The organism is Puia sp. (assembly GCF_035546395.1).
In the GTDB taxonomy this organism is placed as follows: domain Bacteria; phylum Bacteroidota; class Bacteroidia; order Chitinophagales; family Chitinophagaceae; genus Puia.
This window is the reverse complement of record NZ_DASZXR010000014.1, coordinates 287,443-748,815: the sequence shown is the minus strand read 5'-3', so window position 1 is coordinate 748,815 and position 461,373 is coordinate 287,443. Positions and strand designations below refer to the sequence as shown.

General features: G+C 55.7%; 394 protein-coding genes, 4 tRNA genes and 1 other RNA gene (2 of these 399 cut by a window edge). 216 read left to right on the top strand and 183 right to left on the bottom strand.

What is annotated here, in order from left to right:
• The 6 genes in view from VHE34_RS15850 to truB are tightly spaced (at most 47 nt apart) and all read left to right on the top strand, a layout consistent with a single transcriptional unit that may run on beyond the window.
• Nucleotides 1-165, top strand: the final stretch of a protein-coding gene (locus VHE34_RS15850; protein ID WP_325589660.1) for a stage II sporulation protein M. The gene continues 786 nt to the left of window position 1, outside the view; only the last 165 of its 951 coding nucleotides appear in the window; its start codon lies off the left edge, out of view; it ends in the stop codon at nucleotides 163-165.
• Nucleotides 162-986 (top strand): DUF4129 domain-containing protein, encoded by an 825-nt coding sequence (locus VHE34_RS15845; protein ID WP_325589658.1) that lies wholly within the window; start codon nucleotides 162-164, stop codon nucleotides 984-986. Before VHE34_RS15850 ends, VHE34_RS15845 begins: the two co-directional genes overlap by 4 nt.
• Nucleotides 983-2,206, top strand: a complete 1,224-nt coding sequence (locus tag VHE34_RS15840; protein WP_325589656.1) for a hypothetical protein — start codon at nucleotides 983-985, stop codon at nucleotides 2,204-2,206. Before VHE34_RS15845 ends, VHE34_RS15840 begins: the two co-directional genes overlap by 4 nt.
• 18 nt (nucleotides 2,207-2,224) lie before the next feature.
• Nucleotides 2,225-3,220 carry a MoxR family ATPase gene (locus VHE34_RS15835; protein ID WP_325589654.1) on the top strand — a complete coding sequence of 332 codons (996 nt, stop codon included), beginning with the start codon at nucleotides 2,225-2,227 and terminating at the stop codon, nucleotides 3,218-3,220.
• 2 nt (nucleotides 3,221-3,222) lie between these two features.
• Nucleotides 3,223-4,563, top strand: coding sequence for a DUF58 domain-containing protein (locus VHE34_RS15830; protein WP_325589652.1), 1,341 nt, complete (start codon nucleotides 3,223-3,225; stop codon nucleotides 4,561-4,563).
• Nucleotides 4,564-4,610: 47 nt separating this feature from the next.
• On the top strand, nucleotides 4,611-5,330 hold the full coding sequence (truB, locus tag VHE34_RS15825) for a tRNA pseudouridine(55) synthase TruB (protein WP_325589650.1): 720 nt from the start codon (nucleotides 4,611-4,613) through the stop codon (nucleotides 5,328-5,330).
• On the opposite strand, the gene VHE34_RS15820 is transcribed toward truB, so the two are convergent.
• Nucleotides 5,327-7,756, bottom strand: a complete 2,430-nt coding sequence (locus VHE34_RS15820; protein ID WP_325589648.1) for a BamA/TamA family outer membrane protein — start codon at nucleotides 7,754-7,756, stop codon at nucleotides 5,327-5,329. The genes truB and VHE34_RS15820 overlap by 4 nt on opposite strands.
• 17 nt (nucleotides 7,757-7,773) lie before the next feature.
• Between VHE34_RS15820 and VHE34_RS15815 the strand changes: the two genes are divergently transcribed.
• Nucleotides 7,774-8,508: an RNA methyltransferase gene (locus VHE34_RS15815; protein ID WP_325589646.1), complete on the top strand. Its 735-nt coding sequence runs from the start codon at nucleotides 7,774-7,776 to the stop codon at nucleotides 8,506-8,508.
• A gap of 1 nt (nucleotide 8,509) precedes the next feature.
• On the opposite strand, the gene VHE34_RS15810 is transcribed toward VHE34_RS15815, so the two are convergent.
• Nucleotides 8,510-9,739 (bottom strand): ABC transporter permease, encoded by a 1,230-nt coding sequence (locus tag VHE34_RS15810; protein WP_325589644.1) that lies wholly within the window; start codon nucleotides 9,737-9,739, stop codon nucleotides 8,510-8,512.
• A gap of 34 nt (nucleotides 9,740-9,773) precedes the next feature.
• Here VHE34_RS15810 and VHE34_RS15805 point away from each other — a divergent pair, with 34 nt between their 5' ends.
• The 3 genes from VHE34_RS15805 to fsa all read left to right on the top strand — a co-directional run bounded on the left by VHE34_RS15805 (nucleotide 9,774) and on the right by fsa (nucleotide 11,975).
• Complete coding sequence (locus tag VHE34_RS15805) at nucleotides 9,774-11,048, top strand: DUF5103 domain-containing protein (protein WP_325589642.1); 1,275 nt, start codon at nucleotides 9,774-9,776, stop codon at nucleotides 11,046-11,048.
• A 44-nt stretch (nucleotides 11,049-11,092) separates the two neighbouring features.
• Nucleotides 11,093-11,191, top strand: an RNA gene (ffs, locus tag VHE34_RS15800) — signal recognition particle sRNA small type.
• A 130-nt stretch (nucleotides 11,192-11,321) separates the two neighbouring features.
• Nucleotides 11,322-11,975 carry a fructose-6-phosphate aldolase gene (gene fsa, locus VHE34_RS15795; RefSeq protein WP_325589640.1) on the top strand — a complete coding sequence of 218 codons (654 nt, stop codon included), beginning with the start codon at nucleotides 11,322-11,324 and terminating at the stop codon, nucleotides 11,973-11,975.
• 42 nt (nucleotides 11,976-12,017) lie between these two features.
• Here fsa and cobA (VHE34_RS15790) read toward each other — a convergent pair whose 3' ends face one another.
• The gene (cobA, locus tag VHE34_RS15790; RefSeq protein WP_325589638.1) at nucleotides 12,018-12,815 is read right to left on the bottom strand and encodes a uroporphyrinogen-III C-methyltransferase; all 798 of its coding nucleotides are present in this window, start codon (nucleotides 12,813-12,815) and stop codon (nucleotides 12,018-12,020) included.
• A 136-nt stretch (nucleotides 12,816-12,951) separates the two neighbouring features.
• Here cobA (VHE34_RS15790) and nirB point away from each other — a divergent pair, with 136 nt between their 5' ends.
• The 4 genes from nirB to VHE34_RS15770 are packed head-to-tail and all read left to right on the top strand — an operon-like array spanning nucleotide 12,952 to nucleotide 18,046.
• On the top strand, nucleotides 12,952-15,450 hold the full coding sequence (gene nirB / locus VHE34_RS15785) for a nitrite reductase large subunit NirB (RefSeq protein WP_325589636.1): 2,499 nt from the start codon (nucleotides 12,952-12,954) through the stop codon (nucleotides 15,448-15,450).
• Between the two features lie 11 nt (nucleotides 15,451-15,461).
• The gene (nirD, locus tag VHE34_RS15780) at nucleotides 15,462-15,818 is read left to right on the top strand and encodes a nitrite reductase small subunit NirD (protein WP_325589634.1); all 357 of its coding nucleotides are present in this window, start codon (nucleotides 15,462-15,464) and stop codon (nucleotides 15,816-15,818) included.
• An 8-nt stretch (nucleotides 15,819-15,826) separates the two neighbouring features.
• Complete coding sequence (gene moaCB / locus VHE34_RS15775) at nucleotides 15,827-16,777, top strand: bifunctional molybdenum cofactor biosynthesis protein MoaC/MoaB (protein WP_325589632.1); 951 nt, start codon at nucleotides 15,827-15,829, stop codon at nucleotides 16,775-16,777.
• Nucleotides 16,778-16,804: 27 nt separating this feature from the next.
• A complete protein-coding gene (locus VHE34_RS15770) occupies nucleotides 16,805-18,046 on the top strand; it encodes a molybdopterin molybdotransferase MoeA (protein WP_325589630.1) in 1,242 nt (413 codons plus the stop codon).
• On the opposite strand, the gene VHE34_RS15765 is transcribed toward VHE34_RS15770, so the two are convergent.
• A complete protein-coding gene (locus VHE34_RS15765) occupies nucleotides 18,031-18,717 on the bottom strand; it encodes a Crp/Fnr family transcriptional regulator (protein WP_325589628.1) in 687 nt (228 codons plus the stop codon). The genes VHE34_RS15770 and VHE34_RS15765 overlap by 16 nt on opposite strands.
• Before the next feature lie 305 nt (nucleotides 18,718-19,022).
• Between VHE34_RS15765 and VHE34_RS15760 the strand changes: the two genes are divergently transcribed.
• The 8 genes from VHE34_RS15760 to mobA are packed head-to-tail and all read left to right on the top strand — an operon-like array spanning nucleotide 19,023 to nucleotide 28,981.
• Nucleotides 19,023-20,546: an alginate export family protein gene (locus VHE34_RS15760; protein ID WP_325589626.1), complete on the top strand. Its 1,524-nt coding sequence runs from the start codon at nucleotides 19,023-19,025 to the stop codon at nucleotides 20,544-20,546.
• A gap of 11 nt (nucleotides 20,547-20,557) precedes the next feature.
• Nucleotides 20,558-21,847, top strand: coding sequence for an MFS transporter (locus VHE34_RS15755; RefSeq protein WP_325589624.1), 1,290 nt, complete (start codon nucleotides 20,558-20,560; stop codon nucleotides 21,845-21,847).
• Between the two features lie 2 nt (nucleotides 21,848-21,849).
• Nucleotides 21,850-25,353: a molybdopterin-dependent oxidoreductase gene (locus VHE34_RS15750; protein WP_325589622.1), complete on the top strand. Its 3,504-nt coding sequence runs from the start codon at nucleotides 21,850-21,852 to the stop codon at nucleotides 25,351-25,353.
• The gene (locus tag VHE34_RS15745; RefSeq protein WP_325589620.1) at nucleotides 25,343-26,791 is read left to right on the top strand and encodes a rubredoxin; all 1,449 of its coding nucleotides are present in this window, start codon (nucleotides 25,343-25,345) and stop codon (nucleotides 26,789-26,791) included. The genes VHE34_RS15750 and VHE34_RS15745 overlap by 11 nt, the downstream gene beginning before the upstream one ends.
• Before the next feature lie 4 nt (nucleotides 26,792-26,795).
• On the top strand, nucleotides 26,796-27,752 hold the full coding sequence (locus tag VHE34_RS15740) for a GTP 3',8-cyclase MoaA (RefSeq protein ID WP_325589618.1): 957 nt from the start codon (nucleotides 26,796-26,798) through the stop codon (nucleotides 27,750-27,752).
• Nucleotides 27,753-27,755: 3 nt separating this feature from the next.
• The gene (locus VHE34_RS15735; RefSeq protein WP_325589616.1) at nucleotides 27,756-27,989 is read left to right on the top strand and encodes a MoaD/ThiS family protein; all 234 of its coding nucleotides are present in this window, start codon (nucleotides 27,756-27,758) and stop codon (nucleotides 27,987-27,989) included.
• The gene (locus tag VHE34_RS15730; RefSeq protein WP_325589614.1) at nucleotides 27,949-28,455 is read left to right on the top strand and encodes a molybdenum cofactor biosynthesis protein MoaE; all 507 of its coding nucleotides are present in this window, start codon (nucleotides 27,949-27,951) and stop codon (nucleotides 28,453-28,455) included. Before VHE34_RS15735 ends, VHE34_RS15730 begins: the two co-directional genes overlap by 41 nt.
• Nucleotides 28,448-28,981, top strand: coding sequence for a molybdenum cofactor guanylyltransferase (gene mobA, locus VHE34_RS15725; protein WP_325589611.1), 534 nt, complete (start codon nucleotides 28,448-28,450; stop codon nucleotides 28,979-28,981). Before VHE34_RS15730 ends, mobA begins: the two co-directional genes overlap by 8 nt.
• A 92-nt stretch (nucleotides 28,982-29,073) precedes the next feature.
• Here the strand turns inward: mobA and VHE34_RS15720 are convergent, their stop codons facing one another.
• Nucleotides 29,074-30,306: an isocitrate dehydrogenase (NADP(+)) gene (locus VHE34_RS15720; RefSeq protein WP_325589609.1), complete on the bottom strand. Its 1,233-nt coding sequence runs from the start codon at nucleotides 30,304-30,306 to the stop codon at nucleotides 29,074-29,076.
• A gap of 57 nt (nucleotides 30,307-30,363) precedes the next feature.
• Between VHE34_RS15720 and VHE34_RS15715 the strand changes: the two genes are divergently transcribed.
• Together VHE34_RS15715 and VHE34_RS15710 are read left to right on the top strand one after the other, a co-directional pair.
• Entirely contained in the window at nucleotides 30,364-30,966 is a 603-nt protein-coding gene (locus VHE34_RS15715) for a Crp/Fnr family transcriptional regulator (RefSeq protein ID WP_325589607.1), read from the top strand.
• Nucleotides 30,963-31,574 (top strand): Crp/Fnr family transcriptional regulator, encoded by a 612-nt coding sequence (locus tag VHE34_RS15710; RefSeq protein ID WP_325589605.1) that lies wholly within the window; start codon nucleotides 30,963-30,965, stop codon nucleotides 31,572-31,574. The genes VHE34_RS15715 and VHE34_RS15710 overlap by 4 nt, the downstream gene beginning before the upstream one ends.
• A gap of 38 nt (nucleotides 31,575-31,612) precedes the next feature.
• Here VHE34_RS15710 and VHE34_RS15705 read toward each other — a convergent pair whose 3' ends face one another.
• Together VHE34_RS15705 and VHE34_RS15700 are read right to left on the bottom strand one after the other, a co-directional pair.
• Nucleotides 31,613-33,496 carry an Nramp family divalent metal transporter gene (locus VHE34_RS15705; protein ID WP_325589603.1) on the bottom strand — a complete coding sequence of 628 codons (1,884 nt, stop codon included), beginning with the start codon at nucleotides 33,494-33,496 and terminating at the stop codon, nucleotides 31,613-31,615.
• Entirely contained in the window at nucleotides 33,468-34,148 is a 681-nt protein-coding gene (locus VHE34_RS15700; protein WP_325589601.1) for a metal-dependent transcriptional regulator, read from the bottom strand. Before VHE34_RS15700 ends, VHE34_RS15705 begins: the two co-directional genes overlap by 29 nt.
• Nucleotides 34,149-34,314: 166 nt before the next feature.
• On the opposite strand from VHE34_RS15700, the gene VHE34_RS15695 reads away from it, so the two are divergent.
• From VHE34_RS15695 to VHE34_RS15680, 4 genes are all read left to right on the top strand, one after another.
• Nucleotides 34,315-35,295 (top strand): hypothetical protein, encoded by a 981-nt coding sequence (locus VHE34_RS15695; RefSeq protein ID WP_325589599.1) that lies wholly within the window; start codon nucleotides 34,315-34,317, stop codon nucleotides 35,293-35,295.
• A 100-nt stretch (nucleotides 35,296-35,395) separates the two neighbouring features.
• Entirely contained in the window at nucleotides 35,396-37,051 is a 1,656-nt protein-coding gene (gene glgP, locus VHE34_RS15690) for an alpha-glucan family phosphorylase (RefSeq protein WP_325589597.1), read from the top strand.
• Between the two features lie 48 nt (nucleotides 37,052-37,099).
• Nucleotides 37,100-38,902, top strand: coding sequence for a mucoidy inhibitor MuiA family protein (locus VHE34_RS15685; RefSeq protein WP_325589595.1), 1,803 nt, complete (start codon nucleotides 37,100-37,102; stop codon nucleotides 38,900-38,902).
• A 141-nt stretch (nucleotides 38,903-39,043) separates the two neighbouring features.
• On the top strand, nucleotides 39,044-40,954 hold the full coding sequence (locus tag VHE34_RS15680; RefSeq protein WP_325589592.1) for an SPFH domain-containing protein: 1,911 nt from the start codon (nucleotides 39,044-39,046) through the stop codon (nucleotides 40,952-40,954).
• On the opposite strand, the gene VHE34_RS15675 is transcribed toward VHE34_RS15680, so the two are convergent.
• The gene (locus VHE34_RS15675; RefSeq protein ID WP_325589590.1) at nucleotides 40,951-41,391 is read right to left on the bottom strand and encodes a hypothetical protein; all 441 of its coding nucleotides are present in this window, start codon (nucleotides 41,389-41,391) and stop codon (nucleotides 40,951-40,953) included. The genes VHE34_RS15680 and VHE34_RS15675 overlap by 4 nt on opposite strands.
• A gap of 118 nt (nucleotides 41,392-41,509) precedes the next feature.
• Nucleotides 41,510-42,316: an FKBP-type peptidyl-prolyl cis-trans isomerase gene (locus VHE34_RS15670; protein WP_325589588.1), complete on the bottom strand. Its 807-nt coding sequence runs from the start codon at nucleotides 42,314-42,316 to the stop codon at nucleotides 41,510-41,512.
• Nucleotides 42,317-42,453: 137 nt separating this feature from the next.
• Here VHE34_RS15670 and VHE34_RS15665 point away from each other — a divergent pair, with 137 nt between their 5' ends.
• The 3 genes from VHE34_RS15665 to VHE34_RS15655 all read left to right on the top strand — a co-directional run bounded on the left by VHE34_RS15665 (nucleotide 42,454) and on the right by VHE34_RS15655 (nucleotide 45,447).
• Nucleotides 42,454-43,170 carry a DUF4197 domain-containing protein gene (locus VHE34_RS15665; protein ID WP_325589586.1) on the top strand — a complete coding sequence of 239 codons (717 nt, stop codon included), beginning with the start codon at nucleotides 42,454-42,456 and terminating at the stop codon, nucleotides 43,168-43,170.
• 57 nt (nucleotides 43,171-43,227) lie between these two features.
• Nucleotides 43,228-44,442, top strand: a complete 1,215-nt coding sequence (locus tag VHE34_RS15660) for an MFS transporter (protein ID WP_325589584.1) — start codon at nucleotides 43,228-43,230, stop codon at nucleotides 44,440-44,442.
• Nucleotides 44,443-44,505: 63 nt separating this feature from the next.
• Nucleotides 44,506-45,447 carry a class I SAM-dependent methyltransferase gene (locus tag VHE34_RS15655; RefSeq protein WP_325589582.1) on the top strand — a complete coding sequence of 314 codons (942 nt, stop codon included), beginning with the start codon at nucleotides 44,506-44,508 and terminating at the stop codon, nucleotides 45,445-45,447.
• Here VHE34_RS15655 and VHE34_RS15650 read toward each other — a convergent pair.
• From VHE34_RS15650 to VHE34_RS15615, 8 genes are all read right to left on the bottom strand, one after another.
• A complete protein-coding gene (locus VHE34_RS15650) occupies nucleotides 45,437-46,951 on the bottom strand; it encodes a M28 family peptidase (protein WP_325589580.1) in 1,515 nt (504 codons plus the stop codon). The two genes, VHE34_RS15655 and VHE34_RS15650, sit on opposite strands and share 11 nt — an antisense overlap.
• A gap of 58 nt (nucleotides 46,952-47,009) precedes the next feature.
• Nucleotides 47,010-48,902 carry an ABC-F family ATP-binding cassette domain-containing protein gene (locus VHE34_RS15645; protein WP_325589573.1) on the bottom strand — a complete coding sequence of 631 codons (1,893 nt, stop codon included), beginning with the start codon at nucleotides 48,900-48,902 and terminating at the stop codon, nucleotides 47,010-47,012.
• A gap of 46 nt (nucleotides 48,903-48,948) precedes the next feature.
• Nucleotides 48,949-49,479, bottom strand: coding sequence for a YceI family protein (locus VHE34_RS15640; RefSeq protein ID WP_325589571.1), 531 nt, complete (start codon nucleotides 49,477-49,479; stop codon nucleotides 48,949-48,951).
• Between the two features lie 128 nt (nucleotides 49,480-49,607).
• Entirely contained in the window at nucleotides 49,608-50,198 is a 591-nt protein-coding gene (locus VHE34_RS15635; RefSeq protein WP_325589569.1) for a hypothetical protein, read from the bottom strand.
• Nucleotides 50,199-50,270: 72 nt separating this feature from the next.
• Nucleotides 50,271-51,323 carry a lipid A-modifier LpxR family protein gene (locus VHE34_RS15630; RefSeq protein ID WP_325589567.1) on the bottom strand — a complete coding sequence of 351 codons (1,053 nt, stop codon included), beginning with the start codon at nucleotides 51,321-51,323 and terminating at the stop codon, nucleotides 50,271-50,273.
• 140 nt (nucleotides 51,324-51,463) lie between these two features.
• The gene (locus tag VHE34_RS15625) at nucleotides 51,464-52,540 is read right to left on the bottom strand and encodes a lipid A-modifier LpxR family protein (protein ID WP_325589565.1); all 1,077 of its coding nucleotides are present in this window, start codon (nucleotides 52,538-52,540) and stop codon (nucleotides 51,464-51,466) included.
• 40 nt (nucleotides 52,541-52,580) lie between these two features.
• Complete coding sequence (locus VHE34_RS15620) at nucleotides 52,581-55,283, bottom strand: glycoside hydrolase family 78 protein (protein ID WP_325589563.1); 2,703 nt, start codon at nucleotides 55,281-55,283, stop codon at nucleotides 52,581-52,583.
• A 57-nt stretch (nucleotides 55,284-55,340) separates the two neighbouring features.
• Nucleotides 55,341-56,096 carry a DeoR/GlpR family DNA-binding transcription regulator gene (locus VHE34_RS15615; RefSeq protein WP_325589561.1) on the bottom strand — a complete coding sequence of 252 codons (756 nt, stop codon included), beginning with the start codon at nucleotides 56,094-56,096 and terminating at the stop codon, nucleotides 55,341-55,343.
• 273 nt (nucleotides 56,097-56,369) lie between these two features.
• Between VHE34_RS15615 and VHE34_RS15610 the strand changes: the two genes are divergently transcribed.
• The 5 genes from VHE34_RS15610 to VHE34_RS15590 are packed head-to-tail and all read left to right on the top strand — an operon-like array spanning nucleotide 56,370 to nucleotide 63,736.
• Complete coding sequence (locus VHE34_RS15610) at nucleotides 56,370-59,516, top strand: SusC/RagA family TonB-linked outer membrane protein (RefSeq protein ID WP_325589558.1); 3,147 nt, start codon at nucleotides 56,370-56,372, stop codon at nucleotides 59,514-59,516.
• Nucleotides 59,517-59,534: 18 nt separating this feature from the next.
• Complete coding sequence (locus VHE34_RS15605; RefSeq protein ID WP_325589556.1) at nucleotides 59,535-61,079, top strand: SusD/RagB family nutrient-binding outer membrane lipoprotein; 1,545 nt, start codon at nucleotides 59,535-59,537, stop codon at nucleotides 61,077-61,079.
• Between the two features lie 5 nt (nucleotides 61,080-61,084).
• A complete protein-coding gene (locus VHE34_RS15600; RefSeq protein ID WP_325589554.1) occupies nucleotides 61,085-61,555 on the top strand; it encodes a RidA family protein in 471 nt (156 codons plus the stop codon).
• Between the two features lie 44 nt (nucleotides 61,556-61,599).
• Nucleotides 61,600-62,622 (top strand): sugar kinase, encoded by a 1,023-nt coding sequence (locus VHE34_RS15595; RefSeq protein WP_325589552.1) that lies wholly within the window; start codon nucleotides 61,600-61,602, stop codon nucleotides 62,620-62,622.
• A gap of 16 nt (nucleotides 62,623-62,638) precedes the next feature.
• A complete protein-coding gene (locus VHE34_RS15590; protein WP_325589550.1) occupies nucleotides 62,639-63,736 on the top strand; it encodes a dipeptidase in 1,098 nt (365 codons plus the stop codon).
• An 8-nt stretch (nucleotides 63,737-63,744) separates the two neighbouring features.
• On the opposite strand, the gene VHE34_RS15585 is transcribed toward VHE34_RS15590, so the two are convergent.
• Nucleotides 63,745-64,881 carry a lactonase family protein gene (locus VHE34_RS15585; RefSeq protein WP_325589548.1) on the bottom strand — a complete coding sequence of 379 codons (1,137 nt, stop codon included), beginning with the start codon at nucleotides 64,879-64,881 and terminating at the stop codon, nucleotides 63,745-63,747.
• Nucleotides 64,882-64,922: 41 nt separating this feature from the next.
• On the opposite strand from VHE34_RS15585, the gene VHE34_RS15580 reads away from it, so the two are divergent.
• The 3 genes from VHE34_RS15580 to VHE34_RS15570 all read left to right on the top strand — a co-directional run bounded on the left by VHE34_RS15580 (nucleotide 64,923) and on the right by VHE34_RS15570 (nucleotide 66,767).
• Entirely contained in the window at nucleotides 64,923-65,435 is a 513-nt protein-coding gene (locus VHE34_RS15580; protein ID WP_325589546.1) for a DUF4399 domain-containing protein, read from the top strand.
• A 103-nt stretch (nucleotides 65,436-65,538) separates the two neighbouring features.
• Nucleotides 65,539-66,258, top strand: a complete 720-nt coding sequence (locus VHE34_RS15575; RefSeq protein ID WP_325589544.1) for a DUF4397 domain-containing protein — start codon at nucleotides 65,539-65,541, stop codon at nucleotides 66,256-66,258.
• Between the two features lie 74 nt (nucleotides 66,259-66,332).
• Complete coding sequence (locus tag VHE34_RS15570) at nucleotides 66,333-66,767, top strand: hypothetical protein (protein WP_325589542.1); 435 nt, start codon at nucleotides 66,333-66,335, stop codon at nucleotides 66,765-66,767.
• Between the two features lie 6 nt (nucleotides 66,768-66,773).
• On the opposite strand, the gene gcvP is transcribed toward VHE34_RS15570, so the two are convergent.
• Both gcvP and VHE34_RS15560 read right to left on the bottom strand, forming a co-directional pair.
• On the bottom strand, nucleotides 66,774-69,704 hold the full coding sequence (gene gcvP, locus VHE34_RS15565; RefSeq protein ID WP_325589540.1) for an aminomethyl-transferring glycine dehydrogenase: 2,931 nt from the start codon (nucleotides 69,702-69,704) through the stop codon (nucleotides 66,774-66,776).
• A 379-nt stretch (nucleotides 69,705-70,083) separates the two neighbouring features.
• Entirely contained in the window at nucleotides 70,084-71,019 is a 936-nt protein-coding gene (locus VHE34_RS15560) for a sterol desaturase family protein (protein WP_325589538.1), read from the bottom strand.
• Nucleotides 71,020-71,175: 156 nt separating this feature from the next.
• On the opposite strand from VHE34_RS15560, the gene VHE34_RS15555 reads away from it, so the two are divergent.
• Nucleotides 71,176-71,664: a YkgJ family cysteine cluster protein gene (locus VHE34_RS15555; protein ID WP_325589536.1), complete on the top strand. Its 489-nt coding sequence runs from the start codon at nucleotides 71,176-71,178 to the stop codon at nucleotides 71,662-71,664.
• Nucleotides 71,665-71,719: 55 nt separating this feature from the next.
• Here VHE34_RS15555 and VHE34_RS15550 read toward each other — a convergent pair whose 3' ends face one another.
• From VHE34_RS15550 to folK, 3 genes are read right to left on the bottom strand one after another with little or no spacing between them, the layout of a single operon-like run.
• Nucleotides 71,720-72,958 (bottom strand): MFS transporter, encoded by a 1,239-nt coding sequence (locus VHE34_RS15550; protein ID WP_325589534.1) that lies wholly within the window; start codon nucleotides 72,956-72,958, stop codon nucleotides 71,720-71,722.
• Nucleotides 72,959-72,971: 13 nt separating this feature from the next.
• On the bottom strand, nucleotides 72,972-73,604 hold the full coding sequence (locus tag VHE34_RS15545; RefSeq protein ID WP_325589532.1) for a deoxynucleoside kinase: 633 nt from the start codon (nucleotides 73,602-73,604) through the stop codon (nucleotides 72,972-72,974).
• Nucleotides 73,601-74,086, bottom strand: a complete 486-nt coding sequence (gene folK / locus VHE34_RS15540; protein WP_325589530.1) for a 2-amino-4-hydroxy-6-hydroxymethyldihydropteridine diphosphokinase — start codon at nucleotides 74,084-74,086, stop codon at nucleotides 73,601-73,603. The genes VHE34_RS15545 and folK overlap by 4 nt, the downstream gene beginning before the upstream one ends.
• Nucleotides 74,087-74,168: 82 nt before the next feature.
• Here folK and sppA point away from each other — a divergent pair, with 82 nt between their 5' ends.
• The 4 genes from sppA to VHE34_RS15520 are packed head-to-tail and all read left to right on the top strand — an operon-like array spanning nucleotide 74,169 to nucleotide 78,111.
• Nucleotides 74,169-75,923, top strand: coding sequence for a signal peptide peptidase SppA (sppA, locus tag VHE34_RS15535; protein ID WP_325589528.1), 1,755 nt, complete (start codon nucleotides 74,169-74,171; stop codon nucleotides 75,921-75,923).
• Between the two features lie 2 nt (nucleotides 75,924-75,925).
• Complete coding sequence (locus tag VHE34_RS15530; RefSeq protein WP_325589526.1) at nucleotides 75,926-77,032, top strand: ABC transporter permease; 1,107 nt, start codon at nucleotides 75,926-75,928, stop codon at nucleotides 77,030-77,032.
• A 5-nt stretch (nucleotides 77,033-77,037) separates the two neighbouring features.
• Nucleotides 77,038-77,553 (top strand): SRPBCC family protein, encoded by a 516-nt coding sequence (locus VHE34_RS15525; protein WP_325589524.1) that lies wholly within the window; start codon nucleotides 77,038-77,040, stop codon nucleotides 77,551-77,553.
• A gap of 51 nt (nucleotides 77,554-77,604) precedes the next feature.
• Complete coding sequence (locus VHE34_RS15520) at nucleotides 77,605-78,111, top strand: DUF2911 domain-containing protein (protein ID WP_325589522.1); 507 nt, start codon at nucleotides 77,605-77,607, stop codon at nucleotides 78,109-78,111.
• Here VHE34_RS15520 and bioA read toward each other — a convergent pair.
• Nucleotides 78,101-79,390 carry an adenosylmethionine--8-amino-7-oxononanoate transaminase gene (gene bioA, locus VHE34_RS15515; protein ID WP_325589519.1) on the bottom strand — a complete coding sequence of 430 codons (1,290 nt, stop codon included), beginning with the start codon at nucleotides 79,388-79,390 and terminating at the stop codon, nucleotides 78,101-78,103. The genes VHE34_RS15520 and bioA overlap by 11 nt on opposite strands.
• Before the next feature lie 20 nt (nucleotides 79,391-79,410).
• Here bioA and VHE34_RS15510 point away from each other — a divergent pair, with 20 nt between their 5' ends.
• Nucleotides 79,411-80,022 (top strand): RNA polymerase sigma factor, encoded by a 612-nt coding sequence (locus VHE34_RS15510; RefSeq protein ID WP_325589517.1) that lies wholly within the window; start codon nucleotides 79,411-79,413, stop codon nucleotides 80,020-80,022.
• Nucleotides 80,009-81,382 carry an outer membrane beta-barrel protein gene (locus tag VHE34_RS15505; RefSeq protein WP_325589515.1) on the top strand — a complete coding sequence of 458 codons (1,374 nt, stop codon included), beginning with the start codon at nucleotides 80,009-80,011 and terminating at the stop codon, nucleotides 81,380-81,382. Before VHE34_RS15510 ends, VHE34_RS15505 begins: the two co-directional genes overlap by 14 nt.
• Here the strand turns inward: VHE34_RS15505 and queG are convergent.
• Nucleotides 81,363-82,307 carry a tRNA epoxyqueuosine(34) reductase QueG gene (gene queG, locus VHE34_RS15500; RefSeq protein WP_325589513.1) on the bottom strand — a complete coding sequence of 315 codons (945 nt, stop codon included), beginning with the start codon at nucleotides 82,305-82,307 and terminating at the stop codon, nucleotides 81,363-81,365. The two genes, VHE34_RS15505 and queG, sit on opposite strands and share 20 nt — an antisense overlap.
• Before the next feature lie 86 nt (nucleotides 82,308-82,393).
• Here queG and VHE34_RS15495 point away from each other — a divergent pair, with 86 nt between their 5' ends.
• Genes VHE34_RS15495 through VHE34_RS15485 form a run of 3 tightly spaced genes read left to right on the top strand, consistent with a single transcriptional unit; the run spans nucleotide 82,394 to nucleotide 88,375 of the window.
• The gene (locus VHE34_RS15495) at nucleotides 82,394-84,427 is read left to right on the top strand and encodes a DUF3857 domain-containing protein (RefSeq protein WP_325589511.1); all 2,034 of its coding nucleotides are present in this window, start codon (nucleotides 82,394-82,396) and stop codon (nucleotides 84,425-84,427) included.
• A 25-nt stretch (nucleotides 84,428-84,452) separates the two neighbouring features.
• Nucleotides 84,453-86,480 (top strand): DUF3857 domain-containing protein, encoded by a 2,028-nt coding sequence (locus VHE34_RS15490; protein WP_325589509.1) that lies wholly within the window; start codon nucleotides 84,453-84,455, stop codon nucleotides 86,478-86,480.
• A complete protein-coding gene (locus tag VHE34_RS15485) occupies nucleotides 86,477-88,375 on the top strand; it encodes a DUF3857 domain-containing protein (protein ID WP_325589507.1) in 1,899 nt (632 codons plus the stop codon). The genes VHE34_RS15490 and VHE34_RS15485 overlap by 4 nt, the downstream gene beginning before the upstream one ends.
• A 39-nt stretch (nucleotides 88,376-88,414) precedes the next feature.
• Here VHE34_RS15485 and VHE34_RS15480 read toward each other — a convergent pair whose 3' ends face one another.
• Nucleotides 88,415-89,428, bottom strand: coding sequence for a serine hydrolase (locus VHE34_RS15480; protein WP_325589505.1), 1,014 nt, complete (start codon nucleotides 89,426-89,428; stop codon nucleotides 88,415-88,417).
• A 122-nt stretch (nucleotides 89,429-89,550) separates the two neighbouring features.
• Between VHE34_RS15480 and clpB the strand changes: the two genes are divergently transcribed.
• The 4 genes from clpB (at nucleotide 89,551) to VHE34_RS15460 (ending at nucleotide 94,234) form a co-directional block, all read left to right on the top strand.
• Nucleotides 89,551-92,172, top strand: coding sequence for an ATP-dependent chaperone ClpB (clpB, locus tag VHE34_RS15475; RefSeq protein WP_325589503.1), 2,622 nt, complete (start codon nucleotides 89,551-89,553; stop codon nucleotides 92,170-92,172).
• Nucleotides 92,173-92,216: 44 nt separating this feature from the next.
• Entirely contained in the window at nucleotides 92,217-92,768 is a 552-nt protein-coding gene (locus VHE34_RS15470; RefSeq protein WP_325589501.1) for a DsbA family protein, read from the top strand.
• Nucleotides 92,769-92,866: 98 nt separating this feature from the next.
• Nucleotides 92,867-93,703: an alpha/beta hydrolase gene (locus VHE34_RS15465; RefSeq protein ID WP_325589499.1), complete on the top strand. Its 837-nt coding sequence runs from the start codon at nucleotides 92,867-92,869 to the stop codon at nucleotides 93,701-93,703.
• Nucleotides 93,704-94,234, top strand: a complete 531-nt coding sequence (locus VHE34_RS15460) for a YdeI/OmpD-associated family protein (protein ID WP_325589497.1) — start codon at nucleotides 93,704-93,706, stop codon at nucleotides 94,232-94,234.
• Between the two features lie 66 nt (nucleotides 94,235-94,300).
• Here the strand turns inward: VHE34_RS15460 and VHE34_RS15455 are convergent, their stop codons facing one another.
• Nucleotides 94,301-95,254, bottom strand: coding sequence for an NAD-dependent epimerase/dehydratase family protein (locus VHE34_RS15455; RefSeq protein ID WP_325589495.1), 954 nt, complete (start codon nucleotides 95,252-95,254; stop codon nucleotides 94,301-94,303).
• Between the two features lie 243 nt (nucleotides 95,255-95,497).
• On the opposite strand from VHE34_RS15455, the gene VHE34_RS15450 reads away from it, so the two are divergent.
• The 3 genes from VHE34_RS15450 to VHE34_RS15440 are packed head-to-tail and all read left to right on the top strand — an operon-like array spanning nucleotide 95,498 to nucleotide 101,175.
• The gene (locus VHE34_RS15450) at nucleotides 95,498-96,811 is read left to right on the top strand and encodes a TolC family protein (protein ID WP_325589493.1); all 1,314 of its coding nucleotides are present in this window, start codon (nucleotides 95,498-95,500) and stop codon (nucleotides 96,809-96,811) included.
• Between the two features lie 28 nt (nucleotides 96,812-96,839).
• Complete coding sequence (locus VHE34_RS15445) at nucleotides 96,840-97,973, top strand: efflux RND transporter periplasmic adaptor subunit (protein WP_325589491.1); 1,134 nt, start codon at nucleotides 96,840-96,842, stop codon at nucleotides 97,971-97,973.
• A gap of 34 nt (nucleotides 97,974-98,007) precedes the next feature.
• Nucleotides 98,008-101,175, top strand: coding sequence for an efflux RND transporter permease subunit (locus VHE34_RS15440; protein WP_325589489.1), 3,168 nt, complete (start codon nucleotides 98,008-98,010; stop codon nucleotides 101,173-101,175).
• A gap of 50 nt (nucleotides 101,176-101,225) precedes the next feature.
• On the opposite strand, the gene VHE34_RS15435 is transcribed toward VHE34_RS15440, so the two are convergent.
• Nucleotides 101,226-103,649, bottom strand: a complete 2,424-nt coding sequence (locus VHE34_RS15435; RefSeq protein WP_325589487.1) for an ABC transporter permease — start codon at nucleotides 103,647-103,649, stop codon at nucleotides 101,226-101,228.
• Between the two features lie 417 nt (nucleotides 103,650-104,066).
• Between VHE34_RS15435 and VHE34_RS15430 the strand changes: the two genes are divergently transcribed.
• Nucleotides 104,067-104,684, top strand: a complete 618-nt coding sequence (locus tag VHE34_RS15430) for a WbqC family protein (protein ID WP_325589485.1) — start codon at nucleotides 104,067-104,069, stop codon at nucleotides 104,682-104,684.
• Here VHE34_RS15430 and VHE34_RS15425 read toward each other — a convergent pair.
• The 4 genes from VHE34_RS15425 to VHE34_RS15410 form a co-directional block, all read right to left on the bottom strand.
• On the bottom strand, nucleotides 104,665-106,353 hold the full coding sequence (locus tag VHE34_RS15425) for a M56 family metallopeptidase (protein WP_325589483.1): 1,689 nt from the start codon (nucleotides 106,351-106,353) through the stop codon (nucleotides 104,665-104,667). The genes VHE34_RS15430 and VHE34_RS15425 overlap by 20 nt on opposite strands.
• Before the next feature lie 2 nt (nucleotides 106,354-106,355).
• Nucleotides 106,356-106,736, bottom strand: coding sequence for a BlaI/MecI/CopY family transcriptional regulator (locus tag VHE34_RS15420; RefSeq protein WP_325589481.1), 381 nt, complete (start codon nucleotides 106,734-106,736; stop codon nucleotides 106,356-106,358).
• A 53-nt stretch (nucleotides 106,737-106,789) separates the two neighbouring features.
• On the bottom strand, nucleotides 106,790-107,530 hold the full coding sequence (locus VHE34_RS15415) for a hypothetical protein (RefSeq protein WP_325589479.1): 741 nt from the start codon (nucleotides 107,528-107,530) through the stop codon (nucleotides 106,790-106,792).
• 139 nt (nucleotides 107,531-107,669) lie between these two features.
• On the bottom strand, nucleotides 107,670-109,880 hold the full coding sequence (locus tag VHE34_RS15410; RefSeq protein WP_325589477.1) for a sodium-translocating pyrophosphatase: 2,211 nt from the start codon (nucleotides 109,878-109,880) through the stop codon (nucleotides 107,670-107,672).
• 188 nt (nucleotides 109,881-110,068) lie between these two features.
• Between VHE34_RS15410 and VHE34_RS15405 the strand changes: the two genes are divergently transcribed.
• Together VHE34_RS15405 and VHE34_RS15400 are read left to right on the top strand one after the other, a co-directional pair.
• Complete coding sequence (locus tag VHE34_RS15405; protein WP_325589475.1) at nucleotides 110,069-112,126, top strand: gliding motility-associated C-terminal domain-containing protein; 2,058 nt, start codon at nucleotides 110,069-110,071, stop codon at nucleotides 112,124-112,126.
• A 447-nt stretch (nucleotides 112,127-112,573) separates the two neighbouring features.
• The gene (locus VHE34_RS15400; protein ID WP_325589473.1) at nucleotides 112,574-112,828 is read left to right on the top strand and encodes a hypothetical protein; all 255 of its coding nucleotides are present in this window, start codon (nucleotides 112,574-112,576) and stop codon (nucleotides 112,826-112,828) included.
• A 57-nt stretch (nucleotides 112,829-112,885) separates the two neighbouring features.
• Here VHE34_RS15400 and VHE34_RS15395 read toward each other — a convergent pair whose 3' ends face one another.
• The 4 genes from VHE34_RS15395 to VHE34_RS15380 are packed head-to-tail and all read right to left on the bottom strand — an operon-like array spanning nucleotide 112,886 to nucleotide 118,125.
• On the bottom strand, nucleotides 112,886-113,563 hold the full coding sequence (locus tag VHE34_RS15395; RefSeq protein WP_325589472.1) for a gluconate 2-dehydrogenase subunit 3 family protein: 678 nt from the start codon (nucleotides 113,561-113,563) through the stop codon (nucleotides 112,886-112,888).
• Between the two features lie 4 nt (nucleotides 113,564-113,567).
• Nucleotides 113,568-115,325 (bottom strand): GMC family oxidoreductase, encoded by a 1,758-nt coding sequence (locus VHE34_RS15390; protein ID WP_325589471.1) that lies wholly within the window; start codon nucleotides 115,323-115,325, stop codon nucleotides 113,568-113,570.
• A 56-nt stretch (nucleotides 115,326-115,381) separates the two neighbouring features.
• The gene (locus VHE34_RS15385; protein WP_325589469.1) at nucleotides 115,382-117,052 is read right to left on the bottom strand and encodes a M28 family metallopeptidase; all 1,671 of its coding nucleotides are present in this window, start codon (nucleotides 117,050-117,052) and stop codon (nucleotides 115,382-115,384) included.
• Between the two features lie 50 nt (nucleotides 117,053-117,102).
• Nucleotides 117,103-118,125, bottom strand: a complete 1,023-nt coding sequence (locus VHE34_RS15380; RefSeq protein ID WP_325589467.1) for a S41 family peptidase — start codon at nucleotides 118,123-118,125, stop codon at nucleotides 117,103-117,105.
• Nucleotides 118,126-118,222: 97 nt separating this feature from the next.
• Here VHE34_RS15380 and VHE34_RS15375 point away from each other — a divergent pair, with 97 nt between their 5' ends.
• Nucleotides 118,223-119,128, top strand: a complete 906-nt coding sequence (locus VHE34_RS15375; RefSeq protein WP_325589465.1) for a TIM barrel protein — start codon at nucleotides 118,223-118,225, stop codon at nucleotides 119,126-119,128.
• Here the strand turns inward: VHE34_RS15375 and VHE34_RS15370 are convergent.
• Both VHE34_RS15370 and VHE34_RS15365 read right to left on the bottom strand, forming a co-directional pair.
• Nucleotides 119,122-121,344, bottom strand: coding sequence for a glycoside hydrolase family 3 N-terminal domain-containing protein (locus tag VHE34_RS15370; protein ID WP_325589463.1), 2,223 nt, complete (start codon nucleotides 121,342-121,344; stop codon nucleotides 119,122-119,124). The genes VHE34_RS15375 and VHE34_RS15370 overlap by 7 nt on opposite strands.
• Before the next feature lie 93 nt (nucleotides 121,345-121,437).
• Entirely contained in the window at nucleotides 121,438-121,911 is a 474-nt protein-coding gene (locus VHE34_RS15365) for a hypothetical protein (protein ID WP_325589461.1), read from the bottom strand.
• An 82-nt stretch (nucleotides 121,912-121,993) separates the two neighbouring features.
• On the opposite strand from VHE34_RS15365, the gene VHE34_RS15360 reads away from it, so the two are divergent.
• From VHE34_RS15360 to VHE34_RS15350, 3 genes are read left to right on the top strand one after another with little or no spacing between them, the layout of a single operon-like run.
• Entirely contained in the window at nucleotides 121,994-123,046 is a 1,053-nt protein-coding gene (locus VHE34_RS15360) for a sensor histidine kinase (RefSeq protein WP_325589459.1), read from the top strand.
• A complete protein-coding gene (locus tag VHE34_RS15355; RefSeq protein ID WP_325589457.1) occupies nucleotides 123,015-123,740 on the top strand; it encodes a LytTR family DNA-binding domain-containing protein in 726 nt (241 codons plus the stop codon). The genes VHE34_RS15360 and VHE34_RS15355 overlap by 32 nt, the downstream gene beginning before the upstream one ends.
• Nucleotides 123,741-123,792: 52 nt before the next feature.
• Nucleotides 123,793-124,977 (top strand): acetyl-CoA C-acyltransferase, encoded by a 1,185-nt coding sequence (locus VHE34_RS15350; RefSeq protein WP_325589455.1) that lies wholly within the window; start codon nucleotides 123,793-123,795, stop codon nucleotides 124,975-124,977.
• 25 nt (nucleotides 124,978-125,002) lie between these two features.
• Here the strand turns inward: VHE34_RS15350 and VHE34_RS15345 are convergent, their stop codons facing one another.
• Nucleotides 125,003-125,374, bottom strand: coding sequence for a helix-turn-helix transcriptional regulator (locus tag VHE34_RS15345; RefSeq protein ID WP_325589453.1), 372 nt, complete (start codon nucleotides 125,372-125,374; stop codon nucleotides 125,003-125,005).
• 131 nt (nucleotides 125,375-125,505) lie between these two features.
• Between VHE34_RS15345 and VHE34_RS15340 the strand changes: the two genes are divergently transcribed.
• Nucleotides 125,506-126,357, top strand: coding sequence for a HEPN domain-containing protein (locus tag VHE34_RS15340; RefSeq protein ID WP_325589451.1), 852 nt, complete (start codon nucleotides 125,506-125,508; stop codon nucleotides 126,355-126,357).
• Nucleotides 126,358-126,363: 6 nt separating this feature from the next.
• On the opposite strand, the gene VHE34_RS15335 is transcribed toward VHE34_RS15340, so the two are convergent.
• From VHE34_RS15335 to VHE34_RS15315, 5 genes are all read right to left on the bottom strand, one after another.
• Complete coding sequence (locus VHE34_RS15335; RefSeq protein ID WP_325589449.1) at nucleotides 126,364-126,774, bottom strand: Rrf2 family transcriptional regulator; 411 nt, start codon at nucleotides 126,772-126,774, stop codon at nucleotides 126,364-126,366.
• A gap of 22 nt (nucleotides 126,775-126,796) precedes the next feature.
• Entirely contained in the window at nucleotides 126,797-127,513 is a 717-nt protein-coding gene (gene dapB, locus VHE34_RS15330; protein WP_325589447.1) for a 4-hydroxy-tetrahydrodipicolinate reductase, read from the bottom strand.
• Nucleotides 127,514-127,667: 154 nt separating this feature from the next.
• A complete protein-coding gene (locus VHE34_RS15325; RefSeq protein WP_325589445.1) occupies nucleotides 127,668-128,411 on the bottom strand; it encodes a DUF5683 domain-containing protein in 744 nt (247 codons plus the stop codon).
• Nucleotides 128,412-128,422: 11 nt separating this feature from the next.
• A complete protein-coding gene (locus VHE34_RS15320) occupies nucleotides 128,423-129,343 on the bottom strand; it encodes a ParB/RepB/Spo0J family partition protein (RefSeq protein WP_325589443.1) in 921 nt (306 codons plus the stop codon).
• A gap of 39 nt (nucleotides 129,344-129,382) precedes the next feature.
• Nucleotides 129,383-130,183: an AAA family ATPase gene (locus VHE34_RS15315; protein ID WP_325589441.1), complete on the bottom strand. Its 801-nt coding sequence runs from the start codon at nucleotides 130,181-130,183 to the stop codon at nucleotides 129,383-129,385.
• A 97-nt stretch (nucleotides 130,184-130,280) separates the two neighbouring features.
• Here VHE34_RS15315 and VHE34_RS15310 point away from each other — a divergent pair, with 97 nt between their 5' ends.
• The 5 genes from VHE34_RS15310 to VHE34_RS15290 all read left to right on the top strand — a co-directional run bounded on the left by VHE34_RS15310 (nucleotide 130,281) and on the right by VHE34_RS15290 (nucleotide 136,291).
• Nucleotides 130,281-131,513 (top strand): metallophosphoesterase, encoded by a 1,233-nt coding sequence (locus VHE34_RS15310; protein ID WP_325589439.1) that lies wholly within the window; start codon nucleotides 130,281-130,283, stop codon nucleotides 131,511-131,513.
• Between the two features lie 97 nt (nucleotides 131,514-131,610).
• On the top strand, nucleotides 131,611-132,252 hold the full coding sequence (locus VHE34_RS15305; protein WP_325589437.1) for a porin family protein: 642 nt from the start codon (nucleotides 131,611-131,613) through the stop codon (nucleotides 132,250-132,252).
• A gap of 72 nt (nucleotides 132,253-132,324) precedes the next feature.
• Complete coding sequence (locus tag VHE34_RS15300; RefSeq protein ID WP_325589434.1) at nucleotides 132,325-132,912, top strand: porin family protein; 588 nt, start codon at nucleotides 132,325-132,327, stop codon at nucleotides 132,910-132,912.
• A 251-nt stretch (nucleotides 132,913-133,163) separates the two neighbouring features.
• Nucleotides 133,164-135,566 (top strand): endopeptidase La, encoded by a 2,403-nt coding sequence (gene lon, locus VHE34_RS15295; RefSeq protein ID WP_325589432.1) that lies wholly within the window; start codon nucleotides 133,164-133,166, stop codon nucleotides 135,564-135,566.
• 290 nt (nucleotides 135,567-135,856) lie between these two features.
• Complete coding sequence (locus tag VHE34_RS15290) at nucleotides 135,857-136,291, top strand: response regulator transcription factor (protein ID WP_325589430.1); 435 nt, start codon at nucleotides 135,857-135,859, stop codon at nucleotides 136,289-136,291.
• Here VHE34_RS15290 and bioB read toward each other — a convergent pair.
• Genes bioB through VHE34_RS15270 form a run of 4 tightly spaced genes read right to left on the bottom strand, consistent with a single transcriptional unit; the run spans nucleotide 136,251 to nucleotide 139,705 of the window.
• Nucleotides 136,251-137,261 (bottom strand): biotin synthase BioB, encoded by a 1,011-nt coding sequence (gene bioB, locus VHE34_RS15285; RefSeq protein ID WP_325589428.1) that lies wholly within the window; start codon nucleotides 137,259-137,261, stop codon nucleotides 136,251-136,253. The genes VHE34_RS15290 and bioB overlap by 41 nt on opposite strands.
• Before the next feature lie 14 nt (nucleotides 137,262-137,275).
• Nucleotides 137,276-138,379: a M42 family metallopeptidase gene (locus VHE34_RS15280; RefSeq protein WP_325589426.1), complete on the bottom strand. Its 1,104-nt coding sequence runs from the start codon at nucleotides 138,377-138,379 to the stop codon at nucleotides 137,276-137,278.
• Between the two features lie 24 nt (nucleotides 138,380-138,403).
• Nucleotides 138,404-139,243, bottom strand: coding sequence for a UbiA family prenyltransferase (locus VHE34_RS15275; protein ID WP_325589424.1), 840 nt, complete (start codon nucleotides 139,241-139,243; stop codon nucleotides 138,404-138,406).
• A gap of 9 nt (nucleotides 139,244-139,252) precedes the next feature.
• Nucleotides 139,253-139,705, bottom strand: a complete 453-nt coding sequence (locus tag VHE34_RS15270; RefSeq protein WP_325589422.1) for a hypothetical protein — start codon at nucleotides 139,703-139,705, stop codon at nucleotides 139,253-139,255.
• Nucleotides 139,706-139,754: 49 nt separating this feature from the next.
• On the opposite strand from VHE34_RS15270, the gene VHE34_RS15265 reads away from it, so the two are divergent.
• On the top strand, nucleotides 139,755-140,726 hold the full coding sequence (locus VHE34_RS15265) for an acyl transferase (protein ID WP_325589420.1): 972 nt from the start codon (nucleotides 139,755-139,757) through the stop codon (nucleotides 140,724-140,726).
• 8 nt (nucleotides 140,727-140,734) lie between these two features.
• Here the strand turns inward: VHE34_RS15265 and VHE34_RS15260 are convergent, their stop codons facing one another.
• From VHE34_RS15260 to VHE34_RS15220, 9 genes are all read right to left on the bottom strand, one after another.
• Nucleotides 140,735-142,249, bottom strand: a complete 1,515-nt coding sequence (locus tag VHE34_RS15260) for a TSUP family transporter (RefSeq protein ID WP_325589418.1) — start codon at nucleotides 142,247-142,249, stop codon at nucleotides 140,735-140,737.
• A 3-nt stretch (nucleotides 142,250-142,252) separates the two neighbouring features.
• Nucleotides 142,253-145,063: a TonB-dependent receptor gene (locus VHE34_RS15255; protein WP_325589416.1), complete on the bottom strand. Its 2,811-nt coding sequence runs from the start codon at nucleotides 145,061-145,063 to the stop codon at nucleotides 142,253-142,255.
• Nucleotides 145,064-145,137: 74 nt separating this feature from the next.
• Complete coding sequence (locus VHE34_RS15250; RefSeq protein WP_325589414.1) at nucleotides 145,138-146,823, bottom strand: NADPH-dependent assimilatory sulfite reductase hemoprotein subunit; 1,686 nt, start codon at nucleotides 146,821-146,823, stop codon at nucleotides 145,138-145,140.
• On the bottom strand, nucleotides 146,813-148,531 hold the full coding sequence (locus tag VHE34_RS15245; protein WP_325589412.1) for a diflavin oxidoreductase: 1,719 nt from the start codon (nucleotides 148,529-148,531) through the stop codon (nucleotides 146,813-146,815). Before VHE34_RS15245 ends, VHE34_RS15250 begins: the two co-directional genes overlap by 11 nt.
• A complete protein-coding gene (gene cobA / locus VHE34_RS15240) occupies nucleotides 148,525-149,340 on the bottom strand; it encodes a uroporphyrinogen-III C-methyltransferase (protein WP_325589410.1) in 816 nt (271 codons plus the stop codon). The genes VHE34_RS15245 and cobA (VHE34_RS15240) overlap by 7 nt, the downstream gene beginning before the upstream one ends.
• A gap of 18 nt (nucleotides 149,341-149,358) precedes the next feature.
• Complete coding sequence (locus VHE34_RS15235) at nucleotides 149,359-150,600, bottom strand: sulfate adenylyltransferase subunit 1 (RefSeq protein ID WP_325589408.1); 1,242 nt, start codon at nucleotides 150,598-150,600, stop codon at nucleotides 149,359-149,361.
• A 30-nt stretch (nucleotides 150,601-150,630) separates the two neighbouring features.
• Nucleotides 150,631-151,548 (bottom strand): sulfate adenylyltransferase subunit CysD, encoded by a 918-nt coding sequence (cysD, locus tag VHE34_RS15230; protein ID WP_325589406.1) that lies wholly within the window; start codon nucleotides 151,546-151,548, stop codon nucleotides 150,631-150,633.
• Nucleotides 151,549-151,557: 9 nt separating this feature from the next.
• Nucleotides 151,558-152,289 (bottom strand): phosphoadenylyl-sulfate reductase, encoded by a 732-nt coding sequence (locus VHE34_RS15225; protein WP_325589403.1) that lies wholly within the window; start codon nucleotides 152,287-152,289, stop codon nucleotides 151,558-151,560.
• A gap of 220 nt (nucleotides 152,290-152,509) precedes the next feature.
• Entirely contained in the window at nucleotides 152,510-157,843 is a 5,334-nt protein-coding gene (locus VHE34_RS15220; RefSeq protein ID WP_325589401.1) for a S8 family serine peptidase, read from the bottom strand.
• A 171-nt stretch (nucleotides 157,844-158,014) separates the two neighbouring features.
• Between VHE34_RS15220 and VHE34_RS15215 the strand changes: the two genes are divergently transcribed.
• Both VHE34_RS15215 and VHE34_RS15210 read left to right on the top strand, forming a co-directional pair.
• A complete protein-coding gene (locus VHE34_RS15215; protein WP_325589399.1) occupies nucleotides 158,015-159,154 on the top strand; it encodes a DUF5009 domain-containing protein in 1,140 nt (379 codons plus the stop codon).
• A gap of 62 nt (nucleotides 159,155-159,216) precedes the next feature.
• Nucleotides 159,217-160,026, top strand: a complete 810-nt coding sequence (locus VHE34_RS15210; RefSeq protein ID WP_325589397.1) for a Cof-type HAD-IIB family hydrolase — start codon at nucleotides 159,217-159,219, stop codon at nucleotides 160,024-160,026.
• Here the strand turns inward: VHE34_RS15210 and VHE34_RS15205 are convergent.
• From VHE34_RS15205 to VHE34_RS15195, 3 genes are read right to left on the bottom strand one after another with little or no spacing between them, the layout of a single operon-like run.
• The gene (locus VHE34_RS15205) at nucleotides 160,023-160,652 is read right to left on the bottom strand and encodes a response regulator transcription factor (protein ID WP_325589395.1); all 630 of its coding nucleotides are present in this window, start codon (nucleotides 160,650-160,652) and stop codon (nucleotides 160,023-160,025) included. The genes VHE34_RS15210 and VHE34_RS15205 overlap by 4 nt on opposite strands.
• A gap of 53 nt (nucleotides 160,653-160,705) precedes the next feature.
• Nucleotides 160,706-161,332, bottom strand: a complete 627-nt coding sequence (locus tag VHE34_RS15200; RefSeq protein WP_325589393.1) for a hypothetical protein — start codon at nucleotides 161,330-161,332, stop codon at nucleotides 160,706-160,708.
• A complete protein-coding gene (locus tag VHE34_RS15195; protein ID WP_325589391.1) occupies nucleotides 161,323-161,838 on the bottom strand; it encodes a hypothetical protein in 516 nt (171 codons plus the stop codon). The genes VHE34_RS15200 and VHE34_RS15195 overlap by 10 nt, the downstream gene beginning before the upstream one ends.
• A gap of 279 nt (nucleotides 161,839-162,117) precedes the next feature.
• Here VHE34_RS15195 and VHE34_RS15190 point away from each other — a divergent pair, with 279 nt between their 5' ends.
• On the top strand, nucleotides 162,118-163,116 hold the full coding sequence (locus VHE34_RS15190; protein WP_325589389.1) for an AraC family transcriptional regulator: 999 nt from the start codon (nucleotides 162,118-162,120) through the stop codon (nucleotides 163,114-163,116).
• Between the two features lie 50 nt (nucleotides 163,117-163,166).
• Nucleotides 163,167-164,114, top strand: coding sequence for an AraC family transcriptional regulator (locus VHE34_RS15185; RefSeq protein ID WP_325589387.1), 948 nt, complete (start codon nucleotides 163,167-163,169; stop codon nucleotides 164,112-164,114).
• Between the two features lie 25 nt (nucleotides 164,115-164,139).
• Here the strand turns inward: VHE34_RS15185 and VHE34_RS15180 are convergent, their stop codons facing one another.
• Nucleotides 164,140-164,328, bottom strand: a complete 189-nt coding sequence (locus tag VHE34_RS15180; RefSeq protein WP_325589386.1) for a hypothetical protein — start codon at nucleotides 164,326-164,328, stop codon at nucleotides 164,140-164,142.
• Between the two features lie 189 nt (nucleotides 164,329-164,517).
• On the bottom strand, nucleotides 164,518-164,805 hold the full coding sequence (locus tag VHE34_RS15175) for a two-component regulator propeller domain-containing protein (protein ID WP_325589384.1): 288 nt from the start codon (nucleotides 164,803-164,805) through the stop codon (nucleotides 164,518-164,520).
• A 382-nt stretch (nucleotides 164,806-165,187) separates the two neighbouring features.
• On the opposite strand from VHE34_RS15175, the gene VHE34_RS15170 reads away from it, so the two are divergent.
• The 4 genes from VHE34_RS15170 to VHE34_RS15155 are packed head-to-tail and all read left to right on the top strand — an operon-like array spanning nucleotide 165,188 to nucleotide 167,097.
• Nucleotides 165,188-165,466 (top strand): hypothetical protein, encoded by a 279-nt coding sequence (locus VHE34_RS15170; RefSeq protein WP_325589382.1) that lies wholly within the window; start codon nucleotides 165,188-165,190, stop codon nucleotides 165,464-165,466.
• Nucleotides 165,467-165,499: 33 nt separating this feature from the next.
• On the top strand, nucleotides 165,500-165,883 hold the full coding sequence (locus tag VHE34_RS15165) for a hypothetical protein (RefSeq protein WP_325589380.1): 384 nt from the start codon (nucleotides 165,500-165,502) through the stop codon (nucleotides 165,881-165,883).
• A gap of 57 nt (nucleotides 165,884-165,940) precedes the next feature.
• A complete protein-coding gene (locus VHE34_RS15160) occupies nucleotides 165,941-166,930 on the top strand; it encodes a murein L,D-transpeptidase catalytic domain family protein (RefSeq protein ID WP_325589378.1) in 990 nt (329 codons plus the stop codon).
• A 14-nt stretch (nucleotides 166,931-166,944) separates the two neighbouring features.
• Nucleotides 166,945-167,097: a hypothetical protein gene (locus VHE34_RS15155; protein ID WP_325589376.1), complete on the top strand. Its 153-nt coding sequence runs from the start codon at nucleotides 166,945-166,947 to the stop codon at nucleotides 167,095-167,097.
• On the opposite strand, the gene VHE34_RS15150 is transcribed toward VHE34_RS15155, so the two are convergent.
• Both VHE34_RS15150 and VHE34_RS15145 read right to left on the bottom strand, forming a co-directional pair.
• The gene (locus tag VHE34_RS15150; protein ID WP_325589374.1) at nucleotides 167,092-170,220 is read right to left on the bottom strand and encodes a sensor histidine kinase; all 3,129 of its coding nucleotides are present in this window, start codon (nucleotides 170,218-170,220) and stop codon (nucleotides 167,092-167,094) included. The two genes, VHE34_RS15155 and VHE34_RS15150, sit on opposite strands and share 6 nt — an antisense overlap.
• The gene (locus VHE34_RS15145) at nucleotides 170,207-170,818 is read right to left on the bottom strand and encodes a response regulator transcription factor (RefSeq protein ID WP_325589372.1); all 612 of its coding nucleotides are present in this window, start codon (nucleotides 170,816-170,818) and stop codon (nucleotides 170,207-170,209) included. Before VHE34_RS15145 ends, VHE34_RS15150 begins: the two co-directional genes overlap by 14 nt.
• A 197-nt stretch (nucleotides 170,819-171,015) precedes the next feature.
• On the opposite strand from VHE34_RS15145, the gene VHE34_RS15140 reads away from it, so the two are divergent.
• Together VHE34_RS15140 and VHE34_RS15135 are read left to right on the top strand one after the other, a co-directional pair.
• Nucleotides 171,016-171,354 carry a hypothetical protein gene (locus VHE34_RS15140; protein WP_325589370.1) on the top strand — a complete coding sequence of 113 codons (339 nt, stop codon included), beginning with the start codon at nucleotides 171,016-171,018 and terminating at the stop codon, nucleotides 171,352-171,354.
• A gap of 30 nt (nucleotides 171,355-171,384) precedes the next feature.
• A complete protein-coding gene (locus VHE34_RS15135; protein ID WP_325589368.1) occupies nucleotides 171,385-172,647 on the top strand; it encodes a GNAT family N-acetyltransferase in 1,263 nt (420 codons plus the stop codon).
• 23 nt (nucleotides 172,648-172,670) lie between these two features.
• Here the strand turns inward: VHE34_RS15135 and VHE34_RS15130 are convergent, their stop codons facing one another.
• Nucleotides 172,671-173,489 carry a ThuA domain-containing protein gene (locus VHE34_RS15130; protein WP_325589366.1) on the bottom strand — a complete coding sequence of 273 codons (819 nt, stop codon included), beginning with the start codon at nucleotides 173,487-173,489 and terminating at the stop codon, nucleotides 172,671-172,673.
• 72 nt (nucleotides 173,490-173,561) lie between these two features.
• Between VHE34_RS15130 and VHE34_RS15125 the strand changes: the two genes are divergently transcribed.
• The 10 genes from VHE34_RS15125 to VHE34_RS15080 all read left to right on the top strand — a co-directional run bounded on the left by VHE34_RS15125 (nucleotide 173,562) and on the right by VHE34_RS15080 (nucleotide 190,818).
• Nucleotides 173,562-176,684, top strand: coding sequence for a WD40/YVTN/BNR-like repeat-containing protein (locus VHE34_RS15125; protein WP_325589364.1), 3,123 nt, complete (start codon nucleotides 173,562-173,564; stop codon nucleotides 176,682-176,684).
• Nucleotides 176,681-179,812, top strand: coding sequence for a VPS10 domain-containing protein (locus VHE34_RS15120; protein ID WP_325589362.1), 3,132 nt, complete (start codon nucleotides 176,681-176,683; stop codon nucleotides 179,810-179,812). The genes VHE34_RS15125 and VHE34_RS15120 overlap by 4 nt, the downstream gene beginning before the upstream one ends.
• Nucleotides 179,802-180,392 (top strand): ferric reductase-like transmembrane domain-containing protein, encoded by a 591-nt coding sequence (locus VHE34_RS15115; RefSeq protein WP_325589360.1) that lies wholly within the window; start codon nucleotides 179,802-179,804, stop codon nucleotides 180,390-180,392. The genes VHE34_RS15120 and VHE34_RS15115 overlap by 11 nt, the downstream gene beginning before the upstream one ends.
• A gap of 172 nt (nucleotides 180,393-180,564) precedes the next feature.
• The gene (locus tag VHE34_RS15110) at nucleotides 180,565-183,726 is read left to right on the top strand and encodes a WD40/YVTN/BNR-like repeat-containing protein (protein WP_325589358.1); all 3,162 of its coding nucleotides are present in this window, start codon (nucleotides 180,565-180,567) and stop codon (nucleotides 183,724-183,726) included.
• Complete coding sequence (locus tag VHE34_RS15105; RefSeq protein WP_325589356.1) at nucleotides 183,723-184,223, top strand: hypothetical protein; 501 nt, start codon at nucleotides 183,723-183,725, stop codon at nucleotides 184,221-184,223. The genes VHE34_RS15110 and VHE34_RS15105 overlap by 4 nt, the downstream gene beginning before the upstream one ends.
• A gap of 42 nt (nucleotides 184,224-184,265) precedes the next feature.
• Nucleotides 184,266-186,401, top strand: coding sequence for a TonB-dependent receptor (locus tag VHE34_RS15100; RefSeq protein WP_325589353.1), 2,136 nt, complete (start codon nucleotides 184,266-184,268; stop codon nucleotides 186,399-186,401).
• A 2-nt stretch (nucleotides 186,402-186,403) separates the two neighbouring features.
• A complete protein-coding gene (locus VHE34_RS15095; RefSeq protein ID WP_325589351.1) occupies nucleotides 186,404-187,270 on the top strand; it encodes a heme/hemin ABC transporter substrate-binding protein in 867 nt (288 codons plus the stop codon).
• Nucleotides 187,260-188,306, top strand: a complete 1,047-nt coding sequence (locus VHE34_RS15090) for an iron ABC transporter permease (protein ID WP_325589349.1) — start codon at nucleotides 187,260-187,262, stop codon at nucleotides 188,304-188,306. Before VHE34_RS15095 ends, VHE34_RS15090 begins: the two co-directional genes overlap by 11 nt.
• On the top strand, nucleotides 188,299-189,087 hold the full coding sequence (locus tag VHE34_RS15085) for a heme ABC transporter ATP-binding protein (protein ID WP_325589347.1): 789 nt from the start codon (nucleotides 188,299-188,301) through the stop codon (nucleotides 189,085-189,087). The genes VHE34_RS15090 and VHE34_RS15085 overlap by 8 nt, the downstream gene beginning before the upstream one ends.
• A 63-nt stretch (nucleotides 189,088-189,150) precedes the next feature.
• Nucleotides 189,151-190,818 (top strand): hypothetical protein, encoded by a 1,668-nt coding sequence (locus VHE34_RS15080; protein WP_325589345.1) that lies wholly within the window; start codon nucleotides 189,151-189,153, stop codon nucleotides 190,816-190,818.
• On the opposite strand, the gene VHE34_RS15075 is transcribed toward VHE34_RS15080, so the two are convergent.
• Nucleotides 190,760-192,649, bottom strand: coding sequence for an AAA domain-containing protein (locus VHE34_RS15075; protein ID WP_325589343.1), 1,890 nt, complete (start codon nucleotides 192,647-192,649; stop codon nucleotides 190,760-190,762). The two genes, VHE34_RS15080 and VHE34_RS15075, sit on opposite strands and share 59 nt — an antisense overlap.
• Before the next feature lie 49 nt (nucleotides 192,650-192,698).
• Here VHE34_RS15075 and VHE34_RS15070 point away from each other — a divergent pair, with 49 nt between their 5' ends.
• The gene (locus VHE34_RS15070) at nucleotides 192,699-193,031 is read left to right on the top strand and encodes a metalloregulator ArsR/SmtB family transcription factor (protein ID WP_325589341.1); all 333 of its coding nucleotides are present in this window, start codon (nucleotides 192,699-192,701) and stop codon (nucleotides 193,029-193,031) included.
• A gap of 55 nt (nucleotides 193,032-193,086) precedes the next feature.
• Here the strand turns inward: VHE34_RS15070 and VHE34_RS15065 are convergent, their stop codons facing one another.
• From VHE34_RS15065 to VHE34_RS15025, 9 genes are all read right to left on the bottom strand, one after another.
• A complete protein-coding gene (locus VHE34_RS15065; protein ID WP_325589339.1) occupies nucleotides 193,087-193,755 on the bottom strand; it encodes a hypothetical protein in 669 nt (222 codons plus the stop codon).
• An 18-nt stretch (nucleotides 193,756-193,773) separates the two neighbouring features.
• Nucleotides 193,774-194,541 carry a DUF4097 family beta strand repeat-containing protein gene (locus VHE34_RS15060; RefSeq protein ID WP_325589336.1) on the bottom strand — a complete coding sequence of 256 codons (768 nt, stop codon included), beginning with the start codon at nucleotides 194,539-194,541 and terminating at the stop codon, nucleotides 193,774-193,776.
• 35 nt (nucleotides 194,542-194,576) lie between these two features.
• A complete protein-coding gene (locus tag VHE34_RS15055; RefSeq protein WP_325589332.1) occupies nucleotides 194,577-195,413 on the bottom strand; it encodes a zf-HC2 domain-containing protein in 837 nt (278 codons plus the stop codon).
• A gap of 5 nt (nucleotides 195,414-195,418) precedes the next feature.
• A complete protein-coding gene (locus VHE34_RS15050) occupies nucleotides 195,419-195,931 on the bottom strand; it encodes an RNA polymerase sigma factor (RefSeq protein ID WP_325589330.1) in 513 nt (170 codons plus the stop codon).
• Nucleotides 195,932-196,033: 102 nt separating this feature from the next.
• The gene (locus tag VHE34_RS15045) at nucleotides 196,034-197,419 is read right to left on the bottom strand and encodes a serine hydrolase (protein WP_325589328.1); all 1,386 of its coding nucleotides are present in this window, start codon (nucleotides 197,417-197,419) and stop codon (nucleotides 196,034-196,036) included.
• A 49-nt stretch (nucleotides 197,420-197,468) separates the two neighbouring features.
• Entirely contained in the window at nucleotides 197,469-199,844 is a 2,376-nt protein-coding gene (locus VHE34_RS15040; protein WP_325589326.1) for a hypothetical protein, read from the bottom strand.
• Nucleotides 199,845-199,862: 18 nt separating this feature from the next.
• Nucleotides 199,863-201,035 carry a DUF4249 domain-containing protein gene (locus tag VHE34_RS15035; RefSeq protein WP_325589324.1) on the bottom strand — a complete coding sequence of 391 codons (1,173 nt, stop codon included), beginning with the start codon at nucleotides 201,033-201,035 and terminating at the stop codon, nucleotides 199,863-199,865.
• A 118-nt stretch (nucleotides 201,036-201,153) separates the two neighbouring features.
• A complete protein-coding gene (locus tag VHE34_RS15030; protein ID WP_325589322.1) occupies nucleotides 201,154-203,934 on the bottom strand; it encodes a TonB-dependent receptor in 2,781 nt (926 codons plus the stop codon).
• Complete coding sequence (locus tag VHE34_RS15025; protein WP_325589320.1) at nucleotides 203,915-204,661, bottom strand: hypothetical protein; 747 nt, start codon at nucleotides 204,659-204,661, stop codon at nucleotides 203,915-203,917. Before VHE34_RS15025 ends, VHE34_RS15030 begins: the two co-directional genes overlap by 20 nt.
• An 84-nt stretch (nucleotides 204,662-204,745) precedes the next feature.
• Between VHE34_RS15025 and VHE34_RS15020 the strand changes: the two genes are divergently transcribed.
• The 3 genes from VHE34_RS15020 to VHE34_RS15010 all read left to right on the top strand — a co-directional run bounded on the left by VHE34_RS15020 (nucleotide 204,746) and on the right by VHE34_RS15010 (nucleotide 208,177).
• Nucleotides 204,746-205,852, top strand: a complete 1,107-nt coding sequence (locus tag VHE34_RS15020) for a helix-turn-helix transcriptional regulator (RefSeq protein ID WP_325589318.1) — start codon at nucleotides 204,746-204,748, stop codon at nucleotides 205,850-205,852.
• Nucleotides 205,853-205,897: 45 nt separating this feature from the next.
• Complete coding sequence (locus tag VHE34_RS15015) at nucleotides 205,898-207,868, top strand: M1 family metallopeptidase (protein ID WP_325589316.1); 1,971 nt, start codon at nucleotides 205,898-205,900, stop codon at nucleotides 207,866-207,868.
• A 69-nt stretch (nucleotides 207,869-207,937) separates the two neighbouring features.
• Nucleotides 207,938-208,177 (top strand): hypothetical protein, encoded by a 240-nt coding sequence (locus VHE34_RS15010; protein WP_325589314.1) that lies wholly within the window; start codon nucleotides 207,938-207,940, stop codon nucleotides 208,175-208,177.
• A gap of 259 nt (nucleotides 208,178-208,436) precedes the next feature.
• On the opposite strand, the gene VHE34_RS15005 is transcribed toward VHE34_RS15010, so the two are convergent.
• Nucleotides 208,437-209,234: a polysaccharide deacetylase family protein gene (locus tag VHE34_RS15005; protein WP_325589312.1), complete on the bottom strand. Its 798-nt coding sequence runs from the start codon at nucleotides 209,232-209,234 to the stop codon at nucleotides 208,437-208,439.
• Nucleotides 209,231-210,427: a winged helix-turn-helix domain-containing protein gene (locus VHE34_RS15000; protein WP_325589310.1), complete on the bottom strand. Its 1,197-nt coding sequence runs from the start codon at nucleotides 210,425-210,427 to the stop codon at nucleotides 209,231-209,233. Before VHE34_RS15000 ends, VHE34_RS15005 begins: the two co-directional genes overlap by 4 nt.
• A 123-nt stretch (nucleotides 210,428-210,550) precedes the next feature.
• Between VHE34_RS15000 and VHE34_RS14995 the strand changes: the two genes are divergently transcribed.
• Nucleotides 210,551-211,276: a hypothetical protein gene (locus VHE34_RS14995; RefSeq protein WP_325589308.1), complete on the top strand. Its 726-nt coding sequence runs from the start codon at nucleotides 210,551-210,553 to the stop codon at nucleotides 211,274-211,276.
• Here VHE34_RS14995 and VHE34_RS14990 read toward each other — a convergent pair.
• The 5 genes from VHE34_RS14990 to VHE34_RS14970 all read right to left on the bottom strand — a co-directional run bounded on the left by VHE34_RS14990 (nucleotide 211,273) and on the right by VHE34_RS14970 (nucleotide 215,858).
• The gene (locus VHE34_RS14990; RefSeq protein WP_325589306.1) at nucleotides 211,273-212,502 is read right to left on the bottom strand and encodes a TPR end-of-group domain-containing protein; all 1,230 of its coding nucleotides are present in this window, start codon (nucleotides 212,500-212,502) and stop codon (nucleotides 211,273-211,275) included. The genes VHE34_RS14995 and VHE34_RS14990 overlap by 4 nt on opposite strands.
• A gap of 132 nt (nucleotides 212,503-212,634) precedes the next feature.
• Nucleotides 212,635-213,477 (bottom strand): oxidoreductase, encoded by an 843-nt coding sequence (locus tag VHE34_RS14985; protein WP_325589304.1) that lies wholly within the window; start codon nucleotides 213,475-213,477, stop codon nucleotides 212,635-212,637.
• An 11-nt stretch (nucleotides 213,478-213,488) separates the two neighbouring features.
• Nucleotides 213,489-213,920, bottom strand: a complete 432-nt coding sequence (locus tag VHE34_RS14980; protein ID WP_325589302.1) for an organic hydroperoxide resistance protein — start codon at nucleotides 213,918-213,920, stop codon at nucleotides 213,489-213,491.
• A 117-nt stretch (nucleotides 213,921-214,037) separates the two neighbouring features.
• The gene (locus VHE34_RS14975; RefSeq protein WP_325589300.1) at nucleotides 214,038-214,343 is read right to left on the bottom strand and encodes a TetR family transcriptional regulator C-terminal domain-containing protein; all 306 of its coding nucleotides are present in this window, start codon (nucleotides 214,341-214,343) and stop codon (nucleotides 214,038-214,040) included.
• A gap of 135 nt (nucleotides 214,344-214,478) precedes the next feature.
• Nucleotides 214,479-215,858 (bottom strand): T9SS type A sorting domain-containing protein, encoded by a 1,380-nt coding sequence (locus VHE34_RS14970; RefSeq protein WP_325589298.1) that lies wholly within the window; start codon nucleotides 215,856-215,858, stop codon nucleotides 214,479-214,481.
• 212 nt (nucleotides 215,859-216,070) lie between these two features.
• On the opposite strand from VHE34_RS14970, the gene VHE34_RS14965 reads away from it, so the two are divergent.
• Nucleotides 216,071-216,541, top strand: coding sequence for a LytTR family DNA-binding domain-containing protein (locus VHE34_RS14965; RefSeq protein WP_325589296.1), 471 nt, complete (start codon nucleotides 216,071-216,073; stop codon nucleotides 216,539-216,541).
• 1 nt (nucleotide 216,542) lies between these two features.
• On the opposite strand, the gene VHE34_RS14960 is transcribed toward VHE34_RS14965, so the two are convergent.
• Nucleotides 216,543-217,715: an MFS transporter gene (locus VHE34_RS14960; RefSeq protein WP_325589294.1), complete on the bottom strand. Its 1,173-nt coding sequence runs from the start codon at nucleotides 217,713-217,715 to the stop codon at nucleotides 216,543-216,545.
• A 114-nt stretch (nucleotides 217,716-217,829) separates the two neighbouring features.
• Between VHE34_RS14960 and VHE34_RS14955 the strand changes: the two genes are divergently transcribed.
• Nucleotides 217,830-218,690 (top strand): AraC family transcriptional regulator, encoded by an 861-nt coding sequence (locus VHE34_RS14955; protein WP_325589292.1) that lies wholly within the window; start codon nucleotides 217,830-217,832, stop codon nucleotides 218,688-218,690.
• Here the strand turns inward: VHE34_RS14955 and VHE34_RS14950 are convergent.
• The gene (locus VHE34_RS14950; RefSeq protein ID WP_325589290.1) at nucleotides 218,679-219,203 is read right to left on the bottom strand and encodes a dihydrofolate reductase family protein; all 525 of its coding nucleotides are present in this window, start codon (nucleotides 219,201-219,203) and stop codon (nucleotides 218,679-218,681) included. The genes VHE34_RS14955 and VHE34_RS14950 overlap by 12 nt on opposite strands.
• A 109-nt stretch (nucleotides 219,204-219,312) precedes the next feature.
• Here VHE34_RS14950 and VHE34_RS14945 point away from each other — a divergent pair, with 109 nt between their 5' ends.
• Together VHE34_RS14945 and VHE34_RS14940 are read left to right on the top strand one after the other, a co-directional pair.
• Nucleotides 219,313-219,759 (top strand): hypothetical protein, encoded by a 447-nt coding sequence (locus VHE34_RS14945; RefSeq protein WP_325589288.1) that lies wholly within the window; start codon nucleotides 219,313-219,315, stop codon nucleotides 219,757-219,759.
• Nucleotides 219,760-219,770: 11 nt separating this feature from the next.
• The gene (locus VHE34_RS14940; protein ID WP_325589286.1) at nucleotides 219,771-220,241 is read left to right on the top strand and encodes a hypothetical protein; all 471 of its coding nucleotides are present in this window, start codon (nucleotides 219,771-219,773) and stop codon (nucleotides 220,239-220,241) included.
• Here the strand turns inward: VHE34_RS14940 and VHE34_RS14935 are convergent.
• Together VHE34_RS14935 and VHE34_RS14930 are read right to left on the bottom strand one after the other, a co-directional pair.
• Nucleotides 220,216-220,443 (bottom strand): hypothetical protein, encoded by a 228-nt coding sequence (locus VHE34_RS14935; RefSeq protein WP_325589284.1) that lies wholly within the window; start codon nucleotides 220,441-220,443, stop codon nucleotides 220,216-220,218. The two genes, VHE34_RS14940 and VHE34_RS14935, sit on opposite strands and share 26 nt — an antisense overlap.
• A 33-nt stretch (nucleotides 220,444-220,476) precedes the next feature.
• A complete protein-coding gene (locus VHE34_RS14930) occupies nucleotides 220,477-222,438 on the bottom strand; it encodes a T9SS type A sorting domain-containing protein (RefSeq protein WP_325589282.1) in 1,962 nt (653 codons plus the stop codon).
• Nucleotides 222,439-222,612: 174 nt separating this feature from the next.
• Here VHE34_RS14930 and VHE34_RS14925 point away from each other — a divergent pair, with 174 nt between their 5' ends.
• The 3 genes from VHE34_RS14925 to VHE34_RS14915 are packed head-to-tail and all read left to right on the top strand — an operon-like array spanning nucleotide 222,613 to nucleotide 227,967.
• The gene (locus tag VHE34_RS14925; RefSeq protein ID WP_325589280.1) at nucleotides 222,613-225,033 is read left to right on the top strand and encodes an ABC transporter permease; all 2,421 of its coding nucleotides are present in this window, start codon (nucleotides 222,613-222,615) and stop codon (nucleotides 225,031-225,033) included.
• Between the two features lie 40 nt (nucleotides 225,034-225,073).
• Complete coding sequence (locus VHE34_RS14920) at nucleotides 225,074-226,309, top strand: OmpA family protein (RefSeq protein ID WP_325589278.1); 1,236 nt, start codon at nucleotides 225,074-225,076, stop codon at nucleotides 226,307-226,309.
• Between the two features lie 47 nt (nucleotides 226,310-226,356).
• Nucleotides 226,357-227,967: an MBG domain-containing protein gene (locus VHE34_RS14915; RefSeq protein ID WP_325589276.1), complete on the top strand. Its 1,611-nt coding sequence runs from the start codon at nucleotides 226,357-226,359 to the stop codon at nucleotides 227,965-227,967.
• Here VHE34_RS14915 and VHE34_RS14910 read toward each other — a convergent pair.
• Complete coding sequence (locus tag VHE34_RS14910) at nucleotides 227,945-228,412, bottom strand: YybH family protein (RefSeq protein WP_325589274.1); 468 nt, start codon at nucleotides 228,410-228,412, stop codon at nucleotides 227,945-227,947. The two genes, VHE34_RS14915 and VHE34_RS14910, sit on opposite strands and share 23 nt — an antisense overlap.
• Nucleotides 228,413-228,655: 243 nt before the next feature.
• Here VHE34_RS14910 and VHE34_RS14905 point away from each other — a divergent pair, with 243 nt between their 5' ends.
• Nucleotides 228,656-229,051 (top strand): helix-turn-helix transcriptional regulator, encoded by a 396-nt coding sequence (locus VHE34_RS14905; RefSeq protein ID WP_325589272.1) that lies wholly within the window; start codon nucleotides 228,656-228,658, stop codon nucleotides 229,049-229,051.
• A gap of 16 nt (nucleotides 229,052-229,067) precedes the next feature.
• On the opposite strand, the gene VHE34_RS14900 is transcribed toward VHE34_RS14905, so the two are convergent.
• On the bottom strand, nucleotides 229,068-231,476 hold the full coding sequence (locus tag VHE34_RS14900; protein WP_325589270.1) for a TonB-dependent receptor: 2,409 nt from the start codon (nucleotides 231,474-231,476) through the stop codon (nucleotides 229,068-229,070).
• 125 nt (nucleotides 231,477-231,601) lie between these two features.
• Here VHE34_RS14900 and VHE34_RS14895 point away from each other — a divergent pair, with 125 nt between their 5' ends.
• The gene (locus VHE34_RS14895) at nucleotides 231,602-231,964 is read left to right on the top strand and encodes a hypothetical protein (protein WP_325589267.1); all 363 of its coding nucleotides are present in this window, start codon (nucleotides 231,602-231,604) and stop codon (nucleotides 231,962-231,964) included.
• Nucleotides 231,965-231,968: 4 nt separating this feature from the next.
• Here VHE34_RS14895 and VHE34_RS14890 read toward each other — a convergent pair whose 3' ends face one another.
• Nucleotides 231,969-234,347: an ABC transporter permease gene (locus VHE34_RS14890; protein WP_325589265.1), complete on the bottom strand. Its 2,379-nt coding sequence runs from the start codon at nucleotides 234,345-234,347 to the stop codon at nucleotides 231,969-231,971.
• A 475-nt stretch (nucleotides 234,348-234,822) separates the two neighbouring features.
• On the opposite strand from VHE34_RS14890, the gene VHE34_RS14885 reads away from it, so the two are divergent.
• Complete coding sequence (locus tag VHE34_RS14885; RefSeq protein ID WP_325589263.1) at nucleotides 234,823-236,250, top strand: FtsX-like permease family protein; 1,428 nt, start codon at nucleotides 234,823-234,825, stop codon at nucleotides 236,248-236,250.
• A 75-nt stretch (nucleotides 236,251-236,325) separates the two neighbouring features.
• On the opposite strand, the gene VHE34_RS14880 is transcribed toward VHE34_RS14885, so the two are convergent.
• Nucleotides 236,326-237,675, bottom strand: a complete 1,350-nt coding sequence (locus tag VHE34_RS14880) for an alpha-L-fucosidase (protein ID WP_325589261.1) — start codon at nucleotides 237,673-237,675, stop codon at nucleotides 236,326-236,328.
• 170 nt (nucleotides 237,676-237,845) lie between these two features.
• Here VHE34_RS14880 and VHE34_RS14875 point away from each other — a divergent pair, with 170 nt between their 5' ends.
• A complete protein-coding gene (locus tag VHE34_RS14875; protein ID WP_325589259.1) occupies nucleotides 237,846-238,700 on the top strand; it encodes an AraC family transcriptional regulator in 855 nt (284 codons plus the stop codon).
• Here the strand turns inward: VHE34_RS14875 and VHE34_RS14870 are convergent.
• Both VHE34_RS14870 and VHE34_RS14865 read right to left on the bottom strand, forming a co-directional pair.
• The gene (locus tag VHE34_RS14870; protein ID WP_325589257.1) at nucleotides 238,678-239,001 is read right to left on the bottom strand and encodes a hypothetical protein; all 324 of its coding nucleotides are present in this window, start codon (nucleotides 238,999-239,001) and stop codon (nucleotides 238,678-238,680) included. The two genes, VHE34_RS14875 and VHE34_RS14870, sit on opposite strands and share 23 nt — an antisense overlap.
• Nucleotides 239,002-239,023: 22 nt before the next feature.
• Nucleotides 239,024-240,304 (bottom strand): hypothetical protein, encoded by a 1,281-nt coding sequence (locus tag VHE34_RS14865; protein ID WP_325589255.1) that lies wholly within the window; start codon nucleotides 240,302-240,304, stop codon nucleotides 239,024-239,026.
• A gap of 155 nt (nucleotides 240,305-240,459) precedes the next feature.
• Between VHE34_RS14865 and VHE34_RS14860 the strand changes: the two genes are divergently transcribed.
• Nucleotides 240,460-242,847 (top strand): ABC transporter permease, encoded by a 2,388-nt coding sequence (locus VHE34_RS14860; RefSeq protein WP_325589253.1) that lies wholly within the window; start codon nucleotides 240,460-240,462, stop codon nucleotides 242,845-242,847.
• 128 nt (nucleotides 242,848-242,975) lie between these two features.
• Here the strand turns inward: VHE34_RS14860 and VHE34_RS14855 are convergent.
• Nucleotides 242,976-243,059, bottom strand: a tRNA-Leu gene (locus tag VHE34_RS14855).
• A 96-nt stretch (nucleotides 243,060-243,155) separates the two neighbouring features.
• Between VHE34_RS14855 and VHE34_RS14850 the strand changes: the two genes are divergently transcribed.
• Nucleotides 243,156-244,358 (top strand): NAD(P)-dependent oxidoreductase, encoded by a 1,203-nt coding sequence (locus VHE34_RS14850; protein ID WP_325589251.1) that lies wholly within the window; start codon nucleotides 243,156-243,158, stop codon nucleotides 244,356-244,358.
• Here VHE34_RS14850 and VHE34_RS14845 read toward each other — a convergent pair.
• The 3 genes from VHE34_RS14845 to VHE34_RS14835 form a co-directional block, all read right to left on the bottom strand.
• Entirely contained in the window at nucleotides 244,353-245,069 is a 717-nt protein-coding gene (locus VHE34_RS14845) for a tRNA1(Val) (adenine(37)-N6)-methyltransferase (protein WP_325589249.1), read from the bottom strand. The genes VHE34_RS14850 and VHE34_RS14845 overlap by 6 nt on opposite strands.
• An 87-nt stretch (nucleotides 245,070-245,156) precedes the next feature.
• A complete protein-coding gene (gene tsaD, locus VHE34_RS14840; RefSeq protein WP_325589247.1) occupies nucleotides 245,157-246,209 on the bottom strand; it encodes a tRNA (adenosine(37)-N6)-threonylcarbamoyltransferase complex transferase subunit TsaD in 1,053 nt (350 codons plus the stop codon).
• A gap of 100 nt (nucleotides 246,210-246,309) precedes the next feature.
• Nucleotides 246,310-247,560 carry an ABC transporter permease gene (locus tag VHE34_RS14835; RefSeq protein ID WP_325589245.1) on the bottom strand — a complete coding sequence of 417 codons (1,251 nt, stop codon included), beginning with the start codon at nucleotides 247,558-247,560 and terminating at the stop codon, nucleotides 246,310-246,312.
• A gap of 68 nt (nucleotides 247,561-247,628) precedes the next feature.
• Here VHE34_RS14835 and VHE34_RS14830 point away from each other — a divergent pair, with 68 nt between their 5' ends.
• On the top strand, nucleotides 247,629-248,498 hold the full coding sequence (locus tag VHE34_RS14830; RefSeq protein ID WP_325589243.1) for an aldose 1-epimerase family protein: 870 nt from the start codon (nucleotides 247,629-247,631) through the stop codon (nucleotides 248,496-248,498).
• A 44-nt stretch (nucleotides 248,499-248,542) separates the two neighbouring features.
• Here the strand turns inward: VHE34_RS14830 and VHE34_RS14825 are convergent, their stop codons facing one another.
• The 3 genes from VHE34_RS14825 to VHE34_RS14815 are packed head-to-tail and all read right to left on the bottom strand — an operon-like array spanning nucleotide 248,543 to nucleotide 252,423.
• Nucleotides 248,543-250,540 carry a gliding motility-associated C-terminal domain-containing protein gene (locus VHE34_RS14825; RefSeq protein ID WP_325589241.1) on the bottom strand — a complete coding sequence of 666 codons (1,998 nt, stop codon included), beginning with the start codon at nucleotides 250,538-250,540 and terminating at the stop codon, nucleotides 248,543-248,545.
• Between the two features lie 23 nt (nucleotides 250,541-250,563).
• Nucleotides 250,564-251,208 carry an MgtC/SapB family protein gene (locus tag VHE34_RS14820; RefSeq protein ID WP_325589239.1) on the bottom strand — a complete coding sequence of 215 codons (645 nt, stop codon included), beginning with the start codon at nucleotides 251,206-251,208 and terminating at the stop codon, nucleotides 250,564-250,566.
• A gap of 9 nt (nucleotides 251,209-251,217) precedes the next feature.
• On the bottom strand, nucleotides 251,218-252,423 hold the full coding sequence (locus VHE34_RS14815; RefSeq protein WP_325589237.1) for a DUF2252 domain-containing protein: 1,206 nt from the start codon (nucleotides 252,421-252,423) through the stop codon (nucleotides 251,218-251,220).
• 50 nt (nucleotides 252,424-252,473) lie between these two features.
• On the opposite strand from VHE34_RS14815, the gene VHE34_RS14810 reads away from it, so the two are divergent.
• The 4 genes from VHE34_RS14810 (at nucleotide 252,474) to VHE34_RS14795 (ending at nucleotide 257,349) form a co-directional block, all read left to right on the top strand.
• Nucleotides 252,474-252,962 carry an LEA type 2 family protein gene (locus VHE34_RS14810; protein ID WP_325589235.1) on the top strand — a complete coding sequence of 163 codons (489 nt, stop codon included), beginning with the start codon at nucleotides 252,474-252,476 and terminating at the stop codon, nucleotides 252,960-252,962.
• A 10-nt stretch (nucleotides 252,963-252,972) separates the two neighbouring features.
• Complete coding sequence (locus VHE34_RS14805) at nucleotides 252,973-254,472, top strand: polysaccharide biosynthesis C-terminal domain-containing protein (RefSeq protein ID WP_325589233.1); 1,500 nt, start codon at nucleotides 252,973-252,975, stop codon at nucleotides 254,470-254,472.
• A gap of 120 nt (nucleotides 254,473-254,592) precedes the next feature.
• Nucleotides 254,593-255,657 (top strand): T9SS type A sorting domain-containing protein, encoded by a 1,065-nt coding sequence (locus VHE34_RS14800; RefSeq protein ID WP_325589231.1) that lies wholly within the window; start codon nucleotides 254,593-254,595, stop codon nucleotides 255,655-255,657.
• A 105-nt stretch (nucleotides 255,658-255,762) separates the two neighbouring features.
• Nucleotides 255,763-257,349: a peptide chain release factor 3 gene (locus tag VHE34_RS14795; protein ID WP_325589229.1), complete on the top strand. Its 1,587-nt coding sequence runs from the start codon at nucleotides 255,763-255,765 to the stop codon at nucleotides 257,347-257,349.
• Between the two features lie 17 nt (nucleotides 257,350-257,366).
• On the opposite strand, the gene purB is transcribed toward VHE34_RS14795, so the two are convergent.
• The gene (purB, locus tag VHE34_RS14790) at nucleotides 257,367-258,716 is read right to left on the bottom strand and encodes an adenylosuccinate lyase (protein ID WP_325589225.1); all 1,350 of its coding nucleotides are present in this window, start codon (nucleotides 258,714-258,716) and stop codon (nucleotides 257,367-257,369) included.
• Nucleotides 258,717-258,744: 28 nt separating this feature from the next.
• Between purB and VHE34_RS14785 the strand changes: the two genes are divergently transcribed.
• Complete coding sequence (locus VHE34_RS14785; protein WP_325589223.1) at nucleotides 258,745-259,491, top strand: menaquinone biosynthesis protein; 747 nt, start codon at nucleotides 258,745-258,747, stop codon at nucleotides 259,489-259,491.
• Between the two features lie 87 nt (nucleotides 259,492-259,578).
• Here VHE34_RS14785 and VHE34_RS14780 read toward each other — a convergent pair whose 3' ends face one another.
• A complete protein-coding gene (locus VHE34_RS14780; protein ID WP_325589221.1) occupies nucleotides 259,579-260,469 on the bottom strand; it encodes an alpha-1,2-fucosyltransferase in 891 nt (296 codons plus the stop codon).
• 78 nt (nucleotides 260,470-260,547) lie between these two features.
• Between VHE34_RS14780 and VHE34_RS14775 the strand changes: the two genes are divergently transcribed.
• Complete coding sequence (locus VHE34_RS14775; RefSeq protein WP_325589219.1) at nucleotides 260,548-261,378, top strand: FkbM family methyltransferase; 831 nt, start codon at nucleotides 260,548-260,550, stop codon at nucleotides 261,376-261,378.
• On the opposite strand, the gene VHE34_RS14770 is transcribed toward VHE34_RS14775, so the two are convergent.
• Nucleotides 261,333-262,052 carry an FkbM family methyltransferase gene (locus tag VHE34_RS14770; RefSeq protein WP_325589217.1) on the bottom strand — a complete coding sequence of 240 codons (720 nt, stop codon included), beginning with the start codon at nucleotides 262,050-262,052 and terminating at the stop codon, nucleotides 261,333-261,335. The two genes, VHE34_RS14775 and VHE34_RS14770, sit on opposite strands and share 46 nt — an antisense overlap.
• Nucleotides 262,053-262,141: 89 nt before the next feature.
• On the opposite strand from VHE34_RS14770, the gene VHE34_RS14765 reads away from it, so the two are divergent.
• The 15 genes from VHE34_RS14765 to VHE34_RS14695 all read left to right on the top strand — a co-directional run bounded on the left by VHE34_RS14765 (nucleotide 262,142) and on the right by VHE34_RS14695 (nucleotide 284,624).
• Entirely contained in the window at nucleotides 262,142-263,092 is a 951-nt protein-coding gene (locus VHE34_RS14765) for a glycosyltransferase family 2 protein (RefSeq protein ID WP_325589215.1), read from the top strand.
• Nucleotides 263,089-264,096: a glycosyltransferase family 2 protein gene (locus VHE34_RS14760; RefSeq protein WP_325589213.1), complete on the top strand. Its 1,008-nt coding sequence runs from the start codon at nucleotides 263,089-263,091 to the stop codon at nucleotides 264,094-264,096. Before VHE34_RS14765 ends, VHE34_RS14760 begins: the two co-directional genes overlap by 4 nt.
• Nucleotides 264,093-267,020 (top strand): sensor histidine kinase, encoded by a 2,928-nt coding sequence (locus VHE34_RS14755; protein WP_325589211.1) that lies wholly within the window; start codon nucleotides 264,093-264,095, stop codon nucleotides 267,018-267,020. Before VHE34_RS14760 ends, VHE34_RS14755 begins: the two co-directional genes overlap by 4 nt.
• Nucleotides 267,017-267,763 carry a LytTR family DNA-binding domain-containing protein gene (locus VHE34_RS14750; protein WP_325589209.1) on the top strand — a complete coding sequence of 249 codons (747 nt, stop codon included), beginning with the start codon at nucleotides 267,017-267,019 and terminating at the stop codon, nucleotides 267,761-267,763. Before VHE34_RS14755 ends, VHE34_RS14750 begins: the two co-directional genes overlap by 4 nt.
• A 51-nt stretch (nucleotides 267,764-267,814) precedes the next feature.
• Nucleotides 267,815-269,383, top strand: coding sequence for a histidine ammonia-lyase (hutH, locus tag VHE34_RS14745; protein ID WP_325589207.1), 1,569 nt, complete (start codon nucleotides 267,815-267,817; stop codon nucleotides 269,381-269,383).
• Nucleotides 269,384-269,393: 10 nt separating this feature from the next.
• Entirely contained in the window at nucleotides 269,394-271,082 is a 1,689-nt protein-coding gene (gene hutU / locus VHE34_RS14740; protein ID WP_325589205.1) for a urocanate hydratase, read from the top strand.
• A gap of 157 nt (nucleotides 271,083-271,239) precedes the next feature.
• Nucleotides 271,240-272,139: a LamG domain-containing protein gene (locus tag VHE34_RS14735; protein ID WP_325589203.1), complete on the top strand. Its 900-nt coding sequence runs from the start codon at nucleotides 271,240-271,242 to the stop codon at nucleotides 272,137-272,139.
• 165 nt (nucleotides 272,140-272,304) lie between these two features.
• Complete coding sequence (locus tag VHE34_RS14730) at nucleotides 272,305-273,204, top strand: LamG domain-containing protein (RefSeq protein ID WP_325589201.1); 900 nt, start codon at nucleotides 272,305-272,307, stop codon at nucleotides 273,202-273,204.
• A 340-nt stretch (nucleotides 273,205-273,544) separates the two neighbouring features.
• Nucleotides 273,545-274,447, top strand: coding sequence for a LamG-like jellyroll fold domain-containing protein (locus VHE34_RS14725; protein ID WP_325589199.1), 903 nt, complete (start codon nucleotides 273,545-273,547; stop codon nucleotides 274,445-274,447).
• 82 nt (nucleotides 274,448-274,529) lie between these two features.
• The gene (locus tag VHE34_RS14720) at nucleotides 274,530-276,779 is read left to right on the top strand and encodes a bifunctional alpha,alpha-trehalose-phosphate synthase (UDP-forming)/trehalose-phosphatase (protein ID WP_325589197.1); all 2,250 of its coding nucleotides are present in this window, start codon (nucleotides 274,530-274,532) and stop codon (nucleotides 276,777-276,779) included.
• A gap of 7 nt (nucleotides 276,780-276,786) precedes the next feature.
• Nucleotides 276,787-278,544, top strand: a complete 1,758-nt coding sequence (locus VHE34_RS14715; protein ID WP_325589195.1) for a glycoside hydrolase family 15 protein — start codon at nucleotides 276,787-276,789, stop codon at nucleotides 278,542-278,544.
• 27 nt (nucleotides 278,545-278,571) lie between these two features.
• Nucleotides 278,572-279,825 carry an imidazolonepropionase gene (gene hutI / locus VHE34_RS14710; protein ID WP_325589193.1) on the top strand — a complete coding sequence of 418 codons (1,254 nt, stop codon included), beginning with the start codon at nucleotides 278,572-278,574 and terminating at the stop codon, nucleotides 279,823-279,825.
• The gene (locus VHE34_RS14705; protein WP_325589191.1) at nucleotides 279,818-281,821 is read left to right on the top strand and encodes a hypothetical protein; all 2,004 of its coding nucleotides are present in this window, start codon (nucleotides 279,818-279,820) and stop codon (nucleotides 281,819-281,821) included. Before hutI ends, VHE34_RS14705 begins: the two co-directional genes overlap by 8 nt.
• Before the next feature lie 57 nt (nucleotides 281,822-281,878).
• A complete protein-coding gene (gene ftcD, locus VHE34_RS14700; protein WP_325589189.1) occupies nucleotides 281,879-283,531 on the top strand; it encodes a glutamate formimidoyltransferase in 1,653 nt (550 codons plus the stop codon).
• Between the two features lie 46 nt (nucleotides 283,532-283,577).
• Complete coding sequence (locus VHE34_RS14695; protein WP_325589187.1) at nucleotides 283,578-284,624, top strand: arginase family protein; 1,047 nt, start codon at nucleotides 283,578-283,580, stop codon at nucleotides 284,622-284,624.
• Nucleotides 284,625-284,641: 17 nt separating this feature from the next.
• Here VHE34_RS14695 and VHE34_RS14690 read toward each other — a convergent pair whose 3' ends face one another.
• Nucleotides 284,642-286,870: a patatin-like phospholipase family protein gene (locus VHE34_RS14690; RefSeq protein WP_325589185.1), complete on the bottom strand. Its 2,229-nt coding sequence runs from the start codon at nucleotides 286,868-286,870 to the stop codon at nucleotides 284,642-284,644.
• A gap of 10 nt (nucleotides 286,871-286,880) precedes the next feature.
• On the bottom strand, nucleotides 286,881-288,812 hold the full coding sequence (gene abc-f, locus VHE34_RS14685; RefSeq protein ID WP_325589183.1) for a ribosomal protection-like ABC-F family protein: 1,932 nt from the start codon (nucleotides 288,810-288,812) through the stop codon (nucleotides 286,881-286,883).
• A gap of 46 nt (nucleotides 288,813-288,858) precedes the next feature.
• Between abc-f and VHE34_RS14680 the strand changes: the two genes are divergently transcribed.
• The gene (locus tag VHE34_RS14680) at nucleotides 288,859-289,467 is read left to right on the top strand and encodes a DUF3347 domain-containing protein (RefSeq protein WP_325589181.1); all 609 of its coding nucleotides are present in this window, start codon (nucleotides 288,859-288,861) and stop codon (nucleotides 289,465-289,467) included.
• Here the strand turns inward: VHE34_RS14680 and VHE34_RS14675 are convergent.
• Nucleotides 289,464-290,321 (bottom strand): hypothetical protein, encoded by an 858-nt coding sequence (locus VHE34_RS14675; RefSeq protein WP_325589179.1) that lies wholly within the window; start codon nucleotides 290,319-290,321, stop codon nucleotides 289,464-289,466. The genes VHE34_RS14680 and VHE34_RS14675 overlap by 4 nt on opposite strands.
• A gap of 5 nt (nucleotides 290,322-290,326) precedes the next feature.
• Nucleotides 290,327-291,526 (bottom strand): hypothetical protein, encoded by a 1,200-nt coding sequence (locus VHE34_RS14670; protein WP_325589177.1) that lies wholly within the window; start codon nucleotides 291,524-291,526, stop codon nucleotides 290,327-290,329.
• 68 nt (nucleotides 291,527-291,594) lie between these two features.
• Between VHE34_RS14670 and thrS the strand changes: the two genes are divergently transcribed.
• From thrS to VHE34_RS14640, 6 genes are all read left to right on the top strand, one after another.
• Entirely contained in the window at nucleotides 291,595-293,535 is a 1,941-nt protein-coding gene (thrS, locus tag VHE34_RS14665; RefSeq protein WP_325589175.1) for a threonine--tRNA ligase, read from the top strand.
• Nucleotides 293,536-293,606: 71 nt separating this feature from the next.
• A complete protein-coding gene (gene infC, locus VHE34_RS14660; RefSeq protein WP_325589173.1) occupies nucleotides 293,607-294,194 on the top strand; it encodes a translation initiation factor IF-3 in 588 nt (195 codons plus the stop codon).
• Nucleotides 294,195-294,388: 194 nt separating this feature from the next.
• A complete protein-coding gene (gene rpmI / locus VHE34_RS14655) occupies nucleotides 294,389-294,586 on the top strand; it encodes a 50S ribosomal protein L35 (protein WP_325589171.1) in 198 nt (65 codons plus the stop codon).
• A gap of 70 nt (nucleotides 294,587-294,656) precedes the next feature.
• Nucleotides 294,657-295,001, top strand: coding sequence for a 50S ribosomal protein L20 (gene rplT, locus VHE34_RS14650; RefSeq protein WP_325589169.1), 345 nt, complete (start codon nucleotides 294,657-294,659; stop codon nucleotides 294,999-295,001).
• Between the two features lie 85 nt (nucleotides 295,002-295,086).
• Nucleotides 295,087-296,484 carry an arginine decarboxylase gene (locus VHE34_RS14645; RefSeq protein WP_325589167.1) on the top strand — a complete coding sequence of 466 codons (1,398 nt, stop codon included), beginning with the start codon at nucleotides 295,087-295,089 and terminating at the stop codon, nucleotides 296,482-296,484.
• Between the two features lie 14 nt (nucleotides 296,485-296,498).
• Nucleotides 296,499-296,933 carry a nuclear transport factor 2 family protein gene (locus tag VHE34_RS14640; RefSeq protein ID WP_325589165.1) on the top strand — a complete coding sequence of 145 codons (435 nt, stop codon included), beginning with the start codon at nucleotides 296,499-296,501 and terminating at the stop codon, nucleotides 296,931-296,933.
• Nucleotides 296,934-296,944: 11 nt separating this feature from the next.
• Here VHE34_RS14640 and VHE34_RS14635 read toward each other — a convergent pair whose 3' ends face one another.
• Both VHE34_RS14635 and VHE34_RS14630 read right to left on the bottom strand, forming a co-directional pair.
• Nucleotides 296,945-298,231 (bottom strand): hypothetical protein, encoded by a 1,287-nt coding sequence (locus VHE34_RS14635; protein WP_325589162.1) that lies wholly within the window; start codon nucleotides 298,229-298,231, stop codon nucleotides 296,945-296,947.
• Between the two features lie 220 nt (nucleotides 298,232-298,451).
• The gene (locus tag VHE34_RS14630; RefSeq protein WP_325589160.1) at nucleotides 298,452-298,880 is read right to left on the bottom strand and encodes an Hsp20/alpha crystallin family protein; all 429 of its coding nucleotides are present in this window, start codon (nucleotides 298,878-298,880) and stop codon (nucleotides 298,452-298,454) included.
• A 319-nt stretch (nucleotides 298,881-299,199) separates the two neighbouring features.
• Between VHE34_RS14630 and VHE34_RS14625 the strand changes: the two genes are divergently transcribed.
• The 7 genes from VHE34_RS14625 (at nucleotide 299,200) to tpiA (ending at nucleotide 307,066) form a co-directional block, all read left to right on the top strand.
• A complete protein-coding gene (locus VHE34_RS14625; protein ID WP_325589158.1) occupies nucleotides 299,200-299,613 on the top strand; it encodes a BrxA/BrxB family bacilliredoxin in 414 nt (137 codons plus the stop codon).
• Between the two features lie 390 nt (nucleotides 299,614-300,003).
• The gene (locus VHE34_RS14620) at nucleotides 300,004-301,308 is read left to right on the top strand and encodes a prolipoprotein diacylglyceryl transferase (RefSeq protein ID WP_325589156.1); all 1,305 of its coding nucleotides are present in this window, start codon (nucleotides 300,004-300,006) and stop codon (nucleotides 301,306-301,308) included.
• 402 nt (nucleotides 301,309-301,710) lie between these two features.
• Complete coding sequence (locus VHE34_RS14615) at nucleotides 301,711-304,176, top strand: TonB-dependent receptor (protein WP_325589154.1); 2,466 nt, start codon at nucleotides 301,711-301,713, stop codon at nucleotides 304,174-304,176.
• 64 nt (nucleotides 304,177-304,240) lie between these two features.
• Nucleotides 304,241-304,732 carry a YajQ family cyclic di-GMP-binding protein gene (locus tag VHE34_RS14610; protein WP_325589152.1) on the top strand — a complete coding sequence of 164 codons (492 nt, stop codon included), beginning with the start codon at nucleotides 304,241-304,243 and terminating at the stop codon, nucleotides 304,730-304,732.
• A 118-nt stretch (nucleotides 304,733-304,850) separates the two neighbouring features.
• Nucleotides 304,851-305,102: a type B 50S ribosomal protein L31 gene (locus tag VHE34_RS14605; RefSeq protein ID WP_325589150.1), complete on the top strand. Its 252-nt coding sequence runs from the start codon at nucleotides 304,851-304,853 to the stop codon at nucleotides 305,100-305,102.
• A gap of 144 nt (nucleotides 305,103-305,246) precedes the next feature.
• Nucleotides 305,247-306,308, top strand: a complete 1,062-nt coding sequence (locus VHE34_RS14600) for a putative sugar nucleotidyl transferase (protein WP_325589148.1) — start codon at nucleotides 305,247-305,249, stop codon at nucleotides 306,306-306,308.
• The gene (gene tpiA / locus VHE34_RS14595; RefSeq protein WP_325589146.1) at nucleotides 306,305-307,066 is read left to right on the top strand and encodes a triose-phosphate isomerase; all 762 of its coding nucleotides are present in this window, start codon (nucleotides 306,305-306,307) and stop codon (nucleotides 307,064-307,066) included. The genes VHE34_RS14600 and tpiA overlap by 4 nt, the downstream gene beginning before the upstream one ends.
• Here the strand turns inward: tpiA and VHE34_RS14590 are convergent.
• Complete coding sequence (locus VHE34_RS14590; protein WP_325589144.1) at nucleotides 307,047-308,102, bottom strand: methyltransferase domain-containing protein; 1,056 nt, start codon at nucleotides 308,100-308,102, stop codon at nucleotides 307,047-307,049. The two genes, tpiA and VHE34_RS14590, sit on opposite strands and share 20 nt — an antisense overlap.
• Nucleotides 308,103-308,150: 48 nt before the next feature.
• Here VHE34_RS14590 and VHE34_RS14585 point away from each other — a divergent pair, with 48 nt between their 5' ends.
• Nucleotides 308,151-309,482, top strand: coding sequence for a hypothetical protein (locus VHE34_RS14585; RefSeq protein ID WP_325589142.1), 1,332 nt, complete (start codon nucleotides 308,151-308,153; stop codon nucleotides 309,480-309,482).
• On the opposite strand, the gene VHE34_RS14580 is transcribed toward VHE34_RS14585, so the two are convergent.
• The gene (locus tag VHE34_RS14580; protein WP_325589140.1) at nucleotides 309,459-311,435 is read right to left on the bottom strand and encodes a hypothetical protein; all 1,977 of its coding nucleotides are present in this window, start codon (nucleotides 311,433-311,435) and stop codon (nucleotides 309,459-309,461) included. The genes VHE34_RS14585 and VHE34_RS14580 overlap by 24 nt on opposite strands.
• A gap of 9 nt (nucleotides 311,436-311,444) precedes the next feature.
• Nucleotides 311,445-311,939: a hypothetical protein gene (locus VHE34_RS14575; protein WP_325589138.1), complete on the bottom strand. Its 495-nt coding sequence runs from the start codon at nucleotides 311,937-311,939 to the stop codon at nucleotides 311,445-311,447.
• A gap of 28 nt (nucleotides 311,940-311,967) precedes the next feature.
• Between VHE34_RS14575 and lepA the strand changes: the two genes are divergently transcribed.
• Nucleotides 311,968-313,755: a translation elongation factor 4 gene (lepA, locus tag VHE34_RS14570; RefSeq protein ID WP_325589136.1), complete on the top strand. Its 1,788-nt coding sequence runs from the start codon at nucleotides 311,968-311,970 to the stop codon at nucleotides 313,753-313,755.
• Between the two features lie 13 nt (nucleotides 313,756-313,768).
• The gene (locus VHE34_RS14565) at nucleotides 313,769-314,413 is read left to right on the top strand and encodes a PH domain-containing protein (protein WP_325589134.1); all 645 of its coding nucleotides are present in this window, start codon (nucleotides 313,769-313,771) and stop codon (nucleotides 314,411-314,413) included.
• Between the two features lie 13 nt (nucleotides 314,414-314,426).
• Here the strand turns inward: VHE34_RS14565 and VHE34_RS14560 are convergent, their stop codons facing one another.
• The 11 genes from VHE34_RS14560 to VHE34_RS14510 are packed head-to-tail and all read right to left on the bottom strand — an operon-like array spanning nucleotide 314,427 to nucleotide 325,281.
• Nucleotides 314,427-315,413, bottom strand: a complete 987-nt coding sequence (locus VHE34_RS14560; RefSeq protein ID WP_325589132.1) for a hypothetical protein — start codon at nucleotides 315,411-315,413, stop codon at nucleotides 314,427-314,429.
• A 41-nt stretch (nucleotides 315,414-315,454) separates the two neighbouring features.
• On the bottom strand, nucleotides 315,455-316,012 hold the full coding sequence (locus VHE34_RS14555; protein WP_325589130.1) for an HAD-IIIA family hydrolase: 558 nt from the start codon (nucleotides 316,010-316,012) through the stop codon (nucleotides 315,455-315,457).
• Complete coding sequence (locus tag VHE34_RS14550; RefSeq protein ID WP_325589128.1) at nucleotides 316,009-317,151, bottom strand: glycosyltransferase; 1,143 nt, start codon at nucleotides 317,149-317,151, stop codon at nucleotides 316,009-316,011. The genes VHE34_RS14555 and VHE34_RS14550 overlap by 4 nt, the downstream gene beginning before the upstream one ends.
• Nucleotides 317,148-318,101, bottom strand: coding sequence for a glycosyltransferase family 2 protein (locus tag VHE34_RS14545; RefSeq protein ID WP_325589126.1), 954 nt, complete (start codon nucleotides 318,099-318,101; stop codon nucleotides 317,148-317,150). Before VHE34_RS14545 ends, VHE34_RS14550 begins: the two co-directional genes overlap by 4 nt.
• 4 nt (nucleotides 318,102-318,105) lie before the next feature.
• Complete coding sequence (locus VHE34_RS14540) at nucleotides 318,106-318,630, bottom strand: DUF4199 family protein (protein ID WP_325589124.1); 525 nt, start codon at nucleotides 318,628-318,630, stop codon at nucleotides 318,106-318,108.
• Nucleotides 318,631-318,633: 3 nt separating this feature from the next.
• On the bottom strand, nucleotides 318,634-319,902 hold the full coding sequence (locus VHE34_RS14535) for a dihydroorotase (protein ID WP_325589122.1): 1,269 nt from the start codon (nucleotides 319,900-319,902) through the stop codon (nucleotides 318,634-318,636).
• A 31-nt stretch (nucleotides 319,903-319,933) separates the two neighbouring features.
• Nucleotides 319,934-320,206, bottom strand: a complete 273-nt coding sequence (locus VHE34_RS14530) for a UBP-type zinc finger domain-containing protein (RefSeq protein WP_325589120.1) — start codon at nucleotides 320,204-320,206, stop codon at nucleotides 319,934-319,936.
• Nucleotides 320,207-320,216: 10 nt separating this feature from the next.
• A complete protein-coding gene (locus tag VHE34_RS14525; RefSeq protein ID WP_325589118.1) occupies nucleotides 320,217-321,881 on the bottom strand; it encodes an FAD-dependent oxidoreductase in 1,665 nt (554 codons plus the stop codon).
• A gap of 26 nt (nucleotides 321,882-321,907) precedes the next feature.
• Nucleotides 321,908-323,323, bottom strand: a complete 1,416-nt coding sequence (locus VHE34_RS14520) for an ATP-binding protein (protein WP_325589116.1) — start codon at nucleotides 323,321-323,323, stop codon at nucleotides 321,908-321,910.
• Between the two features lie 24 nt (nucleotides 323,324-323,347).
• Nucleotides 323,348-324,241: a hypothetical protein gene (locus VHE34_RS14515; protein ID WP_325589114.1), complete on the bottom strand. Its 894-nt coding sequence runs from the start codon at nucleotides 324,239-324,241 to the stop codon at nucleotides 323,348-323,350.
• 44 nt (nucleotides 324,242-324,285) lie between these two features.
• The gene (locus VHE34_RS14510; protein WP_325589112.1) at nucleotides 324,286-325,281 is read right to left on the bottom strand and encodes a hypothetical protein; all 996 of its coding nucleotides are present in this window, start codon (nucleotides 325,279-325,281) and stop codon (nucleotides 324,286-324,288) included.
• A 160-nt stretch (nucleotides 325,282-325,441) separates the two neighbouring features.
• Here VHE34_RS14510 and VHE34_RS14505 point away from each other — a divergent pair, with 160 nt between their 5' ends.
• The 4 genes from VHE34_RS14505 (at nucleotide 325,442) to VHE34_RS14490 (ending at nucleotide 333,325) form a co-directional block, all read left to right on the top strand.
• Nucleotides 325,442-326,572, top strand: a complete 1,131-nt coding sequence (locus VHE34_RS14505) for a hypothetical protein (RefSeq protein WP_325589110.1) — start codon at nucleotides 325,442-325,444, stop codon at nucleotides 326,570-326,572.
• Nucleotides 326,573-326,700: 128 nt separating this feature from the next.
• The gene (locus VHE34_RS14500; RefSeq protein ID WP_325589108.1) at nucleotides 326,701-329,865 is read left to right on the top strand and encodes a TonB-dependent receptor; all 3,165 of its coding nucleotides are present in this window, start codon (nucleotides 326,701-326,703) and stop codon (nucleotides 329,863-329,865) included.
• A 5-nt stretch (nucleotides 329,866-329,870) separates the two neighbouring features.
• Entirely contained in the window at nucleotides 329,871-331,163 is a 1,293-nt protein-coding gene (locus VHE34_RS14495; protein WP_325589106.1) for a hypothetical protein, read from the top strand.
• A 50-nt stretch (nucleotides 331,164-331,213) separates the two neighbouring features.
• Nucleotides 331,214-333,325 (top strand): PAS domain-containing hybrid sensor histidine kinase/response regulator, encoded by a 2,112-nt coding sequence (locus VHE34_RS14490; protein WP_325589104.1) that lies wholly within the window; start codon nucleotides 331,214-331,216, stop codon nucleotides 333,323-333,325.
• A 3-nt stretch (nucleotides 333,326-333,328) separates the two neighbouring features.
• Here VHE34_RS14490 and VHE34_RS14485 read toward each other — a convergent pair whose 3' ends face one another.
• Both VHE34_RS14485 and VHE34_RS14480 read right to left on the bottom strand, forming a co-directional pair.
• A complete protein-coding gene (locus tag VHE34_RS14485) occupies nucleotides 333,329-334,027 on the bottom strand; it encodes a LytTR family DNA-binding domain-containing protein (protein WP_325589102.1) in 699 nt (232 codons plus the stop codon).
• Entirely contained in the window at nucleotides 334,024-335,046 is a 1,023-nt protein-coding gene (locus VHE34_RS14480; protein WP_325589100.1) for a sensor histidine kinase, read from the bottom strand. Before VHE34_RS14480 ends, VHE34_RS14485 begins: the two co-directional genes overlap by 4 nt.
• A gap of 135 nt (nucleotides 335,047-335,181) precedes the next feature.
• Between VHE34_RS14480 and VHE34_RS14475 the strand changes: the two genes are divergently transcribed.
• Entirely contained in the window at nucleotides 335,182-337,002 is a 1,821-nt protein-coding gene (locus VHE34_RS14475) for a tetratricopeptide repeat-containing sensor histidine kinase (RefSeq protein WP_325589098.1), read from the top strand.
• 37 nt (nucleotides 337,003-337,039) lie between these two features.
• Entirely contained in the window at nucleotides 337,040-337,564 is a 525-nt protein-coding gene (locus VHE34_RS14470; protein ID WP_325589096.1) for an SRPBCC family protein, read from the top strand.
• A gap of 12 nt (nucleotides 337,565-337,576) precedes the next feature.
• Here VHE34_RS14470 and VHE34_RS14465 read toward each other — a convergent pair whose 3' ends face one another.
• Genes VHE34_RS14465 through VHE34_RS14455 form a run of 3 tightly spaced genes read right to left on the bottom strand, consistent with a single transcriptional unit; the run spans nucleotide 337,577 to nucleotide 340,715 of the window.
• Nucleotides 337,577-339,163 carry a serine hydrolase gene (locus tag VHE34_RS14465; protein WP_325589094.1) on the bottom strand — a complete coding sequence of 529 codons (1,587 nt, stop codon included), beginning with the start codon at nucleotides 339,161-339,163 and terminating at the stop codon, nucleotides 337,577-337,579.
• On the bottom strand, nucleotides 339,141-340,145 hold the full coding sequence (locus tag VHE34_RS14460; protein ID WP_325589092.1) for a FecR domain-containing protein: 1,005 nt from the start codon (nucleotides 340,143-340,145) through the stop codon (nucleotides 339,141-339,143). Before VHE34_RS14460 ends, VHE34_RS14465 begins: the two co-directional genes overlap by 23 nt.
• A gap of 9 nt (nucleotides 340,146-340,154) precedes the next feature.
• The gene (locus tag VHE34_RS14455) at nucleotides 340,155-340,715 is read right to left on the bottom strand and encodes an RNA polymerase sigma-70 factor (protein ID WP_325589090.1); all 561 of its coding nucleotides are present in this window, start codon (nucleotides 340,713-340,715) and stop codon (nucleotides 340,155-340,157) included.
• Between the two features lie 129 nt (nucleotides 340,716-340,844).
• On the opposite strand from VHE34_RS14455, the gene VHE34_RS14450 reads away from it, so the two are divergent.
• From VHE34_RS14450 to VHE34_RS14425, 6 genes are all read left to right on the top strand, one after another.
• On the top strand, nucleotides 340,845-341,084 hold the full coding sequence (locus VHE34_RS14450; protein ID WP_325589088.1) for a hypothetical protein: 240 nt from the start codon (nucleotides 340,845-340,847) through the stop codon (nucleotides 341,082-341,084).
• A gap of 115 nt (nucleotides 341,085-341,199) precedes the next feature.
• On the top strand, nucleotides 341,200-342,216 hold the full coding sequence (locus VHE34_RS14445) for a type II TA system antitoxin MqsA family protein (RefSeq protein WP_325589086.1): 1,017 nt from the start codon (nucleotides 341,200-341,202) through the stop codon (nucleotides 342,214-342,216).
• A 103-nt stretch (nucleotides 342,217-342,319) separates the two neighbouring features.
• Nucleotides 342,320-342,754 (top strand): VOC family protein, encoded by a 435-nt coding sequence (locus tag VHE34_RS14440; protein ID WP_325589084.1) that lies wholly within the window; start codon nucleotides 342,320-342,322, stop codon nucleotides 342,752-342,754.
• An 84-nt stretch (nucleotides 342,755-342,838) separates the two neighbouring features.
• Nucleotides 342,839-343,735, top strand: coding sequence for an AraC family transcriptional regulator (locus tag VHE34_RS14435; protein WP_325589082.1), 897 nt, complete (start codon nucleotides 342,839-342,841; stop codon nucleotides 343,733-343,735).
• Between the two features lie 71 nt (nucleotides 343,736-343,806).
• Nucleotides 343,807-344,322, top strand: a complete 516-nt coding sequence (locus VHE34_RS14430; RefSeq protein ID WP_325589080.1) for an SRPBCC domain-containing protein — start codon at nucleotides 343,807-343,809, stop codon at nucleotides 344,320-344,322.
• A gap of 10 nt (nucleotides 344,323-344,332) precedes the next feature.
• Nucleotides 344,333-344,791, top strand: coding sequence for an SRPBCC domain-containing protein (locus tag VHE34_RS14425; protein WP_325589078.1), 459 nt, complete (start codon nucleotides 344,333-344,335; stop codon nucleotides 344,789-344,791).
• A 35-nt stretch (nucleotides 344,792-344,826) separates the two neighbouring features.
• Here the strand turns inward: VHE34_RS14425 and VHE34_RS14420 are convergent, their stop codons facing one another.
• A complete protein-coding gene (locus VHE34_RS14420) occupies nucleotides 344,827-345,192 on the bottom strand; it encodes a DoxX family protein (RefSeq protein WP_325589077.1) in 366 nt (121 codons plus the stop codon).
• A gap of 59 nt (nucleotides 345,193-345,251) precedes the next feature.
• Nucleotides 345,252-345,380, bottom strand: a complete 129-nt coding sequence (locus VHE34_RS14415) for a hypothetical protein (protein ID WP_325589075.1) — start codon at nucleotides 345,378-345,380, stop codon at nucleotides 345,252-345,254.
• A gap of 65 nt (nucleotides 345,381-345,445) precedes the next feature.
• On the opposite strand from VHE34_RS14415, the gene VHE34_RS14410 reads away from it, so the two are divergent.
• A complete protein-coding gene (locus tag VHE34_RS14410) occupies nucleotides 345,446-347,890 on the top strand; it encodes a bifunctional YncE family protein/alkaline phosphatase family protein (RefSeq protein WP_325589073.1) in 2,445 nt (814 codons plus the stop codon).
• A gap of 68 nt (nucleotides 347,891-347,958) precedes the next feature.
• Entirely contained in the window at nucleotides 347,959-348,765 is an 807-nt protein-coding gene (locus tag VHE34_RS14405; protein ID WP_325589071.1) for a class I SAM-dependent methyltransferase, read from the top strand.
• A 22-nt stretch (nucleotides 348,766-348,787) separates the two neighbouring features.
• Here the strand turns inward: VHE34_RS14405 and VHE34_RS14400 are convergent, their stop codons facing one another.
• From VHE34_RS14400 to VHE34_RS14380, 5 genes are all read right to left on the bottom strand, one after another.
• Nucleotides 348,788-349,375, bottom strand: coding sequence for a Crp/Fnr family transcriptional regulator (locus VHE34_RS14400; RefSeq protein ID WP_325589069.1), 588 nt, complete (start codon nucleotides 349,373-349,375; stop codon nucleotides 348,788-348,790).
• A 68-nt stretch (nucleotides 349,376-349,443) separates the two neighbouring features.
• Nucleotides 349,444-350,043 (bottom strand): YdeI/OmpD-associated family protein, encoded by a 600-nt coding sequence (locus tag VHE34_RS14395; RefSeq protein ID WP_325589067.1) that lies wholly within the window; start codon nucleotides 350,041-350,043, stop codon nucleotides 349,444-349,446.
• Between the two features lie 11 nt (nucleotides 350,044-350,054).
• Nucleotides 350,055-350,438 carry a DoxX family protein gene (locus VHE34_RS14390; protein ID WP_325589065.1) on the bottom strand — a complete coding sequence of 128 codons (384 nt, stop codon included), beginning with the start codon at nucleotides 350,436-350,438 and terminating at the stop codon, nucleotides 350,055-350,057.
• Between the two features lie 21 nt (nucleotides 350,439-350,459).
• A complete protein-coding gene (locus VHE34_RS14385; RefSeq protein ID WP_325589063.1) occupies nucleotides 350,460-350,927 on the bottom strand; it encodes an SRPBCC domain-containing protein in 468 nt (155 codons plus the stop codon).
• A 5-nt stretch (nucleotides 350,928-350,932) separates the two neighbouring features.
• On the bottom strand, nucleotides 350,933-351,256 hold the full coding sequence (locus tag VHE34_RS14380) for a metalloregulator ArsR/SmtB family transcription factor (protein ID WP_325589061.1): 324 nt from the start codon (nucleotides 351,254-351,256) through the stop codon (nucleotides 350,933-350,935).
• Nucleotides 351,257-351,327: 71 nt separating this feature from the next.
• On the opposite strand from VHE34_RS14380, the gene VHE34_RS14375 reads away from it, so the two are divergent.
• Both VHE34_RS14375 and VHE34_RS14370 read left to right on the top strand, forming a co-directional pair.
• Nucleotides 351,328-351,909: a Crp/Fnr family transcriptional regulator gene (locus VHE34_RS14375; protein ID WP_325589059.1), complete on the top strand. Its 582-nt coding sequence runs from the start codon at nucleotides 351,328-351,330 to the stop codon at nucleotides 351,907-351,909.
• A 64-nt stretch (nucleotides 351,910-351,973) separates the two neighbouring features.
• Nucleotides 351,974-352,933: a zinc-binding alcohol dehydrogenase family protein gene (locus VHE34_RS14370; RefSeq protein WP_325589057.1), complete on the top strand. Its 960-nt coding sequence runs from the start codon at nucleotides 351,974-351,976 to the stop codon at nucleotides 352,931-352,933.
• Here VHE34_RS14370 and VHE34_RS14365 read toward each other — a convergent pair.
• The 3 genes from VHE34_RS14365 to VHE34_RS14355 are packed head-to-tail and all read right to left on the bottom strand — an operon-like array spanning nucleotide 352,930 to nucleotide 355,301.
• Nucleotides 352,930-353,490, bottom strand: a complete 561-nt coding sequence (locus tag VHE34_RS14365; RefSeq protein ID WP_325589055.1) for a DUF4256 domain-containing protein — start codon at nucleotides 353,488-353,490, stop codon at nucleotides 352,930-352,932. The genes VHE34_RS14370 and VHE34_RS14365 overlap by 4 nt on opposite strands.
• Before the next feature lie 6 nt (nucleotides 353,491-353,496).
• On the bottom strand, nucleotides 353,497-354,234 hold the full coding sequence (locus tag VHE34_RS14360) for a LytTR family DNA-binding domain-containing protein (protein WP_325589053.1): 738 nt from the start codon (nucleotides 354,232-354,234) through the stop codon (nucleotides 353,497-353,499).
• Nucleotides 354,231-355,301 (bottom strand): sensor histidine kinase, encoded by a 1,071-nt coding sequence (locus tag VHE34_RS14355; RefSeq protein ID WP_325589051.1) that lies wholly within the window; start codon nucleotides 355,299-355,301, stop codon nucleotides 354,231-354,233. Before VHE34_RS14355 ends, VHE34_RS14360 begins: the two co-directional genes overlap by 4 nt.
• Nucleotides 355,302-355,338: 37 nt before the next feature.
• Between VHE34_RS14355 and VHE34_RS14350 the strand changes: the two genes are divergently transcribed.
• The 4 genes from VHE34_RS14350 (at nucleotide 355,339) to VHE34_RS14335 (ending at nucleotide 358,878) form a co-directional block, all read left to right on the top strand.
• Entirely contained in the window at nucleotides 355,339-355,734 is a 396-nt protein-coding gene (locus tag VHE34_RS14350; protein WP_325589049.1) for a DUF1761 domain-containing protein, read from the top strand.
• Between the two features lie 79 nt (nucleotides 355,735-355,813).
• Nucleotides 355,814-357,328 (top strand): S8 family serine peptidase, encoded by a 1,515-nt coding sequence (locus VHE34_RS14345; RefSeq protein WP_325589047.1) that lies wholly within the window; start codon nucleotides 355,814-355,816, stop codon nucleotides 357,326-357,328.
• Between the two features lie 13 nt (nucleotides 357,329-357,341).
• Nucleotides 357,342-358,223 carry a subclass B3 metallo-beta-lactamase gene (gene bla / locus VHE34_RS14340; RefSeq protein WP_325589045.1) on the top strand — a complete coding sequence of 294 codons (882 nt, stop codon included), beginning with the start codon at nucleotides 357,342-357,344 and terminating at the stop codon, nucleotides 358,221-358,223.
• A gap of 97 nt (nucleotides 358,224-358,320) precedes the next feature.
• A complete protein-coding gene (locus tag VHE34_RS14335; protein ID WP_325589043.1) occupies nucleotides 358,321-358,878 on the top strand; it encodes a dihydrofolate reductase family protein in 558 nt (185 codons plus the stop codon).
• A gap of 25 nt (nucleotides 358,879-358,903) precedes the next feature.
• On the opposite strand, the gene VHE34_RS14330 is transcribed toward VHE34_RS14335, so the two are convergent.
• Nucleotides 358,904-359,926: an LLM class flavin-dependent oxidoreductase gene (locus VHE34_RS14330; protein ID WP_325589041.1), complete on the bottom strand. Its 1,023-nt coding sequence runs from the start codon at nucleotides 359,924-359,926 to the stop codon at nucleotides 358,904-358,906.
• A 336-nt stretch (nucleotides 359,927-360,262) separates the two neighbouring features.
• Here VHE34_RS14330 and VHE34_RS14325 point away from each other — a divergent pair, with 336 nt between their 5' ends.
• The 16 genes from VHE34_RS14325 to VHE34_RS14250 all read left to right on the top strand — a co-directional run bounded on the left by VHE34_RS14325 (nucleotide 360,263) and on the right by VHE34_RS14250 (nucleotide 378,388).
• Nucleotides 360,263-360,823, top strand: coding sequence for a hypothetical protein (locus VHE34_RS14325; RefSeq protein WP_325589039.1), 561 nt, complete (start codon nucleotides 360,263-360,265; stop codon nucleotides 360,821-360,823).
• A 75-nt stretch (nucleotides 360,824-360,898) separates the two neighbouring features.
• Entirely contained in the window at nucleotides 360,899-361,339 is a 441-nt protein-coding gene (locus tag VHE34_RS14320; protein WP_325589037.1) for a nuclear transport factor 2 family protein, read from the top strand.
• A gap of 143 nt (nucleotides 361,340-361,482) precedes the next feature.
• Entirely contained in the window at nucleotides 361,483-364,512 is a 3,030-nt protein-coding gene (locus VHE34_RS14315; protein WP_325589035.1) for a HAMP domain-containing sensor histidine kinase, read from the top strand.
• 137 nt (nucleotides 364,513-364,649) lie between these two features.
• Nucleotides 364,650-365,324 (top strand): response regulator transcription factor, encoded by a 675-nt coding sequence (locus tag VHE34_RS14310; protein ID WP_325589033.1) that lies wholly within the window; start codon nucleotides 364,650-364,652, stop codon nucleotides 365,322-365,324.
• A 68-nt stretch (nucleotides 365,325-365,392) separates the two neighbouring features.
• Nucleotides 365,393-366,040, top strand: a complete 648-nt coding sequence (locus VHE34_RS14305; RefSeq protein ID WP_325589030.1) for a response regulator transcription factor — start codon at nucleotides 365,393-365,395, stop codon at nucleotides 366,038-366,040.
• A gap of 98 nt (nucleotides 366,041-366,138) precedes the next feature.
• Nucleotides 366,139-366,546, top strand: coding sequence for a hypothetical protein (locus tag VHE34_RS14300; protein WP_325589028.1), 408 nt, complete (start codon nucleotides 366,139-366,141; stop codon nucleotides 366,544-366,546).
• A gap of 71 nt (nucleotides 366,547-366,617) precedes the next feature.
• Complete coding sequence (locus VHE34_RS14295; protein WP_325589026.1) at nucleotides 366,618-367,529, top strand: helix-turn-helix domain-containing protein; 912 nt, start codon at nucleotides 366,618-366,620, stop codon at nucleotides 367,527-367,529.
• The gene (locus VHE34_RS14290; RefSeq protein WP_325589024.1) at nucleotides 367,522-368,505 is read left to right on the top strand and encodes a sigma-54 dependent transcriptional regulator; all 984 of its coding nucleotides are present in this window, start codon (nucleotides 367,522-367,524) and stop codon (nucleotides 368,503-368,505) included. The genes VHE34_RS14295 and VHE34_RS14290 overlap by 8 nt, the downstream gene beginning before the upstream one ends.
• 53 nt (nucleotides 368,506-368,558) lie before the next feature.
• Entirely contained in the window at nucleotides 368,559-369,308 is a 750-nt protein-coding gene (locus VHE34_RS14285; protein WP_325589022.1) for an SDR family oxidoreductase, read from the top strand.
• A gap of 84 nt (nucleotides 369,309-369,392) precedes the next feature.
• Complete coding sequence (locus VHE34_RS14280) at nucleotides 369,393-369,800, top strand: hypothetical protein (RefSeq protein WP_325589020.1); 408 nt, start codon at nucleotides 369,393-369,395, stop codon at nucleotides 369,798-369,800.
• 9 nt (nucleotides 369,801-369,809) lie between these two features.
• Nucleotides 369,810-370,847: an efflux RND transporter periplasmic adaptor subunit gene (locus VHE34_RS14275; protein WP_325589018.1), complete on the top strand. Its 1,038-nt coding sequence runs from the start codon at nucleotides 369,810-369,812 to the stop codon at nucleotides 370,845-370,847.
• Nucleotides 370,848-370,854: 7 nt separating this feature from the next.
• Nucleotides 370,855-373,974, top strand: coding sequence for an efflux RND transporter permease subunit (locus tag VHE34_RS14270; RefSeq protein ID WP_325589016.1), 3,120 nt, complete (start codon nucleotides 370,855-370,857; stop codon nucleotides 373,972-373,974).
• Entirely contained in the window at nucleotides 373,964-375,313 is a 1,350-nt protein-coding gene (locus VHE34_RS14265) for a TolC family protein (protein ID WP_325589014.1), read from the top strand. Before VHE34_RS14270 ends, VHE34_RS14265 begins: the two co-directional genes overlap by 11 nt.
• An 11-nt stretch (nucleotides 375,314-375,324) precedes the next feature.
• Nucleotides 375,325-376,614 (top strand): NAD(P)/FAD-dependent oxidoreductase, encoded by a 1,290-nt coding sequence (locus tag VHE34_RS14260; RefSeq protein ID WP_325589012.1) that lies wholly within the window; start codon nucleotides 375,325-375,327, stop codon nucleotides 376,612-376,614.
• Between the two features lie 8 nt (nucleotides 376,615-376,622).
• Nucleotides 376,623-377,300 carry an ion channel gene (locus tag VHE34_RS14255; protein ID WP_325589010.1) on the top strand — a complete coding sequence of 226 codons (678 nt, stop codon included), beginning with the start codon at nucleotides 376,623-376,625 and terminating at the stop codon, nucleotides 377,298-377,300.
• A gap of 62 nt (nucleotides 377,301-377,362) precedes the next feature.
• Nucleotides 377,363-378,388 carry a lipid A deacylase LpxR family protein gene (locus VHE34_RS14250; RefSeq protein WP_325589008.1) on the top strand — a complete coding sequence of 342 codons (1,026 nt, stop codon included), beginning with the start codon at nucleotides 377,363-377,365 and terminating at the stop codon, nucleotides 378,386-378,388.
• Nucleotides 378,389-378,878: 490 nt separating this feature from the next.
• On the opposite strand, the gene VHE34_RS31065 is transcribed toward VHE34_RS14250, so the two are convergent.
• From VHE34_RS31065 to VHE34_RS14235, 3 genes are all read right to left on the bottom strand, one after another.
• Complete coding sequence (locus tag VHE34_RS31065; RefSeq protein ID WP_349255690.1) at nucleotides 378,879-379,115, bottom strand: ATP-binding cassette domain-containing protein; 237 nt, start codon at nucleotides 379,113-379,115, stop codon at nucleotides 378,879-378,881.
• A gap of 13 nt (nucleotides 379,116-379,128) precedes the next feature.
• A complete protein-coding gene (locus tag VHE34_RS14240) occupies nucleotides 379,129-380,028 on the bottom strand; it encodes a helix-turn-helix domain-containing protein (RefSeq protein WP_325589004.1) in 900 nt (299 codons plus the stop codon).
• Nucleotides 380,029-380,790: 762 nt separating this feature from the next.
• Nucleotides 380,791-380,875 (bottom strand) — tRNA-Ser (locus tag VHE34_RS14235).
• Between the two features lie 118 nt (nucleotides 380,876-380,993).
• On the opposite strand from VHE34_RS14235, the gene VHE34_RS14230 reads away from it, so the two are divergent.
• On the top strand, nucleotides 380,994-382,958 hold the full coding sequence (locus VHE34_RS14230) for an ABC transporter ATP-binding protein (protein ID WP_325589002.1): 1,965 nt from the start codon (nucleotides 380,994-380,996) through the stop codon (nucleotides 382,956-382,958).
• 166 nt (nucleotides 382,959-383,124) lie between these two features.
• A complete protein-coding gene (locus VHE34_RS14225; RefSeq protein WP_325589000.1) occupies nucleotides 383,125-383,568 on the top strand; it encodes a DUF3276 family protein in 444 nt (147 codons plus the stop codon).
• Between the two features lie 66 nt (nucleotides 383,569-383,634).
• On the opposite strand, the gene VHE34_RS14220 is transcribed toward VHE34_RS14225, so the two are convergent.
• A complete protein-coding gene (locus tag VHE34_RS14220; protein WP_325588998.1) occupies nucleotides 383,635-384,549 on the bottom strand; it encodes a glycosyltransferase family 2 protein in 915 nt (304 codons plus the stop codon).
• Nucleotides 384,546-387,092: a YfhO family protein gene (locus VHE34_RS14215; RefSeq protein WP_325588996.1), complete on the bottom strand. Its 2,547-nt coding sequence runs from the start codon at nucleotides 387,090-387,092 to the stop codon at nucleotides 384,546-384,548. Before VHE34_RS14215 ends, VHE34_RS14220 begins: the two co-directional genes overlap by 4 nt.
• Before the next feature lie 79 nt (nucleotides 387,093-387,171).
• Between VHE34_RS14215 and VHE34_RS14210 the strand changes: the two genes are divergently transcribed.
• Both VHE34_RS14210 and VHE34_RS14205 read left to right on the top strand, forming a co-directional pair.
• On the top strand, nucleotides 387,172-387,462 hold the full coding sequence (locus VHE34_RS14210; protein ID WP_325588994.1) for a hypothetical protein: 291 nt from the start codon (nucleotides 387,172-387,174) through the stop codon (nucleotides 387,460-387,462).
• Nucleotides 387,459-388,259: a queuosine precursor transporter gene (locus tag VHE34_RS14205; RefSeq protein WP_325588992.1), complete on the top strand. Its 801-nt coding sequence runs from the start codon at nucleotides 387,459-387,461 to the stop codon at nucleotides 388,257-388,259. Before VHE34_RS14210 ends, VHE34_RS14205 begins: the two co-directional genes overlap by 4 nt.
• A gap of 28 nt (nucleotides 388,260-388,287) precedes the next feature.
• Here the strand turns inward: VHE34_RS14205 and VHE34_RS14200 are convergent, their stop codons facing one another.
• From VHE34_RS14200 to VHE34_RS14190, 3 genes are read right to left on the bottom strand one after another with little or no spacing between them, the layout of a single operon-like run.
• Complete coding sequence (locus tag VHE34_RS14200; protein ID WP_325588990.1) at nucleotides 388,288-388,800, bottom strand: GNAT family N-acetyltransferase; 513 nt, start codon at nucleotides 388,798-388,800, stop codon at nucleotides 388,288-388,290.
• Nucleotides 388,790-389,500 carry a PrsW family intramembrane metalloprotease gene (locus VHE34_RS14195; protein WP_325588988.1) on the bottom strand — a complete coding sequence of 237 codons (711 nt, stop codon included), beginning with the start codon at nucleotides 389,498-389,500 and terminating at the stop codon, nucleotides 388,790-388,792. The genes VHE34_RS14200 and VHE34_RS14195 overlap by 11 nt, the downstream gene beginning before the upstream one ends.
• 41 nt (nucleotides 389,501-389,541) lie before the next feature.
• Nucleotides 389,542-391,071, bottom strand: coding sequence for a hypothetical protein (locus tag VHE34_RS14190; RefSeq protein ID WP_325588986.1), 1,530 nt, complete (start codon nucleotides 391,069-391,071; stop codon nucleotides 389,542-389,544).
• A 59-nt stretch (nucleotides 391,072-391,130) separates the two neighbouring features.
• Between VHE34_RS14190 and VHE34_RS14185 the strand changes: the two genes are divergently transcribed.
• Complete coding sequence (locus tag VHE34_RS14185) at nucleotides 391,131-394,028, top strand: hypothetical protein (RefSeq protein WP_325588984.1); 2,898 nt, start codon at nucleotides 391,131-391,133, stop codon at nucleotides 394,026-394,028.
• Between the two features lie 117 nt (nucleotides 394,029-394,145).
• Here the strand turns inward: VHE34_RS14185 and VHE34_RS14180 are convergent, their stop codons facing one another.
• The 3 genes from VHE34_RS14180 to VHE34_RS14170 form a co-directional block, all read right to left on the bottom strand.
• A complete protein-coding gene (locus VHE34_RS14180) occupies nucleotides 394,146-395,015 on the bottom strand; it encodes a LamG domain-containing protein (RefSeq protein ID WP_325588982.1) in 870 nt (289 codons plus the stop codon).
• Between the two features lie 59 nt (nucleotides 395,016-395,074).
• Entirely contained in the window at nucleotides 395,075-397,735 is a 2,661-nt protein-coding gene (locus VHE34_RS14175; RefSeq protein WP_325588980.1) for a valine--tRNA ligase, read from the bottom strand.
• Between the two features lie 505 nt (nucleotides 397,736-398,240).
• The gene (locus VHE34_RS14170; protein ID WP_325588978.1) at nucleotides 398,241-398,369 is read right to left on the bottom strand and encodes a hypothetical protein; all 129 of its coding nucleotides are present in this window, start codon (nucleotides 398,367-398,369) and stop codon (nucleotides 398,241-398,243) included.
• Nucleotides 398,370-398,468: 99 nt separating this feature from the next.
• On the opposite strand from VHE34_RS14170, the gene VHE34_RS14165 reads away from it, so the two are divergent.
• On the top strand, nucleotides 398,469-399,839 hold the full coding sequence (locus VHE34_RS14165; protein ID WP_325588976.1) for an exonuclease domain-containing protein: 1,371 nt from the start codon (nucleotides 398,469-398,471) through the stop codon (nucleotides 399,837-399,839).
• Between the two features lie 36 nt (nucleotides 399,840-399,875).
• Here the strand turns inward: VHE34_RS14165 and VHE34_RS14160 are convergent, their stop codons facing one another.
• The 3 genes from VHE34_RS14160 to VHE34_RS14150 all read right to left on the bottom strand — a co-directional run bounded on the left by VHE34_RS14160 (nucleotide 399,876) and on the right by VHE34_RS14150 (nucleotide 401,622).
• On the bottom strand, nucleotides 399,876-400,505 hold the full coding sequence (locus tag VHE34_RS14160; protein ID WP_325588974.1) for a hypothetical protein: 630 nt from the start codon (nucleotides 400,503-400,505) through the stop codon (nucleotides 399,876-399,878).
• Nucleotides 400,506-400,638: 133 nt separating this feature from the next.
• Nucleotides 400,639-401,286: a leucyl/phenylalanyl-tRNA--protein transferase gene (aat, locus tag VHE34_RS14155; protein WP_325588972.1), complete on the bottom strand. Its 648-nt coding sequence runs from the start codon at nucleotides 401,284-401,286 to the stop codon at nucleotides 400,639-400,641.
• A 27-nt stretch (nucleotides 401,287-401,313) separates the two neighbouring features.
• Nucleotides 401,314-401,622 (bottom strand): ATP-dependent Clp protease adaptor ClpS, encoded by a 309-nt coding sequence (locus VHE34_RS14150; RefSeq protein ID WP_325588970.1) that lies wholly within the window; start codon nucleotides 401,620-401,622, stop codon nucleotides 401,314-401,316.
• 107 nt (nucleotides 401,623-401,729) lie between these two features.
• Between VHE34_RS14150 and VHE34_RS14145 the strand changes: the two genes are divergently transcribed.
• Nucleotides 401,730-402,371: an RNA methyltransferase gene (locus VHE34_RS14145; protein WP_325588968.1), complete on the top strand. Its 642-nt coding sequence runs from the start codon at nucleotides 401,730-401,732 to the stop codon at nucleotides 402,369-402,371.
• A 100-nt stretch (nucleotides 402,372-402,471) separates the two neighbouring features.
• On the opposite strand, the gene VHE34_RS14140 is transcribed toward VHE34_RS14145, so the two are convergent.
• The 8 genes from VHE34_RS14140 to VHE34_RS14105 all read right to left on the bottom strand — a co-directional run bounded on the left by VHE34_RS14140 (nucleotide 402,472) and on the right by VHE34_RS14105 (nucleotide 410,265).
• Complete coding sequence (locus tag VHE34_RS14140; protein ID WP_325588966.1) at nucleotides 402,472-403,419, bottom strand: YihY/virulence factor BrkB family protein; 948 nt, start codon at nucleotides 403,417-403,419, stop codon at nucleotides 402,472-402,474.
• Between the two features lie 7 nt (nucleotides 403,420-403,426).
• Nucleotides 403,427-404,467, bottom strand: coding sequence for an endolytic transglycosylase MltG (gene mltG / locus VHE34_RS14135; protein WP_325588964.1), 1,041 nt, complete (start codon nucleotides 404,465-404,467; stop codon nucleotides 403,427-403,429).
• A 195-nt stretch (nucleotides 404,468-404,662) separates the two neighbouring features.
• The gene (gene secG, locus VHE34_RS14130) at nucleotides 404,663-404,947 is read right to left on the bottom strand and encodes a preprotein translocase subunit SecG (RefSeq protein WP_325588962.1); all 285 of its coding nucleotides are present in this window, start codon (nucleotides 404,945-404,947) and stop codon (nucleotides 404,663-404,665) included.
• 1 nt (nucleotide 404,948) lies between these two features.
• Nucleotides 404,949-406,091, bottom strand: a complete 1,143-nt coding sequence (locus VHE34_RS14125; protein ID WP_325588959.1) for a hypothetical protein — start codon at nucleotides 406,089-406,091, stop codon at nucleotides 404,949-404,951.
• A gap of 13 nt (nucleotides 406,092-406,104) precedes the next feature.
• Complete coding sequence (locus VHE34_RS14120; RefSeq protein ID WP_325588957.1) at nucleotides 406,105-406,632, bottom strand: LptE family protein; 528 nt, start codon at nucleotides 406,630-406,632, stop codon at nucleotides 406,105-406,107.
• Nucleotides 406,625-407,878: a sigma-54 dependent transcriptional regulator gene (locus tag VHE34_RS14115; RefSeq protein WP_325588955.1), complete on the bottom strand. Its 1,254-nt coding sequence runs from the start codon at nucleotides 407,876-407,878 to the stop codon at nucleotides 406,625-406,627. The genes VHE34_RS14120 and VHE34_RS14115 overlap by 8 nt, the downstream gene beginning before the upstream one ends.
• Nucleotides 407,879-407,884: 6 nt before the next feature.
• Nucleotides 407,885-409,306 (bottom strand): tRNA (N6-isopentenyl adenosine(37)-C2)-methylthiotransferase MiaB, encoded by a 1,422-nt coding sequence (gene miaB / locus VHE34_RS14110; protein ID WP_325588953.1) that lies wholly within the window; start codon nucleotides 409,304-409,306, stop codon nucleotides 407,885-407,887.
• Between the two features lie 122 nt (nucleotides 409,307-409,428).
• Nucleotides 409,429-410,265: a DUF6159 family protein gene (locus VHE34_RS14105; RefSeq protein ID WP_325588951.1), complete on the bottom strand. Its 837-nt coding sequence runs from the start codon at nucleotides 410,263-410,265 to the stop codon at nucleotides 409,429-409,431.
• A 123-nt stretch (nucleotides 410,266-410,388) separates the two neighbouring features.
• On the opposite strand from VHE34_RS14105, the gene VHE34_RS14100 reads away from it, so the two are divergent.
• Genes VHE34_RS14100 through VHE34_RS14085 form a run of 4 tightly spaced genes read left to right on the top strand, consistent with a single transcriptional unit; the run spans nucleotide 410,389 to nucleotide 415,834 of the window.
• On the top strand, nucleotides 410,389-410,868 hold the full coding sequence (locus VHE34_RS14100; RefSeq protein WP_325588949.1) for a hypothetical protein: 480 nt from the start codon (nucleotides 410,389-410,391) through the stop codon (nucleotides 410,866-410,868).
• 45 nt (nucleotides 410,869-410,913) lie between these two features.
• Entirely contained in the window at nucleotides 410,914-412,518 is a 1,605-nt protein-coding gene (locus VHE34_RS14095; protein ID WP_325588947.1) for a DUF1800 domain-containing protein, read from the top strand.
• A gap of 19 nt (nucleotides 412,519-412,537) precedes the next feature.
• Nucleotides 412,538-414,100 (top strand): DUF1501 domain-containing protein, encoded by a 1,563-nt coding sequence (locus tag VHE34_RS14090; protein WP_325588945.1) that lies wholly within the window; start codon nucleotides 412,538-412,540, stop codon nucleotides 414,098-414,100.
• A 9-nt stretch (nucleotides 414,101-414,109) separates the two neighbouring features.
• Entirely contained in the window at nucleotides 414,110-415,834 is a 1,725-nt protein-coding gene (locus tag VHE34_RS14085; RefSeq protein WP_325588943.1) for a gliding motility-associated C-terminal domain-containing protein, read from the top strand.
• A gap of 1 nt (nucleotide 415,835) precedes the next feature.
• Here VHE34_RS14085 and VHE34_RS14080 read toward each other — a convergent pair whose 3' ends face one another.
• The 4 genes from VHE34_RS14080 to VHE34_RS14065 form a co-directional block, all read right to left on the bottom strand.
• Complete coding sequence (locus VHE34_RS14080) at nucleotides 415,836-416,054, bottom strand: hypothetical protein (protein WP_325588941.1); 219 nt, start codon at nucleotides 416,052-416,054, stop codon at nucleotides 415,836-415,838.
• A 51-nt stretch (nucleotides 416,055-416,105) separates the two neighbouring features.
• Nucleotides 416,106-416,178, bottom strand: a tRNA-Gly gene (locus VHE34_RS14075).
• 67 nt (nucleotides 416,179-416,245) lie between these two features.
• Entirely contained in the window at nucleotides 416,246-416,767 is a 522-nt protein-coding gene (locus VHE34_RS14070) for a hypothetical protein (protein ID WP_325588939.1), read from the bottom strand.
• A gap of 14 nt (nucleotides 416,768-416,781) precedes the next feature.
• Nucleotides 416,782-417,561 carry a (Fe-S)-binding protein gene (locus VHE34_RS14065; protein ID WP_325588937.1) on the bottom strand — a complete coding sequence of 260 codons (780 nt, stop codon included), beginning with the start codon at nucleotides 417,559-417,561 and terminating at the stop codon, nucleotides 416,782-416,784.
• A 74-nt stretch (nucleotides 417,562-417,635) separates the two neighbouring features.
• On the opposite strand from VHE34_RS14065, the gene VHE34_RS14060 reads away from it, so the two are divergent.
• Both VHE34_RS14060 and VHE34_RS14055 read left to right on the top strand, forming a co-directional pair.
• Nucleotides 417,636-418,334, top strand: coding sequence for a Crp/Fnr family transcriptional regulator (locus VHE34_RS14060; RefSeq protein WP_325588935.1), 699 nt, complete (start codon nucleotides 417,636-417,638; stop codon nucleotides 418,332-418,334).
• Nucleotides 418,331-418,873 (top strand): YceI family protein, encoded by a 543-nt coding sequence (locus VHE34_RS14055; protein WP_325588933.1) that lies wholly within the window; start codon nucleotides 418,331-418,333, stop codon nucleotides 418,871-418,873. Before VHE34_RS14060 ends, VHE34_RS14055 begins: the two co-directional genes overlap by 4 nt.
• Here the strand turns inward: VHE34_RS14055 and VHE34_RS14050 are convergent.
• On the bottom strand, nucleotides 418,870-420,201 hold the full coding sequence (locus tag VHE34_RS14050; protein WP_325588931.1) for a (Fe-S)-binding protein: 1,332 nt from the start codon (nucleotides 420,199-420,201) through the stop codon (nucleotides 418,870-418,872). The two genes, VHE34_RS14055 and VHE34_RS14050, sit on opposite strands and share 4 nt — an antisense overlap.
• 63 nt (nucleotides 420,202-420,264) lie before the next feature.
• On the opposite strand from VHE34_RS14050, the gene VHE34_RS14045 reads away from it, so the two are divergent.
• From VHE34_RS14045 to VHE34_RS14030, 4 genes are all read left to right on the top strand, one after another.
• Nucleotides 420,265-420,762 carry a phosphoribosyltransferase family protein gene (locus VHE34_RS14045; protein WP_325588929.1) on the top strand — a complete coding sequence of 166 codons (498 nt, stop codon included), beginning with the start codon at nucleotides 420,265-420,267 and terminating at the stop codon, nucleotides 420,760-420,762.
• Between the two features lie 240 nt (nucleotides 420,763-421,002).
• A complete protein-coding gene (gene gyrA, locus VHE34_RS14040; RefSeq protein ID WP_325588927.1) occupies nucleotides 421,003-423,603 on the top strand; it encodes a DNA gyrase subunit A in 2,601 nt (866 codons plus the stop codon).
• A gap of 32 nt (nucleotides 423,604-423,635) precedes the next feature.
• A complete protein-coding gene (locus VHE34_RS14035) occupies nucleotides 423,636-424,913 on the top strand; it encodes a hypothetical protein (protein WP_325588925.1) in 1,278 nt (425 codons plus the stop codon).
• Nucleotides 424,914-425,051: 138 nt separating this feature from the next.
• Nucleotides 425,052-426,119 carry a Kelch repeat-containing protein gene (locus VHE34_RS14030; RefSeq protein WP_325588923.1) on the top strand — a complete coding sequence of 356 codons (1,068 nt, stop codon included), beginning with the start codon at nucleotides 425,052-425,054 and terminating at the stop codon, nucleotides 426,117-426,119.
• Between the two features lie 12 nt (nucleotides 426,120-426,131).
• Here VHE34_RS14030 and VHE34_RS14025 read toward each other — a convergent pair whose 3' ends face one another.
• Nucleotides 426,132-428,567, bottom strand: a complete 2,436-nt coding sequence (locus VHE34_RS14025; protein ID WP_325588921.1) for a mechanosensitive ion channel family protein — start codon at nucleotides 428,565-428,567, stop codon at nucleotides 426,132-426,134.
• Between the two features lie 10 nt (nucleotides 428,568-428,577).
• The gene (locus VHE34_RS14020; RefSeq protein WP_325588919.1) at nucleotides 428,578-429,138 is read right to left on the bottom strand and encodes an HdeD family acid-resistance protein; all 561 of its coding nucleotides are present in this window, start codon (nucleotides 429,136-429,138) and stop codon (nucleotides 428,578-428,580) included.
• Between the two features lie 342 nt (nucleotides 429,139-429,480).
• Between VHE34_RS14020 and VHE34_RS14015 the strand changes: the two genes are divergently transcribed.
• From VHE34_RS14015 to VHE34_RS13985, 7 genes are all read left to right on the top strand, one after another.
• Nucleotides 429,481-429,666, top strand: coding sequence for a hypothetical protein (locus VHE34_RS14015; protein WP_325588917.1), 186 nt, complete (start codon nucleotides 429,481-429,483; stop codon nucleotides 429,664-429,666).
• A 44-nt stretch (nucleotides 429,667-429,710) separates the two neighbouring features.
• Nucleotides 429,711-429,938, top strand: coding sequence for a hypothetical protein (locus tag VHE34_RS14010; protein ID WP_325588915.1), 228 nt, complete (start codon nucleotides 429,711-429,713; stop codon nucleotides 429,936-429,938).
• 110 nt (nucleotides 429,939-430,048) lie between these two features.
• Nucleotides 430,049-431,050 (top strand): metallophosphoesterase, encoded by a 1,002-nt coding sequence (locus VHE34_RS14005; protein ID WP_325588913.1) that lies wholly within the window; start codon nucleotides 430,049-430,051, stop codon nucleotides 431,048-431,050.
• Complete coding sequence (locus VHE34_RS14000; RefSeq protein WP_325588911.1) at nucleotides 431,047-431,574, top strand: YceI family protein; 528 nt, start codon at nucleotides 431,047-431,049, stop codon at nucleotides 431,572-431,574. Before VHE34_RS14005 ends, VHE34_RS14000 begins: the two co-directional genes overlap by 4 nt.
• A 6-nt stretch (nucleotides 431,575-431,580) precedes the next feature.
• Nucleotides 431,581-431,982 carry a c-type cytochrome gene (locus tag VHE34_RS13995; RefSeq protein WP_325588909.1) on the top strand — a complete coding sequence of 134 codons (402 nt, stop codon included), beginning with the start codon at nucleotides 431,581-431,583 and terminating at the stop codon, nucleotides 431,980-431,982.
• Between the two features lie 122 nt (nucleotides 431,983-432,104).
• Nucleotides 432,105-432,971, top strand: coding sequence for an OmpA/MotB family protein (locus tag VHE34_RS13990; RefSeq protein ID WP_325588907.1), 867 nt, complete (start codon nucleotides 432,105-432,107; stop codon nucleotides 432,969-432,971).
• A 24-nt stretch (nucleotides 432,972-432,995) separates the two neighbouring features.
• Entirely contained in the window at nucleotides 432,996-433,433 is a 438-nt protein-coding gene (locus VHE34_RS13985) for a hypothetical protein (protein ID WP_325588905.1), read from the top strand.
• Nucleotides 433,434-433,440: 7 nt separating this feature from the next.
• Here the strand turns inward: VHE34_RS13985 and VHE34_RS13980 are convergent, their stop codons facing one another.
• Both VHE34_RS13980 and VHE34_RS13975 read right to left on the bottom strand, forming a co-directional pair.
• A complete protein-coding gene (locus VHE34_RS13980; protein WP_325588903.1) occupies nucleotides 433,441-434,829 on the bottom strand; it encodes a PAS domain-containing sensor histidine kinase in 1,389 nt (462 codons plus the stop codon).
• Nucleotides 434,830-435,231: 402 nt separating this feature from the next.
• Nucleotides 435,232-436,365, bottom strand: a complete 1,134-nt coding sequence (locus tag VHE34_RS13975) for a glycoside hydrolase family 88 protein (RefSeq protein WP_325588901.1) — start codon at nucleotides 436,363-436,365, stop codon at nucleotides 435,232-435,234.
• Between the two features lie 58 nt (nucleotides 436,366-436,423).
• Between VHE34_RS13975 and VHE34_RS13970 the strand changes: the two genes are divergently transcribed.
• Both VHE34_RS13970 and VHE34_RS13965 read left to right on the top strand, forming a co-directional pair.
• Complete coding sequence (locus VHE34_RS13970) at nucleotides 436,424-437,059, top strand: ABC transporter ATP-binding protein (protein ID WP_325588899.1); 636 nt, start codon at nucleotides 436,424-436,426, stop codon at nucleotides 437,057-437,059.
• Between the two features lie 27 nt (nucleotides 437,060-437,086).
• Complete coding sequence (locus tag VHE34_RS13965) at nucleotides 437,087-437,452, top strand: hypothetical protein (protein WP_325588897.1); 366 nt, start codon at nucleotides 437,087-437,089, stop codon at nucleotides 437,450-437,452.
• Between the two features lie 107 nt (nucleotides 437,453-437,559).
• Here VHE34_RS13965 and VHE34_RS13960 read toward each other — a convergent pair whose 3' ends face one another.
• Both VHE34_RS13960 and mgrA read right to left on the bottom strand, forming a co-directional pair.
• Nucleotides 437,560-438,033 carry a hypothetical protein gene (locus VHE34_RS13960; RefSeq protein ID WP_325588895.1) on the bottom strand — a complete coding sequence of 158 codons (474 nt, stop codon included), beginning with the start codon at nucleotides 438,031-438,033 and terminating at the stop codon, nucleotides 437,560-437,562.
• 133 nt (nucleotides 438,034-438,166) lie between these two features.
• Nucleotides 438,167-439,162 carry an L-glyceraldehyde 3-phosphate reductase gene (gene mgrA / locus VHE34_RS13955; protein WP_325588893.1) on the bottom strand — a complete coding sequence of 332 codons (996 nt, stop codon included), beginning with the start codon at nucleotides 439,160-439,162 and terminating at the stop codon, nucleotides 438,167-438,169.
• A 57-nt stretch (nucleotides 439,163-439,219) separates the two neighbouring features.
• Here mgrA and VHE34_RS13950 point away from each other — a divergent pair, with 57 nt between their 5' ends.
• A complete protein-coding gene (locus tag VHE34_RS13950) occupies nucleotides 439,220-439,762 on the top strand; it encodes a hypothetical protein (protein WP_325588891.1) in 543 nt (180 codons plus the stop codon).
• Here the strand turns inward: VHE34_RS13950 and VHE34_RS13945 are convergent.
• Entirely contained in the window at nucleotides 439,759-440,475 is a 717-nt protein-coding gene (locus VHE34_RS13945; protein ID WP_325588889.1) for a DUF2071 domain-containing protein, read from the bottom strand. The genes VHE34_RS13950 and VHE34_RS13945 overlap by 4 nt on opposite strands.
• Nucleotides 440,476-440,478: 3 nt before the next feature.
• Nucleotides 440,479-441,717 carry a phosphoglycerate dehydrogenase gene (gene serA, locus VHE34_RS13940; RefSeq protein WP_325588887.1) on the bottom strand — a complete coding sequence of 413 codons (1,239 nt, stop codon included), beginning with the start codon at nucleotides 441,715-441,717 and terminating at the stop codon, nucleotides 440,479-440,481.
• Nucleotides 441,718-441,827: 110 nt separating this feature from the next.
• Here serA and VHE34_RS13935 point away from each other — a divergent pair, with 110 nt between their 5' ends.
• From VHE34_RS13935 to VHE34_RS13925, 3 genes are all read left to right on the top strand, one after another.
• Entirely contained in the window at nucleotides 441,828-443,186 is a 1,359-nt protein-coding gene (locus tag VHE34_RS13935; RefSeq protein ID WP_325588885.1) for a serine hydrolase domain-containing protein, read from the top strand.
• A 132-nt stretch (nucleotides 443,187-443,318) separates the two neighbouring features.
• Entirely contained in the window at nucleotides 443,319-444,827 is a 1,509-nt protein-coding gene (locus tag VHE34_RS13930; RefSeq protein WP_325588883.1) for an NAD(P)H-hydrate dehydratase, read from the top strand.
• A 76-nt stretch (nucleotides 444,828-444,903) separates the two neighbouring features.
• A tRNA-Pro gene (locus tag VHE34_RS13925) sits at nucleotides 444,904-444,977 on the top strand.
• A gap of 94 nt (nucleotides 444,978-445,071) precedes the next feature.
• Here VHE34_RS13925 and VHE34_RS13920 read toward each other — a convergent pair.
• From VHE34_RS13920 to VHE34_RS13900, 5 genes are all read right to left on the bottom strand, one after another.
• On the bottom strand, nucleotides 445,072-445,752 hold the full coding sequence (locus VHE34_RS13920) for a hypothetical protein (RefSeq protein WP_325588881.1): 681 nt from the start codon (nucleotides 445,750-445,752) through the stop codon (nucleotides 445,072-445,074).
• Between the two features lie 85 nt (nucleotides 445,753-445,837).
• Nucleotides 445,838-446,791, bottom strand: a complete 954-nt coding sequence (locus tag VHE34_RS13915) for a hypothetical protein (protein ID WP_325588879.1) — start codon at nucleotides 446,789-446,791, stop codon at nucleotides 445,838-445,840.
• Between the two features lie 122 nt (nucleotides 446,792-446,913).
• Complete coding sequence (locus tag VHE34_RS13910; RefSeq protein ID WP_325588877.1) at nucleotides 446,914-450,012, bottom strand: GAF domain-containing hybrid sensor histidine kinase/response regulator; 3,099 nt, start codon at nucleotides 450,010-450,012, stop codon at nucleotides 446,914-446,916.
• A 10-nt stretch (nucleotides 450,013-450,022) separates the two neighbouring features.
• A complete protein-coding gene (locus tag VHE34_RS13905; protein ID WP_325588875.1) occupies nucleotides 450,023-452,302 on the bottom strand; it encodes a TonB-dependent receptor in 2,280 nt (759 codons plus the stop codon).
• A gap of 36 nt (nucleotides 452,303-452,338) precedes the next feature.
• Nucleotides 452,339-452,854: a YfiR family protein gene (locus VHE34_RS13900; protein WP_325588873.1), complete on the bottom strand. Its 516-nt coding sequence runs from the start codon at nucleotides 452,852-452,854 to the stop codon at nucleotides 452,339-452,341.
• A gap of 313 nt (nucleotides 452,855-453,167) precedes the next feature.
• Between VHE34_RS13900 and VHE34_RS13895 the strand changes: the two genes are divergently transcribed.
• Nucleotides 453,168-454,031, top strand: coding sequence for a collagen-like protein (locus VHE34_RS13895; protein WP_325588871.1), 864 nt, complete (start codon nucleotides 453,168-453,170; stop codon nucleotides 454,029-454,031).
• A 129-nt stretch (nucleotides 454,032-454,160) separates the two neighbouring features.
• On the opposite strand, the gene VHE34_RS13890 is transcribed toward VHE34_RS13895, so the two are convergent.
• The 3 genes from VHE34_RS13890 to VHE34_RS13880 all read right to left on the bottom strand — a co-directional run bounded on the left by VHE34_RS13890 (nucleotide 454,161) and on the right by VHE34_RS13880 (nucleotide 458,509).
• On the bottom strand, nucleotides 454,161-456,866 hold the full coding sequence (locus tag VHE34_RS13890; protein WP_325588869.1) for a TonB-dependent receptor: 2,706 nt from the start codon (nucleotides 456,864-456,866) through the stop codon (nucleotides 454,161-454,163).
• Nucleotides 456,867-456,947: 81 nt separating this feature from the next.
• Nucleotides 456,948-457,991, bottom strand: a complete 1,044-nt coding sequence (locus tag VHE34_RS13885; protein ID WP_325588868.1) for a FecR family protein — start codon at nucleotides 457,989-457,991, stop codon at nucleotides 456,948-456,950.
• Nucleotides 457,988-458,509: an RNA polymerase sigma-70 factor gene (locus VHE34_RS13880; protein ID WP_325588867.1), complete on the bottom strand. Its 522-nt coding sequence runs from the start codon at nucleotides 458,507-458,509 to the stop codon at nucleotides 457,988-457,990. Before VHE34_RS13880 ends, VHE34_RS13885 begins: the two co-directional genes overlap by 4 nt.
• 177 nt (nucleotides 458,510-458,686) lie before the next feature.
• On the opposite strand from VHE34_RS13880, the gene VHE34_RS13875 reads away from it, so the two are divergent.
• Complete coding sequence (locus VHE34_RS13875) at nucleotides 458,687-459,061, top strand: hypothetical protein (RefSeq protein ID WP_325588866.1); 375 nt, start codon at nucleotides 458,687-458,689, stop codon at nucleotides 459,059-459,061.
• Between the two features lie 2 nt (nucleotides 459,062-459,063).
• Here the strand turns inward: VHE34_RS13875 and VHE34_RS13870 are convergent, their stop codons facing one another.
• On the bottom strand, nucleotides 459,064-459,873 hold the full coding sequence (locus tag VHE34_RS13870; protein ID WP_325588865.1) for a hypothetical protein: 810 nt from the start codon (nucleotides 459,871-459,873) through the stop codon (nucleotides 459,064-459,066).
• An 86-nt stretch (nucleotides 459,874-459,959) separates the two neighbouring features.
• Between VHE34_RS13870 and VHE34_RS13865 the strand changes: the two genes are divergently transcribed.
• Nucleotides 459,960-461,039, top strand: coding sequence for an acyl-CoA desaturase (locus VHE34_RS13865; protein WP_325588863.1), 1,080 nt, complete (start codon nucleotides 459,960-459,962; stop codon nucleotides 461,037-461,039).
• Here the strand turns inward: VHE34_RS13865 and VHE34_RS13860 are convergent.
• Nucleotides 461,026-461,373, bottom strand: partial view of an OmpA family protein gene (locus VHE34_RS13860; protein ID WP_325588861.1) — the 3' end only. Its footprint extends 903 nt past the window's final position; only the last 348 of its 1,251 coding nucleotides appear in the window; its start codon lies beyond the right edge, outside the window; it ends in the stop codon at nucleotides 461,026-461,028. The two genes, VHE34_RS13865 and VHE34_RS13860, sit on opposite strands and share 14 nt — an antisense overlap.

Genomic DNA, 461,373 nt, shown 5'->3' with positions numbered 1-461,373 from the left:
GTGCCGGTATTCATTGTGGCGGCCTTCCTCGAGGGCTTCGTCACCCGCTATTCCGGGATGCCGGTGTTGCTGAGCATTTCGATCCTTGGGGGCTCGCTGTTCTTCGTCGTCTGGTATTTTGTCGTGTATCCCATTCAGCTGGAGAAAAAAACCAGACCCGTATGACGATCCGCCGCACCCCCGGAATTCTTATCCTTTTGCTGCTAACCATCCACCTTTCTTCCCGAGCACAGCAGGCCAGGCAGGACGAGCCGAAAATGGATACCACGGTGGGCGACACCATCGTCGTAGGCGAATCGTCTCCAACCTCCGCGGAGAAGACCCATCTCGACACCACCCTTGTCGCGGGTCCTGAATCGGGCAATGCGATCCCGGCCGAACAGCCGGCTGTCCTACGGCGGTTGCCGGATTCGACGGTCCGCCGCTGGCAACATACGCCGAAGTATGCCTATGCGAACGATCCGGACTACTGGAAGGTCCGACGGGAACGGCCGTCCCCATTTCTGATCTGGCTGGGCAAGGTGCTGTCGAGCGAGGGCTTCCGCTATACGATCCTTGCGCTGCTGGGCGCCCTTCTTTTATACGCCATCGTTCGCATCGTGATGGATAACAACCTGGGCTCCTTCTACCGCCGGGCAAGAAGAACGAAGGAGAACGGCGAATGGGTGGAAGAAACGCTGGAATCCGAAGACATCGACCGGCAGCTGGAGCATTTTCTGCAGATCGGCGACAGGCGGCAGGCAACCCGTTATCTTTATCTGAAGGCGCTACGGCTGCTGAGTGACCGGGACCTGATCCACTGGCATGCCGACACGACCAACCAGGAATACCTGCGTCAGCTTGGCGGCAATCCAAAGGAGCCTGATTTCCGTTTCCTTACCGGGGCGTATGAAAAAGTATGGTATGGGCAATTCGCGCTTGGCGAAGCGGGATTCAGCGTGCTGCATGACCGATTTACCAACTTCTTTAAAACGCTTGGAGCATGACGCGTTGGCTACGATATAAGAAAGAGGGCTGGTTGCTGCTGGGGATGTTCGCCGGCATGCTGACCCTGCTGGGCTCCTGTAACTCTTCCGGCCGGAAGGAGATCAACCGGCGGGTAAGCCTGCGGCGTAATGACGACAACCCCTATGGCACCCGAATCGCCTATGAAGGGTTGCCCTGGCTTTTCCCGGACGCGGATATCTCCGTCGCTTCGACAGGCCCACAGGTGCTGACCGGGGGAAGCGAGAAAAGGGCGGTCATTTCCATTTCGAGCTTTGTGGACGCGAACCCCGCCGAGGTCAATGCCATAATGAATTTTGTCGGCGAAGGCAACCAGCTGTTCCTCTCCGCCTTCCAGATGAGCGATACCCTGCTTCATGCCCTTGGACTCCGGACGGGGTATCGTTTTCATTTCATGGAGGAGAAGATGGACAGTCTGAAGCTGGGAGTGTACGGCCCGGTCGACGCCGCTTACCGCAGTTTCAGCTATCCGGGGGACAGCTATGAGACCTATATCACCTCGCTGGATTCCCAATATACTTCCGTTCTTGGCCGCGATGTCGCGGGTCATCCCAATTTCATCCGCATCTCTTACAAAGGGGGCGGAGCGATCTATCTGCATTTCGCTCCCCTCGCGTTCTCCAATTTCTTCCTGCTGCACAAGCAGAACATCGGCTACTACGAGAATGCCCTGTCCTATATCCCGGCGTCGACCAAACAGGTCGTCTGGAATGATTATTTCCGATACCGCAATCATTCCGGCGAATCCTTTTCGGCCCTGCGATATATTTTCAGCGGCAAGCCCGGGACCCGGGGTTTGGCTATGGCCTTCTGGCTCCTGCTGCTGTTGTTCGGGCTGATCTACCTGTTCGATTCCAAGCGGCGGCAGCGGATGATCCCGAGGATCGCCCCGCTCCGCAATACCTCGCTCGATTTTGTCCGGACCATCGGCCAGCTGTATTTTCAGCGCCGGGATAATCGCAACCTGGCGGGAAAGATGGCGGTCCATTTCCAGGACCAGGTACGTACCCGCTATCACTTGCCGGTGACGTCGCTGGACGAGGAGTTCGTCAAACGGCTCGCCTTCCGGACTGGATACGCCAGGGAGTCCTTGCAGGAGATCGTGCAAACTATCCATGACCTGCCTTCGAGGGGTTATGTGTCGGATCAGGACCTGATCCAATTTCACCGGCAATTGGAAGCATTTTACAAACACATATAACACATATATAGCATAACCATGGAAGAGAATAATCAAACGGCTGAGAATTTATTCGAACAACGAACGGACCTCGACGATCTGAGACAGGCGGTGGACCAATTGAAGGGGGAGATCGGCAAAGTCATCGTCGGCCAGGAGGAGATGATCGAGCTGTTGTTGGCGGGTATCCTCGCAGACGGCCATATCCTCATCGAAGGGGTGCCCGGCGTTGCCAAAACGCTGACGGCAAAGCTGCTCAGCCGCGTCATCTCGGTCGGTTTTTCGCGCATCCAGTTCACTCCCGACCTGATGCCGAGCGACGTCATCGGGACGAGCGTCTTCAACCCCCGGGATAACAATTTCCAGTTCAAACATGGCCCCATCTTTAGCAATATCGTACTTATCGACGAGATCAACCGCGCCCCGGCCAAGACCCAGTCGGCTTTGTTCGAGGTGATGGAAGAGCGGCAGATCACCGTGGATGGTCTGACCTACCATCTGCAGCCTCCCTTCATGGTCGTTGCGACGCAGAATCCGATCGAACAGGAAGGGACCTATCATCTGCCGGAAGCCCAGCTCGACCGCTTCCTCTTCAAGATCAGGGTGCAGTACCCCACGCCGGCGGAGGAATTCCATATCGTTTCCAATCACCACCGGATGAAGGGCGATCAGCGGATCGACACGGTCGACGCCGTGATCCCGGGCGCACGGATCCAGCAGCTGCGTGACAAGGTGAGGGGCCTGCATATCGAGGAGAAGCTGATCCAGTTCATCACGGCCATAGTGGGGGCCACCCGTAACCATAAGGCAATCTACCTGGGCGCGTCGCCGCGTGCCTCCATCGGCATCCTCAACGCGGCCAAGGCCCTGTCCGCCATGCGCGGACGCGACTTCGTCACGCCCGAGGACATCGTGTATATCACTCCGGCCGTTCTTCGTCACCGCCTGGTGCTGACGCCCGAGCGCGAGATGGAGGGAACGACGGCCGATGATATTATTGCCGAGATCGTAAAATCCATCGAGGTACCCAGATAGCGATGCTAAAAAGATTCTATATATCCTTGTATTTCTCCCGGCGCTTCTACTGGGTGTTTGTCGGGATCATCCTTCTTTTCGTCGTATCCTACGGCATACCCTTCCTGTATATGGTCGGCCAGCTGCTGCTGCTCTTCTTTGCCGTCGTGACGGTCCTCGACTATATCGTGTTGTTCCTGCGAAAGAACCCGGTGCCGGTACGGCGCGATATCGCCGACCGGATGAGTAACGGAGACAACAACCCGGTCAGGATGCAGGTGACCAACGAGTATCCCTTTCCGGTCCGGCTGCGGATCATCGATGAGCTGCCCGACCAGTTCCAGCAGCGGAACTTCTCGCTGTACGCCGATCTGAAAGCCGGCGAGGTCCGCCGGCTCGATTACCGGCTGCGGCCAACCGAGCGGGGAGAGTATGTCTTTCACAACATCAATGTGTTTATCAGGAGTCCTTTCCGGCTGTTGACGCGGCGGAGCATCGTCCCGGCGGAAATGACGGTGCGGGTCCTGCCGTCCTACCTGGCGCTCCGGCAGTATAGCCTGCTGGCGGCAAGCAACAACCTGGCCGAGAGCGGGACCAAGCGGATACGGAAACTGGGGCATAGCCTGGAGTTCGAACAGATAAAAGAATATGTCACGGGCGACGATATCCGCAGCCTGAACTGGAAGGCGACGGCGCGGAAGGGCGGCCAGCTGATGGTCAATACCTTTACCGACGAAAAGAGCCAGCAGGTATATTGCCTGATCGACAAGGGACGGGTGATGAAAATGCCTTTTGACGGGATGAGCCTGCTCGACTACGCCGTCAATGCGTCCCTCGTCTTGTCCCAGGTGGCGCTGCTGCGCCAGGACAAGGCGGGATTGTTGACCTTCGGCGACACCATCGGGACGTTTCTGCCGGCAAGCCGGCATTCGATGCAGATGATCCATATTCTCGAGACGTTGTACAACCAGCAGACCCGCTGGCAGGAGACCGATTTCGAGAAGCTGTATGCGATGGTCCGCACCCGGATCACACAGCGAAGCCTGATCGTCCTTTTCACCAATTTCGAATCGCTGTCGGGACTCGAGCGGCAGATGCCTTATATCCGCGCTATCGCCCGCCGCCACCTGCTGTTGGTCGTGTTCTTCGAGAACACGGGGCTTCGGCAGCTGCGGGAACAGGAGGCGGAGGATATCGAAGGGGTGTATGTAAAGACCATCGCCGACAAATTTGCTTATGAGAAGCGGCTTATCGTCAAGGAGCTGAACCAGGTAGGTATCGCTACCATCCTGACCGCGCCGGAAAATCTCACGGTCCAGACGGTCAACAAATACCTGGAGATAAAGGCGCGGCTGGCAATCTGAGCAAAGCAGGCTTTGCCGGGGGCCGCAGGCGATGTATCTTCGCGGCGATGGAACCGACTCCCCATTTCTTCGAGCAAGGCCAGGTGTTGCTTATCGATAAACCGCTTGACTGGACCTCCTTTGACGTCGTACGCAAATTGCGTCCGCTGGTAAGGACAAAAAAGGTGGGCCATGCAGGAACCCTCGATCCCCTGGCCACCGGCCTTCTCATCCTCTGTACGGGCAGGTTCACCAAACGGATCAACGACTATATGGCGCAGGAAAAGGAATATACCGGGACGATCGTCCTGGGCGCCAGCACACCCACCTATGACCTGGAAAGCGAACCGCAGCCGGGCAGGGACCCGGCCTACCTGACGGAGGTGACGGTGCAGGATGTCATCGAACGCGAATTTACGGGGGAGATCCTGCAGACCCCCCCGATCCATTCCGCCATCAAGGTGAACGGTAAGCGGGTGTATGAGCTGGCCCGCAAGGGCAAAGAGGTAAAGCTGGAGCCGCGGCCGGTTGTCGTCGGCGCTTTCGAGATCACCCGTTTTGATTTGCCGGAAGTGGACTTCCGCGTGGTGTGTTCAACGGGAACGTATATCCGCAGCCTTGCCAACGATCTCGGCGCAGTATTGGGCTGCGGCGGCTATCTCAGCGCGTTGCGGCGCACCCGCATCGGGGAGTTTCGCGTCGACCAGGCGATGACGATGGAGGCGGCCGAAGTGTATATCAGGGGAAAATTCAGCGGGGGCGGGGCGCCAGTCGGGACAGCGGGCTAGAACGGATACCCGATGCCCAGCTGGAACTGTCCATTTGTCAGCTGCATATCATAGAACCAGCTCTCGCTATGATCCATCCGCTGCGGGTCCTTTATCTTATAGGCCCAGTCGAAGCGGATGATGAACCAGTCGAAGTCGAACCGCAGACCGGTGCCCGCATCGACGGCGATCTCGCGGTAGAACCGGTCGAACTGAAAATCGCTCCCCTGGAAGGCTTTTTTCGTAATGTTCGGGCTGTCGACGATCACGTGCCGGTTCCAGATGTTCCCTGCGTCTACGTACAGGGCGCTGAGTACCTTGACCCCAAACAGGGATCCGATTGGGAAGCGGTATTCCAGATTCGTTTCCAGCTGTACATCGCCGAAGCGGTCCAGAGGGGTCCGGCTTGTGAGCTTTCCCGTCGCATCATAATGTGATCCTGCCGTATCATAGTATTTCGAAGAGCCCAGTCCCAGCTGCCGTACCTGCCAGCCCCGCATGCTGTTCGGGCCGCCGGCAAAGAAGGCCTTGTAGAAAGGCAATGTCTGCTCAAAGCCGGAGCCCTCCCGGCCATAGGCCCAGCCCACACCGGCGTAGGCATGAAAGGCCAGTTGCGTTCGCCGGTAATCGATATGATGCCGGTAATCCACCTCGCCTTTGATAAAACGCCAGAGTGCTCCCCTGTCCAGTTGCGGGGAGATGAGGCCCGCAATGGCGCCGCTGCTTTCCCCACTGAGGCTCAGGAAATCGCTATGCCTTCCGTATTTATTGTAGTATTTGGCGAGGCCCTGGATACTCATGACGAGCCCGCTTTTGAAGGCCAGGTTTAAAGAAGGGACATTTGCCAGGTATTGTCTGAAGCTGTCGGTCTTGTCCAGCTGCGTATACTCGATATTGATTGGCCGCAGCAGGTAGCTCCATTTCTTCTTTGTCCATTCCCAGCCGAACGACCCGTTGATGCTCCGCACCGTGAAGAATTGCCGGCGATCGATATACGATGCGTTGACATTGACGACAGAACGGACACTGTCGAGCCGGGCCTCGCTGGGTCGCCATTTACGGGGCAAGATATCGAGCAAGCCCGGGGGGATCAGGCGGGGAAACGAAAAGCTCTGGGAGATGCTGGCCTGGGTCGTCTGGATAAAGTCGGACCCCAGCTCCACACCGCCCCGAAGCTGGGTGGATGACAGGATGCTTCGCTTGAAGACATTGCGATTGCGGACGCCGATATTGCCGTTTATGCCAAACAGGTTTGTTGCTGTCACGATATCGTTGGTATTACGGGCCACTTCGAAGTCGGCGTTGAAGAATTGCTTTGTGGCCGGGTAGAGCCTCAGCGTTGCGTCGAGCACCGAATCGTTGCTGTCGGAGGGCACAAAGCTCATCGTCGATTGTTGCCAGGCGCCCATCTGCTGGAACCGGTTGAGCGTCCGGATGGTGTTCTGCTGGCGGTAGAGGTCGCCGGGGCGGATGAACACGTTTCGTGTCAGGACCCAGGGCTTGAACTTTTCGGCGCGGGAGATGATGGTGAAATTACGGGCCGTACCCGTGTCGATATTGCTCACCGTCACCGTATCCTCGAGGATGATCGGCAGGTCAGGGTAGATCGTGACATGACCGACGGTGTAGCGGGTGATATGGGAGGAATCGCGAAGGGGCCGCTGGTTCACCTCGACATTGATTGTAGGGTGTTCGCGCTGTTTCTTCAACTCTTCCAGCAATGCAGCCTGGCGGAACGGGTCGAGGTTCGGATCGATCAGGGCGCCGACGACCGTATCCTTGATGATCACGAGGTCTTCTTTTGCAAAAGAATAGTACCCGTTGTTGCGGAACAGCGCGACAAGCCGGTCCAGCTCACTCGACATCAGCTGTTTGGAGTAGGGCATCCCCTTTTTCAGAAGGGATTCCTTGCGATGCCCGAGGGCAAGGGCCTGCAGGGCCGGTGTGGTCAGGTTGAATCCGATGGAGTCCAGGCTCTGCTGCTTACCCGGATAGACGGTAAAGTTGACGGTGACCCGGTATTCGATCGGGTGTCGCTTTGTGAACCAGTGATGGACATGGACGGTATCCCGGCGATAGGGGGTGTCCACTTTTATGACCGGGTTGTTATAACCCGAGGCATTGAGCAGGGCGACCATCAGGCCGACGCTTCGCCGGACATTGGCCGTGTCGAAGACCGCCGGATACATTACACGCCGGTAGACGCCAAAGATGGAGACGATCTGGGGATGAAGACTGTCATCCAGCTGGTTGGTCAGCCTTGCTGCGAGATCTTCGCGTTCGCCGGACTTGAAATTCCCTTCCACCTTGATGTTGACGGCATAAACAAAGGGCTGGCGGGCGGGATAGTGACGTGGGACGGTACACGAAAAAAGAAGCAGAATAGCCAGGATGGGAAGCAGCAATGCAGGATTGGGAAAAGATACAGTAACTTGCCGTTTGTCCATATTGTAAATGAAGTGCAATGCCGATCACAAAATCGCAGGTCAAATATATTCAAAGTTTAGCCCATAAAAAATTCCGTGATGCCGAGGGGGTGTTTGTCGTGGAAGGCCCGAAGATGGTCGCGGAGCTTTTGCAGGCGTCCAATCTGCAGCCCCGGGCGGTCTATGCCCTTCCGGGATGGATCGGCGAACAACCGGCTTCCCTGCGCTCAGCGTTGACCGGGATCAACGAATCCGAGCTGGAACGGCTCTCGGCACTTACGACTCCCAACCAGGTGGTGGCCGTTTTCGGAAAACCTGTCTTCCCGCCACCCGTCTTCGACAGGGGCGTCCTGCTGGCGCTCGACGGCATCCAGGACCCGGGTAACCTGGGGACTATGGTAAGGCTGGCTGACTGGTTTGGCATCGCCACCGTCGTTTGCAGCCCTGACAGCGCCGACGTCTTCAATCCCAAGGCCATCCAGTCCACGATGGGGAGCATCGCCAGGGTATCGGTGTGCTATGCCGAACCCGGCGAGCTGATCTCCGCTTCGGGACTACCCGTCTATGCGGCCATGCTGGAAGGGGAGGGGCTGTATGGCATCGGCCGCATCGACCGTGGGTGGATTTTGATCGGCAATGAATCGAAAGGCATCCGGCCCGAGTTGCAGGCGCTTGCTACCCACCGGGTGACCATTCCGCGGATCGGCCATGCCGAATCGCTGAATGCGGCGGTCGCCACCGGGATCATTCTTTCCCACCTGGTAGGGCGATGAATTACCGGAATTGGATCGCCCTCACAGGCTGCATCCGGCGGACGATAATGGTCGGGATCATCAGGATCAAAAAGCAGATCAGGAAAGTGCCGCCATCCACCAGTGCAAAATGCCACCATTCGAGGCGCACCACGGCCTTGGAGATGAAATAAGCCTCTTCCGGTAAGGTAATGAATCCGTAGCGGATCTGCAGCCAGCAAACTCCCAGCCCGAAGACATTGCCGAGTACGATGCCGAAGAGCGTGATGATGCTGCCCTGGTAAAGAAAGATCGTCTGGATGGAGATATTGGGCGTTCCCAGCGCTTTCAGGATACCGATCATCCGGGTCCGTTCGAGCACCAGGATGATCAGACAGGTGACCAGGTTCAGGGTCGCAACGATGATCATGATGATCAGCACGATGATGATGGTCGTATTCTGAAGGTTGAGCCAGTCGAAGATGTTGGGATAGTATTCCTCGGTGGTGATGCTGCCCCAGTCCTTTGGCAGCTGATCGTAGAGGCGGTTGTTCACGAGGTCCGCCTGCCGGTAATCGCGGGTGAAGATCTCGTAACCGCCGATCTGACCGGGGTTCCAGTTATTGAGGCGCTGGATCAGCCGGAGATCGCCGATGGCGATCAGCTTGTCATAATCCTCGATGCCGGTCTTGAACAGACCCGAAACGATCATGGGCCGGATGCGGGGCGGGCCGTCATTGCGCACAAAATAGATGACCACCTTGTCGCCGACCTTTATCTTCAGCTGGTTGGCGGTGTATTCCGACAGGACGATCTCATTGCTGTAGCCGCTGTCCGGGAAACGGGGCCAGCGCCCGGCTTTGAGAAAATCGCGGAGGTTGCCGAAATCATAATCCTTCTCCACGCCTTTCAGCTGTACATAGTCGATGCTCTCGCTGCTGCGAACCACGGCATACTTGGTGGCATAGGCCTGGATGGTTTTGATATCGGCATCCTGCCGGAGGATACGCAGGATCGTATCGTTCTTTTCGATAGGCGCCTCTTCGGAGATGAGTCCGCGGTTGGGCGAATAATGCTGTACCCGCAGATGTCCCCAGAGATTGAAGACTTTTTGGCTGATGGCATATTGGAAGCCGTTGGTGAAGGCCAGGGTCAGCAACATGGCTCCAACGCTGATCACCGTTGCCGCGATCGCCAGCCGGATGATGAAGCGGGAGAAGGATCGTTCCCGGTTAAAGGCGACGCGTCGGGCTATGAAGGCAGGTACATTCATCTTATATGTGCGCGAATTTACCTATCTTTTAGCCATGAACCGCAACATCTTTTTTTCACTGTTGATCATCCTTTTCATCGGCGGCCGCGGGAATGCACAAACCCCCGATTTCACCTTCTCCCCAACCATCGGGGCGGCCCAACTCTTCACCGCCGGCAACCAGCTGGGCTATCCCATCATCCGTCTGAACAGCCCCGATCAGCTGGAGCTGCATTTCGACGATATCGACGAGAGCGTGAAGAATTATTATTATGCGATCGTGCTCTGCAATGAGGACTGGACTCCCGCCGAGGTCACCGAGTTCGACTATATCAAAGGGTTCAACCAGATCCGGATAGAGAACTATCGCATCTCTTCGGTGGCGCTGACCCATTATGTCCATTATACGGCCACGATCCCCGATCCTAATTGCGTGCCGATACATTCAGGGAACTATCTGCTGAAAGTGTATCTCGACGGCGATACGTCCAAACTGGCCTTTACCCGCCGGTTCCTGGTCACCGATGCCAAGGTGAAGATCCAAAGCCAGCTCCTGACCCCGCAAAACTTCGAGCTGGCCCATACCTATCAGAACATCCAGTTCCGCCTGAACGTCTCCGCGGTGAACCCGCCCAATCCCCTGGACCAGATCCGCGTCGTCGTGATGCAGAACTACCGTTGGGACAATGCCATCCGCGGCGTGAAGCCCCGCGTCTATTTCAACAGCGACCTGCAATACAATGGGGCGGACGATTTCAATTTCGAGGGTGGCTCCGAATGGCGATGGGCCGATCTGCAGAGCTTTCGTTTCCAGAGCGACAGGGTCCTGACGGCTAATTATGGGAAGACGTCGACGGAGATCTTTCTAAAACCCGATGTCGATCGCAGCCAGCAGGAATTCTATTTCTATAAGGATTATAACGGGGGCTATATTCTCCAAACCCAGGAGGCCTATAGCGCCCAGTACCAGACCGATTATGCGACGGTGCATTTCATCTTTGTGCCGGGCGGCAATATCCCGCTGGATAACAAGGACGTCTATCTTCTGGGCCGGTTCACGGGCGGCGGCCTCAACGACAGCACCAAAATGGTCTGGAATGGCGAGAAGCGGATCTATGAACGCAATTTCCGGATGAAGCAGGGATTCTATAGCTACTCATATGTCGCTGTGGACCGGAATGACCCCACGATGAAAGGTTCCTTTGCACAAACCGAGGGCAATCATGTCGAATCCGAAAATGAATATATGATCTTAGTCTATTACCGCGCTCTCGGCGCCCGCGCGGATGAATTGATCGGCATCAGCCGTTTCAACAGTTTGAATAAATAAATTTTTTTTGGGCAAATTCATCTGTTGTTGCTTATCTTTGCAGCGGCAAAGTCTTATACGACCAGCTCCCGCTGAACCCCGCCAGGGCCGGAAGGCAGCAACGGTAGGTGGTCGTAGCGGTGCGATATAAGTAACTTTGCCATTTTTTATTTGCGGAACCGGCGAGGCCCGGTTCGTGCGCGAAGCGCACAGAAAAGATGAATCTGACAACATTTTCCCGCCTATCGCACTCCACATTGCGTATCTTTATACCTCCAAAAAAATTCATAATATATGAAATTCTTCATCGACACGGCCGATCTGGCTCAAATCAAGGAAGCAAACGACTTAGGCATTTTAGATGGCGTTACTACGAACCCTTCGCTGATGGCAAAGGTGGGCATCAAGGGTGAGGCGGCCGTAACCAATCACTATAAGACCATCGCGGAACTGGTAGACGGGGATGTCAGCGCGGAAGTAGTGTCCACGGATTTCAAATCGATGATCGAAGAAGGGAAGAAGCTGCACGCCATTCACCCGAATATCGTAGTGAAGGTGCCGATGATCAAGGAAGGCGTAAAGGCGCTGAAATGGTTTTCCGACAATGGTATCAAGACCAACTGTACGCTCTGCTTCTCTGCAGGTCAGGCCATCCTGGCGGCAAAGGCCGGCGCTAACTATATCTCTCCGTTCATCGGCCGTATCGACGACAGCAACTGGGACGGGCTGGAACTGATCGAGCAGATCGCCGAGATCTATTCGATCCAGGGTTATGAGACCGAGATCCTCGCCGCCTCCATCCGCAGCCCTTTGCATATCGTGAAGTGCGCGGAAGCCGGCGCCAATGTGGTCACTTCCCCCCTGGAATCGATCATGGGTCTGCTGAAGCACCCGCTGACCGATATCGGCCTGGCCAAGTTCCTGGCGGATGCGAAGTCCTGGGCCTAACCGCACGGAGTGCGGTTGCGCGCCAGCGCAGACATAAACGCTTTAAACAGTCATCGCCGCAGGCGATTCTCCATAGAGGGGGATTGTCCTGTGGCTTTTTAATTCCCCCGACGCGCCGAGTCCCACTACTTCCCCAATGAGAATGATGGCAGGGTGTGATAATTTATTAGCCGCGGCCATCTCCATCAGCTCCCCGGCCGTTCCCACCGCCACCTGTTGATCCCTCCGCGACCCATTCTGGATAATGGCCGCGGGCATGGCCGCTACTCCTTCCTGCCGGTACAACCCGGCTATCTCGGCCAGTTTTTTCATTCCCATATAGATCACGACTGTCGCCTTGCTCCGTAGGGCAAGCCGCAGATCGGCCGACAGGGTCCCATCCTTTTTCGTCCCCGTGACCACCCAGATGCTTTCGCTGAAGGCCCGGTGGGTCAGCGGGATATCCGAGAGCCCGGCGGTCTGCATGCTCGTGATGCCCGGGATATAGGACACCCGCAGCCCCAAGGCCCGGGCAAACAGCACCTCCTCGAAACCGCGGCCGAAGATAAAGGGATCCCCGCCCTTCAGCCGGATGAGGACACCCCCTTTCGCGGCTTTCTGACGGATCAGCTCGTGGATCTCATCCTGGGTAATGGTGGCCCGGTAGGGGCGCTTCCCCACGCAGATGCATTCGCAGCCCGGACGGGCCAGGTCGAGCAGCGCCCCGTTGGCCAAATGGTCATACAGGATGACATCGGCCCGCTGGATGGCTTTCCAGGCCTTCACCGTCAACAGTTCCGGATCGCCGGGACCGGCGCCGATGAGGATCAATTCAGTGTCGATGGGAGGAACGGGGTTCATATATTATTTTTATTAAAATTTGATTGATTTAATGAAATTAGGGAAAAATTTCGCTATACTTGTGGTATAGTATTATATATAATTAATACTAATGTTTAACGACTGCTTGCTATTTTACCCATCAAATTGATTGATTATGAGTAATGGGCACCTTCCTGTAGTGGTCGTTATCGGGAATGGAATGGTAGGACACCGGTTTTGTGAAAAGTTACGGGTCTCGGGCCAATTCCGCATCGTGGTCTTTGGGGAAGAACCCCGGCCCGCTTACGACCGGGTTCATCTTAGCGAATATTTTAATGGGAAATCGGCCTCCGATCTCGCCCTGCCCATGACCGGCTGGTTCGAGGAGGAGGAGATTGTGCTTCACCTGGGGCATAAGATCCGCGAGATCGACCGCCAGCAAAAGCTCGTCCATTCCGACCGGGGTGTGATCCAGCGATATGACTATCTCGTTCTGGCTACCGGGTCATCCCCTTTCGTACCCGATATTCCCGGGGTTGAAATGGAAGGCGTTTTTGTCTACCGGACCATCGAGGACCTCGACCGGATCAAGGCCTACGCCTCCCGGGCGAAGAGCGGGGCGGTGCTGGGGGGCGGGCTTTTGGGCCTGGAGGCGGCGAAGGCCTTGCTTGACCTGGGCATCTCCCAACCGCATGTCATCGAATTCGCGCCCCGGCTGATGCCGAGACAGATCGACAGTTCCGGCAGCCACGCCCTGGAGAGCAGCCTTAGGAAGCTCGGCTTGCAGCTGCACCTTAATAAGACGACGCAGTCCATCGAGGGGCATGGAAGGGTGGAGGCCCTCCAGTTCGCCGATGAAAGCAGGCTGCCGATCGACATGCTCGTGATCTCGGCGGGTATTCGCCCTCGTGATGAGCTGGCCCGTCTGGCGGGTCTTGCCGTGGGAACCCGCGGCGGGATCGTCGTGAACGAACGCCTGCAGACCTCGGATAAAAGTATTTTCGCCATCGGCGAATGCGCGTTGGCGCAGGGAATCATCTACGGTCTCGTTGCCCCGGGGTATGAGATGGCGGATGTTGTAGCCACCAACCTGATGGGTGGGAACAAGACCTTTGGCGGTTTCGATATGAGCACCAAGCTGAAGCTGATCGGCGTCGACGTGGCCAGCTTTGGAGATCCGTTTGCGGCGGAGCCGGACTGCGGGACCATCGTGTTCGAAGATCGTCACAAAGGAATTTACAAACGCGTCAATGTCAGCGCTGACGGGAAATATCTCATCGGCGGTATCCTCATCGGGGATGCCGCTGCCTATAACCTACTGCTTCAGACCGTCAACAACCGGCTGGTGCTGCCGCCCGATCCTTCCGCGCTGATCCTCGGCAACCGCGACGGAGCCGCCGAGGGCGCCGGGGTGATGAATCTCCCCGATGAGGCGCTGATCTGCAGCTGCGAGGCGGTGACCAAGGCGGCGATCTGCTCGGCGGTGACGGACAAGGACGCGACCACGATCGACGCGATGAAGAAGTGTACCCGCGCGGGCACCGGATGCGGGGGCTGTATCCCGCTGGTCAAGGACCTGATCGCCGGCACGATGAAGGCGAGCGGCCTTTATGTCCGTAACGTGATCTGCGAACACTTCGAACATTCCCGGCAGGAGTTGTTCGATCTGATCAAGCTCCACGATGTCCACACCTATGCCGACGCGCTGGCGCATTGGGGGAAGGGAGACGGCTGTGAAGTGTGCAAGCCCGCGGTTGCGAGCATTCTCGCGAGCCTCTGGAACGAGACCATCGTCAAACAGGCGACCATCCAGGATAGCAACGACCGTTATCTCGCCAATATCCAGAAGGGCGGCAGCTATTCGGTCGTGCCGCGGATCCCCGGCGGCGAGATCACCCCGGAGAAGCTGATCGTGCTGGGCAAGGTGGCGAAGAAATACAATCTGTACACCAAGATCACCGGCGGACAGCGGATCGATCTTTTTGGCGCGCACGTGGGAGATCTTCCCGCAATCTGGGAGGAGCTGATCGAAGCGGGATTCGAGAGCGGCCATGCCTACGGCAAGGCGCTGCGCACCGTCAAGAGCTGCGTCGGCAGCACATGGTGCAGGTTTGGATTACACGACTCCGTTTCCTTTGCCATCGAGATCGAAGAACGATACCGCGGCATCCGCGCGCCGCACAAGCTAAAGGGTGGCGTCAGCGGTTGCATCCGGGAATGCGCCGAGGCCCAGAGCAAGGATTTCGGCATCATCGCCACGGAGAAGGGATGGAATCTCTTCGTCTGCGGCAATGGAGGCTCGCGGCCCCAGCATGCCCAGTTGCTGGCTACGGACATCGACAAAGACACCTGTGTGAAATACCTCGACCGCTTCCTGATGTTCTATATCCGGACGGCCGATCCCCTCACCCGCACCGCTACCTGGCTCAACAAGATGGAAGGCGGCATGAGCTATCTGAAGAATGTCGTCGTCAACGACAGTCTCGGCATGGGCGCCCAGTGGGAAGAGGAGATGCAGTCCCTTGTCGACAGTTATAAATGCGAGTGGAAGGAGGTGGTGGACAACCCCGAGCTCCGGAAGCGTTTTTCTCATTTTGTCAACGCACCCCGGAAGAAGGACCCGGAGCTGCAATTCGATAATCTGCGGGGTCAGACAAAGGCCCGGGAATGGTAAATCAACTCAACATGGAAACAACCGCGATAAATATGAAATGGGTGGCGGCCTGCCGGGTGGAAGACGTGCCAGGCGACGGCGGCGCCTGTGTCCTCATCGATGGCGAGCAGATCGCCATCTTTTACTTCTCCCGGCGCGATGAATGGTATGCCACCGAGAACCGTTGCCCCCATAAGCAGCAGATGGTCCTTTCCCGCGGGATGACCGGTAGCGCCGGCCCCGCCTGCGAGCCCAAGGTGGCGTGTCCGTTTCACAAAAAAACGTTTTCCCTGCGCAGCGGTGAGTGTCTCAGCGGCGAGGATTACCGTATCCGGACTTATCCGGTGAAGGTAAAAAATGGCCGGGTGTATGTCGCCATTCCGTGGTAAATTGCGGTATGCGCGATATCACACACAAGGCGGTCACCCTAAGGACGGCGAAGGCGATCGGCGTTGTTTTTTGCAGCGCCGAGACCCTCAAACTGATACGGGAGGACCGCCTTCCCAAAGGCAATCTCTTCGATGTGGCGCGGGCCGCGGGTTTCCTGGGCGCCAAGGCGGTCCCGCAGTTGTTGCCGCATTGTCATCCTGTTGCGATCGATGGGATGAAGATGGAATTCGAATTCCTTGATCCTTCCCTGCATCTGGAGCTGCTGGGCGCCGCCGACGCGGGGCGCAGCGGGATCGTCATCACCGGCGAAGCGCGGTCCATCGGCCGTACGGGGATCGAGATGGAGATCCTGGCCGGTGTATCCATTGCCGCATTGGAAATATACGATATGCTCAAGCCGGTGGACAAGCAGCTGGAGATCGGGCGGGTCAGGTTGTTGGAAAAGAAAGGCGGAAAAAGTGACCGGGAACGGTACTTTGCCACGGCGCCGACCTGTGCGGTGCTCGTGTGCTCCGATAGCACTGCTGCGGGAATCCGCGAGGACAAGAGCGGCAGGATCATCCAGCAGATGCTGGAATCCGTCAATGCGCGTGTCGTGGATTACGTCGTGGCGCCCGACGAGAAAGGCGCCATCCAGCAGCAGGTGAGGGAATGGGTGAGCAAGGATATCCAATTCATATTCACTACCGGGGGAACGGGTCTGGGGCCCCGCGACAATACTGTCTCTGCGATAAAAGAAATGCTCGAGCGCGATGCCGACGGCATTGCCGAGGCGATGCGGGCCCATGGGCAGCAGCGTACCCCGATGGCGATGATGAGCCGGGGTGTGGCGGGCTCCATCGGTCACACGCTGGTCGTTACCCTGCCGGGGAGCAGCGACGGGGCGCGGGAATCGCTCGAAGCGATCCTGCCGGCGGTATTTCATGCCAGAAAAATGATGAAGGGAGGAGGCCACTGATGCCCATGGCCTTTTAAACTAAAGTTTATGATCGATTTCCGCAAGGCGCAGGAGCTCGTCCTGCAACGGGCGAAAAGTTTCGGCACGGAGACCGTGCCGCTGGGGCAGGCTGCAGGCCGGGTGCTCGCGGAGACGGTCCGCGCCGATCGAGACTATCCGCCTTTTGACCGGGCTTCCATGGATGGCTTTGCCATACGGTACGGCGATGTAGAAAAAGGAATGCGCCGGTTCGTTATCGTCGAGACCCTGCTGGCGGGTTATGTGCCGCAACAGGCGATCGCCGAGGGGGAGTGTTATAAGATCATGACCGGGGCGGCCGTGCCGGGCAGCGCCGACACGGTCATCCGCCGCGAAAATGCGGAAGAAAAGAACGGCGTCATCGAGCTGCCTGAACTGCCGGTAGAGGCCCTGCCCGCCGCCACGTTCCCCGCGCCGGTCGATCCGCGGTTCCCGTGGCGGCCTTTTCAGAACATCGCCCGCAAGGGGGAGGACCTCCGCTCCGGCGAAGTCGTCATCGACCGGGCCTGTGTCTGCACGCCCCCGGTAATGGGGTTGCTGGCGACGCTGGGTCATATCAACCTGAAGGTAGAACGCCTTCCGTCGATCGGCCTGCTGACCACCGGCGATGAGGTGGTTCCGGCCGGCGATGCTGTCAGCCCGGTACAGATCCGCAACAGCAACCGCTGGCTGCTCGAATCGGCGTTGAAGAACGCGGGCGCTCCCGTCGTGGCCTGGGACCACGCGCCGGACGACCCGGCCCTGATCCGGCAAAGGATCGAGGCTTTTGCCGACAAAGACATATTGATCTGCTGCGGGGGTGTCTCCGCCGGGGATGCCGATTATGTGCCGGGCGTGCTCGAAGCGATGGGGGCGGAACGGCTGTTTCACAAAGTAGCGATGCGACCGGGGAAGCCGGTGTGGTGCGGGGTGTCGAAAGAGGGGAAGATCATTTTCGCCCTCCCGGGAAATCCTTTCTCCTGCCTGGTGAATATGACCCTCCTGATCGCGCCCTTCCTGCGGGCCTGCTATGGTCTTCCACCCGCTGAGCCCCTTGGACTGGCGATGGGGGCGCCGCGGAAGAAGCGGTCTCCGCTGGACGAGTTCTTCCCCGTCTTTGTGAGTGGATCTCCGGCGCGGCTGACGCCCGTCACACTGAACGGGTCGGGGGATATCCGGCTGGGCAGACAGGCCAACGCGCTGGCCCTTCATCCCGCAAACGAGGACGACCTGGCCGAGGGTGCAATGGTGGCCTGTTATTCTTTTGTATAATCGATGAGCCCGGCGGCGTCGGCGATGGCGATCTGTTTGCCTTCGAGACGGATGAGTCCTTCCTGTGCGAGCTCGTTGATGATCCGAAAGACAGTTTCATAGGTGGCGCCAACCAGCGAGGCGAGATCCTGGCGGCTTAGCGTCAGCCCGATCGCTCCATCCGGGGTCAGGCCGAAATCTTCCCGAAGCTGGAGCAGGGCCTGGGCCACCCGCCCTTTCACCTGCATGTGCGCGATGTCCCGCATCTTACGTTCCCCTGCCTGCAACTCGTCGGCGAAGAACTGCAGCAGTCCCTGGTTAAGACCGGGGTTTACCTTGAGACTCGCCTGGAAGAATTCCAGGTCGAAATAACACACCTCCAGCGGCTCGAGCGCCGTTGCGGAGATAGGATAATGGTGGTCTTTGCCCAGTCCGCGATGTCCGAAGAGGCTGCCGGCCCGGGCGAAACGGATGATCAGTTCTTTCTCCGAACCCCACTTCTTGTGGACCTTGACGGCGCCACTATATACGAAGAAGATGCCCTTGACGACATCCCCTTCCTGGAATATCATCTCGCCCTTTTTATACGTGAAGTTCTTCCGGTGCACCTCCGCGGCCGGGATCCATTCGGGGAGACACCGCTGGCAGAGAAAACAGCTTTTCAGATCGCAGGAGGAGGTCTTTTTCTTCATAAAGCGCAAAATAAGGAGTTTCCCGTAGCCAATTCGATTAGAATCGTTCGTATTATTAAAATATTTATATAATATTTCGAGCGGATATTATCGAATATTTGGTCATAATTCATTATTTTTATTACGTAAGTAATATTTGAATCTAAAATTTCTATTCCACATATCGGTTTGTATTAGATGTAAATAATCGTAATATTTACCGACCCTCTTCTTGTCTTCGATTGCCATCCATTTTTCTGGGTCTTCCGGTTGCTGCCTGGGCCGTCTATAACGGCTCAAAATCTTTGTAACCAAAACGACTCCTCATGTACAAAATCATCACCGGAATGACGATCGGGCTGTCTTCCTTTCTTTTCCTGGGTGTGAAAGCCCAGCTCTCGCTGACGGGACAGCTGCGTGTCCGAACCGAACTGCGCAACGGCTACGGCACGCTCGAGACCCTGGGCAGTCAGCCCGCCTTTCTCACTTCACAGCGCGCACGGCTCAATTTTAATTACCGTTCCTCGCGGATCATCTTCCAGGCGTCGGTACAGGATGTGCGGGTCTGGGGCGCCGACGCCTCGACGATCAACAATGCCGACGGCGCAAGGCTGAGTGTTCACGAGGCCTGGGGCGAGCTGGTGCTGGCCAACAAACACGACAGCAGCCTCGGTCGCAGTCCCGTCGAATACTTCGGCATCCGCGTCGGCCGGCAGGAGCTGGTCTATGACGATCAGCGGTTGCTGGGCAATCTCGACTGGCTGCAGCAGGCCCGCCGCCATGACGCGGTTGTCCTCAAGCTGCTCGACAAAGGCTGGCAGGTGGACCTCGGTGCGGCCTTCAACCAGAATACCGACGCTTTCAACTATAACGGCACCTCCTATACGCCGGCCAATGTGCCGGCCTATATAAAGGACAGCAGGGGCAATCTGGCGCCGGTACCCACCGGGTATATTCCGCTTGTAAACGCAACGGGAACGAGCGCAAGGAACGGCAGTCCTTCGCTTGTCGCCGCACCCTCCACCAATGGCGCCAACCAGGACTACAAATCCATGCAGTTCCTGTACGCCGCCAAACAATTCAACTCAACCCGGCTGGCGGCCCTGCTCTTTGTCGACGAGTTTAGCCGCTATAAGCTCGATTCGGCGAAGAATATCGCGGGATCGGACACAGGGGAGATCTATGGCCGCCACTTCAACCAGGCGGGGGTCAACACCCGCGCTACGGGCGGACTGCAATTGAACACCACCCTTGACAGCCGCAAAGCCTGGAAACTGCAGGCCGGCGCCTGGTACCAGTTCGGCCGGGACAGGGACGGGCTGACCCTGGCCGCCTATACGACCACCTTTGCGCTAACCTACTCGCCGCACCTGGTCGCCGGAACCATCGGCTGGGACTATCTCTCGGGGAACAACGCCTTTTCCACATCGACCACCAACCATCGCTTCGACCCCCTCTACGGTACGCCTCACAAATTCTGGGGCTATATGGATTATTTCTACGCCGGCACGGGTTCCGCTACCGGCGGTTTGAACAATCCTTTCGCAAAGGCAAAATACGTCTCCCGCAACAACCGTCTCTCGGTAGAGCTCTGTTATCATTATTTCGGACTGGCCGCCGGTCAAAAGGATGTAAAAGGCAAGGAGGTCTCGCGCTATCTCGGCAGCGAGGTCGACGCCACCGCAAGCTATGGCCTGAATAAGATCACCAACCTCGAGCTCGGCGTCTGTGCGCTCCGGGCGACGCATTCCATGGAGTATGCCAAGGGCATAACTCCTGACAATGCCCGGCTCAACGCCTCCTGGGCTTATCTCCAGCTCAATATCAAACCTGATTTTTTGACCAAATAATACCTGCCGATATGCAAACCATCAACAAACCATTGGACAAGATACGGCTTTTCTCCCTCGATACGGTCCAGATGCGCACGTTTCACATCACCTGGCTCATGTTCTTTGTCTGCTTCTTCGGCTGGTTTGGCCTGGCGCCGCTGATGCCGACCATTCGTGCAGACCTGGGGTTGACAAAGGCCCAGGTCGGCAATACCATCATTGCGTCCGTCTCTTCGACCATCGTCGCCCGGCTGCTGATCGGCAAGCTCTGCGACGTGCTCGGTCCCCGCAAGACAGCCATCCGACTGCTGCTGATCGGGTCGGCGCCGGTGCTGCTGGTGGGACTGGCAAAGGATTACACCACCTTCCTGTTATTCCGGCTGGCCATCGGTGTTATAGGAGGCAGCTTTGTCGTGACGCAGTTCCATACCTCGATGATGTTCGCGCCGAAGATAAAAGGGACGGCTAACGCCATGACCGGTGGCTGGGGTAATTTGGGCGGTGGGGTCACCAACATGGTGATGCCGCTGATCTTCTCGGCAATCGTCGGATTCGGGTATACCGGGCACCAGGCCTGGCGATATGCGATGATCGTTCCCGCCGTCATGATGTGGGTCGTCGCTTTTCTCTATTATCGATACACGAAGGACACGCCGACGGGCAATTACTCCGAGACCGGCCGTACCGGCGCTGCCCGCCGCAAGACCGACTGGTCGGTTCTGGCCGACTGGCGGGTTCTTACCCTTACCCTGGCTTATGCGATGTGTTTCGGCATGGAGATCACCTTCGACAATGTCGCTTCGCTCCATTTCGTCGATAACTTTCATCTTTCGCAGCATAGCGCAGGCTTCTGGGCGGGCCTCTTCGGTTTTATGAACATCTTCGCACGGGCCCTTGGCGGCATTTTCTCCGACAAGGCAGGTACCCGTTGGGGGATGCGCGGCAAGGGCACCCTGCTGGCGATCGTCCTGCTGTTGGAAGGGCTTGGCCTCGTTGCATTCGCACATGCGCCGACGTTTGTGATCGCGATCGTTTTCATGTTGTCCTTCGCCCTTTTCCTGAAGATGGCCAATGGAGCCGTTTACGGCATCGTTCCATTTATCAATGAAGAGAATGTCGGCCTCGTCAGCGGGGTAGTCGGCGCCGGCGGCAACCTCGGCGGCATGCTCTTCGGATTCCTTTTCAAATCGAATGCGATCACCTATGCAGAGGCATTCACCTATATCGGCTGCACGGTGATCACCATTGCCTGCCTGGTGATGGTCACCCGCTGGCGGGCGGCGGCCGGCGTGGTGTCCCCCGCGACTGTAACCCTATAACTATGGCAACTGCACCCCACCGGCATACCGAACGATCCTTTTCCACCTGCTGTTACTGCGGAGTAGGGTGTGGCGTCACCGTCTACAAGGACCGGAAAGGCCGCCTGACGGTAGAGGGCAGTTCCGAGTACCCCGTCAACAAAGGCATGCTTTGCAGCAAGGGGCTGAACCTGCATTATACGGTCAACGACCTGCAGGACCGCCTGTTGTATCCGCAGATGCGCTCCCACCGGGAGATGCCTTTGCAGCGGGTCAGCTGGGACACCGCGCTGGACCGGGCGGCAGCGGTGTTCCGAAGCCTGATCGCCCGGTATGGGCCGGACAGCGTCGGCTTCTATATCTCGGGTCAGTGCCTGACCGAAGAATACTATGTCGTCAACAAGCTGATGAAAGGATTCATCGGCAGCAACAATATCGACAGCAATTCCCGGCTCTGCATGAGCACGGCCGTCGCGGCGCACAAGCTGGCTTTAGGCGAGGACAGCGTTCCGGTCAGCTATGCCGACATCGAGTTGGCCGATTGTTTCTTCGTGACCGGCGCCAACCCCGCCTGGTGCCACCCGATCCTGTGGCGGCGGGTAGAAGCCCATAAGGCGGCGAATCCAAAGACGCGTATCATCCTTGCCGATCCCCGCCGGACCGATTCGGCCGCGCTCGCCGATCTGCACCTGCCGTTGAATCCCGGCACGGACATCACCCTGCACTATGCCCTCGGCCGGTTGCTGATCGAGCAAGGCCGTTCTCATCCCGGTTTTATCCGGGAGCATACCGAAGGATTCGAGGCCTACCGGCAACGGGTGTTCGCCCGGACGACGGCGGAATCCGCCGCAATCTGCGGTCTCCCCGAAGGCGATATCCGCCGGGCCGCGGAATGGATCGGTGAGGCCAACGCCCATCTCAGCCTCTGGACCATGGGGCTGAACCAAAGCGCGGCCGGTGTCGACAAAGTGTTGTCGCTGATCGATCTTCACCTGCTGACCGGCCAGATCGGCAGGGCGGGCGCGGGGCCCTTTTCACTGACGGGCCAGCCCAATGCCATGGGCGGACGGGAAACGGGCGGACTGGCCAACCTTCTTCCCGCCCATCGCGATCTGGCCAACCCCGAACACCGGCGGCAGGTGCAGGAGTACTGGGGCAGCGGCCTGTTGTCGGCAAAACCGGGCCTCACCGCCACCGAGCAGTTCGAAGCCCTCGCCGACGGCAGGATGAAGGCCATCTGGATCATGGGCACCAACCCGCTGGTCAGCCTGCCCGACGTACGGCTGGCGGAGGCGGCGCTGAAGAAGGCGAAGTTCGTGGTCGTACAGGAGGTGAGTAATACACCTGAAACGCTTGCTTATGCAGACCTTATCCTTCCTGCCGCAGCCTGGGCGGAGAAGCAGGGAACGATGACCAACTCCGAACGCCGGATCAGCCTGCTGGACCACATCGTCGAGCCACCCGGCGAAGCGCTCCCCGATTCGGTGATCGTCAGCCGGATGGCGCAGAAAATGGGTTTCCCCGGTTTTGACTATACGGGCCCCGACGCCATCTTTCGCGAACACGCCCAACTCACCGCGGGCACTTCGATGGATATCAGCGGTCTCGATTATTCCGTCCTGAAGGCCAAACGATCGGTCCAATGGCCCTATCCGTCGGGTTGCACCGATGGCGGCAAGGAACGGCTGTTCACCGATCACCGGTTTGCTACTCCCACGGGCCGGGCGATCTTCCATGCCAACCCCGACGAGAGCCGAAGCGAATTGCCCGATGGGGACTATCCGCTGATCCTCACCACGGGTCGGATTCGCGATCAGTGGCATACCATGACCAAGACCGGCAAGGTGGCCAAACTCCGGCAACATATCCCACAGGCTTTTCTCGAGATGCACCCGGAGGACGCGGAGGGGCTCGGACTCGGAGAAGGGGATATCGCCCTGGTCGAGTCGCGGCGCGGTGACGTGCGGGTTCCTGTGCGGATCACCGGGGCCATAAAAAAGGGCGCTGTATTCCTCCCGATGCATTGGGGCAAGATCCTCGGCAGCGATCTCAACCGTATCAACAATCTTACCCATAGCCTGCTTGACCCCGTTTCGAAAGAACCCGATCTCAAACTTTGCGCGGTGCGGGTGAGGAAATATATCAAGAAGAAAGAACGGATCGTCATCGTGGGCGCCGGCGCGGGCGCACATGGATTCGTCCGCAGTTACCGGGAACTCAACCAGGAAGACGAGATCATCGTCTTCAACAAAGAGGACCAGCCTTTTTACAATCGCGTTCAACTACCCGACTACATCAGCGGCTTACAGAACTGGGAGCAGCTGGTCCGGATGACCGATGCCGAGGAGGCAGATATGAGCATCCGGCTGAAACGTGGCGTCAGCATCGAACGTATCGACCGCAAGGCAAAGACCGTCACCGATTCCACCGGCGCCGTTACGGAATACGACCGGCTGATCCTGGCTACGGGCAGCCGGGCGGCGACGCCAAAGCAGGCGCCGTCGCTGGATGGGATCCATACGCTTCGCAGCAGGCCCGATGCGGACAGGTTCCGGCGGCAGATGACGCCCGGCAGCCGGGTAGTCGTCGTCGGAGGCGGGTTGCTGGGGCTGGAGCTCGCGGCTTCCCTGCGCGAAATGGATATTTGCGTTTCCATTGTCCATCGAAGCAGCCGGTTCCTCGACCGGCAGCTGGACACGCTGGCGAGCCAGCTGTTGCAGGACGAGATCGTCGACCAGGGCTGCGCCGTCTACTACTCCGATGAAGTGCAACTCTTCTATGGCCAGACCCGGCTCACGGGCATTCGCTTGCGAAGCGGTCGCGTGCTGGATTGTGATGCGCTGGTCTTTGCGATCGGTACGGTGCCCAACATCGAGATCGCGAAGGCGGCGGGTCTCGACCATCGTCGCGGGGTGGTCGTCGACGGCTATCTGCGCACCAGCGACGAATATATCCACGCCATCGGCGAGATCGCCGAATTCGAGGGCAATCTCTACGGCTTCACCGCGGCAGCGGAGCAACAGGCGGAGGCCCTGGCGCGCTTCCTGAACGGGGACATCGCCCAGCCTTATACCGGGACGGTGCCGATGAACATCATCAAGATACACGGCTTCGATCTCTGCAGCATCGGTCTGCCGGATTGTCCCAATACAAAGGACTATGAGGAGATCGTCTTTATCGACAAGGCCCGGAGATATTACAAAAAGTGCATCATCCACCAGGACCGGCTGGTCGGCGCGATCCTTGTCGGCGACAAGGAGGAGTTCCGCGAGTTCCGGGAATGGATCACCGGGAAGATCGAGCTGAGCGATCGCCGCCTGCAGCTCCTTCGTAGCGGCGGAAAAGCAATCCCCGTAAAGGGCCGGCTGGTCTGCAGCTGCAATAATGTGGGGGTAGGTAATCTCGAGGATCAGATCCGGGGGGGTAGCAGGGATTTGGGAGCATTATGCGCCGCCAGCGGTGCGGGCACCGGCTGTGGCAGCTGCCGTCCCGAGGTAAAAAGAATATTGGAGGCTCATGTTTCGTAAGAACTATACCGTCAAGATCAACCTGCCCGGCGGCATCGTCGGCGCGGGTGATCTTTATTCCATCGTCGAGGCGGCAGAGAAAGCTAGGGTTGAGGAGATGCAGCTGGGCAGCCGCCAACAGCTGTTCGTGAAGGTGGCCGATAAATTTGGTCCGGAATTCCTGCAGCGACTGGACGAGGCGGGTATCTTCTACGAGACCGAAAAGGAAGCGTTCCCCAACATCGTCAGCAGCTATGTCACCGACGGCGTCTTCGGGCGGAGCGGTTGGGTGAGCGAAGGGTTGTACAAGGATATCCTGGGAGGATTCGACTTCCGGCCGGGGTTAAAGATCAACCTCGTGGAGAGCAGTCAGAGCTTCGTACCCCTTTTTACCGGCCATCTCAACTTCCTCAGCAGTCCCGTCAACAACCACTGGCACGTGGTGCTCCGCCGCCCCGGGACCAACCGCCTTTATCCCTGGAGGACCGGCATCTACTCGCCCGATATCCCCCGGTTTTGCCGGTTGCTCGAGCCTGTACTCCCCACCGCAGGAGAGGAAGAGATCTGGGGAAAGCGGCTATATGACACCGTGGAGACCCACGGCGGCTTCGCCGGCCAGCCCCTGTTGCCGGCCTTTTCGACACCGGAATTCCGGCTGCCCTATTACGAGGGATTCAATCGCAGCGGAAACAAGAACTGGCTGGGCATCTATCGCCGGGACGAGCTGTTCCCGCTGGCCTTCCTGAAGGATGTCTGCCTGATCGCGCTGCAGACCAAGGTAGGGCAGCTGTACACTACGCCCTGGAAATCGTTGTTGATAAAGGGCATCGAGGAGCCGGACATCCCGATCTGGGAATATGTGCTGGGCAAGTACCGGATGAACGTCCGTCATGCTTCCAACGAGCTGAACTGGCAGATCGAGGACCTCTGTCCGGACGGGTTGCGGCTGAAGCGCTACCTGGTGCGTTTGCTGGACCAGGATGATATCCGTACGGAAGGACTGAGCTTTGCGATAAAAACCAAGCCGGGCTCCGGGCTGCCGGGTTCGGTGATCATCCGCAGGCAGGATGGCATCCGTCCCGACCAGCTGAAGCTGCTCGACCGGTATTCCATTTCCCATACTGCCGACTTCAATCCTTTTTCCCGTGATATCGTCCTGTATCGGAAGGACCTCGAAAAAGAAAACCTGTTTCCCTACCTCGTATCGCTTTGCAAGGAGTTCTACCGGCAGCAGAGCGAGCGCCATTCGCCCCTGGCCTCTCAGCCTGCGCCGGTATCCCCCGGGCGGCCGGGATCGGTGGCCGGGGGATGGCAATGCGGCCATTGCCTGACGCTGTATCACGAACAATATGGCGATGAAGAGCAGGGCATTCCCGCCGGAACCCCGTTTGTGGACATTCGGGCGGATTATGTCTGTAGCGTCTGTGGCGGGGCAACGGCGGATTTTGTACCTTTATAGTTCCATGTTAAAGATTGAGGACCGATATGGCAGAACGTTCCGGACCCTGCGGGTTAGTTTGTTGCAGCATTGTAACCTGGGCTGTGTCTATTGCGTCGCAGGAGAGGCGGAACTCAAGGAAGCCAACGCGGTGGGAGACAGCCTGGGGGTGGAGCAGTTGCTGGCGATCATCCGCCGTCTGAAGGAGCAGTTGCCGCTGGATACCGTCCGGCTGACGGGGGGCGAACCATTGCTCTACCCGGGGCTGGCATCGCTGATCCGCGGCATCCGTGCGGCGGGGATCGACGCCGTCCGCCTCACGACCAACGGCTTTCTGCTGGAGCGGATGGCGCCGGCGCTGAAGGAGGCGGGTCTGGAGGCCCTTAACGTATCGCTGGACGCCGTCGAGGAAGAGGTATTTGCCCGGATGAGCCGGCGGCATTCGGTGGAGCGGATCATCCGGGGGATCGATGCGGCTGTCGCCGCGGGGCTGAGGGTAAAGATCAATACGGTGATGATGAAAGGAATGAATGATTCGCAGCTGTTGCCGCTGCTGGATCTCGCCTTCGCCCGCGGTTTGACCATCCGGTTCCTGGAGGTGATGGCAATGGGGCATCTCCATGACCATGCCGGCCGGTATCTCGTGACGCAGGACGAACTGCTGGGACGGATCGGCGAGCATCACCGGATAACGCCCGAGCCGCGGGCGGAATCCGCCACGGCGAGGTACTGGACCACCGAGACGGGCCACCGGTTCGGCATCATCGCCAATGAGAGCGAACCTTTTTGCCGCGACTGCGACCGGCTCCGCCTCGATAGCAGCGGACATATCTATGGATGCCTGAGCAGCAATCAGCCGATCGGGCTGGGCCTAAGCGAAACGGCGGCGGAATGGGATGAGAAGTTGAAACTGGCGCTTGCTCAGAAGCAGGAGCTGAGGTTCGTGGGGAGTGATCTGAGCATGTTGCACATCGGCGGATAGACAATGAAAATTCACGTATATGCCGCGTTGAAAGATTACTTTCAGCCGGAATTCGAAGTCAGCGGGCTCGTGCGGAATACGGACGAGCTGAAGGCGCTATTGCTGACGCTAAACGATAAGGCGGCCGGGATCCTCTCTGCCTGCCGGTTTGCCGTAGAAGAAGGTTTTATCGACAATGCATTTAAATTGAATGAATATGACACCGTCGTCATCATCCCTCCCAGCAGCGGCGGATAGATCTGCGGCACCGCCCGCCCTGAGTGACCAGCCGCTCGACATCCCGGGTCTGTTGAGCCTTGCACATCATCCCGGCGCCGGGGCGGTGGTCTTGTTCAGCGGCGAGGTTCGCGACAGCAACCGGGGTCAGGCCGTGGCTTTCCTGGAGTATGAGGCACATATCCCGATGGCTGCGTCGATGATCGCAGAGATCCTTGCTACGGCAAAGGAGCGTTGGTCGCTGCATACGGCCATTGCCCAGCACCGGGTGGGCCGGGTCGACATCGGCGATACCGCGGTGGTGGTGATCACGGCCTCAGCGCATCGCAGCGAGGCCTATACCGCCAACAAATATATTATCGACCGGATAAAACATGAGGCGCCTATCTGGAAATGCGAACACTATGCCGACGGTACGAAAGAATGGGGCAATAACTGCAACTGCCACGCCGTAACGGGGGATATCCACAAGCATATCTATGAGTAAGCTGCTGGGGGTCGTGCTTTGCGGTGGTGAAAGCCGCCGTATGGGCCAGGACAAGGGACTTTTACAGATCGATGGCCAGCCCTGGGTGCTGCGCATGGGCGAAAAGCTGGCGCATCTTCAAATTCCTGTCGTCTATTCCGTCAACAAAAAACAGGTCGCCGCGTATGCGGCCTGGCTGCCGCCGGGTCTGTACGTCGTGGACTCCGGCGCAGGCGCGGGTCCGTTGAAAGGACTCTTAAGCGTCCACAGAGCCTATCCCGATTGCGATCTGTTACCCGTTGCCTGCGATATGCAGGACCTCGACGTCGATACCATTTCCGGGTTGATCCCGGCCTGGCGTAAGGGCGGGTCAGACTTCTATGCTTATGAAGTAGACGGGTTTTTGCAACCCTTTTGCGCCATCTACGGCGCCAGCGCGCTGAGGCGCGGGGAAAGCGTTTCGAGCCTGAGAGGGTTGTTGGAGAAAGGCGAGCTTCGCCGGCTGCCCGGAACAACGCCCGCCTTTCGCAATTACAATACTTTATGAAGCAGGGGCGGCTTCGGCCGCCCCTCATAGCTTAGTTATAACCCGGATTTTGGGGGGTGATATTCGGAGGGTAATTATTTATATATTTCCTTTTATTTCAGCTTTTTCTGAAGATTCTTGTCGATGGCGTCGAGGAACTCTTCGGTATAGAGGAAGTGTTTGCCATGCTCGACCTTGTTGCCATGTACGCAGATGGCGAGGTCCTTGGTCATCGCTCCGCCTTCCACGGTCTCGATACAGACCGCTTCGAGGGCGTTGGCGAAGTCGATGAGCTCGCGGTTGTTGTCGAGCTTTCCCCGGAAGGCCAGGCCGCGGGTCCACGCAAAGATGGATGCGATCGGGTTGGTTGAGGTCGGTTTGCCGGCCTGGTGGTCGCGATAGTGGCGGGTGACCGTACCATGTGCCGCTTCCGCTTCCATGATCTTTCCATCGGGCGTGATGAGCACGGAGGTCATGAGACCCAGCGAACCAAAGCCCTGCGCTACGGAATCGCTTTGTACGTCGCCGTCATAGTTCTTACAGGCCCAAACGAAATTGCCGTTCCACTTCAGCGCGCTGGCCACCATATCGTCGATGAGACGGTGTTCGTAGACGATCCCCGCTTCCTTGAAGGCTGCTGCGAATTCCTTCTGATAGATGTCTTCAAAGATGTCTTTGAACCGGCCGTCGTATTTTTTCAGGATGGTATTCTTCGTAGAGAGATACAGCGGCCATTTCTTGCTCAGCGCCATATTGAAACAGCTGCGGGCAAAACCCTTGATGGACTCATCGGTATTGTACATCGACAGGGCTACGCCGTCGCCCTTGAAGTTGAAGACTTCGAAGGTCTGAGGCGTGCTGCCGTCCTCCGGGGTGAAAGTCATGGTCAGTTTTCCTTTTCCCTTGATCACGGTGTCGGTGGCGCGATACTGATCGCCGAAGGCGTGGCGGCCGACGATGATGGGGGCTGTCCAGTTGGTCACCAGCCGCGGTACGTTCTTCATTACGATGGGCTCGCGGAACACCGTCCCGTCGAGAATATTGCGGATCGTCCCGTTGGGGCTCTTCCACATTTGTTTCAGGTTGAATTCCTTTACGCGGGCTTCGTCGGGGGTGATGGTCGCACATTTGATGCCTACGCCGTATTGCTTGATCGCATTGGCGGCGTCGATGGTTACCTGGTCGTCCGTCTTGTCACGATATTCGACTCCCAGATCATAATATTTGATATCGATGTCCAAATAGGGCAGGATCAGCTTGTCCTTGATGAACTTCCAGATGATTCGGGTCATTTCGTCTCCGTCCAGCTCGACGACGGGATTGGCAACTTTGATTTTTTTGGGCATATTTCCACTATTTTTATTGCTAAAAGGAGAGCAAACCTACATGAAAATGCCCAAATAATGCTAGAAACGTTGCGAAAATATGTGTCGGGATATGTGGCGTTGTCGGATGAAGAGTTCCATCTCCTGGCCGACAGGATCGTGGTGCGGAACTTCGACCGGCGCGAGCAATTGCTCGGGGTAGGGGAGGTCGAGCGGTATATGAACTTCGTCGTGCAGGGCCTCGTCCGCATGTATTTTTACAAAGGCAAGACCGAGCTGATCACCAATATTGCCAAAGAAGGCGAACTGGTCAGCAGCAGTGCTTCCTTTCTCTCGGCTACGCCTTCCCATTATTATATCGAGACCCTGGAACCGACCATCCTGTTATCGGTGACCCGGGAGGACCTGGATGCCGTCTATCAGCAAAGCGTCCGGATCGAGCGGCTGGGGCGCCTGCTCACGACCCAGTTCGTGATGCAAAAGGAGGAATGGGAGCATGAATGCATGCGGCTCGATACGCGCGAACGGTTTACCCGCTTCGTGGAGCGGAACCCCGAGCTGGTCACGCGTGTGCCGCAGAAATACCTGGCTTCCTATCTGAATATGAAACCCGAGACCTTCAGCCGGATGAAGAACCTGGTCAAGAAACGGCCGGCCATCAATAAATCCCATGTGAAATGAGCAATTCCGTCAACGCTTATACCGCGGCGCTTGATCATCTCCACCGCTACTTCGCGCGGTTTGAGCCGCTGACGAAGCAGGAGTTCGATCAATTTCTGCCCTATATCGAAGTGCGGGAGTTCGATAAGAAATGCGTCGTCATCCGCGCCGGCGAGGTCGAGCGCCATCTGAACATTGTCGCCTGGGGACTCGCGCGGAAATATCTGCCGGTCCGGGGCCGGGAACTCACCATCCAACTGGCCACCGAGGGGCATATCATTCATTCGGACCTTTCCTTTCACTATCGCACTCCCTCGAATTGCGTCATCGAGACCATCGAGCCGACCGTCTTTTTCTCCATCACGTATGAGAATCTGCAGGAGGCCTACGATGTTTTCCCCAAGGCCGAGCGGCTGGGCCGGTTGCTGCTTTCCGATCTCTTTGTCAAAAAAGATACCCGCTACTTCGATCAGCTGCGGAAGGACACGCGGGAGCGGTTCCTCGATTATGTCCGTACGCATCCGCAGATGCTGCAACGGGTGCCGCAGAAATATATCGCCTCTTATCTTAATATCAAGCCGGAGACCTTTAGCCGGCTAAAGCATTTGATGCGGCCGGGCAAACGTTAAGGCGCGGATCGCCTTCGGCCGGCGGCCGATCGTAAGACTCACAGATTCACTACCAATACCGGGATCTTCAATTCATGCCGAACCGCATTCACCGTTTCTCCAAAGATGATATCCTTCATCCCCCGGTGTCCGTGCGACCCGATGACCAGCATATCCGCCTGTTGTTCGCGGGCGATGCGGGCGATCTCCCGGCTGCGGTGGCGGAAGCCCAGTGCGGTATGGGCTTGTAATCCTCTGCTTTCCAGCATCGCCTTGTAATGATCGAGCCGCTCCTGGTCCTTCCGGGTCTCATAGTCGTCGCTCTGCTTGCCGAGCAGCTGTGCCGAAACGCTTTCGACCACATGGATCAGGAGGTAGCGGGCCGTTGCGCCGCCCTGGCCGGCCGCATATGCCAGCAGCCGTTCGTCGTGTTCGCTGAAGTCCAGCGCCACGGCGATATGCCGGAAGGCCGGCGGCGTCCAGTCCTGCAGCGCGTCCGGCTGCGGGTGCAGCTGGGGCGCTTTGCGACGCACCTGCCGTTCGATCCAGGGATGCAGGGTGATATAGACGAGCAGGGCGCAGCCGCCCAATCCGCCCAGCAGGATCAGGGTCTTGCCAATAAGATTTCCGGACGATGCGATCAGGGGCGCCGCTTCTTCCACCACCAGCTTGACGTTGAGATAGACCAACAGGCCGGCCGCTCCCCAGGCGAGGACCTTGATCATGGGTTTGATCGTGAACTCGCCCATGGTGGTCCGGTCGCTGACGAACTGGATGAGCGGGATCACCGCGAAGCCCAGCTGCACGCTCAGGAACACCTGGCTAAGCACCAGCAGGTTGTCGACTTCCTTTTCACCGAACAACAGGATCACGACCACGGCGGGAATGATGGCAAGCAGCCGGGTCAGCAATCGTCGTACCCAGGGGTTGATGCGCAGTTGGAGATAGCCCTCCATCACGATCTGTCCCGCAAGTGTTCCGGTGAGCGTCGAGCTTTGGCCCGAGGCGATCAGCGCCACCGCGAAGAGCTTTGGCGCCAGCTGAGTGCCCAGCATGGGAAGGAGCCGGTGGGCATCCTTGATCGAGGCGACATCGGTCAGCCCCGTCCGGAAGAAGACCGTCGCGGCAAGGATGAGAATGGCGGCATTCACCAGGAACGCCAGGTTCAGCGCGACGGCGCTGTCCAGGAAATTGATCTTCAATGCCCTTCGAACATGGACCGCGCCGGGCAGGATCTTTCTTGTCTGCACCAGCGCCGAATGGAGATAAAGGTTATGCGGCATCACCGTCGCCCCGATGATCCCGATCGCGATATACAGGGCCTCCTTGCCCTGCAAATGCGGAACGAAGCCGGCGGCAATATCGGCTGCTGCCGGCCGAGCCAGAAGGATCTCCACCAGGAAGGATCCGCCGACGACCGCGATCAGCCCGATCACAAAGGCTTCCATGCGTCGCATCCCCAGGCGTTGGAGGAACAGCAGCAAAAAGGTATCGAGGACGGTGATACATACGCCATATACGAGGGGGAGACCGGTCAGCAGTTCCAGGCCGATGGCCATCCCCAGCACTTCGGCCAGGTCACAGGCCGCGATGGCGATCTCGGCTAGAATATACAGGGGGATGTTGATATAGGCGGGATAGACTTCGCGGTTGGCCTGGGCCAGGTCGCGGCCGCGAACGATGCCCAGCCGCGCGGCGAGGTTTTGCAAGAGGATCGCCATGAGGTTGCTCATCAGCAGCACCCAAAGCAGCGAGTAGCCATAACGGCTGCCGCCCGCCAGGTCGGTGGCCCAGTTGCCCGGGTCCATATAGCCGACGCTGACCAGGTAGGCCGGGCCAAAAAAAACAAACAGCTGCCGCCACCACGGCCCCTTCCGGGTGGTGGTGTCGATGCTGCCGTGTACTTCACTCAGACTAACGTCTTTCTGCAGGTGGTTCATCATCGGTTACCCATACATTTTTTGCTACCCTGGCGCTAAGCGTGACCGGCGGCCGGTTCCGCACTTTCACCTCCAGGGAGTCGTCAAATGGAAATTTCTTTTTGATCTCGAGCCGGGTGCCCAGCCGGATATGGTTATGTTGCAATACCTCCAGCATCTCGGTGGTCTGGCTGGCGATGCCCGACACCTGCATCGCCTTGTTCACCGGCCAGTCGGCCAGCGCCACCTGCCGCCGGACCAGCAGCCGGCCCTGGCTGTCGGGGATCGGGTCGCCATGGGGATCCGTTGCCGGGTGACCCAGGAAGGCATCCAGCCGGTCGATCAACGCCCTGCTGCTGATATGCTCCAGTTCCTCGGCGATCTCATGTACCTCTTCCCAGCCGAACTGTAATTTCTTCACGAGGAAATATTCCCAAAGCCGGTGTTTGCGGATCACCTGGACGGCCGCCTTACGTCCCTCGTTGTTCAGTTTGAAACCCTTGTACCGCTCGTAGATCAACAGCTTCTGCTCCTTGAGCTTCTTTAGCATATCGGTGACGGAGGCGGGCCGGGTACGCAGGGCTGCGGCCAGCGCATTGGTCGTGACGAGCCCCTGCTCCTGTTGCAGGTGAAAAATGGCTTTGAGATAATTCTCTTTGCTGGCGGAATACTTCATACGTGGCTATTCGGTATACCTAAAATTAAATTTAGACAAATCTAAAATTAAAAAACCGCATTGCAAGGGATAAATTCTTTATTTTTAGCGCCGGCGGCCCCGGTAGGGCCGACCCAATCGTTACCGGCGGCCTGGTAGGGCCGCCCCAATCATTAGACTCCCCGCTATGTCGAAATATCTGTTGCTTCTCGTGTTGCCAGTTCTGCTGATTGCGTGTAAGGAAAAGAAGGTCTCCCTGGCGACAAACGATGAGAAGGTGAACATCTCCGATTTCCTGGAGTTCTTCCAGTCCATGAAGTTACCCTACCAGGCGACCGACACGATCCTGAAGCGGAGGGAACCGGAAACCTCGGTCATCAACGGCAGGCTGTTCGCCCGTTTCGTCCCGGACTCCGTCATCGGCAAACTCTTCGGCAAGGAAGGACATCTCCATCTCTACGCCATCGGTAAGGTCGGCGTGCCTGACGCGGAGAAATATGTGTTTGTAAAGGCGACGGCCGGCAGCCGCCGGGCGCTGATCCTCCTTGTCTTTGACAAAAAGGATCATTTTGCCGCCGCCCGCCCCGTCATCTATGCCGACAACGAGAGCGGCGTCAGCGGACAGGTCACGATGGACGCCAGGTACACGGTGACCGTCCAGCATCAGCGTAAGGCCTCCGACGGCCAGCTCTTCTATCACAGGGATGCCTATATCTATAACGGGGATGCCGGGCTGATGCTCATCCTCACCGAGTCCAACGAGAGCAAGCCGAAGATCGTCCCCGTCTACAACCCGATCGACACCCTGGCGCGAAAGCATAAGTTTTCCGGCGACTATGCCCAGGACAAACGGAATATCGTCGCCATCCGCGACGGCAGGGACGCTTCGCGGTTCCAGTTCTTTGTTCACTTCGAGAAGAACGACGGCACCTGCAAGGGAGAGCTTAAGGGGGAGGCGAAATTTATCGGACCCGGGGTAGCGCGGTACCGGGCTTATTCCGACCCTTGTGCGATCGAATTCACCTTCATTCCCGAAGGCGTATCGCTAAAGGAGCTGGGCGGCTGCGGCGTCCACCGGGACATTAAATGTTTCTTTGAAGGTTATTTCGAGAGACGAAAAAGCCCAAAACCGGCCCACGGGGCCGGTGGCCGGCAGGCCCATCGGTAACCGCCGGAAAGGCCTGGTCCGTCCAAAAAACAATTGATTTCCAATTTGTGCGTTATATTGCGTCAGTTTTACATATAAGACTAAATATTTGGATTTGCTTATGAACTTTAAGAACTATGCCGTGCCATACACAGTAGATGAGCGGTATTCGAAGAAAGTGGCTTATTTCTCCATGGAATTTGCAGTGCACCAGCCGCTGAAGATCTACAGCGGCGGCCTTGGTTTCCTGGCAGGCTCTCATCTGCGCAGCGCGTATGAGCTGCGGCAGAATATGATCAACATCGGTATCTTATGGAAATACGGTTACTATGACCAGGCCCGCAACCTGGATCAGACCCTGCAGGTGACCTGGATGGAGAAGCTATACAGCTTCCTCGAAGACACGGGCATCCGCTTCCAGGTGACGATCCACGATCATCCCGTCTGGGTCAAGGTCTGGTATCTCAACCCCGAGACGTTCAAAAGCGCGCCTCTGTTCCTGTTGAGTACGGATGTGCCGGAGAACGATTATGTCTCCCAGACGATCACTCACCGGTTGTATGATGCCAATGTGGCCACCAAGGTGGCGCAGTTCATTCTGCTGGGAGCCGGTGGCGCCAAGCTGGTGGACGAGCTGGGGTTCAATCCCGAGCTGTATCATCTCAACGAGGCTCATGGGATCAGCAGCGCCTTCTATCTCTACCACAAATATGACCGGAATATCGAAGAAGTGCGCAAGCGGCTCGTCTTTACGACGCATACGCCCGAAGAGGCCGGCAACGAAAAGCACGATATCTATCTCTGTCATAAGATGAGCTATTTTGGCGGGCTCTCCGTGGAGGAAGTGAAGAAGCTGACGGGGCTCGAGGACGACGCCTTCAACCATTCGCTGGTCGCGCTGCGATTCGCCCATCTGGCCAACGGCGTTTCGCAGCTGCATGGCAATGTCTCGCGCGCCATGTGGGGGAAATACAAGGACATCTGCCCGATCATCGCCATTACCAATGCGCAGAACTGGCGCTACTGGGCCGATAAGGAACTCTACCGGAAGATGGAGGAAGGCAATGACTACTGGTGGGACGACCGGAAGAAGTATATGAAGAAGCGCGCCTTCGAACTGGTTGCCGATCAAACGGGAAAACTGTTTGACCCGAATGTCTTTACGATCGTTTGGGCCCGCCGTTTCGCCGGCTACAAAAGAGCGTCCCTGCTGGCGCGGGATATGGACCGTTTCAACAGGCTGATCAACGACACCCAGCGGCCGATACAGATCATCTGGGCCGGCAAACCCTACCCCATGGATTATCCCGCGATCAACGAATTCAACCACCTGGTCCATCTCAGCAAAAGCTACAAGAATGTTGCCGTGCTGATCGGCTATGAAATGTCGTTGTCCAAACGCCTGAAACAGGCGGCGGATTGCTGGCTCAACAATCCCCGCGTTCCCCGTGAGGCTTCGGGCACCAGCGGGATGACCGCTGCGATGAACGGCGCCGTGAATTTCTCCACCGACGACGGCTGGATCCCCGAGTTCGTCAACCATGGTAACAACGGCTTTGTCATCCCCAAGGCGGATTATGCGAATATGCATGTCGAGGCCGTCGATGACTACGATCTGAACAAGCTGTACGAGATACTCGAAGGGGAGATCCTGCCTACGTACTATAATAACTACGACACCTGGCGGCAGATCGCCAAAAACGGGATGCGCGATGTGCGTTACCAGTTCGACGCCGGCCGGATGGCGCACGAGTATTACGAACAATTGTATAAATAAGGTTGTGTAATTTTCTGAGGGGTTGCATCATGAAGGAAATTCTTTCATATGCGACCCTTCTTCTTTTCGATCCTTTTATTTAGTCTGGCCGCCCGGGCGGGCGACGGGAAAAATATCATTTCTTCCACCCTTACCGCCGCCACCGTCTACCGGAGCGGGGCGGAGCTCGTGCATACCGCGACGGCCCGGCTGGAACGCGGCGCCAATGAGCTCATTGTCGGCGATCTCAGCAACACGATCGACGTCACCAGCATCCGGATCGGCTGTTCTGCAAACGTGACCGTATTATCGGTGACGTTCTCCACGGATCATCTGCAAACGGAGGTCGTCAGCCCGTTTGTTAAAAAATTGCAGGATTCCATCGGTTCGATCAAAAAAGAGCTTGGCCGGCTGGACATCCTCGTCAAGTCCGATAACGAGCTGCTGGACCTTTTGGCCACCAACAAAAGCATCGGAAGCACGACCATGGGCGTCAGCGTCGCCGAGCTCGCGAAAATGGTGGACTATTACCGGCAGAAGGCGCTCGAACTGCGCACCGAGATCAGCGGGTATACCGACAGATCCCAACAGCTGAAACAGGTAATCGACCGGCTCGGGCGCCAGATAAAAGAGGACGAGCGAAAGAACGCATCCACGGCCGGCAGCCTGGTGCTGCAACTGATGAGCCCTTCGGCAGGCCCGTGCGATCTTACGATCTCCTACCTTACGACGGCGGCGCACTGGGAACCATACTATGACCTCAAGGTCGTCAACAGCACCGATCCGCTGCACATCTTTTACAAGGCCCATGTGGTGCAGACCTCCGGTATCGACTGGAAGCATGTGAAACTGAGCCTGTCTACTTCGCTGCCGGCGCAGGGTGGGAATGCGCCGGTGCTGAACACCTGGTTCCTTCAGTTTGTCAATCCTATCGCCGGCTACGTTCCCGCCGCACCCATGTCCAACGTCATTAGCGGCGTGCGTGTCCGGGGCACCGCCTCCCTGAGCGAGGTCGCGGTCACGGGTTTTGCGTCCAGGCCTGAAGATGGGAGCGAGGAAGCCCCTTCCGATCCGTTGTATATTGTCAATGGGAAAGAGGTGTCCAAGTCGGAGTTTACCAATATCGATCCCCGGGCGATCAAGAAGCTCGATGTGCTGAAAGACAACAGGGCTACTGCCCTCTATGGCGCCCGGGCCGCGGCAGGCGTGATCCTGGTCACCCTGAAAGACGAGCTTGGGGACTACGTCTCCCTCAATGATCGAACGATGGATGCGGTCTTCGAGATCGATATCCCCTATGACGTCCCGGGCAACGGAATGGAACAGGGCGTCACGCTGAAGGAATACCAGCTTCCCTGCGTCTATCAATACTACGCCGTGCCCTGCGTGGACAAGGACGCCTATTTACTGGGTCAGCTTACGGGCTGGGAAAAGCTCAACCTGCTGCCCGGCGATGCCGGTATCATGGTGGAAGGGACTTATATCGGCAGATCGCGGATCGACCCGGGCTATGTCCAGGATACGATGAACCTGACGCTGGGCCGCGACAAACGCATCGTCGTCAAAAAGGAGAAGGTGACGGATTTCAGCAGCGTGAAGTTCCTCGGATCGAATAGAAAGCAGGTCTTTACCTACCGGATCACCGTTCGAAACAACAAGAAAGAGAAGATACGGATGATCCTGAAAGATCAATATCCGATCTCTTCCGACAAGGAGATTGAAGAAGAGCTGCTGGAGAATGGCGGCGCCACGGTCAACAAGGACACCGGCATCCTCACCTGGAACCTTGAACTGGCGCCCGGCGAGAGCCGTTCCTACCGAATCAGCTATAGTGTAAAATACCCTAAAGACAAAGTTGTGAATATTAATTGAATACGGAGAGTTGCTGGGACCCGCATACACGTTAGTTTGGGTGTTATGCGGGTCCCGGTTTTACCGTCCGTCCCGATTTCCGTAGTGGTTGAGCCGCGGGTACACAAACTTTGTACCTTCAATAGGTAAACCCTCAAACAAATGGACAACTCAACCTTGATCAGATGGGGACTGGCCATCGGCATCCCCTTATTATGCATCGTTCTTTACCGCGTCATCCTCCGGGTCTTTTTCGGCCTGGTCATCGTACCCGAAGACCGCATTGGCCTGGTAACCAAGAAATTCGTTCTTTGGGGCAAACAGTCTCTGCCGGAAGGCCGGATCATCGCCACCGAAGGCGAAGCTGGTTTCCAGGCGCAGACCCTTGCGCCCGGAGTGTATTTCGGCAAATGGTTCTGGCAATATGCGATCAACTTCCAGCCCTTCACGGTGATCCCGACGGGCAAGATCGGGCTGGTTCTGGCCCGCGACGGCGCCGAGCTGGAGACGGGAGCCATCCTCGCACGGAAGGTGCCCTGCGACTCTTTCCAGGATGCGGCGGCATTCCTGAAGAGCGGTGGCCGCAAGGGCCGTCAGACGGCCATCATGACTCCCGGCTCCTATCGCATCAACACCTTTCTTTTCGATGTGGAGGTGACCGAAATGGTCAGCATTCCCGATAATGCCGTAGGTATCGTCACGACACTGGAAGGCAAACCCCTGGAGGAAGGACAGATCGCCGGCCGGCTGATCGGTGATCATAACAAGTTCCAGGACGCCGATCTCTTCCTGAACAGCGGCGGCTATAAAGGCCTTCAGGAACAGGTGATCCTGGCCGGTAGCTACTTTCTGAACCCCTGGTTCGTAAAGGTGGATATGGTGAAGATGACCGAGATCCCCATCGGCTATGTGGGCGTCGTCATCTCCTTCGTCGGTGATGAAGGCGCGGACCTTAGCGGCGTGGAGTTCAAACACGGGAATATCGTGTCCCGCGGTCACAAGGGCGTATGGGCGGAGCCGCTTGGGCCGGGGAAGTACCCGATCAACCCGTACATTCAGAAGACGGAGCTGGTGCCGACCACCAACCTCGTGCTCAACTGGGCCAGCGCGCGAAGCGAGGCCCACCAGCTGGATAAGAATCTTTCGACGATCACCGTGCGTAGCAAGGACGGTTTCCCCTTCAACCTGGACGTCGCACAGATCATCCATATCCCGACCACCGAGGCTCCGAAGGTCATCGCCCGTTTTGGGAACATGGTCAATCTCGTCAGCCAGGTGCTCGAACCGACGATCGGTAACTATTTCCGTAACTCTGCGCAGGACAGCGATGTCATCGCCTTCCTCGGCACCCGTAAGGAACGCCAGGAATCGGCAAGACAGCATATCGGCCGGGTGCTGGAGCAGTACAATGTCATCGGCGTCGATACGCTGATCGGCGATATCGTTCCACCGGAAAGCCTGATGAAGACGCTCACCGACCGGAAGATCGCCGAAGAACAGAAGGTCACCTACGAGACGCAGATGAAGGCGCAGGAGACGCGGCAGAGCCTTGAAAAGGAAACGGCCATCGCCGAGATCCAGAAGGAGATCGTAAAGGCCGACCAGGGCGTACTCATCGCCGAACGTATCGCCGACGCGTCGGTGAAAAAGGCGACGGGTGACGCCAACAGCGTCCGCCTGCAGGCTAACGCCGAGGCCGACCGGCTCAAGCTGCTCGCCAGCGGTGAGGCCGAAAAGACGCGGCTCCTTGCGAAGGCCGACGCGGAAAAGATCGAATGGCTGGCCAAAGCCGATGCGGAGAAGATCTCCCTCACCGGTAACGCCGAAGCGGAAAAGATCCTTGCCATCGGTAAATCTTCTGCAGAGTCCTACAAGCTAGCCGTCGAAGCGATGGGTGGGAGCAACTTCACCCAGTTGAAGGTCATGGAAGCTATCGGGCAGCAACATATCCGCATCATGCCGGAAATATTGATCGGGGGCGGCGGAGAGAACGGGAATGGACCGATACAGGGACTTCTCGGGCTGCAGTTGCTGGAGCAGCTGAAGAAAAAGCCCGATGAGAAAGATAATTAGTGCAGGAAATAGCGCCGGAGCCAGGACTGAGCCTGTTTCTCGGTCCTGGCGCAGATAGCGCAGTCGTTGGTCGAGTCGCCGGATGGATTTGCATCTTCCCAATAAAAGGTTCGGGTGGAATTTGTCCGGCGATCGGTCACGGCGATTCCGACGCTGTCGGGTGCGATCACCCAGCAGCAGGCGCCGGATCGCGGCATACTGACGCGGAAGCCGGGATGGCCCGGGGTGGGGTCGGGACCGATCCATTTCAGCTCGGTATCCTCTTCGCTTTTGCCATGGGCATAGCGGACATAGGCGCGTTGATTATCTTTTATCCAGAAGGAAAGGCTTTCGTAAGCGTCGGTATCCGGTGTCCCGACCGACCAGGTCGCCACCTTGACATCCGGGTCCAACCTGCCAAAAAGGAGAACGGATACGAGAAGCAGGGATTTGAACATGTCCCAAAATACGATATATCAGAACATGTCCAAACTCCGCCCGGCCGCTTTTTTGCTTTCTTTTTTGCAATTGGTTCTCACCGGCTTCGGTCAAAGTGGGTGAAGCCCGGTTTTTCATTTAATGTTTTGTGCTGTCCGGGGCCGCACCTGGCGCCGTGCCCGCGGGCTTGACGATGTCGAGCAGCTCGACGTCGAAGATCAGCGTCGAACCCGGCGCGATCATCGGACCGGCCTGCTGGTCACCATAGCCGAGATTGGAAGGAATGAAGAGCTTCCATTTGCTGCCGACCGGCATGAGCTGCAGCGCTTCGGTCCAGCCGGCGATCACGCCGCCGACGGAAAGCTCGACGGGCTGCCCTCTTTCAACGCTGCTGTCGAATACCCGGCCGTCGATCAGGGTTCCATGATAATGCACCCGCACCTGGTCGGTGATCGCGGGCTTGGGACCCGTACCTTCCTTGATGATCTGGTATTGCAAACCGCTGGGCAGGGTCACGACTCCCGGTTTGTTCTTGTTGGCGGCAAGGAAATCCTGGCCCAGTTTCTTATTGCCCGAGGCTTTTTCAGCCTTGGTTTTCTGAACGAAACCGGTGAGACAGGAATTGGCCTGCTGCTCATCCAGCAGGGGTTTGGCCGTTTTTGATTTGGAGTCATTGATGGCGCGGACCAACATGGCCGTATTGATATTGGTTACATTGAACTGCTTGTAGAAATTGGCGACGCTGAGACCGATGGAATAGCTGACCGAGTCCAGCTCGTTCTTCAAAACGGGGCCGTTGACCATCGATTTGGAAGCATTCGCCGGTTTGTGTGCAGCCGTGCCTGCCGGTTTGGTTCCGGTAGCAGGCTTCGCCGTTTGGGCAAAGCCGCTGATTCCCGCGGAAAGACAAAGGGCCGATGCAAGAATTACTCTGGTAAATCCCATAGTGATTTTGTTAATATGAGACGCAAAAATAGGGTTTCCCGGGCATATGCCGTGGGCAATAAATCCTCGTACAGGGCGTTCCTTAACATTGTTTTACCAAATTAGGACCTACTTTTAAATCCGATAAAAATCCTCCAATGATCAAAAAGCTTACTTCCTGTTTTGTTCTCGTTGTGTTCTCCGTTTCCATGCTTAGCGCGCAGAGCCTGTTCGACAAGGCAAAGAACGCCCTGAAGGGTGGGGGAAAAGGACTGAGCTCGGATGATATCGTGGCCGGTCTGAAAGACGCATTGAACCACGGTACGCAAAAGAGCACCGACAAACTCTCGGCCGTCGACGGCTTCTTCAAGGATGCCGCCGTCAAGATCCTGCTGCCTCCCGAAGCGGCGAAGGTTGAAAGGACGCTGCGCAGCGCCGGTTTCGGCAAACAGGTGGACGAAGCGATCCTCAGTCTTAACCGCGCCGCCGAAGATGCGGCAAAATCCGCGGCGCCGATCTTTCTCAGCGCCATCAGGAACATGACCGTCACCGACGGGGTGAATATCCTCAAAGGACCCGATACGGCGGCAACCGGTTATTTGCGCAAGACCACCTCGGCCCAGCTGACCGCTAAGTTCCGCCCGGTCATCGACAGCTCGCTGCAGAAGACCGGCGCCACGAAGTACTGGAAACAGATCTTCGACACCTATAACAAAATGCCCCTGGTTTCGAAGGTCAACAGCGATCTGCCCGGTTACGCCACCGCGAAGGCGCTCGATGGAGTCTTCTACTATGTGGCCGTGGAAGAGAAGAATATTCGAACGAATCCCGCTGCGCAAGTCGACGACTTGCTAAAGAAAGTATTCGGCAAGTAAATAAAATAAGATAAAAAAGGCCCGCCCAAATGGGCGGGTTTTTTATTTTTGCCATTCATGTTAGCGCTTTACCGGGACGCTTACAGCGGCCTGTCAAAACAAACCTGGCTTCTTTCCGCCGTCATGCTGGTCAATCGCAGCGGCACGATGGTGATACCGTTCATGACCATCTACCTGACGCAGCCCTCCATGGGTTACAGCATCGGGCAGGCGGGAGCGGTGGTCGGCGTCTTCGGGTTGGGAGCTGTTTGCGGCGGGTTCCTCGGCGGCAGGATGACCGATCGCTTCGGTTTCCACAAGGTGCAGCTGGTGACACTTACCGGGGGTGGGTTCCTGTTCATGCTGCTGGGCGAGATGACCAGCTATCCACTGATCTGCGTCTGCACCTTCCTGTTAAGCGTGGTCAACGAGGCCTTCCGGCCCGCCAATTCGACGGCGATCGCCGCCTATAGCAAGGAAGAGAACCGCACGCGCAGCTATTCCCTCAACCGGCTGGCCATCAACCTCGGCTGGGCCGTGGGCGGCGCTATCGGCGGTATCCTCGCCTCCATCAACTATCACCTCCTGTTCTGGGTCGACGGCGGCACCAACCTGGTCGCGGCGCTGCTGATCCGCTACTTCCTCGGCGCCGCGTCCACAAAAGGACATCCCGAAACGGCGAAGGCGGATGCCGTCCAGACGCCGTATCGCGACAGGATCTATTTGGGGTTCATTTTCTGCACCATCCTCTTTGGAGCCTGCTTCTTTCAGTTGTTCTCCGTTCTCCCCGTGTACTATAAACAAACGCTCCATCTCCCCGAATACATGATCGGGCTGCTGATGACTATGAACGGACTGATCATCGCGTTCTTCGAAATGATCCTGGTCTTCCGGCTGGAAGGCCGGCGGGAGAACCTGCATTATATTTTCTATGGGACCGCGCTCGTAGGAATATCCTATTTCCTGCTCAATATCCTGCCACTATCCCTTGGCGTGGCCTTCTTCTGTATGGTCCTGACGACCATCGGCGAGATATTGTCCATGCCCTTTATGAACTCCTTCTGGGTATCCCGGACCACCGCCGCCACCCGGGGTCAATATGCAGGGCTTTATACCATCGCCTGGTCGACCGCACAGGTCGTAGGACCTGCGGGCGGCGCAGAGATCGCAGGGCATGCGGGGTTCCGGCCGCTGTGGTGGGTAGTCGGCGGCACCTGTTTCCTGGCTGCCATGGGTTTTAGAAGATTAAGACAAAGCGGACCACAGGGCCGCTGGCCGAAGGCCAATCATTAGACCGTGCACCGGGATGGCCTAATTTTGGTGAGAGGCCAGACCGGGGCACAAAATCAATAGAGCATGAGCGAGGAGAAATTACCAATGTTCCGCAACCGGCTGACAAAAGATATCCGCCATGTCGGTAAATTGGCGCGAAGGCAGGGCGTCTCGTGTTACCGCATCTATGATCACGATCTGCCGGAATTCCCGTTTTGTATCGAGCGGTACGAGGACAAGCTGTATCTTGCCGAATACCAGCGTCGTCATGGAATGACGGAAGAGGAGCATGACCGCTGGCTCGAATCCTGCATCCCGACCATCAGCGAGGTCCTCGAGACTCCGGACGATCATATTTTTTACCGCGAACGGCGCCGCAAGGGCGGGCGGCAGGACCAGTATGAAAAGCTGGCCAGCGAACAGGATTTCTTTATCGCGAAGGAAGCCGGGCTGTCGTTCCGCATCAATCTCACCGATTACCTGGACACGGGCCTGTTCCTGGATCATCGCGTCACCCGCGGCATGGTGCGGGCCGAAGCAAGAGATAAGCGAATGCTGAATCTCTTTTGCTACACCGGTTCTTTTTCCGTCTATGCCGCTGCGGGCGGCGCCATACAGGTGGATTCCGTCGATCTGTCAAAGACCTATTTGGCCTGGGCTGAGGCCAATATGGCCCTGAACGTGCCGGAAGGCGACCATCGGTTCATCCATGCGGATGTCAAGCAATGGCTGGACGAGGCGCCGGCGGGGTACTACGACCTTGTCGTGATGGACCCACCGACTTTCAGTAACAGCAAGCGCATGAAGGATTTTCTCGATATTCAGCGGGACCATGCGGAGCTGATCAATAAAACGCTAAGGGCGATGAAGCCGGGCGGGGTGTTGTATTTCAGTACCAATTACCGCCGCTTCCAGATCGAGACGGAAAAAATAATGGCGGCGTCGGTAAAAGACATTACCAACGCCACCACTCCATTCGATTTCCAGGGAAAGCTGTTCCGCTGGTGCTATAAGATCACCTGCTGAGATTGGGCAGGGCAATATCCCGCTTTACCATCTCATTCCGGTTCGCCATTTCCCACGCGGTGAAGAACACCAATCGTGCCCGCTTCTCCATAATATCATAGTTGATCTTGTCCGGGGTGTCGCTCGGCTGGTGATAGTCCTTGTGGATGCCGTCGAAGTAGAAAATAATGGGCACGCCTTTCCGTGCGAAATTGAAATGGTCGCTACGATAATAGATCATCTCCGGGTCGCTGGGGTCGTCGAATTTATAATCCAGCTCCAGCTTCGAGTATTTCTTGTTATTGCCTTCGCTGATTGGTTTCAATTCGGTGGACAGTTTGTCGCTGCCGACCACATAGACGTAGTTGGTAGAGTCGCCGATCTTGCGGTTGGGATCGATGCGGCCGATCATATCGATGTTAAGGTCGGCCGTGGTCTTATCCAGCGGGTAGGTGGGGTGTTCGGAGTAATACTGCGAGCCGAACAACCCTTTTTCTTCGCCGGAGTTGGCCAGGAACAGGACGCTGCGGCGCGGACCCTTCCCGGCTGCCTTTGCCTTAGCAAATGCTTCGGCGATCTCGAGAACGCTGACCGTGCCCGAGCCGTCATCGTCGGCGCCGTACCAGATGACATTCCCGCGTTTGCCGAGGTGATCGTAGTGGGCGGAGATAACGAGGATCTGGTCTTTCAGATCGGTGCCTTCCAGGAAGCCCAGGACGTCGCTGCTTTGCAGATGCAGGGTGGTCTTTTTGACGACCAGCTTTACTCCGGCGGCATACGTTTTGCCGAGGCTGCCGGCGTTCTGTACGGAAGAAAAGTCATCCCTGGTAATGGCCCTGGCCACGTCATCGGTGATATAAAAGGTGTTGGGGAAGAGCGTCCGGGGGTATTCCGTCATCGACATATTGCCTTTGGGCTCGCGGACATTCCGCGGCGCCGTGGATTGAAGGATGAGCAGCGCGGCTGCACCGTTCTTCTGCGCGGCTTCCTGCCTGGCAAGGAAGAACCTTCTCGCTGCCCGGCCGGCCGGCATCTGGGTCCCGGGCGGGTTGGCGCCCAGCACCAGCACGATCTTGCCTTTTACATTCAGGTTCTTATAGTCGTCGCGGGTCGAATCACTGAGGCCATATCCTGCGAATACGATATCGGCTGCGCCCATTTCGGCGCTATAGTCAAGGGAGACCGGAACGAAAAAGTCCTTGTTGAAGACAAAGGACTGGCCGTTGACGGAGAGCGACGCCGATTCCAGCGAATCCTGGTAGACGGGATATTGCAACTGGTAATTGTCGCCATTGCCGGGCCTGAGGCCGAGCGAACGAAAATCGTTTTCGATATAGGCTGCCGCTTTGCGTTGGCCTTCCGTCGCGGTCTCACGGCCTTCGAAGTCGGCGCTGGCGACAATGAAGAGATGTTTTTTCAGATCTTCCGCGGTGATGGTTTTGGCAAAAGGCCGGGGATCGGGCATCTTTTGGGCCTGAGCGGCGCTTGCAGCGAACACCGACAGCCATAGTAGAAGTTTTTTCATGGGGCCAAATATATGCGCTCGGGTCTTTCGCCCGCCGATAAATGGATGAGCGGTTGAATTATCCAAGCTCACTCAGCTGCAACCAACGCAGTTCTTTATCGTCGAGTATCTGTGCGATCTCCCCGATTCGGATGGACATTTTTTGCAATTCGTCAAAAGCCGCGGCACCACTATTCATTTTCTCGGTTATTTCCTGCTTTTCACGCGTCAACGAAGCAATCTCCTGCTCTAAGCCCTCAAATTCTCTTTTTTCCTTATAAGATAGCTGGCGCCTGGGGGCGGCCGGTGCGGAAGAGACTGGGGGTGCGGGCTCCGCCTTAGGTGTTACCTGTTCGTTGGGGAAGGCAGCATCGGCGTCATTGTCTTTTTGCCAATCTCTGTACAGGGAGTAGTTGCCCGGGAAGTCCCGAACCAGGCCATCGCCCTCGAGCACGAGGAGGTGATCCACCAGCCGGTCCATAAAATACCGGTCATGGGAGACGATCAGCAGACAACCCTGGTATTCGCTAAGGAAGTTCTCCAGGATCGCCAGGGTCGGGAGATCGAGATCGTTGGTCGGTTCGTCCAATACGAGGAAATTGGGATTGCGGAAAAGAATGGACAGCAGGTGTAGCCGCCGTTTCTCGCCACCGCTGAGTTTCGAGATATAGGTGTATTGCTGTTCGGGCGGGAAGAGGAATAGATTGAGAAACTGAGCCGCGCTTAACGATCCTCCTGCCGCCAGCGGGAAATGTTCGGCGATGTTCTTCACAAATTCGATCACCCGCATATCTTCCTTGATGACAAGGCCCTGCTGGCTGTAGTTGCCAAAGATCACGGTCTCCCCAATGTTGATCTTGCCGCTGTCCGGTGGTTCGAGCCCCTGCAGCATATTGATAAAAGTGGATTTGCCGACACCGTTGCGGCCGATGACGCCGACGCGTTCCCCCCGTTTGAAAGTATAGTCGAAGCCTTTCAGGATCACCTTTTCGCCAAAGCTTTTGTAGACCTTCTTCAACTCGGCCACTTTCCCGCCAAGCCGGTTCATCTTCATCTGCAGCTCGATCTGGTTGTCTTCGATGCGCTGTTTGGCCTTTGCTTCCACGACGTAAAAATTATCCTGGCGGCTCTTGCTCTTGGTCGTGCGGGCCTTGGGCTGCTTGCGCATCCATTCCAGCTCTTTGCGATAGGTATTGCGGGCCTTCTCGATGCTGGCCGCGTCGTTTTCCATCCGGGCCGCTTTCTTCTCGAGGTAATTCTCGTAATCGCCCTTATAGACATGCAAGCTGCTGCCGTCCATCTCCCAGATCTCCTCCGTAACGTTGTCCAGGAAATAGCGGTCGTGGGTTACCAGCAGTAACGTCACTCTTTCCTGGTTCAAATAATTTTCCAGCCATTCGACCATTTCCACATCGAGATGGTTGGTTGGTTCATCCATGATCAGCAGCACATGCTTGTGCTCAAAGCCGATATCGATCAGGGTCTTGGCGAGCGCCACCCGTTTGCGTTGACCGCCCGACAAGGTCCCGGCCGGCTGTTGTAAATGGTGGATATTCAGCTTACCGAGTATCTGCTTGACCTTGGTGTCGAAATCCCAGGCGCCCAATTCGTCCATACGGACGATGGCGTCGGTCAATTTGTCCACGTCTTCGGAGTCGGTGGCCGCTTCAAAGGCCTTGATCGCGTTAATGATGGGATGGTTATGATGGAAGATATTGTCGAGGATGGATCGGTCTTCGGCAAAAACGGGCTCCTGTTCGAAGAGCGCCACGGTGACGTCCTTATGTATCCACACTGTACCGCCGTCTGCGGTGTCCTTGCCGGCGAGAATGCGAAGGAGGGTGGATTTCCCGCTGCCGTTGCGGGCAACCAGGGCGATCTTGTCGCCTTCTTCAATGTGAAACGTGATCTGCTGGAACAACGGCTTTACACCGTAGGATTTGTTAAGCCCTTCAACGGAAACATAGTGCATGCGCAAATATACGAAAAGAAAGGGGGCCTTCCGGCCCCCTTATATATTACGCTTTTACGAATTCCAGGTTGATATGGACCCGGACCTCATCGCTGACGATCAGGCTGCCGGTCTCGGTCACGCCATGCCAGCTAAGACCGAAGTCCTTCCGGTTGATCTTGCCGTTGACGCTGATCCCCGCGCGGGTGTTGCCCCAGGGATCCTTTATAACGCCGCCGAATTCGGCATCCAGCTTGACGGTCTTAGTGGTCCCGTGGATGGTGAGGTCGCCCCATACTTCATAGGAGCCGTCATTGTCGACGTTCTCGTATTTGGAGGCGACGAATTTCAGCTGGGGATAAGTGCCGGCGTCGAAGAAATCGGCGCTTTTCAGGTGTCCGTCCCGCTGGTCGGAACCGGTATTGATGGAGTCGATATCGGCGGTAAAGGTTGCTTTTGCGGTCATGAAGTCTTCGCCTTCCGTCTCAACGGTGGCGTCGAATTTGGTGAATTTGCCGCTAACGTTCGAGATCATCATGTGTTTTACCTTGAATTCCACTTCAGAGTGGGAAGGATCGAGAACCCATTTAGTAGCCATAACTGTGTTTTTTGAAGTTTAAACAATGACACAAAGTTATACTCAAAGCGTATGCCCGCCATTAACCTATATTAAGACTTCATGAAAAATGAAATACCGCCAGCCGGGGGGGGTGGCGGGACCGGGTCCTAGAGCCCAAAACTGTACGCTACCCGGAGAGTCACCTGACCGTAACTGTTGCCTCCGCTGCCTTCGCCTCCATTGTAGAAGCCGGCCGTCTCTTCCCACCGTACGCCAAGGTCGAGATAGTTCTTCGGCGCCAGCTTCAGCAAGACTCCCACTCCGGGGGTATAGGTGAAGGCTGCGGCCTTGTCGGCGTTCAGATCCGACTTGTTTGCGAGGAAATGTACACCTGCCATGGCCTGGACATAAACGAGATCGCTAAAGACGAAATACTTGAAACCCGCCTTCACCGGGATCGTCTGGACATTGATATTGGCGACGTCCTTCTTTGCGATGAGATTGTCATACCCGGCGTTGGCCGTAACGTAGAGGCCTGGGACAAAAACAGGAATGTCCAGTTGTACGCTACCGCCGAAGAGCCAGCCATAATTGTGTGCAAAGTTGCCGCTGGGAATACCAAATTCCGGACCCACACTAAGCCTCCATTCCTTATCGGTAGATGATGTAGTGCTACCGGCGGGTGTGGATGTTTGCGCTTTCGATGCAAATGCAAAACTTACTAACAGGACTGTTACAATTCCAATCTTACTTTTCATTTTCATTTTCGTTTGGTTAACTATTATTACTATCCGGTTTCAAAAAAGTTCGTTGAAGAAAAAGAAATTTATTTACAAACCGAAGTAGAGCGAGACATTGCCGACATCATGACAGTAAAGATGACGAAGTGTTGACGAAGAAACATTTTCTGTAATAGAGAATCCAAATTTGCCCTGAGAAAATACAAATCCATACGTGACGGAAGGCACCCAGGGTTCCAGTTGCGGCGCGCTTTGCGGCGCGGAGGAGGCCGGCTGGTCTTTGCCATCCGGTAAGAGATTCGGATTATGCGTAAACAGCCCGCCTTGTAACATCGCGTTTTGCGCGAAATATTGCAACTCCGGTTGGAAGATAAAATAGCCCTGCCAGTTTTTTCGTCCATTACGATCCCGGCCCGGACTCAGGTAGTGACTGAAGAACCCGTCGAACCAGGGCGTCATCCTACCCATCAGCAGTGTGGTTGATATTGCAGCGCCATTCTGCATCGTGCCGCCATAGACCCGCGCTCCTCCGATCAGCGTCAGCCAGCGGCTTGCCGTCAACAATTGTTTCTCGGCGGAGAGGTTGATGTTAACCAGGGCGTCGTTGCGAAACTGATGACCCCAGCCCATCGGCTGGGTGTAGTGAATGAGCCGGTGAAAGCCCGATTGTATCTGCTTTCCCAATGCCGACGGACCGATCAGTCCGAACACGAGCTCTGTTTGAACGGAGTATTTCTTTTCCCGGTTGATGGAATGACGCGAGTGGCTGGCGACGATACCTCCCGCATATTGGTAGTCGTTAGGTTGCCAGTCGGTCTTTGTAATATTGTCGGGGGTGTACATGATCTCATATACTCCCCAGCTGTAGACGTCTGTACTGCCAACACCGGCCGTCAGACCGTATTTACCGAGTATGCCGTGCGGATGATGTTCCGGCTGGTAGTAATAATCGATCCGGCTGCCATTGGTGTATGCATTGTCCGTTCCTTTTCCCCAGAAATTGATGTAGTCGTCGTCTTCGAACAGCCGAAGCATTTGGGTTATGCTGTCCTTATTATTGCTGGTTTGTGGAGTCTGTCCGCGGGTTGATCCAATCGTCGATAACCCTGCGATGATAAAAAGCAGTGGTAAAATTCTGTTCATAGCCTGTCTGTTTCGCCATTGTCCGGTCGTCAATTATTAATAGTTCCTGTCTTTCGATCTTTTTATTCGTCGACTAATATTACCGCTGCGGAGGGCAAAATGTTCGCGGGAAAAGTGGGAAAACGGGAATGCCGTAAAATTTACCAGCCAAAGTAGAGGGAAATATTGCCCCAGTCATGACAGTACAAACCTTTTAATGTCGCCGAGCTGACATTTTGGGTCAGAGTGATGCTGAAATTGCCGTTTGAGAGCACGCCGCCATAGGCAAGGGACGGCACCCAATGCTGTAGTGCGGGGATCGACGGCGGGGGTGGGGAAGAGGCAGCGGAGGACTGCTGCCGGTTTTGCGCGGACGGTTTGTCGGGCGCCTGCAGATTGGGATTGCCGGTAAAAATGCCGCCTTCCAACAGGGCATTTGTAAGGAGATACTGTAGTTGCGGTTTGGCAAAGAAATACAATTGCCAGCGCTTGTGACCTGCCGCGTCGTAGCCCGCCGTATATTGGCTGAAGAACCCGTCAAAATACGGATTCATCTTTCCCAGCAGGATCAGCGGATAGATCGCCGCGCCGTTCTGCATCGTGCCGGCATAGAGTTGTGCGCCGCCGATGATCCGCAGCGTTCCACCGGACTCTGCCAGCTGTTTTTCTGCGGTGAGGTTCACATTCAGCAGGAGGTCGTTGCGGAACTGCGTGCCCCAGCCCATGGGCTGGATAAAGCCTGTGAGATGATGAATGACGGACTGGGTCTGATGGGCCAGGGACAGCGGACCCAATGCGCCGATGACCAACTCGGTCTGCCAGTCATACTTCTTTACCGGGTTGTAGGAATACCGGGTATGGGTGGCGACGATCGCGCCGGAATAGGGATAGTCATGGGATTGGAAGTTGCTTTTACTGATGTCCATCGGCGTATACATCAGCTGCATCACTCCCCAGCCGTAGATATCGATGCTGCTGTCGCCGGCATGGGGTGCAAACCTGCCCAGCAGACCATGTGGCCGGTGAGCAGGCTGGTAGAACAGATCGATGCGGGTGCCGTTCGTATAGGCATCGTCCGTCGATTGACCGAAGATGTTGATCCCATCATTGTCCTCATAGATCCGCAGGATGCGCGTTACACTGTCTTTCCGGACGGCGAAGGGAGCTTGCGCCAAAGAGCGGACCGGCGCGGCGGCCAGACCGGAAAGCAGTAAGGAAAATAGTAGAGATCGCATCATGTCCTTTCTGTTACAAACAATTCTGGCAAAGGTTGCGCTTTTACTTGCTTACCCGAAAGTGGTAAGTCCCCGACCCGACCCGCACCAGCAGGTAGCCTTTTTCGATACCTTCGATTTGGATATCTTTTACGGCCGAGAGATTATTTCCGCCCTCGGTCACCAGTCCTCTGTCGACGGCCGGCAAGCATACCGTCGCCGTTGTATTGGCCGGGACGACGACCTCCAGGTGAAAGGTGTCATCCTTCATCTCCCAGTGGCTGCTGAGCTTTCCGTAGCCGGTCTCGAGATCGGCGGAGGCGGAGCGGAGGCGTCCACCCGGGTGGGGCGCGATCCGGCTGTGGTGGTAACCGGGACCGTCCTCGTAGGTGTCGATGCCGGCCACCACCCGGTACATCCAGTCCCCGATGGCGCCATAGGCGTAGTGATTGAAAGAATTCATGCCCGGCGTCTGGAAGGTACTGTCGGGCTTGATCCCATCCCAGCGTTCCCAGATGGTCGTGGCGCCCATCTTTACGGGATAGAGCCAGCTCGGATAGCTGTCCTGCAACAGCAGGCGATAGGCGACGTCCGTCTGGTTCCACCGGCTAAGGACATGACAGAGGTAGGGAGTTCCGAGAAAGCCCGTGGTCAGGTGATAATTGTAATCCTGGATGTTCTTTACCAGCCGTTCCGCGGCCTGCTTGCGCAGCGCCTCGGGCAGCATGTCGAACTGCAGCGACAGCACATAGGCCGTTTGCGTCCCGGACACCAACCTGCCGTCGGGGGTCATATATTCCTGCAGGTAGGCATCTTTTATGCGTTTCAACAGGGCCGTGTAATTGTCGGCATCCTCTTTCTTCCCCAGCACCGTTGCGGCATTGATGAGCAGTTGCGTCGAATGGGCATAAAAACATTGCGCGATCAAATATTTATCCGTCACCGCCGATCGCCCGTCGTTGTCGTCAAAGGGCCGGTAGAACAGCCAATCGCCGAAATGAAAACCGGTATTCCAGAGATCGTTCTTCGACTGTCCCCGCATATATTCTACCCAGGCCTTCATGCTGGGATATTGATCTTCGAGGATCCGCTTATCGCCGTAAGCCAGGTACATATTCCAGGGGATGATCGTGGCCACATCGGCCCAACCGGCGCTGGCGCTGGCCCCGTCGCCAAGGACATTGGGGATCACAAAGGGCACGGCGCCGTTGGAGACCTGGTCGGCGGCAAGGTCTTTCAGCCATTTGGCAAAGAAATTATCCACCCCCCGATTAAAGGCGGCGGTGCGCGAGAACACCTGCGCGTCCCCGGTCCATCCCAGCCGTTCGTCCCGCTGCGGACAGTCGGTGGGCACGTCCAGGAAGTTTCCCTGCTGGCCCCATTGGATATTATGCTGCAATTGATCGATCAGGACGTTCGAGCAATTGAAGTTACCGGTCTTCGGCATGTTCGAGTAGAGGACCACCGCGGTAAAATCATCCGGGTTGACGGCTCCGTCGACACCTTCGATCCGGATGTACCGGAAGCCATGAAAGGTGAAACGCGGCTCGAATATCTCCTCTCCACCGCCCTTCAGGACAAACACGTCCTGGGCCTTTGCGCTTCGCAGGTTCTCTGTATAAAAATTGCCTTGCTTGTCCAGCACTTCGGCGTGGGAGAGACGGATACTGTCGCCGGCCTTGCCTCTTATCTTCACCAGTACCCAGCCGGTTAGGTTCTGACCGAAATCGATCACTTTTTCACCCCTGGGCGTCGTCAGGAGCTTTGCCGCATGAAAGGTCTCGTGTTTCGTTACGGGCTCGTTGACGGTCGCAATGAGCTTATCCTTTGGAAGATCGGCCGTCTGCGCCGTCTCCCAGCGGGTATCGTCGAAGTCGGCAAGGCTCCAACCTTTTTGCTCTTTGCGGGCATCGACGGTCTCGCCGTTGTAGATCTCCGAATGACGGACCTCGCCGGTTGCCGTCTTCCAGCTGCCATCCGAGCCAACCGTGTCGGTGTGACCGTTCTTGTAGCGAATGACGAGCTGGAACAACAGCGATAGCTCGGTGCCGTAAACATTGTGTTGTCCTTCGAAGCCGACATATCCCCGGTACCAGCCGCTGCCGAGCATGGCGCCGGCCGCATTCTTACCGGGATGGACCAGGCCGGTAACATCATAGGCCTGGTATTGCAGTCGTTTGTTGTAGGAGGTCCAGCCGGGTGTGAGAACGGCGTCGCCGACCCGCTGACCATTGATCTGCGCTTCATAGAGGCCGTGTGCGGTGATATAGGCCGTCGCGGAGGCTATGCCGTTTTGCGCGATAAAGGTCTTTCGGAACAAGGGGCTCGGTTGGGAAGGGTCTTCGTTTGCCACCCGGATCCACTGTGCTTTCCAATCGGCGGGCGTAAGCAGCCCCATTTGCCAGGAGGCAGGCTTGCTCCAGCCGCTTGCGCGGCCTTTGTTATCCCAGACACGGACGCGCCAGAAATATTTTTGGCCCGATGCTACGGCCGGCCCGCCATAAGGGATATATAAGGACTGGTCCGATTGCACTTTCCCGGAGTTCCAGATTTTGCCGCTTTCGGGGCCATCGCCGACCTGGATCTCGTAGGCGGTTTGCAGCACGTTGCGGTCGGGAGCGGCAAGCTGCCAGCTGAAGCGCGGCTGTCTGCTGTCGATCCCGATGGGATCGGACAGGTTCTCGGTAAGGAGATGAGCGACTGTGATTTGGGCGGAGGAGGAAAATACGGTGAGTAAGAGGGTGGGCAATAGCAGAGATATTCTCATGATCAATGGCAATTATTAGGTCTGTTAATGGCCTTCGGCCGGCGGGCCCGTGGCCCGCTATAGGATAGTCAGGTTCTTCGCCCGATAGGACTGGAGCTCGGGACTGTCGGGTGACAATTCGGTGATAAGATAGTCTATTTCATCGATGTCTGCAATCTTCATCTGCATCGAAGAATTCAATTTTTCGGAGATCGCGATAATGGCCACCTTTTCCGCTGCTTTTATCATGGCCTTTTTTACCTGGATCGTTTCCCAGTCGGAGTCGGTGAGCCCGGCGCTGCTGTCGATGGCGTTCGTGCCCATGAGGCAGAGGTCGGCACGGATACCCGCCAGGTATTCGAACACCTCGCCGCTGACCGTCATCTGGCTGTACGTGGACAGCTGGCCGCCGATCATGATCGTCTTGATCATCGGTTTATCGAGAAGCTCGACGGCAGTGAGAACATTCACCGTGATGAAAGTGGCGCGCAGCGTGGTGGGGATCTTCTTGATGAATTCGCGCACAGTGGTTCCGCCGCCGATCAGGACGATGATATCATCCCTGAGCAATGGCAAGGCCTTCTCCGCAATTATCAGTTTGCTCGATTGCGCATAGGTCTTGGCGTCATGTCCGTAGTGATAGGCCGCCGACATCGCGCCGCCCTTGATCCTGATCAGCTGTCCTTCTTCGGCCAGCTCGTTGACGTCCCGGCGGATCGTATCCTCGGACACGTCGATGAGGTTGACCAGGTCATTATACATCAAACGGGTGTGAATATTCACTTGCTTCAGGATCAGACTTTTCCGATCTTTTTTTTGCAAGGCTACAGGCATGGAACCGGAAGGTTTTGGTTTGAGCATAACGGCTGACGGCGCTTTCTTGGATGGATAAAGATAGAACATTGCCGGGGTTGTAGGGGGATTAATTGGATTTTTTTGCATTTTTTGCATGGTTTCGTGCAATGCGGTCAAATGGCAGCCGGATTAGTACTGAAATATGCAAATATTTTGCAATTAATTTTCTCATTTCGCATTTTTTGCACTATATTCGGCTCAGGAACTTGCAAAAATTGCAAGAATCTCCAACCAAAGCTAAAAATACTGCTCATGACAAAATTCCCCAATGCCCTTCGGGGCCTCCTGTTGGGCTTCTGCTGGCTTCTTTTCCTCCCTGGCCAGGCTCAGTCCTCCGATCGTCATCTCAAGGGTACCGTGAAAGGACCCGATGGTTCGGCGCTTGCCGGCGCAACTGTTGCGCTTGCCTCCGATAAGAAGACCGCCACCGCCACGGATGCCGCCGGCGCATTTACCCTTACGTTGCCTCCTGCTTACAATGGACCGCTGGAACTGGATATCAGTTCTGTCGGTTTCGAGACCCGCAGGGTCTCTGTTGAACGGGGACAGTTGGTCGTCTCTGTGGTTCTTGACAATTCAAAGGCGTCGCTGAATGAAGTGGTCGTGACGGCCTTGGGGATCAACCGGGAAAAAAGATCACTGGGATACGCCGTAACGACGGTGAAAGGGGATGAGTTCACCCAGGCCCGTGAGAACAATATTGCCAATGCGCTTACCGGCAAGGTTGCCGGTGTGAACGCTGCCGGGCTGTCAACCGGTCCCGGGGGCTCCAGCCGCGTGACGATCCGCGGGAACGGGACGCTCGGTCCCGATAACCAGCCCCTGTATGTGGTTAACGGGATGCCCATCGACAACTCCGTTCCCGGCGGTCCGCCAACGGTCAATGGGATCACCAACAACGTCGACCGCGGGGATGGCATCGCCGGTATCAATCCTGACGACATCGAATCCATCAGCGTGCTGAAGGGCGGAACCGCAGCGGCGCTTTACGGCAGCCGCGCCAGTAACGGGGTCATCCTGATCACGACAAAGAAGGGCAGGGCGCAACGCGGGGTTGGCGTCGAATACAACTCCACCGCGACGCTGGAGAATGTAGCCGTAGTGCCCGATTTTCAATATACGTATGGTCAGGGTCTGGATGGGGTCGAATCCATCGACCTCAGCAGCGCACAGGCCTCGGGCCGGAAATCCTGGGGAGCGCTGATCGACGGTAACACAAACTATGTAGCGGTCGACGGGAAAAACCATCCCTATACGGCAAAGAAGAAAAACGTTCAGGACTTCTACCAGACGGGCTCGACCTTCACCAACAGTATCGCCTTCTCCGGCGGCAATGAAAAGACGGTGTATCGTTTCTCGGCCGCCGATCTGACCAGCAACGGCATCCTGCCCAAGACGAGCTATGACCGCAAGACGCTCAATCTTTCCCTGACCAGCAAGCTCACCGACCGTCTGTCCATCGATGCCCTTGCCCAATACAACCTGGAGACCGGCAAAAACAGGACCGGCGCCGGTGACGCGCTCGGCAACCCGAACTGGACCCCGCTGGAAATCGCCAACACGGCCGATGTCCGCTGGTTGAAGCCCGGCTATGACTCCAATGGCAACGAACGGATATGGAACGATGCCTCCATTGCTTCCAATGGCTATTTTGTGATCAACAAATACCAGGAGAAGGATACGAAGAACCGGTTCATCGGTCAGGCTTCCGTTTCCTACGAACTTTTCAAGAACCTCGTGATCAAAGGAACGGCCAGCGAAGACTTCTACAACTATAATTATTACAACATCCTTCCCACGGGTACGCTGTATGAACCCAACGGGCAATATTCCGGCATCAAGACCGATCTCTCGGAGTTCAACGGTCTCGTCACGGCTTCTTACAAGGGGAACCTCTCGAAGGATATCGGCATTTCCGCCGTCGTGGGGGCCAATACCCGTAAGAATTCGGAGAACCGGCTGACCCTGAGCGGCCTCAACTTCACGATCCCGTATTTCTACAGCTTTATCAATCTCAGTTCCGAATCCACCATCCCTTATTCGCCGCGCATCGGGACCAACTCCATCTTCGGATCGGTGGACTTCGATTTCAAGAGTCTTTTTTTCCTTACTCTTGGCGGCCGGGAAGACTGGTTCTCTACGTTGAGCCCTAAGAACAATCATATCTTCTACCCGAGCGTCGGAGGCAGCTTCATCCTCTCGGACGCGGTCAAGCTGCCGGAGTTCTTCAGTTATGCCAAGCTCCGCGGCAGTTGGGCGCAGGTGGGTGGCGGCGCTCCCGATCCGTATTCCATCAACCTCACCTACAGCAATGTGACCAGTAGCGGATCTACTCTTCAGAACGTGACGCCGGATGTCAATGGGAACAATGTCATCACCAATCCCAACCTCAAGCCCTATACCTCCACCACCTATGAAGGCGGCCTGGAACTGCAAATGCTGAAGAGCAGGTTGGGGATCGACTTCACCTACTACAACCGGCAGACGACAAACGATATCGTCAATACGGCGATCTCTACCACTTCGGGGTATAGCAATGTCATCCTGAACATCGGCGAACTGCGGAACAGCGGGGTTGAGGTGCTGCTGACCGGCAAGCCGGTCCGGACCCCCAATTTCAACTGGAATGTCAGCTATAACGTCGCCTACAACTCCAATAAGGTCGTACAGCTGGCGCCGGGTCTTCCGCTGATCCAGATGGCGGCCAGCGTCAACGCCTGGGCAACACTCGACCAGGTGGTAGGCCGTCCCTTCGGCACCATTCTCGGAACGAGGATGACGCGTGACGCCAAGACGGGGCAGATCGTTTACAGTCGTACCACACATACGCCGGTGGCCACCACGGCCACACAGGTGCTGGGGAACAGCGTGGCGCCCTACACCATGGGCCTCACCAATGAGTTCCGGTACAAACGCTTTAGCCTGAATGTCCTGCTGGATGGGAAATTCGGGAATAAGATCTTCTCCATCTTCGAACTGTACGCCACCCGGATGGGTAAGCTGAAGAGCACCCTGCCCGGACGGGCCAACGGTCTCGAGCTGAAAGGCGTTGACCAGTCGGGTGCGGCCTATGACACGGTCATCACCCAGGCGAATGGGGTATTACGGAATTACTACGACAACAATAAGACCTATTCCGAGCTGTTCCTCCATGACGGCAGCTTTGTCAAGCTCCGGCAGGTGATCTTCTCCTACCAGCTGCCGATAAAGAACATCTCCACGCTGAAGATCCAGTCGGCCAATATCTCCTTTGTCGCCCGCAACCTGTTCATCCTCTATCGCAAGACGCACAACTTCGATCCCGAACAGAGCTTTACCAACAGCAATAACCAGGGCTTCGAATCGATCGGGCTTCCGCGGACGCGGACCTATGGGTTGAACCTTGCCGTGAAATTCTAAAAAACAAATCAAGACACAATGAAAAATCTCAATAAAGGAATTTTGATAGCGGGGCTTGCGGCCTTCGGGCTGTCCTCTTGTGACAAGGGTTACAAAGACCTCAACACAAACCCGGACGCGGTGAGCAAACCGACTCCCCAATACGTCTTTACGCTGGCCGAATATAATGGCGCCGGCGCCGGCGGCCACTATGGCTCGAGCAGTTCCGACCTGTTGCTGGGCACTATGCAGTATACCACCAGCTATAATGATGTGGCCGGATTTGGATCCAAGTATATCCAGAGCCAGGTTCAGCAAACGGGTTCGGCCTTCGGCGCCGCGTACCCCGATGAGATCAACCAGCTGAATATCGTCATCAAGGCGGTTAAGACCGATCCCTCGAAGGTGAACTGGCTGGCCATCGCCCGGATCTGGCGAGCCTATTGTTTCATGCGCCTGACGGACCTGTATGGGGACGTCCCCTACACCGAGGCCGGATTGGGTTACGACTCCGCGGTCTATAAACCCGCCTACGATCCGCAGTCGACCATCTATCCCAGCCTGTTGTCCGAGTTGGATGCCGCGGCGCAAAGCCTCGACGCGACGAAAAGCTCCTATGGATCGGCCGACCTGATCTACGGCGGCAGCCCCGCGCAGTGGAAGAAGTTCGCCTATTCCCTGATGCTCCGGATGGGCATGCGGCTGACGAAAGTCGATATCGCTTCCGCCCAAACCTGGGTGACCAAGGCCATCGGCGGCGGCGTCATCATGCAGGACGCCGATATCGCGATGATGCACTATATCTCAACCGGGCAGGATATCAACAAGAACCCCGAGATCCTGAACCTCTGGAACAGCGACTATATCGCTCAGAATGGCCAGACCAATACGGAAGGCGGTAAATATGCGGACAGCTGGATCAGCTATCTGCAGTCTACCAACGATCCCCGGCTGCCCATCATCTCCATCGTCTGGATCGGCGGCAAGCCGGATACCACCTCCTACAAGCAAAAGGGGATGCCGCAGAATATTCCCAATAAGCTGCCGGCTAATTTCATTACTTACAGTGAACCCAATCCTGCAACGGTGTTGGGGCTCGGCTCGCCGAAGCTGCTTTTCACCGCCGCCGAATCCTATTTCCTTCTGACCGAGGCGGCGCTGCGGGGATGGTATAGCGGGGCCACGGCAGTGTCGCTGTATGAACAGGGGGTCCGGGCGGCGATGCGTCATTGGTCCATTATCGCCGGAAGCGCGGGGACCATCCAGCAGCCGGCGATCGATGCTTACGTCGCCAACAATGCGCTGGTATCGGGAACCCTGGATCAGCAGCTGCGGCAGATCTATACCCAGTTCTGGGTGAGCATCTTCCCGAATGCCGACGAAGTGTACAACAACTATCGCCGTACGGGCTACCCGGCGCTGGTGCCCAATAATTACCCGACGAACGCGACGGGCGGGCAGATCTTCCGGCGATTCGAATATCCGATCTCCGAACAGAACCTGAATACGACCAATTACAATGCGGCTGTCGCCCGCCAGGGCGCGGACGATCTGATGACCCGTATCTGGTGGGACAAACAATAGACGGCATGGAAAACATTTCCGCAACGGAACAAATAAGCCGGTTGGGTCTTAGCCTGCCACCGGCGCCCTCCCCGGTGGGGGTGTACAAACCGTATCTGATCGAGGGCAAGACCCTCTATCTGTCCGGGCACGGTCCCGTACAGGATGACCAGAGCCTGATCATCGGACGGATCGGCAGAGAGCTGGACATGGAGGCGGGAAAGCTGGCTGCGCGCCAGGTCGGACTCACGATGCTCTCGACGATCGTGACCCATTTGGGCGGCCTCGATAAGATCAAGCGGGTCCTGAAGGTCTTCGGCATGGTCAATTGCATCCCGGAGTTCGAACGGCATCCCTATGTAGTCAACGGTTGCAGCGAGTTGTTCGCCTCGGTCTGGGGTACCGACAACGGCGTCGGCGTACGCAGCGCCGTCGGCTTCGGGTCCCTACCGGATAATATCCCGGTAGAAATCGAGGCAGTGTTCTTGTTGCATTGACATTTTTTACCGTATAAAAAAGAATTATTGTGTAGGTTTGGTAGGTGAAAAACAAGATCGAACTGGTCGCATTCGGCGAGCTGATGTTGCGATTGCATGCCCGCCAGAACAAACGTATCGCGCAAACAGACGGTTATGACGCCTATTATGCGGGCGCCGAGGCCAACGCCTGCGTGCTGCTCTCGCGGCTCGGCATCGGCGTCGATTATGTCACCATATTACCGGACAACGAGATTGCCCGTACGGGCGTCAGGCAACTACAGGGGCAGGGAGTGGGAACGGATCATATCGTCTACCGCGGAGAAAAGCTGGGCGTCTATTTTACCGAGCAGGGTAACGGCATCCGGTCCACCCGCGTCATCTATGACCGCGACGGCTCTTCCTATGCGCTGGCAGGACCCGGCGCAGTGGACTGGCGCAGCTGCCTCGGGGGAGTGGAATGGTTCCATTGGAGCGGGATCTCGGCGGCGGTGTCCCAGTCGTCCGCTGACGCTTGCGTGGAAGCTCTTGGCGTTGCCCGCGAGAAAGGGGTTCGCATTTCCGCAGATTTCAATTACCGCACGACGCTCTGGAAATACGGTAAGCATCCCCGTGAAGTGATGCCCGGTCTGTTACAGCATAGCAGCGTAGCCGTGGCCGACCTCGATTCGGCGGCGGTTTACTTCGGCATCGAGACGGACAGGACGGCCTCCCATGAGGATCGGTTCAGGGAGTGCAGTTCGGCGCTTGGGGAGAAGATACCGAACCTGGAAGTGCTGGCGATGAGCTTTCGCACTCCGCACGGCATCCAGCACGGCTATGCCGGTGCATTGTTGTACAAGGGAGAATGCTATTTCTCCACCCGTCATGAGCTACCGTTCATCACCGATCAGATCGGCAGCGGAGATGCTTTCACGGCGGGGATGTTGTACGGGCTCATGCGCGGCCTGGCGCCGCAGGACATCATTGAATTCGCAGCGGCCTGCGGCGCGCTGAAGCAAAGCATCGCAGGCGACTGGGCGTTGATCAATCGTGCCGAAGTAGAACAATTCATCCAACACGGCTCTACGGGCCGGATCATTCGTTGAAATCATCAAAATCTTTATGTTTATTATCGACGCACATTTGGACCTCAGCATGAACGCGCTGGAATGGAACCGCGATCTGCGGTTGCCCGTGTCCGCTATCCGGCGGCGTGAGGCCGGGCTTACCGATAAACCCGACCGGGGCAGGGGCACCGTGTCACTGCCGCAATTGCGGGAGGGTCGGATCGGACTGGTCGTAGCCACGCAGATCGCCCGCTTTGTTGCGCCCGATAACCCTCTTCCCGGCTGGCATTCTCCTCAGCAGGCCTGGGCCCAGACCCAGGGACAGCTTGCCTGGTATAAGGCAATGGAGGAGGCAGGAGAGATGGTGATGATCAAAGACCGGGCTTCATTGGACGCGCATGTAGCAAGATGGATGGGGGCAATCGGCGCCAAGGGCGTCGCGGAGGGACCGGTCGATCGCCTGCCCGTCGGCTATATCCTCAGCCTGGAAGGCGCAGACTCGATGATCACTCCCGACTACCTCCAGCGGGCTCATGCGTATGGTCTGCGAGCGCTTGGTCCCGCCCATTATGGCCCCGGCCGGTATGCCAATGGAACCGACAGCAGTGGCAGGCTGAGCGCCGATGGAAAGGCGCTGTTGCGCGAAATGGAGCGGCTGGGGATCATCCTCGATGCGACCCATTTGAACGACGACGCATTCTGGGACGCGATGGAGCTTTTCAACGGTCCCGTATGGGCGAGTCATAACAACTGCCGCGCGCTGGTGGACCATAACCGCCAGTTCAGCGATGAGATGATCCGCGCGCTTGTCTCAAAGGGGGCGGTCATCGGCGGGGCGCTCGACGCGTGGATGATGGTACCGGGTTGGATACGGGGTAAATCGGATCCCAAAACAATGGGCTGCAACCTCGAAAAGATGGTCGACCACCTGGATCATATCTGCCAGATAGCGGGCGATGTCTCGCATATCGGCATCGGAACCGACCTGGACGGAGGGTTCGGCAAGGAACAATGCCCGTATGACCTCGAGACCATTGCCGATCTGCAAACCATGCTACCCCACCTTCTTGCCAAAAGAGGATACACCCGGCAGGATATCGAAAATATCTTCCACGGCAACTGGCTTCGCTTCCTGCGCAATGCGTGGAAATGATGATGATCTTAATTTACCGGCGTCATTTTGAGACAGACCGGCGCCGGGATCTCCAGCTGTTTGCCTGTAGCCTTCAGCAGACCCGTTTGCTGATCGATCTTGAAGAGAACGACGTTTTTACCGGCCTGGTTGGCGGCCAGCAGCCAGTGACCTGTCGGGTCGATGATGAAATTCCGCGGCCATTTTCCCATTGTCGACTGAAAACCTTTTACCGTCAGCTTTCCCGTGTTTTGGTCGATGGCATAGATCACGATGCTGTTGGCGTCCCCGCGATTGGAGGCATAGAGGAATTTCCCGTTGGGTGAGACATGGATGTCGGCGCTGCCGATATCGCCCTTGAATCCATTGGGAAGCGAGGAGATATGCTGGATGGGCGTCAGCTTGCCGCCGCTGAAATGAAAGGCGTCCACCGTGCCGCTCAGCTCTCCGATGACATAAACAAAGGGCTTTGTGGGATGGAAGGCGGAGTGACGGGGACCGGTGCCGGGCTGAACCGCGACGACGGAATCCGCGGCCGGCGTCAGCGGCTGCCTGGCCGAACCGGGATTGAATCGCAGCAGGGACAGCTTGTCCGTTCCGAGGTCGCAAACGATGAGATATTTCTCGTCGGGAGAAAGGATGGTCGAGTGAACATGCGCTTTTTCCTGGCGATCCTTGACGGCGCCGCTGCCCGTATGCTGGAAGGTTTGGGCCGCGGGTTGCAGCGAGCCGTCACCGGCGATCGGCAGCGCGGAGAAGTTTCCGCCGCTGTAGTTGGCCACCATCGCCCATTTGCGCGTGGCGTCAACCGTTACATAACAAGGATCGGCGCCGGCGCTTTGCTGCTTGTCGATAAAGGTTAGCTTGCCGGTGCTTTTATCAAAGGAAAAAGCGCTTACGCTGCCCGGTTCGGCTCCGTCCGTTTCCCCGACCGCATACACGAATTTCCCGCCTGGGGCAACCGCCAGGTAGGAAGGGTTCGTAGTCGCCATTGTACTGACAGGTTTGGTCTCGCCCGTTGCCGCATCGAAGGTATAGACATAGATGCCCTTGCTCCCTTCAGCGCCGGGGCCTTTCGTATAGGTTCCTACAAACAGATAATATTGCTGCGAAAATCCCGTGAGGGCGAGCAGCAACAGAGTGATGGTTGAAATAAAGATACGCATGCGGTAAATTACGTACTTTTATTCACTAAACTATCTACATCATGCGCAAGATCTATTTTCTTCCCGCTGCTCTTCTTATAGGAATGGTTGCCTGCAACAACGCGGACAACAAACCGGCAGCGGGTACGGACACGGCCAAGACGGCAACGGACACGGGAATGGTAATGGCTCATCCCGATTCGACGCAGGCCGTTCCCCCGCTGCCTTCCGTTCCGGCGGGAGCGAAGGTGTTCTTCAAGAATCTCAAGAACGGACAGACCGTCTCTTCGCCCGTCAAGATCGAGATGGGACTTGAAGGCCTGAAGCTGGATACTGCCGGCGCCATCGTCTCCGGAAGCGGTCACCATCACCTGCTGATAGACGCAGGAGATTCCATCCCGGCCGGTACGGTCGTTCCCAAGGACTCCACCCACCTCCACTTCGGCAAGGCGCAATCCAGCACCGAGGTCAAGCTGACCCCCGGAAAGCACGTGCTCACGCTGCAATTCGCCGATGGCATCCATCGAAGCTATGGAAGCCGGCTGGCTACGACGATCAACGTGACGGTCAAATAAGCAACAAGAACCCCGGCGACTCGAACGATGGTTGGCGGGGTTCTTGTTTAAGGGTGGACGCAACCCGCGCAACGAAAAAGCCGTAAGTGTTGTCATGGAGAATATGAAAGAAAGAATTCAGAATTTGGGTTGGACGTCCCTGTGTTTAGCGTTTTTAGCTTTTGCCTGGTCCGGGTGCTCGAAAGCCGGTTCCACGACGACGGTCAGCGCCGTCACTTATCTGTCTATTATCCAGGGCGCCCCCTTTTCCGGCGGCGCCAATGTGTACCTCAATGACACCCTGATCACTCCCAATGCTTTCAATCCCGGGACCTTCTCTCCCAAATACGGCACCATCCGGCCGGGAAGCTACGCCGTGAAATTCAAGAAGTCCGGAACCGACAGCCTCTTCGACCAGCTGGTCTCCTCCCCCTACGACACGCTTAATTTCTACACACTGCTGCTTTACAACACTACCGCGGACAAAGCCGCCCATGCCCTGAAGATCTTCGATGATTTCAGCAGCATCTCCAACAACAACAACGCTTACTATCGGTTCTTCAACCTGGCCCCAGACTGGCCCAAGGTCAATTTGTACATCGGTGCAACGCTTTCCCAGTCCAACCGGACCCCGGCCGACAATGCCGTCAATAACCAGCTCAATACTTTTAATGCGATTGCGGCGGGCCCGACGGTGCTTTCCGTCAAGGACGCGACGACCGACAGTGTACTGGTGACCTCGCCCAGCCTTACGCTGGCCTCGGGTACTCCGTACACCATTTGGATAACCGGGACAAAGGCGCAGAATAATTTATCGATCAATGTTTTGCAGGCTCAGTACTAAGCGTCGGTACGGGGCGTCCCGGTAAACGGGTGATCTAAACCCGCAAAATTTGTACTTTGGTGGAAACCTCTTTTATGGCCAAAGCTGCAAAGACCGAAGGCATCGGTATAAAATATGCCGACAAATCAGCCGGTCAACCCGAGTTGGTCCCTATATTCAAAGCCATTGCCGGGCTGCTGAAAGCGCGCGCCGGCGGCGAGTTGAAAATAAAAGGCGGTGAGGACGGGCAGATCGTCCTGGGCCGGTTCAAGCCGATCGTCATCGACGGCCGGAAAAAAGAGGAGCTCTGGCTGGCGTCCGCACTGATCCAAAAGGGATATGTCGGTTTTTATTATATGCCCGTGTATATGAACGATGTCGTTCGCCGTAAGCTGGACGCAGATCTTCTCAAATGCCTCAAAGGAAAGGCCTGCTTTCACATCAAAAAGAATGACCCCATTCTCTTCGATCATATAGAAAAAGCCCTGCGCATCGGCGTGGACGCCTACAAAACGCGGGGCTGGATCTAATATCTCTCAATTGGCAACTGCCTCTTCCGCATAGCTGCTCACCGGCTCGCAGGTGCAGATCAGGTTGCGGTCGCCATAGGTGTTATTGACCCGGGCGACGCTTGGCCAGAACTTGTTCTCGCGGACGTAGGGCAGCGGAAACGCGGCCTGGTTGCGGGTATAGGCATGCTTCCATTCTTCGGCGATGACCACATGCTGCGTGTGCGGAGCGTTCTTAAGGGCATTGTCGGTCTTATCGGCCTTGCCCTCCTCAATCGCGCGGATCTCTTCATAGATGCCGATCATGGCGTCGCAGAACCTGTCCAGCTCGGCCTTGTCCTCGCTTTCCGTCGGTTCGATCATGATCGTGCCCGGTACCGGGAAGCTAAGGGTGGGGGCGTGGAAGCCATAATCCATCAGTCGCTTTGCCACGTCTTCGGCCTCGACGCCGGCGCTGGCCTTGAAGGGGCGGAGATCAACAATGAATTCGTGGGCGCAGGTGCCGTTGGAACCACTATAGAGGATCTTGTAATATTTCTCGAGCCTTGCCTTCATGTAGTTGGCGTTCAGGATCGCGTAACGGGTAGCGTTGGTAACGCCTTCCGCGCCGAGCATCTTGATATAGGCGTAGCTGATCAGCAGGATGCTGGCGGAGCCGAAGGGAGCGGCCGAAACGGCATGCCCTGCGACGCCTGTCATGGCTTTGCCGTTGCTGGACGCCTTTGGTTCATCTTGACCGGTGTGAACGTGCCCCGGCAGATAGGGCTTCAGTTTTGCCGTGACACAGATGGGTCCCATCCCGGGTCCCCCGCCGCCATGCGGGATGGCGAAGGTTTTGTGCAGGTTCAGATGGCAGACATCGGCGCCGATCAGACCCGGGCTGGTGAGTCCGACCTGGGCATTCATATTGGCCCCATCCATATAAACCAATCCGCCGTTATCGTGTATCGCCTTGCAAATGTCCTTGATGCTTTCTTCGAACACGCCGTGGGTGGAAGGATAGGTGACCATTAACCCCGCGAGGCTTTCTTTGTATTGCGCTGCTTTTTCTTTCAGGTCTTTCACATCGATATGGCCCTCCTCGTCGCTTTTGACCACAACCACCTTCATACCTGCCATGATGGCGCTGGCAGGGTTGGTGCCGTGCGCGGAGATGGGGATCAGCATGACATCCCGGTGAGAACCGTTATTGGCGTTGTGGTACGCGCGGATGGTCAGCAGGCCGGCGTATTCGCCGTTGGCGCCGCTGTTCGGTTGAAGGGACGTTGCCGCAAAACCGGTGATCTCACTCAGCCAGTCTTCCAACTCGGTGAGAATATGGCGGTAGCCCTTCCACTGGCCGGCGGGCGCAAACGGATGAACGGCCCCGAACTCGGGCCAGCTGACGGGGATCAGCTCGGTGGCTGCATTGAGCTTCATCGTACAGGAACCCAGGGAGATCATCGAAGTGTTCAGGGAAAGGTCCTTGTTCTCGAGGCTCCGCAGGTAACGCATCATTTTCGTCTCCGAGTGGTGTTGGTTGAAGACGGGATGGGAAAGGAATTCCGATACCCTCGTGACGGAGGAGGGGATGTTCGAAAGGCGGTCGTCCACGTCGAAGGTCGCCGAGACGGTGGAGATGCCGGTCAACTGGCCAAACACGGACAGGATATTGACGACATCTTCCTGGGTCGTCGTTTCATCGAGGGTGATACCAACGGTTCCGGACGGGGAATAATAGAAGTTGATGCCCTGAGCCTCTGCGGCATTGCGCAAAGCGACAGCGTCCTTCACTTTGATCCGGAGGGTGTCGAAGTAGGCGTCGTTGAGATTGGTAAAGCCCATCGCTTCGAGTTCCGAGGCCAGGGTCCGGGTCAGCAGGCTTACGCGCTTGGCAATAGCCTTGAGGCCTTCCGGTCCGTGGTAGACGGCATACATGGCCGCCATATTGGCCAGGAGTGCCTGTGCCGTACAGATATTGGACGTGGCTTTCTCCCGCTTGATATGTTGTTCGCGGGTCTGCAGCGCCATACGCAGCGCGCGGTTACCCTGTGCGTCGATCGACACCCCGATGATTCGGCCGGGGATGCTGCGTTTGAAATCGTCTTTAGCTGTGAAGAAGGCCGCGTGGGGACCGCCGAAGCCCATCGGTACGCCAAAGCGTTGGGCGGAGCCGATGGCTACATCGGCGCCCAGCTCTCCCGGCGGGGTCAGCAGTGTGAGGGCGAGCAGGTCGGTAGCCATCACCACATAGGCTCCGGCGTTATGTACCTGCTGGATGAACTCGCGGTAGTCGGCTACCGATCCGTCGTTGGCCGGGTACTGAACGATGGCGCCGAAATAGCTGCCGTCGATAGCGGCCTTGCGGAAGTCACCAACGACCAGCTCGATCCCGATCGGCTGGGCACGGGTCAGCAGCAGGTCCTTCGTCTGGGCGAAAATATTGTTGTCGACAAAGAATTTGGGTGTCGTGACATGATCGTGGTCCTTGTTCTTCCCGTTGAAGAACATGGTCATGGCTTCTGCCGCGGCCGTTCCTTCGTCAAGCAGGGAGGCGTTTGCCAGGGGCAGGCCGGTGAGGTCGGCAACCATGGTCTGGAAGTTCAGCAGGCTTTCCAGGCGGCCCTGGGAGATCTCGGCCTGGTAAGGGGTATATTGGGTATACCAACCCGGGTTCTCGAATACGTTGCGCAGGATGACGGAGGGGACGATCGTTCCATAGTAGCCCTGACCGATATAAGATTTGAAGACCTTGTTGAGACTGGCGATGTGCCGCAGGCTGGTGAGATACTCGTACTCGCTGATGGCGCCGGGCAGGTTGAGGGCCTTTTTGCTCCGGATCGAGGCTGGAATGGTACGCTCGATCAGTTGATCGAGGGAGTCTATCCCTATGGTTTTCAGCATTCCGGAGGTTTCTTTTTCGTTGGGGCCAATATGGCGCCCCGCAAATTCATTCGCTTGCTGTTCGAATAGATTCATATTAGAGGTTGACCTTTCTTGAAAATTGGAACCGGACTCCGTCCGGTTTGGAATGCGCAAAGGTACGGTGATGTAAGGAGAATTCGAGCAAATTGACAAGGCGGTGGGGAAGAGGTGAATAAACGAGGCAGGACTGGCCATCCGGAAGGGGCGGAGCCCCTTCCCAAGACATAAAATGAAAATGGGCCGCTCCTATTTTGGAAAAAACCGGAGCTGGCCCATTTTCTTAAAAACCCCTAAACCCTAAAAATTGAATGCTAAGCAAAACATTTGAGAACGGCCGGGGCCGTTCCGGATTCGTGCGTTGGCATGAATGAATTGCTGATACAAAAATACTCAAGGACTCCCGAAATGGGATAATGGACATATTAAAAGGAAATTAAAATCGGGAGGCGCGCGCGGGTTCTGGCGTAAAAGTCGGATTTTCAATGGACTCTGCGTCCCGCATCTGCTCGCTGGTCTGGCGGCTTCCATCGTGGCTCCATCCCGGGGGGCCAAACACATACTGCCATTTTTCCTTCCAGCCGATGTCTTTGCGGACAAGGTCCTTGCCGATCGCCTGCCACTCATGAAGAACGAGGTTGGCGGGATCGGACTTCCCGATCGGCTTGGTCAACCCGTATTTGGTGGGTTGATATTCTTCAGCACTGAGTTCGGGCTGGAACGTGCCGAACAACTGATCCCAGATGATCAGGAACATTCCCATGTTCTTATCCAGGTAGCGGGGATTGGACGCATGATGCACCCGGTGATGGGAGGGAGTGACCAGGATATATTCCAACCAGCCCATCTTGCCGATGAGTTCGGTATGGACGAAGATGCCCCAGATCTGGGTCGCGGAATACATAAAAAGGATGTCCACGGGGCGGAAACCCGCCAGTGCAAGCGGGATGAAATAGACAAAACGATACAGCGGCTGGAACACCGAGCTCCGGAAACCCACCGTAAAATTCATCAGCTCGGAGCTGTGATGCGTGACATGCACCGCCCAAAAAAAGCGGATCTCATGATCCCAGCGGTGCAGCCAATAATAAAGGAAGTCCTCGGCCAGCAGCAGGAGCAGCCAGTAGGAGAATACGTTGGTGATGGATATCCAGTGATGACGGTAGCAGAATTCGAGGATCACCAGGTAGACCCCGCGAAAAAGCAGGTCGATACCGCCGTTGAGCAGCATCAAATAAAGGTTCGAAAGGGTATCCTTTACGGTATATGTCTTGCGGTGGCGATAGTTGCTGAGCAAGATCTCCGTAACGATGATGACCAGGTAGATCGGGGTGCTGACCAGAATGAGTATTTGTTCCCTGAGGTTTTCCACGCGGTGAAATTAATCTAAATAACGGACCTTTGCCCCGGTGTATTGTTAATGCATACATCTGCGCGCTTATGGAAAAATAAGCGCGCAGACGTACACCGTTTTATGATTGGCCTTCGGCCGTGGGCCAGGTTGGCCCACCCGTGCAAATGCTTATACATGAGTGATTTATTGAATAACTGGGAGAAAAAGTCGAAGGATCGCCAAAAGATCTACCGGCAATTCCTTGAAAAGGCCCAAAAGCCTGCGGTGCGTAATGAAATTCTCGACCGCCTACCCGATCTCCACGAAGAAGCCTTTCAAAAGGTCGACTGCCTGAAGTGCGCCAACTGCTGCAAAAACTACTCGCCCCGCTTCAAGACCCCGGATATCAAGCGGATCGCCAGGCACCTTAAGTTAAAGGAAAGTGAGCTCATCGAAACTTATCTCCGGCTCGACGAGGATGGGGATTATGTCGTCCGGTCCACCCCCTGTCCATTCCTCGGCGCCGATAACTTTTGCAGCATCTATGAGGTTCGCCCTTCGGATTGCGAGCGCTTTCCCTATACGGACGAGGACGTGCTTGTCCGCCGTGCCGCGCTGACGCAGAAGAATTCCACTTTTTGTCCGATCGTTTATTTTGTGCTGGAGAGGTTGATAAAAACCTGAGTATAACCGCTTGACTTCAGTTCCAAATCCCTGGGACTACGGCCAGTTGGGATACCTAATATTCCATCTCTCGCAGGCTGGGCGCCTTAAACCAGGTAGTGATGACCACGAGGATCGTCATGCAGCCGCCAAAGACGACGGACGGCACCACGCCCAACAGCCGGGCCATGACCCCGCTCTCGAACTGCCCCAGCTCGTTGCTGGAGTTGATGAACATGGAATTTACGGATGAGACCCTTCCCCGCATGGCGTCGGGGGTCTTCACCTGCACGATGGTGCCCCGGACGACGACGCTGATGCCGTCCAGCATGCCGGCGCATAGCAGCGCCACGAAGGACAGGAGGTATAGCTTTGACAATCCAAAGACAATGATACAGATCCCGAATCCGAACACGGCATACAGCAGGATATAGCCCTGGCGGCGATGCAGGGGCCGGAGGGACATGATCACCATCATACAAATGGAGCCGATGTCGTCGGCGGCGTTGAGCCAGCCGAACCCGATAGGGCCGATCCGGAGGATATCCCGTGCATAGACGGGGATCATCGCTACCGCGCCGCCGAAAAGAACGGCGAAGAGGTCCAGCGAAAGCGCCCCCAACACTTCTTTGGTATTCCAGACGAAACGAAGCCCTTCTTTGATGCTGTCCCAGGTCTTCTTTTCCCCCGCTACCATGATCTGTTTTGGCGAGAGGGTGAACAGCAGCGACCAGGCGATGAGAGCATAACAGCCCACGACGCTGAAGCACACCAGGTAGTTGGTATGGGCGATGAGGAAACCGGCCGTGGCATGGCCCACCACGGAGGCGAAAAGGAACGCGCTGGTGTTAATGGTCACAGCGTTTGGTAATTTTTCTTTCGGCACGATCTGCGCGACAATGGCCTGGAGGGAGGGGCCTGCAAAGGCGCGGATGACTCCCGTGCAGAAGATGATCGAATAGGTAAGCCACTGGACCCAGTGACTTTTTAGCGAGGCGACGAAAGGACCGAAGGACAGCGCCAGTAGTCCGGCCACACAAAGGATATAAAAAGCGGTGGTGCGAAGCAGCAGGGCGCGTTTATCGCTTTTGTCGATGACATGCCCCGCATACAGGGCCAGGCCAAAGGCGGGAAGGAATTCGGAGAGGCCGATGATGCCGATGGCCAGGGGATTATGCGTGATCTCGTAGATGCGCCAGCCGACGATGGTGGTTACCATACGCAGGGCCATGACGTAAAAAAAGCGGGCGGTGATAAAGTTCCTGTATTCAGGAATGCGTAATACGTCCAGTGCTGAAGGTCGTCGGTCGTCCATGTGATAAGATACGCTAAGGTAAGGTAAAATATTGTTGCCCTCCCTCGCTGTCATTTTCCAAAGCATCGATCACCACTTTCAGATGCGCGTCATTGCCCAGGAAATCGGCGTTGCTCACGTCGATAAAAAGCGTGCGGATATTGTGCTGGCGGATATACTGCGTATAGGTCTCCTGGATATTCAACAGGTATTCATCGGGGATGGCCTGTTCGTAGCTGCGGTTGCGTTTGCGGATGTTCGATTGCAGCTTGGTCACCGGGGCGTGCAGATAGATCAGGATATCCGGTTGTACCAGCTGGGAATACATGATGTCGAACAGCCCCTGGTACAGCTTGTATTCCTGTTCGGGGAGATTCACCCGCGCAAAGAGCAGGCATTTGGTGAACAGGTAATCCGACACGGTGAATGATTGGAACAGATCGCCGGTGTATACCAGCTCCTTCAGCTGTTTGTACCGCTCGGCCATAAAGAAAAGTTCCAGCGGAAAAGCATATTGAGCGGGGTTCTCGTAGAATTTCGGGAGGAAGGGATTGTCGGCGAACTGCTCCAGGATAAGCCTTGCATTGTAGTGACGGGCAAGCAGATGCGCCAGGGTCGTCTTACCGGCCCCGATATTGCCTTCGATCGTTATAAAGTGGTACTTCATGTCGTTAGCTTTTTCACCGCCAGGGGATCGGTGCAGTTGATCAGCAATTCCCGTACCGACAGGCCGAGGACGGGATGTGGATAACCGGGTGCGATCTCTGCCAGCGGCGCCAGCACAAAGCGGCGGTTTTGCATTTCGGGATGCGGGATCAGCAGCCCCGGCTGCCGGATGATCGCATCATTAAAAAAGAGTATATCTATATCGATGATCCTCGAATCGTATTTTTCTATTCTCTTCCTGCCCATAGCCGCTTCGATGTTCAACAGGGTCTGCAACAGCGTGACTGCATCGAGTGGGGTCTCCACAAGCAACGCCTGGTTGATGAAATCGGGTTGGTCCGTCTTGCCCCAGGGTGCGGTCTCATAAAGAGCGGACTGGCGGCTGATAGGGCCGGCGGCCGCTTCGATCTGCCTTCTCGCCGTGGCCATTGTTCCAACCCGGTCTCCTTCGTTGCCACCTATCAATAAATAGGAGATGTTCATAGATTCCTTTATTTTCGGGGGCCCAAATATCTTTATTTTTGCGGATTAATAGAGGATCACACTTTCAATACCACTATAATACATGCGAGGCTTTTTTAAAACTTTTTTCGCGGCCCTGCTGGCGCTGGTGGCCTTTTCCATCGTCATCCTGTTCGTGATCTTCACCATCATCGGCGGTATCCTGTCGCCGGCCAAACCGACCGTCGGCAGCAAGGCCGTGCTGGTGGTAGACCTCGGCCGGAGCTACAAGGAGCAGATGGTCGACAACCCCTTATCCGATCTGGGGGGTGACGATGAATACGATGTCCCCGGCCTTTACGACGCCGTCAGGCTTATCCGTCATGCGAAGACGGATACGGCAATAAAAGGAATCTACCTCAAGTGTAACAACGACCCGAACGGTTTCGCCACCAATGAAGAATTGCGCACGGCGCTGATGGATTTCAAAGAGAGCGGAAAATTCATTTACGCTTATGGAGAGAACATCCCTCAAAAAGCCTATTATGTAGCCAACGTGGCGAACGTCATCTATTGCAATCCGAAGGGAGGATTGGAGTGGAAAGGATTTGCCACCGAAATGCTCTATCTGAAGGGCGCCTTGCAAAAGCTCGAGATCGAGCCGCAGATCTTCTACGCCGGTAAATTCAAAAGCGCGACTGAGCCCCTGCGGGAAGATCATATGACCGATGCCAACCGTCTCCAGTTGACGGAGCTGCTGAATGATTTCTACAACCGGTTGCTGACCTCGACGGCCCGGGCGCGGGGTCTGGATACGACCGTTCTACGGAAATGCGCCAACGAAAGCCTGATCCGCCGGGCGTCCGACGCATTGCAGTACAAGCTGATCGACGGTCTTCGGTACGACGACGAGGTAAAGGACGAGCTCCGCGAAACTTTAAAGGTCGACAAACACAAATGGCTGAACTTCGTCACCCTCGGCAAATATGCCAAAGCCGTCAACTACAAGGCTTCCGGCAAGGATAAGATCGCTCTCATCTATGCCGAAGGCGAGGTCGTCGATGGGAAAGGCGAGCGGGACGAGATCGGTTCGGAGACTTATCGCTGGCTGATCCGTAAAGCGCGTTTCGACAAGGACATCAAGGCGATCGTCATCCGGGTCAATTCCGGCGGCGGCAGCTCGCTTGCCAGTGAGAATATCTGGCGGGAGATCAGCCTGGCGAAAAAGGAGAAGCCCGTGGTCGTCAGCTTTGGCGATGTGGCCGCATCCGGCGCCTACTATCTTTCCTGTAACGCCGACAGCATCTTCGCACTGCCGGGCACCATCACCGGCTCGATCGGGGTGTTCACCATTATTCCCAATCTGCAATCTTTTTTCAAGAACAAGCTCGGTGTTACCTTTGACGGGGTAAAGACGGCGCCTGAAGCGGATATGTTGAACTCGACCCGGCCGCTGACCGCTTATGAGCGGACCGTGGTGCAGAATGAGATCGACACGATCTATCATGATTTCAAATCCCGGGTCGCCGACGGCCGGAAGAAGGACATCGGCTATGTCGACAGTATTGCGCAAGGAAGGGTTTGGAGTGGAACGCTGGGCCTTTCGCTGGGGCTGGTAGACCGCATCGGAACGCTGCAGGATGCCATCGACTGTGCTGCACGACTGGCAAAGACCCATGATTATGAACTCGTCGAGTCGCCCGAGCCAAAGAGTTTCCTCGAACGCCTGATGGGCGCCTGGAAGCGGAATACGAGTATGAAGGCCGTGAAGGACGAGATCGGCGAAGACGGATATCGCACCTATACCACATTAAAGAAAGTGAAGGGCATGATCGGGGTCACGCAGACCAGGTTACCCTTCGATCTGACTATCGAATAGATATGAGAAACAACTATAACCAGCTTCGGGCCATGCTGGCGATCGCCCGGGGGAGCTTTAAGGGTATGTTGCGAAACCCTTCCGCCGTGGCCTTTGGTTTTGGTTTTCCCCTTGTGATCATATTGGTATTTGGTTCCATCGGCGGCGGCGGGCGCTCTGTGCCGGTTGCGCTGGCGCGGCAGGGGGACACGGCCAGTTGGGCCATCCAGGGTCTGCTGAAGACGACAATGGTGACCTTATCCCCCGACACCGCCGCGGCAACCATCCGCAAGGACCTCGAACGGGGCCGGATCGCGGCCATCATCACCGTCGATACGACGACTACCTCTGCCGGCATACCCCAGCAGGTCATCCATACGCAGACCTCCTCGGCCAGCGGCGACAAATATCCGATCCTGCGGCTGGCGCTTGCCCAGGTATTCCAAACGGCGGTAGAACCCAGGATGCCGTCGCAGTACAAGCCGCTCGTGATCGACCGGTTACCGGATATCCCCGGCCGGCAGTACTCGATGATCGACTTTATCATTCCCGGGATGCTCGGGTTTTCACTGCTCGGATCGGCGGTGTTTGGGGTAGCCTTTCTCTTCTTTGGCCTCCGCCAGCAGCTGGTGCTGAAAAGATATTATGCCACCCCGATCGGCAAACCCTATATCATCCTCGGCGAAGCCCTGGCCCGCCTGGTCTTCCAGATGATCACTGCCATCGTGATCATCTTCGTCGGAAAATTCTTCTTTCATTTTACGTTGATCAATGGCTGGATCACGGTTGGGGAGCTGCTGTTCCTGAGCCTGATCGGGCTGATCGTCTTTATGGGCTTCGGCTTTATCATCAGCAGCGTGGCCCGCAGCGAGAGCACGATCCCGCCTTTTGCGAATCTTATCACTCTTCCACAGATGTTGCTGGGGGGCACGTTCTTTACGACCGATGCCTTCCCAAAATGGCTGCAGGGGGTGATCGAGATCCTGCCCCTGAAGCAGCTGAACGACGCGATGCGGAACGTGAGCTTCGAAGGGGCGCACCTGACCGACTGCTGGAAGCAGATGGGCATCCTTGCTATCTGGGGAGTCGTTACCTATGCCATAGCGGTAAAGGTGTTCAAATGGGAATAAAGGGTATGCGAATCATAAAATTCCTGGTCTTCTGCGTCGTGACCCTGTTCATCGCGCTGACGGCCCTTTCCCTGCTGTTCCCCTCGGACCTGCGCATCTCCCGGGTCATCAATGTCGCTACCCGGAAGGTAACGACCCTGCAGGCCATCGCCGATCTCCAAAGCTGGGGAAAATGGAACCAGTTCGTACGGAACCCACAATTGACGAACGGTAAATATTCCTCGCCTTCGTCCGGCGCCGGCGCCTGGTTCTCTTCCGACCAGCTGAAGATATCCGAGACCGCTATCGACACTAACGGTATCGCACTACAATGGGACCTGACAGGCGGCAAAACTTACCGGGGTGGGATCGACGTACTGTCGGTGAACCGGGACAGTCTAACGGTACAGTGGTGGTTCGACCTCCATTTTCGTTGGTATCCATGGGAAAAGCTGGGCGCCTTCGTCTACGACCGGAAGCTGGGACCGGTCATGGAAGAATCTTTGGACAGCCTGCGGCTGTTTTTGGAAAAATCCCGTTAACTTTAGTGTCCCTTCTCCCTCGCTCAACATAGTCACTTAAAAAACCACCATATGCGAGTACGTAATGCTATTCTATGTTTGTTTGCCATCTTGTTCGGGGCTACGGTTTCCTATGCTCAGCCAAGCCATCCGAATAGTCCGCACGACACTTTAAAAGCGAAGGACATCACCATCACCTATGGCCGCCCATACAAGAAGGGAAGGGTCATCTTCGGGGGGACGGTAGCTCCTTACGGCAAGACCTACCGCTGCGGCGCCGATGAACCTACCATCATCACATTCGACAAGGATGTGACCTTTGGCGGCAAGGCCGTAAAGGCGGGTAAATACTCGTTTTTTGCCGTTCCTGAGAAGGACAAATGGACCGTGATCCTCAATTCCAACACGAAGATGTGGGGGACCGACCACGACAAACATGCCGACCAGGACGTGGTGAAGGTCGACGTGCCCGTCACCAATCTTTCCAAACCTGTCGAGCAGCTCACGATGGCCGTCAAGGGCGGAAAGATCACGCTTGCCTGGGATACGGTCGAGATCGGCGTTCCCGTCAAGATGTAACCGGCCGGGCCGAATACTTGATCAGACAATGGACCAGGAAATCATACACCTGGTCCATTTCTTTTTCGGTGGTGCAATAAGGCGGCATGAAATACACGGTGTTGCCCAGCGGACGGAGATAGATCCCCTGCGCCAGTGCATCCCGGGTGATGGCCGGAGCGATGGCATTGATGTATTCGTCACGGCCGGTGATGATCTCGAACGCCAGCACCGTTCCCAGCGCCCGGGGATTGCCGGCGATGGGGTAGGAGTGGAGGGTTCCGAGAAATGCCTGATGCCGCTCCGTGATGCGCCGGATGTTGGCAAGGAATTCCGGCCGCTCTACGAGGTCGAGACTGGCCAGGGCCGCGGTGCAGGCCAGCGGATTGGCGGTAAAGGAATGCCCATGGAACAGGGTCTTGCGTTTGTCATCGCTGAGAAAGGCTTCGAAGAGGCGTTCGGTCGTCGCCGTTACGCCCAGCGCCATCGTCCCGCCCGTGAGCCCCTTGCTCAGGCAGATGATATCGGCCTTGTGCCGGAGGTATTCTCCGGCGAAAAGCCGTCCCGTCCGGCCGAAGCCGGTCATCACCTCGTCGGCGATGCAGAGGACGCCCTGCTCCGAGGCTGCGTCGAGCAGCTCATCGAGCAACCCGGCCTCATACATCCGCATCCCGCCGGCGCCCTGTAGCAGCGGTTCATAGATGAATCCCGCGATGTCACGGCCATTGTCCAGTAAAAACCTCCGTAGCCCGCCGATGTTCCCGCGGGTAGGCGTATCGATAAATACCGGTTCGAAAAGATAATCGCGAAAGGGATCGGTGAATACGCTGCGCTCGCTTACGCTCATTGCGCCGAACGTGTCCCCATGATAGGAATGGCGGAAAGCCAGCACCTTGCGCCGGGGACGATCCTGGTTGCTCCAGAATTGGATCGCCATTTTGATGGCGACTTCCACGGCGGTAGACCCGTTGTCCGAAAAAAAGACGCGACTAAATGGACCGGGCAGTAGCGGCAGCAGCCGTTCGGCAAGGGTGACGGCCGGCTCATGGGTGAACCCGGTAAAGATCACCTGCTCGAGCTGCAGGGCCTGCCGGTACAACTTTTCCGCTATATAAGGGTTGGCGTGTCCGTGGATGGTGACCCACCAGCTGCTGACCGCATCGATATATGACTTTCCCTGATCGTCGAATAACAAGCTATCTTTGCCCTTAACAACCGGAATGGGAGGGAGATATCCCTTATGCTGGGTATAGGGATGCCAGATCACGCGTCTGTCCCTGTCCGTCAACGAGTTCATCATGGGCGCAAAGATACGCCGGGATGCAACGAACCCGCCGGTTTATTTGTCATCAACCGCAACAACGGAACATGGATTATCATCAGCTGGTAAAAGACTGTCTTAGAGGGGATCCTGCTGCCCAAAAGCTGCTCTATGAGCATTTTGCCGGGACGATGCTCGGGGTCTGTTACCGCTACACGAAATCCATGGTCGATGCGGAAGATGTCTTACAGGAAGCGTTCATCATGGTTTTCAAGAATTTGCACCAGTTCACCTTTACTGGCGAGCTGGGGGGCTGGATTCGCCGGATCATGATCAACACGGCCATCAATTATCTGAAAAAGCACAGCCGCTATCAAACCGATCTGTTGTTCACCGAGGGAAACCTGCACCCGGTATCGGACGACGATCCCGAGGTCACCCTCAGCACCAAGGAGCTCGCGGAGCTGATCCGGCAGCTCCCTCCCGGTTACCAGGCTATATTCAACCTGCATGCGATAGAGGGGTATAGCCATGTTGAGATAGGAAAGATTTTAGGCATTAAAGAGGGGACCTCCCGGTCGCAGTACGCGCGGGCGAGATCCCTGCTGATAAGCTGGATATACAGGTATTCAGCTTCTAACCAAAATGAAACGACCTATGTACGACCCTAAGTTTGAAAAAGGAGTGCGGCAAAAGATGGAGGGACTGGAGTTCGCTCCATCGGAGTCGGTGTGGGCAAACATACAAAAAGCCGTCGCCGGTCAGCGACGCCGCCGTGGTGGTCTCTTTTTCTGGCGGTTCGCGCTTCCGGCTATGCTGCTGGCCGGTCTCCTATCCGTTGCCTATTTTGCCGCTACCCGGCGCCCTGCAACCGTTGCCGCTCCTTCCGTGTCTCCGGCAAACACCTCCGGCGCCGGGTCGCCGAAGGTTTCTACCGTACCGGCCGCCACTCCCTCCGGTACCTCCGACCACGACGCCATCCAGGACCGAGCCGTTGCTAACGATCACACCCGCAGATCCATTGCAGGCCGCGCTGTAAAAGGCGATCGGCATGCCAATGCCGACCCATCCGGCGAAGCCGATGGATCGCTTAACCTTGTCGCATCACCGAAAGACGCCACTTCCAGTAGTAGGGCCGCCGCAAGCGCCACCGCAAGCTCCACCGCAAGCTCCACCATCGCTCCCTATCTTTATCAACCCGTGCTGGCCGGTCAGCGCAGCGCCGCCGCCATCAAGGCCGCAACGACCGCGACAAAGAAAGGCCTCATCTCCCTGCGCCGCCTGGATAAAGCGAGACGCCCCTGGGAAGCCGGATTTACGGCCGGCGGCGGGGTCTCGAGGCTCAACCGGCTGAACATCTCCGGCGGCGCGCAGGACCAGTCGCTCAGCGCCAACCTGTACAACATCACTACCGCCAACGCGGCTCCGAGCAAGTCCTATGTCTCCGATATCCGGCCAGACGCCTCTTTTACGGCAGGCATCTATCTGCAGAAACCCCTTTCGCGCCGCTGGTCGGTCAATCTTGGGATGAACCTGCACTACTACTCCACCCGCATCACCATCGGCCAGCAGGTGAGCACTTATGTTCCCGCAGCGGCCTCGCTGATCGTACCGACCGTCAGCGCGGCGGCGCAGACGTCCACGGCCTTTATCGCCGGCGACCGGCAAGTATTCACCAACCATTACTATTTCCTGGAACTTCCCGTCAACGTGCAATACCAGCTGAATAAAAGCCATCTGCTGCCGCTGTTCCTCGAAGGCGGCGTCTCGCTCTCCCGGCTGATGGGCTCGGATGCCCTGTTCTATAACGCCCATTCGGGGGTATATTACAAAGACCCCAGCGTGCTGGAGAAGACGCAGTTCAATGTCTCCTCGGCGCTGATGGTCGGGCTGCCCTTCCACGGGATCCGTATCATGGCCGGCCCACAGGTGGAATATGGGGTGACGCCGTTGGTGAACAACCATAGCCAGGGCGACCAGCACTTCCTTTACGGAGGCCTCCGGATCGTAGTTATTCCCGGCCGGAAATAGAAGTGTCCAGAAAATTCAGATTGCGCCGCAGCCCGGCATAACGGGCTCGCTTGATCGCCGAATGGCGGAAGAGTTCCCGGAATCCCTCTTCGGTCAGTTCCTCCCAGTCCGCGGTACTGAAGTTCAATATCGCCGGGATGGGCTCGAACGCGATTTCCGTCGAAGCCTTGCTGAACCGGTTCCACGGACAGACGTCCTGGCAGGTATCGCAGCCAAACATCCAGTTCCCAAATTTGCCTTTCATCGAGTCCGGGATCAGTAGTTCCTTCAGCTCGATGGTGTAATACGAGATGCACCGGCTGCCGTCTACTATCTTGTCCTCGTGGATCGCCTGGGTTGGACAGGCGTCGATACAACGACGGCAGGTGCCGCAATAGTCCCCGGCAAAAGGAGCATCGTATTCCAGCTCGAGATCGACGATCAGCGTGGCGATAAAAAAGAAAGAACCGGCCTGACGGTTCAGCAGGTTCCCATTGCGGCCCACCCAGCCCAACCCGCTTCGTACCGCCCAGCTGCGTTCCAACACCGGCGCGCTGTCGACGAACCCCCGGCCATCGACCTCTCCGATCTCCGCCCGCATCTTCACCAGCAGCTCCTTCAGCTTGCCCCGGATAACTTCATGGTAGTCCTTCCCATACGCATATTTGGATACCTGCGGTGCATCCGGCCGTTGTTTGGCCGCGGGGTAGTAGTTCATCAGCAGGGTGATCACCGATTTGGCCCCCGGGACAAGCCGGGAGGGGTCGATCCGCAGATCGAAATGATTCTCCATATACTGCATGGTCCCTTGCATCCCCTGCCGGAGCCACGCCTCCAATTTGCGCGCATCCTCGTCCAGCGGAACGGCCCTGGCGATGCCACAATGGAGGAATCCCAGGTCCTGGCTCCAGTTTTTTATCAGGTATGTATAGTCTTTTTTCGCCAAACGAATATATTTTTACCTTCTCGGAGCGTTGTTAATATAAGTAATTTAATTACTTTGGGTGAGTCTATCCCCTAACCTAACGTCTTATGACCGGCCTGAAACCCTTTAACCGTATACTATCGATCCTTTGCCTATGTCTTTTGTACACGATTTGCCATGCCCAGGGCAAAGCTAAGGATACATGGGGAAAGATCGGTCCCGAGGATTTTTCCGCAACCAATGCCCCCTCCATCGTCGCCGCCAATGCAAGCGCCATCATCCTTTCGGATCAGGGGTTCATTAATTTTGTCGGGAACAAAGTGGGTTGGTTCTCCCATGTGTACCAACGGCATACCCGGATAAAAATACTCAATAAGAGCGCGCTTGCTCTGGCTACCGTGGCGGTCGAATTCTACGCTCCCGATGAAAATCCGGAAAAACTGACCGATGTCAAGGCCTCCGCCTATAACCTGGAGAATGGCCAGGTGACGGAGACAAAACTGGAATCGAAAGACATCTTTGAGGAACGGGTGAACAAGCAATATTCGAAAATAAAGTTCTCCATTCCCGGGGTGAAGGAGGGATCGATCATAGAATATTCCTATCGGCTGACATCGCCATACGACCAGTTGCCCAGTTGGGAATTCCAGTGGGAAGACTATCCCTGTCTCTACAGCGATCTCCAGGTTGAGATTCCCCAGACGATGCTTTATGTACTCGTGCGTCAGGGAGTGCACCCTTATGCGGTCGATAAAGGCAGTGAGGGCCATATCAATTACCTGGTGACACAAAAATCGGAGGCCTCCCTCGGAGGTACGGACCAGTCCCTCACAGTCAGCGCGACTACGGTAAAGCACGAGTGGACGATGAAGGACTTGCCGGCATTTGGATCCGAACGTTTTTTGACCACAGCCGATAATTATATCGATAAGATCAGTTTCCAACTGTCCGGATGGAACGGCGGCGAAGAAGTACATCCTACCACGAATACCTGGGCCAAGGCCACCGAGGAACTTCTCAATCGGGAAGACTTCGGCGGGGCGATCAGCGCGGACAATAGCTGGATGGACGTTACGCTGGATAAGGTCGCGCCTGGAACCCTCACGCCCCTGGAACAGGCGAGGGCGATCTATTATTACGTCAGCCGGCATTTTACCTGTACGAATCATTATGACTTCCATGTCCGGACCAATCTCCACGACGTGGTGAAAAAAAGCAGCGGCACCGTAGGAGATATCAACCTGTTGCTCGTGGCAATGCTTCGCCGAAAGGGAATGACCGTCGACCCGGTCCTGCTCAGTACGCGGGATCATGGGTTCAACCTGTCGAGCTACCCGATACTTCAAAAGCTGAATTACGTCGTCGCTCAGCTTCGCATCGATGGCCGGACCTTCTACCTGGACGCAGCTTACCCGCAGCTTGGCTTTGGTCAACTAGCCGGAGCCTGCTATAACGGTCATGCGCGTGTCATCAGTAAGGAGGACTCGGCTTCGCTCTGGTTCTGGGCGGATTCGTTAAAGGAAAGCAAGTTCACGGTCGTGATGCTTTCGGGCACCGACAAAGGCCTTGAAGGGACCTGGCAATCCACGCTGGGGAAAGAGGAATCGTATCAGACCCGCATAAAGATCGCCGAGAGCGGCGTGGAGAGTTATTTCAAGAATATCCAGACGGCCTGGGGGGAGGACGGCGCAATCAGTAATCCAGGCATCGACTCGATCGATCGCCCGGAAGATCCCGTCAAGATCCACTATGATTTTGAAATGAAGACGTCTGCAGACGCGGGGACCCTCTATATCAATCCTATTTTGGGTGGCGGCTGGCACGAGAACCCCTTTGCCGCCGCCGATAGGAAATACCCCGTGGAGATGCCCTACGTCATCGACGAAACCTATATCCTTTCGATGCAACTCCCCGAAGGCTTTGCCGTCGAAGAAGTGCCAAAATCGACGCGTGTGATGTATAACGGCGATCAGGGATCCTTCGAATACCTGGTACAGCAAACCGGTGACCAACTGCAGCTCCGCGCCCGGTTAAAACTGAATCGCGCCACCTTTCAGCCGGAGGACTATAGTTCCCTCCGGGATTTCTTCGGTTTCGTCGTGAAGAAGGAGAATGAGCAGATCGTCCTCAAAAAGAAGTAATATCCAACTACTTATACCATCCATTATGGCCAAGACCCCTCCATCCCGCCTTGCCGTTGCGGCATCTCTTCTTATCCTGGCGCAGGCCGCATTTGCGCAGGATAAGATCCCGGTAAAATTCGGAAAAGTAACTCCACAGGATTTCGCCGTAACGGCAAACGCGTTGGACTCGGCTCCCGCCGCAATCTGCGTTGCCGATTTCGGCACTTCATCCTTTGAAGGGAATACCCAGGGATGGTTCACGCTTATTTTCAGACATAGTTGCAGGATGAAGATTCTGAAAAAAGAGGCCCTGGAAGCCGCGACGATCGAGATCCCTCTTTATATCAGCGGCCGGGACGCAGAAAAGCTTGAGAATCTTCGGGCGGCGACGTATAATCTCGAGGACGGGAAGGTCGTCGAAACGAAGATGGACGACAAGTCGGTCTTCACTACTCAACTGGACAAGAATCATACGATAAAGAAATTTTCATTGCCCGGCGTCAAGGAAGGTTCGATCATCGAATACAGCTACACTCAGACGTCCCCATTCCTTTTCAACCTGCAGCCCTGGGCCTTCCAGCGGGAATTTCCATGTCTCTGGAGCGAATACCAGGTCGACATGCCGAACTTTTTTCAGTATGTTACCCTCGGGCACGGTTTCGTGCCGTTTACTATCAACACCACGGATACCCGCAATGTTACCTTTCGGCTGACCATTCCGGGTGGGGCGGAGAGAAGCGAGCAAAACAACTTCGATGACAATGTCGTTACCCATCGCTGGGTCATAAAGAATGTTCCGGCGCTCAAGCCAGAGCCCTTCACCACGTCGATATCGAATTATGTCGCGCGGGTGGAATTCCAGCTTTCGAGATACAGTTTCCCCAACGGCTATACAAAGAACATCATGGGCAACTGGAGCAGTGTGAGCGAGGAATTGATGAAAGCGGATGATTTTGGAGCCGATCTCGACCGCAATAACGGCTGGATGGATGAAGAACTGGCGGGGATCACAAAGGGCGCCACCACTCAACTCGAAAAGGCGCGGAAAATATATAATTTCATCCGCGATAATTTCAATTGTACAGCTCATAACCGGTTGTATACGGACAATAGCATCCGGACAGTCTACAAGAATAAGGCAGGAAGCGAAGCCGAGATCAATCTGTTGCTTACGGCAATGCTGGATCATATCAAGATCAAGGCAGACCCGGTGATCCTGAGCACCCGGGCCAATGGATTTCCAAACGAACTGTATCCGTTGCTGAGCCGGTTCAACTATGTGATCAGCCAGGTCATGATCGATTCTTCCCTGTATCACCTGGATGCCAGCGAACCCTGGTTAGGCTTCGGAAAACTGCCGGGGAGATGCTACAATGGTTATGCGCGGGTGCTGAACAAAGAGAACCCCTCCGCGGTTTCCCTCGACGCCGATAACTTGATGGAGAACAAAATGACGCTGCTGATTCTCAACAAGGATGACAAGGGAGGGCTGACGGGGAGGCTCCAGACAACGCCCGGCTATGAAGAAGCTTGCGCGATTCGCCAACAAATGAAGAAATCCGGTATGGACGAATTTCTGAAAGGATTACAGGCGGCACACCAGGGCGAGACCTCCGTGAGTAATCTGGAGATCGATTCGCTTCAACGGCCCGACGATCCCCTGGCGATATCCTATGATATCAGCATCACGCCCGAGAAGGACGCAGACATTTTATATATCAATCCGATGATGGGCAATGAATTGAAGGAAAATCCCTTCAAGGCGGCCGAACGAAAGTATCCGGTCGAAATGTCCCATGCGATGGATGAGACTTTTACGCTGACCATGGAAATTCCGGATGGCTACCTGATCGATGAATTACCCAAGTCCGCCAAGGTTTCCTATAACGAAGATGAAGGGTTCTTTGAATACCTGATTGTGAAAAGCGGGGACAATATACAGTTCCGAAGCCGGGTCAAGCTCGCAAAAGCAAATTACAAACCGGAGGATTACGCCAGCCTGCGGGAATTCTTTGGCTATATCGTGAAAAAGGAAAGCGAGCAGATCGTGTTAAAAAAGAAAAAAGCATGAGAAATATCCTCTATTGTCTTTGCGCCATCGTACCTCTTATTACCCAGGCGCAGAATTATGCTGCTGCGCTGATCCCCGACTCTTTGCGCAAGGGCGCGCGGGCCGTGATCCGGGAGTCGGAAACCATCCTGGAGATCAAGTCCACCGGGAAGGCGGTTGAAAAGGAGCACAACGTATATACTATCCTCAGCGCCGGCGGCGATAACCTGGGCGGATACGAATCATCCTATGGAAAATTCAACAGCATCAGCGAAATATCGGGTTTTCTTTATGATAGCCTGGGAAAGCAGGTTCGCAAGGCGAAACGGAAGGATATGCAGGACAAGAGCTACGTCGATGACATGAGCCTTGCCTCCGACAGCCGTTACCTGGAATACAATTTCTACTGCCGGACCTATCCTTACACTGTGGATTACCAGGAGGAGGATGAATGGACCGGCATCCTGCACTTCAATGAGTGGCTGCCATTGCTCAATTCCGGAATATCGACCCAGCACAGCAAGTATGTCATCATAGCTCCAAAGGACTATACCGTAAGATACAGGCTGATGAATGGGGCGCCGCCACCGGTGATCACCGAAACCGGCGATAAGAAGATGTACACCTGGGAATCCGCCAATCTCCGCGCGCGGTTTACGGAAACTTCCGGCCCGCGCTGGCGGGAAATGGTGCCATATGTGCTCATCGCCCCTTCCGATTTCGAGGCCCAGGGCTATAAGGGGAATATGTCGACCTGGCAGGACTACGGTAAGTTCATTGCCAAACTGCGGGAAGGGCGTGATGTCCTTCCCGAAAATCTTCGTCAGCGGGTGCATTCGATGGTCGATACGATTTCCGACGTACGCCGGAAAGTCTATGCCCTGTACCATTACCTGCAGCAGAATACTCACTATATGAACCTCTCGCTGGGAATCGGCGGATGGCAGCCCTTTCCGGCCGAGTACGTCGCGACAAAGAAATATGGTGACTGTAAGGCGCTATCCAATTTTATGGTGGCCCTGCTCAAGGAAGCCGGGATACCGGCAAGGTACGTGGAGATCAGGGCCGGCGCCGATCAGCCGCCGATGATCGAGGAATTCCCCTCTTTCCAGTCCAATCATATCATCACCTGCGTTCCGATGGGCAAGGACAGCATCTGGCTGGAATGCACCGACCAAACCGTACCGGCCGGGTATATGGGCACATTCACCGATAACCGAAAGGCGATATTGATCGATGAGGACGGCGCGCATATCGTCAGGACACCGGCTTATACCGCGGACGACAATTTACAGAGCCGGACCATCCACGCGAAGGTAGACGGCGAGGGTAATCTCGATGCCGACGTGAATACGTTCTACCGTTGTATCCGGCAGGATGTGCCCCAAGCCATGATCGAGGATATGTCGGCCGACAGGCGGGAAAAATACCTCAATTCCCTTTTCTCCCTTCCTACGTACAAGGTGGATAAAAGTCAGTACCAGGAAGAAAAGGGACCGAAGCCGGTCGTCCGGGAGGAATTACACGTAGTAGCCTCCAATTATGCGGCGGTATCGGGAAAAAGGCTGTTTATCCTGCCCAATGTCTTTGATCGCAGCGGCAAACGTCTGCCGGCTGACAGTACCCGCAAATACGATTACATTTCCAACCGTTCGTACACCGATGTGGACAGCGTGGAAATTGCGGTGCCTACAGGCTATCAGCCCGAGGCCATGCCGAAAGACGTGGCGGTAGACGGGAAATTCGGGCGCTATTCCTCTTCCGTGAAATTTGTAAACGATAAATTGATCTATTACCGGTACCTCCAGGAGTCGGCGAACCGGTATCCTCCGGCGGACTACGCCGCGCTGGTACGATTTTATGAGCAGCTATACCAGGCCGACCACCAAAAAGTGGTGCTCGTAAAGAAAGAATAGCGTTGGCGCCACGAACATCGGCGCTGTTCACTGCGTAGGCTACTGGCATCCGCCGCCGACCGCTTCACCAACCAGGTTCACGAGGCTTTGGTAAAGCGGTTTCTTTTCTTCATTAGGTTTTTCCGCGATAAGAACTGCCGCATAGCCCCGGCAATTGTCGATAAAGGCGGCCGTTCCTAACAGGTTGGGACAGGCGAGGATCGCGCTGCCGCCGGAGGCATTGGCGCCGGTGATGAATTCCCCCAGTCCGAAATGTGCGCCCGTCAGTTCCCTGGGAAGATACTTGATGGGCAGATCGGGGAACTGGGATTTCTCCATTTCCTCCACCGCCTTTTCGCTCAGGATGCGTTTTCCTTCGAACGTGCCCTTATTCAGCAGCATGGTCAGGAAGTTGATATAATCATTGGCCGTGGACTGTGCCCCGCCGGAAGGATTGGTTCCGCCGCCTTCCAGGTTGGCGAAGTTGGTGCCCCGCATCTTCAGCGGGCCCGTGATCCGTTCGCGGATCAGCCGCTCGAAGGATTTTTTGGAAACGATCTCCAGCACCCGTGCGGCGATATTGGGTCCGAGATTGCTGTAAAAGAACTCCGTGCTGGGGTTGGCGGCGATATCGTGCTTGTTGGCGTAGCTGTTGACCATGTCCTCCAGCGTCTCGAACTTTTGCTTCGAGAGTACGCTGGTAACGCTTGTTTCGGTCTTGATCCCGGTGGTATTCGTCAGGCAGTTCCGGATCGTGATATACCCCTTCATATATTTCCCGAACAGCGGGATGTATTGAGTGATCTTGTCGTCCAGGGAGAGCTTGCCTTCGTCGACGAAGGTCATCACCAGGGCGGCCGTCATCCAGTTGGCCGCTCCATAGATATTGGCCGGGGTCTTGGCCGTGAAATCGGGGTTCCCCTGCTTCTGATAGAGTACCTTCCCGTCCTTCACCACCAGCATCACATATCCTCCGCCAAAGGCCTTTTGGTTTTGTTTAAGTAGCTGATCGACAGCGTCGAAGTTAGATTGGGCAAGACCATGCAGACAGATTAGCAGGAGGATCGCGAACAAACTGAACCGTCGGCAGTTTAACGGGGCTTTGTATGACATAATAGCTGGATTGAGGTCGTGGTGTAAATTTTGCGACACAAGTTTACTATTTATTAGTTATAAAAGGAAAACCATATAAAACTATGAACCTGAACAATTTTACAATCAAAGCACAGGAGGCTGTCGCAAGGTCTCAACAGCTGGCTTTCGACGGTTCAAACCCAACCATAGATACGGAACATCTGCTGAAGGCGTTGCTGAGCGAAGACGATTCCCTGGTGGAGTTCCTGCTCAAGAAGAATAACGTGAACGTGGCCTTTGTGGAGAGCAAATTGGACGAAACCATCCAAAAAATGCCCAAAGTGAGTGGGGGAGAACCGGCGCAGGCGATCAGCCGGGAATTGAACAACGTGATCTTAAGAGCCGGAAGCGACTTAAAGCAATTCGGCGACGAATTCGTCAGTGTCGAGCATCTTTTGCTGGGCATGATACAGGGTAACGATAATACCGCCAAGCTGCTCAAGGACGCGGGTCTCACCGAAAAAGGACTGGTAGCCGCGATAAAGGATCTCCGGAAGGGTTCGACTGTCAGTAGCCAAACCACCGAATCGACCTTTAACGCGCTTAATAAATATGCCAAGAACCTGAATGAGCTGGCCCGCCAGGGTAAGCTCGACCCGGTGATCGGCCGGGACGAAGAGATCCGGCGCACGCTGCATATCCTTTCCCGCCGGAGCAAGAACAACCCAATACTTGTCGGGGAACCCGGTGTGGGGAAGACGGCCATTGCCGAAGGCCTGGCTCACCGGATCATCAACGGCGACGTGCCGGAGAACCTCCGGTCGAAGATCATCTATGCCCTCGACATGGGGCAGCTGATCGCCGGCGCCAAATACAAGGGGGAGTTTGAAGAACGCCTGAAAAGCGTCGTTAAAGAGGTCGCCGGCAGCGACGGTGAGATCGTTCTCTTCATCGACGAGATCCATACGCTGGTAGGCGCCGGTGGCGGTGAGGGAGCGATGGACGCCGCCAATATCCTCAAGCCGGCCCTGGCTCGTGGCGAACTCCGGGCTATTGGTGCGACTACCCTGAATGAATATCAGAAATTCTTTGAAAAAGATAAGGCGCTCGAACGCCGGTTCCAGAAAGTAATGATCGACGAGCCGAGCGTGGACGACGCCATCTCTATCCTGCGTGGATTGAAGGACAGGTACGAGATGCACCATCATGTACGGATCAAGGACGAGGCCATCATTGCCGCCGTGGAGCTTTCCCATCGGTATATCACCGACAGGTTCCTGCCCGATAAGGCTATCGACCTGATCGATGAAAGCGCCGCCAAGCTCCGGCTGGAGATGAATTCCATGCCGGAAGAGCTGGACAGACTGGAACGGCAGATCCGCCAGCTCGAGATCGAGCGGGAAGCCATCAAGCGCGAACGGGATGAAGAGAAACTCCGCGAACTGAGCGCCGAGATCGGCAACCTGAGCGTGGAAAGAGATACGTTGAAAGCAAAATGGAAACAGGAAAAAGAACTGGTCGAAAAAGTGCAGAACGCCAAGGCGGAGATCGAGAACCTGAAACTCGCCGCCGAGAAGGCCGAACGCGAAGGACAGTATGGCCAGGTAGCGGAGATCCGCTATGGGAAGATCAAAGAACAGGAGAGGGTCATCGAAGTTGAGTCGGCGAAGCTTTCTGCCATCAACGCGGGTTCCCGCCTGATGAAGGAAGAGGTCGACGCGGAAGATATCGCGGAGGCCGTAGCCAAGGCCACCGGCATCCCGATCTCGAAGATGCTGCAGAGCGAAAAGGAAAAACTGCTCAACCTCGAAGATGAATTACACAAGCGGGTAGTAGGCCAGGATGAAGCGATAACGGCGGTAGCCGACGCCATCCGCAGGAGCCGCGCGGGTCTGCAGGACCCGAAGCGTCCGATCGGCTCGTTTATCTTTTTGGGTACCACCGGGGTCGGTAAGACCGAGCTGGCCAAGGCGCTTGCGGACTATCTTTTTGACGACGAAGGCATGATCACCCGCATCGATATGAGCGAATACCAGGAGAAACATTCCGTGAGCCGGCTGGTCGGCGCACCTCCGGGATATGTGGGCTATGATGAAGGCGGCCAGCTGACCGAGGCCGTACGGCGCAAACCGTATTCGGTGGTCCTGCTGGATGAGATCGAGAAGGCGCACCCGGATGTTTTCAACATCCTGCTGCAGGTGCTCGACGACGGACGGCTGACCGACAACAAGGGCAGGGTCGTCAATTTCAAGAATACGATCATCATCATGACCAGCAATATGGGCAGCCAGATCATCCAGGCCAATTTCGAGAACGTGACCGAACGCAACCGCGAGGACGTCATGGAAAAGACCCGGCTGGAAGTGACCGATCTGCTCCGGCAGACCATCCGGCCTGAATTCCTGAACCGGATCGACGAGATCATCCTGTTCCAGCCCCTGCTGCGGAGCGAGATCCGGGGGATTATCCGCATCCAGCTGGACGGTCTCCAAAAGCTGGTGGCAAAGAATGGCATCAACCTGCAATTCAGCGACTATGCCATCGATTATCTCGCCGAGAACGGGTTCGACCCGCAGTTCGGCGCCCGGCCGCTGAAGCGGCTGATCCAGAAAGAGATTGTTAACCAGTTGAGTAAGAAGATATTATCTGGCGATGTAGACCGGACCTCCCCTGTATTGGTGGATGTTTTTGACGGAGTCGTAGTCTTCCGGAACGAACAGCCCCAGGTCGAAAAGGCAAAATAATGTCATTTTGACCGAACCAAACCGTTCGATCCGTGTTATATACAATGATGAAAGCAAAAGACGTAGCCGATATTATCCCTACGAAGGATGTTTTCGTAGGAGATCCGAAAGCACCCGTAACCCTCATGGAATACGGGGATTATGAAAGTGAGGCCTGTGCAAAGGTCAACGAGGTAGTGGGGAAGCTTTTAGAGATGTATGAAGGGAAGTTGAGGTTCAATTTCCGGCATTTTCCGCTGACCAAGATCCATCAGCACGCCATGAAGGCGGCTGAGGCGTCGCTGGGAGCGGCACAGGAAGGAAAGTTCTGGGAGATGCACAATGCGCTTTTTGAACACCGCCGGCGCCTGGGAGCGATCAGCCTCCGGGAATATGCGAAGGACTGTGGCGTCGTGAACAAGAAATTCCTGGATCACCTGGTCAACTCGACCTATGGATGGCAGGTTCGCAGCGATCTGCTGGAAGGACTCAACAAAGGGGTACGGGACGTACCGGCCTTCTTTATCAACGGAGTTCCCTTTACCGGGAAACCAACCTTCGAAAATCTTCGCAAGGGGATCGAAGAAGCACTGAAACAAAAAAGGAAACGAGCCTAATGGGCTGGAAACCGGCTGCCCGAAGGGCCGGCGTCAGATAAGAAAAGGTTTGAACAGAAAGCCCCGCCACCGCGGGGCTTTTTTGTGTATATTGAAGAATGAAACACCTACTCCTCGCAGGCTGCCTGCTGGCAGCCGTAACTAGCTTCGCCCAAACTCTCCCTTACGGCAGCAATAAGGCCGCCGGCAACTACTATACTCTTCGCGGGTTTAAAATGTATTGCGAGACCTACGGTGAAGGCCAGCCCGTCCTGATCATCCACGGTAATGGCGGATCGATCAGCAATTTCAACATGAACATCCCCTACTTTTCGAAAAAATACAAGGTGATCGTCGCCGACAGCCGCGCCCAGGGCCGGTCTGCCGATCCCGGAGACTCGCTATCCTACGAGATGATGGCCGACGACCTGGCCGCCCTGCTGGACCAACTGCACGTCGATTCGGCCTTTGTCATCGGCTGGAGCGACGGCGGCATCGATGGCTTGCTGCTGGCGATGCGCCATCCCGAAAAAGTGAAGAAGCTGGCTGTCACAGGTGCGAACCTGCAACCGGACACCACGGCCGTTCCGCAGGAGATTTGGGACATGGTTCGCCCCGAATATGCAAAGTTGAAAACGAAGAAATTCGCCGATATGACGCCACAGGAACGGCAAAGTTTCAAGTTGATGCGCCTGCTTTGCGATCAGCCCCATATCTCCACTGCCGATCTTCATGCCATCCAATGCCCGAGCCTGGTCATCGGCGGCGACCACGACGTCATCAAACCCCTCCATACGCTGACCATCGCGGAGAATATCCCGCATTCCTATCTTTGGATCCTGCCCAACAGCGGTCACAGCACCCCGGTAGCCTATTCCGAATTGTTCAACAAGACCGTGGACGATTTCTTCAGCAAGCCCTATCGGGAGATCTCGGGGGAAAAACGATTTTTCTAAATGATCAGGTTCAAGACCAAAATATTACAGTTCACCGTGAGGATGGGGGAGAAGACCGGCTGGTCGTATATCAGGATCCCCGCAAAGCTGGCCCAGCAGCTCAAACCGGACAACAAGAAGTCCTTTCGCGTAAAGGGAAAGCTGGATGATTACGCCATTGCCGGCATGGCCCTGATCCCGATGGGAGAGGGGGATTTTATCCTCGCCCTGAAGGCTGCGATCCGCAAGGCCATTCGCAAACAGGCGGGGGATAGCCTCGAAGTGCAGCTGGAAATAGACAAGAAAGAGATCGTTCCGCCAAAGGAATTGGTCGAATGCCTTGCCGACGAACCTGAAGCGCAAAAAGTCTTCCGCGCGCTTCCCAAATCCCATCAGAATTGGTATGGCAATTGGGTCAAGTCGGCAAAGACCGAAGGAACACGAACCCGCCGCATCGCGCATATCGTCGATTCTTTGCTTAAGAAGATGAACTTCCCGGAGATGATGCGGGCCTATGGCGAAAAAGGCCGGGCCATGAAAGAAGACCGGTGAATCTTTCCAGCGAGACCCTGGTCGAAAAGCAGCCGCCGGTCGTGGCCCCGATGACGAAGATCAATCTCAACCGGGCTTACTATCGGAAACACGGTTGAGGTGCGCGAGAGCTGTCGCTTTTATTCCTTCTTCGTAAGAAGTAGGCCGGAAGTTATAGGCCTTTTCAAATTTGGAAGAATCGAACCAATACTCGAATCGATATTGATAAAGCATTTCGAATAGCTCTTTTGTCGTCCGGTCAAAAATCCCGCCCATCCGTATCATCCACCCGGGCAATACCTTGAAACGCGGTTCCCTGCCCAGTTCGGCGGCCACCCTTTTGATAAATTCCGCTCCGGTGAGTGCCGGTGCTGCCGTCGGTAAATGCCAGACCTGGTTCCACGAGTTGTCGTCCAGCCCGAGCAGGACCATCGCCTTCGCCGCGTCGGGCGTATAAGTGTAGGAATGCCGCACTCCGGGATTGACCAACCATTGCGCGGGCTCGCCTTTTAGAAGCTTCTGGAAGACGAGGATATCGGGCACGCTTGTCTTTGCGGTGCCCGGACCATAGAAATCGGCCGCCCGGGCGATGGTGGCCGTGATATTGCCCTTTCTCACCTCGCTCATCAGCTGCGTCGCGATGCGGGCCCGCAGATCGCCTTTGCGGCTGGAAGGATCATAGGGCGTATCCTCCGTCATAGCTCCGTCGACCCGTCCGTACATGTAAACATTGTCGAAGAACATCAGCTTTGCGCCAGACGCCCCACAGGCCTCGATCTGGTTGTCCATGATCCTTGGCCATTGTTGCCGCCAGACCGCATAATCGTATTTCAACCCAATGCAGTTGTAGACGATGGCCGAACCGTCAATGGCCCGCAAGGCCTGTTCCCGGTCGCTGATATCGGCTGCAACGACCGTTGCACCGGGCCTTTGAACCGGATGACGGGAGACCAACCGGACGGGGATTCCGCGGGCAATCAGTTCTCGCGCAAGGAGATCGGCGATGGCGCCGCCGGCGCCGAGAATGGTATGGATCGACATTGGATTAAAGAATTAGAGCCTAAAGATAATCAATAAGTTACATAGATGTGGGGTTAAGATTTGATTAAACGTTTGTTTAATTCAAACGTTTGTTTAACTTTGGGCCCTTAAAAAAATACTTGCCCCGAATGCATTTTTTGATGTCTTTGCCGGGGTATTTGTATCAGCGGCCGGAGGCATCCCAAAGAAACTAACGATTTTTGCCATCCAACGGGAGATCAGATCACCTTAGCATCCATATATATGAAGAGATTATTCATCGGCAGTGGATTTAGTTTATTGGTACTTGTCACAAGCGCTCAGAAGCCTCAGCAGGACACCCTGGGCAGCGCAACCCTGGAGGCCTGCGTACAATATGCGTTGAAACACTATCCGCTGGTCCAACAGGCGTTGCTGGATGAGCAGATCACCGATCGGCAAATCAAAAGCAAGCTGGCCGACTGGTATCCCCAGCTCAATCTGAATGCGAATTATCAGAACAACTTCCAGCTGCCTTCAGTGGCATTCAACGGTGCGACGGTTCACAGCGGTACGTATAACACTTCCACAGTTGGATTGGCGCTGACGCAGAACATCTTTACCCGCGATGTACTCATCGCGCTGAAGACGAAAGGGGATGTTATGACCAACATCCGGCAGCAGACCGTCAGCGACAAGATCGACGTAACGGTCAACGTCAGCAAGGCCTTCTATGATGTCCTTCTGACAAAGAAACAGATCGATGTGCTCAATGACGATATCGTGCGGTTGGAACGGAATTATAAGGACGCCTACAATCAATATCGCGGCGGCCTGGTCGATAAGACGGACTACAAACGCGCCACCATCACCCTGAACAACAGCAAGGCCGAGCTGAGGACAAATGAAGAAGCGTTGAAGGCGAAGTACCAGGTGCTGAAGCAGCTGATGGGATATACGGGCGCCGATTCGATCCGCCTGGTCTATGACAGCGCCCGGATGGAGTCCGAGGTTTTCATCGACACCCTGCAAACGCTGGACTATAGCAAGCGCATCGAATACCAGCAGCTGATGACCGAAAAGCGCCTGCAACAGGCCGATGTCAAATATCAGAAATGGGCTTATATTCCAACGGTGACGGCGGGGGCTGGATACAATCTGAATTATCTGAACAGCCGCTTTGGCCCGCTGTACAACAATAATTTTCCCAACTCCTACGCCGGGTTGCAGGTAGCCTTTCCGATCTTCCAGGGCACCAAGCGCCAGCAGAATATCCGCATCGCGGAGTTGCAACTGACCCGGATCGACTGGGATATCATCAATTTGCAGACCACGATAAGCACGCAGTATGCGCAGGCCCTGGCCGTCTATAAAAGCAATCTGAATAACTATTATGTGTTGAGAGAGAATCGCGATCTGGCCCGGGACGTCTTCAATACCATCGATCTGCAATACCGGTCGGGCGTGAAGGCCTATCTCGAGCTGATCACCGCCGAAACGGATCTGCGCACTGCCGAATCCAATTACAGCGATGCGCTCTACCAGGCCCTGAGCAGCAAGCTGGATGTACAAAAGGCACTTGGAACAATAACCTATTAATGCAATAACGGATAAATCTCCTTTTTATATGAGAAATAGCACGCAATGGAGTGGTTTTTTTATGTCGGTCGTCCTTTCGTTGAGCCTTGCTTCCTGCGGTGACAGCAAGCCTGCAGGACCGCAGGCGCCCCCGCCTACCCCGGTGGACGTCTACACTGTAATGGCAGGCAATGCCACCTACTACGATTCTTATCCCGGCACGGCCACCCCGCTGAACCAGGTGGATATCAAGCCGCAGGTTGCCGGCAATATCATCGGCATCTACTTCAAGGACGGGCAGGAAGTGAAGAAGGGGATGAAGCTATATGAGATCGATCAGCAGCAATATAAGGCCGCCGTCGAATCGGCCATCGCGCAATTGAACGTCGCCAGGGCTAACCTGGCCAAGTCGCAACAGGATGCCGACCGCTACGAGGACCTCGCCAAGCAGGACGCCATCGCCAAGCAGACGCTGGATCATCAGCGCGCCGACCTGGAGTCTGCCAAGCGGCAGGTGGAAGCCGCACAGGCCAACGTCGCCAGCGTGGAGACCAATCTCAAATACTCGGTCATCTATGCTCCCTTCAACGGAACCATCGGCATCTCGCAGGTCAAGGTCGGTACGTCGGTCTATCCACAGACCCTGCTCAACTCGGTGAGCACCGATGACCCCATGGCCGTCGACATCGCCATCGACCAGGCGGAGATCCCCAAATTCACCCATTACTTCTCGCAAAAGGCAAAGGATTCTCTTTTCACCGCCGTGCTGCCCGACGGCTCGATCTACGGTTATCCCGGCACGCTGTATTTACTAGACAGGTCGGTCGATCCCACCACCGGGACCCTGAAGGCGCGGATCACTTTTCCCAATCCGAAGAACGAGCTGAAGGCCGGGCTGACCACTAATGTCCGGGTGAAACACGATGCCGGCGACAGCAGCCTGCTGATACCCTACAAGGCCGTCATCGATCAGCTGGGAGAAAGCTTTGTGTTCGTCGTCGAAAATGGCCACGCGCTGCAGCACAAGGTTACGCTGGGCACCAAGATCGCTGATAAGATCGTCATCCGGAGCGGGCTCAAGGCCGGTGAGCAGGTGGTGATCAACGGGGTGCAGAAGCTTCGCGACAGCAGTGCCGTGGCCATTGGTGCGCCAAAAGCGCCCGCGGGCAGCGCAGGCAAGTAAGACAAGAGAGGAACTAACTCAAAAATAACTTGGAATGAAGAGTTCAAACGTATTTCTCAGGCGACCGGTAACGGCCATCGTTATCTCACTGGTGATCCTGCTGGTGGGAGGCCTGGCCATCCTGAACATGCCCGTTAGCCAATATCCGGATATTACTCCGCCAACCGTACAGATCACCAGCAACTTCGTCGGCGCCGACGCACAAACGGTCGAGCAGACGACCACTACGGCGATCGAGACCCAGGTGAACGGTGTGCCGGGGATCGCCTATATGCAGAGCAACAGCGCCAACAACGGCAACTCGCAGATCACCGCTACCCTCAATATCGGGGCCGACCCGAACATCGTCGCGCTGGATATCCAAAACCGCGTGGGCATCGCGACTCCCACCTTACCGCAACAGGTACAGAAACTTGGGATCACCACCCTGAAAAGGAACCCTGCGATCCTCATGCTGGTGGCCGTTTATTCGCCAAATCATTCGCATAGCATTCCCTTCATGGACAACTATGCCAATATCTATCTCCGCGACATCCTCCTGCGTACACCCGGGGTGGGGGACGTGTTCAGCCGTGCCGATAATTTCAGTATGCGCGTCTGGTTGAAGACCGATAAGCTGGCGCAGTTGGGGCTCACTGCCAACGACGTGATCAACGCGGTCAATGAGCAGAACCTGCAGGTAGCCGCCGGGTCCACGGGTGCGCCGCCGCAAAACAACACCCAGGCCTTCGAGTTTACGGTATTCACCAACAGCCGGCTTACGACGGAACAACAGTTCGGCGATATCATCGTCCGCGCAAAGGCCGGGGATAATTCGCTCGTCTATCTGAAAGACGTCGCCCGGATCCAACTGGGAAAGGTGAGCTATGCAGCCAACTCCTTTGTGGATGGCAACCGCGCTTCCTACCTCCTTGTCTACCAGGCTCCTGGTAGCAACGCCCTGGCTACGGCGGAAGGTGTGTACAAGGCCCTCGCGGATGCCAAGAAATATTTTCCTGCCGACCTCAACTACGTGGTTCCCTTCGAGTCGGTGTCCGTCGTGAAGGTGTCCATTTCCGATGTGGTCGACACCCTCTTTATCGCGCTTGGTCTCGTGACCCTTGTGGTTTTCCTCTTCCTCCAGAACTGGCGGTCCACGCTGATCCCGGTCCTGGCGATCCCCGTGGCCATCATTGGCACCTTTATCTTCTTCATCCCCCTCGGTTTCACGATCAATACCCTGACGATGTTCGGCTTTGTGCTGGCCATTGGTATCGTCGTGGATGACGCCATTGTAGTGGTCGAGGCGGTACAGCATTATATCGATACGGAGCATCTGTCGCCGAAAGAAGCGACGGCCCGCGCTATCTCGGACATCTCGGGTCCTGTCATCGCCATCGCGCTGATCCTGGCTGCCGTGTTCGTGCCCGTGGGCTTCATTCCCGGGATCGTCGGCCGGCTGTACCAGCAGTTCGCCATTACCATCGCCATCTCGGTGCTGATCTCGGCCTTTGTGGCCTTGTCACTGACCCCCGCGCTTTGCATGTTGCTGCTCAAGGAACATCATGTCGGTAAGGAAGCGAAAGGGATCAACAAACTTTTCTTCCGGTTCAACCAATGGTTCGACCGGTTCAGCCAGCACTATGCCAACGGCGTTAATGGCTGGATCAAGCGTGCCCCGCTGGTGATCGTCCTGCTGGCCTGTATCTGCGTAGGGGATTATTTCCTGTTCCGCAGCAAGCCGACGGGTTTCATCCCCACCGAGGATGACGGCCGGGTCTATATCTCCTTCGAGATCCCCGAGGCCGGCAGCACCACCCGCGCCATCGCGGTGCTGGACAGTATCCAGCATATGGCGCAATCGGTCCCCGGTGTTGCGCATACCGCCGCTCTCGGTGGCTTGAACATCCTGACCTTTGGTTCCAAGTCCAATGCCGGTAGTATCTTCGTTCAGTTCAAACCCTGGGACCAAAGGAAAAAGAAGTCAGAACAGCTCTACGGCATCGTCGCGGAGATGCAAAAACGCTTCTCCAAGATCAAGGAGGCCCGCGTCGTTGTGATCCCGCCCCCGGCCATCCCTGGTTTGGGTAATGCCGGCGGTTTCAGCATCCAGATCGAACAGCGGCAATCCAACGATGATATCAAGACCTTCGAGCGCGTCGTGAACCAGTTCGTCGCCGAGGCGAACAAACAACCCGAGATCGGCCAGGCCTTCACCTTCTTCGGCGCCCATACCCCCGGCTACACGGTGAACATCGACCGCGAAAAGGCCAAGAAGCTCGGCCTGCGGCTGGACGATGTATACAATACGATGCAGGCTTATATGGGCAGCACCTATATCAATCAGCTGACCATCTATGGCCGCAACTTCTATGTCGTCGCGCAGGCGGATACCAATTATCGTAACGATATCCATAACCTCGACAAATATTATGTGAAGAACAATAGCGGCCAGATGATCCCGCTCAGTACGATCGCCTCTCTGCAGGTCACCGAAAGTGCACCGTTGATCTCGCACTTCAATATTTATCGCAGCGCCGAGGTCGACGGGGGCGCCAAAGCGGGATTCTCCAGCGGCCAGGCCATCGAGGCCCTGCAGCGGGTGGCCGCCAAGGTGCTGCCGGAAGGCTACGGCTATGACTGGTCGGGTCTCAGCTTGCAGGAGATCAAGTCGGGGAACAGTTCAACGTACATTTTTGCGCTTTCCATCGTCTTCGTCTTCCTCTTCCTCGCAGCGCTGTATGAAAGTTGGGCGGTGCCCTTCTCTGTCCTGCTGGCCGTGCCGATCGGCGTCTTTGGCGCTATCCTGACCCTGACCCTGATCCCCCGGCTGACCAATAACGTCTATGCGCAGATCGGTCTGATCACCCTCATCGGTCTGTCCGCGAAGAACGCCATCCTGATCGTCGAATTTGCGAAGGAACGCGTCGATCGCGGCATGGGCGTCATCCCCGCGACGCTGGACGCGGTGCGGCTGCGGCTTCGCCCGATCCTGATGACCTCCATCGCCTTCCTGCTCGGGGTACTGCCCCTGGCGCTGGCTACGGGCGCTTCCTCGGTTGCGCGGAATACCATCGGCTGGACGGTGCTCGGTGGAATGTTCGCTGCTACCTCGCTGGCAATCTTTGTCGTACCGGTATTGTTCGTGGTCATCGCCCGGCTGACCTATGGCAAACGGAAACTGGAAGATCTACGGAATCAAGAATATAAACTGGCAGAGTAATCAGAAAGGCTAAGCTAAAAACCCACCCCCGAAGGGGGTGGGTTTATTTTTTATTCGCTACGCAAACTGTTGATCGGGTTGGCGCGGGCCGCCCGGATCGCCCGAAAACCCACCGTCGCCAGGGTGATCATCAGGGCCAGCATCGCCGCCAGCGCAAATATCCACCAGCCGATCGTGGCGCGATAGGCGAAATCCTGCAACCATTTATTCATCATCCACCAGGCAAGCGGGGCAGCGATCCCGAAGGCGAGCACGACCAGGCGCAAAAAATCCCTGGACAACAGGGCTACTATGCCGGCGATGTTGGCGCCAAGCACCTTCCGGATGCCGATCTCCCTGGTCCGTTGCTCGGCGGTGAAGGTGGCCAGGCCAAAAAGACCGAGACAGGCGACAAAGATGGTGAGCCCGGCAAAGATGCCGAGGATGCGCCCGATATTCATTTCAGCCTGGTAGGTATCCTGGAAACGCTGGTCCAAAAAACTATAGGAAAAGGGGATGCGGGCCTTTTGATCGGTCCACTGCTTTCGCAGGCTGGTCAGAAGGTCGGCGACATCCTTTGTCTTCGTCCGGATGATCAGGGACGACCCCTCCGTTCCCCCCAGGGTCATGACCAGTGGGGTGATCATCTCCCGCAGACTCCGGAAATGGAAATCCTTCACCACTCCGATGACATGATAGGTGGTCGCCGGGCGGTCCCGGTTTGGCTCGGTGACGGAGTGACCGATGGCGTTATCTCCCCACCCAAAATTTTGTGCGGCCGTCTCGTTGATGATGATGGCGGTGCTGTCGGCTCCGAACGCTTTGGAAAAATTCCGGCCTGCCTTCATCTCCATCCCCAGGGTCGGGATATATTGCTCGTCCACCTGGTAGCGCAGGGTATTGGCGAATTTGTCGCTATGATTATCGGCATAGACCAGGAAATTGTTGCCGTAGGAGTTCCCTGCCGGCAGATAACCGGAGGCGGCAACGCTGGCGATCCGGGGATCCTTCGCCAGCTGCTGCCGGTAAAAAGGCTGTCCATCTCCCAGGGCCCACATATCGGGTACGATCACCACCTGGTCCCGGTCGTATCCCAGCTTCTTATGCTGGATATAGGAAAGCTGCCGGTAGACGACCGCTGTACCGATCATCAGGCTGATGGAGATAAAGAACTGGAAAACCACCAGGCTGCTTCGCAGGCCGGCGCTGCCCTTCCCTGCCTTGAACAGTCCTTTTAATACCGCAACGGGCCGGAAGGCGGAAAGGAAGAAGGCGGGGTAGGCGCCTGCCAGCAGACCGGTCAGCAAGGTGAAAAGAACGAGGACGGGCAATAACCAGGGGAGGGCCGTCCACCCCAATGAGAGATCATGACCGGCCAGCCGGCTGAAGGCGGGCAGGCTCAGCCCGACCAGGGCCAGCCCGATGATCATCGCCACGGCGGTCAGCAACAGGGACTCGACCAGGAATTGGCCCACGAGCTGCCCGCGAAGCGAACCCAGCACTTTGCGGATACCGACCTCCTTGGCCCTTTTCGTCGCCCCGGCAGTACTCAAGTTCATAAAATTGATACAAGCGATGAGCAGCATGAACACCGCCACCGCCCCCAAAATATATACATACCGGATATCCCCGGGCGCTGAGAGGTCGCCCGTCAGGTCGCTGTGCAGATGGATATCGGTCAGCGGCTGGAGGGTAAACCCGATCTCGTTGCCGCCTGCCCTGAACTGGGCCAGGCTGACCCCCATGCCTTTCTGCAGCTGGGGGCCGATGTATTTCTCGACCATCCCCGGCAACTTGGCCTGCAGCCTCTTGGGGTCATAACCTTCGGGCAGCAGCAGGTAGGTGTAATAACCGGAACTCATCCAGGTCGGTTCCTTCGATTCCGGGAGGCTGGCCATCGATGCAAAGCAATCGAAATGAAAATGGGAGGCTTCCGGAACGGCATCGATAACACCGGTCACCGTGAGGGTGTGATGGTCGTCGGTAAAGTCGAGGACCTTGCCTATCGGGTTTTCGTCGCCAAAATACTTCAGGGCCATGGCCCGGGTGATCACAATCGTATAGGGTTGCGCCAGCACCGTCTTCAAATCACCTTTGATCAGCGGCAGGGTAAACACCCGGAAGAAATTGGAGTCGACAAAGGCCAGGGCGTCTTCCCGAAAGCTTTTGGTCCCATAGCTGATCCGGTGGACTCCCACCGCCTTCAGCCGCGTCGCTTCCAGTACCTCGGGAAAATCCTTTTTCATCGTCGCGGCGACCGGCGGCATCACATTCGCCTCTTTTATATCGTGACCGTTCATATGCCCGCCGAAGGTCACCCGGACGATGCGGTCCGCCTGTACATTGTACCGGTCATAGCTCCACTCATGCCGGATGAAAAGAACGATCAGCAGACAGGTGGCGATGCCCAGGGCAAGACCTAAAACATGGATGGCCGAAATGGCTTTGTTTCGCCACAGACTGCGGATCGCGACGGTGAAAGACTTCTTCAACATGCTGGTTGGTTTTCTTCTTGGACTCGGCGGGATCGTCCGACGTTACAGCAACCTTTGATTTTTTTAGTGACAGAATGTCGGAATGTTCGTCCGGCCCAGGTGTAGGAATGGGGTAGGGTGGTGGGTGCCGGAAGTCGGCTTCCTTCACTCCCATTCTGTTGATGTTTGTTTCGTATTTTTATTGAGGTCATTTTTCGGCTGCTAAGCAATTTGGCTTTTCGCCCGTGGAACATACGAAAAAGCCCAATTTTGGCTTGCTACTATGAATAGTATTTATAAATTAAATGCAATTGATTGTTTTTAAATATATTAATGAACATAAACTCCAATTAATTTATAGGTATCTGCCGGCTGGTTTCAAATCAAAGATCGCCAATATGGAAATTAGAACAAAATTGTTATAATTGAAACAAGAAAATGAACTTAATATCTGAAAGTCAATATTTTCCACCTGTTATCTTCTTTAAAAGTTCGTATAAAATCTCAAATATCATTATTGAGCAATGCGAAAGCTATCAGAAATTGAGTTTTCGCAATAGATGCCAGATCGCAGGAGCCGAAGGGGTGATCGACCTTAGCATTCCGCTGGTCAATGGAAGGGATCAGAAGGCCCTTATACGCGATGTCAGAATTGCAGATTCGTTGCCCTGGCAGGCCAACCACTGGAAGACGATCGTCTCCTGTTACAACCGGTCGCCCTGGTTCTCGTACTACCGGGACGGACTGGAGGAGTTGTACCGGAGGCCGTTCGGGTACCTGTTGGACTGGAACCGGGAATGCCTGGATTGGGTATTGCGGGTGCTGGGGATGCCCCGTACGGTCAGCGGAACTACGGAATATAAAACGGACTACCGCCCGGATGAAGGGGTTGATCAGCGGGGGAAATGGCTACCGAAAAACAGGGAAAGCTGGGGGAACGAGGCGCCCCGGTACCACCAGGTGTTCGAAGAGCGCACGGGTTTTCTGCCGGGTTTATCGATCCTCGACCTGGTGTTTTGCGAAGGAAAGAATGCGATTAGATATATACAGTCGTGAGGCGCCGGGTCTTCCTGATCCGGTTGTGTAGCTCATCCAGCTTTTTGAGATACATCTGCTGGATCTGGATCTGTTGGTTGAGTAGCTTTTTCAGCTCCAGCTGAGAGGCGTTGGCCATGCTTCTGGCCTGGGCCTCCTGGCTGCGCAATAACGCAAGCTGGGCTTTGAGGTCACTTTGCAACCGCATCACCTGGCCGCGGATCTCCTTTTCGGTAGACTCCTCGATCCAGGTGAGTTTATCCTCCGGGCGGAGGGTATCGATGATTTTAAAAGAAAAGCTTGAATTGGGTACGAAGACGAGATTGTCCATCGGGGGAAGATCGGTTGCCGTTTCATTGTCCTCGTCATCCCCGCCGGTCTCCCCCTTTCCGAGGGAGTTATCCCGCTTTGCGGTGGGAGCGGCGATGATTGTCAGCGTTGCCGGTTGGGTAAAGACCCCAGCCGCCTGAGGAGCGTCCGCGCTTGCTACGGAGGCCAGGGTGTTCTCATCACCCTCATCCTGAGAGGCCTCTTGATGCCGGGTTCGGTTCGCGGAAGGATGGTCCCCGGCCTTTGACTTCGGGTGCGAAACGCTGGGCGCCACCACCGGCGCACCGATCTTATTAATGATGATCGGGTTAAAGGCCAGCTCCCCTTGTAAAGGTGCGGCCGTTTGTGGCCGCCGGACCGCCAGCGGTTGTTGCCGGGTTGGAGCCGAAAGACTCAGGATGGTGATGGCCGCCGTCAAGAACAACAAGACGAATGGCCGGGCGCCAGGCCGGCGGTCCGTGCGTTTTTGCTGCAGGATCTTCCGGGCGCGCTGGAGGAGCAGCTGGTCGTCGCCGCCCGTTGCCGCCAGCGCCAACCGGCCCTGCCGGTGTTGCCGGGCCAGGGAAAGCAGGGCGGAGACATAGGCGTGCGGTTCATACCGGAACTGCAGGACCTCATCGTCGCAGGAATGTTCCCGTTCTTTCTGTAATTGCCGGATCAGCAATCGGCTGAAAGGATTAAAGAAAAAGATGAGTTCGACGATGGTAACAAGCAGATTTACAAGGTAATCTCTCCTTCGAATATGCGCCAGCTCGTGGACGAGGATGGCTTCCACCTGCTCAGTGGTCAGATGAGCGATCATGGCTGCGGGCAGCAGGATGATGGGCTTCAGGTGGCCCAGGGTCACCGGCACGTCCACCCGGGTGGAAAGCCAGGCCTTTACCTCCCGCCGGATGCCCATCAGCCTGCGGGTGGAAGCTACGAAGACCCGGAACTCTGCCGGGACCTTTGTCAGGCCCCTGCAGCTGAGGCGCCAGGAATAGATGTATTGATGCGAATAACGGACAAGTAATAGGGCCAGGATGAGGAGGTAAAGGGCGGAACACCAGGGAAGCACCGCGGCCATCAGCCGGTTGCCGGTTCCCCAGGCGCCGGAAGAAAGCAGGTCCCAGCCGCTGTGTTGGCCGACTCCCCAGCCGGCGGCATCAAAAAAATAGGCGCCGGTAAACGTGACTATCGATCCCAATGCGCCAAAGCCCAACAGGGTCAGGGCGAGGCCATGCCGGAAATGCGAAGGCGCAGAGTGGAACAGCCGGGTCAGTCCTAAATAGCAAAACCAGAGCAATGCCATTTGCCAAAGACTATTCACCAGCGTCCAGCCCAGCGCTTGCAGTAAGGCGGATTGGGTCAACAGATGCATGTTTATTGTTTTTTCAGATTATTCAACAGCTGTTGGATCTCTTCCAGCTCGGCCGCGGAGGCCTTATGGTTGCCGAGGGCCTGGAGCACCAGCTCCGTGGAACTACCACCGAAAAGGCTGTTGATCATCTTCCCGAGCAGGTGCTGCTGGGTCTTTTCCTTGCTGACAGACGCCTTGTAAATATGGGTCTTGAAAGTGTCATCCCGGCTGACCAGGCCCTTTTCATACATGATCTGCATCAGCTTGAGCGTGGTCGTATAGCCTGCTTCTTTGTTCTTGAGCAGTTCTTCGTGCACTTCCCGAACGCTTGCCTTGTCCTTTTCCCAAAGAACCTGCAGGATCTCGAGCTCACTTTCCGTGGGTTTTATTGTCTTCGTCGACATGTTGGAATATTTGGAATTCAAATTACGATATATTTCGTAAATAACTCGTTAAATTATTTTATCGACTCGTAGGTCGTCTCACCCGGGCCTTTGGCGATCAGCCCGAGCCGTGGTTCGCCCACAAAGGCACCCATTAGAAGCACGCATTTTAAATAGTATTCTTCGCCGAATTTCACGGTCAGCGGAATGGAAGACTTACTTTCCTTGCTGGCCCAAAGGGTTGTCGGCCCTTCTTTATAAAGCCGGATCTCATACTTGCTGTTATTCTTCATCCGGCAGATAACGGAGTCCCCGAGGTGGAGGTTGTAGCCGATAAGCGGTCCCACGCCGCTTGGCCGGTAGGCATATAAAATAGCGTAATTGGGGTGGTCGCCGAATTTAGCCCGATGAAGGGAGTCCTTCCGGGCCTGATCCGCCGCTGCCAGCTGGTCGGCGTCGGCCGAGAAAAGGACATCCGCCCTGATCTTGTAGCAGGGGTTTCCCATGGCCGGTTCCCAGTACCGGGTGATCTTCAGGATATTTCCGCCCATTTTCCGGGCCTGGGTCTGGGCGTTGGCGATCACTGTGCTATAGTGGCATTCGGCACCGCCCGCATCGGCCGTGAGGTTGCCGATCTTTCGGCATCCATCCGGTAAGGTCCGGTTCGCGTCCAGGACAAGGACTGGTTTGTCTTCGGTCAAAGGAGGTAAGGAATTGTCGGTTACCGATGAGCCGGCTTTGGGCGAGCAGCCGATAACCGTGGCGGTAAGCATCGCAACGACGAACGCAAGGGTTGGTCCCGGGGTGGCAAGCATAAGACTGGTTTAGGTTTTTTCCAAAAAAAAAGCCCCCGTGTAGAAACACGGCGACTTCGGTATTTGGATCTGATTAGTGTCAGATTGTAAAGATAATCGGTTGCTCCGATTTTACTAAAAAATCTTTTAGTTTTTTTTGTTAACGGAGATTAACGCTTGTTCGAGGCGCCGGTGCGATCACGACCGTCTTCTCCATCCTGGGCGTCTTGCGCATAGCGGCTCCCTCATCGCGGGTGTGAAAAAGGGTGGCGAGCGTTGGGGCGATGACCAGCGAAACGATGGACATCAGCTTGATCAGGATATTCATCGAAGGACCGGAAGTATCCTTGAAGGGATCGCCGACGGTGTCCCCGGTGACGGAAGCCTTGTGCGGATCGGATTTCTTATAGTGGATTTCCCCATTGATCTCGACGCCTTTCTCGAAGGATTTCTTGGCATTGTCCCAGGCGCCGCCGGCATTGTTCTGGAAGATGCCCATCAATACGCCGCTGACGGTGGCGCCGGCCAGGAATCCGCCAAGCGCTTCGGGGCCCAGCAGGAACCCGATGATCAGCGGGAAAAGGATGGCAATGGCTCCGGGCAGGATCATCTTCTTGATCGAAGCCTGGGTGGAGATGGCCACACACTTATCATATTCAGGTTTGCCGGTTCCCTCCATGATGCCGGGAATGGTTCTGAACTGCCGTCTTACCTCCTCCACCATCGCCATGGCGGCCTGGCCAACGGCCTGGATCGCCAGCGAAGAAAAAATAAAGGGGATCATGCCGCCAACGAAGAGGCTTGCCAGCACTTTTGCCTTATAGATATCGATACCCTGGATACCGGCTACGCCAACAAAGGCGGCGAAAAGGGCCAGGGCGGTGAGGGCCGCGGAAGCGATAGCAAAACCTTTACCTGTAGCTGCCGTCGTATTTCCCACGGCATCGAGGACGTCGGTCTTTTCCCGGACTTCCTTGGGCAGTTCGCTCATTTCCGCGATTCCGCCGGCATTGTCCGCGATGGGCCCAAAGGCGTCGATGGCCAACTGCATGGCCGTAGTGGCCATCATCCCGGCGGCAGCGATCGCCACGCCATAGAGACCGGCGCAGGCAAAGGAACCCCAGATGCCACCCGCCAACACGAGGATCGGCAGGAAGGTGGACTGCATCCCCATCGCCAGACCGCCGATAACGTTGGTGGCATGGCCGGTGGCCGACTGACGGATGATGCTCAGCACGGGGGGCTTACCCATCGCCGTATAATATTCTGTGATGATGCTCATCAGCGTACCGACCAGCAGACCGACGCCGATGGCGCCCAGCACGCCCCATTTGGTGAACTCGGTGCCGCGAAGGGTCATCGTTTCGGGAAGGATATAATAGACCAACCCGATACAGGCGAGAGCCGTCAGGATGATCGAACCCCAGTTGCCCATATTGAGAGCCTTCTGAACGGTATGGGTGTTGACGCCGGCATTTTCACCGATCCGTACGAACAGCGTGCCGATGATGCTGAAGATGATCCCGATGCCCGCGATCAGCATGGGGAGCAGGATGGGGGACATGCCGCCGAAATTATCGTCGGCAACCGTCTCCTGGCCCAATACCATCGTTGCAAGCACGGTGGCTACATAGCTGCCGAAGAGATCGGCGCCCATCCCGGCAACATCGCCGACGTTGTCGCCGACGTTATCGGCGATCGTCGCAGGATTACGCGGGTCATCCTCGGGGATGCCTGCCTCGACCTTACCGACAAGGTCGGCGCCGACATCGGCCGCTTTGGTATAGATGCCACCGCCGACACGGGCGAAGAGCGCGATCGATTCGGCGCCCAGTGAAAAACCCGTCAGCACTTCGATCGTGCGTTTCATTTCTTCCGAGTTGACGCCGGCCTCCGGTGCGAAGATGGCTTTTAGTATGATAAAGAGTCCGCCCAGGCCGAGAACGGCAAGACCGGCGACACCAAAACCCATGGCGGACCCGCCGTTGAAGGATACCTTCAATGCCTGGCTGAGACTCGTGCGGGCTGCGTGCGCGGTACGAACATTGGCCTTGGTAGCGCTGCGCATTCCGATATAACCTGCGGTGGCGCTGAGGACTGCGCCGATCACGAAGGCAACGGCAATGGCCCAGTGCGAATTGGGATTGGTCGTTCCCATCAGGGCCAGAAGAATGGCCGCTATGATGACGAAGTAGGAAAGGATCTTCCATTCTGCTTTCAGGAAGGCCATCGCGCCCTCCGCGATGTGGGCACTGATCTCCTGCATCCGGGGATTGCCGGGATCCTGCTTCGACACCCACGAGTACTTGACAAATGTGAAAAGGAGGCCGATGGCGCCAAGGATGGGAACTACGTAAATCAATTTGTCCATAAGTTGTAGACCTTAAACAGCCTTTTCATCACGGCAATCGTTAATATTATTGCGGATGGCTTAAGGGACGGCAAAAATAGGGGGAAAATGCCAAAAATGGACGAATTTTTGCTGTTTCAGGGGCCAAAGGGACCGGGTAGACAACCGTCGGACCGATAACCTCGTCTTCTGAATAACGCCGGGCACCCATGCGCACAAATCGACTGCTTATCGTTGCTTTAATTTTAGCAGGCCTTCTTGCACCCGCAAAGGAGGGTAGGGCGCAGGCTTGCACGGCTCTCGGTCAGACACCCGCCACCGCCTTCCCCGTTTGCGGCAGCAGTGTCTTTAGTCAGTCCAGCGTCCCACCGTGCTCGAACGGGGTGGTGCCGGCACCAACCTGTAGTGGCGATGGGGTCACTTATTTTGATTTAAACCCATATTGGTACAAGTTCACCTGCTTTACCGCGGGTACCCTTGGTTTTCTTATCAACCCCAATAACCATGACGATGACTACGATTGGGAGTTGTTCGACGTCACCGGCCAGTCCCCCGATGCAGTCTTCTCCAACGCCGCCCAGGTCGTGGCCTCCAACTGGTCGGGTCTGACGGGAAATACCGGCACATCGGCTTCGGCGAACGCCCTTTACGAATGCGCATCGTCGAGAATCAACGGTCGCATCACCAATCCGCCGATCTTCAGCAAAATGCCCACCCTGATCCAGGGGCATCAATACCTGCTTATGGTCAGCCACTTTAGCGGAAGCGATCAAAGCGGCTACAAGCTGTCTTTCAGTGGAGGCACCGCCAGCATCACGGACACGACGCCACCGGCGATGAGTTCGGCCAGCCCGATCTGCGACGGCTCCCGCATTAGGATCGCGTTGAACAAAGAGATGGCGTGTTCTACACTGGCCGCAGACGGCAGCGATTTCGTCCTTTCGCCGTTGCCGGCAGGCGTGAAGATCGTCGGCGCCTATGCCGTCAACTGTGCGGGCTTTGCCCTCGACACACTCGTCGTCGTCACAAACGGCCCCCTGTCCCCCGGCGACTATTCGATCACCACCCGTAGCGGAACGGATGGCAATACGCTACTCGATATCTGCGGGACGCCGGTGCCTGTAGGTCAGACCGCCATCTTTCATATGGTCCCGCCCGGACCGACACCGATGGACAGCATCGCCCCCGTCGGCTGCGCCCCCGATGTCCTGCAACTGGTGTTCAAGAAGGAGATCGAATGCTCGACGATCGCAAGCGACGGGTCCGATTTTACCGTGCAGGGCAGCACACCGGTGACGGTCATCGGCGCCTATGGCCAGTGCGATACCGGCAACAGGACCTACCGCGTGATGGTCAAACTTTCAGCGCCCCTCGTGAAAGCCGGCAGTTATCGCATTTTCCTGGCCCCCGGCAGCGACGGTAACACGCTGGTCGACGAATGCGGCTTCCTAAGCCCTCCGGGCAGCCTTCCCTTCACCACGGGCGACACCGTGTCGGCGAAGCTGATGACCGATCAGATCCTGCTGGGGTGCAGGGCGGATACCATAATATACCAGTATCCCGATGCCGACGGGGTCAATCAATGGCAGTGGATCTTCGACGGCACTGACACCAGCCGCCTTGAGAATCCGCCACCCCGGATCTACTCCGTTTTCGGGACCAAGAACGTCCAGCTGACTGTTTCCAACGGCTATTGTTCGGATACTTTGAATTTTTCACCCCTGCTGGGAAATGCGATCAAGGCAGGATTGGAAGTTCCCAATATTCTCTGCCCGAAGGATGAGGCCGGTTATCTCAACAAAAGCACCGGCGACCTGAACTCATTCACCTGGGACTTTGGCGACGGTTCCGGCTTTAGCGGCGCGACACCGCCGTCGCATCTTTATCCGCTGACGGGGATCGAGACGGTCTATACCGTTACGCTGATAGTCGGCAATGCTATCGGCTGCTATGATACGGCCGTACAATCGATCGATGTTCTCCGCAGCTGTTATATCGCGGTTCCCAATGCCTTCACTCCCAACGGCGACGGATTGAATGATTATCTCTACCCGCTGAATGCCTACAAAGCCGACAATCTGACCTTTAAAGTCTTTAACCGTTTCGGGTTAATGGTCTTCGAATCACATGACTGGCAGCAGAAGTGGGATGGGACCTTTCACGGCGACAGGCAGCCGGCAGGCGCCTACGTCTGGTTCCTCCAATACGTCGATCATGACTCGGGGAAACCCGTCTTTCAAAAAGGAACCGCGTTGCTGATCCGGTAAATAAAAAGCCCCTCGCGGAAGCAAAGGGCTTTTTATCCCGGAAGCGCGATAGCGCGCCCCGGACATTAGATAAAATTAGAAGGCCCCCACTTTTTGGTATGGGGGCCTTTTAATTTTTTGTAGAAGAACCTGTAAGCCTGAAAAAAACCTTTAACTATTGATGGCCGTCAAACGTTGGAAGGTAATATCTTGAGTTGAACCGTTGTTTTGGAAGAACTGTTTGATCTATGTCATACTAATCGGGTGCCAAAACGCAATCCATTGAAAATAAACCTCATGTATCTTGGTTCTGGCCCAGGATCGTCCCCCGATGGGAAAAAAATTCCGGCGGAAGGACAAAATGGGCCGGACCACACAATTTAGCAGCGCCACCGGCGTTTTCCATATGAGGCAGGCCTGGGCCTGCTGCCACAAATCCAATATTCTAATAAAACTGATGCAATCCCTATGACCCCGTACATACAGAACAATCAGAACTACCTGGCTGAAGAGTTCCGTCGTCAAGAAAATTACCTTCTCCAGGAAAGCCGTATCGCCCTCTTGAAAATTCAAAGCTGGCAGTTTGCGATGAAGACTCCCGAGGTGGGCACGCACTATCAACAGGAAGCTACCGATATGGTTAAGAAATCCCTGTTGAGCTTTGTTCCGAACAGCTTTGTCCTCAGTGAAGAGGGATATTATTTCAAGCCGATCTTCAACTAATCGTTGCTTGCTATTTCTATAAAAGAGAAGAGGCCGTCTTTAGACGGCCTCTTCTCTTTATGCTTTTGTCGGATCGTAACATTCACGCAACTCTTTCTCCGTGTAGGCCAGTCCATGCTGCTTCAGCACGTCTTCCGGCACACCGTTCCACTGATTGGGAACATTACCGATATAACCGATGTCCTTTACCCCGATCTCCGAGGTATAGAAACCCGACGCTGTGAGATTGCGCATCAGGCTGAAGAACGCCACACCCTGCGCCATTTCCGGCTTTGCTTTCCTGGGGAAGGCGATGGCATCCACCAGCACCATCTGCTGCGGCTGTGAGCAATCCTTGAATTGCTTCCCAAAACGGTTGAGACATTGCACATCGAGCCAGCGTAACCCGCCGCGCATCGGCGTCTGGTGTTCCGGCTTTTCCTTTACGATGTATTCGATGAAGGCAGGCACGCCGGCATCGGAGGCGCTGCCGCTCACCTCGTCCTTTGGGATGATGATATCACCGAGGATCGTTATCGTCGTCATCTCGTCGGGCGTAAAGAAGGTTTTTGAAACCACCTCTTTCTCATGTTCGGTCTCTTCCTTCATCCGGTTGATCGTCGGAGCGGCGCCTTCTTTCACTGCTTCCGCTGCGGTCTCCGGCGCCTTCTTGTCATCGGTCTTACAGGCTTCGACCAGCACCCCGGTCGATACCGTTCCAACGATCAGCGCCTTTATTGATTTTCTTCTGTCCATAGTCTTAGAGATTTTGCTTTTTCAGTTCGTCGACGAGATGTTCGCTGGCGCGCATCGAGAGCGCCAGGATCGTCCACGTGATGTTTTTGTCGGCTTGCGATACAAAGGGACCGCCGTCCATGCAAAACAAGTTCTTGCATTCATGCGCCTGGTTCCACTTGTTCAGCGGCGCCGTCTTCGGGTCGTTGCCCATCCGGACGGAACCTGCTTCATGGATAATATTGCCGGGCGCATGCAAACCATAATTGTTGTCCTTATTGTTTTCATGTCCCCAGGTCTGTACTGCGCCCATCTGATGCAGGATCTCCGCAAAGGTCTCCTGCATGTGTTTCGCCTGCTTGATCTCGTGTTCGGAGTGGCTGGTGTTGAACCGCAGAACGGGGATGCCGTATCTGTCAACGACATTGGGGTCGATCTCGCAGTAGTTGTTGATATTGGCGACAGCTTCGCCACGGCCGGCCATGCCCACATGCGCGCCGAAGAAATAGCGATAATCCTCTTTGAGCGAGGCTCCATAGCCGCCGGCTTCCTTTACCTTGCCTTTGACCTTGAACTGGCCGTTCATGTTTTCGATACCCCAGGAAAAACCATAGAGGGGCATGCCGAAGCCGCCGCCGAACTCGATGTGGTAACCGCGGGGGAAATCCAGCTTCTTGTTATCCAGCCACCAGGGAGCATAGACATGCATCCCGCCCACACCGTCCTCGTTGTATCTTTTCCGGTCGAACAGTTCGGGAATGATCCCGCCCGCATCGGAGCCGGTAGAGTCGTGCAGGTATTTTCCGACGACATTGCTGCCGTTGGCCAACCCGTTGGGATGACGCTCCGACTTGGAGTTCAGCAGCAACCTCGCGCTTTCACAGGCGCTGGCTGCGAGGATCACCGTCCGTCCGCTCACCTGGTATTCCTGCATGTCTTCCTTGTTTATATAGGAGACGCCGGTCGCGAGGCCTTCCTTGTCGGTCAATACTTCGCGCGCCATCGCATTGGTAACGAGATCGACCTTGCCGGTCTTCAATGCCGGGATCACCAGACAGGAGGAAGACGAAAAGTCACCGTAGACCTTGCAACTGCGGCCGCATTGCGAACAGAAAAAGCACTGGTTCCTCCCGGGGCCGAGGTCCGGTGTTACCTTGGTCAGGATCGAAAGGCGTGAGGGGATCACGGGTACACCGGCGGCGGCGCCCGCTTTCTTGATCATCAGTTCATGCAGCCGGGGCTTCGGCGGGGGAAGGAAAAAACCGTCCGGATCATTGGGCAATCCCTCGTTCGTCCCGAACACGCCCAGCAATTTATCGATCTTGTCGTAGTAGGGCTTGACATCCTCGTAACCGATCGGCCAGTCGTCGCCCAGTCCATCGATGCTGCGCCGCTTGAAATCCTTCGGACCAAAACGAAGCGATATCCGTCCCCAGTGATTGGTCCGGCCGCCCAGCATCCGCGCACGCCACCACTCCCAGGGGGTCGTTCCCTTGTTATGCGTCTGCGTATAAGGCTCTCCCTCTACTTCCCATCCCCAATAGCAACCGTCGAAATCGCCAAAGGGCCGGTACTTCGTACTGGCTCCGCGCCGTGGCGACTCCCAGGGATTCTTTAATTGATTGCTGTCTTTCTTCGGATCGAACATCGGTCCTGCTTCCAGCAGGCAAACACTCAGCCCCGCATTGGCAAGCACATAGGCGGCCATTCCGCCGCCCGCACCCGAACCTACGATCACGGCATCGTATTTCCTGGGTTGTTTTTTAATTTGAAGGTCTCCCATCTTAATGTATAGATAAAGGGTAAATTTAGTGGTTTAGCAAATCAGCAAACAAAAAATTATTTTCGCTCCGCTGTCGTCTTGTCGCGGATCGCCTTGAACTCGCTGCCCGCTTTCCATTGCGGCCAACCATGGCTATCGGCGAGATGGAGCCCGATGTCGTAGACTGCTTCGATATCTTCCAATCCACCCTGCAGGTTCCAGCTGTTCGGATCGTATTCGTCGGAAGGTTGGTGATAGCGCCGGCTCGTGTATTCGTCGTGCTTTTGTTTTCCAAAGGCCGTTCCCTTTGCGACGTCATCGACGCCACCGTCCGCCGTCAGCGAGGGAACGCCGGCGCGGGCGAAATTGAAGTGGTCCGAACGGAAGTAGTGACCGGCCTCCGGATGGTCCTCGGGGGCAACATAGCGGCCATGCTTCTTCATCTCTTCGGCGAGCGAATCCTCCAGATCGGATTGCCCCTTGCCGCTGTAAGTAATATCCTTTGTGGGTCCATAGGTGTTGATCACATCGATGTTGAGATCGGCAACCGTTGTGGCAAGGGGATAGACCGGATGCTGAGCATACCAGGCCGAGCCCAGCAGCCCCTGCTCTTCGGCCGTCACCGATAGGAAGAGGACCGTCCGCTCCGGCGCTTCGGGAAGACCTTTGAACGCGCGTGCGATCTGTAACAGGGCGGCCGTGCCGCTGGCGTTGTCGGCGGCGCCGTTATAAATGGAGTCGCCTTTCGCATCGGGTTTGCCGATGCCGAGATGATCCCAGTGCGCGGAGAAGACGACGTATTCGTTCGGATATTTGCTGCCGGTAATTTTTGCGATGATATTGTGCGACTTGTTGTACACTTCTTTCGCATGGACGGCGCCCGTAAGCGTCAAGGGTAACGATACGGCCTTGAAGCCCGGGCGTTGCGCCTGCTTCAGCAGGCTGCTGTCCCTTCCTGCCGCCGCCAGCAGCTTCATCGCGGCCGGCTCCGTGATCCATCCCTGCAGCGTCAGTTGGTAGGAGGGGTTGTCGCGGGTGTCGAGGTGAAGCTTTACGCCGCCGTTGGACGACTGCACTACTTGGAAAGGGTAGGAGGCGGCAGCGGTGTTGTGAATGATAAGGCAGGCGCCGGCGCCCTGGCGGGCCGCTTCTTCATATTTATAGGTCCAGCGGCCATAATAGGTCATCGTGTGCCCTTTGAAAAGCGTGGAGTCGTAAAAGCCCGGATCGTTCACCATTACGATGACCGTTTTCCCTTTCACATTCAATCCCGAATAGTCATTCCAGTTATATTCCGGTGCTACGATGCCAAATCCGGCAAAGACCACCTCGTTGCTGTTCAGGGCGTCGAGCGTATCGGGCCGTTCGGTCCAGGTGACGAAATCGGTGAGGTTTTGCAGGGACAGGTCTCCCTTCGGCGAGTGGAAGGCCAGCGATGAGGGCGCCGAGGGGCTGATCTCCACCAGCGGTACGTCCTGCGTATAACTGTTTCCGTTACCGGGCTCGAGGCCGAGGGCGGTATAGGCGTTGACGAGATAGTCGATGGTCTTCGTTTCACCCGCCGTAAATGGGCGGCGGCCCTGGAACTCGTCGGAGGACAGCGTCTTGATGGATGCGGCGAGACTATCCTTGCTGAAGCCGGCCAGGCCGGCGTCCGTGCCGGATGAGGCGCCGCCTCCCTGGTTACAGGCTAAAAAGAGGCATATAAGGCCGACAACACCAACGCCGCGAAGCGCAATTCTTATCATTAGCGGTATTTCCCTAAAATTAGGGGATTCCCGCAAATGTCGTCCACTCACTATTTAGTCATCAGCCAATTGATCGCCGCGGTCTTGGCCGCGTCCTCTCCGGCGGTGTGCGAATTGGCGGCGATGACGCGGTCCGGCTGGATGCTGCCTTCGCAAACGCGGCCGGTGCGGTCGGCCTCCTGGCAGACGCTCAGCACCAGCATCGATTTATCGGAGAGGGAATAGGTGGCGTTGGCCGTCGTCAGTCCCGCGGTGGGCTCACCTATGAGGTAGGCTTGTTCCATGCCGCGGAAGGCAAGGGCGACCGTCTCCCCTGCGCTGACCGTCCGCCGGCCGGTCAGCACGACGATGGCCGGATGTTTATGAAGAGTGCGATAGCCGGTATGGCTTACCCGGCACCGGACATGGCGGCCCTGGATGGCCGAACCGTCGCGATAGGAGATCGGAACGCGCTCATTGGAACCGACAAAATAGCCGTATATGCCATCGCCCAGCAAGGGACCAAGACCGGTCAGCATCGGCCACATATTGCCGCCGGAGTTCTTCCGGAGATCGATGATCCAGCGGGAGATCCCCCGGGAGTCGAGCCGGGCGATGACGGTCTGGAGGCTGTCGGCGATGCGTTGACAGATCAGTGAGTCCTCCGTTTGTACCCAGGGTATGGTGAGGTAGCCGATGCTGTCCTGCAGCCATTCGCCCCTGATCTCCCCCACCAGCTGCGCCAGGTTGGGCGGTATATCGGCGTCCTCATCCCCGATATACCGGGCCACCCTGTCGGCCGGCATCACGAAACTATGACGTTCGTTCAATTCTTTGAAGCACCAGCTGATCGAAGAATAGGCATCCTCGCAGCTGCCCGCACTGCGAAGCTGTTCATGGGCCTTCTTCGTCAGGTCCGGCCAGGATACCTCGCTCTTGCGGTAGTAGGTCTTTTGCATGAATCCGAGCACCTCATCCAGCAGTTTTTCAGCTGTTTGCAGGCAGGGCGAGGGGAGGGAGTCGGTGGCTGCGAATCCGTCCCGGGCGGCCAGGAGACAAGAAAGCAGGCACAAGAAGGAGAAGGATCTGATCATGGGTAATCGATGTTGGATAACCGGGTAAGATAACGAAAAGGAGGATTTCCATAATTTTTTTGGCCCCCGGAGCAAAAAAAATTACATTCGCTATCATATGAACTACTCTCGCAGAACCTTCCTGAAGAACAGCACCCTGGCCGTAGCTGCCGCCGGTTTTCTCCCTGGGACATCTTTCGCATCAGCCTTTAAAAGAGAAATGGTCGGCGTTCAGCTCTATTCCGTTCGCGATGCTATGCGGAAAGACCCCTCGGGCAGCCTGAAAAAGCTGGCCGATATGGGCTACAAATACGTCGAGCACGCCGGGTATGGTAATGGTAAGTTCTATGGCTACGGCGCAAAAGAGTTCAGGACCCTGCTGGACGGGTATGGATTGAAGATGCACAGCGGCCATACGCGGCTCGACCCCAAGGACTACGACCCGGCAAAGAAGGAATTTACCGATGAGTGGAAGAAGCTCGTCGAAGACGCCGCCGTCGCCGGACAGAAATACGTCATCAGTCCCTGGATCGATGAAAGCGTGCGCAAAAGCTATGACGATCTCATGCGCTTTATCGAGCTCTTCGGCAAGGCCGGCGAGCTGTGCAAGGCCCATGGGATGAAATTCGGATATCACAACCACGATTTCGAGTTCAATACCGTTCTCAATAACCAGAAGGTTTTCGACATCATCATGAAGAACACCGATCCGGCTCTGGTGGCCCAGCAGCTCGATATGGGCAATCTCTATAACGGCGGAGCGATCGCCATCGCCATCGTGATGCAGTATCCCGACCGTTTCGAACTGATGCACGTCAAGGACGAGATAAAGGCGACGTCGGGGAACGAGAAGTACGAGAGCACGATCCTCGGGCAGGGTATCGTCAATACCAAACAGGTATGCGATGTGGGCCGCAAGAACGGGACGAAGTATTTCATCATCGAACAGGAGTCCTACCAGGGCAAGGATCCCTTCGATTCCTGCAAGGATGACCTCGATATCATGAAGAAATGGGGTTATTGAGCCTTGTAAGAAAAGCCCGCCTTCCTATTCCCGATATACACATCGAAATCTCCGGGTTCCGTCACCGTCTTCTGCGCCGCGTTGACAAAGGCGAGATCATCGCGATCCAGCGTAAAGCTGACTGTCTGTGAATCGCCTGCTTTCAGGAAGATCTTTTTGAAGGCACGTAGCCGCCGCATGTTCGGCGTGATGCTGGCATAATGCTGCCGGGTATAAAGCTCGACTGTGTGTTTCCCATCGCGGCTGCCGCTATTCTTCACCGTTACACTGACCGTCAGCTTCCCGGCGCCGCTTAAAACGGCGCTGCTGAGCCGGAGATCGCTATAATCAAAATGCGTATAGGTGAGCCCCCAGCCAAAAGGCCACATCGGCTTATACCCGTCCATCGTCATATCCGAATTGAAGATCTCACGGATATCTTCCGTCGGCTTCCGGTCATACAGCACCATCTCGCCGCTGCTGCGGGGATAGCTATAAGGCAGCCGGCCGTCGGGGTTATAGTCACCGGCAAGGACATCGCTGATCGCTTCGGCCGCTTTTCGCCCGCTCCAATAAGCCAGCAGGATACCCTTCGCAAGGGGGGCGATATCGGTGATGAATCGCGGTCTTCCCTCGGTCAATACGAAGATCACCGGTTTGCCGGTCGATGCCGCCGCGCGCGCAAGGGCCTTCTGGTCGTCGGGCAGCGCGAGATCGCCGATGGTGCCGGGACTCTCGGCGTAAGCATTCTCGCCGAGGCAAAGCACAATGGCATCCGAGCCCGCCGCCGCAGCCTTTAACGCCGTAGTATCATAGTTCGCGGCGCTGGTGAACCCGGCCGCTGCCGTCGTGGTCACATGATCGGCGCCAAATTTTTCGGCCAAGGCATCGTAGATCGTCTTGCTGCCGGCAGGATACCATTGTTCTTCCTTCCCCTGCCAGGTGTAGCTCCAACATCCGTTCAGGGCGCTGATGCTCCGGGCTGCGGGGCCCGCTACCAATAAATGCATGCCGGCGCGCAGCGGGAGGAAGTCCTCCTCGTTCTTCAGCAGGGTCATCGCCTCATGGGCCGCGCGCAGCGCCAGCTGCTGGTATTCCGGCAGCGCAAAATTGGCCGCGGCAGCGGGCTCGGGATAAGGATTGTCGAAGAGCCCGACTTTGGCCTTCAGCAACAGGATACGCCGGACGGCGTCGTCGATCCGGCTCAGCGATACTTCACCCTTTTGCACGGCCTCCTTCAGCAGGATAAAAAAGGAAAAATCGGTTGGGACCATGCTCATGTCGATACCGGCATTGACGGCCATCACGACCGCCGCGCGGGGCGTGGGGGCGACATTGTGGCGCGTATGCAGCCGGATGATGTCTTCCCAGTCGGTGACGATCACGCCCTGGAATCCCAGCTGTTTCCGGAGGACGTCGGTCAAAAGGTATTTGCTTGCATGCACTGGGGTGCCATTGATCTCGGAGGAGTTGACCATCAGCGTCGAGGCCCCTGCCTTCACTGCAGCGCGGAACTGGGGCAGATAGTATTCCCGCATCTCGATCTCGGGAAGATAGATCGGCGTGCGATCCTTCCCGGTGCGGGAGGCGGAATAGGCCAGGTAATGCTTCATGCAGCTGGCGACGGCGGTAGGATTCTTCAGACCATCCTCCTCATAGGCTTTGATCGCCGTGACGCCGAAGGTCTTGCCGATATAGACGTCTTCGCCATAGGTTTCAGGGAAGCGGGACCAGAGCGGCTGCCGGCCGCAGTCCAGCACCGGCGCAAAATTCCACCGGACGCCGGAAGCCCGCAGCTCCTTTGCCGTCACTTTTGCTGCGGCGGCAACGAGCTCCGGATCACGCGCGGCGGCCATCCCGATATTCTGGGGGAACAGCGTGGCGTCGAGGGTATAGGTCTGGCCATGGATCCCGTCGAGTCCATAGATGACCGGGATCTTCAGCCGGGTCTTCTTCGCCTCGTCCTGTATCTGCGCCTGTACGGTCCGCCATTGCTCCGCCGTAAGGGCATGGTTGGTGACATTGAGGATAGAGCCGACCTTGTATTCGCCGATGGCCTTTGCCAGCGCTGCGGGATCGAGCACGCCGTCTTGCGGGGTCGAAACGACGCCGAGGGTTACCTGCGTCATCTGCCCGATCTTTTCGTCGATCGTCATCTGCCGGAGCAGGTTCTCTACTTTTTGGCGATCGGCGGGGGTTTGGGCGCCCGCCGCAAGGACCAGGAGAAATAAAGGCATAAAGGGGATATGGCGTATTTTCATAATGAATAAAGATAGGCCGTAACCCAAGACCGCGGCTGTGATTTTTTACTATTTCCTGATACTAATTTATCACTCGAGCCCCTTCAATTCCCGGAGATAGTCGTATTGGAGGTCCTCATGCAGCCCATCGATCACGCCACGCACTTTTTTCAGCTGGGTGCGGTAGAGATTGACCAGCACTGGACTATCCCGGTAGGCGATGCCGCTGGTATTCAGCTTACGAAGAAAATAAGTGAGCAGCTCGACCTCCGCCTGCGGGGAGCCGGTATAGCGTATCTGTTTGGCCGTGACCCGCAGCACTTTCCGCAGGCTTTTTTTTGTCAGGTAGAGATTGGGTTTGGGCAACCCTTCAAATTCGTCATCGATGCTCTTTTTGATGCCCGCGATGTAAGCCGCTTCATCCGCGGCTTCAAAAAGCAGGAACGTGAGGAGCTCTTTGTTGTCCTTCTTGAATTTTGCGAGCCGCAGGCATAGTTCGGACAGGCGGGCCGGGGGGAGGGATTGGAGCTCCTGTTTGATCTCGTGGATGGTCGCTGCTTTCATGGCCCCAAGTTATCAAGGATTTCGCTCCTTTCATGTAATTTCTCTTTGTTTCGGGGGCATGCCATCTACCTTTGGGGGGCCAATGAAGCGAAACAATATCTGGATATCCATCGGGCTATGGGTCGGCCTCTACCTGTGCTGGGTCACCCTGTTCCGCGACCGGGTGTTCACGGTTACGCGGACGCTGACGGTGCAATTCTGTTATCTCCTCTTCGTGGCGGCCAATTACTATGCCCAGCTACATTTCGCCATCCCAAAGCTCCTCAACCGGAAGAGATACCTGGCCTTTGCCCTCTTTCTGCCGGCGGCCATTGCCATAACCGCCCTGTTGCGGACTCCGCTGGCCATCTGGCTGCAGGTGCATTTTTTCCGGCCCGGCTCTCCCGTTCCCGATGCCGCGACGGTATTCCGCGACAGCTTCCTGAACATCTTCATCTGGGTCATCTTCCTGGTGTCCATCCGGCTGGTGCTGGAAAAGATCTGGTTCCGGCAGTACCTGGACAATATGGAAAAGCAGAGGATCCGTAACGAGCTGGATTTCCTGAAAGCGCAGTTCAATCCCCACTTTTTATTCAATTCCATCAATTCCATCTATGGGCATATCGACCGGAAGAACGGTAAAGCCAGGACGATGCTGCTCAGTTTCTCGGAGATGTTGCGTTACCAATTGTATGAATGCGACGTGGACAATATCGTCATCGAAAAGGAAGTGCAGTATATCCGCAACTATGTCGCGCTCCAGCAGGAGCGGAAGGATGAGAACCTGGAAGTAGTGGTCGATATCCCCGATGACATCCACGGCTTCACCATCGCGCCATTGCTGCTGATCACCTTTGTGGAGAACGCCTTCAAGTATGTCAGCAATCACGAGGACCGGGAGAATACCGTCGTCATCGCGCTGCACCGCGACGAGGGAGACCTGCTTTTCCGGGCCTACAACACGAAGGACGAGGGAATGGTGCGGCTGGAAATGGAGAAGGGGGGTATCGGCATCGCCAACGCGCGGCGGCGCCTCGACCTGCAATACCCCGGCAGGCATCAGCTGGAGATCACCGATGGCGGTGAATCGTTTGAAGTTCGTTTACGCTTAAACATAAAGACCCATGTTGCTGAGAGCCGTTATAGTCGACGATGAGCCGGTGGCCCGGAAGGTGATCAAGGAGTATCTCGAGGACATCGAATTCCTCGAGCTGGCCGGTATGGCGGAGAACCCGCTGAAGGCCGATGCCCTGTTGGGCAGCGGACAGGTGGACCTGCTGTTCCTCGATATCAATATGCCCAAGCTCAGCGGCATCGAATTCCTTCGCGCATCGGCCGGCCGGTTCTATCAGCCCATGGTCATCATTACGACGGCCTATGCCGAATATGCGCTGGACGGCTTCGAGCTGGATGTGGTGGACTATCTCGTAAAGCCGTTTTCCTTCGAACGCTTTCTGCGGGCCTGCAACAAGGCCCGGAGCAAATACGGGGAACGGGTTCTTCCGGCGGCTGGGCAAAAAGCCGATCACTTCTTCGTCAAATGCGACGGCAGCCTGGTAAAGGTGCTGTATGAAGAGCTGGAATACGTCGAAGCGATGACCAATTATATCGTGCTGCATACCCGTGCCCGCCCGCTGATAGTATACCTGACGATGAAGGGGGTGCTTGCCCATCTGCCTGCCGGCCGTTTCGTCAAGGTGCACAAGTCTTTTATCGTCAATAAGGACCGGATAAAAAGCATTCGGGGCAATGTCCTGCAGCTGGGTGCGGCGGAGGTCCCCGTGAGCCAGCATTACTTCGAGTCGGCGATGCAGGAGATCCTCAGGGACCGGGTGCTGAAAAGAGAGTAGGACTAACATTTGTTAGTTTTTATTATCTTACGGCCCAAATCGTGATCAAACAATGAATAAAGAAGTGGTCATTGTCTCGGCCGTACGGACGCCGATCGGCAGTTTTGGCGGCGCCTTAAAAGAACTTGCCGCAACCCGGCTTGGCGCGGCCGCCATCAGCGGGGCTTTACAAAAGGCGGGCGTTGCGCCCGAACGGGTACAGGAGGTTATGATGGGTTGTGTCCTGCAGGGGAACCTGGGGCAGGCTCCCGCGCGGCAGGCGGCCCGTGGCGCGGGTCTGCCCGATGACGTGATCTGTACGACGGTGAACAAGGTCTGCGCCAGCGGGATGAAGGCCGTTGCCTATGCGGCGCAGGGGATCATGCTTGGCGATATCGATATCGCGGTGGCCGGCGGCATGGAAAGTATGAGCAACGTGCCATTTTATTCCGGCGATGTTCGCTGGGGAAATAAATATGGGAACACATCGCTTGTCGACGGACTGGTGAAGGACGGCCTGACCGACGCCTATGACGGGCAGGCGATGGGCAACGCGGGCGATCTGTGTGCTTCCACCTGCGGCATCACCCGGGAACAGCAGGACGAGTTTGCTATCGCCAGCTATAAACGCAGCCAGGCGGCCTGGGCAGAGGGACGATTTGCCGAAGAAGTGGTGCCGGTGGAGATCCCGCAGCGGAAGGGCGATGCGGTCACCGTCGCTAAGGATGAAGAGCCTTATAATGTCAAATTCGAAAAGATACCGGGTCTGAAGCCGGCGTTTCAAACCAACGGAACGGTCACTGCCGCCAATGCCTCCACGCTGAATGACGGCGCGGCGGCGCTTGTGCTGATGAGCCGGGAGAAAGCCGATGAACTTGGGCTGAGGCCGCTGGCCAGGATCCTCTCCTGGGCGGATGCCGAACAGGCGCCCGAATGGTTTACGACGACGCCGGCGATCGCGGTGCCGAAGGCCGTTGCAAAGGCGGGGCTGAAGATGGAAGACATCGCTTTCTGGGAAGTGAACGAAGCGTTCTCGGTCGTCGCGATCGAAAATACCCGGCGAATGAAGCTGGACCCGGCACGCGTGAATGTGAACGGCGGAGCGGTCTCGATGGGTCACCCACTCGGCGCCAGCGGCGCCCGGATCCTCGTGACCCTGCTGCATGTGCTGCGGCAGAACAAGGCGAGATATGGAGCCGCGGGCATCTGTAATGGCGGCGGCGGAGCCTCGGCGATGGTCATCGAAAATCTACTATAAGAAAAGCGGCCTGAAGGCCGCTTTTCTATTTTATTCGGGCATCCAGCCGCGCCATTTCTTCACGAAGGGATTTTATCTCCTGCAATACATACGATAGCCGGTCGTCCTTCTCCTGCACGGTGGGAGAGGACTCGGCGCCGTGATCGTAAACGGCTGTGCTGGTAAGGGACGGCCGGTGAGCCATATTCGATTCGGCAAGATCCACCTTGATAAGCGCGTCCAGTGGAATATCAAAAAAGTTGCTGATTACAAGCAGCTCATCCAGGTTGGGCTCGCTGATGCCATTCTCCCAATTCCCGATGGTTGTCTGGCCCTTTTTAATCAAAGAGGCTATCTCCGATTGAGTTTTAGACATTTGCTTGCGCAGATACCGCAGGTTCTTTCCTAAATAGTGCATAGCAATAAAAATAGAGTCCGAAAATTTGTTAGTAAATTTTTTGCTACGAATCTCCTAAAAGTTGATATTTGTATCCGGCTCTATTGCAAATATAGCCAAAATTATTGCTAACGCATAAACCCTTTAAAACTATGACGACTTTTCAGCCGAATACTTCCCTGCATCGGTTTTCCCCGAAGCAACGCCACCTGCTGGAGCGGCTTGTCCCGATGATCGTGCGGGCAGTGCACGTGGAAAAGATCGTTCTCTACGGCGGATCGGACCCTGCGCTTCCGCCCTCGCTCGTCTCGTTCGATCTGCTCATCATCACCCGGGAGGATGAGCGCCGGTCGGACTACGAGTTGCAGGATATCATCGAGAACCGGTGCCGGGAGACAGCCGCCGTAACGGCCCTGGTACACGATATCGCCTATGTAAATAAAAAGCTGCAGGAGCGGCAGTATTTCTTTTCGACGGTTCTGCGTGAAGGAACTCTTCTCTACGATGCCCGCCGGACGCCGCTGGCGGACGCCGGTATCCCCGACTGGGAGGAAGTACGGATGATGGCGGAAAAGGATTTCGATCGCTGGACCCGCGTGGCGAGGGATTTCTTCCACAGCGCCGAATTCATCCGGGGCAGGCGAAGCTGGAACACCGCCACCTTTTTTCTTCACCAGGCGGCCGAGCAATGTTACCAGGCCATTCTGCTCACCTTTATGGGTTATAAACCCACCACGCATAACCTCGACAAGCTGCGGCGCTACACGAACCGGTTCTCGGTGGAACTGGCCTTACTGTTCCCGCTCGACAACGAAGAGGAGGAGGACTTGTTCCGGCTTTTATCTTCGGGCTATGTCAGCGCCCGTTACAAGGAGGAGTTCATCATCACGGAGAGAGAGGTGAGCATCCTGACCGAAAGGATACGCCGGCTGCTCGATATTGCGGAGAGGGTCTGCTGCAATCACTTCATCAACCTCGGCAAACGGGCGGCGAAAGGGGATTAGCCGGGATCATCCTTTGGCCAGGTCGGCGATGGTCTTTTTCTCGAGGATCTTGAGGTTGGCGTCGCGGACCTGGCTCATAACGGTGTGCAGACCGCAACTTTTCTCGTCGCAGTTCTTGCAGCGTTCGTAAAAATACAGGCTGACGCAGGGTAGGAGAGAGATGGGGCCATCCAGCAGCCGCATGACCGTGGCGAGGGGCACGTCTTTGGGATTTTTGGCGAAATAATAGCCGCCGCCCTTCCCCTTCTTACTGTCGAGGATATTGGCATTTTTCAACTCCAGCAGGATATTCTCGAGGAATTTCAGGGGGATCTTCTTCTTCCGGGCGATCTCAGCGATGAGGACCGGCTCGTCCGTCTCCTTTTCCGCCAGGTACATTAGCGCCTGGAAGGCATATTGCGTTTTTTTGGATAGCATTTTTTATTCGTAAGGTTGTGCATTAGAATCCGAGTACGTCGCTCATCTGGTAAACGCCTTTCTTACCGGCGATGAACTCCGCAGCCAACACCGCACCGGTGGCAAATCCCCGGCGACTATGCGCCGTATGGGTGATCGTGATCGTATCGATGTCGGAATGGTAGTTGATACTATGCGTGCCCGGCGCCGGATCCACGCGTTCGCTGATGATCTCCAACTCGTCTAAGTTATCACTAATATGATTGACCCATCCTTTTTTACGGGTAATTTTTTCGAGGATGCCCTCCGCCAGCGTAATAGCCGTTCCGCTGGGGGAATCCTTCTTTTCCGTATGATGGATCTCGGTGATCTGCACCTCATATTCCGGATGCGGGGCCATCAGGGCGGCCAGCCGCTTGTTGATCTCGAAGAAGATATTGACGCCCACGCTGAAATTGCTGGCATAGAGCATCGTCCCGTTCTTCTTACGGGCATATTCCCGGGCTTCCGCCAGCCGGCTCAGCCAGCCCGTGCTGCCGGAGACTACGGGTACCCCCGCGTCCAGGCACCGGATAACATTGTCGAATGCGCTCTCCGGCCCCGTGAATTCGATGGCGGCATCGGCCTGCTTGATCTTTTCGATCGTATTGTCTTGCAGATTATCGATCGATACCGTCAGGACGATCCGATGTCCCCGGGCAACGGCGATCTCTTCGATGGCCTTTCCCATTTTTCCATAACCGATAAGCGCGATCTTCATATTGCGAACAAATTTTGCAAAGCTACGATTTTTTGCGTTGGGCCCTTCGGGAAATATGCCCTCGCAAAAAATCCGACCAATGATTGGCCTTCGGCCGGAAAATTGGTGATTTGCCTTTTTTACTGATTGTGCGGGAACCGGATGGCCGGCGCCGCTACGGCATCACCGGAAGCCGCTTGAACCGGCCTTTGTGGACATCGACTACCAGGCTGACGCCCATGCCCGTCCCCATCGCACCCACGACCATTGCATTGGGAGAGGGTTGATCGAAGCGAAAGCTGAGATTATTGCCCACGTCGAAGCTCGCCAGGTGGGCGTCAACCGTCGCATCGACGATATTCAACCCCCAAAAGAGGATAACGAAGAGAACCGAATAGTCCTCGTCCTTCCGGTACTCGTTGCGATAGCTCCGGAGTGAGTTGTCGTCGCCGGCCTGCAGGAAGGTCCGAAGCTTGGGATCTACCGTAGCATACTCGCTCGCCGGGATCGGGACGTTCAGCTGCTGATAGGTATCGATGATGGAGATCGCCTTCTGGCATTTGTTGTACCAGCTGCGGTTGTAGAAGAAGGTATAGGCCGGGATACCGACGGCCGCCCAGACGAGCGGCACTTTCCAGTATTTATGGTTGTAGATCTGTCCCAGGCCCGGGAAGAAGGTGGAATACAGCGTCGCCTTGCGCGGATTGCGCACCCGCTTCGTCGCGGAATCGACCTTGTAGGGCGAGTCCCTCCGGGCATGGTGCACCTTCCCCGACGAGTCTACCCGCGAAGTGTCCGCAAGCTTGACAGGCTGGTGCAATTGCATACCCTTCGGATTGGGAGGAATGGTGTCGGCCTGCTGACCGGAACAATATCGGTGCAGGAAAAAAGTCATCGCGACCACCAAAAAGATCTTCATGCTGAGGATGCTTAGTTTACAGAGACACCCAGCTGGTCCAGTAATTTGTTCAACTCCTGGAGCGAGTAATACTCAATGGAAATGCTTCCTTCGCCTTTCTTGTTGTGATTGAGCTTTACCCGCGTGCTGAAGTGCGATGCTAAGTTATCTTCAATTCGTTTGAATGCTTCGGGCAGCGTGGGCTTTACCGAATTTTTAACAGGGGCATTCTCCTTGTAGAGCCTACGGACCAGCTCCTCGGTCTGACGAACCGAAAGACCTTTGGTCTTGATCTCATTGAACAGGTACAACTGTTTGTCCACGGTGTCCACATTGATCAGGGCACGCGCATGGCCCATCGACAGCTGGTTGCTGCGTACCGCCACCTGGATGTCGGGCGGCAGCTTCAGCAGGCGGATGTAGTTGGCGACGGTGCTTCGTTCCTTGCCCATCCGCTCGGCCACCTGCTCCTGCGTATAGTTCAGCTCCTCCATCATCCGCTTGTAACTGAGAGCGATCTCCATTGCGTTCAGGTCTTCCCGTTGGAGGTTCTCCAGCAGGGCCAGCTCCAGCAGCTGCTGGTCGTCGGCCTGCCGCACATAGGCCGGGATATCCTTCAGTCCGGCGATCTTCGCTGCGCGGAAGCGGCGTTCCCCGGAAATGAGCCGGTACTTGCCTGTCGGCAGCTTGGACACCGTCACGGGCTGGATGATATCATGCAACCGGATGGAATGCGCCAGCTCCTGCAGCGCCACTTCGTCGAAATCATGCCGCGGCTGCCGCGGATTGGTCTCGATCTGGTCCAGCGGAATACGCAACATATTCGTCACTGCCTCCACAACGGAGGATTTCAATTCGCCGGAAGTCGTCTTCAGGTCGGCATCTATGCTCTGCAGGAGAGACCGGATGCCCTTTCCAAGGGCCTCTTTATCTTTTTTATGGGGAGTAGACATTGTTTTGGCGGCTTGGGCCGGTGGCCCATTTTTGTCTTTTTATTCTAAAATTCTCTCTTCCTGCCGGATCCTCGTCAGGTTGTTCTTTTGCAGTATCTCCTTGGCCAGGTTCAGGTAGTTCACGCTGCCTTTGCTCAGGGCGTCATAAAGGATCACCGGCTTGCCGACACTGGGCGCCTCGCTGATCTTCGTATTCCGGTGGATGATGGTATCGAAGACGATCTCGTCGAAATGCTTGCGCACCTCGCTGACCACCTGGTTGCACAAACGCAGCCGGCCGTCATACATGGTCATCAGGATGCCCTCGATGGCCAGCTGGGGATTCAGGCGGCTCTGGACGATCTTCACGGTATTCAAGAGCTTGCCCAACCCTTCCAGCGCAAAGAACTCGGTCTGCACCGGCACGATGACCGAATCGGCTGCCGTCAGCGCATTGACCGTGATCAGCCCAAGCGAGGGCGAACAATCTATGATGATAAAATCGTATTCATTCTTTACGGGCTCCAGGATGCCTTTCAGCACACTTTCCCGGTTGGGATAGTTGATCATTTCGATCTCATAACCAACCAGGTCGATATGGGAAGGGACTACATCCAGGTGCGGGATGTCGGATTTCAGGATCACATCCTTGACCGGGATATGGTTGACCATGCAGTCGTAAAGGCTTTGGGTGACGTTGTGAAGGTCGAACCCGACCCCGGTCGTACTATTGGCCTGGGGATCGGCATCTACCAGCAAGGTCTTGAATTCCAATACAGCAAACGATGCCGCCAGGTTGATAGCCGAGGTGGTCTTGCCCACACCGCCCTTTTGATTTGCAACTCCGATAGTCTTTCCCATAGTTATGACCGCTGGTCCGTAAATATTAGACGGCAAATGTACATTTTCAGAAGGATTTCGGGAAGTTTACCGCAATTTTGCGCAAAATAATGCCGAAATGCGCAGCCGGAGGTTTCTCGCGATCGTCCTGATAATAGCGATCCTGATAGATGTGTATGTCTTTCAGGGGATAAAGACCATCACCCAGGGAGTTCTGCCCCGGACCCGGACCGCGATCTTCATCGCCTATTGGGGCCTTTCGGTGCTCGCCCTCGCCGCCTTTGTCCTGCTCCCTTACTTCCGCTTGCATTACACCCGCGCGAGCGGTTATATTATCGCCGTTGTCCTCGGCCTTTATATCGCCAAGCTACTGGCCGCCGTGTTCCTGTTGCTGGACGACATCCGCCGCCTCGTCCAATGGGCCGTCACCCGTGCCGGGTCCGCGGCCGCTCCGGCCACCGGACCGGGCATCCCCCGCAGCGTCTTTCTCAGCTGGCTGGGACTGGGCCTGGGATCGGGTATCCTGGGCGCGCTGGTGTATGGGTTCAGCAACAAATACAACTATAAACTACACCGCGTCCGGCTGGCCTATGAAAATCTTCCCGCTGCCTTCAAAGGGTTGAAAATAGTTCAACTATCTGATATTCATTCGGGTAGCTTGGCAAATCCCGAGGCCGTGAGTCACGGGATCGACAGGGTGCTGGCCGAAAAGCCCGACCTGATCCTGTTCACCGGCGATCTCGTCAACGATTATGCCCACGAAGTTGGGCAATACCAGGCCATTTTCAGCCGGTTGAAGGCGCCGATGGGGGTATTTTCTACCCTTGGCAACCATGATTATGGGGATTATGCGGGCTGGGAGTCGGTCGAAGCAAAAAAAGCCAATCTGGACCGCCTGAAGGCCATCCAGCAGGAAATGGGCTGGCGGCTCCTGATGAACGAACACGTGGCGCTGGAAAGGGATGGCGCGCAGATCGCGCTGATCGGCATCGAGAACTGGAGCGCCAAAGCGCGGTTCCCAAAATACGGCCGGATGGACCTGGCCTACCCCGGTACGGAAAAATACCCCTTCAAGATCCTGATGAGCCATGATCCCAGCCATTGGGACGCCGAAGTGCGGCCCAAATACCCGGACATCGACCTCATGCTCGCCGGCCATACCCATGGAATGCAGTTCGGCGTCGAGCTCCCGGGGTTAAAATGGAGTCCCGTGCAGTTCCTGTACCGGCAATGGGCGGGGCTGTACGAAGAAGGCCGCCAGCGGCTTTATGTCAACCGGGGATATGGGTTTATCGGTTACCCGGGACGTTTCGGCATCCTGCCGGAGATCACGCTCATCGAGCTCGTCTGAAGCACACTTTGCGGACGACAACTTATTTTTAACAAAGCGATAAACTATTCAAACGTATTTTCATCCCATAAATAGCAAAACAACAATGAAACCCAGCATGAACAAATTGGCTTTTGACAAATGGTCCGCGTCCCTTTCCCTCGTCCTAATGCTGCTCATGGCCTCTGTGACCCGTAGCAACGCTCAACAATCCCTCGAGTGGGGCATCAAGGCCGGCGGTAACCTGATGAGGATAAGCGGGCGGTCCTTCGACGGAAAGAAATACCCGGGCTTCAGCGCGGGCGTCTGGGGTAAGCTGAACTTCACTTCGAAATGGTCCCTTCAGCCCGAGATCGTCTGGAACCAGACCATTGCCAAGACCTCGGACGAATTCAATAGTATTTACGGGGGCGTCAGCCAGCAGCTGGTGAATCTCAACTATGCGGCCATCCCCATTTTCGTTTCCTTCAAACCCAGTCCCTGGCTGTCGATCCTTGTCGGCCCGCAGTACAGCTATCTTGTAACGCAGACCACGGACCTGCTGCAGAATCCGCAAGACCATGGGAAGAAAGCTTTTAATCACAACGACTTCTCCATCGTCTGGGGCGGTCAGCTGAATTTCAATAAGGTGATCTTCGGTCTCCGGTATTCCGCGAACCTCAACAACATCAGCTTCCGTCCAACGGACCTCTGGCGCCAATACGGTTTTCAGGCGTATATCGGCTATCAACTGGGTGATTTCAAACTGAGGAAAAAATAACCCTAAAAACACCTGGCATATAAGTTGAAATAATACATGCAATCCCATCCATTAAACAAAAAACAATCCATCATGAAGAGGAACGCATTCGTATTATTCGCGGCGCTGTCACTTGCCATGCTCCATACCCGGGCGCAAGGCATTCATTTAGGCATCAAAGCAGGCGCTAATTTGTTCAAGGTAGACGGCCAGTCCTTTAGCTCGGAATACAAGTTCGGCTACAACATTGGCGCGTTCTCCGAGATCAATTTCACCCCCAATCTCGGCATCCAGCCCGAGTTGCTGTTCAACCAGACGAACTACCGTACCGGAACACAGTTCGCAGATCTGTATAATGGCGGCATCAACAACTATGAGGGGAAACTGAGGTATCTCAGCATTCCGGTGTTGCTTAATATCCGGCCGATCCCGTTGCTGAGTATTCTCGTGGGCCCGCAATTCGGCATCCTGTTGAATAAGGATGAGCATCTGACCTATCAGGCCAAGCAGGCGTTCAAGAGCGGCGATCTCTCGATCGTCGGCGGCGCTCAACTGAACCTTGCCAGCCTTAAGGTCGGCGCCCGCTATGTTATCGGTTTGAACAATATCAATGATGTGGACGACCAGTCGAGCTGGAAGAACCAGGGTTGGCAGCTGTACGCCGGATTCCGCATTTTCTGATATAAGATGGCAGTTCAATTCTGCTAAAATTTACCGCGATAGGACAACCCGCCTGACAAAACAGGCGGGTTTCTTTTTTTTACGCCTTACTTTTGCATTGGCATTAAACTTGTCCCTTAGAGATTTCGTCCATAAAAGAGTAGGATTTTTCCTTTACAGGTGCTATTTTGTCACCAATTCCAAGTACGCTGGACCCCCGGTTTGGCCAAGGACCGGATAGTACCCGGTCCGAAAATTAAAATTAGTAGAATTTGAAAGCGAACTTATTCATGCGAGCGGAAGATGATCTGGACTTTATGCCCATCATACCCTTGAATGAAACAGATAACGAAGGCCTGAACGATATCGAGATCCCCAAAGAACTTCCGGTTCTCCCACTGCGCAATACGGTGCTTTTCCCCGGTGTCGTCCTCCCGATCACGGTAGGCCGCGACAAAAGCATCAAGTCCGTCAACGACGCCTATAAGACGGACAAGCTGATCGGCGTTCTTGCACAGAAGGACAGCACCATCGAAGACCCGACCGTCACCGACCTCGAAGACGTCGGCACGGTTGCCCGGATCATCAAGCTGATAAAGATGCCGGACGGTGGAACTACGGTTATCCTTCAGGGTAAGCGGCGTTTCAAGGTGGGCGCGGTGACGGCCGAAGATCCCTATTTCAAGGCGCAGGTCGTGCTCCTGCAGGAAGAGGAGGCGCCAAAGGAACAGGATTTCGAAGCCTATGTGTCCAACATCAAGGACCTGGCTTCGCAGATCATCCAGCTGTCGCCGAACATCCCGTCGGAGGCCTCCATCATCCTGAAGAATATCGAGAACCCGTCCTTCCTCATCCATTTCGTCTCCAGCAATCTCAACACAGAGCTGCATGAAAAGCAGCAGTTGCTCGAGATCCACCATATCAAGTCCCGCGCCGATCTGCTGATGCAGCTGTTGCAGCGCGAGCTGCAATTCGCCGAGCTGAAGAACAAGCTTACCAACAAAACGAAGACCGAGCTTGACAAGCAGCAGCGCGAATACTTCCTGCAGCAGCAGATGAAAAGCATCAAGGACGAGCTGGGCGGCGACAGCAACGAACGCGAGCTGAAGGAGATGCAAAAGAAGGCCGAGACCAAGAAATGGCCCGTTGCTGCAAAGGACCTCTTCCGCAAGGGTATCGAACGGCTGGAACGCATGCATCCCAGCACCCCCGACTACTCCGTGGTATACAACCATCTCGATCTGATGCTGGAACTGCCCTGGGAGGATTACACGGACGATTCCTACGACCTGAAAAAGGCCAAAAAGATATTGGACCAGGATCATTACGGCATGGACAAGGTGAAGGAACGAATCCTGGAATACCTTGCCGTCCTCAAGCTGAAGGGGGACATGAAGAGTCCCATCCTTTGTTTCGTCGGCCCTCCGGGCATCGGCAAGACCTCGCTCGGCCGCAGTATTGCCAAGGCCATCGGGCGCAAATATGTGCGGATGTCGCTGGGCGGACTTCATGACGAGAGCGAGATCCGCGGCCACCGTAAAACGTACATCGGGGCGATGCCGGGACGTATCCTGCAGTCGTTGAGAAAGATCAAGTCTTCGAACCCGGTCATGATCCTCGATGAAATTGATAAGACCGGAAGCGATTTCCGCGGCGATCCCAGCTCCGCGTTGCTGGAGGTGCTCGATCCCGAACAGAATCACACCTTCTACGACAACTATCTCGAACTGGAGTACGATCTCAGTAAGGTCCTCTTCGTGGCCACGGCGAACGATATCAACGCGATCCAGCCTGCCCTGCGGGACCGGCTGGAGATCATCGATCTCAGCGGCTATGCCGTGGAAGAGAAGATCGAGATCGCCCGTCGTCACCTCGTCCCCAAACAGAGGGAGGCCCATGGCCTGAAACAACTGAATTTCAAGATTGCCGACAAAGTGCTCGAAAAGGTGATCCAGGACTATACCCGGGAGAGCGGCGTCCGCGAGCTGGACCGGCAACTGGCCTCGATCATGCGCTACCAGGCCAAGGAATATGCGCTCAAAGGAAGGTTAAAGGCGCAGCTGACGCAAGCGGATGTCGAAAAAGTGCTCGGGAAGTCCCGGTACAGTAACGATCTCTATAAGGTTGCCAATATGCCGGGAGTAGCCGTCGGGCTGGCCTGGACCTATGTCGGTGGGGACATCCTGTTCGTCGAGACCAGCCTAAGCGAGGGCAAAGGCGATCTGAAGCTGACGGGCAACCTGGGCAATGTGATGAAGGAAAGCGCCGTCACGGCCTTTACTTATCTGCAGTCCAACGCCCGTAAATACGATATCGATCCGGAGACTTTCAACAAAAAGACCGTCCATGTTCATGTCCCCGAAGGCGCGGTACCCAAGGACGGCCCCAGTGCCGGGGTGACCATGATGACCGCCATGGCCTCCGCCTTTACGGGGAAACGCGTGAAACCCTACCTGGCGATGACCGGCGAGATCACGTTGCGCGGACAGGTCCTGCCCGTTGGGGGTATCAAGGAGAAGATCCTGGCGGCGCGGCGGGCCGGCCTGAAGGAGGTGATCCTTTGCTGGCAGAATGAAAAAGACGTACAGGAGATCGATTCAGCCTTTATCAAGGGCCTTAAATTCAATTTTGTTAAAACTATGCAACAGGTGCTCGAGCAGGCACTGGTACAATGAACACAAACAACCCGGGAAATGTTATTTCAATAGATTTTCATGTTGGTTGTTTTAAGGGTTGGGAAAATGGCAGGTCGATTATCGAAGGTCGACCATGCCATTTTCCGTTTATGTCCGGAACGCTTAGCGTTCCGGGGTGACGTCTTTGTCAGGCCCCTTTTTTATGAGGCGGGCTCGGGCCGTAAGGAGATCACCTTACGGGAAAATGGGTAATCGGTTGTGGATTTGGCAGGTTTTCTTTTTTTTTATCGTCTATGTCCTAAATTTGGAATCCTGAGAAAATAACCTCCATGATCCAATTAATAATCGTCGACGATCATTTCCATGTCCGCGAAGCCTGGAGCTGGGTGTTGGGACAAGTGCCGGGGATCAAGGTGATCGCACAATGCGCCAACGGCCAGGAGGCAATCGACTCCGCCGCGAGACTAAAACCCGATCTGATGCTGATGGATGTCAATATGAGCCCCGTGGATGGCATCGAAGCCACCCGGACGATTCGCGGGCTTTATCCCCATATAAAGATCATCGCAATATCCGTGCAGGCTGAGCGCGCCTATGTCAACGAGATGCTGCGCAGCGGGGCGAGTGGCTACGTCACCAAGAACTCATCCAGCCAGGAAATGATCATGGCCATCGACGAGGTCATGGCCGGTAAGACCTATATCTGCGAGGAAGTGGGCCATCTCAGGCCTGCATTGGCGACTCAGGCGCAAGCGCCGGCGTAACTGCGTTGCCCTGTTCGTCTTTAAAGGCGACACGAGGCTTTAGGCCGAGCAATTCGAACATCAGGTTATCTTCTTCGAAAGAAGGATTGGGCGTCGTGAGCAACTTCTCACCCGCAAAGATGCTGTTGGCGCCGGCCATAAAGCAAAGAGCCTGTTCCGCCTGGCTCATCCCGGCGCGGCCCGCGCTGAGCCGCACCATCGTCGCGGGCATGAGGATGCGGGCAGTGGCGATCATCCGGACCATATCCCATACATCAACCTTGGCGTTCTCCGCGAGCGGGGTTCCTTTTACCCGCACGAGGGCGTTGATGGGCACACTCTCCGGATGTTGAGGAAGGGTAGAAAGGGTATGCAGCATGCCGATCCGGTCTTCATGGGATTCACCCAATCCGATAATGCCGCCGCAGCAGACGGTCACCCCGGCTTTGCGGACGTTGTCGAGGGTCTTCAACCGGTCGTCATAGGTGCGGGTGGTGATGATCTCGCCGTAGTACTCGGGCGAAGTGTCGAGATTATGGTTATAAGCGTAGAGACCGGCGTCGGCCAGCTTTTGCGCCTGGCCTTCATTCAACATGCCAAGCGTACAACACACTTCCATCCCCATTTCGTTAACCCCTTTCACCATATCGAGGACGCGATCGAAATCCTTGTTGTCGCGAACCTCCCGCCAGGCGGCGCCCATGCAGAACCGGGTCGAACCCGCGGCCTTTGCCCTGGCGGCATATTCCAGCACCTCTTCCTTCTTCATCAGGGCCTGTACATTGACACCGGTGCTATAACGGGCAGCCTGCGGACAGTAGGCGCAGTCCTCGGGACAGCCTCCCGTCTTGATGGAAAGCAGCGTGCAGACCTGCACTTCGCCGATGGCGTTGTACTCACGGTGGACAGTGGACGCACGATAGATGAGGTCCAGCAGGGGGGTATCGTAGATGGCTTTTATTTCGGCGATGGTCCAATTATTACGGATCATAACAGTCGGGAATTTTACAGGTAACTCAGATTGGTTTTAGGAGTCAAGGTAAGCAAAGTTTCATACATCAGCCGGATCGTCTGCTCGACGTCCCGCTTGTGCAGCATCTCCACCGTCGTATGCATATAGCGCAGGGGGATGGAGATCAACACAGAGGGACAGCCGTCATTGGCATAGGCGAACGAGTCCGTATCGGTGCCCGTGCTCCGCGATACGGCGCGCATCTGGGCCGGGATATCATGCTTTTCGGCGGTATCCTGTACGATGGCCAGCAGCTTATTGTGCACTGCCGGACCAAAGGCGAGGGAAGGGCCCTTCCCACAGGCGATCTCGCCTTCGATGTTCTTGTTGATCATCGGCGTGGTCGTATCATGGGTGACATCGGTGATGATCGCGATGTTGGGCTTCAGCCGACGGGCGATCATCTCCGCTCCGCGAAGGCCCACTTCCTCCTGCACGGCATTTACGACATAGAGCCCGAAGGGCAGTTTTTTCTTATTCTCGCGTAACAGCCGCGCTACCTCGGCAATCATAAACCCGCCGATGCGGTTGTCGAAGGCGCGGCCGATCAGGTAGTCGTGGGCCAGTTCCGCATAGCCGTCCTGGTAGGTGACGACGGAACCGATATGAACACCGAGCCCCTCCACCTCTTCTTTGGTCCGCGCGCCCGTATCGAGGAAGAGACTCTCCACTTTTGGCGTTGGCTCCTTGGAATCGGGGTTGGCGATGCGGGTATGGATGGCCGGCCAGCCGAAGACGGCGGGCACGGTCCCTTTCTTCCCATGGATAAAGACCCGCATGCCGGGAGCGATCTGGTGATCGACGCCGCCGTTGCGTTTCAGATAGATCAGGCCTTCCTTGGTGATATAGTTGACGAACCAGCTGATCTCGTCCGCGTGCGCTTCGATGACCACCTTGAACGGCGAGTCGGGATTGACGATGCCTACCGCCGTCCCATAAGGGTCGGTAAGATGCGTGTCCACATAAGGCTTCAGATAGTCCAGCCAGAGCCTCTGGCCGCTGCTTTCAAAACCCACCGGAGAGGGGTTGTCGATATATTTTTTGAGAAAATCCCAGGATTTGGGCGTGAGAATAGATCCCGTTGTTCCGCTTTTCACAGTTTTTGCCATGCGCAAATGTACTTAAATCCTAAAAATGAACATCAGCAGCCCGGAAAACATCATCAGGCCGTCCAATACGATATAATAAAGATCGTCCGAGAAGTTCCGTTTGGCCTCCCGGTACAAGGCGCTGGTTATGCCCCCGGGGATCAATAGCAGAAAGACGTAATAGGCGGGAAAACGGTAGAAGGCGAGAACGAGGGTGCTGAGAAAGAAACCGCCCATGGCCGTCCCAAACAACCAGTCGATCCCTCGCTCGCTCAGCAGGGTAATAAGGCTACGAATACCTTCGGTCCTGTCGTCCTGCCGGTCCCGGTAGTCGAAGATTATGCAGATACCGTAGATGAGGAACAACCGGCTGGCCGTGAACCAATAGAAAGAAGGATGCCAGGGGGTACCGGTGACGATCAGGGGAAGCACGGTTGTCACGTAGACCCAGACGAAGGTGAGAAAAAGAGTCTTGCCCACGGCGATCTTTTGCAACAGCTGAAAGGTCCGCCAGGGTAGCTTGGGCGCCGAATACAGGAAGGTGAGGAAGGCGGCAATGCAGAGGGCGATGAAAAAATGCGAGAGATAGAAGAAATAGACGGCCGAACCGACGATCCCTACGAGGTAAAGTATGAAATGCAGGGCTTTGTGCCGGTGCGTCCATTGTACGCGGTGCGAAGGACCGATGCCTTTCGGGGTGAGGTACCAATGGAAGTTATAGCTGCAGATGGTGGCGAAGAAAACGAATCCGAGGAGCCTGCCCGGCGGCGCCACTCCCAACAACAGCCAGGTCGTTTGCCAGACCATCAGAACGGCGCAAATGGCAATATAGAGGCTGCTGAATATGAAATAATCGACGATCGTTCTAAACACGTCCCGAAGTTACGGATTTAGGATAACGATCTGCGGCGAGGTGATCGTATTGCTGGTATCGTTGTTGGTGGTAATTGCGTAGAATTTGTAGATGAGTGTATCGTTCATGTGCAGATTCCCCGACTCGCTAAGAAATCCCTGTGACGGAAGTGCGAACCGCAATTCGCCGGTGGCGCTGCCGTTGAAATTGGGGATCTGCACCGGGAAAGTGTCGAGGCCGACCGAATCGGTCACCGGGAAGGGCACTTGATTGATACGGTTACGGATGGCTACAAAAAGACCGTTGCTTAGGTTCCTGGCGTTGCTCAGCTTGAACATCGCCCGCATCGAATCATCATGGCCAACCACCTGGTTGATGGATTCGAGGGCCAGCTTGGGCTTGGAATTGGAACTCTTACCACAGCCTATGCCGACGATCAGGGTCAAGGACAATGTGCATACCAGGAGATGGCCTGACTTCATGTTGAGCGATTTAAATGCAAGTTTAACTAAAAGGGAGTAATTTTGCAGGGTGCATTTGGAACTTTTTAACAATTTGAATGCCAGTGATTTCATACCCCGGGCCCTCGACCTTTTCCGGTTCCAGTACGAGCATAATCCCCTCTACCGCCGGTACACCGACACCCTGGGCGTGAACCCGGCAGGCGTCGCCCGGCTGGAGGAGATCCCCTTTCTTCCGGTTAGCTTTTTCAAGACCGATGCGGTTAAGACCACCGATTTTGTCCCCGAGACCGTCTTCACCAGCAGCGGAACCACGGGGATGGTCTCCAGCCGCCACGAAATAAAGGACCTTGACCTCTACCGGCAGAGCTTCCGGACAGCATTTACCCACTTCTATGGTACAGTAACGGATTGGTGTGTTATTGGGTTGCTTCCGTCCTACCTGGAACGTTCGAGCAGCTCGCTGGTGGTGATGGTGGACGACCTGATAAAAGGCAGCGGCCATGCGCAAAGCGGGTTCTACCTCTATGAGCACGAGACGCTGTACCGGGTTCTGCAGCAGCTGGAGGCAAAGGGACAAAAGACCCTGCTGATCGGTGTGACTTTTGGCCTGCTGGATTTTGCCGAGAATTATTCACTTTCCCTGCGAAACACGGTCATTATGGAGACCGGCGGCATGAAGGGGCGCCGGCGCGAGCTGACCCGGCCTGAACTCCACGCATTCCTGGCAAGCCGGCTGGGCGTCGATGCCATCCACGCCGAATACGGCATGACCGAGCTGCTGTCCCAGGCGTATTCCGCGGGCCAGGGATTGTTCACCTGCCCGCCCTGGATGCGGATGCTGGTACGCGCCGAGGACGACCCGCTGGAAGTCCGGCCGGAAGGGGAGGGCATCTTCAACATCATCGACCTTGCCAATCAATGGTCCTGCGCCTTCCTGGCCACCGACGATGTCGGGCGCATCCGCCCGGACGGCCGCTTCGAGGTTGCCGGCCGCGTGGACAACAGCGATATAAGAGGATGCAGTTTGCTGGTCGCCTGATGCGTCCGTCAGTTATGAAGCACCTGTAGGATCGCCTTCCAAAGCGTATTGCAGCTGGTGAGGATCACCAGCGCGCCCACGGCGATGAACATCGTCTTCACCGGCAGCTTGCCCGCCAGCCTCGCGGCGATCGGCGCGGCAATGATCCCGCCGAGGATCATCCCGGCGACATCCAGCAGCGGGATACTCTCCAGCAGGATAAAAAAGGTAATGGAGCTGGCCAATACGACGAAGAATTCCGCCAGGCAGACCGAACCGATGACATAACGCGGGTTGCGCCGCTTGGAGATGAGGGTGCTGGTCACCAGAGTCCCCCAGCCGCCGCCGGCAAAAGCGTCCGTGAATCCCCCGACGGAGGCCAGCCAGCCTGCCTGCCTCACCTTGTCTTTCGGGTTGCGCCGGGCAAAGGCCTTTCTCAAAATATAATATCCCAGGTAGATGGTATACATCGAAAGCGGGACACGCACATATTTCGTGTAGGTCTGACCGAAATAGGCCATGGTCGCGCCAAGCACCGCGCCGATGATCCCCGGGACCACGATAGCGCGAAACAGTTTTTTGTTGATGTTGCCGAACCGGTGGTGGCTATACCCGGAGACTCCGCTGGAGAAGACCCTTGCCGAGTGTACGCGGCTGCTGACGATCGCGGGCGGTACGCCGTAGGCGAGTAAAAAGGTCGTAGAGATCGTCCCGTAGCCGAGTCCCATCGACCCGTCGACCATCTGCGCAAGAAAACCCGCCAGGGCCATGATCAGGAATCCGTTCACGTCGAAGCGCTCAGGCAGCCTGCGAAAGAATTCGATCAGCCCCCCAAAGGGAATATAGGAAAGGATGCCGTGCCCGATGATCATAAAGCAAAAGGCGAAGAGACACCATTTGACCACCTGCTGCCAGCTTTTTTGCCGCGGGGTGATCGCGGGCGTCGCCTGTTTGGCCACAAGCACCTTGGTCAGCTCGTTGAGCTTGCGGACCTTCTCGGGAAAGTCGCCGTTGAGCTGTTGCCGGATAGTCTGCATATTGTTCAACACGCTCTCCATCTCGTCGGGGATCATGCCACCCAGTTCTTCCTTCAGCCGCTTGGCGATGGTCGGCGATTTGCCGTTCGTGGAGATCGCGATCTTCAGGTTCCCCTTTCTGATCACCGAGCTGAGATAAAAGTCACAGAGGTCGGGCGTATCCGCCACATTGACGAGAATACCCGCTTCTTTCGCATCGCGAGCGATCGTCTCGCTGACGGAGCGGTCATTCACAGCCACGATGGCGATGTCGGCGCTTTCCAGATCGCAGCGATGATAGGGACGTTCCAGCAGCAGGATATTGGAATGCCTGGCCGCCAGATCGCGCACGGCGGCGGAGATATCCGGCGCAACGACAGTGATCGAAGTGGAGGGCGAATTTTGCAGAACAGCCTGCAATTTTTCGAGGCCCACCTTGCCCCCGCCCACGATCAGCAATCGCAGCTGTTCCAGTTTTACAAATACAGGGAACAGGGTATTTCCTCGATCAATGATGACTTCACTCATGAATTACTTCCTCGGATTGGTATCGAATACGACGCTGAAATAATAGAAGGCGCCGATGGTCGGCCCCCCAAGATACTGATAATATCGAGTATTGAGCAGATCAGTAGCCCCCAATTTTAGTGTACTAAACAAACCGGGGATATGATAGTTCACCTGCGCATCCATGCTTCCGTATGCAGGCACTTCGCCTGCGGAGAGCGGGCTGTTCCAGTAGAACCGGCTCTGCCAGTGCCAGCCGACCGTGAAACCCGTATTGGGCAGGATCTCGCGATTGCCGATGGATAGGTTGGTGATCCACGACGGCGTGTTGAAGGCCGGGGAAAAGGCGTCGGTGGACTCCGAGCTCACGATCGCCGCGTAGCTGGCGTTGCCGGTCAGGACGAACTTCTTATAGAAATTATATTTGAACCCGATCTCCAACCCCTGGTTGGTGACGCGGCTCTTCGAATTGGTCCACATCTTGTATTTCGTCACCGACCCGTTATACACCTGGGTGGCCGCGGCGGCGTCGACCCCGTTGATCGTACCCGTTTTGGGCTGCGTGATATCCAGTTGACCGATGAAATGATCGTAGGAGCTGAAATAATAGTCGACGTCCACGAACAGCTTGTTGTCGAACAGGATGCCCTTATAACCCGCTTCGAACGAGTTGATATGCTCGGGCTGGATATAGTCGTAGGTGCTTTGAACCAGCACGCCGGCCTCTTTCTGTATCGCAGCGCTTTGCGTCAGCCCGCCGGTGTTGATATCGGCATTGACGGCGTTCTTGAAAGCGGTCACCGAACTGTTGATATAGGAATTCTCGAATGCATTCAGATGGCGGCTAATGATCGGCACACCGCCCAGCCGGCGGACGCCGCCGTTGTTGACGTAGGCAAAACCTTCGAACAGGGTGGGGAAGCGGTAGCCGTTCTGGAAGGAGGCCCGGAAATTATGCTGCACCGTTGGAGAATAGACCACCGCGATCCGGGGGTTCCATTTGGGATCGAAATACTGGGTCTTGTCCATGCGGACAGAGGCGACGATCTTGAGCTTTTCGTCGAACAACTGTTTGGTCGCCTGTACAAACGCGCCCCAGGTGTAGTAATGGAATTTGTCGGTAGAGCGCTTGGGATCACTCCAGGCTCCCGGATTTACATAGTTGTTCCCGTCGGGGGTGACGATATAATTGCGGTAATTGGCCCCGGTCAGGATCTGTACGAAGGGAATGAGCCGGGACCAGTCGTATTGACCCTCGACATGGGCAAAGGCGGATTTCAGCAACATCTGCGCGCCCACGGTGTCCCAGTTGTTGGTGTGGATGATCTTATTGCGGACGCTGTCGAACGCCTTCGTTCCGGGTTGAAAGCGGCCGGCGTCGGCAAAGGTTCGGGCCGCTGCCAGCGACGAATTCACATCGTGATAGGTCGCAAGTCCGGAAGTGTTGTACGCGTTGTTGAACCCCGTCGTATAGTCGTTCCACCACTGTGGGGACTTCTTGAACGCCATATCGATGTTCTCACCCAGGGGCCGGAAATTGAAGGAGTTGTTGCCGGTATTCTCGGAAGTGTAGTAGCCTTTGAGCGAGAAGTCCCGGGACTTTATGTCGATCGCATGTTGCTGGATATGTTCCCCGTCGAGCCGGACCCGGTTGCCCCGCTGATAATTATTGGTCACCCAGCCGGTCCGGTAGGTGTAAGACAGCTCGGTAGTGGAGTTGGGTTTATAATGCAGCGAAGCATCGACCTTGCTGTTGCCGACGGCATAGTCGGTGAGATCCTTTTCGAGATAACCCGTGCGGGATACATCGTATTTCTTCCCCGCGAGGGTCAGGGTCTTCAGATCGCTGTTGTATTCGTCGCCGTACCGGTTGATCAGATCCGCACCGGGGTTGGCGGCGGCAACGGGGGCATTCGTCTTGTTACCGACGTCAAAGTACTGGTCATGCCGGTTGTTGGCGATCCAGTCGATGCCCTGCGAATGGGCCGCATTGATCTTGAAGGCCCATTTCGGGGTCAGCGCCCTGGCCCAACGGATCGCATACTCGGAATACAATGCCGCGCCATGATCGGGATCGTTGACGTGATTGACGCCCTCCTTCCAATAGACGCTCAGCCCTTCGTATTGAAACGGGGACTTGGTCTTCAGATTGGCGATGCCGTTAATGGCGTTCAATCCGTAGATCGCCGAGGCGGCGCCGGGGATCAGCTCCACGCTTTCGATGTCCAGCTCGGTCGGACCCACCGCATTCGCCACCGGGGCGCCGATTCCCGGCGAGATATTGTCGATGCCGTCGACCATCTGTAAAAAGCGGGAGTTGGTCGTGCCTGCAAAGCCGCGGGTATTGGGCACCTGGTAGCCAAGGCTTAGGGTGGTCATCTGCACTCCCTTGACATTGGTCAGCGCGTCATAGAAGGTGGGCGCGGGGCTGGCCCTGATCGACTGGACATCCAGCTTTTCGATGGTAACGGGACTGCGTAGGATGCTCTCCGACACCCGGGACGCGGTGACGACGACCTGGTCGACCAGCACCGTACGGGTATTCAGGCTGATCGAGACACCTTCGTTCTGCGTGACCTCGAACTCCTGCGCCTTATACCCCACCGAGGTGACGACAAGCGTCAGCGGCGGTTTCCGGTTGGTCTTCAGATGGAAGCTGCCGTCTTCGGCCGAAACAGTCCCGATGGACGTCCCTTTGATCCTGACCGACGCGGAAGCCAGTAGGGCATGCGCGCTGGAGTCATAGATCTTCCCGGAAATGATGTAGGGGTCCTGGGCCCGGCCAACAACCGCTGCCGCGAGAAAGCATACGGTCAGAATGAAAAAACGTTGCATAAGCATATTAGTCTATTAATTTAGTAGAGTAATTGAGTTTAATTAAGCCCGGCTTGCGCCGGGCTGTGTTACATTCAGGACTTGAACCAGCGCTGGCGCAGGGCGAAGTCCCCGAACCGTTCGCCAATTATTCTTTCTTTTTTGTATAACCAAAACAGGAGATCCAGCTCCTTGAGGATCGCCGTCTCGTCTAAATTCTCCTTGTACAGCCGGTTGAGCCGGGTTCCTTCATGGTCGCCGCCGAGGTACAGGTTGTAGCGGCCGGGGGCCGTTCCCACGAACCCGATCTCCGCGGCATAAGGCCGGCCGCAGCCATTGGGACAGCCGGTCATCCGGATGATGATCTCCTCCTGGCTTAGTTCATGATCGGCCATCAACCTTTCGATATGCGTGATCAGGCCGGGCAGGTAGCGTTGCGACTCCGCCAGCGCCAGTCCGCAGGTAGGAAGGGCCACACAGGCGATGGAATTTTTTCTGATCGCCGAGGCCATCTCCGTATGCCCGGTAAGTCCATACTTTTCCAGGATGCCGTTGATCGCACTCTTATCCTTCTTCTTTACATCGGCAACGATGATCTTCTGGTTCACCGTAAACCGGAAATTCGCCTTCCCGGTCCCGGCGACCTCCAGCAGGGCCGTCTTTAGCGGCACGGCCTCATCCACGACCCGGCCGTTCTCCACAAAGAGGGTGTAGTGCCAGAGACCCTTGTGGTCCTGCTGCCAGCCATACCGCTCGGTGCGGTCGTTGAAGACATAAGGCCGGGGATCTTCCAGCGGGAAGCCGACGCGTTTTTCCAGCTCCTGCCGGTACCATTCGGCGCCGTATTTATCGAGGGTGTACTTCAATCTCGCCAGCTTCCGGTCGCTGCGGTTGCCATAGTCGCGCTGGATGGTGACGACCTCGTAAATGGCCTTGAAGAGCCGCTCGTCGCCTCCATCGACCGGTACGAACGCGATGACGCTCGCCAGCCGCGGATAGGTATCGGGATTTCCGTGCGTGGCCCCGAGGCCGCCGCCGATCGCGATATTGAAACCCTTCAGCCGGTCGTCCTCGATAATGGCGATCAACCCAAGATCGTTGGTCAGCACATCGACATCGTTATTCGGCGGTATGGCAATCCCGATCTTGAACTTCCTCGGCAGATACCGGTCCTGGTACAGATCGTCTTCTTCCGTCTTGTCGCTGATCCGCTGTTCGTCGAGCCATACTTCATACCAGGCGCGCGTCTTGGGCAACAGGAAGGTGCTGATCTTCGCCGCATAGGCATGTATCTGTTCGTGCAGGGGGGACTGCAGCGGATTGGCCGTGCTGGTCACATTCCGGTTGACGTCGCCGCAGGCGGCAATCGAGTCCAGCGACACGGCATTGAATGCCGCCATCGTCGGTTTGACCACGCTCTTCAGAATGCCATGCAGTTGGATCGTCTGCCGGGTCGTGATCTTGATGACGCCGGTGGAATACTCGCCGGCAACATGGTGGATGGCGATCCATTGGCCGGGCGTAAGGAATCCGCCGGGGATGCGCAGACGTACCATAAAGGAAAACAGCCGCTCGAGCTTTTTCTCCGCCCGTTCTTCCCGGCGGTCGCGGTCATCCTGCAGGTACATCCCGTGGAACTTCACCAGGGCCTGGTCGTCTTCGGCAATGGCGCCCGTAAGCTCGTCCCGCAGCCCTTCCTTGAGGGTGCCGCGCAACCCGTCGCTTTTTTGCTTGATCCGCTCAGTCGCCGATAGACTCTTTATTTCAGTACTAGTAGACATCTTTTACAAACCTCCCTGCTTCTTTTAATTCTTCGAGATAGGTTTCCGCCTGGGTGGTATTCTTTCCCCCTTCCTGTTGGATGATGCTCAGCAGCGTGTTCTCCACATCTACGCTCATCGGCTCCCTGGCGCCGCAGATGTAGACATGCGCACCGCTTTCCAACCAACGATACAACTCGGCCGAATGCTTCTGCATCTTATGTTGAACATACACCTTTTCCTTCTGGTCGCGCGAGAAGGCGGTGTGGATATGCGTCAGCACACCGGTCTTTACCCAATCCTGCATCTCGGTCTGGTAGAGGAAATCGGTGGTGAAGTGCTGGTCGCCGAAAAAGAGCCAGTTCTTACCCGACGCGCCCTTGCTGTCGCGTTCGGCAAGGAAGGAGCGGAAAGGGGCGATGCCGGTTCCCGGCCCGATCATGATCAGATCGCTGTCTTCGGCGGGCAGCCGGAACCGGGTGTTACGATGTACGTAGAACTCGACGGAGTCCCCCACGGCCAATTGCGAAAGTCCATCCGAGCAGAGTCCGAATCGTAGATCCCCATTGACGAAGAAGTTGTCCCGCGCCACCGTGAGATGGATCTCGCCGGGATGCGCCTCGGGCGATGAGGAGATGGAATACAGTCTCGGAGCAATAGGTTCGAGGATGCCGACGACGGCATGGAACTGATCGATATCTTTTACCGGGTAGATCTTCAGCAGATCGAGCAAGCCTATCTTCGTTTCGGGGATCTCCTGTTTGACGATACCCGCATATTTCCGGACGACGCGTTCGGGCAGGTAGACGATATTCAGCTTCCGGTGCAGCAGGTGTTGCAGGGGATGCTCTTCGGTGCGGTGAAGCAGCCTTTTGCCCGCATCCGCGCCGGTGAGTCCGATAATTGCCTCTACGAGGACAACAGGATTGGCGGGGATGATGCCGATAGAGTCGCCGGGCTGGTAGTCCACGTCTTCGGCTGCGATCTCGATATGATGGGTCTGCTTGGCGCTTCCACGGTCGTTCAGGTTGATATTGGCCAGAACGGTTCCCACCCAGGTCTTCTTGCCTGCGCCGATCTTTGGCGCCGGCGCCGCCGTTGTCACCGCTGCAGGTGCGGCTGCCGGACCATTCAGCTGTTGCAGCACCGAGTCGATCCATGCATTGGCCTCCGTTTCATAGTCGGTGTCTAATTTCCTCAACGACAAAAGCCGTTGTCCGCCCATCTTATGGAGCTGTACGTCCACATCTTCTCCCGCTTTGCAGAACAACGGATAAGAAGTGTCGCCAAGAGCAAGCACTCCATATTTCAATCGTTCCAGCTTCAATCCCCCCTGGTGGATATGATCATAGAATTTTTTCGCGGCGGCCGGCGGTTCGCCGTCGCCCTGGGTGCTGATAACGGCGAAAAAATATTCCTCCTTCGACAGATCCCCCAGCCGGTATTGCTCGAGGCCGACGAGTTTGGCCTGGATGCCCTTCTTTTTTGCGCGGGCCGCAAGATCGGTCGCCAGCTTCTTCGAGTTACCGGTCTCGGTCCCGTAAGCGACGGTGATCTTCGGGAGATTCGCGGCGGCAACGGCAGGCGTCGCCGACGGAACTGCAACAGGCGCGGGCGCGTTGTTCTGCGCCACGACCCCTGCCAGGTATCCGGAAAGCCAGATCAGTTCCTCCCGTGACGAACCCGCGATCAACTCCTGCATCAATGTCATTTTCGGCGTATTCAGCATACTGCGATATTTTTATTGATAGGGGGAAAGTATAATTCCTTACTGCGGCTGTTGGCCAGCCATTGGAAGGAGGAATGCAAGGCCGCAACGCGGCCGATGATGACCAGCGTCGGTGACGCATACCGGCTGCCTCCGGCAGAGGCCAGGTACTCCTGTACCGGCCAGGAGTGAACCCGTTGCATGGGTGTGGTCGCCTGCTCGATCACTGCGATCCACCGGTCGGATGCAATGCCGTTCCCGACGAATTGAGAAACGATCTCATCCAGCGGCGCGGAGGACATATACAACACCAGCGTATCTTCGGTCTGGGCAAGGTCACGCCACCAGGAAACATCGGTAACCGGCCGGCAGCCTGTCAAAAAGCGCACGGCCGTGGAATAGCCTCTTGCGGTCAGCGGAATACCCGCATAGGCAGCGGCGCCCAGCGCGGCGGTGACCCCCGGCACGATCTCGTAGGGTATCCCGTTTTGCGTCAACGCCTCCAGCTCATCCAGGACATTGGAGAAGATGGAGACATCGCCGCCCTTGAGCCGAACCACCAGCCGGCCTTCGAGGGCATGGGCGATCAGCAGCTCATTGATCTCCGCCTGCGGCGTCGACCCTTCTTTGCCGCATTGCTTCCCAACGGGAATGACGATCGCCTGGGGGCGCACATACCCGGAAACCATCTCCGGGCTCACCAGCCGGTCCACGACAACGACTTCAGCCTGCTGCAGCCAACGAAGGGTCTTCAGCGTCAGCAGTTCCGGGTCCCCGGGGCCTGCGCCGGCGAGGATCACTTTTCCGATATGGAAGGATTGTATATTCATACTATTTGTGCACCGGTGCTATTGCACCATGCAGGCGCCTACCGTGACAAAGCTTGTTTCATCAATAAGAATGGCTCCGCCGCCTGCCGGCAGATCGTTATAGCCGTCGATCGGCAGAGGGGCCGCCGTCCTGATCCTCGCCTTGACGATATCGTTCAGCCCGGCCTGACCCGGCCCTGACTGCTTTTCCAGGGTGTTGACATCGAGCCGGTATTCGATCTCCCGCACGACACTCCGCACACTACGGCTACCTACCTGCAGCAGATACCTGTTCCCCGGCACCAGCGCCTTGCTGTCCATCCAGCAAAGCAGGACATCGAATTCCTGCTCTACCCGCGGCGCCTGTGCGCCGGTGACAAGAAGATCCCCCCGGCTGATATCGATATCGTCCTCGAGCTGAAGCACGACGCTTTGTGGTGCGAAGGCTTCCTCCACTTCTTTCCCGGCCAGCTCGATCGAGCGGATGCGGCTCTTCAACCCCGCCGGCAGGATGCTTACGACATCCCCTTTCCGATAGATGCCGCTCGTGATCTTCCCCGCGTAACCCCGGTAATCGTGATATTCCTCCGTCTGTGGCCGGATCACATACTGTACGCTGAAACGGCCACGCTCCAGATCGACGTCGTCTTCCACCCGCACCGTCTCCAACAGCTCCAGCAGGGTAGGGCCCTCGTACCAGGAAAGAGCGGCCGAATGATCCACGATATTATCTCCCTTCAGGGCGCTGACCGGGACATAGGTGACTTCCTTCAAACCGAGTGTCCGGGCGATCTCGGCATAGTCGATAAGAATATTATTGTAGCGATCCTGAGAATAGCCGACGAGGTCCATTTTATTAATGGCCACCACCACATGGGGGATATTCAGCAACGAGGCGATGATGGAATGCCGGCGTGTCTGTTCGACCACACCGTTACGTGCGTCGATCAGGATTATGATCAGGCCGGCGTTTGACGCCCCCGTGACCATATTCCGCGTATACTGGATATGTCCCGGAGCATCCGCGATAATGAACTTCCGCCGCGGCGTCGAAAAATATTTATAAGCGACATCGATGGTGATGCCCTGCTCGCGCTCCGCGCGCAGTCCATCCGTCAGCAGCGCCAGATCGATCTCCCCGTCCTCCTTGTTCCTGCTCTGCTTTTCCAGCGCTTCCAGCTGGTCCGCAAGGATGCTCTTGCTGTCATAGAGTAACCGGCCGATGAGCGTACTCTTACCGTCATCTACACTGCCCGCTGTAATAAATCTGAGTAAGTCCATTTTTATTGTATTTAGCCCTAAGGCGCCAAACTAGAAGTAACCATTCTTTTTTCTATCCTCCATCGCCGCCTCCGATACCTTATCATCGATCCGCGTCTCCCCGCGCTCAGAGGTTCGGGTGGCCGTTATCTCGCGAATGATATCGTCGATCACCGAGGCGGATGATTCGACGGCCGCGGTACAGGTCATATCCCCTACGGTCCGATACCGGACGCGCCTGCGCTGGACCCGGTCCGAAGCATCCAGCCGGATGAACGGCGAAACAGCCACCCACTGGCCTTCATAATCGATCACCTCCCGCTCATGCGAGAAATAGATCGAAGGCAGATCGATCTTCTCCCGGCGGATATAGTTCCAGATATCCAGCTCCGTCCAGTTGCTGATGGGAAATACCCGGACATTCTCTCCCTTCCGGATACGCCCGTTATAGATGTTCCAAAGTTCGGGTCGTTGGCTTTTGGGGTCCCAGCCGCCAAACTCGTCCCGAACGGAAAAGATGCGTTCCTTCGCGCGGGCTTTTTCCTCGTCGCGCCGCGCGCCACCGATACAGGCGTCGAAGCCAAAATCCTCGATCGTGTCCAGCAGCGTATAGGCCTGGAGAGCATTCCGGCTCGAGAATTTACCACCAGGTTCCGTCAGCTGCCGCCGCCGGATGGTGTCTTCCACCTTTCTTACGATCAACTTCTCACCGATCTGTGCCGCCAGCCGGTCACGGAATTCCAACGCCTCGGGGAAATTATGGCCGGTGTCGATATGCACCAGCGGAAAGGGGAACTTGCCGGGACGAAACGCCTTCAGCGCCAGGTGGACCAGCGTAATGGAGTCTTTCCCGCCGCTGAACAGCAACGCCGGTGTTTCAAACTGGCCGGCCACTTCCCGGAAGATATGGATGGACTCCGACTCGAGCTGGTCGAGATAATCTAACCGGTATTTCGATTTGGTACTCATACAAATTTTTTATGACGCGTGTAAACCGCACTCTTTTTTGCTATTGTCCTCCCACCACCAGCGACCGGCGCGGAAATCCTCCCCGGCCCTGATCGCCCGCGTGCAGGGCTGACATCCGATGCTGACAAATCCCTTGTCATGCAACGGGTTGTAGGGAATTTCGCGCTTATCGATATACTCTTTTACCGCCGGGGTATCCCAGTGCAGCAGCGGGTTATATTTCAGTATCTTATTGCCTTCATCCCATTCGAGCGCCGAATGGTCCTTCCGCTCGGGGGAATGCCCGGCCCGCAACCCGGTGACCCATACGGCCTGCCCCTTCAACGCCCGCTTCAGCGGTTCTACCTTACGGATATAGCAGCACTCCTTGCGATTCTCCACTGAAGCATAGAAGGCATTCGGTCCTTTCTCGTCCAGGTAACGCTCCAGTAATTGTCTATCAGGGTAGTAGGCTTTTATTTTCGTCGCATATTTGTCGTTGGTGCCGCTCCACACGGAATAGGTCTCCGGGAACAGCCTGCCCGTGTCAAGGGTGAAAATGGACACCGGCAACCCCGCGGACAGGATATGATGTGCAATGACCTGGTCCTCGATGCTGAAACTGGTGGAAAAGACGACCTGACCCGGGAACCGGGCGACAAGGCGGGCGAGAGCCTCGCCGATCGGCAGCCCCTCTATTAGCCCACTAATTGAGTGGAGTAATTGAGTAGCCGTTTGTGTTGTCTCTATTTGGGTGTCCATTAATCGTGGTGGTGGTTTATCCTGAAAAAAGGGCCTGTGGCGGGCGGAAGTGCAGGTGGTTGGAGATCAACAGCAACAGCAGCAACAACAGGACTTGTTGTTGCAGGCGAAGGAGAGATACAGAGTGCAGGATGAATGCGTTGTCATGCTATTGTCTACCATTGTTGTGGACAAAGATAGGGGGTTTCACGAAAAAAGCGACTGGAAAAGCCGCTTTTTTTTATTTTATAAGAATTTTTTGTACGGTCGTGCCGCTGTCCATCTCGACCCATAGGAAATAGATACCCGTTGCCACCTCTCCAATATGCAGGGTATTGAGGGTGCCGCGCAGCTCCTGCGACAAAATGACCTTCCCGGAAATGTCGACCAGCCGGACTCTCCGGGTATTGGTGGAAGTATTGACATGGATGAGCGCGCGGTGGACGGGGTTCGGCCAGATACTGACACCACCCGACGGGCCCTGTACGCTGCGGACCGGCGAATATACATAGCTCCCGTTCTGCTGCACCAGTCGCAACCGGTAATAGTTCATCCCGGTATCCAACGGCACGTCGGTATATGTATAGCTATGCACGCCACCGCCGTTGGCTGCCGCTGCGATCGAATCAAGGGCCGTAAAATGGACGCTGTCGTCGCTCTTCTCGATGACAAAGCGGCTCAGCCCATATGCTTCGCCGGTGCTCCACTGCAACAGCCCATTTCCGTTCGCATTCTCCGCCGTGAAACTGAGACTGATACCCGGGATATAAGCGCTGTCGGCCGGGGCGATGGGGTTTATCCAGAACTCCGAGAAACCGGTCACCGGGTACTCCGCGTAATAGCCGTTGTCGTTCGGGATGATGCTCACGCCGGCATGCGGGGCGTGAAATTGCGTTACCCCGAGGCTGTCATTGACGAGACTGCTGTCCTCCTGTGCAGCCACCAGCCCCGAGAACTGGGTGACGCCGGATTGATAGGCGTCGGCAATGGTCGTGCATGCACTGCAGCCGGTGGCATTCATCAGGCGAACCGCCTCGCTGTCGGTAAAATACAGCCGGACATCGACGGCGCTATCGGGGGGAGTGCTGGGCTGGATCACGATATTCCGGTCGAGATAATATTGACTCGTGTCGTGACGCACAGCTCCGGTATTGTTCAGGAAGACCTTTACCGTCGTTGCACCGAGGTCCTGGCCATGCGGATGGATGGCTGCCACGCGGCCGCCCCCGATATCGAAATTGACCCAGGAATTGCCGCTCACGGGCAGGGTCAGGCTGTCTGCCGGCGCCGTATATACAGTTGCCTTGTCAAAGACATGGACATCGTCGATGCCGATCCCCTCGTAGTCGACGCCGGGATCACTGCTCATCACGATCCGGAAACGGACCCGGGCGCCGTGAGAGGGGATATCGTAGCTGCTGACATGCCATTTCGTATAAGACATCTGCCAGGCGTTGAACATCGGGTTGTCATACCAGTTGGTACCGGAGCCTGTTGCGCCGAGCCGGGTCCAGGTCACTCCATCGTCGCTGTATTCGGCCCAGTGGAAATCACAGTCACAGTCATCTTCGGTCTGGAAGATATGACTGAAGGAGAGGACGGGCCGGCTGAGACCACTGAGATCGAAGCAGGGGGAATAGAGATAGGACTGCTCGTTGTCATTGTAGTTGCCTGCAAGGCTGGTGAACCAGCCCTTCGATCCGTTGGCAGCCTTGTCAATGGTTTGTTTTGCGGGTGCACCCCACTGCCAGCTGCTCCTGATGCCGCCGGAATACCAGCCACCGTCGCTGTTCTCGAATCCTTCGAGATAGGGATAAGCGGTGATCATCGGAGTAGTATGCAGGATGATCGCGGGAAGAGTATCATTATTCGAATAGTTGTCACCGGCAGAATGGACCCAGGCGGTGATGGTATAACCCCGGTAGGCCGAAAGGTCCACCGTTTGGGTAAAGCTATAGACGATCGAGTCGTTTGCGTTTATCGCGGGGATCGTCTCGGTCACCGTGACGCCGTTAACCGAATAGGTGACGGGAATATTGGAGATCGGCGCGTTACTGTAATTGCGTACCCGGACGCTGATGACGGAAGCCGCCGATGCGCTGCAGGTGCTGACGGGATCGGGCGAGACGAGACTACGCATGCCGATATCGTTCGCCGCGCGCGTGAGTGTGATGTCATCGAAGATATACCCGTCGTCGAGGCTTCCGTCCGCGACGACGCTGTTGGCGGATGTATAGCCTTGCTCGCCGAACTTGACCTGGAAGCTGCTGCTCACGCTCTGCGCGGGAACGGCGTTCGTCAGGGTCCCGGTGATATCGATGGCCGCCGAGCGTTGATAAACGCCCATATTGGCTCCCAGCGTATCGAGGATATAGACGGGAATCCAGGCCGACTGGTCGTTGCCGCGGATCCACACCTTGTTGGCGCCCCGGACGGAGTCGTTGCCCTGGTTGCGGTAATAGAAATCCAGCCAGAGCTGATCGCTCGTGCTGTAGTTCGAGAGATTGAACGTGGTGATCAGGCTGTCGCTGGTGCTGACGCCCGTGTTACGGATCTGGTCCAGGGTTACGCTCCGGTTACCGCTATGCGCCATCCCGGTGTTGACGAAGGTCCTCGCACGGCCGTTGGCATTGGAGGCATAGAAATCCGCACGGTCGAGCCCGGTAAATCCGCGGGCCGGCGACGGATAGGCGGCCGCGGCCGCTGACTCGAAGTCTTCGGTGAAGTGGTTGTTCAGGGTCAGCGGATCGTTGGCGAGCTGCCTGATGACTGTTGTCAGGGTATCGTTGCCCAGTTGCGGATCGCCGGGATAGGAGGCCCAAACCTGCAGGGTATAGGTCCCCGGCGCAGAGAAGTCGGCCGTTTGCGTAAAAGTATAATTGGCAGCGGCGCCGGCGGCGATGGTCGCAGAGTTTGTCTCATTCACCGGTGCGGCGCCGTTGATGCTGTAGGACATCGTAAAAGGCGTGCCCGATGGAACGGTACCGAGATTTTTCAACTCCACGCGGATCGGCGTGGCATTACTCAACTTTGTGGAGGTGTACATCCTGCCTGTCGAAAGGCCGATCAGCGAATCCACGGTATAATCGTTGTCCAGGGCGCTTAGTGCGCAGGCGCCGCCGGAAGGGGTGATCGGGAAGGATGCCGAACGCAACCCCGGGTTGGTGCCCAGCATAGCGCGGACGCCGAACCAGTATGTGCTGTCGCGGTTGAGATTGCCGATAAGATAGCTGGTAGAGGTCGTGTTGCCGATGACCGACATCGTATCTCCTTTCAGCTGCATGATATCATAGCTCGTCACGGTGGGATTGGTGGTCCAGGAGAGCTGGACATAGCCCTGACAGGGATTGGTAATGCTGAGGATATTCGCTGGAAGAAGAATCGTGAACGGGTGCGAACTCATACCGCTGGCGCCCGTGCCGTTCCTCGTGATACGCACGAGACACTGGTTGCTGGCGACGGGTGGAGTGGCCCAATAGCACATGCGGGCATCGCCGGGAATGGTGCTGCTGTAGGTTGTCCATGTGGTTCCGTTGTCGGAGGAATAATCGAGCGTAAAAGGATTACTGCTGCCGTCGTTGGCTTCCCAGCGGACGTATTGATCGGTCTTCGGGATCAGGGTCTCTCCGCCATACGGATACTGCACGACGATCGAGGCCGGTACCAACTGGTAGACGAGGACATAGGGCTGCGGTCCCTCGGGAACGCTCGTGCCGGAAATGTTGACCTGGAAGCTTCCGGCCGTCGGGTTGTTGACGACCACCTGTTCGATATTGTTGAGATTGTCCACGCCTTCCACTGCGGCGTCGCCGGCGTGTGCCGGGTCGGGGTTGAGGATCAGCGGATGATGGATCGTCGAAGAAGGCTCGGTCACCGTCAGATCGAGATTATTGACCAGCGTGCTGGCGGAGAAGGGCGCGGCCGGGTAATCCGCCCAGTAAAGCATCACCTTTAACTGCGCCATGCCCGCCGGTACCGTGATATTGCCCGTGGCATTGCCGCCGTTGGCAAGGGAGCCGAACGCAAATTGATCGGCCTCGAGCGATTTGACCGCGGCAAGCCCGTTCAACCGTCCAAAGCCATACTTGAAGTCGGGACCCGGGTTACCGAGATCGGTGGCGGTATTACAGGCCAGCGCCTTCAACAGGATAGCGGGCGCGTCACCACCATGCAGCTGGCGATACCGCTGCTCGACCAGGGCAAGGGTGCCGGTGACCGTGGGGGAGGCCATGCTGGTTCCCCAATCCTGGCCGTAGCCGTTATTGGGTGTGGTGGAAGAGATCGCGTCACCGCCCGCGGTCACCTCGGGCTTTATCCGACCGTCGAGGGTGGGGCCGCAGCTCGAGTTGGCATCGATAAGATAATTGTTGTAGTCATCCAGGTTGCCGACTGTGAGGATATTCTTTCCGGACTGGTAACCCGACTTCACCGTCGCATACTGGTTGAGGTAGGGAGTGCAGGTATAGCCGCCGTCATTTCCCGCAGCAAAAGTATGCAGCAGCTGCGGGTAGATCAGCGATAGGACGTCGGTATAGTAGGCGAGGCCATCGTATTCTCCGTTGTACCCGCAACCGCCGGGATAGAACGTGTAGGAATTATTGGTCAGCACCATGTCATAATCGCTGACATAGGACTGGCTATTGTGAAGGATATCGTCATAGAACTGGCTGATGAGGGTCGCATGAGGAGCCATACCCTGGTACGTGGGAGTGCGGATGCCCCCGCCGCCGACCGTGCCCGTGACATGGGTGGCATGATAACCTGCGGGCTCGGGGTTACGCTGGATAAGCCGGCCCGCAAAATCGATATGCGTGGAGGGATCGGAGTCATCGCCTACACCGACCACGACGCCGTCTCCCAACAGCCTTCGTTCCACGGGAGAAGCAAGGGCGTCTGCACCATGTGCCGCGCGGTTATTATAGTTCAGGGGGATTGGTTTGGTAGGCTGGATCGCCAGCGAGCTGACAAAAGGAAGCGCGGCCAGCCGGTCCAGGATCAGCGGGTTCGGAGCGCGGACAAAGAGCATCCGCGGCGCCTGTATCCTGGTCGGCTCGATCACCGCCCCTGTGGCGAGGACTCCGCGCCGCAACTGCTCCTCGTTCACATCGCCATACCATGCGACGGCGACAAGCCGGTCGGGATGGCGTAATTCCGCTTCGTTTTCGCGCAGCCGTTGCGAGATCTTCATAGAAGGGGGCAGCCGGAAAACCCCGCCGACGGAATATCGCTTCAGCTCGGCCGTAGAAAAGCTGTCGCGCAGCTGCACGAGATAGCTGCCATCGGCGATATAATCATACAGCCGGAATCCGTCCCTGGCCATCTCCGCCCGAAGGCTCGAATCCGGCAGGCGGTCGAACTGCATAAGCCCGTAATAATGTCCCTGGAAATGCGCGGTTCGTAAGGAGTCGCGGAGAAAGCTGCCATCGGCAATATTGCGCCGGGTCTTCAGCAACCCGTTCCGGAAATGGACCCCGGGGGTAACCCTTTTTATCCGTTGGGCGTTCGATACCAGGACAGTAAACACGGCTAGAAAAAGAAAGAGGATTCTGAACCCGATATTTATAGTTCTGGCCATCACAGTAGAATAAAAACGCAAAATTCCCCGGGTTATTTTATTTTTAGATTTAAGCAGTGGGGGAGGCTCGTTATGAACAACGTGAGAACCTTACCCCAGCCATGGCGCGCTCCTGAAAAATAATTCTGCAAGACCCGAAAAATCCCTATTTTCCGGTCTACTTGTCGCAAAATGACCCAATTAACTGCCTCAAACCGCTCCCTTCCCCTCGATATCTTCCGGGGAATGACCATCTGCTTCATGATCATCGTCAATAACAATGGGGTCGAAGAACTCGCGTTCTCTCCCTTGAAGCATGCCCACTGGAACGGGTTTACCCCCACGGACCTGGTATTCCCGTCCTTCCTGTTCGCTGTCGGCAACGCGATGAGCTTCGCCATGAGGAAGTTCGAGAGCATGTCCACCGGCGCGGTCGTAGCAAAGATCCTGAAGCGCACCTTCCTGATCTTCCTGCTGGGGTACCTGATGTACTGGTTCCCCTTTGTTCATCACAACCCAGATGGCGGCTGGGCGCTGAATCCGATCGATCACACCCGGATCATGGGCGTGCTGCAACGCATCGCGCTTTGTTATGGCGTCGCCTCCCTGCTTATCTATTTTACCTCCGCCCGGACGGTTTGGGTCATCTCGGCATTGCTGCTGATCGGTTATTGGGTCATCCTCGCGGTGGCGCATGCCCCCGGCGCCGGCCCCTTCGATATGGTTGGCAATGCCGGCTATCGGCTGGATAGGTGGCTGCTGGGTGAACATCATATGTACCACGGCGAAGGCGTCGCCTTCGAGCCGGAGGGAATCCTGAGCACCCTGCCGGGCATCGTCAATGTCGTCGCGGGGTATTACGCCGGGGTCTTTATCAGCAAACACGGCAAGACCTATGAAGGGTTGACGAAGCTGCTGCTTTGTGGCGCCGGCTGCCTGTTTGCCGCCTATGTCCTCAACTTCTTCTTTCCCGTCAATAAAAAACTTTGGACCGACAGCTTTGTTTTCATCACGGTCGGTCTCGATCTCATCCTCCTGTCCTTTCTTATCTACATCATCGATTTCCGTCAAAAAAAGAACTGGACCGGGTTCTTCGCGGTCTTTGGAAAGAACCCCCTGTTTATCTATCTTCTTTCTGAGCTGCTCGCCGAAACGCTCGATCTTCTGCCCGGAACAGGCGGCCAGGATTTCAAGGAATGGGTCAACGGCGGCTTCTATCAAAGCTGGTTCCCCGGGGCCTTCGGCTCGCTGTTCTATTCGCTGACCTTTATGCTGATCTGTTGGTTGGTGGGATTGATATTGGATAAAAAGAAGATTTATATTCGGGTGTAGGCATTGCTCCCGGCCGAAAATCCCGTGGATTTTCCTGTATATTGCAGGCCCAAAACAAGTGCATGTATAAAGCTGTATTCCTCGACATGGACGGAACCCTATTGAAGTCGGACCATTCCGTCAGCGATGAAACGATCCAAACTATCCATCACCTGACCAATAACGGCATCGCGGTCATCCTGGTCTCGGCCCGGCCCATCAACGCCGTCCTGCCTACTTTCCGGCAAATCGGCCTCCCCGCCACATTCCCGGTGATCACCCTCAATGGCAGCTATATCGTAGAGAATGACCAGCCCATCTTCCAGGCCATGGTCTCCCTGGATGTCACCACCCGGGTTACCGAGGAGGTGCGACCATTCAAGGCTACCATTGCCTACTACCTCCAGCGGGAATGGTTCTCCGAAAAGAAAGATGCCTGGACCGATCATGAGCAGAAGATAATGGACGTCCCCGTCGAAGTGGGCCCCATCGCCAGCCTCGTCCACGAATGGGCGGAAAGAAAGATCGCACCCAACAAGATGATGGTCATGAGCGAACCCGATACTATCTCGCAGATACAAAAACACCTCCGGTCGATCTACAACGGCAGGCTGAATATCTATCCCTCAAAGGCCACCTATCTCGAGGTGATGGATTCCCGGGGCTCCAAGGCCAATGCGGTGAAATTCGTCAGCCAGCGGCTGGGCATCGCCCGGGAAGAAGTGATCGCCATGGGCGATAACTACAACGACGTCGAAATGATCCAGTTCGCCGGGGTAGGCGTTGCCATGGGCAACGCACCCGATGACATCAAAGCGGTAGCCGATCATGTCACGGACACGAATAACAATGACGGAGTGAGAAAGGCAATGGAGAAATTCTTCGGGCTTTAGATTATTTCATAGAGGCGCGCCAGGTTGATCAACTCGACGGTATTGGATATCTTTAACTTGTCGAGGATACGCGTCTTATGCGTTCCAACGGTCGACTTGTGCAGGCTGAGCGTGTTGGCGATCTCCGACACCGAGCTTCCCTTCAGCATTTGCAGCACCACCTCGAACTCCCGGTCGGAAAGGTCCTCAAAGGGATTATCCTTCAGTTTCTTGGTCAGCTCGCCGGAAAGGATCTCGGCGAGGTTGTCGCTGATATAGCGCTTTCCGCCCAGCACTTTCTGGATGGCGTATTTGATCTCGGATTCCTTGGAGTATTTGTTGAGATAACCGTGTGCGCCGATCTTCAAAAACCTTTTAGCAAAAAAGACCTCCTGGTTCATCGTGAAGATAATGATCTTTAGGCCGGGATATTCCTTCAGCAGGTAGGCCGTGAGGCTAAAGGATTCGGTGTGCGGCATGTTGATGTCGAGGATCAGCAGGTCGAAATGCGCGGACTTCATCTTCTTGATGACGGCCTCACCGTCTTCGGCCTCATCGATAGTAACATCCCTGATACAGCTATTGATCAGTAGTTTCAGCCCTGCCCTAACGATGGAATGGTCATCCGCGATTAAAATGTTCTGCATGTTGTATTTGATCGAACTTGACCCAAATATAGAGGATAAAGGCTATAATTTCATTAATTTTGGGCCTTGGTGACGATCCCGTCCCTGTATTTTTTCACCGTGTTCATCAGTTTGCGGTACCGGGGAATAAGGGTATGGAGCAAAAGAATATCGGCAGAAACGGAAAGGAAGATCAGGATCAACCACTTATACCAGTCATTGTTGCTCAGGGCCGCGGCGGCGCCAGGACTGATCCGGGCCAGCAGCCCTTCTACCCCGAAAAGAAGATAAAAGCCTGCCAGCGCGCTTATGAATTTGAAGCTGAGGATGAATTTGTCGAGGACCGTCTCCAGTTTGTTCAGAAAGTTCAGCAGGGGTAATGCCAGCAGGGTAGGGTAGTCGGCGAACAGAAGGAGCCGGATATGGAAATAAAGGGAACCGAGAAGCAGAACGAAAAGCGCCCCCTGGGGATACAGCTCGTTGCCTTGCGTGATCCATTGATGACGGAACTGCCAGGTATTGATCAACAGGAGCCCGGCCATGATCGCAATCCGGATGACGAGCTTTTTGCGGAGGTAGAAGGCGTCAGACAAAGGATTCTTCACGACGATCTTTTCCAGGTCGGAAGACAGAACGGGCCGCTCCTCCATGGAGACCTCGGGAAAATTATTCCAATGTTGTAGCAGCTTCTTTAGCTCCATATCAGTTTTTCCTTTAAGTACGGGATGAAATTCTTTCTGGCCGTCTCCGCTTCCTTCTTACGGTTAAGGTCCCGGCAGCCCAGAGTGATCCCGGTGAGACTGACCATTTCTTCTGGTGCGACCTTTTCGAATTCCAGGAAAAGCCTGAACTTCTCCAAATCGGAGACGCTGCCCATCGCTTCCCGGAAATTCGTCATACTCCGCTGATAGTCAGGAGACTTGAATTGGATGCTCCGATCCACGGCGGGTTCGAGTTCGAGGCTGATGGAATGCAGCGCCGCCATATTGATACAGGCGCGGAGAAGCATGGTCTGTTTGTCGTCGCTGTTGTCCTTGCGGGTGCGGATGTTTTGAGAAGCCGCGGCGATGATGCTGGTGAAAAGATGCTGATGTTCCCTGTAATTGTGGGCAAAAAGGCGACAGATGGAATACACCCTTTTGTGCTGGTGTTTCAGCAGGGAACGGAGATCGGTATCAGGGCCGTCCTTCTTTGTAGAATTATTCATGTGGGTATGGATTTGGCCTACAAATTGGTCCGAAATCACGATTTCGGATAACCGTAGGGTACCTATCAGTAACGTAAAAAGACCTTGTATGGTATGACGGCCCCCCCGGAAAGAATTTTACTAAGTGTTTTTACAGACGGATCTATCGAAAAAAAACTACTTCCAATTCATGCTTTTACTATAACGGGGAGAAATGCTAATTTTATACCTTGTCGGCGATTAGTGGTCGCAAGAAGTTCTTTATTGTCAGGCGAATAAAAGCGAATCAAAATTTACGCAATGAGCTATGTATCTCTTGAAAATTCAGAAAGTTTTCTGAAATGTTTTGAGGTGATTGCAGAAGACAAGTCTTGTATCGTATCGGATTCCGTTCTCTATTTTTCCGGGAAAACAGGCAAAGGCTTCATAACGGCCGCCGGCATCAATACCGGCATCGAGGTGCTGGCTCTCAATGTTTCCATGCTCACGGATGACCTGACCATCCGGTTCCAGCCTTCCACCGACGCTTCCTCCTACATCCTGCATTTCGACGAGATAGAAATTCCCGCTAAAGGCGATAGCGACCTGCCTGTCACTAGCATGAGCGGTGTCGAGAAAGGCCATTCCGCGGTATCTATCGCCGATGCGGGCCGGGGTAAGACGATCGTCTATCCCCGTGAGCGGGTCATCCGCAGCCTCATCGTCCGCGTCCGCAAAAGCAGTCTTGACGACCTTATCAAGGACTTCGACGCCGGCACCATCGGCGCCATTCTCGATTCGCCGGAAGGCCCTGCCTCTTTGACCTGGCCCATCACGTTCAAATACCGCCTTCTGTTGAACGATTTCATGACCGAGATCGTCCAGCATCCCTTCCGCGAGCTGTTCACCATCCGCAATGTGTCGATGCTGATGGAGTATCTCCTCCAGCAGTTCTTCGTCATGCAAAAGCTTGCCGGCGAAGGGAATGGCCTAAGTTCGCAGGACACCCGCAGCCTGTCCCGGGTGGAGCAGCATCTTTGCTCGCAGTATAAGAAGGAGTTCCCCGGGATCGAAAAGCTGTCCAGGATCTCGGCGATGAGTCCCACCAGCCTGAAGACAAAATTCAAAAGATATTACGGCGAGACCCTGTTCGGCTATTATCAGAAGAACAAGCTGGAGCATGCCCGGAAACTGCTGGACAGCAAGATCCCGGTAAAGGTGGTGGCGACGGAGATCGGTTATTCCAACCCGTCCCATTTCACGTTGGCCTTTAAGAAGGAATATGGTTTTTCGCCCTGGCATTATCTGAATCCTCATTGAGGATACCCTACCGTTCTGACCCTTCACTCTAACCCCGCAATACAATGACTATGAAATTCCAGGATCCTGAACAGGAGCAGCCCATGAAGGCCCTGCAGGTATTGTCCTTACCGGTTGGCCTTCGGGCCGCCGTTCTGAAAGCCACGGTAGACCGGCAGGACATCCCTCTTCCGGACTTCCACGAGGAAGGCTACGTGATCAGCTTTATCAACTTCAAAGGTGATGTCCGTATCGCGACCGGCCACCGGCCCGGCGACAAGGAACAGCCCGCCAGCCCCGGACTGGGCCTGATCAGTGCTGCCGGGAAACGCATGAGCTTCCGTACCGGCGCTTCGGTTTCCTTTGCCGCCCTTGTCCTGTTCGTTCCAAAAGGCTGGGTGCCCCATTTCCTGGGCGCCAATACTCCCTTCCGCAAGCTCGAGCAGGAGCTGGAAGAGGGAGCCAATATCATCACCTGCCGCCTCGGACGGAGACAGCTTTCCCAGCTCTCTTCGGCGCTGAACACGGCCGGTGAAAGGTCTTCCGGGTCCAACACAGCCGGCGAAGAGCCGCTTTCCCTGCTGGATCTGCAAAACAGCGCTCTCGCCCTGCTGGAATATTTCCTGTGCAACCGCCACCGGAGCCTGCTGGGCGTCAGCCCGACGTCCGATATCGAGAACGAGGACGACCTGAGCCTGATCCGTGAAGTGGAATCCTATATTTCGGAATACTATTGCTCCGATACTTTTACGGTCGACTCCATTTTGAAAAAGACCTACACCAGTTATCACCGGCTGAACTTTCTCTTCAAGTCCATCCATGGCATGACCATTTCGGAATATATCCGGAACAAGCGGATCGAGAAGTCAAAGGAAATGATTGCCGACAACGTCAAATCCATCAGCCAGATCGCCTATGAGATAGGGTATTCCAGCATCAGCAACTATATATTGGCGTTCAAGAAAGTATACCAGATAACGCCGGGCAAGTACAAGAAACAGATCGATAGCCTGGCGTGACGCCATGGGAACGCCTGTGGCGTTCTTATCCGGGCAGGTCCAGCGGAATACGGAGCGTCACCGTCGTGCCCGATCCGTGGCCGGTGTCCACCGACAGTGTGCCGTCGAGGTGCCGGGTGAGATCGACGATGAACTGGTGACCCAGCTGGCTCCCGCTTTTCAGATTGTCCAGGTTCCCCTCGCCCCGGAAGGCCGCGGCCTGTTCCGGGCTCATGCCCCGGCCCGAGATTATTCCGGTTACCGAAATAGGGACAGGAAACCTCCAGCAGGAGGCTGTTATAACCGGCGGGTAGCCGGACCGTATCCGCCGTGGGTTCGCAGGAGTAGAGACGGTAAGACCGGCCCTCCATTCCCGGCATGCGCGCGGGGCCGGCGATCCGGTTCCCACTGCTGTAAACTGTGCTTAGGGAATCCCGGTGGAGGGCCGCTTTGTGGCGGACGTGTTGATCGGGCGCAGGGATCGATCGTTATCGCCCCTATAACAATAGAGATGATGATCCTGCGTTTGAAAATACAACGATCCATTTGCATTCTTGCCGAGCGCAACGATGTTGGATTCCATTACCGGCTTGTCATCGGGATAGTAAAGTTGGAAGCTGCTTCCATTGAATCTCACCAGCCCCGCCTGCGAAGCGAGCCACAGATAGCCATCCTTATCGAACAGCAGATCGCTGATGCTGTTCTGGGGCAAACCGTTCTCATCGGTAAAGTGCTGGACGGAATAACCGTTGACCGTTTCGGGTTGACATAGGACAGACTTGACGGTAAGGAAAAGAAGAGCAACGATTGAACTCTTGATAAACTTGTTTATAATGCCTTAACCTTGAACAATAAAAATAATATAAACGGGTGATTATCCGTTCCGTTGTCCTATTGCGTGTCCGTTTTTATAAAAATGAGTAAGGGCCGGTGGCGAGGCAGGGTACATTTATAGAACTAAATTCAGTACCCTATGCACAAGTATTACCCAACCGGCGGATCACGCCTTCCCACACGTTCGTTGCCAGGTCGATAGCTGCACCCAGATCATTTTCATTTTCAGGTATCCTATTGTTCAACAAAATGATCCACGTATGCCCTATTTCGACCTCACCCTTAACATTTATATTCTCGGCTTGCTGATGATCGTCTCGTTTTTTCTCGGCACCCTGCCCCGTAAGAAGGAGCTGAGCAAAAAACAGCGGAAGATCATCGAGCTCGAGCGCGAATTGGTCTCTGCCTATGCCGAAGTGCTGGACAGTCAGCGGGAGTACATCCAGCTGGAAGCGAAAATGAAGGATATTACCAACCCCGTAATTCCGATGAAGAGCAACAAGCTGGAAGAGAACAATCGCCCGACCGGTACGGACTAAGGATACCCTGAAACCCTAATAAACTGTAGATCAATGTCGTACCCATTTTACCGCCCGGGAGGGATCTTCCTTTCCGGCATCGTCCTCCTACTTCTGGCAGGGGAGGCGCAAGCCGGCAATTTCGCCGGAAAAAAGACGTTATATAGCCGGGATACTGCCCTGACGAACCGAGCATCCGGAATTGTCCGGCATCAAAGGAATGGAGATATCGTTATCACGCCGCCGGCAGACGCTCTCGAGCGTTATCGCATCCGGTTCTTTGATGATAAGCAGTCCTTACTGTTCGAGATCCGCCAGATCCACGATCCCCTGCTGATCATTGAAAAATACAATTTCGGTCATGCCGGCCGGTTCGTGTACGAGTTGTACAGGGACAACGGCCTGGTCGAAAGAGTGAGTTTTAAAATTGACCCTTGATGAATCTTTACCCTATAACCGGGCGGACCGCGAGGCCCGCGCCAAAATCCAATTCCGATGCGTCTATTAACCAACCTGTTGTCTAAGGCCGCCTTATCCTCTATGATCCTTACGGCGCCCGCGATGATGTCGGGCACGACCCCGTCCGATGCGGGCTATAATTTGCGCCATAAGACTGGCGCCATTTCCTATTTCACGAGTTCCGTCATTAAAAAGTTTGTCGATCGTCCGACTGTCGTCGCGATGCGCGCCGTTCCGATAGCTGTGGACGCCCCTTATTCTGCTATTTCGTCTGTTGTCGCTTCGGCGACCGCCAGTGCCGCCGCTCCGGCGGCGGTGGCGACTATGGCCGTTCCGGCTGCTGCTGCTACTGCTGCCGCTACGGCTGCTGCTGCCGCTCCGGCTGCTTCCGCCGCGGATGCAAAGGCCGCCGAGCTGAAAATGGTGATCCGCCAGGCGGCGATGATCTATACCGCCATGGACCTGCAGGACTGCGGGCTCGATCCAAAAGCGTTCGAGTACGCCTGGCGCGGATATCATAACCTCGTCAAGAAAGGCCTCGTCCACAAGCGCGCCGTTCTTTCCATCTGCGACTTCAGCCAGTCTTCGCGGAACCGGCGGATGTACGTCATCGACGTACAGCATCGCAAGCTGTTGTACCGCACCTTTGTCGCTCACGGGCAGAACAGCGGGGACGAGTATGCCAGCGAATTCTCCAACGAACCCGACAGCTACAAGAGCAGCCTCGGCTTCTACATCACCCAGAAGACCTATGTCGGCCGCAATGGGCTTTCCCTGCGGCTGAACGGTGTAGACCCCGGCTATAACGATATGGCGATGAAAAGACAGATCGTCCTGCACGGGTCCTCCTATGCGTCCGAAAGATACATGGAGGACTATGGCAACCTGGGGACCAGCCTGGGATGCCCGGCCCTTCCCTCGGAATTCAGCGGCCGGATCATCCGGGCCGTGAAAGACGGCAGCTGCCTGTTCATCTATCACCCGACACAGCAATACCTGGACAATTCAACGGTCCTACACGGATAAAATTCATTTGAAAGATGCAGGAAGCAACGCGAACGATCATAGAAGACCCCGCAGAACTGAAGGAGCACCGGCCGCTGTCTCTTTCGGTAAGAGGTGGGATAGCGTTGCTGATCTGCTTTTTGGTCGGCGTTGCGGCTGCGGCGCTGCTGATCTATACAATGCTATGAGGGTATCCATACGGTTACAGTCGTTCCATGTTCCTTTTCGCTGCGGATATTCAGGCTGCCCCTGAGTATCTTCAGCAGGTCTTTGATGATCAGGTAGCCGAGCCCGTTCCCCTTCCGGTTGTCGACATTGGCCGACGAGATGATGATCTGGTCGGCCATTATATTGTTGATCTGGTCCTGGGTCATCCCGACGCCGGTGTCCTGGATCTGCAGGGCTATGCCGTCCCTGTTGCGAATGCTGCTGATGCGGATATAGCCTTCCGTCGTAAAGTTGATTCCATTGAGGATAAGGTTATACAGCACGATCTTTACCGGCTCAATATATTGATAGAGGACCCCACCTTCATCGACGCCATTGATGAGCCGCAGCTGTTTTTGACGGGCCAGGGCGTTGAAGATGCTGCAAAGCTGGCTCACCAGCTCATGGAGATCAAAGCTTTCCTTGGCCAGCCGCCGGTCCTCATTGCGGTATTTGATCCAATTGAGGATATTGGTCGAAAGCAGCTCCAGCTCCTTGGAGGTGGTCGCCATCTCGCCGATGGCTTCCTGTAGCAAATCCTCGGTGAGCTCTTCCTTCTTTTCGATCAGGTTCTTGCCGGTCAAATGCAAGAAGCGCAGCGGCGTCACCAGATCGTGGCTGATGATGGAGATCAGCCGGGTCTTGATGAGATCGGTCTTCTCCAGCTCTTCGTTCTTCGCCTGCAGCTCACGGGTCTTTTCGGCGATCTGTTTTTCGAGGTTGTTCTGCCGGACATGAAAACGCCGGGTCCGCCAGCGCACCAGGGTGATCACCAGCGCGCTGAGGAGACAAACGCCGAGCAGCCAGCTCCAGGGTTGCCGGTACCAGTGCGGCAGGATCGAGAAGCTGGTGACCGCCAGCTCGAGACGGGGGATGCCGAAACCGTTCATCTTCCGTACCATCAGGCTGTAATCCCCGTCGGGTAGATTGCTGAAATGCAGTTCCGGGCGATGGGTCCCATCCAGCGGTTCCCAGTCCTTCGACCAGGGTTCCAGCCGGTATTCGATGTGCTGGTTCTCCGGATTGGCCCAGGCGGGAAAAGCGAGGTTGAAGCTCAGGTTCCGGGTATTGGCGGGCAGCTGCGGCCTCACAAGGCTGGTCGTGTTGATCCGCTGACTGTCTGCCACGAACGAGTCAATGTAGATGGCCCCCCCGGGCAACGTGGGAATGGCGCCCCGGGGGTTGACCCAGACCAGCCCGTCCATCGACGGAAACGACAGGGTCGTGTCATTGAGGGCCAAAGCACAGGGCGTACAGCCTCCATTCAGTTCCGTCATCTCCATTCCTTCCTCCCGTCCATAGTAATGGTAATAGATCTCCTGGTCCGCATGGCCATACGCCGCGATCATGTCGTCGGGCCGGGCCCGGAAGAGGCCGTGATTGGTGCTGATCCAACAATAGCCCGAGCGATCGGGGACAAAGCAGTGGGCGTATTGCAGGTACCCTTTCTTGTCCAGTGGAATGGGCCGGATGGCATCTCCCCGGTAGAGCCAGATGCCGCGGCCATAGGTCCCCACAAAAAGATACCCTTTGTACATCCATAAGGCCCGGACGCAGATGCCGGGGATATGCAGGAGGGTGTCCAGCCGGTGCGTATGGACGTCGTAGCGGAACAGCCCGTTGCAGGTGGCGATCGCCAGCAGACCGGGACCCGTGGCGATCGTCGCAAAAGGAAAATTGCTGTTGATGTCGGCCTGGGGGTAGCGATAGGTATATTCCACCTTGTCGCCCTTCAATTCTCCGACGCCGATGGCGTTGGCGAGATAAAGCCGACCTTCCGATGCTGCAAAACCCGTGGTAATGGCCCCCGCGCCGGCAAAAACCGATTGCAACCGGTGGGTTCGGATGGAAAAGCCATAAAGGGTATCGTTGCTGCTGTACCAAAGGACGCTGTCGGGATCGGTATAAACGAAATTATTGAAGGTCCCCCGAAAAGCCAGCACGGAAGGATCGCTACCTCCTCCCAGCACATCGCCTTTATCGCTGAGAAAGGAGCCGGCAGGCAATGGCACCTGGCTGTAATAGGCGGTCGGCCGATCGGGCATTGCCGGTGCTTTTCTCACGGTCCTCACCTCGTTCTTCCGGATGATATAGATCCCCCTGGACTGGGTTCCCACGAACAACATACCCGTGGCGCTGTCGTACTTGAGAAAAGACAGAAGGCCTTCCCGCGGCAATGCCGTGCAGATCAGCCGGGACCGAAGCTTCCCGTCCGCATAGCCGAGCGCAAATACATTGCTGCCATCGACCAGCAGGGGTTCGCGCATCCCGTTGTCCCAGAAAAGGATCGGTTTGTGCGTCATCTTTTCCCATCCCTCGAGCGCCACAGGTGACTTGACGGGGTTATCGGGGTCCAGCTGGTAAAAGCCGTTCACGGGATGAAAGACGAAGAGTTTGTTTTGACAATAGAAGATCCGCGAAGCGGGAGCCAGCGTAGTGATGAATGCCGGTAACGGCAGCCCGGCCCGATAGTCATACAATGAGTCGTTGTGGGTCAGCAGGAGCCGGCTGTCGCTGAGCGGCACAAGCTGTTCGTGGTACCAGCTGAATCCAAAATCGGCGGGCGGTTGTTGCGAAGACTGACGGAACAGCTTTCCGGAGGCGACGAGCCCCGTCAGCTTGAAGGTCGACGACCGGACGTCTACCTTCACCTGGCCGACGAACTGCAGCTTATTCTGCATCACAAAGAACAGATCGCCGGTCTCGTCCGATGTATAGATGCGTCCATCCCGCGTGCGAAGCAGGAACAGCATGCGTTCGGAATACATCTCCGGCGAGCCGGCCCGGTTGAAAACGCGAAAATCGGCGCCGTTGTAGCGGGCGACGCCCGCTTCGGTGGCGATCCAGAGAAAGCCGGTCTTCTCGTCCCATTGCAGTCCCTTGATGCCGTTGGAGGGGAGGCCGTTGTCAGTAGAAAAGCGTTGGATTGAAAATGTCCGACCCGCTGTCTGGAAATTAGCGGGTCTCCCATTTTCCGCTAATGATGGGAGGCCTTCGGCCGGCGGACCCGTGGTCCGCCTATGATAATTACCAGGCTGGGCAGAGAGGAAGAGGGGGATTGCCAGCAGCCAGAAAGATAAACTCGTTATCTTAGTAATTAACATTATACAATGTAGCCAATTCCATCAATTCTTTCAGGTTTGTCGTGAGTGTTTTCTCGAAGATGCGATTCTTCACCGTAGAGACGGTATTCATCTTTACGTTCAGGGTTTCGGCGATCTCCTTTGTGCCCATCCCTTTCAGCACATAGTGGAGAATTTCCAGCTCGCGCGGGGCGAGGGCCGAGAAGGGGTTGTTGGGATGACGTCCTTCGGCGCTTTCCCTCGGCGCCTGTTCGTTCTGAAGGAACCGGCCCAACAGCCGGATGGTCTCTTCTTCGGGCGTCGTTTTCGGAAGATAATGTTCGATCCCGTATTGTCGCAAGGCCTTACCGTACACCTCGGCAGGTTGCATGGAAAAGACCATGACGCGCAACTCGGGATACAGCTTCCGGATAGCAGGAAGGATCTCCAGCGTGCTCCCATCGGACAAAATGATGTCCAATACCAGGTGGGAGTATCTTTTCTTACCGAGCTCTTTCATCAGCTCGCTGCAGCTCAGGACCTCGGACACTTCAGTAAAGCCCAGATGCAGCTGCAGCAGCAGCTTGAGACCCTTACGGATCATGCTGTGGTCATCGGCCAATAGTATCTGTGGTTGCATAAGAGTATACTCCTAACTCTTGTATCGATGCTAAATTGACGATTAAAAAATTTTCGCCTGTAGAATTAATTCTACTTTTCTATCTCGTAAAGCTATTAATATTGCCATATCCTTCAGCCATTGTTTTGACCTTCGCAAAAGACCTGTCCCTGCTGTTATCTGCCGAATAAAGGGCTTAAAACTATTAATTTATCGCTATGTCAGGTTTTCGATTAAAACTCAACGGGTTAAAAAATATTGGCTATGCTTCCTCGCTTCAGCAGCATTTGCCTTTCAACAAAAACCTCGAGCTGGAGTATTTCTTCGACCGGCGATGGAGTCTTGTAAACGTTCAGCCGATATTGATCAACGCGATCGTGATCTTTTTGGTCAGCTTCCCCGAAGGCGAGGCCGAACCGATGGCGCTGGTGTACAACAAGAAGGAGGCCTGGGCGGATATCGAGAAGGAATCGACGGGGCTGACGGAAGCCGTCGGCGTGGCTATCGAGAACCATTATTCCGAAAGATATCTTCGGGATATCCACCTCTTGAATTGACCCTACCCATTTTTTTCTTATTTTCCCATTATGTTATCGCAAGACGATGCCAGCCCCGTACAGCTGGAACGGGCTGCCGCCGTAAACCATACCTCGCTGTTCAGGCAGGAGGCTGAAGCGCTCGGCGGCAGTTATGTGACGAGGGGAGAATTGTCCTGGACCAGTGGGACCCCATATAGTCCTTCGATGGTTCCTTTTCCGGAGCTTGGGCCGCAACAGGCCGGTTCGCGGCTGGACGAGCTGATCGATTTTTATCTGAAGCATCCGCCAAAGGGTGCGGGCTGCTGGTCGCTCGATCCCACGCGGCCTGCCGATCTGGGTGCACTTCTGCTGGCCCGCGGATTTCAGCCCGGCTGGCGTCCGCGGTGGATGGGGTTGGATCTTCTCCGGGTACAAACCCATCATCCTTTCCCAAAAGGACTCGATATCGATATCGACAACCTGATCTCCCTCGATTCTATCAAGGGCCTTCCCTATGCACAGGTGGTGATCCCTTCCGCCCAGAAGGCCGAGTTGCCGGGACAATGGACACGTTTCATCGCCCGGTGGAAGGGGAAGATCGTCGCGCATAGCATCGTCTTTCTTTCCACGGGACCCTATGGCGCCGCCGGCATCTATCATGTCGGGGTGGTTCCCCGTGCCCGGCGCCTCGGGATCGGCAAAGCGGTCACCCTGGCGGCCTGCCTCCACGCCCGCGACAAAGGATACCGCTATGCCGTGCTGAACTCCACCGACGCCGGCCGTCGCACCTATGAACGCCTGGGTTTCGTCACCGTGGGAGAGGGGCACACCTGGTGGCTGCTCACCGAACGCCTGCTGGCGCATCCTCCTTCCCCGCGGGAAGTGCGGCTTGCCGAAGCCGTTGCCCGTGGTGACCGCGAAACCCTCGATCAGCTGCGGCATGAACCGGCCGATCTCAACCGGCCGATCACCAATGGAATGACACTGATGGAGCTTGCCGTGCATTGCCGCCGGCCGGAGGCGGCCGAATGGCTGGTGACGGGTGGCGCGGCTTGTTCGATATTGGACGCCTGGGACCTGGACTGGAAGGATCGGGCGCGGCAGCTGGTGGCCGATGATCCCTCGCTGGTCGACCGGCTGTATGGAGAATGGAATAAGACGCTGCTGCATTTTGCCGCCGAACGCAATGATGAAGAATTGGCCCGGCTGGCGCTCTCGGCCGATGCCGATCTGCAGCTGAAAGATAAGGTCTACCAGAGTACTGCGCTTGGCTGGGCGCAGCACTTCGGTCATCATACGATCGCGGAGCTGATCGAGACCCACCGGCGGTGATGATATCGGATAGGCTACCGGCGTCAATGGCTACCGCGACCCAGCCAGAGCAGGCTGTTCAAGATGAGCTTGTCCTCTGCGGCGTTGGCCAGCGTGAAAGAAAGCTCCTTATTGGTCTTATGCTCGTAATCAATGTCGTTATGCCCCATATTGAAATACACCATCCGGTATTTCTTGTTGGTCCACACAACGGGATAATACCCGCTATGCCAGATCTCCGAGGGCTTGGGCCCCGTGCCCAGGGGAAAACTGGATGAATCGATCGCCAGCAGGATATCGATATCCGCATCCTGGCGCAGGTCCTTCGACCAGCGGTACCATTCGTTCGGAGCGGTGGCGAAACGCGCGGGAAGGCGCCGGGTCACGGGATGACGCTTGTCTTCCACCCGGAGGATCGCCGATGTGGGACGCCAGGTGTTGCTGACATAGGAGCCGGCGCCGATGAACTGGTTATGATACCAGTCCCAGTTCTGCGGCACCCCGGAAGGGGTGAGCGCAAAGGCCACGAAATGGAATCCCATCCAACCCCCGCCCTGTTCCATATACCGGCGGAAGGCCGCGCGTTGCGCCGAGTCCTCGGGCCGGGTGTCGAGGAACAGCACCACCTGGTATTGGGAGAGGAAAGCAAGCGTCATCTTGCTCCAATCGTTGGTGGAGTCGTATTCGAATCCATATTTCTTCGCCATTTCCGGGAACCAGCGGTTGGCCTCATGGACGAAGCTGATATGCGCGGCATCGTTTTTCGCTGTATAAAAGGCGATGACGCGGAAATGCGGCGGCTTCGCCGCTACATCAAGGGAAGAAAGAAACATCCATCCCAGTAACAGGAGTGTCGATTTCATGATAAGGTTAAAATTAGTGAATCATATTCAGCGATTTGTTGTTAATTTCCTCCCTTTATAACTATACTGCACATGAAAAAACGGCTTACCTGCCTTTACGTGGGCATTTTCTACTTTCTTTCTTTTCCGGCCTCACAGGCCCAAACGCCGGATACGGCCTTATTCAATAATCTTCGTTGGCGGATGATCGGCCCGCATCGTGGCGGCCGCACGGTCGGCGGCTGTGGGGTGCCGCAGCAGCCCAATGTCTTCTATATCGGCGTCAACAACGGTGGCGTTTGGAAGACCAACGACTTTGGCCGCACGTGGAACCCGATCTTCGATTCCCAGCCAACGGGCAGCGTCGGTGACGTGGCGGTGGCGCCTTCGGACCCAAACATCGTCTATGTCGCCAGCGGCGAAGGCATCCAACGTCCCGATCTTTCCGTCGGCGACGGCATCTATCGATCCAACGATGCGGGTAAGACCTGGACGCATCTCGGCCTGGCGGCCGGGCAGCAGATGGGTGGGCTTGCCATCGATCCGCACGATCCCAACCGGGTCTTCGTGGCGGTGCTGGGCCATCCCTACGGGCCCAACCCCGAACGGGGCGTCTATCGCAGTACGGACGGCGGGCAACACTGGGAGAAGGTGCTCTATAAGGATGAGAACACCGGCGCTGTACAGGTGACCATCGACCCGGTGAACCCGCAGGTCGTCTACGCCGACCTCTGGGCAGGCCGGCAGGGCCCCTGGGAGAACGGCGCCTGGAATGGACCCAACAGCGGGCTTTTCAAAAGCACTGACGGCGGCGGCACCTGGCATCAGCTGACACAGGGATTGCCAACCCCAGCGCAGGGTCTCAGCCGCATCGGCTTTTGCATCGCGCCTTCCGATCCGACGCGGCTTTACGCCACCGTCGAAGCGGGCGCCAACGGCGGTATTTATCGCAGCGACGATGCCGGCGAATCCTGGAAGAAGACGACCGGCGATCAACGGTTCTGGGGCCGCGGCGACGACTTCGCCGAAGTCAAGGCCGATCCGAAGAATAAGGACATCGTATATACGGCCGACGTTGTTGTTTGGAAATCCACCGATGGCGGCGGCAGCTGGAATGCCTACCGCGGCGCCCCTGGCGGCGACGACTACCACCGCATCTGGATCAACCCCGACTATCCCAATATCCTGCTCATCGCCTGCGACCAGGGCGCCATTGTTACGGTCAACGGCGGGGAGACCTTTTCGTCCTGGTACAATCAACCTACGGCACAGTTTTACCATGTCAGCACCGACAATGCGTTTCCGTATAATGTCTATGGAGGTCAACAGGAGAGCGGTTCCGTCGGCATCGCATCCCGCGGCAATGACGGCCAGGTGACCTTCCGGGAATGGCATCCCGTGGCCGTGGAAGAATACGGTTATGTCGCGGCCGACCCGCTGGACCCCGATATCATCTACGGTGGCAAGATCACCCGCTATGACAAACGCACCGGACAGGTTCAGAATATCGCGCCGGAAGCGGTGCGGAGTGGAAAGTATCGCTTTCTCCGGACGGCTCCCGTACTTTTCTCGCCCACCGATCCGCATACGCTCTATTTCGCGGGGAATGTTCTTTTCAAGACCAGCAATGGAGGGCATTCCTGGCGGGTGATCAGTCCCGATCTCAGCCGCGACAAATGGGATATCCCCGCAAGTGTCGGCGTGTACAATACCGATGCGTTGAAGAAGATGCCTCGCCGCGGTGTCATCTATACCGTCGCACCTTCGCCTGTCGATGGAATGACCATCTGGGCGGGCACCGACGACGGGCTGATCCATCTTACAAAAGATGGCGGCAAGACGTGGAACAATGTGACGCCGCCGGGTATTGCCGATTGGACCAAGATCAGTCTCATCGATGCCGGCCATTTCGACGCCGGTACGGCCTATGCGGCGGTGAACGGCATCCGGATCGACGATATGCATCCGCATATATTCAGGACCCATGACGGCGGCAAGACCTGGACGGCGATCACGGGCGGCTTACCCGATGACCCCATCAACGTCGTCCGGGAAGACCCGCATCATAAAGGCTTACTGCTGGCCGGTTCCGAACGCTGTGTCTATGTCTCGTTCGACGACGGCGACCATTGGCAATCCCTGCGGCTGAACATGCCCGCTACCTCTATCCGCGACCTGGTCTTCAAGGATGCCGATGTCGTGGTTGGGACGCATGGCCGGTCGTTCTGGATCCTCGATGACATCGCCCCGCTGCGGCAGCTTGCCGCGGCAAAGGCCGATAACGTGCTCTACAAACCCGAGCCGGCTATCCGTGTCCGTTGGGATATGAACACCGACACCCCGCTGCCGCAGGAAGAACCCGCGGGTGAGAATCCCCCCGACGGTGCGATCATCGATTATTATCTGAAGAACAACTCCAGCTCACCGGTGACGCTGGACATCCTCGACGCGATGGGCAAACCCGTTAGACATTATTCCAGCGCCGATACGCCGTATACGGTGCCCGACGTGAATATCCCGACCTATTGGATCCGGCCGCAGCAGATACTGTCTGCAAAGGCCGGCGCACACCGTTTCCTCTGGGACCTGCACTATCAGCCTCTGAATGTGCCGGCGTCGTATCCCATCAGCGCCATCTACGCCAATACCGCTCCCAGCGCCACGTCTCCCTGGGTTTTGCCCGGGACCTACACTATAAGACTTTCCGCTAACGGTATGAGCTATACGCAGCCGTTGACGGTCCGGATGGACCCGCGGGTGAAGACGCCGCCGGCGGCCCTCGCTTTGCAGCACAGCCTGGCGCTGGAAGCCTATCGTGGGAGACAGCGGGCAATGACGGCCGTGGAAAAGCTGCGCCGGCTTCGCGCTCATATCGCAACGGCGCAAAGCTCCGCCACCGGCGACCGGCTGACGGCGCTTCAAAAGCTGGACGCGGATGCTGCGGCACTGGAAGGCAATGCCCGCCGGGGCAGGGGGATGGCGTCTTCGATGGGCGGCCCTTCGAGAGGAGGTGCGGCAGCAGAGAACGCGCTCCGCAGTTACTCGCAATTGCAAAATGATTACGCGACCCTTTTCGGCATCCTCGAAGAGGCCGATATGGAGCCTACCACCCAGGTGCAAACCTCTATGCAGGAAACCACTACCGCCGCGCGTGCAGCGGGCGTGGCCCTCTCGAAACTCGAAAAAGAAGCTATCGCCTTAAACGTTTTATTATGAACCTCCGATCCACATTCTTGTTTCTTTTTTTTCCGGCTCTTTGCATTGCCCAAAAAAAGCAGCCCGCCACTCCTGACTCCGCCTTTTACGCGCCGCTCAAATACCGGCTTATCGGCCCCTTTCGCGGCGGCCGCGCCGATGCCGTTTCGGGCAGCCTGACCAATAAACACTGCTTCTACTTCGGCGCCACGGGCGGCGGTCTCTGGAAGACCACCGACGGCGGAAGCAACTGGAAGAATGTCTCAGACGGTTGGTTCGGCGGCGGCGTCGGCGCCGTAGCCGTAGCTCCTTCCGACGAGACGATCGTCTATGCGGGCCAGGGCGAGAGCACGCTCCGCAGCAATGTCTCCGAAGACCTTGGCGGCATCTGGCGCAGCGACAATGGCGGCAGGAGCTGGCGCAACCTCGGGCTGAAGGACAGCCGTCATATCGCCCGCATCGTCGTGCATCCCAAAGATCCCGATATCGCCTGGGTCGCCGTGCTGGGCCATCTCTTCGGGCCCAATACCGAGCGGGGCGTTTATAAAACGAGCGATGGCGGCAAGAGCTGGAGAAGAGTGCTCTTCGTCAACGACCAGACAGGCTGCTCCGACGTCGTGATGGAGCCGGGGAACCCCTCCGTACTGTATGCAGGGATGTGGCATGTCAAACGCACACCGTACAGTATGGAGAGCGGGGGAGAGGGCAGCGGTCTTTACAAAAGCACCGATGGCGGAGAAACCTGGACCGAACTGTCGAAGAAGAAGGGCTTGCCCAAGGGAGTCTGGGGTGTGGTCAATGTCGCGGTATCCGCCACCAATCCCGATAAGGTGTTTGCGATGATCGAGAATGCGCAAGGCGGCCTCTTTGTCAGCACCGACAAGGGCGAGAGTTGGTCAAAGCTCAACAGCGAGAACGAGATCCGGCAGCGTGCCTGGTATTATAACCGGGTCTATGTCGACCCTACGAACGAGAATACCGTCTATGTCCTCAACGTCGAGTTTATGCGCAGCCTCGACGGCGGCAAGACCTTTTCCCGGGTGCAATCTCCGCATAGCGATCACCACGATCTGTGGATCGATCCGATGGATGGACACCGCCTCATCCTCGCCGATGACGGTGGCGCGCAGGTGAGCTATAACGGCGGGGCCGACTGGAGTTCGGTGGAGAACCAGCCTACCGCGCAGATCTACCGCGTCTCGACCGACAATGCCTTCCCTTACCGTATACTCGGCGCGCAGCAGGACAATTCCAGCCTGCGGATCAAGAGCCGGACGACGGGATCGGCGATCACCGAACGGGATTGGGAACCAACGGCGGGCTTTGAAAGCGGGTATATCGTCGCCGATCCGCTCAACCCCGATATCGTCTATGGCGGCAACTACGATGGCTATCTCGGCCGGCTGGATCATCACACCGGTGAGAACCGCGCGATCGATGTATGGCCCGACAACCCGACGGGTTCAGGCGCCGACTCGCTCCGGTTCCGTTTTCAGTGGAACTACCCCATCTTCTTCTCCCCCCATAACCCGCATCGGCTGTATTGCGCCGGCAACCAGCTGTTCATGACGGAGAACGAGGGGCAGAGCTGGACCGCGATCAGCCCCGACCTGACGACGAACGATAAATCGAAACAGGGCCCCAGCGGAGGTCCGATCACGAAGGACAATACTTCGGCCGAATATTACTGTACCATTTTTACCGCCACCGAATCGCCGCTCGAAAAGGACCTCCTATACACCGGCAGCGACGACGGGCTTGTACACGTGAGCCGTGACGGCGGCGGCCATTGGGACAACATCACCCCACCCACGGCGGGGAAATGGACATTGTGGAATTGTATCGAGACCGATCCCTTCAAAAAAGGGACGGCGTGGATCGTCGGCACCCGTTTCCGGCTAGACGACTACACTCCCTATATCTTCCGGACGGATGACTACGGCAAGACATGGAAGCTGGTCACGAAGGGCATCGACCCCATGCATTTTGCGCGGGTGGTCCGCGCCGACCGTCGCCGGCCAGGCCTGCTTTATGCGGGAACGGAATATGGAATGTACATCAGCTATGACGGCGGCGACAACTGGTCCCCGTTCCAGCTGAACCTGCCCATCGTTCCCATCACCGACATGACCATCAAGGACGACAATCTCATCATAGCCACCCAGGGCCGCGCCTTCTGGGTCCTCGACGACCTGAGCCTTCCCGAGCAGCATGAGCCGGAGGGGATGCAGCAACGCCTGCATGTCTTCCATACGAGTGAGGCCTTCCGGATGCCCGGTGGCGGCGGGCGGCGGAATCGCGAAGGTGCCGGCCGGAATGTGGGACAGAACCCACCCAATGGGGTCGTCTTCCACTATTGGCTGAAGGATGCACCCGACTCGCCGAACGTGTCGATCACGATCTATGATAAGCAGCATCAGCCGATCCGCACCTTCAGCACAAAGACAAAGGATGCGGACACCCGCCTCGAGTGCAGCAACGGGATGAACAGTTTCGTCTGGGATATGTTCTATGCACCCGCGGAGAAGATCCCGGGCATGTTGTTATGGACCGGTGGCGCGGGCGCGCCCAAGGCCGCTCCCGGGAAATATACGGCAAGGTTCCGTTATGGCGCCGACTCGGCAGACGTGGCGTTTACCATCAAGGGCGATCCCAACTCCACGATGACGGAAGCGGACTATGACGCGCAGGTGGGGTTCCTGCTTGACGTTCGCAATAAATACAATGACGTTCAGAAGGCGATCCTCCGGCTCCGCGACCTTCGGAAGCAGCTGCAGGAGTTGAACGGACGGCTGGACAGCACGGAACGGCCGCTACGGAAGCTGTCGGATAGTCTTAGCCGTGAGCTGACCTCGATCGAAGAGGCGTTATACCAGACCAAATCGAAGAGCGCGCAGGATATGCTCAACTACCCGATCCGGATCAACGATAAGCTGTCCGGCGTCTATGGCATCGCCTCGGGTGGGAATGCCGTTCCGAGCAAGCAGGTGCGGGAGGTCTTCGAGAACCTGCGCGTGCAGGCCGACCGGCAGCTGGCGCGGTTGAAAGATGTGGAGCGGTCGGGATTGCCGGCGATCAATAAAATGATCTTTGAAAAACAGATCCCGGTGATCCAGGCAAAACAAAAGGAAAAAAACGATGGAGAATAATTGGCTTGACCTTTCATCGACCCTGGGCCTTATCGCCACGGGTGTGCTGACCTTTAATTTCCTGCTGGGCATCCTGCTCAGCACGGCCTATCGCCGGAGTCTGCTGTGGAAGCGGTTGCCGGAGTGGGTGAAGAAGGTGAGCCTCGATGAGGTCCACAACTGGACCGCTTATGTGGCATTGGTCTTTGCGCTCGCCCACCCGGTGCTGCTGCTCCCGGATGCGACGCTGAAATATAAACTTGCGGATATCTTGTTGCCGGTGAACGCGCCGCACCAGGCTTTCTGGACCGTGCCGGGAACGCTGGCGCTGTATGCGCTGATCATTGTCATCATAACGACGCAAAAAGTGGTGAAGAATCGTCTTGGTTTCCGGGCCTGGAAGAATATTCACCTGATCTCTTATGGTACGGCGTTGCTGTTTGTGGTCCACGGCATCGTGATGGACCCGCTATTGAAGGACCGGCCGATCGATTGGCTCGATGGTGAGAAGCTGGTATCCGAGCTCTGCGGGCTGGCGCTGGTCGTGGCTACGGTTGTCCGCTGGCGCTATTATATGCGCCGCCAACGGCGCATAGCCTGACCGGAGCCGCTGGAAGCGGCTCGTCCGAAGGACAAAAATTAGCGGATTGCTCAAAATGCCCTATATTTTCTAATGGGCATTTTGGGCAAATTTTAACCAATGTTTCATGGATTTGAACGCGAGTTATTTTTCCTCATAATCCTAAGGTAATTTCCCTAAAATTACTTTTGCTATGAAAAGGGTTTTACTTGTGCTTTTGGGGTTCGTGCTGACCGCGGCGAATGCGCAATCCGTCGACAGCAGCCTTTTCCGCCAGCTTCATTTCCGCTTCATCGGTCCCGACGGCAACCGCGCCATCGCCGTGGCCGGCGTCCCCGGCGACCGGAACGTCGCCTATGTCGGCGCCGCCTCGGGCGGTATCTTCAAGACAGAGGACGCGGGTATCACCTGGCGGCCCATCTTCGACAGCACCGATAATTCGTCGGTGGGCGCCCTCGCCATCGCGCCCACGGATGCGCGGCAGGTATGGGCGGGAACGGGCGAGACCTTTCTCATTCGCCCGGCGGAGGCCATGGGTAACGGCGTGTACAAGTCCACCAACGGCGGCCGCACCTGGACCAATATGGGCCTGCAGGCAACGGGCAGGATCAGCCGGGTCATCGTCGATCCCAATGACGCCAACATCGTCTATGTAGCCGCGTTGGGGAACACCCACGCGCCTCAACAGGAGCGGGGTATCTATAAAACTATGGATGGGGGCAAGACCTGGGAACGGGTCTTCTTCATCAATGAGTACACAGGCGCCTCGGACCTCTCCATCGATCCCCAACATCCCAATACGCTGTATGCGGCCATGTGGCAGATCACGTTCAACACCTGGCAGCTGAATAGCGGCGGGCCGGGCAGCGGCATCTTCAAGACGACAGACGGCGGTAAGACCTGGACCCGGCTCAGCAACGGTCTTCCCGGGGGCGAGGCCCATCCCGTGGGCAAGACATCGGTCGACGTTTCCTACAAGAACCCCAATATCGTGTATGCGCTGCTCGAGGACAAAGACCCGGGTTTGTACCGCAGCGAGGACGCAGGCGCCAGTTGGAAGAAGATGTTCACCAGCCACTCCATGGCCCAGCGCGCCAGCTATTATACCCGCGTCCGCGTGTCTACCGGCGATCCGAACGACGTCTTTACCATCTGTGTCACCGTCATGGAATCGAAGGACGGCGGTAAATCCTTCAACGGCAACCGCGAGAACGGCGACTACCGTCCCGGCGGCGACACACATGATATGTGGTTTGATCCCAAGGACCCCACCCGCGCCATGGTCGCCCACGACGGATGTATGAATATGACCTATAACGGCGGTAAGACCTGGCAGAATGTGAACCTGCCGATCGCCCAGATGTATCATGTGGCCGTAGACAACCAGGTGCCCTATTTCGTCTATGGCAACAAACAGGACGGAAGCAGCTATCGCGGACCGAGCAACAGCCTGCAGGGAGGCATTCCCACTTCGCTCTGGACGACGGTGGGCGGCTGCGAGAGCGGCTTTGCCCAACCCGACCCCGAGGACAACTCGATCATCTGGTCGGGCTGTTATGACGGCGGTCTCGACCGCACCGATCTGCGCACGGGTCATGTCCGCGATGTCCGCGCCTGGCCCGAGGCGGGCTATGGCTATCCGCCGGCTGAGATGCGTTATCGCTGGCATTGGAACTATCCCATGACCATTTCGCGGCATAATCATAACAAGGTGTATATCGGCAGCCAGTATGTGCATGTCACGACCGATGAAGGCCAGAGCTGGAAGGTGATCAGTCCCGATCTGACGACCAATGACAAGTCGCACCAGCAAAGCTCCGGCGGCGTGAGCACGGATAACCTGTTCACGTTCGACGGTTGTACCCTCTATGTCATCGCCGAATCCCCGTTACAGGACGGCTTGCTGTGGACGGGCAGCAACGATGGACTCGTACAGGTCACCCGCGACGACGGCAAACACTGGGAGAACGTCACGGCCAATATCCCCGGCCTGCCCAAATGGTCCACCATTCGCGCGATCGACCCCTCGAATTTCGATACAGGCACCTGTTATATCTCCGTCGACGGGCAGTTCATCGGCGATTTCAACCCCTATATTTACAAGACGACCGACTTCGGGAACAGCTGGAAGCTGATCAGCGGGACCTTTCCGCGGAGCAACTCCTCCTTCGTCCACCAGATCAAAGAGGACCCGGCAAAGAAAGGCCTGCTTTGGGCCGGCACCGACAACGGGCTGTACTTTTCGCCCGACGATGGCGGCAACTGGGTGCATTTGAAGAATAACCTTCCGCCGGCGCCGATCTATGGCATCGCTATCCAGTCCAATTTTAAGGACCTGGTGCTGGGTACATACGGACGGGGCTTCTATATCCTCGACGATATCACGCCGATCCGCGAGTTCAGCGCGCAGGTGCAGGCCTCCGAAGCCTGGCTCTTCCCGCTGCGCAAGGCGTATCGCTTCCGGCCAAAGCTGAGCATCCATGGCGAACGCGGCGGCAACAGCGGGCAGAATCCGCCGTATGGCGCCGATATCAATTACTATTTGAGGGACGATGTAAAGGATACGGTCAAGGTGTTGATCGTCGATGCGGCGGGCAATACGATCCAACAGATAAAGGGCTCCAACCGTCGTGGCATCAACCGCGTCTGGTGGGACCTCGGTCTTCAGCCCTATGTCCTGCCGCCCTTGCGGACCCGGCCTGAGGATGCCGACTGGGTGAAGCTGGACTCCAATGGCGAAAGGGCGATGGTGATCTATGACCTCGACATCGGCCCCGGCCTGCCGACGACCAAGGTACTTCCAGGTACGTATTCAGTCGTCCTAAAGGTCGGTCAAAACGAGTTTCGTCAGGCTTTGGAGGTTTTACGTGACCCGCACACGGCGGGATCGGATGAGGATATCAGAGAACAATATATCTTTGGCACGCAAATCTATCAATCTATCCAAAGCGTGCTGCATATGATCGATACACTCGAGATCCTGCGAAGCAAGGCCGATTCCATCGGGGCGAAGCTGGACAATAAGAAGCAGAAGGCCAGGCTGGCCGCCTGGCGACACCAACTGGTCGAGGTGGAAGGCTTGCTGCACGACGTACACGCCACGGGGGCCCGGGAGGATATCTTCCGCAACCCGGCCCAGCTACTCGAGCGTTTTCTCACTGTCTCCAAGGAAAGCATCTCGGGAGGATCGGACTTCCGGCCTACGGATCAGCACCGGGAAGTATACAACCTGCTCGGCGGCCGTCTCGTAGCGGCCCGGGCAAAATACGAGGCGGCTCTGAAGACCTTCCCCGCGCCGCTGCCCGCCGGGCTGCTGCCGAAGGAAAAACTCGATAAACGAAAAGGCACGAATTGAGAACAACCGGGACCATATTACTATTCCTGCTGATGGTCTATACCCAATGGGGTTACCCCCTGCAGTCGATTATTCAACGGATGCAAATAAAGGAGGCGGCCCGCGAAGCGTGGATCGCCTCCCTTCCCGACAAATTGTTCGAGCGTATTTCGCTTGCCGACATCGGCGCCCATGGAAAGTTGGAGGATGGCGGCCGTGAGTGCTGGTACCGCGGCCATCTTTATGACATCATCCGCCAACGTCGCGAGGGTGATACCACCTGGTGTTTTTGCCTCGATGATACCCGGGAGGAAAGGCTGATCCGGCAATCTGATGCGGCTACGAAGACCAACCTCGACCACCATTCCCTGACACCGTCTTTTTGCGATCTTGTTTGTGAGATGCCGTGTTGGCGAATCCTTCCGCCGCGCGTAAACGCGAGGGTGTATTTTTTTTGCAGCGATAAATCGCTGCCTGTCTGTTTTGATGAGATATTGATCCCGCCTCCCAGGGCGTAGGCTGTTTTCCGCTTAATTTATTTCTTATCAAAACTCATTCGCATGTTGAAAAAGACAGGCTTATCCTTATTTTCAGTATTTTCTTCCTTTGTATTAGTGGCGCAGGAAGCGCCCAAAGACACGACAAGAACGCAAACCCTCAACACCGTGCAGGTGACAAGCTGGTCAGCCGGGAAAAAAGATAACCAGCTGGACGTTCCGCGGTCGGTCGGCGTACTGAGCGCCGAAGATTTTCACCGCAACAACGGGCTCTCGCTGGAGAATTCGCTTAACCTCATCCCCGGCGTCAGCATGGGCTCCCGTACGACCTTTGGTGGGCAACGGATCATCATCCGCGGGTATGGCAACAACACCAACTTCAACGGCCAGGGTGTACAGGTGCTGCTGAACAATATCCCTATCACCGACGCTACCGGCGCCACCATCCTCGACGATATCGATTTCGCCACGCTGGGGAAGGTGGAAGTGGTGAAGGGACCCGCCTCCTCGCTCTACGGCGCGGGCGTCGCGGGGGTCGTCAACCTCTTCACGCTAAAACCCCGGCCCAACCAGACGCGCTTCGTCGAGGAGAATACCGGCGGCAGCAACGGCCTCTGGCGGACCAACACCCGGTTTGAAACGGCCAACGAACACTCGTCCCTGCTCGTCAACTACGGTCACCAGGAACAAGAAGGCTGGCGGACCAACAGCGCCTCGCGGAAGGACTATGCCCAGTTCAGCGGGGATTTCTATGTCAGCGACAAGAACACCCTTTCTGCCTATTTTGCCTATGCCCATAGCCTCGAGCAGCTGGCGGGGGAGATGACCGATAGCATTATCTATCACCGTATCGTGTGGAGCGACCCCGCCTATCTCGTCAACGGCAGTAAGACTGTCATCGAGAGCTTCCGCGCCGGTTTGACGGATAATTACAGGATCGACGGCCATTTCAGCAACCAGACGACGGTATACACCAACAGCTATACCCTCAACCAGCCCTTTGCCCATGGACTGACCGATAACCAGGCCTTTACGTTCGGTGGCCGGACGGGGTTCGTCTATTCGTCGGACACGGGGAATGTTACGGTTCATGCGATCCTCGGCGCCCAGTTCCAGAAGACGATCGCCTTCAACAAATCGTATAATCTTGCCAACAATGTGCCTGGAGGTATCCGCGGCGATCTGCAGAACTCGTCTCAGGGTTATAATGTCTTCACCGAATGGAAATTCAGCCTGCCCGCGAAATGGATCGTGACGGCGGGCGGTAGTCTCGACTTCACCGAATACGCCATCGCGGACATGCTGGCCAATTCAGCCAATCCCACCCACGCCAACCAGTCGGGGGATAAAAGCTTTTCCCCCGTGTTCATGCCCCGCATCTCGTTGCTGAAATTGTTGAACGAGCATGTCTCGGTATATGCCGATCTCAGCCGCGGGTATACGCCGCCGCCGACGTCAAATGTGATCAATTCCGTGCTGGGCACGGCGAACAAGTCGCTCAAGCCGGAATCGGCATTTCAATACGAGATCGGATCGAAAGGGGACCTGCTGGACGGGAAGCTGTCCTATCAGCTGGCGCTGTTCGACCTCGACATCCGCAACAAGATCGTCGCGCAACAAGTCCCGGCGAGTGGTACTACGCCCACCTATACCACCTATGTCAATGCGGGGCGTCAGCAGAACCTGGGCGCAGAGCTTGCCCTTAGCTATGCGATCGTCAACTCTCCGAATTCGGCTGTCACGCTGCTGAGACCTTTCGTGACCTATACCTATTCCGATTTCAAATACAAGGACTTCTACAGCGACAATAACCACAATGCAGCAACGCTGAACTTTTCCAACAACAAGGTGGCGGGTGTGGCGCCCAATGTCGTCAACCTGGGGATCGATGTGCAGACAAAGCCGGGATTTTATGCCTATCTTACCTACCGGCATGTGGACGCTGTACCGTATACCTTCGATAACAAGTATTCCGCGCGGCCTTTCAATCTTTTCAATGGGAAGATCGGGTACCGCAGCCAGCTGGGGAATCATTTTTCAGTCGATCTGTATGCAGGCGCCGACAACCTGACCAACAGCACCTACTACAGTTTTTTGTTCTTTTCCGGCACGCTGGCGGGAACCACCGACCCGCATTTCCTGCCGATGCCGTATAATGCGGCGTGGTATGGCGGGGCTAAACTCGCCTATATATTTTAACTATGAAGCAAAATATATCTCTCTTAGGACTCGTCCTGCTGCTGGCCGCTTGTGGCCAGCCGGCGGAGAAGCATAATGACAAAGCCGGGTTGCGCATCGTCAGCGTCAGCAAGCAGCTCACGGAGATCATCTTTGCGGTGGGTGGCGACACGGCGCTTGTGGGCCGTGACATCTCCAGTACCTGGCCGCCCGAAGCAAAGAAGATAACGGCCGTGGGCTATCACCGCGCGCTGGCCCCCGAGGGGATCATCTCGCTGAACCCAACCGTGGTTTGGAACGATGGCAACTGGGGCCCGCAGCCGACCATCGACCAACTGAAGAAGGTGGGTATCCCGCTCCGCCGGTTCGATGGTGGGAATACGATCGACAGTACCGAGCGGCTCATCCGTGCCGTCGCAGCCGAGTTCCACAATGCGCGTGCGGGCGATTCTCTTTGTCAGCGATTGGACCGCGATATGGCGCGGGCGGATTCGTTGAGAAAGACATTCGCGGGTCAGCCGCCGCTGCGGGTAATGGTGATACATTTCGGGCAGGCCGCCAACCAGTATTTCGTGCTTAGTCATCGGGGCATCCAGCAGCAGATGCTCGACTGGGCGGGCGCCGTCAACGCCGCCGATACCGCGCAGAAATGGAAGAACCTCAGCGCGGAGGTGGTCGCCCAGGCGCAACCCGATGTCATCCTGGCTACGGATTATGGATACGACCTGCAGGGAAGCCTCGAGAAATTCAAACAGCTGCCGGGGGTGGCGCTTTCTCCCGCGGCAAAGAACAACCGCATTTACCGGATCGAAGAGCATGACCTGGTGTATCTTGGGCCGAGGACGGGCCAGAATGTGTACGATCTTATCCGGCTGATCCATGGGAAATAGATATTATTGGGGTCTGGGCGCCTTGCTGCTGGTGTCCCTGCTCGTCTCCGCGCGGGTAGGGGCAGTATCGATTCCCTATGATCGTATCCTCCTGTATCTAAAACACGCCGTCAGCGGCGGCAATGCCGCTGCCTCCATCGAAGAACGCCTCTTCTTACAGATCCGCCTGCCGCGCGTCCTGCTTTGCGCCTTTACCGGCGCGGCGCTGGCCGTCTCTGGCGCTCTGATGCAGGCGCTGTTCCGCAACCCGATCGTGGAGCCGGGACTGGTTGGCACGTCTTCGGGCGCGGCATTCGGCGCGGCCTTCGTCTTCGTCATGGGCAAGAACCTTACCGGCGCCTGGGTGGATGCCGCGGGTCCTTTCCTGCTGCCGCTGTTTGCCTTCGCCGGCGGCGGCGCCGCGACATGGCTGGTGTACCGGCTTTCGAATGTCTTTGGCAAAGTAAATGTAAATACCTTGTTACTGGCGGGGATTGCGGTAAACGCTCTTGCGGCAGGAGGGACGGGGTTCTTCTCCTACATCGCCCGGGACCCCCAGGCCAGGAGCATCGTCTTCTGGAATCTGGGCACCTTGTCGGGGGCGGACTGGAGCAATACCGGCATTGTGGCGGTTTCGACGGTCGCCGGCATCGCGTTGTCGCTGGGCTATGCAAAAGCCCTGAACGCCCTGATGTTGGGTGAGACGGAGGCGGGGTACCTGGGCGTGCGGACGACGAGGCTGAAGGGGCGCATCCTGCTCATCAATACCTTCATGGTGGCCGTAGCCACTTCGGTCGTCGGCGTCATTGCGTTTGTGGGACTCGTGGTGCCGCATATCCTCCGGCTGTTGAAAAGCGCCGACAACCGCTTCCTGATCATCGCCTCGGCGCTGCTCGGCGCGATCCTGCTGAACTTCGCCGATATGCTGGCGCGCGTGATCGTGGCGCCCTCCGAGTTCCCCATCGGCGTCCTGACGGCCGTCGCCGGCGCGCCGGTATTCCTCTATTTGCTGATTAGGGCGGGCCGCCGGCAACAGGAAGGAGGGTTCTATGCTTAGGATCGACGATGTCCATTGTGACGCCGGCGGCAGACCGATCCTCCGCGGAATCAGCACGGAATTTGCACCGGGACTGCTTCATGTCATCGTCGGTCCGAACGGCAGCGGCAAATCCACCTTCCTGAAGGCCTTCAGCGGCGAATGGCCGATAACCGCGGGCGCCGTATACTATGACGGGCAGCCGCTTGCGGCCCTTCCTAAGATCCGGCTGGCCCAGCGCCGGGCCGTCATGAGCCAGCTGCCGGAACTACATTTCCCCATTCGGGTAGACGATATCGTTATGATGGGCCGCTATCCGCATTTTGCGTACCGGCACGGTCCTCATGACACGGATATCTGCCGGAAGGCCATGGAACGTCTCGGCGTGCTGGAACTCGCGGACCGGGATTATCTTACGCTATCGGGGGGCGAACGTCAGCGGGTGCAATTCGCCCGGGCGCTGGCGCAGATCTGGGACATACCGGTGTCGGGGGGGAGCCGCTACCTCTTCCTCGATGAACCCGTATCCAGCCTTGACGTTCACTATCAGCATGGATTCCTTGGACTGGCGCGCACGCTTGCCGCATCGGGCATCGTGGTTGTTGCGGTCCTGCATGACCTCAACCTGGCGTTACAATATGCCGACCGGATGCTGTTCCTGAAATCGGGCCGGATCGTGGCGGCGGGCGAGGCGCCGGCGATTGTCACGCCCGAGCTGATCGGCGAAGTCTTTGGCGTGGCTGTCCATCTGCTGATCCATCCTTATAGCGACCGGCCGGTCGTGGTCTACCAAAACGGTTAATATCGGCCGCGAAGCGGCTAATATAGGAAAAGCCTATTTCGGGACGAATCGGGATATTTAAGCATGAGAAACTTCCTTTTACTGGTCGCCGCGCTCTCGTCGACCGTCGGCGTCCGGGCGCAGGATTCTGTAGAGAACGCCAAACGCGCCGCAGCCATCGAACAGACACAGGCCGGCAACCGGCCGGCGCCGGAGCTCATCGCCGGCTTCGATGGGCTGGGGGAGGGATTCACGGGTCCGCAGGGTACGGCGCTGTATCGGAATCCTTCTGACAATGCCCTTGCTGTGGGGCCGGATCATATCTTCCAGATCGTCAACACAAGGATGGCGATATACACCAAGAAAGGAAAGAAATACGATAGCACGGGCCGCGTCCTGCTCGGGCCCGCCGAGACTAGGAGTGTCTTTAAGGGATTCGGCGGTCCATGTGAAAAGCTGAATAACGGCGATGCCGTCGTCCGTTATGACCAGCTGGCCAACCGCTGGCTGATCGTGATGCCCACGTTCCGCCGCGGCATCCCCCGCACGCAGGAGCTGGATTCTGCCCATGGCATGGTCCCGTATCCGCCGCAGCCCGGCAAGGCCGAGATGATCTACCAGGCGCCGCCAAGTTATCCGGAAGAGCGGCCGGCCGGCGGCGGCGTCCGGCGCACCCGCGTCGATACGGTGGGCACGTTCTGTATGTGCTATGCGATCAGCACCGGGCCCGATCCGCTCGGCCCTTACTACCGCTATGAGTTCGACCGGCCGCTGTTTCCCGATTATCCCCGTCCCGTCATCTGGCCGGACGGCTACTACCTGACCAGCAGCACCAGCGACAACCTGATCCAGCGCCAGGCCTTTGTGACCGATCGGGAAAAGATGCTCAAGGGCGAACCGGCGACCGAACAACACTTTATCATCAATGACGTCAACTTCCTGCTCAACTCCGATGTCGAGGGGCAGCAGCTGCCGCAGAAGGGGGCGCCCAATATTATGATCACCAACGGCGGCACCCAGCTGCACAACCAATTCGAGGACGACGGCCTCTACTACTGGAAATTCCATGTCGACTGGAAGGATACGACGAAGACGAAGATCGAAGGTCCGATCAGGATCCCTGTCGCGCCTTATCACTATGCCGGCGACGGCCAGCTGAAGAAGTCGGTGCCGCAGCCGGGGAGCGATATGGGCCTTGACACGCAGGGTGACAAACTGCATGGCCGGCTCGTCTACCGGCGTATCGGCAAACAGGAATCGTATATCGTCGCGCATTCTGTCCGCACCGCCGCGGGCGGGAGCGGCATCCGCTGGTACGAGCTTCGCAGCGACCGCCATCAGAAGCTCAGCCTCTATCAGCAGGGTACCTATGCACCTGGCGGCGACTGGCGCTGGCTTCCCGGCATCGCCACCGATAAAGAGGGCAATATCGGCCTTGGCTATTCCTTTGGCGGAAAGGACCATTTCCCCGGCCAGCGGTTCACGGGCAGGCTGGCGGGCGATGCTCCTGGCATTATGGGCTTCGGGGAAGGCGTTCTTGCCGAGGGGCAGGCTTCGCAGGGTAATACGCTTCGCTGGGAGGACTACACTTATATGGTGATCGATCCCGCTGATGACGCCACCTTCTGGTATGTGGGGGATTACCTGAAAAAGGATGCGAAGAACTATTCGACGAAGATCGGCGGGTTCAGGCTTAGTCCGCAAACTCCCAAGCACTCTGGTACGCCGAGTGATTCTCAGCATAAGCAATGAGACCCGCATAGAAGGGTAGCCGCGATAGAGTAGCGCTGTCGCCGATGACGACCAGTCGTTTTCTCGCCCGCGTCATTGCCACATTCATCCGGCGGATCTCCGATAGAAATCCGATCCGGCTGTCAGCGTTGCTGCGCGTCATCCCGATATAGACGATATCGCGTTCCTGTCCCTGGAAGCTGTCGATCGTGTTGACCGCGATCTTGCCGGCGTATGGCGTCAGGTCCGTGCTGGAGGCTACCAGGTGCTGCAACAGCTGCACCTGGTGGCGGTAGGGCGAGATAATGGCCAGGGTGGGGAAGTCCTTCGGCGGATAATACTCCGCGAGGTGGGCGGCCAGCTGCCGCAAATGCCGGACGAGGAAGGCCGCCTCTTCGGGATTGGTGATCCCCGTGCCTTCGGCCTTTTCGTCATAGCCACAACCGGCGGTGTCGATAAAATTCAGCGCCGGCGCCCCGTCGAATATTGTGTGACCGGCAACGGTAGGGTGGGCCCGGAGGCGGTTTTGATAGAAATGTTCCGAAGAATAGCCCATGATCTGTTCGTGCATCCGGTATTGTTCTTCCAGCAGGACGACCGCTTCGGGAAAACGTTTGACCAATTTCTCCATCAAAGTATTGGAAAGGGCCTCTTCTGCCTTGATCGTCGGTGGCAGCTGACAATGATCTCCTGCCAGTACCAGGCGCCTTGCCTTTAGCGCAGGGATCCAACACGCCGGCTCCAGCGCCTGCCCCGCCTCATCGATCACCGCCGTCGAATACCGCAGATTGCGAACGGTATAATGATTGGCGCCGACCAATGTCGCCGTGATCACCCGGGCGCGGGTCAAAATATCGTCAAGGATATACTGCTCCATCCGCTCAACCTCGTCGAGCACCTTACGGGCCTCGTCGAACAGCGCCTTTCGCTGCTCGCGTTCGGCCGGGCCAAAGCTCCGCTTGTACTTATGCGCCATATTGCGAAACTCCGCGGCCTTTTTCTTCAGCTTTTTGATCTCCTTCATCGACGGATGTTCCGCCATCCGGCTGTCGAGCGTCAGCGATTGCAATTGTTCAGAGACCTTGGCGGGGTTGCCGACCCGAAGGACATTCAGCCCCGCATCGGTCAGCCGCTCGCTCAGGAGATCGACGGCCGTATTGCTCGGTGCACAGACCAGCACCGGTGTCTTATCGCGCGCCGAAAGGGCGAGGATAGCCTGTACCAGGGTCGTCGTCTTACCCGTACCGGGAGGGCCGTGGACGATGGCGAGATCGTCTGCGGACAATATCTTTTCCACTGCTGTTTGCTGGGAGGCGTTGAGCCGCGCCAGCGGCGCGGGGATCTGGGTTTGAAAGGTTGGGGTATCCTGCCCTGTACAAACGCGCACCAACCTTCCTTCTTCTTTCTTTTCTATCAGCGCCGCCGCCTGCCGCAAGGCCGAGAACATCTCGGTATAGCTGTTGTCGTCGAAAAGCAGGTCGATACCCAATTTGCCGTTGCGCGTCCAGTCCGGCAACTCATCGGTGCGAAGCGTCAGTTTCAGCCGGTTACCGCCCTGGAAGGAGATGGTTCCCTCGACCCGGTCGTTTGCCGCATCGTGATTGGAGAAAAGCGCCGCGGGGGTGCCGAACCGCAATTGGTGCGGGAGATCGGTATTGGAGGTCCGTTCCACCTCCACCGTGAGATAGTCGCCCCGTCCCAACTCCGTGTCGCGGATCGCGACCGGGAACCAGGCCAGCCCCGCCTCCCGGCGCTGGGCCACCGTCGTTGACCCGGCGAGCTGTTGGTATTGCCGGCGGTCTTCCGCCTGCTCCGTTCTCAAGAGGTCGGTGAGTTGCTTGAAATAATCCATCCGGCAAAGATAGTTTTATTATATTTGCAACCAAAAGGTTTCCTTTGCTATGCGAAGAGATGTATTCCAGGCGATCGCCGACCCCACCCGCAGGCAGATCATCAATATGGTCGCCCATCAATCCATGAACGTCAACGCCGTTGCCGGCAACTTCGATGTCAGCCGCACGGCCATCTACAAACATGTGAAGATCCTCACGGAATGCGGGTTGATCGTCATCAAACAACAGGGCCGGGAACGGTTTTATGAGGCGCGGCTCGAAAAGTTGCACGAGATCTCGGACTGGGTGGGCCAGTACCGCCAGTTCTGGACGGAACGCTTCGACGCCCTTGAAAATTATCTGAACCAAATCCAGTCGAAAGATAAAAAAAAGGGTAAATAATCGGTCTGCTGTACAGGAATGCCTATCTTTTTCGAAGGGCATTCCCCTCACATATTCAACCGTCTTTGCGGAAGAAGATATTCCCGCTGATCGTTTCCAGATCGATCCGTTTTCCGCCGCCGCCATTCAGATCGGCATTGATGGAGCCTCCGCCGACATGCCGGACCCCTTTGGCGGTGCTGTTCAATTCGATATTGCTGTACATCGTGCCGGTAATGGTATGCATCTTCACTTCGGCCTTGCGGGCGGGGTTGATGGCCAGGTCGATGAATCCGCTGATGCTGTGCGCCCGGACCTCGGCCGTATTACCGGTGATGATGATGTTCCCGTTGATCGTCTCCACGGAGAAATCGGCATTCTCGGGAAGATAGATCGTATGAAAGATCTCCGTCTGGTAGTTGCAGCAGCAGCAACAGTTGGAATCCTTGCGATTGCGGCGGATGCGGTTTGTCTCCAGCTTACCCTGGATATTGATCGAGCGGCCGGTCTCGTCGAACACCATCGCGTAATCGTCGTTGTTCTGGTTGTCGTTGACGTCGATGGAGCTCTTCACATATACTTCATTCTTTGTCCAGGTGATGATCCGGATGGAGTCGGAGATCTGGAAATTCATCGAGACAAAACCGTTGGGCGAATAGTTGAGATGCTTTTCGATGATCTTCTGCGCCTGTGTTGCGGGGATCAACCCGAGACAAAACAGCGCGATGAAAAATGAATTCTTCATATACGTTGGTTTTTATGGTTATCCTTTCCGCAGATAGACGGAGCCGCTGACGCTATGCAGTCTCACTGCCGTTCCGCCTCCGTTGAGATCGGCGCGGATCTCGCTGCCGCCGATGCGCTTCATGTCCTTGCCGGCCGGGAAATCGAAATCGGAATACATCTGCCCCGACACGGTCCCCATTTCGAGGCTGAAGGGCGTCCTGGCGGGAATGGTCACATCCACCTCGCCGCTGACCGAGGAGATCGAGATCGGCTTGTCTTTGGCGATCTCGGTGAACACGACATTTACGCTGCCGCTGATCGTCGAGACCACGATCGGGCCGGTGACCTTGTTCAGGGTGATGTCATGACAGCCCTTGAATTCCACTTCGTTCTTGATATTGGTGATGGTGGTGGGGCCGCCGTGGGCACATTCCCGCGTGATCTCGAGGGCGATACTCTCGGGGACCTTGATCCTGTATTGTGCGCTTTGGGTGATCGGCAGCAGGCAGCGGAGCCTGATCCGATTGCCGTCCTTCTCCATCGCGACGCCGAGACCGGTATTGTCCGTACCTGCGGCATAGATGGGTTTCAGGCCTCTTGCCCGGTCCGAGCCGGACCGGTTGCCGCCGCTGACGATGATCTCATTCCCTGCATATCCCTCGATCGGCAGATCGTCCGTAAAATCTTCGAGGATCAGCCTGGCATCTTTCAGATCACTCACCGTGACCTTGTAATCCTGCGCCCGGGTCAGCAAACCGACACATAGGGACGCGATGAGGAGGAAGCTATACTTCATTTGTTTCATGTTTTTTAAATTTTGAGATTATGGGGTTGCCGCCATTACAGCACGGTGAGGCTCTTTTGTGCGGCGTCTTTTACTTCTTTGAGAGTCTTCTTGTTGGTCATGATCTCCCTGATCGGACCGATGGCCTTCCGTTCGCGTTTTTCGGCCAGCAGGTTGATCAGTACTACCTGGATGATCGGTTCGGTCTGGATGCCCAGCGATGTGACCAGTGAATCGCGGACCACATGCCGGTCGGCGAAGCGGGCCAGGGAATAGAGTGCGGCAAGGCGTACGTTGACATTCTTATCGTTGTTGAGCGAATTGAAAAGGGCGTCGATGACCTTTTGATCCGGGCTCGCCATTTGATCGGCATAGCTTACGGCCTTGATGCGTTCGCTGGCGGACTGGTCGTCGATGCCGCTGAGCAGGTCCTTCTCCTTCATCTCCTTCTTCATGGTGTCGACCTCGGTCTGCAGGGTATGGACGAGGACTGCCGTATCGGGCGCCGGGGGAGAGGATTTCAGGGCCATCCCGATGGCGATCCCGCCGCCGAGCAGGATGACTGCCGCTGCTGCCCGGCCTGCCGCCGAGGTAAAGAATGCGATGACCTTTCCTCGCGGCTTTGCCTCCTTTTCCGGGGTGGTCAGCAGGTTGGCCATTGTCTCCATATTCAGTTCGGACTGGAGCATGGTATTGAAATTCTCGCGCAGGGTGGGTGAGGGCTGCTGCTGCCCGCTGCTCTTGATCGCCGACAACAATTGGCGCAAATCATCCGCCTCGCGGCGGCATTCATCACATCCTGCCAGGTGTTCCGCCAGCTGCGCCGCAAGGGGTGCAGGCAAGGCCTGGTCCACGTAATCCATCATCGCCGCTTGTATTTCTTTGCAATTCATAGTCGCTATTGTTTAAAATAATGGACCCGCAGCTGTTTGAGGGCCCTGTATACCTGCACCTTGATCGCCGCCACCGAGATATCCTTGATCCGCGAGATCTCTTCATATTTCAGTCCCTGGTACCGGCTTAGCACCAGGATCTCCCGCTGTTCGTGCGATAATTTCCCCAACGCCTCATCCAGCCGCTGGTATTGGTCCTCGCTGTAACTTGTCTGACCATCTGCCAACCGTTCCTCCGCCTCTTCGGGGTCCGTCAGCCGGCCCGGCGCCCTTTGCTCCTGCTTGCAATGGTCGAAGTGCACGTTGCGCGCCATCCGGTAAACCCAGCTCCGGAAAGTGCCCTGTTTGGGCTCAAAACTTTGCCGGTAGCGGATGACCCGGTAGAACAGGTTCTGTGTGAGGTCCTCGCTGACCGCCTTGTCCATTGTCAGGCGAAGGAAGAAGTTATACAGGGGAACCTGGTACCGGTCGAATAATGCGCCAAGCTCGGACAGATGCCCTTCTTTGACCAGCAGCATTATTTTTTCATCAGATAGTTCAGGCACCCGGGATAACTTTTGTGTTTCTAAATAGATTACTGTGAATCGGCAAAAGGGTTACAGCCTGGCGGGAAGTTTTTTTTATTTCAGCGCTGCCGCCACATCCGCCGCAAAATTCCCGGGATCAAGATACCCCTTTTCCAGGCTCAGGCGCACCACGACCAGTTTTTTAGAAGGAACTACGATAATATATTGACCATCAAATCCCTGGCAAGAATAGGCATCCAATGGCAACCGGTGGAACCGCCGCCAGTCGGAATGCCCCTCCCGGCCCGCATTGACCCACCACAGGGCCCCATACTCCCCGTTTCCGTCCTCATTATTATGTACGCCCGAAGGGCTTACCGTCCATTTCACCCAACCCTCCGGCAGGATGCGCCGGCCGCCTGCCACGCCATCGTTGAGATAGAGCAGACCAAACCGCGCCCAGTCCCTGGCCGTCGCATAACAATAAGAGCAACCGACAAAATTCCCGGCGGCATCGGGCTCGAGCGTGGTATGCAGCATGCCTGCCGGGTAAAAGATCTCTTCATATGGAAACCGGTAATAGGCGCTGTCGCCCAACCGGTCCCGGATCAGACGGCACAGGATGTTCGCATTCCCGTCGGAATAAAGGAACCGGGATCCCGGTGGGGCCTGTAGCGGCAGTCCGGCTGCAAAACCAGCCATATCCTTTTCCTTGAACAACATATTGGTCAAGTCACTGGGTCCGGCGGGAAACCAATGGAATCGCAGGCCACTCGTCATCTGCATCAGCTGTTGCCAGGTGATGGCTTTGCGCGGGTCGGCCTGCCAGGCGGCGACGGGGGCCGGCGACCGGATATCCAATCCCTGTTGCCGGACAAGTACGCCAATCATCGCATTGGTGATACTTTTAGCCATTGACCAGCCCAGCAGCGGCGTCCGGGCCGTAAAACCCGGCGCATATCGCTCGGCCACGATCTGGCCGTGATAGACGACGATCACGGCGCGGGTACCCCGGTCGGTATGATGCACCGTGTCGGCAAATGCCGATGCGACCGCCGAGTCGAGCCGTGCGAGGTCGACCTCTGCAACCGGCGTATCGGCTACCCGATCGCCCATCGGCCAATCGATGGTATCCTGCGAATAGCCCGGCAAACGGGCGAGCCCCGCCCGCTGGCTGCGTAGCTCCGCCTCGGAAACGCCGCTGACCAGGGTAGCCCCCAAACCTTTCCGGTAAATGGCCTTTCTCCGCGCCAGCCCGAGGATCGACGCGCTTACACTGCTATCGGCGCTGTCCACCCGAAAGCGCACAAGGGAAAAAGGAAAGGAGAACTCCCGGGTACGGATATCCCCTGGAGTCCGGCCGGCCAGAAAGACCTCCGAACAGGTCTTTTTTGCTACATACCCGCTTATGATCGGAAAGAACAACCAGCAATAAACCCCAAAAGCGCTCAGCAGACCCCAAAGGACGAGGTGAAGGAGGAGACGAAGAATCTTTTTCAATGAATCGTGTTTGATTCACTGCGGGATGCGGCCGATCGCGGATTCCATATTATTTCACCTCGAAATGAGCAACGCCGGTGCCGGCCGTTCCGTCTGCGGTCAGGCCTTCGGCAACGATTATATACTTGCCGGGGATGTCCGAAGAATAAAAGGTAAAGGGCTTCTTTCCTTTCGCGTCCGTCGCCGCCGAAGGCGTCCAGTACAGGACATTGCGAAAATCGGGGAGATGGCTGCCGGCGTCCCCGGGCGTCGCATAAGAAGGCGAGTAGAACTCCCGCTGTAGCTCCAGCCCGGCATAGTCGACGACGACGGCGCGGGGATCGAGGATATAGCCTGCCAGGTCGCCCTTGTAGCTGGTCCAGTTCATGACCCCTTCAAAATTGGAGCCTCCGAGAAAATAACGCCGCTGCACCGTTTCCAGCTTGCGGAGTTTCAGCGGGTCCAGCGCCATCAGCTGGTCGATGTTGAAGACCGGTACGCCGTCGAGCAGGATCAGCGGATCGTTCTCGAATACCGTTGTGGGATAGGACAGGTTAAAGACGGGCAGGTGCCAGTGCCCGTTGCGCCGTCTGACGTAGATCATCGTGACATATTCCCGCAGGACCTCCTCCATGGTGGTGAAGCGGACATAGTTATCCAGCAGGTAGGAATAGTCGGGGCGGTAGAAGAAGGCGCTGGTATCGGCGATGGGCACGTGGAACTGTTTCAGCCGGAGCCCGCCATACCGGTTCAGGACCTGGGTGGCGATATTCCGGTCGGTAAGCGTCGCCGAAAGCCCCTGGGGCATCACATAAGGATCCAACGGGTCTTTCGTGTATTCCTCCGAGAAAGGATTGTTGATCTCCACCCTGTATTGACTGTCGGCGGGATTGGTCTGGAGGATCAGCTCCTGGCTGCCATACAGATCCTTCATCTCGAACTGTACATGTCCGTAATCGTCGCTGCGCGCTACCGAGAACTGGGTCCGCGTACCCGGAACCGAGCAATAGGCCTGGATCATCTTCTGCGCCGGGCCGCCCGTCTTCGCGTCCACCATCCGGCCGGAGATGATCGAACCGTTGAATTCGGGAGGATATTGGAAGGCCGGCTCGGTATGCCGGAGGACGTCTGCCCACCGGAAACGCCGCCAGCCGTGGGTCATCAACAGATTGTCCATGGCCGCTTCGTCCTCGGGATGATCGAAATAATAACCTGGCGATTCGATCCTGCCTTTGAGATCGGACGCCAGCAGGAGCCAGGGCAGGATATGCTGGTCGCTGACGGGTTGCAGCGAGTCTGCGAGGTATACCGAGAGCGAGCAATCGGCAGCAACAGGGCGCCCGGCCCCATTCTCCGTCGACAGGCTGAGGCCGATCTTCTCCCGCATGCCGTAGCCGGCCTTGTCCGCGGCCACGGTAATGTGCAGCTGCCGGGAGGGTTGCCGGAAGACGAGCCGCTCGCAGACGGGCTGGCGGGAGGCGTCGAAGACGGTAAGGTGGGAGACCCCTTCGCCCAGGCTGTCCCGGTCAACAAGAAAACCGGCCTTCCCATCCTGCAGGTTGGCGGTGAGCGCTTCTTTGACCGACTGCCGGGTATCCGCCAGCAGGTAGACGGCGCCGCTCGCCGTGGTGGACCGAAGCTCCACCCGCCAATGGTTTCCGTCAGGAGTTACGGTCATCACCGTCCCCGCTTTTTCCGCAACGGGTAACAGGCTGTTGAAGGCCGTCCCGTCCGGGAGCCGGAAGATGGAACGATAGTGATGCCCCGCCCTCGGGGTATAGACAAAGCTGCCGATGCCGAAATGGAGGGGATTGGCGTGCGCCAGGGTGTCCTGCTCGTCTTCGGTGACGATGCCCGTGCATTCGACGCCCCGGCCGTATTGATCGGTCACGCGGAACGCCATTCTCACCGGCAGCTCCTCGACGAGATTGCCGCCTTCGGGGAAAAAGCTGACGCTGTATCGAGGGGCTACGGGTGCGGCGGACACACCCGCATCCTTCCGGGTATTGATGATCGTGATCGTCTTCTCGAAATATCCCTCGGGTCCATAGTTCTTCATCCAGGACGTGTAGGCGCGCAGCTTGTAATTGCCTGTGCGGACGGTGAGGGGCAGATAGAGACTGCCGTCTCCTGATCCGCTGTCCAGCCCGGTCTTGGCCTGCAACACCGGCTTGTTGTCCTTGTCCAGCCATTCGAGATACGCCACCTTGCTCATATCCAGCGGGCGATGCGCTCCGGCATCCACTGCATACACCTTGAACCAGCAGATCTCCCCCGCCAGGTAGAGGTCCTTGTCGGTATGCACATACAATTTCTCCTGCATCCGCTGTGCCCGGTACCGGTCGAGGTCTGCCCTGATCGACGCAGTCACCGGCCCCTGCGAAAAGCCCGCCGGCGCGGCCAGGGCCAGGTTGAGAAAAAGGAGGGTTATCTTTTGACGCATCATATTGTTCATGTTAGGATCTTAATAAGGCCAGTAGGATGGTTTTTTTGTCGTGCCCCCCCGCACCCGGCAGTCGACACAGTACGCGCCGTTGGCCCACCAGCCGATGAACCCAAATAGGCCATAGGCTCTATCCAGTGGTATGAATTGGCCGTTCTTGAGGATGTCATCGACGAACTTCCCGTTGGGGTCATCGTATACCAGGGTGTCGGGCATGTTGCACCCGAAGGAGTATCCCCAGTTATTCAGCTGGTTTCTGTCAATATAAATGCGCTGTCGCCGGACCGTCCCCGCCGAGACATACCCGATGATCGTCTCATCGGGATGGGCCAGGTTGTGGATGTTGCCCCGCAGTTCGGAAGGTTGCGCGTCGAAGATCGATCCCAGCGACTCGGTGTTGGCCTTCATCAGGCTCAGGAAATTATAGGCGTCCTTCGTCAACGCGTACTGGGTGACGATAACGCTGTAATGGACGCTCAGCTGCACGCTGGCCGGCGGGATGACCAACAGCTTCTGCCGATAGATGACGTCCTGCGACAGCTTGGTGCTGCTGGCCAGCAACAGCGAGGTCGACTGATCGCCCTGGTAGCAGGTATAGATGTATTCCGAATCCGCGCGGCGGTCCACCGAATCCTTGCCGTTGAGACGGAAATTCGGCGCGAACTTGAAGCTGGAGTATTCCGCCGAAGTATATTCCCAGGTTTCCGTATACTGCCATTGATAATAGCGGGTGGCGTTGGCCGGGTCATGTGTGTTGGCGTAGATGGTCACTCCATTGTTGTCCTGGATCCAGTTGATACTGTCGATCGGCGGACTCGTCCTGTATGCGACGGTGTCGGAGAGATAGGTATTACCATCCGTAGTCGCGATGCGCAACCGGTAGCGGATGCCCGGATTCAATGGTAGGGTATCGGCCGTATAGACGCCGGCCGTGGTTTCGGTCAGGGGATATACCGACTGGTCGGTCCCCTCCACCTGCACCTTTGCATGGGTTACCGCAGGGATCGTCGAATCACCGGGCAGCCGGATGACCCGGCTGAGGGTGAACTGCGTCGGCGCATTGCCGGCGATGAACCCTTCCACCACCATGTAGCCCTTCACCGGAGGCTGGTAAGGACTGTCATACCGTTGCTTGCATCGCGACAGCAGCAGCGAAAGGAACAAAACGGCAACTATTTTTGTATTACGCAACATAATATGATTCTTAATTGGGCCAGAAAAATGGTCTTTTCGTTACTCCACCCAGGACCCTGCAGACCGAGCAGGAGGAACAGCAGGCTAAGTACCTTTATATTTCGGATGATCGATGTCATTAAAAGGCGATGTTATAATTGACATAGGGGATCGCGCTTCCGAAGACGGATAGTTTGTATCCATTGACGGCCCCGTTCTCCGACGTATAGTATACGGAATAAGGGTTGTGTCTGCCCGTGAGGTTATAGACGCCGAAGGTCCAGGAGTTGTGAAATTTTTGATACACCTTGTGATTTCCAAGCACGTTCAATGAGATGTCGGCCCGGAAATAGTCAGGAATGCGGTAGGCATTTCGATCTGCGTATAAGGTCCGCAGCGAGCCGGCGTACATAAAGACGCCGATCGGCAGGGTGATCGGTCTTCCGGTACTGTAGGTGGCGTTGAAGGACCAGCTGACCCGGTGAGTGATCCGGTAGTTGCTCACCAACGTGACGTCATGCGGCTTGTCGTAATTCGCGGGATAGAATTGCCCGCCGTTGACGAGCTCCCCGGCATTGGGATCGTCCTGCCTGAGCAGGATACGGGAATAGGTATAGCTGAGCCAGCCGTTGAACTTCCCGGTCAGCTTCTTGATCAGCAGTTCCACCCCATAGGCCTTACCCTTCGTTTCGAGTACATCGGTTTCGATATGGTGGTTCATCACCAGCACGGCCCCGCTCTTGTAATCCAGGTAGTCCTTGATATGCTTGTAATAGACTTCCAGCGAGGTCTCGATGGTATTGTTCTTGAAATTGCGGTACAGGCCCAGGGACACCTGGTCGCCGTATTGCGGGCGGATATTGGGATCGCTCAGCTTCCAGATATCCGTCGGCGCAATGGCCGTGGTATTGGAGAGCATGTGGATGTACTGCCGCTGGGTGTTGTAGCCGGCCTTGATGGACATATTGTCCGTCAGCACGACACGGGAAGAGAGCCGGAACTCCGGCCCGCCATAGGTCTTGATGAATTTTCCCGACGGGTAGGACGCCGAACCGGTTTGGTTGTCCAGCGTGATAGGTTGACCCGGCGCATAGGTGTTGACGGTGGCCGGACCGAGGTAGTTGTACAGGGAATAGCGCACGCCCGCCTCGAGTGATATCGAGTTGCTGATCGTGTAGCGATCGCTCAGGTAAGCGCCGCTTTCCAGGGCCTGTTCCTTCGCCAGGGTATCGCCCTGTACGAGGGAGCCCTTGCCATTCGGAGTGTACTGCCCTGGATGTAACATATACTTGAGCGTGCTTACACCAAACTCCAGGGTATGGCTGCTGCCGATGAAATAGTTGAAATGCGTCCGGAAATAGAGCTGGTTGATGTCGAAGCCCAGGTTATAGGCGTTCACCGGGTTGTCCTGGCTCCGGATGGAATACTGGTAGCGGTCGTAACCGGTCGAGATGAGATGGAAGAGCCGGTTGTTATAGATATGCTTCCATTTCAGACCGATATTGCGGTTGCCATAGCCGTAGGTGGTGTCGTTGTTGAGGTTGAAATGATCCTGGCTGATATAGCCCGTGAGATAGAGGTTGTCCTTCTTGCCCATCTGGTGGCTGATGTTCAGGTTGGCGTCATAGAAGCTGGCGCGGCTGTGCTTGTATTGCTCGGGCAATGCGTTCAGCAGCCAGTTGGCATAGGTAGTCCGGCCGCCGATGATAAAGGAGGTCTTGTCCTTGACGAGGGGTCCTTCGAGATTCAGCCGGCTGGTCAGCAGGCCGATCCCGGCCGAACCGGCAAAATCCTTTTTGTTGCCCTCCCGGCTGGAGATATCCACCACGGAAGAGAGCCGGCCGCCGAATTTGGCGGGGATGCTGCTCTTGTAAAGCTCCACGTCCTTTACGACTTCCGGGTTGAAGGCGGAGAACATGCCGAAGAAATGCGCGGTATTGTAGATGGTGGCGTCATTGAAGAGGATCAGGTTCTGATCGGTGGATCCGCCCCGGACGTTAAGGCCTGTGCTGGCCTCGCCGACCGTTTTGACGCCCGGCAGGGTCGTTATTACCCGGAGGACGTCGGCCTCGCCGAAGACGACCGGCACCTGTTTGATGGTCTTGATGTCCAGCTTTTGCACCCCCATCTCCGTCCGCCGCACGTTACTGGCCTTCTCGGCGGAGACGATGACCTTTTTCAGCGTGATGATCTGGGTCTGGAGATCGATATTGAGCTTTCCGTCGCCATAGACCATCAGCAGCCTTCGCGTATCGCGCATGCCGATGCTCTGGATATTGAGGATATGCCTTCCCTTCGGCAGGGAGATCGAGAAATATCCATATTGATCCGAGGCGACGCCGATGCGCGGGTTTTCGACATAGATCGAGGCGCCGACGATGGGCTCGCCGGTCTTTGCATCCCGCGCATAGCCGGCCACGTTGGCGACCCGGTTCGGCGTTGGGCTGCCCTTGTCCCCGATGACATACAGCTTGTTCTCCAGAGTAGCCACCTGCGGCTGGCCTACTTCCGCGAGATAGTCCCGGACGCTGTCGCCGACGGCGACGGCCTCCTTGTCGGAATGCCTTTCAAAGTAGTCGGCAGGGAGATCAGTGCGGATCGCCTCCCCCTTTGCAACAAAGACATGCCGGTGCCGGTCGATCGAATAGCTCATTTCCGTGCCGGAAAAGGCCTGGTCCAGCACTTTTGTCAGCGGCGCCTGGTCCACGTTTATATCGATCCTGGCAGTGTCCAGCTCGGCCGTGTCATAATAGATACGGAACCCGGATTGTTTTTCCAGTTGCTTCAGGAAATCGGCGTAGCGGGTCTGTGTGAGGTGGATCGTCACGGGCTTGCCTGCGGGTTCCTGTGCGCGGACAAGGATACCCGTCAGCAACAGACACGCCAAAATCCACCCTTTATTATTGAGTAAGGCCATCATACCAGGTGATTACTTTTAAAAGAGTGGTTTGCTTATCTTTTCGCATCCGGAGATGGTTGCTCCGCATGAATTTCTTCGCCTGCTTGCTCTTATCCTTTATGGCGGCGAGCAAGGATCGCTGGTTGTTCACCGCATACCAGGTGTCTCCTTTCCTGAACCAGTAGGAGACGTTGGCCAGGGTATATTTCTCGAAGCCCTGGTTGAGAAAGGAAGCCTGTACCTGGACCGACTTCAACTCCCGGCGCAGCAGCCGGACCTTTCCGCGGTACAGCTGCTCATAGAAGCCGTTCCGGGGGGCGCTGGGGTTGAGGCTGTCGGCGAGGCGGATGAAGCGGTGATCCCCGATCGTGAAACTGTCCAGATGTTCGCGGTTGAGACTCAGCTTCCACACTTCGTAAGGGTCCTTGATCACGACAAGGTCGAGCACTTCATCGAAGAGGAGGGGGATGTTGTCATACAGGATACCGTTATAGAGGATCGCCCCTGCGATCACCGAGTCCACGAAATAGGGATGACCGTCCTTTATCTGGTAGGCATAATCGACGTATTCGGGTCCCCGGTAGAGGTCGGTAGCAGGAGCGACATAGTTATGATATTGTTGCAGGGCGAGCGCATAGGCGGAATCCAGGATCAGGCTGTCCTTTTGGGAGGTCTGGGCTTTCAGGGCCGGAGAGGACACGACAAAGCAAAGCAGTGTGACGCAAATAGTTTTGGACTTGAAGCGCATGAACGCGGTTTAATGGCTTAAAATAAATAAAGTCTTTTACATTAGAGGGATGAATCGGTAAATTAGGAGATTAAAATGACATTAATGGCCGCTATCCTTCGCACGATAATTTTATTGGGCGCCATTCAGGGTTTTATTGTCGGCGGCCTGCTGGTCTCTTCGGCCCGGCGTGATCGCGGCGGTGCGAGGCAAAAGCGCCTGCTGGCCATTCTGATCGGACTGCTTGCGATGGCCTGCCTGAATCTCTATCTCTTCGACATGCCCGAGTGGATGAACACTCCGCTCGGCAACCTCCTGAATGCACTTATCCCGCTCGTCGTCGTGATGCCTATCGGCCCGCTGTTGTATTTGTATGTCCGCAGCCTGTTGGAACCGGAGTTCCGGTTACACCGGCGGCACTTTTATTCGACGGCGATCGACCTGTTTCCGCATGCTGCTGCGGCGGTTTATATCATCCTGCTGATCCTGGGAGTGCTAAATCCCCATAAGAACTACGGGTTCGGGAACTTTCTCGACGATTACCAACGGTATGCGGACATCCCGCGCTGGCTTTCCCTCACGATCTACCTTTGGTTCGCGTCCCGCTATCTCGCGCGTGCGCGCATGCGGGGTTGGCCCAAGGCCCTGATCGGGGTCTTTACCGCCTTTGCCATCCTCTGGTTCACCTTCCTCGTCCCATATGAAATACCCAGGACCAGTAGTTGGCTGCTCGACCGGTTCGACTGGTATCCGCTCTACCTGCCCATTGTGGTGCTGATCTACTGGCTGGGCGTAAAAGGGTATTTTATCAGCTACCGTCCTACTCCCGCGAAGACTGCGCTCGCCCCGGAGATCGTCGAACCTGCCGTTCAGGCCCTCAAAAAGGCGATGGAGCAGGATCGTCTCTGGCTGGACCCGGCGCTGAACCTGGGTAGCCTTTCCCGGCATTGCGGGCTGCCTCCAAAGACTCTTTCGGCTGTTCTTAACCAGCATCTCGAAAAGACATTTAATGCCTGGGTCAATGAATACCGGATCACCGCCTTCAAGGACCGGCTTCTTCAACCGGAAAGCCGCGAGTTGACCATCGCCGGCATCGCCTATGATTGCGGCTTCAATTCCCTGCCAACCTTTCAGCGGGCCTTTAAGTCCTTCACCGGGGTCACGCCAAAGGAATACCTTCAAAAAAGCCTGATCAAATCCGGATCTGAATAGGCCCTGCGTCGCGGATCGGTTTGTTTTGCAAAAAACATTGGAGCCATGAGACGCCTTCTTGCCCTGTTCTTCCTTTTGTCTTCCCGATCCTTGCTTGCCCAGGACACCTCTGTTGCCGACGACCGTGTCGGCATCTATCGCGGAAAGACCGATCCCGCCGTCGAGCTCCGGGTATCCCGGGACAAGGACCGGCTGGTGATCCTGATCCTTGGGCAGGGGAGGACCCTGCTCAAGCCGCTGTCCGGCGGACTATATACCCTGCGGGGTGTCCGGCCCGTAGTTACCCTCGAATTCCTTCAGGATGCCGCGGGCCGCATCGACGGCTGCCGGCTCCGGCAGAAGGAGCAGGCCGCCAAAAAAGCCGACTCTCTTCCCGGCGCCTATCGCAGGATCCGGTTTCCGTTCGACCTGGCGAAGATCGGCTCCCGGCTGCCACATGTCGCCAACCGGGCCAACGGCTTCACCCGGGCCGATACCCTGCAGGGCATGCTGACGCCGCTCCGCACCTGCTATGATGTGTTGTTCTATCATTTAGACCTGGACATTCGGACGGCAACCCGGTCGATCCGCGGGAGCAATCTCATCCGGTGGCGAACGGTGCAGCCCTTCCGCCGGATGCAGGTCGATCTGTACGAGAACCTCGCGATCGACACCATACTTTATCATGGGAGCCCTGTGAGTTATACCCGCGACGGCAATGCCGTCTATATCGATCTGCCCGCGGAAGCACCGGCCGGAAGTGTCGACGAACTGCGGATCGCCTATTCGGGCAACCCCCTGCAGCCGGACATCGATGCCGGGAAAGGGGGCATCTTCTGGCTGACCAACCGCAACGGCTGGGTCTGGGTCGAGTCCGTTACCCAGGGCATCGGCGCCAGCGTCTTCTGGCCTTGTAAGGATCATCTTTCGGATCGCCCCGACAGCATGCGCATCACGATTGCCGTTCCCCACGGGCTCAGCGAGATATCCAATGGCAGGCTCCTGCAGCGGACGGAATTGCCGGACGGCCGGACACGGTTCGACTGGTACGTCGACTACCCGATCGTGACCTATGGTGTCGTGATCAATATCGGCGACTATACGCATTTTGCGGATAGCTATGTCCGGCCCGGCGGCGATACCCTTGCGCTGAACTTTTACTGCATGCCGTATAATCTTGATAGTGCGCGGAGCCTGTTCGGCGACGTCAAACGCATGCTCACGCTGTATGAAAAGGACTTTGGTCCCTATCCCTTTCCCTGCGACGGCTTCAACGTGCTGGAGTCCGTCTACCCGATGGAGCACCAGGGGGCGGTGAGTGTCGGATCGATGCGCAGCCCTTTCAACAGTGATCGGTATGACGGCGACATCCGGCGCCTGATGTGGCACGAGTGCGGCCATGAATGGTGGGGCAACAATGTCGGTTGCAGTGACTATGCGGATATGTGGATCCATGAATCCTTTGCCTCCTATGCCGAATTCCTGAATGAGGAATCCCTGTTCGGCCGGGCCGCTGCTTTGAGGGAGCTTAATCGGGCCGATCCGCAGAACAAGGAGCCGGTCATCGGGGTCTACAATGTCAATCATTTCCACGCGGGGGATATGTATAGTAAGGGAGCCCGGATGCTCGAGACGCTCCGCAATGTCATCGACAATGACTCGCTTTGGTTCGGCGTCTTCCGCGGCATCCAGCGGCGTTTCCGGTATACTCCCGTTCGCACCGAAGATATCGTGAACTACTTCGACTCGGCTGCCGGTAAGGACTATACGTATTTCTTCGACCAGTATCTCCGGTATCCGGCGATACCGGTGCTTGCGATCGGCGTTGTTCCCGAGGGCGGCGGGATCCGGCTGAGTTACAAATGGGAGGCGGACGTGGGCGATTTCCGTATGCCCATCAAGGTGACTACCGCAAAGGGCAGCTTTGGCTTCATCTATCCGACCTCCACGATGCAGACCCTGGAACTCAAAGGGATGACGCCGGCTGACTTTGCGGTAGACCGGGATGAGTTTTACATCATGGTGCGAACGCTCTAGTGCGCAAGGCTGCTTTTGCGACCAAATTGTCGCCGGTGTGTTCAGTGCGCTGGACCGCATTCCTTACATTTGACGGAAAATACCTTCATCGACCAGCCTGCTATCCATCAGCTTGTGGACCACCTCTTCCGGCACGAGTCGGGGAAGCTGGTCGCTGTCCTGACCCGGGTCTTCGGATCGGATAATCTCGACCTGGCGGAGGACGTCGTGCAGGACTCGCTCGCCGGGGCCCTTACCCAGTGGCAATACCGCTCGCTTTGGGGCCGGGCGCTGATTGCAAATGGCTTCGATTGCCTTCGTCAGAAGTAGTTGCAAAAAAAAAACGCCCTGCGTAAGCAGGGCGGCAAAAATTTCTTTTTCTAAAGGGGTTTCTTAACTTATTAACTCAACACGGTTTTCAAGGGTTTTTGGATGTTGCTTGCTTCGGATTTGGACAATTGGTTTTGTAGGAGACTGGATTTCGTTCGTTGCTGATACAAAGATGCGAAAAGTTCCGACCCCAGCACAATCTTTTCGTCCAATGATCGAAACCGCCCGACGAACGTCGATTTTACCCGACGAACGTCTTTTATCCTTTCTGATTCGCCCGGATATAGGTCGCCACATCCACCATCGGAGCCACCCAGATCTCCTGCTGGTGGTCTTTCAGGAAATGCAGCAGCTGGCTATGATCGCCTAATTCGACATTGATGCCATGGCCGCCGCCGACGCCATGGAAACAGAACACCAGGAGGCTATGTGTCCGGATCGCCTCTTTGACCATCCCGATCATCTCCGCGCCCGTCTGCTTATCGATGGAGACGGCGTTGATATTGTCCGGGTTGATCGTACCCAGCGCCTGCATCTTCGGGACCACGCCCCGCGCCCCGGCGAATTCCTTCCGCAACCCGAGGTAATAGGAGCTGTCATGGATCGTGAATTCCCCGCAGGGGAACGCATAGGTGCGAACCGTCTTCCCATCGATGGCGTGCAGCATGACGTTGACTACCCGGATCTCGTCATCCATCCGGCCGATGGTATAGGTATGCAGATCGCGGTCGGGCGAGACCCAACTGCTGCGCCCGGGCACCGTTCCATCGCAGGGATGGGTAAGTGAATGATTGCCAAGCTCATGGCCATGGGCCGCCGCAGCCCGCCATTCGTCGAGTCGTTTTTCGACTACAGGCGAGATGCCGATGAGGTAAAACGTGGCCTTCAGGCCCACGGAGTCCAATGCGGGAATGGCGTTGTCGAGGTCCTGGTTGATGGCGTCGTCGTAGGTGAGCACCACCGCGCATTGCTTATGATTCCACGGGAGGTCGGCTGTCTGCGCGAAGACCGGGGTGGAAAAGATTCCCGCGAGAATAACAGTTATTAGTCTGGTCATAGGGCAAAGATAGCCTTCTGATACCTCTTGTTGTTTGTCTTTTTAATGACGATTTCACGGCATTGATTGAACTTTGCAAAGGCCTGGATCGCCTCGCCGATGCTGCCGATCTGTGGCTTGCTCAGCTTCACCGGCTCGAAGTGCAGGTTATGGATCACCAGGGTCCCATGTTTCCGGTCGGCCTTCGAATCCATGCGTGCGGCAAAGACGTCCCCCACCAGTACCGGCAGGGAGAAATACCCGTATTTCCGTTTGGGCTCGGGAACAAAACATTCGATCTGGTAGTCGAAATCGAAAAAGTCCCTTAGCCGGTGACGGAAGACGTTGAGCGTGTCGAATGGCGAGAGAACGTACGCGTCGCCGGCCAGCCCAATCTTCTTGTTCTTATAGGCAGGGAGCATATAGAGCGGGGCGGTGTTTAATCCTTCGACCGTTACGGGGATGACTTCGCCCGCGGCAACCATCTTTTCCAGCTCCTTTTTCACGAGATGATCCTTTACGCGGCGCGCCCGCCAGGCGATTTCTTTGACATAGGCGATGCCGAGCGCTTTTAATTCGCGCAGGATGACATGGCGGGCAAATTCTTCGGGCGTCGGCATCGTCGTATCGATCTCATGAGGGACCAGGTTCTTGGGCAGGTCGTACAGTTTATGGAACTCTTTCGTCCGGGTGGTCATCAGGTTCCCTTCGAGATAAAGCCGTTCGAGCGCTATCTTGGCGGGCCGCCAGTCCCACCAGCCCGAACTGGCCTCCTGCCGGTCGTATTCGAAGTCCTTTAGCATCAATGGGCCTTCCCGCCCAACCCGGTCGAGCACCTTGTTCATGAGGTGAATCTCGGCGGGGGCGAGCGGGGGCCTGCCGGCCCGGAAACCCTCCTTTACGGGCAACGAAAACCGGAAATTGTGCATGGGCTGGAATCCCGAGTCCGAGGTAAAGAACTCGAAGATCCGGCCGTCGGCCTGCAGCTCTTCCAGCCATTCCAGCTTATAGTCGGGCACCCGGGAGAAGATGGCATGATGATGTGCGCGCTCGACTGTAAAGTTGGTATCGAGTTGCACAAAGCCAAGATGATCGATGAATTTGTAGACCGCTTCGCGGCCCTTGCCAAAAGGGGCGCGTTTGTGCAGGCTTGCTGCGTGCAATATCGTTTTACGGGCCTGTGCCCGGCTGAGTACAACGGTTTTCGTGGACATATGCGAAATAACGTGCTGAAAATGCGTTGAGGCAAAATAACGCATTTCCGGCAAATCGTTAAGGACTGTCCTTCGGACAATGCGCCCCTGGCGTATTAAGGAAATAATCGGTAAATTCAGTATATGATCGCTTGCCTGCGGAACACCGGTTTGCTCCTCGTGTCGCTGCTTTGCTCGATCCTTATCCACGGACAGCAGCAGGAGCTGACCGGTATCGGCTCCGATCCTAATCACACGTCGGGCTATCTTCCCACCTTCTTCAAAAAGGATCATGTCAAAGGCAGTCCCTACCTTGCCGACGGTTGGCTTCGGGGAAATGCGGAGCTGGCGGACGGGCGAAAGCTACCGGAACCGGGTAAGGTTGGGTATTTCAATTTTGACAAGATGAACGGCCGTCTGTATATCACCGACGGGATCAGCAGGATATGGAATTACCCCAGCGATTCGGTCAACAGCTTTACGCTTGGCGACAGCAATGCGATCCTCAGCTTTGTGAAAGATGCTTTGATCAGCCGGACCCGTTTTCTGCAGGTGCTGGTCCGGTCGGAGACGGGCTATACGGTGTACCGGCAATGGATCACGAAATTGAACAGGAGCAATTTCAACGATGCAGGTTACTACACCACCGGGCAAAGATTTGATGAATACGTCGATCTTTTCAATTATTATATCGTCTATCCCGGCCATCGGAAGTTCACACGGCTGGAGCTGAAGGTGCGGGCCATCTACAAGGCGCTGCCGGTTGAAAAATCGAGATTGGACTCCTTCTTTTCCGAGAAGAGCGGATCGGTCGATCTGAATACCTTCGTGCTGCTGATGCAATACATCAACGAGAAGCGGAACGGCTAGAGGGTCAGCCCGCTTTTCTCATAAAATGCCCTGCTGTCCTTGAAATTGAGCATTTCGCGGACTGCCGCTTTCTTGTCGGGACTCTTATCATAATAAGCCTTGCAGATCTGGTAGCCGACCCAATAGCCGAGGTCGGCGGGATGGTCGGGCGTCTCCTGGTTGGAGTTGGCGATCCAGTTATTGGCCCTGTTCAGGTACATCTCTTTTTTGAAGTCCGCCCAAATCTGTTGCTCCCGGCCTTTTGCCCAGACATGAAGGCGGGCATTGGCTGTCGAGCCCGAGATCTTTTCTCCGAGGAAGTCTGCCATGCCTTCGATCAGCACGGCGCATAGCAGGGTCGTGTCATATTGAATACCGCCCTGGTTGGCATGGACCATCTCATGGGCGACCAGGTTGGGGAGCTTGTCGACGGCGCTGATATTGTTTCTCTCCCACAGACTCAGTTCCCCCATCGGGATATCCGGCGAACGGACGGCCTGGTCAAGCCCGATGATGACCGCCTCGGAGCTGGTCGTTCCGGCGGAGGTGAAGGCCCCGATGACAAAGGTCACATCCGGGAAATAGGCTTCCGGATACAACTCCTTCAATTTGACAAAGGCCTGGATCATGGCCGGTTTGTAGACGTCCACTTTCGAGGTATTCTTCCGGATCGAGGCATAAAATGCCTGTTTCCTGTCGTGGGACGCGATATAGCGGTCGATGCTTTTTACTTTGGTTGAGAAATAGTCCTGCAAGGCGTCCGATCCCGGATCGAAGTAGTATTGGCGATAGATCGCGGCGCGGTGGGCCGTGTCTTTTTGGGCGAGATCATAGGCTTTCCAGAAACGGTCGACATCGGTTGTGATCACCCTCGCCTTGGTCGGATCGGGAGTGCCGAAGGAAATGCCTTCTAGCGGGGCGATGAGCCGACCCCAGTCCGCCCGCTGATGCAGCGAGCGCAGGTCCGTGTCTTCGGTAAGATGCGTGATGTTCTTATATCCGTTTTGGATGGCCAGCCGGAGGAGGATCATCGCGCTGTCGCTCTTGCCCGCAAGGGCATAGCAGCAGGAGGCATTGTAAAGGTCTTCCCGTTTGAACTGGCGGAACTGTTGGTGTTGGGCCTGATCCGGGTAACAAGTACCTGCTTGCGCGTAATTTTTTGCGAGGTATAGGCTGTCTGCTTTTGTTTGGGCGAGGGATGCGGCGCCCTGGAGGATCCAGAAAAAGAGGAGAAGGAAAGGTCGCATAGTTTTGGTTATCCGTAAATATAATTAAAAAGAGGCCGCCTCAAATTAAAAGTAGGCGGCTTCTTTTCCATAATGAATGTCCGGTGAGCTTCGTTTACCGGGGTCCTCAGCAGCGCTGAGGGGCTCTCGTGATCATTTTAGATGGTCCGTACTCGTGGAGACCGATTCCCATTCCTCCACTTCCTTCGACATCCGCGCGGTCTTGTCGCGGAAATTTGCCAGGGAGTCGCGGCCGATGGGCAGATGCAACGGCGGGTTATCGCTGTTCGCCAGCCGGATGATCACGGCGCCGAGCTTAGAGGGATCCCCTGGCTGAGCACCGTTGATATGACCCATATTCGCCCTTACGGCGCCCACCGTGTCTTTGTACGCATCGAGCGTGACGGCGCTGCGCCGGTAAGAATCTGCCGAGGCGAATTCGGTGCTGAATAGTCCCGGGGCGGCCGCAGTCACCCGGATGCCAAGGGGTTTCAGCTCGATCGCCATTCCTTCGGTGATCCCTTCCACCGCATATTTTGTCGAACCGTAGAGACCAAAGCCCGGTACGGAATTCAGGTAGCCAAACAGCGAGCTGATGTTGATGATATGTCCCGATGCCTGCTTGCGCATCTGCGGCAGGACGGCCCTCGTTACGTTGAGCAGCCCAAAGACATTCGTGTCATACTGTCTGCGGACCTCTTCATCGGAGGCTTCTTCGGTCGCTGCCAGCAAGCCATAGCCGGCATTGTTCACCAGTACATCGATGCGGCCGAACCGGTCAATCGCGGCCTGTACGCCGGTCTTCACTTCCTTTTCGTTGGTCACGTCCAGCATGACGACCAGTATGCGGTCGCCTCCGCCGAGGCGTGCCGCCAGGTCTTCGGCATTCTTTCTTACGGTGGCCACTACGCTGTCGCCGCCGGCCAGGGCGGCCTTTGCGATCTCAAAGCCGAATCCTTTTGAAGCCCCGGTGACGAACCAAACTTTGTTTTTCATGATCGTTTGTTTTAGATGAGATTGTATTCGACGTCCACGTTTCCTTCGATGGCCTTCGAATAGGGGCAGATGGTAGAGGCGGCATCTGTCAGCGAGCGTGCCACTTCGGGATCGAGACCGGGCAGATGGATATTGAGCCGGGCACGGAGGAAAAAGCTGGCGCCGTTGAGATTCAGGTCTACTTCGGCATCGATCCACCGGTCGGCAGGCAGGGTGACCTTCGATTTTCCGGCTGCGATGCCGAGGGCGCCATCGAAGCAGGCCGACCAGCCGGCGGCGAACAGTTGCTCGGGGTTGGTGCCGGGTTTGCCGGAGCCCGGCAGGGCGATCCGGATGTCGAGATTACCGTCGTCGCTGCGGGATACTCCGTTCTCACGGTTTCCCGTCGTATGGGTTTTGGCGGTGTAAAGAACTTTTGTCGGTTGAGAGATCAACGTTTCCATTTTGTAATTTGTTTTTGTTTTTTATAAATATGACCGATCGGTCACTTATTTGAGAAAAAAAATCAGCGCAACTGCGCCTCGATCATTTTTTTTAGATTTTTGATGATAATAGCCATTTTATCGCTCTTCCGGGTGGTTTTGCCGATCAGGATCCCGCCTTCGATCAGCGCGAATGCCATCGTCGCGAATTCCCTGTAGTTCCAGTCCCCTTTGAAAACCCCGTGGCGGATCTCCCCGGTCGATGATATTAACGATCGGTTGCTGGCTTTGGTTCACTTTCCCGGCCACCTTCTCCCGAATTACTTCGTTCTGCTCGTCGGCCTCCATGCCGAAATTGAGCATCGGGCAGCCGCCCTCCAGCGGCGGGTTCATCGGGTTCCGGTAAAGGTCGATCATCTGCCGGGTCTGTTCTCCTTTGTTCATATTCTCGGATTGACGACACAAAGGTAATATGACCGATCGGTCATTTCCAAATCTTTTTTTCTGCCCGCTGCGTGCGCTGCCCGCTGCGGCCCGGCTTGCGCGATCGATGACAGGAAGAGGAGAAGGAAAGGTCGCCTACTGCTTCAGCAACTGCTTGAAGTAAGACTGGTCATTGATGATCACCTTTAGCGTATACAGCCCGGGCGGCAGCTCCCGGTCCGTCCTGATGTCCAGCACGCCGTTGCCGTTATTGTTCACATACAACTGCCTTATACGTTTGCCATCTGCCGTCAGCAGGGCGATCTCGGCCGGCGCCGGTCCCGGGGAGAGGCGGATCGAAAAGCCGCTGGTAAAAGGGTTGGGATAGGTCCCGAAGGGAACTGATTGTTCGCAGCTGACCTCTTTCACTGGGCTCACGATCTCGGCGCCGGTGACTGGATGGGTATAGACGATCCGGTAATAGCTTGTGCCGGCAAGGGGCTGAGGGTCGTAGGCGGTATAGCTGTCGCCGGATGCGCCTGCCGCGATGGCGAGTAGAAGCGGCAAGAAATAGCTTCCGTCTGCCGACCGTTCGATGCGCACGGGGTACGCCGCGGCATCCCCGGTCAGCTGCCAGTTCAACCGGTTGCTGCGGTTTCCGGCTGCCGCAGAAAAGGATAGAAAGGAAAGGGGTAGGGTGGCGATGGCGGCGCAGGCCGTGCAACTGCTGAATATCGATGCGTTTCCCCAGGCCTTTACGTGCCCCCGCGAAACAAAACAGCTCGAGTCCGTGATATGCGATGCGGAGAGACAGGCCCGAACGCCGGCGTCAACGGTTACGCTTTCGCAGATATAGGAGTGATCATGCACGGATACACAACCAGGACCCGATGGTGCGGCATATGGGTTGGGTGCATTGTTGATCAGTATCGACATCGCGGTCTGGCTTCCGGAGCCAAGGCAAACGCTGCCGGCCGCCGACAGCGGATCGGTGACGATCCCATGCATATCGGCCTTGCCGTTGTTGACGAACCAGGAGTAGGCATTGTTGATGACAAACCAGTCATAGGGAACACTGAATACCGAGGATGAGGTGGCGTTTATAACAATGTTTGGCTGAGAGGCGCTGACATGCGCATTATCCAGCGCGAAACCCCGGTGCACGGTGATCGTCCCGTAATTATACAGGTAGCAGCCCCCCTGCAACTGCAATGTTGTGGAGATCCCGCTGCCGATGGTGAAGCTGGCGCCGGGAAGAACATAGAGAGTGCCGGTGTTGAACGTGAATTTGTCAACGGTAAGATTGCCGCAGACGATGAGGGTTCCCCCGTTTAGGGTGAGGCTGTTAAAGCTCGCGGTTGCCCCATAGTACCAGTGGGAAATGGAGGCGTTGATCGTTTCGCCGTCGATGGCCAGCGGCTCCGTGCCGGTACAGGCCGGGGTGGGTGGGGCTAAAAGACATTGGGCGACAGAATAATTGCAGAGAACACAGAGGATGACAAGCAGGCACGGCAAGGTGCGGAAGCAATTCGGCATAGGTTGGATTTTTGGGTTATATAAATATATCCAGGGCCTCACGCAGCGGCAAATGAAACGGCAGCAACCTCGGGAAAGCCTGTATGAACCGGGCATAATACCGGCCCAGTTGCAACGGCAGGAGGATTGTCAGCTCATCACGGAATTATTCCTGTTCATACAGCTCTTCTTGCGGCATGGCGGGCGGCATTATAACTTTGAGAACTTAGTATATGCGCATATTAGTAGCAGAAGACGAACGCAGGCTCATCCGGGAACTGGAGACCGCGATAAAGAATTTTTCAAGCCGTATCGACATCGTACTGGTACCCCCCGGGTCCAGGGGCCAATCCCTGCCGGGCACCCATCGTCAACGGTTCCTTATCCGCCAGGGCCAACGACTGCAATCGCTCGACGTGCGTGATATCCACTATTTCTTTGCGGAGGACCGGTTTGTCTTTTGCCGGACGAAGGACAATAAGAAATACCTCATCGACTACCGCATCGAGGAGTTAGAACAGATGCTCGACCCCGCGCTGTTCTTCCGCGTCAACAGGTCCTTGCTGATCTCCATCTTTTCGATAGACACCGTATACTCCTACGCCGGCAACCGGCTCAGGTTGCATGTTCTTCCGGCCTACCGCAAGGAGATCGTTGTCAGCCGCGAGCGGGTTCCCGCGTTTCGGAAATGGATGGGAGAGTAGCCTATTGCACCGCCCCTGCCCTTGTTTCTCGGCCCCGCCGTGTCAGCAGCCCAATGAACCCGAGCATCACGAGCAATAGCGCCAGCACGAAGCAAAGCCCGATCCGCAGTCCGAAGCCGTCGGCGAGATAACCTATTGTCGGGGGGCTGACGAAGAAGCCGCTGTACCCGATGGCGCCGGCAATGGCGATCCCCGCCGCGGGGTCAAGCCCCGGCAGGTTTCCCGCCGCAGAATAGGCGATCGGGACGATATTGGACAGTCCGAGGCCGACCGCGAAGAACCCGGCAAACGCCGTCCACGGAGAAACGAATAACAGCGCCGTCGCAAGGCCTGCGATGGCGGTGATACAGCTGGCGAACAGCATGGTCTGTTTCCCGATGATCCCGATCAGCCGGTCACCAAAGAGCCGGCCGATGGTCATCGCCGTCGCGAAAGCCCCGACGCCCAATGCGCTGAAGGCCTTGCTTTGCCCCACGACGCTGTGGAGGTAAATCGCCGACCAGTCGACCATCGATCCCTCGCCGGTCATTCCGCAGAACCCGATGATCGCGATCAGCCAGATCAGCAGCGGGACCTTCCGGAGCCTGCCCTTGCCGGCGGCCGGAGCCGGCGTGGCGGGTTGACTCCTCAGCACCGTAGGGCCGAGGGCTGCCAGCAACGCGATACAGCCCAGCGCCATTACCCACAGATGCGGTCCGACGGCATAATGATACCGGGCGAACAGGGCTCCGGAACCGGCGCCCAGTGCCATTCCAATGCTGAAAGCGGCATGAAAGGAGGACATGATCGTTCGCCCATAGGCCCGCTCCACGAATACTGCCTGGCCGTTCATCGTGATATCCATGGCCCCGGAGAAAAACCCCGTCAGCAGGAAGAAGGTACGTCCGATCCAGACATTCGGCGAAAGGGGGATCAACGGAACCATCAGGCAGAAAAGGATGCCGCTGCCGATCATGAGCTTGCCGCTGTTATAGCGGGTGGCCAGCCAGCCCGTCAGGGGCATGGCAGCCAGTGCGCCTATTGCGACGCCAAACAACATCGTCCCCAGGACACCGTCGGGAATGTTGAAATAATCTTTCAATTCGGGAAGCCGGGCGGTGCAATTGGCATAGAGGAAACCGTTGGCAAAGAAAACGAGGACGATGGCGAGCCTATACGAGGATATCCTGGGCATTGGTTCATGATTTTCGGAGTAAAGTTCCTTCCCGGGCTCGAATGACCCTTTCATCGGTTTTTCCAATAATTACACTAAATTGTCATTCGGCGATCACCCCAGACAATTGACTATATGAAAAGACCCAATTTGGAAAAGATCCCTCCCGTCGCGGGATCCTCTTTTTACGTCACCAGCCATAAGGCGCCCTTGTTATGCCACACCGACTTCTGGCATTTCCATCCCGAATTCGAGATCGTGTACGTGCCGCATGGCGACGGCAAACGCTTTGTCGGAGATAGAATGACCCGGTTCAGCGGGGGTGACCTTGTCCTGCTGGGGCCGAATATCCCGCACAACGCGTTCAATTTCGGCTTCGAATCGCCGGAGTATGAAGAGATCGTCGTTCAGTTCAAAAGCGCGACGGCCGGGGAGATTGCCGGGATCTTTCCGGAGTTTCAATCGATCGCTGCGCTGCTGGACCGGGCGCGCGCCGGCGTCGCCTTTCACGGTGAAGCAAAACACCGGGTAGGAGGGATGATCCGGGAAATGGCAGGGCTGAATGGATTTCACCGGTTGCTGAAACTCTTCGAAGTGCTTTGGGAACTATCGGCGGTCGCGACCACCGAGGACCTGGACGCCGTCGGGTTCCTTTCGATGTCACCTGTCCATACCGGGCGCATCGCAAAGGTGTACCAGCTGATCCAGGCCGATTTTCACCGGGAGCTGTCGACCCGCGAGGTCGCGCGAAAACTGGCGATGACGGAGAGTTCCTTCTGCCGGTTCTTCCGCGGCGCCACCGGCAACACTTTCAAAACGGCGCTTACGGAAGTACGCATCCGTAAGGCCTCTGCGCTGCTGTTGCATTCGGATGTGCCTGTGAGCCGGGTGGCCGTGCAGACGGGGTTTAACAATATCTCTCTGTTCAACCGCACCTTTAAGAAGATCATGGGACAGACGCCGGGGCAATATCGTCGTGCTGCGCTATTGAACTAGTTGATACCAAAGCTCCACCATTCCATTCTTGTAGGCCGTTACGTCCTTCAGGTGCAGGCGCCGTTGCTGTCCCAACTGGTCAAAGAAGGGCAATCCCTCGCCCAAGAGGATAGGGATCACCGTCATTCGTATCTCGTGCGCCAACCCGGCCTGGATAAAGTCCCTGGCCAACCGGGCGCCGCCAACGACCCAGACATTCCGATAGCCCGGCTTCAACCGTTGGTCTGCCAGGTCGCGGAGGTTGCCGGAGTAAAGTTCGACGTTGGGTCTTTCGACCGGCAGGTTTCGCGTAGACAGTACGATGGTCGGGGTGTCCCCATAGGCCCACCCGTAGCTTTTTGACAACGCCAGGGCATGTTCGTAGGTGCGTGAACCCATGACATAGCAGTCGATGGTCTTCAGGAATTCCGCTGCATCCTGCCCCGAGACGCCCTTCTCATAACTGTCGGTCGTCTCGAACCAGTCCACGCTGTTGTCTTTTTTGGCAATGATCCCGTCGAGGCTCGAGACCATGTGTATCGTTATGCGAAATGGGGATGCCGTCATAGGAAGCTGAAATTACAATATTAATTTCCTGTTTTCGTTTTTTTTCATTTTATTGTGATACAACCCCTTTTAAACAATGGAAAATAATCAACAGGAGTCTCTCCTACAATTTCACGTCGATTATGACGGCGGTAACATCCTACGGGAGACGGTCCGCTGGTCCCGGTTCCTCTCGATCGTGGGGATCATCGGGATCGTCTTGTGCGCCCTGGTCTTCGCCCTCGCGGGTTCGGCGATACTCGCCGCTTTCTCCACTTTGTCGCCGGGTCTCGGCGCCCTCGCAAGCATGGGCGGCGTTATCGTGATCATCATCTGCCTGATCATATTCGCGATCGCCGGCTATGTCGTCTTCATGCTGTATCGCTTTTCGACGTTGACGCGCAAAGCGATCGACCAGCAGGACCAGGTCCTCTTCGCCGAAGGCATGAAGTGCCTGAAGATGTACTTCATCGTCAATGGCGTGCTCGCCGTTCTGAGCCTGTTATTCAGCCTCCTTTCCATCACCTCGCTATTTCATTCTTAAAGCCGCTCGCCATGGAAGACCAACAAATACCCCCCTCCTCCAACCAACTGGACAATTTTTTCAATATCTCCTTCGATGACGCGATCCGGGCGCAGATCAGAAGCGCCGCCTCCTGGGCACGCATCTGCGCTCTTTGCGCCTTCATCAGCGCGGGTGTCGGCTTCGTCGTCGCCATCTTCGGACGGTCGGCCACGACATTGGGCACAGATGGTGTCGCCGTGAGCGGTTTTGCCCGGACCGGGGCGATCCTCGGGGCCTTTATATCGGCTGCAATAAGCGTGTTCATCAACTATTGGCTCTATCGTTTCGCAACCACGACGACGAAGGGAATGGATGCCATGGACAGCATCAAGACCAACGAGGGCTTCAACGACCTGCGCACTTATTTCAAGATCCTCGGCGTCATCCTCATCATCGTGCTTTCTCTCTTTGCCCTGGGCGTGCTGATCGGTCTGCTCAGCCTCGGATCGTCGATGAGATAACACCGCTGCCGCCGTTGGAAAGACTTTCGTGCTCGAGAACGTCCTTTTCTACGGGGATATGCATCGCCCTATTCCCGCTTCTTTTCGCGTCTGACTGGACCTGCTGGCCTTTATGAAACAACACCCCGGCCTGCGGTTCGAGATCGAGGGTTATGTATGCTGTGTCCCCGAAGAGTTGGATGGCTACGACATCGAAAGCCATGCTGCCAAGGTCCTGGGCTGTTGAGCGATCGGGTCAATCCCCTTTTTTCACAAATGATCTGACGAGGTGCATGCCCTGTGATGCCAGGACGAGGAAATAGGCGCCCGGGGACAATGTCCCCAGGGGAAGGGTGGCGCTATTCGATCCATTGTGAAGCAGCATCGATTGCCTGTGCAAGACCTGGCCCAGTGCGTTCGAGATCGTGACCGTCGCATCCACCGTCTTCCTTGAGATAACGGTGACGGTGAGTTGATCTTTTGCCGGATTGGGATAGAGCCGGAGAGATGCCGCATCGGGCCCAGGTTGGCCGGCGACAGTGACGATCCGCGACCAGGACCATACGTCTACGGGGTTGAGCCACGCGAGCCGATAGGATATCTGGCCGTGGGTATCCGGCGCGGCGTCGGTATAGTGATAATTCGGCTGACCGGTTGAGACTGGAACGGTGGCCAGGGGATCGAAATGACTTCCGTCGACAGATCGCTGGATCACGAAGTTTTTAATGCTGTCGGCGGCTGTTGTGACCGTCCAGTCGAGCAGCACATTCGCGTCTGCGCGGGTCGCCGTGAACGATAGCAAGGCCGAATTCGCCAGTACCGTACAAAGCGACCCGCCGGAGGTGGGCAGCACATAGCCGGCCTGGCTGATCCCCGGCGCTCCGCTGGTCGCCCCGTTGGCTGATCCGACACAGGAGGTTTTCGAGCTGCCGCTGCTGACGACCCCGTTGAGGCCTCCGCTAACAGCCGCGCTGACGGCAGGGGGAAATACGCCACCAGCCGCCCAAACGACCCCGCCCGCACCGCCGCCCCCCGGACCGGTACAGTCATTCACATGGTTGCTCGAATTCGAGCCGGGGCCGCCGGTGACATCGGCGATGATCGTCCCGGTGACCGTAGTTGCATTGAGGATGATGGCGCCACCGGCTCCGCCGCCGCCACCCCCGTCGCCCTCCGCCTGGGTAGGATCGGAATTACCCGGATTCACCGGTTGCAAGCCTGAAGCAAGCAATCGCCCGCCGCCACCGACGATTGCCGGTGCGGAGAGAAGGATGATCCCGCCGCCATTGGCCCCGGGTGTTCCCACGCCGTTGTTCTCCTGTCCGCTTCCGCCGCCACCACCCAGGAAGATGCGGTTGGCCCCGGCGCTGTAGCCAAGCCCGTTGAGACCGGCGCCCCCGATGCCGGGGTAGGGACCATGACAATCGAAGAAGTTTTCTCCGGACCGCTGCCCTCCATCGCCTCCCGGACCGTAATTGCCGCCCCCGGCGCCCCCGGCATTCGCGTTGTTACCGCCGCCGCCGCCGTTGGCCAGCTTCCCGCGGCCGAACTCCTCATTGACGATCGTGGCGGCGATACCTTCCCCTTTGCTGCCCCCGGTATAGAACCCGCTCGCGGGCAGGGGATAATAATAGCCGTTTACGTCGGCAGCCCAGTTGCAGTCATACGGGGGAACGGAATAGTTGACTAGCGCGCCACCCTGCAACCCCTGGCCGCTGACGTTGATGTCGGCGTTGAGAAAGATGCTTCCGCTGGATTCCAACGCGACGATGCCACCCGTCCCCGTGGCGGGGTCCCAGGAGGCGGCGCTGAGTGCGCCGGCGATGGTGATGGATGGGCTGGAAGGTACGGTCAGCAGTTGTACCAGCCCCGAAGGGTCATAAGAATGCAACATCGGGTAAACCAACCAGACCTCATTGCCGCTGACCGAGCAAATAGTATTCATTTCATAGGCCCCCGCATTGTTGAGTGCGGTGACGTCGCCGTAATGGGATGTGTTGGAGGCGGTGATCGCTGCGCCCTTCGCCTGGTAGAGCATCACCCGCTGACCGGGGCCGAGCCCAGTCGCGTTGGTTAGGGTCACCGCATTGACGGCCATATTCACCGTCGTGACCGGGTAGTAGCCGTTGACGACGCCCGACACCGATTGCGCGCAGGCAATGCCCCATTGGAAGGCCGCAAAGAGAAGAAGCACGACGAGGCGTGCATGATTTTTCATACTACTGGATTACACCCAAGATACAAAATTTCTTTAATCCGTAAAAGGACAGCCGGTGTATCATAAACGGACAATATTCAGGTACTTTCGATCCAGATATGGTTGAAATTTAATCTGTCATAACTCCGGCATCGAATCTGCGGGCCCTTTATTACCAACTAAATCAATCCCCGCATGTTCAAAAGCTATTGGATCAGCGCCTGGCGGATGCTGATTCGCAACCGGGTATATACACTCATCAACGTTCTCGGACTGGCCCTTGGCATCTGCGCCTGCTTTGTTATCGGGATCATCGTCCGGTATGAATTCAGTTTTGACCGCAACCATCCCGGCGGCAAGCAGATCTACCGGGTCGTTTCCTACCTGCAGATCATGAAAGACGAATCGGAGCACCTTTCACCGGCCGTGCTGGCGGACATCCCCGGGGCGTTGCAACAGGAGATACCCGGCGTGGAGAAGGTAGCCCCCTATCATATCCTGAACGAGGATTCCGCGATGGTGAGCAGGGAGGGAAAACAGACCTTGTATGCCGTGCAATCCATCGTCGCCGGACCCGAGTACCTCCGGGTCATGGGTTATGACTGGCTGGCGGGCGATCCGCAAACTGCCCTTGCCCATCCTTTTAGCGTCGTGCTGACGGAGAGCCGGGCGCGCCGGTACTTCGGAATGGGACCACTTGCCGGGATCATCGGCAGGGAGATCGTCTACCAGGACAGTCTCCGGGTCAATGTCAGCGGTATTGTCAGCGACTGGCCGGGCAACACGGACTTTCCTTACACGGATTTTATCTCTTTTGCGACCATCGGTCACAGCTTCCTGCTGCAGACCTTCGGGCTGGCGCCAGGGAACAAATACCCGGCAACGGCATCGGTGCTCCTGCGACTGGCGCCCACTGCCGATCCGGCCAGGGTTGAGGGCGCCTTGTCGGCCCTTTACCATCGCCGCAATTACGACCAGGGGCTTTACCCCCGTGTCGCACTCCAACCGCTTAGCAAGGTGCATTTCACCGTCACCGACGGCAATGCCGGCTTCCAGACCTCGCAATTGTCGATCCTGTACGCGCTGATGAGCATTGCCGGCTTTATACTGGCCCTGGCCATCATCAACTATGTCAATCTTGCCACGGCGCAATCGCTGACCCGGGAAAAAGAGATCGGCATCCGGAAGGTGATGGGCAGCGGCCGCGGTCACCTGATCTTACAGCTGTTGACGGAGACCTTCCTGCTGACGACCGTCGCCGGCCTTTTCGCCCTGCTCGCTGTCGTCCCGGTGCTTGGTGTGTTCCGGGAATTCGTCCCGGCCGGCATCCATTTCAGGCCCTTTGCCCCGGTGAACGTGTTGTTCCTTGCGGGGATCACCGTCACCGTGACCTTGCTGGCGGGACTCTACCCGGCCAGGATGTTATCGGCGCATTCGGCGGTGACAAGTCTGAAAGGCAACGGCACGCCAAGGGCTGGGGGAAAATGGTTGTTGAGAAAGGGATTGATCGTCTTCCAGTTCACCGTGTCGCTCGTGTTCATCATCGGGACGATGGTTATCGGCCGGCAGCTCGGCTACATGCTTCACAAGGACCTGGGTTTTCGGTCCGACGCGATCATTCTCTTTGATACGGGCGAGCGAAAGGACAGCGTCAATAAGGTCAGGGTCCTCCAGCAAGAGATCCGCCAACTGCCGGGGGTAGCTGAAGTTTCGCGTTCGAATATGCCGCCATCGGGGATGGATCGTGGGATTGCCACTGTCCGGTACCTGGCGCGAAGCAAAGATCCCCTGCGGGTAGAACTGATCCAATCGGACGAGCACTATCTCCCTTTGTATGACATCAAATTGCTGGCAGGCCGAAACCTGTTCCCCAGCGATACGATGAAGGAAGTGTTGATCAATGAGAACATGTCACGGGAACTTGGGTTCCGCCGCCCTGATGAGGCGCTCGGAAAACAGCTGTATACCTGGAACCGGAATGTTTCCATTGTCGGCGTGGTCGCGGATTTTCATAAATATTCCTATAAGGAGCCGATCCGGCCGCTGATGATCGCGGGGATGGCCTGTACCGATCTGGCCGTTCGCCTGGACACGAAGGGGCATTCCGGGCGGGAGGTGCGCGCTGCGATAGCCAGGATCGAGCGGCAATGGAAGACCGTGTATCCGCATACCCCTTTCGAATATGGGTTCTTCGATGAGGAGCTGGCAAAATTTTACAAACGGGAGCAGACGATGGAATGGCTGCTGGACATCGCCACGGGCATCACCCTGCTCATCAGCTGTATCGGTTTGTTTGGGCTGACTCTCTTCACGACCCGGCGGCGGACACGGGAGATCGGCATCCGGAAAGTGATGGGTGCGGATGTGAAAGACATCGTCATCCTGTTGGGTAAGGATTTTGTCAGGCTGGTGTTGCTCGCGCTGGTGATCGCTTCGGCGGGTGGCTGGTACCTGACCCATCGATGGCTGCAGGACTATGCCTATCGGGTCGGCATTGGTGTCGATGTGTTCCTGCTGGCAGGCGGGGTCTTGATGGGGCTCACGTCGCTGACGGTGGGGTTGCAGTCGATGAAGGCGGCGACGGTGAACCCGGTCGAATCTTTGCGGGTGGAATAGGAATTGCAGCAGTCCGTTTGCATCCCAATCTACCTGTTGTATGCAATGGACGGCCTGCTTCGTTATCGCCAATTTTATAGGATTGCTCATGGTCACGCCGGCCGCCGCCCAGGAATTCGGCGTCGAGCTGGATGGCGGATTACAGGGAACGCATTATACTTTGACCAACGGGCAAACCCAACCCTTGTTGGGAGGGGCATTGGGACTTCGCTATGGATTCCGGCTGACTCCCCGCTGGAACCTGGTATCCGGCGTCAGCGGCGGAATATACCGTACGCGGGCCAGCCTGCACGATGGCGTCGCCTATAGCGCCTACCAGGTGGACGAGACAGGCTCGGCATTCCGGCTTGATGTGAGCACGACGGGATATAGAGAGACACAGCGTTTTTTCGCCGTAAGCATTCCCCTGCTCTTGCAATTCCATACTTCGGACCCTATCGTGCAATGGTATTTCGAAGGCGGCGCCAAGCTGTTCGTCCCTTTCAGCACCCATATCGATGTGTCTGCCAAACAACTTGTTCTTTCCGGCTATTACCCCGACTATAACATCGAAATATCCAACCTGCCTCAACATGGTTTTGGGACGATCAATAACTGGCAATCCACTGCTACGGCCCAATTGCGGCCTGCGGCGGCCCTGAGTGCGGCGACGGGCGCCAGTTTCAGCCTTGCACCCGGTATCCGGGTCTATGCCGGGGTCTACTTGGACTACGGCCTGACCGGTCTCAAGGCAAGGGGCGATAGCACGCCCATCGCCACCTACCATTCTACCGGGTTGAATGGAGTGGAGGCGAACAGCGTATTGAACGGTCCGGGCGCCGGCAAGATGACCCTGCTCGCGTTCGGAGTGCAGCTAAGACTTGGCTTCGGGTCCGGCCGGTCGAAACCCGTTAGCAGGGCATCCCGGCAGGCCGTGAAGGATACCCTTACCACGGAAGAGTTGGACGAGATCCAGGAGCCGTTGGTGTTTGGCCTGTTGGGTGAAACGGCGCTTCCCGAGATCCAGAAAAGACATTTGGACGAGGTGGCCGGCCTCTTGAAGCGATTCCCCGCCGTTCGCATCTCCATCGCCGGCTATATCTGCAATAGTGAGACGGAAACGGAAGAAAAGAAGGTGGGCGTGGATCGCGCCGCGGCCGTCGCACGTTACTTGCAGAGCAATGGCATCGACGCCGGCCGGATGGAGGTCAGCCCTGTCGCCGTGAGTGAGGTCTTCGACCCATCCAATCCGCTGGCTAACTACAGAAGCCGCCGGGCCGTGATAAAGGTGCTTTGAGACGGTTGGAATGACAATTGCAGCGCCAGTCCATAGATCCCACTCTTATGCGAGAGAAGAAATTCATCCTGACCGGCATAATTCTATTTGCATTGGGCTCCCCGTTGTTGTCCCTCGCCCCAGTCGGGGAAACTGGTCCGCTGCTTCTTGCGGCCGAAGCGCGGGCCGGCGCTCCCAAGGACCTGAATATTTCCCCCTCGACCGTTCCCAATGGGCAATACGGTACTTCCTACAAACAGATGCTGAAGGCCACCGGAGGCGTGGGTACCATTACTTTTTCCATCACGCGCGGCAACCTGCCTCCTGGTCTTTCCCTTTCCGCCGATGGGGAACTATCCGGAGTCCCGACCGGGGCCGGGTCTTTTTCGTTCACCGTTACGGCGGTAACCAGCGTGCTGATCAACACCGCTTCGGGTTCGCGGGACTACACGCTCAACATCAAGACCGCTTCCCTGGACATCACTGCCAATAACGCCATCGTTACCTATGGCGGCGCCGTGCCTACCCTGACGGCCTCCTACAGCGGTTTCGTCAACGGGGACAACCCGTCCAGCCTATCCACGCAGCCCGCGATCACCACCACCGGCAGTTCGTCCTCGCCCACAGGTGAATATCCCATCACTGCATCCGGCGCGGCGTCACCCAATTACGACATCCACTATCATAACGGGACCCTGACCATTAATCCCGCCGTTCTCAATGTCGCCGCTAACGCCCAGACAAAGTCCTTTGGCGCCCCGGACCCACCACTGACCTACGCCGCCAGCGGGTTCGTGAATGGGGACAATACGGGGGTATTTTCCGGCGCGTTGAGCAGGTCGCCGGGTGAGAATGTCGGCACCTATCCCATCAACAGGGGCAACCTGGGCGCGGGCGGTAACTATACCATCAGCTATACCAGCAATTACCTGACCATTACAAGGGACGCCTCCCAACATATCAGCTGGACGCAAAGTCTGTTGGTAGGATGCAACAGCAGTACCCAGCTGACCTTGACGGCGACGGCAAGCAGCGGCCTGCCGGTCGCCTATTCGGTCTCCGACCCGACGATCGCCACGGTTTCCGGGAACATCCTGACCTTGCTGAGTCCGGGTACGGCCGTCATTACTGCCACCCAGGCCGGCAACGTCAACTACACCGCCGCCGCTCCCGTCAACGACACGCTGGTATATGCCTCGAGCTCCCTGATCCGGCAACACTGGGATGATGCGATCTTCTTCGATAACAGTGACGGTGAGTATGTGAAATGGCAATGGTATAAGAATGGCCAGGCCGTGACGGGCGCCACCGCGTCCTTTTATACGGAAAATCCCCTGAATGGACAATACTATGTGGTCGCCACCAACAGGGCGGGCGAAGAGATCCAAAGCTGTACGCTGGCCGTCAAACCCGGCGCCGCGGCATCCGGCGGCATCAAGGTCAGTCCAAACCCTATTCCCGCGGGCGCTCCGGTCACCGTGACCAGTAATTATTCCGGAACCGCGCTACAAGGGGCAACGCTGCAGATCATCGATCTGCAGGGCAAGGTCCGGCAGAAACTAACTTCCGTTCAGCCTTCGATGACGGTGACGATGCCGTCCGAAAGCGGTATCTATATCGTCCAACTGCAGCTGGGGAACGGACAGCAGGCGACCATCAACGTGCTGGTGCAGGGGTAGCATGGTTACTGCTGAACGAATCCCTGAACATCTTCCAGCCACCGGGGGTCTTTTTCCAAAGGACCAGGAATTTCCCATCGTCGAATAGTTCCCCATTCGCATTCACCGATTGCCAAAGGCCTTCTTCCGTCACATATTCCTTTCCATCGCCATAGACGTTTGTGGTGATGAATTTCCCGTTTCTCAGGCCATAGTCCCGGTAGGCGGCCCGGAAGAATTGAGCGGCAGCTGCATGGCCGCATACGGCGGGGGCATTCGGGGCCAGGATGCACGCATCTTTGGCGTAGCTATTGATAAAAATAGCCGAGTCGTTTTTGGCGAAAGCCTGGAAATAGTGTGCGTTGCTTTCCGCGATGGCCTTTTTTGCTTCGTCTAATTGCGCACTCGCTGCCAGGCCCGCGCCGATGATCAATAAGGTGAGCAAAAGCTTTTTGCTGTTTATCATATTTTATATATTTCGGTAAAGGTAAAAGCGGCCCGTAAGGGCAGATTGTAAAAAAGCGAACAAGCACCGAAATTATGAGAGATAAGGTATTTTTTCCATCGCCTGTCTTAAGCCGTTATATCCAATATTACTGGACCTGCCGGCGCGCTTTTCTTCCCCAATCCCCTTTCCGAGTTCACCAATGAATCCATCGATCTGTTCGATATCCCGAATAAAGAATGCAGCGAGTTCTATTGCCGGCTGATGGAGCAACCGGTACTGGAGCAAAAAGTGAAGGTGCTGGAAGCGTTCTTAACGGACCGGCTGGTCAGGACCACGAAGGATCAACAAAAGATCCGGTTGGTCGAAGGGATCTGCGACTCCATCAGCCGGGCCGATGGATCTTTTGATCTTGCGCGTCTTGCCGCGGAGTACCGGTGCTCCGAACGCCATATCCAAAAGCTGTTTGTGAATTATGTCGGTATCCCTCCAAAGGGCCTGTTTTCGGTCCAACGGTTCAACAAAAGCCTGGAGCTGATCCGGGCGGGGAAAGGATCCCTGACCGATATTGCCTATGAATGCGGCTACTATGACCAGGCCCATTTCATCAAGGAATTCAAAGGGTACACCGGGATTTCGCCATCCCGGCTGAGTCGGTGAACCGGCGTTCCGTCGATCACAGCCGGAATGAGACGGTCGCGGCGAACTGCATCGGGGCGATGGGATTCACGCTGCCGTCCTCATGCGCGTAATAACCGAGGGAATTGAGAAGGTTGGAACACTTCAGCGAGAAGATCATTTGCCGGTAGCTGTATCTTACGGTCGCATCCATCTGGGTAAAGTCCGGCAAGGGGATCAGCGCGTAGTTCTTCTGCGCGGCCGTCGGCTTGAGCCTGGGAACCCTGCCGGCGTTCATGCCGTTGACATACATCCCCGTCAGACCGATGCCAAGACCTTGCAGGGTCCCGCTGAAGCTATAGTAGACGCTGCCCGTTACGATATTGGCGGGAGCGTATTGGATCTTGCTTCCTTTCGGAAAGGTGTTGCTTTGGGTGTATCGGGCATCGTTGTAGCTATAGCCGGCCATGATGGTGAAGCCATGGATGGGTTTGGTGGAAAGGTCGGCTTCAATGCCCTTGCTGGTGACCTGCCCGGTCAGTTCTTTGATATTCGTGTTGGTATTGCCGTTGGCCAGGCTCATCTGGGCGAGATTGCTGTTGACGATTTGGTAAGCCGTAAGGTTGAAGGTCAAAAACCGGTCAAAGAGATCGGATTTGAAGCCCACCTCGTATTGGTTGATGAACGACAAGGGGAGTGCCTTGCCGGCGGTGTCGGTGCCGGTATTGGTGTTGAAGGAATTGGAATAGCTGGTGAACAGGGACAGGGTGGACGCCGGCTGGTAGACGATGCCTACGCGCGGGGTGAAGGGATGCGCGTATACCGAGCTGGCTGTGGTCTTGCCGGTGGAATAGGAATAGGCCTTGCTTAGTGACTGAACATATCCCATACGCCCGCCGAGTAAAACTTTGAGGCCGTGGGTGAGGCTGATCAGATCCTGCACGTAGACGGCCGCGCTGGAGATGGGCGCCTTTGTATAGGTGTTCCGGGTGAGGGTGGGGATATCGGAACGTTGCGGGTATTTGTTGAGATCGAAGATGTTGATGGAGTCGTATACAGCCAGCAGATTGTAGGCCAGGGTATTGATCTGGTCCTTATCGGCGGAGACCCCGAAGAGGAATTGATGGCCCAGTCCCCCGGTGTTGAACTTTCCAATGAGGTCGGCCTGGGCGAGGTAGTAGTGTTCGTTGGTGGCCGAGTGCTGAACGCCCCGAACCCAATTGCCATTGGACTGGATCGCCGCGCCGCCGCCGTCATCCGGCCGCGTTGTGCCGTAGAGCTCTACGTTGTAGTTGTAAAAGCCATCGAGGCTTCGAAGCTGCCACCGATCGTTGATCTGGTAAGTCGTCGTGACGGTAATATTGCTTTCGGTGGCCTTGTTAGTGCTCCACGGCGCGCCGAGGAAACGGGTCCGCGAGATCTTGGGGATGATATAATTGACCGCACCGACGCCAAAGTCCGAGGTATGGGTATCGGTAAGATAATCGCCTTCTACCAGCACCTGTACCTTCTTGCCGGCCCTGATCAGGAAGGACGGGTTGATATAATAGCGTTCTCCTTTTACAAAGTCGCGGAAGCTGCGTTCCTTTTCATAGGATGTCACCAGGCGGTAGGCGACGGACCGGCTGCCGGAGACGGGTCCGTAGATGTCCAGGGTAGGCTTGTAAAAATCGTAGCTGCCGGCGCGGAAGCTGATCTGGCCGCCCTGTTCGAACGCCGGCTTCCGGGTAACGATATTCATCACTCCGCCGGCCGTCACATTTCCGAGCAGGATGGCGGCGCTGCCTTTCAGGAACTCCATCCGTTCGACGCCGCTCAGATCGGGAGTTACGCCGTTGTTGAACTTCATCCCGTTTTTGAAGGTATTGGTGCTGTTGAACAGGTATCCTCTTCCGCCGATCTCCTGTTGGACGCCGCCGGTCGTGCCCATCACATAGATGCCGTTGACGTTCATCAGCGCGTCCCCTACGGTCAGCACCTGCTGCCGGTCGAGTACGTCCTTACCCACTACGGCGACGCTTTGCGGCAGATCGATAGCCGCTATCCCCGCCTTGCCAATATCCGCGCGCTTCTGGTTTTGGGTCCGGACTGCCACCACGGTGACCGCGCTCAGTTGTTTCCCGGAAACGGCCAGCTTGATGGAGATGTGCAAGGGTTTGCCGGCAGCCAGCTCGACATGCTGATGCACGGCCTCGTAACCCACCAGGGATACTTCGATATCGTAGGCCCCCGGCTTGAGATGGGTGAAAGAGAAAAGACCCTCTTCGTCGGTGACGGTCGTCCATTTCAGTTTCGGGATCGAGACGGTGACTTCCGCCGCCGGTTGTCCGTCGGCGGTCGATACCTTTCCGGCAATGGCACCGCCGGTCTCTTCATCCCCATTGGCAAAAGTGGCGGAAGCTGGCAAAAGTAAAAAGAAGAGAGCGATAAGACTATAAAGGGATCTGCGGGTAATCAATTGGGCCATATATTTCTATTTCCGAGGCAAAACTATTTCGCCGCGGGAGATCGCCCTGCCGCTATCGGGAAAAACGAATGCCGGATCGGGAAAAACCGTAGATCTGCCTTAAATTACCCAAAGAATGCAAAACCATGTTTAGTCTTTTTAGAAAGCGAAAGAAAGATGCAGGCCCCTTGAGCAACTGGCAGTTGCCGCTAGACGCGTCCTACAAGAGCATCCTGAACCAGGACTCGGTGCAATACGTCAACGAATCCGGAAGCCGGGTCTTATACTTCTCGGTGCTTACTTTCTCGGGGAGCTCGCTCCTTCCGGATGGGATCCTGAAAAAGATGGCCCCGACGGTGACCCTCGACGATGGGGGATGGCATCTGAAAGGCGCCAAACAGGGAGCCAATGAGATCCTCAATTGCGTATTCACTTTTACCAATAAGGGCGATGAGGCGGTGATGAGAGAGCTGTTTGACAATATCGTATATGTCCCGATCTCAAGCTAGCTGCTCATTCAGACCTCAGGCTCTTGCTGGGGTTGGCCCTTGCCGCGCCGACCGCCTTGAAGCTGACCGTCAGAAGGGCGATAAGGAAGGTGGCCAGGGACGCCACAACGAATACCCAGAGGCTCATAGAGGTCTGATAAGCAAAGTTTTGCAGCCAGCTTTTCATGACCCAGAAGCCGATCGGTATGGCGATGGCGGTAGCGATGATCACCGGCTTCAGCAGATCCCTGGAGAGCAGCACCACGATATTTTCGACGGAGGACCCCAGCACTTTCCTTACCCCGATCTCCTTGACCCGTTTGGCCGCGGTAAAGGAGGCCAGGCCAAACAGACCCAGGCAGGCGACGAATATTGCCAGACCGGCAAATACGGTAAGGATCGATTGCTGGCGAAGATTGTTCCGGTAAATCTCCCCGAACTGCTGGTCGAGGAATCGATACTCCAGCGGATAACCCGGCGCCGCTACTGCATATTCTTTCTTAATGGCGGCTATCGCGGGACTTAACTGGCCGGATTTTATTTTTACCAGGATCATCCGGCGGTCGAAGGCCGGAGAGATCACCAATGGAGCCATTTCCTCCTTCAGGGAGAGGAAATTATAGTCCTCGATCACGCCCACGATATATCGCTTCTTGTCGTCCCGGACGGTGTTTTGGATCCACTTGCCGATCGCCTGGTCCGGGGTCCAGCCGAATTTGACGGCCGCGGTCCGGTTGATCAGCACCGCGTTGGTTGTGTCGGTTGGATACTGTGCGGAGAAGTTCCTGCCGGCGATAATTTTCAATCCAAGCGTGGGTACGAACTCGAAATCCGAGAATTCGGTGCGGGCCGGCACTTTCCCGGTATGGCCTTCGACGTCAAAGACATGAATATCATGAAAGCCGCCAGGCTCTCCCGACATCGCGGAGAAGGACGCGATCCCGGCCGAGTTTTGCATCGCGAGCCGGAAACTTTGGAGATGTTGATAGATATCGTTGTTATCGATCGGGATCATCACCGTTTGCTCTTTGTCGTAACCCAGTTGCTTGTGTTTTATAAAGTCCATCTGCTTGGTGACCATGATCGTGCCGAAGATGAGGAATACCGAGATGCTGAACTGGATCACCACCAGACCCTGCCGGAACGAAGCGGCGCCTCTGCCGAGTCTCAGTTTGCCTTTTAGCGCCTCAAAGGGCGTAAAATTGGAGAGGAAGAAAGCGGGATAGCTGCCTGCGAGTATTCCCACGACCACGATGATTCCCCCGCAGAACGCCAGCAACGCGCCGAAATGATCGGTCAGCTGCAAGGAATAGCCGAGCACGTGGTTGTAAAAAGGCATGACGAGGGACAACAATCCGAGGGACAGGACGCAGGCGATGACGGTGACCAGGAGGGATTCCCCGATGAATTGTTTGATGATTTGCCCGCGAAGGGCGCCCAATACTTTGCGCAATCCTACTTCCTTCGATCGTTCGGCGGCTCTGACAGTGGAGAGGTTGATGAAATTGATACAGCCGATCAGCAGGATCAGCGCGGCGATGGAAAGGAAGACGTACACCACCGATATGTCGCCATGCCGGATCCCATCAAAAGCGGTGTTGTCTAAATAGACCTTCTGCAGGGGCACAAGCGATAACGCGAAATGGAACCCATACTTCCGCAGCATGGCGCCCATGTACTTCTCCACAAAGCCCGGGAATTGTTTTTCCATCTGTGCCTGTGTCGTCGTTGGGGCGAGTTGCACGTAGGTATACAAACCGTTGTTGATCCATCCCGTCATGACCCCATCGTCCTTGCGGTTCTCCAGCGGAAAAACCAGTTCGAAGTCGAGATGGGAGTTGGCCGGAACATCCTTCATGACGGCTGTTACCCGGTATCGCTTGTCTTTAGCCACCTGGATGGTCTTTCCCATGGCATTATCGGCGCCGCCGAAGTATTTTTTTGCGATGGTCTCGCTCAGCACGACGGAGGGCAGGTCCCGCAATGCGGTGGCCGTGTCGCCCCGCAACAGCGGGAAGGAGAACATACAAAAGAAATTGGAGTCCGCCCAGATGATCTTTCTTTCATGGAAGGAGCGGTTATCGATCGTTATCAGGTCGTCGTCCGGCCGCACCCGTACCACCCTCGTGATCTGCCCCTTGAAATCGTTCGCCAGGGCCGGCCCATAGGGACCTGACAGCCAGCCCACGCCGACTTCCTTATTGTCGTTCGTCACGTTACGCATCACGCGGTAGATGCTGGCGCTTTGTTTATGGAATTTGTCAAAACTCATTTCGTGCAGGACGAACAGGAAGATCATCATGCAGACAGTGATACCGATGGTTAGCCCGAGGACATTGATGATTGAGAAGACCTTGCTCTTCATCAGGTTGCGCCAGGCGATGGTGAAATAGTTTTTGATCATGGTGTGCGTTGTGAGAGATGGTATATCGCCAAAGGCGATGCCAAGCTCGCATTTCGTTAAAAATCAGTCTTGTGCGGGTTGATTGTCAGCGGGCGTGTGCGGTTTTGATACAGTCCCTGTTCGGGTGCGGGCATAGGCTCAAAATCCGTATATTTAGAACACACCCGAAATTTTGCCATAAAATGTTGCGCCCATTCCTACAACACGCCTTGCGCCATCTCATGCGCAACAAGGTGTATTCTTTTATCAATATTTTCGGCCTCGCACCTGGCATTGCCTGTTGCCTGCTGCTATCCCTTTATATCCGGGACGAAATGAGCTATGACAGGCATCATACAACAGCCACATCAAAGCCCACTTCTTTACTTCCATCACCTCCTTGGGATAGGCCGGAAATGTGGTAAATGAAAACGAATGGGCCGGTCAAAATTTTGTGCCGTCCTATCTGAAGTTGGTAGCCGGGCATAATAAAGATTTGGTTGAGAAAAAAATAAATGAGGTTCTGCATCAACTTTATGAACCTGTCGACGGCAAAGGCGACCCGGCGGCCACCGAGATCGGCGTTCGCAAAACCCTGGGTGCGCTCAGGGCTACGCTCATCCGGCAAATACTGGGAGATGCGATGCTCACGGTTGTCATAGCGATCCTTATCAGCGCCCTTCTGATGCCGCTGGCTCTTCCATTTTTTAATCAGCTGACGAATAAGAGTATCTCGATCAATGCGGACAATATCGTGTTCTTTCTATCAGCGGCCCTTTGTCTTGCTTTGGTCACGGGCCTTTTGGCAGGCAGCTATCCGGCCTTTTACCTGACATCGTTCCAGCCCGCCCAGGTGCTGAAGGGGAAGTTTATTCCCGGCGGTTCTTCCGGCCGCTTGCGGCAGACCCTGATCGTGTTTCAATTTATGATCGCCATTGTCCTGGTATGTGGCGTATTCATTATGTCCCGCCAGGTGAACTTTATGACCGGGAGCGATCCCGGTTTTAATGCGAATGCAAAGATTGTATTGCCCCTTCGCACCGACGAAGCACATAAACAATATGATGCGTTGAAAGAACAGATTCGGCAAAACGGCAGCGTCAAGGGGGTATCTGGTTGTTCCTTCATTCCCGGGACACCTATTTTCAGGGACATGAACTTTTATCCCGATGGAGGGAACCCGGATAAGGTGGTCGATATCGATCGGGATGTGGTCGATGTCGGGTACCTGGAGTTGTTGAATATCCGATTGGTAGCCGGGCGAGGGTTCACGGAGAGCCGCAGCCTGGATAGCGTGCGTAAGTTTATTTTAAACCGTACAGCTGTTTCCCGGCTGGGGTTTACGCCTGCAACAATCGTTGGTCAATACCTGCATTTCGACTGGCTGGGAATAAAATATGATTTTAAGGTGATCGGCGTGATGGAAGATTTTCATCAGAACTCGTTTCGTGAGGAGATCAGGCCCACCTTGTTTGAAATGGATAGAAGCAACAGGCGGTATGACTATGGCATTGCGTCGGTTGCTTCCGCCGATTTTGAGGGGACGGTGCGAGCGATCGGGAGAACGTGGAGATCGCTGATCCATGATGCCCCTTTTGAGTATTCTTTCCTGGATCAGACCATTCAGAAGCAGTACGATGAGGAGCGGCGGGTATCCCGGATCATTTCGAGCTTTGGGATCATCGCCATGATCATCTGTGCGCTGGGTTTGTATGGTTTGTCGTCCTATATGGCCGAGCGGCGATTTAAGGAAATCGGCATCCGCAAGGTATTGGGCGCAAGCGTATGGCAGATCGTGGTGATGATGACCGCCGAGTTTGTGCAATTGGTTTTGATCGCTTTTGTCATTGCGTTGGTCACGATCAGTTTTGAGTCGGTCAAGTCGGCGATGGGTAATCCTGTTGATTGTTTGCGAAATGAATAAACACTTTTGTTTTCTTGTTCCGCCGACCCCAAAAGTACCCTATGGCCCGGCCAGTCTTTTCGCGATATTCCAGTATTATTTAAGCATTATTTCGATGACGGGAATTTCCATATTCGGTTTCCGCTCCGGCAGCAGGAGGGTTACATCAGCACCGTTGACTGTCGTCTTTATCTCAGAAGCATCGTGCAGGAACTGCACATAACGGATCTTATCCCCATAGCCGGGCAACACCAACGTATGCGTAGCCGGATATTCCATCAGGTGAACATACAATCGCCGGGTGGCCGGGTCATAGGTCAGTCTCGTATTCTCCGGCGCCTTATATTCGTCGGGGGCGTAGGTGCAGTTATAAATGGCCCTGTTGTTGGCATGCATCCACAACGAAAGACTGTCCAGCGCATTTCTTGCCCGGTAGTCGAACTCGCCCCTCGCCGTCGGCCCTACATTCAGGATCAGGTTGCCCCCATTGGCGACGGATGTTATCAGCAGGTCGAGCAGCTGGTGGTCGGTCTTCCAGCTATTCTCATCCCGGTAATAGCCCCATGAGCCGGAAAAGGTCTGACAGGTTTCCCAGGTCTTTCCCCTGTATTTGGCCAGCTCAGACGTCGAAACCTGCTCGGGCGTTTCGAAATCGCCGCCATCGGCATAGTCATCCAATCCCAGCCTATTGTTGACAATGATGCCCGGCTGCAGCTTTTTCACCAGCTTGATCAGTTCGACGGCGTCCCAGTCCTCCGCATGCTTGCCGCGTTTGTCACCTTTGCGCCAGGTCCAGTCCAGCCAAAGGATATCGATCTTTCCATAGTTGGTCAGCAGCTCGGTTAGCTGGTCGCGAAGATACTGCCGGTATTTGCGCATATCCCGGCCCTTGTTCAGCCGGTCGTAGTTCGCCTGGCTCGTATCCACCTGTACGAGCGGATGCGCGTCGTCCATAGTATAATCCGGGTGATGCCAGTCCAGCAGTGAATAATAAAAACCGATCTTCAGTCCCTGCGCGCGGAACGCATTTACATATTCCCTCACGAGGTCACGATGGGCCGGCGTATTGGTGGCCTTATAGTCGGTATATTTAGAGTCGAAAAGGCAAAACCCATCGTGGTGCTTGGTGGTAAGGACCGCATATTTCATGCCTGCGGCCTTTGCCTGTTTTGCCCAGGTCGCCGGGTCGAATTGGTCGGGGTTGAAAAAGTCGAAATACTTCTTATATTCCTCATTGGTCATGTGCTCGTTGTGCTTCACCCATTCATGCCTTGCCGCCATGGAATAAACGCCCCAGTGGATGAACATCCCGAACCTGTCGTTCGTCCACCAGGCCATCCTTTGTTGCTTTGCGGCGGCGGATTCGGAAAACAGCCTTTTCGTCTGGGCATTCGATATCGACGCGGAAAATAATAATACGATCAAAATAATTCTAATCCTGTTCATGCTGGAAAACTTTATATAAACTTCCGGATGATCAGCCATTCTTCCTGCTTCGGAATTATCCTTTTTTTCTTCAATTTTACCACGGGACGACGGGTACCGCAACCGAATGCGCGATTTTTTCGGCCGGTCCCGTGAAAAATCACCAGAATTTTTTTACCTTGATAGACCATATGAGAGTCGTAAGAACCGAGATTACGCCTTTGCACAATAGCAGGTTATCAATCATCGATAAGGACGAAGATGCCTTTAATGGCGCCTTTCATTGCCATTCCGAGCTGGAGCTGGTGTTGATAAAGGAAGGATATGGCAGGCGGATCATCGGCAACAGGATCGACCCGTTCGAAAAGGGGGACATGGTCTTCATCGGATCCAATCTGCCTCATGTCTGGCTGAATGACGATACCGGCGGCGGGCGCCGGGCCCGCTCTGTAGTGGTACACTTCCGGAAGGAAATATTCGGCGCTGAGTTCTATGACCTCAAAGAGTGCAAGGCGCTGGCCCGCTTCTTCGACCTGGCCGCCAGGGGGATACAAGTGACGGGCGCCACACGGGAAAAGGTAAGCCGGAAGCTGGATATATTGGTTACATCGCGGGGATTCCGGCGGATCCTCCTGCTCCTCGAGATCCTGAATATTCTCTCCAGTTCCACGGACTGCCGGTGCATCAGCGACGATGTCTATAGCGCCCATAAAAAAGAGGAAGCGACGGACAGGCTGAGCGAGATTTACAGATATGTACAGGCTCACTACCATAAGGATATTTCCCTGAAGGACGTTGCGGGCATTGCAGGCCTTACCCCCCAGAGCTATTGCCGTTGGTTCAAGAAAAGCACCGGCAAACATTTCTTCGACTACCTCAACGAGGTCAGGATCTTCAATGCCAGGGAGATGCTCATCAGTTCGGCTGCCCCCATTTCCGAAATTGCCTATTACTGCGGGTACAACACCGTCTCTAATTTCAATAAGCTTTTCAAAGTGGCCACAGGGTTGCCACCCCGCGAGTTCAGGAAGAAAAGCTCGCGCTGATTGTGCGGGCGACCGCGTCAGGGTGGTGTTCATCGCCGGTCCCGGGCGTGAAAATAATTGGTCCTTTGGGGATGATGTATTTGTAATTGGCTGCGGTTGGACGAATGACGGTAAAACTCTTCGGAATATGGATTGTTTCAAGGTTAAAGACGGGAAGATCGTGGCGTACGAGTGTTTTTTTGGACCTGGGATAAGTTTTCCTAATTCGGGGAAATAGGAGGGTAGCAGTAATGTCCTTTACTTTTTGGGTCATTTCATAACCATATAGTTTTTTATGATCTGCGAGCAGCTTTAACACCATGATTTTAATGTTCCTTTCAATATTAAATCACGTCAAACAGATGCCAATATCCGGCACCGGCCAACAGCCCAAGGTTTATGATCATGTTTAACCATAACGCAGCGACAATGGAAGCGGCTGGCCGTCTTATTTTTACAAGCTTTATGACCCCGATAATCAGAGGTACGAACCCTACAAGTAGCAGAAGCGGTAGGTACACCATCAAATTGACCCAGGGGTTACCGCCAAGACCGTAGGATGATTCCAAATAAAAGATCGGCGTATTTGATAATAATAAGAAGACGAAATAGGACAGCACACCATTCGTAACCGCAACAACCAGGTAAACCAAGTTGGCGGATGATGGTTTTACAACACGCCGCAGTAAATTCTTAACAAAGACAAAAAGAAATAGCAGTGCTGCCACCAGGTAAAACAACATGCCAGCCGCCATGGTCTTCTGTAGGGCAGGTGTGTTAGCAGGAATGCGATATGACAAAAATCTGCCGTATTCTTTGTTGTCTGGGAAAATCGATGTCATATCCACCGAGTGATTGCCCCGGCTCAATTCGTCATGCAAATTAAATGTCCGATTCCGGGAGAAATCATGAAAAAAATACAGCGTAATCTCTTGTGTATTCAAATTATAAATCGATGTGTAAAGGGTACCATTCCCACCCTTGGGCCGGCATTCGTGCATGGTATCCATCAGCGCAGTACCATAATCGACGGTTGCTTGCGCAGAATGGCTTTTCAGAAATGTTTGTCCACGGAGATAGCGGGTGAACTTAACCTCTTCGGGCCTGGTCTTAGAGGGACAAAAATTGGTGAGCAAATAGGTCGGGTCATCACCTGTCAGTGCCGTATCAACTTCCATTACAAGGTATTTTCCCGATTTATCTACAAACAAGAGCATGCTGTTATTAAAGAGGCTACGATCATATTGTATCACCATTGCCTTGACTTCATCCACGGTGGAACAATGTTGTAATATGTTTTTGATAAATTGCGTAGGATCGGTAACCGGCTGTTTACCAGGCATCGGCCGCAATTGTCGCGGATGCACGGCAAAGCCATCAAACGCAAGTCCAACTTCATTTATGCCTCCCTGGGGAAAACCATCCTGGTATCCCACGTAAGCCGCCCCGAATTTTGCTTTTTCGCCCTTTTCAAACCAGATTTTGCTCCCTGTTCGCCAGGAATCCTCATTGTTGCCGACAATTGTTTTTCCATTTACGGTGATTTTACACATGCTGCAGGCGTAGCAGCAGTGCGAAATGAATGTCGAAGTGAGTAGGATGGCGGTGGTAAGAATGATTTTCATGAATCAAATATACATAAGAATACAATGCATATGGCTTAGTTGCTTTACTTTTCTTTCAGGTAACCAAATTTTTCTGGAAAATTGTGGAAAAAGGGTCGCTCAAAAGCAATCTTTGTAACTGATAGATAATTATCTTACCGAACATTGGTATTACCATGATTAAGAATTACCTCCGTATTGCTTTCCGGAGCTTGCGCCGTAACAAATTATTCTCGTTGATCAATATTTTTGGACTGGCTTTGAGTATGGCAATCGGCATGATGGTGATCCTGCGTACCAAGGATGCATTGAGCTATGACCGGTTTCATCCTGCCTTCGATCGGATATACCGCGTCATCAACAGGGTTTCAGGCAAGCATAATAACTTGCTTTATGCCGCATCGACGCCGGCGCCATTATTGCCCTTGGTGAAGGACCTGGAGGTGTTCGAAGAGGCTGTGAGTGTTACACCGACAGTCGGGCAGGATGTTAGTTATGGTGACAAGGCACTTTCGATGCAAGGGGCATTTACTCAATCTTCCTTCTTCCGGATATTCGGTTTTTCATTGGCCAAAGGAGTAAAGACGAATGTTCTCGAAAAGCCGGGAAATATCGTTCTCAGCGCGGAGGCTGCACTTAATTTATTCGGCAAGGAAGATCCGCTGGGAAAAATTGTAACGGTTAATAAACTTGGAGCTTTTTTAGTGAGCGGGGTACTGAACCCGGTTATGGAAAAGTCACATCTGAAATACGATTACTATTTGCCATCGTCTTCGCTGGTCATGTTGCAAAAGAAGAACGCGGTCGACGTTGATCCGTCGTCCTGGAATACTTTTCAGCGCGTGTATACTTATGTAAGGCTTAAGCCGGATGTTTCGAAGAAACTTGCCGACGCGGCAGTTGCCGGGCTGAGCAGATATGTTGTGAGGTCAAAGGACGAGGATATCTATCAATTCGAATTGCAACGACTATGCGACCTTACACCAGCCTCTATTGAAATATATAACGACAATGCGGGAGGCATCGGTTGGGCAAAGATTTGGGCCGAATGCGGGATAGCATTGCTCATCCTCCTGGCGGGGTGCTTTAACTACACCAATATGACGATCGCCAGAGGGCTGACAAGAAGCAAGGAAGTTGGTATCAGAAAGGTCGCCGGAGCAAGACGTTATCAGGTGTTTATTCAATATGTCGTAGAATCCACTTTGATTGCCTTCCTCGCATTGATCCTGGCTTACCTGATCCTCCATGCCATTTTGAGATACAAACCGTTTAACGACGGTTACGAATTCATGCCCGACGTAAGAATAGGATTGAGTACTCTGTTGCTTTTTTTCTTGTTTAGCTTTTTCTCGGGACTTATGGCCGGCGTCCTGCCGGCGTGGATGCTGAGTTCCTTTAAACCGGCGGAAGTGCTAAAGAATATCCGGACCAAGAGAATATTCGGCAGCCTTTCTTTGCAGAAAACACTTATCGTGTTTCAGTTCAGCCTTTCGTTGGTGGTATTGATATTTCTATCTGCTTTCTATACCCAATTCTCACATTTGGCGGAGGTGGATCCCGGATTCCGGACGGCCGACATAGTCTCGGTTTCCCTTGAAGGCGCAGATCCGGAATTGCTCACCAGCGAATTTCTCCGCCTAAGCGGGGTCCGGCAAGTTTCGGCAATGTCGGCAAATTTCGGGATCGGCAGAGCCGGCAGCACACGAGTAGCTCTTGGGACAAGCGATAAAGAGCCTATCCAGGTGGATGATTATTTTGTCGACCATGAGACGGCCCCCATGATGAACCTGAAATTTGTAGCAGGCGCCGACTTCTCTGACGGTAAGTCAACGGAAAAGGAGAACTATATTCTGATTAACGAAATGACAGCTCGCACGTTAGGCTTTAAGGATATTTCCGACGCGGTAGGCAAGGATGTACGGATTGATGACAGCACGATGGTGCAGATAAAGGGTATTGTGAAGGATTTTTATTTTCGCGGACCGGGTATTTTTATCTCTCCGCTGGTATTAAGGCGGAAAGCACATTCTTATAATATTTTAAACGTCCGGGTCGCCAATTCCGCAAGTGATGTTGTGAGGCAGCTTGAAATAGCATGGAAGAAAATCTATCCGCATCAGGTGTTTTCCTGTTACCGGCTGGACAAAGAACTGAAGGACAGGAATAACCAGACAGCGACCATTTCCCTATTGGGTTTTTTGGCGTTGACGACCATCACCATCGGATCGTTGGGGCTATTGGGGCTTGTGGTGTACACGGTCGAAGTCCGAAAGAAAGAGATCAGCCTTCGGAGAGTGATCGGGGCACGGGTTGATCAGATTCTTGCGCTGGTTAGTAAGGGATTTGTCAGGCTGCTTCTGATCTCAGGATGTATTTCGCTACCCATTGGTTATGTATTAGCAATCCTATTCCTCCAAAACTTTGCGAATAGATCTTCCTTTGGGATAATTCAACTGTTGAGCTGCTTCGGATTCTTGCTTCTAATTGGTTTAATTACGATTTTGTCGCAGACCTGGGAGGCTGCAAAGATGAATCCGGCGCCGAATCTCAGGATTGAGTAGGACAATCCTCGGTCAATTTTTCCGAAGGGCCGCGGAAATTCTATTGGGTGGTATCGGCTTCTGTAAATTGCGATCTGAGGAGTTTGATTGAAGCAAAACCCGCTGCCAGAGCGGGTTTTGTCTTCAAGTGCCCGGAACAGGAATCGAACCTGCACTACCTTGCGATAACCAGATTTTGAGTCTGACGCGTCTACCAGTTCCGCCATCCGGGCATTGAATCGCGTGTTTTCGTGGAAAAAGCGGGACGCAATATTACGGATTTAGCCCTATCTGTCCAAAAAGGAATAAAAATTTCTATCTTTAGCCGGATGATAACGATCGGCTTGTTACGCGAAGGCAAAGTACCCGCAGACAATCGAGTGGCTCTCACGCCCGCACAATGTAAATGGATCCAAAAGAATGCGTCGGATGTCCGGGTGATCGCCCAGGCGTCGCCGGATCGCTGCTATTCCGACAAAGAATACCGCGATGCGGGGATAGAGGTGAAGGAAACGATGGAGGAATGCGATATTCTCCTGGGCATCAAGGAGGTCCCCGTGCGGCAACTTCTCCCCGGTAAGACCTACTTATTCTTCTCCCATACTAAGAAAGCGCAGCCGGCCAACCAAGCCATGTTCCGGACCATCCTCGACCGCGGCATCACGCTGATCGACTATGAATGCCTGGAGCACGATGACGGCCAGCGAATCCTTGGCTTCGGGTTCTTTGCGGGGGTTGTGGGCGCGCACAACGGCATCATGGCTTATGGTCAACGCACGGGCCTATACGAATTGGGCCGCGTATATAAACAAAAAAGCTTCCGCGAACTGATTCACACCTATTTCGGCCTGCGGCTCCCGGAGATAAAGGTCGCGGTTACGGGCTCCGGCCGCGTTGCACATGGCGTGCTGGAAGTGATGAACCTGCTCGAGATCGTCGAAGTCGAACCCGACGAATTCCTGGAACGCAAGTTCAGCTACCCGGTGTTCACGCAGCTGAAGGGCGCGGGTCTTTATGTCCACGCGCAGACAAAAAGCTATAAACGGGAACATTTCCATCAGCACCCGCAGGAATACCGCTGTAAGTTCCTGCCCTTTGCCCGCACGGCGGACATCCTCATGAACGGCATCTATTGGGACCCCAATATGCCGCGGCTCTTCGAATGGGAGGATATGCAGGACCCGGGTTTTCGTATCCGCACCATCGCCGATATCACCGACGACCGCGAGGGGTCCATCCCCTGCAACCTGGGCGACTCCACGATGGATGCGCCGGTCTATGGTGTGGATCCGAATACCCGTCAGCGGACGGCCCCCTACCAGCCCGGCGGGGTCGATGTCATGGCGGTGGGCAACCTGCCCAACGAGTTGCCTCGGGACGCCTCGCGCTATTTCGGCGAGCAGTTGATCAAGCATGTGCTGGAGCCGCTGATCAGGGGTGGATCGGTCATCATTGACCGGGCGACGATGGTAAAGAATGGTGAATTGACACCCCATTACTCTTATTTGGAGGAGTATGCCCGCCCTCTATAGATACAGGTAATAATCCCTCATCAGATCGGTAAAATCTTCCGTGTACACTCCCTCGCTATCCTGGATCGTCAGCTCGGACGTCGGAACAAAGCTCTCCTTGCGGCGGGAGAAATAAAGAACGCTCCGGAAGTAATCGTGCCGGGGCGTCTGGCGGACGAGCAACTTTTCGCGCAAGGAAAAGCCGTAGCCGGAGAGGGCCTGCTGTTCGAACCAGGCCGAGCGGTGATAGGGCAGGAGGATGCCGAACGAGCCTTCGGGGGTTAGATTGGCGTCGATGACGGCCAGCAGCTCGGACAGCGTCAGCTCTTTGCTGTGCCGCGCCAGGTTGGCCGCTTCGGTGGATGCGGCGAGATCGCCCTCATAAAAGGGCGGGTTCGTGATGATAAAATCGAACTTGCCCGGAAAGCTGAAGGACCGCACATCGCCGGGATACACCTTCAGCATCTGTTTCCAGGGGCTCTGCCCGATATTCTGCTTCAGCTGGTGATACGCATTGCCATCGAGCTCGATGCCCCTGATCTCCCCCTTATGTTTCTGTGCCAGCATCAGCATGAGCAGGCCGGTGCCGCTGCCGATGTCCAGCACGTGCGACCAGGCCGGCGTCTTGCTGGCGAACCAGGCGCCGAGGATACAGGCGTCGGTGCAGACCTTCATGGCGCATTGGTCCTGGCGGATGATGAATTGTTTGAACTGGAAAAAGGGGTTTGGCATGCGCGCAAAATTAGGACATTTGGGCGTTCGGCGGCTTGGCAGCCCTTCGGCCCGGGTGGGGCGGTGAACGGCTCGCAAGCCCGCAACCTACCATTCCGCACGGGCGCTGGCGCTGGCCGATAAAGGCGCGAACTCCCCCGCCAGGAATTTATAGTGGCCGGTGATGGCGATCATCGCGGCGTTATCGGTGCAATACTCGAAGGCCGGGATAAACGTGTTCCACCCTTCTTTCCGGCCCATTTCCTGGAAGGCCTTGCGCAACCCGCTGTTGGCCGATACGCCACCGGCGACGCAAAGATCGGTGACGCCGGTCTCACGCGCAGCCCGGCGATATTTGTTCAGCAGGATCGAAACGATACGTCCCTGTACCGAGGCGCAGATATCGGGCAGGTTGGCAGTGACGAATCCGGGGTCCTTTGCCGTCTGGTCCTGCAGGAAATAGAGGATGGCTGTTTTCAACCCGCTGAAGCTGAAATTGAGCCCGGGGATCTGCGGCTCGGGGAATGCGAAGCGCGCCGGATCGCCTTCCCTGGCATATTTATCGATCAGCGGGCCGCCAGGGTAGGGGAGGCCGAGGAGCTTGGCCGATTTGTCGAAGGCTTCACCGGCCGCGTCATCCAACGTTTCACCGATGACTTCCATCTTCAACGGCGAGTGACAAAGGACGATCTGGGTATGGCCGCCGCTGACGGTCAGACAAAGAAAGGGGAAGGAGGGCGTGGTGGGCTGTTGCAGGTTGGGCGTGCCGGCCGCGGGTCCGATCAGGTTCGCCAGCACATGCGCCTGCATATGATGCACGGCGATGAGCGGGATCTCCAACGCCTGGGCCAGGGATTTTGCAAACTGCGAACCGACGAGTAACGATCCGATCAAACCCGGGGATTGGGTGAAAGCAATGCCGCTTAGTTCGGAGAGGGCGACGCCGGCCTTTTTCAGGGCTGCATCTACGACCGGAACGATGTTCTGCATATGCGCCCGGCTCGCCAGCTCCGGCACTACCCCGCCATACTGCTCATGCACGGCCTGCCCGGCGATGATATTGGCCAGGATGACCCCATCGCGGCTGATCGCGCAGCTGGTCTCATCACAAGAAGATTCGATGGCTAAAAGGGTAACCGGTTCGGTGCGAGTGGAATGCATGGGCGCAAAATTAGCCAAACGGCCTGGAAGGCCGTTGCCCAAAGGGCAATTTTTTAGCCCCGTTTAGGCTGCGAAGCAGCCGTAGCCGGGCAGAGAGCACTTACTTAGACCTAATCGCCACGACCGGATCCATCCGCGCCGCCACGAAGGCGGGGATGATCCCCGACGCCACGCCGGTAAAAAGACAAATGGTGATGGCCAGCAGGATGATGTTCACGGGGATCACCACCTGGAAGCTCAGCATCGTGGAAATAATGAGGGTCAGCGCAAAAACGGCGATCATTCCGATCACCCCGCCGATGACGCAGAGAAAGGCCGACTCGAGCAGGAACTCCGTCAAAATAACCCCCTTCTTGGCGCCGATGGCCTTCTTCAGGCCGATCTGGCTGGTCCGTTCGCGGACGGTGACGAACATGATATTGGCGACGCCGAACATTCCCACGACAAGCGATAAGGCTGCGATCGCCCAGCCGCCGATATTCATCCCGCGAAAGATGGGATCGAAGAATTTGCTGAGGTTGTCGATATTGTTCAGCGCAAAATTATCTTCCTGGGTGGGGCTGAGCTTGCGGATCGATCGCATGGCTCCCTTTAGCTCGTCCGATAGCGCATCCATGCTCATATTGGCGCCGGCCTGGACCAGCAGCTTGGGCTGGGCATTCTCATCGCGGATCATCTGTTTCAGGAAGGAGTAGGTCAGCAGGATCGAATTGTCGTAATCCCATCCCCCGATAAGGCTTTGTCCCTGCTTCTCGATGATGCCGATGACGATTGCCTGTTTGTCGCCTTTCAGCTTTACGGTCTGACCGAGCGCTTTCTCCGGCTTGCTGAAGAGCCGTTCGGCGATGCGATAGCCCAGGACGACCAGCGCCGTTCCATGGTCGAATTCGGCCTGTTGGAAATATCGTCCCGCCCCGATCGTCACCTGCTGGATCTTGTCGAAATCCTCGGTGTTACCGTAATAGCTGACGCCGGTGAGGATATTGTCGCCGAATTCCACCTTGTCCTGGGTCTCCATCTCAAAGGAGATATGCGCCGCATCGGGGACTTTCATCTTCAGCAGCCGCAGCTCTTCGATCTTTGGCACGGGCCGTTTGACATATTTCCACCAGGGATAGTCGGGTCCGGCGGTGTATTGCCATTTGTCGATATAGATGGTCTTGGAGCCAAGGGCTTTCAGATCCTTATTGACCGCCATTTGCATGCTGCTGATGGTCGAGAGGACGCTGATGATGCAAAAGATGCCGAAAGTGATCCCCAACAGGGACAGGAAAGTGCGGAGCTTGTTGGATCGAAACTCCTGCAGTGCCATTTTAAAGCTGGTCCAGATGATTGCCAGGTTGCGCATCATACCCCGAATGTACTAAATTGCATCCAAAACGGCCACAGGCCGTTTGCCGCTAGTCAAAAAGTAGACTCATGGTCACCATCGAAAATCAACAACTCAGGCTTACTATTCATCCGAAAGGCGCAGAACTTCAAAGCATCTTCCAAAAAGAATTCCAGACCGAATATATGTGGAGCGGCGACCCGGCCTTCTGGGGGAAGCATTCCCCCTTGCTTTTCCCTATCGTCGGCACCCTCAAGGGGAACACCTATAACTACCAGGGCAATGCCTATTCCCTGCCGCGCCACGGCTTCGCCCGGGACCATGAGTTCGCCGTCGAGACTCAAAGCGCGGAGAGCATCGGCTTCTTGCTGAAAAGCGATGCCGCTACAAAAAAGAACTATCCGTTCGGCTTCGAGCTCAGGGTCATCTACCGGCTCAATGGTTCGGGATTCAGCACTACCTATCGCGTGACGAATCCTGCCACCGGTCCGCTGTATTTTTCCGTCGGCGGCCACCCCGCATTCAAGGTTCCGCTGGCGCCCGGAACGGAGTATACGGATTATTATTTGGAATTCGATCAAACCGAGAACACGCCGCGCTGGCCGATCTCCAAAGACGGGCTCATCGATATGCCGGCGCAGCCGCTGTTGAACAATACGCGCACGCTGCCGCTTACAAAGGATCTGTTTGCAAAGGACGCGCTTGTGCTGAAGCATCCCGCCAGCTCAGGAGTCGCGCTGCGCAGCAAAAAGACGGAAAGAGGATTGAAGATGGATTATCCCGGTTTTCCCTTCCTGGGGATCTGGGCTGCGCCCAAAGCGGATTTTGTCTGCCTCGAGCCCTGGTGCGGCATCGCCGATGCTGTTGATAGCAGCCAGGAGCTGACGGAAAAAGAAGGTATTCAGCGGCTGGAGTCGGGAGAAACCTTCGGGCGGAGCTGGACGCTGACGCTGTTCTAGGCGCCGGGCCGTTCCCGGCAACCGTCACTGCCGGCCCCGGCCGTCTACCTCACCAGCTCGACGACCCCCTTTCTCATCATATTTTTTTTGAGGATGGGATTTTCGTATTCGATTACCCAGACATACGTACCGGCCGCCTGGGCCTGCCCTTTGAATGTTCCATCCCAACCCTCCCTGGCATTGGCAGTTGCAAATATCAATGCGCCCCATCGATTATAGATCGCAAAGTTCCTGATTGTCAGCGGTACGGAAGGAGGTATCCGGAAGACGTCATCTCGTCCATCGCCATTTGGACTAAACGCATTCGGCATCAGCAGATCGTAGAACACTTCCACCTTTTCGCTGGCGGTGGCAGAACAGAAACTGTTGTTGGCCACAATCTCGTACACCGTCGTTCCTATTGGGGCCACGATCGGATGCAATTGCGAGGTGTCACTGAGATAGGGAGCCGGTTCCCAATGATACTGATCCACCCTACCGGTGATGGTCGGGTCGAGTACGATCTGGCTATGCGCCGCGATGATCGTGTCAGGCGTCAGATGGATAACGGGCTGATCGTACACCGTCATCGCGACGACATTGGAAACGGCCGGTCCCGAACAGCGCAGGCTGCCGGTCATTCGCACACTCACAACATCGCCGGAATCGAGCCGGCGGGTCTGGTATACCGGCCCTCCGGGCCCCATCGGGTTACCGTTGATCAACCATTGATAGACCGGTTCGTCCCCGCCGTTGGTCGGGGTGGCGGTGAATATCACGAGGCTGTCCCGGCAAATGGCATCGGCGGTCGAGACGATACTGACCGAGGATATGACATCGGGGATCGTTTTTATCGTAATGACATTGCTGAAAGCATCGGCCGTCGGCCTGGGACATTGGTTACTGCTCGTCATCAGGCAACTGACCTGGTCTCCGTCGGAGAAGGTGCCGGCGCTGAAACCGGCGGTATTGCCCCCGACGGTGATCCCATTGACCGTCCAAAGATACGAAGGGGCGGGTCCACCATATACGGGCTGCGCCGTGAACACCACCGTCGAGTCAACACAAGCGGGATTTTCTTCGACGATGCTGACGCCCGGCGTGCCGGAAGAGAGCACGATGATGGAGTCGGCGGAGGAAACGACTTTGCAGGCGGTATTGCCGATATTGCCTGCCTGAGCGGAAGCAAGCCGATACAGATAGCTTCCGGCGGTGGTCGGCGTCGCGGAATAAACCGGGTTGACGGCTCCGGGAATATCCGCCCAATTGGCGCCATGGTCAGTACTCAACTGCCACTGATATTCGGAGGACGGATAGCAACTCCCAACCGCACCGACGAGCCCCTGACTGTTCGCCGCATCGGCGCAGAACATGACACTGTCTCCCGCATGGCCGGCAAACGCGATAGCGATGGATGGCCCTGAGGTCCGGAAGGTGATGTCATCGAGGCCGAGATCATTACCATAACCGCCCGGCGCATTATTTCTCATCGAGATGACGACCGAAGTGATGCCCGGTGGGGTCGCAAAATAGAAGGCATATTGATTCCATTTTGCCGGGTTCACGATCGGAACAGGACCGGTATCGAAGCTCTGGATGACGGAGCCGTCGGTATTTTGGATGCTGAACGTGATGTCCGGCATGATCTCGCCGGCATGGGAAGCCATGTTGACGATCCAGGCGCTGAACTGGTAGGAAGTCCCCGAACAAAGGCCATCGACCTGCTGTCTGTAGAAGTCGCTGGGCGGAGTGGAAGCATTGAGGCACATGAAATAACCGTTGGGGTCACCGGTATGGTCGCCGGTGAAATTCACCCAATCGCCGCCAAAGCAATTTTGATCCGGGGAATGGATGATCGAGTATCCGCCGATGTCACTGCCCTGGGGGCACGATGACTGCTCGTAAGTCATCTTCGTTACGCTGGAGGGAAGGGCCGGTCCGTAGGTGGCCGTACCGCTGCCAAAGGTGAATTTTACGATGGGGTCGCCAAGCCCGCTGGTACAGACCTGGGCAGAAGTGAAGAGGGAAAACCATACGGACAGGGTCGAAAAAAGGAGTTTCACAGGCCGAAAAATAAACATTTATTTCAAAACTCCATCGCCTTTACCGTCGGATCCCGCATTAGCTCACGTACCACGTGGCGGTGATTTTGTTCACTTCCCTGGACCACCCATTCGCCCGTCAGCAGGTTCTCCGCGGATTTGGTCTGACGTGTACGCTTGAACCGCAGGTGATGGGTCTTGAACAGTTCTTCAAACCGCATCAGGGTCTCCCCTTCGAAGATACAAACGATATGGTATTTCCGGATCTGGTTATAGCGATCGATCCAGCCTTCGACCAGGGTGAAAAGGAAGAGAACCAGGAAGATCATCCCGGTGGCGATCACGGCGATCAGGAGGTAGCCCGCGCCGATGGTCACCCCGAGGGCGGCCGTTACCCAGATCATGGCTGCCGTGGTGATACCGTTGACCTTGCTGGAACTGTCCCCTTTAAAGATCACTCCTGCCCCGACAAAACCGATGCCGGTGACGATATTGGAAGCGATCCGGTCCGGATTGCCGGGCCCTCCGACCAGTTGCGAGAAGATGGTAAAGAGGGTAGCGCCAAGGCAGATCAGGGTCAACGTTCGAAAGCCGGCGGATTTGCTCCGGTATTCCCGTTCGGCACCCAGTAAGCCGCCGATCACGATCGACAGCGCCAATTTGACGAGGATGTCAGCTGTTACCACCATAGAGTGCATTTATTCAAAATAGCCGGCTTTGTAGGCCGTAAAATACTCCTGATAATCCTTTTTCACCTGCGCGGCATACCGGGTGGCGTATTCCAGCAACGGCGCCTGCCAAAGTGTATCCTGCCCGAACTCGATCAGTTGATCGGGAACCGCAGCGCCCTGGCGCCCGGCGCTGCGCAGCTGCGCGCTCGCGGTGAGAAAGGCCATGTCCCCGACTACGCAGGCGATATCCTTATACCGGTCTTTCACCAGGAGGAAATCGATCTTGTCTGAGGTCGGCTGCAACTCCTTCATCACATAAGGAAGTCCCCGGAACCGCGTTGTGCTCAACAGGGCCGGGTTGATGTTCTGCATCCGGAGTTGGATCGCCACCACCCGGTCAGCCTCGGAAGTCCAGGCAGGCTGGGGTACCTTGAGCCAGGGAAGTACCGATGAGTACCGGGCTTCCTTCATGTCGATGAGCATATGTTTCCTGGCATCTTCGGAATTCCGGACGAGGAGCGCATAGCGATTGACTCCGAGGCTGCCAGTGCCGGCCACCCGAAAGCAGGCGTCGACGGCCTGGTAGCGGTCCCTCATCAGGGGACTCTTCTGCATCCACTGATTGACGTGCGCCAGGAGTTCTTTACGCAGGACCTTGTCGATCGGAAAAAAGCGCACGTGATCGATTCTCAGCTGCAGCCGGCCGTTCTTTCCTTCTTCGGTCCGCTGGCGGATGAGCTCTTTCTGTTTGCGCTGGGTAATCCTTTCGAGAAAGGTGCGGACGATACCGTTGGCGGTTTCCACTTCGAGGTACCGCGCCTTGCCGGAAGAGAGGTGAAAAGAATAGTTGCGCAGGAAGAGATCGGCGATCTGCCGGGTCTCTTTTTTATTGATACCGAGGGATTCGCAGCCCACGAAGATGCTGGTCATCATCCGGACCACCTCCCAGGCAGTAGGGGCGAGCAAGCCCTCGTCAAAATCGTTCAGATCGAAGTAAATAAGCCGGTTGTCGCCTTTGTAGGTGCCGAAGTTCTCCAAATGCAGATCGCCGCAGATCCAGCTGATGGGGGAGGAGGGAAAATTTCCGGCATGGCTCAGATCCTCATAGAAGAGGTGACAGGTGCCCCGGAAGAACCGGAAAGGGTCTTCCGCCATCGTCTCGAACTTCATTGCCGTGAACGCGGGTAACCGGCTGCTGTTGAATTGCTTGATACGTTCGGGGATGGTAGACACGGCTATTACTTTAGCAGAAAGATAGGGTATTTTTCCCTTATCTTGCGGCTATGCAAGGATTAACAAGGATCGACAGGAGGCTTGGATGGATAGCGGCCCTCGCAGTCGTGCTGGCGGTCAGCTGCCGCCAGCCCCAGCCGCCGGATTATTACGGCTTCCGGAATCTCCAGTTCGCACGCGGGGCCGGCGGTCAGACAACCCTGGCGACAACCGTCAAGATGTACAACTCCAATCCTTTCAATCTTTACCTGAAACGGGCGGAAGTGGAGGTACTGATCAATGGAAAACACGCGGGGCATTCCCTGCTGGACACCACGATTTTCATTCCCAAAAAGGACACATTCTTCGTGCCCGTAGCCCTGGAGCTGGATACCAAAGCCCTCTTCAGCAATGCGCTGTCCCTGTTGCAAAGCAGCCGGGTGAACTTGACACTCGAAGGCCGGGTCAAGGTTCAAAAAGGCATGATGACCTTCAACCGGCCCTTCCACTACGAGAGTAAAGAGGACCTCAATGATCTGCTGTCCGGAGCGGGATTTTAAAATCAGGTGAATGAGTACCATCCGTCGTCAAAGTATCATTTCTTCCGGTATCGCCTATTTTGGCATCGGCGTGGGTGCACTCAATACCCTGCTTGCCGCCAAGGGGATCGAACCGGCCGAATATGGATTGTACAATGGACTGTTCATTGCCCTCGCCAATATCATGTATGCCTGCGCCAATGCCGGGATGCCCTACTATATCCAAAAATTCTACCCCTATTATCATGACAACCTGCCGCAGAAGAAGAACGATATGATGACCTGGGTGTTGCTGATCGGATTTGTGGGCTTTCTGCTGGTGACCGGGGCAGGACTGATCTTAAAACCGGTGATCATCCGCAAATTCGGGCACAATTCGGCGGCCTTTGTACACTACTATTATTGGATATTCCCCTTTGCGCTGGGTCTTACCTTTTATAGCCTGCTGGAGGCCTATGGCTGGCAGGTGCGGCGGTCGGTGCTGACCAGCTATTTGCGGGAAGTGCAATGGCGCCTGATGACCTGTATCCTGGTTGTCTTGCTGCTGACAGGCGTCATTTCGGACTTCGGCATCTTTATCGCCATCTACGCCTGCACTTACCTGGTGCTGGCGGTGATCCTTTTTGTATATCTTATCCAAAAAGGAGAGCTGACTTTGACGCTCGTCCCAAGCCGGGTCACCCGGAAATTCTTTCGCAAGATCCTGTCCATGGCGTTGATGGGGTGGGCAGGCAGTGCGGTATTCAATCTGTCCTTTTATTTCGCGCAGGTGGTCATCGCTGCGGTTGTACCCAATGGCCTGACCTATGTCGGTGTGTTTACGCTCGCCCAATACATCGCCAGTCTGATCCAAACGCCTCAGAAGCCGATAATCGCGGCTGCCACTGGCCCATTGTCGCGCGCCTGGAAAGATAAGGATTTGGGGCGTATCCAACGGATCTATGCCCGTTCCTCCATCAACCAGCTGATCTTTTCGGCGGGCATCTTCCTGTTGATCTGGCTGAATTTTACCGACGGGGTGATCACTCTTCAGCTAAAGCCGGAATACCTGCAGGCCCGTTCGGTGTTTTTGATCATCGGTCTGACCCGGATCATCGACATGGGGACCGGGGTGAATTCCTCGATCATCGGCACCTCGAACTATTGGCAGTTCGAGCTTGTGTCCGGGTTGATCCTGATCGTTCTTACCCTTCCGCTCAACTACTTTCTCGCCGTCAGGCTTGGGGTCGTCGGACCCGCTATCGCCGACCTGGTAACGTTCTCCGTCTATAATTTCATCCGCTGGGTCTTTCTTTACAGGAAGTTCGGATTGCAGCCCTTTTCCCGTCAGACCATATATACGTTGGTACTGGCGGTCGCGGTCTATTTCATCTGTCACTATCTCTTTCACCGGCAGCAGGGCTTTCTATGGCTTGTTCTCCGGTCGGCCTCGGTCATCCTGCTGTATGGCGCAGGTGTGCTTGCCCTTCGGCTTTCCTCGGATATCCTTCCGGTTTGGGCTACCGTCAAGAAAAGACTGGGTATAAACTGACACGCTTATCGGCAAATCTTACACGGCTAAACAGGTTTTGCTACACGAATATGTAACCGTGTCCTCGCTGCAGCGGGTCGCTGTAGGTTAGGGGCAAATTCACCATTTAAACCACTTATTATGAAAAAGATCTTTATCTCTATGTTCGCAGTTGTCTTATCCCATTGCGCATTTTCCCAAAACTGGCTGCTTACCGGTAATGCGGGGACCAGCCCCGCCACCAACTTCGTCGGTACCACGGACGCCAACCGGCTGGTCTTTCGCACCAACAACACCGAAAGAATGACCATTCTTTCCGGCGGTAACGTCGGCATCGGCACCAGTACGCCGGCCATACCGTTGCACATCGTCAGCAATTCTGTGGACCAATTCCTCCGTTTGTCCGGTAATGGCCCCAGCATTCAGTTGATCGACAGCCCTTCGACCAGCACCAACCGTCTCGGAAAGCTGGCTCTTGCATCGGGTACTGCCGAATATGTGGCGACGGCCCACAACGGGGACCTGGTGCTGCAAAACCTGGATTCTGTGGGGGGGCTGCTTTTCGGGACCAACGCCGCCTCCGGCAATGGTCTCGAGCGGGCGCGGTTCACGCCGGTGGGCTATTTTGGCATCGCCACGACGGCGCCCACCGCTAAACTTGATGTCAATTGCACTGCAGTCGCCGGACAATCGAATCCTTCCAATATCCGGTTCGAGAGCCTTCAAAGCGGCAGCGGGACCGTGCTGGTGATCGACGCCAACGGGTATGTCTACAAGTCGGCGTCGGGCGTCACGGCTTCGGCTCCCAACACGCCGCTGACCTCGGAGCTCCAGAATCAGCTCGAGGATTTGCGCACCCAGGTCGACCAACTGAGGGCCCTGCTGACCAACCGCCTCAACCTTACTCCGGCGGAGGCCAACAGCCTGAAGGCGCAAAGCGCCACATGGCTCGGCAACAGTTACCCCAACCCGGCTACCGGCTCGACGACGATCGAATACTCCCTGCCTCCGCAGGTCAGCGCAGCCACCTGCCAGGTCTATACGCTGGATGGGAAGCCCGTGCAAACCATCGTGCTGAGCCCCTCGGCCGGAAAGAACCAGGTCCAGTTGGGGACGGGCAGGTTCGCTCCCGGGATGTATATCTATACGCTGATTGTCAACGGGAAGTCAGTGGACTCCAAACGATTGATCGTGGCACAGCAATAACCGGTCCTGAACCGGCGACAAACGGTGCAAACCGCCAAAAACGAACCTGCGGGGCGACTCCCGCAGGTTTTTTTGCGAGGCAAATCGTAACTTCGCGGCCGCGATATGAAGTATCACAACGAAATTACCAAGCGCCGCAGCTTTGCTATCATTTCCCACCCCGATGCCGGAAAGACCACGCTCACGGAGAAATTCCTGCTCTTCGGGGGGGCCATCCAGACGGCGGGCGCGGTAAAGAGCAACAAGATAAAGAAACATGCGACCAGCGACTTTATGGAGATCGAGCGCCAGCGCGGCATCTCTGTAGCCACCTCGGTCATGAGCTTCGAATACCGGGGTATCCTGATCAATCTGCTGGATACTCCCGGTCACAAGGATTTCGCCGAAGACACCTATCGGACCCTCACGGCCGTCGACAGCGTCATCCTGGTGGTGGACAGCGTCAACGGGGTCGAAGCCCAAACCCGGCGGCTCATGGAAGTGTGCCGGATGCGTGACACCCCGGTGATCGTTTTCATCAACAAGATGGACCGCGATGGCAAGAACCGATTCGACCTGTTGGAAGAGATCGAAAAAGAGCTGAAGATCCAGCTGCATCCCATGACCTGGCCCATCAACAGCGGCAAGGATTTCAAGGGGGTCTATAACTTATACGATAAGAACCTGGTCCTTTTCACCGCTAATACAAAGGCCGTCGATGAGGACACGGTCCGCATCGACCGCCTGGACAGCCCGGTGCTGGACGAGCGCCTTGGCGAAAAGGATGCAAGCATTCTCCGGGAAGATGTGGAACTGGTGGATGGGGTTCACGGGGAGCTCAACGTCGACGACTATCTCAAGGGCAAGGTGGCTCCGGTGTTTTTCGGCAGCGCCATCAATAATTTCGGGGTGAAAGAGATGCTGGACACCTTCATCCGCATCGCCCCGACACCCCGCGGACGGGAGACCTCCAACCGTCATCTCGACGTGGAAGAAGACAAATTCAGCGGTTTCGTGTTCAAGATTCACGCCAACCTGGATCCGAAACACCGGGACCGTATCGCCTTTCTGCGGGTATGCAGCGGCCGGTTCGAACGGAATAAATATTTCCATCACGTACGGCTTGACAAAGAGGTCCGGTTCAGCAACCCTTATACTTTCCTGGCCCGGGACAAGGATGTCATCGATGACGCCTATCCCGGCGACGTAGTGGGCCTTTTCGATACCGGCAATTTCAAGATCGGGGATACCCTCACGGAGGGCGAGGATTTCTATTTCACGGGGATACCCTCCTTTTCACCCGAGATATTTAAAGAGGTGGTCAATAAAGACCCGATGAAAACCAAGCAGTTGGAGAAGGGCTTGCTTCAATTGACCGACGAAGGGGTCGCTCAGTTGTTCACTCAGTACGGCGGGAACAAGAAGATCATCGGTTGCGTGGGTGAGCTGCAGTTCGAGGTGATCCAATACCGGCTGTTGCACGAGTACGGCGCGTCGGTGCAGTTCAATGCCCAACCCTTTTACAAGGCTTGCTGGATCACCAGCAAGGACCCCAAAAAGCTGGAGGAATTTACGCGCTTCAAACACGCCAATATAGCCGAAGACAAGGACGGGTTCCTGGTCTACCTGGCGCAAAGCGAGTGGTTCCTCAATACTGAGCGGACGAATAACCCGGAGATCGAGTTTCATTTCACTTCGGAGATCCATAAATGACACGGGTTTGGCCCTTCTTATTTGGAGACGACGCCGGTATAGTTGTGCGGAGTGATCTTTTTCAACTCTTTTTTAAGCATTGCCTTGACTGGCAGCCCATCGATAAAGGCATGGATCGATTGCTTGTTGATGCCCTCTTTCCCCCGGGTCAGTGCTTTTAGCGCCTCATAAGGCTTGGGGTAATTCTCCCGTCGTAGGATGGTTTGTATGGCTTCGGCCACGACGGCCCAATTGTTGTCCAGGTCTTCCTGTAGCTTTTGCCGGTTCAGCACCAGTTTGTCAAGTCCCTTTTCGATCGATCTGAAGGCGAGGATGGTATGGGCGAACGGTACGCCGATGTTGCGCAGAACGGTCGAGTCCGTCAGGTCGCGTTGCAGCCGGCTGATAGGAAGCTTGGCGGCCAAATGCTCGAACAACGCGTTTGCGAAACCGAGATTTCCCTCCGCGTTCTCGAAATCGATGGGGTTGACCTTATGCGGCATGGCCGAAGATCCGATCTCTCCCTTCTTCACTTTTTGCCTGAAATAGTCCATGGAAACATAGGTCCAGATGTCGCGGCAAAGATCGATCAGGATATTATTGATCCGTTTCATCGCGTCGAAATGCGCTGCGAGATTGTCATAGTGCTCGATCTGCGTAGTGTACTGTTGACGTTGCAGCCCCAGCGTTCCCTCGACAAACTCGTTACCAAGCTTGACCCAGTCCTTGCTCGGGAAAGCGACATGATGGGCGTTGAAATTTCCCGTCGCTCCACCGAACTTCGCGGAGAAGGGAACCTGGATCAACAGTTCCACCTGGTCCTCCAATCGCTCGATAAAGACCATGATCTCCTTGCCGAGCATTGTCGGGCTTGCCGGCTGGCCGTGTGTCCGGGCCAGCATCGGGATATCGTTCCAATCCCTGACCAGTACTTCCAGCTGGCGTTTCATATTGAGCAGGCCGGGGAGATATTCGAATTCTACCGCATGTTTCCATAGCAGCGGGATAGCCGTGTTGTTGATATCCTGCGAGGTCAGCCCGAAATGGATCCATTCCGCCGACAGGTCGCTCTCCGCTTTCTGTTCTTCGAGAACGGACTTCAGAAAGTACTCCACCGCTTTTACGTCGTGATTGGTGGTCTTTTCGGCCTCTTTGATCCATTGCGCGTCCTCGAGGCTGAATTGTTCGGCCCGGGCTTGCAGCTTTCGTTTTGTGGCCGCGTCCAGGGGAAAGAATCGCTTTCGGGCTAGGAAAAGGAAATACTCTACCTCCACCAGTACCCTGTACCGGATCAGGGCATATTCCGAGAAATAGTCGTCGAGGTGTTGCACCTGGTGACGATAGCGTCCGTCGATGGGGGAAATGGCGGTAAGTGAGTTTAATTCCATAATTTGCGCCAAAATTAAAGCAAAGGAATTGGAAAGAAAAATACGGGTGGGTGCAGTTAGCTATCTGAACACAAAACCGTTACTTTATGGGATCGAACGGTCGGCCGTCCGGAAGGACATCGAGCTGGTGATCGACTACCCTTCCCGGATCGCGGAAATGCTGGTCAGGGGAGAGATCGATATGGGGCTGGTACCCGTGGCGATCATCCCGTCCATGGAAGAGTACTATATCAACGGGGATTATTGCATCGGCAGCAACGGGGACGTCGCCTCTGTATGTCTGTTCAGCGAGCAGCCCATCGACCGCATCGAAAGGGTGCTGCTGGACTATCAAAGCCGCACTTCGGTGCAACTGGCGCGGGTGCTGCTGAGAGAGTACTGGAAGATCGAACCCGAGCTTGTGGATGCGGGTAAGGACTTTCTGAGTCACATCCGGGGTTCAACGGCTGGGGTCGTCATCGGCGATCGTGCGCTGGAACAGCGGACGACATCGCCATATATCTATGATCTCGCCGGAGCATGGAAGGACTTCACAGGCCTGCCCTTTGTTTTTGCGGCCTGGATCAGCAATAAGCGGCTGGATCCGGCTTTCATAAAGGCCTTCGATGCCGCCAATGCCCTGGGGCTTCGACATATCGACGCTGTCGTGGCGGAGAATCCTTATCCGATGTTCAACCTGCGCGACTATTTTACAATGCACCTGGATTACCGGCTGGATGGACCCAAGCGCCGGGGGTTGGTGAAATTCCTGGCTTACCTCACCGTATCTGCATGACTGTTCCTGTTCGGGTGACATTCCCGCAGAGAGTATACGCCTTGATGACGTACAAACAGGTTGCTTGTGGATGACCGAAAAAGGCGATCAATAATCGGACAGCTGTATCCATTCCTCGGGGTAAATATCCTCGAAATGGATACCGGCCAAAAAGTTCCTTGGTACGATAACGATCTTCTCCGGATTTCTATTCAAATAGGCGGACCACCAGCTGAAGGTGCCGTTGGAATTGATATTGTGCTCGCACTGGGAGATCAGGAACATGTCCTTCCAACTGTCACCGGCCTTGTTGATATCGACGACGGTAACATCGGTCCCCTGGAAATTCTCCCTCACCCAGGCATGGTCATTCGTAAAAAAGAAGAAATGGGCCCCCTCCGCCATCGACCGGACCTTTTCGATGGCGGTAAGGAAATAGTTCAACGTGCAGACCGAGCCGAATTTGGAATAATTGTTGGCGTCCAGGAAATCGCCGCGCCGGATGTGGACTGAAACACTCCGGCATACTTTTATCCTTTGCAACATTTCCTCGTTGGCCGCTCCCAACTTCGACCGGTCGAACTCGAATGCCCTGAGCACCTGGTCCTTTATATCCCTGAAATATCTGTCGGAATGCCATCCTCCTGCATAGAATCGGATCCCGCGGGAGCGGTGCAGCATTTGCGGCTGGAAATTATAGTTATCGGACTCGTTATATACGCGGAATCCAAGTCGGCCGAGTAGCCGGTTCGCCGGCTGCGAGATGAATCGGGCTTTCTTATAGGCCAGTCCGAGATACAAAAAATACAACATCCTGTCCAGGACCGTTTCGCGCAGCGGGATGCCGAATACGTTGTACAGCTCGTAACCGTTGTGGATGCTTCTCGATTTTCGTTCGAAGATGAACCGGGTTGAACGGGAGACCTGTTTCTTCTTCAGATAAAAGGCGTACTGTGACATCTGATTTCCCAGGCCATTGAAAAGAAGTACCACATCCATAGCGGCCAAAAATATGAAAATTATTGTTACTTTTGGTGTTTTTTGGATCAAGCACACAATTGAAAATCAGTTATCTTCATGCCCCTGTTAAACAATCTTATTGGAGGAGTCAGGCATCGGGTGAACAAACTATTTCATCGGCCCTATCGCGCATTCGGTATCGGTTGGTTCGAGGAAAAAAAGTGGAAGCATCAGAAAGATAACCGGGAGGTGAAGCAGCATGTTTACAAAGACAGGTACACCATCTGCTTTCGGGACGCCTCCGAATTCCTGGTGTCAGTGGACGAACTGTTCATCAAAGAATTTTATAAGTTCAGGCCGCAAATCGACCGGCCGAGGATCATCGACTGCGGCTCCTACATCGGCACGAGTATCTTATACTTCAAGACCAATTATCCCAATGCGATCGTCACGGGCTTCGAGCCGGACGCATTGAACTTTGCCTTGCTGCAACGGAATCTTGAGAATTGGGGCTTCGAGGATACCACGGCCGTCAATGCCGCCGTTTGGATCCATAATGAGGGTATCTCTTTCAATTCCGCAGGCAATATGTCCAGCAGGATCACGGGCGAATCCGCAAAGGCGGGCATGGAAAAAGCGAACACTGTCCGACTGAGGGAGCTATTGAATGAACCGGTCGATTTTCTGAAGATCGATATCGAAGGTGCTGAACTGCCGGTGCTAAAAGATTGTTCGGACAAACTGACGAACGTCAGGAATCTTTTTATCGAATACCACGGAAGGTACGAGAGATCGTCCGATCTGAATCAGATACTGGACATCCTGGCCCGAAATGGATTTGAATACGCGATCAAGGACGGCGGTGTTATCCATGCCCGGCCCTTTTGGGATAAGGACACCGACTATGAGTTCGATCTGCTGCTAAATATCTTTGCTTTCCGGCCCTGATCCGGGGGATCCTTTTTGTAAACAATATCGTAGTAGTTGCCGGCGCCCTTTCTCCCGGCGAAGCGGTGACGGGAATATTCCCGGAATCCCAGCGGGCCGAGGAACGTGGCAAGGTCTTTCACCTGGCAACAGTCTTTATAGGATTCGAAATCCGGAACTTCAGCCTTGATATAGGTAAAATCCGCCAGGATCGGCGCTGCACCCTTCAGGACCAGCAACTCCGCACCCTGGGTATCCATCACGAGCATGTCGTACTCCTTGAGATCGACGTTATTCTCCCGGAGAAGGGTGGGCAGGGTCTTACTGATCAACTGTATGGTCCTTTCATATTGTACCTCGGGCCACACTTCCCGGTGGAGGTTCAGATCGAGGATGGAGGAGGATTCGCCGTCGTTATTGGCAAGATGAAAGGGGTACTCTACATTGTCCGTATCGGCGATCAGCGCCTTGATGGCTGATTGTTTGAGGACCCCGGCAAGATTGGCCTGGAGTTTTTCAAATACCACAGGGTTGGGTTCGACCCACAATACGGATAATCCATGTCGTTGGTAGAGCTCTATCTCCTGGCCGGAATTCGCGCCCACATGGATCACCCCCTTTACCTTTGCAAAAACTGCGTCGGGGTCCTTTCCGAACGCCGATCTTACCCTTCCCAACATCGATCTGCCTGCCATAGTGATGGTACTTTTGAATTTCACCTGCAAATTACAAAATGCTTGTGATTAATCTGTATTTTTGCCCAATAGGTTTTCAACGACAATCGATGGCTGCGACTCCTTTGATATCGGTCTGTATACCCGCTTACAAGAACACGCATTTCCTGTCGCGTCTGCTGGATTCCATCGCTGTCCAGACCTTTCGCGATCTTGAAGTAGTCGTTACCGACGATAGTCCGGGTTCCGAAGTGAAGGCTCTTTGCGACAGCTATTCCGCCCGGTTGCCGATCCGCTATTTTCGCAATCCGCAACCGCTCGGCTCGCCTGAAAACTGGAACGAGGCTATCCGCCGGAGTACCGGGTACTGGATAAAGATCATGCACGACGACGACTGGTTCTTCGATGAAAATAGCCTCGCGGAGTATGCGCGGGCCATCGTCACACATCCTGAGGCCGCCTTCATCTTTTCCGCCTATCAGGATGTTTTCCTGGAAGAGCATCGCACCCGCGATATGTTTCTGTCTCCTGCCCGCTACAAGGCTTTCCTGAAGAACCGGACCATCCTCTTCGGCAAGAATATCATCGGTCCGCCCAGCGTCGTCCTCTATAAAAAAGAAGGTGATATTTTTTTCGACCGAAATGTCAAATGGGTGGTAGATATCGATTTTTACATCCGCTATCTGAATGGCCGCAGGGCCGCTTATATCGGGAAAATGCTGGTCAGGGTAGGCCTCGGCAGCCAGCAGGTCACCCAGGATTGTTTTCGGCTAAGGCCCATCGAGGTCCCGGAGAACTTCTATCTCCTGAATAAGGCGGGTGTCGTCAATCTCCGGAATTTATATGTATATGACGCCTGGTGGCGGCTCATGCGCAACCTCGAGATCCGGCGGGAAGAAGACATCTCCGGCTCCGGCTACAGGGGCCCCATACCGGCGACGATACTGTCCATGGTTGCCTGGCAACGCCGCATTGGCAGGAGCCTGCTCCATTTTGGACCCGTCTCGAAATTGCTCATGCTCTTTCATTACATTCTTCACTATAACAAGCTCCCTGCATGATAGATCTTTCTATCGTGATCGTCAACTACAAGACTCCTGCGCTGGTCCTGGACTGTCTTCATACGGTTTATACCCAGACAAATGACCTGGACTTCGAAGTGTTCGTAGTCGACAATGCATCGGGAGACGATAGCCGCAAGCTGATCCTGCAGGCATACCCTGGCGTGCGCTGGGTCCAGATGGATTATAACGCAGGTTTTGCCCGGGCCAATAACGCGGCAATAAGAATGGCGCAGGGAAGCTCGGTGCTGTTACTGAATTCCGATACCCTGGTTGAGGAGAATGCCATCGCGGGTTGCTATCGATCGTTTGCCGCGTCCTCGCTGGTGGCCTGCGGTGTTCAGTTGTTGAATACGGACCGGACGCCGCAGATCACGGGCAACTATTTCATGAAAGGCGGCCTTAATTATCTCCTCCCTCTTCCCTTTATGGGTAGCTGGATCAAAGCCATCGCGGGACTGATGAACGTGAAAAAGCCACACGTCCCCGAAGCCAGTTCGATGGTGGAGGTGGATTGGATCAACGGCGCCTTCCTTATGGTTAAAAAGGCGGCTATCGAAAAAGCCGGGTTGCTGGACGAGGATTTTTTCCTGTATTCGGAGGAAGCGGAGTGGTGCAGCCGGCTGCGCCGGCTGGGGCCTATCGGCGTCTATGGCCAGTTCCATGTCATTCACCTGCAGGGAGCATCGGCCAACGACACCTTTGTTTCGGAAGGAAAAGGATACTACAATCTCTACGACCGCAAGGGTCTGCAGATCATGTTGTCTAATTTCGTAAGGATACGCAAACAGTTCGGCAGGGCCTGGTTCGGCGTCCAGCTTTTCTTCTATTGGCTGGAGGTGCCCGTCTTCTTTCTGGGTCTTTGTTTCCGGCGGGGGGACAGATCCGATCGCCGGGGGCTTAGCTGGAAGGACTTCCGCAACTACTGCCGGAATGTTGGATATATATTGCGCACATCGCCGGTCATTTGGCAGAATAAACCGTATTTTTACAAGGTCTTATGAACTGCCCACGATTGCTTGCCGGTCTTCTGCTAAGCCTCCTTTGCATTACTGTTTCCGGCCAGGAATACGGCTATGCTCATTATGATATCTCGGAGGGATTGGCGGGCTCCACTGTATACTGCATCGCCCAGGACCGGGATGGCTTCATCTGGGTAGGTACCGAGACCGGGGTAAGCCGGTTTGACGGAACCCATTTTCATAATTATACTGCGATTGACGGACTCCCCGACGTTGAAATACTCGAAATGTTCGGCGATTCGAAGGGCAGGGTATGGATGGCGCCATTCAGAAAGTCGGTGTGCTATGCCTACAAAGGAAAGATCTATAACCAGGAGAACGATCCCCTGTTGCGGAAGATAAGATTGGCGGGAAATGTCGTACAGTTTGCCGGGAACGAGAAGGGCGATATACTCATCGCCGAGAAGAACAGGCTCCACTGGGTAGGAACGGACGGGGACGTCCGCGAATTCGACTCGGTTGCCGGCCGGCCGGTTCGCGGTTGCGTAGCGCTCGCCTCGGATGGCACAGGGCATTTTCTTGCACAGGTGGACAGCATGATATACCGGTTCTCCGGCGGGGAATTCACGCCGTTCTACCCCATCAGCATCCGGAACGCAGAACCTTTCTATATCTCGCTCACCGGTTCCGGGTTGATATGGCGGTACGACAGCGCATGTGCCGTCATACACTCCTTTCTCACGAACAAGACCGTGAAGTTGCCCTTCGAATCCTACGCCTACAATCATATCGGGTATTCTCAAAGTAATGACAGCCTGTTCTACGACAACCAGTTTGCAGGTTCCCTGGAATATAACCTTTATACCGGCAAGACCCGGCGGTTCCTCCCGGGCAGACAGGTATCCCGGACCTTTCGCGATGCGACGGGGAACCTTTGGTTCACGACGCTGGACCAGGGTCTTTACCGGCTCAATTCCGAAGAGTTCCAAACGATTCACCTCAGTACCCCGGGCTATGGCAGGACAGGGATCTGCGGCCTTGAAAAAATAGGCGATCGATTGTATGCAGGTAGTAACCGAAATACCTTTTACACTTTTCATCCTCCGGCTATGGACCGCTGGACGACTACGTTCATATATACGCCTTCCAAGAATCTACTCCTTAGCTTCGGGCAAATCCCGGATGGAAGCCTTATGGTCGGTTCCGCGGTCTCGATCGCGAAGCTTGACAAGAAGGCCCATCGTATCGGTCTTGCGCCTGTATCGGTTAAGTCGGTCTATAAACTTACAAACCAGCGCTGGCTGGTTGCCTCCGTTACCGGCGTTTTCCTGTTCGACCTGCCCGGAATGAAGATTGTCGATACTTTTTGGCGGGAGCGCTCAACGGTGACCTATTCCTTCAGGGACACGATCTATGTCGGAACGCTCAACGGTCTCTATTCGGTTGCCGCTGACAGAACGACTTATTTCCTCGGAACGGATATCCCCTTTTTCAAAAAGCGCATATCCGGCATTGCCAGTTCACCGGATGGCACGCTATGGGTATCCTCCTACGATGCAGGGGTTACAGGCTATCGTAACGGCAAGGTGATCGCCACACTGACGAGGAAGCAGGGACTCACCAGCGACATCTGCCGGACCATCGTGATCCATGACAATGCGCTTTGGATCGGCACGGACAAAGGCCTTAATAAGGTGTTCCTCTGCCGGCCCGGCTACCCTGTGCTTCAATATACTTCACAGGATGGCCTTGGATCGGATATCGTCAACTGCGTGCTGGCCGACGGTTCGATCATCTATGTGGGGACACCGGCGGGTTTGAGCTTTTTCGATGAAGGGCGGGTAAACCGGTCCGAGGAGTGCCCGCTTTACCTGCTTTCGGTCCTCAACTCGGGCAAAGAACATATCGCCGACAGCAACCGGATCTTGATACCGTACACCGATCGATTCCTTCGGGTGGAATTTGCCGGCATCTCCTACCGGTCGGTAGGCGGCATTCGATACCGCTATCGCCTGCTGGGATTGGATACGGTTTGGCGCACCACGCCGGAGTCCTGGCTCGAATACCAATCCCTGCCTTCGGGAAGCTATGAGCTGCAGATCCAGGCAGAGAACAAGTTCGGCCGGCAAAGCGGCATCCGGTCCCTGGCGTTCGAAGTGGCTACACCCTGGTGGCAGACGATCTGGTTCCAGGTCCTCATTTTTCTCTCGGCGGTGGCGGTCACCTGGCTCATTATCTCCTTGCGCATCCGGCAAATACGCAAACGCGAGAAAGAGAGGGAAAAGCTCAGCCACAAGGTCATGGAGCTCGAGCAAATGGCACTTAAGGCGCAGATGAATCCGCATTTCATCTTCAATTGTCTGAATTCGATACAGCAGTATGTGTTCGATCAGGATGTCTTCGCCGTGAATAAATACCTTACCGGGTTCTCAAAGCTGATCCGGGCCACCTTGCACAACTCCAGCCGGGAATTGATCCTCCTTTCGGAGGAGGTGAGCTATCTGTCGGGTTATCTTTCCCTTGAAAAGCTGCGCTTCAAGGAAAAAATGGACTATTGGATCGAGGTAGATCCGGCGCTACAGGGAGCCGCCTTCCTGGTCCCGCCGATGTTGATCCAGCCCTACGTCGAGAACAGCATGCGACACGGGCTCAGGCATAAGACAACGGGCAGGGGGATCATCCATGTACGTTTCCGGCATGCCGGGACCCGGCTTTCTGTCGCCGTGGAGGACAACGGCATCGGAAGGAAAGCGGCCGCAGCATTGAAGACCCGCGAACATATCGAATACCAATCGAAGGGGATGTCTCTCACAGCGGACCGTATCCGCATCATCAACGCCCGCTACGGCGAGGCCATCCATGTCGAGGTCATTGACCTGGAAGATGACGCAGGTATTCCGGTCGGTACGCGGGTGGTCATCGATTTCCCAATGTTCCATCTTATCTCCAAACATGATACTTTATGATCAGAACTATTTTGGTAGACGATGAAATCGACAGCATTCGCGTTCTCAGTCGGCTGCTGGAGACCTTCTGCCCGAAGGTCAGCATCGTGGGCACAGCGAACGGCGTAGACACCGCCGCGGATATCATCCGCGAAACCAGGCCCGACCTGGTCCTGCTGGACATAGAAATGTCGCAGGGCAATGCATTCGACCTGCTGAACCGGCTGATGCCACTGGAGTTCCAGGTCATCTTTGTGACGGCCTTTGACAGTTATGCCATCCGCGCCTTCAAATACAGTGCGGTGGACTACCTGCTTAAGCCGGTCGACATCGACGACCTGCGCAGTGCCATCGACCGGGTTCGTGAAAAGCCACAGACGAACGACCTGGTCGAACAGATGAGGATACTCCTGAGCAATGTCGGGATGCTGCAGGTTTCTCATCAAAAGATGGCCATTCCCACCATAACCGGGCTCAACTTCGTACCCGTGCAGGATATCCTTCGTTTCGAGGCGAAGGGAAGTTATACCGTCATCTATCTTTCCAACGGCGAAACCGTCATGGCCACCAGGACGCTCCGCGAGTATGAAGACTTGTTACCGGAGAACGTTTTCTGCCGTATCCACAGTTCCCATATCATTAACCTCTCCCGGATCGAGAAGTACCAGAAGGGCAGGGGCGGCGTCGTGCTCATGGAGGACGGGACCACGATCGAGGTGGCCGCGCGCCGCCGGGACGAGTTTATGCGCCGGCTGCTGAAATAGAGGACGGCCGGGTAGGTAAAAACCGCCTATTTTTGTTGTCAATAGCAGGATATGAGTACAGTTGTCTTTCAATATGGAAGTGATAGCCTCGGAATCCGGGACGTGATCGGCCTGGCCGGCGGAAGTGTCCGCGGCGGCTTCTCTCCGGCGGCGGAAAAGGCCATCCGGGCCAGTCAGGTGCAGGTGGCCGATATCGTCAGTCAGCAACGGACCGTATATGGGATCAACACCGGCTTCGGTGTCCTCGCCCATACCAAAATATCGGAAGAGGATACCCGCATCCTTCAGCATAAGATCCTGCAAAGCCATAGCGTCGGGGTAGGGGAAGCCATTCCGGCCGAAATTGCCCGGATCATGCTGATCACAAAGATTCACGCGCTGGCCCGCGGCTATTCCGGGATCCAGTGGGAGACCCTCCAGCGGCTGCTCTGGCACCTGGAGGCCGACGTCATCCCGGTAGTGCCGGAAAAAGGGTCGGTGGGCGCTTCCGGCGATCTGGCGCCGCTCTCCCATTTATTTCTTCCCCTTATCGGCCTTGGCGAGGTATTCCATAAAGGCGTCCGCAAACCTGCACGCGACGTACTGGCGAAATACGGCCTGCCCGCGGTTCAATTGGGTCCCAAGGAAGGCCTCGCGCTGATCAACGGCACGCAGTTCATCCTCTCCTACGCCGTAAAAGGCGTTCAGCGTCTGCACTACTGTCTCGAAGCCGCGGATATCATCGGGGCCATGAGCCTCGAGGCGCTGACTGGCACCAAGGCGCCCTTCGATGAACGGCTCCACCTCCTGCGGCCCTATGCCGGCAACAGCCTTGTAGCCCAGCGCCTGCGCCTGCTGCTTGCTGACAGCGAGATCATGCAAAGCCATATCGACTGCGGCCGCGTACAGGACCCATATTCCCTCCGCTGTATGCCGCAAGTGCATGGCGCTTCCCGCAACGCCTGGCAACATCTCCGGCAGCTTACGGAAATTGAACTGAACTCCGTCACGGACAACCCCATCATCCTCGAAGGCGGCGACACCATCAGCGGCGGCAACTTCCACGGGCAACCGCTTGCCCTGCCCCTCGACTATGCCTGTCTGGCTGCGGCCGAGATCGGCAACATCTCCGACCGCCGCTGCTACCTCCTGCTCGAAGGCAAGTGGGGCCTGCCCCTCCTGCTGATGAGCAATGTCGGCCTCAACAGCGGGTTCATGATCCCCCAATACACCACGGCCGCCCTGGTCACGGAGAACAAGACCCTTTGCTTCCCCGCCAGCGCAGACAGCATCCCCACCTCCCTGGGCCAGGAAGACCATGTGAGCATGGGCAGCATCAGCGGGCGCAAGCTCAGCCATGTGCTTGACAACCTTGAGTACATCCTCGCCATCGAGCTGATGAGCGCTTGCCAGGCCATTGAATTTCGGCGCCCGTTGAAAAGCAGCGGTATCCTCGAGGCCGCCCATGAATTCGTCCGGAACTTTGTCGGATTTGCCAGCGAAGACCGCATCTTTGCAGAGGATATCCGTCAATTGCACGGTATCATCCACGACTTTTCTTTTGTGAACTATTGCAACGGCTTCGCTCGGGGCAAGGGCATCCGGCTCAATGCGGGGTTTGAAACCGATTTTGATTTATAAACGATTTGCCATGAATACGCTCTCCTATCAAAGTTATGATCCGGTGAAATATAAGACTCCGCACGGCCCCCAGCTGAACTGCAAAGGCTGGGTGCAGGAGGCTGCCCTTCGCATGCTGCTCAATAACCTCGACCCCGAAGTAGCGGAACGCCCCGACGAGCTTATCGTCTATGGAGGGCGCGGAAAGGCGGCGCGCAACTTCGCGGCGCTGGATTTGATCATCCGGGCGTTGAAAGACCTGGGATCCGACGAGACCTTGCTGATCCAGAGCGGCAAGCCGGTAGGCATCCTGCGTACACATCCCGACGCGCCGAGGGTCCTGCTCTCCAATTCGCAGCTGGTGCCGAAATGGGCCGACTGGCAACATTTCGACGAGCTGGAAAAGAAAGGGCTGATGATGTACGGCCAAATGACCGCAGGCAGCTGGATATACATCGGCAGCCAGGGCATCGTTCAGGGTACCTACGAGACCTATGCCGCCGCTGCCGCCAAACATTTCAAAGGTACCCTGCGGGGGACGCTGAATGTAACGGCGGGATTGGGAGGGATGGGCGGCGCCCAGCCGCTGGCGATAACGATGAACGAAGGCATCGCACTGATCGCCGAGGTGGAAGAATGGCGGATCGACAAACGCCTTTCGACCCGGTACCTCGATAAAAAGATGACGGACATCGACGATGCCATCGACCTTGCCCTCGCAGCAAAGGCAAAGGGCGAAGCGTTGTCCATCGGCGTGCGCTGTAATGCGGTCCACCTCCTCGAACGGCTGCTGCAACGCAATTGCATCCCCGACACGCTCACCGACCAGACTTCGGCCCATGATCCGCTCATCGGCTACTGGCCCCACGAGCTCTCTTATGAGCAGGCAACCGTGCTTCGCAGGGATAACCCCGATGAATATATCGACTATGCCTATCGCAGCATGCGCCGCCATGTAGAATGCATGCTCGAGCTCCAGCGCCGCGGAACCGTCACGTTTGACTACGGCAACAACATCCGGGCCCGCGCAAAAGAACGCGGACTGGAGAATGCCTTTGACTTCCCCGGCTTCGTACCGGCCTATATCCGGCCCCTCTTCTGCGAGGGAAAGGGTCCTTTCCGCTGGGCAGCGCTAAGCGGCGACCCCGCGGATATAGCGGTGACCGACACGGTCATCTCGGAACTTTTCCCGGAAAATTCTTCGTTGCAGCGCTGGCTACGATTGGCAAAAGAGCGCATCGCTTTCCAGGGCCTGCCTGCGCGCATCTGCTGGCTGGGTCAGGGAGAACGGGAGAAAGCGGGCTTGGCTTTCAATGAATTGGTCCGTACCGGCGCGGTAAAAGCACCGATCGTCATCGGTCGCGACCACTTGGATACCGGCTCTGTGGCCTCCCCGAACCGGGAAACAGAAGCCATGCTGGACGGTAGCGATGCCGTCGCCGACTGGCCTATTCTAAATGCGCTCGTCAACACGGCCGGCGGCGCCTCCTGGGTCAGCCTGCATCATGGCGGCGGGGTGGGAATGGGCTACAGCATTCATGCCGGCATGGTCATCGTTGCGGATGGCACGCCGGAGGCCGCGGTCCGACTGGGCCGCGTTCTACGAAATGATCCCGGAATGGGGGTGATCCGGCATGCCGATGCCGGGTACGAAAAAGCCCGTGAAACGGCCCGGAAACATGACCTTGACCTCGCCGAAAGGTTCCAATCGAAGGTTTAGGGACTTGCCAAATGCTCTTTTCCAGCGTGGCCCTGGATACAATTTGACACGCTGATAAGCGTTCTTGACACGTCTATACGCCTTATGTCACGATGACGAACTTTAACTAAATATCCTCCCGAACAGTGGTATTTTGTCCTATTAATACTTAAACTCTATGACAAAGATCTCGATCCTCGGCATCGTTTGCATCAGTCTCTCTATGGTTATAGTCTTTTCCATCGGCTGTAACAAGAATAATAATCCACTGCCGCCCGTACACGATACGACAACCGTCGTGAAACAAGACACGACTAAGATCACTGATACACTTTATGCCACCAAACCAGACCCTACGGTCAACCTAAAGAAAGGTCTTCTGTTGTACCTGCCGTTCTCGGGCAACATTGCCGATTCCAGTGGCAATGGTAACCCTACCACAGCCCTGGGCAGCGTACTTACTTATGATCAGCATGGGTACGCCAGCAATGCATTTGGCGGCACAGGGAACGGGGAACGGATCCTGGTGACTAACAATGGCTCTATCCAATTCGATACGGCCTGGTCCATTTCGCTGGATTTCATGGTTCGAACACTCTCCGTGCGGCAAGCCTATATTAGTATGGTCGATCCGGTCACCGGAAACGGTCCCAGCTTTGTGGTCGGGACCAATCAGCCTACCTCGAATCTCCTTGATGTTGGTGCTTTTGACGTCGCAGCCGGCTGCGATAACGACGGACAGGCCGGTCCCAACAAGATCAACGACCTGACCAGTTTTACGCCCCAACTGAATGCCTGGTACAACATCATCGCTACCTACCATCGCGATAGTGTGAATGTCTATGTCAATGGAAATCTGATCAGTTCAGTCGTCGGGACCGGCACCCAGGCCCTCCTGTGCCCGGCTTCCCAGATCGTTATCGGCGGCTGGTGGAACAACGATCCGATCACCATCAATGGTAAACTGGATGAGGTTAGACTCTATAACCGCGTCGTGACACCGCATGAGATCACCTGGCTGTCCAGAAATTTCCAGGTCTCTTCCAACAAGGTAAAACCGGGTTTAAAAACCCACTAATAGGGCGGAAACGGGAACATCCCGACACGGCCATACACGAATTCAACGCGGTTATCCGCCATTCGGCACGTCTATAAATTGGTCCGAATGATCCTGGACCGATTGTGTACATCGCCTGACGCCCGCCTTTATTTATTAAATCTTGATGGCTAAATGCAACCTCTTATGACTCAAACCAGAATCTTCACTCTCCTAGGAATGGCCGCTTTCGTAGGCCTGATCTGTTCTGTCGGCTGTACCAAGAACCCTGTTACCCCTCCCTTGCATGACACGGTAACGGTAGTTAAACATGATACGACGACGAGTATCGATACCCTCTACGCCAGCAAACCGGACTCCACCGTCAATTTGACCCGGGGTCTTTTGCTTTATCTGCCGTTCTCGGGTAACATCGCCGATTCCAGCGGCAACGGCAACCCGACAACGGCATATGGGAACGTCCTGACCTATGATGCGCATGGCTATGCCAACAACGCCTTTGGCGCGACCGGCAACGGAGAGCGTATCTATGTCACCAACAACGGCTCCATTAAGTTCGACACAGCCTGGTCGCTCTCTTTTGCGTTCATGGTTAACGACACCAGCCGTAAACAGTATTATTTGAGTATGGTGGATCCCGCGACAGGCGAAGGACCCAGTTTTGCGGTGGGGAATGCGCTGGACCTGGTCCACAACTTCGTCGTTGGTACGGAAGACGTCCAGTTGGGCTGCAGTGGGTACGGGACCAATGACAACATCAACGTTGTGGATACCACCAGCCTGGTACCCATTCCCGGCAGCTGGTATAATGCCATAGCCGTATACCACAGGGGCACGATACAGGTGTACATCAACGGAAAGCTGAATGCGACCCATGCCGGCGCCGGCACCGCCGCCAACTGTTGTCCGTCTGCCCAGATCGTTGTCGGCGCCTGGTGGAACGGCGATCCGCTCAGCCTCAATGGTAAGCTCGATAATATCCGCTTGTACAATCGCGTGCTGACGCCGCATGAGATAGCCACCCTTTCCGGCAACTACCAGGTGAATTCCAATAGTTCCGGACCTGGTTTGCAAACCCGGCGCTGACCTCTGGCGATAGCATAAAATGAACCTGTCCGCGACACGGTTATTCCCTGGTTCGACGCAGTTATCCTTCATTTTACACGTCTGTTAAATGTTCCGGCCGGCAATCAGGCCATTTTGTACATTCGTTCTGCCTGTCATCCGCTCCCAACTGATCACCATTAATCATTAATACTCCCAACCTATCTAACAAAGAGCCTCGGAAGAGGCTCTTTTTAGTAACGGGCAATTTCGCTCGCCATGACGCGTTTTTAACACGGAAATCGCCAAAAACTGCACATTTATGGAATCCTGGCTGAAACCTGCCTTTTTTTTATATTTTGTCGTCTAAATGCGATCTCTTATGACAAAACCCAAGATCCTAACCCTCGTTGGAATGGCCGCTTTCATGGGCCTGATCTTCTCTGTCGGCTGTACCAAGAACCCTGTTATCCCACCCGTACATGACACGGTAACGGTAGTCAAACATGATACTACGACGAGTATCGATACCCTCTACGCCAGCAAACCGGATTCCACCGTCAATTTGACCCAGGGTCTTTTGCTTTACCTGCCGTTCTCGGGGAATATTGCCGACTCCAGCGGGAACGGTAATCAGACCACGGCTTATGGCAGCGTCCTGACCTATGACGCCCATGGGTACGCCAATAATGCCTTTGGCGCCACCGGCAATGGAGAAACTATCTATGTCACCAACAACGGATCGATCAAATTCGATACTGCTTTCTCGCTCTCCTTTGGTTTCATGGTCAACACCGTCAGGCCCTGTTCATTTATCAGCATGGTCGACCCGGCAACAGGGCTGGCCCCAAGCTTCAATATCGGGTTTACCCTACTCGGCGTCCCTACCAATTACGCTATGGGTATCGGAGATTCCTCGATCGGGTGTAGCGGCTACGGCACGATCGATAATTACAGCATTGTCGACACTACAAACTGGACTCCTGTTCCGGGCGCCTGGTACAACAGTATCGCCATCTATCATAAAGGAGCGCTCGATATCTATATTAACGGCGTCCTGAAGATCCATCGCCAGGGCCTGGGACATAAAGTGGTCTGCTGCCCGAACTCGAAAGTGGTCATCGGCAATTGGTGGAATGACCCGAATTATAATGGAAATATGCCCGGGAAACTGGATAATATCCGGTTGTACAACCGGGTGCTGACGCCTCATGAGATTGCGCGGCTGTCGTCGAACTACCAGGTCACGTCCAACAGCGTGAAGCCGGGCCTGCAAACGCATTGATCTTTCTGAACTATCGATAGCAAAAGAGTCCCTGCGGGGGCTCTTTTTATTTTGTTGGCCCCATTGTTGGAGGGGTAGCGACATGGGTCGCTTAATCATAATATCCAATCGATTGCCATTTTCGTTGGACAAAGAAGGGGACACGGTGTCCCTGCGCCAAAGTTCGGGGGGATTGGTATCAGCCATAAAGAGTTATTTCGAGAGCACAACCGGCCAACGGGGAGAGATCACGGAGAAGATGTGGATGGGTGTGGCGGATTTTCCCCAGGAGGACTGGGAGCAGGTGGTTGCGGCCCATGCCGCCAGCCAGGACTTTGACATCCTCCCGGTTTTTGTTGATAAAGACTTGTATGACAACTACTACAACGGCTTTTCCAACTCCGTGCTCTGGCCGCTTTTCCACTATTTCACCTCCCTGGCCAACTATGAGAGCCAGTATTTCGACGCCTATGTGCAGGTGAACCAGCTCTTTGCCGAGAAGCTCATCCCGATCCTGCGGCCGGACGACCGGGTCTGGATCCACGACTACCAGCTCATGGTGCTGCCGCACCTGCTTCGGGTAAAAAGACCGGAAGCGACCATCGGCTTCTTCCTTCATATTCCCTTTCCGTCCTACGAGATCTTCCGTCTCCTGCCCACCGAGTGGAAAACGATCCTGTTGCAGGGCGTTATGGGGGCGGACCTCATCGGCTTCCATACCTATGACTACGTTCAGCATTTCCTCCAGTCGGTGAAAATGCTGCTCGGCGTGGATAGCTATTTTCACAACCTCCAATACCAGGACCGGCTTGTGCGGATCGATCTGTTCCCCATCGGTATCGACTACAATAAATTCCACCAGGCGGCGGCCGATCCCGAGGTCGAGCAGCTGCGGAACCGGGTATTGGACAACTTTCCGGATAAGAAGATCATCTTTTCGGTCGACCGCCTCGACTATACGAAGGGGTTGATGCAGCGGTTGAGCGGCTTCGAACACTTCCTCGAGCGCTACCCCGAGTGGCGGGAGAAGATGGTCTTTATCCTCAATGTCGTCCCGTCGCGGGATACGATCCCTGCCTACAACGAACGGAAAAAGACGATCGAAGAGAAGATCGGCACCATCAACGGCCGGTTCTCCTCCATCAGCTGGCAACCCATCATCTACAGGTATAACCACCTTCCCTTCAATGAGCTGATCGCCCTTTACCAGGCTGCGGACGTGGCCCTTATCACTCCACTTCGCGACGGGATGAACCTCGTCGCCAAGGAGTATGTGGCCGCCAGCCTCGGCCGGGGGGTGCTGATCCTAAGCGAGCTGGCCGGCGCGGCCAGCGAGCTGAGCGAGGCCATCCTCGTGAACCCGACGGATACCTCCGACGTGGCTTCCTCCATCACGCGCGCCCTCGCGATGCCTCTGTACGAGCAACGAAACCGCATCTCGCTGATGCAGCGCCGCATCCAGGAATACGATGTCCTGAAATGGGTGAACGATTTTATGGATCAGCTGGCGCAGGTGAAGCTGGAACAGCAGAAGCAGAAGGTAAAGCTGCTCGACGAGAAGTCGATCGCCGCCATCCGCAAGCACTACCAGCGAAGCAGCAACCGCTGCCTGCTGCTCGACTATGACGGGACGCTGGTGCCCTTCTCGCGGATACCATCCGAGGCCGCGCCGGATAATGCGGTGAAGGAGCTGTTGCACCGGCTTTCGACGGATGCGAAGAACCATGTCGTCGTCATCAGCGGCCGCGATCTCTCCTCGCTGGACCGTTGGCTCGGGGAGTTCAATATCACGCTTGTCGCCGAGCATGGGGCGAGCTTCAAGATGCGCGGCGGCTCGTGGCAGCAGATGGTTTCGGTGTCCGATCTGTGGAAGGATGAGATCCGGCGGATCATGCAGCTGTTCGTGCTGCGTTGCGCCGGCTCCTTTATCGAGGAAAAGACGAACACCATCGCCTGGCACTACCGGAATACGCAGGCGGGCCTGGGTTTTTCCCGTAGCCGCGAGCTGCTCAATACGCTCTCCCAGCTGATCCAGAATACCACGCTGCAGGTGATCGACGGCAACAAGGTCGTGGAGGTGAGGATCGCAGGATTCGACAAGGGCGCCACCGCGTTGAAGATCGTCGGCGAGATGGACCCCGACTTCGGGCTCTGCATGGGTGACGACACCACGGACGAAGACATGTTCAAAGCCCTCGAAGGAGAGGCCTATACGATCAAGGTGAACAACGGCGCTTCGGCGGCACAGTATACCATCCTGTCGCAACAGCAGGTATTACCCATCTTGAACCAGCTGACGGCCGAGACCGCTTCGTCCGCGCAACTCCCCGAAACCAAATATGCCGATTCATAAGTATAACATGGGCGTAATCGGTAACTGTTCTTACCTCGCCTATATCGATACCCGCGCGGATGTGAAATGGATGTGCCTGCCGAGATTCGACAGCAGCTTCCTCTTTGGCTCGTTGCTCGATGAAGACAACGGCGGCCATTTTTACGTACGGCCTACGGATGAGGGGTATACGTCCCGACAATACTATATTACCAACACGAATGTCCTGTGCACGGAATTCACCGGCGCCGACGGCAGCTTCGTCGTCAGGGACTGCGCCCCGCGGATGCGCATCTACGACCGGCAGTTCCGGCCGCTGATGCTGGTGCGCAAGATAGAATGGCTGTCGGGTACACCGGCCATTACCGTCTGTTGCCAGCCTCGCGGGGACTATGGGAGGCAAATTCCCGAATCGGTCATTGCCAGCAATCATATCCGCTATCTCAACCTCGACCAGCAGGTGCGGTTGACCACCGATGTGCCGCTGACTTATATCGAGAAGGAGAAATCCTTTATCCTCGACCAGGACCGCTATCTCGTCCTTACCTACGGCGAGCCGCTGGAGGCGCCGCTGAAGGAGACCGCCGAGGAATTCATCCGCAAGACCGTCGGGGATTGGCAGGCCTGGGTAAAGAGCTGTTATCTGCCCGATATCTACCAGGAGGAGATCATCCGGTCGGCGCTGGTGCTGAAACTACATCAATACGAGGATACGGGCGGGATCATCGCCGCCGGCTCCACTTCGCTGCCGGAGTTTCACGACAGCACCCGCAACTGGGACTATCGTTATTGCTGGTTCCGCGACGCACACTATACCCTCAGCGCCTTCAACCAGATCGGCCACTTCGAAGAGCTCGAGAAATACTTCGACTTCATCTATAATATCCTGCTGAATGCCACCGATTCGCTGCAGCCGCTGTATTCCATCGCGGGCGACAAGAAGCTGTTCGAGCTGAGCCTCGACCTTCCCGGATACCTTGGTAACCGGCCGGTGCGTATCGGCAACAAGGCCTATATCCAGTCCCAGCATGATGTCTACGGCCAGGTGCTGGTGAGCCTGTTGCCGCTGTTTCTCGACAAACGGCTGATCTTCCCCAAGAAAAGCAGCTATGCGAAGATCGTCCCCTGGCTGCTCGCGCAGATCGAGCGGACCCTCGAGGTCCCCGATTCCGGGCTTTGGGAGTTTCGCAACGAGGTGCAGGTGCATACGTATACGCTGCTGTTTCATTGGGCAGGCGCCAAGGCCGCCTATAAGCTGGCTTTTGCATTCGGCGACCAGGATGGGATGCGCAAGGCCCTCCGGCTGGCCGATGCCGCCGACGGACTGATCGGGCAGGCCTATGATCCCGAACGCCGGCTGTACACGCAGGCGATCGGATCGGTCAATCTCGACGCCAGCACCCTCTCGATGATCACCATGGACTATCTCGATCACCAGGGGGCCCGGGCCCGCGATCACATCGCTGCATTGGAAAATGAGCTGCTGACCGAAAACGGGCTCTTCTACCGGTATAAACACTACGATGATTTTGGGTTTCCCGAGAGTACTTTCCTGGTCTGTGCCTTCTGGTATGTCGACGCCCTTGCCTGTGTGGGCCGGATCGATGACGCGGTCCGCCGGCTCGATCAATTGTTGGGCTTTGCCAATCATCTCGGTATCTTCAGCGAGGACGCTACGCCCGATGGGTCGCAGTGGGGAAATTTTCCGCAAACATATAGTCATGTCGGCCTGATCAATGCTGCGTGCCGGATCGGCCGCAAGCTGGATAAGGCGGATTTTCTTTGATTTGGCGGAAAAACCTATCTTGCCGGCATGTCATCACGGCTGATCTTCAATATCCGGCAACTCGCGGGTGTCCGCGCGGACACAGCCCCGTTACGCGGCGCGGATCTCGCCCAACTACCCGTTATAGATAATTCCTGGATACATATCGAAGGCGACCGCATCGCAGCTTTTGGACCTATGCGGGCGCTGCCCCCCGACCTGGCCCTGCTGACGGGGACTTCGGAGGGGTTTGACGCCACGGGCTGTTCTGTTCTTCCCGCCTGGTGCGACAGCCACACCCATCTCGTCTTCGCCGGCAGCCGCGAATCGGAATTCATCGACAAGATCAAGGGGCTCAGCTATGCGGAGATCAATGCAAAGGGCGGCGGCATCCTCCACTCCGCCCGGCGGCTGGCCGACACCTCCGAAGACCGGCTGTTTACCACCGCCTGGCAGCGGCTGGAAGAGCTCTCCCGGTTGGGCACCGGCGCCATCGAGATAAAGAGCGGCTATGGACTCACGGTAGAAGGAGAGCTGAAGATGCTGCGGGTGATCAAACGGCTCAAAGAGCGGTCTTCCCTTTCGATCAAGGCGACCTTTCTCGGCGCCCATGCCTATCCCGAGGCCTACCGGCAGGACCATGCCGGGTACATCGACCTGATCATCCGCGAGATGCTGCCGGCGATCGCTGCCGAAGGCCTGGCCGACTATATCGACGTATTCTGCGAGGAGGGATTCTTCAGTGTTCCGGAGACCGGGATGATCGTTCGCGCGGGGCTAGCCGTCGGGCTGCAACCCAAGATCCACGCGAATCAATTGCATTTGTCGGGTGGGGTGGAGGCGGGCGTTGGACTCGGGGCCTTGTCCGTCGATCACCTGGAAACGATGGACGACGCAGCCATCCGGGTCCTCGCGGCTTCGCCGACCATCGGCACGCTGCTACCTACAGCGGCCTTTTTTTTACGCATGCCTTTCCAGCCCGCCCGCGCGCTGATCGACGCGGGCTGTGCGATCGCGCTGGCTTCCGACTTCAACCCAGGTTCTTCGCCGAGCGGAAATATGAACCTCGTGGTGGCGATGGCCTGCACCGGGATGCGCATGCTGCCGGAAGAGGCGATCAATGCCGCTACGCTTAATGGGGCCTGCGCGATGTCGCTGGGCGAGAGCCTTGGAAGTATCGCCGTCGGCAAGATCGCCAACCTCCTTGTCACCAAGCCTGTGCCTTCGCTGGCGTATCTGCCCTATGCTTTTGGTTCGAATTTGATCGACCGGGTTATGATAAAAGGAGAGTTTATTGGCTAAGAAAAAGACGAAACCTGATTTTATCGAGACCGTCTCCGGACGCAGTACCGTGCTTTCCATCGGCGACAGCGAGGCGGGACTGGATTTCCTCGTGTCTTTCTTTGCCGTCGTCCGGCCGCATCGGGGACATCGCAATGCGGCTGAAAATCTGACTGCCGTTACGGCTATTCTCCGCCAACGGCCGATCGTGCTGAGTTGTCTTCAGCATGCCGTCCTCTCACAGCTGGTTCGCACCGACCTTTCCCCGGCCCTGATGGAAAGCGGGATGCCGCTCGCCCGCGGCTTCTGGCAGGAACTGTTCGGCCGGCTCCGGCACAAGCTGCTGCCGCCCCTGCAGCCGGAGAATGATTTCCTGTACGTGCTCAACCGCGTTTTCTTCCGCAACCGCGATTACACCTGGGTGGAGGATATCCCGCGGGCCGGCTGGATCGCCTTCTTCGAATGCCTCGGGCTTTCGCTGCATATCGACGACCGCCGCATCCTTCGCCAACTGCTGCTTTCGCTCAACACGCTTTCTTTCCAGGTGGCGCAGCTGGGGCTCGAAAAAGACGTGCTGAATTATATCCCGGAACAATATCGGGAGGAGAACCCCTTTGTCGCTCAGAGTTATCTTGTTCGTCGGTTGGAGGAGGGGAGTGATGCGGCTATGGAGATCAAAGAGCAGATCGGCTGGTGCCATGAATGCATCGAACATATCCGGGAAAATCACACCGAACATGGCGCCAGCCTACATCAAACCTATATGCTGCTCCTGTTGACAAACCGGCTCGAGCGGATGACGATCCTGCTCGATCTGCTGGATGAAGATCAGCAGATGGACACGGGGAAATTCGTCGACTTCTTCCGGATGCTGATCCGCAATGAGAACCGCAAGAACAGCATCTTCGAATTTATGTCCCAGTCGATGGGCTATCTCGCTTACCAGATCGCCGAGCACAAGGGCGCCAAGGGCGACAAGTACATCACCTCCACCTGGCCGGAATACCGCGCGATGCTCCGTAGCGCGATGGGCGGCGGGGCCTGGATCTGCGGGGTTGTGCTGATCAAGAACCTGCTCACCAGGATACCCATGGCCATTTTCTGGCATGGCTTCGCCTATAGCATCAACTATAGCCTGGGATTTATCCTTATCGAAGAGACCCATACCACGCTTGCGACCAAGCAGCCCGCGTTCACTGCCAGTGCGGTCGCCGGCTCGCTGGATACGCGGAAGAACACCCATCAGCCCAATCTCTACAACCTGGCGGTCACCGTGGCCAAGGTGAGCCGGAGCCAGATCGCTTCCTTTGTGGGCAATCTGCTGATCGTTTTCCCCGGCGGCTGGCTTATCGCCTGGTGCTATGAAGAAATATCCGGCCGCAAGCTCGTGGAGGGCGCCGCCGCCCTGAAGATGCTCGAAGACCAGCATCCCTGGCACAGCCTCTCGCTGCTGTATGCCTGCAATACCGGCGTCTTCCTCTTCCTCAGCGGCATCATCGCCGGCTATGTTCAGAACAAGATCCGGTACGGTCACATCAGCCGCCGCTTGCAGACGCATCCCATTCTCCGCCTCTCGATGCCCGCGAAGCGGCTGAAGCGGGTTGCCGACTATGTGGAGAAACATGCCGGCGCCCTCGCCGGCAATATCTGCCTCGGCTTTTTTCTCGGGATGGCCGGCTTCTTCGGCGAGATCTTCGGTATCCATTTCGATATCCGCCATATCACTATCTCCGCGGGTAATACCTCGCTGGGCGTCTATGGATTCGGCCCTGCCATCCTGGATCATCCGCGCTACCTTGCCGCCGTTATCGCCGGCGTGCTCGGCATCGGCTTCTTCAATTTTCTTTCGAGTTTCTCGCTTGCTTTCATTGTGGCGGTTCGCAGCCGCGGCATCCGGCTGCACGAGTATCCCGAGTTCCTTGGTATCCTCTGGCGCTATTTCAAAAGCGCCCCGCTGGATTTTATCCGCCCGCGGCGGCGGTCCGAACCGATCGGTCCGGTCGGCGAAGAACATTAAACGACTTTTTGCTATATTGCCGCCGCTTATAGCGATTGCCATTAATAAAAGAATAGTATGGATCCCATCATCGAATGCGTGCCGAACTTCAGCGAAGGACGTAACCCCGAAACGATAAAACAGATCACGACCGGGATCGAAGCCGTTCCCGGCGTCCGGCTCCTGAATGTCGACCCCGGCAAGGCCACGAACCGTACCGTCGTCACCTTCGTCGGCCACCCGCAGGCCGTCATCGACGCGGCCTTCCTGGCGATCAAAAAGGCGGGCGAGCTGATCGACATGCGCAACCATACCGGCGAACATCCGCGCATGGGCGCGACCGATGTATGTCCGCTGATCCCCATTGCGGGCATTACGATGGAGGAGACGGCCGTTTGGGCGCAACGTCTCGCCAAAAGGGTGGGCGAGGAGCTGCAGATCCCGGTGTACCTCTACGAGGCCGCGCAGACCGACAAACGGCGCGATAACCTCTCGGTCATCCGCGCCGGTGAATATGAAGGTTTCTTCAAGAAGATCAAGCTCCCCGAGTGGAAGCCGGACTTCGGCCCGGCCGAATTCGACGCCCGCCGCGGCGGCACGGTCATCGGAGCCCGGGATTTCCTGGTCGCCTATAATGTCAATCTGAATACTACTTCTACCCGCCGCGCCAACGCCGTTGCCTTTGACGTCCGCGAGGCAGGCCGGACCGTGAAGGAAGGCGAAAAATCGACCCAGGTACCCGGTACCCTCAAATCCGTAAAGGCCATCGGCTGGTACATCGAAGAGTACGGCATGGCGCAGATCTCCATGAACCTGACCAATATCCGCGTCACGCCGGTGCATATCGCCTTTGACGAGGTATGCCGCAAGGCCGCCGAACGCGGACTCCGGGTTACGGGCAGCGAACTGGTGGGGCTCATCCCGCTGCAATCCATGCTGGATGCCGGCCGCTATTTCCTCGAAAAACAGCAGCGCAGCACCGGCGTCAGCGAAAAGGAGCTGATCCGTATCGCCATCCTCTCGATGGGGCTCGACGAGCTCGGCCCTTTTAAACCGGAAGAGCGGATCATCGAATACCTGCTGCGCGATGCCTCCAACGAACGCCTCGTGCGCATGCCGTTGAACGATTTCGCCGACGAGACGGCCAGCGAGAGCCCGGCGCCCGGCGGCGGCTCGGTCTCCGCGTATGTCGGCGCCCTCGGGGCTTCCCTGGCGACGATGGTGGCCAATCTCTCTTCTCATAAGAAGGGCTGGGACAGCCGCTGGAAGGAGTTCAGCGACTGGGCGGACAAAGGCCAAAAATACAAGGACGAGCTGATGCGCCTGGTCGACGCCGATACCCGCGCCTTCAACGCTATTATGGCCGCCTTCGGCCTGCCCAAAGCGACGCCGGAAGAAAAGGCCGCCCGGACAGCAGCGATCCAGCAGGCGACAAAGATGGCGATTGAAGTTCCGTTCCGGGTCATGGAAGTCGCGGCAGGGAGCATGGCTCTGATCAGGGCCATGGCCGAAACCGGCAACCCCAATTCGGTTTCCGATGCCGGCGTCGGAGCGCTCTGCGCCCGGGCAGCCGTGCTGGGGGCCTTTTTGAACGTAAGGATCAATGCGGCGGGGTATGAGGATAAACAGTATGTGGCGGATGTGATCGCAAAAGGCACCAGCATCCAGCAGGAGACGTTGCGCGCTGAAGCGGAGATACTCAAGATCGTAGATGGAAAGATCGGGTCCTGAGGCGCTACCCCAAATTCTTCGTATATTCAGAGGGAAAATCAACGCCATGCCACAGTTAAGGGTCTTCAGCAAATCGGATGTCCTGTCCTATACAAAGATCCGCAGATTTGAGACCCGGCTGGGAGAGGTGGTGCTGGTGGCGGCGGACCCGGCCAATATACAGGCTTCGATCGAAAAGTCGCCCGCCGAATATGTATTGCTGGGCATCCCGGAAGACATCGGCATCCGCGCCATGGAGGGGCTTGGCGGCGGCGAGACCGCCTGGAACTATTTCCTGAGAAGCTTTTTCAACATCGAAAGCAATGATTTTTTGACCGGCGCGAATGTCCTCGCGCTTGGGTATTTCGATTTCAGCGACCTGTCGACCCTCATCGAGACCTACGCTGCCGGCAGCGAGGAAAAGCTGATGGCCTATCGTCATGCCGTGCAGTCCATCGACGAAGCGGTTGAACCCGTGATCCGGATCATCACCGCCGCGGGAAAGATACCCATCGTGATCGGCGGAGGCCATAACAATGCTTATCCGCTGATAAAAGGGGCGGCAAAGGGATTACAGAAAGCCGGCCTGACGCCCCTGGCCCAGATCAATGCGATCAACCTCGACGCCCAGCCTGAATTCAGCCCGGCGGATGGCCGTCACAGCGGCAATCCTTTCCGGTATGCCGAAGAAGATGGATACCTCGTGAAATATTGCGTTGTCGGGGTGCATGAGAACCATCTCCCGCAGAATGTCTGGTCCGATATCCTTAACAATCCCTTTGTCGACTGTATCACCTACGAGGACATCTTCGTGCTTGAAAAAAGGACATTCCCCCAGGCCGTTGCGCACGCCACAGGTTTTACGGACGATAATTATATCGGTCTCGAGCTGGACCTCGACGCCGTCGCCCACCTGCCGGGCGCGGGCCTCCCTCCTTCGGGGCTCACCCCCCTGCATGCCCGCCAATACGTCACTTTTGCCGCGATCGACTCGAAGATAGCCTACCTCCACGTCTGCGAAGGCGCGGTCTGCGTGGGCAACGGTTGCTCCAACCCGTCCAGCGGAAAGCTGATGAGCTATATCGTAAGCGATTTTATAAAGTCCCGGGAATAAAATTGCGGTTCAAAGCCTTAGAACGGAATCCCGATATTAATATACCCGATGACCTCCCTTGACTGGTCGGAATACATAGCGCTGAGCTCCAGCGGGCCCAGCGCAAAATGATAGGTAAAGGTCAGCGCATAGCCCGACAGGAAGTCGGGTGTGGAGAAGAAGTTGCTCTTGTACAAAAAGTTATTGAAGAGGATGTTGGCGCGTCCTGTGAGCATCACATTGTTATATAGCTGGTAACGCAGCGCCAGTCCGCCGCCGGCGATGCTAGCCGAATAAAAGGCGCCTTCGCGAAGCCCGGCGAAGGTCACCTGGTTATGGAACTGCTCCGTCAGCCCCCCGATGCTGAACTCGTTCATGACATTGCTATGGTAATGAAGATTGAGCCCGCCCTGCAGGTGCACCTGCAGCGTGTACCGACCGGCCAGCGGGACGTATTGGTCATACCCGACCAGGAACCGCTGGTAAGGGTGCGAGGAGAAGCTGGTATCGCTGCGGACGACGCTGGACCCGAAAGTATGGATATTCGGCGTCTGCTCGAAGACATGATCGGCCTCGATATCGAACTTCAGGCCCCGTCGCGGGTAGAAAGGGCGGTCCAGCGTATTGCTGCGGATGAAGAAATAGCTGGTGACGAAACTGTTATTCCCCTTGAAGTCGAGGCTCGACGTGATGGAGGGATCGTAGTCGATATATTCCCATCGGCTGCCCAGCCCGACAGTGAGGTCCCGGTTGGTGGAATAGCCGAAATGGCCGTCCCCACGGAAGTAGCTTTGGTTGTAGAGACCTGCCTCCTTGTAGGCAGTGTTGTAGGTTGTGATCTTGAATTGATCCAATTGTGGGCCGATGGTGAAGGAGAAATTGGCGCGGCGGCTGAAATATTGAAGGTGTTCGGCGCGGATCCGGAAGTTTTGCCCGAGGTTCATCGTGACGAGGCTACGCGAGGTAGGTGTAAAGAAGTTCCGGCTGGTGAGGTTGAGGATGGCGCTGATGCCGCTGAACTGGTTGTAGTTGAGCCCAAGCTTGGCAAAGGTCAGCGGATTTTCCGATACATCGAAGTCGATCCGGGCGGTGCTGTCGGGCAGCGGTTCCAATGCATAGTTGATCCGGTTATAATAACGGGTTCCGAAGGCCCGCCGAACCATCCGCGCGAGGTTGTCCGCGGTATAGTAATGGTTGGTCTGCAGGTCCATGCTTTGGATGAAGAAACCCTGGCTGGTATTCTTCAGCCCCTTTACTTCGTAGGAGGAGATCTTGATGGGATGCACGGCCGGCAGCCGGTTCCTGACCCCTTCCTGCGGGCCATAGATGGCGTTGAGCGAGTCCGCCAGCGCCTTAAGGCGGGGATAGAGCCGCCGGCCCTCGGCTATTCCATCGGCGATGATCTCGTCGGCATCGCTGAAATTGCCCATCGTGAATTTTTCCAGCGGCTGGTGGACGTATATATCACACAGGGGGATCTGCGTCCGGGTGTCCGCCGCCTCGCGGAAGAAGGCCACCTGCAACAGCACCTGCAGGGCGTTGGTCACCTGCTCCGGCTTTCGCAGGGGTCCCGCCACGTTATCCCCGATGACGATATTGGCGCCCATCTCCCGGACGTCCTTCACGGGGAAGTTGCGGACCACGCCGCCGTCGACCAGCTTCTGATGACCGTACTCCACCGCGGTGAAGACGGAAGGGATGGCCATGCTTGCGCGGATCGCCGACACGATCTCGCCGGTGTCCAGCACCACGGCTTCGCCCGTCGAGACATCCGTGGCAATGCATTTAAAGGGGATGGAGAATTGGGAAAAGTCCTTGATCTTATACACCGGGCGGAACAGCTCGGAGAATTTCAGCCACAGCTCCTGGCCTTCGATGACGCCGGTAGCCAGGCGGAAGGCGTGGTTCACCCAGGGCAGCTCGACGTCATACCGGCCGTACTCGTCCTTTTCGTCCATGATCATGCTTCGCATGCTGGACTGGTTGGAGAGGAGCAGTCCCCAGTCGATCCGGCGGGATATCTTCTCGATGGAGTCCGCCGAATAGCCGATCGCGTAGAGGGCGCCGATGATGCTGCCCATGCTGGTGCCTGTTATATAGTCGACTTTCAACCCGGCTGAATCAATCGCCTTCAGGATGCCGATATGCGCGAGGCCCTTGGCCCCGCCGCCGCTGAGCACCACTCCGATCTTTGGTCTCGGACCCGGCTGGGCGTGCGCCCAACCGTAGGACAGCAGCAGGATGGCGATGAGCGACCAATGTTTCATGAGGGAGGTTTCAAAGTGCCTTTTCCAGCTCGACGATGGCATCGAAGACCTGCTCGTATTGACGGTTGGCCTTGTCCAATTCCTCGCTTGTCTTTTTATAGTCCGATTCGGCTTTGACAAATTTATTTTTATCTGAATACGTAGCCGGATCGGCCAGGGATGCTTCCAATGCGTCCTTCTGGGTGTTTAATTTGGCGATCTTCTGCTCGAGCTCCTGGAAAAGGCGCTGTTGTTTCTGCAATTCCTTTTTTGCTTCCTTATTTACGGGAGCCGGGGGAGGTGCGGATTTGACAGGTGCGGGAGCCGGTGCAGGGGCTTGCGCCTGCGCTGCTTTGGCCGCCACGTTCCGTTCCTTCCAGTCCACCCATTCCTCATAGGTGCCTTTGAACTCCCGGATCTGGTGATCTTCGATCTCCCAAATCTTATTGGCCGTCTTCGAGATGAAATACCGGTCGTGGCTCACCAGCAGGAAGCTGCCTTCATAGCGGTTCAATGCCTCGATCAGCAGATCGCAGGAATGCATATCGAGGTGGTTGGTCGGTTCGTCCAACAACAGGAAATTGGCCTTGCTCACGATGGTCTTGGCCAGTGCGACCCGGGCCTTCTCGCCGCCGCTGAGCACCTTGATCTTTTTGTCGACGTCGTCGCCACTGAACAGGAAACAGCCGAGCAGAACCCGCAGCTCGAGGTCGGTCTTCTGACTTCCGCAGAGCTGCATCTCTTCCAGCAGGGTATTGTTGACGTCCAGCGCTTCCAGCTGGTGCTGGGCGTAAAAACTCTCTTCGACATTATGTCCCCAGACGCGTTCGCCTTCGAAGGGTTCGGTCCCGGCGATCATCCGCAGGACCGTCGACTTTCCCTTCCCGTTGGCCCCGATGAGGGCGATCTTGTCACCGCGGTCGATCTCGGCGAAGGCATTGTCCACGATATCGATGGACCCGAAATGTTTGGTGGCGTTCTTCAGGGTGGCCAGGACTCGTCCCGGTGTCTTGTCCACCCGGAAATTGATCTTGATATTGGGGCGTTCGATCTCGACATCCTCGATGCGGTCGATCTTCTCCAGCCGTTTCATGGCGCTCTGTGCGGCGGCGGCTTTGCTGGCCTTCGCTTTGAACCGCTCGATAAAGCGCTCCTGTTGCCGGATATAGTCCTGCTGGTTCTCGAAGGCCCGCTGCTGTAACTCCACGCGCTGCACTTTCTCCGTCTCGTAGAAGCTGTAGTTGCCGTTATAGATATGGAGTTCTTTCTGGTACAGCTCTACGATCTTCGTTACCATCCGGTTGAGAAAATACTTGTCGTGGCTGACGATCACGACCGAACCCTGGTAATGTTGCAAATATTTCTCCAGCCATTCGATGGAGGGAAGGTCCATATGGTTGGTCGGTTCGTCCAGCAACAGCAGGTCCGGCTTTTGCAGGATCATCTTGGCCAGCAAGACGCGCATCCGCCAGCCCCCGCTGAATTCCCGGAAGGGTCGCTGCAGATCGGAATTCGCGAAACCCAATCCCTGCAGGATCTCTTCCGTCCGGTGGTGGATCGTATAGCCGTCCAGCGTATCCATTTCATGGAGGGCATCGGTATACTTGATCAACAGATCGTTATTCTCATGATCTTTTTCGAGCTGTTTGCCGAGTTCCTCGATCTCTTTTTCCAACTGGAGGACCCGTTCGAAGGCCGTCATGGCCACTTCGAGGATGGAGCCATTGGTGTCGAAGCTCAGGAGGTCCTGGTGAAGATACCCGATGGTCGTACTCCGGCTGCGCTCTACGGTGCCCTCGGAGGGCGTATAGTCGCCGGCGAATAGTTTCAATAGGGTGGATTTTCCCGTTCCGTTATAGCCGATCAATCCGATGCGTTCGTTGGGTTGGATATGCCAGGTGGCGTCTTTCACGATGACCCGGGCCCCGAATTCAAAAGTTACGTTCTGCAGTCCTGCTAACATGGGTGCAAATTTAACTAAATCCGTACCTTGCGTCAAAATCCGATCAATGAAGAAGTTCATCCTGTTGGCCATTGTTTTCCTTGCGGCGGGCTTTCTCGCCTGGAAGCTGCTCTCGGATAAGCCCGTGCGCCCTTCGGAACCGGCCGACAAGCCCCTTGCCATTGCCAGGACCACCGGCGCTTTTAACGATTCGTTTGCCGTTATGCTCAATAGCTATTATGCCGTTCGGGACGCGCTCGTCGATTGGGACACCCTGAAGGCCGACCAGGCGGCTTATGCGCTGTCTGCCAGGGCCGACAGCCTGCCGGTCCAGTTGATCAAGGCCGACAGCGGTATCCTCCTCACAGCCAGGAGCCTGGCGGCCAGCCTCAGCGGCGACGCCAAGGGGTTTGCCGGGGAAACGGGCATCGAAGCCCGGCGACATTCCTTCGACCTGATGACCGAAGAGCTGTACAACCTGCTTCGGACCGTCCGGTATGACCAGGGTGAGATCTATCATATCAAATGCCCCATGGCGTTCAGCGACAGCATCCCGGCCTACTGGCTTAGCAATACTTCGACGGTGATAAATCCCTATTTGGGGAACAAGCATCCGACTTACAAGGCTAAAATGCTGCATTGCGGGGAGCTGGTGGATTCGTTCCCGACCCATTAAGGCCTATAAACGATCCTAACCGCCGCGCTTTTGGTTTCCGTGGAGGAAAGAAAGACCTCGAATTTCTGGTCGCCGGCGGTAATCATCATCAGCGCGGTATTCGGCGGGATATCGCCGAGATTGTCGGCATACATCACTACTTCGTATGGGAGGTTGGCAAAGGCATTGAAAGTTACCGTCAGCGGGCGATCGGTCAGCATCCGGCGGTAAAGCAAGACTTTGTTGTTCACCAGCACGGTGACCGTGTCGTGATCGATCTCCGCGTTATCATAAAGGTCGATCTTAATGGACGAACTTTTCACCGTCAGCGTTTTTACCACCTCTTTTTCCCGGGGTTGCAAATGCAGTGCGGCCTGGACGCCGGCCAGCGTGTCGCTTTGCTCCACGTCCACGGGGAAATCGGAGAGTGCCGCTTTCCGGAGCCTGATCTTTCCCGGCGGACAGACGAGCTTCTTGTCCGAGTACACGCCTTTCCAGTCTCCGTTCAGCTCTTCGAGCGTTCCGTTGCGGGCATAATTCAGATCGTACGTCTTGACGCAGGGCTGGCAGTCGGTAGGGATATTCGCTTCCAGCACGCGGTCCTCGATGAGCACCATCCGGTGTGTCTGGGCGTTATAGCGGCCGGTGAAGCTCATCTTCACATAGTGGGTCTTGTCGTAATAGTCGTAGGCCTTGCCCGTGATCCGGTCGCCCGCGAGGGTGATCTGCAGTTCGAGAAAATAGTTGGGATAGCAGCCTCCCGGTCCCTGGGTGAGCGTTCCCTTCCAGATGCCTCCAGGATCGTCTTCCGCGTTCGCGCAAAGGCCCGATAAGGTAAGCAGGAGAAGGGGGATCAAAGGGGATTGGGGGCGCATGGGGTTTATTTCACGTATTGAAATTTGACGACCGCATTTTTCTGTTCGGTGGAGGTGATCCGGACCTCATACTCCTTGTCCCCGGCCTTTACGATCATCAGCGAAGTATTGGGAGGGATCTCGCCTTCGTTCTCGGCCACCATGACCACTTCGTGATAGTCGCTGTTCTCGTCGAGATGGATCGTTACGATCAGCGGCCGGTCGGTGAGCATTGCGTGGTTGATCACCTGCCGGTTGTCGACGTATACCGAGACCGTGTCGTGGTCGATTGCGCCGTCGTCATAGATGTTCAGGGTGATCTCGTTGGTATGGACCGTAATGGTCTTGACCACCTGGTTCTGGCGATCCTGCAAGACCCGCGGCGCGATGGTCGGGAATCTCTTTCCCATGCCCGTGCCGCCGCTGTCGATATCGGTATGCAGCGATTGTTTCGGCATATCCACTTTTGCCATCGGCCGCGGGTTCTTTTCGGGTGTGGGCCTTACAACCGGCGGCGGCGCCGAGGGATTTGGCGGTGTGGCTCGCGCAGTGGCCGGCGGGTGCGCCGGCGGCTTTGTCCGTGCAGTGGCGGGCCGATCGGGTTTTGCGCCGGTCCGGTCCTTTGGAGTGGCCGGAGTATTCTTTGCCGTGGCGTGCGGCGTCGCCGGTTTGTGCAGTGGGGCGGCGCTGAGGTTCGGCTTCGCGGGGGCCGCGGGCTTGTTCCCGGCGATCTCCTTTTCCCTTTTGGCTACAAAGGGCTCCGTATAGAAGTCCGATATGGGCACCTTATGGAGAAAGACGGTACCGCGGCCGCAGTTGCTCGAGTCGCGCACATTCATGCTCGTATAGGTGCCTTCCAGGAATTCTTCGTCGCCGGACTTCGAATACTGCAGGAAGCAGGTCATGATACAGACGTCGCCCATGCTGTTGCGGCATTCCAGCAGCTTGCCTTCCTGTAGCAGCACCTTGGCGGTTCTCACGTTGACGGTGCCCGCCGCGGCAGCTTTGCCGTAAAAAAAAGTGGAGAGATAGGAATAGGTTACGCCTTCCAGGACCTTTCCGTTTTGGGCGATCTGCACTTCGAATCTATAACGGTCATCAAATACCGAATTTCGCATCGTAGTGCTGCCGGCCGAGCGGAAATGGCCCTGCCAGATCCCCGTGACGTCCTGAGCCTGCGATGCAATGGGAAGTATACACAATAACAGCCAGAAAAAACTCCGCATATGGCAAATTATGTAAATAATTCATTGCAACTCGTACCATTTGTGGAAATGATTAAATTTGCACCCTTATGATCAAGATCACTTTTCCGGACGGCGCCGTCAGAGAGTATGAGAGCGGCGTCACAGCATTGGCAATCGCCAAATCCATCAGCGAAGGACTGGCGAAGAAAGTATTGGCCGCAAATGTAAACGGGCAGGTATGGGACGCCACCCGGCCCATCACGACGGATGCCACGCTCAAGCTGCTGACCTGGACGGACACGGACGGAAAATCCACTTTCTGGCATTCTTCGGCGCACCTGATGGCCGAAGCGGTAGAAGCGCTTTATCCCGGCGTGAAGTTTTGGGTCGGCCCGGCGCTCGAAAGCGGCGGCTTCTATTATGATATGGACCTGGGTGGCCGGCATATCGGCGACGAGGATCTCCGGAAACTGGAAGCGAAAATGGCCGAACTGGCCAAACAGAACGAGGAATATCGCCGTAAGGAGATCAGTAAGGCGGAAGCGATCAAATATTTTGCGGATAAGGGAGATGAATATAAACTGGACCTGCTGGAGAACCTGCAGGACGGCCAGATCACCTTTTATACCCAGGGGAATTTTACCGATCTCTGCCGCGGGCCGCATATTCCAAACACTTCCTTCATCAAGGCGATCCGCCTCACCAATATCGCCGGGGCCTTTTGGAAGGGCGATGAGAAGAACAAACAGCTGACGCGTGTCTATGGCGTTACTTTCCCCTCGCAAAAGGAACTGGACGAATACCTGGCGATGATCGAAGAGGCCAAGAAGCGCGATCACCGCAAGCTGGGAAAGGAATTGGGTATCTTCACCTTCGACGAACAGGTGGGGCCCGGACTCGTCCTTTGGATGCCCAACGGCGCGGTGATCATCGAAGAGCTGGAAAAACTGGCCAAAGAGACCGAGTTAAAAGCCGGTTATAAGCGCGTCGTCACTCCGAATATCGCCAAGGAGTCGTTGTACATCACCAGCGGTCACCTGCCCTATTACCAGGACAGCATGTTTCCACCGATGGAGCTGGAGGGTGAGAAGTATTACCTTAAGTCAATGAACTGCCCGCATCACCACAAGATCTTTGGGGCCGAGCAGAAATCGTATAAGGACCTGCCATATCGTCTGGCCGAATATGGCACCTGCTATCGCTACGAGCAGAGCGGTGAACTTTTTGGCCTGATGCGGGTGCGGGCCCTGCACATGAACGATGCGCATATTTACTGCACCCGGGAGCAGTTCTTCGACGAGTTCAAGGCGGTTAACGAGATGTATCTCAAGTACTTCAAGATATTTGGAGTTGATAAATACGTGATGCGGTTCAGCACACACGATCCGGCGAAACTGGGCCAGAAGTACATCGACGAGCCGGAATTATGGAAGGAGACAGAAGATTTGGTACGGGATGTGCTGATCAGAACGAATACTCCATATGTAGAGGTGCCCGGCGAAGGCGCCTTCTATGGGCCGAAGATCGACGTCCAGATATATAGCACTATCGGCCGCGAATTCACCCTGGCGACGAACCAGGTGGATTTCGCCCAGGGCCGGAGATTCAAGTTGGAATTTACCAACAAGGACAACCAAATGGAGACCCCGCTGATCATCCACCGTGCCCCCCTTGGTACCCATGAACGGTTCATCGGCTTCCTTTTGGAGCATTATGCAGGGAAGTTTCCGGTGTGGCTTGCACCTTTGCAGGTAAAGGTTTTACCGATCACGGATAAGTCGCTGGAATATGCCCAAAATCTTTCGATTCTGCTGAAAAATGCGGATATTCGTGTTGAAGTCGACGACCGGAGCGAGAAGATCGGGAAGAAGATCCGGGATACGGAATTGGCCCGGGTTCCCTACATGCTGGTCGTTGGGGAAAAAGAGATGAGCGAGAACAAAGTAGCCGTTCGTCGCCAGGGAAAAGGTGATCTGGGAACGAAAGGTATTGAAGAGTTCATTGCCGAGGTCCGAAAAGAGATAATTGAACGCGCCCCGAATCCCTGAGGGCGTATTTTTGAAAAAGAGAAAAATTAGCAGCTTCCGTCAGGGAAGGAAGTTGAACTTAAAAACTGTAAATGCCGCCATTTCCACCGAGAACCCCACGCGGGAATTTCAATCCACGTTTTAGAAAGGAACAACAACAAGAACATCGTACCAATCATATGATCAGAGTGCCGCAGGTACGACTGGTCGGAGACAATGTAGAGGTAGGCGTCTATTCCACCCAGGAAGCCCTGAAAATGGCCCAGGAACAACAGCTGGACCTGGTTGAGATCTCGCCGACGGCCGATCCTCCTGTTTGTAAGATCATTGATTATAATAAATTCTTATACGAGAAGAAGAAGAAGGAAAAGGAGCAAAAGGCCAAGAGCAAGACCTCCGAAGTGAAGGAGATCCGCTTCACGCCCAATACCGACGACCATGATTTCGACTTCAAGGCGAAACATGCCGAGAAGTTCCTGAAGGAAGGGAATAAGGTAAAGGCTTATGTTCAGTTCAAGGGTCGCGCCATTCAATTCAAGGAACGGGGCGAGCTGCTGCTTCTGAAGTTTGCCGAGCGGCTCAATGATGCGGGTGTGCTGGAAGGTATGCCGAAGATGGAGGGTAAGCGGATGCTGGCCATTTGGGCCCCGAAATCTCAAAAAAAGAAGGCTACTACGTAGCCTTTGGCTCAAAAAAAGAAGGCTACTACGTAGCCTTTGGCTCAAAAAAAGAAAGAAATGGGAAAAACCGCTCAATAGCGGTTTTTTTTATACCTTTGCACTCCTTTCGAAAGGAAGGCTAATTGCCCAACCGGCTCCATAAGTGTCCCGCCTGTGCGGGGCCGCCATCCGGGTAACACTCAAAAGCATTCAAAATGCCAAAGGTCAAAACGAACTCGAGTGCCAAGAAGCGGTTCAAAGTAACCGGCACCGGCGAGATCACTTACCAGAAGTCCTTCAAACGTCACATCCTCACCAAGAAATCCAAGAAACGCAAGCGCAACATGGCCAAGAAAGGTCTTGTCAGCCCTTCCCATACGGATTTCGTAAAGCGCCTGCTGCGGCTCAAGTAAGCGGGCCATGGGGCGGGATATGGGTCCGCCGAAGGTCAATTAATTATTAATTCTTTAAAGTAAGTTAGATATGCCACGTTCAGTAAACGCCGTCGCTTCCCGGGCTCGCAGGAAACGCATTTTGAAAGAAGCGAAAGGATTCTACGGAAAAAGGAAGAATGTATATACCGTTGCCAAGAACGTGCTGGAGAAGGGTCTTCAGTATCGTTATGTCGGCCGGAAATTGAAGAAAAGGGAATACCGCACGCTGTGGATCGCCCGTATCAATGCCGCCGTGCGCGCGGAAGGGTTGACCTACTCGCAGTTCATTCACAAGCTGGCGACAAAAGGTATCGGCCTCGATCGCAAGATCCTCGCCGACCTGGCCATGAATGAACCGGAGACGTTCAAGAAGCTCGTCGCTTTAGTGAAATAAAAAAAATGATTATCTTCGACGCCCCTTTGCAGGGGCGTCTTTTTTTTTGTTAACCACTTAATAGCGCAATAACCTGGACAATTCAATGAACAATACGTACACCGACCTGGTGACGCAGACCTTTAACTTCCCCCAGGAAGGGTTCGAAGTAAAGGATAACTACCTTCAATTTAATGGCCTGGATCTGAAAGCGTTGATCGACAAGTACGGGACGCCGATGAAGCTTACCTATCTCCCCAAGATCGGCATGCAGATCAACAAGGCGAAGAAGATGTTCGCCGCGGCTATGAAACGGCATCGCTACGAAGGCAAGTACCATTATTGTTATTGTACCAAGAGCTCCCACTTCTCTTTTATCGTCGAAGAGGCCCTGAAGCACGATATCCACCTGGAGACTTCATATGCTTACGATATTGAGATCATCAAAAAGCTCTACGAGCGCAAAAAGATCACCAAGGATACCTTTATCATCTGCAACGGGTATAAGCAGAAGAGCTATACCAGCCGTATTGCCGGCCTGCTGAACAGCGGGTTCAAGAATGTCATTCCCATCCTCGACAATAAGGATGAGCTGCAGCAGTACAAACGCAGCGTAAAGGTGCCGTTCAAGCTGGGTATCCGGGTCGCTGCGGAAGAAGAGCCGACCTTCCCGTTCTATACCTCCCGACTGGGCTTCCGGGCGCGTGACGTCCTCGAGTTCTATGTGGACAAGATCGAGGGTAATGAGGACCGGTTCCAGCTCAAGATGCTCCATATCTTCCTCAACAAGGGCATCAAGGACGATATCTACTACTGGTCGGAGCTGAACAAGGTGATCAACCTCTACTGCCAGCTGAAAAAGATCTGCCCCGAGCTGGATTCCATCAATATCGGCGGCGGCTTCCCCATCAAGCACTCCCTCGGCTTCGAATATGATTACCAGTTCATGATCAATGAGATCGTAGGTAATATCAAAAAGGCCTGTAAGAAGAGCAATGTGCCCATGCCCAATATTTTCACCGAGTTCGGCAGCTATACGGTGGGAGAGAGCATGGCGCATATCTACAGTGTCATCGGCCAGAAAATGCAGAACGATCGCGAGATCTGGTATATGATCGACTCTTCCTTTATCACGACCCTCCCTGACACCTGGGGCATCGGCGAACGCTTCCTGATGCTTCCCGTCAATAAATGGGATGTGGAATACCAGCGCGTCGTCCTTGGCGGCATCACCTGCGACAGTCATGACTATTATGATTCCGAGGAGCATATCAACGAAGTGTTCCTGCCCAAGATCGTCAATGGGGAACCGCTGTATGTGGGCTTCTTCCATACCGGAGCCTACCAGGACCAGATCAGCGGTTATGGCGGCATCAAGCACTGCCTGATCCCCTCGCCAAAGCATGTCATCGTGGGGCATGATAAGAATGGAAAGCTGACCGACTGGGTCTATGCGAAGGAACAGACCGCCCAAAGCATGCTCAAAATCTTGGGTTACATGTAATTAAATCTGCTTTTATGAGATACACTCTCCTGCTGGCGCTGGCCTTTGGACTGGCGGCGATGCGCGTGTCCGCGCAATCTTCAACCGAAGATTCCGTAAAAGCCGCGGTCAATGTTCTGTTTACCGGTATGAAGAATTCGGATGCGGCGATGACCGGCGGTTCTTTTGCCGACAGCGCTATTCTTCAGACGATCACCCCCAAAGGCGGCATTCTGACCGAGAAAGTGAGCGCTTTTGCCGATATCGTCGGTAAAATGACGCCCGGCGACGCCGATGAACGGATCCGGTTCGATGTCGTTCGCATCGACGGGCCGCTGGCCATCGTTTGGGCGCCGTACGAATTCTATTATAAAGGTAAATACTCCCACAAAGGGGTCGACTCTTTCCAGTTGGTGCGGGTAAACGGGGTTTGGAAGATCCAATACCTGATCGATACGCGTACCAAATAACCTATGATCGGTTATTTGGAAGGCACCCGTCTCATCCGGTATTTCTTATTGACTTTTGGGTTGTCGAAGTAGGCGTTCAGCTGCTCTTCGGTCATTCCGCTGGTGTCTTCCAGCGGCACGTCGATCAGCTGGACCTGGGTCTGCTTGAGCTCCGTCTTGAGATTATTGATCTTTTTGGTGATATCGGGGTCTTTATCGCCCAGCAGCGCGTTGTCGTGCATGGTATAGTCCAGCCGTTTGATGCTGCTGCGGACCAGGCTCGCCTGGTTCTGCTCGGCCGTCTGGGGCGGGGCGACCGTTTCCTTCACGGGCACCATGGCCACGCCGACGCTGGGCAGGATGGCGCCGGTGGTCGGATTCCCCGAACTGGTTGCAATGGTTCCCCCGAGCGCGGTGGTGGCCGTCGTCATATCGAAGCCCGTTCGGGTATGGTTGGTGTGCTTGACCCGTTTATCCAACTGGAAGAAAGCGTATTTCAGCTGGAGGATGTAGGTCCGCATGGTCTTGACCGTATTATTATACTGTTCCACCATATAAGGGTAGTTCAGCGCATCCTTTACATAGATCTTGATGACGGCCGTGTCCCGCATGAACACCTTGTTGGTCCCGACAAAATAGAGGTTGACCAGCCTTTGTTTGCCCGAATCCCCTTCCTTGACGAAATCGTAGGGCGGGCTCCAGGTGAAATTGTCGTTGCAGCCCTTGATCAGGGAGTTGGTCTTGATCGGGGTGCTCGAGTAGAAGTTGATGTTTTCGATCGGGTAAGTCCCCGTCTCGCATTGCACCCGGAAGCTGATGGTGTCGCCCTCATCGACGTATAGCACGCTGCTGACGGTCGGTTTTACATGGGAAGGAATGATCTCGGTGGTGAAAAAGCTGACCACAAAGCTGGTGTCGATCTTATCCTTCGGGTCGTTCAGGTTCTGGACGCCGATGGTGACATGATATTCGAAATCGTATTTTAACCTTCCTGAGAGAAAGTAGGATTTGTCTGCCCGGAAGGTGAGCAGGCCGTTCTCCTTCACCTTGAGGCCCACCGGTGCGTTCCGAAGAAAGAAATAATACCTGCTGGGATCCCGGTTGATCTCGAACTGGTAGGAGAGGGTGGAGTCGACATGTACGTTGAAGTACGGGTTCATGTTCTTGATCCGCAGGACAGAGTCGTCATACCGCCTGCTGGTGTCGGATAGCTGCAGCGGGATGCGAAACCCGGGATTCTGAGCAAGACCTTTCAAACCAACCAAGAGCCCAACCGAGAAGAATAGCCAAAGCCTTAATACGAGCGCAGGTTTCATCATATTCTTGGAGAAAATGGTTTTTTTGCGAGCCGCTTCCTGCGACTTTAGGGCTCGAAATTAAAACTTATCGTCTAAATACGGGCAAAAAACGAGCTCCCGGCCCCGGATTTATGCAAGAAAAAGGCCTTCGGGCCTCAAATTAAAAGGCCCGGCCCATAAGGGCCAGGCCGCTTTTATTCAACCAAAACCAACCAATTGCTTATGAAACGCTAAAACCTGCTTATTGAACAGAAATCTGTTTGGCGCTTTCCTTAACCTGTTCCTTCTTGGGAAGGAGGAGCTTCAGGACGCCATTTTCGTACTTGGCCTGGATGCCGTTGGCATCGACCCGCTCGTCGAGGTTGAAGCTGCGCTTAAAGCTCTTGAAGGAAAATTCTTTGCGGATGGTCTTGTATTCTTCGGTCGTCTTTTCTTCCTTCTTTTCGAAAGCGACGGTCAGCTGACCATTGTCGACAGAGAGCTTGAAGTCTTCCTTGTTGCGACCGGGGGCGCTCAGCTCCAGGTGGTAGGCGTCAGCCGTTTCGTGGATGTTCACCGGGGGAAAGTAGCTTTCTTCGCGGCTGTAGCCGGCAGGGAAACCCTGGAAGAATTCATCTACAAAGCTCGAAAGGCTCTTGTGTCCGTTGTTGTTTACTTTTACGAGTGTCATAGTTAGTCCGTATTTGAGTTTTTTTTATTTGGTTTTGGCGCCTTCGGCTTCAATCAACATTAGCCTCGGCGCCGAATCGGCTAATGATGGGCCTTGCGGCCAACGGACCCGCGGTCCGTTTTGTTTGATTTACTCCCGGTATGTTTCAAACCGCATACCATCCCGTCAAAAGCCGGTTTTTAGCGAAGTTTTGACCGATTGGCGGCCAACGGCAGTGACAGAATAGCACGCTAATGGCAACGCCGATGACATTTTTGCATTGAACTTTTTACTTACTTTTGTGTTTTCTAAGTATTCAATCATCAATAACAAGACTACAATGTATCCAAGGGAAATAGTAGAACCCATGAAGGAGGAACTCACCGATAACGGGTTCCAGGAATTGCTCGACTCCAATGAAGTCGACACGCAGCTGGCCAAGACCGGTACGACCCTGGTGGTGGTCAATTCCGTTTGCGGCTGCGCCGCCGGAATGGCCCGGCCGGGTGTGCTGATGGCCGTCGCCAACAGCGCCAAGAAGCCCGATTATCTCACGACCAGCTTCGCCGGCTTCGACGTCGATGCTGTCAACAAGATCCGGGAGCACCTGTTGCCTTACCCGCCATCCTCGCCGGCGATCGCCCTGTTCAAGGACGGAAAGCTGGTGCATATGATCGAGCGGCATCAGATCGAAGGCCGTCCCGCTCAGTTGATCGCGCACAACCTGATCGCGGCTTTTGAAGAGTATTGCTGATCTTAGTTTCCCCCGGCAACGACCTCTTGCCGGACATAATGAAAAGCCTCGCCTACTTTTTCCGACAGGCGAGGCTTTTATAGTAATAACAGGCCCGTCCGCTTCTTCGGACGGGCCTTTTTATTTTTGGCCCTGGGTCCAGGTTGTCAATGTGGATAGCGACAAAAATCCTCCTTTATTTACCGGCGAAATTCACATCTGTGGATAATCAACGTAATGTAGAAAGGGCGGGAATTTTGCGGGAAAAGTGTTCCCCGTGGAACATTGATGTGGAACGGCAATCAACAAGTCTTAGTATGTGTGGATAAACTATTTTTGGAAAAAATTCGATGATCCCTTATAACTTGCTTAGGCTGCGGCAATTCGGCAATAAAAACCTATGTTTGCGCTATGTATCCCAACCTTTATTTTGCAATTAAGGATCTGTTCGGAATTTCGCTACCTGTTCTACGGTTTATCAATAGCTTCGGCTTCTTTGTCGCCCTTTCCTTTATCGCCGCCGCCGTTACGCTCACAAAGGAGCTGATGCGCAAAGAGCGGGAAGGGTTGTTGCATTATCGCGAGCAGTTGGTGTTGATCGGCAAGCCGGCCACGCCCTCTGAACTGAGCCTTAATTTCTTGTTGGGATTCATCCTTGGTTTCAAGCTTGTCGGGCTCTTTACGGCCGACAGCGCGCTTACGGCCAATGTGCAGGAATACCTATTGTCCCTGCAGGGCAGCTTGCCGGCGGGAATTGTCGGCGGCGCGCTGCTGGCCGGCCTTAAATTTTATGAAAAGAACAAGCAGAAGCTCCCTCAGCCGCAGGAAAAGAAGGTGCGGATCTGGCCGCACGACCGGGTGGGGGACCTGACCATTTACGCCTTTATATTCGGGTTTGCCGGGGCCAAGATCTTCAATAGCCTGGAAACCTGGGATGATTTTGTCCGTGATCCGATGGGTTCACTGTTCTCCTTCAGTGGTTTAACCTTCTATGGCGGCCTGATCTGCGCTGCCCTCGCAATCTGGTATTATGCCCGTAAGAATGGGATCGGGTTCTGGCATCTCAACGATGCCGCTGCGCCGGGGCTCATGCTGGCGTATTCGGTGGGCCGTATCGGCTGCCAGGTCTCGGGCGACGGTGACTGGGGCATCCTGAATAGCGCGTATATCACTTCCGCTTCGGGAAAACCTGTTTTGACCGATCATGTGGACCTGATGAAGACCCTTCAACAGAACAGCGCCATGTATGTTTCCCAGTTCGGCAGCCTCGACAAAGTACCCCATCTGACCGTGAAGGCGCCATCCTTTCTACCCGATTGGCTCTTTGCCTATTCCTATCCCCATAATGTGATAGGAGAGGGGGTACGCATTGCCGACTGTAATGGTCAGTATTGCAGCCAGCTGCCGATACCGGTGTTTCCTACCCCGATCTACGAAACGCTTGTCTGCGGGATCCTTTTCTTTATTCTGTGGAGTCTTCGCAAGCGGCTCCGCGTTCCGGGTACTCTGTTTGGTATCTATTTGATCCTCAATGGTATCGAGCGTTTTCTCATCGAACATATCCGAGTCAATTCCACTTATAATATCTTCGGTTTCCATCCCACCCAGGCCGAGCTGATCTCTTTTGGCCTTGTGATTACGGGGGCGCTGATCTATTTCAATCTCAAGCGTCGGGGGACGCCGCCGGCGGCCGCCACGGGCACCCAGGTGGAATGACAACCTGCAATAGGCGGGCTGCCGGCGCCGAGCGGAATGTCCCGGTGTGGCTGGGCCGAGGTCGGCGCAGCCAGATGACCCGGCCGCCTTTCGTCCGGAAATTCATCCCCTTATCATGAATCCTCAGCAACGCGTAACCTCCGCATATCATCCCGCGTCCTACTTGCGCGATTGTCCATATGTCACTAAAAACGGCACCTGCGTCAAGTAAAATTCCCGATCCCCAGGCCCGCCGGTAGTTTTGCTCTCGTCCAACAGGAACCATCCCAATCATCACGGAAAGGAACAAGCCATCACCGGAATCGGCCTTTCACACATAAAGCAATATACTATGTTATGCAAAGTACCAATCTTTGTATTGTAATAACTAAAAAATAGTACTTAATATACAATGCTTCGTTTATGAGAAACACTACGGTCCTTTTAGCGACCTTCGTCCTCTTCTGTTCGCTGCCGTCCATGGCTCAGATGACCGGAAAACTCGCCGGCACCGCCCGCGATGCAAAAGGGCAACCCATTGAATCAGCCACCATTACACTTTTGAACGCCGCCGATTCGGCCAAACTAAGATCAACGGCCACCAACAAGACCGGCCAGTTCAGATTCGACCATGTCCCTGCCGGTAAATACCTGGTCATGGCCACCTCGGTCGGATTCAATACCCTTTATTCTCCCTCCATCACCCTGACCAAAGAGGGGGCCACCCGTAACCTGCCCCCGTTGGTGCTGACCTCGGCCACCACGAGCCTCAAAGAATTCGCGGTCGTCGCCCGCCGTCCCTTCCTGGAACAGAAGGCGGATCGCATGGTCGTCAATGTCGACGCCTCACCCTCCAACGCCGGCTCCACCGCCATGGATGTGTTGGAGAAATCACCGGGCGTGACGCTCGACAAGGACGATAACATCAGCCTGAAAGGAAAACAGGGGGTGACGATCATGATCGATAACAAGCCTACCTATCTCTCCGCCACCCAGCTGGCCAGCTACCTGCGCAGCCTGCCCGCTTCGGCCATCGACCAGATCGAACTGATGACGAATCCCTCTGCGAAATACGACGCCGCCGGCAACTCGGGGATCATCAATATCAAGACCAAGAAGAACAAATTGAAAGGGTTCAACGGGAACCTCAACCTGACGCATACCCAGGGGGTATACCCGAAACCCAGCGGCAGTCTCAACCTCAACTACCGCGACGGCAAGGCCAACTTTTTCCTGAACGCGGGTTACGCTCATTGGGAAGGGTTCCAGCATTTGTCGATCAACCGCAAGTATCTCGATGAAGGCACCAAGTTCGTCAACTCCATCTTCTCGCAGGAGACCGAGATGCATTTTACCAACCCTTCGATGAACCTAAAGCTCGGCATGGACTACTACCTGACGGACAAAACAACGATCGGCTTTGTCGTCAGCGGTTTCCAAAACAAGGAGAACAATGTCAGCTCCAGCAACATCAGCCTGCTGGACCCAAAATATGTACTGGATTCCGTCGTCTACTCGCCCAGCACCAACAAAACGACCTGGAAGAACGGTAGCGTCAACCTCAACTTCCGCCATAACTTCGATTCGGCCGGAAGGGAATTGACCGCCGACCTGGACTATGTCCGATATAGCTCCGGCAGCGATCAGTATTTCGATAACATCACCTACGCCTCTGACATGAGCAAGCTGGGTGAGACGATCCTCACCGGTAACCTTCCCAGCACGATCAATATCTACACGCTGAAGACCGACTACACCCGGCCGTTGGCAAAGGGCTATAAGCTGGAGACCGGCATCAAGCTCAGCTATGTCAACACGGACAACAACGCCAATTACTTTAACCTGTTGAACAATACCCCTGAAGTGGATACCACGAAGACGAACCACTTCCTTTACAAAGAGAACATAAACGCTGCCTATGTCAATGTGACGAAGTCAATCAAAAAATGGAGCCTGCAGCTGGGCCTCCGCGCGGAGAATACCAACTACTCTGGGCATCAGCTGGGCAACGCCCTCTCGGTGATAAACCGCGACAGCTCGTTCTCGCGCAGCTATGTCAACCTGTTCCCGACCGCCTATATCAGCTATAATGCCAACGAGAACAATATGTTCACCGTCAACTACGGCCGTCGTATCGACCGGCCTGCCTACCAGGATCTGAACCCCTTCCTGTTCTTCCTCGATCAGTATACCTACCAGGCCGGTAACCCGTATCTCCGGCCGCAGTATACCAACAATGTCGAGCTGACCCATACCTGGCGGCATTTCCTGAACACGACGCTTAACTACAGCTATACGACGGATTTCTTCTCCGAGACTTTCCAGCAATCGGGCCAGGCGACCATCGTCCGCAACGGGAATATCGGCAGCCGGCAGAGCGCGGGGATCGCGGTCAGCGCCCAGGTAAAGGTCGCGAAGTGGTGGACGTCGATACTTTACAGTAATTTGAATTATAATAAGTTCAGCGGTTTACTATATGGTGAAAATATCAATGTCGATGCTACGACACTCCTCTTGAATGTGAACAACCAGTTCAACTTGCCGCACGGCTGGTCGGGTGAGGTCTCGGGGTTCTACCGGACGAAGGGTGTGGAAGGCCAGGTGATCATCGATCCCCTGGGACAGGCGTCGGCAGCCATCTCCAAGAAGATCCTCAAGGATAAAGCCTCCCTGAAGCTCGCCGTCCGGGACCTCTTCTATTCCAACAAGGTCCATGGCTACATCAATTTCCAGCAGACCGAAGCCAGCTTCCGGAATCTGCGGGACAGCCGGCAGGTCGCGATGACCTTCAGCTGGAATTTCGGGAAACCGTTCAAGGGGACGGGTGGAAGAAGGCAGAGTGGCGCGGGTGATGAAGAAAGCCGCGTTAAAACCGGCGGGAACAACTAAAATGGATATAAAAAAAAGGGCCGTCTATTTTTCGGGGTGGACGGCCCCTTTTTTATATTTGTATATGCCATCCTTTGATATCGTTAGCAAAGTAGACCCGCAGGTACTGGACAATGCGGTCAACGTCACCAAAAAGGAGATCACCAACCGGTTTGACTTCAAAGACTCCCCCGTCAAGATCGACCTCAACAAGAAGGATATGATCATCGATCTGGAGGCCGAAAGCGATATGAAGCTCAAACAGATCGTGGACGTCCTCATCAGCCGAAGCATGAAGCAGGGCCTCGATCCGCTGGCCTTCGACATGAGCAAGGAGCCTTATCCAAGCGGCAAGGTGACCCGCCAGCAGGTGCCTGTCCGGAATGGGCTGAAACAGGAGGACGCCAAGAAGGTCACCAAGCTGGTCAAGGACTCGGGGCTGAAGGTGCAGACCCAGATCATGGATGATATGATCCGGGTGACGGGCAAGAAAATAGATGATTTGCAGGCGGTTATCAAGCTTTGCAGCGGCGCTGACCTGGGCATCGCACTCCAATACATCAATATGCGGAGCTAGAATTTATTTGGACCACCCGGGGATATTGCGTACCTTCGCCATCCCAAAAATGGACCCCGGTCCAAATATTTAAAAAACTGTACGGCCAAATCCGTACAACCTTTAAACAGAACAGATTATGAAAAAAGGTCTCCACCCGGCAGCATACCGGCCCGTCGTCTTCAAGGACATGAGTAATGGCGAAACCTTCCTGAGCAAATCCACCGCTCAGTCAAGGGAAACGATCAAATGGGAAGACGGCAACGAATATCCCCTGATCAAATTGGAAATCTCGAATACTTCCCATCCTTTCTTTACCGGGAAGAACGTACTGGTCGATACTGCAGGTCGTATCGACAAGTTCAAGAAGCGTTACGAGAAGAAGAAATAATTGGTGTTCAAACCAGACTGATCCCTTCCTATGGAGGGGATTTTTTTTGTAGGCCACCGGAGGGGCCCGTCCGAAGGACAGACATTGGATCGGTAGCTGAATGTCCTATTTTTCCTGAAGGGCATTTTCAGCTACCTTCGACGTATGCAATATCTCGCGCTGGAAGACGTCTCCTGCACACATGATCTTCTTCCCTTCACCGCGACCCGCCCGGTCCTCGATATCCGGATGGGCATCCTGACCTTTCGCGAAAAATGGGAACAGCTGGTTGGTCCCAACAACATCGTGGTCGCGCAGGACGCGGTTACCCCCGCATTGCCTGCCAATATCCTGCCCACCCGCGCCCTGGCGGCCCGGGTAAGGGAAGAGATGCAACGCGGGCCGCTGAACCAGTCGTCCATCGACCGCATCATCACGCACGGCCGGTTGATCCGCTATCCCTGGCATATCTTTCAGCACAATGCCGAAGCCCTGCTCGACGATTTCGAACTACTCACGGCAGGGCGTCATTCGTTGCCCATCCCGCCGACGGTCGCCGTTACAAACCCCGGGAATATCTTCATCGATGAAGGCGCGAGGCTTTCGCATTGCGTGCTGAATGCGTCCACCGGGCCGATCTATATCGGGCGGAACGTCGAGATCATGGAAGGCAGCCTGATCCGTGGACCTTTTGCCGCTTGTGAAGGCTCCGTTGTCAAAATGGGCGCGAAGATCTATGGCGCGACGACCCTCGGTCCGCAGACCACTGCCGGGGGCGAGATCAAGAACGTCGTCTTTTTCGGTTACTCCGGCAAGGGGCATGACGGTTATTTAGGGGATGCCGTCATCGGCGAATGGTGTAATCTCGGCGCCGGCGCCAGCGCTTCGAATCTAAAGAACAACTGCGGTGACGTCAAGGTCTGGCATCCCGCTTCCCGGAGCTGGCTCAACGCCGGATTGAAATGCGGGCTGCTGATGGGAGATTACTCCCGCGCGGCCATCAATACCTCTTTTGACACGGGCACCGTCACCGGCGTCTGCTGTAATATCTTCGGCACGGGCACGCCGCCCAAATTCGTCCCTGATTTTACATGGGGACTCGACGGTTCGGTCCTCTACAACTGGGACAAGGCCTTACGCGATATCGCCGCCTGGAAGAAACTGAAAAATCAATCCCTCACCGAAGGACAAATACTGACATTAAAACATATTTTTGGGCAATTATGAGACAACAAATCGCAGCAGCCAACTGGAAGATGAATCTGACCTACCAGCAGGGAGAACAACTATTGGATGGTATCCTCAATGCCAACATCCAACTTGCCGCTCACCAATCGGCCGTCTTTGCCGTACCCTTCCCATACCTGGTCATGGCCACGCAAAAGCTGTCCGGTCGCAACAACTATTTCGCCTCCGCGCAAAACTGTTCCGATCAAAAGTCGGGAGCCTATACCGGGGAAGTGGCGGCCGAAATGCTGAAGTCGATCAATATCCGGTATTGCGTATTGGGGCATAGTGAAAGAAGGGAATATTTCTTCGAGGGGAACCAGTCGTTGGCCAAAAAGGTGGAGCTCTGCCTGGCCAACGATATTACCCCTATCTTCTGCTGTGGCGAGACGCTCAGCATCCGGGAAGTGGGCGCCCAGGAAGGATTTGTGGAGACCCAGCTGATGGAGTCGCTGTTTCATTTCACCGAAGAAGATGTTCGTAAGGTCGTCATTGCTTATGAACCCATCTGGGCGATCGGCACCGGCAAAACGGCAAGCGTCGAGCAGGCCCAGGAGATGCACGCGCATATCCGCGGACTGTTCGCAAAAAAATACAATCAGGCGACGGCGCAGCATATCCCGATCCTTTATGGCGGGAGCGTGAAGGCTGCGAACGCCGGGGAACTCTTCCATTCACCCGATGTCGACGGCGGACTGGTCGGCGGGGCTTCGCTCAATGCTACGGAATTCACCTCCATCATCCGCGCGCTGAAATAGCACGGGCGCCTTTGCGACCGGTAAAATTGAAACCAAAGACATCGGTTGTGGTCACCTGCAGCTGCCGATACCCGCACCGGGTGAACCAATCCCTTACTTCTTCGGGCCGGTGTTCGTAGCGGAATTCCGGGCTGAACCAGTCCATCAGGGCGATCATGATCTCGCGCCTGTTGCGGGGCTTCCCTTTCACCCAGTGAATGACATGACTTACGGGGAATGCCGTGTACAGCAGCAAGCGGTAGGTAGTTCGCGCGGGCCAGCAACTGGTGAATTTCCGCAGGAAATTAAACCACTGGTGCAGCCAGTCTTTCCGGGGGTGATAAAGCCAAACGCTGTAGATGCCGCCTTCACGGACGCAGGGCTCCAGCCGGCAAAAGGACAGTTCGGTGTCGGGGGTATGATGGAGGACGCCGCTGCATTGGAGGATATCGCAGGTCTCTTCCGCGACCGGCGGAAATTGCACATCGCCTTGTATGAACCAGACGTCGCGATGATCATTGACGGAATAGGCCCGGTCGATACTGCCGCTGAGATCCATGGCGATCACCCGGGCACCAGCACGGGCTATAGCCGTATCGAGCTGCCCGTTGCCGCAACCTGCGTCGAAGACCAGCTTTCCGGCAAGACCCGCTTCGGTCTCACCGGTCTCTTCGAGGAACCGGCGCAGCAGCTGGTCCGAAGGAACTTCCCAGGTACGGTCCTTTGCATAATCGTGCAGACTCCATTCCAACGCAAAACTTTCTTTTGTCTTCCGGTTCTTCCTTTGTGTGTCTTCCAGCAACCCGGGATATTTCTCATCCAGCAGTCGCTTTCTCACATCGTAATCCGGAAGATGAGCGCGAAGGAGACCGGCATGTTCCAGGAAGGCTTCCACCAGCAACCGGGGAATGCCGCCGGTGACGGGATAACACCAGTCCTCCGCGGCAAAGAGCAAACCGGTCAGCACTTCGCCATCCGGCCCGGCCTTGATAACCTTCAGGCGCAACGGACTCTTCGTGACGGGGCAGCACAGGTAGGAAAGCAGGCGTTTGTCCATGTGTCGGCAAAAATAGTTTTTTCCGGGAAAAGCCCTACTTTTAGGGCTATGGACGGTTTGACTTCAGCCGACCGGCAACGCATCCTGCGCGGAACCTTTCATTCTTTTTTCATCCAGGGCCTGTCCATGTTGCTGGTATTTGGCTCGAACGCCTGGCTGGTTCGATCCTCCGATCCCCGCTCATACGGCCTGTATGTCCATGTGTTCAATTGGGTAAGCATCCTCAGCGTTTTTGTCATGGCAGGCCGCGACGATCTGACACTTGCCCTCCTTCCACGGTATCTTGGCGCGGGTCGAACCGATCTCGCCAGCCGGCTCGTCCGGCGGTGCAATCGCTGGCTGCTGCTGGCGGCAGTTGTCGTAAGCGGCGGCTTTCTGGCCGTCATTACGCTGGCCCCCATTCCGGCGTTGAGCGAATACCGCCCACTTTTTTTGCTCTCTTCGGCGGCGGTGTATTTTACGGCCTGTCTTGGCGTCAACCAGATGATCCTTCAGGCGATGAACCATATCCGGTTGAGCCAGTTAGTGGAGAAGATCGTTAAACCTGCGCTGTTGATCGCCGGCACGACGGCCTTTCGCGCGCTGTCTGTTTCTTTGGACCCACGAGGGCTTATTATCCTGTCCACCATCGTACTTGCCGGCTCAGCCATACTGCTCTTTATTCTCCTCGAAATGCGGCTCCGGCGCCTGGCTCCGCCGCGGCCCGCAGCCTATCCGCCAACGGAAGGGCTCTCCCGAAAAGCGGCATATTTTTTCGGCATCAGCCTTCTCAATCTCCTCAGCATCCGCATCGTCATGCTCATGCTGCCTTATTTCACTTCCACCGGAGGCTCCGAAGCAGTCGGCGTCTTCAACATCTGCGGTCGTTTTGCCGATCTGCTGATCCTGCCCTTCTGGCTTATGCATACCGTTCTTCCCCAGCTTTTTGCCCGACACACGGATGCGGAAAGAAGCTATACCCGGGAACTCTTTCACCAGAGCAATAAGCTCATGGCGCTGCTTTGCGTTCCTTTGATGGCCGGCATCGTCGTCACGGGTAAATTCCTGCTCTCGCTGTTTGGCGCCGGGTTTACCATGGGATATCCCGCCTTGATTTACATGAGCCTGGCTCAGGCGCTCTTCTCCTTCTTCGGACCTGCCAATACGATCCTGATGACCCAGGACCGGGAAAAGCAGGCGGCCTTCTGCCTGCTTGCCTATGTGGCCGTGCTGGCTTTTGCCTGCCGGCTGTTGATCCCCTATGGCGGGGTGACGGGCGGTGCGCTGGCGATGCTTGCCGGCAGTTGCTTTTACAATATTCTCCTGGCCCTGGTCCTCTGGCGGACGACCCGCATTGCGAACCCCTTTTTCAGCTGGTTAGCGGGTAATGGTAAGCGTTGAATCGTCAAGCCGGGTCAGCCGGCGAAAATCCGCGTCGTAGTTTTCACGGCGCAAGGCAAGAAAGGCGTGGTCGATCGACGTCGACAGCGCTTGTCGCCAGGTAGGTTCATCGAGAACCTTCCGCAGCATCTCACCGGCTTTTTCCAACGAAGAGTAAGGGATCAAGGCTGCCGAATAGGGTAGGGGCAGCATCAGCCAATCGGGCGCCAGCACAGGGGTATGACCCAACTGCAGGTCAGCGGTGAGCCCGCTGGCGATGGTCCGGCCATAGACTTCGGGTGGCCTGTCATCACTTGTTTTTTGGGGTTGCAACGGCGCCCAGATCAGGTCGGCCGTGGCATACCGCCGCTCATACTCGTCCTCGGGAACGTAGCCGTCAAAGACCGTCAACCGGAAACGACCGGATTCAAACTGACGCAGCTGTGCCACAATGTCTTTGCCGTAATCCGATCCGCTGTTGCCGAGCAGGACGAGCTCGATTGTGCGCAACGGGGCCTGGGTTAAAAATTGCCTGAAAAATGCGATCACCGCGGGATAATCGCGCCGGTGCGGGTCGACGCTCCCCGGAATGACGATGATAAAAGCAGCTCCCTCCGGGCGCTGCGCAACATTCCCCCGATAGAACCGAGACGGTATCGCCACCGCTACCGCATCACTCATCCGTCGACGCAACTGCTCTGCCATGCCAGGCAGAAAGAACAAATAGTGGCCTATCCGCCGGTGCAGCATCCATTTCGCAAGGGATTCCGTGACGGCCTTCACTCCGGCGGCGGACCAGGTAAAGTAATCGTTGACAGCATGAACGGTCATGGATACCTGCCGGTCGGGGGAAAGGAACAGGTACAAGGCGAAGAGCAACCAGTTGCTGTCAAGGGTGCTCAAATGCAAATGAGTATAGCCGCGATCCTTCCGCAGGAACCGGAACAGCCGGACGATGAAGACACGGTTGCCCACACCCTCTTCCTGCACTACAAACAAGACCCCGGGCCACCGCCGTTGCGGATCCATGTCGCCGGAAAGATTGTCGAAGGAAAGCCGCCGGAGGAATACCGCCGTCTTCTCAAAATGCACTCCGCAGAGATCCAGCAGGCCCGGCAGATTCTCATGATGGGTCGTTTCATAGATTACGATACCGCCGGCTCTCCGGGGACGAACGTCCAGATACAGCGTGACGCAACCGATCAGCAGGGTCCAATAGGGAATGCGCATCAGCCACATATCGGCCGCAACAAAAAGTACGGCGGCGGCGATCAGCAGCCTGTCCCACCTGCGGGTGAAGAATCCGGCCACAAAGAGCAGCTCCAGCGCAACGGCTCCGGCATACAACCCCCAGCTAAGAACAGGATGACCGATCAGGAACCTTGTCACTCCGCACCAGAATGAATCGCAGGGACCGGTCAGCAGGTCCGCCTGATGCATCAGCAGAATGTGGCTCATCTGCGGAATATAGAAGACACTCCCTCGCGCCAGCTTCCAGATGGCCGCAGAGGCAAAGACATAGCAAAAGTAATATCGGCAAAACCGAAGAACGGCGTAGAACCGCTCCGGCCGGTTGGTCCAGAAAGCGACCGAAAGGAAGAGATAGAGCATGAACGGTTCGTGATCGGCCTGCCAAAAAAGATTGATCAAAAGCAAATAAACACTGAGAACGCCACTGAACACCACACCCAGCACGGGATTGCAGCAGCCTTTCAGGCGGATGTAGACCAGGTTGAGAACCGGGAGCAGAACGATCAGCCCATCCGCCACCAACGCCGCCCAGGAATGAACCATGATGAAGGCGGGTATCCCCGTGCTGATCAACCCGATCTCGGTCAGATCCCGGTTATACGTCAGGAAAACCGGGTGCAATTGGGAAAGCAGCCGTTGATCCAGGAAAAAAAAGAACAGGACGGCGTAATACAACAAACAATAGACGTATAGGAGGAAATTTCTATCGCGGGTGAAGTTCATGAAGGACGGCTAGAGGTTGATATAGGTTTCTTTCCGTAGCAGCTGAAAGTCATCGCCATGCGGGTCGTACCAGCACCTGTCCACCCGAAGGGAGTCGACCGGATAACCCAGCAGACGGCTGAGATGTTGCCGGTACCATCGGGGGAACAGCCGGCCGATATCCGAAGAATTGGTAAGATCCGGCTCCGCCCAACGGTAAAGGCCGCCACAGCCGGTCTGCTCCAGGTATTCTTTCAGCTTCTTGCGATCGAAGGCAAAATCATGCGTGTTTTCCAACTGGTCGAAGGCAATGAGGGGACCGGTGATCATGTCCCAGCGGTAAATGCGGTAGTCGGTCTGTACCAAAGGCTTGCCATTCACCGTGACCCGGTAGACGGCCAGGCTGTCCGGCAGCAGGGCCGGCGCGGAGAACATGCCATAGTGTACGAAAGGAAAAATGGTTACTGAATGGGCCAGATCGACGACGATCTGCAGGACGATAAACGCTATGAATATACCCTTCATTGGCCTAAAATACGTAGATTTGCAGCGAATGAAAAATATACGAAATTTTTGCATAATTGCCCATATCGACCACGGAAAGAGTACCCTGGCAGACCGCCTGCTGGAAATGACCAACACCATTTCCCAGCGCGACATGCAAGCCCAGGTCCTGGACGATATGGACCTGGAGCGGGAGAAGGGGATCACGATAAAAAGCCATGCCATTCAGATCAACTATACGCATCAGAATGAGAAGTTTATTCTCAACCTGATCGACACGCCGGGCCATGTCGACTTCAGCTATGAGGTGTCCCGCGCCCTGGCTGCCTGCGAAGGCGCCCTGCTGCTCGTGGATGCCACCCAGGGCATCCAGGCGCAGACCATTTCCAACCTCTATCTGGCGATCGGGAACGACCTGGAGATCATCCCTGTTATCAACAAAATTGATATGGATGGGGCCATGGTCGACGAGGTAAAGGACCAGATCATCGAGCTGATCGGCTGCAAACCCGAGGATATCCTGCTGGCCAGCGCCCGCACCGGTCTGGGGGTTCCCGAGATCCTCGAGGCGATCGTCAAACGCATCCCGCCGCCCGAAGGCAACCCGGAGGCTCCCCTGCAGGCGCTGATCTTCGACAGCGTCTTCAACTCCTTCCGCGGGATCATCGTATACTACCGCATTCTCAATGGCAGCATAAAGAAGGGCGATATCGTTCAATTCGTCTCCACCGGCCAATCCTACGAGGCCGATGAGGTCGGCATCCTCAAACTGACCCTGGATCCCAAGGCGGAGGTGAAGACGGGTGACGTGGGTTATATCATCACCGGGATCAAGAACGCAAAAGAGGTCAAGGTGGGTGACACCATCACACTGGCGAGTAACCCCCATCCCGAAATGGTCCAGGGTTTCGAAGAGGTGAAGCCGATGGTCTTCGCGGGCATCTTCCCCGTCAACACCGACGACTTCGAAGAATTGCGCGATTGTATGGACAAGCTGCAGCTCAACGATGCGTCGCTGACCTACGAGCTGGAGACCTCCCAGGCCCTTGGCTTTGGTTTCCGTTGCGGGTTCCTCGGGATGCTGCACATGGAGATCATCCAGGAGCGGCTCGAACGCGAGTTCAACCAGACGGTGATCACCACCGTACCGAACGTTAGCTTCGTCGCCTATACGAATAAAGACGAAGAGATCATCGTGAATAACCCGGCCGAAATGCCCGATCCGACGAGGATCGACCGCATCGAGGAACCGTATATCCGGGCGCAGATAATTACCAAGCCCGAGTACATCGGCAATATCATGACCCTTTGCCTCGGCAAACGGGGCATCCTGCTCAACCAGTCCTACCTGACGACCACGCGGGTGGAACTGGTCTTTGAAATGCCGCTCACCGAGATCGTGTTCGACTTCTATGACAAGCTCAAGAGTCAGACCCGCGGCTATGCTTCCTTCGACTATCATCCCATCGATCGTCGCGAAAGCGATATCGCAAAAATGGATATTCTTCTCAACGGGGACAAGGTGGACGCGCTCAGCGCCCTGATCCACCGCAGCCGGGCCAATGACTTCGGGCGCAAGCTTTGCGAGAAGCTGAAAGAGCTCCTGCCGCGGCAGCAATTCCAGATCGCCATCCAGGCGGCCATCGGCGCCAAGGTCATCGCCCGGGAAACCATCAGCGCCCTCCGCAAGGACGTAACGGCCAAATGTTATGGCGGGGATATCAGCCGGAAACGGAAGCTGCTGGAGAAACAGAAGGAAGGGAAGAAGCGCATGCGGCAGATCGGTAATGTGGAAGTGCCACAGGAGGCCTTCCTGGCTGTTTTGAAGCTTGATTAAATCGAAATCGGATATGCGCACCCCCCTTCAGAAAGGCGAAAAGGTACTCCTGGTCACTTACAGCAGCTGGACCACTCTCATCGCCCCCGTCCTGATCGCCCTGCTGGGGCTAGCGGCCGCCGTTCTCATTGTCATCAAAGCCGGAACGGCCTGGGGTTGGCTTGCCGCCGTCCTTGGCATCGGCTACTGGTTCATCCGCTACTATAGCTGGAAATTGAATATCTGGGTGGTGACGAACTTCCGCGTCATCGACGAATCGGGCCTTCTTAGCCACTATGCCAAGGAAAGCCCCCTGGATAAGATCAACAACGTCTCTTACGACCAGTCGGTCTGGGGCCGCCTCTTCAACTTCGGCCATGTCGAGATCCAGACGGCTGCCGAGGTGGGCGCCACGGATTATTTCAACGTCCAGCATCCCAAACGCCTCAAGGATACTATTACCGCCGCTCAGGCCGAACACCAGACCTGGCAATACGGCAACCAGGCTGCGCAGATGGCTGCCGCGCTGGATGCACGTACCGGCTCGGGCCCCGTGCCGAAGGCCGCCAATGCGCCACAAGTGGCGGCTGAGTTGGAAAAGCTATTTGAATTGAAAATGAAAGGCGCGATCACCGAGGAAGAGTACCTGCGTGCCAAGGAACGGCTGCTGAATCACTGAGGCGCCTCCGATCCTAGTTCCCGGGCTTCTTTTTCTTTTGGACATTCTTCTCGGACTGCTGCTGCAGCTGGAGCTCGTTGACCTTGCCCTGGTCGTCCAGCAGCTTTGCCTCCTGCGGGAACTGCCCGTCCTTCAGCTTGAAATTGAACAGCGACCGCTGCACATGCATCCACTTGCCGTCTTTCCATTGAAAGGCCTCGAAATCCCCGTCGGGGACATAGGTGTCCTTCTTCTTCGGCTGGTCTCCCTCGGGGACCAGGTGATCGTACACGACCATGTCCAGCTCGGGATCATAGTTGAAGCGGGTGCCTGCTTCTTTCTTATATTCGATATTGAAGCGGTACTGCGTCGGTTTACGCACCGAGTCCTCCATAAAGGAAAAGAAGGGACCGCCAAATTTCGGCTCTCCATCGGGACCAAAGGTCAGCACTTCCATCCATTTCTTGTTGCTCGACTGGCTGAAATCATCGAATCCCAGCAGGGTATAGTAGTTGCGCCCCTGCCAGCTCTTCTCGATGATCCTGTAGTAAATGGCGCCGATCCAATTCCTGCGCGTACGCACCGAATCCATCGGCCGGTCGGTGAACATGGACGCGTCGAAAAGCGGGTATAGTTTCAACGATCCATCCGGTGTCCGCATCTGGATTGCGCCCTCCTGCAGGTACATGTAGTCGTCTTTCTTGAATTGCCAGGTAAAGATGCGAAAGCTGCTGTCGGGGGCATAGAGCCGCGAGATGGTTTGTAACGAATCGAAGGGATAATAGAACGAGTTCGGCTGCCGCAGACTTCTCACGAGGCTCCGGACGAACAGGCTGTCGGCGCGAAACCGGTCCGTGGCCAGCGAGTCGTTGACGATCCGAAAGGAATATCCCTTCAGGGTGTCTTCCCGCTTTGCAAATTCTTCCGCCGCTTCGCGGCTGATCTGCGCCCGGGCTTGGTCCGCAAGCCCGACGAGACCCATCATCGCGCAAAAGGTAATACAAAGCCGTTTGATGTTCATAGTGTTGTAAAGTTACGAAACGGCAAGGTCGGGCTAAAATTTTATGCCAATCGCAAATGTTTTGCAAAATCGGGCAGGCTCTCAAAGGCCATATCGATGGCCGGGTGGGGCAGGGGTTGTTCGGGATTCGTTGTACGTACGAACGCGGTGTACATCCCCGCGTTACGGCCGAACTCCATATCGCTGAGGTTGTTGCCGACCATTACGCTCCGCGACAGGTCGACGCCCGGCAGCTCGCGCTGCGCTGCAAGCGCCATCCCGGGCTGCGGCTTGCGCAACGGATGGGCGTTGTCCAGCGAATCGGCATAATAGATCCGGGAGATGCGGCCGCCCGCCAGCTCGATCGCCGCGACCATCTTGTCGTGGATGTCCTGCAGATCAGCCGCCGTCATCATTCCCTTGCCTACGCCCCGCTGGTTGGTGACCACTACGATATGCCCGAAGGCCGCTGCACAGCGTTGCAGGGCCTCATGAACGCCCTGCAGGAAGACGAACTCGCCGTAGTGAAGGATATAGCTGCCTTCCTTCTCCACGTTGATGACGCCGTCCCTGTCGAGGAAAAGGGTCCAGGAAGGATCGATATGTTCGAATGGGATCATCGGCTGAGGTCCAATAGGGTTTCCACCAGCCGGATCCAGGAATATTTTTCCTTCTCCGACCGGAGGGCGGGGAGAAAATAGCTTTCTCCCAGCACAAAAAAACGCAGGATGGCATCGGCCATCGACGTGGGATCGGGCACCGCGACAAGGCCTACCTTCTCATGCGGCACCAGCGCCGGCAGTCCCCCCACGTTGGATACGATCATCGGCCGTTCGAAATGGTAGGCGAGGGGAGTGACCCCGCTTTGGGTAGCATTGCGATACGGCTGGATCACGGCGTCGGCCGCGCAGAGATAGTTCCGCACTTCGCTGTCGGGGATAAAATCGGTTTGCAGCAGCAGCCGGTCTGCGATGCCCAACCGTTGGATCTGCTCGCGGTAGGGGGTGGCGTCCTCGTAGAACTCGCCCGCCACCAACAGTTTGATGCCCAGCTCGCCGATGCGTTTGTCCGCCATGGCATCGAGCAGGATGTCCAGCCCCTTATAGCGGCGGATAAACCCGAAGAAAAGCAGTACGCGGTCATGATCGCCGATAGCCACGCCCTTATCGCGCAGTGCCTGCCGGGCAACAGTCTGGGGGATGGGCGCCCCGAAATTATCGTAGAGAGGATGCGCGACCTGGACAGCAGGTTTCACCGGTTGGAAGCCCCGCAGGTCCTTCATCACCTTTTCACTCATCGTCACAAAGGCGTCGCAGGAATTCAAAAAATACCGGGCGAAAGGCCGGTCGCCCGGCCGTTTCTCATGTGGAATGACGTTGTCGGTGATGGCGATGACCTTTGTATGCTTGTTCTTCCGCACCTGCCGCAGGATGGTCCCCAGGGCCGGCCCCATGAGGGGGAGCCAGAAGCGGACGACGATGATGTCCGGGCGAAGCCGCCGCAGTTCCCGGCCCACCGAGAGCCAGTTTAGCGGATTCATCGAATTGATCCGCGTATGGATATCGAGTCCCTCCGGGGGTGGATCGGTACTGTATTGCGTGGCGCCGGGAAAAAGGAAGTCCGGGTATTGCAGCGAAAAAGAATAGATCGGGCATTCATATCCCATCGCCAGGAACTCGCGGGCCAGCCGCTGGTCAAAGGTGGCCAGGCCGCCCCGCAGCGGATATGCCGGGCCCATGATGACTACGGTACCCCTCATGATGGATCGAGACCCAGTTTTTGTTCGATGAGATAGTGATTACGACCGGGAGAGTTGCGTGAGATCAGCTCGGCGACAAAACCGGTCAGGAAGAGCTGGGTCCCGAGGATCATACAGGTCAGGGCGATGAAAAAAGAAGGCCGGTTCGTCAAGGAGAATATCTCCGGGTGGGTCAGTTTCTGGATCACCAGCGAGATCCATTCGCCAAAGCCGATCAGCCCGCAGATGACCCCGATGGGGCCGAAGAAATGCATCGGCCGTTTGCCATATTTGCCGACAAAAGTGATCGACGCCAGGTCCAGCAGGCCCTTCAGCCCCCGGCCCAGTCCCCCGAACTTGGTATGGCCGTATTTCCGGGCGCGGTGTTCGACGACCTTCTCGCCGATCTTTCTAAATCCCGACCATTTGGCGATGACGGGGATATACCGGTGCATCTCGCCATACACCTCGATGCTCTTGACGACCTTATTGCGATAGGCTTTCAGCCCGCAGTTGAAATCATGCAGCTTGATCTTGCTGACCTTGGACGTGGTCCAGTTGAAGAATTTGGAGGGCAGGGTCTTGGAAATGGGGTCGTGGCGGACTTTTTTCCAACCGCTGACCATATCGTACCGGTCCTCGAGGATCAAGCGCCGCAGCTCGGGGATCTCATCGGGGCTGTCCTGCATATCGGCGTCCATGGTGATCACGACGGCGCCGCTGGCCGCCTTGAAACCTTCGTTGAGGGCGGCGGACTTGCCATAGTTGCGCTGGAATTTGATCCCTTTGATATGCGGGTTGGAGGCCCGCAGCTTTTGGATGACTTCCCAGCTGTGATCGGTACTGCCGTCGTCGACGAGGATCACCTCATAGGAATACCCGTTCTCGTTCATGACCCGCTCGATCCAGCAGCACAGTTCGGGCAGGGATTCATCTTCATTATAGACCGGTATGACGATTGATAGCTCCATTCGGTTAATTTACCTTTTTTCTTTGTCCCACTGCAGCCGCCAGGCCGAGGGAGACCAGGAACAAGATAATATAAATTCGTGCCAATCCCCCCAGCATATTCCAAAGCGAGAATGGATCACCGGCCTTCACCTGCTCCACCATCCGCGTAATATCCTCGTCGGAGAACTTGAAAGACCGGTAGGTAGCCTCGGTCTGGGCGATGAGGACCGGCATCAGCTGGTGCTTGAACTTCGTATCGATGGTTAACAGCAGCCACGCGGACAGGGTCTGTACTGCCATACCGATCACCATCACGCCGAAGATGATCTTCAGCGCCTGCCGGAATTCAAGATAGCTATCGTTCTGCTTCCGGGCGGCAATACCCGCTATAAGGGCGATGCCGATCAGCAGGATGTATTTGATATAACCCGCCCGCCCGATAAATGCTTCCGGTCCGCCCCGCCAGGTGACCAGGGTGAACCCGATCATTACACCCGCGGCGATCGCGCCATATAGTAAGACGATGGAAGGTTTTTTTGTTGTGGTCATGGATCAGGACTCCGGTTGGTTCAGGTGTAGATGCCGCCCATTCAGGATTCCCAGAACGCGTCCCTGCAAGGTCTTGCCCAGGAAGGGGTTGTTCTTCGACTTTGACGCGCTCGTCGTCAGCATCGTCTTTCCGGCCGGGTCGAAGAAGCTAAGCACTGCTTCCTGTCCTTCGGCGATGGATGGCCGGCCAAGCCCGAAAATTGCCCGGGGACCGCTGCTCAGCAGCTCCACGGTACGCGCAACCGAAAGATCGGGCAGCGCGGTGCGTAACGCGGCGAAGGTGGTCTCGAGGCTGCTCATCCCCGGTTTGGCATATTCGAACTCCACGACCTTGCTGTCATACTCCTGCGGTTGGTGGTGGGCGGCGATGGCATCGACCGCGCCTTCCAGTACCGCCTTCCGCAGCACCTGCACGGTCGCCTCGTCGCGGAGCGGCGGGTAGACCTTCAGGTTGGTATCGTAGTCCTTCAGGTCGGCATCGGTATAGAAAAGATGATAGGGTGTCACCGAACAGCTGACTGCCAGCCCCGACTCTTTGGCCCGGCGGATATATTCCAGGCTCCGCGGGGAGGTCACCCCGGTAAAATGGAGTTTGCTTTCGGTATATCGCGCCAGCTTGATATCGCGGGCGACCATCAGCTCCTCGGCCATCATCGGCTTGCCGGGCAGACCCAGGCGGGTAGAGATGACGCCTTCGTTCATCAGCCCGTTGGCGCCTACGGTCCGGTCGTCGGGGACCTGGATGATGACCGCATCGATGGCCTTTACGTATTGCAATCCTTTGAGAAGCAGTCCGGCAGCCTGAACGGGCAGGGTCCCGTCGCTAAAGGCGACGGCGCCGCTGTTGTGCATGTCGTACATTTCGGCGAGATCCTTGCCTTCGAGTCCTCTTGTTACGGCGCCGATGGGTCGGACCGTCACCGGCAGATTGGCGGAGGCTCGCATGACATATTCGATCTGGGTCTTGGAATCCAGCGCCGGTTTGGTATTGGGGAGAACGAACACGTCGGTGTACCCGCCGGCGGCTGCTGCGGCGGCGCCGGTCACCAGGGTCTCCTTGTATTCATAGCCCGGGTCGCCGAAATTGGCGAAGAGCTCCACCCAACCCGGCGAGACGTGCAGCCCGGGTTGCCGGACGATGGTGTCGGCGGTGGTGGTGAGTCCCGTTCCAATGGCCTTGATCACGCCATTTTCAACAAGGATATCGCAAACTTTTCCGTCGTAAGGGGAATTGCGGTCGACTATGGTAGCGGTTTCGATCAGTATAGTCATTCCTGAAGAATTGCGCGAAGGTAGCAATTCTTCAGGAATATTCGGCAAACAAATTGTCCGTATAGCACCACATCCACTTCTCCCCCGGCTCCGAGGAGATCACCACCGGGTGCCCGGACCGGTGGAAATGTTTGGTCATATGCTTGTGCCGGGAATCGTCACAGCATAAGGTAGCCCCGCAGGTTTGACAGGTGCGCAGGTGAACCCAGGTGCTGCCTGTTTTGATACATTCTTCGCAAACGTATTCTTTCGCCAGTTCTAACTCTTTTATCTCCTTCATGTGGGAGCATACTTCTTCTGCCATAGTCTGATGTTTATACTTCCGCCAGATATTTGTGAACAAAGCTGATCGCCATCGAGCCTTCGCCAACCGCCGAAGCCACCCGGTTCATCGCCCCGGCGCGGACATCGCCCGCCGCAAAGATGCCCGGGCAGCTGGTCTCCAGCAGGAAGGGATCGCGATCCTGTTTCCAGACCTTCTTGAAATTATCATACGTCTTCAGATCGCGTCCCGTCTCCAGGAACCCCTTCTCATCCTTGATGATATCGAGGCCGATCCAGTCGGTGAATGGTTTGGCGCCGATAAAGATAAAGAGGGCGTTGGCCTTGTGGGTCGTGACCTGGCCCGTGTCGCATTGCAGGATACTCAGCTCTTCCAGCCGGCCTGAAGCGCCCCGGGCTTCCGCGATCTCGCTCCGCGAAAGGATATGGATATTCCCGCGCCCGGCGATCTGATCGATGAGGTAGGCGGACATGGTGCTGGTCAGGTCATCGCGGCGGATAACGATGGTGACATTGGCGGCAAATTTCGACAGATGCATAGCCGCCTGTCCGGCAGAATTGCCACCCCCCACGACAAACACCTCGCAATCCCGGAAGGCGGCGGCCTCGGTCATCGCCGCCCCGTAATAGATCCCGGCCCCGGTAAAATCGGGAACGCCTTTTGTCTCCAGCTTGCGATAGTCGACACCGGTAGTGATGACCACCGCATGGGTGTTTATCTCCTCCCCCGACTCCAGCATCACCTTCTTATATCCATCCTTCTGGCATATTTCGCGCACATCATGCGGCAGCAACACTTCGGCGCCCAGCCTCGTGGCCTGGGTGATCGCCCGCCGCGTCAGGTCGCTTCCGCTGAGCCCGTTGGGAAAGCCGAGGTAATTCTCGATACGCGAGCTGGTGCCGGCCTGGCCGCCGGGCGACCGCCGTTCGATCAGCAGTGTCTTCAGTCCTTCGGAGGCGCCATACACCGACGCCGCCAGGCCTGCGGGCCCCGCCCCGATGATCACGACGTCATAAACGATATTTTTGATCTCCGGCGCCAGCCCGATCCTTCGGGCGATCTCGGGGATACCCGGCGAGCACATACAGCTGCCGTCCTCGAGAAAAATGGCGGGGAGGTCCTTCAATTCGATATTGTTCACCTTCAGCAGGTCCTTCGACGCGGGATTGAGCTCCACGTCCTGCCACTGATAAGGCACCAGGTTGCCCGACAGGAATTCCTTTATCTCGTGCGACTTCGGGGAGAACTGGTAGCCGATGACTTTGATGCCTTTGAAGGCAGGATGGTAGTTGTCCTGCCAGTCTCCCAGCAGATCGGTGATGACGGGATAGAGCTTCTCGTCCGGCGGGTCCCAGGGCTTCATCAGGTAGTAATCCAGCTGAACATTGTTGATCGCCTTGATCGCCGCATCCGTATCGGAATAGGCGGTGAGCAGGACCCGCTTGGCATCGGGGAAATATTCCCTTGCCTTCTGCAGGAAGTCCACGCCTTCCATCTCGGGCATCCGCTGGTCGGATACGAAAAGCGCGATGTCCTCGCCTTTGTTCTTCAGATCGAGCAGACTTTCCATCGCTTCGGCGACGGAGGTAGTGCTGAGGACACGATGGGTACTGCGGAATTGAGTCCGGAGATCGCGCGCGAAGGCCCGTAAGACCTGCGGATCGTCGTCTATAGCGAAAATGATAGGAAGTGCCATGATAAGTTAGTGTCCAAAATTACGAACTATCCTGCTATCGGCAGGCAAACAATAAATTCCGTATGTCCCGGAACTGATGTACATTTTACGGAACCATGGTGCTGACCGACCACGATGCGCTGTACCACGTCCAGACCAAGCCCTGTCCCCTTGCCGATCTCCTTGGTGGTAAAGAAGGGATCGAATATCTGTGACCGGATCTCCTCCGGCACCCCCGGTCCATTATCGATGATCGACACCTTGGCAAAGGAATGATCCCGTTCCGTCCGGATCGTCAGCGTTCCCTTAGCGGTGCCCTCCAACGCGTCCGCGGCATTGTCGATCAGATTCGTCCACACCTGGTTCAGCTCACCCACGAGGGCCATGACCATCGGCAGCTGCTGATCGAATTCCTTTACTACCGTGATATTGCCCTTCTTCAGCTTATACTCCATGATCTTCAGCGTATTGATGATCCCCGTATGGATATCGATCCGCTCCTTGCCCTTACCCTGATCCATATGCGTGAAATTCTTCACCGACTGGATCAGCTCGAAGATGCGTTTTGCCGCCTCGCGGATATCCTGCACCATCCGCTCGGTGACGAGATTGGTGTTGATCCAGTTGAACACGGAAGATTGGTATTCCAGCGGGATAAATTTGTCAAATGCTTCCATGTCCTCACAGGTAAAGCCATATTCCATGAAGTTCTGCGCCACATCGTCGGCGCATTCGACCTTGTGGTCTTCCAGCCAGTCGCGCATCTCGTCTTCCATCTCGGTCCGCTGCACCAGCGTGAGCTTTGGCTTCTCGGCCCGGTTCAGGATCTCGAAGAGTTTCGAGGTGACCAAATCGACGTCCTTCGGCTCGATGCGGACATTGATGACGTCCTTGAACAGGTCGGGCTCCAGCTGCAGGTGATGCACCAGCGATTCCGAACCCCGGACGATGGCCGCTGCGGGATTGTTCAGTTCGTGCGCGAGTCCGGCCGACAGCTTGCCGAGGGCCATCATCTTCTCGTTCTGCTGTTGCAGCGAGGTAAAGTTCCGCACGCGGTTGGTCATGACATGTACGAAGGCGCCGGTGAGCTCATAGTTCTGCGCCACCAGCTCGCGGAACTTTTCCACCGGCAGGGTCATAAGAAACGTCTCCTGCAGGATCTTGGCGTTGACGGTGATCTTTTTCGCACGCGAGAAGGGCAGGTATCCGCTGATATCCTTCGGCCCGAGGACACCTACTTCGATGATCTCCTGCTTCTGCAAATAATATAGCTTGATCTTACCCGAGATCACGATGTACGCGCCGTGGAGCGGGTCCCCGACCTGGAAGAGATAGTCGCCTTCCGGCACCGTCCGGCACTCGGAATTATCGATGAGCCATTGGAGCTGATCGGCCGGCACATCCGCGAAGGCCTCGATGGATTGAAGCCAGTCCGTCGTCACGGTAGATGTAATGGTTTCCATACCCGCAATTTACTCAAAATTGACTCAATACGGGAAAAGGGAAGAATAGGGGTTTTCGCCAATCCCCGACCAGTCCAGCTTGTAATAATAGGGACTACCGGCCAGCGGACAGCTCGTGGTCTTTCCCGTCGAGTCCAATCCAAAGCTGAGGATCGAGGTACCCGAGGGATTGCTCAATGTGGCCTGTCCGCCCGTCAGCTTCCAGCCGCAGCTCTGGCTGAGTTGCAGCGGGGTGGTGGGGACCAGGAGGATGCTGTTGCCCCATCGGTTGGCGCCCCAGTCGGCGACATGCCCGACCGACCCGGCCGAATCGGTCCCCACGGTAGAGACCACGATGCCCGAGTTGTTGGTGTAGGTGCGCTCTCGCGTGAACCGCCAGCTGGTAGTGACCAGGCCATCATAGTTGATCTGAATACCGGAACCGGCGATGGAATGTATAACGGTGGACCCCGCGGCCAGGTTCGACAGCTTGCCGCCGCTCAGATTCCGATAAGTGAAGTTGCCGTAAAAGACCAGCGTTTTGCCGTCGGAGAGCCTGGTGACACCGAGGTTGTTGAAGAGGACATTGATGGAGTCGCCCACACTGTCCCAGCGGGCGCCCGGCGGATAGGTGATATTGATGGAACCCGTCCGGCTCCGCAGGGCGTCACAGGTATTGCCGTTGTAGGTGATCGCGATGACATTGGGGGTGTCGGCGGTGTTGATGGCGAAGGCGCCGCCGCAGACGTTGGCTTGATTCTCCAGCACGCTGTCCACATCGTTGAAAGCGGCGTCCAGCTCATTAGAAACGCGCAGGGCGTCATCGGCCTGCTCCCGCAGCTCGGCGGTAAAGACTTTGGTGTTATCCAACGGACTGGTCTTTTTCGAACAGGAGAACAGGACGACCGCAAAAAGGAACACCGGAGCAAGACGTTTCATGGTGTAAAAATAATAAAAGGGCCCCGTTCGGGGCCCTTTTATTATCAGTAGGGCATGATAAAGGTGTAGCTCTTACCGTTCAGGCCGGTCCATACCAGTTGGAAGTAGTATACGCCGGTGCCGATCGGGCAACTGGTGGCCTGGCCCGTGGAGTTCAGCCCGAAGGTGATATCCGTCGTGCCCTGCGCATTGATCAGCTCTACTCTGCCGCCCGTGAGCTGCCATGCGCAGCTTTGCGCGACCGTGAGCCCGTTCATGATCTGTACGGTAAAGTCATTGCCGAAGCGGTTGGTCCCCCATTCCGAAATACCGGTCAGCGTACCTTCCGTATGCGTACCCGTCTCCGTGATCACGATCCCGTTGTTGTAAGAATAGCTGCGCTGCCGGGCGATGTTCCAGTTGCGCTGAGCGCCGTTGTCGAAGGTGATCGACATATTGGTGCTGCTGATGGTATGAATGATCGGAGCGGTGCTGTTGGCGTTCAGGCTAAAGATATTGCCGCCGGTGACATTGGTATAGGTGTGCGTCCCGTTGAGGGTGATGCTCTTGCCGTCGAGGACGCGCGTAATCTTCAGATTGTTGAACGTTACTGTAAAAGTCGCGCCGATGGTTGCCCATTTGACGCCCTTGGCCCAGGAGACGACGATGCTGCCGGTACGGACACGGGTCAGCTGACAGTTGCCGCCATTATAGGTGATGGTGAGGTTGCGGGTGTTGTCGATGGTATCGATGGTAACCACTGCATCGCAGATCAGGCTTTTTACGGTATCATGGGCGGTTGCTCCCTGCACGGCGACGCCATAACGGATGGGGGCCGCCTCGCTGGCGCCCGTAACGGAGGCCTGGCCGTTCATGCTGGTATTGACATCGTCGAACGCGGCATCCGTCTCATTGGACACCCGGTTCTCGTCATCGGACTGGGTTTGGAGATCGGCATTGGAAGGACCGCTTCCCGAACTGTTGCTCTCTTTCTTACAGGCGAACAGGAACAGCGACAAGGATGCGGCCATCAATAAGGATTGGATCTTGATCATTTTCATAAACGGGATTTAGTAGTTTTTAAGCTTTTAAAAGGTTCTCCTTAGGATAGTTTGTGAAACCATTAGTTTAACGGGTCAGAAAATATATTATTTTTTAAACCACTATAAGAAAGATGTTAATGATTCGTTTATACATCGTCGCTGCTTCTAAACCCGTTGAATGCTAACACGTTTCTTTCTGGCCCTGACCCTGGTCCTTTTCTGCTGCGAGCCGCTTTTTTCCCAGCATCCCCGCCTTTTCACCGAAAAGCTCGGCAATCATCCCCAGTTCCCCTTTCTGCAATATGAAAAAGGCGTCACCACCCGCGCCCTTTTTGTGAAGGCCGCAAAAGACCCTGAAAGCCGCACGCAATACCAGACGGAATTTGCCGCTTTCAACCGCCTGCTCGAAGACATCGGCTTTACCAACGGGTATAAGCAGCTTCGCATCGGGAACATCGAGAACGTCTTCATCAACCCCGGGACGATAGGTAAGCTTGGCTTCTTCAATAAGGAGAACAACTATATCTATGTAAAACTGAATCCTGCAGGCGAAGGGTACGACGGCATCGCGGCCTGGAAGATCACGGGCCCCGGCGGCCGATACATCCATATCCTGCATACCTGCGGCAACGCCTTCCTCATCGGGAAGACCATCGGCAAACCGGACTGTCCCTGTGAAAGCCAGGCAAAGACCGATTCGTTAAACGTCAGGGATACGGTTACCCGGGCCGATACCCTGATCAAAAAAGACACCGTATATATTAAGATCGCAGCCACCAGTGACTCCGTCTGCTCCAAAAAATGGGAGATGACGCTTGACGGCGGCGCCTCCGTGAATTCGATACCGCGCTTCGACAATACGACGCAGCACACCCGTACCCATGGCTGGCAGCCTGTTGTCGAAGGGACGGTCTCGCGCATTCTCAGCCGTTGGTTCCAGGTAGGACTTTCGGCAAGCTATCTCAACCTGTCGTACCAGGACGACTTTTCAGGCGCCACTCCCAATACCTGGCACAACGTTTATCCTGGCAAACCCGTCATCCCGATGCAGCTATTCGCCAGGGCAACGATCGGCGGTACGCTCCATTGGCAAGCCAATGTTTCCCTATCCGCGGGCTATGGTCTCGTCACCGGTGGGGGAGGCAAAAGCGGACTTACGGCGGGCCTGAAGCTGGGCGTCGCATATTTCTTCAATTGCCGTTGGGGACTCGGCGCGGGTTTCACCGGGCAATACTTCGACGCCAAAGCTGCGTCCGGCCATTTAATGGCCCTGCCCATCACTGCGGGCATCCGTTACCGGTTCCAGTAGTTAGCGACTACCCCTGCTCCGCTTTGTTTTTTTTTGATGACTTTTTTCTTACCTTATGGTTAAGTTCAACCGCTGCCAACAATAGGCGTCTGCCAATCCGATAGTTTTGCCGCGGAAAAACTAACTAAATGAAAAAGATGCTCCTGGTAAGGCTTGTGACTTTATTCCTCCTCTTCCTTTCTACACAGGTTTTCGCGCAGAACAGCGGCTCGGCCGTCAGCGGTTTCATCTACGACGAATCGGGCAAGGCCTTTGATATGGCCACCGTTTCCGTCCGCAACACGGCTACCGGCTTCTCCACCACGACTGCTTCCGATAAAAAAGGCTATTTCTCGTTCAGCGACCTTCCCGTAGGTCCGTATGACATCGAGATCTCCGCGGCCGGCGCACAGACGGCCGTTCTCAAGAACAATGTGCTCACGCTCGGCGACCGGCTCGTTCTGCACAAGATCACGCTCAGCAAAAGCGCAAAGACGCTCGAGCAGGTCACCGTCAGCTCTACGAGCTTCAACAATAGCGTGGACCGGCTGGGCACGAGCACGAAAGTCTCGGGTCGCGCCATCCAGAAGATCCCGCTGGTGACCCGCAACTACACCGACCTGGTGGCCTTATCGCCTCTCGCCAACGGCCAGTCCCTGGCCGGCGCAAAACCCAGCGGTACGGGATATATGCTGGACGGGGTGAGCAATCGCCGCGCCCACTTCTCCGGCATCTCCGATGCGCAGTTCTCTATCTCTTCGGAGCTGATCCGCGAATTCGAAGTCTCCACCAACGGCTATGACGTCACGAATGGCCGGGGCAGCGGCGGCGTCGTAAAAGCCATTACAAAATCGGGGACCAATACGCTGAGCGGATCCTCATGGGGCTATTATGGCGGCAACTCCCTTGCGGCCAACAAGGACGTCAACGGCAATCACCTCATCAACAACTACAAGATCGCGCAGTTCGGCGGCCTGCTGAGCGGCCCGATCATCAAGGACAAGTTGCACTTCATCGTCGCCTACGATCAGTACAACAATACCATTCCCTTCCGCGCCTATGACTTCACTTTCTCGGGCGCGACCCAGGCGCAGGCGGAAAAGAACCTCGGCATCACCAAGGCCAACCTCGACCAGATCGTCAGCATTCTCGAGAGCCCGGCCTTTGGGTTCCCGACCACCCGCCAGTATTATGGTACGATCAGCATCCAGCAACGCACCCAAAACGCGTTTGCAAAGCTGGACTGGAACATCAATAAGAAAAACCTGCTGACCTTCAAATATAACTACCTCCACTTCGTCGACCCCAACAAGCTCAAGGGCTCGGGCCTGCTCTCCACACAATATACGGGCATCGAGATAGACAACTCGGCCATGCTCGGGCTGCGTACGGAGATCAACCCCCGCACCACCAACGAGCTGAAGGTACAGTTCAGCACCTATCGCAAGTTCCTCACCTTCCTCGACAACCACGTACCGGAAGGGTTCGTCAACGTCAACTCCACCTTCGCAGATGGCTCCACGGGCAATATCACCCTCGCTTTCGGAGATCAGAACTGGGTACCGGAGCGCGACGCCTCCGACGTGGTCCAGATCATCGACTACTTCCGAACGAAGACCGGCAATATCAACTGGGTATTCGGTACGGACAACAATATCAACCATATCACCGACCGGCTTTCGCACGATCAGCAGGGCCAGTTCTACTATGCCAGCATCAACGACCTTCAGAACAACAACCCGTACCGGTTCAACCGCAAGATCCCGCTCAACGGCACCAACCCGAAGATCAGCGTTCCGTTGATCGAACTGGGTTTCTTCGCACAGATGGAGACCAACCTGCGGCCCAATCTTAACCTCACCGTCGGTCTGCGCTGGGATGGCCAGATCATTGGCAGCGCCCCGACCTATAACCCGCTGCTGCAGCAGGAGCTGGGCGTCAACACCCATGTCGTTCCCTTCGACGCCAAGAATATCCAACCCCGCGCCAACATCATCTGGGATGTCCACGGCGACGGCCGCGATATCGTCAAGGTCGGCGCAGGCCTCTTCGCTTCCGAGCTGACGACCCAGCCCATCACCTTCGCACATATAGACAATGGCGTGGACTTCCGCCAGATCAATATCCAGAACGGCAACGTGCCCCCGGCACAATGGGCATTGTACCAGAAGGACTTCAACCAGGTGCCCGGCGTAGCCTATTACAAGTCGCTGACGGCCTCGCAACCGGCGACTGTGCTGCTGCTGGACAAACACCTCAAGAACCCGCTTACTTTCAAGACCAGCGCCAGCTACTACCACTATGTCAACAACTGGTTCCGCGTCGGCGCCAACGTCTACTTCGACAACACCTGGGACAACTTCTACCTCTATGATCTCAACCTGAAGCGGACGCCCGAGTTTGTCACCAACGAAGGCCGTGCGGTGTATGTCCCGGCCAGCACGCTCAACAACTCCACCTCGACCAGCTATTTGCCGGTCCTGGCCAACTCGCGCATTGCCGCCGATTTCAACCAGGTGCGTTATTTTACGAATACGAAATGGGCCTCCAAATACTTCGGCGCCATGATCGAAGCGGCGGCGCAGATCGGCCGCGACGGCCAGTTCAGCCTCAGCTACGCCAAAGGCAAGGCGACCGGTACGCCGCCCTACGATAATGGCGACCCCCGCAACTCTAACTTCAGCGTAGGTTCTACGTACTGGGATTACCCGGCGTATGGCAAGAACTGGCATAGCGACGGCGATCAGCCGAACAAGCTGGTCGCGCTGTTCCTTAGCCCGACCTTCTACGGCTTCAGCATCAGCTCCTCCTTTACGGCCTGGCAGGCCAACCGCTTCTCGGCCTATGTCAACAAGGATATCATCGGGGAGACCAACGACGGGACCGACCTGGCCTATGTCTATGACCCGAACAACCCCGCCACGCCGGCTGCCATCGCCAGCGGTCTGAAGACCTTGCTGCAAAAGACCAGCCCGCAGTTCCGTCAATACCTGATGAACAATTTCGGGAAGTTCGCGCCCTATCTCGGCGGCCTGATGCCCTGGCGTACGCAGTGGAACCTCAGTGCTGCCTATGACCTCAAGCTCGGGGGTACCCACAAGATCACCTTCCGCGCGGATATCTTCAATGTCTTAAATTTGCTTAATTACAAATGGGGTGGCTATACGCAGATCATCAATACCAACCTGTATAACGTGACTGGTTTTAACGCGGCCACCAACTCGTTCAACTATAGCGTCAACCAGAATGCCGGTACGGCCCAGAAGACGGCCAGCTACTACAGCGTACAGTTTGGCGCACGATATTCGTTCTAAAACATATGAGGATCTCTTTCGCACTTTTGTTTGCATTCATCACCGCCGCCGGAGCCGCACAGCCTCCGGCGGCGGCTGTTGTCGGTGAACCGCTGCCTGCCTGGCAGCAAGGTTATCTCGACCTGCATCATATCAACACCGGCCGGGGCAACGCGGCATTCTTTGTCCTGCCCGACGGCACGACGATGCTTTTCGACGCCGGCGAGCTGGACCCTACCGATCCGCGCACTACGTCCCGACGCAACACGCCCGAACGGCCCGACAGCTCGCGTCATCCTTATGAATGGATCGTGGGTTATATCCGCCGCGTCGCACCTGGGAGAGCGCGGGATGGGATCGACTACGCCGTTATCTCGCACTTCCATGACGACCATTTCGGCAGCTGGTATCCATCGGCGCCGCTTTCCGCCGATGGGAAGTACGCCCTCACCGGCATCACGGGCGTCGGCGATATACTTCCCATTCATCATCTCCTTACCCGCGACTGGCATTACCCGGTGGACCCGGCGACCCAGTTGCGGCAGCGTCCCGCGGGAGATCACTATATACGGACCTGGAACAACTACCTTGCCTTCGTCGCAGCCCGCGAGGCCAGACACCAGTCCACCGAATTCCTCCGTGCCGGCAGCCGTACGCAGATGCATCTGCTTTATCACCCGGAGAAATTCCCCGCCTGCTATGTGCAGAACATCAAGTCCAACGGGTGGATCTGGACGGGCGTGGACAGCACGGTGAAACAACATTTCCCGCCGGTGGATACGGCCAACCGGAAGACCTGGCCCGACGAGAACCCGCTCAGCAACGCCATCGTGATCCACTATGGTCCGTTCAGCTACTATACCGGTGGCGACAACCCGGGCAATGTATTTTTGGGTGATGCGTCCTGGCGCGATGTGGAGACGGACATCGCAAAGGCCGTCGGGGAAGTGGACGTCGCCACGATGGACCACCATGGCAACCGTGACGCCCTGAACGAGAATTTCATCCGGACCCTGCGTCCCCGCGTATGGATCGAGCAGGTATGGACGGCCGATCATCCCGGGCACGAGGTGCTTATCAGGGCCACGTCCCAGCTGCTCTATCCGGGACCCCGCGATATTTTTGCCACCAACTTCATGGAGGCGAACGAACTGGTCATCGGTCCGCTTGTCGCCCAATCTTACAAAAGCCGCCAGGGGCATATTGTAGTTCGCGTACTACTCGGCGGTAGTGAATATTACGTCATCATTCTCGATGACGCAGTGGAGGGCGATACCGTCAAGCAGGTATTTGGCCCTTACAGGGTAAAAGGAAAATAACGCGCGTCTTTTGGCGTTATAGGAAAGCCCTTAAGTAACCGCCAAGACTGATGATTAGAATTGCCCTTAATGCGAGGATCGCATTGCAACGTAAGATTGCCTGGCTTCTGCTGTTTTCGTTCTTTTCACTGTGTTTCATTGGGTGGCTGATCTACTTCAACAAGAAGAATCTCGTCGACACTGCCGAGACGATCGGTCATAGCTATGCGGTGCTCGATCATACCGCAAAGATCCGGACACGGCTTTCCACCTGGGAGTCCCTTTCGCGTCCCCCGCTGAGTCCCGCCTTCCATGGGGAGATGAAAAAGAACCTGGACAGGATGAAGGTGCATTCCGCGGGTGATACGGCGATGCTGGCCTCCATCGACAGTCTCGAAACAGCCCTTAATGCGATTGGCGCAGATACCGTCCAGCTTTCGCGGGCCCGGATGCTCATCGGCAGCATCGCGCAGCGGCAGCAGGACCAGATCACCCGCCGTCGCAGCGCCACCGACAGCACGGAGCGCAAAAGCACCATCCTGCTCATCAGCGGCAGCATGATGGCCTTTCTCTTTATCGTCATCATCCTCGTCCGCCTCAACCGGGACATCGTCCTGCGGAAACGCGCCGAAGAACAGCTCAGGGAAAACCAGGCCTGGCTCGAATCCATCCTCGACAATGCCAGCTCGCTGATGTACATCAAAGACTTGCAGGGCCGATACATCATGGTCAACCGCAGCTTCAGGGAGATCCTAAATGTCCATGAGGCCATGGTCATCGGGCACACCGACGCCGATTTCTCCACACCCGAGGAGGCAGCCCATTACCGATCGCTGGACGAACAGGTGATCCGGACCGGTCAGTCCCTGGAGATAGAAGAGGTGGTTCCCGTCGCCGGGGGCCAAGGCCATTTCCTTTCCATCAAATTCCCACTGCGCGACGCCACGGGCCGGCTGATCGGCATCGGCGGCATCGCCACCGATATCACCGAACGGGTGCAGTACCAACAGCAGCTTATCGCCGCCACCCGCGAGGCGCAGACGGCCAAGAATATGCAGGAGCTGTTCCTCGCCAATATGAGCCACGAGATCAGGACCCCGATGAACGGCATCCAGGGGATGACCGACCTGTTGCTCGACACATCGCTGAACGACCAGCAGAAGGAATTCGCGAAGGTGATCAAACGCAGCGTCAACAACCTCCTCGTCGTCGTCAACGACGTGCTGGACTTCTCCAAGATAAAGGCCGGGAAGCTGGCGATAGAAAGCATCGAGTTTCGTCTAAAGGACGTCCTCGACAATACAAAGGCGATGTTCGCTCACCGCATTGCCAAGAAGGGCCTGGATCTGCAGATCGTGAAGGACCCTTCCATTCCCGAGACGCTGAAAGGCGATCCTTACCGGCTGAACCAGGTGCTGGTGAACCTGATCGGCAATGCCATCAAGTTCACCGAACGCGGCTGGATACGGCTGGAAGTCACGGCCCAGGAACGGACCACCGGCCGGGTGAACCTGCTCTTTACCGTCGCCGATTCGGGTATCGGCATTCCGGCGGCCAGCCTTCCCACGCTCTTCGAACATTTCTCGCAGGCGGGGTTGGATATCTCGCGGCGCTATGGCGGCACGGGCCTCGGCCTGGCCATCTGCCAGCAGCTGTTGCAACTGCAGGGCGGGGACATTACGGTGTTCAGCAAGGAGAACGAAGGCGCCACCTTCCAGTTCCGCCTTGGCTATGACTTCAACGGCTACGCCAATACGGCTCCCATGGTGGCGGCGGTGCTGGCCGACTACAGCCAGTGTCTTGCGGGCAAGCGCTTTCTCGTCGCCGAAGATAACGAGGTGAATCAACAGCTCGTGGATCATGTGTTGAGGAAGGGAGGTGGAGAGGTGCAGCTGGCCAATAACGGCGAAGAGGCGGTCGGTTTTTTGAAGAAAGGCGGCGCGTACGATCTGATTATCATGGACCTCCAGATGCCGGTGATGGACGGCTATGCCGCCACCCGTTGTATCCGGCAGGAGCTGTCGCTGTCGACTCCGATCATCGCCATGACGGCCACGGCCCTCGTCGGCGAACAGATGCGCTGCTTCGAGTCGGGGATGAACGACTATATGACGAAGCCGTTTGAATTTGCGGAACTCTATAAACGCATTACGGCGCTGCTTGCGCCCTATCCGGCGGCGTAAACCTTATTTTAAAAGGCGGGTGATATTCGCTTTGTACGAGACACTGATGGGGATCTCGGTGGCGCCGATGCAGATCAGGTCCCGCTTGACGCTCGTGATCTTCTTCACCGATACCAGATACGACTTATGCGTGCGGACGAAGGCCGGCGGCAGGAGCTTTTCCTCCAATGCCTTCAGGGTCATCCGCGTCAGTACGGGCTTGTTGGTGCTGGCCAGGTAGATCTTTACATAGTCCTTCACCCCTTCGATATAAAGGATGTCCGAAGCGGAGATCTTCACCAGCGCATATTCCACGTTGACGAAGAAGTCCTCGACGGGTGTTGCGGGAAGGCGGTCGTTTTGTTTGAACCGGAACAGCTCCTGGGCGCGGGCGCAGGCTTTCAGGAAGCGTTCGAATGAAAAGGGCTTGAGCAGGTAGTCCACCACCCGCAGATCGAACCCCTCCAGCGCATATTGTTCGTAGGCCGAGACCAGGATCGCCAGCGGCGGATCGGTCAGCGTTTGCAGGAATTGCAGCCCGTTCAGCCGGGGCATCTGGATATCCAGGAAGAGCAGGTCCACCGGTGTCTCCTGCAGGGCTTCCGTCGCCTCCAGCGCATTGCGGCAACTCCGCACCCATTGCAGAAAAGGCACCTGCCGGATATTGTCCTCCAGCAGCTCGCGAACCAGCTGTTCGTCGTCGATGACCATGCAGCGCATCATATCAACTTTAAAGTTAAGACAATTTGGAACCATTGCCCGTCCCCGCTGACGGTAAGGGTGTGGGTGCCGGGATACAGCAGCTTGAGCCGCGTGAGGACATTGTTGAGACCGAGGCCCGTATGCTCCTCCTTGCCGGCCGATATCGTTTCATCATACGTATTCCGGACTTCGAAATGCATCCAACCGTCCTTTACGCTTAGCCGCACGACGATCCGCGGCCGGTCGACGGCGCCCACGCCATGTTTGAAAGCGTTCTCCACGAAGGGGATCAGCAGCATCGGCTCGATGATCCAGGCGCTGTCGGCCGGCCCGGCGTCGATGGAGGTTTCTATGTTTACATCCTGTCCGAAACGCATCTTCTGGAGCTCGATATAACTGTTCAGATACCGGATCTCCGTCGACAACGGCATCTTCTTTCCCTGGGTATCATAGAGCATGTACCGCATCAGCTCGGACAAGGTGATCAGCGCGGATTCCAGCTGGTCGGACCTCTTCCGGGCGAGCGAGACCATATTGGTCAGTACGTTGAACAGGAAATGCGGACTGATCTGGCTCCGCAGGAACTTCAGCTCCGTAGCCAGCTGGGCGGCCTCCAGCTCCTTGCGGCGGCGATCCGCCCGGATGCCGTGCCTGATCCGGCTGTAGACGAGGCTGATGGCAAAGATGTCGATCGATCCGGCGACGATGAGGCCGTAGGTCTCGCGCTTTTTTGTCAACGCCTCGGAAAACCACGTGGAGGTGATGGCGAACTTCATGCCGATCGATACGGCGATGACTATCAGCGCGGCGAGGATATAGAGCCACCAGTATCGCCGGTTGAAGAACCGTGGATACAGCCAGAGCGCCTGGGTATAGAACAGGGAAATATGGATCGACCCCATGATGAGGACGAGGGTGCCGGGGATCGCCCCGATGCTGTAGTGATTGGAGGGGTTGGAGAAGAAGATAAAGGGCAACAGGGTCAGCAGGCTCCAGACAAGCACATGGATGGATGCGTTTTTGTTGATTTGAAGTCGCATTATGCTAAAGCTAAGGTGTTTTTTTTCATGTGTCAAAGACGGTTTATCTTGCCAAAAGTATCGATTTGCGCCCGTCGGGACGCGGTGTGTAGACAACGCTATAAATTCTGTAGACAAAGTTGTAACTTGATGATCATGCGCGTGTTCGCTCTTCTTATTCCTGTACTTCTTATCGGTGGGACCGTATCGGCCCAGGCCGATACCGGCAAGGTCGCGACCCTGCTGCAAGAAGGACATCGGCTGCTGAAGGCGAACCGGCTCGACTCCGCGGAAGAGGACTTCCAGCAGGCCCTAAAGCTTTACCAGGCGGCGGGATACACCGCGTTGCATCCCGTCTACGACCTGCTGGCCCAGGTGAGTGAAATGCGGGCCGACCTGAAAAAAGAGCTTCTCTACCGCCAGGCGGAAGTGAACGCTATGGAAGCCTCGCATGATACGGTCAACTGCGACTATCACTATGGAAAATTATCCCTGGCCTATTCGGAACAGGGGTTGTACGAGTTCAGCGAGGCCTATGCCCGGAAGGCCTATAAATGGCTGCGAAGCCGGTACAAATTCTGTGATTTCTACGGCTATCTCAGCATCGAGATCTATGGGCTGATCATGCAACGAAAACCCGGGGAAGCCCTGCGGGTGTTGCAGGAGATCACCCGCGAGTCGCCGCCGGCCAATATTGCCCAGCGCATCGATCTGAACGCCATGTATGGCAATATCTATGTCGCCAATGGCCAGTACGGAAGGGCCGAAAAGCACTATCTGCAAATGATGGACGCCTTCCGGGTCACCGATTTCAAGCCGCTTTATTATGCCTCCGCCGACCAGATGATGCTTGACCATGTCTACTACTACGGGGTGATGGGCGATTTCTATATCCAGACCAAACAATATCGCAAGGCGATGCCTTATGTCCGGAATATCCTGGCCTTTCCGCCGGGAAGCGTAAAACCCATCGAACTGACCCGCTTCTACCGGATGCAGTTCGTCATCGACTCGGCCTCGGGAAATTATGTGGAAGCGATCCGCTACTTTGAAAAGAGCAAACAACTGAACGACTCCCTCTTCTCCATCACCAATAAGCGGCAGATCGCCGAGCTGGAGATCAAATACCACAGCCAGCAGAAGGAGCAGGATATCGCGCTGCTGAAAATGAAGGAAAAGAACCAGACGCAGGAGCTGAAAGTGGTGCACACCCAGAAGAATATCACGATCGCGGGTATAGCGGCGATGCTGATAATCACCGGCCTGGCGTACAATGGCTATCGCAACAAGCAGCGGAGCAACCGGGCCCTTCGGGTAAAGCAGGCGGAGATCAACAAACAGAATTCTGCGCTCCAGCAGCTGGTGAAGGAAAAAGAATGGCTCCTCAAGGAGGTGCATCACCGGGTCAAGAACAATCTGCAGATCGTCATCAGCCTGCTCAACACGCAGACCGATTTCCTCGACAATCCTTCGGCGTTGAACGCCATCCAGGACAGCCGCGAGCGGATGCAGGCGATCGCGCTGATCCATCAGAAGCTCTATCAGCAGGAGGATAGTACACTGATCGACATGCATTCCTATATCCACGAGCTGGTGTCCTACCTCGTCAGCGGCTTTTCGAACGCGGGCCGCATCTGGTTCGACCTCGAGGTCGAGACTATCGAGCTGGATATTAGCCAGGCCGTTCCCCTCGGTCTTGTGCTGAACGAAGCCATCACCAATGCCGTGAAGTATGCCTTCCCCAAGGGCGCCCACGGCACCGTCCGGGTCCGGCTTTACCGTAAGAAAGGAAGAGATATCGTATTGAAGATCATGGATGATGGCGTCGGCTTCCCCGCCGGGTTCGACCCCGGCACCGGGAATTCCCTCGGTATGCAGCTGATGCGGCTTTTTGCGGCCCAGCTGGACGGGGAGCTGAATTTTGCCCAAAGGGAAGGCGTTGAGATCAGCCTCCGGTTCCGGCAACAATTTTCCTGAATTTTTTTATATTTAAGGAAACAAAAATTGCTGCTTTATGATCGCGGTTTATATCATCGTGGGCATCATCGCCCTTTTCCTCATCGTAGCGGCCTTTGCCGGCACCCGCTGGAGCTACGAGAAGTCGGTCCTGATCAACGCACCCGTGGAGAAGGTTTGGACCCATGTGAGCACGCTTCATGCCTGCAACCAGTGGAGTCCCTGGATGGAGAAAGACCCCAAAATCAAGTTGCAGTACAGCGGTACCGACGGCACTCCCGGCGCCAGCTTCTCCTGGGACAGTGCCGACAAGAATGTCGGCGCGGGCAATCAAACCATCACCCGGGTGACTCCCAACAGCGAGATCGATTCGCGGATCGAGTTCCTTCGTCCCTTCAAGGGGAAGGGCGATGCGTATCTCCTCCTTACCGTGGAGCGGGCCGTTACCCGGGTCAGCTGGGGTATCGAGAGCTCGACGCCCTATCCGATGAATATCCTCAAGCTTTTCGGGGTGATCGAGAAGAATATGAACAAGGATTTTACCCATGGGTTGAACAAGCTGAAGGGGCTTTGTGAGAATTGAGGCGGCTGCCCATCACCTGGCGGCGCCCAACTCCTTTTGTAAGAGTCCGGTGATCGTTTTGTCATCGGGGTGCTCGCTCAGCGCCATCCGGTAAACGGCGATCGCTTCCTCTTTCTTCCCATTGTCGGCGAGCACGATACCATAGTTGCCAAAGGACGCGGCATCGTGGGGGAACAGGAAGAGGTTGGCGCGAAACGGCGCGAAGCCCAGGTCCTTTCGTCCCGCTTGCAGCAGCTCATAGCCCACTAGCGACAACTCGCGGCGAGAGAGATAATAGTGGGCCGTATCCTTCTGAAGCGTCAGTAGCCGAAGCAATGCGGCGTCCTCGCCTTTTTCCAGCAGCTCCGCGCCATATTCCCGGGCAATGGAGCGCTTTAGATCGAACGCAAAGGCCCATTGTGCCGGGGGCCGCTTGCCGTCGAGCCAGGCGGCAATGGCCATTGTTGGATAGAAGTGGTCATCGTTCGTGTTGTCGAAGAACACGATCGTGCGGCGCCGGGTGAGGTCGCGGTAGATCATCGTGGAGGCGCCGGGGTTATAGCCGCCGTGATAGACGATCTTGTCGGTTGAGTTGTCGGACTTGTTGCCGGCGCTGACTGGCTTCCTGTCCGAGCTGTCGGTCGCCACAAACCAGCCGAGTCCATAGGAAGCCGGAGGATGACCGGGATCGCCGGGATGATCATAGTTGAGGGAACCATCCTTGAGTGGTTGCGGGGCAAAGGCCTGCCGAAGCGTTTGGGGCCGGAGCAGCACATCGCCGTACAGCGCCTGGTCATATTTCAGCAAGTCACCCAGCGTGGAAACGACATTGTTGTCGCCGACGGTGCCGCCATAGGCATTCATGGCAAACCGGCCCGACTTCACCGAATCGGCATTCACATAGTCGCGGGAGTAGTAATAGGGTCGTACATATCGGGTCACCGCCTGGGGATCGGCGGGTCGCAGATCGGAAATGATGTAGCTATTGTTCATGTGAGCGGGTGAAAAAATATGCCGGCGGATATATTCCGCGAACGGCTCGCCGGACAGCTTTTCCACCAACAGGGCCAGCAATTCGAAATTGGTATTGCAGTAGTGCCAATGCTCACCCGGGGTAAACTCCAGCGGCTTGCCGCTGGATCGCAAGATGCCGATAAGATCTTGGTTGCGTAAGATGGAATCCGGGTATTTGTCCGTGATGGGTGAAAACAGGTGGAACTCGTCGGGAATGCCGGAGGTATGCGTCAGCATCTGGCGAACGGTCACGGCGGGGTAGGGGAACTCCGGGAAATAGCGGGCAAAGGGATCGTCCAGCTTTAAACGGCCCTTTTCCATCAGTTGGAGTATCGCCACCGCTGTAAACGTCTTCGACACCGAGGCGATATCGAAGCGCGAGTCCGGGCCGTTGGGGATGTTCCGCGCAATATCGGCCATCCCGCAAAATTTGGTATAGATGACCTGTCCTTTCTCGGCGATCATCACGCCGCCATTGAATTTACCGCCCGCATGCATCTGCGTGAGGAAGGAATCGATCTCGCGGAGACCCTGCTGCGCAGGCGCAGTGATGGGCGTTGCCATGCTGAGCGCGATGAGCAGGCTAAAAAAGCTCTTTCTTTTCATAAAAATATCCATGACCATGAACTTTTACATTACCGTAATAGAAACCCATGCCGTCCTTTAGAAGATATTTGGATTGGTAGCGCGTCCGGATGGAGTCGGGTGGGGATACGCCATCGATGATGAATCGATGGTCGTCCAATGCCAGCCAGCCAAGGCTTTCCCGGTCGGCGACGAGGCCTTCGCGGATCACCTGATCGATCAGCCTTCTCATCACTTGTTTTGCATCCAGCTTCTCGCGGTTGACTTTTAGCTTCAGCTGCTGCGAGCCGCGATAGGCAATGGCCATTTCTCCTTCGCGAAGGATGACGCTGTCCCCGGCGGTTGCCGCCAGCACCCTGCCTGTGTCTACGGCGACCAGTGCGCTGTCGGCGGCGTCGATCACCCGGAACACGGTGCCGAGTACTTTTACTCTTAGTAATTTGGTCTCGACGATGAAGGGATGCGCGGGATCGGCGTCGACCTTGAATTGGGCGTTGCCGGTGAGCCGGACGCGGCGGTGATGGTTGCTGCCTTGCGGCAGCCATTCGATCTTTGCGTTCTTTTCGAGGGCGATCACAGGCCCGTCGGTTTTTGTTTGCGCTTCCGCGGGTGCGGTTGGCAATGGCGTATTCCTGATCACGATGGTCGTCTCTGCAGAACTTTGGGTCGGGGTGGCGGTCACCACCGTCGGCGCCTTTTTTTGATGAAGGGCCGTCCAGGTGCCGGCGCCAACTGCCAGCAGTCCAGCGATCACTGCGGCAACCCTTCCTATCCGCATCTTTCTCACCGGCGCCGAAGGCGCCATCCTTTGCTTCAGGCGCGTCAGCGCCGCCACCTCATCCGTCCGCACCGGCGCCGCTGTGCGTTGTCCAAAGGCCCACACCCGATGAAACTCTTCCAGCCGTCGCAGGTTCTCCGGGCTTTCGGCTACCCACGCCTCTACCTGGCGGCGCTCTTCGTCCGTCGCTTCTTCCAGCACATATTTTATCAGCAGCTCGTCCATAATCGTTGATTAGAGATAATCGGCCAGCTCCTTCCGCAGCCGTTTCAAAGCCTTGCTCATCTGCGCTTCCACCGTCTTGATGGAAATGCCCAATTGTTCGGCGATCTCCCGGTATCGCAGCCCGCCAAACCGGCTCAGCTGGTAGATATGGCGGCATTGGTCGGGCAAGCCGGCCACGACCCGCTCGAACCGGGCCTGAAGTTCGACGAGTTCCACCTTTGCGGCGGCTCCGACCGACACGGTCTCATTTTCTATCCGCCGCACTCGCTCCAGCTTCCGCCGCCGCAGCCGATCCACACAGGCGTGATAAACGCACCCGTAGAGGTAGGCCTTCGGTGAATTTGCCGCGGGGAGGCTTGTCCGCCGCTCCCAGAGGCGGCAAAACACGGCCTGAACTGCTTCTTCCGCCTCATTGTCGTCTTTCAAAAGGGAAAAGGCATAAGCATGCAACCCGCCAAACCGGTCGGTAAACAGCTTTTCGAATGCCTGTTCGTTGAAGATCGCCATGCTTTGCAATAAGACGGAAGATAAAGGAGTCACCCCTATGCCGGCGAACGAAATTCTTGACAATCAGCGGCGATTGTCGATGAATAGGTTCAGTTTAAATTATTTTTAAACTAATTAGTGGAATAATTTGATTAAAATTAGCATAAATGCCATAAATTTGTATACAAATTTGTTTAGCTAAATTTGTTGGCAATGACGAGGAGAGAGGAAGTTGAGCAATTTTTGAGGGACTTAAAGGAGAAGATCAGGTGCTTTGGCATTGGCTTTCGTCCACGGGATAAAAATTTGCAGGCGCTGGCGGACTTGGACATTACAGCTATCCAAAGATTGGAATATATCATGGACCTAAAACCCGAAGATTTTTATGCAGGACCCAAAAAGGATTCTTACGATGCGGGCTTGCCAGACTATTTCGAATTTGGGGTACAGTAAAAACGGTAGAAGTGTATATAAAGATCAGCAGGGGACTACATAATAAATCGGTTGATTGCATGTCGTTTCATCCTGTTGAGTATCCGATGATCTATCCGCTCAAAAACATATGACCATGAAAAATAAGATCGAATGCCCATATTGCGACGGTAATGCGGACCTCCATCGGGAAGCAAAGGAAATTACCTACCGCAAAGAAATGTTTAAAATAATTTCCCATTTCTATCGGTGTGAAAAGTGCGCGGAAGAGTTTACCACCACAGAGGCAGATACCATCAGTTTAATACAGGTGCACAATCAATACAGGGAAAAAAACAATATTCCTTTTCCGGAAGAAATTGCCGGAATCAGACAGAAATATGAATTGTCAGCATCCAAAATGAGTGAGGTGCTTGGCTTGGGAGCCAATGGTTACAGTAATTATGAGAACGGAGAAATACCAACGCCTGCCTATGGCAATCTTATAAGTGCTGCGGCAGAGCTCTACACCTTTATGAATCTGCTGGAAAAGGCGAAGGAGCATTTTTCCAGTAATGCCTTTAACAAGGCAAAGGAAAGAGTAGCTTACCTTATACGGACCGCGGATAAAAACAAAAACCTGGTCGCTGCAATGAATGTTTATGGTCAGGCGAATAATTTTACCGGGTATAAAAAACCTGAACCGGCTAAGATTGCCAACCTGGTGACCTATTTTATTCGGCGTTCGAAGCCGGATTTCAACGATAAGTTGAAACTGAATAAGCAACTGTTCTTTACCGATTTCACTCACTACAAGAACTATGGAGCGTCTATCAGCGGGTTAAGTTACAGAGCGATAAAATACGGTCCCGTCCCGGCTAACTATGATAATATCTATGCATACCTTGAAAACGAACAACTTATCGGTTCACAGTTTTTGAGGTTGTCCAACGGTGGAGCACGGGAAATTCTTTTTTCGGAAGCGGATTTTGACAAAACTCTGTTCAGCCAACAGGAATTGGAAACCATCGAAGCAATTGTTGCAAGATTTGCTAATATTCCTACCTGGGATATCGTAGAATTGAGCCATCAGGAAAAGGCATGGAAGGAATTGGAAGCAAATAGAGCGCTAATAGGCTATCAGGATTACGCGTTTGAATTAAAGACTCTTTGATTCGCAAGATTATTTTGTCGCATTTGGCCTCCTAACTTGTCGGATCAGCCACCGGTGACTGTCGAAAAAAAGCCGCAGCTTTACAAAGAAAAAACAAATCGCCATGGCAAAAGTATCGATCTATCTCAACTTCCCCGGCAACACCGAAGAAGCCTTCAATTTTTACAAGTCCATCTTCAAGACCAATTTCATCGGACCCGTCATGAAAATGTCCGATATCCCCGCCCAGCCCGGCATGCCGGCCCTTCCGGAAAAGGAACAGAACTCCGTTATGCACGTTGCCCTCCCCATCCTCGGCGGCACCGTGCTCCAGGCCACCGATATGCTGGAATCCATGGGCCACAAGTTGAAAATAGGGAATAATACGACGATCTGCCTCGAACCCGACAGCCGGGAAGAGACGGAGCGGCTGTTCAACGCACTCTCCGCCGGCGGATCGGACACCCAGCCGCTGCAGGACATGTTCTGGGGCGCTTACTGGGGCGTCTGCCTCGACAAATACGGCATCCGTTGGATGTTCAATTACCAGAAACAGTAGATGTCCGGATCATATAAGGGGAGCCCGACCGGTCGGGCTCCTCTTATATTCAGTTTGTCTTATCTTCGGTCGACAAGACCGCCCATGTTCCTTCTTCCGCTGCCACGATCCTTTAGCCACGAGATCACTCCGCCGGAGTATTCCGATCATTACCTCTTCTTCGAGGAGCTTCATCGTCCCTATGAATGCCCGGAACATCCCGCCAACATCGGCCTGCTCGTCTCCACCCGGGGCACCTGCGGCTACTATGTCAACGGTGCAAAGAACCTCATCGGCGGAACAAACACCTTCTTCATCTCCCGCGGCAGCGGGCTGGCCATCCGCAACACCGAAAAGGATGTCGCCCCCGCGCTGCTCTTCTTTCATTCCCGCCTGCCCGACCTCGTTCAGCATAGCCTGTTGTACGGCGGCGAGGTACTGCTCGAAAAACCTTTCGACAGCCTTCCCTTCGACTTCTCCTGGCTCGAACGGGTCCATACCGACGCCAGGCTCTATGAGACGGTCCACTCCCTGATCGGGCTCGGCAGCAGTTGCAGCTCCTTCGCGGCGCTGCACACCGATATGGTCATCCGGCAGCTGTTCGAAGACCTGCTCGTAAAAAACCAGGATGCCTACCGCAAAAGCCTGAACGTGCAGGCCGTGAAGGCGTCCACCCGCCTCGAGATATTTCGGCGGATCTCCACCGCCCGGGACTGGATGGAGGCGCACTATAACGCCGACATTACGTTAGAGGACATCGGCGCCGTTGCCGCGATGAACAGCCAGCATTTCCTGCGCATGTTCAAACAGGTGTATTCGATCACCCCCCACCAGTACATCATCGACCTAAAGCTCCGTAAGGCAAAGGAACTGCTGGAGACCACTTCGCTGACCATCAGCGAAATATGCCAGAATATCGGGTTCGAGAGCGTATTTTCCTTCAGCATCCTCTTCAAGGGCCGTTTCGGCCAGCCGCCGTCTGCTCTCCGCAAGGCCGAATAAATTATCCATTTTCGATAAAGGCGCTTCGCGCCCCTGGGATTAGATTTGTCTCATCAAAGCAAAACAACGTTATGTCACAACAATGCCTAACACCAGCCGATTTCAGCCAGTTTAAACTTCGCGTCAGCGTCAAAACCCCGATCGAGAACGCCTACCGCGCCTGGGCCAGCCCCGCCGGCCTCGCCTCCTGGTTCATCGGGATCATGGAATTCAAAGGCCCGAACGGCGAGATCCGCACCGGGGAAGACCTCGCCCAGGCAGGAGACGAATACACCTGCTTTTCGCGGAAGAACCCCGCGAACATCGTGATCAACGGAAAGGTGCTGAAGGCAAACGGGCGCGATCTGTTCAGCTTCACCTTCTCAAAGGAATGCCCGGTGACCATCTCGATCTATTCCGATCATAGCGAGACCATCGTAGAACTCATTGAAAGCAACCTGCCGACAGATGAAGAGACCATGCGGCGGCATTATGTCGGGGACTCGAAAGGGTGGATATTCTATCTCACCAATCTGAAATCCGTCCTCGAAGGCGGCCTCGACCTTCGCAACAAAAACGCCGACATCACCAACGTCATCAACCATTAAAATACAAATAATGAAAAAGAGAGATTTTCAGTTTAGCATCACCGCGCCGGTCAGCGCCGAAGAGGCCATGGAACACATCAGCGACGTCCAGGGCTGGTGGGCCAAACATTTCGAAGGCAGCAGCCACCTCCTCCACGACGTCTTCACCGTTCGCTTTGGCGGCCCCAAGGGCACCTTTGTCACCTTCGAGATCACCGAACTGATACCGGGGAAGAAAGTGGTTTGGTATGTCACCGACTGTTACCTGCACTGGATAAACGACAAGCACGAATGGACGGGAACCAGCGTCATCTGGGAATTGGCGGCCTGGGAGCTGGCCCCGGATGCGGAAGGGACAACGATCCATATGACCCACCAGGGCCTTACGCCCGCGGAGGAATGTTTCGAGGATTGCAAGGCCGGCTGGACGCACCATATCAAGGATAGCCTGCTAAAGTATATGACCGAACAGGTCGGCCTGCCGGAGTAAGCATACCCGCCCCAACTTTCGGCGGTCCCGCCGGATCAATCAAAGAACCTTCCAAACGCCACAAACAGCGAAAGCACCAACAGCGTCATATTCGTCGCTACATTCCTTGGTTCCTTCAACCGGTAATGGATCGGCGCCGCCAGCAGCATGATCACCGCGAAGCAGCACGCGGCCACCGGCGTCAGCCAGGGAAGGATGCCCGTCCAACACGGCACGATGATGCCGATCGATCCCAAAATTTCAGCAACCCCGATCAAATGGATCGCCGCCGGCGAATATCCAACGACACCCGTCTGTCCGCGGGCGATGAGCTGTTGTTCCGAAAGAATGGATTTATTGATCCCCGAGTAGAGGAAGGCGAGGGCCAGGAGGATCTGCGACGCCCAGAGTATAGTGTTCATAACGTTGAATTTTATGCACCAAAGCTCCGGCGCCGCCGAACCTTTTCCTTTGACATATGTCAAAAACTGAGTTGCGCGCGTATCCGGCTCAGCGTCTCCTGCGTGATACCAAGATAGGATGCGATCATCCCTAACGGGACCCGGCGCAACAGCGAAGGGTTGCCGCTGATCAGGTAGCTGTCTTCCAAATTTGTTTAAAAAAAGATAATTTTAAGATACACGAAAAAGCTTGTTTACGGAATAATTTCGGCGCATGAAGAAAGCTCTTTATATCTTTTCCCTCGCCGCTGCCGGCTGCGTCATCAACGCGAAGGCGCAGGACCTCTCCGTTATTGAACAGAACAGGGTAAGACTTCCCAACGGTTGGTCGCTGACCCCGGTTGGCAAGAGCCTTCCGCTTGGCGATCTTCCCCTCAATATCGCGGTCAGCAAAACCCACCGCTATGCGGCCGTCACCAACAACGGTCAGAGCAATCAAACCATCCAGCTGCTGGATGCAAGGAACGACCGGGAACTGGACAAGGTTTTTGTCAGCAAGAGCTGGGGCGGCCTGGCCTTCAGCGACGACGAACAATACCTCTATGCTTCCGGCGGCGACAATAACTGGATCGTCCGCTTCACCATCACCGATAATAAGCTCCATCCTGCTGACACCCTGCGGCTGGGTGAGCCCTGGAGCCGGCAGAACCCCAAGGTCGCGATCTCCCCGACCGGGCTGGCGGTGGATGACAAAAAGGGCGTCCTCTATGTCGTGACAAAGCAGGATAACAGCCTTTATACCATCAACCTCAAAACAAAGGCCATCGCGCAGAAGACCCCGCTGGGCACCGACGCCTACACCTGTCTTTTATCCGCCGACCGCTCCAAGCTATATATCAGCCTCTGGGGCGGCGACAAGGTGGCCATCTTCGACACAAAACAAGGCCGAGTCACCGACTCGATCGCCGTCGGCGACAATCCGAACGATTTGACGGTCTCGCACAACAAACGCTATCTCTATGTCTCCAATGCCAACGACAACACCGTGTCGGTCATCGATCTGAAGGGCAACAAGGTCCTCGAGACGCTGAACACCGCGGTATATCCAACGCCGCTCAGCGGCACGACCAGCAATTCGGTGGCCCTGAGCGACGACGACAAGACGCTGTATATCGCCGATGCAGACAACAACTGCCTGGCAGTGTTTGACGTCAGTAAGCCGGGCGCCAGCCATTCGCTGGGGTTCATTCCAACGGGATGGTTCCCCAGCGTCGTAAGGGTGATCGACGGAAAGCTCTACGTCGCCGATGCCAAAGGGTTTTCCTCGCTGCCGAATCCCAACGGGCCCAATCCTACCGGTGCCAGGGAAACAGTCCTCTTACACGGCGGCGACCCCAGCAAGCCAAGGGCCGTTCAATACATTGGCGGCGGCCTGTTGATGGGCGCCCTGAGCGTCATCCCCATTCCCACGGAACAGCAGCTGTCGGTGTATTCCCAGGCCGTCTATCATAACACGCCGTATCAGCGTGAGCAGGAGATGACGGCAGACGGCGAAACGGGTAACCCGATCCCGCACAAAGTGGGTGATCCCTCGCCGATAAAGTATGTCTTCTATATCCTGCAGGAGAACCGCACTTATGACCAGGTACTTTCTGATATGCCTGGTGGCAACGGCGACACCAGCCTGCTGTTGTTCGGCCGGAAGATCACGCCGAACCATCATTCGCTCGCCGAGAACTTCGTGCTGCTGGATAATTTTTATGTGGATGGCGAGGTCAGCGCCGATGGTCATAACTGGAGTATGGGCGCCTATGCGACGGATTACATGGAAAAGAACTGGCCCACCTCCTACGGCGGGCGTGGCCGTGGCGCCGTAGGCGAAACCGGTCTGAACAAGCTCTATATCTGGGACCAGGCCGCCCGGCACAACGTCTCGTATCGCACCTATGGCGAGTTTGTCGGCGGCGACAACAGCGCCCGCATCCCTGTGCTGAAAGATCACTTCACCCCGGAATACCCGGTACACGACCTCCGCGATCCGGATACGATGCGCTATCGCATCTGGGAGAAGGATTTCGATTCGTTGCTTGCACAGCATGCCGTGCCGAGGCTGTCGACGATGCGGATGCTTTCCGATCATACCGAGGGGACGGCTGCGGGGCGGCCGACACCGTTCGCGCATGTTGCCGATAACGACCTCGCCGTCGGAAAGCTCGTCGAACATCTCAGCAAGAGTCCCATTTGGGACAGCTGCGCCGTGTTTATCGTCGAGGACGATGCGCAGAATGGGCCCGACCATGTCGACGCCCACCGTACGACCGCATATCTTGCGGGCGGCTACGTAAAGCGGCACTATGTCGACCATACGATGTATTCCACATCCTCGCTGTTGCGTACCGTCGAGCTGATCCTCGGTCTGCCGCCGATGACCCAATATGATGCAGCGGCGACGCCGATGTGGCGCAGCTTCAGCCCGACGTTGGACGCGACCGCCTTCAGCAGTCTCCCTGCCAATATCGATCTGCATGAGACCAACCCCGGAGGCACAAAGCTGGCGGCGATGGCCCACGGGCTCAATTTCTCGGAGGTGGATCGCGTGCCTGACGAGGCGATGAACGCGATGCTGTGGAAGGCCGTCAAGGGCGAGGGTGCAAAGCTGCCCGTACCTGTTCGCGCGGCCTTTGTCAAGGCGACAAGCAAGGCGGATACCGACGACTGAGTGTTTCTTGTCATATGGCAACCGCTGCTTACGACTGAATGATTTCCTTTGTGGGAAATTCATTCGTCATGACTCAATCGATGCTTTCATTTGAAGGTAATATCGCCCAGCAGTATGAAGAGCTGCTCGGCCCTTTTCTTTTTGAACCCTTTGCCGCCGATCTTTCGGCCCGCACCGGCGATCTGTCCTCCTCGTCTATACTGGAACTGGCCTGTGGCACCGGCCGGCTCACGCGGCATCTCGCCTTCGCACTCGGACCGAAAGCCAGGCTCGTGGCTACCGATATCAACGCCGAGATGCTGGCCGTTGCGCGGGAGGAAGTGGACCATCCCCGGGTCGATTGGTCGGTGGCGGACATCGCAGACCTTCCATTCGGCGATGCACAATTCGACCTTGTGATCTCGCAGTTTGGGATGATGTTCCCCGCCGACAAGGCGAAGGCGCTTGCCGAGACCCGGCGGGTGTTGCGCAAGGGTGGGCGACTGCTCTTCAACACTTGGGGGCCCGGGGCGTCTAATCCCGTCTGGGCCTTGCTGGCCGAAGTGATGAGAGGAGTATTTGGCGACGGCGCCAACGGGCCCATCGCGCAGCCTTTTTCCCTGAGCGAGGAAGCCCCTGTATTACAACAGCTCGAAGACAGTGGGTTCTCACGGGTATCGGCGCATCGCGTCCGGCTGATGGTGCAGATCGAAAGCGCGTCGATGGCGGCGCAGGGGATGATCGCCGGATTGCCGGTGATCAATTTGATCCGTCAGCGGGCGCCGGAAGCCCTGCCGGGGACGCTGGAGCGGCTGACGGCCCGGTATGCGGAGGTCTTTGGCGACAGGCCGATGGTGGCGCCGGTGAATGCGCGGGTATTCGAAGCGGTGGCGTAGGTGTCGCCGCGCCGGCCTGGGCTTATCTCGCCATAAATTCCCTTCTGATACGGCTGAGAGAGGTGTCGGTCATCCCCAGGAACGAAGCGATATGCTTTAGCTGCGCATGCTGGAAGATCTCCTTGCCATTGGCGATCAGCGAAGCGTATCGTTCTTCCGCTGTCTTGTTGATCATTGCCAGGGTATGCTGCTTGTAAGCCACATACTCGCGTACCAGCATCGCGCGGCCGAATTCCCGGAACTCCGGGACAGAGTGGAACAAATCGTTCAACTGGCAAAAATTGGTGAGGTATCCGCGGCAGGGGGTCACCGCCTGTATATTCTCAAGGGATGGAGTGCGTAGAAAAAAGGAAGAAGGCTCGAAGATGACCCGGCCCTTTGTATGGAAATAGGTCGTGATCTCGTTGCCGTCGGCGTCGAAGGTGAAGGCGCGCATGAAGCCTTCGACGAGATAAAAATAACCGCTGACCTTCCCCTCTTTGAGAAGATAGTCGTGTTTCGCGAATTCGACCTCTTCGAAATACCCGGCGATGGTCTGAAGGTTTTCCCTGGAGACCTTGAAGTCGGGGATACTGCTTTCAATGAAGTCGATGAGTGGTTGCTTGTCCATAATTAAGAACCTCGACCTTTAAAGGTAGAGGTTTTTGATGGCATGACCACTTGTCTTATGGCAAGAAATCACTTTTTCACCTTCGCGGGATCGTCGTCGATTCCCAGCCCTTTTAATATTTGGGGAACGTATTTTTCGACCCTGGCCTCGCGGGTCCTGGCCATCTTGGGTTGCGAGAAATGCAGCAGGTAGGCCCGTTGCCGCCCCGGCGTCAGGGCGTAAAAAGCCTTTTCCAGCGCGGGGCGTTTATCCAGCTTTTTTTTGAACTCTTCCGGCATGGGAAATTCTGAGGTCTTCTTCAGCTTCACCTTCAGGCCGGCCTTTTCCACTTCGATGGCCTCGTAGAGATAGGCCTTTATCGTGGCCTTCATCCCCGTGATCTCTTTGGCGCTGGTGAACCGGAGTTGCCGGGCCGCCTGTACGTTCTCTGTTTGCTGGATCAGGATACCTTCGGGATCGTTGAGCAGGGCGCCTTTAAAGAACAGGAGGGCGCAGTACTCTTTGAATCCGTGGATCACGACGATATTGGCATTGTCATACATATAGCAGGGCTGGCCCCATTTCAATTCTTCGGTCATGCCGCAATCGAGGACGATCGATCTCAAAAGTTTGTATTCCTTCTGCCACTTCGAGTCTTTCTCGAAAACGAAATCGACTTTGGGATTCATATGCATTCGTTTTATGAGTGAGCTACCGCAAGTCTCCGGTTGGCGGGCCGGAAATACCAGGATAAGAAAATGATGGCGGATAAGAGCAGGGAGGGGAAGAGATCTTTAAAGCGATCGCTCATCGCGAGATGAGAGAAGATGGCCCCGGTCATGAGGAAGAAGAGGCCGGCGTAGGTCCATTCCTTGACCTGGGCGAAGCCGGGTATCAGCAGGGCGGGCACCGCCAGCAGTTTCCAGATGCCGATCAGGACCAGGCTATAGTTGGGATAGCCGAGATGAGTGATGAAATTGATATCCCCCTTGGTGTTGAACACCTGCTGGATGGCGGTGGCCGTCAGGCCGAGGGAAGCCCAAAGGGTGAAGACCCAGTAGATGATGATTTTTGTCTTTGTCATGGTTGTCTTTTTTTGGGGCGTTTATTTGAGTTGTTTGAGGACTTCTTCGATGCGGTTATGCGCAGCGTTGACACCCGGCCGCAAGCCCCATTTCAGCACCTCGTCCCGCTGGGAGACCGATTCATAGAGGACGCGCATGGTGAGTTTGCTTCTGTCTTCGTTGAGGGGTTCGAACTCGTAGAACTCGAGCTGGACGCCGGCGGGGGTGTTCTCCATTTCGAAGGTGCGGATGATCTTTTTGTTGGGGATGAATTCGTGGAAGGCGCCGTTGGCGCGGAATACGACATTGCCTTTGTCGTCCTTTTTCTCCAGCTGGTAGCCGCCGCCTTTTTTGTTGTCGAGCCTCAGTGCTTTGGACCCCATCCATTGTTCGACTATCTCCGGGTCTTCATAGGCCCGGAACAGCAGGTCCAACGGCAATTCGAATTCGCGGGTGATCCACATTTCCTGCTTGCCTTCTTCGGCAGTGACCTTTGTTTTCAGTTCCATAGTTTTTATTTTTTGGTTTTGTATTTAGACATGATGGCTTCGAGTTTGTCGAAGCGGTCGTCCCACATCTTGCGGAACGGTTCGATAAAGTCGGCTACTTCTTTCATTTTTTTGGCGTTTATATGATAGTGTACCTCCCGGCCGCTCTGCGTCTGTTGCAGCAGTTCGCATTCCGTGAGGATGGACAGGTGTTTGGAAACGGTGGGGCGGGCGGTGTCGAAGTTGGCTGCGATCGCCCCGGCCGTCATGGACTGGGTGGCGACCAGCAAGAGGATCGCCCGGCGGGTGGGGTCGGCGATGGCCTGGAAAACGTCACGTCGGAGGTTCATTGTGTAGCTATTTGGCTACAAATATATATGTAGTTATTTAGCTACGCAAATTTTTTTTCTATCTTGAGGCCATGGCACCCGATTTCTTTGAAAAATTCAGGCAGCAATTCCCTCTTACAGAAGAGAAATGGGCGGAATACATCGCTTATTACCACCGGGTTGAGGCGCCGGCGCGCACCGTTCTGCTGCGGGAGGGGGAGATCTCGCGGAAGGCCTGGTTGATCGAGAAAGGTTGTGTGCGGGCCTGGTTCAACAGCAAGGGGAAGGATATCACTTTCCAATTCTTCGTGGAAAATATGGCTGTATCCTCAGCCGAAAGCTTCCGGAAGAAGATCCCCAGTATTTTTACTCTCGAGACCGTCGAGCCTTGCGTGTTGCATTGGATCCATAAGAAGGATATGGATGTGATCCTACAGGATATCCTGCGGGTTCCCGAGTCGAGGGACCGGATGATCGAGACCTTGTTCGACCGGCAGCTGAACTATGCCAATCATTTTCTTTCCTTTATCAAGTATACGCCGCAGGAGCGATATGCGCGACTTGTGGCCGAGCGGCCGGATCTCATCCTGCGGGTGCCGCAGCAATATATCGCTTCTTACCTGGGCGTTACTCCGGTGTCCCTGAGCCGGATCAAGAGCAAGCTGATGCGATAGCCTCTTTTGTTATCTTTTGTTATTTGCCGCTGTTTTGTGCCCGGATACCTTTGGGAAAAAAGCCATGAAAGCAGCTGTCATCAATGCGTTTGGCGAAACGCCGCGGTATTCCGAATTCCCCGATGTTATTCCCGCCGAGGGCGAGCAGCTGCTCGGCGTCGAGGCCTGTGTGCTCGAGAACTTCGACAAGGGCACGGCATCGGGAAAGCACTATTCCAGCAAGAAGCTATTCCCGCAGTTTCCGGCCATTGTAGGTACGGGTGGGATCGGGCGGACGAAGGAAGGGCGGCTGGTTAGTTTTGGGAACATGCGCCCGCCCTATGGCGCCTTTGCCGAAAGGGTCGCGGCGGGTTACGTACTTCCGGTTCCCGATGGGATCGATGCCGCCAAAGCGGCCGCGATCCCGCGCTCTGTGCTGACCTCGCTGTTGCCGTTGAAATATTCCGCGAAGCTGCAGCCCGGCGAAACGGTGCTGGTCAATGGCGCCACGGGCGTTTCCGGGCGCATCGCGGTGCAGGTAGCGAAGATGCTGGGGGCAGGCAAGGTGATCGCAACAGGCCGCAATGCGCGATCGTTGCAGCTGTTGGGGCAGTTGGGCGCCGATGCGGTTGTCGATCTGAAGGAGCCGGAGGAGCAGCTGGCAGAAGCCTTTGCTTCCGTTGTTGCAGGCGGTATCGACGTCGTCATCGACTTCCTCTGGGGCCGGCCTGCCGAGTTGTTAATCAGCGCATTTATTCCACAGGAGGCAGGTTTTGCGAAGAGGCGGGTCCGCTATATCCAGTCGGGTGAAAAGGCCGGATCTTCTGTCTCGCTGCCGGGTTCGGCACTGCGCACTTCGGGCCTCGAGCTGATGGGCATCGGGAAGATCTCGCTCGAGACGGTACAGGAGGAGATGAAGGGGGTGTGGAATGGGATCGCCGCCGGAAAGTTCTATATGGAAATTGAAAAGGTCGCACTGGCCGATATTGCCGATGCGTGGAACCGCACGGACCTCGACGGGAAAAGGCTGGTGTTGGTGCCTTAGACTCTCAGCAGGCCCCGGAATCCCCTGGCGGCATAGTACGACTCGGCGCCGTTGTGATAGACGAAGACGGTGTCATAGCGGTGGTCGCCAAACAGAGCGCCTCCGAGTTTCCGGATTTTGGCGGGCGTCTGTATCCAGCTGGAGGTCTTGGTGTCGAAGGGGCCCAGTAGCTGCTGCAAGTCCCGGTATTGTTGTTCGGTCAGCAGTTCGATCCCTATGGCGGCGGCCATCCCGAGAGCGCTGCCACCCGGTTTGTTCTCCTTCCTCGAATCCAGGGCCTCGTCGTCGTAACAAAGGCTTCGGCGTCCTTTGGGACTTTCCGGTGAGCAATCCGCGAACAGGTATTCGCCGGTCTTTTTGTCGTAGGCGATGACGTCGGGTTCGCCGCCGGTTTGCTCCATTTCGTAGAGCGAGACCAGTTTTTCCGGGCTGTCTTCCAGCTTTGCTTCCACCTTCGTCCAATCGAGACCTCTGTGACGGGCCGCGTTCTTCTCGAACCGGGCTTTCAGTATGCCGAACAGCTGTTTGGTTTGCACGGGCGGTAACTTATTCTTCATATTTTTTTATTTTCCCCACCATTTCTTGAACCCAGCGCTATTTTCAGAACTCACGATCAACTCTTCTTTTATCGCCGGCTCCAGCTCCACCAGCAACTTGCTTTTCGGTAGCGCGCTCACTTTGCGGATCGCGATAGTATTCACGAGGTACTTTCGGTTGAGTCGATAGAACGTTGCCGGATCCACCTCTTTTTCTACCTCGGCCAGCGACCGGTCCAAAATGAATTTCGATCCATCCCGCCGGACGAGGCAGACCAGCTTATGCGAAGCCTGAAAATAGGCAATCTCCTCTGTGCGGATCGATACGAATTCGGTACCGCGGCGCACCAGGAACTTCTCTTTATGGCCCCGGTTCGCCAATAGCTGCAGGTACCGCGACATAAAATACGCCTTCATCTCACTAAATTTTCGCAGCGCGGCTTCCAGCCGCTCGGCTTTCACGGGTTTCAGCAGATAGTCGATATTGTTGTATTCGAACGCTTCCTGCCAGTATTCATCATAGGCCGTTACGAAAACGACAGGGCAGGCCACCCGGACCTCTCGTACCAGTTCCAGGCTCAGTCCATCGCTCAGCTCGATGTCCATGAAGATCAGGTCGGGTAGGGGATTGGTCTGCAGCCATGCCTTCGCCCGTGCCAGGGAGTCCAGCACTTCATCCACTTCGATGCCGTAGGACGTGGCCATCAGCATCTTTCGCAGCCTTGCCGCCGCGGGCGCCTCGTCCTCTATGATAACGACTTTCATTCGATGGGCAATACGGGTAAATAAACGATGAACTCTCCGGCTGATTCTTCGACCTGTAGCGGCGCTCCGACCGCCAGTTTGCAGCGCTCGTCAAGGTTCGATAGACCTACGCCCGGTGACGGACGGGCGACCTCCTTCTTTGCCAGCCTATTCCACACCCGCAGCCGCGTCCCATCGAGGCTTACGATGATTGCCAGCGGTTCGCGCAGGGTGAATTCGTTGTGTTTATGGGCGTTCTCCGCCAGCACCTGCAGGGAGATGGGCAGGGTCATATACCGCTCGGTCAGGGACTCGTCGACATCCACCTGCAGGCGAACCGCTTCCCCATAACGGATGCGGAGTAACGCAAAATAGTCGTAAAGGAAACGGATCTCCTCGGCCAGGACCACCACTTCGCGGGACCGGTTTTGCAGGATATACCGGTAGACATCGGCCAGGTGTTCATTGAAGATCCTCGCCTTTTCCGGCGATTCCTCGATCAGCCAGGTCAGGGTGTTGAGGGAGTTGAACATAAAGTGCGGGTCGATCTGTCCCTTGAGGGCCTGTAGTTCGGCCTGGGCCTTCAGGCGTTCCAGCTGGGCGCTTCGTACCATTTCGCTTTCCGAATCCTTTACCAGGAAGACCGTTTCGTAGACATGGGTGATGAAGATGACGCAGATCATGATAATGAGGGTCGACACGCGGACCACTTCCCAGTTCACCTGGCCCTGGTTGAAGAGGTGGTACCAGCCCAGGAGCAGGACCACGCAGACGGGGATGGTAAAGAAAGAGATGGCCAGCAGCAGCGCGATGATCTTCCGGACGGGCCGGTTGAACCAGTCGAAATAGCTGCGCAGGGAGAAGAGCAGGTATCGGTTGCCCTGCCAGATCACGAAGGCGATGCCGATGGTATAGGCGTAGGCGAGTTTGAGCATCCAGTGGGAGAAGGAGTGGGGGTCGATCATCCGGGTCACTAGCGGAATGGCGATGCCGAAGGTGGGGATGAGGATCAACCTGAAGCCGATATCGTTTATCCGGTCCGTCGCCATTTTTTCCCGGTTCGTTCCCTTTGCCGGAACAACAACCAAAATAGCCAATATATTCGAGAAACAAAACCCCTTTTATATGACACCCAACTGGATTGCTGTATTGGTGGCCGGCATTTCGGCCTTTGTTCTCGGCGGAGTATGGTACTCGCCGGCTCTATTTGGAAAGGCGTGGATGAAGGAGAACGATTTGACGGACGAGAAGATCAAGGCCGGGAATAAGGCGAAGATCTTCGGCTGGTCGATCGTGCTTTGCCTGGTCATGGCCGCGAATTTGGCGATGTACCTCAATACGCCGAATATCGACTTTAAGTTCGGCTTGCTTTATGGGTTGTTGGCGGGGGTATGGATATTTTGCGGTATTGCTATTGTGGGTTTGTTCGAGTTGAAGACGGGGAGGTATATACTGATCAATGGGGGATATTGTTTTCTTGCGCTGGGGCTGATGGGGGCGATTTTGGGGGCATGGAGGTAATGGACCCGTTGTATCATTCGGGCCTGTGCTTTCGGTATATTTGCGTCAAAAGACAGATTGAGTTTGGCAGCGCAAATAAATGAAAAAACCTGATATATATACGCAGTTTCTGACCCTTGCCCTCACCTTGACGACGTTTTCCTGTGGTCATCGCTCTTCATCAGGCAACAACCCCGGCCGGCCAGAACCTCTCCAAGACCTCCGCGCCCAACCCAAACCCAACTGGCAAAACCTCGACCTTCAAAAGGACGGTGTCTTCGGAACCAGCGCCGAAAGAGCCTACGATCGACTGTTAAAAGATAAAGCCGCCACAGACGTCATCGTGGCCGTCATCGACAGCGGCATCGACACCACCCAACCGGACCTGAAACCCGTCCTATGGACCGATCCCAGGGATGGCTCCCACGGCCGCAATTACATCGGCCCCGAATCGGGAAAAGAAGACTTTATCCCCATGCTGGCGATTGAAAACGGGAAACCGGACCACAAAATCATCCAGGATGACTATCACCTCCACGTAACCCGGCTGCAGATCTTCATCAACCAGCTACAGGAATCCCGGAAGGTCCTCAACCGGATCGTAAAGAACATCGGAAAAAAGAACACGTCCTTCAACGACCTCAAACAATACCGTCCCCGCAACGACGCCGAAGAAAACGTCCTCGGCCTCCTGCTCGGCCGAATGCTCCTATATCCCAATTTCGAGAAGCTGCGCCTGAAGGAAGTGGATCACCTCATCGACCTCGGAACCTTTCACCTCACGCACGGCCTCAACGATACCATCGCAACCGCCGCAGACACGGCGGCGGTAACCACGCACCCGCAAGGCGTCGATGGCGATATCGCCGCCGATCCCCTGGGACTGGTGATGGACCCCAATGTCGCGCCTGCCCACGGCACATTCGTAGCCGCCATCATCGCGGCCGTCCGGAACAACGACACAGGCATTGACGGAGTGTCCAACCATACCCGCATCCTGATGCTGAAGCTTTCCAACAACATCCGTGAAATGCGCAACGCCGACCTGGCCCTGGCCATCCGCTATGCCGCGGACCACGGCGCACGCATCATCAACATGAGCTTTGGAAAACGGTTCTCTTTCCGCCGCGAGGCGGTAGACGAGGCGGTAAAGTACGCCATGGCCAAAGATGTGTTGATTGTCCATAGCGCAGGCAACGACGGGATGAACACCGATAGCAATGATTTCTTCCCCTCCGCGAGATACCGGGATGGGGGTATGGCGCAGGCCTGGCTGACAGTCGGCGCCTCAGGGTATCGCGACGACAGCACCCTTCCGGCTACCTTCTCCAACTACGGGCGCAATAGCGTCGATGCCTATGCCCCCGGCATGGAGATCACGTCGATAGTCCCGCATGCCGGCCTGAAAACCTGGGACGGCACCAGTGAAGCCGCCCCGGTGGTGACCGGCATCGCCGCGCTGGTCCGGTCCTACTATCCCCGGCTGACCGCGATCCAGGTGAAAGAGATCATCCTGCAGTCGGTGGTGAAGCGAAAAGCGCTGGAAGGAATATGCGCCAGCGGGGGAGTTGTAAATGCCTATAACGCGCTGAAACTCGCGGCCACCTATAAATGATTACATTTGTCTTATGCGCCTACGAACCCTCTCCACGACGATGCTTGTCCTGGCCGGTCTGGTCCTCACCGGAAGCCCCGCCCCGGCTCAAAAGCTTTACTCCCCCAATTTCGACAAGGCATGGATCGAGGAACAGGCGCCCTTCCGGATCGCCGGGAACCTGTATTATGTCGGCTCGTATGACCTGGCCTGTTACCTGATCACGACGCCAAAGGGGCATATCCTCATCAACACGGGTATACCGGGATCGGAAAACATGCTCCGCCGGCATGTGGAAGCCCTGGGGTTCAAGTATGCCGATATCAAGATATTGCTGGCCACTCACGCCCATTTCGATCATGTCGGCGCCATGGCGGCCGTCAAAAAGGCTACGGGCGCTAAACTAATGATCGAAGACAAAGACGCCCCCTTGCTGGAGGACGGCGGCAATTCAGACTATGACTTCGGCGGCCATGGCCATATGTGGGTTCCCGTAAAAGTGGACCGGAGACTGCACGATAAGGACATCGTCGAATTAGGCGGGATGCGGATCACGGTGCTCCATCATCCCGGTCATACCAAAGGGGCTTCCAGCTATCTTTTCACGGTCAGAGACGATATCCGGACGTACCGGGTGTTGATCGCGAACATGCCGACCATCCTCAGCGAGACAAAATTCCCATCCATGCCCACCTATCCCACGGTGGGTAAGGATTATGGCTATACGCTGGATACGATGCCCAAAATATCCTTCGATATCTGGCTTTCCTCCCATGCAGGGCAGTTCGATCTGCACAAAAAGCTATCGAAGGCGAAAGGATATCATCCGGAATCATTCATGAACTCCCGGCCGGCCTACGATTCGGCGCTCCACGAGCTGCGGGAGGAATACCTGAAAAAAATGCGGGCCCTGTAACTCATGCCGGATGTCGCATTTTGCCCTAAAATTGTCGTAGGGACGCCTTTTCGCTTTGACCGCAATGCTCTAATTTTCAAATATTAAACGCATTTATATGAGAAAGCTGGTATACGCTATCAACCTTACTATCGACGGCTGCATTGACCATACCAAAATAGGCGGCAGTGACGAAATGCTTGATACGGTTTGGCTGAATATTATACGGGAGGCCGGGGCGCTGCTGTACGGGCGCGTCACTTACGAGTTGATGGTTCCCTATTGGCCTGACGTTGCAAAAGACCCTACCTCAACGAAATCAGAGATGGAATTTGCCCGGGCATTCGACTCCGTCGAAAAGGTCGTTTTTTCACAATCATTGGAAAAGGTCGAAGACGGGAACTCGAGGATCGTTCGGTCAAAGCCCGAAGACGAAATTCTCCAATTGAAAAAGCAAGAGGGCAACAATTTGCTGCTGGGCGGCGTCGCGCTTCCTTCCTATCTTATAGAGCGAGGCCTGGTCGATGAATTTATATTTGTCGTTCACCCCCTCATCGTGGGAGAAGGGAGACGGTTGCTGGGAGGTGTCAGTCTACAGGAAAGATTGCAATTAAAACTGGTTGACTCGAAGGTATTCAAGTCAGGCGCCGTCTTGCTGCATTACGTGAAACCGTAAAATTGAACGGTACCGGGACGCCAATCTAACGCCAGCCCAATCCCGGCGCCACATGCTTCAAAATGGACGACAGGATATGTACATTGTATTCCACCCCCAAGGTATTGGGAATAGTCAAGAGCAGCGTGTCCGCCTCCTGGATAGCCTCGTCCTGCGCCAATTCCCGGATGAGCCGATCCGGTTCCGCGGCGTAGCTTCTTCCGAATATGGCGCGCCTGTCCTTCTCGATAAATCCGATCTGATCGGCTTTGCCGGAATCCCGCCCGAAGAAATACCTGTCCTCGTCGGTTATCAATGCAAAAATGGAGCGGCTCACCGAAACCCTTGGTTCCCGCTTATGCCCCGCCTTTTTCCAGGCCTCCTTGTACAACCTTATCTGTTCCGCCTGTTGTATATGGAAGGGTTTGCCGCTTTCGTCGAATTTCAACGTAGAACTTTGCAGATGCATGCCCTTTTCGGCCGCCCATATGGCGGTAGCATTGGAACCCGCTCCCCACCAGATACGATCGCGCAATCCTGCGGAATAGGGCTCCAGTCGTAATAAGCCCGGTGGATTGGGAAACATGGGGGTGGGATTCGGTTGGGCAAATCCAACGCCATTGAGCTTTTCCAGGAATTGCAACGCCTTGTTGCGGCCCATATCTTCGTCGGTTTCTCCCTTGGCCGGCTCATACCCAAAATAACGCCACCCATCGATGACCTGTTCGGGTGAACCTCTGCTGATGCCCAATTGCAGTCGCCCGCCCGAGATCAGATCGGCGGCTCCGGCGTCTTCTACCATGTAGAGCGGATTTTCATAACGCATGTCTATCACCCCGGTCCCGATCTCGATCTTGCGCGTTTTGGCGCCGATAGCCGATAGCAGAGGAAAAGGAGAGGCTAACTGAGCGGCAAAATGATGGACCCGGAAGTATGCACCATCGATGCCGATCTCTTCTGCGGCGACAGCCAGTTCAATAGACTGAAGCAAGGTGTCACTCGCCGTGCGGGTGTTATAAGAGGGATTATTGTGCCAATGGCCGAACGATAAAAATCCTATTTTCTTCATAAAGCCCTGTTCGATTGTAAGAAAGACCCTGCAAAGATAGCTATCTTTAGCATATGCAGGAATCGACCGGTCTGCACGTAGAACCCGGCGGGATGGACAGCGCCGCGGATTACGGCAAGGCGGCGTCCTTTGTCCTGATCGTTTTTGTGTATGTCTTATTCAGAATGCATACTAAGGCGCAATTGGCAGAGAAAGCAGCCAGGAAAGGATTTTCTCGATTATAAAAGAAGAATCCCGTATATTTCTATTGCATATTGCGCTCTCTTTGGATAAGACGATTTTATTGCTGGGCATTATCGGCTCGTTATTGCGGACCGGCCGAACTTCGAATCTCAAATGGAACTCATCGACTACATAAATAGCAAAGTAAAGCTGACTTCGGAGGAACGCGACGAGATCGATCGGTCCTTCCAGGTAGAACACCACTGCAAGGGAACCATCCTGATCAATCCGGACAGCCTGAGCCAAAAATTTATGTTCATCGAGAAAGGTCTTATAAGGACCTTCTACACCTTCAACGACAAAGACGTCACCCATTTCTTCTTCGACGAAAATTCCTTCCTGGCTACGATCGAAAGTATTTATTTCAATAAAACCGATCCTTACGGCCGGCAGGTCCTGGAGGACTGCGTCTTAAGGACCATACATTCCCGGGAGTTTGCCGCCCTGACCGATCGCATCGTCAATATGAAGCAGTTCGCCTTCCTCGTTGCGGTCGATGTGGTCAAACTCTTCGCCGACCGGATCTTCTCGCTCCAGTTCCAGACGGCCCAGGAACGTTATGCCAACCTCCTGGAAAGCAATCCCACCATCCTTTTACGGGCGCCCCTTGGCCACATCGCATCCTACCTGGGCATCACGCAACAAACTCTCAGCGTGATCCGGTCGAAAAAGTAGACCCGTTGGCAAATTTTTAATATACATTAAAAATCCGCTCCCCGGCCGTCGCTTTCTTTGCAAAAAGAAACCTTTATGTCCAATCCGATCAGTGGTGATGAACAACAGGTTCAAAAAGCCAACTTTTCCCTTGTCAGCCGTTTTATGGAGATCGTAGGTACCGAGGAATGGTTCGACATGCTGCACGATGATATTATCCTCCATTTCCCCAACGGCCCCCTGATGGGAAGCCAGGAGATACTGGTGGGAAAGGATGAGGTCGTCCCCTACCTCAGGAAGGCCCTGGCGCAAGCCAATCATCTCCGGTTCTACAATGTCGATACCTGGCCCACCCGTGACCCTAATGTATTTTTCAACGAATACCACGCCACCGTTCGAACCCCCACCGGCAAACACTTCCAGTATACTTACATCAACCAGCTGATCGTAAAAGAGGGCAAGATCAGCTTTGCAAGAGAATACTGGGATCCCAGGCGAAGAACGGCAGACTCCATGGATTTTGCCCTTTTCCGATAGCGAAGGATCTCCCGATATGTAGTAAATTAGCTCATTGTTCCACCCATAACCGACCGTCAGCAATGAGCAATCCCATTTTTTGCCCATCCGGCAACAACTGGCCCCGTATTATCGGGATTCTCATCTGCGTAATCAGCGGATGCATGACAGCAAAGGGCCAATCCGCAACCGACGAAAGGTTTATCGTCCAACACTATGGCGCCGCCGAACGCATTCCGGACAATATCGTGGACCTCACTTTTGACAACCAGGGTCTCCTCTGGATCTGTCCCGAACAGGATAATATCCGCATCTTTGACGGCCGGCACCTCCGAATTCTGGAAACCTCGCTGGCGGCCGGCGCACCCCGTTGGGAATATTCCAGGATCCTCAAGGATGCCACCGGCCGGCTTTATTTCTTCAGCGAGGAGCAGGATTTCCGTTATAGCATCGACAGCACCGGTCAGTTGTCGCAGGACGCGAGCACCCGGAACACGGCTTCCGCATGGCCGTTCAACAATGGCTATGCCTATTTCGACTGGGACCGCTTCATGCAAAACGGACGCAACAAAGCAGACCGGGCGGACAGAAGATCGCTTCGAACCCAATTTTCAACTGACAAGACCTTTTATGCCTTTAACGACTCCACATTCATTTTTAGGCTGAGGGACTCCCTGTTCGTCTTCTATCACGGCCGCCACTGGTTGTTGCCAGCCGGGAGTACCGCCCATCCGAACGCACTGTTGCTCAACGACTGCCTGTTTGTTTTCGGCGTTAAAGGGGTTTCGAGGCTGACCGAACCCGCCGGTCGCCTGGAGCCGGTGACGCTCGGCGGAGACATCCTCAAAGATAGTTTGTACCAGACCGCCGGATCCAATCTGCCGATTACCGTTTACCTGTCGGCAAACCCCCATATCGCCTGCCATCAACGCCTCTACCGCCTTCGGTTTCGTGACCCGGGTCACCTGGAAACCATCCTTGTCGGCGATCTTAGCGCCATCCCCGGCCGCATCATCAAAGTGGACTACAATCCCCGGCAGGATATTACCGCCATCGCCACCCTGCACAACGGTATCTTTCTGCTGAGACCCAACCCCTTCTTTCCCACCCATTTTGACGACCGCTTCCTGGCCCTGAAACGAAAGCAGATCTACTACCCGCTACTCCTTAAAGCAAAAGACACCTTTTTCACCGGGTGGGCGGAATTCACCTGCCGGGGCTATTACCGGGTGATCGACCTCGCACACACCGGCGCAAAATTTCTCTTTAAAGACCCAAAAGGGCTGATCTGGGAGGGCAACCGGCTTTCGCTCTTTCGCTATGACACAAACGGATCAAACCCCACGGCAATGGCCGTCCCACCACCCAGCAATAGGGTGGCGGACATGTGCGCCGACGAGAACGGTCGGCTCTTCGCCCTGACGAACCGGAGCCTGTTAGAATTCAAGGAGGGAGCCCTCCGTGACCTGAACCCATCCGGGTTTCCAACCGTCAGGGGCCTGGGGGAAATGAAGTACGTCGGCAGTGGAATCATCTGGTTCGGCACGTCCAACGGGCTCTTCTCTTACAACGGCAATACCAACCGGATCGAACGCCTACAGGAGGTCCCGCAAGTTCCCGTATTGAATATCACGAAATTGTCCACCGGTGGCATCCTGTTCACCTGTTATGACGAACCCTATTACTTTTACTGGAAAAAGGGCCATTTTTATAAGATCCCGGTCGAAACAGGTCTTGCCTTGAACGAGATTGGCTCGGTGATCGAGGACCGGCACGGCCGGATCTGGCTGGCCACGTCCAGCGGGTTCTTCGTCACCACTCCGGAGGAGATCGAAGCGTTTTGTGCCGGCGATTCCAGGAATATCTATTACTACAAATACGGCCAGGAGGAAGGATTGCGCGACCTGGAATTCAACGGCGGCCTCAATCCTTCCAATGGCATGTCCCCCGACGGATTTCTCTTGTTCAATTCCACAGGAGGCCTCACCATCTTCCACCAGGATTCCGTAAAGGAACTTTTCCCCTACGGCGATATCGGTCTCACAAAAAAGGGCAGGACGGTGGAGGAATTCACCGTTCGCGATTCCATCCTCCTGCCTCATGACAATGACGGCATGCAGTTGCAGGTGCGGGTTCCCTATTACGGCGGCAAGGACAATCTTCAGGTGGAATATCGCCTGACCCCCACGACAAACGCCTGGCAGCCCGTCGGCGATCAGGGCCGCATCCTGTTCAACCACCTGGACCATGGCGTCCACCACCTCACGATCAGGACCCGCACCGGCCTCCGCCCCACCGATTTCGTCAACCGGACGGTGACGGTTACCGTAAGGAGTATGTTCTATGAAGAACCGGTATTCCAATGGCTCGCCGCTGCGGCAATCCTCGCCATCTGCATTGCCGTGACGCTTCACATCGTTCGGTTGAGAAGAGAAGTGCGGCAAAAGAATATCAGCCTTCATGACCAGAACCTCCGGCTCCAACAGACCCTTGGCCAACTGCAGGACAATATTTCGATGAAAGAAAAGCTCATCTCCATCATTCTCCACGACCTCAAAACTCCCCTCTATTTTCAATCCCTGCTTTTCAATAAGATCAACGTTTCCGACTATTTTACCAACGCCGAAGCCCGGCGCCTGTTCCACGAGCTGAAGAATTCCAGCACGGCCATCCTGCAGTTTACAAAGGAGTTCCTCACCTGGTATAGCAGCCAGCGGGATGGTTTCGCCGTAAGACCGGCATTGTTCGCCCACCGGGTCGTAGTCGACGATCTGTTTGCGGTGTACAAAGATATTGCGTCAAAAAAGAATCTCACACTCGGCTATGCCTGCAAGGAGGTGGAGGATCTGTTCACGGACAGGACCATCCTGGAGATCGTCCTTCGCAACCTGCTCGACAACGCCATCAAATATACGGAAGCAGGAGAGGTCACGGTATCGTTTGAAAAGCAAGCTAACGGCATAGCCATCGTTGTCACCGACACCGGGCGCGGTATGACGCCGGAAAAGATAAGGGAACTGCACTCTTATTTTCATGATAGTCCGCAAGGGTCTTCGCCTACTTTCGGTTATCGCTTCATCTATACCCTGGCGGAGAAGATCGGCGCCACCATCCATATCACCAGCGTGCCCGGAGCCGGCACCAGTGTCACCGTTATCATCCCGGATGTGCCAGCCGCCGCCAGGGTCGTGTAGTAATTCGTCCAGGAGCCGGTAGATACGCTTCTAATTTCAACGACTCACCGGTAAATTGCCGCCGGATCATTGGAAAAAGAACAACTCTTCGCTATCATTGCCAAAATAGGGGTCATGAGGTCCCGTTTTATTCTATTGTGCGTCGCCAATCTGCAAATACCGCCCCTGCTCTTCAAAAAGATGCTTATTATGTCCTACTGACAGGCGACCATGCGATCGGTCGCATCGGCCTCCGGATTCTCATCGCTAAGCTGGGCCCGCACATCCACATGGATGAGGCAACCGATATAGACTCGATGATGCAGCGATTAGGCTCTGGCCCGGTCGATCTGCTGATCCTGGATAACAATCTTCCACAGGCGGAATCATTTCGCCTCATTACCCGGATCCGCAAGGAATATCCAACGGTTCATGTGTTGATCTATACGGTCCACAATGAATTGATCCTTGCCGGCCGCTATCTGCGGACCGGGGTCCGCGGCTATTTGCTCAAAGACTCGGGCGAGACCGAAGTGCTTGGCGCTCTAAGCACGATTATGGCCGGCAAAATATATATAAGCGATTCCCTGGCCCGGCATCTCGCCGATCAGAAGGTCGATCCCCGTATCCATTCTTTCGACTCACTCAGCAACCGGGAATTCGAAGTCGTCCTCCAACTCGTGAAAGGGTATCCGATCGCGGAGATCGCCCGTATCCTGAATATGAATACCTCTACTGTCCGCACACATAAGAATCGGGTAATGAAGAAGTTGAAAGTGTCCAACAGCATCGAGCTGATCACCCTGGCGCAAAAATTCCAACTTCTCCGATAACTAGATAGTTTACTACAGGGATCTGCTGGATATTGAAGTACCTTTATATTGAATCCAAAACGAAGTTTATGAAAGTCAATAGAGCGCTTATAGCGGACGATCATGTCATCGTTCGGGAAGGCCTGAAGAGCATCATCAAGGACATCTGCCCGTTTATGCAGGTGGATGAGGCGATCAATGGTGGCCAGGTATTCGACTTTGTAAAGCGCTCCGATTATGATATCCTGGTGTTGGACGTTAATATGCCTGACACGGACGCCATTACCCTCATCACCAACATCCTCGCCTATAAAGAAGAATCCAGGATCCTGGTGTTTAGCATGAATGAGGAGCACCTGTACGCAAAACGATTCTTCAAATTGGGCGTCCTCGGCTACCTGGATAAAGAATCCGGCGCCGAAGAAATCAGAAAGGCGCTCGAAACCGTTCTTACCGACAAACTTTACATGAGCGAGAACCTAAGGCGCGGCTATCTCGATGATATGGTTGCTGCTCACCAGGAGAACCCGTTCCAAAGCCTTTCGAACAGGGAGCTCCAGATCGCCAAATATCTTCTGAAGGGCTATTCTTCCACGCAGATAAAGGATACGCTGAACCTACACTCTTCTACCGTCGGAACGCACAAGATCCGCACATTCGAAAAACTGAAGATCAGGAATGTCTTCGAGCTACGGGAACTGGCCAACCTCTACCAGCTCGATCTGTCGAAGATTTGAACACGTTCCCCTGTTTTTCGCAGGTTGCCGCTCTTTTTTAAGATAGATTAAAAATCCTTCCCTGGTTACTGTTTTCTTTTGCAGGTAAATCTCCTACTATGCTAGAGTTTACCTCTGAGACCAATATTCATCATGTATTCCTCGCGGATGATATCGGGCTGGCCTCCGTATTCCCAAAATTGAAAGAACGACTGGCGCAGCCGGGTTACAAGCACGTTACCCTGGTGTATTATTCTTCATCCGACCCTCAGGCCTTCCACCCCGAACTGGGGATCTTGCAAAATCACTTCCCGACCCAGCTGTTCGTGCTTTATTGCTACAAGGATCGGCCGGGTTTCCGGGAATTCAGGAATGAAGATATCGAAGCCATCCTAAATGCCAATACGATGCAGCGAATGGAATTCATTCTTTCGGGCATGGAGAACTTTGTCGCCCGGGCAAGCGGGGTATTGCGTTTGCTGGGCATCCAGGACTGGCAGATGCAGGAGCAGTATTTCACGAGTTGACGGGCACGGGACTGAAAGCGGTTGTATTGCCGGGCAAAATGAAACATTCTTAAACATTAAATAAATCAGTTATGAACACGATCATAAAGCGTGATCAACCGCCTTCCGACGTACACTTCTCCCTTTTTCTCGATGACCTTAAACCGGAGGTATTCGCAGGCAACGGAACTTCCGGACCCGCTAATCGCCCCTATCATCAAATCGTTCTCTTGTCAAAAGGTACCGCCTACTGCCGCATCGACCTCGAAAATTACCGGATCAGCGATAACACCGCTTGCCTGATCCCCCCCGATCGCTACTTTCGGTTTATACCGAAGGGACCTGTCAGCGGCGCTATCCTGTCATTCGATGCGACTTTCCTGAATTTTGCCTTACAGGGCTCGGGCTGCGCCTTCATCGCCGAAACGGAAGCGGCGATGAAAATGGTCAACGTCATTGAAATGGGGCCCGGCTTTGCTCTGCTCGAAAATCTTTGTCGCGACATAAGGAGTGAATTGCAGACCCCCGATATTCTACAGTTAGAGAGCGTATCCGGGTTGTTCAAGCGGATTCTCGTTCAGCTGAAAAGATCGGCCAGGCACACTACGCAAGAGACGCCATCCAGTCCGAAAATGCGCCTCTTTCACCAATTTGCCCAGTCTCTCGATAAACAATTCAAGACGAAAAGAGGGGTAAGCGAGTACGCGGCGGAGTTATCCGTTACCGCCAATTACCTGAATGAGGCGGTCAGAACGGTGTCCGGCCGGCCGGCCAGCTATCATATTCAGCAGCGCGTTGTCCAGGAGGCAAAAAGGCTCGCGATATACACCGATGCCAACATGAAAATGGTGGCCCATTCCCTTGGTTTTTTGGATTCCGCACATTTCAGCAAATTTTTTAGAAAGGTCGCCGGTGTAAACTTCAGCGAGTTCAAAAAAAAGGCCTTCGTATCCAGCTATGATACGGTAACCGAGACAATGACGCAAGCCCCAGTCAATGAATAACCATTTGGATATCGCAGCCGGCGCAGCGTCCGGGCTGATCGGCAAAAGTCCGGCATTCGCCGAAGTGCTGCATCAGGTAAAAATGGTGGCGCCCTTTGACACCACCGTCCTGTTGCTGGGAGAAAGCGGTACGGGCAAAGAACGCATCGCTACCCTGCTGCATGAGTTGTCTCCCCGTGCGGACAAACCGGTCATAAAGGTGAATTGCGCGGCTCTCCCGCCGACGCTCGTGGAGTCCGTTCTGTTCGGCCACGAACGAGGGTCGTTCACAGGCGCCATCGAACGGCGGATCGGAAAGTTCGAACAGGCGCAGGGAGGAACACTGGTCCTGGATGAGATCGGTGAACTGTCCCCCGACATGCAGATGAAATTCCTGCGCGCCTTGCAGGAACGGGAGATCGAACGGATCGGTTGCAACCGAAGCCTGGCGATCGACGTGCGGGTTGTCGCCGCCACCAACAAAGATCTTGCCGTGGAAGTCGCGGAAGCCCGATTCAGGGTCGATCTTTACTACCGGCTCAATGCCTTTCCCGTGATCCTGCCGCCGCTCAGGGAACGAAGGGAGGATATCCCCGCACTCACCCGGCATTTTGTCCGGCTCTATGGGGAAAGGATGGGAAAGCCGGACATGGACATCGCTCCGTCCGCAATGCACCAACTGCTGGCGCATGACTGGCCAGGCAATATCCGCGAACTCGAACATGTGATCGAGCGAAGTCTCATCCTCTGCCCCGGATGCAGCCTCGATCGGGTTTCGATCCATTGCGGATCGGCGGCAAAACATAACCAGCCTAACCGGTTGAAGACGATCGAGGAGAACGAACGCGACCATGTTCTCTCCGTGCTTAAAATTTGCAAAGGAAAGATAAGCGGCCCGGGGGGCGCCGCGGAACTGTTGCAAATGAAGCCTTCGACGCTGTTTTCCCGCATGAAGAAAATGGGCATCGGATTGAGCCGCGAACCGCTCAAAGCCTGATGGCCACCGCCCTCATGTTCACTCGTTCCACATTCATCCTTTTAATACGCATTATGTCAGACAATAGCAAACAATGTAAAAGCAAAATAGCCATCGTCGGCGTCGGCTCCACGCCTACTACCTTCGGCGTCATCGCTTTCCTTCTTCAACAAGGTTGTACCGTCATCGCACCCGCACAACATCCGGGACCGCTGAAGCAACTGCAGCGGTACCTGTCCGGCCGCGCCACCGGCCGGCTGGTGACCATGCTCGTCGATTTCCCGGACTACGACCGCGTATCGGCACTGGCCGACCAGATCACGGAAGAATATGGGCGCATCGACATCGTCATCTATCCGTTCGACTACCTCACAGCCGGCGTCCACCCCGACGAGATCGGCTTCGCCCACTGGCAACGGGCAATGGAAGAGAATCTCACGGTGTATTTTATTTGCACCCGCCTCGCTCTCACAGCAATGAAAGAAAGAGGCGAGGGACTCTTCACCGCCATCGTCGACACCGACGGCCTCCCTGGGAATGCCCGTAGCGCATTGACGGACACCTTGATGTTGGCTCAAATGCAAATGGCCCGCAGCTTTTTCGAGGAATTGAAGAATACCGGCGTCAAATTCTTTCACCTCTTTGTCAACGACCTGGTAGTCGACAATACGGAAACGCCGGACCAGGACATCGTTACTCCCGAAAGCATCGCAAAACATATCCTCGAAATGTACCACGATAAATCACTGTCGGCAAATGGCCCATTCCGTTTTCTGATGGGCAGCTCCTATTCACGTATACACAAATATTTTTCCGGGCTTTAAATCTTTCCGCCCCGTGCATTTTTTAACATACATTAAAAATACTCCCGCGATTCCTTGCTTCTTTTGCATCGTAATTTTTTACACATGCAAGAGTTTACCTCCGAAACAAACCGGCACTATGTTTTCCTGGCAGACGACGACGGACTGGCAACGGCCTTCCCAAAAATAAAAGACTGCCTGGCACTGCCCGGATACAAACACGTTACCCTGCTGCATCTCTCCTCGTCGACGCCAAACGCCTTCCATCGGGAGCTCGACATTTTGCAACGCCATTTTCCGACCCAGCTTTTCGTATTGCCCCGGACAAAAGAACCCGTCGGCCAGGCAGAATTTTGTCAACAGGATCTCGAAGCGGTCCTGAACGCAAACACCATGCAGGAAATGCAGTTCATCGTGTCCGGTTCCGAAGAGTTCGTACAAAAAGCAGGCGATCGGCTCCACTTCCTCGGTATCAAAAAATTCCAGATCGAGGAACACTATTTCACCGAATAATAACCAAATATGACACAGCAAAAATTACTCCCATTCCCCCTCTCCCTTCTCCTGCTCATCGCCGGTTGTAAGGGCCGGCCCACAGCATCAACTGAAGGCCGGGCGTCAGGCATACCCGTCAAAGTCGAACGGGTACAACCCTCCACAATCACCAACGAGGTGCGCGTCAGCGGCAACGTTGAGGGAAACACCACCGTAAAACTGTCCTTCCTCGTCGGCGGCAAGATCAATTACATCTTCGGAAAAGAAGGTGAATCGGTCTATCACAGCCAATTGGTGGCAAGCCTCGAGCCCACCAATTATCTCATCGCCAGGCAACTCGCGGATGTACAGCTCGGGACGACCACCGACGAGTACGGTCGCCTGAAGATCCTGCACGACAGGAACAGCCTCAGCGAAAGCGAATTCACAAAGATCGATTACGCCCTCCAACAGGCAAAGCTGCAGCAGCAGTTACAGCAAAAGAATCTCGCCGATACCAAGCTCTGGTCACCCATCGACGGCGTGCTGATAAAAAAGTCGGCCGAGGTCGGCGAGATCGTCGGCGTGGGCGTACCGCAATTCGTCATCGCGGACATCCGGAAAGTCAAGGTCCTGGCCTATATCCCCGAAGAGGAACTCCATCTCATCAAGACCGGTCAGCAGGCCACCGTGCTGATTTCCGCCCTCAACAAAACCTTCACCGGCCAGGTGACCGAGATCGGCGCCGCCGCCGACGAAACATCGCGGGCCTTTACCATCAAGATCGAGATCGTCAACCGCGAACAGCTGATCCGCCCCGGCATGATCGCCGAAGCCACCATCGTGACCAATAACAGCGCCCAAATGACGATGGTCCCCACCGAAGCGATCATCAACGGCCTCGACAACCAACAATACGTTTACGTGGCAGACCCGGTGCAGAACAAAGCCTTCCTGCGCAAGGTGGGCATCGGAAAGATGATGGACAACAAGGTCCAGGTGACGGCCGGTTTGTCCGCAGGCGAACTCGTCGTGGAACAGGGGCAGAACAAATTGACCGATGGCGCCTCAATCACCCTAAAATAACTCCGTCATGAGCATTATAAAAGCATCTCTGAAATACAAGCACGTGACACTATCGGTCCTGTTGCTGCTTTTCGCCATCGGCGTGGATTCCCTGCTGAACATGCCCCGGCGGGAAGACCCGAAGATCACCATCCGGCAGGGCCTGGTCATCGCCTTCTTTCCCGGCGCGAATTCGGCCCAGGTGGAAGACCAGGTGACCAAAAAACTGGAACAATACCTGTTCCAGTACGAGGAAGTGCATAAGGCCAAGACGTACTCCACCTCCAAAGACGGCGTTGTGGTCATCAATGTCGAGCTCACCGAAAAAGTAAAACAGCCCGATATTTTCTGGAACAAGCTCCGGCACCAATTACTCATTTCCAAACAGCTCGACCTGCCCGCAGGCGTTCAGGGACCCATCGTCGATTCCGACTTCGGGGACACCGAAGCCATGGTGATCGCACTGGAAAGCGACAGCGCCAGCTATGAAGAACTGAAGACCTACACCGAAAGACTGGAGGACAATATCCGCCGGCTGCCCGAAGCCTCCAAGGTCAAACGCATTGGCGAGCAAAAACAACAGATCGTCGTTTCGTCCCGCTCCGAAAAGCTCTCGCAATACGGCATCGGCATGCAGCAGATCGTCAACCTGCTCCAATCCGAGAACAGCATCAATGCGACCGGTGAGGTGAAAACCGCCGTCAGCAAGACTCCCCTATATACCAACGGCTATTACAATACGGAGAACGACCTCGCCAACCAGATCGTCGGCACCTCCAGGACCGGGGAAGTGGTGAAATTGGGCGACGTGGCCAACTTCACCCGCGGGTACGAAGAGCCCACGACACTGATTACCGCGGACGGCAAAAAAGCGATGTTGCTGTCGATCCAGATGCACGAAGGCAACAATATTGTAAAATTCGGCAAGGCCGTCGAAGAGAAGATCGAAGAGGTCAAACAACTCCTGCCTTCCCACGTAAAACTCGTGACCATCGTCAACCAGCCTCGCCTCGTGGAAGAAAATGTAGGGCATTTTATCCGTGAGTTCTTCCTGGCGATCGCCTCCGTGATCATCGTCGTCATTCTCCTGCTCCCCTTACGCATCGCCGCCGTGGCAGCCATGGCCATCCCCATGACGGTTGCCGTAACCTTCGGGGTCATGCACGCCCTGGGGATCGAACTCCACCAGGTTTCGCTGGCCGCCCTGATCCTCGTCCTGGGAATGGTGGTCGACGACGCGATCGTCATCGCCGATAATTATGTCGAGCTGCTCGACGAGGGAGTCCCCCGCGCCACCGCCGCCTGGCGAAGCGCCAGCGACCTGGTCGTCCCTGTGCTGGCAGCTACCATCACCATCATCGCCTCCTTTATGCCCATGGTCCTGTTGAACGGCACGGTCGGCGAATTCATCTTCGCCCTCCCCATCACCGTGGCCATCGCCCTGGCATCCAGCTTCTTCGTGGCCATGGTGCTGACTCCTCTGCTGTGTTATACTTTCATCCACAAAGGACTGCATGAACAGGTGGCAGAAGGCCAAAAGGGCCGTCCCGGAAAGAAAAAGAAAAGATCGGTGCTCGATTTGATGCAGGAAGGGTATAACCGCCTTCTCGATTGGTGCGTAAAACACCCCCGCATCACGATCACCTCGAGCCTTGCCTCGATCGGTTGCGCCTTCCTCCTGTTCTCCACGAGCATCCGGCAGTTGTTCTTTCCCGCAGCCGAACGCAACCAGTTCGCCATCGAACTGTGGATGCCCACCGGGACCAAGCTCGAAACCACCAACGAAGCGATCCGCAAGGCGGAGGCCTTGATCAAAGATGACAAACGGGTGGTCTCCTATGCTACGCTCACCGGTAGATCGGCGCCCCGCTTCTATTACAATTTCGAACCGGAGTTTCCCACCACCAACTATGCGCAGATCGTCGTCAATACCACCACCGACCGGTCCGCCGAAGAGCTGGCCAGGGAACTCGGCAAAAAGGTGGACTCGGTGATTCCCGGCGGCAATACCTATATGAAGCTCATGCAACAGGGATCGCCGTTGAAGGCCCCCGTGGAGGTCCGCATCATCGGCGATGATATCTCCATATTGAAGCGACTGGCGGCCGAAGTCTCGCAGATCGTCAAAAAGAGCAAGGGAAGCCGTTTCGTCCGCAGCGACTTCGGCGAAGACTATTACGGCATCGGTATCCGGCTGAAAGAGGAGGCCAATCGCCTCGGGTTCACCACGGCCAGTATCTCCCAATACGTCTATACCGGCTTCAGCGGTGCGGACATCTCCACCATCTACGAAGGCAACAGCCCGGTGGGCATCGTATTACGGCTCGACAAGGCCAACCGCCAGAGCTCGGACGATCTGCAAAGGGTCTATCTCCGGTCTCCCGTGACCGGGGCGGATGTCCCGCTCCGGCAGATCGCCGACATCCAGCCCGAATGGAACGTAGGCAAGATCAAACACCGCAATGGGGTCCGAACGCTCACCGTGCAAAGCGAAGTCGCCGACGGGGTCCTGCCCGCCGAGCTGCTGTCGGCGATCCAACCCGACATTGCCAAACTGGCCCTGCCGGCCGGCTATCGCATCGAATACGGCGGCGAAGACTACAATAAGAACGAGACCTTCTCCCAAATGATCGCCGTGTTGGCCGTCAGCCTGGTCCTGATCTTCTTTATCCTCCTGTTCCAGTTCAAGAATTTAAAGGAGACCAGCATCGTCATGCTGACCATCCCGCTGAGCCTGTTCGGGGCCATCTCCGGTCTCTATCTCACCGGCAACAACTTCAGCTTCACCGCTTTCATCGGGCTCATCTCCCTGTCGGGGATCGTCGTCCGCAACGCGATCATCCTGGTTGATCATACCAACCTGCTGATCGCTCAGGGCATGGATATCAAGACCGCCGCGATCGAATCGGGAAAAAGAAGGCTCCGGCCTATTTTCCTCACCGCCATGGCCGCGGCCATCGGCGTCCTCCCAATGATCATCTCCGGCTCCCCGATGTGGGCCCCCCTTGCCAGCGTACTGGCCTTCGGGGTCGTCTGGAGCATGCTGACGGCGCTGCTGTCGGTGCCGGTACTCTATGTCAATTGGATAAAACCTGAAGATAAAATGGTTGTAGCAACCGCCAAAACTCCCCATCAACATGAAGCATAAGCCTATCACCCGATTATTGGTCCTCTCGTTCCTGCTCCTTTGTTGGGGCCAGGCGCTGCGAGCGCAGGAGCGCCCGGCCTATTCCCTCCAACAGCTGACGGATTCGGCGCTCAAGAACAGTCACACCCTCGCCGCGAAGGACTGGCAGATAAAAGAAAGATCCGCCCGGGTAGACGAGGATAAGATAAAAAAATATCCATCTGTTACGGTCAATGGCAATTACCTCCACAATTTCGTCCTCGACAGGATCACGATTCCCGCCGGCACCATCGGGGACATTCCCCTCAGCCCGGGCAACAATGTGTTGCTGCCCAACACGGACAAGACCTTCAAAGTGGGGAAGTACAACACCTACCTGGCCGGGGTAAGCGTTTATCAGCCGATCACCCAACAGCTCAAGATCAACACGGGGATCGAAGCCGATAAGCAGGACAGGGCGCTGGCCGAAAAAGAAAAGCAAAAAGCGTCCCTGCAGGTGCGGCTGGGTGTCGAAAAGCTGTATTACGGCGCCCTCATTGCCCGCAAGAAAATGGAAGAGGCGCAGGCAAAGCTCGAACTGGCAAGAACCCAGCTCGACGATGTCGAGTCGGCCTTGCTCGCCGGAAAATCCATCCAGGCCAATCGCTCGGGTCTGCAGGCGGATGTGGCGGACCAGGAACAGAACATCCTGAAGCTCCAGATCCAGCTGGGGGACTATGTCTCTGATCTCATCAATCTCACCGGCATCGGCGCCGACTCGCTGGATCTCGCAGAAGCCGAACCGCTGCCCTATACCGTCGACCCCGCCCAGGCCTATCTCAACGCCGCAATGACCGGAAATACCGACCTGCAAATGGCCAACATCACCAAATCGAAGGCCCTGCTCGGCATCAAGGCGGCAAAACAGGCCAACCTGCCCGACCTGGGTGTGGTGGGCGGCTACATGTATCAATCCGGGAATTCCATCCTCCCTACCAACAATCCGTACGTAGGCCTGAGCCTGAAATGGAATTTGCAGGACCTCTTTTCGAATAAGGCCATCGAAAAGCAGCGCGTGGCGCAGGCCCGGCAGGCGGATGAAAATATCGTCGGCACACGGCAACAACTGACGGCCGATGTCGAAAAGGCCTACCGCAAGGTCCAGGAGTCCCTGGCCCTGATCACCGTCGCGCAAAAGGCCGCGGCATTCCGCCGGCAGGAAATGAAAACCCTGGTGGATAAACAGGCGGCCGGTCTCGTATTGAAACAGGAATTTCTGAGCGCCCGGTCACAGCTGGCAAGATCTGAATCGGATCTGTATGCGGCACAACTGTCCTATCGCCTCGCGGTCGCCGATCTCAATTACCTCACCGGTCAATAATCGATCCTACCATGCACCAGGAAAAAATCATAAAAATAGTCATCGTCGGCGGAGGCTTTGCAGGCCTCACCCTGGCCAATGAACTCAGCAAAAACGATTTCGCCCGGGTCACGCTCGTGGACCGGAACAATTACCATCTTTTTTCGCCCCTGTTGTACCAGGTGGCCACCGGGTTTGTGGATGCCTCCAATATCAGCTATCCCTTCCGCCGGATGTTCAAACGCCGGAAAAACCTCCGGTTCGTCCTCGGCGAATTGAAACAGGTCGTCCCCGAAGGCAAGTTCATCGTCACCTCCGCCGGGCTCATCTCCTACGATCACCTCGTGTTCGCAATGGGCGCCAAAACCAATTTTTTCGGCAACGGGAACATAGAGAAGCAGGCAATGCCGATGAAAACGCTCGACGACGCGTTGCGGTTTCGCAACCACCTGTTGCTGAACATGGAAAAAGCATCCCGGACCACCGATCCGCAGGAACGCGAGCGGCTCTTGACGGTCGTCATCTCGGGAGGCGGACCCACCGGCGTCGAGATCGCCGGCATGCTGGCCGAAATGAAACGGAACATCCTCGCCAAAGAATATCCGGAACTCAAAAACACCACCGCTGACCTTCACCTGGTCACCTCCGGTGGCGTCCTGCTGCGGCCAATGAGCCCAAAAGCGCAGCAGGAGTCGCTGGGCGTTCTGGCAGAACTGGGGGTAAAGGTGTCGTTCAACGCGGCGGTTACCGACTATTCCGACGGGCTCGTCCGGCTTTCCAACGGCAAAACGATCGCTACGGAGAACTTTATCTGGGCCGCAGGGGTTTCGGCGGCAGAAACGCCCGGCTTAGGGATCGTTTCGCTTTGTGACGGCGGGCGCATCGCCGTGAATTGTTACAACAAGGTCATCGGCGCCCAGAATATCTATGCCATCGGCGATCAATGCATCCAGACCGCCGACCCTAAATATCCAAAAGGACATCCCCAGGTGGTGGCGGTGGCCATCCAACAGGCGCGGCGCCTGGCCGGTAATTTTAAGCGCTGCCAAATGGGCAAATGGCCGATGCCCTTCGAATACAAAGAAAAGGGAAGCATGGCCATCATCTCGAAATACAAAGCCGTAGCGGACCTCCCCTTCGGCTCCTTCAAAGGCCTCCCGGCCTGGCTTCTTTGGCTGGTCGTTCACATCATCCCGATCGCGGGTTTTGGAAACAAGCTAAAGCTATGCTGCAATTGGTTCTGGAGTTTAGTCACCAACGACCCGACCCTCCGGCTCATCATCCGGCCCGATCGGGGAACCCCGAATTCAAAAATTTCATAAAACAAAATATGCATCACCCGATAGCCCGGTTCTTACATCGCAGAAAATATGAGATCCTGCTCGCTGCCCTGGTACAACACCTGTTCATCGGCATCTTCTTCATTCGCATCACCTCCTATTCGGAATTGCTCTGGGCCGTCAATTTTATTCTTTTGGGCACCTCCAGCATCGGCATTTTCATCGAAAAGGGGCGGTTGAAAAATCTAACCTTACACACGCTCTTCATCGTCGTGCTTTGCCTGAGCATCATCATGCCCTTTGTTCATCATGTAGGCATCTTTTATCCCTTGCTTGGGCTCACCTACGTGCTATTCTTTTCCTACATCTTCCTGGAAGTGCTGCACTTCCTGCTCAAACCCAGCTACATAAACATCGATATCATCGTCGCTGCGGCCTGCGGATATTTCTTGCTCTTGGAGGTCAGCGTATTCGCGATGATGTCGATCTATTGCCTCGACGCCCATTCCTTCAAAGGAGTCAGCACGACGAGCATGCCGGCTACCTATTTCGACTTCATCTATTTCTGCAGCCTGAACTTCACCTGTATCGGATCCGGCGATATCCAGCCGAACATGCACGTTACCAAATTGCTGACCGCCTTTTTGGGAATTGCCGGCCAGTTCTACACCGTCATGCTCGTCGGACTGCTGATCAGCAAATTTTCCTCGGGGTCGACCGCCCGGTAAACCCGCCGTATCCCGCCCTTCCCACGCTTGCTTGCCGTAACTCATTTTAAAAAACAGACAAAATGAAAATACGGCTACTCTTTTTAATGCTTCTCACCTGCCTCATCGGAAAAATGCCCGGGTTCTCGCAGCAGACCGTCCCCACCCACGCACTCAACCTGTACTGGGATGACGACTATCTCAATCTCCAGGGTAAAGGAACCGACCGCGCCTATACCAGCGGTCAACGGATCGATTATTTCTACACGAAACAGCATCCCTCCGGTTGGTTTCTGGACAGGATCATGCCAAAGGCCGGCAAAGGACATACGGATATCTATTCCTGGTCGCTCATGCAGGTGATGGTCACCCCGAATAATATCAGCGATCCCAACTTTCAACCGGATGACTATCCCTGGTCCGGCGCCCTCTTTGCCGCTCACTCCCTCTACTCCTACAACCCAGAACACAAATTCTCCTTCCAATCCGAATGCCTCGTCGGGGTCATGGGGCCCGCATCACTTGCCGGCGCGACCCAACGCGCCGTACACCGGCTCATCCACTATACTGTGCCGACGGGCTGGTCCAACCAGTTCGGGAATACTCCGCTCGTGAACGCCGCCTTTACGGCGGAAAAGCAGGAAGGGGGCGCTGGTGATTTTCTCGAATTGATCGGCGGCGCCCGGGTCGACGCCGGGGCGCTGATGGATAAGTTGACGGTATATCAATACGTCCGCCTCGGGATCATGAATCCCTGGTTCGAAGGTCTATTCACGCTGCGCCCGGTCACCGGTCATAAGCACAGAAAGACCCAATTCTATCTCTTTATGAAGCCGCAGGCACAGGCCGTTGCCTATGACGCCCTGCTCGAGGGGAGTATGTTCTCGGGAAAGCCGGTCTTTTATGAGCACTCCCTGTCAAAGACAGGACCGGTCGTGGAGAAGGCTTCTTATCATGACATCAACCGTCTCATTTGGGAAGACGATTACGGCTGCGCCCTGTCCGTCGGAACGGTAAGCATTGCCTATACCCAGAAACCGACCACCGCCTACATGAAAGGCCTCTATGGCCACAACGTCGGCAATATAACCCTTTGTAAATCCTGGTGATAAAAGTACGTTTTATGAATGCAGAACAGAAGAGGCTGGAGCATGGCAATTGGAAGAAATGGGGACCCTATCTCAGCGACCGCCAATGGGGCACGGTAAGAGAGGACTATAGCGCCCATGGCGACGCCTGGGGATATATTTCGCACGACATGGCCCGCAGCAAAGCCTATCGATGGGGCGAAGAGGGCATCGCCGGCATCTGCGATGACCGGCAGCTGGTATGCTTTGCCCCCGCCCTCTGGAATAAAAAAGACCCCTTGATAAAGGAACGTTATTTTGGCTTGACCAACAGCGAAGGCAATCACGGCGAGGACGTGAAGGAACTGTACTATTACCTCGATTCCACGCCTACCCACTCTTATATGAAAGCCCTCTACAAATATCCGCACCACGAATATCCCTATGCCCGGCTGGTGGAAGAGAACAAAAAACGAACGCGACACCAACCGGAGTTCGAGCTGATCGACACCGGGATCTTTGACAACGACGACTATTTCGATGTTTTTGTCGAATATGCGAAGGCCGATGAGAACGATATTTTGATCCGGTTGGGTTCGAGCAGGGTGGTGAGAATCTTGACAATCGTTGTCTTACCCGAACCGTTGGAGCCGAGAAGGGCGAAAATACTACCTGTTTTTACTTCAAGATCTACTTCTGCCAATACAGGGATGTTCTTATAGGATTTTTTCAACCCTTTTACCGAGATGGCAATTTCATTTTGTGGCATACTTATTTTTTCTTTAGGATGTTAACAATGTGACACCGGATAGATCCGCATTCCCGCTTTTTAAAAATGCATGAGTTAACTTGTCCATTTTACATTCAATGAAGCGGATCCGCTTCAGACTTTTACCTTTAAAAAAAGTATTTGTAATCGCAGCGTTCTGGAAGGTGAGCCTGGCAAATGCGCAGTTTTCAAAATAGCAGTCTTCCAATGTCCCGGCGAAAACTATGTCGGCAATGTACATATCATTAAAAGAGGTTCGATTCCACACCGCATTGACAATTTGGTTCTTCTCGAAGCCACCGGATCTAAATGACGCTCCGGTGAAATCGGCGCCGGAGAAATCACAACCCATGATATAGCTTCCCGAAAATTCAGCCTCTCTAAGGGAGCAATCCTTAAATAAATTGTTGGCTAAATGAGATTTCTGAATGTGGCTGAGGCTGATGTCGGAATCGGAAAAGTCGCAGTTGTCGACATTATTGCTTTTGAGAAGAAGCCCGGACAACTCTGAGCCGACAAAAAGGCAGCGCTGCATGTTAGAAGAACTGAATTTTTCTTGCAGGTTTTTTAGTCCGGAGAAGTCGGCCTCGACCCAGTTGCCGTTCGACATATCCCAACCGGGCTTTTTCACCTGTTTGCCGGATAGCGCGTCATCCGAGGCTTTAGCCAGAGGATTGGCAGGCGCTATCTCACTGGCTTCTGATGGGAAGTCTTCTGAAAAATAATTGAGGTCGACGCCCAGGATTTCCGCGAGACGGTTAAAGGTAGCGATGTCGGGCATCGATTCTCCTCGCTCCCATTTTCCGACCGCCTGGGCGCTAATGAATAAACGTTGAGCCAGTTGGGCTTGCGATAGGTTTATTTTCTTTCTTGCTTTGGCAATTTTGGCGCCAATGGTCTTGGCATTCGACATAGTTATATTGTTGTTTAGACGCAACAAAGATATTCCAATCCAATGCCCAACTCATTGATAAGACAATTACTCGTCGTTGTTATTCAGCGATTTGTAGTTGTATTTCAACAACCGGCTGTAGTTTTTATGGTTCAGGTATGATTGCGAATAGCATTCGTTCTATTTTGACAAAATCCTTTCAAAAAAGTGCAGACTACCTACGGATTAGACTTTTGTATTTGTTGAATTTCAACCTATTGCAAATTTATCGAGACAATGGTCCTGGGTTTGTTTATTCTGTTGTAAAGGGCGGAAAATGAATAACTCCGAAAACATAAGGAAGCGAATAAGGATGAAGGAAAAGCAAACGAATTCCTTCCGAGTCCTGGTCGCATTTTGTATTCTGTATGCGCTTTACTTCTATGCGGCGATGCTGGTAGGGATCTTCCGCTGGATTCACCACCATTGACGGATTGATCGATGGTGGAGTTGGTTCATTCCAAGTACGACCCTTTTTTGAGTTTTTCTGATGATGGGTAAAAATGAAAAGCCTCCCATTCCCGTTTCGGCGGGCATTGGACTGATTTTGCGAAGTGTTTGTGGAGGGAGAGGGATTAACTTCGCTGATCCCTGGGGTGGGGGCTTAAACCCCATTCTTGCGCCTTCAGGCGGCTATCGCCGCCTTCGTTTTTTGTTCTCCGCATCTGGTCCGAGCAAGCTCGTCCCACCTGCTCCAAACAAAAAACCCGCAGCTAGGGCTGCGGGTGCAAGAATGGAGGTTTGCGGAGAGAGAGGGATTCGAACCCCCGGAGGTGTTACCCTCAACGGTTTTCAAGACCGCCGCAATCGACCGCTCTGCCATCTCTCCGGGCGCAAAATTAGGCGCTCAGCGCTACCGGCCAAATATTTTTAAACGGCCCGCGGGGGTAGGGGAGCGGTAAGCCCATCTGGCGCAGATTTCGTAAATTTGTACCCAAATTTTGGGCTTGAAGCATCTAAAGGCTGTAAACAAATACTTCTGGAAATATCGCTGGCGCTTTCTGCTGGGCCTCCTCTTTATCATCCTGTCCAACTATTTCCGCATCCTGACGCCGCAGGTGACGGGCTATGTCGTCAACGCGGTCGAAAGCGAACTGAAGGGACACGGCAGCCGGCCGGAACAAGGCACGAGCGCAGCCACCAACACGCCGCTGCAAAATCCCGGCGCAACAAATACGGCACCGCAAAGCACCCCGCCTGCAGCTGCCTCCGCGCAGGAAGCCGCAAAGACGGTCCGCACTGCCGCCCGCGACACCGCCAACTATGACATCCTGGTCAGGAAATTCATCCGGACGATGGACGCCCGCCACGCCACCTTCGGCGGAAAGGTCGTCCTCTGCGGCATCACCCTGCTCGTGCTGGCCCTCATCAGCGGCGGATTCCTGTTCCTGATGCGCCAGACCATCATCGTCATGAGCCGCCATATCGAGTTCGACCAGAAGAATGAGATCTATGCGCACTATCAGCAGCTCGACATGAACTTCTACAAGACCCACTCCACCGGCGATCTTATGAGCCGCATGGCGGAAGACGTCAGCCGCGTACGGATGTTCACCGGTCCGGCCATCATGTACCTCGCCAACCTGCTGGTGACGATCGGTTTCAGCCTCTTCTTCATGCTCCGCAAGGACGCCCTTCTCAGCCTCTACGTGCTCACCCCGCTGCCGATCCTGGCTATCACCATCTATATGGTCAACACCATCATCCACAAGAAAAGCGAGCATATCCAGGCCCTACTCAGCAACCTCACCACCAACGCACAGGAATCCTATAGCGGCATCCGCGTCATCAAATCTTTCGTGCAGGAAAATGCGATGCTCCGCTTCTTCAGCCACAACAGCGAAGAATATCGCAAGAATGCCGTCAACCTGGCCAAAGTGGAGGCCATCTACTTCCCCGCCATGGGCCTGATGATCGGCCTGAGCACCCTGCTGGCCATCATGATGGGCGGCCTCTATGTCATCCATGGCCAGCACAACACCGACATCGGCACCATCACCGAGTTCGTTATCTATATCACCATGCTGACCTTCCCCGTCAGCGCCATCGGCTGGGTCGCCAGCATGGTTCAACGGGCCTCGGCTTCCCAAAAACGGCTCAACGAATTCCTCGATACCGTCCCCGCCATCCGGAACACCCCCGGCGCTGTCACAATGCCCCTACAAGGAAACATCACCTTCCAGGGGGTGGATTTTACCTACCCCAATACGGGTATTCATGCACTGGCCGACTTTAATCTCGAGATCAAAAAAGGCGAGAAGGTGGTCATTATCGGGCGCACAGGCAGTGGCAAAACGACGATCGCCCAGCTTCTGCTCCGCATGTACGACCCCGAAAAAGGACGCATTCTCATCGACGGCACGGATATCCGCCAGCTGGACCTGCAGGATCTGCGCCGCCAGATCAGCTACGTCCCCCAGGACGTCTTCCTCTTCAGCGACACCGTCACCGGCAATATCCAGTTCGGCCTCGATAAAGGCGACGAAGAAAAGGTCCGGACAGCCGCACGCTATGCGAGCGTCGACAAGGAGATCGACGGCTTCGCCGACGGTTACAAGACCCTGATCGGCGAACGCGGCGTCACCCTTAGCGGCGGCCAGAAACAACGCATCTCCATCGCCCGGGGGCTGATCAAAGATCCGGAGATCATCGTCTTCGACGACTGCCTGTCGGCTGTCGATGCTAAGACTGAAAAGGAAATACTTGGTAATTTATATCAATATCTTAAGCAAAAAACGGCTATCATCATCACCCACCGCATCTTCTCCCTCTTTGACTTCGATCGCATCGTCGTGCTGGAAGACGGCCGGATCGTGGAGACCGGCACCCATCAACAGCTGCTAGCCCTCAACGGCTATTACACCTACCTGTATGAGCAGCAACAGGCAGAGAACGCCCCTGCCTCCTCGTAACGAACCAGGACCTGTGTACGATATTGATACAGATCGGATAAATGCCCCGAAACCTGGCGTCGCCGGCTGTCGTAATTAGGTGCTATTATTCTTTAGCCAAATTTTGCTAATTCGAAAACAATCCTATATTTGTGACTGCTTAATTAGAAATTAAAACAAAATTATTGTGGCGTACGAAAACAACGACAAACGAATGGAAAGCGTCTACAGCAAGAGGATTCGTGCTGGCAAGCGCAGGACGTATTTCTTCGACGTGAGGGCAACCCGTAGTAACGACTACTATCTGACAATCACCGAAAGCCGGAAGAAATTCAACGAGGATGGCTACGACAGGCACAAGATCTTCCTCTACAAGGAAGACTTTAACAAGTTCCTGAAGGCGCTGACGGAAGCGATCGACTACGTCAAGACCGATCTGATGCCGGATTTCGACTTCGACGCGTACAACCACGACGACCAACAGAACGGCGAAGGCAACTATAACGGCGAAAGCAACTACCAGGAGTCGAATGTTGAAGACGGCATCGAAAACTCTATCGAAGACGACGTTCGCCCCAGCTCTTCTCACTCTTCTCCGGCTCCTACCGCTGAAGATGTAGACAAATGGTAACCCGTCGCCAAACTAAACCGGTTAAAATACTAAAAAGACCCCTGCAAAGTAGGGGTCTTTTTTATGTCAGTAGCTTAATCTTGCCTTTACTCTCCGCAGATACTCCTGCGCGTCCGGCCCTACGGGTCGCCGCTTCTCCCCGCCAGGGATGCGCAGCACCTCACCCCAACCCTTGAAAAGGCCGCCAACATGCCAGCCGCTTTTCTTCAGGTATTCCAGGCTCCATAGGAATGCCGTCGTCCAGAAGTATCGCACCGGCAGGTATTTCCAGGCCACCTTACTCTTGTTCACCCACATCCCCCGCAGCTTCTCCGGCCGAGTCAGCCGCCCCGCCGGCGACTCCTTGTGCAGGATCACCACCCGGTTGTCGTAGCGGATCGAAAAACCTGCGTCCAATGCGCGGTAACTGAGATCGTACTCCTCCATGCCGTAAAAGAAGTTCTCGGGGTACAGACCTACCCGTTGGAAGACTGTCCGCCGGATCGCATGGGCCGCGCCGGAAAAATAGGCCGTTTCGAAATGTGGCCAGTCCCGCCGCTCGGCAAACCGTTTATGCGGGAACGCATTGACCTGCATCTCGCCGGTGGAATGATAGTATATTTTGAATGCCACGATGCCGACGGGACGGTCGGAGTCGTGACTTTCGAAGGCGGGCACGATCCACCGTAACGCGTCGGTATCGCGGAACAGCGCGTCATCATCCAAAAAAACAAGATACGGCGCCTGGCTCAGGCCAATCGCATAATTACGTCCCCGCGACACCCCCAGGTTCTCCGGCGCCACCGAATAGCGAAACGGCAGGGCAGCATGTTCGGCAACAAATTCTTCCAGCGCCTGATAAGAAACAGTACTGCGGTTGTTCACAAAGATCACCTCCTCCACCCATCGGTCCAGCTCCTCCAGCCCGGCAATATTGCGGGCGAGCTCCAGCGCGTCCTCCGGCCGGTTATAAGTAATGATCACAAGACTTAACGGCTTCATGTGGTGGCAACAACTGCTTTTTTCACCGCCGGCCTGGTCTGCTTCCACAAACCCACCGCCGCGGCGATCAACAAAAGATAAACGACGATCGTGGACCACACCGAGATCCGCTCCCCCCGGGCATAGCTCCGCGGCTCGAACCGGAACTCGATGGTATGTTCGCCGGCCGGTATCGGCATCCCGCGCAGCAGGTAGTCCACCCGGCCATAGTCCGCCTTCTTCCCGTCGATGAACGCATCCCAGCCCTTGTCATAATAGGTCTCGCTAAAGACGGCAAACTGCCCGGTCCGGGAAGAGAAAGTATAGGTCAAGACATCGTTCTCGTTCTTCACCAGCCTGAGAAGCGCACCACTATCGGCAAGCGGCGGCGACTTCACCAACGGGGCAAAACGCTGCTGGATGATCGCAGTATCCCGCACATTGACGCTGTCCAGCGCCTTCATCTCCTCATTTCCGTCTTTTACATAGTGGATACCCTTCACCAGCCAGCAGGGGCCAAAGGCCTCGCCATTCCGCTCCGCCGCCGGCTGCCCTGTGCGCGGGTCCCGAACGATAAAATACCTTGTGTTCAGCATATTGTACACCTGCCGGTTGCCCTTCATCAGCTGGTTCTCGATCAGGTCCTGGTATAACCCCAGCTTGGCCGGGGAATACCCGCCGATCGAGTTATGAAAGTTGGAGGCGCGGGCGTCCTCGAAGGGATTGCCCCCGGATTCGTCGAAGACCCGGAAGTTTTGATCCGGGTCCTTGCGGATCTGCTCATCGGCAGGCGTTGGACTACGCTCGGCCTCGAGATCGGCTTCGTCCCGGTAACTGTCGGCGTTGAGGTACCGGCTGCTGACGGCCACCAGGTCGTAGGTGCTCAGCACTCCAAGACCCGCCACCAGCATCCATGGCTTGAGGGTCCTGCGGATGAACAGCGCGACCAATAGCGCCGCTACCGCGATCAGCACGGAAGATCGTAACAACTCACCGCCGTAGACGGCCTTCCTGTCCTCCTGCAAGGCCTTCAAGAGGGCATTGCCCGTCGCCGCCGCCTGTTGCTGGACGTCGGCCCCTGCCTGCCTGCCCTGGGACAGCTGTTGCATCTTCATCTGCACGAAGCGCTCCCGTTGCCCGGCATCCCCGGCGCCCTTGTAATCCGCCGAGAAATAAACGTCGGCCAGCACCAGCAGCAACGCGCCCGTTGCGATGGCAGAAACCTTCCACTTCTTCCATAGCGCCTCCCGTGAATCCCCGGACGCCAGCAGCGCGTTGAGCCCGAGCGCGGCCAGCAACGGCATCGCCAGCTGCGGCATCACCAGCGAGGTGGCCGGGGCCCGGAACTTATTGTAGTAGGGGAAATGATCGAAAAGGAAATAGTTGAACGCCGCGAAATTCTTGCCCCAGGCCAGCATGATCCCAAGGACGACGACACTCAGCAGCCACCATTTCGGCCATCCCTTGCAGTACACCAGTCCGAAAAGAAAGAGGAAGACGATCACGGCGCCCGCATAAACCGGACCCTGGGTGAACGGCTGGCCGCCCCAATAGGCCGATCCGTTGGCATATTGCATTCCCTGGTCCTGCGGGATCGAGAACTCCTGCGCCAGCTGGTCGGCAAATTTCGAATCGTCCCCGATCGGCTTTCCCGAAGCGCCGCCGCCATAGATATCCGCTGCGGCAAGAGTCAGGGTCTCACCAATGCCGTAGCTCCACTGAAACGCATATTCCTTGCTCAACCCGTTGTGGCTCTCCAGCTTGCTGGTGCCGCTGGTCAGCTCGGTACGGCCGCCCCGCATCGTTTCCTTCGAATATTCTTCCACCGGCAAGGTGCCCAGCGTACTGGTGCCAAAACCGATCACCCCGGCGACCACCGCCAGCCCAAGGGCCGGGATCAGCTCCTTCCCCTTGCCCTCGCGGATGGCGCTCACGGCATAGAATAGGGTCAGCAGCCCCATCGCCAGCACGGTATAATACACGATCTGCAGGTGATTGGAGCCCAGCTGCAGGGAGAAGAATAAGGCCATCAGGGCCGTACCCGCGAGATATTTCCGGCGAAAGAGCAGCAGCAGGCCGGCGATCACCCCCGGTGCATAACCGATCGCCCACATCTTTGTGACGTGACCGGTGACAATGATCACGGGATCATAGGTGCTGTAGGCATAGGCAAGCGACGCGACGACGCCCACCCAGGGGTTTATCCGCATGGCGAGGCAAAGAAAGTAGAAGCAGATACAGGCAAGAAAGAAGAATTTGGCAGGCTGGGGGAGACCCAGGGTGAGGATATTGCCGATATAGCCAAGGCTAACGGCCGATTTTCCATCCATCGCGATCGTATAGGCAGGCATCCCCCCAAATGCGCTTTCCGTCCACAACGGAAAGTGCCCGTGCTTTTCCTTGAACTCCATCGACTGCTGCGCCATCTGCTTCCATTGTATCATATCCGACTGGAAAACCACCTTCCCTTCCAACGCAGGCCGGCAATAAACCACCGCAACGATCAAAAATACGGCGACTGCGATCACGTGAGGAAGCGCTTTCTTTAACAGCGGCGAGTTCATACGCTTAAATTATTCGGGAAAAATAAGACCAAATAATGGTATTTTGCCCCGTAAACCTGATTTTTGGCAAATTATGGGAGTGCTACGTTTTCTTTCCAGGGTTGCCTTCATTTGCAACCTTTGTTTTCTCCTGGTGTCCTTTTCTCAGTGGCTGCCGCAGTTCCCGGACAGCGCCCTCACCTCGGATATCGTCGTCCTGGGCTGGATCGTCGCCATCTCCGTGAACATCTTCATCAATCTCATCCTTCTGTCGATGTTCTTCCTGCGCCGCCTGCGCAAGACCGGCGTTCCCGTGTGGCTGGCGGCCGTTAACTTCGTGTTCTTCGCCCTGCAGCTGACCATCCTCATCATTAATCGCAACCTCAGATGATCCATTCTATATTAAAAGACCGCCCGACAAAACTCTTTTTGGGATTCACCGCTTTCTTCTGTTGTAACGCGCTGATCGCGGAAGCCATCGGAACCAAATTATTCTCGCTGGAGAAGCTCCTGGGGATACGACCGGCCAATTTCACCCTCTTCGGCCAGAGCGGACTTGCTTTTACGCTCACCTGCGGGGTATTGTTGTGGCCGTTGGAATTCGTCATGACCGATATCGTCAATGAATACTATGGCCCGAAGGCCGTACGGCGGATCTCATGGACGGCCATTATCCTGATCTCCTACGCCTTCCTGATGTATTTTCTGACCATCCATATCCCGCCGGCCGACGTCTGGCTTCAAAGCAGCCAACGGCAAGGGGTACCCAACCTGCAGGAGGCGTACAACGCCATCTTTGGCCAAAGCAATCTGATAATTGTGGGTAGCCTGGTTGCCTTTTTGGTGAGCCAGGTAGTGGATGTCACGGTCTTCCACCAGATAAAGAAGCGCACCGGGCACAAACACCTTTGGCTCCGGGCCACGGGTTCGACACTCGTGTCGCAGTTGGTGGACAGCTATATCGTGCTGTTCATCGCCTTCAGCCGGATCTTCACCTGGCAGCAGATATTGGCGATCGGGATGATGAACTATATTTATAAGGCCAGCATGGCCCTGATCCTTACCCCCCTTATTTATCTCGTCGAAGGCCGCATCGAAAGATATCTCGGTCATGAGACGGCCCGGAAGATGAAGCTGGCGGCGATGGGTCAGCCGGAGTCGGAAGGTCCGATTCCGACGGCGGGTTAAGCAGCCAGGCCAAAAGCCTGCAAGACCCTTAGACCGGCACCGACACCTCCATGACATAATCGTTCATAAAATACCCCCGGCCGATGGGCACGTCCTCTTCTTTGATGACGGCAAAGCCCATCCGCTCATAGAACTGCCGCGCTTTGTTCCACCGGTTGACATTCAGCAGCAGGGTCCGGGCCCCTTGGGGCCGGATGACCTGGTAGATGTATTGCAGCATCCCGCGGCCCAATCCCTTGCCCTGCCGGCCGGGCAGTACGTACAGCTTGTGCAGCTTGAAGACTCCCGGCTCTGCCGTTCCGCTCCAGGCGGCAAAGCCGATGGGTTCCTCCCCTTCCTCGACGATAAGGAATTGGTGTTTGTCGTCCAGCATCTGTCGCCGCAGGGAGGCGGGGCTGTAAAACAAATTGAGCATGTACTGCAGCTGCTCAGTCGTTATGATCTCCCCATAGGTCTCCGGCCAGATCTGCTGCGCGAGGAAACCAATGGTGTTGATATCGTCAAGGTCTCCGGGTCGTATCGATAAAGATTCATCCATCATGATCCATTTGATTTTGTTGATGCATTCTCAGGGCCCGCATTGCCAGTCGCACGGCTATATAGAACGTCGCAAACGCTCCAAAGGAAAGCATTCCATTGGAAAGATAACGCGTGATCTCCCGGTTTTGCTGGACAAAAAGAAAGAAATCGAAGCTGCCGTGGAACAACACCGCCACAAACAGTCCCCACAACAGTAGCCAAACCCGCCGGCCCCGGCTGAATTTCGCCCGGCCAACCGGGTAGCCCATCAGCACGGCGAAGGCCGCGTGCGCGGGAATGGCAAGGAAGAAACGCGAGACGCCCGTCTCGAGGCCGAACTTATGCACGTATTCGATATTCTCCACCGTGGCAAAGCCCATCCCGATCATCACTCCATAGACGACGCCGTCAAAAGGCTCGCGGAAGACCCGTTTGGGAAAGGCGTAGAACCGCAGGACGAGGAACTTGCTTCCCTCCTCGCTCAGGGCGACGACCGCAAAGGCATACCAGATATAAGAGGCGATGGAATGCCGCCAGGGTTCCGTGCGCACATCCTCCGCCCGCAGCTGGATCAGCAGCGCCGGCAGGGTGGCCGCCATGCCGAGGATAAACGCCGTCACCAGGTAACGCATCGAGCCCTTGCCATACCGCTTCAGGGAATAGATGAACAGGCTGACCGCAATGCCCGGCGCTATCGCCAACGCCATTAAAAACAAAAACATCGCTTAAAAATAGTACAAAAGAGGGAATGTCCGGTATCCGGTCATTGGGCCGGTTCTCCCTTGAAGGTATAGATCGCCCCGTCGTTGAAATGCAGCTCGTTCACCAGCTCTTTCTTCGTCCGCATAAAGTCCACATCGATCAGATCGAAGTTCACCGCGTCGTCGAACCAGACGATCGTGAAGTGATCCTGCTTCATCATATACCGGATATCTTCGGGATTGTCCTTATGAGGGATCAGCTCGGAATGCACATCGGCGAGGAACCACAAGCCTTCGAAGGCGTCGGAATAGATGGGACCGGCCTTCTCCAGCGAGTCCTTGTGCGACCGGACATAGGCCATCGTCTCCGACTGCTTCCAGCTCGTCTCCGTATATCCCGGGATGCCCGCATAATGGATACCCTCCCAGTTCTCGCGGAACTCATGGATCTCGCCGTAGATAAAACAGGCTGCGGCGGCAAGGCTCCCAATGACGGCGGCTGTCTTCCAGGGCCGCGGACAGCGATGCAACGCCGGCGGGATCCAACTGCTGCTGCCCCAAAGCCAGGGAAGGAAGAGCGGGGACAATAACCGGCTGTCCAGGGGTTGGAACCGGGACACGGTGGCGGTGAACAGGATAAATCCCCCGTAGACGACAAAATAGCTCAATGCGAGATTGCTGTAGGAAAAAATATCCGTCCGCCGAACCAACCGGTAAACAAATCTCCCCGTAATCCCAAGGATGAATACCGCGGCGACGAAAGTGGCCGCGCCATAGCGCTCGTTGAAAAAGGGCAGCCAGTCGCAAAGCACGGCGCCGAACATCTGCAGGTTGCTGGTAAAGGGAGTCTGCCCGGGCTCCCGGTAGCCGGTGAGGGTCTGTGTAAGCTGCCAGTTGCGGAGCAGGTTCAACGCCAGCGGGAACACCGCCAGCCCGGCATAAAGCGCCCAATGGCCAAACTTTCGGGGACTCCAGCGCAGCCGCCCGTCGCAGAGCAGCAACAGCCCGCCCAGCGCCACCAGGCTGACGCCCGCATAACGCGTAACGCAGGCGATCCCTGCCACCAGCGCCATACCGGCCAGCCATCGCAGGGAATGCGTTTGGAAGTAACCGTGAGCCGTTATAATAAAGACGATCGACAGCAACAGGAATAAGGTTTCCGACCAGATCATCGAATACACTTCCAGCAGGCAGGGGCTAAGGACGATAAAGACGAGCAGCAGGGCCTTGTAAGTGCGCGTGACCCGGGTGAAGCGGTTCATGATATACCCGCAAAGCCCGATCAGCATCGCAAACAGCAGCCCGTCCAGGATAGGCCCGAAGCTTAGGACTTTACTGGCCGTCAGAAAGAGGAAACCGCTGAGGAAAATAGGGTAGAAGGCGGGGAAATCCATGACGGGCATGTTCGAAAAATCGTTGATCGTTCCATGGTCGTGGATGTTTTGCGCCGTGCTGATATACACCACCGAGTCAGGCGAGATGCCGATGCCGCCAAAGGCGCAAAGCATCTGGATGAGGATGAACCCGGCAATGGCCGCCGGCAGGGCATCGTAGTCGCCGGATAACAAAGACTGTCGAAGGTTGAGCTTCATAGAATGATGCGAAAATACCTTAATTTGAGCCACTTGAAAATCAAAAAGTGAACCAATAAATGCGCTTCCGCCGCCTGCACCTCCTCCTGGCCGCCGTCCTGCTCTCCACAAGCCTCTCTGCCCAGGTCTTCGGCGGGAATCCCCCTTCGCTTAAATGGCGGCAGCTGAACACCGACACGGCGCGGATCATTTTCCCCACCGGGCTCGACTCCCAGGCCCAATTTGTGGCGGCCATCGTCCACCGCCTGGCCGGGACCACCCGTCCCACTATCGGGCCCCGTCAGCGGAAGATCGACATCGTCCTCCAGAACCAGACGACTATCGCCAACGGCTACGTCGGCCTGGCTCCCTTCCGCAGCGAATTCCAGCTCACGCCCGAACAGAACAGCTTCGATCTCGGCAGCCTGCCCTGGCCTGCCATGCTGGCCATTCACGAATACCGCCACGTCCAGCAATATAACAACTTTCGTGTCGGACTCTCCGGCGCCTTTTACTATCTCTTTGGCGAAGGCGGCCAGGCCTTTGCCAACAGCCTCGCCGTACCCAACTGGTTCTGGGAAGGTGATGCTGTTTACCAGGAGACCCTTGTCAGCGACCAGGGCCGCGGCAGATTGCCCCGGTTCTTCGACGGCTACCGCTCTCTTTGGGCCGGCGACAAAACCTATTCGTGGATGAAGCTGCGCAACGGCTCCTTTCGCGACTACGTTCCCGATCACTATCCGCTTGGCTATATGCTGATCGCCTATGGCCGCGAACGCTATGGCGACGATTTCTGGCGAAAGGTGGCCCATGACGCTGCGGCCTTCCATGGACTCTTCTATCCTCTTCAGGGGGCCATCAAACGCCATGCCGCCGTCCCGTTTCCACAGTTTCGCCGGGACGCCCTCGACTATTTTAGCGGGCCGTTACAACCCACGCGCCGGCGTGGCGCCGAAAACCCAGCGCCCGGCGTGCCGGCGGCCGACTCCTTCGCCCGCGCCCACAAACACTTCGTCGCGCACGAAGAGTACCCGCAGTTCCTCGACTCCAACCGCCTGGTTTACGCGCGCAGCAGCTATAAACGCGTTCCGGCCTTCTACATCCGCGATTGGAACACCGGGGCGGAGACCCGGGTGATCAACCGGGCGGTCTCCATCGACAACTATTTCTCCCTGCGCAACGGCCGTATCGTCTATTCCGCCTATGAGACCGATCCGCGTTGGGGCTGGCGGGACTATGGCGTCCTGCGCCTGCTGGATATCGCCACGGGTGACGATCGCCGTCTCACCACCCGGACCCGTCTCTTCGCGCCCGATATCTCCGCCGACGGCAGCGCCATCGTGGCCGTCGAAGAAGCAGCCGACGGCGCCTGCCGCCTCCACCTGCTCGGCAGCAGCGGAGCGGACCGGCGTCAGCTGCCGAATCCCGACGGGCTTTTCTTCACCTATCCGAAGTTCGACCCGGCCACGGGCGGTATCCTAACGGCCGTGCGCAATCGCAAAGGGGAGATGTCGCTCGCGCTTGTTGACACCGGCTTTGCCGGCAACACGCGCTTCCTGTTGCCCTTCAGCTACCAGGTGATCGGTTTTCCCGCCGTCAGCGGCGATACGATCTGGTTCAGCGCCGCCCGCGACGGCCAGGACCGAATCTATGGGTGGGTTAAAGGCCGGCTCTTTCGCGTCCGACTTCCGCATGGCGACACCCGCACCGGTCAATACGAGTTTCAACCGGGACCCGGGGGCCGCGTAGCCTGGAACACCTTCACGGCGGCCGGCTACTGGCTCGATACGGCAACCGTCACCGGCCTTCGCCTCGAACCCGTCGCTGTCACGGATTGGGCTCACCCCCTCCCCGTGCAGCGCATCGACTCGCTGGAGAAAGGACCCGCCCGGCTGCTGGAGCAGATCGCCCCGGCTGGTTATCCCGCGACAAAATATCCCCTCGCCTCCCACCTGATCAACTTCCACAGTTGGCGACCCTATATCAACGATCCCGACTACCAGCTTTCGCTGGTCAGCGACAATATCCTCAACACCTTCGAGACCCAGATCTATGGGGACTACAACCGTAACGAGCAGTATAAGCAGGTCGGCGTCGCCGCCACTTATGGCGGGCTCTATCCATTTATCGATGCCGGGTGGAACTACACCTTCGACCGCAACGCCCTCTACGGCGGGCGGAAAGTGTATTGGAACGAAAGTGAGACCCGCGCCGGCCTCAGCATCCCTCTCAGCTCGACCCGCGGACGCGGCTTTACGAGCCTCCAGTTCGGCTCCGATATCGTCTACAACCAGCGAACGTTCACAGGCGCGTATAAGGATTCCTTCAACAGTCGCGGGTTCGCCTATATCGATCCCTATCTCAGCTTCGTCCACCAGTCCCAGCAGGCCCAGATGCAGATCGCGCCCCGCTTTGCCCAGGTCCTGAATCTTTCGTACAGCAGCGCCGTCACGCCCTTCACCGCTCACCAGTTCCTGGCCTCGGGGTTCCTGTATCTCCCCGGCGTGGCCTATACCCATAGCCTGCTGCTCGCGGCCGCTTTCCAGCAGCGCGATACCCTGGGCAATGCCCGGTTCTCCAATGGCTTTCCGTTCTCACGGGGATATTCAGCCGAGAATTTCTATCGTCTCTGGCGGGTTTCCGGCAACTACCAGCTACCGCTGCTCTATCCCGACTGGGGATTCGGGGATATCGTGTATTTCCTGCGGGTGCGGGCCAATCTGTATTACGATTATACGCACGCCATGGATTTCTACACCAATGGCCGCGTCTTCAACGCAAATTTCCGGTCCTTCGGCTCCGAGGTGTATTTCGATACGAAATGGTGGAATCAGCTCGCCATTAGCTTCGGCGTCCGTTACAGCCGCCTCCTCGACCCCGACTTCGAGGGCCGCGGTCCCAACCAATGGGAGCTGATCCTTCCGCTCAACCTGCTGTCGCAGGGGTATAGCGGGCATGCGGTGAAACCGATGCCTTAGGCCGGCGGCCTTGTCGCCCAAAAGAGCCTTCAGGGGAAAGAGCGGGCCGGGCCGCATCAGCTCGAAGGTCATTCTTTTCGGGACGCCAAGCGGCAGCGCGGGAAGAGGATCTGTCGATCAATTACTTGCGTTCACCAACTGTGTGATGGCCTGCTGAGGAAGCGCCCGATTGTAGATCCTGATCTCATCGATGACGCCGTTGAACCAATAGGGGAACAGGACGTTCTCATCCCTGCCGATAAAAATATCATTGGAATTGTCAGCGAAGGCCACCGTCTTTGTCACGGAACCCTTCAAAACGCCGTTGACATAGAACTTCGCCGTCAACCCATCATAGGTATACGCAAACTTATACCAGATGCCCGTTTGCACCGCGCTGGAGTTGTTGCCGGCAGTTAAGGTGGTTTCGGAGGGAATATTGTCGCCATAGGTGCCGTAGGCGACTTCCGACTCCGGATGCGGAGGATTTAGAGTGCAACCATTCGTGCTGTCGGAGAAACGCAGGAAATACAATCCATTTACATCATCAGAAGATCCCTTGCAAAGGATCTGATTGCCGCTGCATTTGCCTGCATAAAACCCGTTGATCCTGACGATCGCATAAAGGGTTATATTATCGGGATTAAGGCTGGCGCTGTTATGTACCTGCATATAGCTGGTGGCCCCGTCGAATAAATACGCATTATTGGGATTGCCAAATCTGTCTGTCGTCGGCGTGGCATTGTTGAATACGATATGGTTCCCGTATAGGCTGCTGTCATGCAGGCTGCCGCCGTTAAAATTATAATAAGCCACCAGACCGCTGGCGATGTCATAGACCGTATCGGCTACCGGGATGCTGTCGTGTTTGACGATAACCGTGGTGTCATGCTTGATGACCGTGATGGTGTCGTTGCTCTTTTGGCAGCCGGTCAGGGGAGCGCCGGCAAAAAAGAAGCATGGGGCCGAGATAGCTGCGGAAACGAGCAGCCGGGCGTATTTTAACATGGGATAAGCCATTTAAGGGATGGCTAACCAAGATAATAAAAAGTTTCCATAAACCATCGTTAGCCGTTCAGGCTCTCTTCCAACGCCTTGATCTTTATCTCCGCATCTTCCTTCTTCCTCCGCTCCAGGTCGACGACCTCGGGCTTTGCGTTCTGCACGAACCGTTCGTTCTCCAGCTTCTTGTTGACAGAGGCCAGAAAGCCCTTCAGGTAGTTCAGCTCTTTCAGCAGGTCCTCCTTCTGATTGCCGGCAGCCAGCGGCTGCGCCGTGACGATATAATATTTGTCCTTCCCGGAGACCACGGTCAGCGAACCCGCGACGGCTTCGCGGGTAAAATCGATGCTTTCGGCATTCACCTGCCGCGAAAGGATAGGGGAGAGCGAACGGAATGTGGCCTCCGATGATTCCGAATGGATATGCAGCCTGACGGATTCCTTTGGCTTGATCTGCGCCTTGTTCCGCGCATCCCGGAGCGCCGTGATCGCTTCCTTCAACAGCGCACCCTCGCCCAGGATTCGTGCATCGGCGGGAGCCGCGGGCGCGAACTGCCGTACGCAAAGGTCATCGCCTTCGGCACGGGGCGCCAGCAGATGATAGATCTCTTCTGTGATAAACGGCATGTAAGGATGCAGTAATTGCACCAGCTGCTCAAAGAATCCAACGGTTTGCCGGTGGATATTCGCGTCCATGGGCTGCTCGAAACCGGGCTTTACCCATTCCAGGTACCAACTGCAGAAATCGTCCCAGATCAGCGAATAAAGCGTCTTCAGCGCTTCGCTCAGCCGGAATTCGCGGAACGCCTGGCCGATCGTCTCCCGGGCCTCCGCCAGCCGGTTGGCAAACCATTCGACGGCAAAGTTGGAACCGGGTCTCACCGCAGGGTCCAATCGTCCCTCCCAACCCTTCACCAGCTTCAGCGCATTCCACAGCTTGTTATTAAAGTTCCGGCCCTGTTCCAGCGCCGCCTCATCGAATAGCAGGTCATTCCCCGCCGGCGAAGCGATCATGATGCCGAAGCGCACCGCATCGGCGCCGTATTTGTCGATGAGCATCAGCAGGTCGGGTGAATTCCCGAGGCTCTTGCTCATCTTGCGACCCAGGTTATCCCGCACCATCCCGGTGAAATACACGTCCCGGAAGGGGATGCGCTGCTGCATCGGGAGGCTCTCGGGGAAATAGTATAGCCCCGCCATGATCATCCGCGCGACCCAGAAGAAGATGATATCCTGACCCGTGACCAGCACGGAGGTGGGATAATAATATCGGATGTCCGGGTTACCCGGGTTGCTAACGCCCTTGAAGACCTCGATGGGCCAGAGCCAGGAAGAGAACCAGGTATCCAGTACGTCTTCGTCCTGCCGCAGATCGCCGGCGGAGAAAGCCGGTTGGCCCGAGGCCCCAAAAAGCGTATAAGCTTCCTCGCGCGTAGCCGCCACCTGCAGGCTGCCGTCCGGCGCATACCAGGCGGGTATCTGCTGACCCCACCACAACTGCCTGGATATACACCAGTCCTTTACGTTCTCGAGCCAGTATTTATAGGTCGCCAGGAATTTGTCCCCGGGATGGATGCGGATATACCCTTCGGTCACGGCCTTCAGCGCCGGTGCGGCCAGCTCCTTCATCCTTACGAACCACTGCGTGGAGATCCGCGGCTCGACGACGCAATGGGTCCGCTGCGAATATCCCAGCCGGGTCATATGCGACTCCTCTTTGATTATCAATCCTTCTGCGTGCAGCCGGGCAATGACCGCCTTACGGGCCGCAAACCGCTCCATACCCACAAAGACCTCGGCGGCCGCACTCAGCGTCCCGTCCTCGTTCAATGTATCGACGATGGGCAGCCCATGCTTTAACCCCAGGTTATAGTCATTGATATCATGCGCCGGCGTGACCTTCAACGCGCCCGTACCAAAGGCCGGATCGACGTATTCGTCGAAGATGACCGGGATCCGCCGGTTCACCAGCGGAACAATGGCAAACGCACCCTTCAGGTCCGTATACCGCTCGTCGGTGGGATTGACACAGATAGCCGTATCACCCATAATGGTCTCGGGCCGCTGCGTGGCAATTGTGATGCTCCGGTCGAGGGAGCGGCCGTTATGGTCCACCAGTGCATAGTTGACATAGTAAAGCCTGCCCTGCTCGTCCTTGTATTCCACCTCCTCGTCGCTCAGGGCGGTCTTCGCCTGCGGGTCCCAGTTGATCATCCGGGCTCCCCGGTAGATCAGCCCTTTCTGATACAGGTCCACGAACACCTTGATGACGGAATCATAATAGTCCTTGTCCATGGTGAACGACACCCGGTCCCAGTCCACGCTGCAGCCGAGCCGGCGGATTTGTTCATAGATGATCCCGCCATATTTGTCCTTCCACTCATAGGCATATTTCATGAACTCGGGGCGCGAGAGCTGATTCTTGTCGATTCCCCGCTCCTTCAACATCCCGACCACCTTTGCCTCGGTCGCGATGGACGCGTGGTCGCTACCCGGCACCCAGCAGGCATTGTAGCCGCTCATCCGGTGATAGCGCACCAGGATATCCTGCACGGTCTCGTTCAGGGTATGCCCCATATGAAGCACCCCAGTGACATTGGGGGGCGGGATAACCACACTGTACGCAGGCCGCCCGTCGGGGACACTGCTGAAATAACGTTTCCGAAGCCAGATATCTGACCATTTTTCTTCTGTTGCTGCCGGTATGTAGTTCTTGCTCAATTCCATGGACCGCAAATGTACGTTGAATAAAAAAAATTCCGCCAGCCGGGCGGAAAGAGGCAAAAAAATTCCCCGGGAAACCGGGGAATTGCCTTTGAATATTTTGATAGCTGCCCCTCAGAAAAGTTGGCCGGGCAGCGCAATTTTATAGTACAATTGACCTATGCAAACCAATACAGGTAAGACAGGAACATCACGAGGCCGATAAAACCGATGGCCAACAGAAAAGTTTTCGCTGTTTCTCCAAGATGAATAGATGAGAAGACCTTTTTCATAAAAGAAATTTTTTAGGGTGAAACCAAATGATTAAAAATATACGGTTTCAAAGGGGATCGGAGGTTGATCGGGATGGTTTCTCAGATGAAGTTGGCGTGAGAGATTGCCTTAAAGGTCCAAGCAGTCGTTACAAAAATACTATATTTTCCGACAACCTGAAATTCTTTTTGGGCTTTTCCTGCCTACGGCTAATGGACTGTCCCTGAATAGTTTGTGTTGAAAAAAAGACCGTTTTTTACGACATCGTGAACAAGTACGCAAACGAAAGAATGGCGGCAAAATAAAGGAACGCAGTGATAAAAACCATTACAGTGCTTTCATTGGCGATACTTTCTTTGGCCCTCGTCGAGTCGAGTTGTTCCATACAGATTTGGATTTAGGGTTAAACAATGGGAGGGTACGGAACAAGGAAACTTCTTTTTACCTTTACAGACCCGGCAACAGGGCCCTCGGGGTAGATAGAATGTATGCGATAGTCGATATAGAAACTACCGGCGGTTATGCAGCTAATAACGCCATAACGGAAGTTGCTATTGTGTTGCATGATGGAAACCGGGAAGTTAAGCGCTATGAGACCCTGGTTCGGCCCGGGATATCCATCCCCCGGTATGTCCAGGCCCTCACCGGCATCAACGACGAAATGGTGGCCGATGCGCCCGGCTTCGAAGAAATAGCCCCGACCATCCACGAATGGCTCAAGGACTCCGTATTCGTCGCCCATAACGTCAATTTCGACTATTCCTTTCTTCATAGCCAGCTCAAGGAATGCGGTTTCCACCTCGACAGCCGCAAACTCTGTACGGTGCGCCTCAGCCGCAAAGTGTTTCCGGGGGCGCCCAGCTACAGCCTGGGCAACATCTGCCAGCATCTTGGCATCTCCATCCCTAACCGGCACCGCGCCGGGGGGGACGCCAACGCCACCGTGCTGCTTTTCGAGAAGATCCTGCAGGCCGGCGGCCTGGAGGTCATCCGGACGATGCTCAAGGGCCGTAACAAGGAACAATACCTTCCTGTCAACCTACCGGCTGAACAACTCGATCGCCTGCCCCAGACCCCGGGCGTCTATTACTTCCATGACCAGAAAGGAAAGGTCATCTACGTCGGCAAGGCCAACAATATCCGCCAGCGCGTCAGCAGCCATTTCTCCAACAACAAGACCGGCCGGCAAAAACAGGAGTTCCTCCGGAACATCTATTCCATCTCCCATGAACCCACCGGGACCGAACTGATGGCCTTTCTCCTGGAATGCGTCGAGATCAAAAGACTCTGGCCGGTCTACAACAGGAGCCTGAAACGTTTTGAACCCTCCTATGGCCTTTACACGTATGAAGATCGCAACGGCTATTCGCGGTTGATCCTGGAAAAACGAAAGAAGCAATTGCAGCCGGTATACACATTCTCCCTGCTGCTCGAAGGCCAGAACCTACTGCGGAAGCTCATCCGCGAATTCGATCTCTGTCCCCGCCTTTGCTTTGTTCAGAAAGGGGAACAGTCCTGCGAAGGTTTGCATGAAGGCTATTGCAGGGGCGCCTGCGAAGGGAGCGAATCCCCCAAGAGCTACAACCGCCGCGTAGATGAAGCCATCGGCGCTCTGATCAAGAGCCTGCCCAGCTTCACCCTGGTGGATCGCGGCCGCCATGCCGAAGAGAAAAGCTGCATCCTCATCGAACAGGGGCGCCTGTATGGAATGGGCTATCTTCCCGCCGACGCGGCGATCTACGACGCATCCGACATTAAGAACTATCTCACCCGCTATCCCGAAAATGATTATATGCGCGGGCTCATCTATGCGCATGCCGAGCGATGGCCTGTAAAAAGAAAGGACCTGCCCTAAAGCAGGTCCCTGACGAATCCGGTATCGAATAAGGGATCAGAATTTTCCACTAACGGTCTTCGCCTGTCTCCCCCCGCCGAGGAAGAAGCCGATCTTGATGGCGCAATAGCTATTCTTGGCCGTAGCCGTTCCCAGCGTATTGCCATTGCCGTCCGTGACGGTCTGGGTGCTCTTACCGATGAGATTGTACTCGAAGGCAAAACGGAAATGGCTGAGTTCGAAGCCCGATCGGATCATTCCGCCGAACTTCGTGGAACCGCCGAGCGCCACGCTGCCGTTTTGTGAATTGGCGGAGACCGAAGCGCTGGCAAGACTATAGATACCGGTGCCTACGCCGCTGAATGCGCGGAAGAACCGGTTGCTGTAATAGTAGTCGCCCGTGGCCAGGTACGAACCGCTGGCCGCCACATCGGCGCTCGCCGAAGAGCCGTCGCCGGCCACCCAACCTCTTGCCGTGATCGCGGCCTCCACCCGGAGACCGACGGAGATCTTATCGATGATGGAATACCGCGGCTCGAGCGAGAAGGCGACACCGCCCTTGGCGCCCGGACCCTGCGGAATGGCCCAGCCGGTCATTACGTCTACCCGGAAGGGTTTGAAAGATTGTGCGTTGGAAATAGTGGAGAGACAGAAGAGCGTGAATCCTGCAAGTAGGATCTTTTTCATGGTCTTTGGTTTTTATGGGTTATTGAATCAAAAAATGAATATTGGATGCTAATGCTTTACACTTACCGGCAAGTATATTGGTTTTATTTTATAAATACAATATTGCAACTGTGGAATTTTTGACAGGTGACGTTCAAGGGATGAGTTGGCCCAGCAGGGCGATAAAGTCTTCCCTTGGGATCATCCTGGCTCCCAGGCTTTCGAGATGTGCGGTGTAGACCTGGCAATCGATCAGTCGTACTCCCTCGCCCTGCAGTCGCTGGACATACTGGATAAAGGCGTATTTGCTTGCATTGCTGACCTTGCTGAACATGCTTTCGCCAAAGAACACGCTCCCCAGGCGGATGCCATACAATCCTCCCACCAATTCGCCATCCTGCCAGGCTTCGGCGCTATGCGCATAGCCGAGCTCGTGCATCCGCGTATAGGCATCCCGCACCTCGTCGGTGATCCAGGTGCTTTCCTGTCCCTGGCGGGCGATGGTCTTGCAGTTGGTGATCACTTCGCGGAAGGCGGTGTCGACGCGGAAATCGAAGACATCGCGCTTGTGCAGCTGCTTCATGCTCTTGCTTTCCCGCAATTCTTCGGGAAACAGTACGAAACGCGGATCGGGACACCACCAGAGGATGTGCTGCCCTTCATACCAGGGAAAGATGCCATGCCGGTAGGCCAGCAGCAGCCGCTCGGGTGACAGATCGCCTCCAATGGCTAGCAGGCCGTCCGGTTCGGACAGATGAACGGGAGGGAATAAAAGCTCGTTATTGAGAATAAAGAGAGACATTGTTTTGCGGCCACCCGCTTGTCGTAGTTACTGGGATCCGGAGAGGATCTCGATGGTGGCGCCGATGCCCCGGTCGGTAATGGCGTCGCATTGCGGCTTCAGCTCCTCATATGATCCGCGCTTCACCGCATATTTTCCCTTGGTATGGATGATCATCGCACATTGCTCGGCCTGCTCCTGCGAATGTCCGCATACCTCGATCAGCGTCTCGATCACCCACTCGAACGTATTGACCTCGTCGTTCCATACGATCAGGCTATACGGATCCTCCACGCTGGTCAGCACGTCCACATCTTCGACCTCAATGGTCCGCGGATTATTTAGAGAATAGGGCATTGGGCAGTATCTTTTGACAAAAGTACGTATTTCGGTTGCTCATACAAGCCTTTGGCCTAACTTTACCCGATCCGCAAAAGTCGGAAACTTCGCATATACTATTGATTATGACCCCGGAACGAGAGCAAAGGATCACTCATGTACTCGACAAAAGACAAGGTAACCTTATCATCGTGCTCGAGAACGTATTCGACCCGCACAATATCTCCGCCGTGATGCGTACCTGCGATGCAGTCGGCGTACAGGATATCGTGGTACTGAATACCCGCATCCCTCGGCATAAGAAATGGGGCGCCAAGAGCAGCAGCAGCGCCGCAAACTGGCTGACGATCCATCAATATGACAACACGGAGGAATGTTTTGCCTTTCTCCGGACCCGCGCGGACCGCATCTTCGCCACGCATCTCAGCAGCGATGCCGTGTCGCTTTACGAGATGGATCTGACCAGGCGGGTCGCGCTCATCTTCGGGAATGAACATTCGGGCGTCAGCGAAGAGATCCTTCCGCTGGTGGATGGGAATTTTATCATTCCGCAGGTGGGCATCATCCGGTCGCTCAACATCTCGGTGGCCTGCGCCGTCACTTTATATGAAGCCTATCGGCAGAAGCAGGCGGCCGGTCAGTATGATCGGCCCGGCCTCGATCCGGCACGGCGAAGCGAACTTTTGAAAGAGTGGAGTAGGGCAGGGAACGCCACGGGCGCTCCGGCCGAGGGCCAATCATTGGATACTAGCACCGAAGGCGCCTAAAAACCCGCACATGCGAATCCTGTTCGTGGCAATATTGCTCTGTATGCGCTTCGCCGCGCCGGCGGCTGCCGCCATGTGAGGTTTTTCCGCAAGGCTGAACTTAGTCCTTTTTTTCGCCGGGCTCCTTCACATAGTGAATACTCACATTGAGCTCGAACCCGATCAGCAGCACCAGGGAGTTGAAATACACCAACAACATGAGGATCATGACGGTACCGATGGAGCCATAGACCTTATTATAGGTGCCGAAACGGTTGACCCAATAGGAGAAGCCCATCGTGGTCAGGATCGTGAGAAAGGTGGCCAGCAGCGTCCCGGGCGACCAAAGAGACCAGCGCTTCCGCACGGCGGGGCCATACTTGTAGATGCAGGCAATGGTCATATAGAACAACGGCAGGATCACGACCCAGCGGAGAGTCCGGAACAACCAGCGGAGACTGTGGTTATTGTTTCGCACGTGCAGGGACTTCAAAAGGCTTCGCAGCAGATCGGCCTGTGTGACCGCCATGACGATCATCCCAATGAGAATAAACAGCACGAGCACGGTCAGCTTGATCGCCATCCATCGCGTTTGCAGACCGTTACGCCGAGTCGTATCGTGGAAGAGCGACCGGTTGAACGATCGCATGATCCCCATCATCGCATTGGACGAATAGAAAAGGGCCAGTACGAAGCCGACTGAAAGCAGGCCTGCCCGCGGCTTCTCGAGAAAATCCTTCAGGAACTGGCTCACCAGCACATAAGTGTTTTGGTTTGGGGTGATGTCCTGGGTAAGCAACAACAGCTGCCGTTCGAGCTTCTGCGACACCGGCAGATAGGGGATGACCGTGCAGATAAAGATCGTCGCGGCGGGGATGGCGGTAAGGAAACTGAACGCAATGGAGCGGGCCCGATCGTTCAATCCCACCTTCTTGACCTGGCTGAAGAAGAACTGCACCACATCGAACAGCGGCTTGCCCCGGAACCCGGGCAGAATGATCTTCTTGCTCCGGGCTTCGAGAAAGCGGAAGGGGGCGCTGTTATATATCCTTCGTTCGAGTTTGATCATCCTGGGGTTATTTCTTCGTCTTCTTCTTGCTGTCCCTTATGGCTTCCTGTTTTCGTAATTCACCCTGGTAGGCCTTTGCATTGGCCTGGTGTTCCTGGTAGGTGGCGGAAAAATTCGTATACCCCGAGAAATCGGACCTTGCGGCAAAGAACAGATAGTCGGTGGCCGGGGAAGAGAGGACCGCTTCCAGGGTGCCTTCTGAAGGCGTGCAGATGGGACCCGGAGGAAGGCCTTCATGTTTGTAAGTGTTATAAGGCGACTCCACGTCCTTGTCCGTGTTGTAGATATGCTTCGCCTCGAAATTCCGCGTCGCATATTTGAGCGTCGGATCGGCTCCGAGCCGCATTCCTTTCGCCAGCCGGTTGAGATATACGCTGGCGATCTTCCCCTTGTCGGAGGCCATGTTCGTCTCTTCCTCCACGATCGAGGCCAGGGTCGTTGCAGTGATGGGTGTCAGTCCTCTTGCCTTTGCCGAATCGATCCGTGCGGGCGTCCACCAGGCCTTGTAGGTGGCGTACATCTTTTTAAAGACGGCAGAAGGCGGTGTGTTCCAGAAATAGGTATACGTATTGGGCATCACGATGGCCAGCACGGTGTTGCTGTCAACCCCGAAGGTCCGCAGAGAATCGTTGTTGTGAAGATAATCCCCGATGCCAGCCGAGTCGGCTTCGAGCTTCTTGCCCATCGCCCCGGCCAGTCCTTCCAGCGTGCGGAACTTGGTGATCACGATCTTTACAGGCGCCTGCCGGCCGTTATGCAGCATCCGCAGGATACTGGTCAGGCTCATGCCTTTTTTGATCTCGTATTTCCCTGCGCGAACGTTCTTCGGATAGTCCATCCTCCCCGCCATAAAATTGAAAAAGGCCGGGCTTCGCAGGACGTTTTCCGCTTTCAGCGTGTCGAGCACCTGTTCATAGGTGGCCCCGGTGCGGATATACAGGAAATAGCTGTCGCTGTCGAAAGCCGTTGCCGGACCGAAAAGGCGGAACAAAACAAAAACGCCGGCGAGCAGAACGAGAAGCAAAATGCCCAAAATGACTCTCTTCATAGGTATATCGATATTCGGCTAATATACGCCGGGAATTCGCATAATGCAAAATAGCAAATTCCCGGCGAAGGTCAAATGTCTGTCCTTCGGACCAGCCGCCAGGGCGGCTTTGGATATAAAAAAGCGGCCACCCTAAAAAGATGGCCGCAGTAATAAATTATGCGATGGCCGCAAATTATCCGATTATTTTATTGCCTACTTGGTGGGACTGGCGGGTGCATTCACCTTCTCCGGGATGGCACGGTTGCTGTTGGAAGCCTTCGGAACGAAGATCGCGGAGAAAAGACAGAGCAGGGCGACGACGATGGCAAGCGCCCAGGTGCCTTTTTCCAGTACATCGGTAGTTTGCTTCACACCCATCAGTTGGTTGCTGAAGCCGCCCACGGTTCCTGCCAATCCACCCCCCTTGGGGTTCTGCACGAGGATGATCAATCCGAGAATCACACAGGCAAGAACGATCAGGATCACAAAAAAGATCATATCAGGGAATATTTAATTGTTCGATTTTGGCTGCAAAATAAGCCCTTTTCCCGGGATTGAGCAAACTTAATTTCTCATAAACGACCCTCGCGCGCTCGCGCATCCCCTGCATGGCGAGCACCTCCGCCATCGTCTCGGTCACTACGTCCTTGCTCTGGATGGAGTGGGCGGCGATGTTCTGCACGGCCTCTTCCGCCACCCGGTCGGGGATCACTTCGCGGTCTTTCTGCGGAAGCCGGCGCATGCCCTTCAGCCATTCGGTGAAGCTCTTCAGCTGTTTGCCCAGCTTATCCTTGGGGTTCTCATCCAGCGTCAGCTTGATGCCCTGCGAGGCGAAATAGTCGATGGTGTGATAGGGCTCGAAGACCAGCCCGCTGTCCACAGGCTGCTGGCCGGGCGGGGGCGCGACCGGCTCCGATCCCGGAGCCGGCGCTGCCGGTTCGGGAATGGTGGCCACTGGTTCCGGTTCGGCGGCTACCACGGCCTCGACCACCGCATCCGGCTCATCCAGCACGAATGGCGGTTCCTCGTCATGGATTGGTTCTGATGCCACCTCCGGTGTCACCCGGGCGGCCTCATCGAGCACAAAAGGCGCCTCATCGTCGTGAATGGGTTCTTCCACCGCCAAGTTCTCACCTGCCAACCCGGTCTCTGCCTCAAAATCGGTATTGATCTTCTGCAGGGTGTCGCGCAATCCTTTTGCTTCCTCGATTCTGCGCAGCAGCTCGTCGGCAGCCGAATGCTCCTCCGGTGGAGGGGCGCTAAGCGCTTCGGCCAGGTCATCCCCTTCGGGTACGCCATAGCTTTCCTCCGCCACCGTCACCACTCCCGCCGCCGGAATGACCAGCCCCTCCGGAGGAGGAGCCACATGATCCTCTTCTACGGGCGGAGCCGCTACAAAGGACTCCCGGGCCGCCGCCGCATGATCCAGCTGCCATTGCAGCCAGAACGGATTCGTAAAATAAAGACTGGTCTTTTGCGTCTCTGCCGCGAATCGATCGGAACCCTCTGCCTTTAGCTTGCGCGACAGCAGGTAATGCCCCATCCCGAAAGACGGATATTCCTCTACAAAAGATTCGAGCCGCTGACGGGAAACTTCATCCAAGGAGGAGACCTGGAACAGATGCTGGAGGATCGGCTGCATGGATTGCTGCATTTTACCAGTTGGAGAAAAGCTTGTTAAATATTTCGTCGGTCAGGTTGCTGACTATCGTCGGCATCAGCTGCGGCTCGGCCTCGGTGATGCTCGTCTGCGCGGAAAAATCGAAGCTCCGGCTCACGTCCGACTCGAAGTCCGCCGGCGCCACCTTCTTCCCCGTCGGATCGAGATGGTTCTTGAAGACGATATGCACCGTCACCGTCAACCGGGTCGAAGCAGCCTGTTGATTGGACACCCCCGAGGTGGAATAGCTGTAGCCCGACACCCAACCGCTGACCTCATAGTCGGCGTCCGAGGTCTGGATCTGTGACAGCCGCGACGCCTGGTTATTGATCTTCTGCCTCAGCGCATCATTCAGCTGCGGCGCCAACTGCGGATTAACCAGCGGGGCCCGGTTCTCGATATAGGACAGATGAATGCTCTTCACCTCAGCCGGGATCGACACATCCTTGAAAGAATAGATCTTACAGGAAGATATCCCGGCACAAAGACCCGCGATGATGGCAATTCCGAAAATTTTATTCATTAATGTCGTATTCCTTTAATTTACGATACAAGGTCCTTTCGCTGATGCCCAGGTCCGAGGCAGCATCCTTGCGCTTGCCCTTGTGCTTCTTCAGCGCTTTGACGATCAGCTCTTTTTCCTTGTCCATGATGTTCAGCGACTCTTCCACTTCCTCATGATGGTGGATGTCCTCGTGCCCATTGACATTGTTATGCAACACCACCGGCTGCGATGTCGCGATGGCCGGAGGCTGGTAGATGGTGTCCGCCGCCTTGATCTCCTCCAGATGGCTCAAAAAGCCGGCATGCTGCTGCGATACCATCGACGGGTTCTGCACGATCTCCACAAACATCTTCTTCAGCTCGGTCACATCCTTCTTCATGTCGAAGAACAGCTTGTACAGGATCTCCCGTTCGTTGGCAAACTCCGGCGCCCCGTTACCCGCACTCACGCCACTGGTGGGCATCACCATCGGCAGCCGCGACCCCGTTTCCGGGATGAACCGCCGCAAGGCCGGCGCCGTGATATGCTTGTCCTCCGAAAGAACGGAAACCTGTTCTGCAATATTTTTCAATTCCCGCACATTCCCCGGCCAGAAATAGTTAATTAACAGATTTTTCGCGTCCTCGTCAAGCTGCACCGGCGCCGTCTTGTATCGCTCGGCAAAGTCCACGGCGAACTTACGGAATAGCAGTGGAATATCCTCCTTCCGGTCCCGCAGCGACGGCACGCGGATGGGGACGGTGCTGAGGCGGTAATAAAGGTCCTCCCGGAACTTGTTCTTCTCCGTTAGCTCCAGCAGATCTTTATTGGTCGCCGCGATCACCCGCACATCGGTCTTCTGGACCTTCGACGAACCCACGCGGATGAATTCTCCCGCCTCCAGCACCCGCAACAGCCGGGCCTGCGTTCCCAGCGGCATCTCCCCGATCTCATCGAGGAAGATCGTCCCGCCGTTCACGGTCTCGAAATACCCCTTTCTCGAATCCACTGCGCCGGTGAAGGAACCCTTTTCATGGCCAAACAGCTCGGAATCGATCGTCCCTTCGGGAATAGCCCCGCAGTTGACGGCAATGAAAGGATTATGTTTACGGCCGGATAATGCATGGATGATCATGGAGAACGCCTCCTTCCCAACTCCACTCTCGCCGGCGATAAGCACCGTAAGATCGGTGGCGGCTACCTGTACGGCAACCTGCAGGGCGAAATTGAGGCCGGGCGAATTGCCGATGATGCCAAACCGGTTCTTTATTGATTGAATTTCCATATTCTTTTATTCTACAACCCGGCCGATCAATGTCGCGCCGGTACAATCTTCAATAGCTACATGGACATAGTCGCCCTTGCGGAACGCCTTCCCTTCCTTGGGGAATACCACCACCTTATTCTGGCTGTTGCGACCGCGCCAGTCGGCGGCGCTCTTCTTCGAGTCTCCTTCGATGAGGACCTTGAATGTTTTTCCCACATCCTCCTTGTTCTTCTCCAATGAAAGCCGGTTTTGCAATTTGACAACCTCGTCCAGCCGCCGCTTCTTCACATCCTCCGGGACATCGTCGGAATACCGGCGGGCAGCCAGCGTTCCCGGCCGCTCGCTATAAAAGAACATATAGCTCATATCGTAACGGGCATATTCCATCAGGCTCAGGGTGTCCCGGTGGTCTTCCTCGGTCTCACTGCAGAATCCCGTGATCAAGTCCGTGCTCAACCCGCATCCGGGCAGAATGGACAGGATGCGGTCCACCTTCGCCTGGTACCATTCCCGGGTATAGGTTCGGTTCATCAGCTGCAGGATACGGGTGCTGCCGCTTTGCACGGGCAAATGAATATACCGGCAGATATTCTCATACCGCGCCATCGTCTCCAGCACCTCATCGGTGATGTCTTTGGGATGCGACGTAGAGAACCTCACCCGCAGCAGCGGATCGATCAGGGCTACCTTTTCCAACAGCCGGGCGAAAGTGACGGTTTGATCCGTGGCCTCATCCATCCAGTAATAACTGTCGACGTTCTGGCCCAGCAAGGTCACTTCCCGGAAGCCGTTTCGGAAGAGATCCGCACACTCCCGGACAATGGAGTCCGCATCGCGGCTCCGCTCCCGGCCCCGGGTAAAGGGAACCACGCAGAAAGCGCACATATTATTACAGCCGCGCATGATGCTGACAAAGGCCGTCACTCCATTGCTGTCCAGCCGCACCGGCGAGATATCCGCATAGGTCTCGTCGCGGCTGAGCAGGACATTGACGGATCTCTGGCCGCCCTCCGCTTCTTCGATCAGTCCCGGCAAGGTCCGGTAGGCGTCCGGTCCGACGACCATGTCGACCAGCCGCTCTTCTTCCAGGAACTTGCTTTTCAACCGCTCGGCCATACAACCCAGCACGCCGATGAGCATCCCCGGCCGGCTTTCCTTTATCTGCCGGAACAACTGGAGCCGGTTGCGCACCGTCTGCTCCGCCTTTTCGCGGATGGAGCAGGTATTCAACAGCACCAGGTCGGCTTCGGCATAATTGCCTGTGGCGCCAAACCCGTTGTCGTTCAGGATCGACGCCACGATCTCGCTGTCGGAAAAATTCATCTGGCAGCCATAGCTTTCTATATAGAACTTCTTCCGGAATTCCTTACGGCCCGCGCCCTGGGGTTGATAGGCCTCCCCCTGCCGCGCCTCATCATGAACCTTGCTACTCAACGATTCAAGCATTTCTCTTTCGTGATTTAGACGGCAAAGATACGGATAAACCTTTTTGCAATGACAAGTTGACAGGGGTCCACAAAAAAGCCGCCGGGGTAACCCGGCGGCCTTCAATATTTTTTACGGATGCCTTATTTCTGAACGAACAAATTATTGGCAAACTCCTGGTTGAAATGCTTCACAGGGTCGCCATTCAGGTTATGATAGACCGCGCTGATAAAAATGGTCCGCACGGCGCTGACCAGTGTCAGGACTGCGAAAATACCCAATACAAACACCGCGATGCCCACCAGCGGGTGAAGGATATAGCCCAGCAGCGCCCCCACCAGCGCCAGCACGATAAAGGCAACGAACTGGATCAGGAAGAAGCTGAAGCCGGCTCCGAGCCTTTCGCCCCATTTCTGCTTCATCAACCCGGCCGAACGTTTGAAGGCTGCGATGGGTCCCAGGTTCTCATAAGCGATCACCGGGACAACAAAAAAGGTCGCGATGCTCCACACGATGCCGATCAAGCCGGTAACGAATTTGCCGATCGACCCCAGGTTGTCCTGCAGGAGGCGCAGTAAGGTGCCAACGGTCGCGGCAAAGGCCGCCCAGCTCAGGATCACCCCGATGCGGCTCGCGGCAAATTGCAAACCCTGCCGGATGGTCGGCTTCTCGCCATGGAAATAAAGGTGTGTGCAGTGGATCAGCGCAGTATTGAAAAAGACGATGATGAAATAGTTGATCAGGTAATAGCCGAATACGAAGAGATAGTGGACGACCGTGCCCTGTTCCTTGATATCGTTAAAGGCGCCAAAGTCCCAGCCGACGGATGCCAGGGCGACGAGTACAAAGGACAGGATCACCAGCAGCATCGAAAGACCCGAGAGGATAGGGAAGAGGATCAGCTTACGGTTTTCCTTCAGGACGGCCCAGCTGTTGCTGGCGATGTTCCAGCCATTGGAGAAACGATCGAAAACGTTCATAAAAAGAGGTTTGGTTTTAAAATTGGAAAACCTAAAATAAGAATAAATTCCTACTTCTCATAGCATGCCGAACTTGGCCTGAAAATTGCAACTAAGCGTGAGCTCGTGGACCAAAACAACACTATGAAGAGCACCCTGCGAAGATCCTTTGTCCTGGTATCCTGCCTGCTTGCCGCCTGCGGTAAAAGCAGCCATGGGCCCACGGTCCCGGCAACGCCGGCCACGACCATCTCCGTCATTGCGGGCGATTCCGCCCTCCATTACACCGTCAATCTCGTCTACATACAGGACGTCAACAGCATACATACCACCCTCATCTCGGGTGAGTATCCAGACACGTCCGGTAAGAAAGGAAGCCTCGCCATCCGCCTGCCCGGCGACACCACCGGCCGGTGGACCGGAGCCAGTCTGCATATCACCTATACCGACGGGAAAGGCAATGTATATTATAACACGGACGACACGACCAATTATGTGCAGTTGGATAAGTATCCAAAGACCTATAATGGCGTGGTGAGCGGTCAGTTCTCGTTTATGGCCACCGGTGGCGCGGGAAGCCTGACCTTTTCCAATGGCAGCATTATCGCCTTGTATCAAAAATAAACCGGCTTTCGAAAAGCCGCAACGCTAAAATTTGAATACACTATTATGAAGCTCCCGGGAAGCCCGCTGGGCCTCGATCCATATGCCGGCGCCTGGGACACGCCCCAGGTAGTCCACCTTCTGAAAAGGACGCTCTTTGGCGCGACCGTATCCGACATCGGTTATTTCAGAGGGCTCACGATGTCCCAGGCGGTCGATCAGTTGCTGCAGCCGACGGCGGCTCCGGCTACAAAACCGCTCAACAATTATGGCTCCGACCCGATGGGTATCGCTCCGTATCAGACCTGGATCGGCGCCGATCTCACTTATGTCGATGAAGGGATGAATACCAATCGCCTGCGGTCTCTGCAGGCCTGGTGGATCGGCCAGTTGCTGGGCTGCGGGAGATCCATCCACGAGAAGATGACGCTGTTCTGGCACAATCATTTTGCCCCCAATGCGCTGCCCAATCTCAGCATCCCGTGCGAGCTCTGGTTTAATCAGTATCTCACGCTGCGTAAATTCGCCCTGGGCAATTTTCCGCAGCTGATGAAGGCGATCTCCCTCGATCCGGCCATGCTCCTGATGCTCAACGGCAGCACAAACACCAAGACCTCGCCCAATGAGAACTTCGGGCGCGAACTGCAGGAACTGTATTGCGTCGGGAAGGGCCCCGATGGTACCGGCTCCGGGTATACACAGGGCGATGTCGCCGCAGCAGCCCGGGTATTGACGGGTCACACGCTCGATCTCAGCTACAACTATCTCTTCCAGGCGGGCGATCACGACGACACGAATAAAACCTTTTCGGCGTTTTACGGTAACCAGATCGTTACGGGGTATTCCGGCGCGAACGGCGCGGGCGAGCTGGATATCCTGCTCAATATGCTGTTCTCGACGCAGGAATCGGCGAAATTCCTTTGCCGGAAGCTCTATAATTTTTTTGTCTACTACGTTATAGACGACACCATCGAGAACAATATCATCACCCCCCTGGCCGGTGTCCTCCGGCAGAGCGGGTATAACATCAGCGCGGTTCTCTCCGTACTCTTCAAAAGCCAGCATTTCTACGATTTGGTGAATTCCGGCGCCTGCGTGATCAAGAGTCCGCTCGACATGATGATCGGCCTGTGCCGGGAATACCAGCTGGCGACTCCCACAGATGCAAAGGGACAATACGACGCATGGACGATGCTGGCGCAGAACGCCGCCGATCTGCAACAGGAAATTCTCTGCATTCCCGTCGTGGCCGGCTGGGCGGCGTATTACCAGGCTCCGCAATTCCACGAGCTGTGGATCAATTCCGTGACCTATTCGCAACGGAATTTCATCACCGACCTGCTGATCGGCGCCGGCAATATGCGTAACGGCACGACGATGCGTATCGACGCCGTCGCCTTCACCGCCGCCCTGCCCGCTCCACAGGATCCCAACAGGCTGATCACCGATGCGCTGGCCGTCCTGTTGCGGCCCCCGCTCACAGACGGCGATATCACCCTGCTCAAGCAGACGATCCTGCTGGGTGGCGGTTCCACCGATATCTATTGGACCAATGCCTGGCTCGCCTATGAGGCCGCGCCAACCGATATGTCGGCCTATGCCACCGTCGATGCCCGGCTCCGGTCCCTGTACAAATATTTGATGGATCTGCCGGAATATCACCTTTCCTAAAACCCACAATAAACAGCCTATGCGCAGAAGAGACTTTATCAAGGCCGTGGCGCCGGTAACGATGTTGGGTGGGTTTCGCATCGACGCCCTCACGAAGCTGCCCTTTATGGGCGCCCTGCAGGGCGCGATCGACAACGATCATGTTCTCGTGCTGGTGCAGCTGATCGGCGGCAACGACAGCCTCAATACCGTCATCCCCCTGGAACACTATGGGGACTATGTGGCCGCCCGCTCCAATATCGCCATTCCTCAGGGCAAGGTGCTGCCCCTGGCCAAAAATGGCAAGAATGGGTTGCATCCCTCGTTGACGGGGCTCCAGGCCCTATATAACAACGATCAGCTGGCCATCCTTCAGTCGGTGGGATATCCCGATGCCGATGGCTCCCATTTCCGGGCGACGGACGTCTGGCTCGAGGGCGCGGACGAAGACCAATATCTCACTACGGGCTGGGTAGGGCGCTTTCTGTCCACCACCTACTCGAATTTTCCTGCGGGCTATCCCAATGCCGATATGCCCGATCCGCTCGGCATCCAGATCGGCTCGGTCGTATCTCCCGTCTTCCAGGCCACCGTCGGCTCCACCGGGATGGCTGTGCCCGCAGACACGGCGTTTTACGATCTGATCAATGGCATCACCGAACCGGCGCCCGATACCCCCATGGGCAACGAGCTGACCTACCTTCGGGCGATCGCCCGGCAGACGAACAAGTATGCGGCGGCCATCGAAAGCGCCGCCAAAAAGGTCACCAACCAGCAGCCCTATCCCGATACCAGCCTCGGCGCCCAGCTGAAGACAGTGGCCCGGCTGGTCGCCGGCGGACTCAAGACCAAGGTCTACTTCGTGACCGCGGACGGCTTCTTCGACACCCATGGCGGCCAGGTCAACCCCGGTGACCCCGCCTCGGGAAACCATGCCAACCTGCTAAAGCAATTGGGTGATTCCATCGCGGCATTCATGAACGACTGTAAATTCCTGGGGATCGACAAACAGGTGCTGGGCATGACCTTCTCCGAATTCGGCCGCCGCATTGCCTCCAATGGCAGCGTAGGGACCGACCACGGGGCGGCCCAGTCGGTCTTCGTGTTCGGCAGCGCGGCGGAGACCGGCGTCCTCGGCATCAACCAGGACCTCTCTGGGCTCAACTCGCAGAGCAACCTGTATATGCAATATGACTTCCGGTCGGTCTACTCCTCCATCCTCCGGGACTGGTTCTGCGTCTCCCCCGACATCGTGTCGAACATGCTGCTCAAGAACTACCAGTATCTCCCTTTTATCAAGAATACCGCCTGCAACAATACTTATACCGATCTGAACAATCTCGGTGACCGGCTTATCTCCAATACGCCCAACCCGTTTACCACCAGCACGACCATCACCTTCAAGACCAATGGAGGCCACACGCTGGTGCAGATCTTCGACGCCGCCGGCCGGCTGCTGCTCGTGCCCGTCGACCAGGACTACGTGCAGGGCACCTGGTCGGTGCCCGTCGATACCAGCCGGATGGCTGACGGTGTCTACTATGCGCGGTTCCAGAATCAGTCGGTACAACAGGTGCGGACCCTGTTAAAAGTCCACCATTAAGCTTGTCGGATGAGCAGACATGTATTGATTATCAGTTTGTTATTTTGGGTTTCGGCGCTCCTCACGCCTCGGACTGCGGCTGCCCAGCGGCGTGGGGTCGACACCATCAGCAATAGTTCCACCTGCGTCAACTCCATCGTCGTCTTCGCCTCGCCGCTGCTCGATACCTTCTTCCGGCCGGATTATATCCGCTGGCATTTCAGTGATCCGGCATCAGGATACAACGACAGTTCCGGCGCCGACAAACCCCGTCACGTCTTCGCCACGACCGGCGATTATCCCATCGAGCTCGACGTCTGGTATGCCGGCAGCGACACGATCAAGATCCGGGATACGATCACGATCGTCACTCCCATGGCCTATAATTTCGGCCCCGATATCTATGTGTGCGGCAAGAAGCCCGACACCCTGATCCAGGGGCCGGTGATCCCCGGCGCGACATACACCTGGAATGATGCCGACACTACCCATACCGATACCATCCGGATCACGGCGTCCGGCATCTATACCGTCGCCGTCAACGGTTGTGGCGTCACCGACAGCCTCGGGGTATTCGCCAGCGACACGCCGAAGATAGACCTGGGTAAGGACCATATTATGTGCGACAGCGCAAACCTTCAGCTCACCGCCGCGGCCCAGAACGGGACCTATACCTGGCTGCTCGACGGCAATCCGCTGCCGGAGACCACGGGGCAGATCATTTCCCATTATCCCGGCGGGACCTACATCGCCGTCGTGACGGTGCCCGGCTGCGGGGTGTACAGCGACACGGTCTCGATCACCTATTCGCAGCCGCTGGGTCCGCCTTTCGATCTCGGGCCGGACACGTTGTTATGCCCTAAGCAGAAATATACCCTCGACGCCGCTATCCCGGGTGCCACGGCCTATGACTGGAGCACGGGTTCCCGCGACAGCCTGATCACCGTCACCGATCCCGGCAACTATTACGTCTTCGTCACCTACCAGAATACCTGCCAGGTCACCGACAGCGTGCTGGTCAGCTATCGCAACGACCGGCCGCTGGACTTCCACGATACCGCCATCTGCAAGGGCAGCACCCTGGTATTGAACGCCGACTTTGGTCAGGGCACCTATAAATGGACCGCCATTCCCCCACAGCGGAATGACCAGAACCAGACCGGCCAATCCACCTATTTCGTCTATGAGCCGGGCAAATACGCCGTTCTTGCACAGGTGGGCAACTGTGTCTATACCGACACCCTCACCGTGCGCTTCGACGACAGCCTGGCCGTGTCAATGATCAAGGACACCACCATCTGTTTTGGGGAAGATTTCCTGCTCAACGTGAAAGGCAACGCGGACACCCTGATCTGGCAGGACGGGTCCCTTGGGAACGTCTATTACCCCAGTCAGCCGGGCATCTACACCGTCATCGCCGCCAACGGCTGCGGCCGGGACACCCTCACGGCCAATATTAATTTCGCCACCTGCAGCTGCCAGCTGCTGCTGCCGAATGCCTTCACGCCCGACGGTGACGGCCGCAACGACAATTTCCGCCCTCTTCACGCCTGTGAGATGAGCCACTTTGAAATGAGCGTCTACAACCGCTACGGCGACCTGGTCTTCCGCAGCCTGAGCCCCGACGCGGCCTGGGATGGCAGCTACCGCGGTGGGAAGGCCGAGGCGGGTACGTATGTCTGGATGGCGCGTTATTTCAACCCGGTGACCAAGCAACCGGTGTTTCGGAAGGGGACGGTTATTTTGATCCGGTGATTCACTCGCTTTTCAGCGTCCTCGCGGGGTTCGCCCTGGCCGCCTTCACGGCCTGGAAACTGACCGTGCACAAGGCCACGCCGACGGCAAACACCGCTGCCGCCAAAAAGATCCACCAGTCAAGGGAGGTCTGGTAGGCAAAGTCCTGCAACCACCGGTCCATGGCCCGCCGGCCCGCCTGCAAGACCTCGGGAAAATCACTTTTCATGGCGGCCGCCATCGGCCCCGGAGAATTGGTAATAAAAAAGGTCTCGCGTGGCGAGACCGTTTGAGCGGAAGACGAGGTTCGAACCCGCGACCTACAGCTTGGGAAGCTGTCGCTCTACCAACTGAGCTACTTCCGCGTTTTTTTCCCAAATTTTACCGGGGAGGCAAATGTAAGGGGTCGCCGCCATCCGGTAAAATAATTTTTCAATTCCCGGTTCCGGCGGGCTTCAGATATCGCGCCGCCAACCAGCTATCCTTCAGGGGAATAAGCCAGTTCGACTCCAATTCCGCTTTAGTCAGGACCGTATTGTTGAAATAGGGCGTCTCCGCGGTGATCAGTCCGTTCTCCAGCGCATAAGGCAGCTGGGAAAGCGGCACCATCTCCACCTTTTCTTTGGGCCGGAAGGCCAGCATCAGCCGGTCGAACATCGGCACGCCAAAACGCTGCTCGATCTCCTTGATCAGCCGCACACTGCCGTCGGTGCTGCAGCCGCTGACGCCGGTAGCCGACTCGTCGGCCATCAAAATGATGAATTGCCCATAGAAAAGATTGGCGTAACCCTTCACCGGTGTGCCATGGGATTTCCAGCCAACGGCAAACTCTTCCAACATTTTTTCGATCTCCAGCGCCTCGGAGAGAAAGAACAGGCGCGGGCTTTGATATATCCAGACCCGGGATTCCGGCGCAAAATCCGCGGGTATTAATTCGGAATGATGTGCGTTCATCCCACAAAATTACGCTATTCCATTGACGCCGCGATCAGCTCCGCTACATCCATCACCTTCACCGCCTCCTCCTTCTCCGCATGCTTGACCCCATCGGTGAGCATCGTATTGCAGAACGGACAGGCCGCGGCAACAACACCGGCGCCCGTTCCCATCGCCTCATCGCTGCGTTCGAAGTTCACCCGGGTCTGTCCCTTTTCCTCCTCCTTGAACATCTGCGCCCCGCCGGCCCCACAGCAAAGCCCCTTGCTGCGGCAGCGCTTCATTTCCACCAGCTCGGCTTCCAGCGCCTGCAGCACCTTCCGCGGCGCCTCATAAATATCGTTGGCCCGCCCGAGGTAGCAACTGTCGTGGAAAGTGATGCGTTTTCCTTTATACGGACCTCCTTCCTTCAACCGGATCTTTCCTTCGTCGATCAGCTGTTGAAGGAATACGGTATGATGGATGACCTCGTAGCGGCCGCCCAGCTCGGGATATTCGTTGCTCAGGATGTTAAAACAGTGGGGACAGGTGGCGACGATCTTTTTCACGCCATAGTTGTTCAGCAGCTGGATGTTCTGCCAGGCCATCATCTGGAAGAGGAACTCATTCCCCGCTCTGCGGGCCGGATCTCCGGTACACAGCTCCTCTTTTCCCAGAATGGCGAAGGAGACGCCGACCTTCGTGAGGATCGTGGCAAAGGCCCTTGTGATCTTCTGCGCCCGCTGATCATAGCTTCCCGAACAGCCGACCCAGAACAGGATATCGGGGCTTTCTCCCTTCGCCAAGTATTCCGCCATCGTGGGTACCTGCATACCGATTATTTTTCGGTAAATCTATAGTATTAATGGTAACTTTAACCGCTTTAAACGCTAAAAATAAATTTGTTATGGCCGGGGATGAAACCCAGTTCTACATCCGCAACTATGACCTGTGGTGCCAGCTGTCCGACGACGAATACAAGGAACTGAAGGTCGAGCATTCCGTCATCGAGGTCCCAAAAGGGGAATATATCTATTTCGAAGCCTATAATCACAACAAGGTCTATTTCGTAAAGGAAGGCACCATCAAGATCGGATATATCGACGACGATGGTAACGAGAAGGTAAAGGAGATAATCCAGAAAGGCGAGCTTTTCGGCCAGTTCAGCCTCGAACGCAACAACCTTCATGGGGAGTTTGCCCAGGCCTATAAGAACGATGTCAGCATCTGCGCCTTTACCATCGACGATTTCGAACGCCTGCTCAAGAACCGCCCGGACCTGGCACTTAAATACAGCAAGCAGGTCGGTGCCAAATTGCGCAATATCGAGAACCGGCTGGTCAGCCTCCTCAACAAGGACGTAAAGACCCGGCTCATCCACTTCCTTTGGCAGCTTGTGGAGCAAAACCTCGGTGAGAACACCGCCGAAGGCTTCTGCATGCCGAACTACCTGACCCATGAGGATATCGCCAGCCTCATCGGCAGCAGCCGCCAGACGGTAACGACCATGATCAACGAGCTGGAGACCGAAGGCATTCTCTCGTACAATCGCCAGGAGATATGTTTCCTGGACGTCAAGAAACTCCAAAAGCTTGTTCAGGCATGAAGCACTTCATCGTAGCCCTGTTGTGTGTATCCGTTTCGACCCTTCTCTTCGCCCAGGATTACAAGCCCATCGACGCCGGATCGACCATCGAATTCGTGATAAAGAATTTCGGTATCAATACAAAGGGCTCCTTCACGGGGCTCGACGGCAGGATCAGCTTCGATCCGAAGGACAACAGCAAGTCGGTCTTCGATGTCAGCATCGACGCCGCCTCGATCAACACCGATAACAACATGCGGGACGGCCACCTGAAGAAGGAATCTTATTTCGACGTCGAGAGATACCCGCGGATAAAAATGGTCTCGAGCTCCATCACGGGGGGCAACGGGCGCTATACGTTCAACGGAAAGCTCACGATCAAGGACAAAACAAAGGACATTTCTTTTCCCTTTATCGCCACTCCCATGGGCGATGACTATATCTTCAAAGGCAGCTTTATCATCAATAGAAGAGACTTCGGGGTCGGCGGAGGAAGCACCATCTCCAACAATTGTTCGGTAAATCTTACCGTGCTGGCAAAGAAGACAAAGGCCGATTAACTTTCCGTCCACTTATCCCGCTCATCGGGGCTGAATTTCCAGGGCGCGAAATTGTTCTCGATATTGCCGAACAGCGCATTCCATTCCTGCGGTGCATTGCTGTCTTCCATGATCAGCGCCCGGCGCATTTCGACGATGATCTCCAGCGGGCTGATGCTCACCGGGCATTCCGTGACACAGGCATTGCAGGTGGTGCAGGCCCGGAGTTCTTCCACGGAGATATAGCTGAGGAGGTTCTTTCCGTCGTCGGTAAAGCTTCCGTTGGCACTGTTATCTATGTTTCGCCCTACCTCTTCCAGCCGGTCTCGCGTGCTCATCATGATCTTGCGGGGAGAAAGCACCTTGCCCGTGATGTTGGCGGGACAGGCGGCCGTGCAGCGGCCGCATTCGGTACAGGAATAGGCGTCGAGCAGGTTGCGCCAGGAGAGGTCGAAGACATCTTTTGCGCCGAACTTCGGCGTCGGGGGCGCCGATCCGTCGGCGGGAGCCGGGGGCGCTGTCTCCGGCTGCATCGCGTAAAGAACTTCCTGCTGGATGGCGGGCATGTTACGCAGCTTGCCTTCAGGCTCGAGCCGCGCATAATACGCATTCGGGAAGGCCAGGAGGATATGAAGATGCTTCGAGTAGGGCAGGTAGTTGAGGAAGACCAGGATGCCGAGGATATGCAGCCACCAACAAGTCCGTTCGACGGCTACCAGGGCGCCGCTGCTGAGGCCGTTCAAAAGCGGGTGCAGCCATTGTGAAAAGGCGAAATCCCCCGTCAGGTGCGTCCCGTAATGGCCGTAGCCACGGGTCTGCAGGAGGGTGTCGGCCGCGTTCATTGTCAGGAATAGCGTCATCAGCACGATCTCCGTCAACAGGATATAGTTGGCATCGCTGCGCGGCCAGCCGTCGAGGTCATGGCTGATGAACCGGCGAAGCTTGATGATGTTCCGGCGGCACAGGAAGATAAAACAGGAGAGGAACACGGCAACGGCCAGCAGCTCGAAACCGTTGATCAGCGCGGAATAAAGCGCGCCGCCAAATCCCGCAAAGACCCGGTGCGTTCCCAGCAGCCCGTCCAGCGCGATCTCCAGCACTTCGATATTGATGATCACGAACCCCACATAAACGAACAGGTGCAACATCGCCACCAGCGGGTTCCGGAACATCTTTTTCTGGCCGAAGGCCAGCAGCAGCACATTCTTCCAGCGAAGGCCGGGGTTGTCCTCAAACGACTCGTCCTTTCCCAACAGGATATTCCGGCGGATCCGCCGGATCTTTTTCACGAACAGGCCGATGGCGACGGCCAGGGCCAAGATGAACGCTATCTGCTGGAAAAGGACCATAGGTGAAATTTAATGCGGGACTAAGATAAGTGATTTAACGTAATGCCTTAATTTGCCGGTTGAATGAAAAATTACATCCTCACGCAACCCGTGGCCGAAAAGAAGTTGCGGCGCATGGCCTACGAGATCCTCGAGAACAACGCGGGTGAGCAACAGCTCATCCTTGCGGGGATCAAAGAGAACGGCAGCGTCATCGCCCGCAATATCCAGCGCCATCTGCAGGACATTGCCGGCGATCGCCTGGAGACCCGGCTCATCGAGATCAGCCTGGACAAGAGGCGGCCCGGCCCCGTAACGCTCAGCGAAGCCCTGCCTTTCGACGACCAGGTGATCATCATCATCGACGATGTGGCTATGAGCGGTAAGACCCTCCTGTATGCAATGAAACCTTTTCTCGACTCCCATCCCCGGAGGATCGAGTCGCTCGTCCTCGTCGAACGAAGCCATAAGGCCTTCCCCGTACAGCCCGATTACAAGGGGCTTTCCCTGTCCACAACCCTGCAGGAGCACATCTATGTCGAGGTGGGTGGGGAAGAGGTCAGGGGCGCGTACCTGGAGTAGGCCGGACGGGCCGTTGGCCCTTGGGCCGAAGCCACGGAAAATGTCCACATCCGTGGAAAATAAACGTTAAAAAAAGGCCTTTCCACACGGGTTTTCAGGGCCAAATGCGGTAAATTTGCCATCCCCGATTCGCGCGTTCGGATTTAGGAAAATTTGTCCTTCGGCGCGAATCCGCCAATGATTGGCCTTCGGCCGGTGGGCCCGGCGGCCCACCCGGCAAGCGGGGAATCAATTAAAAATATGGACGATAATACACTTCCGCCAGAGACCCAGGATAACAATCGAATTGTCCCTGTAAACATCGAAGAGCAAATGAAAACGGCCTACATCGATTATTCGATGTCGGTCATCGTCGGCCGCGCCCTTCCCGACGTCCGGGATGGCCTCAAACCCGTCCATCGGCGTATCCTCTACGGGATGAACGAACTGGGCAACAACAGCAACAAACCTCATAAGAAAGCCGCCCGTATCGTCGGGGAAGTGATGGGGAAATATCACCCCCATGGCGACGCTTCCATTTTCGACGCCATGGTCCGCATGGCCCAGGAATGGAGCATGCGCTACCTGCTCGTCGACGGGCAGGGGAACTTCGGCAACCAGGACGGCGACGGCCCGGCGGCTATGCGGTACATCGAAGCAAGACTTCACCGGCAGGCCGAATATATGCTCGAGGACATCGAAAAGGAAACGGTGGATTTCCAGCTGAACTTCGACGACTCGCTGCAGGAACCGACCGTTCTGCCGACCCGCATCCCCCAGCTGCTGATGAACGGCTCCAGCGGCATCGCCGTCGGGATGGCGACCAACATGATGCCGCACAACCTCTCCGAGGTGATCGACGGCTGTATCGCCTATATCGACAAGCGCGATATTACCATCGAAGAGCTGATGCTTCATATCAAGGCGCCCGATTTCCCCACCGGCGGGATCATCTACGGGATGGAAGGCGTCAAAGCCGCCATGCATTTCGGCCGGGGACGCGTAGTGCTCCGGGGCAAGATCCAGATCGACACCAAGCCCAGCGGCCGGGAACAGATCATCGTGACCGAAGTTCCCTACCAGGTCAACCGTGACGCACTATGCGACCGTATCGGTCAGCTCGTCAATGAAAAGATCATCGAAGGCATCGCGCATATCAATAACGAGTCCAACAAGCGCGAGGGTACGCGTATCGTCATCGATCTCAAACGCGACGCGGTGGCCAATATCGTCGTCAACCAGCTGTATAAGCACAGCGAGCTGCAGACGTCCTATGGCATCAACAATGTGGCCCTGGTCAAGGGCCGGCCCCGGACCCTCAATATCCGGGATATGATCAGCGAATTCGTCGAGTTCCGGATGGATGTCGTCACCCGGAGGACGAAGTTTGAGCTGAGGGAAGCCGAGAAGAAGGCGCATATCCTGCAGGGCTACCTGATCGCGCTGGACCACCTCGACGAAGTGATCTCCCTGATCCGCAGCTCCCGCACCCCGGAAGCGGCCAAGGACGCGCTCATCAACGCGGGCTGGGGTCTCGACGAGGTCCAGGCCAAAGCGATCCTCGAGCTGCGGCTTCAGCGCCTTACCGGCATGGAACGCGAAAAGATCCGCGCCGAATACGACGACCTCATGAAGCTCATCACCTACCTCAAGGAGCTGCTGGCCGACGAAGGCAAGCGCTTCGAGGTGATCCGGAAGGAATTGTTGGAGGTGAAGGAAAAGTTCGGCGATGCCCGCAAGACCGAGATAACCTATCTTGACAATGAGGTAAGTATAAAGGATCTGATCCGGGAAGAAGATGTCGTCATCACCATCTCGCATCTTGGTTACATCAAACGTACTTCGGCCACCGAATACCGCCAGCAGCGGCGCGGGGGGCGTGGCGCCATGGGGGGGCGCACCCGCGAAGAGGACCATATCGAACATCTCTTCGTGGCCTCCACCCACCACACAATGCTTTTCTTTACCGAGAAAGGCCGCTGTTACTGGCTCAACGTCTATGAGATCCCCGAAGGGGAAAAGAACAGCAAGGGACGGGCCATCCAGAACCTCATCCAGATCCCGCCCGACGACAAGGTACGCGCCATCGTGGATGTAAAGGACCTGAAGGACGAAGCCTTCGTCAACAGTCATCATATCGTCCTTTGCACCAAACAGGGGGTTATCAAAAAGACCTCGCTGGAAGAGTTCAGCCGTCCCCGGCAGAGTGGCGTCAACGCCATCACGATCATGGAAGGCGATAACCTCCTCGAAGCCCGCCTGACCGACGGCAACTGCGAGATCCTTATGGCTGTCAAGAGCGGCCGGGCCATCCGGTTCGAAGAGGAAAAGGTCCGTCCCACCGGCCGTGGCGCCATCGGCGTGGCGGGGATCGAAGTGGACGACGCCAACGATGAAGTTATTGGCATGATCTGTGTCGGAAGAGAAGATAAGGCCCGGACCGTATTGGTGGTCAGTGAGAAAGGATATGGGAAGCGTACCGCGATCGACGAATACCGGATCACCAACCGCGGCGGCAAAGGGGTAAAAACCATCAGCGTTACCGAGAAAACCGGTAAATTAGTGGGCATTCTCGATGTCACCGAGTCGGAGGACCTTATGATCACCAATAAGAGCGGCGTTACCATCCGCATGTCCGTTGCAGGCATCAGCGAGCAGGGCCGGGCTACCCAGGGTGTAAAGCTGATCCGGCTGGATGAAAGCGACGAGATCGCCGCCATCACCAAGCTGGATAAGCTGGAGGAAGAGAACAACGGGGTCGCCGAAGAGCCGACCGCACCCGAAGAGCCGACCGCGCCCGATGAGCCGACTACGCCCGATGAGCCGGCTACGCCCGATGAGCCGGCTACGCCGACAGAATAGCACACTAGAACAATTAAATAAACATTCAAAAAATGAGAAGACTCTTCCTGACTGGATTCCTTGCCATGGTTGGTATGGGCCTGTTCGCACAAAGTGTCGACAAAGCAAAGGACGCGCTGAAGGCCGGCAAAATCGCTGACGCCAAAACGCAGATCGATGGGGCCCTCGCCGTCGAAAAGAACCAGAAGAACGCCGAAGCCTGGTATACCAAGCTAAAGGTATACAACGCCATTGCCGCCAACGACCAGCTGCGCGCCCAATACCCGGACGCCCGGGACCAGGCGTTTGCCGCCCTGCAGAAATATGTCGATCTCGACGAGAAGGATAAGAAGCTCCTCCTGCTCCAAATGGATGGCTACAAGCCCATCAATGAGATCTACCAGGGGTATTTCCAGGTTGGGGCCAACGACTACAATACCGGTAAATACGACGATGCCCTCAATAATTTCCGGGGCGCCATCGCCGCATCCACCTATATGACCTCCAAAGGCTGGACCAAGCTCCCCATCGACACCACGTCCACGCTGTATGCCGGCATCTCCGCCGAAAAGGCCAATAAGAAGGACTCCGCCGCCGTCTACTACAGCCGGCTCGCCGACGCGAAGATCGCCTCGATCAACGGCACCAACATGATCGACATCTACAAATGGCTGGTGGACTACTACAATACCCGGAAGGATGACGCCAACACCCAGAAATACCTGAACCTTGCCGAGCAACAGTACCCCGACGATCTGTTCTGGCCTGACACTCGCCTTACCATTCTCCGCGAAAAAGGCAACAAAGACTCGCTCTGGGCCGAATATGACCGCATCGTCGCCAAATTCCCGAAGAACCACCTGTTCTTCTTTAACTATGGCCTCGAACTGTATCAATTCGCCAACGACACCTCTTCCGGTCATCGTCCGGCCAACTACGATCAACTGATCGCCAAGGCGCAGGAGATGCTCAAGAAATGTCTCGAGATCCAGCCCGACTACCCGCAGGCTGCCCTCGTTCTTGGGCAGACCTATTATAATGCCGCCGTCGATATGCAGAACGACGTGAAGAAGATCCCCGGCAAAGCACCCGAAGACATCAAGAAACGCGCCGATATGCGTATCGCCGCCGGCAAGAAATTCGACGAGGCGATCCCTTATTTTGAAATGGTGGACAAAGACCTGGGCGCCAAAGGAAAGCTGAAGATGGATGAGAAGAGCGCGCTAAAGGATGCCTACGACCTGCTGATCAATATCTACCAGGAAAAGAAGGTTAAGGATAAGGAAGACCTTTACACCAACAAGTTCAACAACGTCGACAAAGAGCATTAATACCATTAATGATAAGAAGAGCCCGGCCCATCCAATAGATGGGGCCGGGCTCTTTGTTTGTCTACGATTTGGGCGGCTCCTCTACTTTATTTGTTCCAGCGGCCGCCAGGCCGCTACCTTGTCAAAAAATACAAGGTTATGAAAAGCATCCTCGTCTTGCTGCTGCTGGTGGCCATGGCGGCGCCGGCGCCCAACAAAAAGGGGCTTCTTGCCATCAAGCCCCTGCATGAAAAACGTGCCGCCCACAGCGCCACGCTGTTACCCAACGGCAAAGTCCTCATCACCGGCGGCTTCAAAAAAGGTCCCGACACCTATAGCCAGGTCTATAGCGCCACGACCGAGATCTTCGATCCCGCCACGTACCATTTTACGTATTCCGGCAGTCTTCACATTGCGCGGTGCGGCCAGACCGCGACGTTACTGCAAGGTGGGAAAGAAGTGCTTATCACCGGTGGTAACAATGACCGGCCCCGCCTCGCCAGCGCCGAACTGTATGACGTCGCCACCGGTCAGTGGACCCGCCTGCCCGATATGAATGCAGGGCGTGAGGGTCACCAGGCCGTCCTGCTGCGCAACGGCAAGGTCCTTATCCTGGGCGGCACCGGCGATGCCCGCACCGCCGTCGAGCTCTATGACCCCGCCACCCGCCGGTTCGAGAAAGGTGCGCCGGCCCCCTGCGATTGCAGCGGCACGGTCGTCCCTTTACCGGATGGCCGCATTCTCATCGCCGGTGGGGTCCGGGACCGGCAACTCACGAAGCAGGCTATGACCTATGACCCCGTCACCAACCGCTTTACCCGCGTCGGGGATATGACGATCGTCCGGTACAAGACTGCGGCCGCCATTTTACCCGATGGCAAAGTCATCCTTATCGGCGGCGGCGATAACCGGGATTGGAAAGGCAAATACAACAGCACCGAGCTTTTCGATCCGACAACCAATACCTTCTCCAAAGGCCCGGACCTGAACTTCGAACGGTTCAAACTGGCGCACTCACTGATCACGATGAGCAATGGAGATATCCTGGTCGCCGGTGGTAACCAGCACATCGAACGATGGCACGATGGCCGGTTTTCGGTCGTGGCCGCCCTCGATCAGCCCTGCTATTTCACTACGGCTACCTCCACCGGCGGCGGTATCCTGTTGGCCGGCGGCTATGGGAACGACGCGCAGTGCGTCGATAAGGCGTGGATGTATATTCCCTAGGATGTGAGGGGCTCAATTGACAATGATGCCCTTCTCATCAAAGTAGTGATAAAGGCTGGTCCGGATCTCCCCGGTAGTATTGGGGGTCTTGACGATATCCTTGACCCAGAAATACACCTTCACTTCCAGCGTCTTTGCGCCGGTGGTAGTGACCATCACTTCCGGGTCCCTGCGGTCCAGCACATTGGAATTCTTTTTCACCACCTCTGCGATGGCTTTGGGATCCAGGTTCTGTTTACCTGTCTTGTCGACGGTAAACGTGAGAGCCACCCGAACATGGTTATTGCTCAAGGTCCAGTTGACGATATGATTGGACAGTACGTCACCGTTGGGAATGATCACTTCCGCTCCGTCATCGGTCAGCAAGGTGCTGCTGCGGATACCGATCTCCTTGACCCGCCCCCGCTTATCACCTATCTCTACCGTATCCCCGATCCGGACCGGGCGGTCGAAGATCAGGATGATCCCCGAGACGAAATTGTTGACGATGTTCTGCAGACCCAGGCCGACGCCGACGCCGAGGGCGCCGAGGATGACGGTGATCCGATCGACCGAAAGGCCTGATGCCGCGACTGCCAGCAGGAAACCGCCGATCAATAACACCAGGCGGGTGATGAGCAGCCGCGAACGTTGTCCGCGGTCGTCCATGGCGGCATCATCGCCCGTGTCGCCAAAGAAATAGGCGATGAACCGTTGCAGGAAATTCGCCAGCCAGATGATGCCCAGGAAAAGGAGAAGTCCGCCCAGGGTAAAGCTGAAGTTGCCGACCTCCCGCGACGTCCCGAAGAAATCCGTCAGCCAGTCGTTGATCGCGTCGAACAGGTTCAGGTTGGTGCTGAAAACGATCAACCACAAGAAGATGGCCAGCAGCAACACAATGCGGTAAATGGATCTGGACACCGTCGCGATGTCGAACGTCTCCGGATAGCCTTTGCGGACCCGGCTGGCAATGATCTGTAGCAGGAAGGTCTCTACTACCAGCTTAACGAATACGGCCAGCGAGACAGTTTGTGCAAAGGAATAGACGGCCGTCGCGCCAAAGATCTGCGAGAGCGTCACCCGGCCGAAGAGATTGCAAAGCACGGCCAGCGCATTGAGCAACAGGTAGAGGCTTGCCGCAACGTAGACGAATTTAAGCTGCTTTCCCATCCGGTGTTTGCCAAAGAGGTAAAAGGAAGCAAAGCCTACGGATGCCGCATCGAGGATCAGCTCGGCCCATCGCTGTGCGGCAAAGGGCAGGCCAAGGATGCGGATGACAGGCAGTAGCAGGAAAAGCAACAGGAAGATACACCATCCATAGAACAGGAAACGAGACAGGTGCTTCTTGAGGATAAAGCTGAGGACGATGATCAGCAGGAATTCGATCGACTCGATGTAGATCGCCGGGGCATGCAGATCGAACAGCGGCGCCAGGCTCAGCACAAAGACGAAAGAGGCCGCGATGGGGTAGGGGTTGACGAAAGAAAAATGATACCCTTCGATCGCTTGCAATTTGTTCATTCGCTTCAAAGTCCGGAAATTGGTCCAGATCCAAAAGAAGAAGACGGCCCCGGTGATCAGCAGCCAGAGACGGTTGGTGCGGTTATTGGCAAAATAGAACCGGGCCAGCTGCCGCTCGCTGTCCACCGATTTCTGAAAGCTGTTTCGGGAAAAGGTGCTGGCGTTCGGGGACCGCGGCTCCCAGATATACCGTCGCTCTTTGCCAAAGGCCCGCGTGCCGACGGCCTTCAGCGCCTGGTCGACCCGGTAGATAAGGTCGGCAATGGTGATCGTATGCGCCGAAGCCTCGGATTTCAATGCGTTGACATAGTTGCCATTGAGGGCCACCAGGCTGTCCACCTGCCTCCACTTGGCCTTCAACTGCTGCAATTGAAGCCGGAACGTATCTTTCAGCGCCGAATCTCGGAAGATATGGAGGATCAGGGTGTCCTTGCGAAGATTGGCGATCTCCTTGCGGACCGTATCCAATTCATCATCATAATGATTGAGGGTGCGCGTGTATCCCCGGACGTTGCGGTCCAGCTCGTCCAGCAGGGTATTGAACATCTGCAGGTTGCGGATATTCAGCGTGCGGTCGCTCTGGGACATCCGCTCCTTGATGATGTCGAGGGCCGAATCCTCGAGGTCCAGCTTGTTGTCGATGTCGGGGAGGTGACCAAACGACTCCGTGACCACGGGTATATGGCTGAGGATCTGGTATACCCGCTCGAGGTCTTCTGCAAAATCACTGTTGCTGGCGGTATCGCGGGCCATAAAAAGTGTGGAGTCGAATTTGCGCCGGACATGCTTGAATGCTTCGCGGTAAACTTCGCTCTTGCGGCGGACCATGGTCCTGGCGGAATCTTCCTTTATCGCCGTCGGTTTCGCCGGGTGTGGCTTCACCGTGTCCTGGGCATGAAGGATACCGGTTGCGACGAGGACGGTTAGACAAAGAAGCAGGTGTTTCATGCGCGCAAAGTTACAACATCATGTCCAAGGTATCTTCGAGTTTTCGGTACCGGAAGGAATCGACCATATAAAGCGAGCCCATGACGATCCCGAAGCAACCGATGATCAGGGTGATGCTCGTCGCCCGCGCAAAGGGGCTGAAGAGCAGCAGGGCCCCGAATACAAAGAAGATGAAACCCACAAAGAGGATAAAGCCCCACCGGCCCAGCCGCTTCCGGAGAAAAAGCGCCGCCAGCATTTTCAACAACCCGACGGAGAACAGCCAGCTGCCCATGAAATAGGGTAGGGCGATGAAGGCCAGCAGGGGATTTAGCAGGAAGAGGATGCCGAAGAACAGGTGAAGGATACTCTCCGCCTGCAGCCAGTTCCGTTCCTGCGGCCGCATGGGCCGGATGATGATCATCGCCAATAAAAGGCCGCCGTTCACCAGCAGGCCGATGCCTGCGAATTTGGTGAGTTTGACATAGCTGCTCATCGGGTTGATGAAGGCCAGCACTCCGACGCTGAGAAAGACAACGCCCGCGATAAAGATCAGCCCCCAGGTGGCAAAATTCTTGGCAGGTGAAGACATATAGCAATATACGCAGAATCAGCTTCTTATTAAAATGGACCGGGAAGGATACCCCTAGACGGCGCGAAAATTATCAAAAAATGCTTGCAAGGCTCAAAAACGCGCACTACATTTACACCATCAAGCCACGCAGTTCCAATCTCCCCTGATAAGCCGGCATCGTACCCAATCTCCCGCGAAATTCCTCCCTTTTTCTTCTTGTTGTAGTTCACTTGCTTCGTAATAGTTTACTTGCTTCGCTTCTTCAATCATCCTCTGGAATCCTCTTCCAATTGACTATGATCTGCCCCAACAGCGGATTTCTTAACTAAACATAGTCTTTAACTCAAACACGTACCCGGTATGAAAACGCTTCTTAACCTCATCGTTCTCGTTGCTATCGTTTTTGCTTACATCCTCAGCGCCTCCCTCTACGAACAAGGCAATCTGGTCCTCGCCTACTCGCTGATCCTCACTTCGATTACCACTCTCATTTTCTGGATCAACGCTATCTCTTACTCTGGCCGGCTGATCAAGGCAAAGGCGTAAGCCACGCACCAAAACTTCTTTTCTAACACCGCAAAATCACAAAAATGAAAACGTTCGTTGCATTCCTGACCCTTCCCGTTATCTTCCTGCTTTGCTTCTTCGCTGTCAAATTGTATGAAGCCGATCATCTCTTCGCCGCTTATTCGCTGGTGCTGACCTGGTTTGTTTCCTTCATCTTCTGGATCCAGACCGTCAGCCAGCTGTTCGATAAGAAGCCGGCCATCGTCGTCCCGGCGGTGCCCCGTGCTTACCTCACAAAGAAGGTTGCCTAGTCCCAGGAAGGCCGCTTGATCCCGGATTTGATCAAGAATACGGCCTGCCTCGTGTAAAAGATTTCGGGCGCGCTGGTGGATCCCGTTGTTTTGCTCCATAATTCAGCATTATGAAGAAAGTAAAACACGAGAGTCTACTCAGCGCACTCGAAAGCGAGGACGGCATCGACAGAGCCGGGTTTATCAAATGTATGGCTTGGGCGGGTACAGGCGTTCTCTGGATGATGACCGGCGGCTCGCTCAAGTCCTTTGGGATGAGCCAGCTGCTCGATAAGGATACCGGCCGTCTTAAGCCGGGCATCTCGCTGCCCAAGGCGGATTTCAGCTTTGTGCAGATCAGCGACAGCCATATCGGCTTCAACAAACCCGCGAATCCCGACGTCGTGGGTACCCTGCAGGCGGCGATCGATAAGATCAACGCCATGCCCAACGCGCCCTCCTTTGTCCTGCACACCGGTGATCTTTCCCATCTCGCCCAGAAGGAAGAGTTCGACACGCTCGACCAGTCGCTCAAAAGCGTAAAGACCGACAGGATCTTTTACGTACCCGGCGAGCACGACGTACTCAACGATGGCGGGAAATCGTTTTTGGAACGTTATGGAAAAGGGTCGAAAGGCCAGGGATGGTACAGCTTTGACAAAGGAGGTGTCCACTTCGTCGGTCTTAACAACGTGACCGATACCTCCGAGGGCGGTCTCGGCTCGCTGGGCGCCGATCAACTGGCATGGCTTGCCGACGACCTAAAAGCTGTCAGCAACAGCACTCCTGTCGTCGTCTTCGCTCATATCCCGCTCTGGGCCGTTTACCCGCAATGGGGGTGGGGGACCCGCGACAGCGAACAGGCCCTTTCCCTGCTCCGGCGGTTTGGCTCGGTCTCCGTGCTCAACGGGCATATCCATCAGACGATGCTGAAGACGGAAGGCAACATCACCTTCCATACGGCCACTTCCACGGCCTTCCCGCAGCCGGCTCCGGGCTCCGCGCCCGCACCCGGCCCGATGAAGGTCCCTGCCGAAAAGCTCCGCACCCTCCTCGGTCTTACCAGCGTGAACTACCAGGAACATGCGAGCTCCCTGGCGATCACCGATACCCCGTTAATCGTGGCGCCATGAGGGAATGGATCATTGTTATTCTAAGCGTCTTTACGGCGCGAGAGGGGATTGCCCAATTCCAACCGCAGGCCGCGGCTTCCACCATTCAATTCAAAATAAAGAACCTCGGGTTCAATGTCACGGGTTCGCTCGGCGGTCTGGCCGGCCAGGTCCGATTCGACCCGGCGCATCCGGAAGAGGCGACTTTCGACGTCACGGTCGAGGCAGGCACGATCAATACGGATAATGGGATGCGCGACGATCATCTGCGGGGCGAGTCGTATTTCAACGTCCAGCGCTATCCGCGTATCCGTCTCGTCTCCACCCGGATCGGCGCGCACAAGAAAGGTTCGTATCTCTTCACGGGTCAACTCACGATAAAAGATCATATAAAGGAGGTTTCCTTTCCTTTTACCGCGGCGGAGACCGCTGGTGGCTATCGGTTCATGGGAGGATTTACAATCAACAGAAAGGATTTCGACATCGGCGGCTTCAGCAGCATTTCCAACGAGCTGGAGGTGTCTCTCGATGTCATCGCAAAATAATTACGCATGATCATTCATAAAAGAACAGCCCTCGTCGCCGGTCTGGCGGTCGCCGTCACCATCGCTTCAGTTACGGCGACCTCCGCCGGCACGCACCGGGAGTATGTCAATTTAAAAGTCCTGCCGAAGGACGTTTCCTCGAAGACGTTACAGCACATCATGATCGACGAGTTTGAAGACGGTCTTGGCGTGGGATGCGGATTCTGTCACTCGGAACAAAAGGGTTCGCACAAGCTGGATTATGCGAGCGATGCAAAGCCCGAGAAGCAGATCGCGCGGAATATGATGCGCATGACGCTGAAGCTCAACGCCAGGTATTTCCAGGTCCGCCGGCCGGGGTTGGGGGATCCCGGTCTGGCGGTCACCTGTTCCACCTGCCACCAGGGCAAACCCCGCCCGGACGAGTGAGCCGGCGCCGAATGGCTCCCACCAGGGGGCGGCAATAACCGCTATCAAGCCCCCGGCTGACGCAAGTCAGGTCCATGGCCGTTAGCGCGCACTAGTTTTGCGATACACGTAAAACCAGTGATATGAAAAAGTCGTTCGGAACCATCGCACTATGCTGCGGTGTATTTCTCTTCTCCTGCGTCAGCACCAAGAAATTCAATGCCGCGCAGCAGTCTGCGCAGGCCCGGTATGATTCCCTGGTCAACGCCTCGCAGAGCCAGCTCAAAGCATGCGCGGACGGCAACGCAGACCTTAGCCGGAAGAATGCCGATCTGCAGGGGCGCTACGACGACCTGAACCGGCAACTGCCCATTATCAAGGAGAACAACACTCAGCTACTCAAGCAGTTGCAGGACCTCTCCGTTATCAGCAGCGCACAGGCGGAAAGCATCAAAAAGTCCCTCGACAACATCGGCGCCAAGGATGTCTACATCCGTGACCTCCAGTCTGCCCTCGCCCGCAGGGACTCGTTAAATCTCGCCCTCGTGATGAACCTGAAAGGCGTTCTCGGCAATCTTGATGATCAGGACATCAATATCAAGATCGAGAAAGGCGTGATCTATATCGACATCTCGGACAAGATGCTCTTCAAGACCGGCAGCTATACCGTTACCGAAAAGGCAAAGACCGTGCTCGGCAAGGTGGCGACGGTGCTGCAAAATCAGCCGGATATCGAATTTATGGTCGAAGGCCATACCGACAGCGTGCCGTACTATCATGGCGATCTCGTCGACAACTGGGACCTCAGCGTCAAACGGGCGACCTCCGTGGTCCGCATCCTCCAGGCGCAATATCACTTCCCTCCGGAACGCATGACCGCCGCCGGCCGAGGGGAATATATCAATGTTGCGACCAACTCTACAGAAGAAGGACGCCAGGCTAATCGTCGCACCCGGATCGTCATCCTCCCGCAGCTGGATCAGTTCTTCAAGCTGTTGGAGAGAAAATGACGGTTATTCATCACCTTTGACCCTATGAAACACTTTTACCCCCTTATCTTCGGCCTGCTGGCCGCCCTTTGCGTCCATGGCCAGGACAGGCTGCCCGAGGGGATCAGCCATGACAGTTCCATACACGAAATGCGCGTCAGATACACTCATTTCGTCTATTCCGCCAACGACAGCATTATCCATCGCCGGGAGATCATGAGCCGGCTCAGGCTATATAGCGAAACTGCCGGTGAACTACGCCGGTACCGCAATGCCCGGGCCGGCGTTTTCCTTTGGACGGGCGCGGCCATCGGCTCCCTCACTACGGCAATCGTGGAAGGCAACCACGGCAATCGTGCCGCAGCCTGGTCTTTTGGTGGCGCCGCCTTTATTGCGTTGTTGGGGAGGTTTAGCGCCCAGGTGAGCGCAGCATTCCATTTCCGGCAGGCGATCCATGTCTACAACAAGCGATTCATTCCCTGAACGGGTCTCATTTGGCAGCTGAGGTCCCGCGGATATGTATCAGCACGTGCTGGCGGTCGTCGCCGGAATTGGACCACTCGATGGTTCCGTTGCAGTATTCGATACGGTTATGGATGGACTGCATTTCTTTGCCCCTCGTGTTGCCGCCAAACCCCAAGCCCGCGTAGCGGATATGGACCAGGATATCGATGCCGGTAATCCGTAGTTCCAGCGCTATGGAAGCGGCATTCATATATTGGCAAAGGAATTCAAGCATGTCGCCGACGATTCGAAAGGTGTTCAATTTATCCTGGGTAGCGATGTCCTCAAAAGACTTGCCTATGAATGAAAGTCGCGGCCGGGTCTTAAATCGCTCATGTATTTCGATAGCCGTCTCTTTTATGGCCTCCTTTAAACCCAGATCCAACAGCGTCATCGGCGTCAGGAGATTACAGGTCAGTCTGAGCTCTTCGATGGCCGCCCCGAGGTTAGCGTCCGCCAGTTTTAACAGCGGTTCTCCGCTGCCGTCATCCATCAGGCTGTCAAGGATCAGCTTGCAGGAGGAGAGGGTTTGAGCGGTTTGCTCGTGAAGCCTTTTGGAAAGCCGCTCTTTTTCCGTTTCCTGGGCCTCGATAACCGATCGCAATACCTCTCTTCTTTTTTCCTGCTCGAACTGCAGCCTGGTCTCATGTGCAAATACCTCGGATGTAATATCCATGGCCCAGGCCGCGATCATAATTGTATCTTTGTAGCGCAAAGGAAATTTTGTGCTTTTGAACCACCGGGTCACCTTATTGACGTCAACGAAGGTTTCGATCGATTCCACGGTGGTTCCGGTCTGTAACGCCATCCTGTTGTTCTTGATATATTCTTCTGTTGGTTGGCTGGGGAAAATTTCCCGTATCGACTTGCCGATTATATCTTCCCGGCAATTGAAAACTTTTAGAAATGCGTTATTGACATATTCCATAATGCCATCCTGATCCGTTATCCATGCGGGCGTAGGGCTGTTCTCCATAAACTGCTGAAAAAGCTCGCGGCTCTCAAACAGTTTTTTTTCGGCCGCCTGCATTTTTCGGATCGGCGTTACATCCGCGACGTGTACGATGATCCCCTGAACGGCGCCGTGCTCGTTGTCGGGATAATACGTTGCAATAGAATTCCGGATCTCGCCGGTAGGCATCCGGATATCCCGTTCGAAGGTCTGAACTTTTCCTTGCAATGCGGCCATAACGAACGGCCGGTTCTTCTCGAACAGTTCGGGTCCCAGCAATTGGGGCAACGTCATCTTGTTCACCATAGCTTCCTTTGACACGCCAAACCAGTCGCTATATGATTTGTTGGCAAATCTGCACATCAAGCCGGTATCCCAATAGGCGAGCATCGCATTGACCGTGTCGGCTATATAGTAAGCCATGCGTTCTGTCATCCGGTTTTCCGATGGTCGACTATTGTTGTTGGCCGTGCTGTTCACTTGACGTTGTTTAATGTTTTGGCCATGGCCCTTCCTCGCCTCCTTTGCGTCGAATCCTTTGCCTCCACCAGCCGGCGATAATTGTTTGCTGCATGCCGCAGGGTGGCAGTCGGAGAGAGGGAATTAAGGATAGGGCATCCTGACATGACCGAAATTTCAATAAGTTACAATGTCAAATCGTGGATTACCGTGAGGAGAATCAGCCCCGGCCCTGAGCGCAATCACGCATGCAGAAAACAGGCTCTTTTGTACATTACCCGGTATTACACCATGTCTTATTTAACATAATGTTAATTATAAGACAAAAATAAACCAGGCGACGATTCGCCGCCACCATTCATTCGTTCATTCTCTTTTCATCGCCAGGATCTCCGCACCCGCCAGCAGGAACCCGCCCACCCCATAGGCCTCCGTGCTGTGCGCATCCGCGGCGCCCGGCTGATCGCCGATCTGCTGGACATACCCCAGCCGCCCATCCGCCTGCACCGCACCCACCAAAGCCTCCCAAGCCTTCCCAATCACCCGCCCATAACGCTCCCGGTCCAGGATCCCATGATGCACGCCCCAGGCAAGGGCATAGCAATAAAAGGCGGTCCCGCTGGTCTCCCGGTTCGGATAACGTTCCGGGTCCAGCAAGGCGGTCCGCCAGCCGCCATCGGGCTGCTGCAAGCCGGCGATCCGGGCCGCCATTTGCCGGAACACCGCCACCAGCCGCTCCCGGCCGGCAGAACCTTCGGGCATCGAGGCCAACAGCCGCGCGAGACCGGCCAGCACCCAACCGTTGCCGCGTGACCAGAACACCTTCCGCCCATTGTGCTCCCTCTTATCAAAGAATCGGCTATCCCTAAAGAACAGGCTGTCCCTTGGATCGTACAGGAAGTCAGCCGTCTTCCACCACAACCGCACCGCCGTCTCCAGATATTTGCGATCGCCCGTCACCGTGGTCAACTCGGCCAGCCCCGGCGGTGCCATAAACAACGCATCGCACCAGGCCCATTCCCGCAGGTAAATATCATTCGTCCATTCCAACGACTCGCTATGCGGCAACGAACAGATAGTGTCCGCCTGCGCGCGGAAATGCGCCAGCATCTGCGGGTCCCGGTAGCGCGCGTACAATTCACAGTACAATTGGCCGATACAGTAGTCGTCGGCCATCGTTCGGTGAGGACCGGTGTTCCATTCCAACCCGGCGCCAATAGCATACAGCGCCCGGTAGTAGGCCGAGTCGCCCGTGATCCGGGCCAGTGCGGAGATGCCGGTATAGCCCGCCGCGTTGACCCAGTCGTAAGCCGGCCAGCGCATCCCCTCCTTTTGCCAGTGGTTCAGTTGCCAGTCGGCCACCTTACGCATGATCGCTATGGTGTTAGCGCGCCCACCTTCTCGGGATTGTCCGTTCGCACCCACGGCCATCGCAAGCGAGATCGACACAAGCGAGATCCGCAAAAGCAAGATCTTCAGAAAAACAAAAGTCCGGTTCATATCCGGAATGTAACAAAAAAGCGCGTAACAAAACCCCTTTTTCAGCGACCTAACCCGCATGCTTGAACTCCGCCAGGTCCGCAAATCCTATAACGATTCGGCGCCGATCCTCGACATTGCCGCTCTCACCCTTGCCACGGGCACCTACTGGCTGCAAGGTGCGAACGGCACCGGCAAGACGACGCTGATCCGCATCCTCGCCGGCATCGTACCCTTCCTCGGAGACACCTTGATAAACGGTCACAGCCAACGCCGCGAACCCGTCGCCTATCGCCAACTCATTGGTTGGGCCGACGCCGAGCCGCTCTACCCTGGATTTCTCACTGGCCAGGAACTGGTCAACTTTTATAGCAGGATCCTGCACCCCGAATCAAACCAGATCGCTTACCTGCTTCAGAGGCTGCAGATCGGTGACTGGATCGGTACCCGGCTGGCAGGTTGGTCCAGCGGGATGACCAAGAAACTCGCCCTGCTCCTCGCTTTCCTTGGCCGGCCCACGTGGATCCTACTTGACGAACCACTGATCACCCTCGATGAAGCCGGGCTCGCCGGACTGCTGACACTGATCGGCGAATACCGCGATCGATATGGCGCCGGGTTCCTCCTCAGCAGCCACCAACTCCTCCCTACCGGCCGCCTTCCGGGCACCCAAAATTTAATTCTAATCAATCGATCGATTCAATTGAGTTCATGAAAATTAGGGGTCATATACGATCTCCGCATGCCCTTCCTCGCCTACAGTCTCGCGTTGTTCGGCCATGGCATCTTGCTTCATCGCTGCCGAAACCTGGACACCACGCGGTTGTTGGGCTACCGGTCCCTGCCGGTGAAAAAGCTCCGCTGGCTGGCCCAGTATGCCCTGTTCTGTGTCGTGCTGCTGTTGCCGGAAATAATAGTGCTGGGATGGCTTACGCCGCATCCCATCAGGCTCGTCGATGCGCTGGCCTTTGCGGGACTTGGGTATGTCATCCTGTTATTGTTGTGTGGCATCCTGCTGGCCTGGACGGTGAAGCCTGCGGATTACTTTAAGCTATGTCTGGTACTCTTTGGGATATTATATATCCTGGTACTAAAAACCTGGGGATAGAGGATCGAAAGAAATGAGGGATAGTGGATCGAAAGAAAGAAAAGAGGGATAGTGGACGAAAAGACAGAATGGAGAAGAAGGGATAGAGGATCGGAAAAGCGGAATGACTACTTCGAGGACTTCAGGATGGCCAGGTCGGAGAAAGAAGGATTATAAGCGGGGATCCTGACGTTGTCCTTCGAAAAGACTTCCGCATCATCCAGCTTGATATGAACCTTCCCATTCTTTTGGGCTTTCACCCTAACCAGCATTTCCATCCGGTCGCGATGCACACCATGGAACTGAACGGTAACGTAATACTTACCGGCGGGGACATTCTCGATCGAGATACCGTTGGTGCTGTCGGCTGCGAACATCTGGTAAACAACACCAGCGCCGGTGTGATCATAACGGTCGAAAATAACAAGAGCAGAATCCTGGTCGGTAGCAGGAGCATTGAGCTGGAAGCGAACGGAACCGGCATTCAGAACGGCCTTAGAGGAACTGGCCTTGGTGGCGGCGGGAGCCGGAGCAGGTCCCGGGTCGGCAAAAGCTGCAACGGTGCAAAGCAGCGCGATGAGGTAAAGAGTAATGTGTTTCATGAGCAACGAATTATGGCATATAGGCCAATCCGGATGCCAATCTCCACTTTGCTGTAAAACAATCACTTACATAACTCCCAAAGCCACCGCTTTTCCCGCAATGGGAACGCCCCGCCCAAATCCAGAAATACCCTTAGGCCGCGCCGAGAATACTCTCAATCTCTCTTAGTTCATCCTCCGAGAACCAGGTGTTCCGGAAACTTTGCAAGGAGTCGGTCACCTGTTCCGGCCGGCTGACCCCGATCAGCACCGAAGTGATCCGTTTGTCCTTGAGGATCCAGGCCAGCGCCATCTGTGCCAGCGTCTGATCCCGCCTGATCGCCATCTCGTTCAGCCGCCGGACCTTGTCGATCTTTTCCGGCGTTACCTCCGACTCCTTCAAAAATCCCGTCGGTTTATGCGCCCGTGAATCCTCAGGGATACCCTTCAGGTATTTATCCGTCAAAAGGCCCTGCGCCAATGGCGAGAACGGGATACAACCCACACCCTCTTTTTCCAGAACATCCAGCAATCCGTACTCCACCCAACGCTCGAACATGGAGTACTTAGGTTGATGGATCAGGCAGGGTGTGCCCAGCTGTCGTAGGATTTGGATTGCCTTCGCCGCTTCTTCGGCGGGGTAATTGGAGATGCCCACGTACAGCGCTTTGCCCTGGCGGACGATATGATCCAGCGCCATCATCGTCTCCTCCAGCGGAGTGTTTGGATCGGGCCGGTGATGATAGAAGATGTCGACATAGTCGAGTCCCATCCGTTGCAGGCTTTGATCCAGGCTGGCGACAAGATATTTCCGCGAGCCCCATTCGCCGTAGGGGCCGGGCCACATATAGTAACCGGCTTTCGAAGAGATGATCAGCTGGTCGCGGTATCCATGGAAATCCTGCCGTAGGATGCGGCCAAAATTCTCCTCCGCGGAGCCCGGCGGCGGGCCATAATTGTTCGCAAGATCGAAATGCGTGATGCCCGAATCGAAGGCTAGGTGGAGTATCTTGCGGCAATTCTCGAGGACATCCACATGTCCGAAATTATGCCAGAGTCCGAGCGACACCGCAGGCAGCAAAAGACCGCTGCGGCCGCAGCGCCGGTACTCCATGGAATCATATCGGGTGTGGTTAGGTCTGTAAGTCATACGAAGGAAATTATGCCCTAAATTTACACATTGATGAATGCTCGCCAAATTTAGGCAATGATGGACATACTCGAGTCCTTAAAACAAGAACACAGCAAAAAACAAACCGACCGGATCGTGGCGTTCGTCGGCGCGGACAAGAAGCGTTTTGCCCGGCTGATCGAGCTTTTTTTCAAAGGCGAATATCGCGTCACCCAACGGGCCGCCTGGCCTCTCAGCTATTGTGTGCGGGCGCATCCGGAACTGATCGAGCCGTATTTCAAGCCGCTGCTGGATAACCTGGCACGCAAAGACATCCACGTAGCCGTTATCCGCAACACCGTGCGGCTGCTGCAGGACGTGGCTATCCCCAAAAAACACCAGGGGCGGGTCATGAGCACCTGTTTTGACTTTCTCCAGTCGCCGGAGACGCCAATCGCCGTCAAAGCATTTTCTCTGACCGTGCTTTCCAATTTGTCAAAAGAACATCCCGACATCCGCGGGGAATTAAAGTTGATCATCGAGGAACAGTGGGAGCGTTCTGCCCCGGCCTTCCGGGCGAGGGCGAAGCGGGTACTGCGCCAAATGGAGAAGGCTGCGGCGGAGGGCCGCCTGCGTTAAATCTTCCTTTTGTTGTAGACTTCCACCGGAGACCCTTCCGCCAGAAAGACGCTGGCAGGGTCGCGGTCGCGTAATTCGGCGAAAACTGGCCCATATAAACCGCCAAAATCGCAGTCGACCGCATATTGCTGCACGTTGTAGATATCCCAGCGCGGATGCGCCACCTGGTATTCGCCTGTGAACCGGCCATTCCCGCCCGCATACCCCCAAAAATGTTCGGTAATGTATTCTTCGGCTCCGCCTTCGGGCAGTGGCCAGGCGGGGACCGCCGCCTTTGCGGACAACTGATTCCAGCGGCCGCGGTATTTCCAGGAATAGCTGACTTCGAGTCCCGCCGCATCGGAGGAGTGCGCATGATAGTGCATCGGTAGGGTGATATAGCGTTCGTGGAACAGATTGTTGGCGACAAAGGTCACGGCGCGAAGGGGCACGATCTCGCGGACAAATACCACTCCCCGTTTCCATTTGCCCTCGTCCTTATATCGAACGTAAAACCGTAGGTTGACCTCGGGAAAATGCCGGTGGAATGGGATAGCCAACCCCTTTACCCGCACATCGCGGAATTGGAACCCCACCAGGCTGACATAGGCGTCCCCTTCCCAAACATCCAGCTCGGTTCCCGCCGGGACGAGCGGGAGCAACGACGCACGTTCGACAGGATAGTTCGCCAGTAAAAGCTTTTTCCAGGCGGCGGTGAGAAAAAGGGAAGGCATAACCTAATAGAGTAACCTTGTCTTAATCGTATGCTTCACATCCTTCAGTAGCTGCAGCGCCTGGTTTGACAGCCGCTTGTCGATATCCAGCACTACATAGCCGATCTCGTCATTGGTCTTGAGATACTGCCCGAGGATGTTGATGTTATGGCTGGACAGCGTGCTGTTGATCTCCGACAATACCCCCGGCACATTCTTATGGATATGCAGGATGCGGTGCGTCCCTTCCTGGTGCGGCAGGCTCAGCGGTGGAACGGTATGGCTACCGATCGTCATCCCTGTCTCGAGGTATTGGAACAGCTTGTTGCTGACGTCCTCGCCGATATTCTCCTGCGCCTCCTCCGTCGACCCACCGATATGCGGGGTCAGGATCACATTGGGCAGTCCCTGCAGGGGGGTGGTAAACTTATCCCCATTTTTCTCCGGTTCCCAGGGATACACGTCTATCGCCGCGCCGGACAATTGCCCCTCTTTCAGCGCAGCGGCCAGCGCTTCCAGATCGACCACCTCACCCCGGGCATAGTTCAGGAGAATGGCTCCTTTCTTGATCTGCTTGATCACTGTTTTGTTGACCAGGTTCTTGGTCTGCGCGGTCTCCGGGACATGCAACGTGATGATGTCTGCCTGGCTGACCACTTCCTTAAGCGTCTTTTTGGCTACGGCATTGCCCAGCGGCAGCTTGGTCACCGTGTCGTAGAAGATCACCTTCATCCCGAGGGCCTCGGCCAGCACGCTGACCTGGGCGCCGATATTCCCATATCCTATGATTCCCAGCGTTTTACCACGAAGTTCATAGCTTCCCTTCGCCTCTTTCAGCCATACGCCTTCATGAGCGGCCTTGCTTTTATCCGGAATGCGGCGGATCAGCATGATCGCCAGCCCGATCACCAGCTCGGCAACCGACCGGGTATTGGAATATGGAGCGTTGAAGACAACCACCCCATTGTTCTTAGCCGATTTCAGGTCTACTTGATTGACTCCTATGCAGAAACAGCCGATTGCCTGCAATTTTTTTGCGGCAGCCAACACCTTGGGTGTGATCTGGGTTTTGCTGCGGATGCCCAGCAAGTGAACGTCCTTCACAGCCTCGACGAGCTGATCTTCGGGCAGGGCCCCGGTCAGTTTCTTGACGGATGCATAACCGGAATCTTTGAAGTGCTTGACGGCGGCGTCGCTGATGTTTTCTAAAAAGAGAATGTTAATCTTTTCTTTGGGATAACTCGTAGTTTTTTTTTCAGCCATAATTTTGCCCGTCTTTTTGCGTTACTTGCGAAATGGAACTGCAAGTTAACGCCGGATGATTTAAATTTGCCGTTTTCCAACCCAAAAAATTCAAGACAATCTTAGCAGAGATGAATGTGAAAGGTATTGGTTATTTAGCGTTGTCCGTAACCTTGGTGATCGTATCCTGTGGTCAGGCCCAGACAGCAAAGAACCTGGTAAAGACGGATACCTTGGCGCCTTCGCCGGCAACAACTCCCGCGCTGACGGGCCCCGAAACGGAGCGCTATACCAATATGACCGCTCATTTCTTCGATCCGATGCTTGCCGGCCGGTTCAACGGAAGTATCCTCGTCGCCAAGAATGGCGTCGTTCTCTTCGAAAAGTACAAGGGTTTCCGCGACCCGCGTCATCGCCAGGACTCCATCACCGAGCATACCGCCTTCCACCTCGCCTCCGTATCCAAGACCTTTACGGCGATGAGCATTCTCAAACTCTGGCAGGATGGCAAGCTCGATATCCACGATCCGCTGTCCAAATATCTCCCCGGCTTCCCCTATCCCGCCGTGACCATCGAGACCCTGCTAAATCACCGCAGCGGCCTGCATAACTATGTTCATTATATGGACAAGCCGGGGGTGGATCACCACAAGTTCCTCCACAACCCCGATGTGCTCCAGTACATCATCGACCATCCCAACGATCGCACGATCTATAGCGGGGTATCCAACCGGCACTTCGAATATTCCAATACCAATTACGCATTGCTGGCCCTGGTTATCGAGAAGGTATCGGGACTCCCCTATCCGGACTACCTGGGACGCACCTTCTTCCAGCCGCTGGGCATGCAGGACACTTATGTCTGGACGAATTCGGATTCCGGCAAAAGCATGACCTCGTATTATCAGACCGGCCGCCCCTTCCCCATGCAGTTCCTCGACCAGGTCTATGGCGACAAGAATGTCTACAGCACCGTGCGGGACATGTATAAGTGGGACCAGGCGCTGCGCTCCGGCCAGTTGTTCTCGAAGGGCGTGCTCGACAGCGCCTATGCGGGATACAGCTTCGAGAAACCCGGTCAGCACAACTACGGTCTGGGCTGGCGCATGCTGCTCATCCCCAATGGCAAGAAGCTGATCTATCACAATGGCTGGTGGCATGGCAACCGCACGGTCTTCGTCCGCATGATGGACGAGGACGCGACCATCATCGCCCTTAGCAACAATGACTATAGGAACGTCTACTCCGCCAAACGGCTCTGCGATCTTTTCGGCGACTACCGACAGGGTAAAGAACGCTTCGACGAGGGCGAGAACGATCCTGCCGACAGCACCGGCGGTGCAACCGTAGGCGAGCCGTCGCCTGCTCCGGTCGTGGCGCCCCGTCCTGCGACGGTCCACCGTACCCGTGCCCGAGTCGCTGCCAAAAAGACGACGCGAGTTGCGCATCATCACCGGCCGGTGAAGAAGAAGGCTGTCCAGCCGGCTTAGCGAGTGGCATCCGATCTTTTGCGGCTCATCTTATTCTGACCTTGAGCTCTACGCCCCGTTCGAGCCGCCGCGGCGCCATCCGCTCCAAGGCATGCCGCCCCCGATTCTGCCCGAAAATGCCTAAATTTCCGCATGGAAATCCTTTCAGCCGAACAGATCCGCGCCTGGGACCAGTATACAATGGAGCATGAACCCATCCTCTCCATCGACCTGATGGAGCGGGCCGCGGCAAGCTGCCTGTCCTGGCTGGAAAGAGGCGGATATCTTGATCGCAGCTTTTCGATCTACTGTGGGAAAGGCAACAATGGCGGTGATGGCCTCGCTCTCGCCCGGATGCTTTCTGCGTTGGATTGTCCCGTCACGGTGCATATCCTCGAGTTTGGCAACATCGGAACGGAGGACTTCCAGGCCAACCTGGCCCGCTTGCATTCTTCGCCCGTCGAAGTGCGGTTCGTCCAGGGCCCCGAACATTTCCATCCAATTCCCCCCGACGATATCCTCATTGATGCCCTGCTGGGCTCGGGCCTCAACCGGAAGCTGGAAGGGGTCACCGCGCAGCTGGTCGACCACCTGAACGCCTCGGGCAACGAGATAATCGCGATAGACATCCCCAGCGGCCTATTCGTCAGCAAAAGTTCGAAAGGCAACACCGCGGTCCGCGCGACCCATACCCTGAGCTTCCAAGTCTATAAGCCGGCCTTCCTCATGCCGGAAAACGAAGCCTGGGTGGGCGAGGTCCATATATTGGACATCGGTCTTCATCCCGGCTACCTCAGCCAGGTACAGGGCGAGGCCGAGTTGCTCGATGCCGCGATCATCGGCGCCATCTATAAGCCTCGCAAGAGCTTTTCGCATAAGGGCAATTTCGGTCATGCTTTGCTGGTGGCCGGCAGCTATGGGAAGATGGGGGCGGCGGTCCTCGCCGCCAACGCCTGCCTGCGAACGGGGGCCGGCCTGCTGACCTGCGACATTCCCAGGTGTGGATATTCCATTTTGCAAACGGCCCTGCCCGAAGCCATGCTGGTAATGGATCCCGACGAATGTATTCACACCGCGGTGCCCGATTCGCCGGACAAGTATTCCGTCGCCGGCGTCGGACCTGGTCTGGGCCAGGAGCCTCCAACCGTCGCCTTCCTCCACCAGTTGCTGCAGCGCTATCGTAAACCCATGGTGCTCGACGCCGACGCGCTGAACATCCTGGCTGCTCATCCCGACTGGCTGGAGATGCTGCCTCCCTACTCTATTCTGACGCCCCATCCCAAGGAGTTCGAGCGGCTCTTCGGACCTTCCGCGGACGACTATGGCCGCCTCGACAAGGCCCGCGAGCAGTCTCGCCGGCTGGGTGTCATCATCGTTTTAAAAGGACATTATACTTTTGTCGCCATGCCCGGCGGAAAGGGCTACTTCAATTCCACCGGCAACCCGGGCATGGCCAAAGGCGGCAGCGGCGATGTGCTGACCGGCATCCTGACGGCCCTGCTCGGCCAGTCCTATTCCCCCGGTGAGGCGGCCCTGCTCGGCGTCTATCTCCACGGCCTGGCCGGCGATCTCGCTGCCGAGGTTCATTCTCAGGAGGCTATGCTCCCCTCCGACCTTACCGCTAATCTTGGTAAAGCGTTCCAAATCATTCAGAAATCTTGATAATGGATTTTGCCGGGTCGCGCCGGAACCGTATTTTTGCGTCCCGTTTGACGGACAACGCGCCCGCCAAACGCTTCGGGAAGTAGCGCAGCCCGGTAGCGCACTACGTTCGGGACGTAGGGGTCGCAGGTTCGAATCCTGTCTTCCCGACAATGAGTCTAAAGCTATCTTAAGACGGAAGCCCGTAACACACAGTTGTTGCGGGCTTTTTTGTTAGACCGGAATCCACTTTTAAGGATAGTGGTCAACAGATCAACAACAACCTTTCCTGTCCGGGTTTTTCTTTTGGCGCCCGGTGAATGCAAGGAGGAACCTGACATTCGGGATGATCGACCGCCAATCTCCATAGGTTGCCGAGCCCCAGGGATATTGGCCGGGCATCAGGGTCAGCCTGATAATGCAGATCAAAGAAATGCTCACTTAGGAATGATTCAAAACCTTCATCTGCTCCATGATATAGTTTTTTGAGTTCATCACGGATTGCTGGGATAAGTACTTTCTTTTGGCTTTGTGAATTTGGCAATATTTCACTCGATTCGCCATAGTAGGTACATAAAAAGGTATCGGTTGGTATGGGAGAGCGATCCACATGAAAAGAATAGACATCGGTTGGGAAAAATGGGCAGGTATTATCCCGATCATAGTGGTTGATCACGTTAAGGATTGGTGATGCGCCATGAGCTTCCAATACCTTTAAATCATCTAAAATAATTTCACGGGCGAGTTGCCCTTGTTCACTCAAGGGAAGGTCACGAAGTTCCTCTTGTTCAATTGTTGTTATATTTCCGCATCGCGTAACCTTTTGAACGATCTCTGAAAAGTCACCTGTTAGTTTGCGAGTCCAACAAATTGCATTTATTTCTCCAATAAATGGCGTAGAAACAAGGTCTTTAAAATTCGAGACGAAGCAGTTTTCTATTCTCACGTTGATGCAAATATATGCGCAACTGATCCGGTTTCGCAAATTTTTGTCGGCCCGCCACCCATCGCTCCCGCCGCCGCAATGCTTTTTATTTTGTCCACGCCGCCAAGGGCACCGACCATATATTCAACGAGCCGGTCTCCCATTCAATGCGCTCCAACGCCCGCCTTCCACTTCCTGCTTCCCCAAAACTTTCGCGCTTGGGCGCCCATGAACTTGAAAAGTACACTCTTTTCCCATCCGGGCTCAGCCTCGACTCGATGCTCGACGATCCCCGGTTCACCTCTGCACCCAGCGGCTTAGGCTCACCCCAGATCCCGCCTTTTCGGAACACGATGAACAATTCCATCATCTTTGCAGGCGGCCGCTTGCTGCTGAATACGATAAAGGACTCATCCGCCGCTACGGCGCCATCCACATCGCTCACCGTGTCCGCGGCACTGAACGGCACCGCCACGGGCGCCTGGTATGCGCCGCTTCGATATTCACTTCTGAACAAATGAAAATGCCCGGTATCCCGCACCGGTTTCATAAAATAAAGCGACCCGTTCGCCGTCACCGCCGGCGAAAAAATAGAAGAGTCACTGTTGATCAGATCCGGCAGGCGCCGCGGATCACTCCAACCCTCTCCTATCCGGTCTACCCGCCACAAATTCCCTCCCCCGCCCGGATAACGCTGGCTGTTCCACATACCATCCAACACCTTGCCTCCCGGAACGACGGGCCGGTTGGATGAAAAGATCATGTACCGGCCATCCGGCGACATTGCCGGCTCGATATCCTGCCATTGCCCAGAGAACGCCGCCACCTCGGGCTTGGACCAAACCCCGGCCCGGAGCCGGGATACGAGGATGGTGCCGGTCATCGCCACCCCGCTTCGATGAAAATAGACGGTCTTTCCATCCGGACTGAACGCCGGCGCCGCGTCGGCCACCGGCCCTGAAATGGTTCCCGGCCCCAATAGCTCCGGTTCCACCGCCTGCGCGAAAACGCCACATCCTGAAAGGCCCAACTCCACGAGAAACAATAGCCGCTTGATCATAAAAAGATTTTGAGCCAATATCCTCCTTCACGGGTTTCTGGCAAAGCCGATTCAACCGATGCCCGCCCTGTTTCAATCAATTTCCCCATGCAACAAAATTGAGACAAAAGGTGGACAGGTAGTCAATTCGCAGACCCGTTTTTCAAATAGGTCTTCAAAATGTGTTCAATTTCCTGCAGGTGGAACGGCTTCGAAATGAAATCATCCATGCCCACCGCCAGGCAGCGTTCGCGGTCCTCCTTCATGGCATCCGCCGTCAGGGCGATGATGGGAATATGTTGGTGTTTTGAAGGCTGCGAACGGATCTTCGTGGTGACAGTGTATCCGTCCATCACCGGCATATTGATATCCATGAAAATGACCGCGGGATCGTATTGCTCCAGTTTGGCCAGCACTTCCGCCCCATCGGTAGCCTTGATGATCTCGAGGCCCATTTTATCCAGCACCTCGGAGATCAGCAGCATATTCATCGGCTCATCCTCCGCCACCAGGATCCGGGCGGCGCCGGAGAACCTGTTCATGCCGGCCAATGGAGCGGTCGTTTCTTTCGGCAGTGACGGGTCGCGGAAAAAAAGCGACAACAGCTGGACGAGGCTCCCCAGTTTGACAGGCTTCGACAGGAACTTGTGGATACCGGTCTTTTCCGCCTCTTCCTGCAGGATGCACTTATCCAATGAGGACAACATCAATATAAAAGGTTCGTCCGAGCCGCGGATCATGTGCTTGATCTCTTTTACAAGGGTAATCCCATCCATGCCGGGCATCTGGTGATCGGTGATGATCAGGTCGAAAGGGCAGGCGGTCTTCATCGATTCGCGGATCAGGACCAACGCCTCCGGGCCGCTGTGGCAGATGGCGGCGGGAATATCCAGGTATCGGAAGAATCCTTCCATAAGCTCACAGTTGGTCAGGTTGTCATCGATGACAAGGGCATGCTTCAAGACACCCTTCGGGACGGGACGGAGCGGAGGCTGCCCGTCGATTACCTCCAGCGGAAGGTGTAGAGTGAATATGCTTCCTTTTCCCACTTCACTCTCTACGCACAGCGTACCGCCCATCAGTATGGCAAGGGACCGGGAGATGGTGAGGCCCAGTCCCGTCCCCCCAAACCTGCGGGTAGTCGAATTGTCTGCCTGTGTAAAGCTCTCGAATATCTGGTCCAATTTTTCCGCCGGAATGCCCATTCCGGTGTCTCGCACCGAAATGGCCAGATCCATTTCCGCTGTACCCTTGCCGTGGACTGCAGGCGCCGTTCCGCTCACGCTGACGCAAATTTCCCCGGAACTGGTGAACTTGATTGCGTTGCCGACGAGGTTCATCAGGATCTGCCGGATACGGACCTGGTCGCCAAAAAATTGCGCAGGCAGGTGCGGGTCTATATTGCAAATGACCTCGAGTTTCTTTTCCTGCGCTTTGATGGCCAGTATATCCGCCGTCTCCTCCACGAGTTCGTATAGCGAGAAGGCGGCCCCGTCGATCACCAGCTTGCCGGCCTCGATCTTTGAGAAATCGAGGATATCATTGATGATGCTCAGAAGGTTATTGGCGGACTTGCTTACATTTTGCAAGTACTCCAGCTGTGTCTTTTGCAGACCCGTGCTGGTAAGCACCAGTTCGGTAAAGCCCATAATGGCGTTCATGGGCGTTCTCAGCTCATGACTCATATTGGCCATGAACTCACTCTTGGCCACGCTGGCGGCTTCGGCGCGTTCCTTGGCGATCACCAGCTGGTCTTCCATGTCTATCCGTTCGATGGCCGAGCCCAGAGTGGCGGCAAAGGACCCGAGAATGCCGGTCTCCGTTTCCGTCCAGGTCTTTTCCTGATGGAGGCCGTTGAAACTTACGAACCCCCAAAAATTATCCCGCACAAAAATGGCGACGGCGGCAATGGATAGTATCCCTTTCTCCAGGTACAGTTGCTTTAGCCTGGAGTCCTGTATATCCCTGACAAGAACCTGGTACGGTTTGCCCAGGATCAGCGGTTCCAAGGATTGGTCGATAGGGAGTAAATGCTGAAAGTCCGGGTGGTTATATTCGACGCGGTCGGTTGCCGATTCCCAACGCACCAATTGGTCGATATACCATGGCTCACCCGCTTCACTCATCGCCGCTCTGTAAACGTTGACGACATCCGCGGGCATCCTGATGCCCAACAGGCGGATGGCCTTGCCCGTAGCCTCGGAGAAATTGCTGTTGCTGATCAGCTCATGCGTCGCCAATCCTACAGCCTGCAGCAGCTGGTCCTTCCGTTGCAAATCACCCGTCATCGCCCTCACCTCGCTGTCGCTGGCCTTGAGGTTGTCGCGCATCGACAAGAGCGCTTTGCCCAGGATATCCTCATCGCTCAGGGGCTCGAAGGGCGTCTCGAAATTCCGGCGCCCCACCTGCTGAGCAAAATGGCTGGTTACGCGCAGCTTCTCCGAAAGGCTTCCGACACACCGGATCATCTCCCCCATCTCGTCGTTGGCCACCGGGTAGTCCGGTTTGCGGATGATGCCCCTGCCAAGGTCGGTTACGATCTCCCGTATCTTATGTATGGGCCGCAGGATCGATCTTGTCATGATGGACGAAAAGACAAGCCCGGCCGAAATAATGGTAAGTGACAGGATGATCAGCAGCATCTGGAGCCGGAAGGAGGAGCGCTCGAAATCCCTGTTGGCCCTTTGTTCGATGGTCTGGCTCATGGCGATCATCCGGCTCAGCCGGTTCATCAGCTCGGCCGTTCGGGGAAGCACCTCGTCTTCCACTTTACGCTCTGCCTCCAGCTTGGTCACCGGATCGTCATAGTCGCCAAACGACTTCAGCGACCCCATGATATCTTTTTCGACGGCGAGCAGTTCCTCAAAGCCGGAAAAAAGCTTTTGAAGGCTGTCCCGTCCCGCCTGGACGTCGTGAGAGATGCGGGTGTCCCATTGGCCGGCATACCCCAGCAGTCTCGCCTTCATCGATGCGTACCCCGTCTCATGGAGCCGGATAAGCGAATCCTTGTCCTCTTTTCCCGACCGGAGGAACACCCAGTTGGTAATGTACATCTTCGACTCCACGATCATCTTCTTGAAGTCGTTCTCCGATTGAAGGGAAGGCGCGATCACCTTCGAGATATGTTCGGATAGCTTTATATAGCCGTTAAGGGTCGCGATCGTAATGGATGCATTGACCATGAACAGTCCCACGAGAAAAGTAAAACTGAAATAAATCTTACGCCTGATAGTGAGTTTCATAGTTTGATCTTTAGAAGGTCAGGTTGACGCCCGCCAATACCCGGATGGGGTCTTCCCGCTGACCATAGAATACTTCCGAAGGTGTCTTTTTCAGGTCCATGTTGAACCCGACGCTGCGATAGTGCTGGTTCAGCGCATTGCTGAGGTTGGCAAACAGCGAAAAATGGTCGGTTAGCGCGTAGCGAAGCGAAATATTCAACAAAGCATACCCTGGTATCGTCTGCCGCCTGATCACGCCGCCGGCGGTGTCGGCGATGCCCGTCAGCCGTTGTCTGCCCATCAGGACAAGCCGCGGAGAGCAGGTAAGCCGTCCTTCCCGGATATCCCCCTGCAGATAACCCATCCACGGTGAAATGAAGTCTATCTGCATATCCTTGTTTCCCGGTGCCGGAGAGCTGGATTCTTCTTCCTGCACTCCATCCGTATAACTCGCAGCAGCAAGAACATTTACATGCGCGTTCCCCGCGGTAAACTTCCAGTTCAGCTGGAGGCTGCCCCCATAATTCTTTTGCCGGCCGTCGTTGACAAACACCTCGATATAGTCCACTGGGATGCCGTTGAACGAATTGTTGTAAAGACGGGTCGAGTTGTTGTCGTCGGCGTAGGCATGCAATCCCCGGAGAGTGTTGTAGTAACCATCAAGGGACAGGATCAGGTTATCGGTCAGGTTATGCCGGATGCCGAGTTCCAGGTTATTCGACCGGATGGGCTTTAGCCCCGGATTGGGCAGGTGCAGGAACGAGGAATGATAGGTGCGCCCCGAGTCCTGCGTGTAAAAGGAGCCCCACTGACCGTAAGCTTCTGTTGGAGCCGGAGACAGGAATGCGCTGCCGTATAGCAGCTTGACGGTCGTGCGCCGGGTGGCATTGAACACGATGGCCGCCCTTGGATCGAACGTACTCCCATACCAGGAATTGTTCTCCACCCGTGCGCCCAGCGTAATATGCAGCCTGCTGTAGGGAATCATCTGCGCCTGCGCGTAGGCGCCGGTGTTATGGTATTTGATAAGGTAGAACTGCGCCGGCAGTCCTTCCGGGCGGTAAAGGCTTCGGCTGCCGAGATAGATCCCGTGTACATAATCCCCTTCTTTCACCGGCTTTTCCAGGTCCGCGCTTTGGGCGAGCGCATTATGTCTCTCATAAACCGCACCGGCGGTAAAATGCAGCTTTTCGGACGCCTTGTAGTCCAACTGTTCCTCCGCTCGTACCTCCGAACAGGTGGAATATTTATAAGCAGGCTCCATGGCGGTGTACAGGTTCCGGTAGTTGGAGTTCGGATCGAGATTGTATTCGCTGGACATCAAAGAAGTGGAGGTCCTTATCGCGCCCAGGGTCCGCTGGTACGACGCATTGGCGGTATTAACGCTTTGCGCCATAGATACATCCCGGTTATAGAGGGCATTGGCCGGATTGTTTCCATAAGCCGTCGGCGTCCTGCTATAGCCGCGGAAGAACGCTAGGGTAAAATCATTGATATGGGCGGCCGCATATACATTATAGGCCCTCAACGGAGCCTCGAACCGGGGCTTTACCGGGGCGACGGGCGTGAACGGCCCATAGAGGGTTGGCAACGTTCCGGTGGAATAGGCGGAAACATCGTACGCGCTGTCTCCCCGGTACAGTTTGCTGTAGTCCGGCCCGGGATCGTCTGCATACTGTGCCGAGACGGTAAGGTCCGCGTCGTCATTCAACCGTTTGGCCAGGAAAAGGGATGTATTGGTGTATCCATAGCTGCCGGCCGCTGATTGGGCATCTACGATCATTTGCCGGGAAGACCCGGGTTTACGCGTGATGATATTGATGACCCCTGAAACTGCATCCGCGCCATAGAGCGCCGAGGCCGGTCCATAAACGATCTCCACCCGCTCGGCCAGGTTCACCGGATAATTTTCCATCACCGGCATCGCCTCCCCGGAAGGACTCGAAATCCGGACGCCGTCCAACAGCAACAGGAATTTTTCGATACCCTGTGTGCCCCGGACGGTGAAACCGTTCCGGATGCCGGATAAGATCTTGTCATCCACCTTCATCTCCGGCAGGTCGTACATCAGGTCCAGCAGGGACTGATATCCCCTTGCCCTTATCTGGGCCCTGGTCACGAGGATCACTGCGGCCGGCGCCAGCCCGATCTCCTGCATGCTCTTGCTGGGCGCCGCGACTTTCACATTCAATAATTCCTTTAAGCTCATGTTCTCCAACCTGCCCGTGTCGGACTGGGCCAATACGGCAATGGATCCACTCAGCGACAGCAAAAGACAGGTCAGCCGGGGTAGGGGTAAAAAGGGCTTCATAGATATTTCCTCATTTTTGGTCGGCGTTGCTGGACATTATTTCACCAGGATGCCCAGCGCCAACAACTCGCCTGCAATCCTCAAATTCCGTTGCTCAATGTTGTTTTTGTTGATTTCCAGTTTAATACGATCGTCGACGACGATGAAGTTGATACAGGAGCCTCTACGGGCCATCCCTTCCGACTCCGTCACCAGCAGCGTCCCCGCTCCTGCCGTCGCACCGGCGATCTTTCGCATCATATGGTTCTCCTCTTCGGGAATGAATAGCAACTGGCAGGGATAGGCAGGAGAAGCGGAAGGGAATTTCTTAAGGACGATCTTTCTTGTCCCCACCGTCTTGCCCGTCAGAAAGCCCGACATGTATTCGAAAATGGCCGGCGTGCCTACGACCCCGATGACAAAATCCCCGGATTTGTCAGGCCAGTCGATGTATTTGGTAAGGCGGTAGATGATATTTACCTGGATATCATAGGCCGCGCCCTGCTGCGCATGCGCAGAACCTGCGGTAAAGGATATCAGAGCCAGGAAAATTAATCGAACGAGTACTTTCATAACGCCTCGGTGTAATATCGTAAAATCCGAACGCATGATATATAAAAGTCATGCGAAAGGCGGGTTTTAAATGAGTATTAAGCCGGAGACTTACGGAAGGATAAATTAATCACTTAAAAATGCGGGTCCGAAGGGTATGTGATCTCAGGTGGTATCGAATTGCCCCCACAAGGTTGGTTTCATCAGTACCTTATGACAAGGCATGGGGGGATACTCTTAAATTAATTTAAAGTCATATACAAATCTCGTCGCATAGGTATTCGCGTGCCTACTTTCGGTGCATCGATTCTCGACCCTTAAAAAGTAATACCGCATGAAAAACCAACTGAACAGGAAAGTCCTATTCGGGCTTTTGTTAAGCATTGCCATCTCTTCTCTTATTTTCCCGTCCTGCAAAAAAGGGACTGTAGGTCCCGCCGGGGCAGCGGGCACCGCGGGTGCGAACGGCGCCAACGGTACTAACGGAAATACCATCCTTAGCGGGGAAGGCGCTCCTGCCGCCAACCTGGGCGCCATCGGCGACTTTTACCTGGACATCACCACTACGGCTCTCTATGGTCCAAAGACCGCCGGCGGCTGGGGATCACCCATCTCACTTGTCGGCGCCTCCGGCACACCGGGTATACCTGGCGCACCGGGCGATTCCGGCGCAACCGGCCCCGCCGGTCCGGGCGCCCTTGTTGACACTTTTTCCATCTACACGGACAACTGGACGATGGGCGACAGTGTATATGTTCAACACGACAACACGAACTATTCGACCTTTGCGGCAAAGTCCGCCACGCGCTGGATCGGGGAGCTTACACAGGACATCCTGGACCATGGGATGATACTGGTGAGTTTTACGCCTTCGCCGCTCAATGAACCCACCCAATGGCTGCCCATTCCCTATACCATCCCCGGGACCGACCCGCATAATATGCAGGTGAACTATAACTGGTCGTATGTCACAGGCGTACAGGATCTGCGGCTGCAATTCTATTTTACGCCGTACTCCAATACAACCAATAACTACTATTACTATTGGCCGCTAACCGCCGGGCCCGATCTGCCCGAGTTCAACGTGCCGGACGCAAGGTATAAGGTGGTTATCATCCCGGCCAGCGTCACGCAGGAGATCACTTCCATCACAAAACGAAAATTTTCCAATACAGGAAAGGTTTTGTCCAACTTATAAGTACCGGGTCGACAGAGAATACGATAGGCGCCCGCTTGCAGATCCGCAAGCGGGCGCTTTCACTCACTGCGGACCCATCGGCCGTCCCCGCCGCCCGGAGAACCGATGAGCGCGTGTTTTCAACAAGACTTAAAACTTATATCTCAAAGACACCTTGAAACTCCTTCCGAGCAACGGCCGCGCCAAAAAAATATATTGACCCGCTGCGGCGCTTTGGATCTCGCCCTGGCGGGGATTGCCTTCCGTAAGCCCCAGGGAATTGGTGAGGTTGTCGATAACCCCAAAGACCGAGATCTCCCTGGTAACATTTACCTGTGCATCGATATCGAGCTTTGTATAGGCCGGAAGGATCTGGGAGTTGGCAACATCCGTATAGCGTTTCCCTTCGTATTCGACCGGCGCCTGCAGGCGAAGATGATTGCCGAACAGGTTGAACCCCGGAACGACCCTGAACGAGGCTTGCGGTACGCGGATCAGCTTATTGCCATTGTAATTGTACTTCTGGGTCAGCGTCCCGCCCGTTACAGCCTCGGCGACAAGTCCCTGGTATTCTCCATGCTGTAAGGTTGCCGTCGCCGAAACATCAAACCATTTTACCGGGAAAAGGCTGCCCTCGAGTTCGAGCCCATAGGTATTGGTATTGGCAAACGCGTTGACCGTGGTGAAGCCGTTCAGAGTGCTGACCGTGTTGGAGAAGCCGACGTTATTATACCGGGTAAAGAATCCCGTGGCATAAAGAGAGTAAAGCCGGCGGGCAAATTTGAATCCAACTTCGCCGAGCTGCATGGTCTGGGTAACCGCCGAGGAACTGACATTGTTGTAATAAGTCGCAAATCCGGGGATGCGCGCCGCGGAAGTGTACCTGCCGAAAAGCCCCATATCACCCGACAGTTGATAGTCTGCGCCTAATGTCCAGGTGGTGTAATCAAAATGATGGTTATAACCTTGCCAAACGCCATTCCCGGTAGTCATCGCCGAGGTCGCGTAAGTACCCAGGTTCACGGTTTTCGATTGTTCAACAACCCCATCCGTTTGTGTGTATTCCCACCGAACGCCGCCATCGATACGGAGGGCCGGCGTTATCTGCCACTCATCACTGACATAAAGGGCATTGGTGGTCTGTTCGCCATTGGCGTCCGCCCACTCATATCCATATTGAGATACGCCGTTGTCGGAAAAATTCTTTACCACCTTCCCGGCGCCATCCAATGCCACGATGTTCAGCAGTCGTGAATTATTTTCAACATCCAGGTAGACCTTTGAAGAATACCGGCTGAAGTTTTGATTGAAGTGGGCATAGTAGTAGCCAAAGTTGAAATCGTGTTTGGACGAACCGGTGTAGAAGACATGCGAAAGATGAAGGTCGTTGTCGACTTCGGTCTGCGGCATGGTAATCCCTCTTAATCCACCCTGAATGACCATCCCGTTGCCGTTCTGGTTAGAGTTGAAGGCCGTGCCGGTGGTTACATATTGGAATCCCAATTTCGAGGCGCCCGGCGCCTGCCCCAGCAGGCCGGACTGGGCCTTATAGAACGAATCGGCGGTCAACAGATTCAGCGCAAAAAGTCCATTGCGCTGGGTCTGCGTGTTGCTGTAACGAAGCGAATTCTTCAGGAACCAATCCTTGGCAAACTCGGTCTGGAATTTGACGGTTACCTGGCTTCTGTTGACGGCCGTCCCGACCGTATTGTCATAATGGTAAAGGCTGCTGTCGCCCTGCACCATGTTCATTCGCTGGGTTTCGGCGCCGGCAATCGCCCCATAGTTGCCGTCAAAACCGTGTACGCCAACGATCTTCCCTTTGCTGTTATAGGTCATCGGCAGATCGGTGTAAAACACTACATCGTCATTCAATTGCTTGAAGTCGACACTAAAGGATGATTTGTCCCAGGTCTTGCCGAGAGAGGCCCTGATCTGACCCCCATGATTGCCGGTGTAACCCGGGTTACGCACCCCGGTCCCCGTGCGGTAAAAACCTCCGGCGGAAAGTTTCCATCCGTCGCCGATGGGCGCGCCGACCCAAAAATCAGCCCGGTTCAAACTATAGTCGCCCGCGGTCAGCTTAAAAACTCCCTCTGTCTTATCACCGACGGCGCGCGGGATGAAGTTCACGGCTCCTGCCGGGGCATTCGAATAAAATACCGAAGAGGGACCGCCGCGGACCACTTCGATGGATTGAATGGTCTCGTCGAAACGAAAGGCCTGGTCGACATTCAGGTAACCCAGCGCCGGGTCGTGTTGTACAGGGATCCCGTCCTCCAGCAGCTGAATGGATCCGTAACCATCCACAGGGACGCCCCGGGCTCTCACATTCCCACTCGCTTCACCCCCGGTTGCTTCCACCCAGAAGCCCGGTACGGATTTCAGAGCCTCGGTGACACTGGTGGGCGCTTGCAAGCTGAGCGCATTGTATCCAATTGTCGTAACGGAATAGCTGGTGTTGAGTTTTGTGCGGTTTAATGCACCGGCGCGTCCCGTAACGATAACTTCATTTAAGCCATTTTCCACCGCCTTTAATTTGATCAGCAAGGAAATGTTGGCGTCGGCCTTTATATCATATCCCGAGATCGTCTGCGTTTGAAAACCGACATGGGATACGGCAAAGGAATAAGGACCTCCCGCTGACAAATTATGATAGATGAAAATACCCAAAGAATCCGTTTGGGTCGTGGTCGTTGTGCCGGTACTGTGGTTCCTGGCGACAACGGAGGCATAGGTAACGGGTTGGCCGTTCTCGTCATTTACCTGCCCCTTTATTTCATTGATACCCTGAGCGTTGGACGTTAGATTGATATGGAAGAGAAGTGCTAATAATAGAAAAAACGGAATCCGCATGAAGATTTTATTTCTCTATTATACGCATCGCCGGCAAGGACCCCTTACTGTTAATATTAACTTAATGTCGGCTTGTGAAAGCTAATTGCTGATGATCAGGCTATCCCCTTGCCTGTGGAATCGGAATTTATTCAGCAGCGTGATGCTTTTGAGGATATCGGAAAGCGAATCTTTTTTATCTATTTTTCCGATAAAGGTCCGGTTGCCCAGGTCTGCCTTATTATAGATGATCGGGGTATTGTAAATAATTTGCAATTGGTCGAATACGACATCGAGCGGGTAATTGTCGAATAAATAGCCATTGTCCTTATCTTCTTCCAGGTGAAGGACACGGGTCGATATCGAATCGATTGATACGCTCTTCGAAGTGGCGACGGTTGCAGCCTTGATGCCTGCCGACCCCTTGTTTACCTTTTTAAAGATGAAAATATCCCCGGGAGCCAGGTAATACTCGTTTTTATTGTCCCTTACCGATGAGTCGGGAATTTTGACCATCACCCTGCCTTCATGCAAAATTACTTTGGTGGCCTTACCCGCTTCATAGGAGTTGACTGTGAAACGGGTGCCGAGGACCGTGACCAGGATAGAATGGCTGGAAACGGAAAAAGGTTTGGCGGCGTCTTTTGCGATGGTGAAAACGGCCTCCCCATTTAATACCACCTCTCGTTTTAAGGAATTGAAATTGTCGGCATAAGAAAGCGTGCTGTTGGGCGACAATTCTACGGTAGAACCATCAGGCAGGCTAAGTCTCTTGTTCTGAGGAGTAGTGTTGGAAACGTTTGTTGTTGCCGCCGCCGTTGCAGCACCCGAACCGGTCTTTTGCCCCTTTGAATGGTAAAGCCAGGACAGGCCTGCCACCAATAAGAAGGATGCGGCAACAGCCGTCCACCGGAACCTGGAATGACGCGTGACCGGAGGTGTAGCATTTTTATAGATGTTATTCCACAATTTGCCGGATTGTTCGGGCAATAAAGCCTGGGTCGCCTGAAAGTTCTCCCATTCTTCCTCTCCGATATACTTTTTCAGATTGGCCGGGTTTTCATTTAGCCAAGCCGTCACGATCGCAACTTCCTGGGCGTTGCATTTTCCTTCAAAAAATTTTATTATGAGTTCCTCTGTTATCAAACTATATGTTTTTTTATCTGCTTCAAGGCTTTGTAAATATGTGTTTCCACCGTTTTGGAGGACACGCAGAGGGTTTCGGCGATCTCCCTATAGGACATCCCCTGCTCACGGCTCATCTCGAATACCTGCTTTCTTACCGGGGGCAGGTCGTTAACAGCCTTGGTGATCCTCTTTTGTAGTTCGGCCCCGCTCATTTTTTCATTGGTGCTGTCGATCCCTTCCTCGATCTCCATCGAATCGAGCCGGGCGGTAACTGCATCTTTTTTCTGATGCTTTCGTAGCAGATCGATCAATATTGTCGAGGCGATCCGGAACAGCTGGGTGGAGATAGTGTATTCTTCCTTCAGGGTTTGGCGGCATTGCCAGAGCTTGGTAAAGGCCATCTGGACGACCTCTTCCGCGATATATTCCGATCTTGTTTTGTGCAGGATAAAGAAATAAAGTTTTTGATGGTATTGTTCAAATACTCTTCTGAAGCAAGATTCGTCACCATCCTTTAAGTCCTTAGTTCTAAGCATATCGTTGGCTCCTGATCGGATATAAAGTAAAGGAAAAAGACACTTTATTTAGTGAATAAGCCAAATGATTTCCGAAATAAAGTGAAAAATAAATTTGGCCGGCGAAAACCGATCTGATTTACAAGAGGTTAACGGCGAGGCACAAGTATTGTTCTTGTAGCTCCCAAAAGTTAAAAGATGAACAAGGAACAATTAATTGAAATGACAAAGGATCTGATCTTTCATGCCACCCATTTCGATCTGCCCTATGTCCAGGAAACCTACGCAGACAAATTATTGGTGGTCAACGTTGATGAGAGCAGCGGGGTAGATACGATGAACAAGGAGCAGCTGGTCGCATTTATCCGGCAGAACAAGGAGGCCAATACCCCACCCTTTTCCACGAAGACCGAATTCCATTATGCGGTTGGGGATGAAAACATGGGAATGGTCGTGATGACCCGCGAATTGGAGATGAATGGGAAATGGAGCCGGAAGTTCTTTACGGTGATCTGGGAGAATGTGGCGGGAAAATGGCAGATCGTTAAAGAGTCGTCGGTGGTGCGCGGCTAAATTTACGGATAAGCATAAAAGTCGCAATATTCCTCATCGCACAAGAGTCTGTGCAAGATGGGACTTTTCAGTACCTCGGTATAATCCATCGGCCTGCCGTTGACAAATATCTTCCGGTACACCAGCCGGATCCCATGGCTGTAATCTGCATACCAGTTGACATGCCCCGTATATAAGGGTTGAATAGCCACTCCATTGAGTCGATGCCACCCATAAATGGCGACCCGGTCGGTTTTTTCTGACCGGGTTATCTTCCCACTGATCACCACATCCTTCTTGATACCCGCGATCAATCCCTTCCGCCCTTTCCGCTGTCCTTCCACGATCAGGTGGTGCTGCCACATCGTGATGCTGCTGTCCCGGAAGGCATACATCGGCACCGGCTCCAGCTTCACCACGGATTGCTTGTAGATGTCGTCGACCATCTTCCGGGTTGGAAGGAAACAGTTCAGGCTATCGGCGATCTTTCGGGCGGCCATCGGCGTCAGCGGAACCCGCGCCCAATCGGCATCAGTACCTATGCTTAGATAATCCGGCGCGACATAGTACGAGGCGTCGATTTTTTGGCCGGTGGCCGAATCGGCGATGCTTGTCCGGATGCGGACGAACTTTCGCAGGAAGGCGGGCATATCGCCCGCTAACACCAATTGAACGGCCAATGAATCGCGCTCTTTCCAATGCCAGGTAGTCACCGTCTTATAGAATTCCGTTCCGCTTATTGCCGGTATCGCACCCTTCGGCGATGGGAGGACCTTGCGCGCGGAGCAAGCCGTACAAAAGACAAATGACAAGCCGATAACGAGTCTTCGCATATATTGAGTAATTGTCTAAATTGATCGAACTTATGCCCGAAAATAACGACATTTGTACTGTCTGTCAAAAGCCGGCCTGTCCAAACATGTCCAAATTAACCTTCAACAATAGCAATCCCGTATTTTACACTTCGTTGAAAGCCGCTGTGAACAAGTATTTCGCAGAGATCAACAAGAGAAAGACGGGTAATATTCACTTATATGCAAAGGCCGTTATCCTGATCCTTTCGACGGTTTCGTTATATGCCGTATTGTTATTCGCGCCTTTGGCCCTGCTGCCGAGGATCCTGGCCAGCCTGGTCCTGGGTTTTGCACTCGCCTGTATCGGGTTCAATGTCATGCATGACGCCAACCACGGCAGCTATTCTTCGCGTAAATGGGTCAACCATCTCATGGGCCTTACGTTGAACGCCCTGGGCGGAAATAATTTCATTTGGAAGCAAAAGCACAATATCATCCATCATACCTACACGAATATCGAAGGCATCGATGATGATATTGCCAAAAGCCCGTATATCCGCATGTGCAGCCCGCAGCGCTGGGTTCCCGCTCATCGGCTGCAACACCTGTATACGCCCGTCTTATACGCTCTCAGCTCGATGATCTGGATACTTTACCAGGATTTCGAAAAATACTTTAAAAAGAAGATAGTCAAAACGCCTCTTGCACGGATGTCGGCGGCCGATCATGCGATATTCTGGACAAGTAAGGTGCTCTACGTCGTATTTTATATGGTGCTCCCGATTTGGCTGACGGGCTGGCAGGCCTGGCTCGTGTTCTTCCTATGTATGCACGTTGCCCTGGGATTGACCCTATCCATCGTCTTTCAATTGGCGCATGTGGTGGAGGAGACCGAATTCGAGTCGAGTACCGGTGATGAACAACAGATTGAGAATGAATGGGCCATCCACCAGGTAAGAACAACGGCCAACTTCGCGCCCGGTAATCCGGTGATTTCCTGGTTTGCCGGTGGACTGAACTACCAGATAGAGCATCATCTGTTCCCCCGGATAAGTCATGTCCATTACCCGGCGATCAGCAAATTGGTACAGGCCGAATGTGCGGCCTATGGTCTGCCTTATCATTCCCTGCCTAGTTTTAAAGCCGCGGTCGTTTCGCATTTCCGGTTTATCCGGATGCTGGGGCGGGAGCCTATTTTATCTTGATCACCACCCTCCTATTTTTATAGTTCGCCAACGGATTGAACGGCTCGAACACATCCGTCTCCGAAGCAGGGCTCACCTCCATCCTCGCGGGATCGACCCCTTTGCTCCGCAGATAGGCAGCAACCGCCTTCGCCCGCTCCGCGCCCACGGCCTTATCCTCCGGTTCGTTATCGCCGTCACAGGTATGACCCGTGATGGAAATGCGAAGGGCGGGGAATCGCTTCAGCACATCGGCGACCTCGTCCAGATGCTTCTTCTGGATCTCCGGGACGGCCGTTTCGCCAAGAAGACCAAAGACCACCGATTCTTCGATCAACTCCCGCTGCTCGTCCTG

Coding starts and splice junctions, on each gene's coding strand:
- VHE34_RS15845 (WP_325589658.1), top strand. CDS start 162: ATGACGATCCGCCGCACCCCCGGAATTCTTATCCTTTTGCTGCTAACC.
- VHE34_RS15840 (WP_325589656.1), top strand. CDS start 983: ATGACGCGTTGGCTACGATATAAGAAAGAGGGCTGGTTGCTGCTGGGG.
- VHE34_RS15835 (WP_325589654.1), top strand. CDS start 2,225: ATGGAAGAGAATAATCAAACGGCTGAGAATTTATTCGAACAACGAACG.
- VHE34_RS15830 (WP_325589652.1), top strand. CDS start 3,223: ATGCTAAAAAGATTCTATATATCCTTGTATTTCTCCCGGCGCTTCTAC.
- truB (WP_325589650.1), top strand. CDS start 4,611: ATGGAACCGACTCCCCATTTCTTCGAGCAAGGCCAGGTGTTGCTTATC.
- VHE34_RS15820 (WP_325589648.1), bottom strand. CDS start 7,756: ATGGACAAACGGCAAGTTACTGTATCTTTTCCCAATCCTGCATTGCTG.
- VHE34_RS15815 (WP_325589646.1), top strand. CDS start 7,774: ATGCCGATCACAAAATCGCAGGTCAAATATATTCAAAGTTTAGCCCAT.
- VHE34_RS15810 (WP_325589644.1), bottom strand. CDS start 9,739: ATGAATGTACCTGCCTTCATAGCCCGACGCGTCGCCTTTAACCGGGAA.
- VHE34_RS15805 (WP_325589642.1), top strand. CDS start 9,774: ATGAACCGCAACATCTTTTTTTCACTGTTGATCATCCTTTTCATCGGC.
- fsa (WP_325589640.1), top strand. CDS start 11,322: ATGAAATTCTTCATCGACACGGCCGATCTGGCTCAAATCAAGGAAGCA.
- cobA (WP_325589638.1), bottom strand. CDS start 12,815: ATGAACCCCGTTCCTCCCATCGACACTGAATTGATCCTCATCGGCGCC.
- nirB (WP_325589636.1), top strand. CDS start 12,952: ATGAGTAATGGGCACCTTCCTGTAGTGGTCGTTATCGGGAATGGAATG.
- nirD (WP_325589634.1), top strand. CDS start 15,462: ATGGAAACAACCGCGATAAATATGAAATGGGTGGCGGCCTGCCGGGTG.
- moaCB (WP_325589632.1), top strand. CDS start 15,827: ATGCGCGATATCACACACAAGGCGGTCACCCTAAGGACGGCGAAGGCG.
- VHE34_RS15770 (WP_325589630.1), top strand. CDS start 16,805: ATGATCGATTTCCGCAAGGCGCAGGAGCTCGTCCTGCAACGGGCGAAA.
- VHE34_RS15765 (WP_325589628.1), bottom strand. CDS start 18,717: ATGAAGAAAAAGACCTCCTCCTGCGATCTGAAAAGCTGTTTTCTCTGC.
- VHE34_RS15760 (WP_325589626.1), top strand. CDS start 19,023: ATGTACAAAATCATCACCGGAATGACGATCGGGCTGTCTTCCTTTCTT.
- VHE34_RS15755 (WP_325589624.1), top strand. CDS start 20,558: ATGCAAACCATCAACAAACCATTGGACAAGATACGGCTTTTCTCCCTC.
- VHE34_RS15750 (WP_325589622.1), top strand. CDS start 21,850: ATGGCAACTGCACCCCACCGGCATACCGAACGATCCTTTTCCACCTGC.
- VHE34_RS15745 (WP_325589620.1), top strand. CDS start 25,343: ATGTTTCGTAAGAACTATACCGTCAAGATCAACCTGCCCGGCGGCATC.
- VHE34_RS15740 (WP_325589618.1), top strand. CDS start 26,796: ATGTTAAAGATTGAGGACCGATATGGCAGAACGTTCCGGACCCTGCGG.
- VHE34_RS15735 (WP_325589616.1), top strand. CDS start 27,756: ATGAAAATTCACGTATATGCCGCGTTGAAAGATTACTTTCAGCCGGAA.
- VHE34_RS15730 (WP_325589614.1), top strand. CDS start 27,949: ATGACACCGTCGTCATCATCCCTCCCAGCAGCGGCGGATAGATCTGCG.
- mobA (WP_325589611.1), top strand. CDS start 28,448: ATGAGTAAGCTGCTGGGGGTCGTGCTTTGCGGTGGTGAAAGCCGCCGT.
- VHE34_RS15720 (WP_325589609.1), bottom strand. CDS start 30,306: ATGCCCAAAAAAATCAAAGTTGCCAATCCCGTCGTCGAGCTGGACGGA.
- VHE34_RS15715 (WP_325589607.1), top strand. CDS start 30,364: ATGCTAGAAACGTTGCGAAAATATGTGTCGGGATATGTGGCGTTGTCG.
- VHE34_RS15710 (WP_325589605.1), top strand. CDS start 30,963: ATGAGCAATTCCGTCAACGCTTATACCGCGGCGCTTGATCATCTCCAC.
- VHE34_RS15705 (WP_325589603.1), bottom strand. CDS start 33,496: ATGATGAACCACCTGCAGAAAGACGTTAGTCTGAGTGAAGTACACGGC.
- VHE34_RS15700 (WP_325589601.1), bottom strand. CDS start 34,148: ATGAAGTATTCCGCCAGCAAAGAGAATTATCTCAAAGCCATTTTTCAC.
- VHE34_RS15695 (WP_325589599.1), top strand. CDS start 34,315: ATGTCGAAATATCTGTTGCTTCTCGTGTTGCCAGTTCTGCTGATTGCG.
- glgP (WP_325589597.1), top strand. CDS start 35,396: ATGAACTTTAAGAACTATGCCGTGCCATACACAGTAGATGAGCGGTAT.
- VHE34_RS15685 (WP_325589595.1), top strand. CDS start 37,100: ATGCGACCCTTCTTCTTTTCGATCCTTTTATTTAGTCTGGCCGCCCGG.
- VHE34_RS15680 (WP_325589592.1), top strand. CDS start 39,044: ATGGACAACTCAACCTTGATCAGATGGGGACTGGCCATCGGCATCCCC.
- VHE34_RS15675 (WP_325589590.1), bottom strand. CDS start 41,391: ATGTTCAAATCCCTGCTTCTCGTATCCGTTCTCCTTTTTGGCAGGTTG.
- VHE34_RS15670 (WP_325589588.1), bottom strand. CDS start 42,316: ATGGGATTTACCAGAGTAATTCTTGCATCGGCCCTTTGTCTTTCCGCG.
- VHE34_RS15665 (WP_325589586.1), top strand. CDS start 42,454: ATGATCAAAAAGCTTACTTCCTGTTTTGTTCTCGTTGTGTTCTCCGTT.
- VHE34_RS15660 (WP_325589584.1), top strand. CDS start 43,228: ATGTTAGCGCTTTACCGGGACGCTTACAGCGGCCTGTCAAAACAAACC.
- VHE34_RS15655 (WP_325589582.1), top strand. CDS start 44,506: ATGAGCGAGGAGAAATTACCAATGTTCCGCAACCGGCTGACAAAAGAT.
- VHE34_RS15650 (WP_325589580.1), bottom strand. CDS start 46,951: ATGAAAAAACTTCTACTATGGCTGTCGGTGTTCGCTGCAAGCGCCGCT.
- VHE34_RS15645 (WP_325589573.1), bottom strand. CDS start 48,902: ATGCACTATGTTTCCGTTGAAGGGCTTAACAAATCCTACGGTGTAAAG.
- VHE34_RS15640 (WP_325589571.1), bottom strand. CDS start 49,479: ATGGCTACTAAATGGGTTCTCGATCCTTCCCACTCTGAAGTGGAATTC.
- VHE34_RS15635 (WP_325589569.1), bottom strand. CDS start 50,198: ATGAAAAGTAAGATTGGAATTGTAACAGTCCTGTTAGTAAGTTTTGCA.
- VHE34_RS15630 (WP_325589567.1), bottom strand. CDS start 51,323: ATGAACAGAATTTTACCACTGCTTTTTATCATCGCAGGGTTATCGACG.
- VHE34_RS15625 (WP_325589565.1), bottom strand. CDS start 52,540: ATGATGCGATCTCTACTATTTTCCTTACTGCTTTCCGGTCTGGCCGCC.
- VHE34_RS15620 (WP_325589563.1), bottom strand. CDS start 55,283: ATGAGAATATCTCTGCTATTGCCCACCCTCTTACTCACCGTATTTTCC.
- VHE34_RS15615 (WP_325589561.1), bottom strand. CDS start 56,096: ATGCCTGTAGCCTTGCAAAAAAAAGATCGGAAAAGTCTGATCCTGAAG.
- VHE34_RS15610 (WP_325589558.1), top strand. CDS start 56,370: ATGACAAAATTCCCCAATGCCCTTCGGGGCCTCCTGTTGGGCTTCTGC.
- VHE34_RS15605 (WP_325589556.1), top strand. CDS start 59,535: ATGAAAAATCTCAATAAAGGAATTTTGATAGCGGGGCTTGCGGCCTTC.
- VHE34_RS15600 (WP_325589554.1), top strand. CDS start 61,085: ATGGAAAACATTTCCGCAACGGAACAAATAAGCCGGTTGGGTCTTAGC.
- VHE34_RS15590 (WP_325589550.1), top strand. CDS start 62,639: ATGTTTATTATCGACGCACATTTGGACCTCAGCATGAACGCGCTGGAA.
- VHE34_RS15585 (WP_325589548.1), bottom strand. CDS start 64,881: ATGCGTATCTTTATTTCAACCATCACTCTGTTGCTGCTCGCCCTCACG.
- VHE34_RS15580 (WP_325589546.1), top strand. CDS start 64,923: ATGCGCAAGATCTATTTTCTTCCCGCTGCTCTTCTTATAGGAATGGTT.
- VHE34_RS15575 (WP_325589544.1), top strand. CDS start 65,539: ATGAAAGAAAGAATTCAGAATTTGGGTTGGACGTCCCTGTGTTTAGCG.
- VHE34_RS15570 (WP_325589542.1), top strand. CDS start 66,333: ATGGCCAAAGCTGCAAAGACCGAAGGCATCGGTATAAAATATGCCGAC.
- gcvP (WP_325589540.1), bottom strand. CDS start 69,704: ATGAATCTATTCGAACAGCAAGCGAATGAATTTGCGGGGCGCCATATT.
- VHE34_RS15555 (WP_325589536.1), top strand. CDS start 71,176: ATGAGTGATTTATTGAATAACTGGGAGAAAAAGTCGAAGGATCGCCAA.
- VHE34_RS15550 (WP_325589534.1), bottom strand. CDS start 72,958: ATGGACGACCGACGACCTTCAGCACTGGACGTATTACGCATTCCTGAA.
- VHE34_RS15545 (WP_325589532.1), bottom strand. CDS start 73,604: ATGAAGTACCACTTTATAACGATCGAAGGCAATATCGGGGCCGGTAAG.
- folK (WP_325589530.1), bottom strand. CDS start 74,086: ATGAACATCTCCTATTTATTGATAGGTGGCAACGAAGGAGACCGGGTT.
- sppA (WP_325589528.1), top strand. CDS start 74,169: ATGCGAGGCTTTTTTAAAACTTTTTTCGCGGCCCTGCTGGCGCTGGTG.
- VHE34_RS15530 (WP_325589526.1), top strand. CDS start 75,926: ATGAGAAACAACTATAACCAGCTTCGGGCCATGCTGGCGATCGCCCGG.
- VHE34_RS15525 (WP_325589524.1), top strand. CDS start 77,038: ATGCGAATCATAAAATTCCTGGTCTTCTGCGTCGTGACCCTGTTCATC.
- VHE34_RS15520 (WP_325589522.1), top strand. CDS start 77,605: ATGCGAGTACGTAATGCTATTCTATGTTTGTTTGCCATCTTGTTCGGG.
- bioA (WP_325589519.1), bottom strand. CDS start 79,390: ATGATGAACTCGTTGACGGACAGGGACAGACGCGTGATCTGGCATCCC.
- VHE34_RS15510 (WP_325589517.1), top strand. CDS start 79,411: ATGCAACGAACCCGCCGGTTTATTTGTCATCAACCGCAACAACGGAAC.
- VHE34_RS15505 (WP_325589515.1), top strand. CDS start 80,009: ATGTACGACCCTAAGTTTGAAAAAGGAGTGCGGCAAAAGATGGAGGGA.
- VHE34_RS15495 (WP_325589511.1), top strand. CDS start 82,394: ATGACCGGCCTGAAACCCTTTAACCGTATACTATCGATCCTTTGCCTA.
- VHE34_RS15490 (WP_325589509.1), top strand. CDS start 84,453: ATGGCCAAGACCCCTCCATCCCGCCTTGCCGTTGCGGCATCTCTTCTT.
- VHE34_RS15485 (WP_325589507.1), top strand. CDS start 86,477: ATGAGAAATATCCTCTATTGTCTTTGCGCCATCGTACCTCTTATTACC.
- clpB (WP_325589503.1), top strand. CDS start 89,551: ATGAACCTGAACAATTTTACAATCAAAGCACAGGAGGCTGTCGCAAGG.
- VHE34_RS15470 (WP_325589501.1), top strand. CDS start 92,217: ATGATGAAAGCAAAAGACGTAGCCGATATTATCCCTACGAAGGATGTT.
- VHE34_RS15465 (WP_325589499.1), top strand. CDS start 92,867: ATGAAACACCTACTCCTCGCAGGCTGCCTGCTGGCAGCCGTAACTAGC.
- VHE34_RS15460 (WP_325589497.1), top strand. CDS start 93,704: ATGATCAGGTTCAAGACCAAAATATTACAGTTCACCGTGAGGATGGGG.
- VHE34_RS15455 (WP_325589495.1), bottom strand. CDS start 95,254: ATGTCGATCCATACCATTCTCGGCGCCGGCGGCGCCATCGCCGATCTC.
- VHE34_RS15450 (WP_325589493.1), top strand. CDS start 95,498: ATGAAGAGATTATTCATCGGCAGTGGATTTAGTTTATTGGTACTTGTC.
- VHE34_RS15445 (WP_325589491.1), top strand. CDS start 96,840: ATGAGAAATAGCACGCAATGGAGTGGTTTTTTTATGTCGGTCGTCCTT.
- VHE34_RS15440 (WP_325589489.1), top strand. CDS start 98,008: ATGAAGAGTTCAAACGTATTTCTCAGGCGACCGGTAACGGCCATCGTT.
- VHE34_RS15435 (WP_325589487.1), bottom strand. CDS start 103,649: ATGTTGAAGAAGTCTTTCACCGTCGCGATCCGCAGTCTGTGGCGAAAC.
- VHE34_RS15430 (WP_325589485.1), top strand. CDS start 104,067: ATGAACTTAATATCTGAAAGTCAATATTTTCCACCTGTTATCTTCTTT.
- VHE34_RS15425 (WP_325589483.1), bottom strand. CDS start 106,353: ATGCATCTGTTGACCCAATCCGCCTTACTGCAAGCGCTGGGCTGGACG.
- VHE34_RS15420 (WP_325589481.1), bottom strand. CDS start 106,736: ATGTCGACGAAGACAATAAAACCCACGGAAAGTGAGCTCGAGATCCTG.
- VHE34_RS15415 (WP_325589479.1), bottom strand. CDS start 107,530: ATGCTTGCCACCCCGGGACCAACCCTTGCGTTCGTCGTTGCGATGCTT.
- VHE34_RS15410 (WP_325589477.1), bottom strand. CDS start 109,880: ATGGACAAATTGATTTACGTAGTTCCCATCCTTGGCGCCATCGGCCTC.
- VHE34_RS15405 (WP_325589475.1), top strand. CDS start 110,069: ATGCGCACAAATCGACTGCTTATCGTTGCTTTAATTTTAGCAGGCCTT.
- VHE34_RS15400 (WP_325589473.1), top strand. CDS start 112,574: ATGACCCCGTACATACAGAACAATCAGAACTACCTGGCTGAAGAGTTC.
- VHE34_RS15395 (WP_325589472.1), bottom strand. CDS start 113,563: ATGGACAGAAGAAAATCAATAAAGGCGCTGATCGTTGGAACGGTATCG.
- VHE34_RS15390 (WP_325589471.1), bottom strand. CDS start 115,325: ATGGGAGACCTTCAAATTAAAAAACAACCCAGGAAATACGATGCCGTG.
- VHE34_RS15385 (WP_325589469.1), bottom strand. CDS start 117,052: ATGATAAGAATTGCGCTTCGCGGCGTTGGTGTTGTCGGCCTTATATGC.
- VHE34_RS15380 (WP_325589467.1), bottom strand. CDS start 118,125: ATGATCAGATCCTTCTCCTTCTTGTGCCTGCTTTCTTGTCTCCTGGCC.
- VHE34_RS15375 (WP_325589465.1), top strand. CDS start 118,223: ATGAACTACTCTCGCAGAACCTTCCTGAAGAACAGCACCCTGGCCGTA.
- VHE34_RS15370 (WP_325589463.1), bottom strand. CDS start 121,344: ATGCCTTTATTTCTCCTGGTCCTTGCGGCGGGCGCCCAAACCCCCGCC.
- VHE34_RS15365 (WP_325589461.1), bottom strand. CDS start 121,911: ATGAAAGCAGCGACCATCCACGAGATCAAACAGGAGCTCCAATCCCTC.
- VHE34_RS15360 (WP_325589459.1), top strand. CDS start 121,994: ATGAAGCGAAACAATATCTGGATATCCATCGGGCTATGGGTCGGCCTC.
- VHE34_RS15355 (WP_325589457.1), top strand. CDS start 123,015: ATGTTGCTGAGAGCCGTTATAGTCGACGATGAGCCGGTGGCCCGGAAG.
- VHE34_RS15350 (WP_325589455.1), top strand. CDS start 123,793: ATGAATAAAGAAGTGGTCATTGTCTCGGCCGTACGGACGCCGATCGGC.
- VHE34_RS15345 (WP_325589453.1), bottom strand. CDS start 125,374: ATGCACTATTTAGGAAAGAACCTGCGGTATCTGCGCAAGCAAATGTCT.
- VHE34_RS15340 (WP_325589451.1), top strand. CDS start 125,506: ATGACGACTTTTCAGCCGAATACTTCCCTGCATCGGTTTTCCCCGAAG.
- VHE34_RS15335 (WP_325589449.1), bottom strand. CDS start 126,774: ATGCTATCCAAAAAAACGCAATATGCCTTCCAGGCGCTAATGTACCTG.
- dapB (WP_325589447.1), bottom strand. CDS start 127,513: ATGAAGATCGCGCTTATCGGTTATGGAAAAATGGGAAAGGCCATCGAA.
- VHE34_RS15325 (WP_325589445.1), bottom strand. CDS start 128,411: ATGAAGATCTTTTTGGTGGTCGCGATGACTTTTTTCCTGCACCGATAT.
- VHE34_RS15320 (WP_325589443.1), bottom strand. CDS start 129,343: ATGTCTACTCCCCATAAAAAAGATAAAGAGGCCCTTGGAAAGGGCATC.
- VHE34_RS15315 (WP_325589441.1), bottom strand. CDS start 130,183: ATGGGAAAGACTATCGGAGTTGCAAATCAAAAGGGCGGTGTGGGCAAG.
- VHE34_RS15310 (WP_325589439.1), top strand. CDS start 130,281: ATGCGCAGCCGGAGGTTTCTCGCGATCGTCCTGATAATAGCGATCCTG.
- VHE34_RS15305 (WP_325589437.1), top strand. CDS start 131,611: ATGAACAAATTGGCTTTTGACAAATGGTCCGCGTCCCTTTCCCTCGTC.
- VHE34_RS15300 (WP_325589434.1), top strand. CDS start 132,325: ATGAAGAGGAACGCATTCGTATTATTCGCGGCGCTGTCACTTGCCATG.
- VHE34_RS15290 (WP_325589430.1), top strand. CDS start 135,857: ATGATCCAATTAATAATCGTCGACGATCATTTCCATGTCCGCGAAGCC.
- bioB (WP_325589428.1), bottom strand. CDS start 137,261: ATGATCCGTAATAATTGGACCATCGCCGAAATAAAAGCCATCTACGAT.
- VHE34_RS15270 (WP_325589422.1), bottom strand. CDS start 139,705: ATGAAGTCAGGCCATCTCCTGGTATGCACATTGTCCTTGACCCTGATC.
- VHE34_RS15260 (WP_325589418.1), bottom strand. CDS start 142,249: ATGAGTGAAGTCATCATTGATCGAGGAAATACCCTGTTCCCTGTATTT.
- VHE34_RS15255 (WP_325589416.1), bottom strand. CDS start 145,063: ATGCAACGTTTTTTCATTCTGACCGTATGCTTTCTCGCGGCAGCGGTT.
- VHE34_RS15250 (WP_325589414.1), bottom strand. CDS start 146,823: ATGTCTACTAGTACTGAAATAAAGAGTCTATCGGCGACTGAGCGGATC.
- VHE34_RS15245 (WP_325589412.1), bottom strand. CDS start 148,531: ATGCTGAATACGCCGAAAATGACATTGATGCAGGAGTTGATCGCGGGT.
- cobA (WP_325589410.1), bottom strand. CDS start 149,340: ATGAATATACAATCCTTCCATATCGGAAAAGTGATCCTCGCCGGCGCA.
- VHE34_RS15235 (WP_325589408.1), bottom strand. CDS start 150,600: ATGGACTTACTCAGATTTATTACAGCGGGCAGTGTAGATGACGGTAAG.
- cysD (WP_325589406.1), bottom strand. CDS start 151,548: ATGAGTACCAAATCGAAATACCGGTTAGATTATCTCGACCAGCTCGAG.
- VHE34_RS15225 (WP_325589403.1), bottom strand. CDS start 152,289: ATGGACACCCAAATAGAGACAACACAAACGGCTACTCAATTACTCCAC.
- VHE34_RS15220 (WP_325589401.1), bottom strand. CDS start 157,843: ATGGCCAGAACTATAAATATCGGGTTCAGAATCCTCTTTCTTTTTCTA.
- VHE34_RS15215 (WP_325589399.1), top strand. CDS start 158,015: ATGACCCAATTAACTGCCTCAAACCGCTCCCTTCCCCTCGATATCTTC.
- VHE34_RS15210 (WP_325589397.1), top strand. CDS start 159,217: ATGTATAAAGCTGTATTCCTCGACATGGACGGAACCCTATTGAAGTCG.
- VHE34_RS15205 (WP_325589395.1), bottom strand. CDS start 160,652: ATGCAGAACATTTTAATCGCGGATGACCATTCCATCGTTAGGGCAGGG.
- VHE34_RS15200 (WP_325589393.1), bottom strand. CDS start 161,332: ATGGAGCTAAAGAAGCTGCTACAACATTGGAATAATTTTCCCGAGGTC.
- VHE34_RS15195 (WP_325589391.1), bottom strand. CDS start 161,838: ATGAATAATTCTACAAAGAAGGACGGCCCTGATACCGATCTCCGTTCC.
- VHE34_RS15190 (WP_325589389.1), top strand. CDS start 162,118: ATGAGCTATGTATCTCTTGAAAATTCAGAAAGTTTTCTGAAATGTTTT.
- VHE34_RS15185 (WP_325589387.1), top strand. CDS start 163,167: ATGAAATTCCAGGATCCTGAACAGGAGCAGCCCATGAAGGCCCTGCAG.
- VHE34_RS15180 (WP_325589386.1), bottom strand. CDS start 164,328: ATGAGCCCGGAACAGGCCGCGGCCTTCCGGGGCGAGGGGAACCTGGAC.
- VHE34_RS15170 (WP_325589382.1), top strand. CDS start 165,188: ATGCCCTATTTCGACCTCACCCTTAACATTTATATTCTCGGCTTGCTG.
- VHE34_RS15165 (WP_325589380.1), top strand. CDS start 165,500: ATGTCGTACCCATTTTACCGCCCGGGAGGGATCTTCCTTTCCGGCATC.
- VHE34_RS15160 (WP_325589378.1), top strand. CDS start 165,941: ATGCGTCTATTAACCAACCTGTTGTCTAAGGCCGCCTTATCCTCTATG.
- VHE34_RS15155 (WP_325589376.1), top strand. CDS start 166,945: ATGCAGGAAGCAACGCGAACGATCATAGAAGACCCCGCAGAACTGAAG.
- VHE34_RS15150 (WP_325589374.1), bottom strand. CDS start 170,220: ATGTTAATTACTAAGATAACGAGTTTATCTTTCTGGCTGCTGGCAATC.
- VHE34_RS15145 (WP_325589372.1), bottom strand. CDS start 170,818: ATGCAACCACAGATACTATTGGCCGATGACCACAGCATGATCCGTAAG.
- VHE34_RS15140 (WP_325589370.1), top strand. CDS start 171,016: ATGTCAGGTTTTCGATTAAAACTCAACGGGTTAAAAAATATTGGCTAT.
- VHE34_RS15135 (WP_325589368.1), top strand. CDS start 171,385: ATGTTATCGCAAGACGATGCCAGCCCCGTACAGCTGGAACGGGCTGCC.
- VHE34_RS15130 (WP_325589366.1), bottom strand. CDS start 173,489: ATGAAATCGACACTCCTGTTACTGGGATGGATGTTTCTTTCTTCCCTT.
- VHE34_RS15125 (WP_325589364.1), top strand. CDS start 173,562: ATGAAAAAACGGCTTACCTGCCTTTACGTGGGCATTTTCTACTTTCTT.
- VHE34_RS15120 (WP_325589362.1), top strand. CDS start 176,681: ATGAACCTCCGATCCACATTCTTGTTTCTTTTTTTTCCGGCTCTTTGC.
- VHE34_RS15115 (WP_325589360.1), top strand. CDS start 179,802: ATGGAGAATAATTGGCTTGACCTTTCATCGACCCTGGGCCTTATCGCC.
- VHE34_RS15110 (WP_325589358.1), top strand. CDS start 180,565: ATGAAAAGGGTTTTACTTGTGCTTTTGGGGTTCGTGCTGACCGCGGCG.
- VHE34_RS15100 (WP_325589353.1), top strand. CDS start 184,266: ATGTTGAAAAAGACAGGCTTATCCTTATTTTCAGTATTTTCTTCCTTT.
- VHE34_RS15095 (WP_325589351.1), top strand. CDS start 186,404: ATGAAGCAAAATATATCTCTCTTAGGACTCGTCCTGCTGCTGGCCGCT.
- VHE34_RS15090 (WP_325589349.1), top strand. CDS start 187,260: ATGGGAAATAGATATTATTGGGGTCTGGGCGCCTTGCTGCTGGTGTCC.
- VHE34_RS15085 (WP_325589347.1), top strand. CDS start 188,299: ATGCTTAGGATCGACGATGTCCATTGTGACGCCGGCGGCAGACCGATC.
- VHE34_RS15080 (WP_325589345.1), top strand. CDS start 189,151: ATGAGAAACTTCCTTTTACTGGTCGCCGCGCTCTCGTCGACCGTCGGC.
- VHE34_RS15075 (WP_325589343.1), bottom strand. CDS start 192,649: ATGGATTATTTCAAGCAACTCACCGACCTCTTGAGAACGGAGCAGGCG.
- VHE34_RS15070 (WP_325589341.1), top strand. CDS start 192,699: ATGCGAAGAGATGTATTCCAGGCGATCGCCGACCCCACCCGCAGGCAG.
- VHE34_RS15065 (WP_325589339.1), bottom strand. CDS start 193,755: ATGAAGAATTCATTTTTCATCGCGCTGTTTTGTCTCGGGTTGATCCCC.
- VHE34_RS15060 (WP_325589336.1), bottom strand. CDS start 194,541: ATGAAACAAATGAAGTATAGCTTCCTCCTCATCGCGTCCCTATGTGTC.
- VHE34_RS15055 (WP_325589332.1), bottom strand. CDS start 195,413: ATGAATTGCAAAGAAATACAAGCGGCGATGATGGATTACGTGGACCAG.
- VHE34_RS15050 (WP_325589330.1), bottom strand. CDS start 195,931: ATGCTGCTGGTCAAAGAAGGGCATCTGTCCGAGCTTGGCGCATTATTC.
- VHE34_RS15040 (WP_325589326.1), bottom strand. CDS start 199,844: ATGATGCGTCAAAAGATAACCCTCCTTTTTCTCAACCTGGCCCTGGCC.
- VHE34_RS15035 (WP_325589324.1), bottom strand. CDS start 201,035: ATGTTGCGTAATACAAAAATAGTTGCCGTTTTGTTCCTTTCGCTGCTG.
- VHE34_RS15030 (WP_325589322.1), bottom strand. CDS start 203,934: ATGATGGCCTTACTCAATAATAAAGGGTGGATTTTGGCGTGTCTGTTG.
- VHE34_RS15025 (WP_325589320.1), bottom strand. CDS start 204,661: ATGCGCTTCAAGTCCAAAACTATTTGCGTCACACTGCTTTGCTTTGTC.
- VHE34_RS15020 (WP_325589318.1), top strand. CDS start 204,746: ATGGCCGCTATCCTTCGCACGATAATTTTATTGGGCGCCATTCAGGGT.
- VHE34_RS15015 (WP_325589316.1), top strand. CDS start 205,898: ATGAGACGCCTTCTTGCCCTGTTCTTCCTTTTGTCTTCCCGATCCTTG.
- VHE34_RS15005 (WP_325589312.1), bottom strand. CDS start 209,234: ATGACCAGACTAATAACTGTTATTCTCGCGGGAATCTTTTCCACCCCG.
- VHE34_RS15000 (WP_325589310.1), bottom strand. CDS start 210,427: ATGTCCACGAAAACCGTTGTACTCAGCCGGGCACAGGCCCGTAAAACG.
- VHE34_RS14995 (WP_325589308.1), top strand. CDS start 210,551: ATGATCGCTTGCCTGCGGAACACCGGTTTGCTCCTCGTGTCGCTGCTT.
- VHE34_RS14990 (WP_325589306.1), bottom strand. CDS start 212,502: ATGCGACCTTTCCTTCTCCTCTTTTTCTGGATCCTCCAGGGCGCCGCA.
- VHE34_RS14985 (WP_325589304.1), bottom strand. CDS start 213,477: ATGAAAAACAAAGTTTGGTTCGTCACCGGGGCTTCAAAAGGATTCGGC.
- VHE34_RS14980 (WP_325589302.1), bottom strand. CDS start 213,920: ATGGAAACGTTGATCTCTCAACCGACAAAAGTTCTTTACACCGCCAAA.
- VHE34_RS14975 (WP_325589300.1), bottom strand. CDS start 214,343: ATGAACAAAGGAGAACAGACCCGGCAGATGATCGACCTTTACCGGAAC.
- VHE34_RS14970 (WP_325589298.1), bottom strand. CDS start 215,858: ATGCCGAATTGCTTCCGCACCTTGCCGTGCCTGCTTGTCATCCTCTGT.
- VHE34_RS14965 (WP_325589296.1), top strand. CDS start 216,071: ATGCGCATATTAGTAGCAGAAGACGAACGCAGGCTCATCCGGGAACTG.
- VHE34_RS14960 (WP_325589294.1), bottom strand. CDS start 217,715: ATGCCCAGGATATCCTCGTATAGGCTCGCCATCGTCCTCGTTTTCTTT.
- VHE34_RS14955 (WP_325589292.1), top strand. CDS start 217,830: ATGAAAAGACCCAATTTGGAAAAGATCCCTCCCGTCGCGGGATCCTCT.
- VHE34_RS14950 (WP_325589290.1), bottom strand. CDS start 219,203: ATGGTCTCGAGCCTCGACGGGATCATTGCCAAAAAAGACAACAGCGTG.
- VHE34_RS14945 (WP_325589288.1), top strand. CDS start 219,313: ATGGAAAATAATCAACAGGAGTCTCTCCTACAATTTCACGTCGATTAT.
- VHE34_RS14940 (WP_325589286.1), top strand. CDS start 219,771: ATGGAAGACCAACAAATACCCCCCTCCTCCAACCAACTGGACAATTTT.
- VHE34_RS14935 (WP_325589284.1), bottom strand. CDS start 220,443: ATGGCTTTCGATGTCGTAGCCATCCAACTCTTCGGGGACACAGCATAC.
- VHE34_RS14930 (WP_325589282.1), bottom strand. CDS start 222,438: ATGAAAAATCATGCACGCCTCGTCGTGCTTCTTCTCTTTGCGGCCTTC.
- VHE34_RS14925 (WP_325589280.1), top strand. CDS start 222,613: ATGTTCAAAAGCTATTGGATCAGCGCCTGGCGGATGCTGATTCGCAAC.
- VHE34_RS14920 (WP_325589278.1), top strand. CDS start 225,074: ATGCAATGGACGGCCTGCTTCGTTATCGCCAATTTTATAGGATTGCTC.
- VHE34_RS14915 (WP_325589276.1), top strand. CDS start 226,357: ATGCGAGAGAAGAAATTCATCCTGACCGGCATAATTCTATTTGCATTG.
- VHE34_RS14910 (WP_325589274.1), bottom strand. CDS start 228,412: ATGATAAACAGCAAAAAGCTTTTGCTCACCTTATTGATCATCGGCGCG.
- VHE34_RS14905 (WP_325589272.1), top strand. CDS start 228,656: ATGGAGCAACCGGTACTGGAGCAAAAAGTGAAGGTGCTGGAAGCGTTC.
- VHE34_RS14900 (WP_325589270.1), bottom strand. CDS start 231,476: ATGGCCCAATTGATTACCCGCAGATCCCTTTATAGTCTTATCGCTCTC.
- VHE34_RS14895 (WP_325589267.1), top strand. CDS start 231,602: ATGTTTAGTCTTTTTAGAAAGCGAAAGAAAGATGCAGGCCCCTTGAGC.
- VHE34_RS14890 (WP_325589265.1), bottom strand. CDS start 234,347: ATGATCAAAAACTATTTCACCATCGCCTGGCGCAACCTGATGAAGAGC.
- VHE34_RS14880 (WP_325589261.1), bottom strand. CDS start 237,675: ATGAACAGGATTAGAATTATTTTGATCGTATTATTATTTTCCGCGTCG.
- VHE34_RS14875 (WP_325589259.1), top strand. CDS start 237,846: ATGAGAGTCGTAAGAACCGAGATTACGCCTTTGCACAATAGCAGGTTA.
- VHE34_RS14870 (WP_325589257.1), bottom strand. CDS start 239,001: ATGGTGTTAAAGCTGCTCGCAGATCATAAAAAACTATATGGTTATGAA.
- VHE34_RS14865 (WP_325589255.1), bottom strand. CDS start 240,304: ATGAAAATCATTCTTACCACCGCCATCCTACTCACTTCGACATTCATT.
- VHE34_RS14860 (WP_325589253.1), top strand. CDS start 240,460: ATGATTAAGAATTACCTCCGTATTGCTTTCCGGAGCTTGCGCCGTAAC.
- VHE34_RS14850 (WP_325589251.1), top strand. CDS start 243,156: ATGATAACGATCGGCTTGTTACGCGAAGGCAAAGTACCCGCAGACAAT.
- VHE34_RS14845 (WP_325589249.1), bottom strand. CDS start 245,069: ATGCCAAACCCCTTTTTCCAGTTCAAACAATTCATCATCCGCCAGGAC.
- tsaD (WP_325589247.1), bottom strand. CDS start 246,209: ATGCATTCCACTCGCACCGAACCGGTTACCCTTTTAGCCATCGAATCT.
- VHE34_RS14835 (WP_325589245.1), bottom strand. CDS start 247,560: ATGATGCGCAACCTGGCAATCATCTGGACCAGCTTTAAAATGGCACTG.
- VHE34_RS14830 (WP_325589243.1), top strand. CDS start 247,629: ATGGTCACCATCGAAAATCAACAACTCAGGCTTACTATTCATCCGAAA.
- VHE34_RS14820 (WP_325589239.1), bottom strand. CDS start 251,208: ATGGTGGTAACAGCTGACATCCTCGTCAAATTGGCGCTGTCGATCGTG.
- VHE34_RS14810 (WP_325589235.1), top strand. CDS start 252,474: ATGCAAGGATTAACAAGGATCGACAGGAGGCTTGGATGGATAGCGGCC.
- VHE34_RS14805 (WP_325589233.1), top strand. CDS start 252,973: ATGAGTACCATCCGTCGTCAAAGTATCATTTCTTCCGGTATCGCCTAT.
- VHE34_RS14800 (WP_325589231.1), top strand. CDS start 254,593: ATGAAAAAGATCTTTATCTCTATGTTCGCAGTTGTCTTATCCCATTGC.
- VHE34_RS14795 (WP_325589229.1), top strand. CDS start 255,763: ATGAAGTATCACAACGAAATTACCAAGCGCCGCAGCTTTGCTATCATT.
- purB (WP_325589225.1), bottom strand. CDS start 258,716: ATGGAATTAAACTCACTTACCGCCATTTCCCCCATCGACGGACGCTAT.
- VHE34_RS14780 (WP_325589221.1), bottom strand. CDS start 260,469: ATGGATGTGGTACTTCTTTTCAATGGCCTGGGAAATCAGATGTCACAG.
- VHE34_RS14775 (WP_325589219.1), top strand. CDS start 260,548: ATGCCCCTGTTAAACAATCTTATTGGAGGAGTCAGGCATCGGGTGAAC.
- VHE34_RS14770 (WP_325589217.1), bottom strand. CDS start 262,052: ATGGCAGGCAGATCGATGTTGGGAAGGGTAAGATCGGCGTTCGGAAAG.
- VHE34_RS14765 (WP_325589215.1), top strand. CDS start 262,142: ATGGCTGCGACTCCTTTGATATCGGTCTGTATACCCGCTTACAAGAAC.
- VHE34_RS14760 (WP_325589213.1), top strand. CDS start 263,089: ATGATAGATCTTTCTATCGTGATCGTCAACTACAAGACTCCTGCGCTG.
- VHE34_RS14755 (WP_325589211.1), top strand. CDS start 264,093: ATGAACTGCCCACGATTGCTTGCCGGTCTTCTGCTAAGCCTCCTTTGC.
- VHE34_RS14750 (WP_325589209.1), top strand. CDS start 267,017: ATGATCAGAACTATTTTGGTAGACGATGAAATCGACAGCATTCGCGTT.
- hutH (WP_325589207.1), top strand. CDS start 267,815: ATGAGTACAGTTGTCTTTCAATATGGAAGTGATAGCCTCGGAATCCGG.
- hutU (WP_325589205.1), top strand. CDS start 269,394: ATGAATACGCTCTCCTATCAAAGTTATGATCCGGTGAAATATAAGACT.
- VHE34_RS14735 (WP_325589203.1), top strand. CDS start 271,240: ATGACAAAGATCTCGATCCTCGGCATCGTTTGCATCAGTCTCTCTATG.
- VHE34_RS14730 (WP_325589201.1), top strand. CDS start 272,305: ATGACTCAAACCAGAATCTTCACTCTCCTAGGAATGGCCGCTTTCGTA.
- VHE34_RS14725 (WP_325589199.1), top strand. CDS start 273,545: ATGACAAAACCCAAGATCCTAACCCTCGTTGGAATGGCCGCTTTCATG.
- VHE34_RS14720 (WP_325589197.1), top strand. CDS start 274,530: ATGGGTCGCTTAATCATAATATCCAATCGATTGCCATTTTCGTTGGAC.
- VHE34_RS14715 (WP_325589195.1), top strand. CDS start 276,787: ATGGGCGTAATCGGTAACTGTTCTTACCTCGCCTATATCGATACCCGC.
- hutI (WP_325589193.1), top strand. CDS start 278,572: ATGTCATCACGGCTGATCTTCAATATCCGGCAACTCGCGGGTGTCCGC.
- ftcD (WP_325589189.1), top strand. CDS start 281,879: ATGGATCCCATCATCGAATGCGTGCCGAACTTCAGCGAAGGACGTAAC.
- VHE34_RS14695 (WP_325589187.1), top strand. CDS start 283,578: ATGCCACAGTTAAGGGTCTTCAGCAAATCGGATGTCCTGTCCTATACA.
- VHE34_RS14690 (WP_325589185.1), bottom strand. CDS start 286,870: ATGAAACATTGGTCGCTCATCGCCATCCTGCTGCTGTCCTACGGTTGG.
- abc-f (WP_325589183.1), bottom strand. CDS start 288,812: ATGTTAGCAGGACTGCAGAACGTAACTTTTGAATTCGGGGCCCGGGTC.
- VHE34_RS14680 (WP_325589181.1), top strand. CDS start 288,859: ATGAAGAAGTTCATCCTGTTGGCCATTGTTTTCCTTGCGGCGGGCTTT.
- VHE34_RS14675 (WP_325589179.1), bottom strand. CDS start 290,321: ATGCGCCCCCAATCCCCTTTGATCCCCCTTCTCCTGCTTACCTTATCG.
- VHE34_RS14670 (WP_325589177.1), bottom strand. CDS start 291,526: ATGCGGAGTTTTTTCTGGCTGTTATTGTGTATACTTCCCATTGCATCG.
- thrS (WP_325589175.1), top strand. CDS start 291,595: ATGATCAAGATCACTTTTCCGGACGGCGCCGTCAGAGAGTATGAGAGC.
- infC (WP_325589173.1), top strand. CDS start 293,607: ATGCCGCCATTTCCACCGAGAACCCCACGCGGGAATTTCAATCCACGT.
- rpmI (WP_325589171.1), top strand. CDS start 294,389: ATGCCAAAGGTCAAAACGAACTCGAGTGCCAAGAAGCGGTTCAAAGTA.
- rplT (WP_325589169.1), top strand. CDS start 294,657: ATGCCACGTTCAGTAAACGCCGTCGCTTCCCGGGCTCGCAGGAAACGC.
- VHE34_RS14645 (WP_325589167.1), top strand. CDS start 295,087: ATGAACAATACGTACACCGACCTGGTGACGCAGACCTTTAACTTCCCC.
- VHE34_RS14640 (WP_325589165.1), top strand. CDS start 296,499: ATGAGATACACTCTCCTGCTGGCGCTGGCCTTTGGACTGGCGGCGATG.
- VHE34_RS14635 (WP_325589162.1), bottom strand. CDS start 298,231: ATGATGAAACCTGCGCTCGTATTAAGGCTTTGGCTATTCTTCTCGGTT.
- VHE34_RS14630 (WP_325589160.1), bottom strand. CDS start 298,880: ATGACACTCGTAAAAGTAAACAACAACGGACACAAGAGCCTTTCGAGC.
- VHE34_RS14625 (WP_325589158.1), top strand. CDS start 299,200: ATGTATCCAAGGGAAATAGTAGAACCCATGAAGGAGGAACTCACCGAT.
- VHE34_RS14620 (WP_325589156.1), top strand. CDS start 300,004: ATGTATCCCAACCTTTATTTTGCAATTAAGGATCTGTTCGGAATTTCG.
- VHE34_RS14615 (WP_325589154.1), top strand. CDS start 301,711: ATGAGAAACACTACGGTCCTTTTAGCGACCTTCGTCCTCTTCTGTTCG.
- VHE34_RS14610 (WP_325589152.1), top strand. CDS start 304,241: ATGCCATCCTTTGATATCGTTAGCAAAGTAGACCCGCAGGTACTGGAC.
- VHE34_RS14605 (WP_325589150.1), top strand. CDS start 304,851: ATGAAAAAAGGTCTCCACCCGGCAGCATACCGGCCCGTCGTCTTCAAG.
- VHE34_RS14600 (WP_325589148.1), top strand. CDS start 305,247: ATGCAATATCTCGCGCTGGAAGACGTCTCCTGCACACATGATCTTCTT.
- tpiA (WP_325589146.1), top strand. CDS start 306,305: ATGAGACAACAAATCGCAGCAGCCAACTGGAAGATGAATCTGACCTAC.
- VHE34_RS14590 (WP_325589144.1), bottom strand. CDS start 308,102: ATGGACAAACGCCTGCTTTCCTACCTGTGCTGCCCCGTCACGAAGAGT.
- VHE34_RS14585 (WP_325589142.1), top strand. CDS start 308,151: ATGGACGGTTTGACTTCAGCCGACCGGCAACGCATCCTGCGCGGAACC.
- VHE34_RS14580 (WP_325589140.1), bottom strand. CDS start 311,435: ATGAACTTCACCCGCGATAGAAATTTCCTCCTATACGTCTATTGTTTG.
- VHE34_RS14575 (WP_325589138.1), bottom strand. CDS start 311,939: ATGAAGGGTATATTCATAGCGTTTATCGTCCTGCAGATCGTCGTCGAT.
- lepA (WP_325589136.1), top strand. CDS start 311,968: ATGAAAAATATACGAAATTTTTGCATAATTGCCCATATCGACCACGGA.
- VHE34_RS14565 (WP_325589134.1), top strand. CDS start 313,769: ATGCGCACCCCCCTTCAGAAAGGCGAAAAGGTACTCCTGGTCACTTAC.
- VHE34_RS14560 (WP_325589132.1), bottom strand. CDS start 315,413: ATGAACATCAAACGGCTTTGTATTACCTTTTGCGCGATGATGGGTCTC.
- VHE34_RS14555 (WP_325589130.1), bottom strand. CDS start 316,012: ATGATCCCATTCGAACATATCGATCCTTCCTGGACCCTTTTCCTCGAC.
- VHE34_RS14550 (WP_325589128.1), bottom strand. CDS start 317,151: ATGAGGGGTACCGTAGTCATCATGGGCCCGGCATATCCGCTGCGGGGC.
- VHE34_RS14545 (WP_325589126.1), bottom strand. CDS start 318,101: ATGGAGCTATCAATCGTCATACCGGTCTATAATGAAGATGAATCCCTG.
- VHE34_RS14540 (WP_325589124.1), bottom strand. CDS start 318,630: ATGACCACAACAAAAAAACCTTCCATCGTCTTACTATATGGCGCGATC.
- VHE34_RS14535 (WP_325589122.1), bottom strand. CDS start 319,902: ATGACTATACTGATCGAAACCGCTACCATAGTCGACCGCAATTCCCCT.
- VHE34_RS14530 (WP_325589120.1), bottom strand. CDS start 320,206: ATGGCAGAAGAAGTATGCTCCCACATGAAGGAGATAAAAGAGTTAGAA.
- VHE34_RS14525 (WP_325589118.1), bottom strand. CDS start 321,881: ATGGCACTTCCTATCATTTTCGCTATAGACGACGATCCGCAGGTCTTA.
- VHE34_RS14520 (WP_325589116.1), bottom strand. CDS start 323,323: ATGGAAACCATTACATCTACCGTGACGACGGACTGGCTTCAATCCATC.
- VHE34_RS14515 (WP_325589114.1), bottom strand. CDS start 324,241: ATGAAACGTCTTGCTCCGGTGTTCCTTTTTGCGGTCGTCCTGTTCTCC.
- VHE34_RS14510 (WP_325589112.1), bottom strand. CDS start 325,281: ATGAAAATGATCAAGATCCAATCCTTATTGATGGCCGCATCCTTGTCG.
- VHE34_RS14505 (WP_325589110.1), top strand. CDS start 325,442: ATGCTAACACGTTTCTTTCTGGCCCTGACCCTGGTCCTTTTCTGCTGC.
- VHE34_RS14500 (WP_325589108.1), top strand. CDS start 326,701: ATGAAAAAGATGCTCCTGGTAAGGCTTGTGACTTTATTCCTCCTCTTC.
- VHE34_RS14495 (WP_325589106.1), top strand. CDS start 329,871: ATGAGGATCTCTTTCGCACTTTTGTTTGCATTCATCACCGCCGCCGGA.
- VHE34_RS14490 (WP_325589104.1), top strand. CDS start 331,214: ATGATTAGAATTGCCCTTAATGCGAGGATCGCATTGCAACGTAAGATT.
- VHE34_RS14485 (WP_325589102.1), bottom strand. CDS start 334,027: ATGATGCGCTGCATGGTCATCGACGACGAACAGCTGGTTCGCGAGCTG.
- VHE34_RS14480 (WP_325589100.1), bottom strand. CDS start 335,046: ATGCGACTTCAAATCAACAAAAACGCATCCATCCATGTGCTTGTCTGG.
- VHE34_RS14475 (WP_325589098.1), top strand. CDS start 335,182: ATGCGCGTGTTCGCTCTTCTTATTCCTGTACTTCTTATCGGTGGGACC.
- VHE34_RS14470 (WP_325589096.1), top strand. CDS start 337,040: ATGATCGCGGTTTATATCATCGTGGGCATCATCGCCCTTTTCCTCATC.
- VHE34_RS14465 (WP_325589094.1), bottom strand. CDS start 339,163: ATGAAAAGAAAGAGCTTTTTTAGCCTGCTCATCGCGCTCAGCATGGCA.
- VHE34_RS14460 (WP_325589092.1), bottom strand. CDS start 340,145: ATGGACGAGCTGCTGATAAAATATGTGCTGGAAGAAGCGACGGACGAA.
- VHE34_RS14450 (WP_325589088.1), top strand. CDS start 340,845: ATGACGAGGAGAGAGGAAGTTGAGCAATTTTTGAGGGACTTAAAGGAG.
- VHE34_RS14445 (WP_325589086.1), top strand. CDS start 341,200: ATGAAAAATAAGATCGAATGCCCATATTGCGACGGTAATGCGGACCTC.
- VHE34_RS14440 (WP_325589084.1), top strand. CDS start 342,320: ATGGCAAAAGTATCGATCTATCTCAACTTCCCCGGCAACACCGAAGAA.
- VHE34_RS14435 (WP_325589082.1), top strand. CDS start 342,839: ATGTTCCTTCTTCCGCTGCCACGATCCTTTAGCCACGAGATCACTCCG.
- VHE34_RS14430 (WP_325589080.1), top strand. CDS start 343,807: ATGTCACAACAATGCCTAACACCAGCCGATTTCAGCCAGTTTAAACTT.
- VHE34_RS14425 (WP_325589078.1), top strand. CDS start 344,333: ATGAAAAAGAGAGATTTTCAGTTTAGCATCACCGCGCCGGTCAGCGCC.
- VHE34_RS14420 (WP_325589077.1), bottom strand. CDS start 345,192: ATGAACACTATACTCTGGGCGTCGCAGATCCTCCTGGCCCTCGCCTTC.
- VHE34_RS14410 (WP_325589073.1), top strand. CDS start 345,446: ATGAAGAAAGCTCTTTATATCTTTTCCCTCGCCGCTGCCGGCTGCGTC.
- VHE34_RS14405 (WP_325589071.1), top strand. CDS start 347,959: ATGACTCAATCGATGCTTTCATTTGAAGGTAATATCGCCCAGCAGTAT.
- VHE34_RS14400 (WP_325589069.1), bottom strand. CDS start 349,375: ATGGACAAGCAACCACTCATCGACTTCATTGAAAGCAGTATCCCCGAC.
- VHE34_RS14395 (WP_325589067.1), bottom strand. CDS start 350,043: ATGAATCCCAAAGTCGATTTCGTTTTCGAGAAAGACTCGAAGTGGCAG.
- VHE34_RS14390 (WP_325589065.1), bottom strand. CDS start 350,438: ATGACAAAGACAAAAATCATCATCTACTGGGTCTTCACCCTTTGGGCT.
- VHE34_RS14385 (WP_325589063.1), bottom strand. CDS start 350,927: ATGGAACTGAAAACAAAGGTCACTGCCGAAGAAGGCAAGCAGGAAATG.
- VHE34_RS14380 (WP_325589061.1), bottom strand. CDS start 351,256: ATGAACCTCCGACGTGACGTTTTCCAGGCCATCGCCGACCCCACCCGC.
- VHE34_RS14375 (WP_325589059.1), top strand. CDS start 351,328: ATGGCACCCGATTTCTTTGAAAAATTCAGGCAGCAATTCCCTCTTACA.
- VHE34_RS14370 (WP_325589057.1), top strand. CDS start 351,974: ATGAAAGCAGCTGTCATCAATGCGTTTGGCGAAACGCCGCGGTATTCC.
- VHE34_RS14365 (WP_325589055.1), bottom strand. CDS start 353,490: ATGAAGAATAAGTTACCGCCCGTGCAAACCAAACAGCTGTTCGGCATA.
- VHE34_RS14360 (WP_325589053.1), bottom strand. CDS start 354,234: ATGAAAGTCGTTATCATAGAGGACGAGGCGCCCGCGGCGGCAAGGCTG.
- VHE34_RS14350 (WP_325589049.1), top strand. CDS start 355,339: ATGACACCCAACTGGATTGCTGTATTGGTGGCCGGCATTTCGGCCTTT.
- VHE34_RS14345 (WP_325589047.1), top strand. CDS start 355,814: ATGAAAAAACCTGATATATATACGCAGTTTCTGACCCTTGCCCTCACC.
- bla (WP_325589045.1), top strand. CDS start 357,342: ATGCGCCTACGAACCCTCTCCACGACGATGCTTGTCCTGGCCGGTCTG.
- VHE34_RS14335 (WP_325589043.1), top strand. CDS start 358,321: ATGAGAAAGCTGGTATACGCTATCAACCTTACTATCGACGGCTGCATT.
- VHE34_RS14330 (WP_325589041.1), bottom strand. CDS start 359,926: ATGAAGAAAATAGGATTTTTATCGTTCGGCCATTGGCACAATAATCCC.
- VHE34_RS14325 (WP_325589039.1), top strand. CDS start 360,263: ATGGAACTCATCGACTACATAAATAGCAAAGTAAAGCTGACTTCGGAG.
- VHE34_RS14320 (WP_325589037.1), top strand. CDS start 360,899: ATGTCCAATCCGATCAGTGGTGATGAACAACAGGTTCAAAAAGCCAAC.
- VHE34_RS14315 (WP_325589035.1), top strand. CDS start 361,483: ATGACAGCAAAGGGCCAATCCGCAACCGACGAAAGGTTTATCGTCCAA.
- VHE34_RS14305 (WP_325589030.1), top strand. CDS start 365,393: ATGAAAGTCAATAGAGCGCTTATAGCGGACGATCATGTCATCGTTCGG.
- VHE34_RS14300 (WP_325589028.1), top strand. CDS start 366,139: ATGCTAGAGTTTACCTCTGAGACCAATATTCATCATGTATTCCTCGCG.
- VHE34_RS14295 (WP_325589026.1), top strand. CDS start 366,618: ATGAACACGATCATAAAGCGTGATCAACCGCCTTCCGACGTACACTTC.
- VHE34_RS14290 (WP_325589024.1), top strand. CDS start 367,522: ATGAATAACCATTTGGATATCGCAGCCGGCGCAGCGTCCGGGCTGATC.
- VHE34_RS14285 (WP_325589022.1), top strand. CDS start 368,559: ATGTCAGACAATAGCAAACAATGTAAAAGCAAAATAGCCATCGTCGGC.
- VHE34_RS14280 (WP_325589020.1), top strand. CDS start 369,393: ATGCAAGAGTTTACCTCCGAAACAAACCGGCACTATGTTTTCCTGGCA.
- VHE34_RS14275 (WP_325589018.1), top strand. CDS start 369,810: ATGACACAGCAAAAATTACTCCCATTCCCCCTCTCCCTTCTCCTGCTC.
- VHE34_RS14270 (WP_325589016.1), top strand. CDS start 370,855: ATGAGCATTATAAAAGCATCTCTGAAATACAAGCACGTGACACTATCG.
- VHE34_RS14265 (WP_325589014.1), top strand. CDS start 373,964: ATGAAGCATAAGCCTATCACCCGATTATTGGTCCTCTCGTTCCTGCTC.
- VHE34_RS14260 (WP_325589012.1), top strand. CDS start 375,325: ATGCACCAGGAAAAAATCATAAAAATAGTCATCGTCGGCGGAGGCTTT.
- VHE34_RS14255 (WP_325589010.1), top strand. CDS start 376,623: ATGCATCACCCGATAGCCCGGTTCTTACATCGCAGAAAATATGAGATC.
- VHE34_RS14250 (WP_325589008.1), top strand. CDS start 377,363: ATGAAAATACGGCTACTCTTTTTAATGCTTCTCACCTGCCTCATCGGA.
- VHE34_RS31065 (WP_349255690.1), bottom strand. CDS start 379,115: ATGCCACAAAATGAAATTGCCATCTCGGTAAAAGGGTTGAAAAAATCC.
- VHE34_RS14240 (WP_325589004.1), bottom strand. CDS start 380,028: ATGTCGAATGCCAAGACCATTGGCGCCAAAATTGCCAAAGCAAGAAAG.
- VHE34_RS14220 (WP_325588998.1), bottom strand. CDS start 384,549: ATGAAGCCGTTAAGTCTTGTGATCATTACTTATAACCGGCCGGAGGAC.
- VHE34_RS14215 (WP_325588996.1), bottom strand. CDS start 387,092: ATGAACTCGCCGCTGTTAAAGAAAGCGCTTCCTCACGTGATCGCAGTC.
- VHE34_RS14205 (WP_325588992.1), top strand. CDS start 387,459: ATGATCCATTCTATATTAAAAGACCGCCCGACAAAACTCTTTTTGGGA.
- VHE34_RS14200 (WP_325588990.1), bottom strand. CDS start 388,800: ATGATGGATGAATCTTTATCGATACGACCCGGAGACCTTGACGATATC.
- VHE34_RS14195 (WP_325588988.1), bottom strand. CDS start 389,500: ATGTTTTTGTTTTTAATGGCGTTGGCGATAGCGCCGGGCATTGCGGTC.
- VHE34_RS14190 (WP_325588986.1), bottom strand. CDS start 391,071: ATGAAGCTCAACCTTCGACAGTCTTTGTTATCCGGCGACTACGATGCC.
- VHE34_RS14185 (WP_325588984.1), top strand. CDS start 391,131: ATGCGCTTCCGCCGCCTGCACCTCCTCCTGGCCGCCGTCCTGCTCTCC.
- VHE34_RS14180 (WP_325588982.1), bottom strand. CDS start 395,015: ATGTTAAAATACGCCCGGCTGCTCGTTTCCGCAGCTATCTCGGCCCCA.
- VHE34_RS14175 (WP_325588980.1), bottom strand. CDS start 397,735: ATGGAATTGAGCAAGAACTACATACCGGCAGCAACAGAAGAAAAATGG.
- VHE34_RS14170 (WP_325588978.1), bottom strand. CDS start 398,369: ATGGAACAACTCGACTCGACGAGGGCCAAAGAAAGTATCGCCAATGAA.
- VHE34_RS14165 (WP_325588976.1), top strand. CDS start 398,469: ATGTATGCGATAGTCGATATAGAAACTACCGGCGGTTATGCAGCTAAT.
- VHE34_RS14160 (WP_325588974.1), bottom strand. CDS start 400,505: ATGAAAAAGATCCTACTTGCAGGATTCACGCTCTTCTGTCTCTCCACT.
- aat (WP_325588972.1), bottom strand. CDS start 401,286: ATGTCTCTCTTTATTCTCAATAACGAGCTTTTATTCCCTCCCGTTCAT.
- VHE34_RS14150 (WP_325588970.1), bottom strand. CDS start 401,622: ATGCCCTATTCTCTAAATAATCCGCGGACCATTGAGGTCGAAGATGTG.
- VHE34_RS14145 (WP_325588968.1), top strand. CDS start 401,730: ATGACCCCGGAACGAGAGCAAAGGATCACTCATGTACTCGACAAAAGA.
- VHE34_RS14140 (WP_325588966.1), bottom strand. CDS start 403,419: ATGATCAAACTCGAACGAAGGATATATAACAGCGCCCCCTTCCGCTTT.
- mltG (WP_325588964.1), bottom strand. CDS start 404,467: ATGAAGAGAGTCATTTTGGGCATTTTGCTTCTCGTTCTGCTCGCCGGC.
- secG (WP_325588962.1), bottom strand. CDS start 404,947: ATGATCTTTTTTGTGATCCTGATCGTTCTTGCCTGTGTGATTCTCGGA.
- VHE34_RS14125 (WP_325588959.1), bottom strand. CDS start 406,091: ATGCAGCCGATCCTCCAGCATCTGTTCCAGGTCTCCTCCTTGGATGAA.
- VHE34_RS14120 (WP_325588957.1), bottom strand. CDS start 406,632: ATGAATAAAATTTTCGGAATTGCCATCATCGCGGGTCTTTGTGCCGGG.
- VHE34_RS14115 (WP_325588955.1), bottom strand. CDS start 407,878: ATGGAAATTCAATCAATAAAGAACCGGTTTGGCATCATCGGCAATTCG.
- miaB (WP_325588953.1), bottom strand. CDS start 409,306: ATGCTTGAATCGTTGAGTAGCAAGGTTCATGATGAGGCGCGGCAGGGG.
- VHE34_RS14105 (WP_325588951.1), bottom strand. CDS start 410,265: ATGAACGTTTTCGATCGTTTCTCCAATGGCTGGAACATCGCCAGCAAC.
- VHE34_RS14100 (WP_325588949.1), top strand. CDS start 410,389: ATGAAGAGCACCCTGCGAAGATCCTTTGTCCTGGTATCCTGCCTGCTT.
- VHE34_RS14095 (WP_325588947.1), top strand. CDS start 410,914: ATGAAGCTCCCGGGAAGCCCGCTGGGCCTCGATCCATATGCCGGCGCC.
- VHE34_RS14090 (WP_325588945.1), top strand. CDS start 412,538: ATGCGCAGAAGAGACTTTATCAAGGCCGTGGCGCCGGTAACGATGTTG.
- VHE34_RS14085 (WP_325588943.1), top strand. CDS start 414,110: ATGAGCAGACATGTATTGATTATCAGTTTGTTATTTTGGGTTTCGGCG.
- VHE34_RS14080 (WP_325588941.1), bottom strand. CDS start 416,054: ATGGCGGCCGCCATGAAAAGTGATTTTCCCGAGGTCTTGCAGGCGGGC.
- VHE34_RS14070 (WP_325588939.1), bottom strand. CDS start 416,767: ATGAACGCACATCATTCCGAATTAATACCCGCGGATTTTGCGCCGGAA.
- VHE34_RS14065 (WP_325588937.1), bottom strand. CDS start 417,561: ATGCAGGTACCCACGATGGCGGAATACTTGGCGAAGGGAGAAAGCCCC.
- VHE34_RS14060 (WP_325588935.1), top strand. CDS start 417,636: ATGGCCGGGGATGAAACCCAGTTCTACATCCGCAACTATGACCTGTGG.
- VHE34_RS14055 (WP_325588933.1), top strand. CDS start 418,331: ATGAAGCACTTCATCGTAGCCCTGTTGTGTGTATCCGTTTCGACCCTT.
- VHE34_RS14050 (WP_325588931.1), bottom strand. CDS start 420,201: ATGGTCCTTTTCCAGCAGATAGCGTTCATCTTGGCCCTGGCCGTCGCC.
- VHE34_RS14045 (WP_325588929.1), top strand. CDS start 420,265: ATGAAAAATTACATCCTCACGCAACCCGTGGCCGAAAAGAAGTTGCGG.
- gyrA (WP_325588927.1), top strand. CDS start 421,003: ATGGACGATAATACACTTCCGCCAGAGACCCAGGATAACAATCGAATT.
- VHE34_RS14035 (WP_325588925.1), top strand. CDS start 423,636: ATGAGAAGACTCTTCCTGACTGGATTCCTTGCCATGGTTGGTATGGGC.
- VHE34_RS14030 (WP_325588923.1), top strand. CDS start 425,052: ATGAAAAGCATCCTCGTCTTGCTGCTGCTGGTGGCCATGGCGGCGCCG.
- VHE34_RS14025 (WP_325588921.1), bottom strand. CDS start 428,567: ATGAAACACCTGCTTCTTTGTCTAACCGTCCTCGTCGCAACCGGTATC.
- VHE34_RS14020 (WP_325588919.1), bottom strand. CDS start 429,138: ATGTCTTCACCTGCCAAGAATTTTGCCACCTGGGGGCTGATCTTTATC.
- VHE34_RS14015 (WP_325588917.1), top strand. CDS start 429,481: ATGAAAACGCTTCTTAACCTCATCGTTCTCGTTGCTATCGTTTTTGCT.
- VHE34_RS14010 (WP_325588915.1), top strand. CDS start 429,711: ATGAAAACGTTCGTTGCATTCCTGACCCTTCCCGTTATCTTCCTGCTT.
- VHE34_RS14005 (WP_325588913.1), top strand. CDS start 430,049: ATGAAGAAAGTAAAACACGAGAGTCTACTCAGCGCACTCGAAAGCGAG.
- VHE34_RS14000 (WP_325588911.1), top strand. CDS start 431,047: ATGAGGGAATGGATCATTGTTATTCTAAGCGTCTTTACGGCGCGAGAG.
- VHE34_RS13995 (WP_325588909.1), top strand. CDS start 431,581: ATGATCATTCATAAAAGAACAGCCCTCGTCGCCGGTCTGGCGGTCGCC.
- VHE34_RS13990 (WP_325588907.1), top strand. CDS start 432,105: ATGAAAAAGTCGTTCGGAACCATCGCACTATGCTGCGGTGTATTTCTC.
- VHE34_RS13985 (WP_325588905.1), top strand. CDS start 432,996: ATGAAACACTTTTACCCCCTTATCTTCGGCCTGCTGGCCGCCCTTTGC.
- VHE34_RS13980 (WP_325588903.1), bottom strand. CDS start 434,829: ATGGCTTACTATATAGCCGACACGGTCAATGCGATGCTCGCCTATTGG.
- VHE34_RS13975 (WP_325588901.1), bottom strand. CDS start 436,365: ATGAACCGGACTTTTGTTTTTCTGAAGATCTTGCTTTTGCGGATCTCG.
- VHE34_RS13970 (WP_325588899.1), top strand. CDS start 436,424: ATGCTTGAACTCCGCCAGGTCCGCAAATCCTATAACGATTCGGCGCCG.
- VHE34_RS13965 (WP_325588897.1), top strand. CDS start 437,087: ATGCCCTTCCTCGCCTACAGTCTCGCGTTGTTCGGCCATGGCATCTTG.
- VHE34_RS13960 (WP_325588895.1), bottom strand. CDS start 438,033: ATGAAACACATTACTCTTTACCTCATCGCGCTGCTTTGCACCGTTGCA.
- mgrA (WP_325588893.1), bottom strand. CDS start 439,162: ATGACTTACAGACCTAACCACACCCGATATGATTCCATGGAGTACCGG.
- VHE34_RS13950 (WP_325588891.1), top strand. CDS start 439,220: ATGATGGACATACTCGAGTCCTTAAAACAAGAACACAGCAAAAAACAA.
- VHE34_RS13945 (WP_325588889.1), bottom strand. CDS start 440,475: ATGCCTTCCCTTTTTCTCACCGCCGCCTGGAAAAAGCTTTTACTGGCG.
- serA (WP_325588887.1), bottom strand. CDS start 441,717: ATGGCTGAAAAAAAAACTACGAGTTATCCCAAAGAAAAGATTAACATT.
- VHE34_RS13935 (WP_325588885.1), top strand. CDS start 441,828: ATGAATGTGAAAGGTATTGGTTATTTAGCGTTGTCCGTAACCTTGGTG.
- VHE34_RS13930 (WP_325588883.1), top strand. CDS start 443,319: ATGGAAATCCTTTCAGCCGAACAGATCCGCGCCTGGGACCAGTATACA.
- VHE34_RS13915 (WP_325588879.1), bottom strand. CDS start 446,791: ATGATCAAGCGGCTATTGTTTCTCGTGGAGTTGGGCCTTTCAGGATGT.
- VHE34_RS13910 (WP_325588877.1), bottom strand. CDS start 450,012: ATGAAACTCACTATCAGGCGTAAGATTTATTTCAGTTTTACTTTTCTC.
- VHE34_RS13905 (WP_325588875.1), bottom strand. CDS start 452,302: ATGAAGCCCTTTTTACCCCTACCCCGGCTGACCTGTCTTTTGCTGTCG.
- VHE34_RS13900 (WP_325588873.1), bottom strand. CDS start 452,854: ATGAAAGTACTCGTTCGATTAATTTTCCTGGCTCTGATATCCTTTACC.
- VHE34_RS13895 (WP_325588871.1), top strand. CDS start 453,168: ATGAAAAACCAACTGAACAGGAAAGTCCTATTCGGGCTTTTGTTAAGC.
- VHE34_RS13890 (WP_325588869.1), bottom strand. CDS start 456,866: ATGCGGATTCCGTTTTTTCTATTATTAGCACTTCTCTTCCATATCAAT.
- VHE34_RS13880 (WP_325588867.1), bottom strand. CDS start 458,509: ATGCTTAGAACTAAGGACTTAAAGGATGGTGACGAATCTTGCTTCAGA.
- VHE34_RS13875 (WP_325588866.1), top strand. CDS start 458,687: ATGAACAAGGAACAATTAATTGAAATGACAAAGGATCTGATCTTTCAT.
- VHE34_RS13870 (WP_325588865.1), bottom strand. CDS start 459,873: ATGCGAAGACTCGTTATCGGCTTGTCATTTGTCTTTTGTACGGCTTGC.
- VHE34_RS13865 (WP_325588863.1), top strand. CDS start 459,960: ATGTCCAAATTAACCTTCAACAATAGCAATCCCGTATTTTACACTTCG.